Raw genomic sequence first — 324670 nt, forward strand, 5'->3', positions numbered from 1 at the left:
AGTTGAACTTGGCGGCCTTCAAGGCCTTCAGGAGCGCCGGCTTGTCTTCGATCTTGCCTTTGACATCACGCACCGCGGCGTCCATCAGCAAGGCGGCATCGTAGCCTTGGGCGGCGAACATCGATGGCAGACGGCCGTAGTCTTTCTGGAAGTCGGCCACAAACTTTTTGTTGCCGGCGTTATCCATGTCATGCGCCCATTGAGAGCTGTTGAACATGCCCAGCATGGGCTCGCCCACGGCCTTGATCACATCCTCGTCAGCCGAAGTGCCGGGGCCGAACAAGGTGATGTCCTTGGACAAGCCCGCACCCACAAATTGCTTGATGAAATTGATGCCCATGCCGCCAGGCAGGAAGATGTACATGCTGTCGGGCTTGGCCGCACGGGCTTGCGCCAGTTCGGCGGCGTAGTCCAGCTGGCCGAGCTTGGTGAAGATCTCTTCCACCACCTCGCCCTTGTAGAAGCGCTTGAAGCCAGCCGCTGCGTCCTTGCCCGCCGGGTAGTTAGGCGCCAGGATCACCACCTTTTTGAAGCCTTTGTCCGTCATGGTCTTGCCAATGGCTTCGTGGACGTTGTCGTTCTGCCAGGCCACATTGAAGAAGAATGGGTTGCACTGCTCCCCCGCGTATTGCGAGGGGCCGGCATTGGCGCTGATGTAAGGCGTCTTGCTGGCGAAGACGCTGGGGCCTACAGCCAGCATCAAGTTGGAGAACACGATGCCGGTCATGAAGTCGACCTTGTCGCGCTTGATCAGGCGGTCCGAGGTCTGCTTGGCGACTTCGGGGTTCTGCTGGTCATCGGCCGTGATCAGCTCAACAGGCAGGCCGCCGAACTTGCCGCCGCTGTGCTTGAGCGCCAGCGCAAAGCCATCGCGAATGTCCACGCCCAAGCCGGCGCCCGGGCCCGACAAGGTGCTGAGCAAGCCGACCTTGACCTTGTCAGCCGCCTGGGCCTGATTGGCGCCCAGCGCCATGCAGAGCGCCAACAGGCTGAGGTTCAAACGCTGATTGTTCTTTGCTGCCAACTTCATCATCGAGCTCTCCTTGAATGGAATAGGGATCACGCGGGCCTACCGGCCGAGGATCTGGTTCAGGACGACTTCACCGCCGCATCGCTGCGCAAGCGAAAGCGCTGCAATTTGCCCGTTTCGGTGCGTGGCAGTTGGCTGGTGAACTCAATGGCGCGCGGGTATTTGTAAGGCGCCAGTTGCGCCTTCACAAAGTCCTGCAAGGTCTTGACCATCTCGGCGCTGGCCGACTGACCTGGCCGCAAGACCACAAAGGCTTTGACGATCTGCCCCCGCGCTTCATCTGCCTGCCCCACCACTCCGCATTCCGCCACGGCCGGGTGCAATAAGAGGGCTGCTTCCACCTCCGGCCCGGCGATGTTGTAGCCCCCGGAGATGATCATGTCATCGGTGCGCGACTGGTAGACGAAGTAACCCTCATCGTCCACCAAATACGCGTCCCCCGTCAGGTTCCAACCCTTGAGCACATAGTTAGCTTGGCGCGGGTCGGCCAGGTAGCGACAGCCCGTCGGCCCCTTGATCGCCAAGCGGCCGATTTGGCCCGCAGGCAAGACCTGACCCTCATCATCCAACACGCAAGCCCGGTAGCCCGGCACCGGCTTGCCGGTAGCACCGGGCTTGGCCGTGGACTCGTCGTGCGAGATGAAGATGTGCAGCAGCTCGGTGGCGCCGATGCCGTCGATCAGCTCGATGCCGCTGGCGTCCTTCCACAAGGCCCGGGTGGCCGCCGGCAGCGCCTCACCGGCGCTGACACATTTGCGCAAGCTGCTGACGTCGTGCTGAGGCAGTTGCGGCGCCATCACCCGGTAAGAGGTGGGCGCGGTGAAGCACACGGTGGCGCGGTACTTGGCAATGGCGGGCAACAAGGCGTCCGGCGTGGCCTTTTCCAGCAGCACGGCAGAGGCCCCCACCGTCATCGGGAAGAGTAGCAAGCCACCCAGGCCAAAGGTGAAGGCCAAGGGCGGGCTACCGATGAAGATATCGTCCGCCTGGGGTTTCAGTACATGCGGCGGCCAGCAGCGGCAGATCGCCATCACATCGCGATGGAAGTGCATGCAACCCTTGGGCTTGCCGGTAGTGCCGGAGGTGAAGGCGATCAGGCAGCAATCATCGGCGGCGGTGTCCACATTGCTGAATTCGGCGGGCTTGGTGGCGGCGATAGCTTCCAAGTTGTCCGCCCCATCGGCGCTGCTGCAGTTGAACAGCCGGATCTCGCGCAGCGTCGGGCATTGCGCTTGCGCCGCGCGCAAGTCATCGATCAGGCGTGCGTCGCACAGGGCATGGCTGACCTCGGCTTTTTGAATCACTTGGCTGAGCTCACCGCCACGCAACATGGGCATGGTTGCCACCGCAATGCCGCCGGCCTTTTGCACCGCAAACCAGCAGGCCGCCAGCTGCGGCGTATTGGCGCCGCGCAGCAGCACCCGGTTGCCAGGCACCAGCCCCATGTCTTGCACCAGCACATGGGCGATGCGGTTGGCCTTGGCCTGCAGATCGGCGTAAGTCCAGCGCTCACCACGATCCCCTTGCAAGCACAGTCGCTCGCCCTGGCCTTCGCTCACCCAGCGGTCCAGCAATTCGCTGGCGCAGTTCAGGCGTTCGGGGAACTTCAGCTCGGGCAGCTCGAAGATCAGTTCGGGCCATTGCTCGGGGGGCGGCAAGTGCTCGCGGGCGAAGGTGTCGAGGTGGGCGGTGTAGGTCATGGCTGAGGCCCCTCAGAACAGTGGGTGGCGTTGACTTGGGCGAGCTTTGCTAAGTTGGTGAGGCCCAGCCGGGATTGCGTCCCGGCGGCCGCCACGGCTCGCTTCACATCGCCTCGATGGGCATCAGCGCTTCGCGCTGAACGCCATGTCGGCTGCTGACCGAGGCGACGCGTAGCGAGCCGTGGCCTGCATCCCCCCTTCTGCATGGGCGAGGAGCGGAAGGTTTTCTGGGCGTCGCGAAGCGACTTCAAGGACTGACTTCGCGCAGCTGTTTGAGCGTAGTGAGCGTAGCGAACAAAGCGAGTTCTGCGCGAGCCCAGAAAACCTGAGCACCACAGCGAACCCCGCAGGGGCCATGCAGCAGGGGCGGCTTCTTTGCCTACTTTCTTGGGCGTCCAAGAAAGTAGGTCGCTCGCGGGGGCGAACTCCCCGCTGGGCCGCCCCACAAGCCGTTCGCACGAAAACCGGCCGCACCTCATCGCAACAAATCCCGCCCGATGATGAGCTGCTGCACCTCGCTGGCCCCTTCGTAGATCCGCAAAGCGCGAATCTCGCGGTAGAGCTGCTCCACCATCTCGCCGCTGCGCACGCCCCGGCCGCCAAAAATCTGCACGGCGGCGTCAATCACCTGCTGTGCGCCCTCAGTAGCCATCAGCTTGGCCATGGCCGCTTCGCGCGTCACGTTCTGGCCCTGGTCACGCTGCCAGGCGGCACGGTAAACCAGCAGTGCCGAGCTATCCACTGTGCAAGCCATGGTGGCCAGCTTGGCCTGTGTCAGCGGCAAATCTGCCAAGCGCGCACCAAACATAGCCCGGTTCTTGGCTTGCGCCAAACCCTCTTGCAAGGCCCGGCGCGCAAAGCCCAGGGCGGCGGCGGCCACCGAGGTGCGGAACACATCGAGCGTGCGCATCGCGATCTTGAAGCCCTCGCCCGCCGCGCCAATCAGCTGGCTCTTGGGCACCCGGCAATTCACAAAGCGCAGGCGCGCCAGCGGGTGCGGTGCGATCACCTGAATACGCTCGGCAATCTCAAAGCCAGGCGTGTCGGCATCGACGATGAAAGCACTGATGCCGCGCGAGCCGGGAGCTTCACCCGTGCGTGCGAACACGGTGTAAAAACCCGCGATGCCGCCGTTGGAGATCCAGGTTTTCTCGCCGTTCAGCACATAGCAGTCGCCGTCTTCCACCGCACTGCATTGCATCGCCGCCACGTCAGAGCCCGCCTCGGGCTCCGACAAGGCAAAGGCCGCCAACACTTCACCGCGGGCCACCCGAGGCAGATAACGCTCCCGCTGCGCGGCGCTGCCGGCCAGCGAAATTGCACCTGAACCCAGGCCTTGCATGGCAAAGGCAAAGTCGGCCAGGCCGTTGTGGCGGGCCAGGGTCTCGCGCAGCAAGCAGATGGCGCGGGTGTCGATCACCTCGGCTGCGCCACCCAAGGCCTGGCCGGCAATCGCGTGACGCAGCCAACCGGCGGCGCCCAGCTGTTTGACCAATGACTGGCACTCAGCATCCACATCCGCCGCGTGGCCGGCGTGCAGATGGGCGCCACACCACGCATCCAACTCGGCCGCCAATTCACGGTGACGCGCGTCGAAGAATGGCCATTCCAGATGTTTGAGATGGGGCATGGCTCAATCTCCCTTGAATGCCGGCCGCTGCTTGGCGACGAAGGCGTGATAGGCGCGCTGAAAGTCCTGGGTCATCATGCAGATGGCCTGTGCCTGCGCTTCGGACTCGATGGCCTCGTCCACGCCCATGGCCCATTCCTGATGCAGCATCTTCTTCGTCATGGCATGGCCAAAGCTGGGGCCGCCGGCAATTTGTTCGGCCCAGGCCACGGCGTTACTCAAGACCTCTGCGGGTTCGACCAGGCGGTTCAGAAAGCCCCACGTCAAGGCCTCGTCGCCGCCCAAATTGCGGCCGCTGTAGAGCAAATCAGAAGCGCGGCCCTGGCCGATGATGCGCGGCAAGAGGCTGCACGCGCCCATATCGCAACCGGCCAGGCCGACGCGGCTGAACAAAAACGCGGTCTTACTGCGGGCGGTGCCCACGCGCAGATCTGAGGCCATGGCGATGATGGCGCCGGCGCCTGCGCAAACGCCATCAATGGCCGAGATGACAGGCTGCGGGCAAGCCCGCATGGCCTTGACCAAATCACCCGTCATGCGGGTGAAGGCTAGCAAATCGGGCATGCTCATCTGGGTCAGCGGACCGATGATTTCATGCACATCGCCGCCGGAGCAAAAGTTCTCGCCGGCGCCCTGCACGACGATGGCACGCACCTCGTCCACATAGCTCAGCGTGCGAAACAGATCGCGCAGCTCGGCATAGCTCTCGAAGGTGAGCGGATTCTTGCGCTCGGGCCGGTTCAGGGTGATCACACCCACCATGCCGCGCTGCTCCCAGGCGAAATGTTGGGCCGCGAAGCCTTGCAGGCTGCGCTGGTTGCCGGCCAGGAGGTGGCTGTCCATCGGCTTCTTCATTGGTGTGTCGCTCATCGCTTGCTCGTCCTGTCCTTGGCGCGTGGTTTTGGCGGGGTCAGGTCTTGCCCCGCAGCGTCTAACGCGCCCAAATGTGTTTTCAATTCGGCCAGCAAGCCGTGTACTTGCGCTTGCTGCTCGGCATTCCAGCCGCCCAACAATTCCAGCACCCATTGCTCATGGGTGCTGGCCATGCGCTTGAACTGGCGCCGGCCCTGCGGCGTGAGTTTGACGGAAAAGCTGCGCCGGTCGCTGGGGTGCGGGGCGCGCAACACCAGGCCTTCGGCCTCCAACTGATCGGTGATGCCGGTGATATTGCCGCCGGTCACCATCAGGCGCTGCGACAGCTCGCGCATGCTCAGGCCCTGCGGGTGACGCTCCAGTTGCGCCAGCAAGTCAAAGCGCGGCAAGGTGGTCGCAAAGTCTTGCGCCAAGCGCTTGCGGATCACCGCCTCGACTCGGGTAGTGCAACTGAGCATGCGCAACCAAAGCCTGAGGGCTTGATGGGTTTGATGATCCTGCCCCTGCAGGCGCGACTCCAGATCGGGCGTCTCGGTGGCTGCCACGGTGCTCACATCAGCTCCCCACCGCACACGGCAATCGACTGACCATTCATGGCGCCAGCGGCCGGGCGGGCCAGCCACAGCACGGCATCGGCCACTTCGGCCGGCTGCACCAATCGCCCCTGCGGATTGCTGGCCGCGAAGCCGGCCAGGGCTTGCTCGGCCGTGCGGCCGGTCTTTTGCACCAGGGTGTCGACGGCCCGGCTGATGATGTCGGTTTCGGTATAGCCCGGGCACACCGCATTGACGGTGATGCCGCGCTGGGCCACTTCCAGGGCCAGGGCGCGGGTTAAGCCCAGCACGCCATGCTTGGCGGCACAGTAGGCCGCCACATAGGGGTAGCCCGTCAAAGCCGCGGTGCTGGCGACATTGATGATGCGGCCGAAGCCCTGCTCCAGCATCGCCGGCAAGACTTCGCGGCTGCACAAAAAAGTACCGGTCAGGTTGACACCCAGCATGGTCTGCCACAAGTCCAGGCTGCTGCGTTGCAGAGGCGCGGTTTGAACCTGGCCGGCGTTATTGACCAAAATGGCCGCCGGCCCGAAGGCCCCTTGGCTCAGCGCAGCGAAGGCCTGCTGCACGCTGGCCTCCTCGCTCACATCCACGGTTTGCAGCGCCAAGCGGCCGGGAGCTTGCAAAGCAGCGAATTGCGCCTGCAAGCGTTCCAGGTTGCGGCCCATCAAGGTGACATTGGCGCCGGCAGCCAGCAAGGCCTGGGCGATGGCCGCCCCGATGCCGCTGCCGCCGCCGGTGACGACGGCGTGCTTGCCGTGCAGAACAAGCTCGCTAATTCCTTCCTTGCTCATACGCCCAGCGCCTTCAAATCCTGCGCCTGTGCGGCGGCGCCCTGGGTGCGCTGGCGCTCAAACTCGCGCTCCAGCTGTTGCTTGCCCGCCAAGTAGGGCTGCGGCCAGGCCAATCCAACCGGGCCGGTGTAACCGATGCGCGCGGCTTCTGTCAGCGTCCAGGCCGGGTTGGCCAGATGCGGGCGGGCAACGGCGCAAAGGTCCGCCCGGCCGGCCGCGATGATGCTGTTGACATGATCGGCCTCGGAAATGCCGCCCACCGCCATGGTCGGGATGCCGACGCGGTTGCGAATGCTCTCGGCGAAAGGGGTTTGCCACATGCGGCCGTAGACCGGCCTTTCCTGCTTGCTGACCTGGCCGGAGGACACATCGATCAGGTCCGCCCCAGCGGCCTTGAAGGCTGCGGCGATTGCCACCGCATCTTCGGGCGTGGTGCCACCGGCCACCCAGTCATTCGCGGAGATGCGAACCGACATGGGCCGATCCGCCGGCCACAAGGCCCGCATGGCCGCAAACACTTCGAGCGGGAAGCGCAGGCGATTGGCCAGGCTGCCGCCGTAATCATCCTCGCGCTGATTCGTCAGCGGCGAGATGAAGCTGGAGAGCAAATAGCCGTGGGCGCAATGCAGCTCCAGCCAGTCGAAACCAGCCGCAGCAGCGCGGCGGGTGGCGGCGCAGAAGTCGGCCTTGACCTGCGCCATCTCGGCCAGGCTGATGGCGCGCGCGGTCTGGCTCACGCCCGCCAGATACTGCTGGCTGGAGGCCGACACCAGCGGCCAATTGCCCTCTAGGAGAGGCTGGTCAGTCCCCTCCCAACCGACACGAGTCGAGCCCTTGGGTCCGGCATGGCCCAGCTGCATCGCAATCTTGGCGCTGCTGTGCTGATGCACGAATGTGACGATGCGCGCCCAGGCCTCGCCCTGCGCATCGGTATAGAGGCCGGGGCAGCCGGGGGTGATGCGGGCATCGGCGGATGTGCAAGTCATTTCGGCAAACACCAGGCCGGCGCCGCCCAGGGCGCGTGCGCCCAAATGCGCCAGGTGGTAGTCGCCGGGCAGGCCGTCCACGCAGCTGTATTGCGCCATCGGCGACACCACCACGCGGTTTTTCAGCGTCAGGCCGCGCAAGGTGAAGGGAGTGAACATGGGCGGCACGGCCGCATGTTCGGGCGCCAGGCCAGCCCGCTCACCCAGCCATTGCTCAAAGCCACGCACATAGGCGGGATCACGCTGGCGCAGGTTCTCGTGCGAGATGCGTTGCGAGCGGGTCAGCAAGGAATAGGCAAATTGCTCAGGGGCCAGGTGCGCGTGACGGGCCACGTTCTCAAACCACTCGGTGGAGTTGCGCGCCGCATTTTGAATGCGCAACACCTCGATGCTGCGGCTGGCTTGATACTGCGCCAAGGCGGTGGGCAAATCAGACTCATGAGCGGCGATGTCTTGCGCCAGCGCAATCGCATCTTCCAGCGCTAGCTTGGTACCCGATCCAATGGAGAAATGCGCCGTGTGCGCCGCATCGCCCATCAACACCACCGGCGTGCCCTGGGCGTTGACATGCACCCACTGCTTGCACACCACGCGCGGGAAGCGTATCCACTGGGCCGAGCCGCGCAGATGGGCGGCATTGGAGCGCAGCGAGTGGCCGTCCAGCACCTTGGCAAACAAGCGCTCGCAAAAGGCAATGCCCTCTTCCTTGCTCATGGCCTCGATGCCGGCAGCTTGCCAGACTGATTCCGGCGCCTCGACGATGAAGGTCGAGGTGTGCTCGTCAAAGCGGTAAGCATGGGCCTGGAACCAGCCCCATTCGGTCTGCTGAAAATCGAAGGTAAAAGCCTCGAACAAGCGACTGGTGCCCAGCCAGACAAAACGGCATTGGCGCAGGTCGATATCAGGCTGATAGGTGGCGGCGTATTTCTGGCGCAGGCGGCTGTTCAGACCGTCGGCGGCGATGATGAGATCAGCCTCAATCTCGCCGTCGTCCGGCACATCGGACTCGAAGCGCAGATCCACACCCAGCTCCACGCAGCGCGCCTGCAAGATCTGCAGCAATTGCATGCGGCCGATGCCGCAAAAGCCGTGGCCGCCGGAGCGCATCGTGCGCCCCTGAACATGCACCTCGATATCGTCCCAATGGTTGAAGGCCTGCAGAATCGCATCGGCCGTTTTGGCGTCGGCCGCCCGCATGGCGCCGAGTGTTTGGTCAGAGAACACCACGCCCCAGCCGAAGGTGTCGCCGGGCTTGTTGCGCTCCAGCACGGTGATGTGATGGTTAGGGTTTTGCTGCTTCATCAGCAGGGCGAAATACAGGCCAGCCGGGCCTCCACCAATGCAGCAAATGCGCATATCAAATCTCCTCGGGTTGATCGCACTTTAGGCATGGATAGTTGAGGTGTCAATCAATTAATCGCGCTTGTGCATGGGACTTTCCCGCAGCGAAAATGCATCGCACACTTGTTGCTTGCTTGTTGGGATTAACCGACACCACGCCGCGCCACGCCTTGTTAAGGTGCCGACCGTTCAAGCCACGGGAGAAATGATGACCACACCAGCAGCGCCAACAAGGCCACAACGCCTCTGGGATATTTCGCCCCTGGTGTCGACACAATCACCCATCTTCCCGGGCGACGAAGCCTACTCACTGCGCTGGACCGCCCGGCTCTCGCCCGAGTGCCCGGTCAATCTCAGCGCCCTCACCATGTCACCCCATGTGGGCGCGCATGCGGATGCACCGCTGCACTATGCAAACGGCGCGGCCAGCGCGGCCGAGGTGGATCTGGCGGCCTATCTGGGCCCATGCAGGGTTATTCACGCCATTGATTGCGGCCCTTTGATTCGCATCGAGCATTTGCAGCATGCAGCCGCAGACCTGCCCGCACGCGTGCTGGTGCGCTGCTGCGAGCGCGCCGATACGCAATGGAACCCCGAGTTCAGCGCCTTTGCCCCCGAGACCGTGGCCTGGCTGGCCGCGCAAGGTGTGCAACTGATTGGCCTGGACACGCCATCGGTGGACCCTGCCAGCAGCAAGAGCCTGGACAGCCACCAACAACTACTGGCCCTGAATCTGCGGGTGCTGGAGAACCTGGTGCTGGACGAGGTCGCCGAAGGCGACTACGAATTGATTGCCCTCCCCCTCAAACTGGCCGGGGCCTGCGCCTCGCCGGTGCGCGCCGTCTTGCGCGAACTTTGACCACAAGGAAGACCCATGAACGCGACCAACATCAGCCGGCAAGACTGCCTGGCGCTGGACCAAGCCGACGCCTTGCGCGAGCTGAAAGACCAGTTTGACCTGCCCGCCGGCGTGATCTACCTGGACGGCAACTCTCTGGGCGTGCTGCCGCGCGCCACGCTGGGCCGGGTGCAGCAGGTGATCAGCCAGGAATGGGGTCAGGGCTTGATCAAGAGCTGGAATGATGCCGGCTGGATCGACTTGCCCGAGCGCATCGGCAACAAGATCGGCCGCCTGATCGGCGCCAAGCCCGGCGAGACCATCGTGGCCGACTCCACCTCGCTGAATCTATACAAGGTGCTGTCCGCCGCGCTGACCCTGCAGCGCCAGGCCGACCCGGCGCGCACGGTGATCGTGTCCGAGCGCAGCAACTTCCCTACCGACCTCTACATCGCCCAAAGCCTGGCCCAGCAGCACGGCGCCCGCCTGCACCTGGTCGACGATGTGGCGGAGATTCCCGCCCTGTTGAACCAGGAACTGGCCGTGCTGATGCTCACGCATGTGAACTACCGCACCGGCTACCAGCATGATATGGCCGCGCTGACTGCCGCTACCCATGCGGCGGGCGGCCTGGCAGTGTGGGATCTGGCGCATTCGGCCGGCGCGGTGCCGGTGGACCTGAACGCGGCGGACGCCGACTTCGCCATTGGCTGCGGCTACAAATACCTCAACGGCGGCCCAGGCGCGCCCTCGTTTGCCTGGGTCAACCCACGCTGGGCCGATCAGGCGCAGCAGCCCTTGGTCGGCTGGCTGGGACATGCCGCGCCCTTCCAGTTCAGCACCGACTACCAGCCTGCTGCCGGCATCAAGCGCTTTGTCTGCGGTACGCCCGCGCTCTTGTCCATGTCAGCACTGGAATGCGGCGTGGACACCTTGCTGGCTGCCGAGCAGTTCGGCGGCATGGCGGCGCTGCGCAGCAAGTCCGTGGCACTTACCGAGTTGTTCATCGAACTGGCCGAAGCGCGCTGCGGCGAGCTGGGCGTGCGCCTGGCCTCGCCGCGCGAAGCCCAGCTGCGCGGCAGCCAGGTGTGCCTGAGCCTGGCCGCGCCACTGGAGCATGCCGGCTACGCCGTGGTGCAGGCCTTGATCGCGCGCGGCGTGATCGGCGACTTCCGCGCCGGCGACCCGCAGCGCCTGGACGCCGTGCCGCACATCTTGCGATTTGGCTTCACGCCGGCCTACATCGGCTTCACCGATGTGTTTGACGCGATCGAACATCTGCGCGAGGTGCTCAGCACCCAGCAATGGCAAGAACCCCGCTTCGCCCAGAAAGGCAAGGTCACATGAGCTGCCCCTACCATCCGCAAGACCCGCAAGACAGCCAAAGCCAGCCCGCCCAAAGCACGACTGGCCACACCGAGCAAATCGTCCAGCAAGAAGGCGCGCAGCTCGATTTCTCGAAAGATATGAGCTACGGCGACTATCTGCATCTGGACCAGATTCTGGGCGCCCAGAAGCCGCTTTCGCCCGAGCACAACGAGATGCTCTTCATCGTCCAGCACCAGACCTCGGAGCTGTGGATGAAGCTGATGCTGCACGAGATGGAGGCGGCCGTGGCCAAGCTGGCGGCGGACCAGCTGCCGGAATCCTTCAAGATGCTGGCCCGGGTCTCGCGCATCATGGAGCAGCTGGTGCATGCCTGGGACGTGCTGGCCACGATGACGCCGCCGGAGTACTCGGCCATCCGCCCCTATCTCTCCAACAGCAGCGGCTTCCAAAGCGCGCAGTACCGCCGCATCGAGTTCATGCTGGGCAACAAGAATGCCGCCATGCTCAAGCCCCACGCCCACCGGCCCGACTTGCTGGCCGGGGTGGAAGCCGCCTGGCGTGCGCCTTCGCTGTATGACGAGACCCTGCGCCTGATGGCACGGCGCGGCATTCAGGTCCCGGCCGAAGCCTTGAACCGCGACTGGACCCAGCCCTATGCCGCCAGCGAAGGCGTCAAGGCGGCCTGGCTGGAGGTCTACCGCCAACCTCAGGCGCATTGGGATCTCTACCAGATGGGTGAAGAGCTGGTCGATCTGGAAGACGCCTTCCGGCTTTGGCGCTTCCGCCACGTCACCACGGTGGAGCGTGTCATCGGCTTCAAGCGCGGCACCGGGGGCACCTCGGGCGTGGGCTATCTGCGCAAGATGCTGGATGTGGTGCTCTTCCCCGAGCTGTGGGCCTTGCGCACCGAGCTTTAAGCAAGCGCTAGAGCGCCTGCCTGGCCGGCTTTCGGTAGCTAAACCCCAACGCGCAGGCCCTGCCTTCTGCTATAAACCCTTGAGCCGAGCGATCTCGGCTCAAGGAGTTTGTGGACATGGTTCGACGCGACCCGTGGCGCAAGTTTGTCAGCCAACTCGGCTTGAGTTGCGGCCTGCTCCTTGCCTGCGCGCTCACGCCTGGCACCGTACAAGCCGGCGAAGTGATGCAGCGGGTGCTGCAATCCCACAAGCTGCGCGCCTGCATCTGGCCGGGTTACTACAGCATCAGCTACCGCAGCCCCCGAACGCAGCAACTCAGCGGCATCGATATCGACCTGGCCAAAGCCTTTGCGCAAGACCTGGGCGTCACGCTGGAATTTGTCGAAACGACCTATACCCGGCTGATCGATGACCTTCGGCAAGACCGCTGCGATGTGGCCATGTTCGGCATCGGCGTCACGCCCGAGCGGCAAGCCAAGCTGAATTTCTCCGCCGCTTATTTGCAAAGCGGCATCTACGCCCTGGTGTCACGCAGCAGCCGCGTCGTCAAGACCTGGGCCGATATCGATCAGCCCGGCGTGCGCGTGGCCGTGCCCGCCACCAGCTTTATCGCGCCCCTCATGGCCGGCTGGCTACGCCAGGCGCAGTCGGTGCCGCTGCAGATGGAACAGAACTACGAGCTGGAACTGGAGTCGGGCCGGGTCGATGTCTTCATGGTGGACTTTCCCTTCAGCCAATACCTGCTGGCCAATACCGACTGGATTCGGCGCCTGAGCCCGCCCAAGCCACTGGCCGCCATGCCTTACGCCTATGCGGTAAAGCCGGGCGACGAGGCCTGGCTGCAGCGCCTGAATCAGTTCGTCAGCGCCATCAAGCGCGATGGCCGCCTCGCCGCCGCTGCGGGCAAGAACGGCCTCACAGAAATCATGGTGCGCCATTGAGCCCCGGCACGCCTGACCCAAGCCAAACGGCGCAGCCAAGCCCTGCTGCCCGGACCGCCAGGCCTTTTGCGGCCCAAGGTACTCTGCAAGCCAAACTCAAGCGCCCCCTGCCCAGTTGGCTGAACGCCACGCTGGCACTTTGGGGTACGGCCGCGGTGGCGCTTCTGCTGAGCGTGCTGGCCATGGGCATGCTGTGGCTGAGCTACGCGCAAGAGCGGCTGGCCGAGCAGGAACAGGCCGAACTCTTCGCCAAAAGCCTGGAATGGCATACCAACCAGACCTTGGCGGCTACCGAGCTGACCCTGCGCAGCCTGACCCGCGAACTGGACGGCAATGAAGGCGATGACAAGCCCGCCCCACCAGCCAAAGCGCCGGCCTTGAGCGCCGCGCGCAGCTTGGAGCTGCGCAATCAATTGCTGTATCAAGCCTTGGCCACACGACCCTTTGTGCGCAGCTTCTCGCTGCTCAATGCGCAAGGCATGGTGCTGGCCAGCAGCAATCCGGCCAATATTGGTGCCAGCCTGCCCCTGGCGCAGCTGCGAGGCTCTGCCCAGCCCATCCACAGCCGCCCCGACGGCTTGGGCCGCTTGCTGACCGGGCGCGATCTGGGTGAGCGGATTGACCCGGCACGACTTGCGGAAGGCGAACAGCGCGCTAGTTCAAGCGCGGCCCGCAGTCATGGGCCGTTTTACGTGCCGCTGAGCCTGCAGCTGGGTGTGCAAGCCGCCCGCGGCTATATGGTTGCCACCCTCAACCCCGACTACTTTGCGAATGTGTTCGATAGCCAGCTCGGCCGTAGCGGCCATGTCGCCGCCTTGGTCGGCCTGAATGGCCAGTTGATCGCCGGCAGCGAGGATCTGAAGCTCAACACCGGCACCCTGGTGAACGAGCATCTGGTGTTCAAGCAAAAGCTGCCGACCCAGGAAGAAGGCAATTACAAAGACCGGGGCCTGCTCGGCCAAAGCAGTTTGGGCAGCTACCGCCTGACGCATAACTACCCCTGGGTGGTCATGGTGGAGGTGCCGCGAAGCCTGGTCTGGTCGCATGTCCAAGCGGAGGTGCAAGCCGTGCTGCTGGCCTATCTCGGCAGCCTAGCCCTGATGCTGGTCTTGGGTATCTTCGCTTGGCGCGCCCTGTCGGCTTATGACCAAGCCCATATCGAGTTGGCGCAAATGCACCACAGCCTGGCGGCCCGGGAGCGCGAGCAAAGCCTGCTGATCGAGAACGTGCAGGAGCTGATGTTCCGCACCGATACCCAGGGCGTTTTGCAATTCATCAACCACGCGAATTTCCTGGCCGGCAAGGATGGCGCGCCCGTGCTGGGGGCAGCGTTCGAAACCCTGGTCGACGAGCGCGACCTCGCCAAGGTCCGCAACCTGTTCCGCAGTGCCAGCGGCTTCCTCAAGCTGCCCATCGCCCTGCGCATGCTGGCGCAGAACGGGCGCCAGCGGGTACTGGAAGTCAGCGTGACCCCGTTTCGAGACACCGAAGGCCAGCTGGCCGGCTATGTTGGCTTCGCCATTGATGTGACCGAGCGTGAAGAAGCCCGAACCCGCCTGCAGGCCCAGCTCGAGTTCACCGCGCGCATGATCGATGTCTGCCCCGTCCCGCTCTATGCCAAAGATGCCTCCTTGCGCTATGTGATGGTCAATCAGGCCTGGAGCGAAATCACCGGCATCGCCAAGAACATTGCCATGGGGCGTCGCTTCAGCGAACTCAAGCCACCGTCCATTGCCACCGCCGTGGAGGAACGCGACAACTGGCTGCTGAACAACGGCGGCAGCGAGCACAAAGAGATCCATGATGCCCAACGCACCTTGCTGACCCACAAGACCGTGTTCACTGACGGCCATGGCAAGGTCGCCGGCGTGGTGGGCAGCGCGGTAGACATCAGCCGCTTCATCGAAGCGGAGGAGCAAATCCGCGAGGCCCGCGACGCCGCCGAGCAGGCCAACCGGATCAAGACCGAATTCGTCGCCAATATGAGCCATGAGCTGCGCGCGCCGCTGCAAAGCATCATCGGCTTCTCAGAGCTCGGGCAGGAACGCAGCCACGAGTCCCCGCGTCTACAAGGCATGTTCCAGCGCATTTTCAGCGCCGGGCACCGCATGCTGGAGCTGGTCAACAATCTGCTCGACCTGTCTCGGCTGGAAAGCCCGGTCGGACATCTCAGCTTGCTCAAGCAAGACTGCCGCCCCCTGATCGACCAGCTGCTGAACGAGTACCTGTCGCTGGCTGCCGAACGCAAGATCAATTTACAGGCCCAGTTGCCCGAGCAGCCCCTGATGGCCTCGGTGGACGCAGCCCGCCTGCAGCAAGTGCTGCGCAATATGCTGGACAACGCCTTGCGCTTCTCCCCGGCGGACAGCCGCATCGAACTCAAAGCCTCCAGCGACGCCCAGGGCCTGCGCATCAGCGTGCGTGATCAAGGCCCGGGCATCCCGGAGGCCGAGATGGAAAGCATTTTTGCGCCCTTCGTCCAAGGCTCGCTGAGCAAGGATGCATCCGGCAGCAGCGGCGGCAGCGGCGGCACTGGCTTAGGGCTGGCAATCTGCCGCAAGATCATGAACGCACATGGCGGCAGCATCACCGCCCACAATCACCGCGAAGGTGGTGCTTTGTTCGAGCTGCGCTTGCCGCCCTGCTGAACGCCTGCCCAGTCGCTCCTTCACGGCACGGGCGGCACGCGGATGAGGCACTGGCGATGCACAAGAAGCCTTTTGTACGGCGGCCTACAATCCGCCGATCTTTTTCACGGCTCAGACCCGAGCCCCGCCTCATCCTCGCTGACTGAACCCAGTTGGCAGCCGGTGGGCGTCACAAAATCGCTGGAGATTTGCTGCCATGGATTCCCGCACATCCACCATCACGCTGCGCATCGAGAAGCTGCGCGATGCCATGAAATCGCAAGGCGTGCACGCCGTGCTGGTGCCTTCCAGCGACCCGCATCTGTCTGAGTACCTGCCCGAGCGCTGGCAGAGCCGGCAATGGCTGTCGGGCTTCACCGGCTCGATGGGCACCCTGGTGGTGACACTGGACCGCGCCGCCATCTTTGCCGACACCCGCTACTGGACCCAGGCCGAGGCTGAGCTGGCCGGCACCAGCATCACGCTGGAAAAAATCTCCAGCGCCATGTCGCCCCAGTTCATCGACTGGATCATTGCCCAACTCAAGCCCGGCCAAACCCTGGCCGTGGACGGCCAGGTGCTGAGCCTGGCCCTGGCCCACACCTTGCGCGCGGCCATGGCCAAGGCTGGCCTGCAACTGCGCACCGATGTCGACCTGATCGACGCCGTCTGGACCGAGCGCGCCAGCCTGCCTCTGGCCCCCATCTACGAACACCTGGCCCCACACGCCACCAGCAGCCGTGCCGACAAGCTGGCGCAGGTGCGCGCGGCCATGGCGGCGCTGGGCCAAAGCCATCACTTCATTTCCAGCGTGGACGATGTGGCTTGGCTGCTCAATCTGCGCGGCGCGGATGTGGACTACAACCCGGTCTTCATGGCCCACGCTCTGCTCAGCGAGCAAGACCTGACCCTGTTTGTGGGTGCCGGCAAGATTGACGCCGCGCTGCAAGCCCGCCTGGCCGCCGATGGCGTGCGCCTGGCCGCTTACGCCGACGCTGCCCCGGCACTGGCCGCCCTGCCCGCCGGCGCCCGCGTGCTGATGGACCCCAAGCGCGTCACCCTGGGCTTGCGTGAAGCCGTGCCGGCCCACGCCACGGTGCGTGAAGCCATCAACCCCAGCACCCTGGCCAAGAGCCGCAAGAGCGCAGCCGACGCTGCCTTTGTGCGCGAAGCCATGGCGCAGGACGGCGCCGCGATGTGCGAGTTCTATGCCTGGTTTGAACAAGCCCAAGGCAAGGAGCGCATCACCGAAATCACCATCGACGAGCAGCTCTCGGCCGCGCGCGCCAAGCGCCCCGGCTTTGTCGGCCTGTCCTTCCCCACCATCGCCGGCTTCAATGCCAACGGCGCCATGCCGCATTACCGCGCCACGGCCGAGTCGCATGCGGTGATCGAAGGCAACGGCCTGCTGCTGATTGACTCCGGTGCGCAATATCTGGGCGGCACCACCGACATCACGCGGGTCTGGCCCATCGGCCAGGTCAGCGCCGCGCAAAAGCGCGACTACACCTTGGTGCTCAAGGGAACGCTGAACCTGTCGCGCGCGGTTTTCCCGCAAGGCACGCTGAGCCCCATGCTGGACGCGCTGGCGCGCGCGCCGCTGTGGGCCCATGGCCTGGACTATGGCCACGGCACCGGCCACGGCGTGGGCTATTTCATGAATGTGCACGAGGGCCCGCAAAGCATCTCCAAGGCCATTCCTGACGCCAATATGGCGATGGAGCCAGGCATGATCACCTCGATCGAGCCGGGCCACTACCGGCCGGGCCTGTGGGGCGTGCGGATCGAGAACTTGGTGCTCAATATCGCCAAGCCCACCAGCGAGAACGGTGCCTTCGGCCAGATGCTGGCGTTCGAGACCCTGACGCTGTGCCCGATCGACACCCGCTGCATCGATATGAGCCTGATGTCGGCCGAAGACTGCGCTTGGCTGAACAGCTATCACGCCGAGGTGCGTGCGCGCCTGCAGCCGCTGGTGAGCGGCGCGGCGCTGGATTGGTTGATGGCGCGTACCGAGGCGATCTGAAGCCGCGCTGAGCAGGCCACTTCACGCTAGCCCCTCTCCTCTGCGGCGGGGCTGGCAGCTGGCCAAGTCGGCCCCTCGCAGTCTGCGCGGCAGAGCGATTTCAGGCTACCCCCATGCGGCCGATCAACGCTTTTTGCGAGAGTGACGGCCGCTGGCCTTGGGTTGAGCCGATCGCTCGACTGAGCAGGTCGGTGGTTGAATTCCCTTTGCTTTTGGGCTGGTGGGGCTGCTGTTCGCGCCCCTCATGCCCTCAAGCCAGCCATGCGGCGCAGATTCAGTGCCGCGCAGACAAGCTTGAACTCGGGGCGAGCCTTGTCGGTGCCCCGTAAGCTGGATGGCCGAAAGCCCAGCGATTGTTTGATCCACGCATTGGGTGGTTCGACGATGGCATTGAGCCTGCGGTATTTGGCATGGCCCTCGGCACTTTTCTGCTTGCCCGCCATCGCCGCCGTGAGCGGCCGTTTGTCCTTGTCAGGTTCGTCCTTGTCAGGTTTCTCCCTGTCAGTCGTCACTTGTTGCTAGCCTTCGCGCTCCAGCGCCACGAAAAGCTCAAGCGCGAGCCGAGCCGCCACTGGCCTTGGCCGCTAGGTGCCGACTACAGCACGGTCGATGCGATGACCTCGATGCTATGCCCTAGGACACGCGGTTTCGCCGCCCGGCGGCGGTAGTGACGCTGGTTCAACCGCCCCATGAAGGCCTGCGGCTACGCCGCTGGCGTGAAGCCGCGAAAGGGCTTGTTTTCGAGTGCGCCCGATAGTCCTCCTGCTGTGGAGGGAATTGGTGTTTGGCCGCGCATAGTCGGTGCTGCTGACGGTACGATCTCCGTCGAGGTCGGCCATTAGGCTGCGAAAAAATAACAGCACGACGAGGAAGACGCCGTCAATGTCCAAGCTAACTGCCTTTTTGAGCGGCTGCACCGCGACCGCCACTGCCTTTATTGCCATTGCGCTGCTGACCGGCGCAAAGGCTCCGCCGACCAAGTTCGAAGAAATTGACGTGGGGCGAATCAATGTGCGCGAGCCAGATGGCACGCTGCGGATGGTGATTTCCAACCGCGCGCAGTTTCCCGGCGCTCCTTGGAAAGGACAGGAGATTGCGCGCCCCGATCGGCGCAGCTTTGCTGGCATGCTCTTCATCAATGATGAAGGCACGGAAAACGGCGGCTTGATCCAGCGCGGCAGTGTTGGCGTCAGTGGCAAGGCGGATGCCGGCCTGAGCCTGACATTCGACCGTTTCCGCCAAGACCAAGTGTTGCAGCTCTTGCACGCAGAGCAAGGTGGGCAAGCGATGACTCACCTGCTGATCAATGACGAACCTTCGCATGAGCTGATGGACGTCAAAGACCGCATGGCGCGTTTTGACGAAATCGACAAGCTCAAGCCACTCGAGCGCCGTCAAGCCATGCAGGAGATGAGCGAAAAAGGCGTGATGCCCGCCAATCGTGTGCGCCTTGGCACCACGCGAGACAAGGCATCGGCCTTGTCTCTGGCCGATGCCCAGGGTCGCACCCGCATGCTGCTCACGGTCAGCGCTGATGGCAAGCCGAGCATTCAGATGCTGGATGAAAAAGGCAAGGTGGCCAAAACGATTGGCCTGGACACGCCCTGAAACAAGCTGAACAAGAGTGTACGGGGCCACCCCTAGCTCCCAGGCTCCGAGAGCCGGGGGTCGGCGGCCCTCTGCTCAGCGCCCCGCCACAACAGGCGGAGCATTGGCCTCATCCTTCTGGCCACATTCTGAGATCGGTCTCATGAAGCAGTCGTTGCAATTCACCTTCGTGGCTGCGCTGTGCTCAGCCGCATGGGCCGGAGCTTACAGTTCGCCCGTCAACACCGTGACCCAATATCAAGGTCAGCCGGTGAACGCGCAGCAGATTCTTGTGGCCGGTGAGCGTTTTCGCAATGTGTATGCAAGCCCGAAGCAGTTTCCAATCACCTGCTCGGAGGACTGCTATGCACCAGACCCACGGGTGAAATGCGAGCGGCATGCCGAGAATTGCCAGGTGCAATGGTCGGCCTTGCCGGCGAAATTCGGCTGGCAGTTGCAATGGGTCGGCCATGCCAGCTTCAGGCTGCTCACTGCCGACGGCGATCTCTTGTTGCTCGACCCGGTGTCAAATGGGTTTGACTGGCCTATCAACTGGCTTGGCGCAATCGTGGGAAGCCGTCGTAGCGCCCCGTCGCATCGCCGGCTGGCGCAGGACGAGGTCCCGTCCGCAGTCTTCTACTCACACGCCCATTACGACCACTACAACCGGGCCGACCTGAAGAAACTGCCTCCGCAGACAAGACTCTTTGTGCCCATGGGCATGGCCGAATATCTGCCGCAACAAGGCTATCAAGTGCATGAAATGGCCTGGTACAGCCAGCACCGAGTGGACAAGCTGAGTTTGCACTTCGTGCCGGCGCACCATTTCACCGGCCGCAATATGTACGAGATTGATGGCGATAAAAGCCTGTGGGGCGGCTGGATCATTGAGTCGGGTGAGCACAAGCTATTCTTCGCCGGCGACACTGGGTACTCACCTATCTTTCAAGACATCAGGAAAAAGTACGGCGCGATGTCAACATGCTTGCTGCCGATTGGTTCTTACCATGGCGACAACTATCGCAATGCGCATCTAGCCCCCGAAGATGCCCTGAAAGTCGCGCAAGAACTGGGCTGCGAACGCATGATCCCTTGGGGCTATGGCAATCACAGTTGGCTGATGGGTGATAAATCCTCACACTCAGCTTTGCTGCGGCTGTTGAGCATGCACCGCCAACTGAAGTCAGCGATCCAAGTGCAGGTACTGAACGAGGGGGAGATTGTCTGGTTCTGATGCTGTTGGCCGCAGCTTAGATTGGCGTCATTCAGGGCGGCGCCTGTACGGTCTCGGGTCCAGTCATTTTGTCAATGCCTGCGGCTGCGTTGCCAGTGTGAATTCGCGCTGCGCGTAGAGCTGCGGCGCGGTGCCGGTGACGATCAAGAACGCAGCAGGCTGTGCAGATCAGGGTGGGCCATTACCGCCACCACCAGCTTGCATTGCCGAGGCATTGATACGCGAGCAGCACGAACACAACGCAGAGGTAGGCGTTGGTGGCGCCGTCTGCGATCACGCCGGCCAAGCCGATTGGCGCGCTGTTTAGGAGCCTTCGAGGCAGAACTCGCTCTGCCGCGCAGACTCTTGGCTTAGTTGGGAGCGGCGTGCGCGCGGGTGCACCGCGCCCTCACATCTGCCGGAACAGATGCAGATAGCTGCGACTCACCGGCAGCACCTCGCTGCGGCCGCGCAGATGCACATCGGCGGTCTCATTCGCACCGCGGGTGACATGGCTGATGGCGTGCAGATTGACCACCACCGAGCGATGCACCTGCACGAACTTCTGCGGGTCGAGTTGCTCCATCAGTTCACGGATAGGCGTGCGGATCAGCGCCTCGCCCTCGCTCCACACCACCAAGGTGTATTTCTCGTCGGAGCGCAGATAGATGATGTCGTCCACCGGGATCAGCTTCAGCGTGGAGCCGACCGAGGCGCGAATCCATTGCAGATAAGGCTTGGGCTGGGCGCTGCCGCTGCCTGCTGCGGGCAGCGCGTCACCGTTGCGGGCCAGTTGCGCCAGCAAGCGCTCGATGCGGTCTTCCAAGGCTTGGGTCGTCGCTTGAGCGGCATTGGACGTGGCCGGTGTTGCGGCCGAAGCCTCGCGCTCCCTTAAGCGTTCCTGCAAGCGCTGCACCGTGTCGGCCAGGCGCTTGTCTTCCAGCGGTTTGACGAGATAGTCCAAAGCGCCTTGCTCAAAGGCCTGCACCGCGTACTGGTCGAAGGCGGTAACGAAAACAATCTGGGCGCGCCGCGCCAACTGCCGCGCCGCCTCAATGCCATTCAAGCCCGGCATATGCACATCCAAAAAGACGATGTCGGGCTGCAGTTCCTCAAACAGCTCCAGCGCCTCGCGCCCGTTGCGGGCCTGACCCAGCACGTCCAACTCGGGCCAGGCGGCCTTCAATGCGCGCGCCAGGCTGTCGCGCAGCAGCGGTTCGTCATCGGCGATCAGGGCCGTGGGCGGCTTCGGAAAAGAGCTAGGCAAAGGGCTTGTCATGGCAGGGGAAACTCAATCTCGGCGCGCAGGCCATGGGGCAAATTTTCACTCAGGTCCAGGCGTGACCCGGGGCCGAAGAAGATCTTCAGGCGTTCGCGCAGATTGCGCAGGCCGGTGCCTGAGCCGCTGCTCTGAGTCAGGCCCACGCCGCTGTCGCTGACCCAGATGCGGACCTTGCCTGCGTCTTGCGCGGCCGACACCACAATGCAGCCGCCCTCCTCGCCGGGGTCGATGCCATGCCGGATGGCGTTCTCCACCAAGGTCAGCAAGGCCATGGGTGGGAAGCGCAGGGCATGCAAATCAACGGGCACCGTGATGTCGAAACTCAGGCGATCGGGCATGCGCAGATGCATCAATTCCAAATAAGCCCGCACCAGGCTCAGCTCATCGCCCAGGCTGGCAGCTTCGTTTTGCAAGCGCGGCATGGCGGCACGCAGATAAGCGATCAGGCTGCGCAAGACCGGTGCGGCCTGCGGCGAACCCGTTTCCACCAAGGCGCGTACATTGGCCAAGGTATTGAAGAGGAAATGCGGCTCCACCTGGGCTTGCAGCAGGCGGAGTTGGGCGTCCAGGGTTTGGCGCTCCAACTCGCTGCGCTCCAGATCGAAGCGCAAGGCCTGGCTGCGCGCCTCGGCATCACGCTGACGATAGAGCGAGGCCATGGCCAGCAAAGGCGCCACCACCAAGCCTGAGCCGGAGATGAAGATCATGCCCATCACCTTGCCCTGGCTATTGAGCAGGGACTCCAGATCCCCGCCCACCGCCACCACATAAACCAGCAAGGTGGCCAGCGGCACGGTCAACACCACCGCCACCACCTGCAGCAGCCAACGCGCGATCCAACTCGGCAGCCGGCGCGGCCATTGCCCCGCGGCCGAGAAGGCCAACAGCCCCAGCAGACCGACCACCAAGGTGCGACCCAGCAGGACCGAGAAGGGCGTGATGAAGATGCCCTCCAAGGCCATGGCGGCCAAGGCCGACAAGACCAGCGCCAGCCCCACCCGCGGCAGGGTCAGATAGGCAATGAACTGCCGCCAGGCCTGCGCATGGCTAGGCAAGGCGGGCGCCGACAGTGAAGAATTGATAGACATGCCGCAAGCGTAACGGCAGCACCAGCCTCACAGGAGCATTGGCGGGGGGCTAAGCGACGAACAACGGTTTGGCGGCGTCAAATGGCCGGCCACAGCCCGCTCATCAGGCCTTCAAACAACAGCGGAGGCTGCCAACTCGCCGCGATCTAGGTCGGGCGAACGATCCGGCAAACGCTCAGGCCTGGGCCCAAGCCTGAATACAGGCCTGCGCGTCAGGCCAGCACCCCAACCCGGCACATCACCACCTCGCGCCCGGCATTGATGGCAAAACGCAAGGCCTCGGCCGCCGTGGCCCAGGCGAAGCCGCCGGCCAGGTTTTCATCCCGAAAAGCCTCCTGCCGCTGCCCATCGCCGCGCACCCGCATCACCACCACGGCCGCCACATAGCCGTAGCGATTGGGGCGATCCAAGGCCCCCGCATAGATCCGAAAATCCCCAGCATCCACTTCGTCGAACTGCATGATCACTCCCTGGCGACCCAACAGCGGCCGCCTGCGGTACCCACTATCGGCGTTCGCGGGCGCACAAGCATCCCACCCATTGGAGGGCACCCGAAAGAGGGATTTGCGAAGTCAGCCTTGCTGCCCGCGGGTTTCAAAACCTGGCGGCGCCGGGCTCCCAGGCGCATCCATCATGGTGAACAGAACAGCCTTGGACCTCGCCACGCGCACTTTGACCTGAGGGCATGGTCTGCCGCCCCGCCCCGAAAACACTGCCGCAAAAACGGGCCAAACCCTATAGTCAGCGCTCTACCAACCTGATCAGGAGCCACCATGTCAGCTGTGAAGACGTTTCGTGTTTGTGCCCCGATTTGCTTGCTTGTTCTGGCCGGCTGTGCCTCCAGCCCGCCTGAAACTGTCGCCACTCGCACCGAAGTGTGCAAGGCCAGTAGCGAGGCAGAGATTGCCGGCTTGTTTGATCGCTGGAACCAGTCGCTGCAAACCGGCGACGCCAAGCAGGTGGTGGCGAACTACGCGCCCAAATCGGTGCTGCTGGCCACGGTATCCAACACCCCCAGGCTGGACGCAGCGCAAAAACAGGACTACTTCGAACATTTCCTAGAGAACAAGCCCCGGGGCATGATCGACTCGCGCACGATTGAGCTGGGCTGCAACACGGCCGTGGATGCCGGGCTCTACACCTTTGCCTTCGGCAAGACCGGTGCCACGGTCAAAGCCCGTTACACCTACACCTACCGGTGGGACGGCACGCAATGGCTGATTACCAGCCACCACTCTTCGGCCATGCCGGAAAAGTAAACAAGCAAACATCTAGGCGCACCAACTGCCAACTCCGCCCGCCCAAGCCTCGCCCCCAAAGCGCGGGCTGGCCCGGGCGGGCCACAAATCCCGCTACACTGCGCGCCAACCATGATCGCCATCCGCCGCATCCTGCTCATCCTGCTCATGCTGACCCTGGGCCTCCAGTCCAGCTGGGCGGCTGTGGCTGGCTTGTGCCTGCATGAGGTGGACACGCGCGCCGCGACCCATCTGGGCCACCATGCGCATGAGCATGCGCAGCAGGCCGGCAGTGATGAAGGCCAAAACGCCAAAGCCAAGCAACAGCCCGGTCAGCACGCTGACTGCGCCACCTGCCATGTCAGCTGCGGTGTGCTGGTTCAAACCGCAGCCGCGACCAGCCTGCAGCTGCCCAACAGCCGGGTCGACACGCCCTATCTGCGCAGCGTCACCCAGGGTCAGCCCGAGCGCCTGATCCGCCCCCCACGCCACTTCCTCGCCTGACGCCCGGCTCCCCTGCGGAGCCGCCTTCACGCTGCACGCAGCCGCCCAAGCACGGGCGCTGCGACGAGGAAATTTATGAGCAAGAAATTGCCGTCGCGACAGGCCAATGCCTGGGCGCGACTGAGCTTGGCCATGGGCTTGAGCCTGGGTCTGGCTGGGCCCGTCATGGCCGACCCGCCCAACATCCCCAACACTCCAAATAGCAACACCAACCCGCCTACCGCCACGCTAGCCCAGGCATTTGAGCAAGCCTGGGCCCAACAGGCCGCGGCTCAGGCCGCGCCGCAATGGCGCAATGCCGCGCAAGGCCGCCAACAAGCCGCGCAAAAGTGGCTTGCCGACGCCCCCGCGCTGGACCTGGCCGCCAAGACCGACAGGCTCAACCGCAACGGTGGCAGCCGCGACTACGAGGCCGGCCTGAGCCTGCCGCTGTGGCTGCCGCGTGAGCGCGCGCGCAGCCAGGCCTTGGCCGGCGCTGAACTCACTGCGCTGGAAAGCCAACTGGCAGCTGAGCGTTTGCGCCTGGCCGGCAGCTTGCGACAAGCCTGGTGGGCTTGGCAGCTGAGCAAGCAGGATCAGCGCATCGCCCAAGCGCGCCACACTGCCGCCGCCCAGCTGGCGCAAGATGTCGCCAAGCGCCTGCAAGCGGGTGACCTCACCCGCGCCGATCAGCATCAAGCGCAGGCCGCTGAGGCCGCCGCGCAGGCCGAATTGGCTCAGGCCGCGGTCCAGCGCTTGCAAGCCGAGCAAGCGCTGGCGGCCCTGGGGCTGAGCGACGTCTTGGCAAATGACCCCGCTGAACTTGAGGCGGAGGCTCTGACCGAGGCTCGCCCCGCGGCAATGGCCGAACTCGCGCCCGAGCATCCGGCCTTGCTGGCCCTGCGCGACCGCGCCGCCCTAGCGCAGCGCAATGCCGAGCTGGCCGCCACCCAGTCGCGCGCCAACCCGGAGTTGCGCCTGAGCAGCACGCGTGAGCGCGCCAGCTTTGCCGAGCCTTATGCCCAGAGCATCACCGTGGGCCTGCGCCTGCCGCTGGGCAAATCGGCAGCCTCGCAGAGCAAGCAAGCCACGGCCCTGGCCGAGCAACTGGAAGCGCAAGCCCAGCTGACCCAGCAAAGCCTGGCCCTGCAAGCCGAGCTGCGCAGCGCCGAGGCCCAGCTAACAGCCAGCGGCCTGGCAGCGGAAGCGGCCCAGCGCCGCGCCGAACTGCTGGCGGCCACGCGCGGCTTCTACGCCAAGTCCTTCGCCCTGGGGCAGAGCGATCTGCCGACCCGGTTGCGGGTCGAGCAAGAAGCCTTTGAGGCACAGCGCCTCAGCGCCCGCGCCCGGCTGCAAGCGGCGCAAGCCGTCTCAGCCCTGCGCCAGGCCCAGGGCTTGCTGCCCTGATGAGCCTCGCGCCACGCAGCTCTGCGACCCACACCAACTATTTCTCGACTATGAAAATGAAATCCAACATCGCCGCGCTGGCGCTCAGCCTGCTCGCCCTGCCGGCCGCAGCCGGCCCTGGCCACGACCATGATGAAGAAGCATCAGCGCCGACTCACCCGGTCAGCAGCGAACCCCAGGTACGCGCCAGCAGCAGCGCCAAGCTGTTTGAGCTGGTGAGCGTGCTACAAGGGCATGAGCTGACGCTCTACGTCGACCACCTGGCCGACAACCGCCCGGTGCATCCCGCCACGCTAACCGCCACCTTGAACGGGCACCCGATCAAGGTGCAGCCCCATGGCGAGGGCGAGTTCCATGCGGAACTTGAAGCAGAGCCCGGCACAGGTCCGCTGGCGCTCAGCGTTTTAGTGAACAGCGGCGGTAGCAGCGAAACCCTGCAAGTCGAACTCAGTCCGCCGGTGCTTGACGCGCAAGGCGATGCCCATGCAGCCGACGGCCCGCGCTGGAAGTCAACCCTGGCCGCATTTGCCACAGCACTGGGCCTCAGCGCTCTGATCGCCTTCATCTTCACCCGGCGCCGCCGCATGGCCGCCGCTCGCCTGGGAGCCAGCGCATGAAAAACATCACCACGCCAACCCGCCTCCGCACACCCTTCAAAACCCTGGTGCTGGCCCAAGTGCTGGCTCTGATGTGGCCAAGCTTGAGCCTGGCCCATGAGGGTGATGATGACAAGCCCGCCGCAAAGCCTGGCCTCAGCCAGCCAGCCAACACCGCCGGCACGCCAAAGCGTCAGGCCGACGGCAGCATCTTTTTGCCCAAGCCGGCCCAGCGTCAACTGGATCTGCGCACCCTGGCGGTGACCCAGGCGGAACTGCCGCGCAGCCTGAGTTTGAACGGGCGCGTCAGCATGGATCCCAATGCCGGTGGTCTGGTGCAAGCCTTGCAAGCTGGGCGCTTGCAGCCTGGCCCGCGCGGTCTGCCGACGCTGGGCCAACAAGTGAAGCAAGGCGAGCTGCTGGGCTATTTGCTGCCCGCCAGCGCCAGCCTGGACCGGGCCGACAAGCAGGCGCAAATCGCCGAGCTACACGCAGCACAGTCACTGGCCCAAAAGCGCCTCGCACGCTTGCGCGAATTGGCCGACACCGTGCCGCGCAAAGACATTGAGGCGGCCGAGAGTGAGCTGGCCAGCCTGAGCGGCCGCGACCAAGCCTTGCGCGCTGGTTTGACCGAGCGCGAACCCTTGCGCGCGCCGGTCAGCGGCGTGATCGCCGCCAGCTATGCGGTGGCCGGCCAGGTGCTGGAAGCACGCGAGCGGGTGTTCGAGATCGTCGCCCCCGGCCGCCTGCAAATCGAGGCCTTTGCCTACGACCCAGCCGTGGCCCAGGATGTGACCTCGGCCTTTGTGGCCGTGGGCCAGGGTCAGATTGAGCTGCGCTTTCTGGGCGCTGCCCGCAGCCTGCGCGAGCAAGCCCTGCCCCTGCACTTCCAGGCTCAGGGCACTGGGCTGATGAACCAGTTGGCGCTGGGGCAAAGCGTCAAGGTGGTGGTGCAGACCCGCAGCAAGATCAGCGGCATGGCCGTGCCGGCATCTGCCTTGGTGAAGAACGCCGCTAATCAAAGCCAGGTCTGGGTCAAAACCGGGGCCGAACAGTTCGAGCCGCGCGTGGTGAGTTGGCAAGCGCTGGACGCGAGCTCGATCGCCGTTACCGCCGGCCTGCAGCCGGGTGAGCGGGTGGTGAGCCAGGCAGCTGCCTTGCTCAACCAGATTCGCTAAACAGCCGAGGCCTCACATCATGTTCAAGTGGCTTCTCAATACCAGCCTAGCGAATCGCCTGCCCGTCATCATCGCCGCCTTGCTGGTGATGGCGTATGGCGTGTTCACCCTCTCACGCACCCCGGTCGATGTTTTCCCCGACCTCAACAAACCCACCGTCATCTTGATGACCGAAGCCGGCGGCATGGCCGCCGAGGAGGTGGAGCAGCTGATCACCTTCCCGGTGGAAACGCTGATGAACGGCCTGCCCGGCGTGGAGTCGGTGCGCTCCAATTCCAGCGCCGGCCTGTCCTTCATCACCATCACTTTTGACTGGCAGGTGGAAATCTACCGCGCCCGCCAAATGGTGGCCGAGCGCCTCTCCACCGTGGGCGACAGCCTGCCGCCCGGCATCACGCCGCATATGGGGCCGATCAGCTCCATCATGGGCGAGATCATGCAGATCGCCATCCCCATCACGGCGCAGAACGACAAGACCACCGGAGTGAATGGCGCCATGGTCGTGCGCGAGTACGCCGACTGGGTCTTACGCCCGCGCCTGCTGGCGATTCCAGGCGTGGCCCAGGTGATTCCCATCGGCGGCGAAGTGCGGCAGTTCCAGGTTCAGCCGGACTTGGCCCGCATGGCCGAGTTGGGCGTCACCCAGGCTCAGCTGGTGGGCGCCTTGCGCGGCTTCTCGGCCAATGGGTCAGGCGGCTTTCTGGAGCTCAATGGCCGCGAGCTCCTGATCCGCCAGATCGGCCGCAGCGGCGCCAATGCCGCCGACAGCCTGACCGATCTGCAAAACCTGGCCCTCGGCGCCAACAAGGGTCAGCCCTTGCTGCTGCGCCAGGTGGCCGAGATCACCTTCGCACCCGCCGTCAAACGCGGCGACGCGGGCTTCGAAGGCCAGCCGGCGGTGATTCTGGGCGTGCAAAAACAAGCCGGTGCCGACACCCTGGCGCTGACCCGCGGCATCGAAGCGGCGCTGCAGGAACTGCGCCCCGCACTGCCCCAGGGCATGGCCGAGCCACGCGTCACCTTCCGCCAAGCCAGCTTCATCGAGGCCTCGATCAACACTTTGCAAGGCAAGCTCGTGGCGGCCTCGCTGTGCGTGGCGGTGATCCTGATGCTGTTCCTGGGCAATCTGCGTATCACCTTGATTGCGCTGGTGGCGATTCCGGTGTCGATCTGCGTGACCGCGCTGGTATTCCGTTACTTCGGCATGTCCATCAACACCATGACCTTGGGCGGCCTGGCGATTGCCATCGGCGGCCTTGTGGATGACGCGGTGGTGGACATCGAGAACATCTTGCGCCGCCTCAAGCTGGACCGCGCCAAACCGGCCGATCAGCGCATGGCCCCCATGGCCCTGGTGGCCAAGGCCAGCATGGAGGTGCGTTCGGGCATCTTGTACGCCACCGCCATCTTGGTGCTGGTGTTCCTGCCGCTGTTCGCGCTGCCGGGCATGGAGGGGCGTTTGTTCGTGCCCCTGGGCATTGCCTTCATCGTTTCCACCCTGGCCAGCTTGTTGGTCTCGGTCACGCTGACCCCGGTGCTGAGCCTCTACCTGCTGCCGCGCATGCGTTCGCTGGACCACGGCGATACCCGCTTGCTGGCCTGGCTCAAGCGCCTCTACCGCCCGGCCCTGCAGGCCACGCTGGCGCGGCCGCGTGCGGCTTTGGCGGCTGGCACCGTCGCGGTCTTGATGGCTTTGGCCGCCCTGCCCTTCTTCGCCAGCAGCTTTTTGCCGCCCTTCAATGAAGGCACCTTGCTGGTGGGCTTGCGCCTGAACCCTGGCGTCACCCTGGCCCAGAGCTCAGCTGTGGCGGCGCAGGCCGAACAACTGGTGTCCCAGGTGCCGGAAGTGACCCATGTGGGCCGACGCAGCGGCCGCGCCGAGTTGGACGAACATGCCGAAGGCGTGCACGTCAGCGAGCTGGACCTCGGCCTGCTGCCACCGGCGCAGATGAAGCGCACGCTGGATGAGGTCAAGGCCGATATCCGCAGCCGGCTGAGCCTTCTGCCGGCGGCCATCAGCATCGGTCAGCCGATCTCGCACCGCATCGACCACATGCTCTCGGGCGTGCGCTCGCAAATCGCCATCCGCATCTTCGGCGAAGACCTGGACGCCTTGCGCGGCCAGGCCGAAAGCCTGCGCGCGCGCCTGGCCACCATTCCCGGCATCGCCGATTTGGAAGTCGAAAAGCAGGTGCTGGCGCCGCAGCTGAAGATCCGCATCGACTACGCCGCGGCCGCCCGCTACGGTGTGCCGGTGCCGCAGCTGGTGGCCAGCTTGCAAAGCCTGCTGGTGGGTGAGCCGCTGAGCCAGATCGTGGAACAAGGCCGCCGCTTCCCGCTGCTGCTGCGCCTGCCCGACAACGCGCGCGGCACAGAGGGCCTGGCGCGCATGCTGGTCGAGACGCCAATGGGTGCGGTGCCACTGTCCCAATTGGCCCAGATCGAGGATGCCGACGGCCCGAATCAGATCAGCCGTGACGATGGCAAGCGCCGCATCGTGCTGGCCGCCAATGTGCAGGGCCGCGCCCTCTCGGACGTGGTCACCGACATCCGCGCGGTGCTGGCCGATACGAAGTTACCCGACGGCAGCTTCATCACCCTGGGCGGGCAGTTCCAGGCGCAGGAAGAAGCCGCGCGCTGGGTGGGTCTGCTGTCCATCGTCTCGGCGATGCTGATGTTTGTGCTGCTGTACAGCCGCTACCGCAGCTACCGCTTGGCCGCGCTGATCATGCTCAACATCCCGCTGGCCCTGGTCGGTGCGGTGCTGGGACTGTGGTTGTCGGGGCAGCCGCTCTCAATTGCCGCGCTGGTGGGCTTCATCACCCTGGCCGGCATTGCGGTGCGCAACGGCATTCTCAAGCTCAGCCACTACATCAATCTGATGCGTTTTGAGGGCGAACGCTTTGATCACGCCATGATTGTGCGCGGCTCGATCGAGCGCCTCAGCCCCGTCTTGATGACGGCCTTGGTGACGGCGTTTGCACTGGCGCCCCTGCTCTTCGAGGCCGAACGGCCGGGCACCGAGATCTTGCATCCGGTAGCGGTGGTGATCTTCTCGGGCTTGATCAGTGCCACTTTGCTGGACACTTTCTTGACTCCCGCGCTGTTCTGGCTGATCGGCCGCAAGCCGACCGAGCGACTGCTCGACCAGACGCAAGGGGGGACTCAAGAAGAGGCGTTCTGACATCCGGCAGGGCATGAGTTGACGGTAAGCTTGCGGCCTGTTGGCCGGCAACCCAGCCCAAGGGCTGCCGGCCCCACTGGCCCGTTCACTCTTGCCCTTAGCCATGCCTTCAGTGATGCCCGCAGTCCTGCCTCGCCCCTGGCCCGCCGCCTCAGCCCTGAGCCTGCTGGCCATGGCCGTCAATTTGGCTTTGGGCGCCGCGCCGGCTTTTGCGGAAGGCTCAGTCACGGCCGCAGACAGCGCGGCTGCGACCACGCTGGCAGAGCCCCCGCCCGCGCCCGCGCAAGCTGCCGAAGCCAAGCCGCGCCCGAGCCGTCCCAAGATCTGCCTAGCCCTGTCCGGCGGCGGCGCACGTGGTGCGGCCCACACCGGTGTGCTCAAAGTACTGGAAGAGCTGCGCGTGCCCATCGACTGCATTGCAGGCACCAGCATGGGCGCGCTGGTGGGCGGCGCCTACGCCACCGGCATGAGCGTGGCCGAGATGGAAGCCATCAACGCCGACATCACGGTGGAAAAGCTTTTCAAGGAAAGCCCACCGCGCCAAGAGCTGACCATGCGCCGCAAGGCCGACGACTACCTCAACCTGATCGGCCCCGAGATCGGCCTCGGCGCTGAGGCCACCGTCTTGGGCAAAGGCCTGGCCACCGGCGTGCAGTTGGAGACGGTGCTGCGCCAGCTCTCCAAAGTGCATGGCTACCGCCGCTTTGACAACTTACCCATCCCCTTTCGCGCCGTGGCCACCGACTTGGTGACCGGCAAGGCCGTGGTCTTCAATGCCGGCGATATGGCCAATGTGATGCGGGCCAGCATGTCGGTGCCGGGAGCGGTGGCGCCGGCCGAAATCAATGGGCTGCTGCTGGTGGACGGCATGCTGACCAATAACCTGCCGGTGGACGCTGCGCGGGCCATGGGTGCCGACATCGTCATCGCCGTCAATGTGGGCACGCCCTTGCTCAAGCGCGAGGAACTCAACAGCATCGTCGGCGTGGCCGGGCAGATGCTCAGCATCCTGACGGAACAAAATGTGCAAGCCTCGCTGGCCTCACTCAAACCGAGCGACATCTTGATCTCTCCCGCGCTGGGCAACTTCGCCACGAGCGACTTCAACAGCCTGGCCAAGATCTCGCCGCTGGGCGAAGCCGCCGCCCGCGCCGTGGCTGATCGGCTGAGCCAGCTGTCGCTGCCCGAAGACGAATACCAGGCCTTACGCCTGCGCCAGCAAGCACCGCTGGCGGCCGACCCGCGCATCATCGACAAGATCACTTTCGCGCCGATGGCACGGGTCAACCCCGCCGCCGCACAAGCGGTCATGACCACCGAACCGGGCAAGCCCATCGACCAGGCCGCACTCGACGCCGATATGCGCCGCCTCTACGGCACCGGCGACTTCGAACATGTGGGCTACCGCGTCGACGACAGCGCCGAGGAACGCGTGCTGGTGGTGGAAGCAGCAGAGAAATCTTGGGGCCCCGACTACTTGCGCGTCGGCCTGAACATCGCCTCTGACTTTGGCAACGGCGTCACGGCCGGGCTACACGCCACCTACCGCCGCACTTGGTTGAATGCCCTGGGTGCTGAATGGCGCAGTGACCTGCGACTGGGCTCAGACATCAGCCTGCACAGTGAGTTCTATCAGCCCTTCAACAGCCAGGGCGACTGGTTCGCGGCGCCCTACTTCAATCTGGGCCGGCGAGCGGTTTCCGTCTATTCAGAAACTCAAAGACTCGCGATTTTTCAGCAAGACAGTTCGCTGGTGGGCCTGGACCTGGGCCGATATTTCTACCAGTACGGCGAGTTTCGCTTAGGCCTGCAATCCGGCCACATCAAGCAAATCGTCAACACTGGTCTGGAACATGTGCAACCCAATCCCGGCAAAGCTCGCCTCGGCGGTGTGCGCGCCAGTCTCTTGCTTGACCGCTTGGACAATGCCTACTTCCCACGCTCAGGCTGGACCTTCAAGGGCGAGGTCTACAGCTCGCGAACGGGCCTGGGCGCCGACGCCAGCTACGGCAAATGGGATGCCAACACCAGCGCGGTCTATTCCCTGGGGGACAGCACCGTCAACCTAACCCTGCAATCCACCGGCCGGCTGGGCAACAACGCGCTGCCCAGCTATGAATACACCCAGTGGGGCGGCTTCCTCAAACAATCCGGCTATGCCAACAATCAACTGCTGGGCCAGCAACTCGACTTCGGCCGCCTGATGTACTACTGGCGCGTCGCCCCCGGCCTTTTGCTGGCCGGCAAGTACGCGGGCTTCAGCCTAGAACTCGGCCGCATGCGTCAGCCCCTGATCCCCAATATGTCTGAAGGCTGGCGCAAGTCTTATGCCGCTTTCGTCGGCATGGACACTCCGATCGGCCCGGTCTACTTCGGCTACGGCCGCGCAGTGGACGGGCCTGGCAGCTTCTACCTGACCCTAGGCCCGGCCTATTGAGGCGGAGGAGCACAGCCGGACTGCATGTGGGCCGAGAAGTTGCGCCCTAAGGAGCCGGCGAGTCCACGACTCGTCCGCTCAATCAGCCCAAACCGACAAGGTCGATGGCAACGCAGATGCCATCCCAACAATGTGGCGCAGCAATAAGAAAAGCCCCAAGCAACACAGTCGCTTGGGGCTTTCTAACTGGAGGAGAGGGGGGGATTCGAACCCCCGAGACCTTTCGGTCCGCCTGATTTCGAGTCAGGTACATTCAACCACTCTGCCACCTCTCCGGTATTCGGCACCTCGTGAAAAGCGTTTCAACTTGTCATCGAGTGAAGCCATAGATTCTAGCGCAAATTTTTAGGAATTTGCAAGAATCCCGATTTCATTTTGTTTTCTTCATCCAAGCGTGCGCCGAGCAAGGCAGGAGTTCGCTCAAGCCACACTTAAAAGTCTGTGCGTCTGGCAATAGCCAAAGCGGCGCTCAAGATCACCCGAAAGCAAACAAGCCCAGCCCCGCTTGGCACCAGCACCAACAAAAAAGCCCGCCTATGCCAAGCGGGCTTTTTTTGCTTCAGCGGCTGAAGACTCAGCCGCGCAGCACCTCGGCGCCCTTCAGATAGGGGCGAAGTGCGGCCGGCACGGTGATGCTGCCGTCGGCGTTCTGGTAGTTCTCGAGCACAGCCACCAAGGTACGGCCCACGGCCAGGCCGGAGCCGTTGAGCGTGTGCACCAGCTCGTTCTTGCCGGAGGCGTTCTTGAACCGCGCTTGCATGCGGCGGGCCTGGAAGCCCTCGCAGTTGGAGCAGGAGCTGATCTCGCGGTACACGCCTTGCGCCGGCACCCACACTTCCAGGTCATAGGTCTTGGTGGAACCAAAGCCCATATCACCCGTGCACAGGGTCAACACGCGGTAAGGCAGCTCGAGCTTTTGCAGGATGGCTTCGGCATGGCCGACCATTTCTTCCAGCGCTTCGTAGCTCTTCTCCGGATGCACGATCTGCACCATCTCGACCTTGTCGAACTGGTGCTGGCGGATCAGGCCGCGGGTGTCGCGGCCGGCGCTGCCGGCTTCTGAGCGGAAGCAAGGGCTGTGGGCGGTCAGCTTGATCGGCAAGTTAGCCAGATCGAGCACCTGCTCGCGCACCGAGTTGGTCAGCGAGATTTCCGAGGTGGAAATCAGGTATTGCTCGGCCGCTTCATCATCGCCGCCGCGCAAGACCCAGAACATGTCTTCCTTGAACTTGGGCAATTGGCCGGTGCCTTCCAGCACTTCGCGATTGACGATGTAGGGCGTGTAGCACTCGGTGTAGCCATGCTCTTCGGTCTGCACGTCCAGCATGAACTGCGCCAGCGCGCGGTGCAGCTTGGCGACTTGGCCGCGCATGAAGGTGAAGCGCGAACCGCTCAGCTTGGCACCGGTTTCAAAATCCAGGCCCAGCGGTGCGCCGAGGTCGACATGGTCACGCGGCTCGAACTCGAACTGGCGCGGCGTGCCCCAGCGGCGCACTTCCACATTGCCGGTCTCGTCGCTACCCACCGGCACACTCTCGTGCGGCAGATTGGGCACGCTCATCAAGAGCGTGGTGAGCTCTTGCTGGATCACGTCCAGGCGCTCGGCGCTGGCCTTCAGTTCGTCGGCAATGCCGCCCACTTCGGCCATCTGGGCCGAGGCGTCTTCGCCCTTGCCCTTCAATTGGCCGATCTGCTTGGACAAGCTGTTGCGCTTGCTCTGCAGTTCTTCGGTGCGCACCTGCAAGCCCTTGCGTTCGGTCTCGAGCGCGCTGTAGCGCGTGACGTCCAGAAAGGTTTGCGGGCTCTTGCGGGCATTCAGGCGCGCAACGACGCCGTCCAGGTCTTTGCGCAGCAGGGAGATGTCTAACATGAGGGTTCCTTGAAACTTGATCGATTCTATGAATGCAAAACGGCGCCTAAGCTTTGGCGCCGCTGATGAATGCAGCGCCCTATTCAGGAACGGGAGGCACTCACCTCGGCCATCGACTTGTCGCCCAGGCCCATGGGCAGGGGGAAGCGCACATGCTCTTCCACGCCAGGCAGGCTGCGCACCGTTGTGGCGCCCAGCTCACGCAGGCGCTTGATGACGGCCTGCACCAGCACATCGGGCGCCGAGGCGCCAGCCGTCAGGCCCACTTTGGCGCGGCCTTCCAGCCACTCGGCCTGCACTTCTTCCGCGCTGTCGACCATATAGCCGGGTGTGCCCAGGCGCTGCGCCAATTCGCGCAGGCGGTTGCTGTTGGAGCTGGTGGGGCTGCCCACGACAATCACCACGTCCACTTGCGGCGCCATCACCTTGACGGCGTCTTGGCGGTTCTGTGTGGCGTAGCAGATGTCTTGCTTTTTGGGCTCACGCACCAGCGGGAAATGCTGCTTCACGGCCGCCAGAATTTCGGCCGCGTCGTCCACGCTCAAGGTGGTTTGCGTCACCACGGCCAGCTTGGCGGGATTGTTGACGCGCACATGGGCCACGTCACCCACCTCTTCGACAAGGTAGATGCCTTCCCTGAGCTGGCCCATGGTGCCTTCCACCTCGGGGTGGCCCTTGTGGCCGATCATGATGAACTCATAGCCCTCGCGGTGCAGCTTGGCCACTTCCACATGCACCTTGGTGACCAGCGGGCAGGTGGCGTCAAACACCTGGAAGCCGCGCTGCGCCGCTTCCTGCCGCACCGCCTGGCTGACGCCGTGAGCGCTGAACACCAGAGTGGCGCCGGGCGGCACCTCGGCCAAGTCTTCGATGAAGATGGCGCCGCGCGCCTTCAAATCATTGACGACATAGGTGTTGTGCACGATCTCGTGACGCACATAGATCGGCCGGCCGAACTTGAGCAAGGCGCGCTCAACGATCTCGATCGCGCGGTCCACACCGGCGCAAAAGCCGCGCGGTTCGGCCAGGATGACTTCTTGAGGCTGCAAGGCTTGATTCATCTCTTGGCTCATCTCACAGCACCCCGATGACATGGACTTCAAAGCTCACCGGCTGGCCAGCTAGCGGGTGATTGAAGTCAAACAGCAAGGCTTCCGCGCCGACCTCGCGCACCACGCCGGCATAGCTGGCTTGGCCATCGGGCGTGGGGAACTGCACCACATCGCCGACCTTGTAGTCCTCGTCGGCAGCGCCCAGCTCACGCAGCAGGCTCAGCTTGACGCGCTGCAGCAGCTCAGGGTTGCGGTCGCCAAAGGCCTCGCCCGCCGCCAGCTCGAACTGGGTGCGTGTGCCTTCGGCCAGGCCGAGCAGGCGCGCCTCAATGGCTGGCGACAACTCGCCCGTGCCCAGCGTCAGCGTGGCGGGCTTGTCAGCAAAGGTGTTGATCACATCGCCCCCATCGGGGCCGGCCAAGCGGTAATGCAAGGTCAGAAAGGAGGCGGCTTGAACGGTGGGATTCATTGGGAGAATATTGGCTAGACTGAGCGGATTTTAGGGCCAGCTCGCCCCACTCTTTCTGCGCACTGCCGCAACATGCCTCTTAGCGACCTCCCTCCCGACGCCCGACCGCGTGAAAAGCTCCTGGCCCGTGGCCCCCAAGCCCTGGCCGATGCCGAGTTGCTGGCCCTGCTGCTGCGCACCGGCATCCAGGGTTTGCCGGTGCTGCAGCTGGCCCAAAGCCTGCTGGATCAGTTCGGCGGCTGGCATGGTTTGCTGCATGCCAAGGTGGCCGATCTGGCCCGCGTCAAGGGCTTAGGGCCGGCCAAACGGGCCGAGATTGCCGCGGTGCTGGAGATCGCCCGCCGCTCGCTGCTGCAGGAATTGGCGCAGCGCCCGGTGTTTGATGCGCCAGATGCGGTCAAGCAATTCCTGCGGCTCAAGCTGGCCGGCCTCTCGCACGAGGTGTTTTGCGTGCTGTTTCTGGATGCCCAGCACCGCCTCATCGCCATGGAAGAAATGTTCAGAGGCACGCTTACACAAACCTCGGTTTACCCACGCGAGGTGATCAAGCGCGGGCTGGATTTGGGTTGCGCTGCGGTCATCCTGGCACACAACCACCCCTCGGGTGCGGCCGAGCCCTCGCGCGCCGACGAGTTGCTGACCCAGGCACTCAAGAATGCTCTGGCCCTGGTGGACATGCGGGTGCTTGATCACTTGGTGGTGGGCAGCGGCGAGGTGAGTTCCCTGGCCGAGCGGGGCCTGATATGAGCCATAAAGCCCCCAATAGTTGGCACAGCCTGCAAGACCTCAAACAGTTGCAGCGTGAATTGGCGCTGGCCCGCAAGCTCGAAGAAGAACGGCGCGAACGCCTGGCCGCCGCCCGCCGCTTGGCCGAGCAGGAGCGGCGCATCTTCGAGCTGAGTGTGGGCCAAGTCACGCCCCTGAACCATGCCAGCCGCGCCGAGCATGGTCTGGCCAAGCCCGAGGCCCTGCCCTTGCAGCGCGAGGCTGACGAACGCCAGGCCTTGCTGCAAGCCTTGTCGGACGACTTTGATGTGGACTCGTTGCTGGAGACCGACGACACCCTGTCCTTCCGCCGCCCCGAGATCCCGCCCGAGGTGCTCAACAAGCTGCGGCGCGGCCACTGGAGCCTGCAAGCCCAGCTGGACCTGCACGGCCTGCGCCGCGACCAGGCGCGCGAAGCCCTGGGCACTTTCGTTCAAGACAGCGCCCGCCGCGGCCTGCGCTGCGTGCGCGTGGTGCACGGCAAGGGCAATGGCTCGCCCGGCCGAGAGCCGGTGCTCAAAACCAAGGTCAGGCGCTGGCTGGTGCAAAAAGAACAGGTGCTGGCCTTTGTGCAGGCCCGCGCCAGCGACGGCGGCTGCGGCGCGCTGATGGTCTTGCTGCAAGGCGGCAGCCAGAGCAAAGGCTGAGTCGCCCGCGCCAGCTGCGAGCCATCACAAACGCGAGGCGCAGGCTGATAGCTGCTTGAGCCGCCTGCGCTTCGGCTGGATCTGACAGCGCTTGTCGCCCTCCTCGACCCCAAACTCAACAACGGTTTGACGGCAACGCAGCCAAGGCCGCATGCATCCGTTTGACTGCGCCCAATTTATTAATATATTATCGGTATACAAATTTTCAACAGCGGCCCGCGACCGGCGCGGCTCGCCTCAGCAGCACCAGAAAGCGCAAGGCTTATTGATGTGTACCGTCATCGCCGTCGGACGACTCGCCAGTGCGGATGGCAGCACCTTGCTCAGCCATTCAGACACCGGGCGCGATTCCCGCATCCGCAAAGTACCGGCAGCCGACCATGCGCCCGGCGCCAAGGCGCCCGTCTACTTCGGCATCCAAGACAGCTTCTCCGCTGACCTGGCGCATTACGGCGAGGTGATTGGCGAGATCGAGCAGGTGCCCCACACCTACGCCTATTTCCATTCCGCCTACTCGCACATCAACGAGCATCAGCTGGCCATCGTCGAGAGCACCACCTCGCAGCGGCCCGAGCTGCGCTGCCTGCGCGGCGAGGGCGAGCAGATCATGACCATCGAGCAAGCGATGGTGTTCGCCCTGCAACGCTGCCGCCACCCGCGCGAAGCGATTGCGCTGATTGGCGAGCTGATGGAGCGCTACGGCTTTTTGTGCTCCTGCGGCGAAGGCAGCGAGTTGCTGTGCATCGGCGACACCGAGGAAATCTGGGTGATGGAGGTGCTGGGCGTGGGCAAGGGCTGGACCCGCGCCAGCAGCGAGCCCGGCGCCATCTGGGCCGCCCGCCGCATGCCAGACGACCATGTGATGGTGGCCGCCAACTGGAGCGTGTTGCGCAACCTCAAGCTGGGCGATAGCGAAGACACCTTGGCCTGCGCCCATGTCGAGCGCTTTGCCGTGGATCGCGGTTGGTTCGATCCACAAGCCGGCCGGCCTTTCGACTGGCAAGAGGCCTATATCCCCCTGCCACGCGAATGGGCCACGGCGCGGCTGTGGTTGTTCTACAGCCAGGTCGCACCCTCGCTGCGCGCCTGGCCCGAGCGCCAGTTGGGTGAGAACCGCTATCGCACCCTGGACGCTTACTCACAGGTCGTTGAGCCGCTGTCCATCTACCCGCTGTCGGTGCGGCCAGAGAAGCCGCTGTCCTTGCAGGACCTCATGGCCTTCCACCGCTCGACCTTCGAGCAGACCATCTACGACATCAGCGAACAACCGCAGTGGTATGTGATGAATGAGCAAGGCGGGCTGGAGAAAAGCCCGCTGGCCACACCCTTCCCCACGCCCGAGCTGCGGCGCTTGCTCAAGCTGACACCGCGGCGCACGGTGGCGCGGCACTTCGGTTTCTACGCCGTGATCTGCCAGCTGCGCAGCGGTTTGCCTGAGGACATGGCCGGGGTTTACTGGGTGGCGCTGCACAACCCGCATGTCAGCACCTGGCTGCCCTGCCCCATCGGCACCCTGAGCATGCCAGCCAGCTTTTGCGAGTACGACCCGGAGCACTACAGCGACACCTCGGCCCGCTGGTGCATCGACTTCGTCGACAACCTGATGCAACTGGCCTACCAAAAAGCGCTACCGCTACTCAAAGCGATCCGCGACCCTTACGAGGCCGAGCTGCATGCGCGCTGGCAGGCGCTGGATGCGCAGCTGCAGGCCATGCCTGCACCGCAAGATCAGCAACAGCGCCAGCAGTTGATGACCGAGTTTGTGCTGCGCGAAGGCGCCGCTATTCCGGGCTTGTACATCGGCATCCGCAACCGCCTGATCGTGGCGCTGACCCATACCCGCAACACCTGAGCCCGGCCGCTATTGCCCCAGGAGCCGCTGATTTTGAATATGCAACTCACCCACCGATTTCTGGCCCTGCTGGGCGCCACATGGCTGGTGGGCTGCGCCGGCATCGCGCCCCGGACGAACCCAGTAAGCAACCCAGCAGCCAGCGAGAGCGGCATCGCCCCGGTCGAGCAAGTCCTGAGCCGCCAACACCGTTGCAGCGCCAGCCTGAGCCTGCGCTCGCAAGCCTTGCTGCCCGCGCAAGAGGCCGCCATCTGCCAGGACCTGGCCGCCATCGAGCAGCGCTTTCACCAGCTGTTTCAAACGGCAGGCAAGCCGGTGGCACATGATTTGAACGACTCGCTGCGCGCCAATATCTACGCCTCCAGCGATGCCTTCAAACGCCATGCCGGCGCGCACTTCAATATGCCCACCAATAACGGCGGCATGTATCTGGAAGGCCTGCCGGGCCGCGCCGGCAATCAGGCCGAGTTTGTGGCGAACCAGAACAAGGACGGCACGGTGCTCAATCTGGGCCACGAGTTTGTGCACTATCTGGACGGGCGCTACAACCTCTACGGCGACTTCTGCGCCAATCTGCACGACTCCCACGACGCACCCGAGAACTGCCCCAAACCGGCGCCCTTGACGCCCTATCTGGTCTGGTGGACCGAAGGCATCGCCGAATACATCGCTCACGGCGACAAGAACCCCAAGGCGGTCGCCCTGATCCTCGATGAAAAGCGCTATGCGCTGAGCGAGCTATTCGACACCGGCTACATCAGCAATGGCGGCGCACCGCGCGTCTACAGCTGGGGCCACCTGGCCGTGCGTTTCATGATGGAACGACACCGGGGCGAGCTGGAGCAGATGCTGAGCTTCACCCGCCGCGGCGACTATCCGCGCTACCAGGCCCTGCTGCGCGGCTGGGGCAGCCGCTTCGATGGCGAATTCAGCCAATGGCTGCAGCAGATTCAGCCCAGCGCGACATCGGCAGGCGCGGCTGCTGTCGACGCGCACGCCAAGCCTGCGCACTGATCACGCGAGCTTTGTACTAATTTTTCCCCTGAGTTCCTCTGACCTCTCTCTGTCTCTCACTTTCATCCACTCCCAACAAGGATTCCCCATGTGGCAAGGCGTCATCCCAGCAGTAACCAGCAAATTCCACGCTGACGGTTCACTCGACTTCCCCGAAATGGAGCGTTGCTTCCAGCTGCAGATGGACGCGGGCTGTGACGGCCTGATCGCCTGCGGCTCGCTGGGCGAAGGCCCCATGCTCTCGCACGAGGAGCGCGTGGCCGTGCTGAAAACGGCCAAGCAAATCAGCGGCAGCAAGCCCGCCATCCTGACCGTGGCCGAAGCCTCCACCCGGGACGCCTGCGCCCTGGCGCGCAAAGCGGCCGAAGCCGGCGCCGATGGCCTGATGGTGGTGCCCAGCACCATTTATCACACCGACCACCGCGAGACCGTGGCCAATCTGCGCGCCATCGCCGCCGCCGGTGATCTGCCCATCATGATTTACAGCAACCGCGTGGCCTACCGCGTGGATGTCACCACCGACATCCTGGAAGAGCTGGCCGATGACCCGCGCTTCGTCGCCGTCAAGGAAAGCAGCGACGACATCCGCCGCAGCACCGAAATCATCAACCGCCTGGGCTCGCGCTACGACGTCTTCACCGGGGTGGACAACCTGGCATTCGAAGCCCTGGCCGTCGGCGCCGTGGGCTGGGTGGCCGGCCTGGTGGTGGCATTCCCCAAGGAAACCGTGGCCATCTACAAGCTGATGCAAGCCAAGCGCTACGACGAAGCCCTGGCCATTTACCGCTGGTTCCGCCCGCTGCTGGATCTGGACGTGTCCAGCTATCTGGTGCAAAACCTCAAGCTGGTGGAAGCGCTGGTGATCGACTCCAACGACCGCGTCCGCGCCCCGCGCATGCCGCTGGCCGGTGAGCAGCGCGCCCGCGTCGAAGCCCTGGTGCGCCAGGCTTTGGCCAAGCGCCCCACCCTGCCTACCCTGGCCTAAAGTCTGACCCGCGAGCGCAGCATGGATTTCAATAGCTTCATCGGCGGCGAATGGCTGGCCACAGCCCAAGCCACTTTCGCCCAGCCCAATATCAACCCCTCGGACACCAGCGACCTGATCGGGCATGCCCATCATGTGGGCGTGGGTGCGGTGGACCAAGCCATCAACGCAGCAGCCGCCGCCGCGCCAGCCTGGGCGCGCAGCACACCGCAACAGCGCTTTGATGTGCTGGACCAGATCGGCAGCGAGATCCTGGCGCGCCGCGAAGAGTTGGGCCGCCTGCTCTCGCGGGAAGAAGGCAAGACCTTGCCGGAAGGCATTGGCGAGGTCACCCGGGCCGGCCACATCTTCAAGTTCTTCGCCGGTGAGGCGCTGCGCCAGGCCGGCGAGTTGCTGGCCTCGGTGCGGCCCGGCATTGAAATCGATGTGCGGCGCGAGCCGGTGGGCGTGGTGGGGCTGATCGCACCCTGGAACTTCCCCATCGCGATTCCCGCCTGGAAGATCGCCCCGGCCCTGGCCTACGGCAATGCGGTGGTATTCAAGCCCGCCGATCTGGTGCCGGGCAGCAGCTGGGCCTTGGCCGAGATCATCTCGCGCTCGGGTCTGCCCGCCGGCGTGTTCAATCTCGTGTTCGCGCGCGGCTCGGTCGTGGGCCCGCGCCTGGTTGACAGCCCGCTGGTCAATGCCATCAGCTTCACCGGCTCGGTCGCCACCGGCCGCGGCCTGGCGGCGGCCTGCGGGGCCAAGCTGAAAAAGCTGCAGCTGGAGATGGGCGGCAAGAACCCCCTCGTGGTGCTGGACGATGCCGACCTGGGCCTGGCCGTCAATGCCGCGGTGCAAGGCGCGTTCTACTCCACCGGCCAGCGCTGCACCGCGTCCAGCCGCCTCATCGTCACCGAAGGCATTCACGACCGTTTCGTGAACGCCTGCGGCGAGGCGCTGGCGGCCTTGAAGGTCGGCCATGCGCTAGAAGCCGGCACGCAGATCGGCCCGGTGGTCGACGCGACCCAGCTTGAACTGGACCTGGCCTATGTGGCCATCGCCCAAGATCAAGGCGGACGCCTGGTTTGCGGCGGCGAGCGCTTGCAGCGCACGAGCCAAGGCTTTTACATGAGCCCGGCCTTGATCACCGACACCAGCCCCGAGATGCGCATCAACCGCGAGGAAGTGTTTGGCCCGGTGGCCAGCGTGTGCCGCGTCAAGGATTACGAGGCTGCACTGGCCATGGCCAATGACACCGAGTTCGGCTTGGCGGCAGGCATCTGCACCAATTCGCTCAAGCTGGCCAACCACTTCAAGGCCAATGCCCAGGCGGGCATGGTGATGGTCAACCTGCCGACGGCTGGCGTGGACTATCACGTGCCCTTCGGCGGCCGCAAGGGCAGCAGCTTCGGTTCGCGCGAGCAAGGCCGTTATGCGGCCGAGTTCTACACCGCGGTGAAGACCAGTTATGTCTCGGCTTGAAGCCCGGGACCGGGATTGGCTGACGCGCCTGATGACACCGCCCTCGCCAGCACTGAACGAATCAGCCCTGCCACCGCTGGCGGCGCAGGAAAACACGGCCCATGTGCTGGTGATTGGTGCGGGCATCATCGGCCTGGCCACCGCCCTGCGCTTGCTGCAAGAGGGGCACCAAGTCACGGTGATTGACCGCAGCGGCGTTGCCGCCGAGGCCAGCCGTGGCAATGCCGGGGCCTTTGCCTTCTCGGACGTGCTGCCGCTCGCCTCGCCGGGCATCCTGCGGCAGGCGCCCAAATGGCTGCTGGATCCCCTCGGGCCTTTGTCCCTGCGGCCCAGCTATCTGCCACGCATTGCGCCCTGGTTATGGCGCTTTTGGCGCGCCAGCCAACCCAGCCAAGTGGCGGCCAGCACCACGGCCCAGGCCGCGCTGCTGCGCTTATCGGCCCAGGAGACGCCGGCCATGCTGGCCGCGGCAGGGGCCTCGGCCCTGCTGCGTGAAGACGGCGCCTTGCATCTCTACGAAAGCGAAGCGGAGTGGCAGGCCAGCGCCGCCGGCTGGGCGCTGCGGCAAGAGCACGGTATTGCTTTTGAACACCTGCATGGCCAGGCCGCGCTAGCGCGCTTGCAACCGGGCTTGAGCGATCGCTTGGTGGCCGGCACCTTTGTGCCGGGCTGGAAAACCATTGCCGACCCGCTGCAGCTCTGTCTTCACCTGGCCCAGGCCGTGCAAGCGGCCGGCGGACGTTTGCGCCAGGCCCAAGCCCTGAGTCTGCGTGCCGGCCCGCGCGCCGTATCGGTGCAGCTTCAAGGCGGCGGCAGCGTGCAAGCCCAGCAGTTGGTGCTGTGCGGCGGCGCTTGGTCCCACCAGCTGGCAGCCAGCTTGGGCGACAAGATTCCGCTGGAAACTGAACGCGGCTACAACACCACCCTGCCCGAGCCGGGCTTTGAGCTGCGCCGCCAACTCACCTTCGGCGGCCACGGCTTTGTGGTGACGCCGCTGAGCTGCGGCATTCGGGTCGGTGGCGCGGTAGAACTGGGCGGCTTGCGGGCGCCACCCAATTTTGCGCGAGCGGATGCCTTGCTTGCCAAGGCCCAGGCCTTCATGCCAGGCTTGAACGCGCAGGGCGGCAAGCAGTGGATGGGCTTTCGGCCCTCGCTGCCCGACTCTTTGCCGGCCATCGGTTATGCCCCGGCAGATCAGCGCGTGATCTACGCCTTTGGCCACGGCCATCTGGGCCTGACCCAAAGTGCGGCCACGGCCAAGCTGGTGGCGGAGTTGGTGGCTGGGCGCAGCACCAGCCTGGACTTGAAGCCCTTGCGGCCGGGGCGCTTCTCGGGGCGCTAAACGACCCTGCTAACGCCGGGCTGATTGACCATCCAGTCCGCCGTGCCCTGGAAGGACTCGCCCAGGCGCTGCTGCAAGGCCGGGTCGAGGGCGCATTCCGCCATCGCCTGGCGCATGCAGCTCATCCACTGGTCGCGCTCAAGCGGGCCGATTTTGAACGGCATGTGGCGCGCGCGCAGGCGCGGGTGGCCGAAACGCTCTACGAAATAGTCGGGCCCGCCCAGCCAGCCGCACAACGATCAAATCCGGAGCATCCGTCATCATAGAAGGACCAGATGCACGCAACGCACGGGGGCGCGCGCGGCCGGCGCGCGATGTATGAGAACTCATACATGTCACTCATACTTCAGCGGCAACGCAATCGTGCAGATTTTGCCGCCTCGTGCCAGGCTGTCGGCCTGTCAGGACCACTCAGATGGGTGCTACGCCGTAGCGTGCGGGCGCAAAACACATCCACAGTGAGTCAAGTATTGGTCGCCCACGATCTGCGTTTGCAGCCCAGTGAGCTCTGAGGGGATCGCCTTCGGCGGGAGACTTATTCCGTTCCAGCAGCGCGTTCACGCCCTGTACGGCAGAGCCCCTTGCGGGCAAGTAAAAAATCGCGATAATACCTTATGAATCAAGCACTTACAACACATGCAGCGACGGCCGCTGTATTGATTTAATACTACCGGCGGCACAACAGTTCGGCATCGTCCAAGGCGCCAATGAGCGAACGAACAACACAAAAATCGCCCCCAACGAGTAACGCTGCCGCCAGCAAATCCAGCGGGGCGCCAGTGAATTCTCGCTCACGGTCGCGGGATGCGCCAAGGGGTGACCTCCGCGCTGTCCACTCCGCACTTGACCCGTCAACCCTGCTTGGAAGTGAATGCCTCTCACGTTCCGAGAGCGCCTCCAGAACTAGACAGGATTTGCGCACCGACATAGGCCCGGATGGCGTGCTGCTTTGGGTACCGCACGCGCAGAGATGGTGTAACTGGGACCTCGACCCCCGACTGCGCTGGCTGGTGGAGGGACACCCAGATATGGCAGCGTGGCAGTCCTGGGGGTACCGTTGGTTGTCCGTTTTTTATGATCGGGCTTACCGTCAGTCAGTTAAGGCGAAACGAGGTCGGGCTCTGGTAAGCGCAGGCCTCAGGACAAGCTCTGCGGTCGAATCTCTCAGGGAATTTTTCCTGCATTACTTGGGCCAGAAAACCAAGCAGAAGTGGAAAGACCCAGCTTGGCGACAGGACCCCAAAGCGTTGCTCGCTCCGCGTCAGAGCCTAGACACCAATGTGGAGCTGCGCGACGACTTTTGGCGCGTTTGCTGCCAACCGCTACTCCGCGAGAAGAAGCGAAGCAAATTTGGCGATCAACTTCAGTCCGTAAAGGCCGCCACGCTCAGTAAAAACATCGCCGAATTCTTGCGTTTCGTGGCTGATGGTCTCAACAGGGACTCCGATGGGACGACGACCTACAGCAATCCGTTTTGGGTGAAGAGCTCCTTCGGTACCCCTGTTGTCGACGCCGACGGCAAGAAGATCGTCAAAGTTCAGAAGAGTGGTGACAGAACATTCTCCTGGATGGAGCAGAAGTGCCCGCAGCTGCTTGAGTGGCGCCATCTTGCAATTGAGTTTGCTGGGCAGATTCCCAGGAGTCTGTCCGCCCACTTGGCGGGTCTCGGGATGTTCTTCGAAACCTACCTCGGTCAGGCAGGACAGCCCGGCACACCGATGCAAGACCTCGATCCGGATGTCGTCCGCGTACCCGCGAAGTACCTTATGCGGGCAAACCGCCTACCTGATACGTTCAAAGAAGTTGGCAAGTCAGAATCGGCGATTAACGCAGTGGTGGCTTTTCTAGACTGGGTTCTTTTACATCACTTCAGCGTTGAGGATGATGATGGCGATCCGGTAGTTTCAGCCGAGTACAAAAATCCACTCAGTTTGCTTGATTGGTGCGGCAAGAGCACTGCGCGCAGGACAGTGCGCGAAGCCATGCCCTATCTGTGGGTGGAACGGCTTCGGATGATCCTTGCCCAAGGTGAAGATTTCAGCCATTGGAAATGGGCACAGCAGGCTCAAGAACATTCACATGGCGGTGGTGCCGACTGGTTCGAAGTACCAGAAAGTCTTATCGACAAACAAGATCCGGACTGCGTGTGGCGCAAGCGAACCACTGGCAAGAAGGGAGACGGAAACTACCGCGCGTTCTTCGAAATCTGGTCACCAGTGCGATGGGTAGCACTCCTCGCAAAATTAACTACCGCGCTTCGGAACTTCCAGGTGCGAGTGTTAGATAGCGGCGAGAGCGACGAATGGCGCTTCTGCCTCAACAAATGGGCGGCCAACTCCTCGCCATGGGTTCTCAATGACATTGAACGGCGCAACCCTCAACTTGCAAATCATCTGCACCGCGCCGCCCGAGTTACGCCAGGAAAAGGTCACACAAAAGCCGATGTTAAGGGGTGGAGAAACGGAGTATTGCGGCGCGTAGTCGAGCACCAGCGTGGCGGGTTGGCAGATGGCACGATGCTTTACGCGAACACCAACAAGTCAGCCGACGGAGGCAAGGAAGGCGCGGCGAAGGGCTTCGAACTCCCACTACCTATGGAACCTTGTCCGGTCATTGTCGGACGGGACGGCAAGCTTGCCAGACCTCACTTCGACGATAAAAAGGCGGAGTACCTTTGGCTACTGAGCTTGTCGAGGAATATTCACTTTTGGCTCGCCAAGCTGCGGGATTGGCAGGAAAAATACAACTGCATCGAGCGTCGTTTGAAGTGGAAGGAACTCGATGGGTCCGGGCTGCTGGTCGCAAAATCCGACGAGCAGTATGCAGCTTACTTGGATGCATGTTTTCTCTTCCGTGAACCATCGATGCGGACTGCAAACGAGCGCAAGCCTTCTTGGCCCTTGAGCCAAGGAGTGCTCGAAGGTGCATGGTGGGCCATTTGCAAAGAATTGCAAGATCGGTTTGTCGCTGAGGGAAAAACGCAGAACGGTGAATTCATACGGCTTGTGATTGACGACATGCGCGGCGTCAACACTTGCGTGTATGACCTACATGCGATTCGCGTGAGTCTGGTCACCTCATGGATCGTCGAGGGTGAAATCGATCCTGACGTGGTGATGCTCCTGACTGGACACTCGCGATTGGTGATGCTGCTTTACTACAACGCGCGAACGATGCGATCGGCGCAAGACGCAATTTCCCAAGGACAGCAACGCATTGATGAGAAGAAGGCGCAGCGGGAGTTGGACCACATCAGGAACGCGTCGATCGACCAGATCCTGAAGGACACGGCATACAACGATGCCGAGAGCATCATTCAGGCACTTGGCGGCTTCGAGTTATCGCCGTCGATCAGGCGCCTTGCGGGATGGATGCGCATGCCCGAAGGTTTTTGTCCGGTCGGTGGAAATACTCTCCGCATCGTTGACAGCGCCTTGATCGCCGGGTGTTTCAACGGAGGCTCTAGCCGCGACTCCAAGGGGAAACATGGTCCCGTCGAAGGCGGTGATCACAACTGCTCGAACTGCCGGTGGTTCATAACAACCCCTGCGTTTATTGAGGCTCTTCAAGCCAAGTTCAACGTGACAGCCTTCCAAATGAAGCTGGCGCTGGACAAGGCTCGTGATCAGGAGAAGCTGTTGCACGAGTTGCAGGGTGAGCTCTACGAAATTGGGAAGCGGCATACGGATGACGCCATGCAGGCAGGCATGCTGACACGTATCGAAGAAGCACAAAAATTGGCCGAGCGCCATGGCGCGGAATACACACTCCTTGCAACCACGCTGTTAAACGTCAAGCGACAGATCGACCGCGTCTTGCAGGTGCAACGCAATCGCGACCACTCTGAAGGCAGCGAGGCCCTGGTGCTCTCAGGAGGAACTGCGGAACTGGAGATCATTCTGAAGCAAACCGATTCGGAACTGCTTCAGCTCCACTTAGCTGAGGCAAGCTACGCCGTCTTTCCGGAATTCGACCCCGGAGAGGCGATCTGGCGCAGGTCGCAGATCTTGGATGCGAGCCTGGCCAAAGAAGGCCTTCCGCCGATCTTCCTTTCCCTCTCCAAAGAGGATCAAGTGAATGCCGGAAATGAGTTTTTGCATCGCATCGGACGCACGCTCAAGCCGGACGCACCAGGCGAAGGGGTCCTGCAGGGAATTAGGGCAATCGAGTCCGGCGACGAGCTTGGCCATCTACTCGGCCTGACCAAGGTTGGAATGGCGAAGCTGTTGAAGGATTCGAAAACAGCTGTGAGTGCCAAAGTGATACGTTTGGTGCTCGCTCGGTCCAGCGATAGTGGCCCAAGGCTCCTTGAACGTTCGGAAGAGGTAAATGAGTAGTCCTGACACGGGGAGTACGCCGACCATCGAGCCTGAGCAATTGTTCACAACGCTACTGGCCACAGCGAAGCACCCGAGAAAAAGGAGGAACCTTGAGGCACTTCAAGATGTATGCCGAAAGCGGTTCGACGTAAAGGGACAACACTGGACATACACCAGCATCGGCAAGGTATTAGAGACCGATGGGCTTTTGACTGTCCAGTCATTGCTACAGAAGCAATCCAACGACTACCGCGCACTCATTGATGCGTGGCGTATGAAGGCTGAAGCCTCTCTCGCTCGAGCCCCTGGTAGTTCCATGTCGACCAACAAACAGTGGTTCGACAATATCGATGATTTGTGGGCTAGGCAGACGGCAGCAGCCCTCGAGCGAGAGGTGATTGAACTTAGGAAGAAGAACGCCTTGTTGGAAAAATGGAAAGGGACTGTGACGATCAGAATTGACGGTAGCGCACTGCCGGAATCTGCTGACACAGCAAAGCCACCTACTGGGCTATTGAGTGTCCAGGAGAAGCGTGCTCTTTCAATGTCCATCTCGCCGATGGCCTTGTCAAAGATGCAATTGTCACTCGGCCCCCAGGGTGAACTCCTCAATGAGGACGGCGTTGCGTACTTCGCCCCTGGCTGGGCGTCGGGGCTGCGAAAACTGCTGCAGGCCCTTGATGCATAGAGCCCAAAGCCCATCGGCGATGTTGGCAAGTGCGAGTTGATTCGGTGAGCTACGGCTTGGAATCACGAAGTAGGCCGACTGATCAGTGCGAAGGTCGCAAGGCCTGCCAATGCAGGAGCCCAGGTGACTGATTGCCGGAACGTCAGGCGACTGGCGTTGATCGACGCATTCCGTTCATGCGGGTCATCGTGAATCGAACGAAGTGTGTGCCACGCATGAACATGACGGAAACCAGGTCAGAACTGCTCGGCGAACTGCGTCGACTGCTTCAGGAAAGCGGCCGCGCAGACAATCATATTGACCTCAGTGCTTGGCTTGATGTCTGGCTTGAGGAGCCTTCGTCGAACCTTGGCGGCGCTACGCCAGCACAGGCACTGCTCACACCCTCAGGCCTCGCCAAAGTAAAAACGCTGCTCGAACGAATGCGCGGAGGGTTGCCAGGCTGAGTCTGGAGAGCGCTACCGCCGACGTCGCGTAAACCAATTCGGTCGGCATTATCTGACTGGCAATAGGTGTAGGGATGCGCGGCCCTGCGGGCTCTATCGCCACATCCGAGACCTACTACGCACAGAATTTCAAAGTTGCCCAAAACTCGGGCACCGCCATCTTGGCCAGTCGAATTGCCTAGCAGCAGCCAAAGCGGTTACGCCTGTCACGCAACCCACTGATTGTACGCACGTTACGGCATATATGCCGTGGTCAGTTGCAGCCATTAGCGCCAATCTGCGCGCCGTGGCAAACCTCCCGACGAACAAGGCTCTTCCGACACGGCGTTCGACATCGTTCGATCCTGACGTCGCGCTCGCGTTCGGCGAAGTGTTCCAGTCAATGCGCGTGGAGCGCGGGCATGCGCAAGATGCGTTTGCCCTTGTCGCCGGCGTTGATCGGTCTTACTACGGAAAGCTTGAGCGCGGGGAGCGCCAACCCTCGGTCGGGTTGCTGCTGCGGATATCCAAGGCGTTTGGCGTTAGCGGCGCAGAGGTCATGGCAGCTGCTGAGCAGTTGATGGCGAAGAGGGCCCGTCAGAAGGTTCGCCGACGTTAGCCCTAGCAGTTGAATTCGCATTTGGCGAACGTTTCAGGATGGCGCCAATCCTCACGTTCGGCGCCGGGCAGGTTTTGAGGCGCTGATCGAGCTCAGTTGCGAATGCAAGGAAGTCGCACTCCAGCGCCGCCAGCCACGCCCACAACTCGACCACATCTAAGCGTCGCGCTCCACGCTCGACACGGCTAACGACCGCCTGCCCGCGGCCAAGCCGGTCAGCTAAATCAGTCTGCCGGAGGCGCTTCCCCTTTCGGCGTTCACGGAGGAGTTGCAGAAACAGATTGTTCTGTCGACTGTGAATGGACTTGAGCATGTGGGACCCTCTATTCCACCGTAGCGCAAGCAATCCGATATGCAAACAATGCATGTGAAGCCCCCCAATTTGGCGGCCCATCTGAAGAATGTGGAGACAGTCTTGCGCATGCTGGTGAAAAATGCAGACGGCATATATGCCGTCTGCATTTTGCGTCGGGCGGTCCGACACCCATAGATCAACGCTTTGCTAGTTTCCCGATCTAAGCGCTACGCACCACACTTCACAGATGTTGTTCCTCACAGAATCCACGCCTTACATGTCAGTTCGATCGGCCGAGGGTAAGCCTCCACAGGCAGCCTGGCGGGAGTTCAACCTAGCCGCTCAACTACCTTGGTTCATAGCCACCTTTGACGTCCAATCAAAAGCTGGTTTCAGGCGTGACACGCTGTGCTTTTCAAGAGCTGTGGACCTAGCGGCATGCGTTCGGTCCCGGCCATCGTGCGTACTGGCTGACCTGATCTGCATGCTGCCGCCTTGGCGCACGGGTTCCCGACGCTGGATAGCGCGCTCAGCGAAGGAGTTGTGGCGCGGGAGCGCGGATGGGAAAGACGTCTTTGTCTTCCAGGACCTCTACGGCGCCGACTTTTTTGTCGACTATCTGGAGGGTCAAGAGCCGCAGATCAAGCATTCCAAATTCCTCGCCTCAACCACGGAGTGAAGCTTGAGAATGAAGGCTGAACTTAGACAAAGAGGAATGCTCGGGAGCTTGTACGCGCTTGATGTGAGATCTGCTTGCAATGGTTTTCCTTGACACCGAATTCACCGACCTCAGATCTCCCGCATTGCTGAGCTTCTCGATGGTCTCGCTTAGTGGATCTGAGATCTACGCAGAACTCGACCTAGTTGGAGACTCGATCGGCCAGCAAAGGCTTCAAGTCTCCAGCGACTTCGTCCGCGCCACCGTAATTCCGCAATTCGATCGAATGCCAAATTCAAAGTGCCAGGCTGGGGATTTGGGCATTCGAGCTGGAACGTGGCTGATGACCCGAGCCGCAGATGCCGGCAAGCGGATCATCGTGGCATACGACTATGACGATGACTTCGCTCTATTGCGAGACGCAATGATGGCGGCAAGCGTCTGGGATCGAGTTCAAACCCTACTGCTGCCTACAAACATCGACAACATCACCGGCCGTATCGAAGGCGGGCTAGCCGCTGAGGCAAGTTGGCTTGAGTCTTCTTTATATCGTGGACTCGAGCGCCACCATGCGCTTGCCGATGCGCTGGCACTGCGCGCGGCGTGGCTAGCTGTTTGCGGCCATTGAAGTCATTTTCAGCGCTGACATCCAGGTTGAGATGCGCCAAGGCGCCAACTGAAAGCCTGAACCGGCTGTCGGCTCCGCAGCGAAACCGGGTATTCGGTGCGGGACGCTGTGTGTTGCCGACCGGCCATTTGCAGCCGGTGGTGGCCCCCAAATTCAATGCAGAAAGCGGACCGTCGCAGGCAAGACGAGGCAGATCACAATCTCGCCCATGGATTTCATAAAGACGTTCGGATTGTTTGCATTGACAGCGCTGGCCGAAATCGTCGGCTGCTACTTTCCGTACCTTTGGCTAAAGCAGGGCAGATCCGTCTGGCTTTTACTGCCGGCAGCCGTCAGCCTTGCGCTGTTCGCCTGGTTGCTTTCCTTGCATCCAACAGCGGCGGGGCGGGTCTATGCTGCCTATGGTGGCGTTTACATCGCCGCTGCCATGCTTTGGCTTTGGTTGGTCGACAAGGTTACGCCGACGACTACCGACTGGGTCGGTGTCGCCGTATGCCTTCTTGGAATGACCATCATCATGTTCGGCTCCCGGACCGAGCTTTGACGCACTGCCCTTAGATGGCGCGCTGGTTCACACGGGCGGACAGTTCTTCGGCGCTTTCCTTGCGCTCGCTGTATCGGTCGGCCAGGTAGGGACTCAGGTCGCGCGTGAGCAACGTGAACCTGAACAGTTCCTTCATCACTTCGGCGACGCGGCCGTAGAACGCGTCGCCGCGCCCTTGAATCGACCGGTCTCGTCGGCCTCCTGCTACTCCTGGCGCCCGAGCGCTTACTTTCGAGTGAACGCATCCACGCGCTTGGAGGAGCCGCCGCAACTTCCTGCGGGGCGTCTATGCCCGGGAACGTCGATTGCTGCTCACGGCGAGTCCATTCTTCCGCACTCAGGAGTCACCATGAACACCCCGTCTGCCCATCCTAAGCAACGCCAGCCGCAGCCGAGTAGCAAGTCGCACGCGAGCGAAAGCAAAACATTTGACAAGTCAGTGTCGTCTACCGCATCTCCCGTGGACGACGGGCCGGACTGCAACCCGACGGTTCGGCCAGACCGGCATGCTCACAGCATCGAGTCGTCGGACGCCGACGGCGGGGAACGCTCAAGCGAAACCGAAATGCCGCGTGAGTGATTCTGGTTTTGCGCCGATGGCGTCAGGACTGCACAGGCGCATCTGACCACGAGCTCGCGGGTGGCCGATCGGGGCACGATGACAAAAGTGTCATCTGCTTGTTGGCGATGTGTCGAGGGCGGATTCATACAGTGCTCCTGGGGCGATCAAAGGGCCTGCGCAGTCTCGCGGGACGCGCCCCGCAACAGGAGAATTCCATGAACACTCGCAACGTCAAGACAGTCATCCTCGCCGCCGTACTCGTGCTCACCGGGCATGCCGCCATCGCCGCCAACGGCACCACGTTGAGCAACGGGAACTCGGTCTACGGCGTGCCGACCACGCCCACTGCGAGCGGCAAGGTTGTCGATCTGAGCAAGGCGCCGAAGTCGCTGAACGTCAACTGTGGCGATGTGATCAGCTTCCGAGATGGCGACAAAACCTTCACCTGGAAGTTTGATGTCATCGGACACCAGTCCGTCAACTTGGCCGCTATTGCGCCCGCGGGCTTCAGTACGCAGTCATTGAAGATCCACGTCAGTCGCAACGAAGGTGAAGGCAGCTGATCTGCCATCGGCGCGTTCCTTTTGCCGTCAGCCGGGAGGCGTCACTTTGCAGACAGTTCGATGCCGATGCGAGTGACGCCGTCCTTGGATTCTGCAAAGGGCTCACCCCCATGCATCTGTGCAATCGCCGCAACGATCGACAAGCCGAGGCCATGATTCATGTCGCTATGTGCGCGTGCCGGATCACCTCGATAGAAGCGGTCGAACAGGCGCGGCAAATGGTCTCGGCCGATCTCGGGGCCCTGGTTCACGACAGCGAGCCGAGCGGCGCCGGAAGGCGATTCATCGATCTGGATCAGGACGGCGCTGCCGGGCTTGGCGTAGCGCGTGGCATTGCCAAGCAGGTTCGACAGGGCGCGACGCAGCAGGCCCGCATCGAACATGCCCGAGGCATCGCCGATCACTTCTGCGCGCAGCGATGCCTCCTGCATCGCAGGTTCGTGAAACTCAACAACGTCGCTCGCAAGCGAAGCCAGGCTGGGCACCGCGGTGCGCCGGGCGCTGGAGCCGCGATCGGCATGGGACAGGAACAGCATGTCCTTGACGATGCCGGCAATCCGGTGCAAGTCCTCCAGATTGGATGCAAGCACCTCGCGCAGCTCTTCCACCGAGCGTGACTTGCGCAAGGCCACCTCGCAGCTGCTGATCAGCGTTGCCAGCGGCGTATTGAGTTCATGCGCCACATCGGCGTTGAACCCTTCCATGCGGTGATACGCATGGTCCAGTCGCTCCAGCAAAGCATTGAACTGCTCGATCAGCGGTTGCAACTCCCTGGGCTGCTCTGAACCGTCCAATCGCTTGTCCAACTGGCTGGCGGTCAGGTGACGCGTCTGCTCCACCAGGTGCCGCAGCGGCGCCAGGCCAATGCGAACCAGCCAGAAGCAACCGATCGAGACGGCCGCCGTGCCAATGACGGCCGCCGCGATCAGCGTCATGGCCAACTGTCGCAGCAATACTTCGTCTGCGCGCGTGCCCAGCGTCAATTCCGCCTGGGCAGCGCCGCGCGCGCCCACCGGCGCAATCACTTCGAAGGTCCGCTTCTTGAAAGGTGGCTGCATGGGTTGCGCAGATGACGAGGCGTAGAGGGACTGCCCGTCGGGTTCCAGCAAGCGCAAGGCGAGTTCCTCATGACCGGCGAGGAAGTCGTTGAGCTGATGCTGCAGGCCAGGATCGCCAAGAGGGACGCGCCCTTCCTGCAACAGATGCTTCACCATCGCGCTCTTCTGATCGAGCGTGTCGTCTTGCCGGTTGTTGAGCGTGGCTGCCGTGACGACATAGACAGCCACACAGACCAAGCCCAAGCCGATGAAGGTCTGAAGTGCCAACCAGCGGGACAGGCGCTGACGCAGCGCGATCGCAGACCGTTGGACCGTCATTCCCGCGCTTCCAAGACGTAGCCCATGCCTCGCACGGTATGCAGCAGCGTGCGATCGAACGGCGTGTCCAGCTTGTTGCGCAGCCGCCGCACGGCGACCTCCACCACATTGGTTTCGCTGTCGAAGTGCATGTCCCACACTTGTTCAGCCAGTTCGGTCCGGGACAGGACTTCACCGTGACGCCGCAGCAGCAAGCTGAGCAGGTTGAACTCCTTCACGGTGAGGTCCAGGCGCTGACCCGCGCGGGTGGCCTTGCGCCGCACCAGGTCGACGTCAAGGTCGGCGAGGTGGAGCAGGGTCGGCTCGGCATCACTGCGCGAGGGATGGCTTCGACGCAGCAGCACCTGGATGCGCGCCACCAGTTCAGAAAACGCAAAGGGCTTGACGAGGTAGTCATCCGCCCCCGTCTGCAGGCCTCTGACCCTGTCTTCCACCTGGCCACGGGCAGTGAGCATGAGCACCGGCGTCTGCTTGCTTTGGCGCAGTGCAGTCAGCACGGCCAAGCCGTCGATGCCGGGCAGCATGCCGTCCAGGATGAGCAGGTCGTAATCGCCCGTGGATGCCAGATGGAGACCATCGATCCCGTTGTGCGCGAGATCCACGACATAGCCTTCCTCGCTCAAGCCCTTGCGCAGGTATTCAGCGAGCTTGATCTCGTCTTCGATGACTAACAGCTTCATGCCGGTATTGTTACGGTTGGCCTGGCGCCCGGGCATGACGAATTTGTCATCGCGGCGCCGGCGCGTCGGATGCGCGTGCGTGAATCTTCAAGCGTTGGCCGCTTCAGGATCTTCGCTTGCGAGGTTTCTTGCTTCGCGTCCGGTCGCGCTCGCGGTTCTGCGCGCGGCGGATTTCCCGGATCTTGCGATCGCGAAAGTGGAGGTAGATCAGAAAGGCAATGCACACGACCAAGCCGATCGCCGCAGCCGTGACCATGAAGGTCACCATGCTGGGATGCTTGTCGCGCCAATGGGTCAGGTCAAGAGGCATGGGGTCCGGGGAGCTTCAGGAGGACACCGTGGGTCTCAGATCGAGGTCCGCGATCACGCGGCTGTCCAGCGCCCGGCGGGCGAGTTGCTCGGGTTCGACAGTTCGCCATCCATAGCGCGCGTGCCAGGACCAGAAGCCGCTGCTGCGCTGCAGTTCAACGAAGCGAACGTCGCCGGCCTGCCCCTGGAGGTCCAGTGCCGACTCTTCGCCGCGCCAGGTCATCACGATCCGGTGCGCGCCGGGTGCGAGCCTCAATCTCGCCATCGAAAACGGCGGGACCGTCAGTCCGCGACGCCCGTCGATCGTCATGGGCACGGCGCCGCCCGTATCACCGATGCTTCTGCGCACCAAGTACACGGTGAGTGCGTCGGCGATGGGGCCGAGTTCCCGGATGTTCTGTTCGGTCTCGGTGGAGGGTGCCAGCGCATCGCTGCAGATCAGGCGGCGCGGACGGCGTAGTGCAAAGCACGCCTGGCCGCTGGCATTGAGCCTGCGCGGCGGCGCGCTGGCGCATCCGGCCAGCAGGCCTGACAGGCCCAGCACGCCCAGCGCTCCCAAGCCGCCGCCTGCTTTAAGCAGCCATTTCCGTCGTTGCCACATATCGTCCTCCTAGCTGACCAGCGGCACCGCCGGCTGGTAGGTGTGTGAGGCATCCGCCTCGTCGCAGGGTGTTGATTCGAGCTGCAAGGTGACGTGATGGATCCCGAAATCCCGCGACAGGAGCGCCCGTAGCGAGACCAGCAGCTTGTCGGCGTCGACCGTTGTGCGGTCATAGACGATGTGGCTGGTCAGGGAGTGCTTACCGCTGGTCAAGGACCAGATGTGCAGGTCGTGCAGATCGGTGACGCCGACGCATGCCCGCAAGGTCTGCTCGATCTTGGCCAGCTCAATGCCCTCTGGCACGCCTTCGAGCAGGATGTTCAGCGTGTCCTTCAACAGGATCCAGGTGCGCGGCAATACCCACAGGCCGATACCGACGGCAACCACCGTGTCGACCCATGCCCAGCCGGTGTAGCGGATCAGAATGGCGGCAGCGATGACGCCCAGAGATCCCAGCATGTCGCTCCAAACCTCCAGGTAGGCGCCTTTGAGGTTCAGGCTTTCGTCCTTGCCGCCGCTGAGCAGCCACATGCTGATCAAGTTGATCAGCAAGCCCAACACGGCCACGACCAGCATGCCGGTGGGCTGGACCTCGGCCGGACTGTTGAATCGCTGCCAAGCCTCGTAGAGGATGTAGAGCGCGACCGCGAACAGCAGCAGCGCATTGAACGCCGCAGCCAGGATCTCGAAGCGGTAGTAGCCATAGGTGCGCCGGCTGTCGGCGGCGCGGCGCCCAAAGCGCACCGCCGCCAACGAGACAGCCAGCGCGGCGGCGTCCGTGAACATGTGCGCTGCGTCAGCGAGCAAGGCCAGGCTGTTGAGCAGCACGCCGGCAATCACTTCGGCGACCAGAAAGGTCGAAGTCAAGGCGAGCGCAATCCACAGGGTGGTCTCGTTCTTGTTCGCAGGTACGGCGTGAGAGTGCTTGTCGCTCATCGTTTTACATTTCTCGTGTCAAAGGGGCTGGTGCCGGGCGAATCGAAGGCCTCTCACTGGATCGAGACGGCGCTGGCGATGTCCGCCACGTAGATCCAGCCTGAGTTCGGCTGACCTGTACGGCCGGCACGGCGGATCGCGTCGACGAGGTCATTGACTTGTTCGTCCTGGCAGTGCAGCTCCAGTTTGTATTCGTTGACAACCGGCTCGCCGAGGTCCAGCGAGTAGTGCCGTTCGTTGTCATCCAGCGGCACCAGGGAGCCCTTGACCATGTAGACCGTCAGGTTGTGATCGCCGCTGTCGGCGCCGGTCCATGCCTGCGTGCTCTTGAGCGCGCTGATGACGTCGGAAATCCGGTTGCGATGTATGTATGCCTTGATTTCCTTCATGACGGGGCTCCTTCAGTGGGGGGCGTGACGGTCGCTTCTGGCACAGCGAGTCGCGCTTTTCTTTCGGCGCGCAGCTCCGACCATTCGTAAATCAGGGGCAGCAACAGCAGCGTCAGCGCGGTGGAGGTGAACAGGCCGCCAACCACGACTGTCGCCAGTGGGCGCTGGGTCTCGGCGCCGACACCGGTGGACAAGAGCATTGGGATCAATCCCAGAATCGCAACAGACGCTGTCATGAGCACCGGTCGCAGCCGCAGCGCGGCCCCCTGGCGCACAGCGTCTCGAACAGCCAGGCCGCGTCGACGCAGATCGTTCAGGAAGCTCACCATCACGATGCCGTTGAGCATTGCCACACCGAACACGGCAATGAAGCCGATCGCGGAGGGCACGGAGAGGTACTGCCCGCTGATGAAGAGGCCGATGATGCCGCCGATGATGGCGAAGGGGACGTTGGCGATGATCAGTGCTGCATGCCGCACCGAGTTGAACGCGGTGTAGAGCAGCATGAAGATCAGCCCGATGGTCAGCGGCACGATCACCGCCAGACGCGCCATGGCACGCTGCTGGTTCTCGAACGCACCGCCCCACTCGATCCAATAGCCGGCCGGTATCTTGACCTGCGCCTGGATCTTGTCGTTGGCCTCCTTGACGAAGCTGTCGACGTCACGTCCCTTGACATCCAGTTGCAGTACCGAATACCGCTGAAGCGCCTCGCGCCGCACGAAGGAATAGCCCTCGTCGAGCGAGATCGAAGCCACCTGCGAAAACGGCACAAGAGCCCCTTCGCCTGTGCGCAGCGGGATCGCGCCGATGGCCGCAGGATCAACACGGAAGCCATCGGCCAGTCGCACGGCAATGTCGAAGCGCCGCGTGCCGTCGATCAAGGTCGATACCGTCTGCCCGCCGATGCCGGCCTGCACGACCTCCAGGATCTCGTCGGCGTTGATGCCGTAACGGGACGCAGCCTCGCGGTTGACCTTGATCACCAATTGCGGCTTGCCCTTGTTGGCCTCCGCAGACAGGTCGGCGGCGCCAGGGACCTGGTCCAGAACACCCTTGATTTGTGAACTCAGGCGATCCAGTGTCTCCAGGTCCTCGCCGTAGAGCTTGAGCGCCAGGGTGGCGCGCACGCCGGAAATCAGCTCCTCAACTCGCGACTGGATCGGCTGGGTGGCACCGAAGACGGCGGTAGGCACGACCTTCTCCATCGCTTCCTGCATCTCGGCGGCAAGCTTGGGGTAGCTGATCTTTTCCGGCCACTCCGACTGCGGCTTGGTGTCGAGGTTGATCTCCATGTAGTTCACGTCGGTGGTCTCACCCCCTTCGGCGCGGCCGATGGTCGCGAGCACCGAACGGACCTGCGGAAACTTCCTGTGCAGTTCGTCGCTGACCACGTTGGAGACGCGAATCGATTCGTCCAACGAGGTCGAAGGGATGCCGGTGACGCGGAACTGGATCGTGCCTTCCTGCAAGGTGGGCATGAATTCCTTGCCGAGGAAGGGGAACAGGGCGAGCGATCCGATCAGGAGCAGCACCGCGGCACTGATCACCAGCTTCTTGCGCTCCAGCGCCCAGTCCAGCAGGGGCAGATAGCCCTTCTTGCACCAGCGCACGAGGAAGGTATCGCGCTCCTCCTTGGGTTTCAGGATCAGGGCAGCGAGCACCGGCACCAAGGTGATCGACAGCAGCAGCGAGCCGATCATCGCGAAGGTGATCGTGTAGGCCATCGGCTTGAAGAGCTTGCCCTCCAGGCCGGTCAACGAGAACAGCGGCATGAAGACCACGATGATGATCAGGATCGCGAAGGTGATCGGGTTCACCACCTCGCGCGCGGCCTCAAGGATCAGGTGCGTCTTGTGGATCGGTTTGCCAGATTCGCGCGCATGCGCCAGAAGCCGAAAGGCGTTCTCCACCATCACGACCGCGCCGTCCACCATCATCCCCGTGCCGATGGCCAGGCCTGCCAGCGACATCAGATTGGCCGAGACGCCGAACTGCTGCATCAGGATGAAGGCGATCAGCATCGCCATCGGCAGCGTGACGATGACGACGATGGCGGAGCGGAACTCGCCAAGAAACAGGAACAGGATGATGGCCACCAGCACTGCGCCTTCGACCAGCGAGCTTTCTGCGGTCTTGAGCGCCTTGTCGACCAGCTCGGTGCGGTCATAGATCGGGTTGAGCGTTACGCCCTTGGGCAAGGCGGCCTGCGCCGTGACCATCTTGGCTTTGACCGAATCGACGACGCTCTTGGCGTTCTCGTTCACACGGGACAGCGCAATGCCGAGCACGGCCTCCTTGCCATCGCGCGTCACCGCCCCGAAGCGGGGCGCTGCAGCTTCCTTCACCTCGGCCACGTCCCGCACGAAGATCGGTGATCCGTTGCGCTCGGCGACGACGATGGAGGCGATGTCGGAAGTGTTGCTGACCAAGCCGAGCCCGCGCACCAGGTACTGCTCGGAACCCAAGGTGATCGACTGGCCGCCCACCTGCTTGTTGTTGGCCGTCAGCCGGTCCATCACAGTCTTGAAGGACAGACCGTACTTGATCAGCTTGCGCGGGTCGATCTGCACCTGGAACTGTTTCTCGTCGCCACCCCAAGACATGACGTCGTCCACGCCGGCGGAGGTACGAAGAATCAGACGCACGGTCCAGTCATGCAGCGTGCGCAGATCCATCGCGTTGAGCTTCTGGTCGGCCGACTCGATCGTGTACCAGAACACCTGACCGAGGCCGGAGCTGTTGGGCCCCAGCACCGGGTCGCCATAGCCCTGCGGCAGCCGGCCCTTGGCTTCCTGCAGCTTTTCGCCGACGAGGCGACGTGCGAAGTAGATGTCGACATCGTCGCGGAAGTAGATGCCGACGTAAGACAGACCAAACAGTGAGACGGAGCGCACTTCCTCCACGCCGGGCAGCCCGGCCATCGCACCCTCGATGGGCGTGGTCAACAGTTTCTCGACGTCCTCGGCGGCCAGGCCAGGCGATTCGGTGTAGACGTTGACCTGGATTGGGGTCACATCCGGGAAGGCATCCACGGGGACCTGGCGGAAGGCCTGAACACCCAGACCGATCAGGACCAGGAAGGCGACCAGCACCAGAACTTTGTAGCGTAAGGACGCATCGACGATGGCATTGAGCATGATGGGATCCTTGACTCAATGTTCGTCGCCGATTTGCGACTTCAGCATCCTGGCCTTGAGCGCATAGCTGCCCGCTGCCACGACTTGCTCGCCAGCTGTCAGGCCGGACTTCACGATGGTGCGGCCGGCAAGCTTGTCGCCCGGCAAGATTGCGCGGGGCTCATAGCCGCCGTGCTCAAAGACAAAAACCGTTGGCTGGCCTTGCAGCAGGACGATGGCCGCATCCGGCACACTCATCGCTTCCTGCGCCTGACCTGCAGCCCCGCTCTTACCTGTCGCACCCGGCGCACTGGCGATCGTGGCGCTGGCGAACATTTCCGGCTTCAGCCGGCCATCCTTGTTCTCGACCTCGATGCGTGCCTGGACGGTGCGCGAGTCCTTGTCCAGCAGGCTGGCCACATAGGTCACGCGCCCGGCGAAGGTTTCGCCGGGATAGGCATCCAGCGTCACGGTGGCGTTGGCGCCGACGCGAACCTTGGACAGCATGGTCTCGCCGAGATTGGCTTCGATCCAGACCTTGGAGAGGTCAGCCACCACCAGGATCGGCTCGCTGGGGCTGGCCAGACTGCCCACGGTGACCTTCTTCTCGATCACCGTTCCCGCAAATGGCGCGACGATAGGAAAGGTCGAGACGACGCGCTGGTTCACCTGCTTCGGCGACACGCCGAGCAGTTGCAGGCGGTCCTCGGCCGCCCGCAGCGAGGCTTGCGCCTTCTCGTGCTCCGACCTGGCACGCAGGAACTCCTTCTGCGGAATGATCTCCTCGGCATTGAGCGCCGTCGCACGCTTGAAGTCGGCCTCGGCGACACGGTCAGCGGACTGCGCCTGGATGAGCGTTGCGGAGGCCTCGCCCACGGCCAAGCTGTCCAACACCGCCAGGGTCTGGCCGGCCTTGACGTTGTCGCCCAGATTGGCATGCAAGGTCGCGATGCGGCCCTCGACGCGCGGGGCGATGCGCGCCATCCTGTCCTGGTTCGCCCGGATCGTCGCTGTCACGGTGACGGTGTCGGCGATGGCCTGGGGCGTGATCTGCTCCAGCTTGATGCCCGACCTCGCAACCTCCTCGGGTGCCAACTTGATCCCGCCGCCTTCCTCATGGCCTCCCGCGCCCGAGGCTGCCTTGGCAACTGCCGGCGCTTGCGCGGCCGGCTTTTCGCCTCCGCTGCAGCCGGCGAGCGTCCATAGCAGCACAGCGAGTGCGGAAGCACGCAGAAGCCGTTTAGTAGGAGGCAGTGTGCGCATTGCTGTCATGGTTGGTTTCCTTGCGTGGACTGCCAGCCGGCCGCCGTTTCGAGCGCGAGGCGGGTCGTTTGGAGATCGGTCAGCGCCTCGATGAGGTCGCGACGGGCGTCCAGCGCCTGCCTGTTGAACACGATCAGTTCCAACAGGCCAATTTCGCCGGCACGTTGGGACTTGAGCGAGAGCTGCTGGTTGTCCGCCAAGGCCGGAAGCACGACATCGCGCAGGCGTGCCACCCGCCGCTTCAGGCTGTCGAGCTTGGACCAGAGGGTGCGCACCTGGGCTTGCACGTCGCGGATCGCTGCAGCGCGCTCGACTTCGGCTTGGGTCAGCTCCGTCGTCGCCTGCCCAATCGCGGCGGCATTGCGCTTGAACAGGGGCAGCGGCAGCGAGACGGTCACGGTGGTCAGGCGCTCGCGGCCTGTCGACGGACCCTCGCGCCCGACATTTACGCCGAGCGTGACGTCCGGGTAGCGGCTGGATTGTTCGAGCTTCAGCCGTGCGCGGGCACTGTCTTCACGGGCCGCAGTGGCGATCAAACGCGGCTGGTCAAGCACCCGCGCAAGCAGCATGTCCAAACCATAGGGCGAGGCGTCCGCCATGGCCGTGAGATCGCCGGCGACAGCGGCAACGCGCTCCGGCGGCAGCTGGATATTCTCGGCGAGCTCGCCGCGCGCTTCCATCAGCTGCTCGTCGACCTGTGCCAGCTGGTTCCGCGCTCTTTCGGCCTCGACCGCCGTCACGTTGGCATCGAGCTTGGTGTCCTCGCCGGCGGCACGGCGCTTTTGCACGGCGGCAGCCGTGCTGTCAAAGAGCTGCACCGCCTGCGCTTCCAGTTGGAGGCGCTGCTGCAGCGCAAGCACTCGGTAGAACTGCTGTGCAACCTCGGCGCGCACCTGTCGGCGCATGGCTTCGATTTCGGCCTGCAGCGCACTGAGCGACGCAGCCGTTGCGCTGCGTCGGTAGCCCGGCTGACCGGCGATCTCCAGCGTCTGCGACAGGGCGGCGCTCCATTCCTTGCGGCGTTCATCGGGCAAGGCGGTTTGCGGCACTTCGCGGCGCGTCCCTTCCAGCGCGAGCTGGGGGTTGTTATAGAGCAGTGCGTTGGCCTCGGTGCGCGCACCCTGAGCAGCCGCAAGTTGTGCCTGGCGGGAGCGCAGTGCGGGATTGGCCTGTTCTGCCAGGCGCAGCGCTTCCTCCAGACTCAGCGGGGTCGCGGCGTGCGCTGGCTGGACAGGCTGGGCAGTGGCGCACCATGGCGTCATCGCCAGGGCGGCTGTCAATAGCAGCGTCTTCAATCGCATCGAATTCTCCGGGCTGTGAAAACAACGGGGACGAACTCGGCGAGTCTTTGGCGCCCGGCGGGCGCCAGGGGGGTTCAAGACATCGCCGCGTCAGGCAGCGATGTTTCGATCAGGTCGTTCCAGGCCGGAGGGAACGTAGGAATCGAACAGAAGCGCGGCGGCAGGCGCCAGCGTTGTGCCGAAGGGCTCAGCATGGAGCAACAGGCTCGGGAGCAGGCTGGGCGCCGCGCAGGAGTGGCACACACTGCAGTCGTCGTCCAAGACCATCGGTGCGACCTTGGCCTTTACGACCGTACCGGCTTCACCTTGACCGCTTGCATGGTGCTGATGACTGTGATGACCAAAATGCCTGACCGCTGCGGTTCCCTCATGGCTGCAATAGGTCGCCGCCGCCGCCCAGCAGAACTGGAACGGCAGCACGATCAGCAGCACAAGGACGATGTAGCGGCGCATGCTAATCAGTTTAGTCATGCGGGGCCGGCCAAGGGAAGTGGGTAACCCGGCGCGACGGGCGCCGGAACCACGGAAAATGACAGTGAATAGCCCGCGACGGGCGGGTTTACTGGGCGTACAGACTTTCGTCGCTCCGAAGATTACAAATTTGTCATCTTTCAGTCGGAATCCTGTCAAGCGAGCCGTTCTACAGTGACGGAGTCGGTGCAAAACCTGCGCAGATAACCGTCATCTCACATACCTGCTATGCGCCGTTGGTTCGTCATCCTGCTCGCTGTACTTCTCTCAGTCCAATTCGGCTGGGCGGCGGCGGCGGCCTATTGCGCCCATGAAGCCAGCGACGCCGCGCCCAACCACTTCGGTCACCACGCCGGCACCCATGCGGACACGCCGTCGAAATCGGTCAAGTCAGAGAAGGTGCAGACCGGCCAGAAGTCGGTAACGGGAGATCAGACACGGCTTGCGGACCTTGACCATGGACATTGCCATCTGGCGCAGGTGGCGGTCGGCCATGACGCGGACTTGCGCGTCGAGATCAATAACGAGCGGGGCGCCCACCACGGCGGCGAACCGCTGCGCAGTTCCCATATTCCTGACAGTCTGGACCGCCCCGACTGGCTCCGCGCCTGAATCGGCGCGCTGTCCGGCTTCTCGCTCACCCGCTACTGCGGCGTTGATCTTGCGGAGTTGATGCCGCGCCGAACCCGTCCACCCGTTGTCCAAACAACCCCGGAGAGTTCGATGCGAAGCCCTTTCGCCTTTCATTTGGTACCGCTGACCATAGCGGTGCTTTGTTCCCCTCTTGCGCTCGCCCAGGCACAGTCCCCGGCGGCAGATGCCACCACTAGGCCGACATCCCCCCCCGCTGCTGTATCGGCGCAGACCCTGAACCTGGCTCAGGCGGTGCGTCTGGCTTTGACCCAAAACCCTGAGCTGGCGTCGGCGCGGCTGGAGTTGCAGGCCTTGGAGGGCGCCGAGATCCAGGCGGGTGCCCGGCCCAACCCCGAAGTCGGTGTGCTGGTGGAAGACACGCGCAGCGCAACTCGCACGACCACCGTGCAATGGAGCCAGGCGATCGAACTCGGCGGCAAGCGTTCCGCCCGACTGGCTGCGGCAGCGCGGACTCGCGAGCAGGCGGCCGTTGCGTTGCAGGCCAAGCAGGCAGAGCTGCGAGCCGCGGTTACCAGCGGCTTCTTCGAGGTGCTCGGCGCCCAGGAGCAAGTTCGACTGACCCAGGCTTCCCTGGACCTGGCACGCAACGCAGCCACCATTGCCGGCAAACGCGTACAGGCTGGCAAGGTGCCGCCCTTGGAGCAAAGCCGAGCCCAGGTTGCCGAGGCAGGCGTTCGTGCCGAACTGGCCCAGGCGCAGAGCGATCTGCTGCTCTCTCGCCAGCGCCTGGCCGCCTTCTGGGGCGCCGGGCCGATCGCCTTCGAGCGCGCAGATGGCCACGATGCCAGCCTGCCCGAACTGCTCAGCGACCGGCGCGTCGGCGAATTGATGGCGAATGCACCGGCGATCCGTCTCGCGCAGCTCGACATCGCGCGGCGTCAAGCGCTCAGCGACACCGAACGGGCGCGACGGGTGCCCGACCTGACCGTGACCCTGGGCGCCAAGCGCGCCGCCGAACTGGGTCGCACGCAGGCGGTGGTGGGCTTCTCGATGCCGCTGCCCCTGCTCAACACCAACCAGGGCAATCTCCTGGAAGCGCTGCGCCGGGAAGACCAGGCGCGCGAGGTGCTCAATGCCACATCGGTGCGCGTCCAGACCGAAGTGTCCCAGGCCATCGAACGCCTGCGCCTAACGCGCGAGCAGGTGCAACTACTGCGCTCGGACGTCTTGCCACTCGCCCAGGCGACCTACGACGCGGCCGTCAAGGGCTACGAGCTGGGCAAGTTCGCCTTCATCGATGTACTGGATGCCCAACGGACCTTGTTCCAGTTGCGCCAGCAAGTGCTGCGCAGCACCGCAGATGCCTACCGCGCCGCCGCTGAACTTGATCGATTGCTGGGCCGCGACGAAGCGCAGGCCGGCGCTTCCACAAACTGATTCAGGAGTCACAGATGTTGATGGAACCCAAGAAAAAGAAGTCTGCCGTGGCGATCGCCGTGGTGATCGTGATCGGCCTGGTATTGGGCTTTGCGATTCTGCGCAGCGAGAAGTCGGCACCCGCAGGCGAGGAGCACGGCCATGGTCATGAAGAAGCCAAAGCGCACGCCGATGACGAACACCATGGCAAGAAGGCGGCCGACGGCCATGCCGACGACAAGGATCATGGCGACAAGGAGCATCACGAGGAAGCGGCGGAACCCGCCAAGGGTCCTCATGGCGGCAAGCTGTTCACCAAGGACGGATTCGGCTTGGAGCTGACCATCTTCGAGAGCAACGTAGAGCCTCAGTTCCGAATCTTCCTCTACCGCGACGGTAAGCCGGTGGCACCTAGCCAGGCCAAGGTCGGCATCACGCTGGATCGCCTGGGTCGCAAGCCCGAGGTCTACAGCTTCACCCCGGAGAAGGACTACCTGAAAGGGTCTGCCACCGTCGAAGAACCCCATTCCTTCGAAGGCACCATAGACGCTCAGGTCGGCAGCCAGAAGTTTGAATTCAAGTTCGAGCAGACCGAAGGCCGTGTTCAGCTCAGCGACGAGCAACTCAAGAGCAATGGCGTCGAGATCGCCACGGCCGGTCCGGCGCGCATCCGCAGCAGCCTGGCCTTGCTGGGCGAGGTGAAACTCAACCAGGACCGCACCGTGTTCGTCACACCGCGCCTGGCAGGCATCGTGGAGTCCGTGCGGGCAAGCGCGGGTGACGCGGTCAAGCGTGGGCAGGTACTTGCCGTGATCTCCAGCCAGGCGCTGGCGGACCAGCGAGGCGAGCTGCTTGCGACGCAAAAGCGCATGGCCCTGGCCAAGACCACCTACGAGCGCGAGAAGCGCCTGTGGGAAGAAAAGATCTCGGCCGAGCAGGACTACCTCGCGGCCAAGCACGCCTTCCAGGAGGCGGAGATTTCCGCCGAAAGCGCGCGCCAGAAGCTCAGCAGCCTGGGTGCCGGCGCGACCGAGTCGTCGCAGGGCCTGACCCGCTACGAAATTCGCTCGCCGATCGACGGCGTCGTCACCGAAAAGAAGATCAGCGTCGGGGAAGTGCTGAAGGAAGACGCGCCTATCTTCCAGGTGGCCGATCTCAGCACCGTCTGGGTCGAGCTGACGGTACCGGCCAAGGATGTGAATGCCCTGAAGGTGGGAGACTCCGCCAGTGTCAAGGCGGCGGCCTTCGAGGCGCAGTCCACCGCCAAGTTGTCCTATGTGGGCTCGCTGGTGGGCGAGCAAAGCCGCAATGCAACCGCCCGCCTGGTGCTGGCCAATCCCAAGGGCATGTGGCGACCGGGCCTGCCGGTGACGGTGGACCTGACCTCAGGCGAAGTGGATGTGCCCGTCGCCGTCGCGGCCGACGCCGTGCAGTCGGTCGGTGAGTCCACCGTGGTCTTCGGTCGTTACGGCAAGCAGTTCGAGGCGCGACCGCTGACGCTGGGCCGCAGCGACGGTCGCTTTGTCGAAGTTGTCAAGGGGCTGCAGGCCGGCGAACGCTACGCCGCCAAGAACAGCTTCCTGGTCAAGGCCGAAGTGGGCAAAGCCGGCGCAAGCCACGATCACTAAGGAGCATGCCATGAAGCAGATCACTGCCATCCTGCAGCCGCATCGGCTGGAAAAGCTCGAAGAGGCGCTGCACCGGCTGCCGCATCTTCCCGGTTTCACGGTGTTCAAAGCCCAGGGGCATCCCCGCGGCCACGCCGCCGGCCATGCCTACGTCGCCGACGAGTGGGATCCAGACCATCACGACCGACTGGTGCTGCTGATGTTCTGCTCGGACGAACATGTCGCGGAACTCATGCAGACCATCGAGAAGGCCGCCCGTACGGGCCAGTCCGGCGACGGCATTGTTGCCGTCACCGAGGTCGTCGACATCGTTCGCCTGCACAGCGGCGAGCGCGGCAATGACGCCGTCTGATGCACGCACGTGCTGATGCCGCCCCAAGCCGCATGAAACGGAACTCCCATGTTTGAAAAAATCATCCGCTTTGCCATCGAGCAGCGATGGCTGGTGCTGCTGTGTGTCCTGGGCATGGCTGCCCTGGGCATCTTCAGCTACCAACGCCTGCCCATCGATGCCGTGCCGGACATCACCAACGTCCAGGTGCAGATCAACACCCAGGCCAAAGGCTACTCGCCGTTGGAGGCCGAGCAGCGCGTCACCTATCCGATCGAGACGGCGATGGCCGGGCTGCCGAATCTGGAGCAGACCCGGTCGCTGTCGCGCTATGGCCTGTCACAAGTGACCGTCGTCTTCAAGGACGGCACCGACATCTACTTCGCGCGCCAACTGGTCAATGAACGGATCCAGGAAGCGAAGGGCAAGTTGCCCGGGGGCCTGGCGCCGACGCTGGGGCCGATCGCCACAGGCCTGGGCGAGATCTACATGTGGACGGTGGAGGCCAAGCCCGGAGCGCTGAAGGCAGATGGCTCGCCCTACACACCGATGGATCTACGCGAGATCCAGGACTGGATCATCAAGCCGCAGCTGCGCAACGTCCCCGGTGTTACCGAAATCAACACGATCGGAGGCTACGCCAAAGAGTACCAGGTTGCACCGTTCCCCGAGAAGCTGGTCGCCTATGGTCTGACCCTCAAGGACATCGTGGAGGCGCTGGAGCGCAACAACGGCAATGTCGGCGCCGGCTATATCGAACGGCGGGGTGAACAGTATCTGATCCGCGCCCCGGGCCAGGTGGCCAACATGGACGATATCGCCAACATCGTCGTCGCGACCGCGAAAGGTGTGCCGGTGCGGATCCGTGACGTGGCGGACGTGGGACTGGGCAAGGAATTGCGCACCGGCGCCGCGACTGAGAACGGCCGCGAGACCGTGCTCGGCACCGTCTTCATGCTGCTGGGCGAAAACAGCCGCACGGTATCCCAGGCGGTTGATGTCCGCCTTCAGGAAATCAACAAGACCCTGCCGCCTGGCGTGATTGCGCAGACGGTCTACGACCGCACCATCCTCATCGACAAGGCGATCGCCACGGTGAAGAAGAATCTGGTGGAGGGGGCGCTGCTGGTCATCGCGATCCTGTTCCTGTTCCTCGGCAACATCCGTGCTGCACTGATCACTGCAGCAGTGATCCCGCTGGCCATGCTGTTCACCTTCACCGGCATGGTGACCAACAAAGTCAGCGCCAACTTGATGAGCCTGGGCGCCCTGGACTTTGGCATCATCATCGACGGTGCGGTGGTCATCGTGGAGAACTGCGTGCGGCGCCTGGCGCATGCGCAGGCTGCCGCGGGCCGGCCGCTGACGCGCGACGAACGCTTCCATGAGGTGTTCGCCGCAGCGCGGGAATCACGCCGGCCCCTGCTGTTCGGGCAACTGATCATCATGGTGGTCTACCTGCCGATCTTTGCGCTGACCGGTGTCGAAGGGAAGATGTTCCACCCCATGGCCTTCACCGTGGTGGCGGCGCTCGTAGGCGCCATGATCCTGTCGATGACCTTCATCCCGGCCGCGGTCGCGCTGATGATCGGCAAGAACGTCGGCGAGAAGGAAAACCGCCTGATGGGTTGGGCGAAACGCGGCTATGCGCCGATGCTGGACTGGGCATTGCTGAACAGGCCCCTGGTGCTGGCCATCACGGCCGTATCGGTCGTTCTGAGCGGCCTGCTCGTCACCCGCATGGGCAGCGAGTTCATCCCGAGCCTGAGCGAAGGCGACGTGGCGCTGCACGCCATGCGAATCCCGGGCACCAGCCTGACCCAGGCCATCGAGATGCAGGTCGCCCTGGAGAAGTCGATCAAGCAGTTTCCTGAGGTGGAACGAGTGTTCGCCAAGCTAGGCACTGCGGAGGTCGCAACCGACCCGATGCCCCCCAATGTGGCCGACACCTTCCTGATGCTCAAGCCCAGGTCTGAGTGGCCGGATCCCAGTCGGAGCATCGAATCGCTGGTTGGGGCGGTTCAGGAAGCCGTGGGCAAGGTGCCGGGCAACAACTACGAGTTCACACAGCCGATCCAGATGCGCTTCAACGAACTGATCTCGGGTGTGCGCAGCGATGTGGCGGTCAAGATCTTTGGCGACGACATGACGGTCATGGAGAGCAGCGCTGGCGAGATCCAAAGGGTGTTGGAGGCCATTCCGGGCGCTGCGGACGTGAAGGTCGAGCAAACGACCGGCCTGCCTATGCTGACCGTGCAGATCGACCGCGCCAAGCTCGCTCGCCTGGGCCTGAGCATGGCCGACGTCCAGGAGATGGCGGGCACCGCCATTGGCGGCCAGGAGGCGGGGGCGCTGTTCCAAGGGGACCGGCGCTTCGACATCCTGGTTCGCATGCCAGACTCGGTGCGAAGCGACATCGAGGCACTCAAGCGCCTGCCGATCAAGCTGCCTACGAGCGGCGGCGTGGCATCGTTCTTGACCCTGGGAGACGTGGCGAGCTTCGAGATCGCGCCTGGTCCGAACCAGATCAGCCGCGAGAGCGGCAAGCGGCGCGTCGTGGTCACGGCCAATGTGCGTGGTCGCGACATCGGCTCCTTCGTCCGGGAGGCGCAAGGCCAGTTGGCGCAGAAGGTGAAGATCCCGGCCGGCTACTGGATCACCTGGGGGGGCACCTTTGAGCAACTGCAATCCGCCACCCAGCGCCTGCAGATTGTGGTGCCGGTCGCGCTGGGCTTGGTGTTCATGCTGTTGTTCGCGATGTTCGGCAATGTCAAGGATGGCCTGCTGGTCTTCACGGGCGTTCCCTTCGCGCTGACCGGTGGCATCGTGGCCTTGTGGCTGCGGGACATTCCCTTGTCGATCTCGGCTGGCGTGGGCTTCATTGCGCTATCCGGCGTAGCGGTGCTGAACGGCTTGGTGATGATCGCGTACATCCGTTCGCTGCGCGAGGACGGTATGCCGCTCGAAGGCGCGGTTCGGGAAGGCGCGTTGACGCGCCTGCGACCTGTGCTGATGACGGCGCTGGTGGCCTCGCTGGGCTTCGTGCCGATGGCGCTGGCCACGGGCACGGGCGCGGAAGTGCAGCGTCCGCTGGCGACGGTCGTGATCGGCGGCATCTTGTCATCGACCGCGCTGACGTTGCTGGTGTTGCCGGTGCTGTACCGATGGGCGCATCGGCGCGAGAGGACGCGCAAACCCACAGGGTCGTCCGAACTCGGGTTGGCCGAGCACTGATCGGATTTGACGGAGAGCCTCAAGGCCGGTGTTATCACTCCCTGTGATGTCACCGGCCTTTTTCTTTGGAGCGACGGGAAGACGATGAGCAATGTTCTGCCGGACCAACGCCTGTCGCGCTCGGCGCAGGACGATGCGCATGCTCCTGGCTCAACCCTCAAGCTACAAATGCCCTTGTGCTCGCCAGAATTTCGGCAGCATCCACCAAAGCACGAGGATCAGCACTGCCATGCCGCCGGCCACTGCCGAGCCAATGGCGTGCCCGAGCACTTCGGACAGCACAAACTGAGTGGCAAAGACCAGGGCGAGCGACAGGGTGAAGGAACCCAGCACGATCTGAAACGTGGTCAGGCGCTTGAACTTTGCCCGGTTCACCAGCGGACGAATGAGACGGTGCTGAACGGCCGGCGCGCTCAGCAAGATGAGGCTGGCGACGGACAGCACGAAGGTTGCCAGGAACACATGTTTTTCCGCGGCGACGATGGCGGAGAAGCCCGCGGTGAAGGGTACGGTGATCAAGAACGCCGACAGCAGTTGTGCGGTGGGCAGCAAGACCCGCAGCTCGCCCAGCATGTCGGTCAGGTCGCCGTCGTCCGCGGGTACATGAGCTGGGTCCAAACGGGGCTCCTTCAGTGGTTGGATGGCCGCGCTGTTGTACCCGATGCGAGCCCTCAGGGTTTGCGAATCACGCAGGCAGATGCACTGCGCAGCGTTGGGACGGGGCATGCTGATTGCCGTAAGGGGCGCCGTGGCTGGCAGTGCGCTTCCGTGCATTCCGGCGCTTTGCGAACGATCAAGACTTGTTCACCCGGTCTACCCGCGATGAGACCCAGCCCGTAGGCACAAACACTCGTTTGTGCGAGTGCGACGAAACGATGAAGCCGAAGTACAACTGTGAGCCGATGCCATGACCGAAACGACCAAACTTCGCCTAGACCTGCCGCTTATCCTGCCCGGTATCGACGACGTAGAAGACCGTTGTGTCGAGCGCTTGACGCAGGCACTCGAAGGACGACCCGGCGTGCAAGAGGCACACATCGTGCGCGACGCGGCCAAGACGCCGCAGTTGTGCGTTCACTACGACCCGGGCGTGATCTCCCTGACGCGGCTCCGGGAACTGATCGGTTCGGTCGGCGGGATGCTGAGCGAGCGGTACTCGCATCTGTTGATCAAGGCCAGCCAGCCGATGCATGCGCGAGCCGCCAGGCGCGTGGCCGATGACTTGCGCAGGGTGCCCGGGGTCATGGAAGCCGATGTCGGCGCCTCGGGGGTGATCCGCATCGAGTACGACAGGGACCAGGTGTCGGAAGACAAGCTGCTGGCCGCGGCAGCGGACCTGGGTGTTCCCGGCCAGGCCATCGCTACAGGACGGCCGCCGACGCCATCGGGCCATGGCCATGCGAATGCCCATGACCGTGACCACAAACACGACCACGCCGTTGACGCAAAAGGTGAAGACGGGCACGAACACAAAGAGGACAAGCACACAGAGAACGAGCCAACCTCAAACGACCACGACCACGACCACGACCACGAAAAGGGCGAGGACGAGGAGCATGGCAAGGGCGGCGACCATGCCGGGCACAGCCATGAGCATGGCGGCCTGTTTGGTGAGAAAACCGAACTGATTTTTGCGTTGATGGCCGGTGCGCTCTTGCTCGCGGGCTGGCTGCTCGGGCGCGGCGGCGTGGGGCCGAACTGGTTGCCGACAGCCTTCTATGTCGGCGCTTATGGCTTCGGCGGCTACTACACAGTGAAGGAGGCCTTCGACAACCTGATGGCTCGCCGCTTCGAGATCGACACGCTGATGCTGGCCGCTGCAATCGGCGCCGCCGCGCTGGGCGAATGGGCCGAAGGTGCGCTCCTCTTGTTCCTCTTCAGCCTGGGGCACTCCCTGGAGCACTACGCAATGGGGCGTGCGCGCAAGGCGATCGAAGCACTGGCCAAGCTCGCGCCTGAGACGGCGACCGTACGGCGCGAGAGCGGCACCGAAGAAGTCGCCGTGTCGAAGTTGCAGGTTGGCGATGTCGTGATCGTGCGCCCGAACGAGCGCCTGCCTGCAGACGGCGTGGTCGTGGTCGGCACGTCCAGCGTCAACCAGGCACCCGTGACTGGCGAGAGCGTGCCTGTCGACAAGCGACCGATCGAGGATGGGAAGGCCGCTCTTGCGGCGTTCGACCGCGTCGGACCGGAACACCGAGTGTTCGCCGGCACCATCAACGGCTCGGGCGCCATCGAGGTCATGGTGGCACGGCGCTCCGAGCAGTCGACCATGGCACGGGTGGTCAAGATGGTCACCGAGGCCGAGGCGCAGCGCTCGCCGACGCAGCAGTTCACCGAGAAAGTGGAACGAATCTTCGTCCCCGCCGTCTTGGTCATGGTCGGCTTGTTGATGTTCGCCTGCTTCGTCATCGACGAGCCGTTCTCGGCGAGCTTCTACCGGGCAATGGCCGTATTGGTCGCTGCGAGCCCCTGCGCCCTCGCCATCTCGGTGCCCAGCGCCGTGCTGAGCGGTGTCGCGAGAGCCGGGCGCGGCGGTGTCCTGGTCAAGGGCGGTGGTCCGCTGGAGAACTTGGGCACGCTCACGTCGATCGCTTTCGACAAGACTGGCACGCTCACCGAGGGCAAGCCAAAGTTGACCGAGGTGTCGGCAGCACCGGGCGCAACTGAGGATGAGCTACTCGCTGTGGCATTGGCGGTTGAAGAGCACAGCGATCACCCGCTCGCATCCGCCATCGTGACAGGCGCCCGTGAGCGCCTTGGCGATCGCGTGAAGCCTGCCGTGGCCAGCGAGGTCAAGAGCATCACGGGGCGTGGCGTGCAGGCGAAGGTCGATGGCGAGGATGTCTACATCGGCAAACCGGTGCTGTTCTCGGAGCTGCCCGGTGCGGCGTTGTCGGTCGAAGTCAAAGAGGCCAATGACAAGCTGGTCGCGAGCGGGCGCACGACGATGGTGGTCCGCAAAGGCCAGCGCTTCCTGGGGGTGATCGCGGTGATGGACACGCCGCGACCGGTGGCCAGTGATGTGATGGCACAGCTGCGAGCGCTGGGAATCGAGCGCTTGATCATGATTTCCGGCGACAACCAGCAGGTGGCCGATGCCGTGGCCAAGTCCGTCGGATTGACCGAAGCGCGCGGAGATCTGATGCCGGAGCAAAAGGTCGAGGCGATCAAGGCACTCCGCGAGAAACACGGCAAGGTGGCCATGGTGGGGGATGGCGTCAACGACGCGCCAGCGATGGCCAATGCGACTGTCGGCATCGCCATGGGTGCGGCGGGCTCTGATGTGGCGTTGGAGACTGCCGATGTCGCCTTGATGGCTGACGACCTTGCCCAGCTACCCTTCGCCGTCGGTCTGTCTCGGAGCACGAGCAGGATCATCAAGCAGAACCTCTTCGTGAGCCTAGGGGTGGTGGCGGTCCTGATCCCGGCCACGATTCTTGGCTTGAACATCGGCACCGCCGTGCTGTTCCATGAGGGATCGACCCTGATCGTCGTCATCAACGCGCTGCGGCTGCTCGCCTATCAAGGGTCGGGAGCGAGCGCTGCTGGGAGGAATCGCCTATGAAGCAGCCCGACTCGTAGCAAGCACATTGTTCTGGCTAGACCTGTTTCAGAGTCCTTGAGGAAACAACTCGGGACCTTGTTCTCCAACGCTTTCTGGGACATACGGTGTGCTGAAAGTCCCCCGATTGCCGCGATACGCAGAGCCTGCAATGGGCACTCACAGGGCTTTCGCAGCTAGAAGAGATTCTGCGGCTCATCCAAAAATCGATGGAACTGTACGACCTTACTACCACTGACATGCTTTCGATGGACTCTCGAAGCGGCGGCTTCACAACAATCGGTCGATGACGCAGTCCGTTGCCAGCGAGCGACGCATGGGTCGACAACTGCCTTTCGCGCGAAACTTGCAATCAGGCGGGGACCAGGATCCCGATCTCGTGTGTGCTGGCGTGCCGGTTTGCAGACATTCGTCGGCACCCGCTATGGGTCGCCAGCGGGTAGCGGCCGCGCGGTATCGAATACCCGCTTCCAGCCTTTATGTACAGCTCTACATAAAGGCTGTTATGCACAGTGCTCGATTATGAGTAGCCCAGTAGGTGCTCGTGCGACGTCTCCCTCGTGCGGGGGCCGTGCCTGCGCTACGAAACTGTCCATAGACTCGTCATGCTCAAAGGCGCCAATGGCGATGAATCCTTGCTGAGGGTGCGCGCCGCAGCTTCATCTCCAGCGCGCGGCGAGCTGTTCCAATCTCAGGGATTTGATTGCCCCCTGTCGAGGGAGGACCTATCACAACGGGCGATTTCGGTTGGGGCGGTGTGCCATGGCAATCGCGTCGGCGGCTACCGCGTGACAAGACTATTGGACCTCGGTCTCGCCTCGTCGGAAATCAAACGTTATGTGCAGCACGTCCTCGCCCTTGACGCCGGCAACGCTAGCATTCACGGGGCCTGCAGCGTGACGGCGTCGGAGACCTGCACATAAATGAGCACTGTGCATAACAGCCTAGAAGCGTCATATCTGCGAGCCCCAGCGGCCTAAAAGCGTTACTTTCAGTCCGCCCGAGCGCTATTTCTTTCTGGCACCACGGCGCGCGATGGCGGGGTTCATGTCTTCGATGGTGACCTGTCTAGAAGGCCGACCAAACATGCCTTTGAGGTTCTTGACTTCGCCCAGCCCGTTTAGCGAGTCTCGCTCCTGAACAGGCATGTTCTCAGCCTCGCGCATGAAATCGCAACTAGCACGGCCGCCAGCAGTCATAAGGATAGCCATGACTTTGCTCAGTCCATCGGGGCTACGCGCTGCGTCCTCTGGGCAGACGCCTTCAAGCTGAGGATTTGGTGCCACCAACCAGTCCCGTACCTGCTCCCACGATTGGAAAGCAGCAAATGCGGCCTGATCCAACGCTGTTAATCGCTCATAGTCGGGGCTGCCGAACTCGCGACCGACCGGCGCCATGTCTAGCCAATCTCTCTCTTCGTTTGAAGCCTGGTGCTGCGGCTTCGACGTGTGTTTCGGATCAGTTTTCCTGGGCATGGTTTGATGCTACTCGTACAGAACCGCCGATGGCTACGTCGAATCATGCCAGCAGGAATGTGGGAGTTCCGTGTCGAGGACCACGGGCTGGCGGTTCTGCAGCGGGAGCGGACTGTCGGTCCCAGCAGCCAGGCTCACGGTGTCGGACACATCGTGGTCATTGCTGAGGGATGCCGGCGGCGGCGCCAACGGCCGGTTTGGAGTCCGGTGCCGTCGTCCGCGGTAGGCCACGCAGGAACTCGGCTCATTGCCCGTCCGAGCGACTGTTCCTCGCGCCCAACCCGGTGCCACCGGCGGGAAAAGCCAATCTGCCGTCCTGAAGCGGTCGGCGGTCCTGAACAGCAACTGAGCACACAGAAGGCGCCCATCGCGGAGACCAAGAGGGACCCCACCAACCGGAGCCCTGGTCGGGATCGCACTGCTTGAGGCGTTTTGCTGGCGGGCATGCGCTAGCCGAAGGGCTACGTCGGTAGCCTATTTCTTCTTGCGGTTGCGCCGCTTCGAGGCGGCCTGGGCCTTGTGCTGCCGCTTCTCGGCCTTCCGCTTCTTTTGAGCGTCGCGCTTCTGACCCGACACGGCCGGTTCGTCGACCACCCTGCGAAGCGCGAGCCTCTGATCGTCGCCAGGGAACTCGTCCTGGCGAAAACGCCACTGCTCACCTTTGCCTTTCCACAATCCCAGCTCCTCGCGCTTTCGCTCGAGCTCGGCAAGGTCGGCCGCGCTCCAAGACTCCTGCGAGTAGACCATCAGGTCCTCTGCGCCACCCTCGTAGTCCTTGTGTGGGTTGTCGAGGGCAATGCCAACAAAGACCGTGCCAAGGGGTGCCTTCAACTTGGCGGTTCTCACATAGGCGTGGAGGACGCCGCGGCGATAGGTGCGGTACTCATCGTAGGTCTCGGTCGACCGCTTGGGCACGATCACGATGACAAAGACCGTCTCGCCGGCAATTCCTCCGTACACGACCCGGCCGAGCCGCATGCCAGGTTCGACTCGGTCGAGGGCGTTGATGAGGGACGTTGCCAACTGCCTGCGGCGGTAGCGTGACTCCGCGGCCATGAGGCGCAACCCGTGCTCTGTCTCGGCGTTGGTCTGCACCAGATATGGCATGAGGAGCTTCGGGTCACCGTAGTCGATGAACCCGTCGATCAGCCGATCCCAGGCGTAGCTGAATCGGTCAACTCGCTGCTTCCGCTTGTAGCCGATGTCCTCAGTGAGTGCGTCATAGGAACCAGCATCGAAGACGATGGCATCAGGGGGCGTTTCGCCATCGCTGACGTCGAAAAACAAATGCTCCTGGCCATCGACATCCGTCGTACGCAAGTACGCCGCGAGCAGTTCCTCCTCGCCGGTGGCGCTGACCATGATCCCGGACGTGCCAAGCAACGCCTGTCGCTTCTTGAGGTAGTCCAGAAAGTCGACGCCGGTGTCGAGCTCGCGGAGCACGAGCTCAATGGACACCTCATCGAAGACATGAACAAAGTGCTTCTCCGACTGGGGGATGCCGACGACGAAAGGGAGCGCGTTGTGGGCGTCGCCCTCTATCGCGTTGTTCACCGCGAACGATCCGCGACCAACCCCATTGTTATGAGCAATCGCAGCGTCACGGCTGCCGCGGGTCACGGCCACCAGGTGGAAGATGACATTCTCGGCAGGGACGGGGACCGGCAACGGCCTTGTGCACTTGGCGTCCAGAAAGGCGCGCTGCGGGAAGCGTTCGAGCCAGAGCTTCGCTCCATGGAGTTGCCTGCATGACTCGTACACCGCCTTCTTGTACCAGCGGCGCCAAGCGACCTCGAGCCCCTTGGCCTCGTTGAAGAGAACGTGCTTGTCAGAAAACAGGATGACATCTTTCCCGAAGACGACGAGCGCGTCGCAAAGCTCCTTCGTCGCACCCTTACCGTTCTTGAAACCGTCGTCGGTGTAGACGTTCGTCTGGGACCAGAGGCGCAGGAATGTCCGACGGCACAGGGCGGTGAGGATGCGCTCGGATTCATTGACCCCCTCTGTCTCTGGCAGGTCGAAGAGCTTCGCTGGTTGTGCTTCTTCTGGAACTTCTTCGGCTTCGGGGCCCATCGGTTGCCTCAGATCGAATCGGATAGCATCATCGACATCTTCCCACGCGGTGGTGGCTGATTGCCGCCCGTTTTGCCGAACAGCGCGGCCACCGCGGAGGAGCCGATCTGCGGGCGGACGTCCGTCTCGAGGTCGCCGCGCAGATTGCCGACACCTACATCACCCCCGCGGTCTACGGATTCAAGTCAATAATTCCAAGAATGCGCATGATCTCGTCAAAGCTCCGGTCGCACTGAGCGGCGAGGTCCTTGAAATGCGCACGCAGCGTCCCGTGCGCCGCGCGCGCTTGTCTCTCTTCCTTGTTCTTCTCTTCGACGGAGCTGTGGGCTTTCAGGATGCTTCTCAGCGCATGCAGCCGACTAAGCGGTGTGAGCAGAGCTCTGGCCTCGTCCACAGTCTTTCCTGAGACCACAGCCAGTTCAGCGACCACGCGCAGGGAGGCCCAGCTTGCCTCTGCCTTTCGTCCTTTTGATTCGAGCAGCTTACGCAGAGGCTTGATCTGGAAACCTTCGACGAGCACCTGATCGAAGGCCATGATCTCGTTGGCCCACTCAAGGACCGAATCCGTAGCTGGATACCGCGCGGCATCCATATGCCCTTCGGACCGCGGCTGCCACCAGTCAGGAGGGGCGGCATTCAACTTCCCGATCTTGTACTTTAGGAGGCTGAGAGGGTCGTATTCCGAGCTGAACTCACCAAGAATATCGTTCTCATAGGCTCGCTTCGAGATCGCCCCGTTCGGCCATTCGTTGAAGGACTGCCAATAGCGCTGCTCCTCGATCGGGAGACGTGCCAGGTCACCGATGTAGGCATGCACCTGACCTGCCTCGTTGATGTCGTAGCTCTTCAGGTACCAGGCATTGCGGCAGGTGATCGAACGGTCGTCGAGGCTGTACTTCTCAGGGTCCGCCTTGAACCGGTGCAAGACATCGGCACGAAAGAACACCGGTGATATTTCCCAGGGCAGATCCGACTTCTGAAAGTAGTTGGAGAGGAACTCCGGTCCACATGAGGTTTCCACCTCGCGGTTGTTCTTTCGATCGAAGATCTTGAAGGTGGCGTATTCCCTCTTTCTGTTGGGATTGGACTCCGCCTCCCACTCGGCAACCAAGTCCTGCACGGTAATGGTCGGGCGAACGATCATGCGCCCGTTCACGTAGCTGGCGTTGTGGATGCCACCGCCGTGATAGAACAGGTCCGGAGCCCTACGATCGATGCGCTCATGGTCGCCCCAGCCGCCGAAACCGGGACTGAAGCGGGTGAAGTCAAAGAAGAAGACTAGGGCAAAGCCCGCCAACGCCATGTATCTGGCAAGGTCTTCCGTGAGAATGGTGACCGCCACCAGCTTCTCGCTGCTGGGAGCAAGGTCCGCACGGATGATGCGGATGACGTCTTCGATGTCGCCCCGTGAGTCCAGCCGGCAGTAGGCGTTCCGCTCTGCCACGAAGTGCAGGTCCAGGGCATGCACGAGCTTCTGGCTCAATTCCATTGCCCGCTCGCGTTTGTCCACCCCATTAAAGCTGCGCAGGTAGACGAGCTTCTCGCCACCGGCGAGCGATTTGCCCGACCCCAGTGGCGGCTCCAGATAAACGCGGTGACCTTCTGCTCCGCCGTAGCTCTTCTGGATCGCCCAAGCCTCATCGGAGCTGACAAACCGATTCATGAGGTCCTGTTGATCGGCTGGTGTGACCTGCTGAACAGGTGCGAGCACGGCGTGAATGAGCACGGCCGGACCGCCGGCGTAGATCACGATTTCCTCGCTCCGAGCGTTCTGCTTGAGGAATTCGACTGAATCTTCCGCGCCGATCAGCCACTTCGCCGCATCGGAGGCAGGAGCCTGAGCAATGGCCCTCAGGGCTGCAATGTTGAATCTCCGAGCCATTCTGCAATCGCCTCCCAATTCTTAGACGGATTTGTAGCGCATCTGACGCATCTGTAGTCCTATTGCGCCGCAGCACTGCGTGACGTGGACGAGCACGCCGGGCTCCGGTCGCGGCGCTCGCTACGCTGCCGCTAGCGCGACACCATCACAGCCGCCTTGAGGCCAGATGTTTACCACGTAATGCCAGTTCATTCCGCACTTGACCGGTCGTGCTCGGGTGATGTCCCGGCGCGTGGTGTAAGTCCACAGCCCGGAGAGGCTGAGATGCGCGGGGTTACTCAGCGTGCCACTGCGGACAGCCGAGTCGGGACAGTATCACTGAGAGCCTGGAGACCCTCAAGCTGCATGTAGCGCCGGTTCAAACTCCACTCGTCGTTCTGCTCCAGCATCATGGCGCCGACCAGCCGCGTGATCGAGGCGTCGTTGGGGAAGATGCCCACGACGTTGGTTCGACGCTTGATCTCGGCGTTCAGCCGCTCCAGGGGATTGGTGCTGTAGATCTGCGGCCAGTGCGCCCGAGGGAAGCCCATGAAGGCCAGCACGTCGTGCTCGGCCGCGTCCATCATGGCGCTGAGCTTGGGCAGCTTCTCGCGGAACTGATCGGCCACGCTGCGCCACTGCGTCTTCGCTGCCTCGGCTGTCTCCTGCACGAACACCGTGCCGATGGCCGCGCTGACCATGCGCCGCTGCGTCTTGTTGGCATAGGCCAGGGCATTGCGCATGAAGTGCACCCGGCAGCGCTGCCAGGTAGCCTTGAGCGTCTTGGCAGCCGCCGCCTTGATGCCTTCGTGGCTGTCGCTGATGACGAGCTTCACGCCGCGCAGGCCGCGCCGATTCAAGCTGCGCAGGAATTCGGTCCAGAACGGCTCTGCCTCGCTGGCCCCGACCTTCAAGCCCAGCACCTCGCGCTGGCCTTCGGTGTTCACGCCCACCGCCACTATGACAGCCACGCTCACGATGCGTCCGGCCTCGCGCGTCTTGACGTAGGTGGCGTCGATCCACAAGTACGGCCAGTCCCCTTCGATCTGCCGGCCCAGGAACGCATTGACCCGCTCATCGAGTTCCGCGCACAGCCGCGAGACCTGGCTCTTGGAGACGCCGCTCATGCCCATGGCCTTGACCAAGTCGTCCACCAAGCGCGTGGAGATGCCCTTGATGTAGGCCTCCTGGATCACGGCGGTGAGCGCCTTCTCGGCCGTGCGCCGGGGCTCCAGGAATTCGGGGAAGTAGCTGCCTTGGCGCAGCTTCGGGATCTTCAGCTCGACGCTGCCGGCGCGGGTCTCCCAGGTTCGCTCGCGGAAGCCGTTGCGGCTGTTCAAGCGCTCGGCGCTCTTCTCGTCGTAGGCGGCGCCGCAGCGCCCCTCGACGTCAATCTCCATGAGGCGCTGGGCCATGAACTGGACCATCTGGCGCAGCACATCAATGTCGGCGCCCTTCTCGGCGAGTTCAGCCAATGCGATAGTTGAGGCGGTCATCGTGTTTCCTTGATTCAAGGTTGGTGGGTCGCACCTCAACCTTATCCGGACTCACGATGGCCACCCTCTACGGGCCGCCGATCTCAAAGACTTACACCACCTCCTGGGACATCACCCGTGCTCGATCGGGCCGCAGCTGCTGCACGGCGAGTACCTGGTCTCGGGGGCAGCAGAAATACAGGCCGCTGCCCATCGAATTTCCGGTGATGATCGCGGCGGCCGCTTGGGCCGCTCCCGGTCACTCACCCCTGCTGCCGTAGTGAGTTGGGTTAGCGATGGGTTGACGTCACACGAGGTGGGCGGCACTAGATTGATGTACGGTTAGAGACTTGTACGAGCCAGTGCCGCACGATGCTTGAAGCCTACATTGACGACTCAGCAAGTGATTCACGGCAGGACAAGCGCCTTGTCTTGGCTGGGTACATGCAAGATGCGCAGGCGTGGGAGCGGTTTTCCAAAGACTGGAGGGCCGAACTCGCTAACCCCCCCACGCTGACCTCACTCCATATGACGACCTCTTTCCGCGGCTGGTCCGAAGAGGCTCGCGAAGCGAAGATCGATGCCCTCGTCGCCGTGCTTGGAAAATACAGGCCCCTTTCTATCGAGTGCGCTATAAGCCGCGCGGCGCATGCCAAAGAACTGCGCTCCCGTGCTCCGTACGACTTGCGCCACCCATACTTTGCTTGCTTCGTGGGGATCATGTATGGCGCGGCACGAGCCGTCATCGAAGAAGGACTTAGTGGACCAGTTGACCTGACGTTCGATGAGCAAGGCAACGTGGGTACGGGTGCCGCACTGTGGTACCTACCCGTGAAACACAATGATCCAAGTCTGACTCGCGTTCTCGGGGGACCTCCGCGTTTTGCGAGCGATGATGAGGTTGCGCCCTTGCAAGCGGCCGACATGTTGGCCTGGTATGTGCGACGAGCCGTGGATTCGAACTGCTCGACAAGGCAACGTGAGGTGGCGGATGCCATCAGGTTTCGCCACCGCTATATGGAGATTCCCGATCACTTGGTTGCGAAGTGGGGCAAGGCCTTCGAGCAGGTACCAGGAGTCAACGAGACCAAAGGCAAGAGAGGCTCGGTCGTCAAGTTCATGACGAAACTTGTGGCCGCTGTGCCGCCGGACCGAATGGTTTCGGTCCTCGAAAAACTTCACCGACGCTCGAATTGGCTACGACGAACCCGGCGATTTCTCATTGCAATTGGATGGTCCGGGGTCTGGAAGCGGATCGCGCGACTGAAGTTCAAGCTTCGTTGGCCACAATGACTGCTCGTCGCGAGGCCGAACAGGCGCCATCGACCCGGAGCGGGCGTCCAAAGCCGCAACTGACTCACCTGGATGCAGCCGTTCGGCGCTGTCCGACGGCACCTCAACTCACAATGCAGTGAATCCACCGCGTCGAACAGTGCCCGGCGAAGCAGCTCTTCAGCGTTTCGCTCAGTTCGCAATGATTGCTATAGGCGGAACGCTGGAAGCAAAACCCCGGCTACCAGCTCAAGAAGCGCAAAGCGAAGTAGCTGGCCCAGGCTCGGCCTCCTGCCAGCTCCCTACGGTCGCGTACAGGCGGCCAGCGTTCGCTCAAAGCAAGCGTTGTGCAGTCTCCAGCGGATAAGCGCTGCGTCGCTAGTATTGCCTCCGCTGCGCCGTCAGGGCCAGAACTCGCCAGCAGGTAAGCTTTCAAGAACATCAAGGAGGCCTCGTGGGTCGAAAGTCCAGAGAGAAGCGCGAGCGTCGACTTGCCAAGAGCGCAGAGAATCCTGATTTCCTACTTCGCCAGATGATCAGCTTGCACGACCATTTTGGCGAACGCACACAGATGAAGGACACCTTCCTCGCCCAAGTGAGAGAGACCCGCGCCCTCCTGTGCCAGTACGACGCCGCAGACATAGCGCGTGCGATCGGCGTGTCCGAGCTCTGGCCGGCGAATGCCGGTAGTCACGTCAAACATGCCTTCGCATGGTGCGTGTTCCTGGGCACCCCGCTCGAAGGACGCGGCAGCAGAAGAATCGAGAGCTATGCCGACTTCCAACAGTTTGCCGAAGCACTTTATGCAACCTGGCCCCACTTCCCTACCCTTGAAGACTTCTCTCCGGAGGCGGATTGGGGACAGACCAAGGTGAGCCTCGGCGGCCGGTTTGTACCGGTCTTTTATGGCAGTAGCATCGAGCGAGTGCCGGACTTCATGGAAGCCTTTCGAATCACCTACGCCGATGTGCCCGACGCCCTGGCCCAGATGGAATTGGTCGTCGCGCTGCAGGCACTGATTATTGAAGCCATTCCACACCTCGATCAGTCCCCGGTTGTCGATGCGGAACGTGGCCATGTCGAGCTTCCCCCGGAAGACTTCTGGCTCTCGTGCAGGGACGTGCTGCAGAATATCGGTCAACAGAGCGCCGCCTGGCGCCAGAGCGCGGGAACCTCTCTCGACGGGGTAGTCGGCGGCTACAAGGCGCCGCTGACGTGGGATTCGTTCGGCAACGCAGCATTCACTGGCGATGCCGCTCCCTTCTTGGGCGTCAACGTCGCTGGGACCTGGTACCCGATGGCCGTACGGAGCGCTCCAGGGGCGGTCGTCGACCACTGGGCAAAAAAGAACGCGTCGGGTGTCAGCCCTCAGGTGCACCGGAGGTTGGGCCAGTTTGTCTTCGAGCGCTTTGACGGCACGCTGCCAGGACCGGTGATGTTGATTCTCGGCGGCGAGATATGCAAAGAGCTGCCCATCAGCAGCGTGACCTCCGCGCCGACAGGTGTGTACCTTGTTTGCGCTTGCGATCATGAACTGATCGACAAGCAGTCGGCGGTTGCCGCCGCCGTTCTGGCCAAGGCCCGACAGGCAAAGAACATTCGCTTCAAGATCGTTGGAGGCCCAGAGGTCCTGCTCTCAAAAGACGGAGTCAACGGCCTGTCAGCCGATGAGCTGCACATCATCCTCGCTCCTACTTTAGCGGGCACCTCTGCAGGGCTGCTCAACCTTCCTGACGAACCCGTGCGACTCCTGCCGCTTGCGGATCTCATCACCATCTTCGACAGCCTGAAGAATCTGGAGGATCTGCAGCGCTATTGGGCTTTTTGCGATGGGCAGCGGTCGGCCCTAACTCCCTTCTCCCGCGGCCCTGCCGATCTGTTCGCTTCATTCAAGGACACCGACGAGGTTCTGGTTGACGGCGCCGTGGAGCCCTCGATGATCAGCCTCGACCCGAGTTGGGGTACATCATGGAGGTTCAAGGCGCTCGCTGAGTTCTGGTCAAGGGCTCCTCGCGTCTTTCCCGATCGCACATGTTGCTGGCAATTGCGTCCAGGGACCGAAGGCGTCATCGAGATGAGTTCGCGCGGCCGCAAGGTCATCGCCTACTCCACTCTCGTCGGCGATTGCACCGTTCAAGCCTTGCTGGAAATCAAGGACGACCTGGACTTGGAAGACGGGCGCATGGTCGACCTGTTCATCCAAATCCTCGCCGACAGCTCTTTCAGGTGCCGTGGGCTGCTGGCTGCCGCGCCACTGTTCCAACTGGACCATGTTCTGTTCGTCTGCAAACGCAGCGCGTCCAGCACCATCATTGGCGATGACGAAGCGGACTCTGGCACGGCTAAGAATGCAGGCCCGGTCATAACTGCTGCCGAAGGAAGCTTCAGCAGAGATGCAGTCATTCACCTTGATGTCGATGTTCGTGCGGTGCTCGCAGGCTTGACCGGCGCCACCGACGGGAGTTTCGAGGTGCAGTGCCTTGCGGAGGTGATTCGCAAGAGCCACGACGCCCTTGGCACGTCGCTGCCGGAGGGGCTGGAGGGATCGGTTCTTTCAACGTCGGGTGAGCTCGCCCGATACACGCTGCGGGTTGCTAATCGGCGCGTCGACGTTCCCGACCACCCATCGGGCGTCATTCCAAGGATGTCGGACTACAAGCTGGCCCGCAAACAGCTCGCTGAGGTGATCCGAGACCTTGGCCTGGCACCTGGCCGATACGCGCTGTCGGAGGCCAAAGAGAAGATTGACCTGGCCAGTGCCCAGTTCAGAATTCGCATTGAAGGGCGGCTCGCTCAGCTTGACCGGCTTCAGCTGATTCGAGCTTGCATCGAGCAGCATGATGCGCTTCTAACCACCGAGCGAGGGCGGATTGAAAGAGCCCGCCAGAGCCTGTCTCACGAGGTGGACTACGACCGAGTTGACGCTGTTGACGAGGCGCGCCAGCAGTACGGCACTTTAGCTCGTCACTATCGATACCTGCTGGAGAAGGCCGTCAGCAGCCAGGCATCTGGACCCGGCGAGGTCACTCCCGATGTGATGCGCGAACTGGTCGGCAAAGTTGACTGGCTCATGTCGCTTGCAGGAGCCAGCGACGTCCTCCACAACGGGGTCGATGTTGCAGGCGTCGCCATCAACGATTCGTTCATCCCGGAGGTCTTCTACTCCGACGGTTCCAACGACCGGGAGATTCGGTTCGCGCGTGAGTACGCCAAGACACGACTTGGTCTGGGCGAAAACCGCAAGGACGTGGTCGAAGGAGAGTCGGAGGCCCTGTTGGAGTCAGTCGATTTCAACAACGCTTTTGAGACCGACCTTGGGTTCAACCTGTCGGACCTGTTCACGTCCATATCCGTGCTGGCCCAAGCTCAGCACCACGGTTTTGCCAAGGAGCTGTCGCTTTCCTACGGCGCCAGCCCAGACAATCTGGCAGAGAAGCTTGCCTCCGAGATAACGGACCTTGGACAGGAGAAGGCAGAGCGCATCGTTGCCTTTCTGACCCTCTCAGAGACCGGGCTTCTGCGGCTCGCCGGCCGGGACGTCCAAGAGGAGGAGGTGCCCTACTGGGAGCATAGCAAGCGTGTTCACCGATACGCCATCCGGCCACTGGTGCAAGTCGGTGATGAGCTCCGCTGGGGCGCGGAGGCGGCGAGTCGCTGCATGTTCAATTGGATGTCGTCGGTGCGCGATGGCTACCTGCCCGCCGATTTCGGTTGGCCTAACATCGAACCCGCCATTCGGCAGGTGAAGGCCAGCATCGAGAAGCGGCTGGAGTTCCGCAGTGAAGAGATCTTCCGCCGGCATACCCAGTTTGTCGAGCGAGGCATCGACTTCTACCGAAAGTTTCGAGCCGAAGGATTCGAAGATGTTGGCGACTTCGACGTCCTCGCGTATTGGCCCGATCACAATCTCTTGGTCGCGGTCGAGTGCAAGTACAACCAGCCGGCCTACACAATGAAGGACGGTCGCCGGATTCGCGACAAGATCTTTGGGCGCAAGGAGGACGACAAGGGTCAGATCGGAAAGGTGCTCCGCAGAGGTGCCTTCTTGGGGCAACACCGAACCCGGATGCAGGAGCTCCTCGGATGGCCGAAGCCCGCCAAAGTTCCAGAGCGCTATGTCGAGCTCTACGTCAGCAGGGACATCTACTACTGGATGGTTCACCCACCTTACCTTGTGCCGACCCACTTTGTGAGAATTTCGACGTTGGATTCTTGGCTAAAGACCGAGCTCTTCACGGTCGCAGGCCTGCCTTGAGCCTGTCAAATCAGGCAACCCCACCGTGCCCCTGGCCGATCGATCGCTTACTGGCTCGGGCGGCTGCTCGCGCTGTCGGCCACAACGTGCCACCGATCAGCGTCTGCGTCGGGCACCGATTCAGTGCATCGTCCAGCACGCGCGATATGTGCCAATACATGTCCGAGATGCCAATAGCTGGACTGGCGGTGAACCGCGAGCAAGCATGGCTGGCCCTGGAAAGCTTGCCGAGCTACGGCATCAGGACCTTCATGCACGCCCTTGGCAATGCCTACCGATTGCTGAACTCGGTGCGCCGCGGAAGATTTGCCGCCAGCCTTGTACATGTGATGGACGCCGCCGCTGACGCGAACTCAAGCGTGACCTCAGCTGGAGCGCATTGATCGACCCGATAGCATCGACTAAAAGCATGCAAGGATGGATCGTGTCGGTGGAGCGCTTGCCCGCCTCATTCCATGCCGGTGACAAGCGTCATTCAAACGCCTGAAGGAATTCCTGCAGAAGATCGTCACGCTCATGCATTCGTGTGATCTTGCTAGACAAGAAGTCCATCTTCTCGCTCCAAGTCTTCAGGGTATAACTCTTTTGCGACTCTATCGACGAGTGATTCATCATGTCCTGCACGAGGTGGGGACTCAACTCCGCTTCATTCCTTGCGCGATTGCCATACGCATGTCTGTGCCCATGCTCCGTCAGACCGAGGTTCTTTAGGTCCGGCACCCCTTCCCTGGGTACCAAGTTAGCCCTGAAGACTGCCTTCTCATGCGCGTCACGGAAGGCGGCAGTAGTCAATGGACGACCGAGCGTCTTACCGGCGAAAACCATGAACGCATATGGGTGCTGTCGCGATGCTGCAGGAACCAATTCTTGGACGCGCCGCAGGTAGACCTGCCAGAGCCGCCAAAAGTACTTGCCCCAAATCGGCTCGCACCACAAAACTTGAATGAGGCCGACACCTGATTTCCACCCCGCGTACTCCGGATTACCCGAACCCAACTTGCTTCTCGGTCTGCGCCGGAACTCGGCTTCAAGACATTGCGCGCGTGTCTTGTACTTGCTTCCCCAGAGCCCTGGCGCGGTGCCGTTTGAAGGATGGGGGATCGCTACGTACGCCATCTCGGTCTTTGGGTCGTAGGCGATATCGGTCAACCAGATATGCAGGGGCTCGCTGACCCGCAGCCCGCCCTTGTTCATCAAAATTGTGACGAGGACGTCTCGCAGATTGGAGAGACTGCGAGTCCTAAAACCTAAAGCGAGAAGCTCCAGAAAATGAGCATCAGGGAAGCGTTTGGTGGACCCCTTCACCTTCCCCGGCTCTCTGACGCGCCCCGTGTAGCGGCCTTCAACAACGTGCTCGCCTGAGCCATGCCAGGTATGCCCCAGGAATGCGCGGCTGCGTCGGTGCTCAAAGGCTGCGCGAGCCATAAGATCTTGGTACCCGCTGGGCTGAACAACGGGGTTGAAGCGCTGAGCATCGTTCGCGCCTTTTCCATCTGCCCATGTAAAGAACTCGGTCAAATAGAAGACGACTCTATTGGCCTTGGAGATTCGCCCCGGTGGCCATCGCAACCCTGAGCTGTCCTCCAGTGATTCTTCATTGATCGTGCCGAGCACCATGGCTCTGCGAAAGCTAAGGAAGTGCTCTGCATGAGTTCTTCCATGCAGTTTCCTGGAGCCGAACCCGTCAGGGGCCGTTGCTTCCGTGAACTGAAAAAAGAGCTTGAAAGCATGACGGATCGGCTTCAGCGTTCCAGGTGCGAAGTCGTCATAGATGTATTCGAAATAGTGCAACAACGGCATGACAACGCCGTAGTCGCTCACCAAGCCAGGAACCAGAAGATCCTTGCCGCCGGGGCGCCCAGTGAGGCGGATATTGATGTCGACTAGAGTCATTTGAAACGCCATGCCCATGTCATGACATTGTGAACAATTTGCCTCTCAACGGCCAACTGGGCCGGACAGCAATCCAGAGACTCAAATCGACTCTGGTTGCCGAATCTTCACCAGTTGCACGTGACGAGCCGCATCCAACAGCAATCTCGCCCGCCTGATGGATTCGTTTGCATTCCGCAAGCCAGCTATGAAAACCAGCAACTATTGACTCCGGAAAACTCAGCTCTTCAAAGCAGCAGCGAGCTTGAAGAACGGGTTCCGAGGGGTCGTGAAGTAGGTTTTAGCGAGAACTATGAACCTGAAGTTGCTCTAGAAAAAAAACCAGTGCAGCTTGTCGCGCGAACCTTCCAGCGTCGTGGGGTGCAGGCTGCGCAACTGGGCGTAGCCGGGTTCCAGATCCATCAGGTCGTAAAAGCGGTCAACCAAGCCGCGCACGGCGGCCTCGCCGCCGATCCAGGCGAATGCGGTATTGGCCGCTTCAGTGCTGTCCTGGCTCATTTTTCAAGCAGCTTGGCGGCCAGCGCCTTGATGCACTGGGCCGCGTCGGAACCGGGGAAATGCTCCAACACCAGCTGGCGTTTGAGCACGGCCTGGCGCACTGCCACGTCCATCTTGACTTCGCCCATCAGCTCCAGCTTGAAGGTCTGGCCCGGCTTGGGGCCGACAAAGCGTTGCAAGACCTGCTGAAGCTGGCCGCAAATCAAGCGACCTTCGCCAACCCGGTTGGTCTGATTGACCACCAAACCCACCTCGCGGCGGTCTTGCTGGGTGGCAAGCACCTTGATGGTGGCGTAGGCATCGGTCAGCGAGGTTGGCTCCGGCGTGGCGACCACCAGCACTTGCGTGGCCATGGACACGGCGAACAGCACCACATCCGAGATGCCCGCGCCGGTGTCCAGCAAGATCCAATCAAAACGCGGGCGCACGGCCTCCACGATGTCCAGCAGCTTGTCGCGCACCTCGGGCGTCAGGCGCGAATACTCCACCATGCCAGATCCAGCCAGCAGCACATGGAAGCCGCCCGGCGCCGGCAAAATCGCCTGCTCCAGCGTGGCTTTCTCGGTGAAGACATCGTGCAGCGTCAGCTTGGGGTGCAGATTCAGCACCACATCTAGATTGGCCAGGCCCAGATCGGCGTCCAGCACCAGCACCCGCTCGCCACGTGCTGCCAGGGCGGCGGCCAGATTGGCCGTCACAAAGGTTTTGCCAACACCGCCCTTGCCGCTGGTCACGGCCACAGTGCGGGCGCCAGGGCCACGTGGCGCCGGTTTGCGGGTCACAGAAGTGGCGGGGCTCACCGGCACTGGGCTTGCAGCAGGATCCATGCTCGTACTCATTCGCTTTCCTGTTGCGTGACGGCAAACAACATGCCCTTTTCCTCGGCGCTGACCAGGGACTCGACTTGGGTCTCCAGGCAAGCGCGGTTACGACCTTCCGCCTTAGCGCGGTACAGCTGGCGGTCGGCTCTTTCCATCCATAGCAGCGATGACGAACGCACCCATTGCGGCGCAAACGCCCCGCCCAGGCTGATCGTCACCGCAAGATTTTGTCCAGGTGCAACTTCCACCTGCAATTCAGACACCCGCTCGCGCATGCGCTCGGCCACCATGGCACCGAAGCTGGCGGCACAGCTGGGCAGCACGATGGCGAACTCTTCGCCCCCCACCCGGGCCACGGTGTCCATGGGACGCACGCCCTGGTTGAGCGCCTGCGCCACGGCGCGCAGCACCATGTCACCGGCGGCGTGGCCGTAGGTGTCGTTGACCGCCTTGAAGTGATCAATGTCCACCATCAGCAACAGGGCAGACTCGCCGGAGCGGGCCACCCGGTCGACCTCGCGCGACAGCGCCATCTCGAAGCTGCGGCGGTTGACCAAGCCGGTCAAGGCATCTTTGCTCGACAGGTCGCAAAGCGCGTCAATGACGTCTTGCAGCCACGCTTGACTGTAGGGCTCGCTGTCGGGCAGCAAGGCACCGGCCTGCTGCAGCAGCTTCAAAGCCATGTCCAGCCGCAAATGGCGGGTGTCCAGCAATGTCGTGAGAGGGGTAGGTTCCAAAGGGGTTCCAAGCTTGTGCGTCAGCAGTCTAGCAGCGGCACAGGCGCGGCCCAGGCGTGAACAAGGGCCCATTGCCGGCCTTGTTTGCTCTATGCTTGGCTCGAATCAAATGCAAACTATGTGACGGAGCCGGATCCAGGCCAGAACTCAGGCAATTTGCCAGCAAAGCGCTGTGCGCCCTACGCGCGTCATCTGATCGTGATGTGTTTTTTGCGCCTTGATCCGAATTGATAGCCAGAGAGACTAACCGAGCTCAATCCATGTCCGCAGTACCCAATGCCGCTGGTGGCGATTCGATTGACCATGAATTCAGTTTCAGCAAAAGCGACTTTGACCGCGTCCGCGCCCTGATTTACAAACATGCGGGCATCAGCCTGCATGAGGGCAAGCACGCCATGGTCTACAGCCGCTTGTCACGCCGCTTGCGTGACACCGGTCACAAATCATTTGCGGACTATCTGCAGTGGTTGGAATCCACCACAGGCACCCAGGCCACCAGCGAGTGGCAGGAATTCGTCAATTGCCTGACCACCAATCTGACCTCCTTCTTCCGCGAGGAGCATCATTTCCACGCCCTCAAGGACGATCTCAAGCCCTTGGCCGGCAAGCCGGTGCGGATCTGGTGCTGCGCCGCCTCCACCGGCGAGGAGCCCTACTCCATCGCCATGACCTGCAGCGAGTCGCTGGGCAGCAACGCCAACGTCTCCATCACCGCCAGCGACATCGACACCAATGTGCTGAACACCTGCCGCCGCGGCGTCTACAACGCCGACGCGCGCGGTCTTGACCAAACCCGGCTACGCAACTTCTTCATGAAGGGCACGGGCGGCAACGCCGGGCGCATCCGCGTCAAGCCTGAGTTGCAGAAGTGGATCGACTTCCGCACCCTCAATCTGATGGACCGCCAGTGGAACTTGGGCGAACCCTTCCACATGGTGTTCTGCCGCAATGTGATGATTTATTTCGATGCGCCCACCCAGCGCAAGGTGCTGGAAGGCATTCACCGCGAGATGCGCCCCCACGGTCTGCTGTTTGTGGGCCATTCGGAGAATTTCACCGAGTCCAAAGACTTATTCCGCCTGCGAGGCAAAACCATCTACGAACGCGTCTGATCGCTGGCTTCAAGCAGCCACGTCAAGACGCCCGCCTAAAGACTTCAACCTCAAGGCCGATAGACATCCATGAGTAATCCCCCCGCCTCTTCCGGAGTTGGTGCCGCTGCAAGAGCAGGTGCGTACGCGAGCGCGATGTCGTCCAGTTCGGCGGGGGCGGCGCGCGTGGCGCAGCTCAAGTCGGTGCAGCGCAAAGCCGGCGAAGCCTCCTTCTTTTTCTACGACGCCCACTTCAAGAACGCCGCCGTCAAGATCCTGCCCGGCGAGTACTACGTCGACAACGAAGACCTGCTGGTCATGACCACGCTGGGTTCTTGCATCGCCGCCTGCCTGTGGGACCGCCACGCGCAAATCGGCGGCATGAACCACTTCATGCTGCCCGACGGCGCTGGTGACTCGGGCCGCTACGGCTCCTTCGCGATGGAGTTGTTGATCAACGAAATGATGAAGCGCGGTGCGGCCAAGAGCCGCATGGAAGCCAAGATTTTTGGTGGCGGCGCGGTGATCGCCGGCATGAACACCATCAACGTCGGTGAACGCAATACCAACTTCGTCATCGACTACCTCAAGACCGAGCGCATCCCCATCGTCTCCAAGGACGTGATGGACATCTACCCGCGCAAGGTCTGCTTCCTGCCTCACAGCGGTAAGGCCATGGTCAAGCGTCTGGCTCCGGCCAGCACCGAAGCCCTGGTCCAACAAGACCGCCTGGCCGCGCAAAAGGCGCAACCCGTGGTCGCCACAGGCGGCTCGGTCGACCTGTTCTGACCCAGCAGGAATCGGAAAGAAACGAAATGGCAAAAACAAAAGTAGTGGTGGTCGACGATTCCGCGCTGGTGCGCAGCATCCTCACCGAAATCATCAACCGGCAGCCCGATATGGAGTGCATTGGCGCGGCCGCCGACCCCTTGCTGGCGCGCGAGATGATCCGCACGCTCAACCCCGACGTGATCACGCTGGACATTGAAATGCCGCGCATGGACGGGCTGGACTTCCTCTCGCGCTTGATGCGCTTGCGGCCCATGCCGGTGGTGATGGTGTCCACGCTGACCGAGCGCGGCGCCGAAGTGACGCTGAAGGCGCTGGAACTCGGCGCGGTGGACTTCGTCGCCAAGCCCAAGATCGGCGTGGCCGATGGCATCCGCCTGCTGGCCGATGACATCACCGACAAAATCCGCATCGCCAGCAAAGCCCATATCCGCCGCGCCCCACCCGGCCCGGCCGCCGCCGCAGCGCCGGGCGCCCCGCCAGCCGCGCCCCACAAGCCAGTGAGCATGGCCAGCCTAGGCCGTTTGTCGACCGAGAAAATCATCTTCATCGGCGCCTCCACTGGCGGCACCGAGGCCACCAAAGACGTGCTGGTGAACCTGCCGGCCGACTGCCCGGCCGTGGTCATCACCCAGCACATGCCACCCGGCTTCACCAAGAGCTATGCGGCACGCCTGGACGGGCTGTGCCGCATCCGCGTCAAGGAAGCGCAAGACGGCGAACGTATCCTTCCCGGCCACGGCTATATCGCCCCGGGTGGCTTCCACCTCAGCGTGGAGCGCTCCGGCGCCAACTACATCGCCCGGGTGCAAGACGGCGAACCGGTGAACCGCCACAAGCCCTCGGTCGAGGTGCTGTTCCATTCCGCCGCGCGCGTGGTGGGCCCCAATGCCCTGGGCATCATGCTGACCGGCATGGGCGCGGACGGCGCCAAGGCCATGAAGGTGATGAAGGACGCGGGCTCCTACAACCTGGTCCAGGACGAAGCCACTTGTGTGGTGTTCGGCATGCCGCGTGAAGCCATCGCGGCCGGCGCCGCCGACGAGGTGCTGCCGCTGAACCAGATCGCCCCGCGCTTGATCGAGAAGCTGCGTAGCTCGGGCCTGACCCACCGGGTCTAAGCTCGGGAAAGCCGCCAAATCCGGCGGTATCCGGCGGAACCAGAGAATACGGAGAGCTGGGCGCTGCGCCCAGCGATCCCTCCTGGCCAGAACGTCACAAGATCACCACGGCGCCACGGCACTTCTTCACGCCTGCGCTGTTTTTCTCGCCCCGGCCGGCAGCTTCAACACCCTGTCACTTTGGCCGGTCAGCATGGCGGCATGACGATCACGCTTGCCCACTCCCACAGCTCCAGCACGCCCAGCCGCGGCACTGAGCGCCCCGCCCTCCTGCGGGTGCAGACCCTGATCAATGAAGACCTGCTGAGCACCTTGTTTCAGCCGGTGACCCAGATGGACTCGGGCCTGATCTACGGGTACGAGGCCCTGGTGCGCGGCCCCGCCGGCAGCGCGCTGGAATACCCCGACGCCTTGTTTGCCGCCGGCCGTCGTGAAGGCCTCAGCGTCGCCCTGGAAGTGCGCTGCGCCAGCCAGGCGCTGAAGGACTGGAGCGCGCAAAAGCTGCCCGGCAAGTTGCTGATCAATATGAGCGCCGCCGCACTGGCCAGCGCGGTCGGCCAAGACCAGGGCGAGCGCAGCCTGAAGTTCTGCGGCCAGCTGGGACTCAAACCCTCCGACATCGTGATTGAGCTGACCGAGCATGAGCGCGTCACCGACATCGGCAGCCTGCGCAATGCCATCAGTCATCTGCGCCGCCAGGGCGTGGGCATTGCGCTGGACGACTTCGGCGACGGCCGCTCTTCGCTGCGCTTGTGGTCCGAGATCCAGCCCGATCTGGTCAAGATCGACAAATACTTCACCCACGATCTGCCTGCCCACGCCGAGAAGCTGCAGACCTTCCGCGCCTTGCTGCAGCTGGCCGAAACCTTTGGCGCCCAGCTGGTGGCCGAGGGCATCGAGAACGCCGAGGAATTGCGCGTGCTGCGCGATCTGGGCGTGCGCTACGGTCAGGGTTGGTTCATCGGCCGCCCGGCCCGCCAGGCCGCGGCTGAGGCCCTGCCAGCGGCGCGTGCGGTGCTGGCCAGCAATGACATCGCGGTGCTGCCCGAGCTACGCCGCGCATCCAGCAACGGTGTGACGGCCGAACACCTGATGAAGGACGCCATCGCCGTCACCGAGGACACCACTCACGAGCAGTTGTTCCGCCTCTTCAACGAGCAAGAGCAGATGCAAGCCATCGCCGTGCTGGATGCGCAGGGCGTGCCGGTGGCCCTGGTGGACCGCTCGCAATTCCTCAATCGCTGGGCCAAGCCCTTCTTCCTGGATCTCTACGGCCGCCGCCCCTGCACTCTGTTCGCGAATCCGACGCCGCTGATCGTGGACGCCGACACCGGCATCGAGGCACTCACCACGGTGCTGACTTCAGCCGACCAGCGCTATTTGCGCGAGGGTTTCATCATCACCCGCGAGGGCCGCTACCTGGGCCTGGGCACGGGCGAGCAGTTGGTGCGCTCGGTCACCGAGGCCCGCATTGAAGCAGCACGCCATGCCAACCCGCTGACCTTTTTGCCCGGCAATATTCCGATCAGCCAACACATCGGCCGCTTGATCTCCAGCGGGCGCGAGTTCGTCGCGGCCTATGCCGACCTGAACCACTTCAAGCCCTTCAACGATGAATACGGCTACTGGCGCGGCGACGAAATGATCCGCCTGGTGGCCCGCGTGGCCAGCCAACATTGCGACAGCCAGCGCGACTTTCTCGGCCATGTCGGCGGCGATGACTTCGTCATCCTGTTCCAGAGCGACGACTGGGAACATCGCTGCGAGCAAATCGTCGAGCGCTTCAACGAATTGGCACGCAACCTCTTCGACGCGGCAGCGCTGGAGGCCGGCGGCATCATGGCCGAAGACCGCCACGGCGATCTGCGCTTCCACCCCTGCACCACCCTGAGCATTGGCGCGGTCCGCATCCGCCCCGGCTCATTGCAACGCGCCGAGGAAGTGGCCACCGCCGCGGCCACCGCCAAGCGCCATGCCAAGCATGAGCAGCTGAGTGTTTACGTGATGGCCGCCTGATCCGCTCGACCCGGCTGAAAGCCCCGGCGCGCGGCCGAGAACTGCGGCGCCGGGTTTCAGTCCGCCAGAAACAGCGACTGCAGATCGTTCAGGAAGTCAAAGCCCCGGGGCGTGGCGGCAATGCGCGCCGGGTCCGCTTCCAGCAAACCCTTTTGCCGGCCCTGCGCCATCGCCTTGGCGATGCTCGAGGGTGGCAGGCCGGTTCGCTCCAGAAAATGCGTCAGCGGCACGCCTTCACGCAGGCGCAGAGCGTTCAGCATGAACTCGAAAGGCAGTTCGGCACGGCTGACTTCGTTCTCATTCGACACCGCCGCGCCCTCGCCGGCCTTGGCCATATAGCTGGCAGGCTCGCGCCAACGCACCTGGCGCAAGACCCGGTGCGGGAATGAGAGCTTGGTATGCGCGCCGGCGCCAATGCCCAGATAGTCACCAAACTGCCAGTAGTTCTGGTTGTGGGCGCAGCGGTGGCCTTCTCGCGCGAAGGCCGAGACCTCGTAGCGCGACAGGCCTTGCTCGGCGGTGCGCGCCGTGATCAGGTCCAGCATCTCGCTGGCCAGATCGCCATCGGGCAAATTGGCCGGCGGCGCGATGGCGAAGCGGGTATTGGGCTCAATGGTCAGGTGATAGACCGACAGATGCGGCGGCTTGAAGCTCAGCGCGGTCTGCAGTTCTTGATCCAACTCGGCCAGGCTTTGCTGCGGCAAGGCATACATCAGGTCGAGGTTGAAGGTATCGAAGGCCTGGGCAGCTTCTTCGATGGCGGCGCGGGCCTGTGCGCCGCTGTGCACACGGCCCAAGGCCTGCAGCTTGCGGTCATCAAAGCTCTGCACACCGATGGACAAACGGGTCACGCCGGCACTGCGAAAGCCTTTGAAGCGCTCGCGCTCGAAAGTGCCAGGGTTGGCTTCGAGCGTGATCTCGCAGCCCGCCTCCAGCGGCAGGCGGGCGCGCAGGTCGGAGATCAACTCGGCAATCTGCTCCGGCGCGAACAAGCTGGGCGTGCCACCGCCGATGAAGATGCTGACCACCGGCCGGCCCCAGATCAGCGGCAGCGCCGCTTCCAGATCGGCCCGCAAGGCTGCCAGATAAGCACGCGCGGTGGCCAGCGGCAATTGCTTGGCGGAACCGGCAGACTCAGCCACTGCAGCCTCAACACGTTGGCTAGGCAGTTGCGGCTGGAGGGCCGCCGGCAACTCATGCGAGTTGAAGTCGCAGTAAGGGCATTTGCGCAGGCACCAAGGCAGGTGCACATACAGCGAGAGCGGCGGCAAGGCTGCCAGGCTCAGCGTGCCTGGGCGCATCAGATGCTGCAAATCAGCCAAGATGCCAGACCTCGCGCATTTGACGGGCCAGGTCGGCGGCTGCCAGGGCGCGGTGGCTGAGCGCGTTCTTTTCTGACGCACTCAGTTGCGCCACGCTGCGGCCAAGCCTTGGGATGAAGAGCAAGGGGTCATAGCCGAAGCCACCCTCGCCGCTCAAGGCGGGCAAGATCTGACCCTGCCAGCGGCCCATGGCGATCAAGGGCTCGGGGTCGGCCGCAGTTTGCACAGCCACCAGGGCGCAAACAAAGCGGGCGCCGCGCTGCTCAGCCAGCGGGAACCCGGCCATTTTCTCAAGCAAGACGCGGTTGTTGTCGGCATCGGTCGGCCGGGGCGTGACCTGCCCTTCAGCCGCAGCCGGCGCAAACAGGCCGGCATAGCGCGCCGACAGCACGCCCGGCGCGCCCTTCAGCGCTTCCACCGCCAGGCCGGAGTCATCGGCCAGCGCAGGCAAACCACTCAGGCGTGCGGCATGGCGGGCCTTGACCAGGGCGTTCTCGACAAAGCTGTCAAACGGCTCTTCGGCCTCCGGGATGCCCAGAGAGCCTTGAGTCACCAGCTCAACGCCCAGGGGCGCGAACAAGGCCTGCAACTCGGCCAGCTTTTTGGCATTGTTGGAGGCCAGAACCAAACGAGTCGGCATTGCGCTAGACATTGGCAAACTCACAAGCTCAGGGCCTGGCGCTGGGCGGCCAGCAACTCGCCAACACCCTTCTCGGCCAGGTCCAGCAAGGCATTCATTTCGGCGCGGGTGAAAGCCACGCCTTCGGCCGTGCCTTGCAACTCGACCATGCCGCCAGCGTCGGTCATGACCACATTCATATCGGTGTCGCAGCCGGCGTCTTCGGTGTATTCCAGATCCAGCAAGGGCGTGCCCTCAACGATGCCCACCGAGATCGCGGCCACCGCGTCCTTGATCGGGCTCTGGCTGATCTTGCCCTGCGCCAGCAGCCAGCTCACCGCATCATGCGCGGCCACATAAGCGCCAGTGATGGCGGCGGTGCGGGTGCCGCCGTCGGCCTGCAGCACATCGCAGTCCAGCGCGATAGTGCGCTCGCCCAGCAGCTTCAAATCAAACACACAGCGCAGTGAGCGGCCGATGAGGCGCTGAATCTCCTGCGTGCGACCCGACTGCTTGCCGCGCGCGGCTTCGCGGTCGCTACGGGTGTGGGTGGCGCGCGGCAGCATGCCGTATTCAGCCGTCACCCAGCCCTCGCCCGAGCCGCGTTTGTGCGGCGGCACTTTCTCTTCCACCGAGGCGGTGCACAAGACCTTGGTGCCACCGAACTCGATCAGTACCGAGCCTTCGGCGTGGCAGGTGTAGCGGCGCGTGATGGTGACCGGGCGCAGCGCATTGGCAGCGCGTGCGCCCGAGCGGGCAAATTCAACAGACATGGACAACTCTCTCTTCAGGGTTTCTTGCGGCGCAGGCCCGGCGCGGCAGGCAGCGCGGCCTGGGCTGGCTCGGCGCTGGCCTGGGCTTTTGCCGCGTTGTTGCGGCTGCCCGCCAGCTTGATGGCATCGTTGATTTCGCGCACCGAGCGTTCGATCTCGGCCTCATCCATCTCAAAACGCCGGTCATTGCCCAGGCTTTGGATGGTGGAGGAATAGCCTTGATCGTTGAGGTCCTGGGTGGAATCAACGCCGGCCTCGCCCGCGCCTTCCCACTCCACCGCCAGCACCGTGACATTGTCGCAGCGCGGTCCGCCGTTGCGCAGAGCCTGCTCCACCAGTTCCGGCACCGCGTCGGTGACCGGGAGGGTGGCCAGCTGGATGGTGATGGTTTCGTCCGACACGGTGCCCCACAAACCATCCGAGCACAGCATCAGGCGGTCGCCTGGTTCGAGCTGCATCGGGCCGGAGCAATCCACCATCGGCCGCCCTGGGCTGCCCAGGCAGGTGAACAAGACATTGCGGTTGAAATTCTCGCCCGCTTGCGGCGAGCGGCCCAAGGCCGCTTGCAGCTCCAAATAGGAATGGTCACGGGTGCGCGCCACCAGGCGCCCGGCGCGCAGCATATAAAGCCGCGAATCGCCGCAATGCGCCCAATGCGCCGTGCTGCCTTGCAGAATGCAGGCCACGATGGTGGTGCGCGGGGTATCGCTCAGCCCCTTGTCGGCGCTGTAGCGCAGAATTTGCTGATGCGCGATTTGCACCGCGTCTTGCAAGAACTTCTCGGGGTCGGCCAGCATGGGCTTAGCTTCGCGCTGAAACATCGCGGCCAGGGTTTGCAAGGCCAGCTGCGCCGCCACTTCGCCTTCCGGGTGGCCGCCCATGCCATCGGCCAGAGCGAACAGGCCGGCGTCACGGGTGTAGCAATACCCCATGCGGTCTTCGTTCTTCTCGCGCCCGCCGCGTCGGCTCACCTGATAGGTGCTGAACCTCACGCCTTGGCCCCGGTCTTCAAGTTCTCCAGTTGCAACTTGAGGCGCTCGCTGAAGCTGAGCTTGGTGTAACGCCGCTCGGTTTCACGCGCCAGCTCTTTTTGCAAGGCAAACACGCTTTGCGGCCGCGCCAACGGGTCCAGCGACATGCACCATTCGGTGACTTCGATCAGATTGTCGGAATAAACATTGCGCAAGCGCGACAAGCTCAGCGCCAGCCGGTCTTTCTCCAGCCGCTGAGGTGCGTCGTTAGGCGGATAGCCTTGCATGCAGGCGTAGATGCAAGCACCAATGGCGTAGATGTCGGTCCATGGCCCCAAGGCGCCATCGCGCCGATACATCTCGGGCGCGGCAAAGCCGGGCGTGTACATCGGGCGGATGAAATTGCCTTCCTTGCTCAGCACCTCGCGCGCAGCGCCGAAGTCCAGCAGCACGGCCTTGTTTTCGTTGGTGATGAAGATATTGGCCGGCTTGATGTCCAAGTGCAGCATCTTGTGCTGGTGCACGATGCGCAGGCCGCGCAAAATCTCGTCGAACAGGCTGCGGATGGTGGACTCGCGGAAGACCTTGTCGCGTTTCAAGTCACGCGCGGTGACGATGAAATCCTGCAGCGTGTCGCCCTGCAGATAGTTCATCACCATGTAAACGGTTTCGTTCTCGCGCAGGAAGTTCAGCACCGAAACCACGCTCGGGTGAGAAATCTGCGCCAGCGAGCGGCCTTCCTCGAAAAAGCTTTTCAGGCCCAGGCGGTAGAGCGGCTGCTTCTCTGGTTTCACGCGTGGCGTCAACTCACCCGGCGAGCGCTCCGCCAGGCTGGAAGGCAGGTATTCTTTCAGGGCCACCAAGTGACGCTCGGGGTCTTCTGCCAAGTAGACGACGCCGAATCCACCGGCAGCCAATCGCTTGATGATCTGGTAGCCCCCCACCACAGTTCCTGCGGGCAGTGGGGCCGGTTTCGGCTTTGACATAATCGACTTTTATTTCCACACCGGACGCTAGATGCCAGTCTACAGCATGACCGGATATGCCAGCGCCAGCTCGCAGTCCAAACCCACGGGTTCGCCCAGTGACAATCAAGCCCCGCAGACCACGGCCAACGCCTCGGTCAGCGTGGAGATTCGCTCGGTCAACGGGCGCTTCCTCGACCTGGGCTTTCGCATGCCCGAGGATTTGCGCGGCCTGGAGCCCGCCCTGCGCGAGCTGCTGACCGCCAAGCTCAAGCGCGGCAAAGTCGAGCTGCGCATCAACACCCAGCGCGAGGGCGACAGCAATTGGCCGCAGCCGCAGCCGGATCAGCTCAACAAGCTGTCACGCCTGCAAGACACGGTGCAAAGCTGGCTGCCCAAGGCGCAAGCGCTGTCGGTGCACGAAGCCTTGCAGTGGTGCAAGGGTGGCGGCAATGCCAGCGAGAAGCTGGACGAGCCGGCCATGGAGGCCGCCCGCGCCTGCATTCAAGGCCTGCTGGAAGCCCGCGAGCGCGAAGGCGAAAAGCTGGTGGCCATTTTGTTGGAGCGCATCCAACACCTGCGCCAACTCGCCGATGCGGCCGAGCCCATGCTGCCCGCCATCGTGCAACGCCAGCAGCAGCGCTTTCTGGAGCGCTGGCAAGAAGCCCTGGTGACAACCGGCGCCGGCCAGACCATCCCCGAGGAAAACCTGCGCGAGCGCGCCCTCAACGAAGCGGCCGCCTATGCCATCCGCATCGATGTGGCGGAAGAGCTGGCCCGCCTGCGCGCCCACCTCGAGGAAATCGCCCGCCTGCTGAAAAAGGGCGGTGAGATCGGCAAGCGCCTGGACTTCCTGATCCAGGAACTGCACCGCGAAGCCAACACCCTGGGCTCCAAGGCCGCGGCGCTGGAGCTGACCAATATCTCGGTGGAAATGAAGGTGGCGGTGGAGCAACTGCGGGAGCAGGTGCAAAACATCGAGTAAACCTTGATCGTGACGCTGACCGGCTGAGTTTGCGCCGGCCAGCGGCCAGCGGCTAGAACAGCATGGCGCCGCAACCCCAAGCCAGCCTGAGACAAGTCAGGCTGACTTAGGGTTGCGGCGCCATTTTTTTCAGAGCGGACTGGCCAGACTGAGCCGCAAGAGCGACGCAGCGCCCCGCATGTTCAGCGCGGCCAAGCCGACTATCGAGCCCGCGTGAAATGCCGGACCAAGCCGGCATTCATTTCAGGGCACGAAGTCCAGCTCAAAGGCCTGGGGCGCTTGGTCCTTGGCCGCCTGCAACTGCACCCGAACCCGGATGGGCTTGGCCAGATCGGGCGGCACCAGCCCGGCAAACTGACGCTTGTCGGCGTCGTAATGCAACCAGGCCGGCAAGTTAGCGCCATCGCTCACTTGCAGCTTTTCAAGGCCGGCGGGTGTCTGCCCCAGCAAGGCAGCCACATCGCTGACAAAGCGCTGCCCGGCCTGCAACTTCACCGACCAAGCGCTTTGCAGGCGGCTGCCGTCTTGCGCCAGAGGCTTGGGCGCCAGCTCTTGAGCAGCGTCCGTTTGCGACCATGCCGGGCCACTGAGCGATGCCGACAGCGGACGCGAAGCGCCGATGTGGGTGGCCAGATTGCCCGAGTTCTCGGCCTGCGTCGTACCGCCCACCAAGCGCGCGAACTGCTCCGGAGGCAGCAGCTTGGCCGTGGTCAGGTAGCCCGAGCCTTGGCCCAGCACCTCTTGCGGCGGCAGGCTGGCCAGCGTCACGCCGGTTTGCATGAAGGCAAATGGCAGGCCACCCAGGCGACTCAGGTCCAGCGCTGGGTTGTCGTCATAAATCAGCCAACGACCCGCATCAGCCTGAACCGCTTGCGCGCCTGCGCGGTTACGGAAGGCTTGGGTTGCAGCCAAAACAACCGCCTGTTGCGAGGCTGCTGTGCTACGCACAGCCGCATCCAGACCCAGATCACCCGCCGCACGGATGTAGACCTCACCACCGGCTTGCACGCCCTTGGTATTGCCCACCTCGGCCACGTTCAGGCTCTGCGCATTCTCCAGCGCGAAAGCGCCTTCGGTACGTGCGGCCACGCCGGTCAGGCGGTTGGCCTGACGCAGTTCCACTGCCTCGGCACCCGTGGCCTGGACGCGTAGCTTGTCAGCGTTCAAGACACCGCCGGTCTGGCGGATGCCGCCGCCCTGCACTTCCAGGTTCAGGGCACCCTTGCCCGCCAGCAACTGATCGGTCAAGGTCAGGCCGCCTGTGGCCTTGATCAACTGATCCTTGTTGCCCGCCGCGGTGTTGACCGCGCCGACCGTCAAGGCCTGCGCGTTCGCGAAAGACAGCGCGCCGTCGGCGAGCACCGCGCTGAGCGTGCCCACGCGGTTGGCTTGCTGCATATCGGCATTGCCCGTGCCCTGCACCGCCACATTGAGCTTGCCCGCCTTCACAAGACCCGCGGTCTGGGTGATGCCGCCCGCAGCACTTTCCAGATTCACCGCGCCGCTGCCGGCGTTGATGGCATCGCTCAGGGTCAAGCGACCGGCGCTGACGATGCGCTGATCCTTGTTGGCCGCCGAGGTATCGATGGCCGCCAGTGTCAGCTCAGCCGCATTGCGGAAGTTGAGGCTGCCACCCGCCACGTTAGCGGCCAGCGTGCCAACGCGGTTGGCCTGCTGCAGGTCCGCATCACCGCTGCCTTGCGCACGCAGGGTCAACTGGCCCGCCTGGACGCTGCCTGCCGTTTGGGCGATGCCACCGTTGGCGCTTTCCAGGCTGATGGTGCCGCTACCGGCTTGCACCTGCTCGGTCAGCGTCAGCTTGCCGCCGGAGCGGATGCGCTGCGCCTTATTGCCTGCGGCCGTGTCCACCGCCGCCAGGGTCAGGGCCCCGGCATTGACGAAGTCCAGCTCGCCCGCATTGACCTTGGCGCTGAGCGTGCCCACCGCATTCGCCTGTTGCAGATCGACGTTACCCACACCATCCGCCGTCAACTTGAGCTGCGCGGCAGAGATGCTGCCGCCGGTCTGGCGCATGCCGCCGGTGCTGGCGCGCAGATCCACCGCAGCGCTGCCGGCCTTGACCGACTGAGCCAGGGTCAGGGCGCCGCCGCTCTGGATGCGCTGTTCTTTGTTGGCAGCACTGGTGTCCAGGCCAGCCAACAGCGCGCCCGCATTCAGACCGACCGTGCGAGTCACCTCGCCAACGGTCAGAGCCTGCGCATTGTTCAGCGCCAGGCTGCCACCGTTCACCTTGGCGGCCACCGTGCCAATCGCATTGGCCTGCAGCAATTGCACATCGCCGCTACCTTCGCTCAGCACGCGCAGCTTGTCGGCACTGATGACACCCGCACTCTGCTGAATTCCGCCGTTAGCAACCTCCAGGCTGAGGGTGCCAGAACCCGCCTTCAGGGCTTGGGCCAGCTCCAGCTTGCCCCCGGTTTTGAGCAGCTGCTCGCCATTCGCGGCCGAGGTATCCACACCTGCCAGCGCCACACCGGCACCCTGTCCGAGCGTGCGGGTCAGGCTGCTGACCTTGAGCGCCTTGGCGTTATTGAAGGCCAAGGTACCGCCCTGCACCTGGGCGGCCAGCAGGTTGACGCTATTGGTCTTTTGTAAGTCCACCGCGCCGCTACCACCGGCCAGTACGCGCAAGCGGTCGGCCGCAATCACGCCGCCCGTTTGCTGAATGCCGCCAGTGGCCGCTTCCAGGCTGATCATGGCGCTACCGGCTGCCAAACCTTGTTCCAGGCTGAGCTTACCGCCCGTCTTGATCAACTGCTCTTGATTGCCAGCGGCCGTGCTGACGCCGGCAATCGTGCTGTCACTGTTTGGTGTCCCCAGGCTGCGCGTGACGCTGCCCACCACCAAGGCACCGCTGTTGTTGAAGGCCAGCGTGCCGTTCTGCACCCGCGCTGCCAACACGTTGACCGCGTTGCTGGCCTGAAGATCCACCGCGCCGCTGCCTTCGGCCAGCACGCGCAGCTTGTCGGCGCGAACAAGGCCGCCAACTTGGGCGATGCCGCCGCCCGCGCTTTCCAGATTGACCACACCACGGCCAGCATCCAGGTTCTGGCTCAGGGACAGGGCGCCGCCGGTCTTGATCAATTGGTCTTTGCCGGTGCCTGCGCTGTTGACGCCGACGGTGCTGCCGGCCAAACCACCCAGGGCCACCGTGACGCTGCCGACTTCCAGCGCGTCGGCGTCGCGGTAAGCGACGCTGCCATCGGCGGCCGAGGCCGCGAACACGCGCACCTGGTTACCGGCTTGCAGCAGATCAATCGCACCGGTGCCAGTGGCCAGCACACGCAGGCGGTCGGCGCTCAGGCTGCCCGCCGTTTGCTGCACGCCAGCCGCGGCTTCCAGGCTCAGCACCGCGGTGCCGACGTTGATGGACTGGTCCAGACCAATGCGGCCTTGCGTCGTGCGCAAAGTGACGTCCTGGTTATTGCTGCGCACACCTTGCAGCGGCCCGCCCAGATGGGTGGTGGCCGCAGTCGTGCCCACGCTGCTGACTTGCAGCGCCGCACTGTTCAGCACATTCACGCTGCCGGCGGCGCTGCTGGCTGCCAGCTTGCCAATCGTGTTGAGCGCGGTGGCGCCGCTACCCAGATCGAGGTTGATGGCGCCCGTGGCTTTGGCGGCCAAGCCACTGGCCTTGACGGCCTGGGTCTGGCTGATCGTGCCGTTCTTGGCTTGCAGCCAGGCATTGCCGCCGACGGTCAGTCCGTCAACCTGACGGCCGCCGATGTCGCTAACGCTGTCGACAATCAGGCCGTCCTTGGCCACGAAGGTGAAGTCCTTGGTTGCACCGGCCATGGCCACGGCCAAGACACCGACCGCGTTGTCATTGCCCAGGTCGGAATGATCTTGGGCAGAGACCTGCAAGCGCCCAGCGGTGATGATGGGGACGCTGGTCTCAGGCCCGTTGGCCACGTGCAACTGGTTGACGCCGCCGGTGCTCGCGTTCAGGCTCACGCTGGCGCTGCCCGCATTGATGCTATTGGCCATCACCAAGTTGCCATTGGCCACGTCGACGCGCACGCCGCGGTTGCCGCTGGCGGTGTCAATGCCGGCCAGGGTGGCGCCAGCGGCCGTGGTGCCCACCGCGCCAATCGTCAGCGCCTGGCCGTTGAGCAGCTTGAACTCACCATTGCTGGTGCGTGCCGCGACGCTGCCCACCCGGTTGAGGGCCGCGCCGCCGCGCTGCAAGTCCAGGCTGATGTCGCCTTGGGTCTGCAGGCCGAGCTTGCTGGCTTGCACCGCCTCGGTCTGGTTGATGCCACCGGTCTGGCTTTCAATCCAGGCCGTGCCGCTGACATTCACGCCGGTCACTGCGGCCACATTGAGGGCAGGCGTTGCCGCCACGCCTTCCAGCGTGAGTGAGCCTTGGTTCTTGAAGCTCAGATCCTGGTTGCTGCCATTGACCAAGGCGGCCAGGCCGCGCACCGCATTGGCGTTCATCAGGCTGCCGCCGTTGAGGGACTGCAAAGCCAGCTGATCCGCGCTGACGATGGCGCTGCCGGTTTCATTGATGGCGCCCGCCTGTGCCCGCAGGCTGACCCGGCCCTGGCCCACTTGAATGGACTGATCCAGGCTCAGATTGCCCGCGCTGGTGCTCAGCGTGACTGCCTTATCGTTGAGCGTACTCAGGCCCACGGCCGGTCCGTCGCTGACGCCGTAGCTCGTTGAGCCGACGCTGCCCACGCTCAGCGCCTGGGCGTTGTTGAAGGCAACCTGGCCGTCCAAGCCATTGCCGGCCAGGGTGGTGACCAAATTGGGGCCGCTCAGCACAAAGTCGCCCTTGCCGATGAGTTGCAGCTTGTCCACGCTCAGCAGGCCTGCGCCCACCGCGCCTTGGTCCACGCGCAGCGACACGGTGCGCTTGTCGGCATTGGCCACGCCGCTGGCGCCCTGCACCGTCAGTGCGGCATTGACTTGCACCTTGCCGCCGCTGCCCTGCATGGCCAGATTCAGGTTGTCGCGCACGGTGGTGGCTGCGTCCACCGTCAGCGTACCCTTGCCGGCCACCGGGGTCTCGGCCGCGCCGCCCACGGTGACATGGCTGAAGCCGCCTTGGAAAATGGCATTGCTGCCACTGAACCAGCTGCTGGACAGGCCCAGGGCGCTGCCCCAGCCATTGCTGTCCGCGCTGCCGAGCAGGATGTCGCGGCTATCCGTCCAGGTGCGCAGGCGCAGCTCACCGCTGCTGGCCGCCTTCAGGCGAGCGGTACTGCTATTGGTGAAGAAGACGCTGTCGGCCACCACATCGATATTGCCAGTGGCGCTGCCACCGTCCAGGCGGCCCAGCCACATGGCATTGCCTGCGGCGAACACGCCGTAGCTGCCCAGCTTGCCGCCGGCCACGCCGCCGATCAGGATGTTGCCGCTGTCGGACAGCACGCGGGTGTTGAGCGTGTCCAGGCGCACGCCATGGTTCTGGTCCGACACATAGTCGTTGCCGCCACCGCCCTTGCCGATCACGCGGATATTGCCGGCCGCGGTTTTCACCAACGCGCCTTGCGAGATGATCACGCCGTCATAGCGCGAGCCGGAAGTGACATTGCTGCCAACGCCGCTGGCATCCCCTTCGATGCTGATGGCGCCATTGCCGCTGGCCAGCAGCGACACCTGCGAGGAGCTGCCTTCGCCGATCAAAACGGCATCTTTATTGCCGGCACTGGAGGCTTGATTCACCGCGCCCTGAATGCTCAGGGAGCCGCTGCCACTGTCCAGGGTGCTGAGGCCAAAAATATGCACACCGGCGCCGCCGGCCAAGCTGTCCGGCGCACGGCCGTTCAGGCTGATATTGCCGCCCTTGGAGGCGATTTGGCTGTTGAAGATCTGGATACCGTCGGTATTGCCATCCGGGTCATTCGCCGTGCCCACCGCCGCGCCATTGGCCGCTGTGCCGCTGCCGCCCAGCTGCAAGGCGCCACCATTGGTCTTGAGGGTGGCGTTGTTGAGGTGAATCGCGCCACCACCGGCCGCGTCGGCCTGGTAAGACTTCAGGTTCAGGGTCAGGGTACTGGCGCCGGCATTGGTTTCGCCGTCAATGCTGCGGTTCTTGATCTTGATGGAGCGATCGGCCGTGATGGTCAGTGTTCGCGCCGTGGCGTCCTTGACGCCGATGTCAAAGGTTTCCTGCTTGTAGTCGGCATAACCCGTCACGCCATTGACCGTGCCGCCGGTGATGCGGATGTCGGTATTCACCGCGCCCAGCACCAGCTTCGGTGTGCCCAGGGTGGACGAGGCCGTCAGCACGTCGCCGGAAGTGGCGCGCAGATTGACTTCGGCCGCATTCAGCGCCACTTCGGTGGGGCCGGCCAGCACCAGCTTGCCCAGTGGTGCTGCCACCGTGCCCACGCTATCGCCCAGGGTGATGGCGCCCGGCACGGTGCCGGTGGTGTCCAGGGTCAGGCCTTGCGGCACCAAGCTGCCAATGCTGGCGACCACACCGGACTTGATCTTGCCCTTGAACTCAATCAGGCCGCCGCTGCCCACATAGGTCGAGCCGCTTTGCGCGCCCTGGCTGCTGATATTGACCGCCAGGGTCGACGAGGCCAGCGTCACATCCTTGTGGAAGACCACATCCCCCGAGGCGCCTGAGTTCACGCCCAGCAGCTTGGTGGAAATCGGCGCGGCACTGGCCAGCGTCGTGTCCTTGTAGAAGTTGACGCTACCGCCGTTGGTGGCCAGCTGGCCGCCAATAGTGACGTTGCCGCCACCCGTGGTGCTGCAGCTGCCGGTCGCGGTACCGCAGAAGTCGATATTGAGCTTGCCGACCAGGGATGAAATGGCCTTGCCGCTGGCCAGGGTGATCTCGCCATCGGCCTTGAACTGCAGCGTGGCGTCGCCACCGGCGGTCTTGGACAGGTCGTCGTTGATGTTGATGGTGTTGTCGGCCTGCACCTGCACATTGCCACCCGCATTGAGCTGGCCTTCATAGACCGCCTTGTTGCTGGCGTCGATGGTCAGCGATGCCGGATCCAGCAGCCAAGTGCCGCCGGCGCCGGTGTGCACCCGGCCGCCCACATCGAGCTGGCCACGGCTGGAGGTTTCGATGAAACCGCCCTTGGCGCCGCCCGCACCCTTGGCGCTGATCTGTCCGGCCAAGCTGCTGCGCTCGGCGGACCAGACCACCACTTGGCCGCCCTGCCCGCTGCTCAGCGCATCGGCCGCCACCACACTGCTGGCACTCAAGCCAACCCGGCCGGCTTCGCGCACGCTGGCATCTTTGCCCTGCACGCCGCCGCCGAGCAGCACCGTGCCGCCGCCCTGCTGGCCGGAGGCATCCACACGCCCATCCACCGCCACTTGCGCAGCCGTGGCGACGATCTTGCCGCCGCTCAAGCCAGCGCCGCCTTGGGCCAGGGTCTGGCCTTGCAACTCGACGCGACCGCGACCGCCGTCCAGCCAAATCTCGCCGTTGCGCTGCTGCAAGCTGTCGGCGCGCACCGTGCCGCTTTGATTGATCGCCGCGGCCAGTCCGGGTGCGGCCGCCTGCGCGCTCATCAGCACGCGCCCGCCGTCGGCCATGATGGCACCGCTGTTGTCAATGCGGGCGCGAGTCGACGCATCCAGTTGCACCGACACCAAGCCCTGAGCATCCAGCTGCAACTTAGCACCACTGCCGGCCAGCAGACCCACCTGGCCTTGCGCCGCCTCGATGCGGCCGCTGTTCTCAATTTCAGGGGCGACCAGCACCACATAACGGCCCTGGATCTGGCCTTCATTGCGGATCAGGCCGGCCTGTGCGGCATCGATGGCGCTGCCTCCGAATTGGTAATTGCCGCTCAGGAAGTCTTTGTCCGCCATCGGCAGCGAGGACACCATCAAGCCGCCGACATCGACCCGCGCCGTGTTGCCAAAGACAACGCCTTGCGGGTTGATCAGGAAGACCTGCCCATTGCTGCTGAGCTTGCCCATGATTTGCGAGGCATCGCCCGCCAGCACGCGGTTCAGCGCCACCGAGGCATTGCCCGGCTGCTGGAACACCACGGCGGCCTGGCTGCCCACATTGAAGCTCTGCCAGTTAGTGATCAGCTTGGGGCTGTTTTGCTGCACCAGCATTTGCTGGCCGGTTTGCGTGATCAGCGCCTGGCCGGCGACCACCTGGCCACCCACAGGCAAGGCGTTAGGTGCCGGCGGCGCAGCCTGGGCCGACAGCAGCCACAGCGGCTGAAAAGCCAGGGACACGGCCACCGACAAGCTACTCAGCGGGTGGGGGAAATAGGCCAGCGCCTTGCGGCAGGCCATTTGCGTGGGGTGAGAATTCTTGCTCATTGTTCTTGTCTCGCGCGAAGCTGCTTCAGAAAGCGATGTTGCCGATGACCCAGATGCGGCTGTTCTTGGACTGACCATCGCTGTCTGTGTTCGCTGCCGTGGGATTGGGGTTGCTGCCCAGCTTGTTGGCATAGACCAGCCTGACGCTGCCTTGATCCAAATAGCTGACTTGAGCGCCTAAGCCTGCGCCCTGCAAGGTGAAGTAATTCGGGCGGCCTGCCGGCAGAGCGTTCTGCCACAGTTCTTTGTACTGGCGTAAGCCGCCCGCATCGTAGAAGGCAAACAACTGCATCTGGCCCTGGGGCAAGACGAAGCTGTAGCGCAGCTCGGCCGTGCCCAGCCAGCCATCGTCGCCCAGGCCCTCCCCCACGGGGTAGGCGCGCACGCCGGTTGGGCCGCCGAGCTGGAACTTCTCAGCGCCGTCGAGATTGCGGCTCGCCAATTGCGCGGACAAGCTGGCGTAGAAGGACCAGGCCGGATCCGCCGCCACGCGGGCCAGGCGGCTGAAGCCCGCATTGAGCTTGCCGAAGGAGCCGATGGTGCGCGCGGTCTGGCGGTCCATTGCGGCCAGATCCGAGCCCTCAGGCGCACTCAAACGTCCCAGCGAGGCCGTGCCATTCCAGGCCCACTGGGCGCCGCTGGCATCCAAGGCATCGCCCATCCAAGTCAGGCTGCCGACGTCGAGCGAGCGCGTCTGGCGCAGCGTGCCGACCACGCTGTTGTCGAGCCGCTTGAAGTCCAGATTGGCCAGCAGCGTGCTGTTGCGGCGCACCGAGCGCTCCATCGGCAGGCTGCCGAACAGCGAGAAGATGGTGCTGCGGCTATTCAAGTCCAGTGCCGTCACGTCTTGGCCCAGCGTCATGCGCATATTCGACCAAGAGGCACCCAGCTTGCCGCCTTGCGGACCCGCCAACATCTGCGAGGCCAGCTTGACGCTGTCCATGCCCGAGGAGTGGCTCAAATTCAGGCTGTACTGCTCGCCCAGCCCGGCCGGGCTGTTGAGGTTCACCAGGGCATTGCTGCGACCGGTGCCCACATAGGGGCTGCCATGGTTGTCCGCCCACACCGAGCCACTGACGAGACGCGCCTCTTCCACCGTGGCCACGGCCTGTGTGCTGCCGGGCTGCTCGCCCGGGCTCAATGCGGCGCGTGCGGACTTGATGCCCGGTACCTCGGCCGCCAGGCGCAGGGCACGGTCCAGCTCCAGCGTGTTCAGCGGTTCACCTGGGCGCACCGCCGGCGCCAGCACCTCCTCAATCACCTTGGCCTGCACACGCTCGCCAGCACCCTCGATCTTGAGCCCGCGCTGGCCCGGCGTGGCATCCACCACACCTTGCTGCACGGCAATCGTGACCTCGCCGCTGTCAATGCGCTGCGGCGGCAGATAGGCTTGGGCCAGGCCGTAACCCTTTTCCTGCAGCAGTCCCGCTACAGCGGCCGTGGCTTGGTCCAGTTGCTGCAGTGTCAGGGCGCGCTCGGCAAAAGGCTCCAGCTTGGCTTGAATCTCGGCGGCCGCGACTTGCACCACACCGTCGACTTTGAAGGTTTTGACGAAAACGCGCGGCTCGGCCTGTTGCGGCGGCAGCTCGGGCACTGCGGCCACTTGCGCCAGGCGAGTGGGTGAAGCCACCGGCGACAAACCTTGAATGGCGATGGCCACTTGGCCGCCCTGGACCTGCGCGGTCGAGACACGCACCTCGGCCTGCGGGTGGCCGTTCTCACGCAGGTACTTCGCCACCGCATGCACGGCGGTTTCGTATTCTGAAAAACTCAGCTCACGCCCGGCCCAGGGCGCCAATACCTTGTTCAGCTCCGTGCTGGAAACGCCCGAATCTCCCTCGAAGCGCAACTCACCCAGGGACATACGCAGACCGCTCAGCCCCGTTTGCACACGCGGCTGATTGGCGCGGATCACGGTCTTGGCCGCAGGCCGCGGCAGGGCCGGCCGCTCATCGGCGCGGCGCAGGCTTTCCGCCACGACGCCCACATCCGGCCGCTCCCCCTCAGCATTGGCTGCCTCAGCCAGCACAGGTGCAAACATCACCACGGCGCAGGTCAAAGTGACCTGCGCTGTCGCGCTATTGGCGCTTACTCCCAATCGACGGTTCATTGTTTTCATAGCTGTTATCTTGAAAAGCTCGGACTAGATGGAGGCTCAGCCGCGCTGGGCTCCGAAATGGATCTGGCAGCGCTGGCCAGGAGGAATCTGATAGTTCGGGTTGGCCAGGCGCAAGCGCACCCGGAAGGTGTTGCTGGCGGCATCAATGACCCGATCAACCTGCGTGGCCTGGGCCCGCACGCGCCCGCCGGCCAGCAGCAATTGCACGTCATAGCTCTGGCCAACCTGGATGCGCCCGAAACGGCTGGCCGGCACCACGGCCTCCACATGCAAGGGGTCGAGCTGAGCGATGCGGAACATGCGTTCTTGTTTGACCAGGTCGCCACGGTTGCGCAGGCGATCCACGATGACGCCATTGATGGGGCTGACCACAACGCGCAGCTTGAGCTGCTCTTGGCGTTCCTTGAGCTCCAGCTCGGCCATCTGCAACTCGGTATTGAGTTCATCGAGCTCATGCTGCGAGATCAACTCCTTGCGATGCAGCTCTTCATTGCGCGCGCGCTTGCGGGCACCGAACTCGGCCTTGGCCGCTTGCAGCTCCACCGAAGCCTGCTCCACGCCCGAGCTCAGCCGTGCCAGCACCTGGCCGACGCGCACCGTATCGCCCCGATCGGCATAGACAGCTTCAAGCACCCCGTCCACGGGCGTGCCCACATTGACCTCCAGCGACGGCTCGATCAGGCACAGCGTTTCAGACACCGGCATGGGCATCGGCGCGCCGCCCGTGGCCGCATTCAGGCGAGCCAGGTCGGCGGGACTCAAAACCGCTTGGGCCTGCGCATCGGGCCACGGCCCCAGGCACAAGGCGAAGGCCAGCGCCACCAGGCCCAGGCGGTGCTGCGTCTTGCGGCCATCCCGCGGTTCGCGGTCGAACGGACGGGCGGCTTGCTGCCCCTGAGGGGTCGGCGTCATCATCATCTTCACTCCATTTGTCCACTGAAAGACAGCGACTGCCGGGTCTGGAAGTCGGTCTTCAAAAGATTGCGCCGCACACGGGCGTGTTCACGTTCCTTGCGCGCCTGGGCTCGGCGATACAGCCATAAACCCAGTTGCTGCGCCTGGGGCTGGCCCGGGTGCTGTAGCAGCACCCGACGCAGCGGCTCCAGCCAAGGCCCGGGTTGCTGCGCCAGCAACTCATCATCCAGGCTAAGCAAGGCTTCCCAGCTACCGGGATCGCCTTGGCGCGCACAGCGGCCGATCAGTTGGCGATCCACCCGCGCATTGTCATGCCGCTCGGTGAGGATGGTGTGCAAGCCGCCCGCGGCACGCGCCTCAGCACTGAGCGGCACATCGGTGCCGCGCCCGGCCATATTGGTCGCAATGGTGATGCGCCCGGCCTGGCCCGCCGCCTCAACGATGCCGGCCTCATCCGCGTCCTGCTTGGCATTGAGCACAACATGCGGGAGCCCGTGCGCGTGCAAGACGGCGCTCAGTGCCTCTGAGGCCGCGATCGAGCGCGTGCCCACCAACACCGGCTGCCCAGCTGCCAAGCGTTGCCGCACCGCCTGCGCCACGGCCTCCCACTTCAGGGCCAGGGTCGCGAAAAGTTGTTCTCCTTGCGCCTGCCGCAAGGAGGGTTTGCGCGGCGGCACCCGGGTCACCGCGGGACCGAACACCGCCTCAATCTCGGCGGCCACCTCACGGCAGGTGCCTGTCATGCCGGCCAGGCGCAGATAGCGGCGGAAGAAGAGCTGATAGCTGATGCGCGCCAAGGTCTCGCGCGCGGCTGACTGGGCCACGCCTTCCTTGATCTCGACCATCTGGTGCAGGCCACGCTCCCAGGAGCGATCCGCCATCACGCGGCCGGTGTTCTCGTCAACGATCTGCACCTTGCCCTCATGCACGATGTAGTGCACGTCGCGGTGATAAACGTGCAGGGCCGTGAGCGCCTGCAAAACCGCCTCTTCACTGCGCAGCGGCGCATGCCAGACCGCCGGCAAACCAGGCAGGCAGGCCCGCAGATGATCGCGCCCGGCCGGCGTCAAGCGCACCTGACCGGCCTCCAAAAAAGCGTGCTCGGGCAGGCGCAATTGCTCGGCCAGCGCCATCGCCTGGCTGGCGTAGGCCTGCGCTGCCGGGTCGGCGCGCTGGGCCGACAAAATCAAGGGCGTGCGCGCCTCGTCGATGAAGATGCTGTCGGCCTCGTCAACGATGGCGAAATGCAGGCCACGCAAGGTGGTCGGGCGCTGGCCTTGCAGGTTCAGCATGCGGGCCAGTGCCATGGGCAGGGCTTGCATGCGTTCTTCCAGGTGTTGGCGGTCGCGCAAATAGTCGAACACCACGGTCTTGTTGCTGCAATACACGATGTCGGCCTGATAGGCCTCGCGCCGTGCGGCTTCGTCCATGGACTCCAGCACCACATCGGTGTGCAAACCCAATGCCTCGTAGAGCGGGCGCAGGCCTTCACGGTCACGCTCGGCCAGGTAGTCATTGACGGTGATCACATGCACCGCCAAGCCGCCCAAGGCCCCGGCCGCGGCGGCCAGGCTGGCCGTCAAGGTTTTGCCCTCGCCGGTGTCCATCTCAAGCACGCGGGCGCGCAACATCACATAGGCGCCCTTCAGCTGGGTGTCGAAATGAGCCAGGCCCAAGCAGCGGCGCGATTGCAGCCGAATCAAGGCAAAAGCACGGGCACACAAAGCGGGCGTGAAGCCTTCGCGGCCCAGCGCCCGGCGCAGCTCGGCGGTCTCGGCCGCCCAGGCGTCCAGGCCCTGCCCCTCCAGCACGGCGCTGGCGCGGTGAACGGCGGCAACAAAGCGGTTCAAGCTGCGCGCCGAGAGCTGGTCGCGCCGCAACAAATGCCGCGCACACCAGTCGGCCGCGCGGTCCCAGACCGAGACTTCGCCCCAGTCGCGCCGCTGGGCATAAGGGTCGGCCCGGAAGCCCAGCGCAAACGGTGCTTTGCTACGCATCAGGTGGCGAAGCTCCGCAAAAAGAGCTGGCGCAAGGGCCGATACCACTGCTGCGCCAGCGGCTCATGCGGATGCACGAACTGCACATGCACACGCTGGCCCACCGCGCGGGGCAACTCATCGCCCAGCAAGCGCAGCTCGAAATGGAACAGGCTGTTCAGGGACTGCGGACCTTGGCCGGCCTCATTGCTGGCCGGATCCAGGCCGATGGTGCCGCCGCCCTGCAAGGACAGGGCCAGGCTGGGCAATTGATTGGTGGCGGCGGGCACCTCCCGGTTCAGGCTGGCGGCCAGCAAACGTCCCACGTTCTCGACACTGCGCAGCTCGACCCGGGTGGTGCGGGTGCGCACCTGGTCCACCTCACCTTGGCCAACCACCGCCAACAAGCTGAAGTTGCGCGGTTGAAGCACAAACGCAAGCTGCTCGCCCCGATCGACGAAGCGGCCCGGGAAGTCTTGCGGCGAGGCCATCACAAACTCCCCATCCACCGGGCTGGTGATGGCGAGTTGCTCGCGGCGCTGGCGCAAATCGGCCAGGCGCTGGCGCACATGGCGCAGCTCGGCCTCTTGCACTTGCGCCTGCAGCCGGTCCAGCGCCTGAGCTTGCGCCAGTCTGGCCTCGGTTTCCCGGCGCTTGGCGTCGGCCTGCGCATATTGGGCCTCCAGCTCGGGGTCGCTACAGCCCAGCAAGGCCTGCCCGGCCTTGACCTGAGCGCCCGGCTCGACCAGCAACTCGGTGCCAAAGCAGGCATGGCTGGCTCGGGCGCGCGACTGCTCAGGCATCCAGATCACGCCCTCGGTATTGGTCCAGGACGGCACCGGCAACACGAAGACCACGGCCAGCAAAGCCGAGCTGAGGCCCAGGCTCAAGGTCCAGGCCCAGCCGCGCCGCCCCTCCAGCGCCGGATTCGCCCAGAGGTACTTGAGATGCTTGAACAGCGGCGCACCCACGGTGCCCCAGGCCGACCACAGCGCCAACAACACGCCCACAAAGAAAAACTGCTGCGCCACCATCAGCACAATCGCCACCGCAATCATCATGCGATAGACAAAAGAGCCCAGGCAGTAGCTCAGCAACCAAGGCGCCTCGCGCGGCGTCAAGGGCGGATGGAAGTCGCTGGCCGGCTGATCTGCGCCCAGCCTGAACAGATGGCGCTTGATCAAATGGCCGAGGTACTGATTGGCGCGCTGGCCGAGATTGGGGATCTCCAGCCAGTCGGCCAGCACGTAATAGCCATCGAAGCGCAACAAAGGGTTGGCATTGAACACCACCGTGCTGATGCCGGCGGCCACCAGCACCTGATGCAAGAAGGCCTTGCCCACGCCGGGCTGGGCCTGCGCCCACAGCCACAAGGCCACGGACGCCACCGCCAGCTCGGCCATCATGCCGGCCAGCCCGACAATCATGCGCTGGCGCTTGGACACCAGGGCGGTGGACTGGCTGGCATCCACATAGGGCACCGGCACCGCGATCAGGAACATCAGCCCCATCTCGTGGCAGCTATTGCCGAAGAGCTTGAGCGCCAGGCCATGACCGAGCTCGTGGATGATCTTGAGCACCGGGAAAGCCAAGGCCAACAACAACATGTTCTCGCTGGTGAAGATGCGGGTGCTGATGTCGGCGCTGAGTTCCTCCCAGTGCATGGCCGCCCCGAACATCCCGGAGCCCACCAAGGCCAACCAAGCCAGGCCCAACCAGGGCAGCAGCCCGGCGGGCAAGCAACGCGCCACGGCGCTCAGGAAGCGATCCGGGTCCCACAGCGGCAACTTCAAAGACAGCGGATTGCCCAGGTACTGCTTCAAGCGGGCCCAGCCGAGCTTGCGGCGGCGCTTTTCCAGGTCGTCCAGATCGGGCTTGCGTTCGCTCAGCAGCACATTGGCCTGGTGCAACTGCGTCATCAATTGCAGCACTTCGTCCTGCGTCGGCGCGGCATCACCGAGGTTTTCGCAGCTGATCTCCCAGATCTGCTCCAAGCTGCGCTGCCCGTCCATCAGCGCAACGATGCGGTAAGCCTCGGGGTTGAGCCGCATGAAGCGGCCGCTGGCCTGGTCTTGCAGCACATACCAGAGCTTGCTGCGGTAATGATGGCGGGCCAGCCGCGCTTGGCCACGCAGCTGCGGCCGCATCTCGGAGACGCGGTACCAAGTAGATGAAAACAGGGTCGAGCTCATGCTTGGCTTACACGCCCAACCAACGCCACAGCTGCAAACGCAGCCAGTCCATCATCCGGTGCGTCCAGATCCAGACCAGGCGGCGCTCGCCCATGTCGATCTTGCCCAAGCCCTCCATGCCGGGCCGCAGCTGAGCTTCGCGCACGGCGTCGGCCGACAGCTCAAGCTGCGCCTCGACGCGGAACTGGTTGTGACCGTCCTTGGCCTGGGCCACCGGCGTCAACAGGCGCACGGTGAAGGGGAAAGTGCGACCCGGCATCGAGGTCAGCATGAGCTCGCCACGCTGGCCGGTCGCGACCAGGTCAACGTCCGCCTCATCCACCTGCAGGATCACGCGATAGGCGTCCAAAGGTGAAATCTCGAACAGGCTTTGACCTTTTTTGAGCGCCGCGCCCAGGCTTTGCGAAAGGTCGCCACTGACCACCAGGCCATCGAGTGGTGCACGGATGGCGCTGCGCGCCGCCATGGCCTCAGACAAGCGCCGCTGCGCCGAGGCCTGGGCGATCTGCGCCATCGAAATCTGTATCTGCGCCAAGCTGTGCTGGGCCTGTGCCTCTTGCGCTTGCTTGGCGTACTGGGTCTGTTGGCTGGCCCATTTATCAGCTTCCAAGCGCATATCGCGGTCGTCCAGCATGGCCATCAACTGGCCCTGCCGCACCACGTCACCCGCCCGGACCGAAGAGCTCGCCACAAAGCCGTCAAAGGGCGCAGCCACCACACGGCGCACCTGCCCCTCCAACGCCGCATTGGCCGCCACACGGTAGGGCCCGGTGGCCGTGGCCAAGACCAGCACCGCGCCAAGCAGGGCCAAAACCCCCAGCTTGCGCAAGGCGTGGCGCGGGCCGAACAGCGCGCGCGCCTGCGACTCCAGCCCATCACGCCAGCGCAGGGGCCAGGCCCGGCGCGCATGCCGTTTTTCCAGCAACAGCCGGCCCAACAAAGGCGGCAGGCCTTGCGCCATCTGCAAGCTCAAGGGGTCGGGCGCACGGCCCGTCCACTCAAACAACATCACGCCGTAAGCGTGTCGGCCCAAATCGGCCTCAGCGGGCTGGAAGAAGGGCACCGACAAAAGCGTGTCGGTGCCAAAGCCGCGCGCCAGTTGCTGATGCTCGCGACACATCACGGCGCCGGCCTCTTGCTCACCATCACCACGGCCTTCGTCGGCCTGTGCCTGCGCGCCACCCGCGCCGGGCTCGCCGCCCCACTGCACCGGGCAAGCCTGATCGCAGGCCTCGTCCATGGCCGCTTCGATGGCATGCGCCAAGTCGAGACGACGGGAAAAGTCAGCGGCATTCGACAGGGCCTGCAAGCGCACCCGCCGACCATTGCCAAAGCCGATCGAAACACGGTCGCAACCCAAACGCTGCGCAGCCTCATTGACAGCCACATTGCAGGCCGCCTGCGCATCACTGCACGACAGCACCGCCACCATCAATTCCAAGGCGAGCAGCATGCGCTCGCGCAGACCCTCTTGCTCTTGCTTACCGGCTTGCGCGCCTGTCTGTGCCAGGCCACTGCCCTGCCCCAACAACCAGCCCACGCCCCAGCGCAACCAATCTTGGGCATGGCGAGGCACCTGCCCCGCCGCGAACACCAGGCCCACCACGCCATGCAAGACCGGCGGCGCGGCATCCGGCGCACGCGCCTGCGTCGCCACCTGGTCCAGCAAAGGCAGGGCCAACATGCCCTGGCGATTCAGCGGCATGCGCATCGCCAGCGCCTCTTCGCACAAGCTGGTCAGGGCTGCGCCGGGGGCTTGTTGCAAGGGCCACAGCGCAGCCGGGCGCAGCTCACCCGGGGCTTGACCGAGGTGACGCCCATCGAGCACCAAAACGGCCTCGCTGACACCAGGCTGCAGGCCTTGAACCAAGGTGTGCAGCCAGGCGGCATGAAAAGCCTGGCAATCACCGGCAACCGGGCCGTCCAGCAGCAATTGCCAAACCGGTGCGGCGATGAAGGAAGAGGACGCGAGCATGAAGGCGTTCAAGAAGGGAGAAAAAATACGTCGGGTCGGGCGCACGCCTGCGCGCGCGCCTCACGCCTTGAAGGCTGCGTCCTCAGAGCTTCAGTTCGCCGTAGCGGGTTTCGTATTCGCGCAAGCCCAGCTCCAGCAAGGTCATCAGGCGCTTGGCGGCATAGGGGTTCAGCACGATGCGGTTGGACAAGGCCACCTTGACCTCGGACTGCTGGGTCTGCCAAGCTTGATTGGCCCCGAACAGCAGCATGATTTCTTCGCGCGTGCCCAGCACATTGCAGACATTGGCGTAGGTGGTCTCCATCTTGGAATCGTCCCAGGTGATCTGGGGCATGGCTTCGACGGGCAGTTTGTTCTCGGTCGTCATGAAAAGTTCTCGTTTCTTAGGTTGAAAAAGTCAGGCTTTGCGCTGCAACGCAGCGCCGAGCTTGTTTGGATTGGCGCCGAGCTTGCGCTGCCCGGCAATGGCGCCGCCTGGCAGGGCATCCCAGCGCACCTGGGGCGCAACGCCCGAGGCGTGAGCCGGTCGCACGCTGGCGGCCAAACCGAAGCCAGCCGCCAGCAGCGCCTTCACTGCCTCAGCAGTCTCGGCAGGCTCAGCCGCCTCTGCAGCCTCTGCTGCGATTGGCGCTGCTGCGCGCCCGGCCGCTGGCGCCGCTGCCGCAGGGGCGTTGCCCTCCTCGGCAGTGACCGCGGACTGTTGCGCTGCATTGTCGCCAAGCAGACCCGAACCTGCGCCCTCAGCCAAGTCCTGCAGGCTGAGCATGCCCGCTTGGATCGCGCCGTCGAAGCTCGGTCCTCGCAAAGCATCGGTGCGCACCGGTGCTGCCGGCTGCAGACCACCGAGCGTGCTCAGGAAGAGCTGTGCACCCAGCGTGAAGCCCGGCGCGGGCGCCGAAGCAGTATTGAAGGCTGTGCTCGGCTCGCCGGCGTCCAAGGCCAACAACGCCACATCACCACGCTCTTGCAGCGGGCTGCTGAACTCGGCTTCGCGCAGGGTTTGCTGAACCCGCTCGAAAGCGGTCAAGGCAGGCAAGGCCCCAGCGCCTGCACCCGTGGCGCTGAACAAGTCCAGCATCACCACCGCACCCGCGCCAGGCTGGGCCGCGAGCGGGTCACCCAGCAGACTGCCCAGCGCTTGATTCAGCTGCGAGGCCGCCTGGCTCGGCGAGTTAGCCAGGCCAGCGGAAGACGCAGCCGAGCCACCGAACGCCGGGCTTGCCAGCAAGCTGGCCGCGTCGGCAGCCTCCTTGCGGGCTTGCTCGAGTTCTTGGGCGATCACGTCGGGCTGACGCGACATGGTGCCACGCACGTCGACCAGAACCTCGGCACGGGTGCCATCCGCGCTGAACAGCTCGAACCGCTCTTGCTTCAGGTCACCTTCACGCAAGGCCTGAACGGCGCTGGACTCGGCATTCAGCACATAGGCCCATTGACCATTCGCGCTCAAGGCAAATTGGCCGTACACGCCCTGCTGCTGGCTGGCCCGGAAGGCAGACTGCGCCGCATCCGCGTCCACCACAGTCAGCTGCCCGCTCAGCGCTTGGCTGGCACCTTGCAAAGCCACACCGCCCTGGCTGCCACCGATCTGCGCACGGTTATTGACACCCACCAAAGTGACCGTGATCGCAGTGACGCTGCCATCCACACTGCGCAGCTCGAAGCGGTCGAACACTTGCTGCCCTTCGGTCAAGGCCTTCAGCGCGGCCGATTGGGCGTCGAGCTGATAGACCCAAGAGCCGTCGGCCTGCAAGCTGAACTGACCGTAGGCACTGCTGAGCTGGCTGGCCACAAAGCGGTCTTGGCCAGCGTCGACATCGCGAATGCTGAGCTGTCCGCGCACCAGGTCAGCACTGTCCTCGGGCAGGCGGGCCGTGGTGTCGCCACCGATGATGGCGATATTGTTGATGCCTCGCACGGTGATCACCACCTGGCTCTTGCTGCCATCCGCCGTCACCACGTCAAAGCGCTCAATGCGTTCTTCGCCTGCGGCCAAGGCCTGCAGTGCCGTGGCGTCCGCATTCAACTGATACTGCCAGCTGCCGTCGGCGGCCAGGCTGAATTGACCGAACACGCTGCCCTGGATGCTGGCCACGAAGCCGCTTTGGCCACCGTCTGCATCGGCAATGCTGAGCTGACCCTTGACCGGCAGCTGGCTGCCTTCCAAGGCCAAGCCCGCTTGGCTGCCACCGATCAACGGCGTGTTGTTCACGCCAGTGATGCGAATGCGCAGCACGGTGATCGTGCCGTTGCTGGCGCGCAGCTCGATCTGATCGTCCAGCTGCTGGCCGGCCGCCAAGGCTTGAACGCTGGCCGAAGCCGTGTCAAGCACATAGGTCCAAGCGCCGCCTTCGGTCAGCGTGAACTGGCCGTAAGCCGTGCGGCGCTGCTGCGCTTGCAGCAGCACCTGACCGGCATCCGCATTGCTGAAGCTGATCAGGCCGGACAAGGCCGCACTCTGGCTCTCGCTCAGCGCGCCTTGCAAGTCACCACCGAACAAGGTGGCGTCATCCTGGCCTGTGACCGTGATCGACACCACGGTGCTGCTGCCATCGACGGTTTGCACCACAAAGCTGTCCACACGGGTTTCGCCGGTCTTCAGCGCCTGAACTTGCGCACTGGCGTTGTCCAGCACATAAACCCAGCTGCCGTCGGCCTTCAGGCTCAGGCTGCCGTACTGGCCGGCCAGCGTCTGCACCGGGAAGGTGGCTGCACCACCACCCAAGGCGGGCAGACCCAGCTTGCCGCTGGCGCTCAGCACACCGTCCTCACCCACCTGGCCGGCACCGCTGGGGCTGCCAATGATGGGGTCGGTGTTGCCCGTGCTGCCACTCGGATCGGGCTTGGTCAGCGGCCGGCCGAACAGGCCCAACTCGCCGTACTCGCCCAGCACCGTGACGCTGATCACGGTGTTGAGTGCATCGCGCAGGTCGATGCTGCCGTTGCCGGGCAGCTGGATGTCATTGGCAATGACACCGCCCAAGCGCTGATCCAGGCCATTGCCGCCGAGCAGCACCTGGCTGCCGTTGACTGGCAACACAAAGGTGTCCACATTCATGGCGAGGTCGGCATCATCCGGGCCGGTGCTCTGCACAAAGATGGGTGCGCCGGCGGCGAAGTCGATCTGCGCGTTATCGCCGACCAGGATGCGGCGCTGCGCATCGCTGGCATTGACCGTGATCACATCGTTGCCGCGCCCGCCCATCACATAGCTGCGCCCGCCGCCAACCTGCAAACGGTCATTGCCGCCCACCAGGGGCTGGGTGGCAAAAACTTGCTTGAGGCGGCCCGAGCCATCGGACTCAAACACAACGCTACCGGCATCGCCGAGCATGACGTTGTAGTCGTCGGCGCCCTGTGTCAGGGTTTCGAGCTTGTCACTGCCTGCGCCGCCGAGCACGATTTTTTCGCCGGCACCAAGTCGGATCTCATCGTCGCCGCCCACCGCGCCGTAAATGGCTTCGGCATAAAGGTTCTGATAGCGCTTGGCAGGGTCGGCCGCGCTGCCATCGGTGCGATGGAACTCAAGGTTATCGCCGCTGACCACATCGCGGCTGCGCGTGGCTCCGGTGATGCTGATGCGGTCGCTGCCCACACCGCCGGCCACGATGTTCACATCGGTCATGGCGTTGGCGTTCAGGGCCGCACCGCTCATCACGATCTGAATGTCATCGTTGCCGCCGGTGGCGGGGTCGGCGTCCAGGGAGATGAAGTCCGTCAGGCGCCCGGCGCTGTCGAATTGCAGCGCGGCGTTGTCACCCGCCACGGCACGTTCGGGCTGTGCGGCTGCGTTGGGGCGCGGCTGCGAGATGTCGCTGGAGCCACGCACCGACTGGATCAGGATGGTGTCCGAGCCACCGCCGCCGATCACGATCTTGTCGCCGTCCTGGCTGGCGCCGCTATTGCCCAGAGCAATATCGTCATTGCCACCCAGGGCCAGGCCCAGGCTGACGGCTTGGCGCAGCGCACCGGAGCCAGAAGCGTCGAAGACGAAACGGCCAGAGTCGCCCAGCACCAAGCTGTTGCCGCTGCCGGCACGCAAGGTGTCGCCACCCACGCCGCCGATCATCACCACATCACCGGCCACTGTGCTCAAGCCGTCGCCCGCGCCCTGGTCCAGGCCCAAGCTGCCGACCGACAGCAGTTGCCCATTGGCATGGCGGCGCAACTCGATGTTGTCACCCGCCATCACCACCTTGGCCGTGCGGCCGCTGACCGTGATTTGGTCAGCACCCATGCCGCCGACCAGGATGGCCTCGCCCATATCGGCCTGATCCGCACCGGCCACGCCGACCTGGATCAGGTCACCGTCACCAGTGGAGATGCTGGCGTCGGAGCTGACCAGATCGGCCAAACTGCGCTCGGCCGGCGTGGCACCAGCGTAGAAGCGCAGGTCGGCGTTATCGCCCACCACCACGCGCATATTGCGGCTGTCAGCGTTGATCTTGATGCTGTCGCGGCCGTAGCCACCCAGGGCCACGATCTCGCCTGCACCCAGGGTGATCAGGTCGTCGCCACCAAAACCCAGCTCCTTGCTGTTGACGGTCTGCAAATTGCTGCTGCCGGTGGGGTCATAGCTCAACTCACCGCTGTCGCCCAACACGATGGCGCTATCGCTGGCATCGCGGGTGGCCACGTCTATGCGGTCGCCCCCCATGCCGCCGAGCACGATTTTCTGACCAGCGCCGGTGCTGATGCGGTCGTCGCCGCCCTTATCGGCCGCCAGGCTGTTGATGGCCAGCACACCGTAGCCAAGCGCTTGGCGCTTGTACTCGCCGGAGTCACCAAAAATCACGTCCTCGCTGCGGCTGCCGGTGCGCACCACGATCTGGTCGCTGCCCATGCCGCCCAGCACCACTTGCAGACCCAAATCGGCCGTGGTGTCGCGCGCACCCAGAGTGATCTGGTCATCGCTGCCGGTGGCGCTGATCGCGTCGGTGGAGCCGAATTCGACCAAGCCGCCCTTGGCATCAAAGATGGCACGGGCGTTGTCACCCGCCACGAAACGGCCGGTCCGGCCACGGTTCTCGGTTTGCGCCGCCTTCAAGGCAGCGCCACTCAGACCCGTGGTGTTGATCAAGCCAGCAATGCCGGTGACGAAGGCCAAGTCGGCCGCCACGCCCTGCCCAGTGGCGCTGACCTCGAGCGAGTCGCGGCCGAAGCCGCCGATCAAGAGCTTGTAGCCTTCGCCGAAGCCCAGCGTGTCATTGCCGCCGATGGCCGCGTCGATGCTATGGGCCTGGCGCAGCACGCCGTTCTTGGCCAACTGGTCATAGATCAGCTCGCCGCTATCGCCAATGGCGATGCCGGTGCCATTGCCGGCCTGCAACTGATCATTGCCAAAGCCGCCCAACATCACCTGCGCGCCATGGCCGGTGACGATGCGATCGTCGCCGCCCTTGTCGGTTTCGGTGGAGCGCACCAGCAGCATCTTGTTGCTCAGCGCAGCCCGTTGAATCAGGCCGTTATCACCGATCAGCACGTCTTCGCTCAGGCCCGTGCCGGTAATGACCCGGCCGGTGTTGGCGTCGATCTCTCCAGCCAGGAAGATATCGTCGCTGCCCATGCCGCCGATCACAAAGTTCAGGCCCAGCGCGGTGCTGCTGCCGACCTTGCCAATGCGAATCACGTCATTGCCGCCGGTCTCAGCGCGCAGATCGGTCGAGACCATCTCGGTCATACCGCCTGCGGCGTCGAAGCTGATTCGTGCGTTATCGCCCACGATCAGACGCGTGGCCTGTGACTGCGGCGAACCCACCACCGCATCGGCACCATAAGCCGCCACCGTGATGCGGTCCTGGCCCGAGCCACCAATGATGGTCTTGTCGCCATTGCCGCTGACGATCAGGTCGTTGGCAGGGATGCTGACATCGGCAAAGTCCGTGGACTGAACCCGCGAGAGGATGTTCGGGACCGCTGCCTGGCCGCCTGAGGCCGGTACGCTGACCGAGCGCTCAATGCGGCCGTTGTCACCAATGATCACGTCGCTGCTCTGGGCACGGCCATAGCTGAGCGCGCCAGTCGCGGCGTCCAGGCCGGCGCTGACCAAAACCGTGTCGCTGCCGAAACCGGCAATGATGAAGTTGCTGCCCAGCAAATGGTTCGACGCATCCCCTGCACTGCCAATGGCAATGCGGTCAGCACCGGCCGTCTCCGCGCGCTGATCGGTCGAGACCATGTCGGTCATGCCGCCTGCGTTGTCGAAGCTGATGTTGGCGTTATCGCCAGCAATCAAACGCGTGGCCTGTGACTGCGGCGAACCCAGCACCGCATCGGCACCATAAGCCGCCACCGTGATGGTGTCTTCGCCTGCGCCACCGATGATGGTCTTGTCGCCATTGCCCGTGACGATCAGATCCTTGGCAGGGATGCTGGCGTCAGCAAAGTCAGTGGACTGCACGCTCTTGAGTTGGTTCCCAAGTGCCGCCACACTGCCGGCCGCTGGAGCGCTGTCATAGCGCTCGATGCGGCCGTTGTCGCCGATGATCACATCGGTGCTTTGAGCGCGACCATAAGTCAAGGCACCGGTCGCGGCGTCGAGGCCCGCGCTGATCAGCACCGTGTCGCTGCCCACACCCGCGATGATGTAGTTGCTGCCGAGGAAACGATCAGAAGCGTCGCGTGGGTCGCCCACCATGATCTGGTCATCGCCGCCGGTGGCGGCTTGCGTGTCCAGGCTGTAGAAGGCTTTCACGCCGCCAAGGGCGTCGGTGTCAACGCGGGCATGGTCGCCCGCGATGAAGCGGAAGTTCTGGGCGAAGGAGCTGCCGGCGGAGAAGCCGATTTGATCCTTGCCCGCACCGCCAATCACCAGCGCCGAGCCATTGGCCAGCGAGATGATGTCATTGCCGCCGCCGGTTTCAGCCACATCGCTGGTGGCGTAGTCCAGCATGTGCTGGAAGCCGCCCGCTTGGGTGAAGGTCCACTTGCCCTTGGCATTGAGCGCGCGCTTGAAGCTGACCTCGCCGTTATCGGCCAGGATGATGTTGCTGCTGAGGGCCGTGTCCGCTCCGATGATGGTGTCGCCACCATTGCCCGCCAGCACCAAATTGCTGCCGCCGCCCAGATAAATGGTGTCGGCGCTGCCGCCCAAGCTGGCAAAGGTCTTGGCAAACAAGGCCTGGCGGGAATCGAAGTCCACCATGATTTGGCCCAGATCACCCATGATGGTGTCATCACCCTCACCGGTGCCGCCGATATTGAAGGTGTCGGCGCCCAGGGCGCCCATCAAGATGTCGTCGCCGCTGCCGCCCTTGAGCGTCTGCGAGTTGCTGCCCAGGCTGAGGTTCTCCAGCGTCTGGCCCTTCCAGATCCAGGTCCGGTTGACACTCTGGCCGGGCAGGCCGAAGCCGCCCTGGCCACCCGCGACTTGCAGGCTCAGATAGTCACTGACGGCCTGCAAGCCGGCGGGCTTGCTGCCCTCATTCTTGTAGGTGAGGAAGGTGTCGGCAATCAGCAAATCATTGCCGGCCTGACCTTCCAGCACGTCGGCACCGGCATTACCCACCAGCAAATTGTTGCGGCCATCGCCGGTCAGGCGGTCATTGCCCGCGCCGCCAAAGACATTGTGGAAGCCACGCACCGTGATATTGCTGAGGCCGCCAGTGCCGAAGGCGCTATTGCCCTCCAGATTGACGGTGACGCCACGCTTGTACTCGGAAAAGTCCAGCGTGTTGCGTTGATTGGGCAGATCGCCCAGGCTGGACTCGCCCGTCAGGCTACCGCTGACGCCCGCGCCGTCTTGCACGCGGAACACATCGCTGCCGCGGCCACCGACCACATGCTCGAAACCTTGGAACAAGAAGCCGAAGCCGGCGCTGTCACCGGCCGCGGCCTGGGCCGCGCTGGCCGGCAAGCCGGTCTGGATCATGCCGCTGGCGGAGTTCTTGACCCAACCCGCGTTCATGCCGGTGAGCGTGAGCAACAAGTCGGCCTGATTAACCGAGAAGTCCAGCCTATCTTCGCCCTTACCGCCCTTGACCAGGTCGATACGGTCGCTGGCGCTGAAGCTGAGCTTGTTGCTGCCTTCCGTGGCCTGATGCAGGCCGTCGTTGAACAGCACGCCGCGGTTCTGCGCCGTGAAGTCCAGCACGTTGGCGCCGCTGGCGTCGCTGACCGTGGCCTGGCCCCAGCCGTCGAGGAAGCGGTAGGTGTCGTCGCCGTCGCCACCCTCCATCTGGGTGACGCCGCCGCGGGCGATCAGGCGGTCATTGCCGCCACCGCCGTACAAGGTGGCCTGGCCATCCAGGGAGCCAATCAGCACGTCATCGCCGGCACCGCCGATCAGCACGTCCTTGCCGCCGCCGGCCACGAACAAGACCGAAACGCCGGCCGACAGGGCCGATGCATCGATCTTGTCGTCGCCCGCGCCGGTATAGGCCTTGACCCGGTTCACACCCGAGAAGGTCTTCTCGTAGGTCTTGCCATTGGGCAGCACGGCCGTGACCTTGAGGCCGCCCTGCTCGGTCAGCGTGAATTGTTCGTTACCGTCGGTGGTGTCACGACGCTTGCGGTCCTCGGCGCCCTTGTCGATGGACGCGTTGCCGTCGATGCCAGCCAAGCCCGAGCCCATGTGCAGGGTCAGCACATCACCGTCCATGGAACCCAGCACCGGCTTCTTGGCCGCGGGGTCATGCTCCCACTCGAACAAGGTGGCTTCCACAAAGGTGTACTCGAACACCCGCACGTATTTCACCAGTGCAAAGACGTCCAGGTAAGCGGCAATATAGGCCGTGCCCTTCAGGTGCAACTCGACCACGTCGAAGGGATCGTCCGACACGGCCGCGATGATCTCCGAGGCGCGGAACTTGTTGTCGCGGTTCTCGTCGTAGAGGTCGACCGTGCCGATCATGCGGATGCCGCCCTCGACGCCACCGCGGATGATGCCGCCGTTGAGTTCGGCAAACGCGGCCAGCTTCATATTCAACACCACCTCGGGCATGTCCTTGCCGTTGATGATGTTGTCGCTGACGTAGAAGCCGTTGAAGATGTCGGTGATCTTTTTGCTATTGAGGAATTGGGCAATGCCCAAGGTGTCAAAGCCGAAGGTCAGATTGGCCTTCAGATTGATCTCGCCCTTGAGCCCGCCGAACAGCGGCGGGTAGATCGGGAACTGCTGGCGGAAGCCAACATTAACCTCCAGCTTGGGCGGCGTGAAGGTCATCAAGTCCGTTGGCTTGCCGCTCAACATATTGATGACCGAGCCCAAGGGGTTGTCGAGGATAGGGAACTTCAAGGCACTGCCGGGCTTCTTCAAGGCGGCCTTGAAGTCGGCCAGGCCTTGGGCCGGGCTGATCGAGACCTGGCCGGGCAGATCGGGAATCGAAATGCTGGGGATCAGATTCTTCAGGAAGCTGAAGTCGGGCAGGCTGAAGTCCCAGTCCGGCAGGAAGTCCGGCAGATCCAGGGTGGGTAGCCAGACATCCGGCAGCGTGACGCTGACCTTCTGGCCGCTGCTGAAGTCGATCAGGCGCGCATAGGTGGCGTTGAAGCTGGCCGCAGCGCCGCTCAGGTCGAAGGCCCTCCAGACATGCTCCTTGCCCATCAGGTTCCAGTGCACCGTCATCGGCTTGAACTCGACCGGCAGCAAGAAGGGCTTGATCTCAGGCAGCGCGATCGACATGCCGCTGAAGTCGGCGATCTGATAGCGCGGTAGCTTGTCGTCCTGCAGCAGTTTGAGCGGGCCGGCCCAGTCGACATTCAGGTTGCCGTTGGCATCAGCTCCGGCCACCGTCCACGCATAGTCCTGACCCAGCACGCGCGCGGTGATGGTGGGCACCTTGATGCTCAGGGGCGGCAGGGTGCGCAGATTGAAGTTGACGTCGGAGCAAGTGACCTTGACGTCGAACTGCGGCGCGAACTTGCCGCTCAAGACGTCGGAGACCTTCAGGTTCTGCCAGCCAACCCCGATCTCCATCTTGAACTGCGCATCGGCACCGGTGGTGTCCTTGAGCCCAGGGATGGTGAAGTGAATGACCTTCCAGGTCTCATAGGGCGCGGGCACCTTGGCATCGGCGCTGAGCTTGAAGTCGAAATTAAAGTTGGGCAGATCGCCCTTGATCGCTTCGCTGAGCTTGAGGTCTTTGTCGAAGCCCACGCCCCATTCCAAATCCAGGCGCGTGACACCATCGCCCGCATCCAGATGCACCGGCGGCAGCTCTTTGTAGGGCAGCTCGACGGTGACATCGGGCACCGGCAGCTTGGCGCCGAAGTTGAGCTTGCGGTCCTTCTCACCAAGAATGATCATGGACTTGGCGACCGGCAGCAACATGCCCGCCGAATCGGTCGGCAAGTTCTGCAGCACCTTGATCATGTTCGCCATGGCGATGACGAAGTCGACCTTGGCGTTGCCGCCCGAGATCTTGGCCATGTCCGAGGCCAGGTCCAGCGCGCTGTAGTCGCGCCCCATGAACTCGCTCAGGCCCGGGATGGGCGTGGTCAGCGCGTCGATCACCGGCATGATGGGGCCGGTCACATCATTGACAACGCCGACGATGGGCTTGAGGAACTGCGAGAAGAAGGTGCCCGCATCCAGGTACATGTCCGTCATCCAGACACTTGGCTGGTAGTGCACCAGCTTCTCATAGCCTTCGCCAAAGAAGGCGTCGATCTTCTTCGCCACCGCGCTCTTGCTGCTGTCTTGCCAGGTCACATGCAGATCGCCCTTGACCTCTGGCAGATAGCCCTTGCCGCCCAGCGAGGTGCCGAGCTTCATATGCATATTGACCTGGGCTTGGGCGGCCCAGTCCACCTTGACCAGATCACTGAGCTTGCCGCCGCGCAGGTCGGCATAGGTCAGCCGGCCGTTGGTCAGGGAGCTCAGCGCGGCCACACCAAACAAGCCGCGGTCCTTCAAGTCCACCGAGAAGGCGCCGTGGAACTGGGTGCGTGAACCGTCTTTGCCGGTCTGGCCGCGGAAGAGTTCCTCGGTGCGGCCATAGGTGGGATTCATCTGCTCGCCGGTGACGCTGTTGACGCCCTTGCCCCAGATGCCGCCGTCGTTGTCGCGGATCCAGCCGTCCCAGTTGTCGGTCAGGGTGCCGTTGAGCGTCAGCACCTCGGCATTCAAGGAAGCCGGCCCACCGTTGCTGCCACCCTTGAGGTAGGCGTCAACCGTGAACTGCAATTCCTTCACCGCATTGACCTGCGTGGGCTTGCCCACCAACCAGAGGTTGCTGATATGGCTGTCCAGCGAGTTGGTGATGAAAGGGCGTGTGGCATCCACCGTGCCATCGCTCTTCAGATTGGTCAGCTCGCCGATGCCGGCGTTGCCCGGCATATTGGTGACGACGTAGAAGCCGTCGTTGACGTCCACACCGAAGCCCAGATAGAAGCTCCAGCCCAGGCGCAAGTCCAGGCCGCCGTCGAGCTTGAGGTTCAGGCCCGGCAGGCCGATGTCAAAGCCCAGATCCAGCTTGGGCGTGTAGGTCTGCCCCAGCTTCATGCGGAACTGGATGGCGCTGCTCTGGCCCAGGGCCACATTGGTGGCCATGGTCGTCGCGCGCTTGGCCACCGCCTGCTTGAACTCATTGAGCAAGGTGGCGGGAATGTCGTAGCTGCCGTTGGCGAAGTCGCGCTTGAGCGTGTCGGCCGCGTCCTTCTTGGCGGCGTCGCTGGGTTTGAATTTGCCCGCCACTTCCTTGGCCGCAGCCATGGCCACGCTGCCGCCGAAGACATCGCGCAATAGCGAGTCATAGGAATAGCCCGAGGTGCTGGCGTCCTGATAGGCCTTCAGCACGAACTTGGCCATCTTCTCGATGGTGTCGGGGTAGCCGTTCTTCTGCACATCGTCGCTGGCGGCCTTGAGCTTGTTGAACAAGGCCTCCAGCGTGGCGCCTGAACTGGTCATGGCGCCCACCACATCGTCAACGATTCTTTGCAGGCTGGCATCCATCACGACATTGCCGGCGCTCTGGGTGTAGAGCTGGGTGCCGTCGGCCTTGAGCTTGGGGATCTTGGCGCCATTGCCGTCCAACAAGGGCGCGCCATTGGCGTCGGTTTCCCAGACCGGGGTGTTGACCCCGGCCGTCACCCAAGCGGTACGCTGGCCCGGCAAGATCGCCGGAATCACCAGCTTGGTATTGCCCTGCTCCACGCCCAGGTACTGGGCCAGGCGCGGGTCCAGCGGGCGCTGCGGCCCGGCCAGGTACTCCACCACCACATCATCGGCCGTGACCTTGCCGTCGCCGTTGTAGTCCTGCAAGAAGTTGCGGAAGGGGTTGGCGGCGATGTCGATGGCATTGATGATGCCGTCGGCATTGGTGTCCAGCGTCAGCTGCTTGAACAAGAACATGCGCAAGGCATTGTCCAAGCCACCATATTCGTCCACCGCCGAGCTCAGCGCATCCTTCAGCGCATCGATCACGTTGACACGCAGGTCGGCAATGAACTGGGTCGCATCCCTGAGCTTGTCGCCAATGATGGGCAGATTGAGCACCGAGCTGAAAGCGTCCAGGCCTTTTTGCACCGTGCCCAGCAGGGTGTCGACCGTGTTGACGATGATGGTCGGATCGCGCAGCAAGAAGATCAGCGAGTAGTTGATCGGCTTGTCATCGGTGGACGCGCCACCGCCAGCCTTTTCGATCACGCTGGTGATCACGCTCTGCCAATTTTTCAGATCCGGCAGCAGCAGGCTGAGGTCAAAACCGGCCGTGCTGGGATTGGGGCCACCCGACCCCCAAGGGGACGTGCTGCCAGGCGCTTGGCCACCGGGCAAGGCGCCGGAGGTGCTGCTGCCTTGGCCGGCCGTGTTGTTCTGATTCGGGTTGAGGTTGCTGCCGGGCAGCTTGTTGTCGGCCGTATCCACCGGCGCGCCTTCGGGCGTGGTGTTGCCCGCGCCATTGCCGGTGCTGGGTGGCCGCGGCGGCTTGGCCGATTCGAGCACCTGGGCATTGAAGAGGGACTGCGAGGTGTCGCCGCCGATGATGGCGAAGCCCTTGGCCAGATTGGCAAAGTTCAACTCCATCGTGCCCAGGGGCAGCGGATTGACAAAGCCTTCGATGTTCTGGATCGCCAGTTGGCCCAGATCGTCGGACAGCACGAGTTGCAGCGGCAGCTTGGCTTCGGCCTTGCTCGCGCTGTCCACCCACACGTCAAACGCGTCCTTCTTGACGGCAGCCAGATCGCTGGCGCTCAGTGGCGCGTTCGGGTTGAGGTAGAGGCGGTCGGCATTGCTCGCCTTGTCGCCGCTATTGAGTTGCCAGTTGGCATTCTCCAGCACCGAGGCCGAGCCGTCCCGCACGGCCAGGCTGTACAGGCCCTGGCTGCTGTCGAAATTCATCTTCTCGCCGACCGCCGTCAGGCTGAAGCTGGCGAAGGTGCCGCTGTCGTCGTCCAGCGTGGGCGTGTAGCCCGCATCGGCGCGGTGGTCGTAGAGGAAGAGCTTGCCGCGGTTGGCACCGCTGGACAGGTCCAGGCCCAGGGCCAGATTGAGGCGGAAGCTGCCGCTGATGGTCATCAGGGCCGAGCCGTCCATATCACTGAGCTGAGTCAGATTGCCGGCCAGCTTGGCCAGCGCGGCCTGCTGAGCGGGGCTCAGCAGCTTGATCAGATCCGGATCTTTGAGCAGCAGCTTGAGCGGCAGCTTCTTGTTGATATTGAGCGTCAGCGGCAGGCCGATGGTCAGGGCTTCGGCGCCAGCGGCCGTGTCCATGCCCAGGGTGATGTCACCAGCGTTGGTGCCGAAGGCGCTGGCCAGCAAGGCCTGCATGTCCATCAGGCTGCCGCTGCTTTGCTTTTGCAACTGCGTGACCACCTTGGCGAACAAGTCCTTCAGGCCGAACAGCTCGCCCAAATTGCTGCCCAGCAGCGGCACCAGGCGGCCCAGTTCGCCGAACTTGCCCATGCCCGCCAGGTCAGCGATGAATTGCGGCAGCAGGCTCAAGTCACCCACCAGCTGACCCCAGTTCATCTGGCTCATGGCGGTCAACTGGCCCAGCCCGTCGCTGGGCACCAGCACCGTGTCGGCGCGCTTGGCGGCGCCGCTGAGGGCGTCGCGCAAATTATTGACCGTCACCCCCAGGGTGGTGCCCGCCGTCACCGGGCTGCTGACACCGGTGGGCGTGATGAGGCCCAAATTGCCGAGGGTCAGCGAGGCGCTCGGGCTGCTGCCGGGCGTGCCGGCGGCATCGGCGAACACCAGGCTGCTCATGAAGTCGTCCAACAAGGCGCGGCCGACGATGTCGAGATTGGTGAGCGTCAACTGGCCACTGGCCAGGCTCAGGCCGCGGTCGCTCTGCAATTGCAGCTCATTGCCACTGACTTGCATCGGCAGGCCGTCCAGGGCGGCCTGCATGCCGTCGAGTTTGGCCGTCAGCGCCGCGTCACCCGCGGCCGCGGTCTTGGCGGCCGTCAGCGCCAGGCGCAGCTTGGCATTCAAGGCGCTGAGCAAATCGCTCATCGACTGGTGCGACTGGCTCTCCGCCACTGTCAATGTGAAGCTGACAGTGGCGCCGTCGTACACCGACTCCAGCACCAGGTCTTGCAGCAGGCGGCCGGTGTTGCTGTCGTAGAACTTGTCGGGGTTGCGCTCCAGCGAAGGCGCGGTCGCGGCCTGGCCGGCTTCGTTGCGGCCGATGCTCAGCAGGCCGGAACTGCCGGTCAGCAGCAAGCCATCGGCCACCGCCAGCGGCTGCACCGTGCGAGCCAGGATGATGTTGAGGTCACGGCGCATTTGCGCGTCGCTGGTGTTGGCGATCTTCAGCCGGGCGGCCTCGGCCACCGCGGCGCGGATGCTGTCGAGCAGCTGCGCCATCGAGCTATTGCCTGCGGTACTGGCGGCACTGACCAGCACGGCCAGGGTGGTGCCGCCTTGCGTCAGGTTCAAGGGCAGGTCCACCAGCAAGCGGCCAGTGCTGGCATCCAGCATCTGCGCGGCGTTCTGGGCCAGGTTCAGGGTCGAGGTCGCGGCAATGAACTTGAGCTTGTCCTTGCTCACGCTGTCGACGCCGACAAAGGCGTGGCCAGCATAGGGATCATTGCCCAGCTTGGCCAACACGGCGGCGTGGATGGCCGCATCGACATCGGCGGCCAAGTCGGCCAGGCTGGTATTTGCCGCGGTAGCGTCCTGACGGATCACCACATCCAGGCGCAGCGCACCGATGGTGACTTGCAAGCCCACATCGCGCAGCAAGCGGCCGTCGGCCGTGGCCGGGGTCAGCGTCGCGGCCACGCCGACGCTGGTGTCATTGGTGCTCAGGGAGCTGCCCAGGCCGAGCTGAATGTCTTGCGCGGCCACCGCGTCGAACAAGCTGTTCAGGCTGATGCGGTCACCAGCCTGGCCATTGGCGCCATTGCGCAGCTGGAAGCTCAGGCTGCCTTGGTAGTCGGCCTTGAGCGAGCCGAAGCTCAGATCCAACAGACCCAGGCGGGCGCGGCCGGCTTGATCCAGCACCGCCGCGTCACTACCAACCTGGCCATGCACGATGGCGCTGTACTGGCCACCCAGGGTCGTGTTTTGCAGGAACACTTCGGCGCCGCCGGTGCGCGCGAACTGGCCGGGCGTGAAGCCCAAGTCGGTCGTTGCCGGGTCAGCGCCATTGGCTCGAATCTGCAGCGAGGCGATGCTGCGGGTGATGCTGACTAGCTCGATCTGGTTATTCACCAAAGAGGCCCGCAGCACCTGGCCCAGGTTGCTAAAGCCCTTGCCGCCGGCGCCCAGGTAGGCGTGGCCGCTGATATTGGTCTGAGCCAGGGCCGCATTGATGTCGGCCAGCAAATCCTTCAGCGAGGCGTTGCTATTGTCCAGCGCCACTTGCACAGACACCGGGCCGGACTGGTCCAGCAAGAGCTCGAAATTGGCTTTGCCGCTCAGGCGCCCGTTCTCGGGCAGCTTGACGGCCTTGAGCTGGGTATACATGGTGGTGGGCTGGAAGCCCAGCACGCGGCTCATCGCATCCTGTTCGGACGGGATACTCAGCTGCACAGCCTCGCTGCCGGCCAAGCTCACCAGGATGAGCTTCTTGCCGTCCAGGCGCACCTTGACGGCCTCACCTACATTGGCGAAACCCAGGCCATTGAGCACGCCACCGGCGGCCGTGTTGCGGCTGTTCAGCAGGCCTTGCAACTGCGCGCGCAAGTCCTCCGCAGTGGTGTTGCCCGTGGTGTCGCCCCAAGCCAGGCTGAAGTCGTAACGCTCACCGTCGAAGCTCAGGCCGAAGTTGGCATCGGAGATGCCAAAAATATCAAAAGGCAGCTGCGCCGGTGCATCGGCCGTGGACTTGATCGTGGTTTGATAGGCACCGCTGGCGCGCAGCGAGAAGCCGTTGACGGCACGCAGATCAATGCCGACGGTGGTCTTGAAAAAGCTCTTGCTGCTGAGCTCCAAGCCCGCCTGGCTGCTGATGCCCGACAGATTGCCCAGGGCGCTTTGCAGTTGCAGGCGCACGCCTTCGGTGCTGCTGGCGGCTGGACGCAGGTCCAGATCGAACAGCAAGCTGGTGGTCGCAGGGTCGAAGCGCGGGTTGACCGAGAAGCTGGTGCCGGTGCCGGCCAGGCTGTCATTGACGGCCTGCTGGAAGCGCTGCATCAGATCATTGAAGCTGCGGAAGCTAATGGCCCGGTTGACCTGGCTGTCCTGGCCCGCCAAAGAGAAGCCCAGATTGTCCAGGGCCTTGAAGCCGCTGCTGGCCGGCCCGATCAGGCCGCTCAAATTAAGCTTGAGTTCCGGTCCGGCGCCGCCGGCCCAGGGGCCGGCAAATTGAATATCCCAGGTGGAGTCGCGGCCCGCGACCTTGCTGACTTGCAGACTGTCGGCCGAGAACTTGGCATCCCACTGGCGGAACATGTCCACCAAGGCGGTCTTCAACGCGGCCTCGTTGCCAGCGCCTTGCAGCACGCTCCAGCTGACGCTGTTGGACTCGTAGACCTTGCCACCCACAGCGAAGCCAAAGCCCAGGCTGCCGGCCGTGACTTGGTCCAGCATCAGGCGCTGGACTTCGTTGCTGGCGGGCGTGTTGCCCACCGCCATTTTTGCCGGGCTCAGCACCGTCAATGCGCCCTGGGCTTCGAGCTTAGCCAGGAGGCCACGACCATCGACGGCCAAGACGGGCTGCGGCTTATTGGCCACGGCGGCGCCATTGAAGACGATGTCAAACACCTGCACGCCTTGATTGACGCTGAGGGCCTCGCTGGACACCGGGCTGACGCTGACCGCACCGGCACCAAAAATCGCATTCAGCGCATCCGCAATCGGCTGGCTCCAGGTGCCGGTATTGCCGGGCCGGCTGATCGCGCCGGTCGTGAACGGACTGCCATCGGCTTTCTTGCCGCCCAGAATGAAGGAGCTGCCATCGCCCGCGTGCACCAGGGTCAGGCGCTGCACCGCATTCGCGCTGGCACTGCCGACGGTGATTTCAGTCAGGCTGGCGCCGGCCGTGGCCGACACGCGCAGCTCCAGGTTCACATCGGGGCGGGCTTGGATGATGTTCAAACGGCCCCAGACATGGCCGTCACTGCCGGTGCCCAAATTGCTGCTGACCACATCGACCAGGCCGCCGGCATTGGCCGCACTGCTGTCGCTGAGGCTGGCCTTTAAAAGTTCAATCGCTTGGCCCGCCTTCTCGCGCACAAAGCTCACGATGTAGTGCTTGGGTCCACCGGTCACCAGCACATTGCCCTTGCCGATCTCGGGCAAAGACTCCAGGGCTTGCTGCACTTCGACGGTACTGGACAGCACCGACAACATATTGGTGGCGGTGCCGCCATTGCCCAGCTTGAGGCTGAAATTACCGCCTGCGACCAGCAGGTCGATGCGCTGCTCTTCATTGCTGCGCAAGGCGCTATTGAGCGCCACGCCGCCCGCTATGGTTTGGTTGACGGTGGCCTGGGCCGTGGCCTGAGTGGCCTGCCAGCGCAGATTGCCGTCCAGCGCCGCTGCCAACTTGCGGTTGATCAGCTCAGCGAGTTGATTGATGTGGGTAAAGGCGCTGGTTTCGCTGGCGCGCACGCCGACGCTGACCACGGTGGGTGCGACGTCGCCCGGGCGCTGGACCTGCAGATCGAAGCTGGTGTCGGCCGGCAGCACCGGCGAGATCAGGCGGCCACCCACGACGGTGGCGCCATTATTGTTTTGCAGCTTCTCGTTCAAGACCTGGTTGAAGAGCTTGCTGAAGTCCAGCACCTCGCCCAAGCGTTTGTCGGTGAAGGGCAGCACGGCGTCGAAAGGCCCGGCATCGCGCAGCTGGCGCAGATAGGTGCCCAGATCCTGCATCATGCGTGTCAGCGCAGCCGCGTCCAGCGCAGCAAAAGCCTGCAACTTCACAAAATTGCTGCTACTGACCTGCAAGGACTTGCTCTTGACCTCGGACCACAGCGCCGCATTGCCACCGTTGAAGCTGATATCCACGCGGGGCGTGCCGCCTTCCAGCGTGCTGAAACTGGTGCTGCCATTGGCGCCCGCGCCGATCACGCCTTCGATATCAAAGCTGGCCGAGGCCGACACTTGGGCGGCCGTCTGGACCGCCCAATTGCCCTTGGTGATGGGGTCAAAATCTTGGCTGCTGACCGCCAAGATTTCGGCCGGATTCAGGGCACTGGCAAAGCCGTTCTGTACCGAAAAAGTACCCCAATTGCCGCTGGCGTACTCCGAGCTATGCCCCGCCCGCATCACCAGCGTACCGGTATCAAAATTCAGGCTGCCACGGGCGCGAGCCTCCAGCATGCCCAGGGACATGGCCGCGTCCAGCGCGCCGGTGCTGCGCACACGCGCATCGAGCTTGGTGATCTCCAAGGATCTGGCTGTGCTGGTGTCGTAGCGCAAGCCCAGGTGCACGGTGGCATTCAAAGGCACCGCACCGCCGGGCAAGAAGTCCAGGCCCAAGGGCTGCAGCTTGTCTTTGAAGGTGAAGCGGCGCATGAAGTCACGCGACAGCGTCAAGTCCAGCTCCAGCACGACCTTATTGCCCGAGCGCGCGCCGCTGCCCAGGATGTTCATGAAGTCACTGCTGAAGTCGGGGGCCACCATGGCTTCAAGCTGCTGGTAGCGGCCCTGCGCCGTCAGGTAGTCACGCAGCCGGGACAGCAAGCCGCCGAGCGTTTTGTTGCCGGACTCGGCCAGGTAGTCGTCCAGCACGGTGGTGCCTTGCGGCGTTTTGAAGGCCAAGACATCGCCGATGCTGCGCCCATCCGCCGTCCTCAGCAGGCTGGCCATGCCGGTATCGACAAAGGGCAGTGCTTGGCTGAGCACGTCTTGCAAATCGAGCTGGCCGCCGAGCAGCTTGCCGGCGTCGAACACGCTCTTCAGGCCATTGCCGGTGGCGTCAAGCGTGGCGTCTTCAAAAGCCTGCAGTGTCAGCTCGCCGCCCACCACCTTGCCGAAGAAGCCCGCACCCGCCACCGCACCGTCGATGCTGGCACTGAGCTGCGGCAATTGCAGCTGCGCCGCGCTTTGGCCGCCGATATCGGCCAGGCTGAGGCGGCCCTTGTTATCCGCGTTGTCCGGATCACGCAGCTTGGTTTGCACGCCCGCCAGCAGATGGAAGCTGTTGGCGCCGGTGGGCGTCAACTCCAGGCTGACATCGCAGCGCTCAAATTTGAAAAAGCTCTGTGCCGCGCTGGGCTTGGCCAAGCCCGGCAAGGCCGCGGCCTGGGTGGCGGCTGTGACGCCGTCGAGCACCAAACCGGCGCTCAGCGCGATGTGCACACCGGCCTTGGCGTCGCCCGTCCAGGCGCTGCTTTGGGGGCCGTTGAGCGTCCAGCCCAGAGTGAAATTCCGGTTGCTGCGGGTCCAATCCAGATCGATGGACAGCTTGAAGCCGGCCACCACCTCGGGCGCGCTGGCGTCGAAGCTAGGCGTTAGCGTGACCGACCAGGACTGGCCCGTCTTGCCGGCCTCAATCGCATCGGTCTTGGCCTTGACGGCCGTTTGCAGCGCGCTACCCAAGCCGGCCAGCGTGGAGGCTGCGCCTTGGCTGTTGAAATAGCTTTGCGCCGCGGCTTGCAGGCCGAACAGCGTGGTCGTGGCGCCGCCACCGTTCTGATCGCTGAGCCCAATGAACTGGTTGACGCTCTGGTTCAGGCCCGGCAAGGCGCTGTTGATCAGGCTGTGCTTGAGTGCTTGCGTGCCATTGGCATCCACCTGCGCCAGCACGGCCAGCATCTGGGCTTGCAGCCCCGCGTTCATGGTTAGCGTGGCGGCAGTGAGTTGCAAGCGGCCGGCGTAGGTTTGCCCAGCGCTGAACAGTGCCTGGGCGTCGATTTGGCCGGTCTGGCGCTCAAGCAGCCAGTCACCGCCATGAGCCTGATCGCCGGTGATATTGCTGGAAGCAGCCACATCGGCGCCGGTCAGCGCCGCGAGTTGTTCGATAAAGCTCTGGCCGCGCGTGCTGGCAGCCACATCACAGCCGTAGACCAGGATGTCCGCGTCGGCGCCCAGGGCAGCGCGCCACTGCTGCAGCGACTCGGCTTGCGCCGCCAGATTGTCGGCATTGAGCTCGCCTCGGCCCAGGCCGATGCGGCCGTCTTCGCCGTGCGAAATCAGGTGAATGGCCTTGAGGCCTTGGCGCTGACTCAGCCACTGGCTGATCTGCTGCACACCGTCTTGCTCGGGGTCGAGCACCACCACCTCCACCCGGGCGATTTGACCCGGATGGCGTTGCCCCAACGCGTCTTGCAAGAGCGCCTCATGGCCCTGCACCGAGGGGTCGACAAACACCACCTCGTCGGCCGTCTGACTCGCTTGCATCTCGCCCATGCCTGGGCGCCAGGCATTGCCAGCAAAGCCGGGCGTGCTGGCCAAGACTTGGCTCAGCAAATGCTCGATGGGCAGCTGTAGCTGCTGGCTCTCCAGCGCAGAGCGTTCCGGTGTGGGCGGCACAACCAGACCTTCCCCCGAGAGCAAGTGGCGCGGCTCCAGCGCCTCAATGTGCAGGCGACGCTGGCGGCTTGGCGCCGGCACGCTGAGGCGACTGACGCCCAGGGCGTTGCGCAGTAATTGCGCCGCATTGAATTTGCGCTTGGTCTTGGTGGATGTGTTGTTCACAGATCGATCCCGCTGAATCTTGGTTCAAGTCGACGCTGCTGCCGCTTGGCGCAATGCCGCTTTAAAAGCTCGCAAACCCCGGTGCTGGCAGTGCACCGAGGCTTTTTGTGACCACCCAAAAAGGTGGCACTTCTGCGCAATTACTGCACTTGCAGCAATGCCCCCAAATCATCCAAGTCATGACGACTCAGGACGCCCACGGCTTGTTTGAGTTTCAAGCGGTTGAGCAAGTAGTCGTAACGGGCTTGCAAGAACTCACGCTTGGCCGTGTAGTACAGCCGGTTGGCATCCATCACTTGCACCGGATTGAAAAGGCCGGACTTCAGACCTTCCTCGCGCGCTTCCAGCGCGCTTTGCTGAGCCAACACCGCTTTGCGCAGCGCCTCGACCGAATCCACACTGGCCAGCACGCCGTTGAAGGCGGTGCGGGCCAGGCGGTCACTGCGGCGCAGCTCCTGCTCTTGCTCGTTCCTGGCCTTCTCTTTGCGAGCCACGGCTTCACGAACCAGAGAGGTCGTCATACCGCCCTCGAACAGCGGCACGTTGACGCGCACCCCGATCTCGGTGTTGTTATAGCTTTGACCGCGTCCGAACAAGGAGCCGCCGGTGTCCTGGTTGGCCGTCGAGGCCACCAGATTGATGCTCGGGCCATAGCCGGCTTGCTGACGGCGGATCTCCAAACTAGCGATCTCCACCGACAAGCGCCGCGCCTGCAGCGCCAGGTTCTGCTCCTGAGCCGCTGTGACCCAGGGGCCGACTTCGGCCGGCATCGGCTCTGTGGGGGCAAAGTCACCCTTGAAGCCGCGCAGCTCGCCGGGCTCCTCGCCAACAATTTCCTTCAGCGCCAAACGCGCGTCTTCAAAGCGGTTGCGCGCTTCGCGTTCGCGGGCCCGCGACTGGGCAAATCGGGCCTCGGCCTCAAACAGTTGCGGCACATTGCCCAAGCCCGTCGACTTGCGCGCCTTGGCCAACTCGAACTGACGCTCGGTGCTTTCGCGCTCGGCCTGGGCCAGATCGACCCCATCGGTGCCAGCCAGCACATTCAGATAAGCACTGGCGACACGCAGAATCAGCTCTTGCTCTGCCGCCAAGAGATTGAAGCGCGACTGCTCAATCGACAGCCCGGCCTGGCTGTACTTGATCATCGCCGGCACGCGCAAAAGAGGCTGCGTAATGGTCAGCGACAGATTGGAGCTCGGATAGCGCGTGACCCCGGTTGGGAAGGTGATGTTGGAGGCCTTCTGCAGATCCTGACGCAGATAGGACTTTTGGTAGTCCACCGAGGCCGTCGGCAGCAAGGCGGCGCGGGCTTGCGGCACGGCCTGCTGGGCAATGTCGTAGTCCGACTTGGCGCTTTGATACTTGGGGTCACGGTCCAGGGCCGCGCCATAGATCAGGCTCAGGCCATTGCTGGCCTCTGGGCTTGGTGCGGGCTGGTCGGCCGGCAAGAGCATCAAAGGGCGCACCACGAGCAGCGGCGCCTTGGGGTCCAGGCGATCATCACGGCGGGCAAAGGAGGTGGCCGGGCGCGGTTTGTTCGCATCAAATGCGGGCGCCCCTGCACCCGGCAGGCGCAGCGCCATAGCATAACGATCAGCGCCAACGGCACCGCGCGACAACAAGGGCGTGGCCGCGGTCAAATCAAACACCAAACGGGCTGAACCCTGGCGGCTGGACTCCACCCGCAGCGCAGCGATGCTGGCGTGGGGCGAGACAAACTTGGCGGCCGCGTCGCGCACCTGCTCCGGCCGCCAACCCAACACATCCACCACCAAGCGCGGCGGCTCATCCAGCGCATACGACTGCAGGCGTGACAGTGGCACGCCGGGCAGGCTCAGCTCAACGCTGCGCGCCGAAAGTTTGGCATCAATGCTGCGCAGCTGCGCTTCATTGGCAGCACTCCCTGCACCCAAGCGGGCCTGGGCCACCGCCCGGTCAGCGACCAGGCTGATGCGGATCAGTCCCTTGTTGTCGCGCACCTCACCCAGACTGTCGACCAGATCGATGTCCTCATGAAAGCTGAACTCCAGGCGCGGCACACCGCCTTGCTGAGAGGCGCTGACACGCGCGAACAACGGCACGGGAGGCGCCTTGAATTGGCTGGCCAGACGCTCGACCGAGGCCATGCTGGCGCCCGGAAACTCCACCAGCAAACGCCCAGGCTGATCCAGAACGGACACTTCCGCCGCCAGTTCAGCCGTGCCGGTCAGATGAATATCCAGCAAGTCATCACGCGCCGCCAGCCGCAGCTCGCGCAGCTCAACAGGGGCCGCGACAGCGGCGGCACTCAAAGGCGCCTGAGCCTGCAGCTGCAAGTCCCAGCGCGACAGCCCCGAAGCCGACGTGGTCAACGTCTGGTCGATCAATTGATAGGTCGGCGTGAATTCGACCCAGAGCACCGCGTCCTGGTTCGGCAGCACATCGGCACGCGCCGATTTCACCAAAGCCGGAACGGCGAGCAACTGGCGCACCATGCCATCCAGCTCGGCACGCTCCACTTGCTTGAGCATCAAACGTAGACCGCCGCCATTTTTCGAAGGCAGCATCTGGGTCAAACGCCCCTGCGGCAAAGTCAGCTGCAAGACGGCACTGCCATTACCCACCGACTGGGAGGACGCCGTGTAAGCGCCAGGGAGGCCAAAGGCCCACATCGGAGCGGCAGCAACACAAGCAGCCACCGACCATTGAACGGCCGCAAGGGCCAAACGCTTCTTCATATCTGCAGTTGCGCACCCAGCCAGGCGCGCCCTCCCAACATAGGCCGAACTCTGATTCGAGTTCAGCACAGTATTTTTTTTAGCCCTCGTTCCGGGCTTCAAGCCAGCAACGCACGAACATTCTTTTAATTCTCAGAACTTGAAAACTCACGCTCCAGGTCAATACCAAGCTCAGACATTGCCCAAGCTCGGAGTTCGCGGCAATTCAAAATCGAAGCCTCGCCTTCATCCACACCATCAGCAGCCGTTTTGAGCCGCCAAATTTATGGAATATTCCCCTCGGGATGTTAACTGAGCCCCTGTTGTGCAAGCCCTGCAACTCGGCAATGAAACACGTGCTTTATTGTTCCTTTTCGCGAAATGAATTGATTCCTCACGCCACCCTGACCAAGCCACGCAAACTCGCATGGCATGCGATCAAACTCCGCCCAGAGCCGAATCTTCCGATTAGAAAAACCACTCGTCGTTTCAGCAAAGATTCCGCTGCACCCACGCCTTAATTAAGACGGTTTTGTGAATACCCCGGCCATTCCCAGGCCGAGCGAAAGGGTTCGACACAGACAGCCGGCAGCCTCCAGCTCAGCCCAAACTTCGTGCGATATGCGCACATGCCGCAACCGCCACACTCAGCCCAGGCCCCGCCGAGTGCTGGCTTTAGGGCCGGGATGCGAGGGTTTGCAGGCCCAGCAGCATGAGCTTTGGCGCGGGCGGCCGTCGCTCTCGCAGCACCTCGCAGGAACTAAAACTCGCCACAGCGAAACGAGGCACCCAATCTGCTGGCAAGATGCTGGCGCACAACAAGGTGCAAGGCCTTGCCCATCCCCTGTTTTGTACCGCCTTCGATTGGATCGCCCCATGAACTTGACCCCCCAAGACCTGCAAGCCGCCATCCCCAAAATCTTCGCGCCCTGGATCGTGGACTTGGGCCTGGAGGTGATCAGCGTCGACGCCGAGGGCATTCAGCTGCGGCTGCCGGTCGGCCCGGCGCTGGTGCATGTGGGCGGGGTGATGTGCGGGCAGGCGGCGATGGCGGCCGCCGACACGGCCATGGTGTTGGCGATGATGGCGCAAATGGGCGAATTCAGGCCCATGACCACGGTGCAATTGCAGACCAGCTTTCTGCGCCCGGTCAGCGCGGATCACTGCATCGTCACCGCGCGCGTCTTGCGCAGTGGTAAAAGCCTGGCTTTTGGCAGCATCGATATTGCCAACCCGGACGGCCGACTGGCCGCCCAATCCACCACCACCTACGCCCTGCTTTGATTACGCCCCATGCCGCTGGACTACCGCACCGCTTTTGACCACGCGCCCGTCGGCCTGGTTCTCTCCGCAAAACGCCTGATCAAAGACTGCAACCTGCAACTGCTGGCCATGTTCGGCGCCGAACGCGAGCAGCTAATTGGCCAGAGTTTCGAGGTGCTCTACCCTAGCCTGATGGAGTTCCAGCGCACCGGGGAGCGCATCGTTGCCAGCCTGGATGCACAAGGCTTTTACGCCGATGACCGGGTGATGAAACGCGTGGCCGGCCCACAAGCGGGCCAGCTCTTCTGGTGCCATGTTTCGGGTCGGGCCATCAACCCGGCCGACCCGCATGCCGAAGGCATCTGGAGCTTTGAAGATTTGTCGGCCCACCGCCAGATCAAGGCTGAGCTGACGGCGCGCGAGCGCGAAATTGCCGCCCTGCTGATCGAAGGGCTGACCAGCAAGTCCATCGGCAAGAAGCTGGAAATCAGCCCGCGCACGGTGGATGTCTACCGTGCCCGCTTGATGAAGAAATACGGCGCAGCCTCGACGCCGGAGTTGATTCACAAGCTGGTGGTGAAGTAAGCCGCCTCAGTGCGAGCGACGCCCACGCGCAGCAAGACTGCGGGCGTCAAACGTAGTGACCAGAACCAAGTGGCAGGAGCTGGCAAAAGTCAGCAAGAAAAAAATGACAACAAACCGAACCACCACCCTACTCCCGCTTGGCTTTGTGCTGCTGTGGTCCACCGGCTTCATCGGTGCGCGCTTAGGCCTGCCGCATGCGCCGCCGCTGACCTTTCTTCTGCTGCGCTACCTGGCGGTTGTTCTGCTGATGACCCTGCTCGCGCTGGCCACCGGCGCGCCCTGGCCGCGCACGGGCCGCCAATGGCTGCACCTGGGCATTGCCGGTCTGCTGATTCACGGGGTCTACCTCGGCGGCGTTTTCATCGCCATCTCGCGCGGCTTGCCGGCAGGCGTCACCAGCCTGGTGGTGGGCTTGCAGCCCTTGCTGACGGCCGTGACCGCCGGGCTGCTGCTCAAAGAACGGGTTAGCCGCAACCAGTGGCTGGGCTTGCTGCTGGGCTTTGTGGGCGTGGCCATGGTGGTGGCGGGCAAGATTGGCACGGGTTTTGGCCTACCGGCGCTGCTGGCCGCGCTGGCGGCGCTGTTGGGCATCACGCTAGGCCTGATTTATCAGAAGTCGTTTTGCGCCAGCTTTGACTGGCGCAGCGGCGCGGTGGCGCAGTTCATTCCCACTGCGCTACTGACTGGCCTGCTGGCCTGGGCCACGGAAGATATGCGGGTGGACTGGCAGGGCGAATTCATCTTCGCGCTGGGCTGGTTGACCCTGGTGCTGTCGCTGGGGGCGATCAGCTTGCTGAACTGGCTGGTGCGCCGCGGCAGCGCCGTCAACACCGCTAGCTGGTTCTATTTGGTGCCGCCCTTCACAGCGGTATTCGCTTGGCTACTGTTTGGCGAAACGCTCAGCGGCCAAGCCTTGCTGGGCATGGGCTTGGCGGTGCTGGGCGTCTATTTGGCTCGTCCGCCCGCCAAAGCCTGACGAATACGCCGACCCACACCCCTGCTCAGTAATGCGGGGGCAGCTCGTCGCGCAAGCTGCGAAAGCCCGGCGCGCCGCCATCGCCGCTGTGATTGCGCTGTTCGCGCAGCTGCAGCAGCTCGCGCGTCAAGGCCTCGATTTGCTGCTGTTGCCGCACCACGACTTCGTTGAGCTGTTCCAGCAGGTCTTCGGCGTAGCTGGCCTTGATTTCGAGTTCGGTCAGGCGTTTTTCGTTGATGTCTTGTGCGTCCATCGCCGTATTGGACGCGATATTTGGGCCGCCGCTCCAAAGCAGAGCGCGGGGGCTTGCCTACAATCCCACCCCTGACCATGGAAAACAACAGCGCCTCCCTCCCCGTTCTGAACATCTCGTCCTACAAGTTTGTGGGCCTGCCGGACTGCCACGCCCTGCGTGAGACTTTGCTGGCCCACGCCCAGGCGCTGGAGCTCAAAGGCACCGTGCTGCTGGCCGAAGAAGGCATCAACCTGTTTCTGGCCGGCCCTGGCGAGAAGGTGCGCGCCTGGGTGGATGCCCTCAAGCAAGACGAGCGCTTCGCCGACCTGGCGCCCAAGGAAAGCTGGAGCGCGGCCGTGCCCTTCAAAAAGCTGCTGGTCAAGGTCAAGGGCGAAATCATCCGCATGAACCACCCAGCCATTCGGCCCGACGCCCTGCCGCGCGCGCCCGCCCTGCCCGCCGCCACCTTGGCGCGCTGGCTGGATCAAGGCCATGACGATGAAGGCCGGCCAGTGGTGACGCTGGACACCCGCAATGCCTTCGAAGTGGATTACGGTACCTTCGAGAACGCCATAGACTGGCGCATCGACAAATTCAGCGAATTCCCCGCCGCCGTGCAAGCGCACCGCAAAGACTTGCTGGGCAAAACCATCGTGAGCTTTTGCACCGGCGGCATCCGCTGCGAGAAGGCGGCCATCTACTTGCAGCAGCAAGGACTGGACGGCCCGGTCTACCAGCTCGAAGGCGGCATCCTGAAGTATTTCGAAGAGACCGGCGGCCCGCATTACCAAGGCAGCTGTTTTGTCTTCGACCAACGTGAAGCGCTGGACGCCGGCCTGGCGCCGGCCACCGAAATTGCCCGCCCGGCCTCGGAAGCGCACCGCGCCAAGGCCGCTGACTCGGCCCACTGACCCGGTGCCGAACCAACCCGACGCTGAACCGCGACAGGCGCCCGCCAACGAAGGCCGTGGCTGGCGCTTGCTGGGCATCGCCCTGATGCTGGCGGCTTTGGTTTTTGCCGCCACCAAAGCGCCCGACCGCCCACTGGAAACCCTGGTGCAGCGCTGGGCGCTGCCGCCCTCGGAATTCATCGAGTTGCAAGGTCAGCTGGTGCATTTGCGCGATGTCGGCCCGCGCGGCGACCCCACGCCCTTGCTCTTGCTGCACGGCACCTCGGACAGCCTGCACACCTGGGCCGGCTGGGTCGAGCGCCTGCAAAAGCAGCTGCCCGAGCGGCGCGTGATCACGGTTGATCTGCCGGGCTTCGGCCTGACGGGCCCTTCCGCGCAGGAAGACTATCGCAACGAGGCTTATCTGACCTTTTTGAAACGCCTGCTGCAAAAGCTGGACATCAAGGAGGTCATGCTGGCCGGCAATTCGCTTGGCGGTGAGCTGGCCTGGCAATATGCCCTGGATCACCCCGAGCAAGTGCGTGCGCTGATTCTTGTGGACGCCGCCGGCTACGCCATGGCCCCACTGGACGTGCCGCTGGGCTTTGCCTTAGCGCGCACGCCGGTGCTGAATCGCCTAGGGGATGTGGTGCTGCCACGCGCCCTGGTGGCACGCAGTGTGCGGGCCGTTTACGGTGACCCCAATCGCGCCAGCCCTGAGGTGATCGACCGCTTTTTCGAACTGACCCTGCGCAGCGGCAACCGCGAAGCACTGCGGCAGCGGCTGAGCCAGATGACGCCCGGCAGCCGCAGCGCGGAGATCAAGGGCTTGCGGGCCCCCACACTGATCCTCTGGGGCGAACAAGACCGGCTCATTCCACCGCAGTTCGCCGAGGCCTTTGCAAAAGACATTCCCGGCGCCCGGCTGGCCCTGTTGCCCGGGCTAGGACACACGCCCCAGCAAGAAGACCCACAAGCCAGCCTGGCACCTGTTCTTTCCTTCCTGACTACGCTCAAACCCTAAGGGAAATCGCGCGTCACCGTTGCAAGATCTTGTCCTGACTTGCGTAGATACTTGTGTTCCCCATGTTCCCAAAAGGAAATCCCATGCAAAGCCGTACCTTGATCGCCCTCACCGCAATCGCCGCGCTGGCCTGCAGCGCTTTCAGCGTCCAAGCCCAAGCGCCGGACTGGAAGAAAATCCGCATCGGTGTGGAAGGCGCTTACCCGCCCTTCTCCGAAGTGGGCGCCGACGGCAAGCTCAAAGGCTTTGAGATCGAGCTGGTGCAAGCCTATTGCGCCGAGATGAAGGCCCAGTGCACCCTGGTGCAGCAAGACTTCGACGGCCTGATCCCGGCCCTGCAAGCGCGCAAGGTAGACGCCATCTTCGCCTCGGTGTCCATCACCGAGGAGCGCAAGAAGGCCATCGCCTTCTCCAACCCCTACTACAACACGCCCGGCCGTTTGGTCGCCAAGGCCGGTGCCAAGTTCGACCTCAGCCCCGCTGGCCTGAAGGGCAAGAAGATTGGCGTGCAAAGCGCCACCATCCACGAAGCCTATGCCGCGGCCATCTTCAAGCAAAGCGAGATCGTGCGCTACCAAACCCAGGACCAGGTATTTCTGGATCTGAAGTCCGGCCGCATCGACATGACCTTGGCCGATGCACCAGCCGCCGACTTCGGCTTCCTGAAGAAGCCCGAAGGCAAGGGCTTCGCCTTCATCGGCCCTGACTACGATGACGAGAAGTACTTCGGCGTCGGCTCCGGCGTCGGCATGCGCAAGGCCGATGAAGCCACTTTGGCCAAGAAGTTCAACGCGGCCATTGCAGCCGCACAAGCCAATGGCACTTTCAAGAAGTTGAACGACAAGTACTTCGACTACGACATCTCCATCAAGAAGAAGTAATCCCGTTTAAACATGCTGCATGGCTTTTTACCCAGCCTGCTTGAGGGCGCCGGGGTCACGCTGAGCGTGGCCCTGGCCTCTTTGGCGATGGCAATGATTCTGGGGCTGCTGGGCGCCCTGGCCAAACTGTCGAAGTGGCGGGCGGCGCGCGGCGTCGCCCATCTCTACACGACGCTGATCCGCGGCGTGCCGGACCTGGTGCTGATGCTGCTGATCTTCTACGGCGGCCAAGTCGCAGTGAACAGCATCGCCATGGCCATGGGGCATGAGGATTACATCGACATCAATCCCTATGTGGCCGGTGTGCTGACCATCGGCTTCATCTTCGGCGCCTACCTGACCGAGGCCTTCCGCGGCGCCTTCTTGGCCGTGCCGCCGGGGCAGCGCGAGGCCGGCCTGGCCTTTGGCCTGAGCAACTGGCAGATCGCCTGGCGCATCACCTTCCCGCAGATGTTCCGCCATGCCTTGCCGGGCTTGTCGAACAACTGGCTGGTGCTGATCAAAAGCACGGCCATCGTCTCGGTGATTGGCCTGCATGACTTGATGACGCGCGGCCAGCAAGCGGCCGGCGCCACCCGCGAGCCTTTCGTCTTCTACTTGGCCGTCGCGCTGATCTATCTGGCCTTCACCAGCTTGTCGGAACTGCTGTTCAACTGGCTGCAAAAGCGCTTTTCCACTGGCGTGCGCCGAGGTGTGCTGTGATTGCCATCGACACCATCATCGACAACCTGCCGCTCTACCTCAGCGGCGCCTGGGCCACGCTGCAGCTACTGCTGATCAGCTTGGGTCTGGGCCTGCTGCTGGCCGTTCCGCTGGCCGTGCTGCGCAGCCTGCAGGGCAGCTGGATCTCGCGCCTGATTTGGGTCTACACCTATGTGTTCCGCGGCACCCCCATGCTGGTGCAGCTCTTCCTGATTTACTACGGCCTGGCCCAGTTCGAGGCGGTGCGCGAGAGTGTGTTTTGGCCCTATCTGAGCTCGGCCTGGTTCTGCGCCTGCCTGAGCTTTGTGCTCAATACCGCCGCTTACACCACCGAGATCATTGCCGGCAGCATCCGCGCCCTGCCCGCGGGCGAGATCGAAGCGGCCAAGTCCATCGGCATGAGCCGCTGGGTGATGTTCCGCCGCATCGTGCTGCCCTCGGCCCTGCGCCGCGCCTTGCCGGCCTATAGCAATGAGGCCATCTTCATGCTGCACGGCACGGCCCTGGCCAGCATCGTGACGATTCTTGACCTCACCGGTGCGGCCCGGCGCGTCAACGCCACCCACTACATCCCCTTCGAAGCTTTCATCACCGCGGCTTGCTTCTACTTCCTGCTGACCCTGGTTCTGGTGGCGCTGTTCCACAAGGCCGAGGCCAAATGGCTCAAGCCCCTGATGCCCCGTTGAAAACGAAAATGGCCATCCAAACCCATCGCCTGATCTCCCCCGCCCCCGGCACGCAACGCGAGCTGATCTCGCTGCACTACGGTCAGACGGGCGGGCAAAAAGCCTATATCCAGGCCTCGCTGCATGCCGACGAATTGCCCGGCATGCTGGTGGCTTACCACTTGCGCAAAAAGCTCGACGCCTTGCAGGCCGCTGGCCGCATCAGCGGCGAAGTGATTCTGGTGCCCATGGCCAACCCCATCGGCTTGTCCCAGCACTTGCTGTACATGCATATGGGCCGCTTCGAGACCCAGACCGGCGAGAACTTCAACCGCCACTACCCCGAGCAAACCGAAGCAGTGGCGGCGGCCGTCGAAGCCGAGTTGAACGGTGACGCCGCGCATAACGTCAAAGTGATACGGCGTGAGTTGAAGAAGGCCGTGGATGCCTCGCCCGCCCACACCGAGCTGCAGTCACAGCGCCGCATCTTGATGAGCTTGAGCTGCGATGCCGACATCGTGCTCGATCTGCATTGCGACGCACAGGCCGTCATGCATCTGTACACCGAAACGCCCTGCTGGCCCGAGTGCGATGCGCTGGCGCGCTTCCTGCGCTCGCGGGTCACGCTGCTGGCCCAGGATTCGGGCGACAACCCTTTTGACGAAGCCTGCTCGCAAATCTGGTGGAAGCTCAAAGCCAAGTTCGGCGAGCGCTTTGCCATTCCGCAAGCCTGCTTGTCGGTCACGGTTGAACTGCGCGGCGCCGTCGATGTGACGCACACGTTGGCCGAGCAAGATGCGCAGCACATCATCGACTTCCTGGCCCATCGCGGCCTGATCAGTGGTGACAGCCCCGCCCTCCCCGAAGCCGTGGGCGATGCCCGCCCCCTGGCCGGCAGCATGCCCATCAAAGCCACGACGACCGGCGTGCTGAGCTTTTTGCGTGAGGTGGGTGAAACGGTGCAGGCCGGCGATGTGCTGGCCCATGTGATCTGCCCCATTTCGGCCACCGTGACCGAGCTGAAGAGCCCGGTGGACGGCCTGTTCTTCGCCCGCGACTTCCTGCGTTTTGCCACGGCCGGCATGAACGTGGCCAAAGTGGCCGGCAAAGAAGCCACGCGCACCGGCAAGCTGCTGAGTGCCTGAAAGAACGAGAAGCAAAACCATGACTGCCAGTTTGATTGTTGAGGACCTGCACAAGCGCTACGGTGAGCGCGAGGTGCTCAAGGGCGTTTCCCTGTCGGCCAAAAAAGGCGATGTGATCACCTTGATCGGCTCCAGCGGCTCGGGCAAGAGCACTTTTTTGCGCTGCCTGAATTTGCTGGAGCAGCCCTTCGAGGGCAAGCTTTCGCTCAATGGCGAAGTGCTCAAGCTCGCGCGCGACCGCGACGGCAGCCTCAAGGCCACCGATGCCAAGCAGTTGCAGCACTGGCGCTCGCGCCTGGCCATGGTGTTCCAGAACTTCAACCTCTGGGGCCACCGCACGGTGCTGGAGAACGTGATTGAGGCCCCCATCTACGTGCTGGGCCAGCCGCGCGCCGAGGCGATTGCCAAGGCCGAGGCCTTGCTGGCGCGAGTGGGCGTGTCGCACCGCAAAGATGTCTACCCGGCGCAGCTCTCCGGCGGCGAGCAGCAGCGCGTGGCCATTGCCCGTGCGCTGGCAGTGGACCCCGAGGTGATGCTGTTTGATGAACCCACCTCGGCGCTGGACCCCGAGTTGGTGGGCGAGGTGCTCAAGGTCATGCGTGACCTGGCCGCTGAAGGCCGCACCATGATTGTGGTCACCCACGAAATGGGCTTTGCCCGTGAAGTGTCGAACTACACGTTGTTCCTGCACCAGGGCCGGGTCGAGGAAGAAGGCAATCCGCGCGAGGTCTTGCTCAAGCCGCAGAGCCAGCGTTTGCAGCAGTTTTTGAGCGGTGGTTTGAAGTAAATCCCTAGGCTGAGGCCTAGGTTTACCCGTGCTGACGGGGCCCTGTGTTCGCGGCCAAAATCCACGAACAATCAGCAAGGTCCCAGTCAGAGTCTGTCAGCCCCACTTGCCGAAAACCAAGGGCGCAGACTGCATTCATCGAGGGTAATGAATATGAAGATTCTCAAGCACCGGGCTATCGGCCTGAGCCTGCTGGCCGTTTTCACGGCCGCCATGTCGGCTTGCAGCAGCACCGCCGTCGCCGTCAACAGCGACAGCAATCTGGACGACAAGTCCTACGTGACAGGCTCCCGCCTGCCGCGCAAGGGTGCGCAGCCGATGACGCCGGCCGACCAGGAATATGCACGCGAGGCCCTGCGCCAACAAAAGCTGGAGCAGCTCGGCACGGTCAAGTAAAACCGACGGCCCGGGCCGATCACACGCACTGCCCGCTTGCGCAAACAAGCGGGCAGTTTTCATTTCTGGCTGCGCGGCTCGTCGCTCTGCAAAACCGCCAGCACGTCGGAGCGGAACTCGCGCTGATACAGCACGAAGAGCACGCCCAAGGTGGCGGCCATGAAGGCCCAGGGCGAGAAGAACCAGGCAATGGCCGCAAAGGCCAAGTAGTAGGCGCGCAGGCCGTCATTGAAGGTCTCGGCGGCCATGCCCATCAGGCGGCCAGCGCGGTTGGCGAAATCTTCGCGCGACAGCTTCTGCTCAATGAAAGCCTCAGACGAAGGCGCGGCCGCCACCAGCAAGGCGCCGAAGGTGTACTGGCGCATGCTCCAAGTGAAGCGGAAGAAGGCGTAGACAAAAATACCGATCAGCAGCACCAGCTTGAGGTCGAACACCAGGTTGGTGGTGCGCGCCGCGAAGGGCAACTCATGCACCAGCTCGGTCGCCTTTTCACTCGCGCCCAAACTCGCCAACAAGCCGCCGATGATCAGAATCGTGGTGGAGGCAAAAAACGAAGGGCTGGTGGACAGGTTCTGCACCACCACGCCGTCGATCACCCGCACCTCACGGTAAGTGGTTTGCAGCATCCAGCGGCGCCGCTCGCGGTTGGTGGCGGCCAGCAAAGTGCCTTCGAACTGGCTCTGCCGCTTGGCGAAGGCCGCGTAGCCGAGCCAGCCACCAAAAAACACCAGCAGCGCCAGCCAGTCAATGGCAGGCAGAAAATTGAGGACAGTGAGCAGTGCTTTCATGCCCTCAACTTTACTCGGCAGTGCTTGCCGATTTACCGCGCCCAGCGCGCCACGGCAGCCGCCACACGCTGGCCGAAGGCTTGGGCATTGACCAAGTCACCGGGCACCATTTCGTCCACCGAAGCGTCCGAAGGCGTGCTCGTCAGCAAGCCGGTGCTATAGCCCAGGCTGTTGGGCAGGTCGCGGGTTGCGGCCTTGCTGTTCGAAGGCAAGACACCTGCGCCAACCCAGACCGCGCCATGCTGCTGCGACAGGGTGAACAAGTACTGCACGGTGTTGAACTTGTCACCGTTGAGCGAAGCCGAGTTGGTGAAACCGGCCGTCATCTTGTCTTTCCAGCCTTGACCGAACCAGACCTTGCTGGAGGCGTCGGCAAACTTCTTGAATTGCCAGGACGGGCCACCCATATAAGTGGGCGTGCCAAAGATGATGCCGTCGGCGGCGGCCAGGCTGGCCCAGTCCGCGTCGCTCAAATTGCCTTCTGCGTCGATGGCGGCCAGGCTGGCACCGGCGCCTTGCGCCACGGCTTCAGCGATCTTCTTGGTGTGGCCGTAGCCACTGTGAAACACAACAACGATTTTGCTCATGGTTCTACTCTCAGAGTGAGTTGGGTTGGGTTGGGTTGAAAGGAAATGCCTTGATCACGCAGCCAGGTCGAACACCAGCACCTCGGCGTCAACGCCCTGGCTCAGCTGCAGCTCAGGCTCTTGGCTGAGTTGCACGGCATCACCGGCGCTCAGGCTCTGGCCATTGACTTGCAAGCTGCCGCGCACCAGGTGCACATAGCTCAGGCGGCCGGAGGCCAAGGGCAGGCTCAGCTGCTCGGCGCCGTCCACCAAAGCGGCGTACAGGCGGGCATCGCTATTGATCTGCACCGAGCCCTGCGCGCCGTCCGGTGAGGCCACCAGGCGCAAGGCGCCACGCTTTTGCTCCACGGGGAAGTGCTTTTGCTCGTAGCTGGGTTTGATGCCGCGCTGGTCGGGCTGAATCCAGATTTGCAGGAAATGCGTTTCCTGGCCTTGCGCATGGTTGAACTCGCTGTGCATCACGCCGGTGCCCGCACTCATGCGCTGCACATCACCGGGGCGGATCACACCGTCGGCATGGCCTGCGCCTTGCGCATTCGCCTGGCCATTGCCCATGCTGTCCTTGTGCGCCAACTCGCCGGCCAGCACATAGCTGATGATTTCCATATCGCGGTGGCCGTGCGTGCCAAAACCGGTGCCGGCCGCGATGCGGTCTTCGTTGATCACACGCAAGGCGCCGAAGCCCATGCGCCGGGGGTTGTGATAGTCGGCGAAGGAAAAGCTGTGGTGCGACTTCAGCCAGCCGTGATCGGCGTAGCCGCGTTCAGATGATTTGATGAGTTCGATCATGGCTTGTGGCCTCCAGCTTGTTGCGCTTGCTTGCTTGTCAGCGCGTGTTGCGATGAACTCACTGTAGGTTTGCACACCCGGGTGGCGGCTGCAGCCGCTTGATGACTACATTCAAATAAGATGAAGGGATGGCCTCCAGCAGCACCTCCATGTCCCACAGCCCTTCACAAACCCCCAAGAGCCGCGCCCTCTCGCCGGAAGCCTTGGCCATGATGGACAGCATCGCGCGCAGCGGCAGCTTTGCGGCCGCCGCGCGCGAGATGGGCAAAGTGCCCTCGGCCCTGACCTATAGCGTGCGGCAGCTGGAAGACGCCCTGGATGTGCTGCTGTTCGACCGCAGCTCGCGCCAAGCGGTGCTGACCGCCGCGGGCCAGGAACTGCTGATCGAAGGCCGCCGCCTCCTGGGCGAAATGGACGCCGTGGCTAACCGGGTGCGCCGCATCGCCACCGGCTGGGAAAGCGAGCTGACCATTGCGGTGGATGACGCCATCGCCAAACGCGCCCTGTTCGACCTGATCGACGCCTTCTACCAACTGCCTTGCGAAAGCGCCACCGGCGAGCGCACCGCGCCGCCCACTCGCCTGAAGCTGCGCACTGAAGTCTTGTCGGGCACCTGGGAGGCGCTGACCTCCGGCCAGGGCGATCTGGCCATTGGCACCTCCTCGCAGCCACCCACCGCCGGGGTGCAGTGCGAGTTGATTGGTGATCTGGAAATGGCGTTTTGCGTCGCCCCCCACCACCCGCTGGCCAAGGCCGCGCAGCCGCTGACGGCCGAGGTGATTGCGGCCCACCGCGTCATCACCGTGGCCGACACCGCGCGCAGCCTGGCGCCGATGACCTTCAACGTCATGCCCGGCCAGGATGTGCTGACCATGCCCAGCATGGCCGCCAAGCTCGAGGCGCTGCTGCGCGGCCTGGGTTGCGGCAATCTGCCCGCCACCATGGTGCGGCGCCATCTGGAAGCCGGCCGCTTGGTGCAGATGGCCACCGACCAGGGCCGGCGCAGCTTCCCCTCCCATTACGCCTGGCGCAGCAATGCCAATGGCGGCCAGGCCCCTGGCCGGGCGCTGAGTTGGTGGCTGCAACAGCTGGCCAGCCCCACCACCCGGCGGGCGCTGCTGGAACAGCACGAAGGGCTGATTCTCTGAACCGGCCTGCCGCATTGACTACCGCTTTCACTGCAGCTTTACCGAACGCCATGCCCTACGTCGGCCGCTTTGCGCCCTCGCCCACCGGCCCCTTGCATGCCGGCTCCCTGGTGGCCGCGCTGGCCAGTTGGTTGGATGCCCGCGCCCACGGTGGGCGTTGGCTGCTGCGCATCGAGGATGTGGATGGCCCGCGCTGCCCGCCAGGCGCTGCCGAGCTGATCCAACAGCAGCTGAGCCAATGCGGCTTGCTGGCCGACGCACCGCCGCTGTGGCAATCGCAGCGCGGCGACTTGTATGCGCAAGCCCTGAGCCGCCTGCAGCATGCTGGTTGGGCCTACCCCTGCGCCTGCACCCGGGCCGAGATCGCCCTGATGCAAAAGCAAAGCCCGCAGCGGCATGGCGAGCTGGTCTACCCCGGCAGCTGCCGCCACGGCCTGCAAGGCCGCCCGGCGCGCGCCTGGCGCTTGCTCAGCACGGCCGATCTGCAAGCCAGGCAGGATTTGCAGATCGACTGGTTCGACCGCCGCCTGGGCGCGCAAACCCAAAACCTGAGCCAGGCAGTGGGCGACTTCGTGCTCAAACGCGCCGACGGGCTCTGGGCCTACCAACTGGCCGTGGTGGTGGACGATGCCGAGCAAGGCATCACCGACGTAGTGCGCGGCCAGGACCTGGCCGAAAACACCCCGCGCCAGATCCGCCTGCAAGAGCTCTTGGGCCTGCCCCGGCCACGCTATCTGCACACGCCCCTGGTGCTGGGCGAGAACGGCGAAAAGCTGTCCAAGCAAAACGGCGCCGCTGCCCTGGATCTGCGTGAGCCGGCCGCCGCCCTGCGCACCGCCGCCAGCCATTTAGGCCTGCAAGTACACGCCACCCAGCTGGGTGATGTGCTGGCCCAGGCCCTCAATGCCTGGCGAGGATTTATGATGCCCGCCTCGCCATCCCTCCTTCCTCGGGATGGCTCCGCATTAAAGGAATAGCGATGAACACCAGCCCCAGCGGCCTGCAATTCGAAGACACCGTGGTCGGCGACGGTAAAGAAGCAAAGTCTGGCCATGACGTCAGCGTGCACTACACCGGCTGGCTGTACAAAGATGGTGTCAAGGGCGCCAAGTTCGACTCCAGCAAGGACCGCAAGCAGCCCTTCAACTTCGAGTTGGACGGCGGCATGGTCATCCGCGGCTGGGACGAAGGCGTGCAAGGCATGAAGATCGGTGGCTCGCGCACCCTGGTGATCCCGCCCGAGCTGGGCTATGGCGCGCGCGGCGCCGGCGGCGTGATCCCGCCTAATGCCACGCTGATTTTTGAAGTGGAACTGCTGGGCGTCAGCGGCGGCAATGAGCCTATCACGCTGAACCTGACCACGCTGGACAGCGGCCTGCAGCTCGAAGACACAAAGCTGGGCGAAGGCGCCGAAGCCAAGGCCGGCCAGCGCGTCACCGTGCACTACACCGGCTGGCTCTACAAAGACGGCGCGCGCGGCAAGAAATTTGACTCCAGCAAAGACCGTGGCGACCCATTCCGCTTCGGCCTGGGCGAAGGCGAAGTCATCCAGGGCTGGGACCTGGGCGTGCAAGGCATGAAGGTTGGCGGCACCCGCATGCTGGTGATCCCGGCCGAGCTGGGCTATGGCGCCCGCGGCGCCGGCGGCGTGATCCCCCCGAACGCCACACTGCTGTTCGAAGTGGACTTGCTGGCCGTCTAAGTCGGCAGGGCACACAATGCGTGCATGACAGCACGCACTGCCGCATATTCGGCAGCACGCTCGGCAACATGCACTGCATGCACAACAGGCCCCATTTGGGGCCTTTTTTCTGCCCGCCCGGCTCTCTCGCGGGCGTAGCATCAAAGCAGCTGGTGCACCTAGTGCAGCTAATGCAGCCAACGCAGGAGGCCTTTGATGAACCTGCTCGACCTTGAGCACCTGATGCGTTTTTGGACCGCCGAGCAATGGCAGGCCAATGTGCTGATGCTCTTCCATCTTGTCGGCGCGATGGTGCTGGGCCTGGTGCTTGGCTATGAGCGCGCCTACCACGGCCGCGCCGCCGGCATGCGCACCTATGCGCTGGTCTGCATGGCCTCCACCGGCGTGATCATCCTGCTGGCCTATCCGCTTCAGTGGTACGGCGGGCTGCAAGGCGGCAGCCTGCCCCCGCCGCTGGCCGACCCCACAAGGGTGATCCAGGGCGTGGTCACAGGCATTGGCTTTCTGTGCGCCGGCGTCATCATGAAGGAAGGCATGAATATCAGCGGCCTGACCACCGCCGCCTCGCTCTGGGCCGCCTCCTCAATCGGCATTTTGCTGGGCATGGGCTTTTACTTTGCCGCCATCATGCTGACCCTGCTCTGCGCCAGCCTGATGATGTGGGGCGCCAAACTGGAAGCCCTGCTGCCGTCGCACCCGGCCATTGCGGTGATGCTCAGGGGCGAGCCGCAGCGCCAGTTTCAGCAGGCCGAGTTGATCAAGTTCTCCAACGATCTGGGCTTTCGCTTCGCGCCGGGCTCGCTGAGCATCGAACTGACGGGCGGGCGCGAAGAATGGCGCTTTGTATGCACCGCCAAACGCAATTTTGGTGGCGAGACCCTGACCCGCTTCGCCAGCCGGGTGCACGAAATCCCCGGCGTGGCCGAATTCCGCGTCACCCATGCGAGAAACTGAGGCGGCCGCACTTTCACAAACCGCCAACAAGCAGCTGCCGATGACGCCACGCGCCCCCAAGTTCCTCGCCTCGTGTTTCAGCTGCCTGAGTGCTGTTCTTCTTCTCGCACCCTCCGCCCAAGCCCAGGCCCAAGTTCAATGGCAAGCCCACGCCTATGACTTGCAGCTGCGCCCCGATTTCAAGCAGCGAACCATCAGCGTGCAAGCCGCAGCTTGCAGGCGCTGTTTGATGTGTAGGTATATTGAGTGAGTCCCAGACTGAGTCCGAAAGGAGTCTGCACCGTGGTTCACATGCGAACCCATCTTGCCCGCAGGTCTTGACCGTCTGGTGGCGACGCGAGTTCAACAGGAGTCATTGCCATGTCCCTGGAACACCTGGCCTATGTCAGTTCTGCGACTGGCCTGCTGAGCGAGCAAGCCTTAAAGAGCTTGCTTGAATCAGCCGCCCGCCTCAACGGCACCCATGAGGTGACGGGCATGCTGCTGTACAGCGACGGCAATTTTTTGCAGATTCTCGAAGGCAGCCCCGCAGCGCTGGATGAGACGATGGCGCGCATCCACCGGGACAGACGACATCACGATGTGTTGGAGTTGTTCCGTGAGCCCATCGCCGAGCGCGATTTCTCCAGCTGGAAAATGGGTTTGCGCATCCTGAGCCACAGCGAACTGGCGGCGCATCCCGAGTGCATCCCCTTTTTTAGGCCCAACTACGACGCCTCCAAGATCGTGAACCCCAAGAGTGAAGCCCTCAAATTCCTGATGAGCTTTCGCTCGAGTAACTAGGGCGGACGGGGTGCTCAGCATCAAGCAGGGCGCGCCAAGAACATTCAATGCGGATGAGCACTGTGCGTCCTTGGGGGACGAGCGGCACGTAAAGAACGCGGCATCAGTGCCTTGCGTCAAGCAATCCCCCGCACCTTCCGCGCAGGCCTCACACCCGGCACCACCATCGCCATCAGTGGCCAATGGCCGTAGTCCAAGTGGCTCATATCAAGGCAGTCAGCTGCCCTAGGCGCGCAACCTTAGATCCGCAGAATCGCGCCGCGCCCTGCCCGCCTGCCCAACAAGCTGAGCTCTCGACCTTTTTCTAGTGCATCGAGAGCAAGGACGCCAGTCGACCAACCATTCAATCCAGAACGCTATTGCGCCATGACAGAGAACAACTTCGCCCCCTCGCGCCGCCACTTGCTGAAAAGCGCTTCGGCTGCCGCCGCTCTGCCCTTCATCGCCACGCTCGGCGCCCTGCATAGCCGCGAAGCACAAGCGGCCGGCAATACCGTGCTGATCGCCAGCCCCTACGGCCCGATCGCCCCGGTCAAAGACCTGACGACCGGCCTGCCCCTGCTGCAACTGCCGGCCGGCTTCAGCTACAAGAGCTATGGCTGGACCGGCGACGCGATGAGCAATGGCAAGCCCACCCCGCGCGCCCACGACGGCATGGCCGTGGTGCAAAGCCGCCGCGTTGGCCGCAGCACCGAGCTGGTCTTGATCCGCAACCACGAAGTCTCCACCGGCCCCGACGCCAGCTACTTTGGCGCCCCCGCCGTTTACGACACCGGCATGTCCGGCAGCAACTACTTCAATGGCGGCACCACCAATCTGGTCTTCCGCGACGGCAACTGGCTGCGCACCGACGCCAATCTGGGCGGCACCCGCACCAACTGCGCCGGCGGCCCCACGCCCTGGGGCACCTGGCTGAGCTGCGAAGAAGTCAGCTCCGACAGCATGAGCAGCCAAGGCAAAAAGCACGGCTATGTCTTCGAGTGCGCCGCAGACCCCAGCCAAACCACCGGCCAGCCCATCGTGGGCATGGGCCGCTTTGGCCACGAGGCCGTTGCCATCGACCCCGTCTCGGGCATCGCCTACCTGACCGAAGACTTGTCCGGCAAGTCCGGCTTCTACCGCTACATCCCCAACGTCGTGCCCGGCAGCCTGGGTAGCCTGGCCCAGGGCGGCCGTCTGCAAATGGCCAAGGTCAAGGGTCAGAACAACGTCAACATCGCCCCGGCCCAGTTGGAACAAAGCTATGAGCTGGAGTGGGTGGACATTGCTGACCCCGACCAAAACCGTGGCACCGCCAAGGGCTTGAACGGCGTCAACATCAACGACTGCGCCGGCCCCTTTGTGCAAGGCTGGGCGCAAGGCGCGCTGCGCATGAACCGCGGCGAAGGCATCTGGCACCACGCCGGCAAGCTCTATGTGATGGACACCTCGGGCGGCAACGTCGGCCGTGGCGCGATCTGGGAGCTGGACCTGACCACACAGACCCTGGTCTGCATCTACGCCAGCGCCTCTGAACTGGTCGGCGACGCCGGCGACAACCTCACCGTCAGCCCGCGTGGCGGCATCGTGATCTGCGAAGACGGCGGCGGCGCCACCGACAGCTTCGGCTTCGGCAGCCGCTTGATGGGCCTGACCCCCGAGGGCGACACCTTCATTTTTGTGAAGAACAACGTCAACCTCAACGCCGCCCAGCTGACGGCCGCCGGCAAGCGCAACACCCTGGCCGGCGACAACCGCAGCTCTGAATTCTGCGGCGCCTGCTTCGACCCGACCGGCCGCTTCCTGTTCGTCAACATCCAGACGCCCGGCATCACCGTCGCCATCACCGGCCCCTGGTTCAACGGCTCGCTCTGAGCCCTGACTCCTTATTTCATCGGATACTCATCATGAAAAAAACAAGCCTCGTCGCCGCCGCCTTGTTGGCCCTGGCCAGCCAATCACATGCCGCTCAGTACCTGGGCGCCCAAGGCCAAGCCCAGGTCGACGCCAGCTTTGCCACGGCCAGCCAGCTCTTCTTCGACCTCAACTTCGACAAGCTGGGCAGCACCACGCTGAACTTCAGCGTGGAAGCCGCTGACCTGAACCAACCGCTGCTGAGCTTCAACGCCCTGGTGCGCAACTTCAGCGGCCTGGGCTTTGAAGGCCTCAGCCTCAAGCTCAAGGGCGCCAGCTTTGCCGCCCCGGCAGGCACGGTCACGACCGACGGCTTCCAGACCGTGTTGGCCAGCGGCAGCAGCAGCCAGTCGCTCTGGGCCCAGTTCGGCCAGCCCGGCGTCACCACCGAGTTCTACATCGGCAACCCCCTGCAACAAAAGGGCGCCGGCGACTGGACCCTGGACCTGACAGGCGCCCAAGTCGGTGACACCTTCAGCATCAGCGTCGCTGTGCCCGAACCCGAAAGCTACGCCCTGATGTTGGCGGGCTTGGCCGTGCTGGGCTGGGCGGCTCGTCGCAAGAGCGCTCAGTAAACCCGCGCGCTTTCATAACAAGCATGTACCGACTGAGATGCGCCCACGCCCCGTGAGCTCGTCTCAGCGGCAGCTCCAACGCAATTCTTGAACCCTGTACATCTCATGCAAAAGACCCTGCTACCCCTCATTGCCGCAGCAGCCCTGCTGGCACCCGCCCTTCAAGCCTCGGCCGCAGGCACCTCCACCTTGAGCTTCCAGCAAGGCCTCAACGGCTATGCCGGCACCCAGGACGCGCACATTCGCAGCAATGAAACCAGCGGCGGCGATAGCCGCAACACCAACTACGGCGCACTCGCCTCGCTGAGCATCGACGGTGACGATGGCAGCCCAGGCGCCAAGCCCAACCAGGGCTTGATCCGCTTTGAGCACTTGTTCGGCAGCGCAGCCGGCCAGATCAAGGCCAGTGACACCATCGTGTCCGCTACCTTGAAGCTCAATGTCTTCGATCCCGGCAGCGGCTTCACCGTGCATCGCCTGCTGAGCGACTGGAGCCAAGCCAAGGTCACCTGGAACTCGCTGGGCAATGGCGTGCAACTCAATGGCGTGGAGGCCGAGGCCGCCGTGCTGGCCAGCTTCGGGGCCAATAACGGGAACGCCAATGTCAGCAATGGCTGGTTGAGCATCGACCTCACCCAGTCGCTGATCACCCAGCAAGGCCAAGCGCAGGCCGCTTTTGGCTGGTTGCTCACACCCTATTTGGCTGGCACCAACGGCGTGGACTTCCACAGCAGCGAATCCAGCAGCGCCGCGCTGCGCCCGCTTCTGGAAGTGAATGTGGTGTCCAGCGTGCCCGAACCGCAAGCTTGGCTGCTGATGGCTGGCGGCCTGCTGGCACTGGTGAACCTGAAACGCTCGCGAAAAGCCTGAGCGATAAACAAAACCCGAGCCAGAGCCCCTTCCGGCAGCATCAGCCGATGCCCGGCGCGGGTGGCTACAAAGGCAGGGCGAATGGGCTGTAGTGCCCCCCGCCCTGTCTTGCGCCCCTGGCGGCTCAGTCGTAAACCGACTTCTCCGCCCGGCGCGCCAAGACCGCAATGGGCGGCGCCCAGCGCTCGCCGCGCGCCTTTTTGCTGGTCACCAAGGTGATCTCGGACGGCTCAAACACCTCCACGTTGTGGGTGATGGGCGTGGTCAGCAAATACTGGGCGCGGGTGGAGCGCAGGAAGTGGCCCACCAGCTGGATATTGCGCACATCCAGGTGGGCAAAGGGTTCGTCGATGAAGACGAAGCCGCCGGCGCTGTCATCGTCCTTCATCAGGCCCACCAACAAGATCAAGCTCTTGAGCACCTGCTGGCCGCCCGAGGCCTCGCCGTCGTTGAGGCCGACCTCGCCCTTGCCGTCGAAGTTGAAGCGCACTTGCAGGCCGGCTTGCGCCAGGACCATATCGTCGTTGTCCAGATGCGGCAGCTCGGCCACGGCGATCACGCCGGCCAGCTCGCCCAGCTCCTGCACATTCTTTTTGTAGCGGCGCACGGTGGCGCGCAGCACGTCGATATAGCGCTCGCGGGCGTTGAAGGCGGCGATGCGGGCCATCTCATTGCTGGCGCGTCGGTCGTCGAGCTGGGCGGTTTGTTCCAGCACGGCCACGCTCATGCGTGCGTGGCGGTCTTGCACCTGCGGGTCGGTTTCCCACACGCCGTTGTCCAGCTCGGCCTGCACATGGCGGCCGGCAATTTCGGCCTGCTTGGCGTTCTCAAACTCGTCGCGCAAGGCTTGCACGGTGGCCGCCTGAACCCAGCTCGCGGGGAAGTTGGCCCGCGCCATTTTCGAGGCCTTGGCCGCCTGCGCCAATTCGGCACGGCGGGCGCCATGCTCGCGCTGCACGCGGCCGACATTGTCCTCGCTGGCTTTCAGCGAGGCTTGGGCGGACTCGTAATCGCGTTCGCTCCGGGTGTGCTGCGTGAGCGCACGGTCATGCTCGGCCTCCAGCGCCGACATGCGGGTCGCGGCCTCGATGCGGGCCTGCTTGAGCGCGGGCAGGCGCTCGCGGCAGGCGGCGAATTCGTCCGCCCGCTCACCCAGCTCTTGGGCAGCTTTGTGGCCTTGGGCGGCGCGTTGCGCGTCCTTGAACTGGCGCTCCACCTCGGCCTGTTCCTTGGCCAAGCGGGTCAGCTCGGCGTCGTAACGGGCCAGCTCGCTTTCCAGCGCTTTGCGGCGCGATTCCAGCGCGGAGACGCCGAACTGGAACTCACGCGGCTCCACCCACAGGCTGCGACCGCCACGGCCGTCGCGGTAATAGGCGTCGGGCGTGATCCACTCGCCGCCGGCCTTGGCGCCGGCCTCGGTGTCCTTCACGCGGCGGATGGCGCCGAGCTGGCGCAGCAGCCAGGCCGGCAGCTTGGCATTGATCTTCAGCGCGGCCAGCAGCGAATCCGGCGGCACCGAGCTGGGCAAGCTTTCAGCTTCGGCCACCACGTAATGCCGGTAGCGCTCGCGCGAGGCCAGGGCGAAAGCGTGCGATTCGTCCTTGGCGTTTTGCAGCACCACCACCCAGCGTGAGGGCCGCAACATGCCTTCGGCGGCGGCACGCCAGGCTTCGTCGGCAATGTCGATGCAATCGGCCAGCACATGGTGGTGAATGCCAGCATCGTCGAGCGCGCGGCGGAAGCGTGTCACCTCCACCGGCGGCGGCGGCAGGCGTTGGCCGCTCAGGGCCTCCAGCGCGGCCTGGGCCTTTTTGCTTTGGTCGTTGGCGCGGGTGAAGCTTTCGCGCAGGCTGTGCTGGCGGCCGCTCAAGTCCTGCACGCGCTGGGCCAGTTCCTGCGCATCGGCTTCCACGGCGGCCAGGGTGCGTAGCTCTTCCTCGCGCTTGGCCAGCAACTCCATCGGCCGCTCGGCCTCGCGGGCGGCGTCGAAGGCCAGGCGATTTTGCTTGCGCTCTTGCTCGATCTCGCTCAGGCGCGTCTTGGCCTGGGCCGAGCTTTCAAACAGCTTGAGCAGATCGGCGCGGCGCTGCGCCAGGGTGTTCTCGTCGGCGCGCGCGAACAAGCGCTGGCGATGCAACTCGCGCAGGCCCTGGGCGGTACGCTGGCGGGCTTCGCTCCACTGCAGCACCGGCAACACCTCGGTGGCCAGGCGCTCACGCTCGCGCAGGCGCAGCTGGTACTGCTGGTAGCTGGTGACGCGGTTAGACAAATCAGACAGTTGCGCCTGCGTGTGCGACAGCTCATGCGTCGCCTGCTCAACTTCCTTGAGCAGATGCTGCTGATGGCTGCGGGCTTGGTCGTAACGGTCCAGCACTTCCTGGTCGCCAAACACCTCGAACACCAGGCGCAGCAATTCCTTTGGTGAAAGCTCGCACAGGCGGTCGGTCTGGCCCTGCTCCAGAGCCAGCACACGGCCGATGGCGCGGGTCAGGCCGGCAGCTTCCAGGCGGCGGCGCCAGGCTTCGATGCCCATCCAGTCTTTCTCGCCCTTCTCGGCCACGGCTTCCACCTCGGCCACGCCGTCCAGCATCATGTAGCGGCGCTGCCAGTCGCCACCATGGCGCTCGATGCGGCAGACCAGGGTCACCTGATCGGCATACAGCAGCGAGCTGGCAAAGGGCCGCGAGCTGTTCTGGCGCCCACGCGGGCGGTTATCCACCAGGGCGCGCAGCCAAGCGGTTTCGGCGTTAGCGTGGCGGGCATAGGTTTTGTAGGTGCGCCCGCCCGAGCATTCCAGGCCCAGCAAGGTGCGCATCGCGTCGAGCAGTGTGGTCTTGCCCGAGCCGTTCGGGCCGGCGATGGTGATGATGGCGCCGTCCAGCGGCATGGTGACGCGCTGGATATAGTCCCAATGCAGCAGTTCGAGAGATTGCAGGTGAAACATCGATCAGGACTCGCTATCGGATTCTGGTTGGATTTCTTCTTCCGGCTGGCGCAACGTGGCCAGGGCCGGCGCCACCAGCGGGTCGGTGCTGCGCGCCAGCACATCGCCCAGCGCGCCGTCAAGAATGCGCGGCGCCAGGGTGTCGTAGTCCAGCAGCAGGTCCAGCAGCGGGCCTTCGGCAATGTCTTCCCCGCGCCGGGTGATGAAGCCGTTGCGCTCCAGCAGCTTGAGGTTGGAGTCCAGGCGCATCTTCTTGCCCAGCTGGTTGCCAAAGTCGGCCAGCAGGCTGCGGTAGGAAATCGTCGGGCTGACGCTGATGGCCATGGGCACTGGCTTGTCGGTGGCAAAGAACTCGCCCTGCCCTTCTTCCTTGGCCTCGGCGCGCGCCACCTGGCGCTGGCGCTTGGGCAACACAATCAGCGACCACAGCACCACCAGCAAGGCCACGCCGTCGCGCGGCAAGTCCAGATTGTTGTTGGCAGCCAAGCCGGTTTCGCCGAACACGGCGGCTTCCGCCGGGCGCAGCATGGCCAGGCTGATGTGGTCGGCGTAGAGGTTGTCGATCACCCGCAGGCCTACGGCGGCGAGGCGCTCACCCAGCGCGGTCCAGATATCGGTGTCGATCAAGGCGCGGCGCACCAGCGGGTGGCTGCGCGGCAGCCAGCGGCGCGCCAGCAATTGCGCCGCCAGGGCGGCAGCATCGTCCAGGGCTGAACTACTACTCATTCGGATTTGTCCTCGTTCTTCTCTTGCAGCGCCGGGTCGGCAGCAGCGGCGGTGCTGCGCAGCACGCCGGTACTCATCCAGGCGATGTGCTCGTCGTCAATCTCACCTTGCTCGGCCGACCAATGCACGCGCCAGGGTTGGCGCGCCATGTCACCGGTGGCGCCGCTCAAATGCTGGGCCTGCGGGTCGCCCAACAATGGCAGCAGCTGGGCGCGGTAAGAGGCGCGGGCATAACTGCCCCCCAGCACGGCGGGGGCCAGGTCTTGCTCGACCTCACCGGCCTCGCTCCAGCGCGCCAGCAAGGCCTGCATCAAGCCCATCTCGGGCGGCAAGCTCATCACCGCAAGCTCGCCCAGGGCGGCGGCCTGCGCACTGGGCAAGGCCTCGGGCACGGGCGGCTTGGGCCGGTCACGCTCGAACTCGGCCTCGGTGGTGTCCAGCAACTCATGCTGGGCCACAAAGATCGGATGCACCGGGCGCGACAAAGCGCCCAGGCTGAGGTTTTCCAGGAAATGCACGCCCTGCAACCAGCGCCGCACATCGGTGGTGGTGATGCCGGTGGAGCCAAGCGTGACGCGCTGGCGATCGGCCTGCTGCAGCGCACGGTTGAACTGGCTGGCCATGGCTAGCAAGCGCGCCTGCGCCAGGCCCAATTCGCGCGCCAAGCGCTCCAGCTTGGCATTGCCCTGCTCTTGCGCCTGCACCATGATGGCCGAGAGCGCCTCGCTGGCCTTTTCCACCAAGCTGAGCGCACGGCCGAATCGTTGGCGGGCACGGCGCAGATGGAACTCGGAACCGCTGGCAATGGCATCGGCAAACTCGTCGTACAAACGCGAGAGCTGGGCCTGCAAATGCTGCAGCTGCGCCGCGTCCAGGGTGCCCAGCTGGTGGGCGCCGGTGACGTTGGTCAGCAAGGCGCTCAAGTCGGCGTCTTGCGAGCTGGCCGTGACCAGGGGCGTCAGCACGCCCAGCAACTGCTGGGCCAGGGGCGTGACGCCGTATTGCTGATTGGAGGCATCCCACAGCAGCAGCTCGGCCTCGCGCAGGCGCTTGAGCACCAGCTCGAGCGGCTCGTCGCGCAACATGTGGAAATGCAGATTGAAGGTTTCGCGGCTGATGCGCGAGGCCGGCATGGCCATCACTTCCATGAACACCCACACCCGCAGCTTGACCAAGCTGGCCGGGCCGTGAAACAGCGCACGCAGCGCTGCCGTCAAGGCGTCTTGCCGTTCTAGTTGCCAAAGGAGCTGCGCCTCATTGGGCGCAGCGGCATCGCGAAAAAAATCTTCAAAGCGAGCTTCGTCTTCGCTCGCTGGGTGGTTGGGCTCCCGCATGGGCTGGATTATCCCCGCTCCCACCAGGCCCGCAGCCATGGCGAGCAGATCAAGACGAACAAGACCCAATTGGCCACCACGGTGAACCAGAAAACCCGCCGAAAGTCCGGCTTGGCAGACTTGTGCCGCAGCAGATGCTGGGCCAGCAAGGCCCCGGGCCAGCCGCCGGCCAGGGCCAGCAGATGCAAGGTGTTTTCCGCCACCCGCCATTGGTTACGCGCAGCGGCTCGCTTGTCACCGAAATAGACGATGAAGGTGGCCATGCTCAGCGCCATGTACAAACCCCACACGCCGGGCCGCAGGCCCCAGGCGATGTGGCAGGCCAAATAGAAGGCGGCAAAAACCGGCACCAACCACAAATGATTGGCGCTGCGCCGCGCGGCAGCGGGCTTGGGTGCCAAAGCCTTGGTGGCCAGGGGCCGCACCTTAAGCGCGCGCTTCTTGCCTTGGGCATCGTGGCCGACCTCAAAACTCAGGGCCATGCCCTGCCGGGGCCGCTCTTGCTGCAGCGCGAAAGCCTTGACATGGACGAAGAGCTTGGGCGCACCGTCCCGGGGGGTGATAAAGCCATAGCCTTTGGCGTCGTCCCATTGACTCAGCAGTCCTTCAAATCGCATTGCCACGCCTCGCATCGCCCAGCCTCACCTCAATTCACTCAACAAGAGTGCCATCCCCCAACGAAAAAAAGCCCGCTTACGCGGGCTTTTCTCAACCTTCAGGAGGCAATCTTATCAGCGACCGAAGCCGCTGCGACGCGGGGCGCCGCTCGGCGGGCCAGCGCGCTTGGGGCCGCGCGAATCGAAGCCACCTGGGCGACGATCGCCGCCGAAACTGGGCTTGTCACCGAAGGCAGGACGGTCATTGCGGGGAGCAAAGGCCGGCTTGTCGCCGAAGGCGGGGCGATCGTTGCGGGGGGCGAAACCACGGTTGTCGCCTTGGCCGCCACGGTTGTCGTAGCCACCACGGTCATTGCCACGGTCGAAAGCAGGACGGTCATTGCCAAAAGCAGGACGGTCGTTGCCGAAGGCCGGGCGGGCATCTTGACGGAAGTCGCCGCCACGGGGAGCAAAGCCCTCCGGACGCGGGCCGCCTTCACGCACAAAAGGCTTGCCGCCATCGCGATGGAAGCTGGGCTTGCCGCCGAACTTGTTGCCACCGCCGCCAAACTTGTTGCCGCCGAAGCCAGGCTTGTTGCCCCAGCCAGGACGGGGACCACGGTCTTCAAAACCACCGGCGCCAGCAGGCCGAGGCGGGAAGATACGCGGTTCTTGCGTCTTAGGCTCCAAGCCTTCGATTTGTGCCGAAGGAATGGTCTGAGTCGTGAACTGCTGAATGCGACGGATCATGGACACGTCATCACGCGTGGCCAGGGTCACGGCCAGGCCGGAGCGGCCAGCACGGCCGGTACGGCCGATGCGGTGCACATAGTCCTCGGCCTTCATCGGCAGACCGTAGTTGATCACGTGGCTGATGGTGGGCACGTCGATACCGCGGGCGGCCACGTCGGTGGCAACCAGCACGCGCACTTCGTGACGGCGCAGAGCCATCAGCACGCGGTTGCGGCGGCCTTGCGGCATGCCACCGTGCAGCGGGGCCACGGCATGACCCAACTCTTGCAGGCGCTCGGCCAGCCAGTCAGCATCACGCTGGGTGCTGGTGAAGACCAGGGCTTGGTCAACATCCTTGTCGGCCAGCAAATGCTCAAGCAACTGGTCCTTGTGGTTGTTGTTGTCAGCCCAGTGCAGACGCTGGGTGATGTTCTCGTGGGTGTCGGTGTGCGAAGCCACGTCGATACGCTGCGGGTCACGCATCAGGTCTTGAGCCAAGCGGCCCACATGGCCAGCGAAGGTGGCGCTGAACATGACGGTTTGGCGCTCGGCCGGGATGCGGTCAGCGACGAACTTGATGTCGTCGATGAAGCCCATGTCCAGCATGCGGTCGGCCTCGTCCAGCACCAGGGTCTCGACGTTGTCCAGCACGCACTTGCCGGATTGCAGGTGGTCCATCAGACGGCCAGGGGTGGCGATCAGGATGTCCAGCGGGCCGCTCAATTGGCGGATCTGCAGGGCGTAAGGCATGCCACCCAACACGGTGGCGATCTTCAGGCCGGGCACATGACGGCCGTAGGTCTGAGCCGCCTTGGCCACTTGCATGGCCAACTCACGGGTGGGGCACAGCACCAGCACGCGGGGGCCGTAGTTCTTGCCACGCACACGCTCTTGCTGAACGGCACGGCTGGCAATGATCTTGCTCAGGGCGGGCAGCGTGAAAGCTGCAGTCTTGCCGCTACCGGTGCGGGCGGAAACCATCAGGTCCTTGCCAGCGATGCCGGCGGGGATGGCCAGGGTTTGAACTTCAGTCGCGGTTTCGTAACCGGAATCCTTGACGGCACGCAGAATGGACTCGTGCAGGCCTAGATTTTCAAATGTCATAACTTCTTTCAACATGGCTGTGCCCTGCCTGCCAATATTGCAGACGAGCGCACATGCTTGAGTACGCCAATGATGGAGACGCATCAAGCCAATAATGTCGCTGGGAGAAAGCTCGCGTCGTGCGCCAGGTCTTGCGAGATCGGCAAAGCAAAGCTTGGCCGATGGGTGCCTGGGGCGGCGCCGGGGGAACAGTCAAAGCGACGGCATCGCCGCCGACCGAACCCGAAGGGCGCTCAGCGCATCACCCGGTGAGGGTGCTCAGCAAAGCATTCGATATGAATGTGTTTGCTGTCACTGCGCACAAGCTTCGTAAATGAAGAACTTGGGCAGCGGCCTGAACATAGGTCAGAGGAGACGTACGAATTACCTGGAACAGAGCGGGTGTCATGACCCCCAGGCAAGACCGCAACTATAGCACACTAGGGTTTCCACGGGAGACTTTTTTACAAGCAGATGACGACAAGGCCCCCGAGCGCGCATTTCTGCACGCTCGGGGGCCTTGGGGCTTGCTGCTGCCCTGGGCCTGATTGGCTGGCCAAGGCGGGCTTGGCGGCCATCAGACCCAGCGAAGCTTACTGCGCCTCGGGCAGCATCAAAGCCAGCGCCTGCATGAAGGCGCGCAGCTCTTCGCCTTGCATCAAGCGGCGGGCGATGTCGCCGTCCAGGCTGCATGGAGGCAGCTCGGGCAGGCGATCCAGCGCCAGCAACATCTGCTGCTCCAGTCCCGGCTGCGCAATCAGCTGAATCATCGGCAAGCCAGCCGAGTCTTCGCGGCTGGCGCTGGCCAGGCGCTGCTCCAGCAAGGCTTCGCCCCAAGGCAGTTCCAAATTGATCAAGCCCAGGCCGAGGTCCGCCGCAGCGCCCTCTCCTGCCGCATCAATGTGAAGGTCCAGACCGGCCGCGGCAGCGTCGCTGCACAGCAGGATTTGCAGGCTGGCGTCATCGCGCCAGCGGCGGGCTTGATGTTGGCGCTGCACCAGGCTCTGGCCGTCGTGCAGATGCAGCAGCTTGAAGCCGGCCGCCTGCAAGGGCGCCACCGCCAAAGCCAAGGCATCGTCCCACTGGCAGAACAGCACCAAGCGCGCCGCGGCGCGGCCCAGCAGTTCACGCGCCACCTCAACCACCGCCGCCAGCTTGGGGCTAGCCAAATCAGCGCCATCAGCAGAGGCATCAGCAGAGACCACAGCAGAAGCGCCAGCCAACAACTGCGGGCTGATCGCCACGCGGCGCAGGGCTTGCAACTGCTGGGTGATCTGCAGCAACTCGGCGTCAGACACATAGTCGCTGCGCTGCCAGCGCTGCACCGCACGGCGCAGGCCTTGCCACAGGCCGGCCTGCGCATCTTGCTGCTGCGCGCTCATGCTCACCTTGCGCAGTTGCAGCAAGGCGGGAGGCAGCGTGGCCAACAAGTCGGCGCGGCTGCGGGCGAACATCAGGCGCTCCAGCGTTTGATCCAGCGCATCCAGGGCCACAAAGCCCTGCACGCGACCTTCTTGGTCACGCTTGGCGTGGTAGCTCAGGAAGCGGGCATAAGGGCCGCTGCGCTGGCGATCCAGCAACTCCACCAGGGGCAACAAGGCCTTGGGGCGCTGATTCAAAAGCTCGCCGCTCAAGAGCAGCAAAAAGCCCTGATCCAATTGCTTGAGCTGGCTGAGCATCTGCTCGTCCAGCAGCGCCGCGTCGTCCACGATGATCAACTCGGGCGCGAAGGCCTGCAGCGGGGTCAGGTCTTGCGTCAGCGCCGCATGCGAGGCGATGCCGATCTCAGCCGCGCTTGGCGCCGCGCCGGCCTGCAGCATCTGCACGCCGCGCGGGCTCAAGGTCTGCGCCTCGGCTTGCCAGCGTGGCAAGCCGGCAGCCTCAGCCAGCACCAGCACGCGCTCCACACCCATATGGCGCATCAGCAATTCGGCCGCAGCCAAGGCTTGTGCGTGCAGGCCCAGACCCAAGTCATCGGCCACCAAGCTGCGCCCGGCGCAGACGGCAAACAAGGCCGCTTCCAATTGATAGATAGGCAGGGGCAGCTTGAGCAAGCCATGCAGCGCGGGGCTGGCCAGGCCTTGCGGATAGGCTTGCTCCAGGCGTTCCACGCGCTGGGCGGCGTCACGGCGATGGGCCAGCAAGGGCCACACGCCCTCTTCCACCCGCAAATCATGGCCCAGCGTGGCAGCCAGATTTAGCAACTGGCTCAGCGCACCGGGCGCCTCGGCACGCAAGCGGCCGTTTTCGTCAAGCATTGCTTGGGCAGCCTCCGCCAGCGCATCCGGGCAGGCACGCCCCTGGCGCCAACGCAGCTGACGGCGCGCACCAAAGCGCAGCAAGACTTCGCTGTAATCGGCATGCCAACCTTGGCGCAGCACTTGCGCGGCCTCGGGCTGGCTCAGGAGTTCGTCCAGCACGAAGTCGATGTGCTCGCAAGCACCGCGGTTGCTGAAGGCAAAGCCTGCGCAGCTGCAGCGGCAATCGATGGCCTGTGCGCCATGCACTGTCACTTGCCAATGCGCGGCCGCATCGCTCAAGGACGTGACGCGGTAGGCGCCGAAATGGCTGCTGGCATCCTCGGCCTGCAGGCTAAAGCGCGCGGGGGCCTTGGGCGGCTGGGGCGCTGCCACCGGGGCGGAAGCCGGTGCCGCAACGGGCGCGGCAGCGAGCTGCGTCTGCTTGTCGGCTTGCTTGGCAGCGGACTTGCCCTTGGGTGCTGCGCCTGTGGCGGACGATTTGGGCTTTGCAGGGCTGACAGCGGCCGGTGCAGCAGCTTGGGCCTTGGGCTTAGCCTTGGCTTTGGACGGAGCGCTGGGTGCTGGCGCAGGCGCGGCGACCGGCGCAGCGGCCACAACAGCCGCCACCGCGGGCTTGGCAGACTGCTTAGCTGCTGGCTTCTTTTTCGCAGGCACTGCCGCAGCTTCGGGCACCACAGGCGCGGCGGACTTCTTCGCCGCCGTCTTCTTTGAAATCGGCTCGACGGCCTTGGTGGTCGCTTTCTCAACCGGCTTCTTCACAGCCGCTTTGACCGGAGCCTTTGCTAGCGCTTCCACCGGTGCCTTTGCCATAGCCTTCACAGCCGTTTTCACTGCCTTGACGGGCGCTGCCGCAGCGGCCTTTTTGCCTGCAGCAGTTGTCTTGGCGGGAGCGACTGCAGCCACAGCCTTCTTTTTGGCCGGCGCTTTCACCGCAGGCGTCGCTACCGACGCAGCCTTGACCTTGGCTGCTGCCGCCTTGACGGGCGCTGCGGCCTTCACCGCCGCAGGCTTAGCCGCTGCCTTTGCGGCCGGCTTGGCGCTGACAGGAGCAGCCACAGGGCTCGCCGCCTTGCTCGCGCGTTTGGCGGGTGCCGCTGCAGGGCTGGCCTTGACGGTCTTCTTCGCCGGGCTCACCGCCTTTGCGGCAGGCTTGGACTCAACCGCCTTCACAGCTCTAACTGCTTTGGCAGTTGGCTTGGCCTCTGCCTTGGCGGCAGTGCTTGGCTTGGCTGCGGTCTTGCTGGCCGTTGGCTTCTTGGCTGCGGTGGCGGGCGCGGCAGTGGTCTTGGCACTGCTGGCGGCGGATTTCTTGGAGGCTGTAGCCATGAGATGTCGTATTCGGTGAGGATGGGCGTGGCGGCTAGCAATCGCCGCCCAGCGCATCCGGGCTGCCCAGCAGGCTGGCTTGACACCAGCCGCGCAGGCTATTGATAAAGGCAAGGTCTTGGGCGCGGCACAGATCGCTTTTCAGCAAACGCGCTTCACTCACGCGCCCCAGATGCAGGAGTTCTTCTCGGTAAACGCCGGGCAGCAGCCCGGCTTGCAAATGCGGGGTCAACCAGCGACCGTCCAACTTCACGGCGATATTGCCGAAAGTGCATTCGGTCAGCTCGCCGTCTTCGTTCCAAAGCAGCACGTCGAAGGCCTGAGCCGGCTTGGTGCTGGTAAAAAAATCATAGGCTTCGCGCCGCGTGGTTTTGTGTTGAAGAAATTCAGCGCCGGGGCCGCGCGTTGCGACGGCTTGCTCAGCGAGCGCGAGTATCACGCAATTCGGGGTCTGCGGGAGCGCAGTCAGCTCAACATGCACACGCCCTTGTTCGCCAAGCGTTGCTCGCACACGCCACTGGCCTTGCGGATTTTGCTGGGCCACGGCCTGCAACGCCGCCCGCAACTCCGCCTGATTCAGCCGTAAGCCGAAGTGCTGGGCCGTGCGTTGCATGCGGGCGATATGGCCGTTCAGACGCAGCAACTCGCCGTCTTGCAAGCGCAGGGTTTCCAGCGCCGCCACCGGCGCCTGAGCGCGCAGCAGGAAACGCGACTTGGCGCGCCACTCCGCAACTTCAGCCATCGCCTGCGAATCGAGCGTGATGGCGCTGCCCACACTGGCGCGCAGCGTCGATCCCCCGCCCTCGCTATCGAGCTGAGCTTCCACCGTACGAATCGGCACATTGAAGGTGGCCACCCCGCCCGGCTGCAGCAGGCCCAGGGCGCCGCAATACCAGCCGCGAGCCGCGGGCTCCAGCTCGGCAATGATTTGCATGGCGCGGATCTTGGGCGCACCGGTCACCGAACCACAGGGGAACAGCCCGGCGAACAACTCGGACAAGCGCAGCTTGGGCCGGCTCACCGCCGTCACGGTGGAAGTCATCTGCCACACCGTTGGCAAAGCGTGCAGCTCGAACAATCGCGGCACCCGAACGCTGCCCAGCTGGGCGACCCGGCTGATGTCATTGCGCAGCAGGTCGACGATCATCAAATTCTCGGCCCGCTCCTTCTGGCTGGTGTGCAGATGGGCTTGTGCCGCCTCGTCCTCCACCACATCGCGGCCGCGCGCCGCTGTGCCCTTCATGGGCTGTGCTGCGAGCAACCAGGAACTGGCTGCCCCCGGCACCGGCCGCCAGTCGAAAAACAATTCCGGCGAGACGCTGGCCACGCCGGCATCACGCAGAAAAATCGAGAAGCCGCCCGGCTGGGCGCGGTGCAGGGCCAGAAAGTAGGCGGCCAAGTCCACGCCCTCGGCCAGCGCGGAATACAGCGGCGTGGTCAGATTGACCTGATAGCAGTCCCCGGCGCGAATCCACTCGCGGATGCGTTCGATCTGCGCGCATTCGTCTAGCTCGCTCTGGCTGTCTTGCCAGTCTTCACAGCGGCGTGTGGCGGCCTTTGCACCGTTGACCGTGTTTGCAGCGCCGTCCTCGGGCCAGGGCTCGGGCGCAGTCTCGAAAACTGCAAACTCGGCCAGGGGCAAGGCCGTGTCACGCACGCACAGCGCCGCATCAAAAGCCGAAGCGGCTTCGTAGCGCAGGCCGCCCAGCACCCAGGCGCCAGCGCGGCTGGCCGCATGCGCCTCGTCCAGCACCGCGTTCAACTCGGCAGGCGCATGGGCGCGCAGCCAACGGGCTGGCGGCGCGTAGAAGGCACCTCGCACGCGCTCCCCGTCCTCCCGAGCCAGCGGATGGCGAGGGAAGTCAAAGGCAGCGTGCAGGGTCTGCGGCGGCAAAGCGACGGCGGGAGCTTCGGGCGTCAGGTCAGACGACATGGCTGGCCTCAATGCCCGGCTCAGAGACTGAGGAAATGCTCGCGGTAATAGGCCAGCTCGTCGATGGACTCGGTGATGTCGGCCAGCGCGGTATGGGCTTGCGCCTTCTTGAAGCCGGCCAGCAGCTCGGGCTTCCAGCGCTTGGCCAATTCCTTCAGGGTCGAGACATCCAGATTGCGGTAGTGGAAGAAAGATTCCAGCGCCGGCATGGTCTTGGCCAGGAAGCGGCGGTCTTGGCAGATGCTATTGCCGCACATGGGCGACTTGCCGGCTGGCACATATTGCTTCAGGAAGGCAATGGTCTGGGCCACGGCCTCGTCCTCGGTCACGGTGGAGGCTTTGACACGGTCGATCAGGCCGCTGCGGCCATGGGTGCCCTTGTTCCAGGCGTCCATCTTGTCCAGGGTTGCATCGCTTTGGTGGATGGCGAACACGGGGCCTTCCACGCGCTGAGTCAAATTCGCATCGGTCACCACCACGGCAATCTCGATGATGCGGTCGGTCTCGGGGTTGAGCCCGGTCATTTCCAGATCGATCCAGATCAGGTTTTGTTCATTCAGGGCCAGCGCGGGCGCGGCGCTGTCGTTGTCGGTATCGGTCGTGATGCTCATGGGGGCAGGTGTTTCGCGGAGACTTTATGTGGCCGGTATTGTCGCAGCCCTACACTTCGGACCATGCTTTCATCCCTGAACCCGCAATTTCTGGCCTTGGCATTCGCCATCGCCCTGGTGCTGACCCTGCTGGCCAAGTTCTGGCTGACCGGCCGCCAAATCCGCCATGTGGCCCAGCACCGCAACGACGTGCCGGCCGCATTCGCCGCCACCGTGCCCCTGGCCGCCCATCAAAAAGCCGCTGACTACACCATTGCCCGCAGCCGCTACGGCCTGCTGAGCCTGGCCTTCAGCAGCGCCGTGCTGCTGGGCTGGACCCTGCTGGGCGGCTTGCAGGCGCTCAACACCCTGCTGACACCGCATTTCAGCGGCATGGGCTATCAGCTGATGCTGCTGCTGAGCTTTACCCTGATTGGCGCCCTGCTGGACCTGCCCTGGGAGCTTTACAACACCTTTGCGCTGGAGCAGCGCTTTGGCTTCAACCGCATGACGCTGAAGATGTATGTCGTCGATGCGCTAAAGGGCATGCTGGTCGGCGCCGTCATCGGCCTGCCGATTGCCGCCTTGATTCTGTGGCTGATGGGTGCTGCCGGCAGCCTGTGGTGGCTGTGGGCCTGGGGCGCCTGGATGGGCTTCAACCTCTTGATTCTGGTGCTATACCCGACCGTGATTGCGCCGCTGTTCAACAAGTTCGAACCCCTGCCTGACGACAATCTGAAGGCCCAGGTCGAGACCCTGATGCAGCGCTGCGGCTTCAAGGCCAAGGGCTTGTTCGTGATGGACGGCAGCCGCCGCTCGGCCCATGGCAACGCCTACTTCACCGGCTTCGGCCCGGCCAAGCGGGTGGTGTTTTTCGACACCTTGCTGGAGCGCCTGAACGGCGCCGAGGTGCAGGCCGTGCTGGCCCATGAGCTGGGGCACTTCAAGCACAAGCATGTCACCAAACGCATGGTCTTGATGTTTGCCATCAGCCTGGCCGGCTTCGCCCTGCTGGGTTGCTTGTCGGCCCAGCCCGGCTTCTATCTGGCCTTCAATGTGCAGCCGAATATGACGGCACCCAATGACGCCCTGGCCCTGCTGCTGTTCTTGCTGGTGGTGCCGGTGTTCGGCTTTTTCTTCACCCCGCTGGGCAGCTATTTCTCGCGCCGCGATGAGTTCCAGGCCGATGCCTATGCCTGCGCCCAGGCCAGCGGCGCCGATCTGGCCTCGGCCTTGCTGAAGCTGCACGAGGACAATGCCGGCACGCTGACGCCCGACCCGGTCTACGCCCGCTTTTACTATTCGCACCCGCCGGCCAGCGAGCGCCTGGCGGCCCTGTCACAAGCCTGATGAAGCAGCCCCGCTGATGCCTAGCACCATCGATTTACTGAGCACAAACTGCCAACACGCGCTTGCCGCACTGGCCCCTGCCGCTTGGCCCGAATGGCTGGCCTTGGTGCCGGGTTGGCAGCTGATCAGCGCAGATGAGCAGGCGCAGCCAGCCAGCATCGAAGCCCGCTTCGATTTCCAGGATTTTGATCAAACCATGGCTTTCGCCAACGCCGTGGCCGCGATTGCCAAGGCACAGGACCATCACCCCGATATGCACATCTCTTTCAAGCACTGCGGCCTGCGCTTCACGACCCATTCGGCCGGGAGCCTGACGGCCAATGACTTCATCTGCGCAGCGCGGGTCAATGCCCTGCGCCACGCCGGCGGCGCCAGCGCATGAGCCGCTTCAGCGCCCTGGATCTCGGCCTGGTGGTGCGTGGCCATGGCCGCCATTACATCGTTGAGGACAGCGAAGGCCTGCGCCGGGTTTGCCACCCGCGCGGCAAGAAGAGTGATTGCGTGGTGGGCGACGAGGTGCGCTGGGCGCCCAGTGGTTCGGACGAAGGCGTGATCGAAGCGGTGGAGCCGCGCCGCAATCTGCTGTTCCGCCAGGACGAGTGGAAGACCAAGAGCTTTGCGGCCAATGTTGATCAGTTGCTGATCCTGGTTGCCGTTGAGCCGGTGTTCAGCGAGAGCCAGCTGTGCCGCGCCCTGGTGGCCGCGGAAGCCGCCGGCATCCACACCACGATTGCCCTGAACAAGACCGACCTGCCCGGCGCCGCCGCCGCGCGGGAACGCCTGGCGCCTTACCGGGCCATGGGATTGAACATGATGGAGATTGCGCTGAAGGCCGAACCGGCCGAGTCCATCGCCAAGCTCACGCCTTGGCTGACCGGCAAGCGCAGCTTTGTGATGGGCCCCAGCGGCACCGGCAAGAGCACCTTGATCAATCTCTTGATCCCCGATGCCAAGGCCCAGGTGGGCGATATCTCGGTGGCGCTCAACTCCGGCCGCCACACCACCACCACCACGCAGTGGTACTGGGTGGACGCCGAGCGCCAATCGGCCCTGATCGACTCACCCGGTTTCCAGGAATTCGGTGTGCGCCAGATCGAGCCCACCCAGCTGCCGCTCTTGATGCCCGATCTGCGCGCGCATGCCGACCATTGCCGCTTCTACAACTGCACCCATCAGCATGAGCCCGGCTGCGGCGTGCGCGATGCGGTGGAGGCCGGCTTGATCAGCCCGGCGCGCTACCGCATCTACGGCGAAATCCTGGCCGAGCTGACCAGCAAGCGCTGGTGATGGCCGCCGGCCGGCCCCGAGGTAGCTCTAGGCTGGAGGCCAGCTGCACTCAAGCCTGTTTGAGGCAATAGACGTAGTAAGTGCCGTCCTTCTCGATGGCGCCCTCCACCTCTTTGGCGAAGCCGGGGAACCTCTCCGCCCAATGCGCCAGCACGCGCAGATAGCTGAGCCAGGCACCATCGGCCGGGCCGATGTTCTCGCCCGGCATGACGATGGGAATGCCGGGTGGATAGGGAATCACGCCCACGGTGACGACGCGGTTGGCCAGTTGATCCAGCGGCAGCAACTCGACCTCATCGGTCATCAGTTTCTGGAAGGCCAGGCGCGGTGTGCAGTGCGGCACCGGCAGCTGTGCGTAAGCCTCGGCCTCCCAATAGCCCATGCGGCTGGCGCGCATCTCGGCCCACATGGCATCACCCAGGTCCTTCACGCCCATGCCCGCATAACGCTCAGGCGCTGCGGCCAGCACGCGCGGCAAGGCCTTGGCCAAGGGCACATTGGCGTCGTAGTCGCGCTTGAAGTCCAGCATGGTGTTGATCAAGGTGCCCCATTTGCCCTTGGTCACGCCCATCGAGAACAGGAACAGCACCATATGCGCCGTGGTGCGCGAGGGCACGATGCCATGCTGCGACATATAGGCCGTTACCAAATCGCCCGGAATGCCATTCTCGGCCAGGGTGCCGTCCTCATTCATGCCGGGGGCGACGATGCCGAACTTGATCGGGTCGAGCAAGCACCAGCCGTCCGGAATGGCATCAAAACCGTGCCAGCGCTCACCCGGGTGCAACACCCAGCATGAGGGCTCGTGCGCCAGCAGCTCGGCCGGTGCGTCGGCAAAGGCATAACGATTTCCCGTAGCGGGGTCCGTCACCTCGGGCGCATTCCAGGGCGTGAAGAACCATTCATCTTTGGCCGCCAGTTCACGCGCCACCTGGGCCACGGCCTGACGGCAGGCCACGGCTTCGTCGATCACGTCTTGCGTCAAGGCCTCGCCCGAGGGGCCGGCCATCATGGCTGCCGCCACCTCATTGCTGGCGATCAAGGCGTACAGCGGCGAAGTCGAGGCCTGCGCCCCATAGGCCTCGTTGAAACGGCCATGGTCGACCGCGCCCTTGCCATCACGCACGTGGATGAAGGAGGTTTGCGAGAGCGCGGCCAGCAGCTTGTGGGTGGAGTGGGTGGCGTACACCGTCGGGCCATCGTCCGGGTGGCTGCTAGCCGCACCCCGCATCGCAAAACGCTCGCGATACATGGGGTTGAAGCGGGCGTAGCCGAACCAGGCCTCGTCGAAATGGATGCGGTCCACGCTCTGGCTCAGCAGATCCTCGACGCCCTTGGCGTCGTAACACATGCCGTCATAGGTGCAGTTGGTCAGCACGCTGTAGACGGCGCGCTGCTGCGGCGCCTTGGCGGCCAGCGGATTGGCGGCGATCTTGGCCGCAATCGCGGCGGGCTGGAGTTGATCGGGGTGAATGGGGCCGATCACACCGTAGCGATTGCGCCCCGCTTGCAGAAAGACCGGAATGCCCCCGGTCAGCGCCAGGCCTTGCTCAATCGACTTGTGACAGTTCCGGTCGCACAGCGCGATTTGCTGCTCGCCGATGCAAGCCGACATGATGGTGCGATTCGAGGCCGAGGTACCGTTCAGCACCGAGTAGCTGCGATCGCTGCCGAACACCTCCGCCGCGTAGTTTTCGCTCGCGCCAATCGGCCCGGTGTGCGAGAGCAGCGAACCCAGCGCGCCGCGCTCAATGCCCATATCGGTGCGGAACAGGGTCTCGCCATAGGCTTCGACAAAGAGTTGGCCGATGGGCGACTTGCTGAAGGCCACGCCACCCTGGTGGCCGGGTGCCGCCCAGGAGTACTCGGCATCCCGGTTGTAATTGACCAGGGCGCGGGCAAAAGGCGGCAGCAACTGCTCAAAGTAGCGCTCCACCGCTGCTTCGATGCGGCGGGCGATGAAGGGCGGACTGTCTTCCAGGGTCCAGATGAACTCATCGGCCAAGCTGGCCACCGTCACCGTCATCGGGCCACCGGCGGACTTGCGGTCGGCCAGCAAGAACACCGGCACGCTGGCATTGCGGCGGCGCAAGCCTTGCAGCAGCTCAGCGGCCGCGGCATGGCTGGCGTCGTCATTGGCGCCCAAGGACCAGTCGATCAAGACGCAGTGAATGGCCGCGTCCGAGCGCAAATTCGCCGCACCGTCGGCATAGGACAGGGCCTCGATGACCTCAACGCCGCGCTCGCGCAACGCGGCCAAGATGGCCTGAATGCGCCGGCTGGCGGTGGTGGACTGGCCGGCCAAATCGTCGTCAATGCACAGCACGCGGGAGCGAAAAGGAATTGAATTTGCCATCGGTTGATCTCCTCAAACTGTCTAGCTGGCCGCGCAGGCATGTTGCCGTGCCGCTCAGCGCTGATGTGGGGGCCAATGATTGGCGCGGGCCAGCTTGCGCTGAACCTGGCCCGCGCCCAAAGACTTCAGGCCATCAAGGCCGCACCCAGCCTTCGAAAGCAAGCTTGGTCGGTTCTTCCCAGCCGCCGAAGTAGCGCGCATACACCGCAGGGAAGCTCTTGCTGAGGTAGAGCTGGCTCAGCGCGCGGTCCACCAGCAGGCGGAAGTCGTCGTCATTGCGTGCCATCGCCAGGCCCAGCAGTTCGGTATTGAGCACCCGCTTGGCCACCAGCAACTCCTTGCCAAGCTGATTGCGCGCCACATACTGCTCCAGCAGCACCCGCTCGCCGAAATAGGCATCGGCCTGCTTGGCCTGCACCAGCGCAATGCCCTTGGCATCGTCCTGGACCTTGATGGTGCTGACCGTCACGCCCAGCAAGCGCGACTTGGCGCGCGCCCAGTCCTCGGCCAAAGTGCCTTCACGCACCGCATAAGTGTGCTTGACCCGGCCGCCATTGGCAGTGGCGCGCCAGACCGGCCCGGTCACCGGCGCCTGGCCATTGACCACATCGCGCAGCTGCTTGCTCGCATCCTGCCGAATCAGCACCGCAATGCCGCCATTGAGCACCGGGATGGAGTAAGACACGTGCTCGCGGCGCTTCAAGGTTTCAGCCGTGGCGGTGCACAGCAGATCAACGCCGCCGTTCGCCACTTTGTCGACCGCATCTTCCGCGGCAACGGGCACATAACGCACCGTCACAGCGCGCTGTGGCAGCTTGGCTTTGACGGCGTCGGCCACCGCCTGGCACAGGTCGGCGCCGTAGCCAGCCAGTTGCCCATCGGCGCCGCGGCTGGACATGGGAGCCACGCCGTCGATATAGCCCAGGGTCAGTTGGCCGCTCTTGGCGATGCGCTCCAGCGTTTGCGCCGATGCCTCTTGCAGCGGCAGAACCAGGCCGGTCAGCAGGCCGGCCGTCAGCAGGCCCCATTGAATGCTTGGGTAAATTGCCATGATTGGATTCCTCTTTCTTGTTGAGAAGGTGGCGGTGCCGCGCGCTTTCATGATCAGCATGGGTGCGCGCGAAGGCCGCTCGGACCTTGGTCTTTTCAGGCTGTTCAGGCTGTTCAGGCTTTCGCTGCACCCGCCTTGGGCAGGACTTCGATGAAGCGGTTGGCGATGAAGCCGTAGATCAGGAAGCCAACAGCCATCACGATCATGCCGCCGAAGACGGCGTCCTTGCCCGAGGCATAAAGGGCGTAGAAGCTGTACAGCATGGCCACCATCAGCACCACCACATTGCGGGTGAACACCGCGCTGCTGACCTTGGCCTTGTGCATGATGATCATCAGGGCCGACAGCGCGGTCACGTAGGGCACCAGATTAGTCACCGCCGCCAGATTCACCAGCTTGCCGAACTGCGCCGCAGCATCCGGCGACATGGTGGACACCGCCATCAAGGTCTGGATCACGCAAGCCACCACCATGCCCACGATGGGCGCTTCCGCCGCGGTGATGCGAGCGAAGAAGGCGGGGAACATGCGCTGCTCCGCCGCGGCTTTGGAGACTTGGCTCAGCGTGAACTGCCAACCCAGCAGCGAGCCCACACAGGCCGCCACCGCCAGGAACAGAATCACATTGCCCACCATGGGCGTGAACATGGTGGCGTAGACCAAGGCAAAGGGCGCGGTGGACTGAGCCAGCTCAGCATTCGGGACAATGCCCTGAATCACCGTGGTCGACAGGATGTACACCACGGCCGCGCCGCCGGTGCCGAACAAGCAGGCCAGCGGCACATTGCGCTTGGGATTCTCCACCGCATCAGAGTTGGCCGCGGCCGACTCCATGCCCAGAAAAGCCCACAAGGTCAGCGGGATGCTGGATGCAATCGCCTCGCTCAGCGGCGTGCCATGCGGGTTCCAGGCCTCGGCAAAGACCGACGACTTGAACCAGAACCAGCCGATCACCGAGAGGCCGGCCACCGGGATGATCACGCCCCACACGGTGATGGCGCCGATCTTGCCCGTTACCTTGGGGCCGCCAAAATTGGCCACGGTGGTCAGCCACAGCAAACTCACCACGCCGACGAAGAGCGGCGTTGAGCCGGTGCCCAGCCAAGGGATGAAGGGTGTGATGTAGCCCACCGCCGAGATGGCAATGGCCACATTGCCGATGGCCAGCGACAGGTAGTACAAGAAGGAGGCCATGAAGAAGCCCGACTTGCCATGCGCTTCTTCGGCATACGCCGACATACCGCCCGAGCGGGCGCAGAACAAACCGCATTGGGCGAAGCTGTAGGCAATTGCCATCGAGCCTACGGCGGTGATGACCCAGGACAGCAGCGACACCGCGCCGAGTTGGGCCATATTGGCGGGCAACATGATGATGCCCGAGCCCATCATATTGACCGCGACGATGGTGGTCAGCCCCATCAGGGACATTTTCTTGCTGGAATCAGCCATTGCGGGCTCCTTGATTTTGGGTCTTGCAAGCCAGGCTTGCAGCTGCATGAGAGGTCAAAGATCGCTTCGCCGCACGCTTCACAGCGTGCGACCACAAGCGGCCCGGATTCACTTCAGGCATTGCACAAAGTAGCGCCCGTCCTTGACCTCGACACCGTGGGTGTCACGGCCAAAACCGGGGAAGCGTTCGCCCCAGTTCTGCAGGCCACGCAGATAGCCAATGAAGGGGCCATCCGCCGCGCCGGCCGACTCACCCGGCATCAACATCGGAATGCCCGGCGGGTAAGGCACGATGGCATTGGCCAGCACGCGGCCGGCCAGATCGTCCACCGCCACCTCCTCGATCTCGTTGTGCACCAGCTTGGAATAGGCGTCGGCCGGCGTCATCACCGGCTCAGGCAGGGAGGAGAAGGCCAAGGCCTGCAGGCGCAGGATGTTGCTGCTCTTCATCTGCTCAAACATGGCGTTAGCCAAGTCCTTCAGGCCAACCCCGTTGTAAGCCTCGGGCACCGCCTCGCCGTGGCCGTAAAGCACCTCGGCCACCGGCGTGTTGGCGTCGTAGGCTTCCTTGAAGCGCAGCAAAGCATTGACCAGGGTGCCGAACTTGCCGCGCGTCACGCCCAGGGAGAACAGCACGAGGATGGTGAAGTCGGTAGTCTTTTCGACTTGAATGCCGCGCTGGCTGAGGAAGGCCGTCACCAACATGGCCGGGATGCCGCTGGCCTCGAAAGAGCCGTCCTCGGCGATGCCCGGCGCCACGATGGACACCTTGATCGGGTCCAGCATGCAATAGCCCGCCTCGATGTCCGCAAAGCCGTGCCAGCTCTGGCCCGGCTGCAGCACCCAACAGCTGGGCTCGGTGCTCAGCAACTCGGTGGGCGCATCCTCGAAAGCCATGGTCTTGCCGCTGGACGGGTCGGTGACGACATCGGCATTCCAGGTGCTGAAGAACCAGTCGCCGCGCGTCTGGGCATCGCGGCGCATGCGCCAGACGGCCTTGCGGAAGATGACCGCTTCTTGAATCGAATCGTGGGTCAGCGTCACGCCGCCCACGCCGGTCATCATGGCCGCCGACACTTCGTTGGACGCGATGATGGCGTACAGCGGCGAGGTCGAGGCATGCATCATGTACGACTCGTTGAAACGCGCATGCGGCACCGGGTTGCGGCCGTCACGCACATTGATCAGCGAGGACTGCGAAATCGCAGCCAGCAACTTGTGGGTCGAGGTGGTGGTGAAGATGGTGGGCTTGTCGCGCGGATAGTCCTTGGCTTCGCCATACATGCCAAAGCGGTCGCGGTAGAGCGGGTTGAAGCGGGCGTAGCCATACCAGGCTTCGTCAAAGTGGATGCGATCCACGCTCTTGTCCAGCAACTCCACCACCCGCGGCACCAGATAGATCAGGCCGTCATAAGTCGAATTGGTGACGATGGCATGCACCGCCTTTTTGGCCTTGTCCTTGGCCAGGGGGTTGGCGTCGATGGCCGCCTTCACGTCGGCCTCGCTGAGGGTCTTGGCATGGATGGGGCCGATGATGCCCAGATGATTGCGCGAGGGCACCAGATAGGTGGGCACCACGCCGGTCATGGTCAGCGCCTGCTCGGTGGACTTGTGGGCATTGCGGTCGCACAAGGCGTAGTCACCACGCGTGACCGAGGCCATCATGATGACCCGGTTGGACATGGATGAGCCGTTGGTGACGCTGTAAGCGCGGTCGCCGCCAAAGATCTTGGCGCAGTATTTTTCGCTCTCACCAATGGGGCCGCTGTGATCGAGCAGGGAGCCCAACTCGCCCACCGAGATCGACAAGTCCGAGCGCAGCAGGTTCTCGCCGAAATAGTCGTGGAACGCGGCACCGACCGGCGACTTCAAAAACGCCGTGCCACCCGCGTGGCCCGGGGTGTGCCAGGAGTATTCGTACTTGCTGGCGAAGTCGATCAAAGCGCGGGTGAACGGTGGCGCAATCGCATCGCGGTAACGCTTGATGGCGGCAAACACCCGGCCGGCGATGAAGGCCGTGGTGTCTTCCAGGAACCAAATCAGCTCGTCCACCTGACGCATCACTTCAGCGGATAGCTGGGCGCCGCCGCTGCCCGCCATCATCATCACCGGCACATTGGTATTGCGCGAGCGGATCAGGTTCAGGGTTTGGGTGGCGCCCGCATGGCTATCGTCTTCGGAACCCATGGACCAGCTCAGCAAAACGCATTGAATGCCGGGGTCCGAATGGATCAAGGCCTGCGCATCTTCGACCGTGCTGGCCTCCAGCACCGTGATGTCACGCTCGGCCAGGGCCGCACCCAGGGCGCGCACTGCCCGGCCAACGGCCGATTGCGCATTGAACTCTGCGCTGACCAGCAGCGCCTTCATTTCAACAATCCGCACTCCATGACTCATCAAATACTCCCGGTTAGCCAAGGCCCCCTTGGGCCTTGAGTGCAGGCTTGTGGCCTGCCTTAAAAATGGCTGCTAGGTTAGGCCTCGGGGCAATGAGCCACAACACCTAACTTAGAAGCCGAACAAGCGTGATTTGAGTCCGAGCAAACCCAAAGCGATTTGCGTCCGCGCAAAGTGGGGGGAGTGCGGGACCGGAGAGCGAACATGGCCCTTGGTCGCGGTGGCCGATCAAGATTGAGGTACCGGGCACAGGGCATGCGGCTTGCGTCACCGCTGCAAGAAATTCGCGGGCCTGCGGCAGCGAGACCTGACCCTCGGCTGGATCAAGCACTTGCGCTGCCGCGCCTGAATAAAACACGCCCGTCACGATGACGATCGCCTGCAGCGCCGGCCCTGCATCGCCTGAGCCGCTCTGCCGCCAAGTTGCCCAAAGAAAAAAGGCGGCACACCGATCATCCCGATCGATGTGCCGCCAGGGCTCTAGCCAGCTCGCGCTGGCGAACTCAGTTCAGTTCAATTCAATTCAGTTCAGGCGCGATCCCGGCGTGGGCACTTCGCGGGCCTCAACATCAACCACCTCGCCCACCGGCTCGCGCCGCGCAGACATCGGGCCGCGCCCGGCACGGAATTGCCCGGCGCGCTTCAGGCCAGAGACATCAATGACCGGCTTGCGCCCGCGCAGCAGGCTCCAGATCACCACCCCCAAGAGCGTGAACAAGGCCAGCGCGAAAAAGGCGAGTACCAGCACCGCGGTGGCCACACCCAGGACCAATCGCGTCAACAAACTCAGCACTGAAGAAATCATCTCGCTCTACCCCTTTCGCCCTCTTGCAGGCCCCAAAACTCATCAATTGAGGGCTGCACCGCCAATTTCAACCCCGGCCCACCAAGGGCATATGGCTGGCCATCACGGTCATCTGCTGCACATTGGCACTCAGCGGCAGGCTGGCCATGTACAGCACGGCGCTGACAGCGTGAGCCACATCCATGGTCGGCTCGACGGCAATCTGGCCATTGGCCTGGCGCACGCCGCGCGTCATCGGCACAGCCATTTCGGTCAAGGCGTTGCCGATGTCGATCTGACCACAAGCGATATCGAAGGCGCGGCCGTCCAATGCCAGCGACTTGGTCAGGCCGGTGATGGCATGTTTGCTGGCCGTGTAGGGGGCGGAGTTGGGCCGCGGCGCCTGCGCCGAGACCGAGCCGTTATTGATGATGCGGCCGCCACGCGGCAGTTGCGCCTTCATCAGCTTGAAGGCCGCCTGAGCGCATAGAAAGCTGCCGCTCAAATTGACGTCGATCACCGCCTGCCACTGCTCGAAACTGAGCTCGTCAATCGGCACCGCTGGCGCCGACAGGCCGGCGTTGTTAAAGAGCAGATCGAGACGACCGAACTGCGCCCCGACCTGCTCAAACACCGCCGCCACGGCCGCCGGCTGGCTGATGTCCGCCGCCAGCACCAGAGCCTGATCCGGCTGGGCGCCCAAGGCCGCCGTTTCGCGCAAAGCCGCCTCGCGCCGCCCCACCAGGGCCACGCGGTAGCCCGCCTGCATCAGCGCCAAAGCCACGGCCCGGCCAATGCCCGAACCGGCGCCTGTCACCAAGGCAAATTTGCTCACTGTGCTCATCGCACCCGCCCTTCCCTCTTGAGGTTTTTAGTTCTGCAACAGGCCCCGGCCCTTGAGCATCGGCGCCACTTGCGGATCGCGGCCGCGGAAAGCCCGGAAGGCCTCGCCGGGTTCGCGGCTGTTGCCGCTGGAGTAGATGGTCTCCAGCAGGCGCTGCGCCACGACCGGGTCGAAGATGTTCCCTGCTTCCACAAAAGCCTGGTAGGCATCCATCTCCAGCACCTCGGCCCACATATAGACGTAGTAACCGGCGGCGTAAGAACTGCCCGAGAACAAATGTTGGAAATGCGTCAGCCGGTGGTTCAGGCCCACCGCTGCGGGCAAACCGTAGGCGGCCAAGGTTTGCGCCTCGAAAGCCACAACCTCGGGGCCCTGAGCATCGGTGAGCGAATGCGCCGCCAGGTCGACCAAGGCGCTGGCGGTGTAGCGCACCGTTTCATAGCCCTGGTTGAACAGCGCCGCCGCCTTGAGCTTGGCCAGCAGTTCTTCAGGAATCGGCGCACCGGTCTTGTAGTGCCGCGCATGCTTTTTCAGCACCTCGGGCTCAGCCATCCAGTGCTCGAACATCTGCGAGGGCAGCTCGACAAAATCGCGCAAGACCTGGGTGCCGGAAAGCCGCTCGAACTCGACGTCAGACAGCAAGCCGTGCAGGCCGTGGCCGAACTCATGGAACAAGGTGCGGGCATCGTCAAAGCTCAGCAGCGTGGGCTCGCCCGCCGCGCCCTTGGCGAAGTTGTTGTTGTTGAGAATGATGGGCAGGCAATCCAGGCCGTTGCGGGCTTGCCAGCGCAAGGCATTCATCCAAGCGCCGCTGCGCTTGATGCTGCGCGCGAAGTTGTCTTGCACGAAGAGGCCGCGCGCCTGGCCGTCGGCGCCGCGCACCTCGTAGACCTTCACATCGGGGTGATAGGCTTTGATGCCCGGCTGGTCCACAAAGCTCAGGCCGAACAAGCGGCCGGCGCAGTCAAACAAGGCCTGCACCATCGCATCCAGCGGGAAGTAGGGCTTGACCTCGGCCTCGTCCAAGTCGTACTTGGCCTTGCGCACCTTCTCGGCGTAGAAGCGCCAATCCCAGGCTTGCAAGGGCAAGGCATGACCCAGGCTTTGCATCATCGCTTCCAGGGCTTCTTGCTCCAGCGCGCAGGCAGCCTTGGCGGGCTCCCACACCTGATCCAGCAGGCCAAGCACCGCTTGGCGGCTGCCGGCCATGGTGTCGGCCAGGGCGTAGTCGGCATAGCAGGCATGGCCATGCAGGCGCGCTTGCTCATTGCGCAGGGTCAAGATTTCTTGCGCGATGACGCGGTTATCGCTGGCGCCGGCATGCTCGCCACGGCTCACCCAGGCTTCCCAGGCTTGCTGGCGCAAATCGCGCCGCTCGCTGAAGGTCAGGAAGGGCACGATCAGAGAGCGCGACAAAGTAATCACATGCGCGCCACCCACGCCGCCCTTGCCCGCAATCCCACGCTCTGCCGCCGCCTGCGCCGCAGCCTGACGCACAAAGTCCGGCAGGCCGGCCAGATCGGCCTCGCCGTCCAGCACCAGCTGGTAGCTGGTTTCATCCGCCAAGACGTTCTGGCCGAACTGCGTATTGAGCTCGGCCAGGCGGCCCATCACCTCGGCATAACGGCGCTGTTCAGCAGCACCCAGCTGGGCGCCGGCGCGCACGAAGTCAAGGTGCACACGCTCCAGCAAGCGCAATTCCTGGGCGGACAAGCCGAGGCTCTGGCGCTCGCGAAAGATGGCGGCGACGCGCGCGAACAGGCCGGCGTGCATATAGGTCCAGCTGCTATGCGCGGCCAGCGGTGCAGCCAGAGCACGCTGGGCGGCCTGCAGTTCTGGCGAGGTGGCAGAGGCCGCCAGGGTGCCGAACAAATGCTCAAGCCGGGTCAGCAAACGGCCGCTGCGGTCAAAGCTCGCCAAAGTATTGGCAAAGCTGGGCGCTTCGGGCTGCGCCGCGATGGCGTCGACTTCGGCCCGGTGCTGGGCCAGTGCGATCTCAAACGCCGGGGCGAAATGCTGGGCTTGGATTTGCGCAAAGTCCGGCAAGCCCAGCGGGGCGGCCCAGTCTTGCAGCAAGGGATTGGAGGCGGGGTTGGGGCTCATGGCGTGATGGCTGAATGGCGTGAATGAAAAGGCTGCCCAAATGCAAAAAGGCGCCAGCTGCATAGCCTGGCGCCCATTCGGGTCATTGGACCGGAAAGAAGCTCACTCGCTTACTTCGGTGCCGTAGCGGCGGCAGCAGCGCGTTCCTTCTTGATGGCGGCTTCGTCGGCCTCGTCGTAGGCCTTGTTGCCGCACTCAGCCTTCCAGTCGTCGATCTTGTCAAGGTGGGCTTCGGTGCGCTCTTCCAGGGTCTTGAAGCTGGCGTTGAAGGGGTCCACCTTGTCAGAGAAAGCCTTGCGGCGAGCTTCCAGCGCCTTGCCTTTCTCGATCACTGGCGCGGCAGCGGCGTCAAACTTGGCGGCGCGGGCTTCGTATTCCTTGCGCTTGGCTTCGAGCTCGTCCTTCGTCATCTTGGGCGCGGCAGCCTTGATCTCGTCGTTCATCTTCAAGATGCCTTCGCGCTCGGCCTTGAACTCGGCCACTTCGGCCGTGTAGGCCTTGTCAGCCTCGTTCAATTCTTCTTTTTCCTTCTTCAGCGCCACGCTCTGGTCCTTGTAGGCCTGCTGGCCTTCCTTGATGGACTGGGCTTCCTTGGTATTGGCCTCATACAAGGCCATGCAGGCGCGCAACTCGTCGCGGCTCATGACTTTTTGCTTGGGCTTTTCGACCACCGGCTTGCCGACCTTGTTGTTCTTCGGGTCGACCTTGGCGTTCGGATTGGTCGTGACATTGGATTGCGCCACGGCCTGGAACGATGCGGGCAAAGCCAGGGCCAGGGCGAGAGAGAGGGCGAGAAGTTTCATGGTGGAGACTCGGCTGAATGCACCCTGAGGATGGGGGTGCGGACAAAAAATCAGGCGCCCATCATGCCACGCAGGGCGAATGGGCTGTGCGAGAGGCGTGCAACAAAGCGTGACACCGCAGTGCGGACTAAGCCGCATCCGCAGTACCGCCCGTGATTACTGCAAGCCCTTGCGCAGCAACTCGGCCACCAGGGCGTTGATGCCGCCCTCATGGCTGGCGGCCTTGTCGCGCAGGGTCTGGGTCAGCTCAGCAGGCAGCTTGCAGGCGAAGGGCACCAGTCCGGCGGCGCTGTCGAGGCGGCGCTGCTCCTTGCGGTCCGGCAGCTGGGCTGCACCCTGACCAAAGCGGCCGGGAACAGGCGCACCTCGCATCTGGGTATCAAGTTTCAGGCCGGCGAGGCGGTCGAGGTCGGTTTTCTTCATGCTCATGGCCTGGATTGTCCCTCATCGCCTGGGTTGATAATTCGCCACCCCGCCGACCACCACCAGAGAAACGCGCCCACATGGCAATCAAGGCCACCATCCACAAAGCCCAAGTCCAAATCGCCGACATGGACCGCAATGTCTACGGCGAACACAATCTGACCATCGCCCGCCAGCCCTCGGAAACCGACGAGCGCATGATGATCCGCATCCTGGCCTTTGCGCTGAATGTGCAGGCCGATGATCTGAATGGCCAGCTGGAGCTGAGCAAGGGCCTGGCCGATGCCGACGAGCCCGAGCTGTGGCAGCGCGACCTGACCGGTGACATCAAGCACTGGATCGACCTCGGCCAACCCGATGACCGCCGCTTGCTCAAAGCCCATGGCCGCTCGGGCCATGTCAGCGTCTACGGCTTTGCCTACAGCACACCGATCTGGTGGGCCAATATCGAATCCAAGCTGACGCGGCTGAACCGCCTGTCGGTCTGGCAGATTCCGCATGAGCAGTCGCAAGCCCTGGCCAAGCTGGCACAGCGCACCATGCAATTGCAAGTGACGGTGCAGGACGGCGGCATTTATGTCTCCACGGCCGCCGACTCGATTGAAATCAACCCCATCGCGCTCAAGCGCCCGCAGGAATGATGAAACCCACAATCGCATTTGCTTCAGCCTTCGCCAGCCTCACCCTGGCCGGCCTGACCCTGATGTTCACGGAGACTGCCTTGGCCCAAGCGAGTTCACCCGCCGCCGCACCGGCTGTGCAGCAAAGCGCCGACCCCTATCAATGGCTAGAAGAGGTGCAAGGCGAACGCGCCCTGGCCTGGGTGCGTGAGCGCAATGCCGTCAGCGCCAAGGTCTTGCAGTCGCGCCCCGAGTACAAAGGCCTGCGCCAGGACCTGGCCGGCGTGCTCAACGCCAAGGACCGCATTCCCTATGTGAAGCGCATGGGCCCCTGGTTGTACAACCTGTGGCAAGACGAGCAGAACAAGCGCGGCCTGTGGCGCCGCACCACTCTGGCCGAGTACCAAAAGGCCCAGCCGCAATGGGAAACGGTGCTGGACATCGATGCCCTGGGTGCGGCTGAGAAAGAAAATTGGGTCTACGCCGGCAGCAGCTGCCTGGGCCCCGACTACCGGCGCTGCCTGATCTCTCTCTCGCGCGGCGGCGCGGATGCGCATGTGGTGCGCGAGTTCGATACTCAGACCAAAACCTTCGTCAGCGAGCAAGCCTTTGTGCTGCCTGAGGCCAAGTCCTCGGTGGACTGGGTGGATGCCGACACGGTTTACGTGGGCACCGACTTCGGCCCCGGCAGCCTGACCGATTCCGGCTACCCGCGCGTCATCAAGCGCTGGCAACGCGGCACACCGCTGAGCGCGGCCACCACCGTCTTCGAAGGCGAGGCCCAAGACGTGGCGGCCGGCGTGATGGTGGACCACACGCCCGGCTACCCCCGCACCTTATTCAGCCGCGCGCTGGACTTCTACAACCAGGCCAGCTTCTTGCTGCAAGACGGCAAGCTGGTCAAGCTGGACCTGCCCAGCGATGCGCAGCCGCATTTCTGGGGCGACAAGCTCTTGATCGAGCCGCGCAGCGACTGGCAAGTCGGCCCCCAAAAATTCAGCGCCGGCTCCCTGCTGCTGACCGATGCGGCGGCCTTCCTGCGCGGTGAGCGTGCGCAGTTCCAGGTCTTGTTCGCGCCCACCGCCACCCGCTCGCTGGCCGGCTACACCCTGACGCAAAAGCACCTGATCCTGAACGTCAGCGATCAAGTGGCCAGCCGACTGGAGGAATGGAGCTTCACCGGTGCAACGCCCACGCACCGCCTGATCAAAGCCCCCTTCCCTGGCACCCTGAGCCTGGCCAGCCTGCATGACAACGAGTTGCCGCAAGACGAACTGGCCAATAACTACCTGGTCAATTACGCGGACTTTCTGACCCCCGACACGCTTTACCTGGCCCAGGCCGGCAGCGATGAACGCCAAGCGCTGAAAAGTCGCGAGCCGCTGTTCAACGCCGGCGGCATGAAGGCCGAGCAGTTCTTTGCCACCAGCCGCGACGGCACCCGCGTGCCCTACTTCGTGGTCTGGCCCGCCGGCGCCAAAGCCAATGGCAAGAACCCCACCTTGCTCTACGGCTACGGCGGCTTCGAGGCCTCTATGCAGCCCGGCTACTCGGGCGGCCGCGGCCGTGCTTGGCTGCAGCGCGGTGGCGTGTTTGTGCTGGCCAATATCCGCGGCGGCGGCGAGTTCGGCCCCAGTTGGCACCAAGCCGCCATCAAGGCCAATAAGCAGCGCAGCTACGACGACTTCATCGCCGTGGCCGAAGACCTGATCAAGCGCAAAGTCACCGCGCCCAAGCATCTGGGCATCATGGGCGGCAGCAATGGCGGCTTGCTGATGGGCGCCACTTTTGTGCAGCGCCCCGAACTCTTCAACGCCGTGGTCTGCCAAGTGCCTTTGCTTGACATGAGCCGCTATCACAAGCTGCTGGCCGGCGCCTCCTGGATGGCCGAATACGGCGACCCGGACAAGGCCGAGGAATGGGACTTCATTCGCAAGTACAGCCCCTACCAAAACGTCAAAAAGGGCGTGAAGTACCCCAAGGTCTTGTTCACCACCTCGACCCGTGATGACCGAGTCCACCCCGCCCACGCTCGCAAGATGGCCGCACTGATGCAGGCCCAGGGCCACGATCTGCTGTACTTCGAAAACATCGAGGGCGGCCACGGCGGCGCTGCCGACAACGAGCAGCGCGCCACCCTGCAGGCGATGGAATACGCCTATCTGTGGCAGCAGCTCAAACGCTAAACCCAGAAATTGTAAGAAGAGGCAAGAAGACCAGGCCATGAGTGATTTGCAAATCCAGCACGACCCGGCAAGCGGCCGCTTTCATGCCCAGATCGAGGGCCACAGCATTGAGCTGGACTACCAGCGCAGCGGCAGCCAGCTGATCTTTCACCACACCGGCGTGCCGCCCGCCCTGGAAGGCCGCGGCCTGGCGGCCAAGCTGGTCACGCATGGCCTGCAGTGGGCCGCTACGCAAGAGGGCATGCAAGTCGTGCCCGCCTGCAGCTATGTGGCGGCCTTCATCCGCCGCCAGCCGCGCTGGCAGCGCCTGACGCTGGCAGCACCCATTCAAGCGGTGCTGAACTATTGGTTTGGCGCCCTGGGCAGCGCGGACGACGACCAGGTCCGCTCGCTGTGGTTCACCAAAAGCGCAGCGACCGACGCCGACATCAGCAAGCGTTTCAGTACGCTGATTGAAGCCGCCATGGCCGGCGGCTTGCAGGACTGGGCCGCCACGGCGCCGGGCCGCCTGGCCCGAATCCTGCTGCTGGACCAATTCACCCGCAACGTCTTTCGCGGCCAGGCCCGCAGCTTCGCGGGCGATACGCTGGCCCTGGCGGACGCCCTGCATTTGCTAGCCAGCGAACGCAGCAACGGTTTTGAGCAACTACAGCCCCTGCAGCGCTGGTTCGCCCTGATGCCGCTGGAGCATGCCGAAGACGCCGCTATGCAAGGCCGCTGCGTGGCCGAGTTCGAGCAGCAGGCAAGACTTGACCCCCGCTTGCAAGGCGCGCTGGACTATGCCCGCAAGCATGAGGCGGTGATCCAGCAATTCGGCCGTTTCCCGCATCGCAACGCCATCCTCGGGCGCGAGTCCGGCGCGGCGGAGTTGGACTATCTGGCCCAACCGGGGGCGGGCTTCTAGCCGGCCCCAGCCGCAGTCGAGCGGGAGGGCGTGCTGGCTTAGGCGCCGTGCTCCTCGCGCTCTTGTAAGAGCCGCCACATCACCTTGCCTGAACCCGATTTGGGCAGGCTGTCGGCAAAGGCCAGCTGCTTGGGCGCTTTGTACAGCGCCATATGCTCGCGCGCCCAGGCCATGATGTCTTCTTCGCTGACATTGCCCCTCGCCTCGGCGCGCAGCACGACGATGGCCTTGACGGTCTCGCCGCGATAGGCGTCCTTGGCGGCGATGATGCAGGCCTCCTGCACCGCCGGATGCCGGTAGAGCAGCATCTCCACCTCCGAGGGCCAGACCTTGTAGCCGCTGGCATTGATCATGCGTTTGAGCCGATCGGTGATGAAGAAGTAACCCTCCTCATCCATGCGCCCGAGATCGCCGGTGCGGAAAAAACGCTTGCCCTCGATCTCGATGAAGGCCGCCGCCGTCGCCTCGGGCTGCTGCCAATAACCGCCAAACACCATGGGGCCGTGGGTGATGATTTCGCCCACCTCGCCGATCGGCAGTTCCGTCAAGGTGTGCGGATCGATGATGCGCGAATCCACCCCGAAGATGGGAATGCCCAGACATTGCAGCTTGGCCCGCTCGGGCGGATTGGCGTGTGAGGGCGCGGCCGTTTCGGTCAGGCCGTAGCCCTCGGCAAAGGTCAGGCCGAATTCCTGCTGCAGGCGTTCCGCCACGGCCTGCGGCATCGCCGCACCACCGCCGCTGAGGTAGACCAGGCTGCTCAAATCAAAACTCTTGTAGTTCGGGCTGCCGAAGAGGTCGATGATCATGGTCGGCACACAGGTCCAGTGCGAGACCCGGTAGCGCGAGATCAAGCGGCCCGCCAACTCGCGATCCCAGCGCGGCATGATGACGATGGTCATGCCCTGAAACACCGGGCCCAAGACGCCGTACAACATGCCAGTGATGTGGAACATGGGCACAACCGCAAGGCCCACCGCTTCGGGCGAGGCATAACCCCAAAGCCCACCGCCGCAGGCATTGGCCATCAAGGTGGCATTGCTGTGCATGCAGCCCTTGGGCAGGCCGGTCGTGCCCGAGGTGTAGGGCAGCAAGGCCAGATCATCCGGGCCGGCCGTGTGGGGGCCGGGCCGCAGGCCTTGGGCCAGGGCATCGCCCCAGAGCGTCAGCCCGTCCATGGCGGGCAAATCAGGCCGGGCTTGCAAGAACTGCTGCAAGGCTTCAGGCACGGCCAACTCGGCCGGGATGCCCTGCGCCGGCAGGGCATCGGCATAGTGCGCCACCAGCACCGCCTTGACCCGCTGGGCTTCCGGCAAGGCCTGATTGGCGGCGTGAACAATGCCGGCCAACTCGGCACTGCAAATCACCAGCTTGGTGGCGGGGTCGCTGATGTAGTGGCCAAACTCCTCGGCCCGGTTCATCGGGTTCACTGGCACCAGCACCGCGTTGGCCCGGTTCACCGCGTAAAACGCCAGCAGGTATTGCGGGCAGTTCTGCATAAAGAGGGCGACCCGGTCACCCGCTTGCACGCCCTGGGCCTGCAACCAGCCGGCCAGCACTTCGGCCTGGGCCTTGAGTTGCGCGTAGCTGCATGATTGGCCGCAGAAAATCGTCGCCGCCTTATCGGGGAAGCGCTTGGCCGACACCTCCAGGTTGAACCACAAGGAAGTCTGCGGCACTTGCAACTCACGCGGCAGACGGCGTGGCCAATGGCTGCGCTGAGCCAGTTGTTGCGGGGAAATCAGAGCGTCTGCGGGCATTCGTCGGTCTCCTTGTGTTTGAGCCGATTCTGGGTGGAGCCGCGCGCTAGCAGCTGTCGCTAGCGAGACAAAGGCGCCACCACAGGAGACGCACCATCAAACACATTGACCCTGAAACCACGCCGGCGCCACGGAAATCGCATTTGAACCACGTTGAAAATGACCCAAAAACAGCCCGATGCGGGTTTAGCCCTAAATTTGCCTGAAAATGCCCGCCAGCACTTCACTCCAACAGCCCATGTCCACCATTCTTCAGCACATCCCCGCCGGCCAGAAGGTCGGTATCGCGTTCTCCGGCGGCCTCGACACCAGCGCGGCCCTGCATTGGATGCGCAACAAGGGTGCCATTCCCTACGCCTACACCGCCAATCTGGGTCAGCCCGACGAGCCCGATTACGACGAAATTCCGCGCAAGGCCATGCAGTACGGCGCCGAGAAGGCCGTCCTGGTGGACTGCCGCGCGCAGCTGGTGAACGAAGGCATTGCCGCCCTGCAAAGCGGCGCCTTCCACATCAGCACGGCCGGCATCACCTACTTCAACACCACGCCCATCGGCCGTGCCGTGACCGGCACCATGCTGGTGGCCGCGATGAAGGAAGACGATGTCAATATCTGGGGCGATGGCTCCACCTTCAAGGGCAATGACATCGAGCGCTTCTACCGCTACGGCCTGCTGACCAACCCCGCGCTGAAGATCTACAAACCTTGGCTGGACCAGGCCTTCATCGACGAATTGGGCGGCCGCAGCGAGATGTCGGCCTTCATGACCAAGGCGGGCTTCGGCTACAAGATGTCGGCCGAGAAGGCCTACTCCACCGACTCCAATCTGCTGGGCGCCACCCACGAGGCCAAGGACCTGGAAAGCCTCAGCTCGGGTATGAAGATCGTCAACCCCATCATGGGCGTGGCCTTCTGGCGCGAAGACGTGGTCGTCAAGCACGAAACCGTGTCGGTGCGCTTCGAAGAAGGCCAACCGGTAGCGCTAAACGGCATCGTCTTCAGCAACCCCGTTGACCTGCTGCTGGAAGCCAACCGCATCGGCGGCCGCCACGGCCTGGGCATGAGCGACCAGATCGAAAACCGCATCATCGAAGCCAAGAGCCGCGGCATCTACGAGGCACCCGGCCTGGCCCTGCTGTTCATCGCCTACGAGCGCCTGGTTACTGGCATCCACAACGAAGACACCATCGAGCAATACCGCGAAAGCGGCCGCAAGCTCGGCCGCCTGCTCTACCAAGGCCGCTGGTTCGACCCGCAAGCCATCATGCTGCGCGAAGCCGCCCAGCGCTGGGTGGCACGTGCCGTCACCGGCGAAGTGACGCTGGAGCTGCGTCGTGGCAATGACTACTCCATCCTCGACACCGTCTCGAGCAATCTGACCTATCAACCCGAGCGTCTGAGCATGGAGAAGGTGGAAGACGCGCCCTTCTCGCCGCAGGACCGCATCGGCCAGCTGACCATGCGCAATCTGGACATCAAGGACACGCGTGAGAAGCTCACCACCTATGCCCAGGTCGGTTTGCTGACAGCAGGTTCGGGCAGCAACCTGCCCCAGCTCAAGCGAGACGGCGGCGACAACTGATGCGCGCGCGGGGCGGTTCCGCGCAGCCGACCGGCACGGCCCGGTTGCTCTTGACCGGGCCTGCCGTCTTGGCAGGCTTGGCGGGCTTGGCCTTCGCCAGCTTTGCGAGCTTGGCATTGGCACAAGACCCGCCGGCTCCGGCGGGCTGGGTCAGTGCTTCCGCCGCCTCTTCTGGGCGGACGGCCGAGCCCAAGGGTCGCGTCGTGCTGACCCTCAGCGGCAAACTCAAGCGCCCCAACGCGCAGGACCGCGCCGTGTTCGACATGGCCATGCTGGCCGCCCTGCCGCAGCACAGCTTCAAGACCAAAACGCCGTGGTACGCCGAGCCGCGCAAATTCACCGGCCCGCTCTTGCGCGATGTGCTGGCGGCAGCCGGCGCTGATGGCAAGAGCCTGGAAGCCATCGCCATCAATGACTACAAGGTCAGCATTCCGGTGGAAGACGCGCTCAAGCATCCGGTGATCGTGGCCAGGCTGATGGACGATCAGGCCATGCCCCTGCGGGACAAAGGCCCCTTATTCATCATCTACCCCTTCGATACCGCGCCCGAGCTGCGCAGCTCGCTGTTCTACAGCCGCTCGGTCTGGCAGCTCAAGGCCTTGGTGATTCGCTAGCCAGGCGCCGCCCCAGTAGCCACCGATGCCTTCCACCCTTTTTTTGCAGCGGCGCCGCTGGACGGTGCTGGCGGTGACCATGGCACTGGCCTTGATCACCACCTTTGGCGGCGTGGCCATGCTGCAGCATCGGCAAACCGAATTGCTCAATGCCACCGGGCGCTACGAAGAAGACTATCTGGCCTGGAGCTTGTTCCAGCTGGAAGCCGAGTTCCTCAAGCTGCAGCTCTCACTACAACAGGCCCTGGATAGCCAAAGCCGCGTCGACGCCGAGCAGGTGGAGCAGCGTTTCGAGATCTTCGTCAGCCGCATCAATCTGATCGAAAGCGAATATGCCGCCAAGATGCTGCGCGGCAGCCCCAACTACGACGCCACACTGGTGCGCTGCAAGCGCTTTGTGCAATGGGCCGATGCCCTGCCGCTGACCGCGGCCACGGTGCGCAGCCATCCCGAGCAGATGCGCTTGGCGCTGGCGCAAATGTCAGGCATGGGCGAGGCGATCCGCGATCTCTCACTCACCGCCTCGCACCATGTGGCCGCCCGCACCGTTGAGCGCAACGAGCTGGTGCGCTCCCAAGCCCACCTGAGCATCGCCCTGACCTTGCTGCAATGCACCCTGACCCTGGCCCTGGCCGCGGTGGTGATCAGCCAGTTCAGGCGCCTGGCCCGCTACGGCAAGGAGCAACTCGAACACGCCCAACATCTGCAGCAGGCCCGCCGCGAGGCCGAGGCCGGCAGCCGCGCCAAGAGTGTTTTTCTGGCCAATATGAGCCATGAGTTACGCACACCCATGCACGGCTTGATGGGCATGCTGGGCCTGCTGCGCGACACGCCGCTGGATAGCTCGCAGCGCACTCTGCTCAAGGCCGCCGAAGACTCCAGCCGCCATTTGCTGAGCGTGCTGAACGATATTCTGGATGTCTCCAAGATGGAGGCCGGCGGCATCACCGTGCACCTGGAGCCGGTGGCCTTGCAAGAGCTGCTGGCCGAGCTGCGGGAACTCAGCCTGCCCAGTGCGCAAGCCAAGGGCCTTGCCCTGCGCATCGAAGCCGAAGCCGGCCTGCCCGCCTGGGTGATGAGCGACCCGACCCGGCTGCGGCAGATTCTGCTCAATCTGCTCAGCAATGCGGTCAAGTTTTCCGAGCAAGGCCGGGTCAGCCTGCAGCTGAGCCGCCAAGCCGATGCGCAAGGCCTGCCGCTGCTGCGCTTCGAGGTCAGCGATACGGGTGTGGGCATGGACGCCGACACCCAAGCCAAACTGTTCCAGCGCTTCAGCCAGGGCGACGCCAGCAGCTCGCGCCGTTTCGGCGGTGCCGGCCTAGGGCTGGAGATCTCCCGCAATCTAGCGCGCGCCATGGGCGGGGACATCACCGTCACCAGCGAATTGGGCCAAGGCTCCACCTTCACCCTGGACCTTAGCCTGGTGGAAAGCCAGGCCCAACTGAGCGCCAGCCAGGCCAGCAAAGACGCACGAGCCCTGACCCAGGCCACACAGCGGCCGCTGCGCATTTTGGTGTCAGAAGACCATGAAACGAATCGCGCTTTTTTGCGCGCCGTGCTGGACAAACTGGGCCACAGCGCGCAGTTCTGCGAGAACGGTTTTGAAGCCGTGCAGCGTCTCCAGCAAGAGCCCTTCGATCTGGTGCTGATGGATTTGCACACCCCGGTGATGGACGGCTTCCAGGCCGCTCGGGCCATCCGCGCCATGGCGCCGCCAAGATGCGCGACGCCGATTTACGCGCTCTCGGCCGATGCATTCGAAGAGACCCGCCAGCGCGCCCTGCACTCAGGCATGAACGAGTTCCTGGCCAAGCCCGTCAGCGTCGAGTTGCTGGCCCAGACGCTGCAGCAACTGGCCAGCCAGCTCGCCCCCGCCACTGAATCAGCAATCAAAACAGCGAAGAGCACCGACAGCGTCGCAACGACGGATGCAAGCCCGGCGGCCCAGCCGGACCGCCGCTTTGATGAGCGGGTGCTGGCCGACTTGCGCGAACTCTTGGCGCCTGAGGCCGTGGCGCATCTCTACCAAACCTTTGTGGACAGCCTGCCGCAGACCCGCTCAGACCTGCAGCAAGCACTGGCCGAGCGCCAAGCACTACCGCTGCGCGGACTCGCCCATGCCGTCAAAGGCGCGGCCGCCAATCTGGGCCTGCTTCTGGTGGTGGAGCCGGCACTGAGCCTGGAGCTGGGCCTGCGCGCCGCCATCAATGCCGGGCAGCTGGACTGGCCGGTGATCAGCCAACAGAGCACCGCATTGCTCGATGCGTTTGACCTCAGCCTTACTCTGTGCCGGGAACGCGAGCTTTTGAAACCCGCGCCAACGCTCAGTTAGGGCGCGATCACAACAAGACCGGCTCCGGCTCCAGCCGAATGCCAAAACGGCCGTAGACGCTTTCCTGAATCGCCCGGGCCAGGGTCACGACTTCAGCGCCACGCGCTTCGCCGCGATTCACCAGCACCAGCGCTTGACGCTCGTAGACCGCCGCGCCGCCCACCGCCTTGCCCTTCCAGCCGCAGGCATCAATCATCCAGCCGGCGGCCAGCTTGATCTGGCCATCGGGCATTTGGTAATGCACCACGCTCGGGTCGCGCCCGATGATGTCGCGGCATTGTTCGGGCGTGACCAGGGGATTCTTGAAAAAGCTGCCGGAGTTGCCGATGACGGCCGGATCCGGCAGCTTGGCGCGGCGAATGGCACAGACCCAATCAAAGATCTGCCGGGCGGTGGGCGCCGTGATGCCGGTCTCGCTCATCTTGCGCTCCAGCTCCAAATAGCCCAGCACCGGCCGCCAGGGCTTGGGTAGAGCGAAGCGCACCTGGGTGATGACGCTTTTGCCAGCCAAGCCACCAAAGTCGCTGTGCTTGAACACGCTGTCGCGATAGCCAAACTTGCACACCGAGGCCGGCAGGCGCACCACGCGGCCGGTCACCAGGTCCACCACTTCGACACTATCGATGCGGTCTTGCACCTCCAGGCCGTAGGCGCCGATGTTTTGCACCGGCGACGCACCCACCGTGCCGGGAATCAAGGCCAGGTTCTCCAGGCCGGGGTAGCCCTGATCCAGGGTCCACGCCACCAAGTCATGCCAGGGCACGCCGGCGCCGGCCTCGATAATCCAGGCATCGTCGCGCTCCTCGACCAAGCGCATGCCGGGAATTTCCATCTTCAGCACCACCGCCTCGATGTCCTTGGTCAGCACCAAATTGCTGCCGCCACCCAGCACAAACTTGGGCGCGCGGCCCAGTTCGGGGTGGTCCACCACGCGGCGCACATCGGCGGCTTCGCGGATGCGCACCATCCGCCGGGCTGTTGCTGGCAGACCGAAGGTGTTAAAAGGCTTGAGATTGACGTCGAGTTCCAGCACCAGTTTGGCGCCCGAAACCTCGTCCCGATTGACCGCTTTTTCATCCATGGCAGAATTTTCCCAGATCAAGGGTGGGAATCCCCTCCCTTTCACCTCACAAGATTGAATAAACATCTATGCCTAGCTTTGACATCACCCTCGAACCCGATATGGTCAAGATCAAGAACGGTATCGAGACCAGCTCCAAAGAAATCGGCACCCGCTTTGACTTCAAGGGCACCAGCGCCAGCGTCGAGCTGAAAGAAAAAGAGAAAGAAATCCACTCCGTCGGCGACAGCGATTTCCAACTCGAACAAATCGAAGCCGTGGTCTACAGCAAGCTGACCAAGCAAGGCGTGGTGATCAGCTTCCTGGACAAGCAAGAGAAGGTCGAGAAGATGGGCGGCGACAAGGTCCGCCAGGTCTACAAGATCAAGAACGGCGTCGAGGCCCCTTTGGCCAAGAAGATCACCGGCTTCATCAAGGAAAGCAAGATGAAGGTGCAAGCCTCCATCCAGGGCGACACGGTGCGCGCCACGGGCAAGAACCGCGATGACCTGCAAGTGGCGATCAATGCGCTTAAGAAAGAATTTGCCGACACGCCGCTGAGCTACGGCAACTTCCGCGACTAAGCCGCCATGGCCAAGCCCAGCGTCAGCCTCGTCCGCCGCCTCGTCTGCGGCGCCAGCTTGGCGTTGATGGCAGGCCTTATTGCCGCGCAAAGCAGCGGCCCCAACAACAGCACAAGCGCTGGGCCGACGCTCAGCTTCAACGGCAGCCTGGGCCAAAAGGCGGCCCTGCTGCTGATCGGCGGCGAGGCCAAGACCGTGGCCGTGGGCGCCACGGTGCAAGGGGTGCGCCTGATCTCGATGGAGGAGGACCGCGCGGTGGTGGAAATTGCCGGGCGGCGCCAGACTCTGGTGCTCGGCGCCTCGCCCGGCCGGGTCGGAGACGCAACGAGCAACGTTCGTAGCGCCCGCCAGATCGTGTTGAGTTCCGGCCCCGGCGGCCACTTCACCAGCGGCGGCAGCATCAACGGCCTGACGACGCAGTTCCTGGTCGACACCGGCGCCACCGCCGTGTCCATCAGCCAGGCCGAGGCCGAGCGTTTGAATCTCAAGTACCGTGAGGGCCGGCGCATCATGACCCAGACCGCCAATGGGGTGGTGCCCGCCCATTTGCTTCAGCTCGCCACGGTGCGGGTCGGCGAAGTGGAGTTGCGCAATGTCGACGCCATCGTCACACCGGGGCAGATGAGCCATGTTTTGCTGGGCAATACATTTCTGTCGCGTTTTCAGATGAAGCGCGAAAACGAAATCATGACCCTGGATCTGCGCTACTGAAGCCCTGCGCATGGCGTTGAACGCTTCACCCCACCCCCGCAAGCAGGGGGTGAAGAGGCGAAGTTGTATGAACAATGTCACCACGACCAGCAGGCAGCGGCTGCAATCGCCGCCGAGTTGCGGATACTGTGGGGATGACTGCACCCATCAAGCCTCGCCTGCTGCCCATCACTTCGCCTGCAAGCGCCCTGCGCCCTTTGCTTTTGGGCATGCTTTTGGGGGCCAGTCTGGGTGCCGCCCAGGCCTCGCCCGAAAAGGCCGCCAAGTTTTACGAAGACGCTCTGCAGCGTTTTGAGAAAGGCGATTTGAGCGGCGCCAGCATCCAGCTCAAGAACACCATTCAAGAAGACAAGCAGATGCTGGCCGCGCATCTCTTGCTCGGCAAGGTCTTGTTCAAGAGCGGCGAACTCAAAGGCGCCGAGGCGGCCTTCGAAGAAGCCGTGCGCCGGGGCGTCAATCGCAGCGAAGTGGCGATTCCCATGGCCCAGCTCTATCTGCAGCAAGGCGAGCGCAAAAAGCTGCTTGAGCAGATCAATACCACGGGCCTCGGGCCCAGCCAACAAGCCGAGTTGCTGACGCTGCGCGGCACCGCCTACGCCCAGAGCGGCAACAACACCCTGGCGGCCAAGAGCTTTGCCGATGCCAAGGCGCTGGACCCTCGCTCTGCCCTGCCCCTGATGGCCGAGGCACAAATGCAGCTGCGCGCAGGCGAACGCGACAAGGCGCGCGCGACAGCCATGCGCGCCACCGAACTGGCCCCGACGCTGGGCCTGGCTTGGTACACCCTGGGCGCCATCCAGCAAGCCACACAAGACAGCAAAGCCGCCCTGGCCTCGCAGGAAAAGGCTTTGAGCATCAACCCCAACCAGGTCGACGCCCGGGTCTCGCATGCCGCCTTGCTGATGAGTATGGGCCGCCAAAAGGAGGCCGAGGAAGATCTGGCCATGCTGGCGGCCGCCAAGCAAGATGACCCCCGCGCCTCCTACATCCGTGCCCAGCTCGCCAGCCAGCGCGGCGACGATGCCGCAGCCAAGAAGTCATTCACCGAAGCCACCAGCATGATCGACGTCATGCCCCCAGGCCTCTTGATTGGCAATGAACCCTTGCTGCTGGCGGGCGCCCTTTCCCACAAGGCCCTGGGCAATAACGAAAAAGCGCGCGCCTATCTGGACATTCTGATTGCGCTCAACCCACGGCACCACACCGCGCAGGTCTTGCTGGCCACCATCCTGCTGGACACCCGTGACTACGGCAAAGCCCAGCCTCTGCTGGAAAACCTCTTGCGCGCCAAGCCAGATGACCCGCATGTGCTGTATTTGCTGGGCTCGGTCCATCTGGCGCGCAAACATTATTCGCAGGCCAGCGACGCCTTTGAGAAATCTGCCCAGCGCAATAACTCGCCGGATGCCGTTCGCGAGTTGGGCTTCAGCCAGCTAGGCATGGGTCAAGACAAGGCGGGCTTAAACAATCTGGAAAAAGCCTTTGCAGACAATCCCAAGGACACCCGCGCCGGTGTTCAGTTGGCCATGATTTATGCCCGCGAAGGACAGAGCGCACGTGCCCTGCAAACCGCGCAAACCATCGTCAAGCAAGATCCCAGCAACCTGACCATGCTGAACTTCCTGGGCAATATCAAGGGCCGGATCGGCGACAAAGCCGGCGCCCGCGAGGCCTTCAGCCAGGTTCTAGCCAAGGACCCGGCGTTCCGCCCTGCCGGTATCAACCTGAGCTGGCTGGACATCGAAGAGAAGAAATTCGACCCCGCCCGCATTCGTCTCAAGCAGATGCTGACCCGCGTCAAGGACGACCCGGATGTGCTGTTCGAGCTGGGCGTGCTGGAATTACGCGCCGGCAAGCCCGCCGAAGCCATGATCCATTGGCAGCGTGCCGAAGACGTGCAGCGCGCGGACCCCAGGCCCGGCCTGGCCATGATTGACCTGCTGTCCAGCCAAAAACAGTTGGACAAGGCACTCGCCACCGCCAAACTGCTGGTGGCCAAACACCCCAGCAAATTGCCGGTTCAGCTGGCCCTGGGCCGTGCATACCTGGCCGTGGGCGACAGCACCAATGCGCGCCTGTCATTCCAGGAAGCGACCCGGCTGGCTGAGTTTGATGCGGAAAAGCAAGTGATGATTGGCCGCCTGCAATTGATGACCGGCAACCCCGATGGCGCGGCCTACAACGTCCAAAAAGCCTTGCAAGCTCGGCCGGACGACCAAGCGGCCCTGGTCTTGCAGGTCGAAGTGGAAGCGCGGCGAGGCGACAATGCCAAGCTTGACGCCGGGCTCAAACTGCTCAACAGCAAATACCCCGGCACCTTGCCCACGCTGATGACCAGCGCCAATGTGGCCATGATGCGCGGCCAAGTACCGCAGGCCGTGACAGCCTACCGTGCCGCGATGGACAAGGCCCCCAACACCGGCACCGCCCTTTTGCTGGCGCGCGCGCTGATCGTCTCGGGCGATACCAACCGTGCCCTGAGCCTGCTGGAAGACTGGTCCAAAAAGAACGCCGAGGACCGCACTCTGCTCAAGGCCCTGGCCGAAGTGCAGTTCCAGGCCGGCAAGACTGAAGCCGCTCGCGCCAGCTACAACAAGCTGCTGGCGGCCGAGCCCGATGATGCCGACACCTTGAGCGGCTTCGCATCTCTGCAGCAACGTATGGGCGACCCGGCCGCGGTGGCCACGGCTGAGAAGGCGCTGAAGCTGTCCCCCGGCAACCCCGAGCTGAGCGATCAATTGGGATGGCTGCTGGTACTCAACGGCAAGGCTGAAGCTGGCTTGCGGCATTTGCGCGAGGCCCGCTTGCGCAACCCGGGCAGCGGTGAGATTCGCTTCCACCTGGCCTATGCCTTGGCCAAGGCCGGACGCAAGGCCGAGGCCCGCGAAGAATTGACCGCTGCGCTCAACGCCCCGGCCAGCGTTCAACCCAGCGCGGAGTTGGCGCGACTCAAGAGCGAACTCGGGCTCTGAACGGTGGGCTTGATCTTGGCTGGTCACTTAAACAGCTTCTTTTGCGAGTTTTGCCACACCAAGGGAAAGCACCCCCCAGATTTACGGGGTTGTTACAAATTGCACCGCTGCTAATCTACTCGCCACAAATTCAAACTTGTTTCCATTCAACAGGGATCGGCCAAAATTATGAAAAACATTGTTCTGCGCGCTAAGGCGCCTCTCGCAGCGATGGCACTGATGGCTAGCCTGGGAATGGGCCAAGCTATGGCGGCCTCGACGGTATTGAATACCAACGGTGTCAGCAACACCACGACCGTCAGCGCGACGTTTGGCAGCACCACCTCCAACACCAGCCTCGGCGCTTTCCAAGTGAAGGACAGCAACAATGAGGCCTTCTGGGTGTACTGCCTGGATCCATTGACCGCTTACAAGGCTGGCGCCACTTACAACACCGCCTCGCTCGGTGACTTCCTTAATTTGGGCGGCGCAAGCAGCAGCTACAACAAGCTGTTCACCAACCCGGCCTACACCGGTGCGACACCCTACAAGGCTCAAAACACCACCACCGTTCTGGACAAGCTGGTGTCGCTGTACTCTCACGCGTACAACGATAGCCTGAGCAACTCGACCAAGTCTGCGGCATTCCAATACGCTGTTTGGGAAATCGAAGGCGAGGCGGCCTATTCCAGCACCAGCGGCGGCTTGAAGACCGCAACAACAGGCGGATTCAAGACTCAGGTCGATGCCTATCTGAATGCCCTGACCAGCAATAACTGGACTTCGGTCAACGGCCTGAACCTGAGCGCAACCAAGAACTACACCTACACCGCCTACGTTTCCAGCCCTCTTGGCGGTTCGCAGACCTTCTTGCGCGTGACCGATGCACCCAACACGGTGCCGGAGCCCGGCTCGATTGCCCTGGTGAGCTTGGCCCTGTTTGGTGTGGCCTACACCCGCCGCAGCAAGCGCAGCTGATTCAGCCCGCTTTGCAAGAATGACAACGGCCCTACGGGGCCGTTTTTAATTGGGGCAGCGACTTCAACACGCCAGTTCCTGGCATGCCCCTGGCCTGTCTCTGTCGGGACAGCTGAAAATAGCACGGCCGTGCTAAAAATAGCCTCGAACAAAGCAGTAGCAGAATTGATCGCCCCAGCGCCAGGAGACGCCCGATGAATTTGAACTTCACGCCCGAGGAGCAGGCCTTTCGCGCCGAAATCCGCGAATGGGTGAGCAGCAACCTTCCCGCCGACATCAGCCAGAAAGTTCAGCAGGCCCAGCGCCTGAACAAGGACGATCTGCAGCGCTGGGCCAAGATTCTTGGCGCCAAGGGCTGGCACGGCTGGGCCTGGCCCAAGGCCTTCGGTGGCCCGGGCTGGAACGCGGTGCAACGCCATTTGTTCGAAGAAGAATGCGCCATGGCCGGCGCGCCGCGCATCGTGCCTTTCGGGCCGGTGATGGTGGCCCCGGTGATCATGGCTTTCGGCTCGCGTGAGCAGCAAGAGCGCCATCTGCCCGGCATCATGAGCGGCGAAGTCTGGTGGAGCCAGGGCTATAGCGAGCCGGGCTCGGGCTCGGATCTGGCTTCGGTGAAAACCAAGGCGGAGCGGGTGGGCGACAAATACATCGTCAACGGCCAAAAGACCTGGACCACGCTGGGCCAGTACGGCGACTGGATCTTCTGCCTGGTGCGCACCGACAGCTCCGGCAAACCGCAGACCGGCATCTCCTTCTTGCTGATCGACATGAAGTCGCCCGGCGTCACCGTACGGCCCATCATCATGCTCGATGGCGAGCATGAGGTGAACGAGGTGTTTTTCGACAATGTCGAAGTCCCAGCGGAAAACCTGGTGGGCGAGGAAAACAAGGGCTGGACTTATGCCAAATATCTGCTTGCCCATGAACGCACCAATATTGCCGATGTGAATCGCGGCAAGCGCGAACTGGAGCGCCTCAAGCGCATCGCCAAGGCCGAAGGCCTGTGGGAAGACCAGCGTTTCCGCGATCAAATCGCCCTGCTGGAGGTCGACTTGGTGGCGCTGGAGATGATGGTGCTGCGCGTGCTGTCGGCGGAAAAGAGCGGCAAGCAGTCGCTTGATGTGGCGGGGCTTTTGAAGATTCGCGGCAGCGAGATTCAGCAGCGCTACAGCGAGCTGATGATGCAAGCCGGCGGCCCCAACAGCCTGCCCTTCATCCACGAAGCGATGGAAGCCGGCTGGCAGGGTGACCACGTCGGCCCGGCCCACTGCGCCTCACTGGCCAGCCATTACTTCAACTACCGCAAGACCACCATCTACGGTGGATCGAACGAAGTGCAGCGCAATATCGTCGCCCAGACGGTGCTTGGTTAAGAGGACACAGACATGGACTTTGATTTCACCGAAGACCAAGAATCGCTGCGTGAAGCCCTGCGCCGCTGGGTCGAGAAAGATTACAGCTTTGAGCGCCGCCAAAGCATCGTCAAGGCCGGCGGCTTCAGCCGCGAAGCCTGGGACGGTTTGCTCGGCCTCGGCCTCGGCGGCCTGCTCATTCCAGAAGACCAGGGCGGCCTGGGCTTTGGCGCGGTGGACGCCATGGTGGTGATGGAGGAGCTGGGCCGCGGCATCGTCATGGAGCCTTTTGCACAAGCCGGGCTAATGGCACCGGTGGTGCTGGCCCATGCGCCAGCCGTCACGCAAGCCGCCTGGCTGCCGCGCATGGCCAGCGGCGAGGCCTTGCTGGTGTTGGCCCACCAAGAACAAGGCGCGCGCTATCGGCATGAGCAGATCAAGACAGTGGCGCGCGAGCACAAGCTCACCGGCACCAAGACCTTGGTGCCGGCAGGCGATGTGGCTGATGCCTTCATCGTGCCGGCACGCATTGACGCGGCCGAAGGCGGCGGCATCGCGCTCTATCTGGTTGAGCGGCAGCAGGCGGGCGTCAGCACCCGGGCCTACAGCCTGCAAGACGGTTCTCGCGCGGCCGAATTGGTCTTGCAAGACGCGCCAGCCACGCTGCTGGTGGGCCGCGAGCAAGGCCTGGCCGTGCTGGAGCTGGCGCTTGACTGGGGCATTGCCGCCCTGTGCGCCGAGGGCGTGGGGGCGATGGAAAAAATGCTGGCCATCACGGCCGACTACCTCAACACGCGCAAGCAGTTCGGTGTCGTCATCAGCAGCTTTCAAGCCCTGCGCCACCGCATGGCCGATGTGAAGATGCAGCTGGAGCTGGCCCGCTCAATGAGCTATTTCGCTACCCTCAAGCTGGGCGATGCGCCGGACGCGCGCCGCATGGCCCTGTCGCAAGCCAAGCTGCAGCTGTGCAACTCCATGCGCTATGTGGGCCAGCAATGCACCCAGCTGCACGGTGGCATCGGCGTGACCGACGAATACATCAGCAGCCACTACTTCAAGCGCCTGACCGTGATGGGCATGCAGTTCGGCGACGATTTGCACCATCTGGGCGAAGTCAGCCAGCGCATGCAGGACAAGGCCGGTGTATTCACCTGATGGCGGCTGAGGGACAATGGCGACATGAAAATGCGCCTGTCCCAAATCCTGTTCTCCCAAGGCTTCGGCACCCGCCGCTTGTGCTCGGGCTTGATCTATAACGAGCAAGTCAGCGTCGCTGGCGAGATGGTCGATGACCCGGATGCCGAGTTCGAGACCGAGGGCTTCAGCTTTGAAGTCAGCGGCAAGACCTGGCCCTTCTACGACAAGGCCTTGATTCTTCTGAACAAGCCGGCCGGCTACGAATGCTCGCGCAAGCCCAAGCATCACCCCAGCGTGATGAACCTGCTGCCCGCGCCCTTGCGCGAGCGCGATGTGCAGCCGATTGGCCGGCTGGACGAAGACACCACCGGCCTGCTGCTGCTGACCGACGACGGCACGCTGATCCACAAACTCACCAGCCCCAAGCACCATGTGCCCAAGGTTTATGAGGCGCAGTGCAAGCACCCGGTCACGCCTGAGATGGTGGCCAAGTTGCTGGAAGGCGTTGAGTTGCGCGAGCCCGAGACCACCAGCGCCAACAAGCCCGTGCGCACCACGCCCTATGTGGGTGAGGTGGTCAAGGCCGAAGGCGCCGAGAGCTTTGGCACCCATGGCCTGCGCCTGACCCTGATCGAAGGCAAGTACCACCAGGTCAAGCGCATGGTGGCGGCCGCTGGCAACCGGGTCGAGAGCCTGCACCGCCCGCGCTTTGGCGCCCTGGACTTGCCTAGCGATCTCAAGCCGGGCGAGTGGATCTGGATCAGCAGCCCCAAACTCATCACACCCTGAGCGAGCACCGCCTCAGCACCTGACGCTCTCTTGACCCCGCGCAAACCCCTAGCGGGTTTGCCTGAAATCTGCGGCGCCCATGCGACGCTCTAGGGTTCATACCGGGTAATTTGTCACATACCGCAGGTACAAACTCTCCCCTTGGAGGATGGGCGCAGCACGCAGAGGCTGCCCCACTAGCAGATGGCGCCGGCGCATGGCCGGCCCAGTGGTCGAGGGATTGAGAAATGTACACACAGCCATCTCCTGGTTCGCCGGGTGTGGGTGATGAGGGCTCATGCCCCAATATCGCCAGCAGCGTCAAGCTCGAGCAGCTGACCGCCTTGCTGGGCCGCAGCGTCACGCCCAGCATCGCCGGGCTGGCCTACAGCATGGTGCCGGTGCTGCTGTTCTGGCCCCATCTGTCGAAAATCATGCTGCTGAGCTGGTTGGCCATGCGCGCGCTGATCGTGTCGCTGCGCTGGGCCGATGTGCTGCGCTTCAAGCGCCTCAAGCCCGCGACCCTGACCCTCGCCCAAACCGATGCCTGGCGCCACCGCCACCTGCTGCTGCTGGGGCTGGATGCCTTCAGCTGGGGCGTGATGGGCCATCTGTTCTACCTGCCAGGCGCACCCGAACTCAATGGCCTGATCCTGGCCTCGGTGCTGGCCGTGATGGCGATCAGCCTGTTTTCTCTTGGCAATACCTTCAGCGCCAATTTGGTCTGTGCCTCCCTGGCCGTGCTGCCCATGGTGCTGCACCAATTCAGCTTGGGCACGATGACGGCAAGCTTCACCGGACTGGGGCTGCTGGTTTTCCTGGGCCTGGCCTTGAGTGAGTCGCGCAAGATGGAGCAGCGCTTGACCGAGCTGCTGCGCCACCGCTTCGCCAATGCCTGGGTGGCCGAGCAGCGCCAGCAAGCCCTGCAAACCGCCGAGCATTCCAGCACCAGCAAGAGCCGCTTCGTGGCGGTGATGAGCCATGAGATTCGCACCCCGCTGAACGGCATCCTGGGCATGACCCAGTTGTTGGAGCGCTCCAATCTGGACGGCACGCAGCGCGAGCAAGTCAACATCATGCGGCGTTCCGGCCAGCACTTGCTGGCCCTGGTCAACGACATCCTCGACCTGGCCCGCATCGAATCCGGCAAGCTGGCGGTCGATACCGGGCCGGTGAATCTGCGCGAAACGGTGGACGACGTCTGCCAGCTGCTGTCGCAAACCGCGCATGAAAAAGGCCTGGCCTTCGATTTACGACTCAGCCCGGCCCTGCCGCTTTTCGCGCTGGGTGATGCCTCACGCATCAAGCAAGTGCTGCACAACTTGATCGGCAATGCCATCAAGTTCACCGAGAAGGGTCATGTCCGCGTGGAAGTGGCCACCGTGCACGATATGCGCGCCGGCACCATGCTGCGCTTCGCAGTGCATGACAGCGGCGAAGGCATTGCGGCAGACCAGTTGGAGCGCGTGTTTGCCCCCTTCGAGCAAGCCCAAGACCTGCGCCGCAAAACCTCCAGCAAGCGCAAAGACGGCACCGGCCTGGGCCTGACGATTTCGCGTGAACTGGCGCGCGCCATGGGCGGCGATCTGCGCTGTAGCTCGGCGCCGGGCCATGGCTCGCTGTTCGAATTCACCCTGCCATTGCAGCCCTGCGAAGCCAGCAGCAGCGATAAATCGAGCGAAGCCGCAGCACCTTCCACGGCTGCAGCGCAAACCGATGCGGCCGAGCCCGCTGCCCAGGCAGCGAGTGGCAACCTCGGTGAGTTGCTCGCGGCAGCCACAAGCACGCCTGGATCATCAACAGTGGTATCGACACCGGCATCAACATCGCAGGCAGCCAGCAGCCAGCCCGCCGCCACCGCGAAACGCCCCGCCCGCCAAGTGCCGCGCCTGAGCGGCCGCGTGCTGCTGGTGGACGATAGCGCGGTCAACGTGCTGGTGGCCTCGTCCATGCTGGAGCAATGCGGCCTGCAGGTCGACCAGGCCGAGAATGGCCAAGAAGCGCTCGATCAGCTCAAGAGCAAGGACTACGACCTGGTCTTGATGGATTGCCAGATGCCGGTGCTGGACGGCTTTGAGGCCACCCGCCAATGGCGCAGCATCGAGCGCCGCGATGCGATGGGCCATGTGCCCATCGTGGCCCTGACCGCCAGCGCGGTCAACGGTGACCGCGACCGCTGCATCCAAAGCGGCATGGATGACTATCTGGTCAAGCCCTTCGAGATGGACGATTTGCTGGGCGTGGCACAGCGCCATTTGCCAGTGACGCAGGCTGCCTGAATGCAGCCCCTAAGGCTGCAGCCGGCTGCCCGGCGATAATCCGTACATGCAGGTTTTTCGCGGTTTTCATCATCCCGGCATCGCCAGCGCTTGCGCGCTGACGATTGGTAATTTCGACGGCGTCCACCGCGGCCATCAGGCCATGCTGGCCTTGCTCAAATCGGAGGCCGAACATCGCGGCTTGCCGAGTTGCGTGATGAGCTTCGAGCCCCATCCGCGCGACTACTTTGCCGCCAAGCTCGGCAAGCCCGAACTGGCGCCCGCCCGCATCGCCCTGCTGCGTGACAAGCTCAGCGAGCTGGAGCGCTGCGGCATCGACCAAGTCATCGTGCTGCGCTTCGACGCCGCCCTGGCCGCGCTCAGCGCCCAAGACTTCATTCAACAAGTGCTGGTCCAGGGTCTGGGCAGCAAATACGTCTTGGTCGGCGACGACTTCCGCTTCGGCGCCAAGCGCCTGGGCGACTACGCCACGCTGGACGCCGCCGGCCGCGCCCAAGGCTTCGATGTGGCCCGCATGATGAGCTACGAGGTGCATGGCCTGCGCGTCAGCAGCTCGGCCGTGCGTGAAGCCCTGGCCGCTGGCGATATGGCCGCCGCCACCCGCTTGCTGGGCCGGCCCTACGCCATCTCGGGCCATGTGGTGCATGGGGCCAAGCTCGGCCGCAGCCTGGGCGAGTCGGCCCCCGCTGCAGGCGACGGCTTTCGTACCCTGAACCTGCGCTTCACCCACGACAAGCCGGCCGCCCACGGCATCTTCGCGGTGCGGGTGCACGGGCTGGCGGGCCAGGTGCTGGACGGCGTGGCCTCGCTGGGCGTGCGCCCCACGGTGGAAGACGCCGGCCGCGTGCTGCTGGAAGTGCATTGCCTGGATTGGCCCGCCGAGCTGGGTGCTGCGGGCGGCTACGGTAAACTCGTCCGGGTGGAACTCCTGCACAAACTTCGCGATGAAGCCCGTTACGACGGGCTGGCTACGCTGACGGCGGCCATCGCCCAGGATGTTCGCGACGCACGCACATTTTTTGCGGGCGCTCAGGCGCCCGGCGCCCACGCGGCCTTGCGGCGCCAGACCACCCGCGACCGAATTTGAGGCTGACAGCAGGATCTGCCCTGCTTCGCTGAATCGCCGATTCGCATTCCACCTCCGCTTCAAATCCCCCAAGGCTGCGCCTCCCGCCTGGCCTCACCGAGTTTTGCCATGAGCACCACCAAAGACTATCGCGCCACCCTCAACCTGCCCGACACCCCCTTCCCGATGCGCGGCGACCTGCCCAAGCGCGAGGCGGGCTGGGTCAAGGAATGGGACGACCATGGGGTCTACAAAAAGCTGCGCGATGCGCGCTGTGGCGCACCGAAATTCGTTTTGCATGACGGCCCGCCCTATGCCAATGGCCAGATCCACATCGGCCACGCCGCCAACAAGATCCTCAAGGACATGATCGTCAAGGCGCGCCAACTCAAGGGCATGGACGCCGCATACATCCCCGGCTGGGACTGCCACGGCCTGCCGATCGAGAACCAGATCGAGAAAACCTTTGGCCGCGGCCTGCCGCGCGACGAGGTGCAGGCCAAGAGCCGCGCCTACGCCGGCGAGCAGATCGACGCACAGCGCCTGGACTTCAAGCGCCTGGGCGTGCTGGGCGAGTGGGACAACCCCTACCGCACCATGAACTTCGCCAACGAGGCGGGTGAGATCCGGGTGCTCAAGCGCTTGTTCGAGCGCGGCTTTGTCTACCGCGGTCTCAAGCCGGTGTACTGGTGTTTTGACTGCGGCTCCTCGCTGGCCGAGTTCGAGATCGAATACCAAGACAAGCAAAGCCCGGCCGTAGACGTCGCCTTCTTGAGCGCCGAGCCCGAGAAGCTGGCCGCTGCCTTTGGTCTGCCCGCGCTGAACAAAGACGCCTTCACCGTCATCTGGACCACCACGCCCTGGACCATCCCGGCCAACCAGGCGTTGAACCTGAACCCGGAGCTGGTCTACGCCCTGGTGGACACGCCGAGCGGCATCTTCATGGTGGCCGAAGCCTTGGTAGAGAAATGCCTGGCGCGCTGGAAGCTCGAAGGCGCGGTGCTGGCCACCACCGTCGGCAAGAACCTGGCGATGCTGAAGTTCAAGCATCCCTTGGCCCATGTGGACGCCGGCTATGACCGCACCAGCCCGGTCTACCTGGCCGACTACGCTACCGCCGAAGACGGCACCGGCGTGGTTCACTCCGCGCCCGCCTACGGTCTGGACGACTTCCAGAGCTGCGTCAGCCACGGTATGGCCTTCAAGGACATCTTGAACCCGGTGCAGGGCAACGGCCAGTACGAGGCCGAGCTGCCGCTGTTCGGCGGCCTGCACATCTGGAAGGCCAACCCCGTCATCGCGCAAGCGCTGGAAGACGCGGGCCGTTTGCTCTCGCACGTCAAGATCACCCACAGCTACCCGCACTGCTGGCGCCACAAGACGCCGGTGATCTACCGCGCCGCAGCCCAGTGGTTTGTGCGCATGGACGAGGGCGAAGGCCTGTTCGCCATCGACGCGCCGGCCAAGAGCCTGCGCCAGACCGCGCTGGAAGCCATCGAAGCCACCGGCTTCTATCCCGAGAACGGCCGCGCCCGCCTGCGCGACATGATCGCCGGCCGCCCCGACTGGTGCATCTCGCGCCAGCGCAGCTGGGGTGTGCCCCTGCCCATCTTCCTGCACAAGGACAGCGGCCAGCCTCACCCCGACACCCTGGCCTTCATCGAGCGCGCCGCCGCCTTGGTGGAAGCCGGTGGTGTGGAAGCCTGGGCCAAGCTGGACCCGGCCGAGTGGCTGGGCGAGCAAGCCGAGCACTACAGCAAGGGCAGCGACATCCTGGACGTGTGGTTCGACTCCGGCTCCACCTTTGAGCATGTGCTCAAGGGCAGCCACAAGGGTGCGGCGCACGAGAGCGGCCCCGAGGCTGATTTGTACCTGGAAGGCCATGACCAGCACCGCGGTTGGTTCCACTCCAGCCTGCTGATCGCCTGCGCCCTGCACGGCCGCGCGCCCTACAAGGGCTTGCTGACCCACGGTTTTGTGGTGGACGGCAAGGGCCGCAAGATGAGCAAGTCCGAGGGCAATGTGGTGGCCCCGCAAGCCGTCAGCGACAAGATGGGCGCCGAGATCCTGCGCCTGTGGTGTGCGTCGACCGACTACTCGGGTGACTTGGGCCTGGACGACAAGATCCTGGCCCGCGTGGTGGACGCCTACCGCCGCATCCGCAACACCTTGCGCTTCTTGCTGGCCAATGTCAGCGACTTCGATGCTGCCACTCAAAGCGTGCCGCTGGACCAGCTGCTGGAAGTGGACCGCTTCGCCCTGGCCCGCGCGGCCGAGTTGCAAGCCGACATCCTGGCCCACTTCGAGCGCTACGAGTTCCACCCCGTGGTGGCCAAGCTGCAGGTGTATTGCTCGGAAGACCTGGGCGCCTTCTACCTCGATGTGCTGAAGGACCGCCTCTACACCACCGCTCCCGGCTCGCTGGCGCGTCGCTCGGCGCAGACCGCGCTGTGGCACATCACCCAGGCCATGCTGCGCTGGATGGCACCCTTCCTGAGCTTCACCGCCGAGGAAGCCTGGAAGATCTTTGCCGGCGCCCAGCCGGGTGAGAGCATCTTCACCGAAACCTACTGGACCTTCGAGTCTGCTGACACAGAGTTGCTGGCCAAGTGGAGCCGCATCCGCGAAATTCGCGAAGCGGTCAACAAGGCCATCGAGGATGTGCGCTCCGCCGGTGGCGTGGGCTCATCGCTGCAGGCCGAGGTGGTTTTGGGCGTGAACCCGCAAGACCTGAGCCTGCTGCAGTCCCTGGGCGAGGATTTGAAATTCGTGCTGATCACCTCGGCGGCCAGCCTGGTGGCGGCGGATGAGTTGAGCGTCACGGTCACGCCGTCCACGCAGCAAAAGTGCGAGCGCTGCTGGCACTACCGCGATGACGTCGGCAGCAATCCCGAGCACCCGACCATTTGCGGCCGCTGCGACAGCAATCTGCACGGCGCGGGCGAAACGCGCTTGGTGGCCTGAACGACCTTTGGCGCAATAGAACCCACTTTCATGGCAACAAAAAAAACTGCCGGCGGCAATCGCCTGGGCCTGTGGCTGGGCATCGCCCTGATCATCATCTTGCTGGACCAGTTCACCAAGGTGCTGATCCTCGGTAGCTTCCAGCTCGGCGACAGCCGCTACGTCACCAGCTTCTTCAATGTGGTGCGGGTGCATAACTACGGCGCCGCCTTCAGCTTCTTGCACGACGCCGGGGGCTGGCAGCGCTGGTTCTTCGTCGGCCTGGGCGCGGCGGCCACCGTCTTCATCACCGTGATGCTGCGCCGCCATGGCCAGCAAAGCCTGTTTGCCAGTGCGCTGAGCCTGATTCTGGGCGGCGCCATCGGCAATGTGGTGGACCGCCTGATGCACGGCTATGTGGTGGACTTCATTCAAGTCCACTGGGGCGCGAAGTACTACTTCCCCTCGTTCAACATCGCCGACAGCGCCATCACCATCGGCGCCGTGCTGCTGATCCTGGATGAGTTGCGCCGGGTGCGCAAAGGGTAAAACCGGCTAGGAAAACTCCCCTGGTGGGCATCAGGCCCCTGGCCTACCCTGGCTGGCATGACGCCTATAGATGCCCCAGCCCCCGGCACCCCTGCCAACCCCCCCGTCCAGCCCCTGGCCACCCCTGTCGCCGGGGACGAGATTCCGGCCGACAGCGTTTTCGCCATCCAGCTGCGCACGCTCAGCTTGGACGCCCCCTTCCACTGGCTGGCGCTGGGCTGGCGCGACTTCATGCGCGCGCCCCTCATCGGCGCTTTTTACGGCTTGTGCTTCATGCTGATGGGCTGGGCACTGGTGGCGGTTTTCAAACATGCGCCGGTCTACACCCTGGCGCTGTCAGCAGGATTCTTGCTGGTCGGCCCCATGACCTGCCTGGGCCTCTACCAAGTCAGCTACCGACTGGAAGTGGGTGAGACGCCGCGCTTGCTGGATTCGCTCACCGTCTGGCGGCGCCGCACTGGGCAGTTGGCCATCTTCGGCTTTGTGCTGCTCATTCTCGAAATGCTGTGGGCGCGCTCGGCCCTGGTGGTGTTTGCGGTGAGCTTCAATGGCATGCCCGACTTCGCGGGCTCGCTGAGCAAATTGGTGGACAGTCAGAACCTCGGCTTTATCGCGGCCTATGTGGCCGTGGGCGGTCTGTTCGCCGCGCTGATTTTTGCCGTTAGCGTGATCTCCATGCCCATGCTCTTGCACCGCGAGACCGACGCCATCAGCGCCGGCCTGACCAGCATGCGCTTGGTTTTGACGCAGATGGGCGTGATGCTGGTTTGGGGCGCATTGATCACGGTGCTGGTGGTGCTGGCCTTGCTGCCGGGATTTGCCGGCCTGATCCTCGTCGGCCCGCTGCTGGGCCACGCCAGCTGGCATGCCTACCGCGAGGCGGTGGTGGATAGCCCGCCGACCCAGGCGGCCTGAGGGCGAAGTGCTGCAGGTCTGCCAAGGATCAAATATTTCCCGATTTGAGCCAGAGGCGGACCGAAGCGCAAGCAGAAGGCAAGCCGGCCACGCCACAATGTCGCCTAGCGCCCATTGACCGCCTCCGCCGCCCCCACCAACGTCCATGCTCGACTTCTCCTGCCTGACCCACTACGACTGGCTCGATGTGCCCATGTGGGTGTTCGACCAAGAGCACATGCGCAATGTCTGGGCCAATGCAGCGGCCCTGCGCTTCTGGCAGGCCGAAAGCGCCGAGGCTTTTTTGTCGCGCAGCCATACCGACACCGCCGAGGCCGTGCGTGAACGCCTGGCCGTCACCGCCGCCGACCATGCGCAAGAAAAAATCGTGCGTGAGCAATGGACGCTCTACCCCAAGGGCGTGCCCACCACCGTCATGCTGGTGTCGCGCGGCATCCGCACGCCGGATCGCCGCCAGGTCATGCTCTTCGCCGCCGACTCACTGGCCAGCGGCGAGGACTTAGGCCTGCGCCGCGGCGTCGAAGCCTTGCAACACACCTCGGTTCGCATCGCCGTGTTCAGCCTGAAGGACGGCAGCTTCTTGATGCGCAACCCGGCCGCAGCCCTGGCCTTCAAGAACGATCACAGCGGGCCTGGCCTCAAGCCCAGCGACTTCGGCAGCGTGTTCCTGGACCTGGCCGATGCCGCCAAGATCTTTGCGCATGTGCAGGCCGGTCAAAGCTATAAGGACGATGTGGAGTTGCTGACCGAGCAAGGTCGCTGCTGGCATGCCGTCAACGCCCGCCCCATGCGCGACCCGGTCACCGGCGAGCAGGTGCTGCTGCTCAACGCCCGCGATATCGCCGACCTCAAGGCCAGCCAAGCGGCGCTGGAAGTCGCCCGTGAAGTGGCCGAGGCCGCCAGCCTGGCCAAGAGCAGCTTCCTGGCCAATATGAGCCACGAAATCCGCACGCCCATGAACGGTGTATTGGGCCTGACCGAGTTGGTGCTGCAAACCGAGTTGGACGACAAGCAGCGCCGCTTCATCGAACTGGCCCACAACTCCGCCAAGGGGCTGATGGTCATCATCAACGACTTGCTGGATGTGGCCAAGATCGAATCCGGCCGCGTCATCATCGAGCAAGCGCCATTTTCCCTGCACGACTGCTTGCGCGAGGCCCTGCACCCGCTGCTGCTGCAGGCGCATGAAAAAGGCATTCAGCTCAATGCGCGGGTGCAGCCGGGCGTGCCCCAGCATGCGGTGGGCGACGCCCTGCGCCTGCGCCAGGTGCTAGTCAACCTGGTGGGCAATGCCCTCAAGTTCACCGAGAACGGCGAGGTTCGGGTGGAAATCCAGCGCGTGGATAGCAGTGACAGTAACGACGCTGGCGACAGCCCGGTTGGCGAAGCCCAAGCCGCCGCATCCGCCAAAGCCGACAATGCCGACCCCGATCTGCTGCGCCTACGCTTCGCCGTCCATGACACCGGCATCGGCATGACGCATGATCAGATTGCACATATCTTTGAGCCCTTCACCCAAGCCGATGGCAGCATCACCCGCCGCTTCGGCGGCACCGGCCTGGGCCTGACCATCGTGCAGCGCCTGGTGCTGCTGATGGGCGGACAGGTGCAAGTGGAAAGCGCGGCCGGTACCGGTTCCTGCTTCAGCTTCGAGGTGCCGCTGCGGCGCGCGCCTAAGCCCGCAACGCCGGCGCAGCCGGGCACGCCCGACTGACTAAGCAGTTCAGACCAGCAGGATGCCGCAGCCCACCGTCTTGCGGGCTTCCATATCCCGGTGCGCTTGCACCACCTCGGCCAGCGGATACCGTTGTTCTACAGGGATCTTCACCTGGCCGCTGAGCACCATGGCGAACAAGTCGTCGGCCATCAGCTGGCTGTTTTCCCGCGTGGCCAGATGGGTGAACAGGGTCGGCCGGGTCACGTAGAGCGAGCCTTTGGCCGCCAGCGTGCCCAGGTTCAGCGGCGGAGCCATGCCCGAGGCATTGCCAAAGCTGGCCAGCAGGCCGAAGGGTGCGAGGCTGTTGAGTGAACCCTCCCAGGTGTCCGCGCCCACCGAGTCGTACACCACCTTGACGCCGCGGCCACCGGTGATCTCTCTCACCTGGCTGGCGAAGTCGGGCTCGCGCCGGTAGTTGATGACATGGCTCGCGCCGGCCTGCAGCGCCAGCGCGCATTTTTCATCCGAGCCGGCCGTGCCTATCAATTGCAGCCCCAGAGCCTTGGCCCATTGGCAGGCGATCAGGCCCACGCCACCGGCAGCGGCATGAAACAGCACATGGTCGCCGGCCTGCAAGCCGCCCTGCGGCAGGGTGCGGCGCAAGAGGTATTGAGCGGTCAAGCCCTTGAGCATCATGGCCGCGCCGGTCTCGAAGTCGATGCCCTCGGGCAGCTTGCACACCGAGCGCGCCGGCAGCACCCGCGCCGTGGCGTAAGCCCCAGGCGGCGGGCTGGCATAAGCGGCGCGGTCGCCCACGGCCAGATGCGTCACGCCCTCGCCCACCGCTTCCACCACGCCGGCTGCCTCCATGCCAAGGACGGCGGGCATGGGCAGCGGATAGCTGCCATTGCGGTGATAGATGTCGATGAAATTAAGCCCACAGGCCTTGTGGCGGATGCGCACTTCGCCGGGGCCTGGCATGCCGGTCTCCACCGCCACCAGCTTCATCTGCTCGGGGCCGCCGACTTGATCAATGCGCACGACCTGCTCGGTGCTGGTCCAGTTACTCGTCATGGTGTCGGCCCTTTCAAATGCTTGGCGGAAGAATCTCGCCATCCTGCCAGGATTGCGCGCTTCGTGCCGAGAGTCGCGCAAAGCTGATGCCGCGTCGGCTAGAACGCCCCGGGGTAGGCGCCGCCGTCCAGCAAGATGTTCTGGCCGGAGAGATAGCTCGCCTGCGCGCTGCACAACATGGCGCAGATGGCGCCAAATTCTTCCGCCGTGCCAAAGCGTTGCGCCGGGATGGCCGCGCTGCGTTTGGCGGCGGCCTGCGGCACGTCCATGCCGCTCTTGGCCGCTCCCACCGCGATGTTCTTCTGCAAGCGTTCGGTGTCAAAAGCCCCGGGCAGCAGATTGTTGATGGTGACATTGCGCCCGGCCAAACCGGGTTGGCGCGCCAAGCCGGCCACAAAGCCCGTCAAGCCCGAGCGAGCGCCGTTGGACAGGCCCAGGATGTCGATCGGCGCCTTGACCGCCGCCGAGGTGATATTGACCACCCGGCCAAAGCCGCGCGCAGCCATCGCATCCACGGTCGCTTTGATCAGCTCGATCGGCGTCAACATATTCGCCTCCAGCGCGGCCAGCCAATGCTCGCGCTGCCAATCGCGGAAATCGCCCGGCGGCGGGCCGCCGGCGTTGTTGATCAGGATGTCCACCTGCGGGCAGGCCGCCAGCGCCGCCGCGCGGCCCTCGGGCGTGGTGATGTCGCCCACCACCGCACGCACCTCAACGGCGGGGTTCAAGCGCCGCAGCGCCTCGGCCGTGGCCTGCAAATCGGCCGCGCCGCGCGCAGTGATCACCACATTCACGCCTTCGGCCACCAGGCTTTGCGCGCAGCCGCGCCCTAGCCCCTTGCTGGCGGCGCACACCAGCGCCCAGCGCCCTTGCAGACCCAAATCCATGGCATTACCTCCAACGCGTCAAGAGCCACACGCCGCCCAGCACTAGCAGCGTGCCCGCAGCCACCATGGGCGTGAAGGGTTCCCCCAAAATCACCACGCCCATCAAAATCGTCGACATGGGGCCGATCATGCCGGTCTGGGCCGCCAGCGTGGCACCCAGCCGCTCAATCGCCATCATCACCATCAGCACCGGTGCAAACGTGCAGGCCGTGGCATTGAGCACCGACAGCCAGATCACCTCAGGCGCCACCGCGCCCAAGCTGCCCAGCGGCCGCAGCAGCACAAACTGACCAATGCACAGAACACAGGCCACCGTGCTGGCGAGGCCGGTCAAGCGCATCGCCCCCAGGCGTTTGACCTCCTCGCCGCTGAACACCAGATAGAGCGCATAGCTCACCGCGCTGCCGAACACCAGGGCCGCCCCCAGCAGCACATCGGCGCCTTGCAAATGCAATTCCTGGCCGAACACCAGCAGCACACCCGAATAGCTCAGCGCCAGGGCCAGCAGCTGCCGCGTGCTGACGCGGCGCTTGAACAGCACCCAACCCAGCAGCAGCACGATGGTGGGGTTGAGGTAAAGAATCAGGCGCTCAAAACTGGCGCTGACATAAGCCAGGCCCGCGAAATCCAGCATGCTGGCCAGGTAATAGCCCGAGAATCCCAGGCCCAGCACAGCGATCCAATCGCGCCGCGTCAGCGCCCGCTTGCCGCGGCCGGCCCACCAGGCTAAGGCCACAAACAAGGGCAGCGCGAACAGCATGCGCAGCATGATCAAGGTGACCGCATCGACACCATGCCGGTACGCCAGCTTGACGATGATGGCCTTGCCGGAGAAAGCCACGGCGCCCAAGCTTGCCAACAAAAGCCCGGGCCAAATCGGTTTCGGGTGGGAGGGAGCGGGGGCGGAGGCCGGGGCCGAAGCTGGCGCCGGATCGGGTGCGTTGGAAGCAGAACTCATTGCGCTGCATTCTAGAAGTCGCCCCTGCGCCGCGCTTGGCAGCGCACGCCAAGACCTTTCTTGGCTGGATGAGTCAGCCTCTGTCTACTTGCGCGAAGAGCGACGGAACCAGCGCTAGCGTCCCTGTCCTCAGGCCTGTTGCGGCAGCAAAGGCGCACCGAGCAAGCGCATCATCAAGTCGCGCGCTGAGCGGATCTCTGCACCGAAGGGCAAGGCCCCGGCACCACGGAAGAACAAGCCCTTGGCGACATCGCCGCGCAGGGCTGCGGCAAGTTGGTTGTCAATGCAGAACTGGCCCCAGTCCTTGAAACCGTCGCGCAGGCCACATTGCGCCAGGCAATCAAAAGCCTTGGTGCAGCGGCTCTTCACCTGCGCCACCGCCTGCAGCTTGGGCGCAGCGCGCAGATAGTTACGCAGCCAGGGCGTGTTCACCGCGCGGGCGGGCAAACCGGCCACGCTGGTGAACTCCACCAGATCGGCATCGCTCGCCTGGGCCAACACTTGTTTGAAGGCCTCGTGGGCATCGCAGTCGCTGGTCACGGCAAAGGGCGTGCCCAGCTGCACACCGGCCGCACCCAGGGCTTGCAGGCGCTGAATGTCCTCGAAGCTGCGCACGCCGCCGGCCACGATCAGCGGGATCTTGCCGGCCAGGCCGGCCTTCTCGAAATAGGCCAGGCATTCGGGAATGACGCGCTCGAAGTCAAAGCGTGGGTCGTTCAAATCTTCCACCTTGGCCGCGCCCAAATGGCCGCCGGCCAGGCGTGGGTGCTCGATCACGATGGCGTCGGGCATGCGCTGCTTGCGCTCCCATTTGCGCACAATAAGTTGGACGCCACGGGCATCACTGAGGATGGGGATCAGCGCCACGTCCGGATGCTCTGCGGCCAGTTCCGGCAGATCCAGCGGCAAGCCCGCGCCCACCACCACCGCGTCGATGCCGCAGGCCAGCGCGCGCTTGATGGTGGGCGCGTATTCGCTCACCGCGCGCATCACATTCAGGGCCACCAGGCCACGGCCGCCGCTGCGCTCGCGGGCGCCGGCGATCTCGCGCTCCAGCGCGATCAGGTTCACTTCGTCGATCAAGGCCTTGGCGGCAGCACCGGCACTCTGCCCTTCCGTGCGCGCCATCAAGTCGGGGTGATGGCGACGCAGATCGACTGAGCTGAGCGTGCCCACACCGCCCAAGGCCGCAACACTGCCGGCCAGGCGCTGGGCGCTGACGCCCACCCCCATGCCGCCCTGCACCACCGGCAGCAGGCGCCGCCCTTTAAGCATCAAGGGTGCCAAGCCACTGCGCTCAAACAGGGGCACAAGATCAGGGGCAATGGCGTTTGAATTCATGAGGTCAGCGGGTCTAAAAATTGGCAAGCCGCCACCCTAAGCCCCATGGCAGCGGCATTAGTTGACAAAAATCACGGCCAATGCAAACGCACTGTGCAAATTACCCTTTGGTGCCGACAGGGGCGACCGATAGCAGGTGCGTCAGGGGCTTGACGCCCAAACAAAGAAGACCGTTCAGCGGCCATGGCGTCAAGGGGAGAAACGGTTCTAGCACCGAGCGGTCTTGCGGCCCGCCGCGCTGATTCAGTTTGTCCCGCCCAAGCAGCGCAACTCATCAAAAGATGGGTTGCGGCGTAGTGGAAAAAAACGAATTGCGCCGAAGGACTTTGATGAGATACCCAGACAGCATGTCGCGCAGCGCCGAACACCTGCGCGCCGCTCTCCCGCTGATGACTCGCCAACGCACTGCCCTGCACCCGATCAGTTACGCCGTTTGGTACGAATTCGTCACCAGCCGAAATTTGCCCCTCAACCAAGCCCTGCTCGCGCAAACACGCGATGGCGCCACGCTGGATGAGGCCCAGACCTGGGAGCTCTACCGCCAACACATTGGCGACGGCATGAAGGCCGACGAGATCGCCAAGGCCAAGAAAATCGGTGAAGGCCTGTCCAAGGTCCTGGACCACATGGCCGTCACAGCCGCGGAAGCCGGCCAGGAAACGGCGCGCTTTGACGACTCGCTGGGCACCTGGGTCGAGCAGTTGCTGGCCGGGCCGAGCGAGCAAACCCAATCCGAGGTCTTGCGTGAACTGCTCAGCGGCTCGCGCGAAATTCGCGCTGCCATGACCGTGCTGCAAACCCATCTGAGCCACAGCCAGCAAGAAATCGACAGCCTGCGCAAGGAAGTGCAAAAAGCGCGCGGCGAAGCCTTGGTGGACGCGCTGACAGGCCTGCCCAATCGGCGCGCCTTCGACCAGCAGTTGAGTGCGTGCATGGCTGAGCAACGGCAACTGGGCACCGGGCTATCAACGCCAGCCGGTGTCATGGCGCCATGCTTGCTGCTGGGCGATATCGATTTTTTCAAGCGTATCAACGACAGCTTCGGCCACAGCTTTGGCGATCAGGTGCTGCGCGCCGTCGCGCGAACACTGCAAGGGGCGCTCAGCGATGGGGCATTGGCCGCCCGCGTGGGTGGCGAGGAGTTCGCTATTCTGCTGCCCAGCAGCAGCTTGGACCAGGCTCAGGGCCTGGCCGAGAACTTGCGCAGCAAAGTGGCAGCTGGCCGAATCCGGCGCGGTGAGCGGGTGCAAGAGGCTGAGAACGTCACCATTTCTTTGGGCGTGACTCAGTTGGCCGCTGGCGAGAGCGCCGCTGACTTCTACGGCCGCGCCGACCGCGCGCTGTACGCAGCCAAGCATGGCGGACGCAACCGCATTGCGGCATTGACGCACTGACACATCGCGCTGCCATGGCGCTGTTGCAGCAACAGGCGTCACCGAGGCAACTTCAATGGCGGTGCCTTGGGTCAGCGCTATCGCTCGTTCCCTCATGTCGTTCCATAAGGCCACTCAATCCCCGTTGTCAGCCCGGCACAAAGCCCACAAGCGAAGGTAAAAAAGCGGAGCGCGAAGCTGGCCACTTGCCCCTACACTGGCCCCATCGCGCAAATGTGCTTCCACGACTGGCCATGACGCTTTACCTGCCCCCCCATTGCAGCCCCACTTACCTGCTTGATCGGCAGTCCGATCAAGTCACTGTTTAGGCCTCAACCATGCGATCCTCCTTGCGCTTTGCAGTGGTCGTGGCCTTGTTGCTGGGCTTGCTGGTGCCCACGGCAGCGGTGCTGCTCTTCGATCTGCAAAAAACCCGGTTGGTGGCGCTGGAGGATGTGAGGCGCGACCTCAGCCGCAGTGTGGAAGTGATGGCCCTGTCCTTGGCCGAGCCGGTGTGGCAAGTGTCGCCCGATCTTGCCGAGCCGATGATCAAGGCGCAATTCGACGACCCCCGGTTCGTATCCGTGGTGGTGCTTGAGCCGGCCAATAGCAACCCCTTCCAGGAGCATCGGCGCGCGCAATCCTCTGGTGAGCAAGACCTGACCCTGAGTGCCACGCGCCCAGTGGTGCGTGATGGCCGACAAATCGCCAGCGTCACGGTGGAGATGAGCGCAGCACCGCTGCTGGCCGAAAAGCGTGCCGATATGGTGCGCAGCTTGTGGCGCAGCGCGGCCACACTGACTTTTTCCCTGGTACTGATTCTGTTCGTTATGCAGCGCCGCGTGCTGCGCCCGATGACACGCTTGACCCAGGCCGCCGAAGCCATGGCCGCCGGTGCGCTGGACAAGCCCCTGGCGCTCAGCGGCAGCGACGAGATTGCGCGTGTGGGACAAGCCATGGAGCGCATGCGTGAGAAGCTGCAGCAGGCCTTCGAGTCTTTGCGCGGGCATGCCAACACGCTGGAAGATCAAGTCGCCCAACGCACCCAGGAAGTGACCAGAAAAAACGAAGACTTGGAACAGGCGCTAGGCCATCTGCGCACAGCCCAGCATGACTTGGTGGAGTCAGAAAAGCTCGCCTCCTTAGGCCGCTTGGTGGCGGGCGTTGCGCACGAGATGAACACGCCGCTGGGCAATTCACTCACCGTGGTGTCCTCGCTGGAAGACCGTTTCCGCAAGCTGGAAGAACTGCTGGCCAGCAACACGCCGATGCGCCGCAGCGTGCTGGAAGAGCTGGTGCGTGATGCCCGGCGCGGTCAAGACATCTTGCAGCGCAATGTGCAAAAAGCCGCCGACCTGGTGCGCGAATTCAAGCAAGTGGCGATCGACCAAACCTCAGACCTGCGCCGCGACTTCGACCTCGCCAAGGTGGTGGAAGACGTACTGGTGATGGTGGAGCCCAGCTTCAAGCGCACCCCGTTTCAGGTTCAGGTGGCGCTGGAGCCGGAGATCTTGATGAACAGCTACCCCGGCTCGCTGGGCCAGGTGCTGACCAACCTCATGATCAATGCCCTGGTACACGGTTTTCACGGCCGCAGCATGGGCGTGGTGCGGGTGCAAACCAGGCGCCTCAGCCCCTCCGAGGTGGAACTCAGCGTCAGTGATGATGGCGCCGGCATGGACGAGTCGGTACGCCGGCGCATCTTTGACCCCTTCTTCACCACCAAGCTGGGCACAGGCGGCTCGGGCCTGGGCATGCACATCGTGCACAACATGGTCACCAATGTGCTGGGCGGCCAGATCGACGTGATCAGCAGCCCCGGCCAGGGCGCCCGCATGGTGATCCGCATGCCTTGCGTGGCGCCGCAGCGCAGCGGCGAACTCGCGCCCACCGACGACTAAGGGCAAGCCTCAAGGGAGGCCCTTGCGCGCTCACTCGCCCTCAAACGGCAAGCTTGGGGGCCATCGCCCCCCACATTCGCAGCCAAGACTGCTGCTTCAGTGAGCGCGGCTTTCTGCACTTCACATAGCTTTACGCCCAGGTCATGGCTCGTCACAGAGCGAGCACAGGGTTTGTACTGAGTTCGGACTTCACTTTCGCCACAATAAGTCATCGCCGCAACAGCCCCACAAGGGACTAGGCGGCGAAGCCAAATCTCTGGTGAAACGTGAAAGGTAATCCAATATGAACTCGAATAACAAGACCCGCCCCGTCGCTCCGCTGGCCGTGCTCACACTGGCCTTGGCCGCTTTTGCCGGCAGCGCTTCAGCCGACCAGAACAAGGGCTTCTACATCGGTGGCAATATCGGCCAATCACATGCTGATGTGAACGCCAGCGTCCCCGGCATGAAAGTCGACAAGCGCGACACCAGCTTTGGCATCCACGGTGGCTACCAGTTCAACCCCTACTTCGCTACCGAGTTGACGGTCAACTATCTGGGCAAGGCCTACCTCGGCGACAGCCAGGCCAAGACCATGAGCTACTCGTTGGACGCCATCGGCCGCCTGCCGGTGAATGACAAGTTCAGCCTGTTCGGCCGACTGGGTGTGGCCCAAAATGAGCGTGACTTTAATGGCGTCAGCAACTTCGACAGCCAAGGCAACACCGGCTTCAAGGTGGGTCTGGGTGCCGACTACAACTTGAACAAGAACTGGTTCGTGCGTACCGAGTTGACCCGCTACAACAATGTGCCCACGGCCACCATGTTCGGCAACACGATTGACACCTGGAACGTCGGCGTGAACTACCGCTTCTAATTTGCGCGACTGGCCACGGCCGTCAATGAACAAGGGGCGCGAGCTGCTAAAGCAACTCCCGCCCCTTGTCACCTTGGGTCGGCAGAATTTAGCTGAGCCTGTTTAGCCGAACCTGTTTAGCTGAGCCTATTCAGCCAGTCTGGCTTACATCGAGGCTGCCGAAGCCGCTGCGCTGGCAGCAGGCAAAGCTTCACTGGCAGCCGCAGCAGGCGCGGAAGGCGCGGAAGGCGCCGCTTCGCTGTGCGAGGCCGTCACATCATGCTTCTCACCACCCATATCGATGTCGCCACCGCTCTTGGTCAAGATGTAAAGCGCCAAGGCCGCAAAGATGATGAAGCCAACGAACAGTTTCCACATGATTGATTCCACTCCTTCAATGATTGAATGCCGCGATTGTTAAGCCGCAAGCTGACGCCGAACTGAGCGCCCCGCTTGCTGGGGCGATATGCAGCGCCTGGACACCGCTGCGGCCATTTTCGCTAGGCAAAAGACCCGTCAAATGCGGCTCGCAAATCCCAAACGACAGCCGCAAAGGCCGAGTTGCAAGGCAAAAAAAGGGCGGCCAATCGGCCGCCCTTTTCACATCAAGATCTCAGGCCGAACTTAGTCGTTCGCGTAGATATTGACGTCCTTGGTTTCGCGCACAAACAGCAGGCCGATCACCAAGGTCATCGCGGCGACCCCGATGGGGTACCACAGGCCGTGATAGATATTGCCGTTCTGAGCCACCATCGCGAAAGTGATGGAAGGCAGCAGGCCACCGAACCAGCCGTTACCGATGTGGTAAGGCAAGCTCATCGAGGTGTAGCGGATACGGGTCGGGAACAACTCCACCAGCATGGCGGCGATAGGACCGTAAACCATGGTCACGTACAGCACCAAGATGCTCAGGATCGCCACCACCAAAGGCTTGTTGATCTTGGCGGGGTCGGCCTTGGCAGGATAGCCAGCAGCCTTGAGGCCTTCGGCGAGTTCCTTCTTGAAGGCGGCAATGCCCTTGACCGTGGCTTCATCGAACTTGTAGTCGTTGAGCTTGGTCGCGTTCAGACCATTGACCACCTTGTCGCCAATCTTGATCACCGCGACCGAGCCGGCTGGGCCGGACAGGGTCTCGTAGCTGGCCGAGCTTTGAGCCAGGGCGCGCTTGGCGATGTCGCAAGAGCTGGTGAAGTCCACTTCCTTGGCCACCGGGCTGCCCTGGAAGGAGCAGGTGCTGGTGTCCACCGTCAGCGTGATCTGAGCGGTGGCTTGCGCCTTGGCCAGATCAGGGTTGGCAGCGGCTGTCAGAGCCTTGAACAGCGGGAAGTAGGTGACGATGGCCAGCAGCAGACCGGCCATGATGATGGGCTTGCGGCCGATCTTGTCAGACAGGGTGCCGAAGATCACGAAGAACGGCGTGCCGATCAGCAGCGAGGCCGCGATCATCAAGTTAGCCGTGGCCGAGTCCACCTTCAAGACGCTGGTCAGGAAGAACAGGGCATAGAACTGGCCCGTGTACCACACCACGCCCTGGCCGGCGACCAAGCCGAACAGTGCCAGCAGCACGATCTTGAGGTTCTTCCACTGGCCGAAAGACTCGGACAGCGGCGCCTTGGAGGTCTTGCCCTCGCTCTTCATCTTCTGGAAGGCGGGCGACTCGTTCATCGACAAACGAATCCACACGCTGATACCCAGCAGCAAGATCGAGACCAGGAAAGGCACGCGCCAGCCCCAATCAGCAAAAGCCGTCTCACCGACCAAACTGCGGGTGCCCAGAATCACCATCAGCGACAGGAACAAGCCCAGCGTCGCCGTGGTTTGAATCCAGGAGGTGTAAGCGCCGCGCTTGCCGGCCGGTGCGTGCTCAGCCACATAGGTGGCAGCACCGCCGTACTCTCCACCCAAAGCCAAACCTTGCAGCATGCGCAAGATGATCAGGATGACCGGAGCCGCCGCGCCGATGGTGGCCGAGCCGGGCAAGATACCGACGATAAAGGTCGACAAGCCCATGATCAGGATAGTCACCAAGAAGGTGTACTTGCGACCGATCATGTCGCCCAGACGCCCGAACACCAGCGCGCCGAAGGGGCGCACGATGAAGCCGGCAGCAAAGGCGAGCAAGGAAGCGATAAACGCCGCCTGGGGGTCAAGCTGACCGAAGAACTGCTTGGCAATGATCGGTGCCAGCGAGCCGTAGAGATAGAAGTCGTACCACTCGAACACGGTGCCCAGCGAAGAGGCGAAGATGACCTTCTTCTCTTCTGCGGTCATCGGCGTGTTGGTGGACACTGCGCTTGCAGTTGCCATGTTGAGAAGTCTCCATATTTGCTTGAGGGCTGCCGACCGGAAACCCTTGAGCGCGACTATGGAACTGAGCTCTGACCAAACACTGACACCGGGCTGAACCCAAGCTGACAAAATAGACTGCAACCCCAGGCAAATATTTCTCAATGCGAAATATTTGGGCGATTAAGGGTAAGTCTTGAGCGACTGCGCCTCGCCGTCTCCTGGATTTGTCAGCTTGGCTCCCGCGTTATAGCGCGCAACAAGCTCTCAGTGCTGCACACGCTTCACGCCGGGCCGCGACAAGGCTGCCGCTTCCCAATCCCCTTGCTCGAACCAGGGATCGCCGCGCAGATAAGCGGCCAGCATGTCCAGCGAGTCCTGGCCCCAGAACAGCTTGCCGTCCACTTCAATCGTGGGCACGCCGAACACGCCGGCATTGAGCGCCTCCTCGGTGGCGGTGCGCAGGTTCTCCTTCACCTCTTCGCTGGCCGGGTCACGCTGTGGGCTCAGCTCTTGGGTCAGCGCCGCCAAGCGGGGCGCGGCGTTGGCATCAGCGCCCGCGCCTTGCCAGACATGGCGCATGATTTTTTCCACCGTCAGCCGGTTGGGCGTGCCGCCCGCCGGTGCGCAGGCCCAGGCCATACGCAGCAAGGGCAGCGGGTTGAAGGGATGTTGGGCCGGCACCTGAACCGGGATGCCGTGCTGGCGCGCCGCCCAGGCGACTTGCCGGAAGGTCCACTGGCGCTTGGACTCGATCTCCGCCGGGCCCTTCTGACCAATCGCGTGCAACAGGGCCGCGAACAGAATGGGCCGGTACTCAACGCTGTAGCTGCAGCCCTTCAGAGCTTCAGGCAGGCGCTCAAACGCCAGGGCGGCGTAGGGCGAGATGGGGTCAAAGTAAAAACGCAGGTGCTTCATGATGGGGTGTTTTTCTTGTTGGGATGAATTCAGGGGCCGGAGGTCTCAAGCGCGGCGGTGAAGATGCCTTGCGCGACGAGGATCTCACGGCGCTCGGGCAAGAGCGCCAGGATGGCCAGGCGCGTCGCATCGTCCGCCTTGGACCAGACCGTGATTTCAGGAATGGTGCGCGCGCAGCCCTGGCACCAGCCCGTGGCTTCGTGCATCTTGCAGACATTGCTGCAGGGGCTGGGCACCGTCGACACTGGAATATTGCCGCTCATGCTTGCACCACCTCAATCACCGGCGCGCCGGTCAACGCCTCCAACTGAGCCGGGCTGAGCTGAAACACACCGTTGGGATGGCCGGAGGCCGCCCAAATCGTGTCAAAGCGGAACAACTCACGGTCAACAAACAGCAGGGGCTTGGACAAGCCGGCCTCCGGCGCAAAGCCCAGCGGCGAGACCCCGCCAATCGAAAAGCCGGTGTTGGCCTTCACAAAATCAGCATCGGCGCGGCCCAGCGGCCCGGTGTGGGCGGCGAGCTTGTGCTCATCCACCCGCTTATCGCCCGAGGCAATCACCAGCACCGCAGCCGCATCGGACTTGCGCCGAAACACCACCGATTTAGCGATCTGGCCCAGGCTCACGCCCAAGGCGTCGGCGGCCTCTTGCGCGCTGCGGGCGGAAACCTCCAGCCACAGAGGGGGATGGGGGTGTTGGCAGGCTTGCAAGGCAGCCTGCACGCGCAAGAAGCCCTCTGGGCGAGCACTGGTGGATTGGGTGTCGGAAATCATGCCCGCATTGTCTCAGGCAATGCCAGCATTAGCCTCAGCGCGCATAATGCCGCCCCTTCCCCGCCCGAATTGAAGCTGAGTCCGCCATGAGCAACATCACCGTCCTTGAAGAACTGCGCATCTACATCGACCCGCTGACGCCCGATGAACACCAAGCCCTGGAGCGCAGCATCCTGGCCGAAGGCTGCCGCGATGCGCTGGTGCTGTGGGGCGATGTGCTGGTGGACGGCCACAACCGCTACGGCATCTGCCAAAAGCACGGCATCCCCTTCCAGACGGTGCAGAACACCCGCTTCAAGTCCATGGACGACGTCCATCTGTGGATGATTGACCAGCATCTGGGCCGCCGGAGCGTGTCGGACTTCCAGCGCGGCGTGCTCGCCCTGCGCAAGAAGGAAATCGTCGCCGCCCGAGCTATTCCCAGCGCCGACACGCCCAACCCCTTCGAAGGCAATGATGAGTTCGCCTCGGCTGCAGGTGCCGAGCTGCCGCCGCCTGAAAAGCTCAATACCCGCGAAGCCATCGCCAAGGCGGCCCGCATCAGCGCTAACACCGTGGTGCAGATCGAAAAAATTCAGAAAAGCGCGGCGCCTGAGTTGGTGGAGGCCATCAAGGCCGGCACCATCTCCATCAACGCCGGCGCCACTGTGGCCAGCTTGCCGCAGGAAGAGCAAGTCGCCGCCGTGGCCGGTGGCAAGAAAGAGCTGCAACAAGCCGCCAAGCGCGTGCGTGAGGGCAAGACCGGCCGCCGCTCTGAAGCCACGGCGGAAGGCGAAGCCGGCGCCGAAGCGCCTGCAGCAGCGGAATTGACAGCCGAAGAGCGAGATCAGCGCAACCGCGAAGCCCAAGTGGCCCTGCTGCAAAGCACGGTGGCCGAGTTGACGGCCGAGAACAAAGCCTTGAAGGATCAGGTGGCGCGCTTGCAGGATGAGCTGGAGCAAGCGAAGCAGCAAGCAGGTGGCGCAGCGGCCTAAAAGGCTTAAGGGCCAAAGCCCTTACTTCAATGCCAACACGGGTGCCGACTCAGGCGGCAGAGTCAACGCCGCCTGAAGCTCCGGTGCCGCCTAGGCCGCCCCGCTCAGCGCAGCCGCAACTGCCACAGCGGCCCGCCATCGTCGATGCGCACATGCTGGGCATCGCCAAAGCCGCTGGCCGCCAAGGCGGCAGCAGCAGCCTGACCGGCCTCACCCACCTTCCCCACCGCCGCCTGAGCCGCCTCGCTGAGGAAGGACAGGTAGAGGGTCTGGCGCGGCAAGAGCGCGGCCAGATGGCTACGCCAAGCATCACCGAAGCGGGCCTGCGCCTGGCTGGGCTGGCCGGCATAAAAATGCGCCCCTAGCCCGCGCCAGAAAGGCGAGTTCGATTCTGCCTCAGCGCCTTCGCCCGGATGATCACGCAGCCCCGCCAATTCGACGATCAAGGTTTCGCCGTAAGTGCCTGGCGCCGCAGCAATCCGCGCCAAGGCCGCTTGCACCAGCGCACTCAGGTAAGTCACTTGCAAGTCGGCGGGCAAGCCCGGCGCGCAAGCCAGATCGGCCAGTTCGCTCTCACCCGTGTGGTCATTGCCCAGCAACAGGGTCCGCTGGGTACAAAACAGCCCCAGCTCAGCCGCCGCATGCACCACGCGGCCGACGTGATAGCTGTAGCGCGGCAAGCGCAGGCCCAGCCGCGGCACCAGGCGCAGGCAGGCCAGCGGACTGTTGCTGTGCGCATCGGCTAAGACCAACCACTCCGACTGATCCGACTCGGGCGTTTCGGCCAAGCTGAGGCCAAAGCCGGTCTGGTTGACCCAGTGCATCAGCTGCGCCTCATCGCCCGCTTGCTTGGCGCGCAGGCGCTGGCCGGGCAAGCCCATCAGTGCTTCACTCATACGCGCTCCAATTCAAGCGCCGAAGGCCGCAGAGGGCTCACCAGCAATCTGGCACCGGCATCATCACCCAAGCCCAAACGCTCACGCACCTCATGACCGGGCGGGAGCCCATGCGCCGTCTGCGCAATCTCGGCCAACACCGCCCTGAAACTGGCGCGCTCACCCGTCACCACCAGATGCCAATCCTGCGCAGCACCAGGCGCACCTTCATCGGCTTGCAAGCTGAGCTGGCGAGCGTGCTTGACGGTGCGTAGCAGGCCCAGGCTGGCCTCCACAGTGGGGCCGCCATCGAAGATGTCGATATAAGTGTCGGCATCAAAGCCTTCGTCTTGCAGAATCGAAAACGGCAGCTCCCCCACAGGATGCAACTGACCAATCGCCCATTGCGCGGCCTCGGGCAAGAGCGGCACATAAATGGGCGAATGCGGCATCAGGTCGGCAATGAAAGCCTTGCTGCGCCCGCCGGTCACGGCCTCGGCCTGGGGATAGTCCATCGCAAAAAAGCGCCGGCCCACCGCGTCCCAGAAAGGGCTCTGGCCGGCCGCGTCGGCTAGACCTGGGCTCTCCGCCGCAATGCGGTCATTGAAACGCTCAGCGAAAAGCAAGATGAACAGCAGCCGCGCCCGCGACAGCAGCTGCGGCGCCAAGCCGCTGCTGTAGTCGGGTGCGATGTAGAAAGAAGTCAGCAGGGTGTAGCCGGTCAGGTCATGGCACAGATGCAAGGTGTGCAGGCGCCGGCTGACGCCTAACTGTGAACTCGCATGCACCACAAACTCATTGCGGTAGCTGTAAAACCGGTCATGAAAACCCGCGCTGGCGGCGATGCCGCTGGTGCCCACCACCTCGCCGCGGGCGCGGTCCTCCAGCACGAAGAGATAAGTTTCCTCGCCACTGGCGTCGTCCATGCTGGCGAAGGCCTCCAAGGAGCGTTCAATGCGCAGGCGCAGCTTGGCGCTGTCGTTCGGCAGCGAACTGATGCCATGCTCGCTGGCCGCGGCGATGCGCTCCAGCGCCGGCAAGTCAGCCAGTGCCACCGGCCTGAGCATCAGGCTGCGCGGATCCGTGGCGGCATTACTCATCATGCGGGGTCTCCTGGGGCAGGTCGGCGCAGCGCCGCTGCACGCTGGCTGCGCTCGTCGCGCGGCGTCTTGTCAAAGTGGGTCTTGTAGGCATTGGAAAAATGCGGCCCGGAAGAAAAGCCGCAGCTCAGGCCAATTTGCAGAATCGACTGGCTGCTCTGCTGCAAAAGGCGGCGCGCCCGGTTCAGGCGCAGCGCCAGATAGTAGCGGGAGGGCAAGGCGTCAAGGTGCTGCTTGAACAGCCGTTCCAGCTGACGGCGCGACACCCCCACCAAGCGCGCCACCTCTTCGGTGGGCAGCGGCTCGCTCAAATTGGCCTCCATCAAGCTCAGCGCCTCCGCCAGCTTGGGGCTGCCGCCCCGCTGCTCGGCTACCGAGCGGCGCTGGCGCTCGCCCGGCCCGCGCGCGCGCTCCAGGCCCAAGCGCAGGGTCAGGTCTTGCGCCAGGCGCTCGCCATGCAAGCCGCCCAGCCAGGCAATCATCAAGTCCAGGCTGGCGCCGCCGCCGGCGCAGCTCAGCCGGTTGGCTTTGGCATTGATCTCCCAGACATTGCCGGTCCAGATGACGTCCGGATAGTCTTCCTGCAGCGCCTCCACCAAGTCGCCGTTAACAGTGGCGCGCTCACCCCGCAGCAAACCGGCCTCGGCCAAGACCGCCGCGCCGCCGTCCACCCCGGCCAAGGCCAGCGCTGCGGCGGCATCGCTGCGCAGCCAGTGCTGCAAGGCGAGGTCGGTACCCTCGCCTTCGGCGCTGAGTACAAACAGCGCATGCCAGTTCGCCTGCCCAGGCTCGGCCGGCCCCGCCAATGGCAATGCCTGCGCCAGAGCGGTGGTCGGCAGCATCAAGCCACTGCAATCGACGCTGCGCCCATCCTGACTCAGCAACTCAGGTGCATAGCGCGCTTCCTGCTGCAAGTCATTAACCTCGCGCAGGGCAGACAAGACGCCGGCCAGCGCCAAGAGCGAGGCGCCCGGCAAGAGCAAGACGCCGCAACGCCGAAGCTGGCCAGATCCAGATGCATGCCCAGGAACAGCCCCCCCAGCCGCAAGGCTGGCGGTCTCGGCTGAGCTGGCGTGAGTAGGCATCGGAGTCACGGCCGCACTGTAAAGCAGGCAGCAGCAGGCCAAGCACTCATTGCCAGTTGATCCAGGTAGGCACAGCCAGCAAGACCATGGCCATCACCAAATACATCAGTTGCAGCGGGATCATCCAACGCGCCCAGCGGGTCCAGGGGATGCCAGCTAGGGCCAGCACACCAACGGTGATGCCCGAGGTGGGGATCATGGGCGTGGTCAGTTCACCGAACTGAAAAGCCAGAATGGCGGTCTGCCGGCTCACGCCCACCAGATCGGCCAGGGGCGCCATGATGGGCATGGTCAGCGCGGCTTGACCCGTGCCGGAGTGGATGAAGAAGTTGATCACCGACTGAATCAAAAACATCTTCTGCGCTGAGAAGATCGGGCTGCTCGATTCGATGAAGGGCACCAAGGCGTGCAGCAAGGTGTCGATGATGTGGCCATCGCGCATCAGCACGACAGTGGCCTTGGCCAGCGCGATCACCAGCGCGGTGCTCACCAGATCCTTGGCGCCGGCTAAAAAGCTGGCGATGAACTGATCGGCATTGAGCCGGCCGACCGCGCCCACCAACAGCGCCATCACCAGAAACAGCGCGGCGATCTCTTCGATGTACCAACCGAAGCGGATCACGCCGAAGATCATCACGCCCAGGGTCGAAGCAAACAGGGCCAAGACCAGCTTGTGGCGCGGGCGCATGCCCGCAAAGGCCTCGAACTCCGCCAGGTTCAGGTGCTTGCGCTTTTCCTGGTCCATCTCGAAGCAGGGGCTGAGTTCGGGGCTGCGCTTGATGCGCGCGGCGTACCACATCAAAAAGGCGATGGTCAGCGCGGTGGCAATCGCCCAGCAGATCAGCCGATAGCCCAGGCCCGAGAACATCGGCACCCCGGCAATGCCTTGCGCCACGCCCACATTGAAGGGGTTCAGGAAGGCGGTGGCAAAGCCCACCTGAGAACCGACAAAAGGAATGGAGACGCCAACAATGCTGTCGTACTTCAGGGCCAGCGCCAGCGGGATAAAGATCAGCACAAAAGGGATCGCCTCCTCGGCCATGCCGAACGTGGCGCCGCCCAGCGAAAACAAGGTCACAAAGACCGGGATGATGGCCACCCGAACCCAGGCCGAGCGCGTGTGCGCCTTAGCGACCGACTTGATGGCGGAGTCAATCGCCTCGGTGCTTTGCAGCACCGAGAACGCGCCGCCCACAATCAAGACAAAGCCGATGATCAAGGAGGCTTCGACGAAGCCCTTGATCGGCGCCGTCATCAACGCCGCGAAACCCTGCGGATTGCTGGCAACGGTGTGAAAGGAGTCGGCAATGATGACCTTCTTGCCGGCCACCATTTCGGTCTCGTACTTGCCGCCGGGCACCAGCCAGGTGGCCAGGGCGATCAGCGCCAAGAGGCCGAACAGCAGCACAAAGGTATTGGGGAACTTGAGTTTCATAGCTCGTTTCGCTGAATTTCAATGGGGCTGAATGCGCGCGCGGTGACTAGAGCGACAGCAAGTTGCCGCTGCGAAAAGCCGTGCTACCGGCCACCTTGCAGACCCGCATGCCGGCGCTGGCATAACGCCGGGCCACCCTGGCAAACAGCAGGCCGGCCACGCTGGCCCGCAAGGGCGTGCGCTGATCCGTCAGCGGATCAATCACCTCGGCCACCACCTCGCCGGCCGCCACCACATCGCCGGGCGCCTTGAGAAAAACCAGGATGCCGTTGTGCGGCGCGGTGATGGGCTCCACGCCCTCCAGCGGCGTGGCCTGACACAGCGGCGCGGGCCAAGTCATCAAAGGGGCCGCGGCATCGGAAGAGGGATCAATGTGGCCGCTGTGCTGCAAGAACTGCAGCAGCGCTTGTGCGTCCTGCGCGGCCAGGCGGTGATCCACCTCGACCTCACCGCGCAATTCCACCGTGGCGGCGAAGCAGGCCAGAGGCACCGGCCGCGTGGGGCCAAAGTGTTCGGCCAGCTCCCACCAGATGCGCGAGACGGTCTCGTCAAAAGGATCGTCCCCCGACACCCGCGCCACCAGCAAGGCCTGCGCCTGCAAGGCCTGCGCCAGCGGCTTGGCCTGCTCACTCAGCGGCTGACCCGCATAGAGGTGCAAGACGGCTTGGTTGTCGCAATGCAGGTCCAGCACGATGTCGGCATCCATGGCCAGGGTTTGCAGCAGCTGCTTCAGGCCATCGGTGGCGCTGGCGGGAGCTGCGGCACCCAGCAATTGAAGGCTGGCTTGGCGAATCAAGCGGGTGTTCTCAACCGGGTCTGCACCCAGCAGCGGTTCCAGCACAGGAATCAGCGCTGCGGTGAGGTGGCGGTACTGGCGATTGAAGTTGATGCCGGTGCTCATATCGAAACGCCCGCACAAACTGCCTTGCATCTCCTGCGCCAAGCCAATCGGATTGGCCATGGGCACCAGCACGATTTCACCGGCGATGCGGCCGGCTTGCTCCAGCGCCAGCAACTGCTCGCGCAGGTGCTGGGCCACCAACATGGCCGGCACTTCGTCGGCATGCAAGCTGGCTTGGATATACGTCTTGCGGCCGCTTTCGGCGCGGCCAAAGTGCAGGCTGCGCAGTTGACGCGTGGTTCCCGCGCTGGCGGGGGGCAGTGCATGCAGCAGTGTTCGCATGATGGGGAAGAGTCCAGTCTTGGATGACGCCGAAGGCAGGCGGACAAGCGCAGGCGCGCCGAGCTGCCAGGGGCGTTCAGTGGCGGAAGGTAGTCAGAAAGTCAGGCAAACAAGTTGCCCACGCTCGGTGCTAACGCGGCAAGCCAGCGGCACCCAGGGGCTTGTAAAACGGCCGGCTGATGATCACGGGCTGCACATCCAGTCGCAGGCGCAGCACGGTGTAGTCCTCGCCGCCCATCGCGGCGCTGAACCAACCGCGACTGCCCTCGCCCTTGTAAAGCCGGAATTCGAAGCCCAGATCGGGCTGCGGCTCGGTGCTGATGCTGGTGCTGGTGCTGCGCCCATCGAACGCCACGCCCAGCACTTCGGGGAAAGGGCTGTCCAGCAACTGCCCCATGGCATTGACGATGGTGGTGTCGCCCAGGATGTCGAGGTAGAAGGGCTGCTTGTTGAAGAAGGGCTTGAAGTCTTTGGCAGCGGGGTCAATGGCATGGCCGGCCAACTTTTTAGCGGACGGCGTGGTCTGGCCGGTTTTGACGTTATGTCGGTCGCCACGATCCAAATAGCTGAGCTGGGCGTTGCGGATATTGAAGGCGGCGAGCGTCTTGTCCTGGCTGGCCTGGCTGAGGTCAACGAGCAGCACGCCCTTGCCGCCAAGCACTTCCAAGTCATCACCGCGCAGCAGCGCAGCGCTGTTTTCTTCCACGCCCAGGCCGAGTTGATAGCCCTCGGCCTGCATCAGGGGCAGCAAACGACCAATGCGGCCACGCTTGAGGAAATGCTGATCGATGAAGAGCTTAGGGCCGACAAAGCCCAGGCCGCGATCAATCTCCTTGCCACGACGCATCTGGCCTTTGAGCACCTGCAACGCGTCCTGGGCATCGCGAAACATCGTCGTGCTCATGATGGCAGCACCCGCGCTGGTGCCGGCAATCAAACCGCCACGTTGATACACCGACCAGATCGCCTGCAGCATGGGCGTCACTTGGCCGCCGGGCTGAAAGGTGTCGACGATCAACTCTTGCGCGCCACCTGAGAAGAACACACCTTGCGCCGCACCCACTTTGGCGATCAGGGCCGGGTCATTGAGCCGCGCTTGCAGGTCGCTGCCGGCCAAGCGGGGTGCCACCGGGATGTGTTCGGCACGTGCGCCCTGGGCGTTCAAGGCTTCAATGATCTGGCCGGCGCTGCGCTCTGGGTTGGCGGCAGCAGTGGCAAAGACTGCGATGCGTGCACCCGGGCCACCGGCCTCGTCAACGATGCGCTTCCAGACCTCGGCGTTATCAAACTTGAGTGCGCCGCCAATGATGACCAGGGCTCCCGTGCCCGCTGGCCTTTCAGGCCTTGGTGTTGCTGCAGCGGTAGCTGCAGGCGCGGCAGCAAGAGAAGGCAGCGCCAGCATGGTGGAAGCAAGCAGGGCAAGCGCCAACGCAGCGCGCCGTCCAGGGCGTGTTGGCAGGCAGTTTTTTGAGCGAACAAGGTCTGGCATGGCGAAGGCGTCTTGAAACTTTTGGGATGACGCAGTCTGTCAGCGTCGCGGCGCGCTCGCTAGCGGGTATGGCCTCAAAACGGTGCGAAATGGCTCCCCAACGCAAATGCATGTCGCATCGCTGCAAGCCCTGTTGCGCCTGTTCATCGCTGGTTTACATGCAAGCGACGCGCAATTGCACGCAAGCGACCGAGCCACCAAAACCCCATAGGCAAGTCATCAGGGGCGCTTCTAGAGTGACTGCAAGGCCCAAGCGCCTGGCCCTGATTTCGATCAGCAAGCATGCGCCAAGCCTTTGCTCAATGGATTCCAAAAGGCAGCCCCAGCTGCATCACGTTCTACCCACTCGTCCCACCTCCTCAGCCAAAGAAGGCCCAACCATGACACCCAAAAGCACGCCGCGCCACGCCAGTTCGGCCCGCCTATTCAAGATGAAAAGTCTGGCCCAGGCGGCCACGCTCTTGCTGATCGGTGCGCAGGCACTGCAAGCGCAGGCACAGGCTCAGGCCCAGATGCAAGAAGCCAAGCTCGAACGCGTCGAGGTCACAGGCTCCAGCATCAAGCGCCTGGAAGGTGAGAGCGCCTTGCCGGTGCAGACCATCAAGCGCAGCGATATCGACAAGACTGGCGCCACCACGGCCGCCGAAATCATGAAGAGCATCAGCGCCAACGCCGCAGCGCTGACCGATGGCGCCTCGATCACCGACAACACCGGCGGCCAGCGCGGCATGAACGGCGCCAATCTGCGCGGCCTGGGCGTGTCCAGCACCTTGGTGCTGCTCAATGGCCGGCGCATGGCCAACTTCGCTTCGCCTGGCGACAACGCCGGTGTTGACCTGAACAATATCCCGGCCGGCGCCATCGAACGGGTCGAGGTCTTGAAGGACGGCGCCTCGGCCATTTACGGCACCGATGCCATCGGCGGCGTGATCAACTTCATCACCCGCAAGGACTATCGCGGCGCCGACGTCAACGTCTACGCCGCCCGCACCCAAGAAGGCGGCGCCGAGAAAACAGCAGCCTCAGTAGGCGGCGGTTTCGGCGATCTGGAGCAAGACCGCTTCAATATCTTTGGCGTGCTGGACATCCAAAGGCTCGGCAGCCTGCGCTCCAGCGAACGCGACTTTCTGAAAGACCGCCCGCTGGCCACCACCCTGCCCTTTTACATGTCCAGCCGCACCTTCCCGGGCAATATCCGTCTGGCCTCGAGGGCAGCGGCGCGCAAGGTACAACTCGATGCCCTGGCTGCTGCGGGCATGAACTTCAACGGCACGCCCTATAACCAGCGCACCATCAATCTGTACGCACCGGCCTGCAACCCACCGGCCACTGTTTACGCCAAAGACAATCTGTCCCAGGCCTGCAGTTTTGACTATATGCAGGACACCGAGCTCTACCCAGAGTCGGACAAGAAGTCCTTCATCGGCCGCGGCGTGTTCCAGCTCAACAAAGACACTCAGCTCTTCGCTGAAGTGGTGAAGAGCCAGACCCAGACCCGCTACGTCGCGAGCCCCAACCCGATTGAAATCACCGCCGTGCCCACGACGGCCATCAACCCCTTCCTGCCCAAGCCCCTGCCCTTTGGCGGCACGGTCGATGTGCGCCAGCGCGTCACCGAAGGCGGCAACCGCACGAACGAGGTCAGCAGCGACGCCGACCGCATTGTTGCGGGCGTGAGCGGCACGCTGGGCGGCTGGGACTATGACGTCGCTATCAACCACGCGGTCAATCGCACGGCGGATTCGCTGCGCGACGGCTACTTCCTCTACGACAAGTTCGTGGACGGCGTGCGCACCGGCAAGATCAATCCCTTCGGCGCCTCACCTCAAGCCGGCAAGGAATTGCTGGCCAGCATTGCCGTGCAAGACGAAGCCCGCAAGTCCAAGGGCAGCACCACCACCATCGACGCCAAGTTCAGCGGTGTGCTGGCGCAGCTGGCCGGTGGTGATCTGGGTGCCGCCTTCGGCGCCGAGTTCCGTCGCGAAGAAACCGAGTTCACGCCCTCCGCACTGCTGCTCACCAACAATATCCAAGGCGATCGCAGCTCACGCGGCGACGCCCCGCCGGCCAGCAGTAATAGCCGCAAGGTGGCGGCCGTGTTCGGCGAGTTGAATGCCCCGCTGAGCAAGGAGCTGGAACTGCAACTGGCCGCCCGCTACGACAAGTACAGCGCCGTCGGCGATACCTTCAACCCCAAGTTCGGCCTGCGCTGGCAGCCCAGCAAGGCGCTGATGCTGCGCGGCTCTGCGGGTACGGGCTTCCGAGCGCCTTCGATTAACGAGCTGACCCGCCCGACCTCATTTGGCTCCAGCTCCGCCTTCCTGACCGACCCCGGCTGCGTGGCCCAAGGTTTCGCGGTGGCGGACTGTACCGATCAGTGGCGCGTCGAGCGTCGCAGCAATGCCAATCTGAAGCCCGAGAAGTCCAAGCAGTTCTCCTTCGGCCTGGCGTTTGAACCGATCAAGGAACTCAGCGCCAGCATCGACTACTGGAACATCCGCAAGACCGATGTGATCAGCGATTTGTCCGAGCAAGTCATCCTCGGCAATCTGGCCCGCTATGAAAAAGACTATGTCAAACGCGACCAGTTCGGCGAGTTGATCGACACCATTCTGCTGAAGAAGGAAAACCAGGGTGAGCTGCGCACCTCGGGCATTGATCTGGATCTGCTCTACCGCGTCAAAACTCAATCGAAGGGCCGCTTCAGCGTCAGCCTGACGGGCACTTATGTTTTGAACTATGAGCGCCAATTCGGTGCGGGTGAGCCCTTCCAGAACAACGCCGGCCAGTTCCTCAGCGACCAGGTGATTCAGAAGTGGCGCCACCGCCTGGCGCTGGACTGGGACATCGGCAACTGGGGCCTGACCGTGGGCAATACCTATCTGTCGGGCTACCGCGATCACAACACCGCCTTCAACCCCTACACCGACCAATTGCTGGAAGCGCGCAGCGTCAGCAGCTACTCCTTGTGGGATATGTCGGGTTCATGGCGCGTGACCAAGGACATGAAGCTGCGCGCTGGCGTGCAGAACTTGTTCAACACCCAGCCACCTTTCTCCAACCAAGGCTACTACTTCCTGGCCACCTACGACCCGACCTATACCGACCCGCGCGGCCGTACCTTCTACGCCAGCTTGAACTACTCCTTCCGCTGATCCAGCGGGCTTGAGTAAAACGGGGAGTTGACGCTACGGCGCCAACTCCCCGACTTTTTTGTCAAAGCAAGTTCAGGAGCCGTCGCCGCGCTCCACCGCGCTGGCAGCCGGCGCCACGGTGCGAACGCCGGAGCCCTGCCAAGGGGCGTAAATGGGCTGAGGCATGCGCACCGGCGTCACGTCCAAATAAAGATTGACGACGGTGTACTCCTCGCCGCCCATCTCATCGGTGCTCCAGCCATAGCTGCCGCGGCCCTTGTAGAGGCGGAACAAAAAGCCCAGATCGGCCACCTGATCGCCGGGCTTGGGCAGGGCATCAAAGCTCAGGCCGCGCACCTCGTTGCGATTGCTGTCGATCAAGTAGCTCATCGCATTGGAGATGGTGGAGTCACCCAACATATCGATGTGGAACAGCTCCTCGGTGTAGTAGGGCTTGAAGTCGGCCGCCAGCGGGTCGAGCTTATCGCCGCGCAGCTTAAGCGCCGAGGGCGTGGTCACGCGGGACTTCAGATTGAACTTGTCACCGTGGTCGAGATAGCTCAAACGCGCATTGGTGACGTTGAAGGCACCCAAGGTCGGGTCGGTCTTGACCTCGCTCAGGTCCACCAGCAAAGCCCCCTTGCCACCAATCACCTCGACCTCGTCGCCATGAACCACCGCGGCGGTGTTCTCATCCACGCCCAGGCCCAGCTTGTAGCCCTTGGCCATCATCAGCGGGATCATGCGGCCGAAGCGGCCGCGCTTCAAAAAGTGCTGGTCCACGAACAGATCGGGCCCGACAAAGCCCAGGCCCCGGTCGATCTGCTTACCTTCGACCCACTTGCCTTTCATGATGTTGATGACGCTGGGCGCGTCGCGGAACATCACCGCGCTCATGATGGCGGCACCCGCCGAGGTGCCCGCCACCACGCCGCCGCGGCGGTAGACATCCCAGATCGCTTCCAGCATGGGCGTGGCATTGCCGCCGGGGGCCAGCACATCAACGATGCGCTCTTGCGCGCCACCGGTGAAGAACACACCGCGGGAGTTCTTGATCTTGGCGATCAACGCCGGGTCGCGCACCACCTTGTTGAGATCCACCCAGCTGAACTTGGGCGCCACCGGCAAGGCCTCGGCCACCGCGCCGCGCCGCTGCAGCAATTCAATGGCTTGTTTGGCGCTGGCCTCAGGGTCCTCAGATGCCGTGCTGAACACCACAAAGCGTGCGCCCTTGCCCCCCGCCAAGCTAACGATGCGGCCCCACACCTCTTCGTTGTCGGCCTTCAGCGCGCCGCCAATGGCAATGGCGAAACCCTTGATCTGCAAATCACCCGCAGCGGCGGATGAGCCCGGTGGCAAAGCGCCCAAGGGTGCGGGGCTATGGGCACTGCTTGATGGCGTGGCCGTGGCCGGCGCGGGCTTGGTGGCGGAGGAACCGGCTCCACGAATCACCGTCCAGACGCCGGTCTTTGGATTGGTAGGCGTCTGCACCGGACCGCTGGACGCGTTGCTGCCTGTGCCCAGCACCGTGTCGGCGGCCTGCAGCGCGCCGGCACCGCTCAATGACAGCAGAACAAGGCCGGCACCCAAGCAGCGCAAACCGGTGGATGCGAATGGAGAAACTATCTTCATGGGACGCAGACGCTGTGGCTACTTGCTTCAAAAAAATGGCGAGGGCTGGTGCCGCACCAGGCTGGCCATATTGGGCAGCAGCTGCTGCTCGCCAGGGACGCTGCATGGTAGCCCACGCCTGAGCAGCGAACGCTGGTCTGCTCCCCCTAGTTCCAAGGCAAGAACTGCCCCCGCAGAGTTGTGTGCACGCGACTGTGTGTGGTTGACCCCACTGGCCCCAACGGTGCGGGCTTCCTAGACTGGGCCAAACACCTCTAGCAGCCAAGGGAAGCCATGAAGATCAAACGCCGCCAGAAACATGAGACCGGTGCCTGCAGCAAGCGCCCTCTTTTGCGCAGCACCCTGCAAGCCGCCCTGCTCGCCATCATCAGCCTGCCGGCCGCCGCGCAAGAAAGCGCAGACGCCAAGAAGCTGGAGCGGGTGGAGATCACCGGCTCGGCCATCAAGCGCATCGACTCCGAGGGCTCTTTGCCGGTGCAGGTGATCACCCGCGCCGACATGGTCAAGGCCGGCATCACCACCGCCGCCGAGCTGGTGGCCACATTGACCGCAGCGAACAACAGCCTGACTGACGGGGTCAGCATCGCCAACGGCGGCGCCCGCGATCAGATGGGTTTCAACTCGGCGAATTTGCGCGGCCTGGGCACATCGTCCACCTTGGTTTTGCTCAACGGTCGAAGGATGGCGAATTTCGCCTCGCCTGGAGACGACGCGGGCGTTGACCTGAACAGCATTCCAAGCGCCGCCATTGAACGTGTCGAAGTCCTCTTGGACGGCGCATCGGCCATTTATGGCACCGACGCCATTGGCGGGGTGGTGAACTTCATCACCCGCAAGGACTATCAAGGCCTGAACCTTGACGCCTATTTGGGCGCTAGCCAAGAAGGCGGTGCGGGCAAACGAGCCGCGTCGATATCCGCTGGCTATGGCGATTTGGCGCGGGATCGTTTCAATGTGTTCGGCGTGTTCGACATCCAAAAAACAGACTCTCTCAATACCTCACAACGCAAGTTCATCGGGGATTTGAAAGTCCCGGAACGGCTGCCGCATTTGCTGTCCAGCTATCCCATGCCAGCAAACATCTTGCTGTCAGACGATCAGTTGCAGACCTTGCAAGACAAGGGCTTCAAGATCAACGGGCGCGTCCCCTCCTCCACAACCATCAATCTGAGTGCGCCCGGCTGTGCGCCGCCACACTCACTCAATCTTGTCGATGGGATTGGTGGCCCAGACGGTTGCACCTTTGACTACATGCGTGATCTGGAGTTGTACCCAGAGTCAAGAAAGCTCAGCTTCTTGGGGCGGGGTGTCCTAGCGCTGGGAAGCAATCATCGGGCTTTCGCCGAAGTGTCTTTGGCTGAAGCAAAGACCAATTATGTAGGTACCTCCTCGCGAATTCGGCTCCGTCGTGCGAACGAGTTAGATACCGCCCTTATCCCCGGGCTGGACCTTGCGCTCCCTGGCGAAACCGTCGAGGTTCGTGCTCGCTTGCTGGAGGCTGGCAACCGCAAAACCGAGCTGACCAGCACCGGTCAGCGCTTTGTCATCGGCATGGAGGGCATGCTCGGCAGTTGGGACTACGGTGTGGGCTTGAACTACAGCCTCAACAAGGTCGCGGAGCGCGATGCCAGCGGATATCTCCTGTACCAAGAGCTGATCGACGGCATTCACAGTGGCAAGGTCAACCTGTTTGGCCCCTCGAGTGCGGCTGGAAAAGCGTACCTGGACAGTATTCAGGTCAATGACGAAGTTCGAAGCGCTCAAGGGAGCATGACGACGCTTGATTTCAAGACTTCAGGAAGCTTGTTGAAACTGGGTGGTGGCGACCTGGCTCTGGCACTTGGCGGAGAACTGCGCCATGAGTCGATTGATTCAAAAGCATCAGAACTTTTGCTATCGGACAACATCAATGAGGACTGGACACCCGGTGACTCGCAATTTGTGAAGCACTCCCGGCGCGTTTGGGCCTTGTATGGCGAGTTGCTGGCGCCTCTGACCAAGGAGCTGGAACTCCAGTTCGCCCTTCGTCACGACAACTACGAGAAGATTGGTGGGACGACCAATCCCAAGATTGGCATCCGGTATCAGCCCATGAAGGAACTCCTGCTGCGAGCTTCCGCCGGAACGGGTTTCCGTGCCCCATCGCTGAACGATCTCTACCGCCCACCCAAGTCGAGCAGCACGTCAGTCCTGCCTGATCCCGTCTATTGCGCAGAAAACGGCAATGATTTGCGAGACTGCTCCAACAACTGGAGCACGGTCATTTACTCCAGCCCAGATCTCAAACCGGAAAAGTCCAAACAGTTTTCACTGGGTCTCGTCCTTGAACCGTACAAGAACTTTAGTGTGGGCGTGGATTACTGGAACATCGAGAAGACGGATCTGATCAGCACGATCGGGGAAGACGTTATTTTGTCCAACCTATCCAAGTACGGCTCTCTGGTTCATCGCTACAACATGGACGAAGGCCTGGAGGGATGCGACTACGATCCGAGCGACTATGAGATCTGCTATATCGAGTTGCGCAAGGCAAATCGCGGAAAGCAAAGATCCTCCGGCCTGGACTTCAGCCTAGAGCTAAGAAGGCTTGCAAGCTCGTGGGGACAGTTTGGCGCCAAACTGTCCGGCACACTCGTTCTCAAATCAGAGAAGCAAACAGGCTTTGGCGATGACTTCGTCAGCGATCTCGGCAAATTTGTGACGAATGGCGTGGTGCAACGTTGGCGTCACCGCGTCACCTTGGACTGGGCCAAGGGTCCCTGGAGCTTGGTCTTGGCCAACACCTTCTCAGCCGGGTACACAGATCAAAACTCTGCCATCGACACCTTCTCTGGCAGCACGGTCACACCGAACAAGGTGTCGGCTTACTCGATCTGGGATATTGCAGGTGCCTGGGACGTCAACGCAGCACTCACCTTGCGAGTCGGCGTTAAGAACCTGCTGAATACGGCGCCGCCGTTTTCCAACCAGGCCTACCACTTCATCTCCGGCTACGACCCCAGCTACACCGACCCGCGCGGGCGCTTTGGCTACGTGAGCGCGAAATACAGCTTCTGAGACTAGCGCTTCTGCAACTGAGCGGCGAGGCCGCTTTGCAAGCCTGGCGGGCGACATGACTGTCGCGCCAGGCTTGATGCGTTCGCAACGGACGGCTTAGTTGCGGCACCGTTGGGACCGGCGTGGGCGGATCAATCCGGGCTCAGCCCTAACTCCCCAGCCATGCGGTGCACCAGCGCCTTGAGTTGAACTAACTCCGCATTCATGCGCTGCTGCTCGGCGCGCAAGAAGGCCATCTCTTCATCACGCGCAATATGCGCTGACCCGGCTTGGCTCGGCTCGGGCTGGCTGACCTCGCCGCAAAGCAAATGCGCCCAGCGGGGCTCACGGGCGCCCGGCGCGCGCGCCAGCTTGATGGCCAGCGGCGGCGTTCGTTCGGCCAACTCGTCCAGAAAGCCTTCCACCGAGGACACATCGGCAAAGCGATGCAGGCGTTCGGTGTTCTGGCGCAACTCGGCCGCGGTTTGCGGGCCACGCAACATCAGCAAGGTCAGCAAGGCCAGGGCCGCGCCGGGAACCGCCAGGCCGCGCGCGCCGTTGTGCTCGAAGCGCACCACGCGGTTGCCGCTGACGGAGCTCACCAAGTGCATGGACTTGAGTTCTTCCAAGGCCTCCAGCACATCGGCCTCGCTGGCGGCCATCACCGGATCGCGCGCGGTTTTCTGATTGCAACCCAAAGTCAGGGCATTCAGGGACAGCGGGTAGCTGTCAGGCACCGTGGATTCCTTTTCCACCAACACGGCCAGGACGCGCGCCTCCAGCGCGCTCAAAGTACGAAGCGTCATGCTTTCTTTCTTCTCAAACACCAAATCCGTCATCGGCCTGAATCACCGCGCCATTGATGAAGTGGCTTTCATTGGCGCACAACATCAGCAAGCTGGTGTCCAGGTCACGCGGCTGCCCCACCCGCTTGCGGGGCAGCAACTCCATCAACTTCTTACCTTGCTCGGTGCCCCAGTGGTGGTGGTTGATCTCGGTATCGATATAGCCTGGGCAGATGGCATTGACGTTGATGCCGTACTTGCCCCATTCCAAGGCCATGGCGCGGGTCATGTGAATGACGGCGGCCTTGCTCATCGAATACACGCCGATCTGGCTCAGCACCCGCAGGCCCGCCATCGAGGCGATATTGACGATGCGCCCACCAATAAAGGTGCCCGGTGCCGAGCCACGCGCCCGGCCCAGCATGCGCTTGCCCACCTCTTGCGCGACGAAGAAGGCGCCGCGCACATTGGTGTCCATCACAAAGTCGTAATCGTCCGGCCCCACATCCAGCAGCGGTTGGGTGCGGCTGACGCCGGAGTTATTGATCAGGATGTCGAGCGTGCCCACCTCGGTCTCGGCATGCGCCACCGCCGACTTGATGCTGTCCAGATCGGTCACGTCCAGATGCACCACATGGGCATCCCCGCCCGCGCCTTCGATCTCACTGCGCAGGGTTTTGAGCCGCTCGGTGCGGCGGCCAGCCAAAACCACACAGGCGCCGGCCTGCGCCAAGGTCTTGGCGAACTGCGCGCCTAAGCCGCTGGAGGCGCCGGTGACCAAAGCCACCCGGCCTGACAAGTCAATGCTGTAGCTCATGGGGAAAACCTCAGAAAAGTTCTGCCTTGACGATAGCACGCCGGCTCTCGTCAGCCCCCACATTCTGGCCAAAAACGAGGCTCAGACAGCCCAGCCGAGAGTGCTCTGGCACCTTCGCCAAAGACCTCGCTCACACCCCAGCAATCACCGCCAGCGCGGTGACAGCCGCCGCATCAAGGGCGCGGTTCCCGCGTGATGATGGCCAGCGGAATGAGGATGGGCGCCAGCGCGATGAAGTAAACCAGCAAGATGCCATCGCTGCCCACAGTCAAAGGTGTGGCCAGGCTGTCGGCCATGGCACTACCGCGGCTTTGGTCGACGCTGATCTCGACCGTGTAGCTCTTGTTGAGCGGCTCCAACTGGCGCCCCTCACGGAAAGCGCCTTGCAAAAAGCGTTGCCCCTTCAACTCACCGTCCAGCCGCCAGGGCCCGCCATCCGCCGAGGCGGTGAAACCAAGTTCCCGCGCCGCCTGCGCTTGCTGCTCGTCCAAGGTGCCAGGCAGGCTGAGCTGATAGCGGCCGCTGATGCCGTTCTCCGCATCAACATGAAGGCGGGAAATCTCCCCGTCCATGGACTGATGCAGCGGCGAAGCCAGGCTTGCCACCAATTGCGTCGGCGCGTCCAGCACATAGTGGTAGCTGCGGCCGATGAAGACGATGTGTTTGCCATCACGCGAGATCAGCAAGGCCTTGACTGTCTCGGTATAGGGCTTGATGGGTGCCTTCAAGCTGGAACTCTCGGCACAGCCGCCCAGCACAGCCAAACCGCTCAAGGCCAAGGGAGTGGCGCCGACAAGGCGAAGGAAATGACGGCGAGGCTGCAAGAGTTGGGTCATGGCAAGCGCATAGGTCCTGAGCAGTGAGGAGCGCGCAGGCTAGCAGCATGTGCGCTTAGCGGACCATCTCGGCTGCGATTCTAGAGTTGCGCTTCCAAATTGCGGCGCTCAATCCCGCCACCGATCAAGCGGCTCAATCTCACCCCCCAATGCCCCGCCACAACGCTGGCTTAGGTCAGACTGCCTACAAAATCGAACGACCGTGCTTTTTATGCCAGAGGCTGGCTAGAATCGCTGCCAATTCGACGCTTACTTTTTCAGGACCTTCAGCAATGACCCCACAGGACATCCTCGCCCAATACGGCCCGCGTGAATCTATGGACTATGACGTGGTCGTGGTGGGCGGCGGCCCCGGCGGCCTGGCCACCGCCATCCGGCTCAAACAACTGGCGGCTGCCAAGGGCAGCGAGCTGTCCGTCGTGGTGCTTGAAAAAGGCTCCGAGCCTGGCGCCCACATCCTCTCCGGCGCGGTGATGGATCCGCGCGCGCTGACCGAGCTGCTGCCCAACTGGCAAGAGCTGGGCGCGCCGCTGAACCAGCCCGTGACCGAAGACGAAGTGCTGTTCCTCAGCGAAACCGGCGCGCAGCAAACCCCGCAGTGGCTGATTCCGGGCTGCTTCCACAACCACGGCAATTTCGTCATCTCGCTGGGCGCCGTGACCAAGTGGCTGGGTGAGCAAGCCGAGAGCCTCGGCGTGGAAATCTTCCCTGGCTTCACCGCCGCCGAAGTGGTTTACGGTGAAGACGGCGCCGTGCGCGGCGTGGCTACCGGCAATCTGGGCGTGGGCAAGGACGGCGAGCCGACCGAGAACTTCCAGCTGGGCATGGAGCTGCTGGGCAAGTACACCATCTTCGCCGAAGGCGCGCGCGGCCATCTGGGCAAGCAGCTGATCGCCAAGTACGCGCTTGACGCTGGCAAGGATCCGCAGAGTTATGCCCTGGGCATCAAGGAGCTGTGGGAAGTGCCCGCTGGCCAAGCCCAGCCCGGCCTGGTGGTGCACACCGCCGGCTGGCCGATGAATGCCGATACCTACGGCGGCGGCTTCCTCTACCACCTGGAAGGCAATAAGGTCACGCTGGGCTATGTGGTCGGCCTCGACTACAAGAACCCCTGGCTCTCGCCTTTCGAAGAAATGCAGCGCTGGAAGACCCACCCCAGCATCCGCAAGCACATCGAAGGCGGCAAGCGCATCAGCTATGGCGCCCGTGCCATCACGGCCGGCGGCTTGCTGAGCCTGCCCAAGACCGTGTTCCCGGGTGGCGCACTCGTGGGCTGCGACGCCGGCTATCTGAACGCCTCGCGCATCAAGGGCAGCCACGCCGCGATCAAGAGCGGCATGCTGGCCGCTGAAGCCGCGTTCGAGGCGGTGACGGCTGGCCGTCAATACGACGAGCTCAGCGCCTACCCGGCCGCGTTCGAACAAAGCTGGTTGCACACCGAGCTGGATCAGGCGCGCAACTTCAAGCAATGGTTCAAGAAGGGCAACCGGGTCGGCACCTTGATGACCGGCATCGAGCAGTGGTTGCTGCCCAAGCTGGGCTTCAAGAGCCCACCGTGGACCATCCATCGCCCGCAAGCCGATCATCTCTACCTGCGCCCCGCAGCCGAGATGCCCAAGATCGACTATCCCAAGCCGGACGGCAAGCTGACCTTCGATCGCCTCTCTTCGGTCTTCGTGTCGAACACCAACCACGAAGAGAACCAACCCGCCCACTTGACCTTGAAAGACGCCTCGGTGCCGGTGGCGATCAATCTGGCCAAGTACGCCGGCCCCGAGAGCCGCTACTGCCCCGCCGGTGTGTACGAGTTCGTTAAGTCAGAGGCCGGTGAAGACCGCCTGCAAATCAATGCGCAGAACTGCGTGCATTGCAAGACTTGCGACATCAAGGATCCGACGCAGAACATCGTCTGGGTCACACCCGAAGGCGGCGGCGGGCCGAACTACGCGGGCATGTAAAGAGCCTGGGCGTGGCGCGCCGATTCAAGGCGCGCTGCGCTTCGTGGCGCCACGGCGCCACCACTAGATTCGTAGTCTGCGCGGCCACCTCCAAGCCAAGCCTTGTTCGCCAAGGCTGGCCGATGGAAGGGGCGGCATCCCAGCGCTTAACGCAGCATTCCCGCCAGCCGCGCCTTCACCTGCGGCCATTCGCTGCGGATGATGGAAAAGTAGACCGTGTCGCGCACCCGCCCGTCCGGGCAGATCACATGGCTGCGGAACACGCCCTCTTGCGTGGCGCCGATGCGCGCGATCGCGGCGCGTGACTTGGCGTTGAGGAAGTCCGTCTTCAGCTCCACCCGCAAGGCGTCCAAGACCTCGAAGGCATGGGTCAGCAGCAAGGTCTTGGCCTCGGTGTTGGCGCCGCTACGCTGATGTGAGGGGGCCACCCAGGTCCAACCGATTTCCAGGCGCCGGTCCTTGGCCGAAATGCTGCCAAAGCGGGTACTGCCGATGATGGCCTGGCTGTGCACATCCTGAATCACAAAGGGCAAGGCCGTGCCTTTGGCCTGCTCTTGCAAGGCCAGCTCCACATACTGCTGCATATCGGCCCGGTCACGCATCAAGGTCGGCACCCAGGTCCACAGCGCCGGCACCAAGCCGACTTCGGCCAAGGCATCCACATGATCCAGGCTCATCGGAAGCAAGCGCACATGGTGCCCCTCCAGCGTGCAGGTCTTCAATTGCAAGTGCCGCACATGGGTCATGGTCGGGGCCGCATCAGCGATGGCGGCTTGGGTTGGCTCGATGGCGCTCAAGTGTGCGTGGGTATACATGGCCGGAACAACATGTGGACGTTGGAGCTGCCAAGCATAAGGTGCAGCAGCTGGATGCCTTCTAAAGCATCCACATTTTTCGTGAGCACCCCGGGCAAATGCGGTGATCTAACGTCCATCGTCCACGTTAAGCTGAGCACTCGACCAGTCCCTCAGCAACTGGCTTGATTGATTGATTGATTGATTGATGACGCGCGAGCCGACTCCGCCCCCCCCAATTGGCGGCATCAGCAAAGGCAGCGGTTTCATGGAGCATGACGAGCGCATGAACAAGATCATCCGGCAACCAGTCTTTAGCCGCCGAGGCGGCGCCTGGTCAGGTCTTGCCCCCTCTGGCGCAGGACCATCAGCGCGCAGCCGCGCTGCCGTATGAAAATCCACAAGCCCAGTTGGGGCACCTACTTGGTGGTGTGCATCGTCTTGATGGTGTGCATCACCGCTTTCTTCTTGCTGCGTGAACGGGCGCAGATTTGGAGCAGCGCCACGCAGAACAGCCTTGCCGCCGCGATCGGCCGGCAAACCACCATGAGCAGCCTGCTGGCCCAATCGGTCGCCAGCATTGAGGGCATTCAGGACCATCTGCAACTGGATGAGAACGCGGGAGGCAATGAGGCCATTCGCATCACCCGCAGTGCGATGCGCTTCGACCCGCTGTCCAACTACCTGGGCTTCCGCGACCGGGTCAGCGGGCGCTACTTCGTGATGGACCGACAAGGGCATCTGCTCAACACGGCTGTGGGCCGCAATTTGGCCACGCAAATGCATTTACCCACCTCCGATCAGGTGGAGATACTCCCGCTGGTCCAGTTGCCTGGCGATGAGGCTTGGTACATGCCGCTGGTGCTGGCAATCACGGGCAACGCCGTCGAGGCGGACCTGACTTTTGCCCTGATCGCCGTCGATCGCTTGGTGAACGGGGCCACACATTTGAGAACCATGCCCGGCAGCTTCCTGGTGATCATCACCAACGATGGCCGCTACTTGCTGCGACTCAAGCGATTGGGGCAGCCTCAGGACATCAACGGCCCGCCGGTGAGCCAAGCCATCATGGCCCAGATGAAAAAGCATAGGCAAGGCAGTTTTGAGGGTGTGACTGCACTCGATGGCGTCCGCTCGATCTTCGGCTATTCGGTCTCTGAGGCACTGCCCTTTCAAATCGCCATCGGCGTCCCCGTGACCCTGCTGTATGAGCGCTGGGCCACGCAGTCGCTGGCGCCATTGATCGTGCTGCTGGTTTCGGTCAGTTTGATCGCCTGGCTGGGGTCGCGCCTGAAAGCAGCCTTCCGGCAACTGCAAGCCACCACCACACAGCAGGCTTACACCGCCAGGCACGACAAGCTGACCGGCCTGCTCAGCCGCGAGGCCTTCATCCACGACGTCAATCAACAGATGGCATCGGCCTCGGCGCTGGCTGAGCCATCTGCCGAGCCCGCCACCGTGATGCTATTGAACCTGAATCGCTTCAAGGACATCAATGACACCTTGGGCCACGAGGCAGGTGACAGCCTCTTGGTTGAAGTGGGCCACCGCTTGACCGACTCCTTGGCCGGCAGTCAGGCCTTGATCGCGCGACTGGGCGGCGACGAGTTCGCGGTTTATATGGCCGAATCAACAGCCAGCGATTGGCTATCGCAAGCCCCTCACTCGGGATACGCACAAGTGTCGAGGCGCTTGCAAGTGCATCGCAGCGAGCTGGAGTTCTCTGCCAGCATTGGCTATGCGAACTGGCCCCAAGATGCGGCCAGCACCGATGAATTGCTGCGCTGCGCCGATGTGGCGATGAACTACGCCAAGCTCAACCTCAAACCCATGAGCCCCTACCTGGCTGCCTTCGACAGCTTCTCGCCCGATATGCTGGAGTTACGGGCGGACTTCATCAAGGCCTTGCGCAGTGAGGGACTGAGCCTGGACTATCAGGCCAAAGTCAGGCTCAGCGATGGCGCTTTGATTGGCGTCGAGGCGCTGGCCCGCTGGATCCACCCGAGCAAAGGCAACATCCCGCCGCTGACCTTCATCCCGCTGGCTGAGAACTCGGAGCTGATTCACGACTTCACTCACTTCGTTCTGGAAGCCGCCCTGCTTCAGGCTAAGGCCTGGGAACGGGCTGGCCATCCGCTGCCGGTGGCTGTCAATTTGAGTGTCAACAACTTGCTCGACCATCGCTTCGTCGAGCGGCTGGATGCGCTGATCAAGCGCATCGACTTATCACCCAGCCTGCTGGAGATTGAGGTCACCGAAAGCGCCGTGATGCGTCACCCCGAGCTGACGCTCAAAACCCTGCACGCCATCCGTGACATGGGCCTGCGGCTTGCCATTGACGACTTCGGCACCGGCTATGCCTCACTGTCCTACCTAAAGCAGTTGCCCGTTCACTGCCTGAAGATCGACCGCGCCTTTATCGACAACCTGGACGGCGACGACGCCAACCGGCGCATCGTCAAGAGCTCCATTCAACTAGCCCACGAGTTCAATCTCGATGTGGTCGCCGAAGGCGTTGAAGACGCCGCTGCCGCCGCGTTGCTGCGCGACTATGGCTGCGACTATGCCCAAGGCTACTTTTTCGCGCGGCCTGTGAGCGCCGCGGCGCTGGCCGAGCGCTGGTGGCCCGCCACGACACATGCTTCGACCGAGGCCTAAATCCAGACCGCTAGCGGCAGCTGAAGCAGAGAATCAGGGCTAACGAAAATTTGGCGCAGATACACAAGCCCAGGCAATGCCAACCTGCCGCTCAAGTTGAAGCCAAAAAAGTTCGCGCCCACAACGCAAAAACCCCTGAATCGCAAGCAGAACTTGCAAATCAGGGGTTGAGCGTATTACTTGGAGGAGACGGAGGGATTCGAACCCTCGATGCGGTTTAAAGCGCATACTCCCTTAGCAGGGGAGCACCTTCGGCCACTCGGTCACGTCTCCGGCCTAGCCTTGCATTCTATACGAAGAATTTGGGGCGTTTTGGAAAAACCCAGAAGATTTCTAATATTTCTGGATTTTCAAGCTGAAGCCTTAGTTAGACCGGATCCTTTTCCAGCTCGAAAGCTTTGTGCAGGGCGCGCACGGCCAACTCCATGTACTTCTCGTCGATCACGACGCTGGTCTTGATTTCGCTGGTGGAAATCATCTGGATGTTGATGCCCTCTTCGCTCAGCGCGCGGAACATCTTCGACGCCACGCCCACATGCGAGCGCATGCCGATGCCAACGATGGACACCTTGCAGATCTTCGGGTCGCCTTGCACCTTGGCGGCTTGCGTGGCCGGGCCAACGGTACCCTCCAGCAAGGCCATGGTGCGCGCGTAGTCGTTGCGGTGCACGGTGAAGCTGAAGTCGGTCTTGCCTTCTTGCGAGACGTTTTGAATGATGACGTCGATGTCGATATTCGCCTCGGCCACCGGGCCCAGGATTTGATAGGCGATACCGGGCTTGTCCGGCACGCCCAGCAGGGTCACCTTGGCTTCGTCGCGGTTGAAGGCAATGCCGGAAACGACGGCTTGTTCCATTTTTTCGTCCTCTTCAAAACTGATCAGGGTGCCAGACTTGGCTTCTTCTTCGATGTCGATGTCCCAGGGCGTGAAGCTGGAAAGCACGCGCAGCGGCACGCGGTATTTACCGGCGAACTCCACCGAGCGGATCTGCAAGATCTTGGAGCCGAGCGAAGCCATTTCCAGCATCTCTTCGAAGCTGATGGTGTGCAGGCGGCGTGCCTCGGGCACGATGCGCGGATCGGTCGTGTAAACGCCGTCCACATCGGTATAGATCAGACATTCGGCGGCCTTCATGGCTGCGGCAATGGCCACGGCCGAAGTGTCTGAACCACCACGGCCCAGGGTGGTGATGTTCATCTCATCATCCACGCCCTGGAAGCCGGCGATCACCACCACCTTGCCGGCGGCCAGATCAGCGCGCACGCGGCTGTCTTCGATGCTCTCGATGCGCGCCTTGGTGTAGGACGAATCGGTATTGAGCGGCACTTGCCAGCCGGTGTAGCTGACGGCCTCAATGCCTTCGGCCTGCAACGCAATGGCCAGCAAGCCCACCGAGACCTGCTCGCCGGTGGAGGCGATCATGTCGAGTTCGCGATTGAGTTCAGCGCTGCCGCTGCTGGGCGCCAATTCCTTGGCCAGGCCCAGCAAACGGTTGGTTTCGCCACTCATCGCCGATGGCACAACCACCATTTGATGGCCGGCGCGGGCCCATTTGGCAACGCGCTTGGCGACATTGCGGATGCGGTCGGTCGAGCCCATCGACGTGCCGCCGTATTTATGAACAATCAGGGCCATAGTAAGTCGCTGAGAAGCGAGAGTTGAGGCGTGAAAAAAGGAAACGTTCGTTCGTCCGTTCACGGGCCTTGCGGGGGTGATCAAGGCGCCGGCACCGTTGGCGGGTGACGCCAGGGCTGCAGCCCTTGATTCTAGCTGCTGCGTTGCAGCAATATGAAAGCGCGCGATCAGCGTTCCAGCACGCCGCGGCCTCTGCAGCTGACCTTAGTCGGGGCGGATATCCGCCTCGCCGCTCGCGAAAGGTTCCCAGCAAACGCTCAATTGAGCCTCGCCCGCCGCAGCCCGGTGGCGCGCATCCAAGCCAAGTCCCGGCGCAAACACTAGCACCGGAGTACCCTCGGTCAGCAACAACGGCCCCTGGCGCCGCCACGCCGGAATGCCCGCCTCTTGGTAGGACTTCTTCAAACTGCGCGGCGGGCATCCCAGTGCCTTCTGAAACTGCTCACCGCCGGCGCGGGCGCACATCAGCAGCCTAGCCAAGCGATGCGGCGCCACGCCGCCCTGCAAGACCGGTTGGACGCGCCAAACACCGCCCCATGCCGCTTCGGGATAGTCGCCCGGCAGGCTGAGATCCACCTCATGGCGAGGCGCGGCAGAGCCAGCTAAATCGGCGCGCTCAAGTGCCGGCGCCCAGGCCAAGCGGCCCCGGTACAGCCTCAACACCCCGTCAGCACAAGGCCACTGCCCGGACTCCTGCCCGGCAGCCTCCTGCAATACGCGCCGCACCAGGCTGGCCCGGGCGGGTTGACCTGACACTGCACCCAGCCAAGCCCGCAAGGCATTGCTGGCTCGGGCCGGTGAGCGTTCGAGCAGAGCGGGAAGATTCAATCCATCTTGACTGACCAAGCCCGCCAGATCAGCCTGCGCCACTTCGTCTTGCAAAGCCAAGGCCTCCTGAGCCCAGGTACTGGCGACGGCCAAGCTAGCCTCGGCTTGCGGGAAGGCTTGCGTCAAGCCCGGCCAGACCTGCAAGCGCAAGCGGTTACGGGCATAGCGCGGATCGCCATTGCTGTCGTCGTCGACAAAGCTCAGGCCGTGCGCCTGCACATAGGCTTCAATCTGCTGGCGCGATTGAGCGAGCCAAGGTCTGGCCCAGCACAGGTCATCGCGCCATTGCTGGGCAGGCATGGCCGCCATACCCGCCACTCCGGCACCACGCAGGGCCTGCAGCAGCAGGGTTTCGGCTTGGTCGCGCTGGTGATGGGCCAGCAGCAGCAAATGAACGCCGCTGGCGCGGCAGAGTTGATCGAGCGCGGTGTAGCGCTCGCCGCGTGCCCAGGCCTCGATGCTTTGGCCGGCCTGCGCTTGCGTCGTCACACGGTGAACGCGCAGCTGCACCGGCAAGCCGGCAGCGGCCCAAGCGGCGCATTGCGCTTCGCAATGCTGCAACCAAGCGTCGGCCTGGCGGCTCAGGCCATGATGGATATGCAGGGCCAGCACCTGCAGGCCGGAGTCAGCTTGCGCATTGAGCGCGGCCGCGGCACGCGCGGTGGCGTGCAGCAAGGCGGTGGAGTCACGGCCGCCGCTATAGGCGACGGCAATCAGGCGGCCGGGCTGAACTTCAGCTGGCCTTGGTGTCGCCGAAGCGGCCATAGGCTTGCAGGCGCTCGTAGCGGCGGTCCAGCAACTCCTTGGGCTTCAGGTCGCTGACCTGGCGCAGCGCGTCGCTCAGCGCGCGCTTCAGGTTGGAGGCCATCTGCTTGTTGTCGCGATGCGCGCCACCCACCGGCTCATTGACGATTTTGTCGATCAAGCCCATGGCCTTGAGGCGGTGTGCGGTGATGCCCAGGGCGGTGGCGGCCTCCGGCGCACGCTCGGAAGACTTCCACAGAATCGAAGCACAGCCTTCCGGCGAGATCACCGAATAGGCCGAGAACTGCAACATCAAGACCTGATCGGCCACGCCGATGGCCAGGGCGCCGCCCGAACCACCTTCACCGATGACGGTGGCGATGATGGGCACTTCCAGCTGCGCCATCTCGAAGATATTGCGGCCGATGGCTTCCGACTGACCACGCTCTTCGGCACCGATGCCGGGGTAGGCACCCATGGTGTCGATCATGGTGAACACCGGCAGGCCGAACTTCTCGGCCAGCTTCATCAGACGCAGGGCCTTGCGATAGCCTTCCGGACGCGGCATGCCGAAATTGCGCAGCTGGCGCTCTTTCGAATCAGCACCACGCTGGTGACCAATGACCATGCAGGCTTGGCCGTTGAAACGGGCCAGGCCGCCAACGATGGCCGCGTCATCGGCGAAATGACGGTCACCGTGCAGTTCCTGGAACTCGGTGAAAACCTCGGCGCAATAGTCCAGAGTCTGCGGGCGCTGCGGATGGCGGGCGATTTGATAGACCTGCCAAGGCGCCACATTGGCGTAGACATCCTTGGTCAGCTGCTGGCTCTTTTTGGAGAGGCGGTCGATCTCTTCGGAGATGTCGACGGCCGACTCGCTTTGCACATAGCGCAGCTCTTCAATCTTGGTTTCGAGTTCAGCGATAGGCTGTTCGAATTCGAGGAAATGTTTTTTGCTCATCCTGCTGACTTTTCTTCAGTGTTGAGGTCGGTGAACCGGCTCCGGGCACCATTTGTGACGATGCGCCAAAGCCGAGCACGGGAGGCTGTCAAGCCGCCGGCAAGGGGTCGAGGCTGCGCCAAATGTACCATGTGGCTACCGAGCGGTAAGGTGCCCAGGCGTCGCCAACTTCGCGGGCCTCGGCGCGCGAAACCGGCTCGCCGGAGAAGTAGTTTTCACTGATGCCCTTGAGCAAACGCGGGTCATCCAGCGGCAGCACATTGGGGCGCATCAGGTGAAAAATCAAGAACATCTCGGCGGTCCAGCGGCCAATGCCGCGGATGGCCACCAACTCGTCAATGATGGCCTCGTCATCCATCTGCGTCCACTGGCGCACATGGACTTGGCCGGCTTCAAAGTGCCGAGCCAGGTCGAGCAAATAGTCGATCTTGCGCACCGGCAGGCCGGCGCCGCGCAAAGCTTCCACCGACAGGGCCAAGACGGCCGCCGGCTGAATCTTGCTGGCCGAGCCACCAATCAAGGCAACGAATTTTTCCCAGGCGCCCTGCGCCGACTTGACCGAAATCTGCTGCCCGATGATGGAGCGGGCCAAGGTGGTGAAGGCGTCGGCACGGCTTTGCAGGCGCGCCTCGCCAAACAGGGGGATCAACTTCTTCATCACTCGGTCGCGCTTGGCCAGATGGCGGCAAGCCTCGTCCCAGTACTCCGGGGTGACCCCGGCCGCATTCACTCGCACCACAGTCAGGCCCGCGTCCAGGTCGTGCCGGTGGGCGCGTCTTGCAAAACGATGCCGGCGGCCAGCAAATCCTTGCGGATTTGGTCTGCCGCAGCGAAATCACGCGCCGCTTTGGCGGCCGCGCGGGCCTCAATCTTGGCCAAGATGGCGGCTTCATCCAAACCGCCAGCGCTGGCGCCACCGGCTTGCAGATAGTCGCGCGGCGTCTGCTGCAAGAAGCCCAGCACGCCGGCCAAGGCCTTCAGCAAGGCGGCATCGGCGAGTGAGCCGCTGCGATTGACCTCGCTGGCCAACTCGAACAGCACCGCAATCGCGCCGGGCGTGTTGAAGTCGTCGTCCATGGCGGCGCGGAAAGCGGCCGCCTGGGGCTGCACCCAATCGATCTCCAGCGCAGGCACGGCCAAGCCGTCGAGTGCCGTATACAGGCGCTTGAGCGCCGTACGGGCATCGTCCAGATTGACGTCGCTGAAGTTGAAGGGGCTGCGGTAATGGGTGCGCAGCATGAAGTAGCGCAGCGTTTCCGCGTCGTAGCGCTTGAGCACATCCTGAATAGTGAAGAAATTGCCCAAGGACTTGGACATCTTCACGTGATCCACATTCAAGAGGCCGTTATGCGCCCAGATGGTGGCCGGCGGCTTGCCGTTGGCACCTTCGCTTTGCGCGATTTCGTTCTCGTGATGCGGGAACTGCAGGTCGGCGCCGCCGCCGTGCAGATCAAACTGCTCACCCAGCAAGGCGCAAGCCATGGCCGAGCACTCAATATGCCAGCCCGGGCGGCCAGCGCCGTAGCTAGACGCAAATTTGGCGTCTTCGGGCTCTTCGGGCTTGGCGGCCTTCCAGAGCACAAAGTCGAGCGGATCTTGCTTGCCGTCGTCCACCGCCACGCGCTCACCGGCGCGCAAATCATCCAGCGACTTGCCGGACAGCTTGCCGTAACCAGGGAAGGCGCGCACCGCGTAGTTCACATCGCCATTGCTGGCGCGATAGGCCAGGCCCTTGGCTTCAAGCTTGCCGATCATGGCCGTCATTTGCGGCACAAACTCGGTGGCGCGCGGCTCATGGGTGGGCAAGAGCACGCCCAAAGCACCCAGATCGGCGTGCATAGCGCCGACCATCTCATCGGTCAGCTGGCGGATCGGAATTTGGCGCTCCAGGGCCCGACGGATGATCTTGTCATCGATGTCGGTGATGTTGCGCACATAGGTGACCCGGTAGCCGGAGGCCTGCAGCCAGCGGTAGATCAGGTCGAACGCCACCATCATCCGGGCATGCCCCACATGGCACAGATCGTAGATCGTGATGCCGCACACATACATGCGTACATGGCCAGGTTCAATGGGGACGAGCGGCTGGACCGCACGGGTCAGCGTGTTGTAGATGCGAAGAGACATGGAGCTTGTTGGGCCAAGGCCAAAGCGCCGACCAAGAAGGCCAAACGCAGGGGCTTGCGGTTCACTGAGCGACTGCGGCGGCCGGCTCGAACCCGCGGTTAGCGGTGGATCTTTGTCGCGATCCGAGGTCGGGCAGGCACCGTAGAATGAACCTCAGTATACCGGCTGGGCCATCTTGGCCGGCTTGGCACTGACCCTGCCCCCAGCTCGCCACCGTCCCGCCAAGCGCCAACAGCCCCTCCGGGGCTGAGCCAAAACCCATGCCACCCAGCCTCATGCCTCTACGCATTCAAGCCCTGTTGCAAGTGCTCAGCACCGGTTCCCTCGCCGCTCTGCTGCTGATCGTGACTCCCACGCAGGCGGCCGAATCCGACGCCGCCCAGAAGCTGTGGATGGGTGGCAAGCGCGCCGAGGCGGTGGCCATGCTGGAAGAATCGCTGCGCAAAACGCCCAATGATTTGGAACTGCGCTTCGCGCTGGGCGTGATGCGCATGGAGCTGGGCGAGTTGAGCGCTGCCGCCACTCTATTCACCCAGCTCAGCCAGGACTTCCCCGATCTGGCCGATCCTTTGAACAATCTGGCCGTGATCCACGCCGCCCAAGGCCAGCTGGATCTGGCCCAGGCCGAGCTGACGCAAGCGCTGGCCTTGCAGCCTGCCCACGCGCAAGCCCTTGAAAACCTGGGCGATGTGCTGCTGCGCCAGGCCGAGCGGGCCTATCAACGCGCCCTGAAAGCGCAGGTCGCCCCTCAGGCCAGCACCCAGGCCAAGCTCAAGCTGGCCCAAGGCCTGCTGCGCCAGCTGGACGCCGCCAAAGCCCCCTGAACAGCCACACGCACTCAAGCCAAGCCGGGCTGAGTGACAATCAGCGCCCGCAAGCCACTTCTTCACCCACAAGAAACCATGCAAGCAAGCTCTACTCCATTCACGTTTGTGCGCCAAGCTCTGGCCACCGCGACCCTTGGCTTCGGCCTGGCAGTTGCCGCGCAGGCGCAAACCGTCAAACTCACGACTACCGAGGGCGTGATCCGCATCGAACTGAACGCTGAGAAGGCCCCCAAAAGCGTGGCCAACTTTGTGCAGTATGTGAAAGCCGGCCATTACGACGGCACCATCTTCCACCGCGTGATCGAGAACTTCATGATCCAAGGTGGCGGCTTCACCGACAAGATGGCGCAAAAGCCGACCAAGCCGCCGATCCCGCTGGAAGCCGGCAACGGCTTGCTCAATGTGCGCGGCAGCGTTGCCATGGCACGCACCGGTGACCCAAATTCGGCCACCGCGCAGTTTTTCATCAACACCGTTGACAACGCTTTCCTCGACGCCGCGAACGCACGCGACGGCCGCGGCTACGCCGTCTTCGGCCAAGTCATTGAAGGCATGGATGTGGTCGACAAGATTCGCGCCACACCCACCGGCAATTTGGGCGGTCAACAGAACGTCCCCCTCACCCCCATCCTCATCACCAAAGCCATTGTGGAGTCCAGAAAATGAGCGCAACGACCAACAAGCAAATCGAACTGCACACCAATCACGGCCTGATAGTGATCGAACTGGATTTTGAAAAGGCCCCGATCTCGGCTGCCAACTTCCTGGCTTATGTGAAGAGCGGCCACTACGACGGCACCGTCTTTCACCGCGTCATCAAGAAGTTCATGATCCAAGGCGGTGGCTTCGCTGTCGGCATGAAGCAAAAGCCCACCAATGGCGAGATCCAAAACGAAGCCAATAACGGCCTGACCAACGAGCACTACACGGTCGCCATGGCGCGCACCAATGCGCCGCACTCGGCCTCCAGCCAGTTCTTCATCAACACCACCAATAACGGCTTCCTGAACTTCAAGTCCGAGACCCCTTCGGGCTGGGGCTATGCCGTGTTCGGCAAGGTCGTCGCCGGCAAGGAGGTGGTCGACGCGATCGAGAAGGTTCGCACCGGCAATAACAGCGGCCACGCCGATGTGCCGGTGGAAGACGTCATCATCGAGCGAGCCGTTGAGCTTGCCTGATGCACCCACAGTTCCGGCTTTTGCCGAACTGACAGCGCCGCCCGCGTGGCGGCGCATTGATTTCCTGTCTGACCTGCACCTGTCCGCAGAAACGCCGGCCACCCTGGCCGCGCTGGAGCAACATCTGCAGGAAACGGCGGCCGACGCGGTGATGCTGCTGGGCGATATCTTCGAGGTCTGGGTCGGCGACGACGCACGACTGGAAGACGGCTTCGAGGCCCATTGCCTGCAGCTGCTGCGGGCGGCCAGCCAAAGGCTGCCCATCTACTTCATGGTGGGCAATCGCGACTTCCTGCTCGGTGAAGCGATGTTGGCCGATAGCGGCATGCAGCCTCTCGCCGACCCCACCGTCTTAACGGCCTTCGGCACACGCTATTTGCTAACCCACGGCGACGCCCTGTGCTTGTCGGACCAGGCCTATCAAGGCTTTCGCGCCCAAGTGCGTCAGCCCGCATGGCAGGCGCAGTTCCTAGCCCAGCCACTGGCCGTGCGTCGCGCCCTGGCCCGCCAGATGCGCGACGGCAGCAAGGCCCAGCAAAAGAGCGAGCACGCCAGCTACACCGATCTGGATGCCCCTGCCTGCGCCGCTTGGTTGCAGGCAGCGGACAGCAAGACCATGATCCACGGGCACACCCACCGGCCGGGCGAACACGCCCTGGGCGGCGGCCTGCGCCGCCATGTGCTGTCCGACTGGGACCTGGAAGACGAGGCACCGCGCGCCGATGTGCTGCGCCTGCGCCAAGCCGGCTTGCGGCGCATCTCGCTCGCCTGATGTGGTCACGGCTGCAAAGCGCTTGGGCGCGGCGGCGCGAGGCGCGCGCCTTGCGCCGCCACGCCATTCCCGATGAACTGTGGCAGCTGACGCTGCTGCGCTACCCTTTTTTGGCTCAGCGCAGCCCGGCCGATCTGGCCGAGTTGCGGCGGCTCAGCTCACTGTTCTTGGCCAGCAAGGAGTTTCACGGCGTCGGTGATTTCATCGTCAGCGATGAGGTTGCCCTGGCTGTGGCCGCGCAAGCCTGCCTGCCGGTGCTCAAGCTGGGCCTGAGTTGGTACGACAGCTTTGTGGGCATCGTCATGCATGCCGACGAAGTGCTGGCGCAGCGCGAGTACATGGATGAGGACGGCATCGTCCACCAATTCGAGGAAGCCCTGGCCGGCGAGGCCATGGAAGGAGGCCCCTTGATGCTGACCTGGACCGCCGTGAACCATAGCGACCCCGCCGACCTCGCCGCCAACTTGGATGCAGGCATCTTCAATGTGGTGATCCATGAGTTCGCCCATGTGATCGATATGCGCGACGGCTTTGCCGATGGCGCGCCTCCGATGGCCGAGGCCGCAGCCCGGGAGCGCTGGCTGGACGTGATGGAGGCTCAATGGCAGAGCTTTTGCCTGCGAGTGGATGCGGGCGAGGACACGCTGATCGACCCTTACGGCGCCGAAAGCGTGGAAGAGTTCTTTGCCGTTGCCGTCGAGGCCTTCTTCGTCGCCCCGCGAGAGATGCGCCAAGAAGAGCCCGCGCTGTACGCCTTGCTGAGCGGCTTCTTTCAGCAAGACCCCGCCGCCTGAGTCCGGCGCAAGGCCAGACACCGGAAAAAAGAAAAAGGCCCCGCAGGGCCTTTTGTGTTTCCAATCAAGCTGCAGCCATCAACCCGCGGTCGCAGGCTCGGCCTTTGGCTTGTTGTCACGCACCTTGCTCAGGGGCTGAATGTCCAGCAAGACCTGACCCTCGGCGTCCACATCCACACCCAGGCGACCACCGTCGACCAAGCGGCCGAACAGCAACTCATCGGCCAAAGCGCGGCGAATGGTGTCTTGGATCAGGCGCTGCATGGGGCGCGCACCCATCAAGGGGTCAAAGCCCTTCTTAGCCAGATGCTTGCGCAAACCGTCGCTGAAGGTGACTTCGACCTTCTTCTCCTGCAGCTGGCTTTCCAGTTGCAGCAGGAACTTGTCGACCACGCGCATGATGATTTCTTCATCCAGCGCCCGGAAGGACACGGTAGCGTCCAGGCGGTTGCGGAACTCGGGCGTGAACAGGCGCTTGATGTCGGCCATCTCATCGCCCTGCTGGCGCGAGTTGGTGAAGCCGATGGTGGACTTGTTCATCGTCTCGGCGCCCGCATTGGTCGTCATGATGATGATGATGTTGCGGAAGTCCGCCTTGCGGCCGTTGTTGTCGGTCAACGAGCCATGATCCATCACCTGCAGCAGCACGTTGAAGACATCCGGATGCGCCTTCTCGATCTCGTCGAGCAGCAGCACCGCATGCGGCTTCTTGGTGACCGCCTCGGTCAGCAAACCACCCTGGTCAAAGCCCACATAGCCCGGAGGCGCGCCAATCAAGCGGCTGACCGCGTGACGCTCCATGTACTCCGACATATCGAAGCGAATCAGCTCAATGCCCAAGATGTAGGCCAATTGCTTGGCCACCTCGGTTTTGCCCACGCCGGTGGGGCCGCTGAACAAGAAGGAACCAATCGGCTTGTCCGGCTTGCCCAGGCCTGAGCGCGCCATCTTGATGGCGGCGGCCAAGGCGTCGATCGCCGGCTCTTGACCAAACACCACGCTGTTGAGGTCGCGGTCCAGGCTCTTGAGCTTGCTGCGGTCATCGCTGGACACGGAAGCCGGCGGAATGCGGGCGATCTTGGCCACGATGTCTTCGACTTCGGCGCGGGTGATCGTCTTCTTCTGCTTGCTCTTGGGCAGGATGCGCTGAGCAGCACCAGCCTCATCGATCACATCGATGGCCTTATCCGGCAGATGGCGGTCATTGATGTACTTGGCCGACAACTCCGCCGCGGCCTGCAATGCACCCAGGGCGTACTTGACGCTGTGATGCTCTTCAAACCGCGACTTCAGGCCCTTCAAGATCTCAACCGTCTGCTCCACCGAAGGCTCGGCCACATCTACCTTCTGAAAGCGGCGGCTCAGCGCTGCGTCTTTTTCGAAGATGCCGCGGTACTCGTTGAAGGTGGTGGCGCCAATGCACTTCATCGCCCCGGAGCTCAGCGCCGGCTTGAGCAAATTGCTGGCGTCCAGCGTGCCGCCAGAGGCCGCACCGGCACCGATCAGAGTGTGGATTTCGTCGATGAACAAAATCGCGTTGGGCTGATCCTTCAACTGCTTGAGCACGGCCTTGAGGCGCTGCTCAAAGTCGCCGCGATACTTGGTACCCGCCAACAGCGAGCCCATATCTAGCGAATAGACCACGGCTTCGCTCAGCACATCAGGCACATCGCCTTCGGTGATGCGCCAAGCCAGGCCCTCGGCGATGGCGGTCTTACCAACACCAGCCTCGCCCACCAGAAGCGGGTTGTTTTTGCGGCGGCGGCACAGCACTTGCACCACGCGCTCGACCTCCAACTCGCGGCCAATCAGGGGATCGATCTTGCCGTCTTTGGCGAGTTGATTGAGGTTCTGAGTGAACTGCTCCAGCGGCGAGCCCTTGCCCTGCCCTTCGGCATCTTCACGCTCAGATTCCTGGCCATTGCCGGCGCCCTCCTGGCCCTTGGTGGGCTCAGGTGGATCGCTCTTCTTGATGCCGTGGGCGATGAAATTGACCACATCCAGGCGCGTCACGCCCTGCTGGTGCAGGTAGTACACAGCGTGGGAATCCTTCTCGCCGAAGATCGCCACCAGCACATTGGCGCCGGTGACTTCCTTCTTACCGCTGCCGGTGCTTTGCACATGCATGATGGCACGCTGAATCACACGCTGGAAACCCAGTGTGGGCTGCGTATCCACCTCTTCTACACCGCCCACGGTGGGCGTGTTTTCCTTGATGAACTGCGCCAGACTCTTGCGCAAATCATCCAGATTGGCGGAACAGGCGCGCAGCACTTCGGCCGCGGAGGGGTTGTCCAACAGGGCCATCAGCAAGTGCTCGACGGTGATGAACTCGTGGCGCTGCTGGCGCGCTTCGACAAACGCCATGTGCAGGCTGACTTCAAGCTCTTGCGCAATCATGCGGCCTCCATAATGCACTGCAAAGGATGGCCAGCGCGCCTTGCGGCGGCCAGCACCAACTCCACCTTGGTAGCCGCAACGTCTTTGGTGAAGACACCGCAAACCCCGCGCCCATCATGGTGGATTTTCAGCATGATCTGGGTAGCAGTATCCAGGTCATGACGGAAATATTCCTGCAAAACCATCACGACGAATTCCATCGGCGTGAAATCGTCATTCAAGAGCAGGACTTGGTAGAGCCGTGGTGGCTCGGTTTTCTGCGGAACACGCTCGACCGTGGTCGTACCGTCACCATCCTCGCGGCCTGGTAGATGGCCCGGCGTCTGGCCCGGTGGCACTGGTGGTTGACTGGGGAAATCTGGCATGTCCTGATTCTATCGACAGCGGGAAAGCCCCGCCGACACCCAAGCCATCTTGTGTCTAAGCCGTCAATTGCAAGCCTCGAATTGAGGGCTTCGAAGGCAGTATTCCCGCGCAAAACTGCACACCCTTGGGATTGACCCCGGGGAGCCCCTAAATTGACAGACGAAGCCATGACTACAAAAATCGATAGTGATGCATCAGACATCAATGATTTTTGGGATGGAGGAGTTTGTAAATGGCACTAGGAACTGTGAAATGGTTCAACGACGCCAAGGGTTTTGGCTTTATTGAACCCGAGGCCGGTGGCGAAGATGTTTTCGCACACTTTTCAGCAATTCAAATGGAAGGGTTCAGAACCTTGCAGCAAGGCAGTGCAGTCAGCTATGAGCTGGTCCAAGGCCCCAAGGGCCAATTGGCGCAGAACATCATGCAACTCAACAAGGTGGCCCCGCAAAACCAGCCTGAGCTCGTCCAAGCCGCCTGAAGCTTGAAGCAAGCGCGTCAGGCAACGCGAAGAGGAAAAAATTAGGGCCCGCTACAGCGGGCCCTTTTTTATGCTCGGCTTGATGCGCGATTTAACGCGCAGTCACAACAGCTCAGGCCTCACCGCCGCTGTCGGCGCCGCGAATGGTTTCGCGGCCATGGGCATCACGCAGCTTGCCCAGGGTCGAATCCACCGCACGCAAGAGCTTCTCGGCTGCGCCATGCAGGGAGTCGGCCACATTGGCGGCGTCATGGCTTACCAGCACGGGCTGGCGACCAGCCAGGCGGGCTTCCAACTTGCAGCGCTTGTCGTGATCACCGACGCGGGTGGCGCTGGCGTCGCTGAGGTGCACTTCGATACGGGTGATCTGATCCCGGAAGCGAGCCAGCTTGGCCTTCAACTCGGTCTCGATCCAGGCCGACAGGGATTCATTGCCTTCGATGTTCTCGTCGGTGTTGATTTGAAATTGCATGCCATTCCTCCTGTGTACTGCAAAGGTGCCGAACCAGTATAGGACGCTCTCTTCAGCCCCTGGGCGCACTGGGCACACGTGTTTGACCAGCATCAAGACTGGTGCTCAAACGGAAAAAAGCCCCGAGGCCAGAGCGGCGTCGGGGCTTGAAATTCACCGCCAAGCCAGGGGCTTGGCAGAGTCAGATCACATATTGTCGATCATCACTTGCCCGAAGCCAGAGCAAGACACTTGCGTGGCGCCGTCCATCAGGCGCGCGAAGTCATAAGTGACCTTCTTGCTAACGATGGACTTTTCCAGCGAGCTGATGATGATGTCCGCCGCTTCCAGCCAGCCCATGTGGCGCAACATCATCTCGGCCGAGAGAATCTCACTGCCGGGGTTGACGTAGTCCTTGCCAGCGTACTTGGGTGCCGTGCCATGGGTGGCTTCAAAGCAAGCCACCGAGTCCGACAGATTGGCGCCTGGGGCAATACCGATGCCGCCGACCTGTGCAGCTAGGGCGTCGGAGATGTAGTCGCCATTCAGGTTCAGCGTGGCCACCACCGAGTACTCGGCGGGACGCAGCAGGATCTGCTGCAAGAAGGCGTCAGCGATCGAATCCTTGATGGTGATGCTCTTGCCGGTCTTGGGGCTCACCAGCTTGCACCAGGGGCCGCCGTCGATCAACTCGGCGCCGAACTCCTTCTGCGCCAAAGCGTAGGCCCAGTCACGGAAGCCGCCTTCCGTGTACTTCATGATGTTGCCCTTGTGCACGATGGTGACGCTGGGCTTTTCATTGTCGATCGCGTACTGAATCGCCTTGCGCACCAGGCGCTCGGTGCCTTCGCGCGACACCGGCTTGATGCCAATGCCCGAGGTATTGGGGAAGCGGATCTTGGTCGCCCCCATCTCCTCTTGCAAGAACTTGATCAGCTTCTTGGCTTTCTCGCTCTCGGCCTCGTATTCAATGCCGGCGTAGATGTCTTCCGAGTTCTCACGGAAGATCACCATATCGGTCTTGTGGGGCTCTTTCACCGGCGAAGGCACGCCCGCGAAGTAACGCACCGGCCGCAAGCACACATACAGGTCCAGCTCCTGGCGTAAGGCCACATTCAAGGAACGAATGCCACCACCCACCGGCGTGGTGAGCGGGCCCTTGATGGACACCACATACTCCTTCAGGACGTCCAGGGTCTCAGCCGGCAGCCACACATCCGGGCCATAAACCTGGGTCGCCTTCTCACCGGCGTAGATCTCCATCCAGTGGATCTTCTTCTTGCCACCATAGGCCTTGGCCACGGCGGCATCGACCACTTTGATCATCACGGGCGTGATGTCCAGGCCCGTGCCGTCACCCTCGATATAGGGAATGATGGGCTCGTCCGGCACATTGAGTGACATGTCGGCATTGACGGTGATCTTGGCACCCTGATCAGGGATCTTGATGTGCTGGTACATGTAGGCAGGTCTCCAGATGGAACTCGGGGGCAATCAGGTGAAAAATTCTAAGGGCGGAAAATGACGGCGCCTGAATGTAAAAAAGCCAGTGCGGGCACCGGCTTTATATGTCGCGCCGCTAGACCCGAAAACCTAGCGGCGCCTGTGCGCAAGCGCTGGCCGCTCAGCCGGCCAGGGAAGCCAGAGCGGCGTTGAAGGTGGCGCTCGGGCGCATCACTTCGGCCAGCTTGGCCATATCGGGCTTGTAGTAGCCACCAACATCAACCGGCTTGCCCTGCACCGCCGCCAACTCGGCCACGATGGTGCTTTCCTGCTCGGCCAGCACTTTGGCCAGCGGAGCAAACTTGGCCGCCAACTCAGCGTCCTCGGTCTGCGCCGCCAAGGCCTGCGCCCAGAACAGCGACAGATAGAACTGGCTGCCGCGGTTGTCGAGCTGACCAGTCTTGGGGCTGGGGTTCTTGTTCTTGTCCAACAAGGTGCCGGTCGCCGCATCCAAGGTCTTGGCCAACAAGTTGGCGCGTGCATTACCGGTCTTGAGGCCCATGTCCTCCAGGCTCACGGCCAGCGCCAGGAATTCGCCCAGGGAGTCCCAACGCAGATGGTTTTCTTCCACCAGCTGCTGCACGTGCTTGGGCGCCGAGCCGCCAGCGCCGGTTTCATACATGCCACCACCAGCCATCAAAGGCACGATGGACAGCATCTTGGCCGAGGTACCCAGTTCCATGATGGGGAACAGGTCGGTCAGGTAGTCGCGCAGGATGTTGCCGGTGGCGCTGATGGTGTCCAGGCCGCGAACCACACGCTCCAAGGTGTAACGCATGGCGCGCACCTGGCTCATGATCTGGATGTCCAGACCGGCCGTGTTGTGCTCGTGCAGGTACATCTTGACCTTGGTGATCAGCTGCGCCTCATGCGGACGGTACTGGTCCAGCCAGAACACCACCGGCATACCCGAGTTGCGCGCGCGGTTGACGGCCAGCTTGACCCAGTCACGGATGGCGGCGTCCTTGCACTGGCACATGCGCCAGATGTCGCCCTGCTCCACGTCTTGGCTCATCAACACTTCGCCGGTGTCCAGGTCGGTGATGTTGGCCACACCGTCTTCGGGGATCTCGAAGGTCTTGTCGTGCGAGCCGTACTCTTCGGCTTGTTGGGCCATCAGACCCACATTGGGCACTGTGCCCATGGTCTTGGGGTCGAAAGCACCGTGCCACTTGCAGAAGTTGATCATCTCCTGATAGATGCGGGCGAAGGTCGACTCCGGCATCACGGCCTTAACGTCCTTCAGGCGACCGTCGGCCCCCCACATCTTGCCGCCGTTGCGAATCATGGCTGGCATGGAGGCGTCAACGATGATGTCGTTGGGCGAGTGGAAGTTGGTGATGCCCTTGGCCGAATCCACCATGGCCAACTCGGGGCGATGCTCGTGGCAGGCGTGCAGATCGCGCTTGATCTCTTCTTGCTTGCTCTGCGGCAAGGTGGCGATCTTGTTGTAAAGATCGACCATGCCGTTGTTGACGTTGATGCCCAGCTCTTCGAACAGCTTGCTGTGCTTCTCGAAAGCCTCGGCGTAGAAGATCTTGACGCAATGGCCGAAGACGATGGGGTGCGACACCTTCATCATCGTCGCCTTGACGTGCAGCGAGAACATCACGCCAGTCTTGTGCGCGTCTTCGATCTCACGGGTGTAGAAGTCCAGCAGCGCCTTCTTGCTCATGAACATGCTGTCGACCACTTCGCGGTCCAGCAGCGCCACCTTGGGTTTGAGCACGATGGCCTTGCCACTCTTGGTGATCAGCTCCATCTTGACGTTACGAGCGCGGTCCAGCGTCATGGACTTTTCACCGTGATAGAAGTCACCGCTGTGCATGTGCGAGACATGCGAGCGCGAGGCTTGGCTCCAGTCGGCCATGCTGTGCGGGTTCTTGCGTGCGTATTCCTTGACGGCCTTGGGCGCGCGGCGGTCCGAGTTACCTTCACGCAGCACCGGGTTCACCGCGCTGCCGATGCACTTGCCGTAGCGCGCGCGGATGTCTTTTTCTTCGTCGGTCTTGGGGCTTTCCGGATAGTCGGGAATTGGGTAGCCCTTGCCTTGCAACTCCTTGATCGCCGACTTCAGCTGCGACACCGAGGCGCTGATATTGGGCAGCTTGATGATGTTGGCTTCAGCCTTCAGGGTCAGCTTGCCCAGTGCAGCCAACTGATCGGGCTCGCGCTGGTCTTCGCTCAACAGTTCCGGGAATTGCGCCAGGATGCGGCCAGCGACCGAGATGTCGCTGGTTTCAATATGAACGCCCGCGGGCGCAGTGAACGCACGGACGATGGGCAAGAACGACGCCGTCGCCAGCAGTGGCGCTTCGTCGGTCAAGGTGTAGATGATGGTCGATTTCGAAGCGGTCATTTGGTATCCAGATCGGCCCATGTGCAGGCCCAAGGGGGTAGATCGATTAGAGCGTGAATTCTAAGTCAGTCACGCCGCGCTGCGCAGCCCAGTCTTCTATAAGAGTTCTGTGGGCGTCAGCATGGCGTCAAACCACCGAGCTACAAAAAGCCGCCACCTGCGCCCAAAGGCCGTGCCCCAAGGCCCAGCCCGAAGCTGCTACCAGCCCCAGCCCGCCCAAGCGCACCGACAGGCGCAGCGCACCCGCGCCACCATCTTGGGCCGTACGCAGACGGCTCAGCAACCAGGGCCCCAGGGCTAATCCGGCCCCAGAACTGATGGCAAAGCAGGCCATGACCGCCCCGCCCTGTGCCGGCCCGGAAGCGAGCGCCGCCAGCAGCAAAGCCGATTGCAGCAAGCCGCAAGGCCAAGCCACCCAGGCCAGCCCAGCCAGCCCTGCGCGGGCCCGAACTTTCATTTGCGCCGGGCCGGCGAAGGCCACGCCCCCTTGGCGCAAGCCATCAACCGGCACTTCAAGCCGGCGCCCGACATCCTGCCCCAGCCGCGCCAGCCATGCCGGCGGCTGACCGCGCCAGAGCAAGGCCAGGCCCAACATCAAGGCCGCCACATGCAGCATCACCCACAGCGGGCGCAGCAGCGCCGAAGCCTGCCCCATCTGGCCCAGCAACTGCACGCTGGCAGCCGCCACAGCTCCCGCGGCCGCGTACCCCACCAAGCGCCCGAGCTGAAAGGTCACGGGTGCGCGCCCCCCGGCCGCGGCGCAGGTCGCGCCACACATGGCCAAGCAATGAGGAATGCCGGCCAAGCCCATCAACAGGGCCGAGCCGGCAAGGGCGACATCAAGCATCAGATGATTTTAGAGAACTTCGCGCGGCTGCGATCGGCTTGCAGGTAACGGTCAAACACCATGGCCACAGCGCGCACAAAGAACCAGCCCAGCGGCGTCACTTGAATGGCGTCGGCATCCACCGTCACCAAGCCCTGCTCCGCAAGTTCACGCATACGCTCCAGCTCGGGCTTGAAGTACTCGGCCACATCCACCAGGTGCGCCAAGGCGATGGACTCAAATTCCAGCCGCCCCTGGCACATCAAGGCCATGATGACGGCGCGGCGGACGATGTCGTCACGAGTCAAGGCCAAGCCGCGTTCGATGGGCAACTGACCCTGGCGCAGCATGTCGTAATAAGCCTCCAGCGTCTTGACGTTCTGGCTGTAATTGGCACCAACGCGGCCGATCGCCGACACACCCAAAGCAATCAGGTCACAGTCCGGCTGGGTGCTGTAGCCCTGGAAATTGCGATGCAGGCGGCCCTGGCGCTTGGCCACAGCCAAAGAGTCATTCGCCAAGGCGAAATGATCCATGCCAATATAGCTGTAGCCATGCGTCATGAAGCCTTCAATCGCGCCATGCAACATCGCCACCTTGGCGGCACCCGGCGGCAGTTGGGCTTCGTCGATACGGCGTTGCGGTTTGAAGCGCTGCGGCAAATGAGCGTAGCCGTAAAGCGCGATGCGATCCGGCTTCAAGGCACCCACTTGTTCGATGGTGCGCGCAAAAGACTCAGGCGTTTGCAGCGGCAGGCCGTAGATCAGATCAACATTGGTGGACTCAAAACCCAGCTCGCGCGCTGCCGTCATCAAGGCCTCGACGCTGGCAAAGCTCTGCTGGCGATGCACCGCCTTTTGAACATGCGGGTCAAAGTCTTGCACGCCGAAACTCAAGCGATTGAAACCCAGGCTGCGCAGATGCTTGAGGCGATCCACATTGACCGTGCGCGGATCCACCTCGATGGCCATCTCGGCACCAGCAACGATGCGGAAGCGTTCACGCAAGGCCTGCACCAGGCCCGTCAACTCTTCATCGCTGAAGAAGGTCGGCGAGCCGCCACCCAGATGCAGCTGAGACACCCCGGCGCCGCGCCCCAGATGCGCCAGCGTCAAGTCCATCTCGGTGATCAAAGCCTGCAGGTATTCAGCGGCTTTATCGTGATGCTTGGTAATGACCTTGTTGCAGGCACAGTAGTAGCACACCGATTCACAAAACGGAATGTGCACATAGATCGACAAGGGCGCAGCGCCGCCGATCTGCGAGCCTGTGGCCCGTTGCACCAAAGCCTGCGCGTAGTTTTCGGCGGTGAAGGCCTCAACAAAGCGATCCGCGGTCGGGTACGAGGTGTAGCGTGGCCCGGACACATCGAAGCGGCGCAACAGGTCTTCGTTGATGATGCTCACGGCGGAGTCTTTGCCTGACAGGACTTGGGGCTGGGTGATAGAAACCATGGCTCGCATATTGCCAAGCCCGCCACACAAGCGATTGACCGAGATCAAGTTTGGCCTCATTCTTTGCCCTAACAATCGCATGCATTGCGCATTGGGCTTGAGCTAAATCATGTTTGGCGAAGCCGATAGGCGGCGAGCAGACGTTCGATTCGCCGCCTTGCCCCGAACAGATGCCGGCAACGGCGCCTGCCCACTGCGATATGCGTCATCCATAATGCACTCCATGAACGTCACCGTACCTATCAAGATTGAACCGCTCAAGGTCGCCTGCTCCAGTTGCAATTTGCGCGAGCTTTGCCTACCCGTTGGCTTGTCGTCGGGTGACCTCGAGCAGTTAGACGAGTTGGTGGCCACGCGCCGCCAGGTGTCGCGCGGCGACACCTTGTTTCGCAGCGGCGACCCCTTTCAGTCGCTTTACGCGGTGCGCACCGGTTTTTTCAAGACCTGTGTCTCTTCAGAAGATGGCCGCGACCAGGTCACCGGCTTTCAAATGGCGGGCGAATTGCTAGGCTTGGATGGCATCAGCACCGACCGCCACAGCTGCGACGCCGTGGCGCTGGAAGACTCGCAGGTCTGCGTGATTCCCTTCGAACAGCTGGAAGAGCTGTCGCGTGAGTTCACCGATTTGCAGCGCCAGTTCCACAAGATCATGAGCCGCGAAATCGTGCGCGATCACGGCGTGATGCTCTTGCTGGGCAGCATGCGGGCGGAAGAGCGCCTGGCGGCTTTCTTGCTAAACCTGACCCAGCGCCTGCAGGCGCGCGGCTTCTCGGCCGCCGCTTTGGTGCTGCGCATGACGCGCGAGGAAATCGGCAGTTATCTGGGCCTGAAGCTGGAAACGGTCAGCCGGACCTTCTCGAAGTTCCAGGAAGAAGGCCTGCTGGAAGTGAAGCAGCGCCACTTGCGCATCCTCGACCAAGCCGGTCTGCAGAAGCTGGTCAATAACGGCACTTGCTGAACTGAGGCAGGCGGCGGGCGGCTGAGCCGCGCCAGCGGCACAATGAAAGAAGGGCTGAGTGGTACTCAGCCCTTCTTTTATTCATTCAGGCATTCAGCGCCGCCCGAGCGAGCGGCCTGCGGCAGCCTACTGCGGCCAACGCCGCGGGTGAATAGCCTGGGGTGCATCAGGCGTCTCCGGCAAGGTGGCCAGCATCAGGCTGATGCTAGAGGCCAAGCTGATGACACTCCAAAAAATCAGAAAGCTGAGCGTGTAGACGGCCTGCCGGGAGAGTTCCATGCGCTCGCCACCGAACCAGGTCAAATCGCTGGGGTCAACCACCGAAAACACCAAGCCCTCGGTCACCCCTGCCATCACAAAGGCCGGCCAGGCGATTGCCATCGCCCAGCGCGCCAATCTGGACGTAGGCGGCGGCAAATCCACCGCAAAGGTGGCGTCGTCCGACTCAACACGATTGCGGGGCTCGGTCTTCATTTCATTGCGCGCCGGTGGCAGCGTGGTTGCGGCCCTTCATGGCCGGCGCCAAGGAGGCTGGATCGGCTTCCTTGGACGCCTTGCCCACATAAGTAGTCTGCACCTTGGACTCATCCAGCACCGTCTCGGGGAAATGCAGGGCCAGGAACAGGGTCACAAAGCTGGCGATCACCACCACACCCGGGCCACCCCACACCAGCCACATGAACTTCTCACGCCACCAGGGGCTAGCGGAATCGGTCGTGCGTTTGTTTTCTTGACTCATTGCGTCAACTCCTGCTCTGCAAGGACTTCTTGTTCAAATGATTCGTTAGCGCTCAGCGCGGCACGACAAAGGTCGATTTTTCCTTGATCTCGATCTTGCCGCTGGCAACACCCGCCTTGTCAACCGCCTGCCCCATCAAGGCAAAAGAGATGGGATGCGCACCGACACCCGCTTGCGCCGCTGACTCAGGCGGAATTCGCACCGCCACCGACACCCAGCGCGCTTCGGCAGGCGCCAAGACCAAGCTCACTGGCTTGCCCAAGGCAATGCCTTCCATGCCCTTGACGCTGAGGCTGCACTGCTGCGCGCCCTCGGTCGCATTCATGATCTGCAGGCGGTAGAGGTTTTCGATATAGCCGTCTTCCACCAAGCGCGACAGCACGCCACGGTCACGCACCACATCCAGTTTGACGGGGCTGCGCAAGAACAAGAGGCTGGCCAGCAAAGCCGTACTCAGGGTCACCAGCACCACGCTGTAAATGATGACGCGCGGGCGGAACATGCGGCGCAACTTCTGCGCCGGGCTGAGGTGCTGGGCCAAGCCATTCTGGGTGTCGTAACGAACCAGCCCACGCGGGTAGTTCATCTTGTCCATCACCTGATCGCACACATCGATGCAGGCGGCGCAGCCGATGCACTCGTATTGCAAGCCCTTGCGAATATCAATACCGGTGGGACAAACCTGCACACACAAGGTGCAGTCGATGCATGAGCCCAGGCCGGCGGCCTTGGCATCGACCTTCTTGCCACGCGAACCGCGCGGCTCGCCACGCTCTTGGTCGTAGCTGATGATCAGGGTGTCTTTGTCAAACATGGCGCTTTGAAAGCGCGCATAAGGACACATGTATTTGCAGACCTGCTCGCGCATATAGCCTGCGTTGCCGTAGGTGGCAAAACCGTAAAACAGCACCCAGAACCATTCCCAGGGGCCAAAGCCCAAGGTGAAGGCCGAAGCCCACAGTTCTTTGATGGGGGTGAAGTAGCCAACAAAGCTGAAGCCGGTCCACAAGCCGACCGCAATCCAGGTCAGTTGCTTGCCGCTCTTACGCCACAGTTTGTTGAAATTCCAGGGCGAAGCGTCGAGTTTCATGCGCGCTTGGCGATCACCCTCGAACTGCTTCTCGATCCACATGAAGATCTCGGTGTACACCGTCTGTGGGCAGGCATAACCGCACCACAAACGCCCTGCCACTGCAGTGAACAAGAACAGGGCGTAGGCCGAGATCAAGAGCAGACCCGTCAGGTAAATAAAGTCCTGCGGGTAAAGCACTAGGCCAAAGATGTAGAAACGCCGGCTGGCAAGCTCAAACAAAACCGCCTGCCGGTCGTTCCACTGCAGCCAGGGCAGGCCGTAGAAAAGCAACTGGGTGAACCAGACCAAGCCCCAACGCCAACGAGCAAACACGCCCGTCACCGAACGCGGGTAGATCTTCTTTTGTGCTTCGTAGAGGTTGACGATCTCAATGACCGTCTCCTTGCCTGCCGAAGACTTACCCGTGGCCGTCTGGCCCACCTCTGCACTCATCTCAACCTACTTTTTTCAGCCCTACATCACTTGGCCGCAACGGCCGAGCTGTTCGACAAACTCCAGACATAAGCACCAAGCACATTGATCTGCTCGGGGCTCAAGCGGCTGGCTTGTGCCGGCATCAGGTTGTTTTTGCCGTTGTTGATCATGGCGATCACAGCATCTTCACCCCAGCCATGCAGCCAGATCTTGTCGGTCAGGTTAGGCGCGCCCAGTGCCTGGTTGCCCTTGCCGTCTGCACCGTGGCAGGCCGCGCAGGCACCAAACTTTTCCTTGCCCAACTGCGCAGCAATGGCATTGTGCGCGCTGCCCGACAGGCTCAGCACATAGTTAGCCACATTGCGCACATCGGCAGCGGAACCCACAGCAGCAGCCATGGGCGGCATGACGCCATTGCGGCCTTGGTTGATGGTTTGCACGATGGTTTCGTGGCTGCCACCATAGAGCCAGTCGCTGTCGGTCAGGTTCGGGAAGCCCTTGCTGCCCTTGCCGTCGGAACCGTGACAGCCCGCGCAGTTGTTGGCGAACAAACGCTCACCAATGGCCATGGCCTCGGGGCTTTGCGCCAATTGCTCAGCCGGCTTGCCGTTGAACTTGGCATAGACGGCACCCATGGCTTCGCGAGCCTCGGCCTGCTCCTTGTCATAGGCACCGGTGCTGCTCCAACCCAGGCTGCCCTTGTGGGTGCCCAGGCCGGGGTACATGGCCAGGTAGATGCCAGCGAAGACCACCGTCAAAACGAACAGAATCGCCCACCAGCGTGGCAGGGGATTGTTCATTTCACGCAGATCTTCGTCCCACACATGGCCCGTGCTGTTGTCATTGGCCATGACTCGATGCCGAGCCGCAACAGCCAGCAAGACCAAGCAGAAAACCAGACCGGCAATGGTGCCGATGGCAACGAAAAGCGACCAACCATTCGAGAAAAAGTCACTCATTGAGACCTCCCGCTAACTTCCTCGTCGAGCGGCAGCTGGGCCAACTCGTCGAAACGATCCTTGTTGCGGCTGGAATAAGCCCAGCCGACGATCAAGAGAAACACAACCATCGAGACCAAGGTCACGATGCTGCGCAAGATATTGATGTCCATGACTTGATGCCCTTCCATCACTTCACCGTCGTGCCCATCACCTGCAGGTAGGCGATCACGGCATCCAGTTCGCTGGCGCCCTTGACAGCTTCCGCTGCGCCGGCGATTTCGGCATCCTGATAAGGCACACCGACGACACGCAGGGCGCGCATCTTCGGTGCCAACTCGGCCGGGTCCAGCATGGCCTTGGCCAACCAGGGGTAGGCAGGCATGTTCGACTCGGGCACCAAGTCGCGCGGGTTGGTCATGTGGATGCGATGCCATTCATCGCTGTACTTGCCGCCAACGCGGTGCAAGTCGGGACCCGTGCGCTTGCTGCCCCACTGGAAGGGGTGGTCGTAAACGAACTCACCGGCCATCGAGTAGTGCCCGTAGCGCAGCGTTTCCGAGCGGAAAGGACGAATCATCTGCGAGTGGCAGTTGTAGCAGCCCTCGCGGATATAGACATCGCGCCCGGCCAGTTGTAGCGGCGTATAGGGCTTGAGGCCTGGCGTCGCTTCGGTGGTGGAGCGTTGGAAGAACAGGGGCACGATCTCGATGGCGCCGCCAACAATGACGGTTGCCAACACCAGCGCAATCATCAGGAAATTGCTGGTCTCGATCTTCTCGTGGCCACTGACCTTATGTTCTGTGCTTGCCATTTTCTTGTTCTCCTAAACGTTCAAGCGTGTGCCAGCACGGCTGGGATGCGCACCGGCTCAGCACGGCCAACTTGCACCGTCTTCACCACGTTCCAGGCCATGATCAGCATGCCGCCCAGATACAACAGACCACCCAACAGACGCACAACGTAGAAGGGGAAGGTTGCCTTGACGCTTTCCACGAAGGTGTAGACCAGGCTGCCGTCAGGGTTGACCGCACGCCACATCAGGCCCTGCATCACACCGGCAATCCACATCGCAGCGATGTAGAGCACGATGCCCAGCGTAGCGACCCAGAAGTGCAGCTCAATCGCCTTCTTCGAGTACATCTCGGTGCGACCGAACATGCGCGGAATCAGGTGGTAGAGCGAACCCATGGAGATCAGACCCACCCAGCCCAAGGCGCCGGAGTGCACGTGGCCCACGGTCCAGTCGGTGTAGTGGCTCAGGGCGTTGACGGTCTTGATGGACATCATCGGGCCTTCGAAGGTCGACATGCCATAGAACGACAGGGACACGATCAGGAACTTCAGGATCGGGTCGTCACGCAGTTTGTGCCATGCGCCCGACAGGGTCATGATGCCGTTGATCATGCCGCCCCAGCTCGGAGCCAGCAGCACCAGCGAGAACACCATGCCCACCGATTGCGCCCAGTCAGGCAGCGCGGTGTAGTGCAGATGGTGCGGGCCCGCCCACATATAAGTGAAGATCAGCGCCCAGAAGTGAACGATGGACAGGCGGTAGCTGTAGACCGGGCGGCCTGCTTGCTTGGGGATGTAGTAGTACATCATGCCCAGGAAGCCGGCTGTCAGGAAGAAGCCCACGGCATTGTGGCCGTACCACCATTGCACCATCGCGTCTTGCACGCCGGCGTAGGCCGAGTAGCTCTTGAACAGACTGACCGGAATGGCCGCGCTATTGACCAAGTGCAGCAGTGCCACAGCAAGGATGAAGGCGCCGAAGAACCAGTTCGCCACATAGATGTGCTTGACCTTGCGGGTGCCGACGGTACCGAAGAACACCACAGCGTAGGAAACCCACACCAGAGTGATCAGGATGTCGATGGGCCACTCCAGCTCAGCGTATTCCTTGCCGCTGGTCATGCCCAGTGGCAGGGTGATCGCGGCGGACAGGATGACCAGTTGCCAACCCCAGAAGGTGAACCAAGCCAAGCCGGGCGCGAAAAGACGCGTCTGGCCGGTGCGCTGCACCACATGGTAGGCCGTCGCAAACAGCGAGCAGCCGCCAAAGGCGAAGATCACCGCATTGGTATGCAGGGGTCGCAAGCGACCGTAGCTCAACCATGGGATACCCAGATTAAGTTCTGGCCACGTCAGCTGGGCGGCGATGATCACCCCCACCAACATGCCCACAACTCCCCAAAGAACGGCGGCGAGCGCAAAGGCCCGCACCACTCCATCCTCGTACACGCTTCCGGTTGGTAGACCCGGTGCAGCAGACTTTGCCATTTGTTTGGCTCCTTGCGGCTTATAAAAGTTCTAAACGACTATCTAGACGTGGGCGATTCTTGGACGACGCCCGGCGTAGGAGATTGACCTTCATCAACCCCCTGCACTTCTTCAAAAATTCGCCCCCCTTCACGCTCCAAATCGTCCAGCTGACCGTTGTTTATTGCCCAACCAAAGACGCCAACGATCAAGAGCACGAGCAGTACCGAGATAGGGATCAGCAAATACAAGATATCCATACTCAAGCCCCCGCCTTAGACGGCAGGGCTAACCTTTGCGCATTCAACACCACGAAAACGGAACTGGCCGCCATGCCTAAGCCCGCCGCCCAGGGCGGCAACCAGCCCACCAAGGCCATGGGGATGCAGGCCAGGTTGTAGAGCGCCGACCAAGTGAGGTTCTGGCGGATCACGCGGCGGGTGCGCTGCGCCATCTCGCAGGCGTCCGCCAAATCAGTCAGTCGCCCGGACAGCAGCAAGGCGTCGGCCGAAGCCCGCGCCAGCATGGCGCCCTGCCCCATCACAAAGCTGGCGTCGGCCCGCGCCAAAACCGGCGCGTCATTGATGCCATCACCCACCATCAACACGCAATGCCCCTGGGCCTGCAGGGCCGCCACGGCGGCGAGCTTGGCATCCGGGTTGGCATTGCCTTGGCTGGACTGCACGCCCGCCTCCTGCGCCAGGCGCTCCACCCGGTCGCTGGCATCCCCCGACAGCAGCAAAGTACGCAAGCCCAAGGCATGCAAGCGCTGCAAGGCCATGCGCGCATCGCTGCGCAAGACCTCACCAAAGCGCAGATGCAGCAAACGCCCGGGGGCGCCAAAACTCAGCTGGGCACCGAGCGATGACTTGACCAGAGTGTCCTGCGCTACCCAGTCCGGCCGCCCGAGGCGCAAGACCTGACCCTGCGCATCACGCGCCTGCAAACCCAGGCCAGCAAACTCTTGCACCCCGGTCCAGGCAGCATTTACGCCAGGCAGCTCAGTCGCCTCTCCGGCGACCGGCGCCAAGGCACGCGAAAAGGGGTGCTGGGAGTGCGCCGCCAAGCTACGCGCCATCGCCAGCAATTCATCCGCTGTAGCAATGCCACCCTGATCACCCGGCACCCAATGCTGCAAGAGTTCCATTCGGTCTTCGGTCAAGGTGCCGGTTTTGTCCAGCACCACCGTATCCACCCGGCACAGGGTATCGAGCACATCCAAGCGCACCAGCAGCAAACCGCGACGCGCCAGGGCCGAAGTGGCCGCCAGCCAAGAGGAAGGGGTGGCCAAGGACAAAGCACAGGGGCAAGTCACGATCAGCACAGACACCGCCACCCAGACGGCGCGCGAGGGGTCGATGAAACTCCAAACAGCAGCGCCAGACGCCGCCAGCAAGAGCACGGCCCACAAGAAAAAGCCGGCAAAGCGATCGGCCAATAGCGTCGAGGCCGGGCGCTGCGTTGCCGCGTCGCGCATCAGGCGCACGATGGCCTCGTGCCGAGTGTCCACCCCCACCCGCAGCACCCGCATCACCAGGGGCGCCTGCAAATTCATGCTGGCCGCCACCACCTCGTCGCCGGCCGCCTTGAGCACCGGCTCGGACTCGCCACTCAGCAAAGCCTCATTGGCCGAGCTGCTGCCGCTTTCCACCACACCGTCGGCCGGAAAGGCTTGGCCGGCGAAGACACGCACCCGGTCCCCCACGCGCAAACGTGCCGGCGCCACTTGGCTGCTTCGGCCATCGGGCTCCAGGCGTTCCACCATCTCGGGCAAGGCCACGCTGGCCTTTTCCAGCGTGTCGGCCGCGCGGTGACGGGCGCGCAATTCCAGAAAGCGCCCGGCCAAGAGAAAGGTCACGAACATGGTCAGCGAGTCGAAATAGACCTCGGCGCCGAAATGTCCTTGTGGATCAAACAACGCACCGCTGCTGGCCACAAAAGTCACCGCCATCCCTAAAGCCACCGGCACGTCCATGCCCAGGCGGCGCTGGCGCAGCTGCTGCCAGGCGCCGGTAAAGAAAGGCCCCGCCGAAAACAGCAATACCGGCAAGCTCATCACCCAGCTGGCCCATTGCAACAAGCGGGCCAAGTCGGGACTCAGGTCACCCGGCTCGGCAAAGTAGGCCGGTGCGGCCATCATCATCACCTGCATCATCAAGAAAGCAGCGACGAAAAGCCGCCACAGCGCCTGGCGCTGCTCCTTCTCGCGCAAGGCGCGGGCCGGTGCGGCGGCATCAGGGGCTGCGCCATAACCGGCGCGCTCAATGCAAGCCAGCACCTCGGCCAAGCTATTGCGTTGGGGTGCCCAGCGCAGCTTCAGGCGTGCGCTCGCGGCGTTCACCGCTGCAGCCTCCACGCCAGGCAAAGTCATCAAGGCCCGTTCGATGATGCCCGCGCAGGCGGCGCAGTGCAGACCCGAAAGCTGGAACTGGGATTCGGCCAAGGAATCGCTGCTTGGCTCCAGTTGCAACTCCCCACTCGGCCCAATCCAGCGTGTAAACGAACTCAGCAGCAGCGGATCGTCCGAAGACGGCTGCGTGGCCATGGAAGCAGAGAGTGTGGAGGCTGTGGTCATCGTCAGGCTAGCAGGAGGCGCAAGGCTGGAAGACGCCTCAGGCACCATAATCTAGGCGCACCCGCAATCTATCCACATGATATAGATCAAGACTCACATGCCAAACAAGTTTTTACTCGCCCTGCTGCTGAGCGCCTGTAGCCTCCTGGGCACAAGCGCATTGGCCCAGGATCGCGCCCAACGTCTGCCCACCACTCAACTCAGCGCGGGTATGCATCTGATCAATGCAGAAGTGGCCCGCAGCTTCGAAGAGCGCCAAATTGGCTTGATGAACCGCCCCAGCATGCCCGTGGGCGACGGCATGTTGTTCGTTTTTGAGGAAGCCGGTCAGCAATGCTTCTGGATGAAGAACACCTTGATCCCGCTGTCCATCGCCTTCGTGGCCGATGACGGCACGGTGGTCAATGTGGCCGATATGCAAGCCATGTCCGAGGTCTCGCATTGCTCCACCAAGCCGGTGCGTTATGCGCTGGAAATGAACCTGGGCTGGTTCGCCAAGCGCGGCATCAAGGCCGGCTTCAAATTGCGCGGCGGGCCTTGGAAGTCTTGAGGCATCAATGCCAGAACTCGCCGATGAACTCGACAAGCCACTGACGCTGTCATCCGCACTTCTCGCGAGCTGTAAGCAAGACCTGACCCTTCAGAGGCCTTTACATGCGCGGACCTGGCCCTTGGATAGCCACAACACAAGAATAGGCGCCCGAACACCGACCAAAGGGTTTGATTCACGCTGAACGGCTCACTTGATCACTTGTCCATCCTTCTGGCAACCACAGCGATGATTTGCCCAAGAAAAAACCGGCCTCAGCCGGTTTTCAACTCAGGCCATTTGAGGCGCGTGCTCAGGCGAAATTGGCCTGTGCGAATTCCCAGTTAGCCAGGCTATTCAGGAAGGTTTCCACGAACTTGGGGCGCAGATTGCGGTAGTCGATGTAGTAGGCATGCTCCCACACGTCGATGGTCAGCAAGGCCTTGTCGGCCGTGGTCAGCGGCGTGCCAGCAGCGCCGGTGTTGACGATGTCCACCGTGCCGTCAGCCTTCTTCACCAGCCAGGTCCAGCCGGAACCGAAGTTGCCAACAGCGCTTTTGGTGAATGCTTCCTTGAAGGCTTCGAAGCTGCCGAACTTGGCGTTGATGGCATCAGCCAGGGCGCCGGTCGGTGCGCCGCCGCCGTTGGGCTTCATGCAGTTCCAGAAGAAGGTGTGGTTCCAGATCTGGGCGGCGTTGTTGTAGATCGGGCCGGAGGCCTTCTTGACGATCTCTTCCAGCGACAGCGCTTCGAACTCGGTGCCCTTTTGCAGATTGTTCAGGTTGACCACATAAGCGTTGTGGTGCTTGCCGTGGTGGAACTCCAGCGTCTCGGCGCTGTAGTGCGGGGCCAGGGCGTCCTTGGCATAGGGCAAGGCGGGCAAAAGATGTTCCATGAATCAACTCCTCGTTGCGTAAAAAATCTGAACCTACAGGATCACGCGGATTGTAGGCAGCTTCACCCCATGCCCGCGCTAAAACCGGCGCTAAGCCCCTGCGCGAGTACTGACAACTTGCATCTGCGCCTCACCGTCGGCCAGCACCGCATGGACTTGCTGACCGGTACTCAATTGAGCCACCGAGCTGAGCGCGCGGCCCTGGCCATCATCCAGCCAGGCGTAGCCACGCGCCAGCACTTGCTTGGGGTCCAGGGCGGCCAGGCGGGCCTCCAGGCCCTGCAAACGCATGGCTTGTTCGTGCATGACTGCGGGCGCGGCGCGCAGTCGGCGCTGGGCCAGACTCTCCAGGCGCTGCTGCTGCAGGGCTTGGGTTCGCGGCAAGACCTGACCCCAGCGCTGGCGCAGCAAATCGAGTTGACGGCGCTGTCGACTCAGCAACTCGCTGGGCCGCGCCAGACGGAGCGCCACCCGGTCCAAGCGCTGACCCAAGGCGTCCAGCCTTTGCTCCAGGCGCCGGCGCAGGGCCGTTTCCACTACGTTCAGGGCGTCCAGGCTGGCCTGGCGCGAGGGCGCGGCCAACTCGGCGGCGGCTGTGGGCGTGGGGGCGCGCAAATCAGCGGCCAGGTCGGCCAGGGTCACATCGGTTTCATGGCCCACGCCGCAGATCACCGGCAAGCCAGAGGCCGCCACGGCCCGCACCACCCGCTCATCGTTGAAGGCCCACAGATCTTCTAGAGAACCGCCACCGCGCACCAGCAACAAGGCGTCGAGCCCGTCCTCGGCGGCGCGGACATTGGCCGTCGTCAATGCCTGCACCAGTGCGGCCGGCGCTTGCTCGCCCTGCACCAGGCTGGGGTAGATCACCACCCGCACATGCGGCGCGCGGCGCGCCAAGGCCGTCAGCACATCGTGCAGAGCCGCGCCCGCCGTGGAGGTGATGACGCCCAGGCAGCGCGGAAACACCGGCAAGGCCCGTTTGTATTGCGCATCAAACAAGCCCTGTGCCTCCAGCTTGGCTTTGAGGCGCAAGAACTGCTCGTACAAAGCACCGGCGCCGGCGCGGCGCATGCCTTCCACCACAAACTGCAGCTCACCACGGGGCTCGTACAGCGTGACCCGGCCGCGCATCTCCACCAGGGCGCCGTCGCTGGGACTGAAGTCCAACAAACCAGCCGCGCGGCGGAACATCGCACAGCGCAGCGTGGCCGTCTGGCCGTCGGCATCTTTCAGGCTGAAATAGCAGTGGCCGCTGGCGGCGCGGGTGAAGCCCGAGATCTCGCCCGCCACCACGCAAACCGCAAAGCGGGTGGCCAAGCTGTCGGACACTGCCGCCAGCAAAGACGCCACGCCCCACACGAGGCGCGGCGCGGCGCCTTGAGCACGCTCGTTCATGGCCACAAGGCGGCTCCAAGCGTCACGGCAAACAGGCGGTCTTCCACAATTTCGCAGCGGCGGGCAAGACCTGGCACCGCGGCCGTCACGGAACTGTCATTCGCACATAAACGCTTGTTCTTCAAGTTATTTTTTCCTGCTCAAGATTTAAGCAATTTATCCAAAGCCTTGATTTTTCAAGGCTTGCGGCCCGTGTGACGAGGTTTGCCCACAAAGTTATCCACAGCTGCGGTGGATTGTTTGCCGAGCAAGATGAGGAGTGGTGAAAGCCGCCTTTGCTTCAGGCCATAATCGCGCGCATTCACTTGCTCCGCACCGGCCAGCGCATCTGACTGGCCAGGGGCTGGATCAGGCTTTTTTCGACAGGGGTCGTCTTTGTTTTCCATCATACAAGCCGCTGGCTGGCCAATCTGGCCCTTGCTGATCTGTTCCGTCCTGGCCTTGGCCTTGATCATTGAGCGCCTGTCCAGCTTGCGCGCCAGCCGCATCGCGCCGCCGCGCTTGTTGGAGGAAGTGCTGGGCATCAGCCAGCAAAGCCTACCCAATGCCGAGCTGATCAATCGCCTGGCCGAGAACTCGGCCCTGGGCGAAGTGCTGGCCGCCGGCCTGCGCGCCGCCAGCAACGAGCCCGACCTGACCGAGGACAAGCTGCGGCAGGTCTTCGAGATCGCCGGACGCCGCGCCATCCATCGCATGGAGCGCTACCTCAACACCCTGGGCACGATCGCCACGGCAGCACCCCTGCTGGGCCTGCTGGGCACCGTGGTCGGCATGATCGAGATCTTCGGCAGCCAAGGCCCCACCGGCAATAACCCGACTCAGATGGCCCACGGCATCTCGATTGCGCTCTACAACACCGCCTTCGGTTTGATGGTGGCCATCCCCAGCCTGATGTTCTACCGCTACTTCCGTGGCCGGGTGGAAGACCGGGTGATGGAGATGGAGCAAGCCAGCGATCGCCTGCTCTCCCACCTCAAGCGCTTCCTGGCCTGAAGTTCGCGCCACAGAGTCCGCCATGAAGTTCAGACAGCGTCAACGCGAAGAGCCTGAAATCAATCTGATCCCTTTCATCGACGTCTTGTTGGTGGTGCTGATCTTTTTGATGCTCTCCACCACCTACTCCAAGTTCACCGAGCTGCAGGTCAGCCTGCCGGTGGCCGATGCCGAGCAGCTCAAAGACCGGCCGCGCGAGATCGTCGTCGCGGTCGCGGCAGATGGCCGCTATGTGGTCAATGCCCAGCCGGTGGACGGCCGCTCGGTCGAGCTGCTCAGCGCCGCGCTGAGCCAGGCCTCAGGTGGCAATGCCGAGATCATGATCGTGGTGTCGGCCGACGCCGCCGCGGCCCACCAGTCGGTGGTCAATGTGATGGATGCGGCGCGCCGCGCCGGCTTGTCGCGATTGACCTTCGCGGCCCAGTCCAGCGCCCGCTGAGCATGAAGCCCCTGGGCCAGTTGCTGGCCACAAGGCTGCAGCGTGAGTGGTACAGCAAAGGCAGCCAAGCTCCTGGCCGAACTACCAGCCAAGCGCCAGGCAAGACCTGGCCCCTGCTGAGCCTGGCCCTGCTGCCGCTGAGCCTGCTTTACCGCCTGCTCAATAGCCTGCGCAATGCGCTCTACCGCCTCGGGTTGCTGCGCGCCGAGACCTTGCCCGTGCCCGTGGTGGTAGTGGGCAACTGGATCGTTGGCGGCGCCGGCAAGACGCCCACGACCCTAGCCCTGCTGGCACTTTGCCAGCAGATGGGGCTGCGGGCCGGGGTAATCTCGCGGGGCTATGGTCGCGCGGAAGATGAGGTGGCTTTGGTGACGCGCAGCAGCAGCGCCGCCGCAGTGGGTGACGAGCCTCTGCTGATCCATCTACGCAGCAGCGTGCCGGTGGCCGTGGGGCGCGACCGCGTCGCCGCCGCCCGTGCCCTTCTGAACGCTCACCCCGAGCTGCAATTGCTGATCAGCGATGACGGCCTGCAACACCTCCGCCTGCCTCGTGCGCTGGCCATTCTGGTGTTTGATGAGCGTGGCATCGGCAATGGCCAGTTGCTGCCCAGCGGCCCCTTGCGCCAGCCTGCAGCAGCAGCGCCCAGGTCGAACGAGATCGTGCTCTACAACGCCGGAGCTTCGAGCACAGCTTTGCCGGGCTTTCTGGCCCAGCGCCGTTTGAGTGGCGCGGTTGAATTGAGCGACTGGTGGGCGGGTCAGCCAGCCACGCCGCAAGCCTTGCAGGCCTTGCGCGCGCTGCCCGCGGATCAGTTGCTAGCGGCTGCCGGCATGGCCCAACCGCAGCGCTTTTTCGACATGCTCAGCGCCCAGGGCCTGCGCTTCAACACCCTGCCCCTGGCCGATCATTTTGACTTCGCCGCCCTGCCCTGGCCCGCCAGCACCCGCCATGTGCTGGTGACCGAGAAAGACGCCATCAAGCTCGATCCAGCCCGCTGCGGCGCGACCCAGGTGTGGGTGGTGGCGCTAGACTTCTGCCCCGAGCCGGCTTTCACGCAAGCCGTGCAAGCGCGCCTGACCGCGCTAGGCCTGCGCCCGCATTGAACCGAACAATTACTGCAAGTTAACTGGACCCCACCCGATGGACACCCGCCTGATTGAAATCCTGGTCTGCCCCCTTTGCAAAGGGCCGCTGGAAGACCTGCGCAGCGCCGACAAGCGCGAGCTGCTATGCCGCGCCGACCGCCTGGCCTTCCCGGTGCGCGACGGCATTCCTGTGATGCTGGAGAACGAGGCCCGCGCGGTCGATCTCGAAGCCGAAGGCCTCAAGGCTTGAGGGGCTGAAGAACCATGAGCTTCACCGTCATCGTGCCGGCACGCCTGGCCTCCACCCGCTTGCCGAACAAGCCGCTGGCTGATTTGGCAGGCCTGCCCATGATCGTGCGGGTAGCTCAGCGCGCCGCGCTCTCACAAGCCGCACGCGTGGTGGTGGCCACCGATGCGCCCGAAGTGCTGGCCGCCTGCCAAGCACACAAGGTGGAGGCCGTGCTGACCCGCGCCGACCATGTCTCCGGCAGCGACCGCTTGGCCGAGGCCTGCGAGTTGCTAGGCCTAGACGGCCAGGACGTGGTCGTCAATGTGCAGGGTGATGAGCCCCTGATTGCGCCCGCCATGATCGACGCCTGCGCCGCCAAGCTGCGCGCCAGCCCGCAATGCGTGATGAGCACGGTGGCCCATGCACTGGACGATACGCCCGCAGGCCGGGCCGAGTTCGCCAACCCCAATGTGGTCAAGCTGGTCACCGACAAGAACGGACTGGCGCTGTATTTCTCACGCGCACTGATTCCGTTTTGGCGCGATGGCCAAGGCAGCGCCAAACCCGGCTCGGCACTGCGCCATGTGGGCCTCTACGCCTACCATGCGGGCTTCTTGCGCCGTTTCCCCAGCCTGGCAGTGAGCCCGCTGGAGCAGATCGAATCGCTGGAACAACTGCGTGTGCTGTGGCATGGCGAACGCATCGCGGTGCACATCAGCGAAGAGCGCCCCGGCCCCGGCGTGGACACCCCCGAAGACCTGGAGCGCGTGCGCGCCCTGCTGGGCGGCTAGCACAGCAAATTTCGCGGCCCGCGAAGGGCAACCCCGGGCAAATTGGGAGGCAGGTGTCAGCCAAGCGTAGGGCGACGCATGCTATCCTCGGCCGCAGTGAACGGAGGCGCTTTGACTCAAGCAATTGAGCCAGCAAGCGCCTTTTTAAAGCATCAAGGAGACCCATGCGACTGATTCTTCTGGGCGCCCCCGGCGCCGGCAAAGGCACTCAAGCAGCCTTTATCTGCCAAAAATACGGCATTCCCCAGATTTCCACCGGCGACATGCTGCGCGCTGCCGTCAAGGCTGGCACCGATATGGGCCTGGCCGCCAAGAAGGTCATGGACGCAGGTGGCTTGGTGGGTGACGACATCATCATCGGCCTGGTCAAGGAACGCATTGCCCAGCCCGACTGCGCCAAGGGCTTTTTGTTCGACGGCTTCCCCCGCACCATCCCGCAAGCCGATGCCATGAAGGCCGCTGGCGTCAAGCTGGATCTGGTGTTGGAAATTGACGTGCCCAACAGCGCCATCATCGAACGCATGAGCGGCCGCCGGGTGCACGTGGCTTCGGGCCGCACCTACCACGTCAAGTTCAACCCACCCAAGGTGGAAGGCAAGGACGACGTCACCGGCGAAGACCTGGTGCAGCGCGAGGACGACAAGGAAGAAACCGTCACCAAGCGTCTGGATGTCTACCAAGCGCAGACACGCCCCCTGGTCGACTACTACTCGAGCTGGGCCGCCACCGGCGATGCCGCAGCGCCTAAGTACCGCCGCATTGAAGGCGTGGGCTCGGTCGACGACATCACCCAGCGCGCCCTGGTCGCACTCGGCTAAACCACGGTTTGGCGGGTAAACAAAGGCCGCAGCAATGCGGCCTTTTTTTGACTCAAAATTGACGTTTACGTCAACGTAAACTAAGCCGCCACAGAACTGGTCGCTTTCATTCTTAAATCAGCAAGGAGTTCGCATGGAAATCGCAGGCAAGGTATTCATCGTCACCGGCGGCGCTTCGGGCCTGGGCGAAGGCACGGCACGGATGTTGACGGCCCACGGCGCCAAGGTCGTCATCGCCGATCTACAGGATGAGCGTGGCGAGGCCATCGCCAAAGAATTGGGCGGCGCCTTCGTCAAGGCCGATGTGAGCCAGGAAGCCGACGGCCAAGCCGTCATCGCCAAGGCGCTCAGCCTGGGCAAGTTGTTTGGCCTGGTCAACTGCGCAGGCATCGCACCGGCCGTTAAGACCGTGGGCAAGGAAGGCGCGCATCCGCTGGCCGTGTTCAGCAAGACCATCACGGTCAATCTGATCGGCAGCTTCAATATGATTCGCCTCGCCGCCGAAGCCATGAGCAAGAACGAGGCTGAGCCCACCGGTGAGCGCGGCGTGTTGATCTCCACCGCCTCGGTGGCAGCCTACGACGGCCAGATCGGCCAAGCGGCTTATGCCGCGTCCAAGGGCGGCGTGGTGGGCATGACCCTGCCCATCGCCCGTGACCTGGCGCGCAACGGCATTCGCAATATGACCATCGCCCCCGGCATCTTCGGCACGCCCATGCTCTTCGGCATGCCGCAAGAAGTGCAGGATGCGTTGGCCGCCAACGTGCCCTTCCCCTCGCGCCTGGGCACGCCGCAGGACTATGCCAAGTTGGTGCACCAGATCATCACGAACGAGATGCTCAATGGTGAGGTGATTCGCTTGGATGGCGCGATTCGCCTGGCACCAAAATAAAGCCTTTGCGTGACAGACTGATCGAGCGTACCCGCGAGTAGTTCTGTCACCAACTAGCTAGACGCTTGCGTGCCAGATCGCCCGAGCGGTACACCGCGAGTAGCTCTGGCACCAACTGACCAGGCGACTTTGCGTGACAGACCGATCGAGCGTACACGCGAGTAGTTCTGTCACCAACTAGCTAGACGCTTGCGTGCCAGATCGCCCGATCGGCACACCGCGAGTAGCTCTGGCACCAACTGACTAGTGAAGAGATCAAAAAAAGGCCCTGGTGAAATCACCAGGGCCTTTTTTTTACCAGCGGAAAGATGCTTAACGCTTGGCGCTGCGAGCCTGAATGATCCACAGGCGAGCCAGCTCAGCCGAGCCATCCGCGCCCTTGACAGTACGCCAAGTGGCGGTGGCCTTATTGCCTTCGCCGGCCATGGACTGAGCCAAGCCGAGGTAGAGCTTGGCATCTTCAGGACGCTTCAGATTGCCCTTCTCAATGCCTTCAGCAATGATTTTGGCGCCCTTGGCGGCCGCGCCCTGGAAGGCGTAGGCTAAGCCCAAGCTGATCTGCGCATTGCCGTCCTTGGCATCGTTGGCAGCCTTCTCGGTGGTCGGCAAAGCAGTCTTGGCTTCGGCGATGCGCTTGTTCAGCAGGTCCAGCAGACGCTTGTGGCGGGCGCCTTCAGCACCTTGACCCAAGAGACCGGCGGCCATGCCCTTCTCGACCACCATCTTGCCCTCTTCGGGGTAGCCGGCCTGGGCCGACAGCTGGGCCATTTCGAAGTAGTCGTTACCGTCCTTCAGATTACCGGTAGCCAGCTTGAGGCGCAGCACGTCCAGGTTGAAGCGGTCAGAGAAGCCCTTCTTGGCTTGCAGGCCACCCAAAACCTGAGCCCACAGCTCTTTGCTTGGGTAGAAGTTCAGCAGCTTCTCGATGGCCAGGCCTTCGGCATTGCTGTCGCCCTTTTTCTGAGCGGCGCTGAGCAGCAGGTTCAGCTTGTCCTTGGAGGGGGCACGACCGGCCTTCTCGTCGGCAGCGATGTCCTCGCTGGTCTCCTTGATGATGGCAGTCATGTCGCCGGACAGGAACTGCGCATTCGTCAGCACCTGCTTCATGGTGGGGCTGTTGCCGCCTTCCTTGAAGTAGCGTTGCGCCCAGCTCAAGGCCTTGGCGTTGTCCTTGTTGCGCAAATAGGTGCCAGCAATGGCTTCCATCATGCGCAGCTGATCTGCGGTACCCAGCTTGCCGCTGGCCTTCATGGCCTCAAAGCCCTTGACCATGGAATCGGCATCACCGGCGCCGGAGCCTGCAGCCACGCGCATGCCTTCGATGGCGTAGTTCTCGGTGGCATTGCGGCCGCTCACGCCTTCGGCGTCACGCACCTTGGCCAGCGCTTCCTTGTGCTTGCCGGCCTTGATCAGCGCGCTGGCATCCTTCAGGTGCTTGCCCACATCGGCACGCACGCCTTCAGCCTGGGCCTGCGCTTGCGCAAAGCCGAACTGGCCTTGAGGCGTCGCATTGAAGCCAAAGGCAACCAGACCCAGCGCCATCGCGGCCAGCGTCTTGTTGAGCTTCAAGGCTTTTTGAGTCGCTTTCGTCATCGCTTCATTCCTCGCTTTTACTTTTCCTCGATGGCTGCTCAGCTAGTGGCCGAGCAGCGCATGCTTCGATCAGAGAATCACGCGCGCAATCATTGCACAGCGGATAAAAAAAACGCGCCGCCCTTGCGGGAAGCGCGCTTCATTTTGCGCATCAAATCATCAATGCCCAATGGGGTACTAGCGGGTCCGTCTTACTTGACGTACTGCTCGTTACCGACCATGCCCATCTTCTTCACGCCAAGGCGCTGCGAAGCGGCCATCACGGCGGCCACGTAGCCGTAGTCCACCAGCTTATTGGGCTTGATGTGAACTTCAGGCTGATCGGGCTCGGCCACGACTTCGGCCAGCTTGGCGGTCACGGCTGCCATATCGGGCAAAGCCACGCCGTCCCAAGAAACCGTGCCGTCGAAGTCAATATAGACCTCATGCGTAACGGGCTCCTTCAGCGGCTGCTGATTGCTCGGCGGCGGCATGTCCAGATTCACGCTGTGCAGCTGAATCGGAATGGTGATGATCAACATCACGATCAAGACCAACATCACGTCGATCAAGGGCGTGGTGTTGACGTCCATCATCACTTCCGGCTCATCGCTACCAGACGAGCTGCCTACATTCATTCCCATGCTTTAGCTCCTGGCCTGACTTCAACCACCGCGCGCCGGAGGCTCGGTGACGAAGCTGACCTTCATGATGCCGGCACGTTGGCAAGCGTAAACCACGCGACCGACGGACTCGTAACGGGACTTGTCATCACCGCGCAGATGGACTTCAGGCTGCGGGTTCAACACCGCGACCTTGCCCAGGCGCTTGACGAGGTCGTCGGTGTCATTCACCAGGGCTGTGCCCCAGTAAATGTCGCCGTCTTTCGAGACCGAAATTTCAATATTTTCCGGCTTGGTGACGCGGACGACGTTGGTCTCCTTGGGGAGATTCAACTTCACCGAGCTGATCACGGCCGGGATGGTGAGTAGGAAGATGATCAAGAGCACCAACATCACGTCCACGAGGGGCGTGGTGTTGATGGTCGAAACCACTTCGTCTTCGCCGGAAGAGGATCCGACATTCATTCCCATGGTGGTTTCTCCGGGCTTTTTAAGATGCGAATCTTGCTGAAGCCAGGACTTAGCGCTTGGAAACTTGACGGTTGCCCATCAGCACGCCGTGCAGGTCGCCAGCGAAGTTACGCACTTGGGTCATCACAGCCTTGTTGCGGTTCACCAGCCAGTTGTAACCCAGCACAGCAGGCACAGCCACTGCCAGACCGATGGCGGTCATGATCAGCGCTTCACCCACAGGGCCTGCCACCTTGTCGATGGAAGCTTGGCCGGCCACGCCAATGGCGGTCAGCGCTTGCAGAATACCCCACACCGTGCCGAACAGGCCGATGAAAGGAGAAGTCGAGCCCACGGTAGCCAGGAAGCCCAGGCCAGTTTGCACACGGGCTTGCACGTCGGACACCGAGCGGTCGATGTTCATCGTGACCCAGGTGCTGCGATCGATGTTCTCGGTCAGCGCGCCTTCATGGTGCTCGGAAGCCTCGATGGCGGAACCAGCGATGTAGCGGAATGCGCTACCTTCGCTCAGGCCCTTGACGCCATCAGCCAGCGTAGCCTTCTTGAAGAAGGTGGCGCGGACGTCCTGGGCTTCCTTGCTCAGCTTGTGGGTGTCCCACAGCTTGGTGATCAGGATGTACCAGCTGCCCATGGACATGATCAGCAGCAGGGCCAGCACGCCCTTAGACACCATGTCGCCGTGAGCCAGCATGGCTTGCAGGCCGTACGGGTTGTCCATGTGTTCCTTGGCGGGAGCAGCAGGTGCAGCAGCGTCAGCAGCGGCAGGCGCAGCGGCTTCCACAACAGCGGAAGCGGCATCAGCCGGCTTGGATTCTTGAGCGTGGACGGGCGAGAAGCCAATGGTTGCAGCGATAGCAACGGCGGCAACGAGGCCGGAAATACGAGAGAACATGAAGTCAACTCCTACGGAAGAAATCTGAAACTGGTTTGAGAGAACAGGGCCCGGCACTTGCCAAGCCCCTTGTTGGGGTCGAAATACTTGGGCCTTGCCTAAGACTTAATCCGTTTGACGGAATTGGAACTCTTGCTCGATCACCACATCGCCGGGGCACTCATAGGTGTCGCGCAGCGTGGTTTCAATCGCCGACACCAAAGCGCGTTGCGCCTTGCGGTCGATACCGGCACGCAGGCTGGTGATTTCCACCGACACCACACGACCTGCCTTCACCACCGCAATCGCCTTGTACAGCGCGTCGCCGTTCAAGTTGACCGACGGCATTTCAGGCCTGCCCATCTTGGTACACACGGCACCAGCGCGCTGCGGACCAACCCGAGGTGCTGGCGGCGGCGCTGCCACGACAGGAGCGGGTGCGGGCGCTGCCTTGGCGGCTTGCTGGGGCGGCGCCACTTGCGTGGACTGGATCGCCGGCGCGTTGACCGGTGGGGGTGCTGTCACCTGGAACTCTGGCGGCGGCACAAATGGCGGCGGCGGAGCCTTCAGATCCGGTGGCGGCGGCACAACCTTCTCAGGCGGTGGCGGCGGCTTGACCTTTTCCTCGATGACCTTGGTCTCGATCGGGCCCTTCACCATTTCAACGGCTTTGCGTGCCAGACCACTGGCCAATGCCCAGGCGATAAACACGTGAATCAGCACAACGACGCCAATCCCGGTATAGCGGGATGGGCCGTTCTTCTCCTGCGCAAAGTTCATGCGCGCTCCTTCATATGACTGCGAAATACCTTCATCAACACACCTGGGGAAGACCCGCTCAACGCATCAGCCCACGCAGTTTGAATCTCTAACTCGGCGCTCGATCAACGCGCGCTCAGAGCAAAGCAACCGGTGACGCTAACAGCTTGGAGCCAAATAGGCGCGAAGCCTTGTTTGGGGCCGTAACGCCCAAGGCGCTAAAGGCCATGAGGCTAGGGCCGCTGAGTGCAGCATGGACACAAATACTCAAAACACGGGTTCAACGAAAGAGCCCAATCAAAAATCGCCGTACAAAGCACGGCGAACCCGCATAGCGTTCACGAGCAACCCGCCTGAGCCTGCTGCCATCGATTCTTACGGTGCCGCATCATAAGCGAGAACGAAACAGCCACCCGTATGGGGCTTTCCCGCAGCTTACAAGTCGGTATCAGCCCACCACCAACTCCAGAATTCGAGAGCTAGCCGCATCTGACTAAAGTGGTATTTTACTGGTGTCGACTCAAAGACGCGCCGCTTTCATGTGGGTACTAACCCCTACAAGCACTGTGCGAACTGCGCATTGTTACCAAGCTGTTTCGCTATAGGTCAAAGCCTCCGCCGCTTTGGGCGAACTGATTGAAGGCCGCTGACATGGCGGAAATCATGACTCGCTCGGCCTCACTGAGCCCGGGGTGCCAGACATCAAAAATCAGCACCACGCGCAACAAGTCACTGTTATTCCAGGCCTCATGCTCAATCGTGTCATCAAACACCCAAGCCCGGCCCGGCTCCCACTGCCGCGTCGTGTTGCCCACACGGAATCCGCAGTTAGGCGGAATGATCAGAGGCAAATGAGTCACCAAGCGCGCATTGCTAACGCCGACATGCGGCGGAATGCGGGTGCGCGGTTTGAGCAGAGAAAACATGCCCACCGGCGTGCGGCCCGGCTGGTCAGGCTGGGGGGCCAAGGCCATGGCAGCCATGGTGGCTGGGCAGCGCGATGCGTTTTCTGCAACCGGCAATCCGTCCTTCAATAAGTGAAAAGCGCTCCACTGGGGTGAGTTATTCAACTCCACCCACTGATTCAGCGGCTGATCCTCGCTGTAACTCAAATAGGGGATAAAGCCCTGCTCACCTTGCAGCACCGCCAGAAACTCTTCGCGAATCTGCTCGGTCCGAGCCTCCAGTGCCTCCATCCAGGGGAACTGGCGCCGCTCAAAAAACTCCACCGGCGCCAGCTGAGGGAAGAAATAGTTCATGGGCTGGGACTCGTAGCGCTTCTTGCGGCCGAACATGATGTCCAGCGAGAGTCGGAAGCGATCTAGCTCAACGCCTGAAAACTGAGATGCTGCGTTCGCGATCAAGCTTTCGACCTGATCGCTATAGCTTTGGTTGTAGCGCTCGCAGTAGCGATGCGCTTTGACCAACATGGCGCGGATCGGCGGCGGCAATTTTTCAGCGTCGGGAGCAACCGCGACCGCAGCCTGAAACGACTTCGCCGCATCGTGATTGCGCCCCTGGCGCTCGAAGAGATCTCCGCGCATCAGCAGCGCCATCAAGTCACGGGCATCGATACACAGAACCTGGAACAGCGCTCGCTCTTCTTTCGCTGCATCACCTCCCGCGCGATGCAGCATGGCGAGCTGAAGCCAATGCTGAAGATTGCTCGGCTCCAGCTCAGCCAACTTCTCAAGGCATTGCTGCGCCGACGCCATATCGCGCGCGCCCATGGCCAGTTGCGCCAACAGCCGCAAGCTGGGCTGGTGCGCCGGTTCACGCATCAAGGTGGATTGGAGCAATGCGCTTGCCCGCGCAGTCTGGCCTTGCTGCAAAAGTTGCTGCGCGAGCAAGAAGTCAGCATCGGACTGGGTCGGCTTGGCAGCGCCGGTGGGCACGAAGGGGCTATTCATTCAAAGACCTTGAGATCAGTGGCGGGCAAGTGGGCACGCGGCAAAGACTGCATTCAATCTAAGCAAAAAAAAGCGCCTGTGCAGGCACAGGCGCTTCAACTCACGAAAACGAACTTAGAACTTGGCGTTCACGTTCAGGGTGATGCGGCGACCCAGAGCGTCGTACACCACCGGGTAGGTGTTGCCGTTGCCGAAAGGTGCACCAGTCACGCCAACCGGAGGATCGCGATCCAACAAGTTGTTGATCGAGGCTGCGAAGGTGAGGGTCTTGTTCATGCGATAGGACAGTGCCAGATCGAGATAGTTCTGCGCCTTGAAGGTCTTGGTGATCTCGTTCACGGTACCGGCCAGTTGCTTGTTGCTGCTGGTCACGTCTTGATCGACGGCACCGAAGTAGCGCCAGGTCAGGGCGGCCGTCACGTTCCATGGGGTAGCCCATGAAGCGCGCAGCTTGTGACGCCACTTGGGCGCTGGTGTGCCGCAAGTTGAGCCGTACAAGCCGGCGCAATCATAGGAACCCAGGCCAGGAGCGGTCTCGACGCTGAACTCCTTCAGGAAGGTACCCATCAGGCTCAGATCAAGCTTGCCCTTCTCACCCAGACGAATGCCGTAGTCCACACCCAAGTCGACACCTTGAGTCTTGTACTTGGCCAGATTCAAGTTGCCCGAATCGATATAGCCTGTGGGCAGCAGCCACAAAGAGCCCTTGCTATCGCGCTTGATCTTGTTGCAGAAATAAGGATCGCCAGTTTCCAAGCATTGGTTCAGAGACGTTGTCGGCGGCACGCTGCCGATGGCATCCTTCACCTCGATGGAGAAGTAGTCGATCGTGGCGGTCAAGTCCTTGAGCGGGCTAGCCACCAAACCAAAGGTCAAGCTGTTCGACGTTTCGGGCTTCAGCGCTGCATTGCCGGAGAACAGGCCGTTGTACTGACCAGCCGAGCTGTCCAGGATATTGCCGTATTGCGCAGCAGTCACGCCGGTGCGCTGGCAAGCAGCCAAGGTGGCGCCACCTGCAACCAAACCGGTCTTCGGATCGATTTCACCGGCGCAAGGATCAGCGTCGTTGTTGTACAGACCGATGGCCGAAGGCGTGAACAGCTCCACCACGTTAGGCGAGCGCACAGCCTGCTGGTAGCTGGTGCGGAACTTAACTTCCTTGATCGGCGACCATTCCAGGCCCGAACCATAGGTATTGGTCGCGTTGCCGGTGCTGTACTTGGAATGACGGTACGACAAATTGACATTCATCGAGTAAGCCAGTGGCTGACGATCCAGCAGCGGCAAGCGCAACTCGCCGAAGACGTCATCAACGCTGTAGTTACCCGACACGCTCTTGGTCGGGCCACCCTGGCCGGCCAGATCACCGGTGCTGAAGGCATTGTCAACCGACAGGTCGAGCTGCTCGGTACGGTGCTCAACACCGACAGCCACACCCAGACCCGTCTGCGCCGTCGGCAGCTTCAAGCCATATTGCGTCAGGTCAGCCGAAGCAGAGGCGCCAAACACGCCCTGATTGGTGAAGCCCTTCTGGAAGCCGGGAGTCTGCAGATAAGCCAACGATGCCGCGTTAACGCCACCCAAGGCAAAGATGTTGTAAGGCACGCAGTTCGGATCAGAGCCATCCAGCTTGGAGCGGCAAACCGTGTTGCCCGTCGCTGGATCCTTGACCGCATCCAAGGCGCGACCAATACGCACATTGGAGAAGTCGTTCTTGTAAGTCTCTTGATAGACCACGCGGCCAATCTGGCCAAAGATGTCGTAGCTCCAGGGACCGATATCACCCTTCACGCCGACCACGGCGCGATACGAGGTGTGACGCAGATCGTCTTGACGACCACCGCCTTCCACGTTGCGACGAGCAATCAGGATGTTGGCAACATCGCCGGCCTTGTTGAAGCTACCTGCACTTGAATCTTCCGCATTCGAAGCTGCCAGGGCGGTCTTCCAAGCATCCGACAGCAAGGGGTTTTCGTAACGAATGCCGCCAGCGGTGGACGTGTCATACACGAACAAGCCGCTGGGTGCGATCTGGGCCAAGGTGCGGTCATCATGGAAGGCCAGTTGCGTGTAGACGCGGGCCATGTCGTTGATGTCGTAGTGCGCCGAAGCGGTGGCCGAATAGCGATCAGAAGGACGCTGGAAGTAATTGATCGGACCAAAGTTGTAGGCATCGGTGGACGCCTTGTAAGCGCGCACGCCACCCTTGTCATCAGCAACCGTGAAGCTACCTTGATTCAGGAAGAAACGGCCGGGATAGCTGGTGGAAGAACCTGCGCAGGCAAATTCCTTACCTGCATTGGCAACACCCAAGGAACAGGCCGAGAAGTCACGCTCCGACTGCAGCAAGGCATCTTCCTTGTGCGCCGTGAAGTTCAGGACTGCATTGCCCTTGCCGTCAGCGAAGTTGCCACCCATGGTGATGCTGAATTCGCGGGTCGCGCCGTCGCGGCTCTTGTTGCCTGGCGTGGGGAAACCGCGGGTGCGCACCACATCGCCCACCGCATTGCCCTGCTGGTGGTTGTAGAAGGAGTAAGTGCCATCAAGCTCCACGCCCTGGAAGTTCTCCTTCAGGATGAAGTTGACCACGCCCGAAACGGCGTCGGCACCGTACACGGCGGAGGCACCGCCGGTCAGCACTTCAACGCGGCTGATCATCGAGACCGGAATTTGGTTCAAGTCGGCGGCCACATTGCGGGGGCTGCCTGCCGGCAAGCGGCGGCCATTCACCAAGACCAGCGTACGGCTGGAGCCGAGGTTGCGCAGGTTGACCGTGGCCGTACCTGTCGAGCCATTGGACACCGAGCCGCCGTAGTCAGCAAAGACCTGGGGCAGGCTGTTCAGCAAGCCCTCAGCGGTACGAATACCGTCGGCCTTGATGGACTCTGCAGTCATCACGACGATGGGGCTTTGCCCTTCAACGTCCAGGGTCTTGATGCGCGAACCTGTCACTTCAACCCGTTGCAGGGTCTCCGCGGCCGGAGCAGCAGCCTGGGAAAAGGCCACACCAGGGGCCATTGCCGCGATGGCAAGGGTCACAGCGAGATTGACGCGTTTTCTTTGAAACATGAGGAACTCCAAAAAATTGCAGGGCGAGCAGTTGTTCCACTCCAACCAGAACCACCATCGGGTCCGAGAGTTCGCTTGAGCATGTTGGGCCCAGCGATCGGCCGAGCAAGTGTCCGATTGGCTCCCCTGGCCCTCCCCCCGTGGTGTCCCTAGGACGTAGGTTTTCGCGCCTGTTTTGCCTGAAAAAGCCGCGTTAACCCCTAAGCGGGCGAGCAGCGAAAGAGCGAATTCGTTGCGCAGAACCGACGCTCCCGCAATTCAGCCGCTAGCCGCTTCACGCCCGCCAGGGAAGTGACTTTCGCCATAGCTGAACCCTAAATCACCGACAAAACAGCGCTTCCCAGCGCGATCTGCCCACCGTTGGTGCGACTAGCGCATCAAAGACGTGCGCATGCGCGGCACGGCGGCCAAAAGCTCACGGGTATAGCCCTGTTGTGGTGCGGCCAGCACGCTGGCGCAGTTCCCCATCTCAACAATTCGCCCGGCCTGCATCACCGCCACCTCATCGGCCACGTATTCGACGACGCCGATGTTGTGGGTGATGAACAAAAAGGCCAGGCCGCGTTCGCGTTGCAAGTCGCGCAAGAGGTTGAGGATCTGCGCTTGCACCGACACATCCAGGGCCGAGGTGGGCTCGTCGCAGACGATCAGGCGCGGCTCCACGGCCAAAGCACGGGCAATCGCTAGACGTTGGCGCTGGCCACCGGAGAACTCATGCGGCCAACGCTGCAGCGCATCGCGGCGCAGGCCAACCTGATCCAGCAATAACTCAAGATTCAAGCGGCGCTGGCGGGCATCCAGATCGGGCCGCAGGGCTAGCAGACCTTCTTCCAACACATCGCTGACGCGCAGGCGCGGGTTCAGCGAGGCAAAAGGATCCTGGAAGATGATTTGCACGGCGCGGCGCGCCTGCTGCAAAGCTTGGCCATGCAGCTGGAACAGGTCTTGCCCGTCCAGCAAGGCCTGACCCTCCAGCTGCGCGGTGCGCCGCAGCAGTTGCACGATGGCCTTGCCCGAGCTGGTCTTGCCGCAGCCCGACTCACCAACTAAGGCCAGGGTCTTGCCGGGCTTGATGGCATAACTGACATCATCCACGGCATTGAAATAGGTCTGCGCCCCGCCCCACCAGCCGCGCTTGAGGGCAAAGCGAACGCTCAGATTGCGTACCTCCAGCAAGGGCTTGTCGTCAGCCACTGGCACTGCAGCGGCGGTCTCTGTTGCCGGCCTCAGCTGCAGCTCTGCCGGTGGCAGCGCAGGCTGAGCGGCGCCATCGGCATGGCTGTACAACCAGCAACGCACCTCGTGCGGCTGTTGTTGCGGAGCCTGCTGGTCGACAGCAAGTGGCAGCGCGAGATCGGCCAGCGCAGGCGCTTGCGCATGGCACTGCGCCCAGGCGCGGTCACAGCGCGGCGCGAAGCGGCAGCCCTGGAACTTCGTCCACAGCGGCGGCACGGTGCCAGCAATCGCGGCCAGGCGCTCGCCGCGTTTGGCGGCATCCGGCAGGGCTTGCAGCAGCAAGCGTGCGTAAGGGTGACGGGGCTGGGCGAAGAAAGTGGCGGCACCCGCCACTTCAATGATTTGCCCGGCGTACATCAAGGCCACCTGATGCGCCATGCCAGCCACCACGGCCAGGTCGTGGGTGATCAGCAGCACACCAAGACGGCGCTCGCGTTGCAACTCACGCAGCAGGTCAAGAATCTGCGCCTGGATGGTGACGTCCAGCGCAGTGGTGGGCTCGTCGGCAATCAGGTAGTCGGGCTCGGCGGCCAGGGTCATGGCGATCATGACGCGCTGTTTTTGACCGCCGCTGAGCTGATGCGGATAGGCGTCGATGCGACGCTCGGGCTCCGGAATGCCCACACGCTTCAGCCATTCAATCGCCTTGCTGCGCGCCTCAGTGCCGCGCCAGCGGGTGTGCGCCTGAATCGCCTCCACCATTTGCGCGCCGATGCGCAGCACCGGATTCAGGCTGGTGGAAGGCTCCTGAAAAATCATGCCGATGCGCCCGCCGCGCACGGCGCGCATCTGCGCTTCCGGCAGGGCAAACAGGTCTTGTTCATCCAGCAGCAAGCGACCGCCGCTGATGCGCCCGGCATCGGGCAGCAAGCGCATCAAGGCCAGCGCGGTCATGCTCTTGCCGCAACCCGACTCGCCGACCAGGGCCAAGGTCTCGCCGCGTTGCAGGGTCAGGCGCATCTGGTCGATGGCATGGACCAGCCCAGCTTCTGCATCCAGGGTGACGGAAAGTTTGTCAATCGTCAGCATGGCCCTCAGCCCTCACTCTTGCTGGCCTGATGGGCCACAAACGCGGGCACCCGCGGGCGGGTCTGGCGGGCGCGCGGATCGAAGGCATCACGCACACCGTCGGCAAACAAATTGGCGGCCAGCACCAGGGTCACCATGAAGCCGAAGGCTGCGGCAAAGCTCCACCACACCACCGGGTCGCGCGACATCTCGCTGCGCGCCAGATTGATCATGCCGCCGAAGCTGTTCATGCTGGGGTCCACGCCCACGCCCACATAGGTGAGTACCGCCTCGTAAAGAATCAGCTCCGAGAAACTCAGCACCACCGTGATCAGCACCAGATGCATCACATTGGGCACGATGTGGCGCTGCATGATGCGCGCGTCGCTGACACCAAAGGCGGTGGCGGCCTGCACATAGTCCAGCTCGCGCAGCTTCAAGGTTTCGCCGCGCACCAGGCGGCACAAGCCGGCCCAGCCGGTCAGGCCCAAGATCAGGCAGAGCAGAAACATCTTCAGATCGGCGCGCTCCGCGCCGGTCTCAAAGGCCTCCGGATTGGTGTCCAGATAGACCTGCACCATCAGCACGCAAGCGGCGATCAAGAGCACATTGGGCACCGAGCTGAGCAAGGTGTAGAAATACTGAATCAGCTCATCCACCCAGCCCTTGTAATAGCCGGCTAGCACGCCCAAGCCCAGCGCCAGGGGCAAGGTAGCCAAGGTGGACAAGGCGCCGATCACAAAGGCGGTGCGCACGCTTTTGAGCGCCTGCACCAGCACATCGTTGCCGGTGCGGTCGGTACCGAAGACATGGTAGTGCGGCATCAACATCAGCACCGGGCCCACCAGCAAGGCCACCACGCCCAAGGTGAAGAGCATGGCGCGCCAAGGGTAATGGGTGCGGTCGGCCGCCAGGTCACGCCAGGCGCGGCCAAAGCCGCCATGGTGGCGCGCCAGCGCGGCGGCCACCGCCAGGCAGGCCAGGGCCAACACGCCTGCCCCGAGCAGCAGCCCTTGGGCCGCGCGGGTGGCGACATCGCCCGCCCATTGCGTGGCCGGATGCTGCAAATGGGCACCGCCGAATTGCAGGCGCGGGTAGTCGCGCTGCAGCGAGTCTTGCTGCGCTTCCTTGTTGAAGCCTTGGTAGGCCAGGGGCTCGGAATAGCTCAACTCACGCATGCTGATCGGGCGCTGCAGCAGCAGGTCCAGCAGGGAGCGGGTCTGGGTGTCGTACACAGCTTGGGTGCCCTGCCCCGCCGCTTCAGCCGACACCGCAATTCGGCTGCGGAAGTGCACGCTGTCCAGTAAGGTCAGCAGCAAAAACAGGCCCAGCAGCAAGCCGGCGCTGGCCGCCACGGGGTCGCGCAGCACGCGCTGCCAATTGGCTTTCAACGTGGCCTGACCGCGCACCCGCAAGGCGTAGGCCAACAGCCCCGCCATCAAGGCCCACAGCGCGGCATCGGTCCAGAGGAATACAAACTTGAAATCCATACGCGAGGCTCAGCTCAGGCGGACCCGGGGGTCGGCCCAGGTGTAGGCAATGTCGATCAGCGCATTGCTGGCGATGTAAAGCACGGCACCCAAAAACACCATGCTGCGCACGATGGCGAAATCCTGCCCCGCGATGGCTTCGATGATGAAGGCACCCAGGCCGGGAATGCCGAAGAAACTCTCGAACACCAGGCTGCCCAGAAAGACGTAAGGCAGATAGCTGCCGGCGCTGGTGAGGATGGGAATCAAGGCATTGCGCAACACATGGCGGAACAGCACCACCTGCTCGTTCATGCCCTTGGCGCGGGCGGTGCGCACATAGTCTTTGGCGGTTTCCTCCAGGAACATGGCGCGGTACAGGCGCGCCTCGCTACCCAGGCGCGACAGCAGCGACAGCAGCACCGGCAGGGCCAAAAATTTGATCGCATCCAGCCCCGGCGCATAGCCGTTGATGGGCACCAAGCGCAGCACGCGCGAGAAGAAATACTGGCCGACGATGATGTAGAACAAGCTGGAGATGGATAGCATCAGCACGCACAGCACCACACCCCAAAAGTCCAGCGCGGAATTGCGGAAGTAGACCAGCAGCAAGGCAAATGCCACGCTCACCAAGACCTGCAAAAAGAACAGCGGCAAGGCCAGCTGCAAGCTCACCGCCATGCGGGTCTTGATCTCATGGCCGATGTCCACGGCCTGGCGCGCATCCGAGCGGCCGAAGTCCCACAACATCAACGAGGCCGAACGCTCCCACACAATCGTGTCGGTCAGCTTGGCCGCGCCGCTTTGGGCCGCGCTCCAATACATCGGCTTGTCGTAGCCGCGCTCGGTCTTCCACTTCTCGATCTGCACCTGGGTGACGCGCTTACCGCCGATGTTCAGGCGCGCCATATCGTCCGGCGTATTGACCGAGAAGAACAGCACAAAGGTCAGCAGATTCACCCCGATCAGCACCAGCAAGCCATAGCCCAGGCGGCGCAACACATAACTCAACATTCAAGCGCCTCCTGAAGCGGATTTTTCGCTGGACTGATAGCCGGCCTGATACCCCGGCGCCCGCGCCAATTCGCGTGCCCGAAAGCTCTGGCGGGTGCGCCAGACAATCAGGCCGCAGCCGCCCAGCAAGACCAGCAGTGGCCACCAGACCGGCTGGTTCCATTGAGCAATCTTTTGCTTGCGCTGCGCCACATCCAGGCGCAAATAGCGCACCGGATCCCGCACCACCACGCCGGGTTTTCCGTTGTAAAGCCAGCTCTGAAAGGCCGAGCCGGAGTAGGACCAAAAGCCCCAGGCCCAGGGCGCATCCTCACGCACAAGTTGGAGCATTTGATCCATCACCTGCTGCTTCTGCGGCCCGTCTTCCAGGGTTTGCAGCTGGCGATAAAGGTGGTTGAACTCGGAGTTGTCATAGTTGCTGACGTTCTCGCCCTCGCTCTTCGATTTACCGTTGGGGCCGTAGAGCAGGAAGAAGAAATTCTCGGCGTCCGGGTAGTCGGCGAACCAGCCCCACCAGAACACCTGGTGCTTGCCTTTGAGCACCTTGTCCTGGAACTGGTTGTAGTCGGTGGCGCGCACCTCCAGTTGCACGCCCAGCTTGGCGAACTGCTTGATCATCCAGTCGTTCTGCGCCTTCAACTCCGGCGTGATCGCCCGCATGTAATCGTAGTTAAGCACCAGAGGCTGGCCGGTCTTGGCGTCGCGCCCCTCGGGGTAGCCGGCCTCCACCATCAGGGCTCGCGCGGCAGCGAGGCTGCGGCGCTGCAATCGGCCATTCACGATCTCATGCGTGATCGGGTTATGCGCCTGGGGGTGGCCCGGCTGCCCCGCCAGGCTTTCTTGCGAGCCAAACACGCCGGGTGGCACCGGGCCATGGGCGGTGTCGCCGCCGCGGTTGCGGAAGATGCGGCCATAGCCCTCTTCCCAATCAATCGCAATCGACAAGGCTTGGCGCAGCTTGCGGTTGCGGCGCTGCTGCTCAGGCGTGTCGCCCCGGCCCAGCACCGGGTCCAGCATATTGAAGCCCAGATACCAATTGGTGATGTCGACGTAAATGGGGAATTTGAAGCCGCGCTCATCGAATCGGCGGCTCACCGCCTCGGAGTCAGTCTTGTCGACCATGAAGTCCACGCCCCAATCGGCGCGGTCCAACTCGGGCAGGTCCAGATAGCCCTGCTTGAACATTTCCTTGATCGGCACGACCTCCTTGACCGAGGTGGCGACGATCTTGTCGATGAAGGGCACGCGCTTGCCGCAATCGTCCAGCAAGCCCGCCTCCTTGTCGCCGGGCGAGCCCTCGCAGGGATAGGTGTCCACGCGGTAATTGGGGTTGCGCGTCATGACATGGCGACGGTCTTGGCTGTACTCCGTCATCATGTAAGGGCCGGTGCCCACCGGCCACTGGTTCCAAGACAGGCCGCGCTCATTCATGCCGGGCTGGGCATAGAAGGCATCCACCTCCCAGGGCACAGGCGCCAAAAAGGTGCTGGCCATCCAGTACTTCCACTGCGGATATTTGCCCTTGATGCGGATGCGAACGGTGTACTTATCCACCGCTACGGCGCCCTCCAAGGGCCAGCGGCGGAAGTCCAGAAAAGGCTTGTCGGGCGCGTTCTCGGGGAGGCCGCCCAGCAGCTTGAGGTTCTCGGCCTTGACCAATTCGCCATAGTCTTTCAGGCCCAGCACCACCTCGGAAAACAGCCCGAACACGGGCGCCTCGATGCGCGGGGTGGCCTGGCGCTTGATGGCGAAAACAAAGTCATCTGCCACCAACTCGCGTGTGCCGCGCTCAGCGAACTCCCAGGGCGAGCGCTTGTCGCCCAACGCTGCACGGCTCAGTGCGTGATAGAGCAAGCGGCCCTGCGCATCGCGTGCAAACGCCGGGTGCGGCGCGTACTTCAGGCCGGGCCGGATCTTGACGTCGTACACGCTTTGCGCAATGCGCTCTGCCGGCGCATCCTGCGGCAGGCGCTGGCCCTGGGCGTCTAGGTAGTAAGGCTGCACCACGGACTCGGCTGCGCGCGGCACCAACTCGTAAGGGCGCTTCAGGTAGTGGTAGCCGTAGGGCGGCTCGTAGATTTGGTAAGCGTAGACCGACTCGGGCGCGGTGTAGGACGCGGTCGGGTCCAGATAGCGCGGCGAGCGCTCCTGAAAAGCCATGTACAGCGTGTTTTCGCCCTCGGCGCCTTGCGGATAAGGGCTGTTATTGCAAGCGCTCAGGCCCAGACATAGCAACACGCAGCAGCTCAAACGACGGGCCCAGACCCCGAACTCCTGACAAGGCACAAGACTTCCTTCCGCTTCAAGACCCGCCCAAAAACACAAAGCCTCCAAACCAGTGCGACCCATCGGGCCGTTGGTTGTGAGGCAGTGGCTGAATCATAGCGGGCAGCTCGGCCCAAGCCGAGTGCCCAAAGTCAGGGTTTACGCATGCGCAGCGTGATCATGGTCGTGATCGTGCGCGTGGCCTTCTTCATGCGCATGCGCATGAGCGCGCTTGTGCTGGGGGTCGTTCTGCCAGTCCAGCAGCACATCACGGCCTTGCACGATCAGGTCCACTTGCGCGCCGACCGGCAGGCTGACCTTGGTGTCCACATGGCCGAAAGGCAGGCCGGTCAAGACGGGCGTCTTGGTGTGCTCGCGCAGCGCCGCCACGGTGGACTTGAAGTCGTAGCCACGGTCGTTGGGCGATTTGCTCCAGCCGCCGAAGTCGCCCAGCACGATGGCTTTTTGCGCATCCAGAATGCCGGCTTGCGCCAGTTGCAGCAGATTGCGTTCAACCCGGTAAGGATGCTCGTTGATGTCTTCCAGGAACAGAATGCCGCCCTTGATCTTGGGCATGTGCTTGGTGCCCAGCAAGGAGTTGAACACCGTCAAATTGCCGCCCCACAGCGTGCCGCGCACGGCCAGGCCGTCATGGCCAGCATCCGACTTGGGGCAGCGGAATCCCACGGCCTCGAGCAAACCATTCATGGCTTCCACAAAGCAGTCTTGGGTCACATCGTCCACACCGCCTTCTTTGCTGCTGCGGCCGAAGTCACCATAGGCCATGGGGCCTGCCCAGCTTTGCGCCTTGGCGTGGGCCAGCAGGCCCATATGCAGCGAGGTCAAATCACTCAAGCCGACCCAGCGGGTGCCGTTCTGCACGCTTTTGCCGAGCAAGGCCCAATCGATGCGATCCAGCAAACGCGTCATGCCGTAGCCGCCGCGGGTGGCCATGGCGATGCTGGGCGCGGCCTCGGCCACGCGGTGTAGTGCCGCCAGACGGGTGGCGTCATCCCCACCGAAGCGCTGGTGCTTGGCCAGCGCATCCTGGTCAATCGTCACATCAAAACCCAGCTTGGCCAGGCGCTTGGCGGCGCGTTTGAGGGGCTGGCTCTTGAGCAGCACACCGGCGGGGGTGAAAAGGGTCAGGCTATTACTCATGGCAGCTTTCTAGTTGGACTCAGGGGCCGGGGTGGGGTCGAGATGCGTGGCATCCCCGGTGGGTATGGCTTCTTCGCTGGCGCCACCGAAGTCTTGGGCTTCGTGCGCTCGGGCAGCGGCGCGGCGCTGCCGGGCGGCTTCGCGGCGTTGGGCAAAAAACTCGCGCAGCAGCTTGGCCGAAGGCTCGGCCAGCACGCCGCCCTGCACGCAGGTGTGGTGGTTGAGCGCGGGCTGTTCAAACAGATTCAGCACCGAACCAGCAACGCCGGTCTTCGGGTCGGTGGCCGCGAACACCACCCGCTTGAGGCGCGCGTGCAGCATGGCCATAGCGCACATGGCGCAGGGCTCCAGGGTGACGAAGAGTTCGCACTCGGGCAGGCGGTAATTGCCCAGCAAGGTGGCACCGTGGCGCAGCGTCACAATTTCCGCATGTGCCGTCGGATCGTGGGTGGTGATGGGCCGGTTGTAGCCGGTGGCAATCACCTGGCCCTGGCGCATCAGCACCGCACCGACCGGCACCTCACCGGCCAACCAAGCGTTATGCGCCTGGTCCAGCGCGATGCGCATGGCGTATTCGTCCGCAGCGGCGCTGGCCGCCGTTCGGTTGGATTCAATCACGGTCAAAGGCGTGGCACTCGCAGTCATAAAGGGTCGGCCTCAGTGTAGTGCCAGCTTCCGGGCCGCGATCAACGCGCCCGCCGCGCAAGCTGATCATGACTAGGGCCGACCAAGCTGCACTTGCTGAGGCCCTGCAGCAGCAGACCTTCAGCAAGCCTTCAGGGCATGGCCTCGGAGGCCTTTTGCGCGCTCTGCTGCACGGCGCTTTCGATCTGCAAACGCACAGCATCTGGCCGCGGCAAGGCGGCAGCACCGCCCGCCTCCGCTGCGCTGGCTGCCACGCTGGCAGCCGCTGCCGGCGGCTTGAGTGTCACCAGCTGCTTCTTCATCAAAAACATGACGAAGGCAAAGGCAATCACCAAGCCCAGAATGCTCAAAGCTGCACGCATCAAACAACTCCTTGCAGGCTGGCCGCCAAACTCATCACTCCCACTCGATGGTGGCAGGCGGCTTGGTCGACACGTCGTAGGTCACGCGGTTGATGCCGCGCACTTCGTTGATGATGCGGCCGGAGACCTTGCGCAGCAGGCCGTAGGGCAGCTCGGCCCAGTCAGCAGTCATGAAGTCGCTGGTGACCACGGCGCGCAGTGCCACCACATAGTCATAAGTGCGGCCGTCACCCATCACGCCCACGCTCTTGACCGGCAAGAAGACGGTGAAGGCCTGGCTGGTCAGGTCATACCAGCTCTTGCCAGTGGCTTCGTCCTTCCAGCCACGCAGCTCTTCGATGAAGATGGCGTCGGCACGGCGCAGCAGGTCGGCGTATTCCTTCTTCACTTCACCCAAGATACGCACGCCCAGGCCCGGGCCTGGGAAGGGGTGGCGGTAGACCATTTCGGCCGGCAGGCCCAATTCCACGCCCAGGGCGCGGACCTCGTCCTTGAACAGTTCGCGCAGAGGCTCCAGCAGTTTCAGGCCGAGTTGCTCGGGCAAGCCGCCCACATTGTGGTGACTCTTGATGGTGGTGGCCTTCTTGGTCTTGGTGCCGCCGCTTTCCACCACATCGGGGTAGATGGTGCCTTGGGCCAGCCACTTGGCGCCCTTGGCATCGGCATTGGCTGCCTTGAGCTTGGCAGCCTCAGCCTTGAAGACATCAACGAACAGGCCGCCGATGATCTTGCGCTTTTTCTCAGGATCGGTGACACCGGCCAGTTGGCCCAGGAAGAGCTCGCTGGCGTCCACGCGGATCACCTTGGCGTGCAGCTTGCCTGCGAACATGTCCATCACCATATCGCCTTCGTTCAGGCGCAGCAGGCCGTGGTCAACGAAGACGCAGGTCAGCTGGTCGCCGATGGCACGGTGGATCAGGGCAGCAGCGACAGACGAATCGACGCCCCCGGACAGGCCCAGGATGACTTCCTCATCACCGACCTGCTCGCGGATCTTGGCGACCGCTTCTTCGATGTAGTCGCCCATGATCCAGTCGCCCTTGCAGCCGGCGATCTCGCGCACAAAGCGCGTCAGCATGGCCTGGCCCTTGAGGGTGTGCGTCACCTCGGGGTGGAACTGAACAGCGTAATAGCCCTTCTCTTCATTGGCCATGCCGGCGATCGGGCAGCTGGGCGTTTCGGCCATCAGCTTGAAGCCGGGCGGCAGCGCGGTGACCTTGTCGCCATGGCTCATCCAGACCTTGAGCATGCCGTGGCCTTCCAGCGTGGCGTGGTCCTGAATGCCGTCCAGCAGCTTGGTATGGCCGTGGGCGCGCACCTCGGCATAGCCGAACTCGCGGTGATCGCTCCACTCCACCTTGCCGCCGAGCTGCACGGCCATGGTTTGCATGCCGTAGCAAATGCCTAGCACCGGCACACCCAGATCCCACACGGCCTGCGGCGCGCGCAGTTCGTGGTCCTCATAAGTCGAGGCATGGCTGCCCGACAAAATGATGGCCTTGGGCGCGAAGGAGCGGATGAACTCATCGCTCACATCGTTGGGGTGAATCTCGCAAAACACCGCCGCCTCGCGCACGCGGCGCGCGATCAGCTGGGTGACTTGAGAACCGAAATCGAGGATGAGGACTTTGTCATGCATGGTGAAAGCTACTTCTGTTATCTCTAAATTCGAATTCAAGCGGCGGCCGAAGCTGACTCAGCCGCGGCCTTGGATCGGCTGAAATGCTGCCAAGCAAAGAGCAAGGACAGGGCCTGCAGCGCGGCGCAGAAATAGAAAGGCGCGCCGATGCGCCAATCCCCCTTGGGCAGATGCGAGACCAAGCCCAGCAAGGCCGCACCGATGACGGGCGCCATCACCGCCATCATGCTATTGAGTGAGGACACCGCCCCCATGGTCTCGCCCTGATTGGTGGCGCTGGCCGCGTTAGAAATCAGGCTTTGAATCGCTGCGCTGACCGCAAAGCCCAGCACATTGAAGCCGATGATGGCGTACATCATCCAGCCCTCCCAGGCCGCACCCCAAACAAAGTTGGTCAGCACGCTGGACAGCAAGCCCATCACCACCAAACGCTGCGTCGAGAAGGCCTTGAGCAGCTTGGGCAGCAAGAACCCTTGCACCAACACCGACATCACGCCCACTGCAAACAGCGACCAGCCGTTTTCCTTGGGGCCCCAGCCGAACTTGAAGGTGGTGTAAAGCACCCAGCTGGTTTGCAGAATCATTTGCGCCAGGCCACTCAGCGCGATCACCAACACCAAGGGGCCGACGCCCTTGAGGTTGTTGAGCTTTTTCAGTGCGCCCAGCGGGTTGGCATTGCGCCAGAGGAAGGGCCGCCGCAGTTCAGGCTTGAGCGATTCGGGCAGGATGAAAAAGCCGTAGCACCAGTTGATAACGGCCAAGCTCCCGGCCACCACAAAGGGCAGATGGAGGTTGATGCCCCCCAGAATGCCGCCCATCACCGGGCCCAGGATGAAGCCCATGCCGAAAGCCGCGCCCAACATGCCAAAGCGCTTGGCACGCTCTTCCGGGCTGGAAATATCTGCCACATAGGCATTGGCCACCGACACATTGGCCTGCATCGCGCCACTGACCAAACGCACTGCGATCAGCATCCACAAGGCCGAGGCCAGGGCGGTGCCAAAAAAGCTCAGCGCCAGGCCGGCGAAGCCGATCAGCAAGACCGGCCGCCGCCCGAAACGGTCAGACAAGGAGCCCAGAATGGGCGAGCCAAAGAAGTTGGCCAAACCAAAGGCCAGGGCCACGGCGCCATACCAGAACGCGTGATCGGCCTGGTTGCTGGTGAAGGTGCCGACCAAGGGCGGCAGCACCGGAATGATCAGGCCGATGGAGATCATGTCGATCAGCACCGCCACCATGATGAAGCCCATGCCGGCGGCCCGCCCCTTGCCTGGGCTCTGGCCCGCGTCGGGGGCTGGGCTGCTTGTCGTCGCGCTGTCGCTCACTCGTGCTCCTGGGAATTGGCAAGGATGGTCGGCGCTGAAAGCAATAAAGGGGCCGAGGCCCCTATTGCTCCAACGCTAACGATCACTCCGACCGGTAGTTAGGCGCTTCCTTGGTGATCTGCACATCGTGGACATGGCTCTCGCGCATGCCCGCCGAGGTGATCTCAACGAACTCGGCCTTCTCCTGCATGTCGGCGATGGTCGCGCAACCGCAGTAATGCATCGACGCCTTCAGGCCACCGGCCATCTGGAAAATCACCTGCACCACCGAGCCCTTGTAAGGCACTTGGCCTTCGATGCCTTCGGGCACCAGCTTGGAGGTATTGGGATTGTTGGCCGAGGTGTCCTGGAAGTAGCGGTCGGCCGAACCCTTGGCCATCGCGCCCATCGAACCCATGCCACGGTAGCTCTTGTAGCTACGGCCTTGGTACAGGATCAAGTCGCCAGGCGCTTCTTCGGTGCCGGCAAAAGCGCCACCCATCATGACGCAGTCCGCACCCGCAGCGATGGCCTTGGCCAAGTCGCCCGAGAAGCGCACGCCGCCGTCGGCAATCACCGGCACGCCGGTGCCGCGCAAAGCGGTCGCAACATTGTCGATGGCGGTGATCTGGGGCACGCCCACACCGGCCACGATACGCGTGGTGCAGATCGAGCCGGGGCCGATACCGACCTTGACGCCGTCAGCGCCCGCCTCGACCAGGGCCAGCGCAGCCGCGCCGGTGGCGATATTGCCGCCGATCACATCCACGCCAGGGAAAGTCTGCTTGACCCAGCGCACGCGCTCCAGCACACCAGCGCTGTGGCCGTGGGCGGTGTCAACGATCAGGGCATCCACACCGGCCTTGACCAGCATGGTGACGCGCTCTTCGGTGTCGTCACCGAAACCGACAGCAGCACCGACGCGCAGCTTGCCCTGGGCATCGCGGGCGGCGTTGGGGAAGCTGGTTTGCTTGGTGATGTCCTTGACCGTCATCAGGCCGCGCAACTCGAAAGCCGCGTTCACAACGACCACGCGCTCCAGCTTGTGCTTGTGCATCAAGGCCTTGGCCTCTTCCAGCGAAGCGCCTTCCTTGACGGTGACGAGCTTCTCGGCCGGCGTCATCATCTGGCTCACGGCCAGATCCATGCGGGTCTCGAAGCGCACATCGCGGCCGGTGACGATGCCGACCACCTTCTTGCCGTCCAGCACCGGGAAGCCCGAGACGCCATGCAGGCGCTGCAACTCCACCACTTCGCGCACGGTGGTCGTGGGCGTGATGGTGAAAGGCTCCAGCACAATGCCCGACTCGTAGCGCTTGACGCGCGCCACTTCGATGGCTTGCTGCTTGGCCGTGAGGTTTTTGTGGACGATGCCGATGCCACCCTCTTGCGCGATGGCAATTGCCAACCGTGCTTCCGTCACCGTGTCCATGGCCGCAGAGACCAGGGGCAGATTGAGGCGGATATTGCGGGAAAGCCGAGTGGCAAGAGAGGTGTCGCGAGGCAACACGTGGGAGAACGCTGGCACCAACAAAACGTCGTCGAAGGTGAGCGCTTTTCCTAAAAGGCGCATGAGGGAAGCTCCAGTCGCAAAGCGGCATTATACGGAGGGCCGGGCATTGCCAGCGCGCCGACCCAATAATTTCCCTGCAGGCCAGCCCAGTCGCGCCGCGCCAAGGCCTTGTTTATGCCGACTTGGTCACGCTTTTACACCCATGCCCGCCGACCCTGCGCCGCTACACTGAACCCATGTTCCCGATGCCAAAAATCACTGCCATTGCCCGTTGTGCGGCCTTGTTTGCCCTGGCTTTGAGCCTGGCGACGCCGGCCGCTGCCCAGTGGAAATGGCGCGACCCCGCGGGCAAGATGCAGTTCAGCGACCTGCCCCCACCCAATGGCACGCCCGAAGCAGACATCCTGCAGCGCCCTGCCAGCTCCAAGCGCAGCGTGGTGAACGTTGTCCCCTATGGTCAAGCTGCCAGTGCCGCCGCCCTGCCGCCCGCCAAAGCAGCCAGCGGCCCGAGCAAAGAAGAGCTGGCGCAGCAGGCCAAGAATAAGCAGCAGGAAAAAGAAACGCTGGCCAAGCAAAAGGACGAGGAGCGCCGGCAAGCCGAGCAGCGCCGCGCCAACTGCAAGAGCGCGCAAGACAACCTCAGCCTGCTGCAAAGCGGCATCCGGGTGACGCGCAGCAATGAGCGCGGTGAGCCGGTGGTGCTGGACGATCAGCAGCGCGAGTTGGAAATGCAACGCGCCCGCACTGCCGCCAATTCCGAATGCCGCTGATTCAAAAGCCCTGAGGCGCTACGGCCAAGCAGCCGCGCCAAATCCGCGCTGAATCGACAGCAAAGCGCGCCACTCAGGCGCTGGACTTGCCCGCCAAGGGCCGATGCCGCGACACGATGCGCTGGCCACGCGCTTTGTAGCGCTGGCGCCGGGCTTCTTTCGGATCTACGGTCAAGGGGCGATAAATCTCAATGCGGTCGTTCTCACGCAGTACGGTTGTCAGCGGCTTGATGCGCCCCCACACACCGACACGCAACTCCGCCAACTGAACCAGCTGCGGCGCAAAGTCGACGCACGTACGCAAGGCCTGCTCCACACTGCTGCCGGGCGCCACCAGCAATTGGCGCTGATGAACCTCACCAGCCCGCGGGCTCCACACCAACTCGACCGCGATGTTGGGGGCAACCACCTCAGCGGGGGCCATAAACAGCCTCGGCCCGCTGCACAAAGCGCTCGACCAGGGTATTGGCCACCCGGTCAAACACGGGGCTGACCACAGCCTCCAGCGCCGCCGAAGAGAAGGCATAGCGCAACTCGAACTCGATCTTGCAGGCCAGGGCCTGCTCTTCCGCGGCATCCGAAGCACTCGTCAGGGTGCCGGGCTTGTTCAGCGGCAGAAACTGCCACCCCCCTTCGAGCATCGAAAAAGGCCCGTCCACCAATTGCATATCAACACGCCGATTCAGGCTGTGGGTGTTGCGGGTGGAGAAAGCATGTCGCACGCCCGCATAAGCCATATGCAACCGGGCCATCACGGTTTCCACCAAGATGCCATCGGCCTGCGGCTCGGCCTTGTCCTCAAGCACTTCGGCGCGCTCGCACCAGGGCAAAAACTCAGGATAGCGTTCCACGCCGACCACAAGTTCATACATCTCGCGCGGCGAGTACCAAAGGAGGACGGATTTTTTTACATGCTTCATACAATGGACGAATTGTATTGGCACCCGCCTGCCCAAAAAGAACCGAGTCTCATGTCCACATCCGCTACCGCCAACCGGCCGCCGCCCAAGGCCAAGCCCGCCGTCAGCTCCAAGCCCATCGCCGAGAATCGCCGCGCCCGCTTCGACTACTTCATCAGCGAAAAGTACGAGGCCGGCGTGGTGCTGGAAGGCTGGGAGGTCAAGGCCATCCGTGCCGGCCAGGTTCAGCTGACCGATGGCTATGTGATGATCAAAGGCGGCGAGCTATTCCTGATCGGCTGCCGCATCAACGCGCTGCGCACCGCCTCCACCCACATCAGCCCCTTGGCCGACCGGACCAAGAAGCTGCTGATGAAGAAGGAAGACATCCGCCGCCTGATCGGCAAGATCGAGCAGCGGGGCTTCACCCTGGTGCCGCTAGATCTGCACTTCCAGGGCAGCTACGTGAAAGCCGAAATCGGCCTGGCCAAGGGCAAGGCCGAGCACGACAAGCGCGACACCGAGAAGAAGCGGGACTGGGAGCGCGAGAAGGGCCAACTGATGCGGCACGCATCAAAAGGCCCGTAAAACAGGGCCAGCGCTAGGGCTACAACCCTAGCGCACAGCAATTCACCACCCTGCCCATCACCGCAGGGATCAGCCCGCCAAGGCGGCCAAGGCCTGCGCCAGATCGGCCTGCAGATCCGCCGCCGCCTCCAAGCCGATGGCGAAGCGCACCACGCGGCCGGGTGCCAGGCGGGACGGCAGCGAGCGGCTCCGGCTCATGTCATAGGGCACGGCCAAGCTCATCGGCCCGGCCCAGGAATAGCCGATGCCAAACAGACTCAGCGCATCCACAAAGGCATCGACCTGAACCGCGCTGTACTCGGGCTTGAAAATCACCGAGAACAAGCAGGCCGCGCCCGCGCTGCTGGTCTGCTGCCAATAAGCATGACCGGGCGAATCCGGCAAGGCCGGGTGCAGAACCTGCGCCACCTCGGGGCGGCTCAGCATCCACTCGGCCAAGGCACGCGTACTGGCATCCTGGGCGCGGTAACGCAGCTCCAGGGTCGGCAAGGCGCGCAGCACCAACTCCACATCGTTCTGGCCCAGGCCATAGCCCAGATGCTCGTGCATATGGTTGAGCCGCTCATGCAAGGCCAGATCGCGGGTGCAGACCGAACCCATCAGCACATCGGCGCCACCCGAGGCGTACTTGGTCAAGGCCTGCATGGACACGTCCACGCCCACCCCAGGTGCGATCTCGAAGGGGTTGAAGGCGACACCCGAGCCCCAGGTGTTGTCCAGCGCGGTGAGCACGCCGTGCTTTTTGCAAGCAGCCATCAAACCCAGCAGATCGGGGAATTCCAAGGTGATGGAGCCGGCCGCCTCCAGCCAGACCAGCTTGGTTTTCTCGCTCAGCATGGCCTCGAAGCCGGCGGCATCCAGCGGATCGTAGAAGCGATAGTGAATGCCGAACTGCGGCAGCAGTGATTCGCTCAAATAGCGGTTTTGGCCGTAGACGTTATCAGGCACCAGCACCTCGTCGCCCGGGCGCAGCAGACCCAGGCTCACCAGCGTCACCGCCGCCAAACCACTGGGCACCAGCAAGCAATGCTCAGCGCTCTCAAGCGTGGCAATGCGCGCGGCCAGGGTGTAGCTGGTGGGCGTGCCGTGCAGGCCGTAGCGGTAGCTCTTGCCATCGCGCGGGCGGTACTGATGCAGATCGGCGGTGTTTTTGAACAAGACCGTCGAGGCCTTGAAGACGCCCACCGGATGCGCATCCCAGCCTTCGGGGGCGCGATAAGGGTGGTGGATTTGCTCAGTGGAAATGGCGCGTTTGCTCACGAATCGATCTCACGGTGAAAACAAAAAAGCGGGCCAAAGCCCGCCGTGGATTCTCTACCCAATCTGCCGAGGGCAGAGCGATGCGACTGGTGCAAACCGCCCTGCCTTACCCAGCCCAAAGAAATCAGTTGGGGACAGGGCTACTCGCTTCGCTCGATCGGTCTGTCCCGCAAAGTCATCAGACAGGCATACCGATCAGGTCATGCCCTTCGGCCGCGACGATGCGCACCTTGGTGAATTCGCCGACCTTGAGAATGCGGCTGGCCTTCTCGCGCGGCAGGATGCGCACAGTGCCGTCGATCTCCGGGGCGTCGGCATAAGTGCGGCCCACGCCACCCTTGCGGCCCAGCGCCGGCGCCGAGTCCACCAGCACTTGCATGGTGGCACCGATGCGCGACCGCAGCTTGGCGATAGACACCGCCTCGGCCACCGCCATGAAGCGGGCCTGACGCTCTTCGCGCACTTCTTGCGGCAAGGCGCCAGCCAGATCATTGGCCGTAGCGCCTTCCACCGGCGAGTAGGCAAAGCAACCAGCGCGGTCGATGCGGGCTTCTTGCATGAAGTCCAGCAGATACTGGAATTCCTCTTCGGTCTCGCCAGGGAAGCCGGCGATGAAGGTGGAGCGGATCACGATGTCCGGGCAGGTCTCGCGCCAGCGCAGGATGCGCTCCATATTCTTCTCACCATTGGCCGGGCGCTTCATGCGCTTGAGCACATCGGGGTGCGCATGCTGCAGTGGCACGTCGAGGTAAGGCAGGATCAAGCCCTGAGCCATCAAGGGCAGCACCTCGTCCACATGCGGATAGGGGTAGACGTAGTGCAAGCGCACCCAGGCGCCATGCTCGCGGGCCATCTCGCCCAGCTGCGCGACCAAGTCATACATGCGGGTCTTGACCGGCTTGCCGTCCCAGAAGCCGGTGCGGTACTTCACGTCCACGCCGTAGGCGCTGGTGTCCTGGCTGATCACCAGCAATTCCTTGACACCTGAGACGAACAAGGCCTTGGCCTCGCTCAGCACATCGCCGATTGGGCGCGACACCAGGTCGCCACGCATGCTGGGGATGATGCAGAAAGAGCAGCGGTGGTTGCAGCCCTCGCTGATCTTCAGATAGGCGTAATGCTTGGGTGTGAGCTTGATGCCGTAGGCAGGCACCAGATCAACAAAGGGGTCGTGCGGCTTGGGCACATGGGTGTGGACGGCGTCCATCACCTCTTGCGTGGCATGGGGGCCGGTCACGGCCAGCACGCTGGGGTGCATCTCGCGCACCAGGCTGCCGGCATCGCTGCTGGTGGCACCTGCTTTGGCGCCCAGGCAACCGGTGACGATGACCTTGCCATTCTCGGCCAGCGCTTCGCCGATGGTGTCCAGGCTTTCCTTGACGGCGTCGTCAATAAAGCCGCAGGTGTTAACGATCACCAGATCGGCACCCGCAAAGGACTTGGAAGTTTCGTAGCCCTCGGCGCTGAGCTGGGTCAGGATCAGCTCGGAATCGGTCAGAGCCTTGGGGCAGCCGAGCGACACAAAAGCGATCTTGGGGGCGCTGGTGGCCGGCGGGCTGGGAGTTTGGATTGCAGTCATCCTGCGATTTTCCCTCATTCCGCCCTGCCCCGCTGACGCGCGGCGCCACCAAGCTCGACTCTAGGCCTATTTTTTGGGCGGAAAGCCCGGCATGCCTGGTATCACGGGGAACATGGCGCCGGCTTGCTGCATCTGCTCTTTGAGCTGCTCTTGCATCTGCGTCAGCAGGCTCTTGCTCTGTTCCACATAGCCGCCCATCAGGTTTTGCAGCACTGGCGACTGCGCACCCATGAACTGCGTCCACAGCTCGGGGCTGAAGGCCAGGCCCTGGCTTTGCTCGGCAAAGCGCGACTGCAACTCGCCAAAGGTTTTGACATTGCGCTCCAGATAGTCGCCCATCACACCCTGCATGGCATGGCCATAGAAGCGGATGATCTGCTCCAGCGAGCTGGTGCTGAACATGGGCACGCCGCCGGTTTCTTCTTCAAGAATGATCTGCAGCAAGATGGAGCGCGTCAGGTCCTCGCTGGTCTTGGCATCGCGCACCTCGAAGCTCTGGCCCTCGAGCACCATTTTCTTGACGTCGGCCAGCGTGATGTAGCTGCTGGTCTGGGTGTCGTAGAGACGGCGATTGGGATACTTTTTCAATATCCGCACCGCAGCGGCCGACTCCGCATCGCCCTCGACCGGATTCGCCGCCTTGCCTTTGCGGGCAGTCGCCATGAAAAGCTCCTTGTCTGTCAGACCAATTGTTGTAATGCTTGCTCGGGCCATTCTAAAAGCCCGCTTTTGAGGCCCTGGCGGGGAATACCCCTGCGGATCAACGCTCGGCCACAGCCCCACAAATAGATCGCCCCCACGCCTTGCGGCAAGGGGGCGGTGACATTATCAGGGCGCCAGAACCCGAGAGCCTCAACCCTCATGGCACCCCAGGGGATCCAAGCCCCAGCTGAATTACCAGATACGAATGCGCTGTTCCGAAGGCTTGAACATGGCGTCGCCTTCCTTGGTGCCGAAGGCCTGATGGAAGCCATCGTTATTGATCGCAGCGCCGTTGGTGCGGAAGCTCGGCGGGGAATGCGGGTCGGTGGTCAGCAATTGCAGGGCTTTTTCATCCCGCGCCTTGTAGCGCCAAGCTTGCGCCCAGCCCAGGAAGAAGCGCTGCTCGCCGCCGATGCCGTCCAGCACCACGGCCGGCTCGCCATTCAGGCTGCGCTGATAGGCCTTGTAGGCGATCTGCAAGCCCGACAAGTCAGCAATATTCTCACCCAGCGTCAGCTTGCCATTGAGCTGCTTGCCCGGCAGCGGCTCGTACTTGCTGTACTGCGCGACCAGCTTGGCGCCGATGGCATCAAAGGCCTTGCGGTCGGCCGGCGTCCACCAATTGCGCAGGGCGCCGTCACCGTCGAACTGGCTGCCTTCGTCGTCAAAGCCGTGACTGATCTCATGACCGATCACCGCACCGATGGCGCCGTAATTCACCGCATCATCCGCCGCCATATCAAAGAACGGCGGCTGCAGGATGGCGGCCGGGAACACGATCTCGTTGAGCGTCGGGTTGTAGTAGGCATTGACGGTCTGCGGCGTCATGCCCCATTCCGTGCGATCCACCGGCTTGCCGGCGCGCTGCGCAATGCGCTGGTACTCGAATGCGGCCGAGCGGGCACTGTTGCCGAAAGCATCACCCGCACGCACATCCAGCCCGGAGTAATCACGCCAGGTGTCGGGGTAGCCGATCTTGACCATATATTTGGACAGCTTCTCGCGCGCCGCGGCCTTGGTGGCAGGCGTCATCCAGCTCAAACCGTCGATCGAGTCGCGATAGGCCGCCATCAAATTGGCCACCAACTCCTGCATGCGCGCCTTGTAGGCCGGCGGGAAATGCTCGGCCACATAGACCTGGCCCAAGGCCTCGCCCAAGGCCTGGTTGACATCGTTGATGCCTTGTTGCCAGCGCGGCAGGGGCTCTTTCGCGCCGGTCAGGGCAGCGCCATGCAGAGCGAAATGCGCCTCACGGAAGGCCTGCGGCAAGACTCGCGCGTTCTCGTCCAGCACGCGCAGCTTCAGATACTGCTGCCATTGCGCCAGGGGCACCGTGTTCACCAATGCGGCCAGGCCGATGATGGCGCTGGGTTGGGTCACCGATAGGCGATCAATGCCATCCAGCTGACCAGCCTTCAGAAACGCCGACCAATCCAAGCCAGGCGCCTTCTTGGCCAGCTGCGCCGGCGTCATCGGGTTGTAGGTCTTGACCGGATCGCGATTCGCGACATTGCTCCAATGCAGCTTGGCAATGCGTGTTTCCAGCGCCAGCACCTGAGCCGCCACCTGATCAGGAGCAGCCTCGCCACTCAACTTGGCCAGGGTGATCAAGTAGCTCAGATAGGCCTTGCGCACCTGCGCCAGCTTGGCGTCGGCCTTGAGGTAGTAATCGCGGTCAGGCAGACCCAAGCCACCTTGCATGGCCAGAGCGCGGTTGATGGTCGGCTGCTTCAGATCCGCCATCACATACAAATTGACCGGTAGATTGGAAACACCTTGCGCGCCGCCCAGCCACTGGGCCAAATCGGCCTTGGACTTGATAGCCGCGATGCTATCGAGCCGCGCTTGCGCAGGCGCCAGGCCGGCCTTGTCGATGGCCGCCAGATCCAGATAGCTGCTGTAGAACGCGGCAATCTTTTGCTCAGTGCTGCCCTCTTTTTGCGGCTTGGCGCTCAGAGCCTCGATGATGGCGCGCACCTGCGCATCAGACTTATCGGCCAATTGCTCAAAAGCGCCGTAGGCCGATTTGTCCGCAGGAATGCTGGCCGTGTTCAGCCACGCGCCATTGGCGGCGCGGAACAAATCATCCTGCGCCCGCACCTTGGACTCAAAGGCACTCAGGTCCAGCCCAGAATTGGGCACCTTCGCGGCTGCAGCTGCAGCTGCAGCTGCGGTTGCGGTTGCGGTTGCGGCAGCCGTGCCCAGCACACCAGCGGCCGGAGCCACTGCTTCGGCGCCAATCGCCCCATGCGCCAGAAAAATCATGCCCACCAAGGGAGCCAGTCGCAAAAACTTCATGCCAATGCCTTGTTTACGAAAGCTGGCGAGGGTAGTCCATGCGCGCAGGCGCAGCAAGATGACTTTCAGCAGGGGCAAGGCCTGCCGAGTGCGGGGCTTGGCTCCGCATACCGAAGCCGGCCGGAAATGCAAAAAGCCCGGCAGATCGCTTGATCTACCGGGCTTTCGCTAATCGTCAGGGACGACACTTTTGAAGTATCGCCTACCAAATTTGGTAGGCGCGATTGGACTCGAACCAACGACCCCCACCATGTCAAGGTGGTGCTCTAACCAGCTGAGCTACGCGCCTTCATCTTTCTCAATCTCTTTTGGCCTTGCCTACCGCTTCGCTTGCAACTAACTGATGTCAGTTCAAACAAATTGGTAGGCGCGATTGGACTCGAACCAACGACCCCCACCATGTCAAGGTGGTGCTCTAACCAGCTGAGCTACGCGCC

The 324670-nt window shown here is 63.2% G+C and carries 246 protein-coding genes, 3 tRNA genes and 4 pseudogenes (1 of these 253 running past the window's edge); 110 read left to right on the plus strand and 143 right to left on the minus strand.

The window, feature by feature from the left end:
* From AABB87_RS03810 to AABB87_RS03840, 7 genes are all read right to left on the minus strand, one after another.
* A protein-coding gene (locus AABB87_RS03810) for an ABC transporter substrate-binding protein (RefSeq protein ID WP_445944833.1) crosses the window boundary here: on the minus strand, positions 1-1030 show its 5' portion. It extends 164 nt beyond the left edge of the window; the window shows 1030 of its 1194 coding nt (coding positions 1-1030); the start codon lies at positions 1028-1030; its stop codon lies beyond the left edge, outside the window.
* Between the two features lie 59 nt (positions 1031-1089).
* On the minus strand, positions 1090-2730 hold the full coding sequence (locus tag AABB87_RS03815; protein ID WP_341969928.1) for a benzoate-CoA ligase family protein: 1641 nt from the start codon (positions 2728-2730) through the stop codon (positions 1090-1092).
* Between the two features lie 475 nt (positions 2731-3205).
* Complete coding sequence (locus tag AABB87_RS03820) at positions 3206-4360, minus strand: acyl-CoA dehydrogenase family protein (protein WP_341969929.1); 1155 nt, start codon at positions 4358-4360, stop codon at positions 3206-3208.
* 3 nt (positions 4361-4363) lie between these two features.
* Positions 4364-5215, minus strand: coding sequence for an enoyl-CoA hydratase family protein (locus AABB87_RS03825; RefSeq protein ID WP_341970271.1), 852 nt, complete (start codon positions 5213-5215; stop codon positions 4364-4366).
* 11 nt (positions 5216-5226) lie between these two features.
* Positions 5227-5778 carry a MarR family winged helix-turn-helix transcriptional regulator gene (locus AABB87_RS03830; RefSeq protein ID WP_341970272.1) on the minus strand — a complete coding sequence of 184 codons (552 nt, stop codon included), beginning with the start codon at positions 5776-5778 and terminating at the stop codon, positions 5227-5229.
* A 5-nt stretch (positions 5779-5783) separates the two neighbouring features.
* Positions 5784-6581, minus strand: coding sequence for an SDR family NAD(P)-dependent oxidoreductase (locus AABB87_RS03835; RefSeq protein ID WP_341969931.1), 798 nt, complete (start codon positions 6579-6581; stop codon positions 5784-5786).
* Positions 6578-8923, minus strand: coding sequence for a bifunctional salicylyl-CoA 5-hydroxylase/oxidoreductase (locus AABB87_RS03840; protein WP_341969932.1), 2346 nt, complete (start codon positions 8921-8923; stop codon positions 6578-6580). Before AABB87_RS03840 ends, AABB87_RS03835 begins: the two co-directional genes overlap by 4 nt.
* A gap of 193 nt (positions 8924-9116) precedes the next feature.
* Here AABB87_RS03840 and kynB point away from each other — a divergent pair, with 193 nt between their 5' ends.
* The 6 genes from kynB to AABB87_RS03870 all read left to right on the plus strand — a co-directional run bounded on the left by kynB (position 9117) and on the right by AABB87_RS03870 (position 17586).
* Positions 9117-9767, plus strand: a complete 651-nt coding sequence (kynB, locus tag AABB87_RS03845; protein WP_341969934.1) for an arylformamidase — start codon at positions 9117-9119, stop codon at positions 9765-9767.
* Between the two features lie 15 nt (positions 9768-9782).
* The gene (gene kynU, locus AABB87_RS03850; protein ID WP_341969935.1) at positions 9783-11093 is read left to right on the plus strand and encodes a kynureninase; all 1311 of its coding nucleotides are present in this window, start codon (positions 9783-9785) and stop codon (positions 11091-11093) included.
* Positions 11090-11992: a tryptophan 2,3-dioxygenase gene (gene kynA, locus AABB87_RS03855; RefSeq protein ID WP_341969936.1), complete on the plus strand. Its 903-nt coding sequence runs from the start codon at positions 11090-11092 to the stop codon at positions 11990-11992. The genes kynU and kynA overlap by 4 nt, the downstream gene beginning before the upstream one ends.
* A gap of 116 nt (positions 11993-12108) precedes the next feature.
* Positions 12109-12933, plus strand: coding sequence for a substrate-binding periplasmic protein (locus AABB87_RS03860; RefSeq protein WP_341969938.1), 825 nt, complete (start codon positions 12109-12111; stop codon positions 12931-12933).
* Positions 12930-15581, plus strand: coding sequence for an ATP-binding protein (locus AABB87_RS03865; RefSeq protein ID WP_341969940.1), 2652 nt, complete (start codon positions 12930-12932; stop codon positions 15579-15581). Before AABB87_RS03860 ends, AABB87_RS03865 begins: the two co-directional genes overlap by 4 nt.
* Positions 15582-15777: 196 nt before the next feature.
* Positions 15778-17586 carry an aminopeptidase P family protein gene (locus AABB87_RS03870; protein WP_341969942.1) on the plus strand — a complete coding sequence of 603 codons (1809 nt, stop codon included), beginning with the start codon at positions 15778-15780 and terminating at the stop codon, positions 17584-17586.
* Between the two features lie 242 nt (positions 17587-17828).
* On the opposite strand, the gene AABB87_RS03875 is transcribed toward AABB87_RS03870, so the two are convergent.
* Positions 17829-18098: a transposase gene (locus tag AABB87_RS03875; RefSeq protein WP_445944830.1), complete on the minus strand. Its 270-nt coding sequence runs from the start codon at positions 18096-18098 to the stop codon at positions 17829-17831.
* 370 nt (positions 18099-18468) lie between these two features.
* Here AABB87_RS03875 and AABB87_RS03880 point away from each other — a divergent pair, with 370 nt between their 5' ends.
* Together AABB87_RS03880 and AABB87_RS03885 are read left to right on the plus strand one after the other, a co-directional pair.
* Positions 18469-19194 carry a hypothetical protein gene (locus AABB87_RS03880; protein ID WP_341969943.1) on the plus strand — a complete coding sequence of 242 codons (726 nt, stop codon included), beginning with the start codon at positions 18469-18471 and terminating at the stop codon, positions 19192-19194.
* A 142-nt stretch (positions 19195-19336) separates the two neighbouring features.
* The gene (locus AABB87_RS03885; protein WP_341969944.1) at positions 19337-20407 is read left to right on the plus strand and encodes an MBL fold metallo-hydrolase; all 1071 of its coding nucleotides are present in this window, start codon (positions 19337-19339) and stop codon (positions 20405-20407) included.
* A gap of 388 nt (positions 20408-20795) precedes the next feature.
* Here the strand turns inward: AABB87_RS03885 and AABB87_RS03890 are convergent, their stop codons facing one another.
* The 3 genes from AABB87_RS03890 to AABB87_RS03900 form a co-directional block, all read right to left on the minus strand.
* Positions 20796-21665 carry a LytR/AlgR family response regulator transcription factor gene (locus AABB87_RS03890; protein ID WP_341969945.1) on the minus strand — a complete coding sequence of 290 codons (870 nt, stop codon included), beginning with the start codon at positions 21663-21665 and terminating at the stop codon, positions 20796-20798.
* Positions 21662-22756 (minus strand): sensor histidine kinase, encoded by a 1095-nt coding sequence (locus tag AABB87_RS03895; protein ID WP_341969946.1) that lies wholly within the window; start codon positions 22754-22756, stop codon positions 21662-21664. The genes AABB87_RS03890 and AABB87_RS03895 overlap by 4 nt, the downstream gene beginning before the upstream one ends.
* Positions 22757-22968: 212 nt before the next feature.
* Complete coding sequence (locus tag AABB87_RS03900; RefSeq protein ID WP_295080717.1) at positions 22969-23217, minus strand: hypothetical protein; 249 nt, start codon at positions 23215-23217, stop codon at positions 22969-22971.
* Positions 23218-23529: 312 nt separating this feature from the next.
* Between AABB87_RS03900 and AABB87_RS03905 the strand changes: the two genes are divergently transcribed.
* The 7 genes from AABB87_RS03905 (at position 23530) to AABB87_RS03935 (ending at position 33279) form a co-directional block, all read left to right on the plus strand.
* Entirely contained in the window at positions 23530-24015 is a 486-nt protein-coding gene (locus tag AABB87_RS03905) for a nuclear transport factor 2 family protein (protein ID WP_341969949.1), read from the plus strand.
* Between the two features lie 111 nt (positions 24016-24126).
* On the plus strand, positions 24127-24498 hold the full coding sequence (locus AABB87_RS03910; protein ID WP_341969950.1) for a hypothetical protein: 372 nt from the start codon (positions 24127-24129) through the stop codon (positions 24496-24498).
* A 75-nt stretch (positions 24499-24573) separates the two neighbouring features.
* Complete coding sequence (locus tag AABB87_RS03915; protein ID WP_341969952.1) at positions 24574-25884, plus strand: TolC family protein; 1311 nt, start codon at positions 24574-24576, stop codon at positions 25882-25884.
* 50 nt (positions 25885-25934) lie between these two features.
* The gene (locus AABB87_RS03920; protein ID WP_341969953.1) at positions 25935-26501 is read left to right on the plus strand and encodes a hypothetical protein; all 567 of its coding nucleotides are present in this window, start codon (positions 25935-25937) and stop codon (positions 26499-26501) included.
* Positions 26498-27658, plus strand: coding sequence for an efflux RND transporter periplasmic adaptor subunit (locus AABB87_RS03925; protein ID WP_341969954.1), 1161 nt, complete (start codon positions 26498-26500; stop codon positions 27656-27658). Before AABB87_RS03920 ends, AABB87_RS03925 begins: the two co-directional genes overlap by 4 nt.
* A 19-nt stretch (positions 27659-27677) precedes the next feature.
* Complete coding sequence (locus AABB87_RS03930) at positions 27678-30842, plus strand: efflux RND transporter permease subunit (protein ID WP_341969956.1); 3165 nt, start codon at positions 27678-27680, stop codon at positions 30840-30842.
* A 115-nt stretch (positions 30843-30957) separates the two neighbouring features.
* Positions 30958-33279, plus strand: coding sequence for a patatin-like phospholipase family protein (locus tag AABB87_RS03935; protein ID WP_341969957.1), 2322 nt, complete (start codon positions 30958-30960; stop codon positions 33277-33279).
* A gap of 187 nt (positions 33280-33466) precedes the next feature.
* Here AABB87_RS03935 and AABB87_RS03940 read toward each other — a convergent pair.
* From AABB87_RS03940 to AABB87_RS03955, 4 genes are all read right to left on the minus strand, one after another.
* A tRNA-Ser gene (locus AABB87_RS03940) sits at positions 33467-33554 on the minus strand.
* Between the two features lie 299 nt (positions 33555-33853).
* Positions 33854-35149: a serine--tRNA ligase gene (serS, locus tag AABB87_RS03945; protein WP_341969958.1), complete on the minus strand. Its 1296-nt coding sequence runs from the start codon at positions 35147-35149 to the stop codon at positions 33854-33856.
* An 83-nt stretch (positions 35150-35232) separates the two neighbouring features.
* Positions 35233-36210 carry a 4-hydroxy-3-methylbut-2-enyl diphosphate reductase gene (gene ispH, locus AABB87_RS03950; RefSeq protein WP_341969959.1) on the minus strand — a complete coding sequence of 326 codons (978 nt, stop codon included), beginning with the start codon at positions 36208-36210 and terminating at the stop codon, positions 35233-35235.
* Between the two features lie 13 nt (positions 36211-36223).
* The gene (locus tag AABB87_RS03955; RefSeq protein WP_341969960.1) at positions 36224-36670 is read right to left on the minus strand and encodes an FKBP-type peptidyl-prolyl cis-trans isomerase; all 447 of its coding nucleotides are present in this window, start codon (positions 36668-36670) and stop codon (positions 36224-36226) included.
* 72 nt (positions 36671-36742) lie between these two features.
* Between AABB87_RS03955 and radC the strand changes: the two genes are divergently transcribed.
* From radC to AABB87_RS03990, 7 genes are all read left to right on the plus strand, one after another.
* On the plus strand, positions 36743-37417 hold the full coding sequence (gene radC / locus AABB87_RS03960) for a RadC family protein (protein WP_341969961.1): 675 nt from the start codon (positions 36743-36745) through the stop codon (positions 37415-37417).
* On the plus strand, positions 37414-38082 hold the full coding sequence (locus tag AABB87_RS03965; RefSeq protein WP_341969962.1) for a Smr/MutS family protein: 669 nt from the start codon (positions 37414-37416) through the stop codon (positions 38080-38082). Before radC ends, AABB87_RS03965 begins: the two co-directional genes overlap by 4 nt.
* 268 nt (positions 38083-38350) lie before the next feature.
* Positions 38351-39934: a dipeptidase gene (locus AABB87_RS03970; RefSeq protein WP_341969963.1), complete on the plus strand. Its 1584-nt coding sequence runs from the start codon at positions 38351-38353 to the stop codon at positions 39932-39934.
* Between the two features lie 39 nt (positions 39935-39973).
* The gene (locus AABB87_RS03975) at positions 39974-40948 is read left to right on the plus strand and encodes a collagenase (RefSeq protein WP_341969964.1); all 975 of its coding nucleotides are present in this window, start codon (positions 39974-39976) and stop codon (positions 40946-40948) included.
* An 88-nt stretch (positions 40949-41036) separates the two neighbouring features.
* Positions 41037-41933 carry a dihydrodipicolinate synthase family protein gene (locus AABB87_RS03980; RefSeq protein WP_341969966.1) on the plus strand — a complete coding sequence of 299 codons (897 nt, stop codon included), beginning with the start codon at positions 41037-41039 and terminating at the stop codon, positions 41931-41933.
* A gap of 21 nt (positions 41934-41954) precedes the next feature.
* The gene (locus AABB87_RS03985) at positions 41955-43397 is read left to right on the plus strand and encodes an aldehyde dehydrogenase family protein (protein ID WP_341969968.1); all 1443 of its coding nucleotides are present in this window, start codon (positions 41955-41957) and stop codon (positions 43395-43397) included.
* Positions 43384-44739 (plus strand): NAD(P)/FAD-dependent oxidoreductase, encoded by a 1356-nt coding sequence (locus AABB87_RS03990; protein WP_341969970.1) that lies wholly within the window; start codon positions 43384-43386, stop codon positions 44737-44739. The genes AABB87_RS03985 and AABB87_RS03990 overlap by 14 nt, the downstream gene beginning before the upstream one ends.
* Here AABB87_RS03990 and AABB87_RS03995 read toward each other — a convergent pair.
* Positions 44736-44975: pseudogene (locus AABB87_RS03995) on the minus strand (globin domain-containing protein); the annotation flags it as partial. The gene AABB87_RS03990 and the pseudogene AABB87_RS03995 sit on opposite strands and share 4 nt — an antisense overlap.
* Before the next feature lie 951 nt (positions 44976-45926).
* Here AABB87_RS03995 and gmtZ point away from each other — a divergent pair.
* The 4 genes from gmtZ (at position 45927) to AABB87_RS23035 (ending at position 50790) form a co-directional block, all read left to right on the plus strand.
* The gene (gmtZ, locus tag AABB87_RS04000; protein WP_341969971.1) at positions 45927-49076 is read left to right on the plus strand and encodes a gamma-mobile-trio integrase GmtZ; all 3150 of its coding nucleotides are present in this window, start codon (positions 45927-45929) and stop codon (positions 49074-49076) included.
* The gene (gene gmtX / locus AABB87_RS04005; protein ID WP_341969974.1) at positions 49069-49746 is read left to right on the plus strand and encodes a gamma-mobile-trio protein GmtX; all 678 of its coding nucleotides are present in this window, start codon (positions 49069-49071) and stop codon (positions 49744-49746) included. The genes gmtZ and gmtX overlap by 8 nt, the downstream gene beginning before the upstream one ends.
* 215 nt (positions 49747-49961) lie before the next feature.
* Positions 49962-50192, plus strand: coding sequence for an MbcA/ParS/Xre antitoxin family protein (locus AABB87_RS04010; protein ID WP_341969975.1), 231 nt, complete (start codon positions 49962-49964; stop codon positions 50190-50192).
* A 244-nt stretch (positions 50193-50436) separates the two neighbouring features.
* Positions 50437-50790, plus strand: coding sequence for a helix-turn-helix domain-containing protein (locus tag AABB87_RS23035; protein WP_445944831.1), 354 nt, complete (start codon positions 50437-50439; stop codon positions 50788-50790).
* Here AABB87_RS23035 and AABB87_RS04015 read toward each other — a convergent pair.
* A complete protein-coding gene (locus tag AABB87_RS04015; RefSeq protein ID WP_341970273.1) occupies positions 50729-51184 on the minus strand; it encodes a helix-turn-helix domain-containing protein in 456 nt (151 codons plus the stop codon). The two genes, AABB87_RS23035 and AABB87_RS04015, sit on opposite strands and share 62 nt — an antisense overlap.
* Before the next feature lie 659 nt (positions 51185-51843).
* Here AABB87_RS04015 and AABB87_RS04020 point away from each other — a divergent pair.
* Positions 51844-52371 carry a hypothetical protein gene (locus AABB87_RS04020; RefSeq protein WP_341969976.1) on the plus strand — a complete coding sequence of 176 codons (528 nt, stop codon included), beginning with the start codon at positions 51844-51846 and terminating at the stop codon, positions 52369-52371.
* 208 nt (positions 52372-52579) lie between these two features.
* On the plus strand, positions 52580-52915 hold the full coding sequence (locus tag AABB87_RS04025) for a YnfA family protein (RefSeq protein WP_341969978.1): 336 nt from the start codon (positions 52580-52582) through the stop codon (positions 52913-52915).
* A gap of 10 nt (positions 52916-52925) precedes the next feature.
* Here the strand turns inward: AABB87_RS04025 and AABB87_RS04030 are convergent.
* A pseudogene (locus tag AABB87_RS04030) lies at positions 52926-53075 on the minus strand (arsenical resistance protein ArsH); the annotation flags it as partial.
* 617 nt (positions 53076-53692) lie between these two features.
* Between AABB87_RS04030 and AABB87_RS04035 the strand changes: the two are divergent.
* The gene (locus AABB87_RS04035) at positions 53693-54040 is read left to right on the plus strand and encodes a CzcE family metal-binding protein (protein ID WP_341969979.1); all 348 of its coding nucleotides are present in this window, start codon (positions 53693-53695) and stop codon (positions 54038-54040) included.
* Between the two features lie 41 nt (positions 54041-54081).
* Here AABB87_RS04035 and AABB87_RS04040 read toward each other — a convergent pair whose 3' ends face one another.
* The 10 genes from AABB87_RS04040 to AABB87_RS04085 form a co-directional block, all read right to left on the minus strand.
* Positions 54082-55416 (minus strand): heavy metal sensor histidine kinase, encoded by a 1335-nt coding sequence (locus AABB87_RS04040; RefSeq protein WP_341969980.1) that lies wholly within the window; start codon positions 55414-55416, stop codon positions 54082-54084.
* A complete protein-coding gene (locus AABB87_RS04045; protein WP_341969982.1) occupies positions 55413-56096 on the minus strand; it encodes a heavy metal response regulator transcription factor in 684 nt (227 codons plus the stop codon). Before AABB87_RS04045 ends, AABB87_RS04040 begins: the two co-directional genes overlap by 4 nt.
* Before the next feature lie 103 nt (positions 56097-56199).
* Positions 56200-56406: a hypothetical protein gene (locus AABB87_RS04050; protein ID WP_341969983.1), complete on the minus strand. Its 207-nt coding sequence runs from the start codon at positions 56404-56406 to the stop codon at positions 56200-56202.
* A gap of 15 nt (positions 56407-56421) precedes the next feature.
* Complete coding sequence (locus AABB87_RS04055; protein ID WP_341969984.1) at positions 56422-57006, minus strand: hypothetical protein; 585 nt, start codon at positions 57004-57006, stop codon at positions 56422-56424.
* 9 nt (positions 57007-57015) lie between these two features.
* Positions 57016-57942, minus strand: a complete 927-nt coding sequence (locus AABB87_RS04060; RefSeq protein WP_341969985.1) for a cation diffusion facilitator family transporter — start codon at positions 57940-57942, stop codon at positions 57016-57018.
* Between the two features lie 53 nt (positions 57943-57995).
* Entirely contained in the window at positions 57996-58331 is a 336-nt protein-coding gene (locus AABB87_RS04065; protein ID WP_341969986.1) for a P-II family nitrogen regulator, read from the minus strand.
* Positions 58328-61471 carry an efflux RND transporter permease subunit gene (locus AABB87_RS04070; RefSeq protein WP_341969987.1) on the minus strand — a complete coding sequence of 1048 codons (3144 nt, stop codon included), beginning with the start codon at positions 61469-61471 and terminating at the stop codon, positions 58328-58330. The genes AABB87_RS04065 and AABB87_RS04070 overlap by 4 nt, the downstream gene beginning before the upstream one ends.
* A gap of 15 nt (positions 61472-61486) precedes the next feature.
* On the minus strand, positions 61487-62722 hold the full coding sequence (locus AABB87_RS04075) for an efflux RND transporter periplasmic adaptor subunit (RefSeq protein WP_341969988.1): 1236 nt from the start codon (positions 62720-62722) through the stop codon (positions 61487-61489).
* Entirely contained in the window at positions 62719-64014 is a 1296-nt protein-coding gene (locus AABB87_RS04080) for a TolC family protein (RefSeq protein WP_341969990.1), read from the minus strand. Before AABB87_RS04080 ends, AABB87_RS04075 begins: the two co-directional genes overlap by 4 nt.
* 90 nt (positions 64015-64104) lie before the next feature.
* Positions 64105-64485 carry a hypothetical protein gene (locus tag AABB87_RS04085; RefSeq protein WP_341969992.1) on the minus strand — a complete coding sequence of 127 codons (381 nt, stop codon included), beginning with the start codon at positions 64483-64485 and terminating at the stop codon, positions 64105-64107.
* Between the two features lie 228 nt (positions 64486-64713).
* Here AABB87_RS04085 and AABB87_RS04090 point away from each other — a divergent pair, with 228 nt between their 5' ends.
* The 5 genes from AABB87_RS04090 (at position 64714) to AABB87_RS04110 (ending at position 71688) form a co-directional block, all read left to right on the plus strand.
* Complete coding sequence (locus AABB87_RS04090) at positions 64714-65097, plus strand: hypothetical protein (protein ID WP_341969993.1); 384 nt, start codon at positions 64714-64716, stop codon at positions 65095-65097.
* 111 nt (positions 65098-65208) lie between these two features.
* The gene (locus tag AABB87_RS04095) at positions 65209-66516 is read left to right on the plus strand and encodes a TolC family protein (RefSeq protein ID WP_341969994.1); all 1308 of its coding nucleotides are present in this window, start codon (positions 65209-65211) and stop codon (positions 66514-66516) included.
* Positions 66517-66530: 14 nt separating this feature from the next.
* On the plus strand, positions 66531-68123 hold the full coding sequence (locus AABB87_RS04100; RefSeq protein ID WP_341969995.1) for an efflux RND transporter periplasmic adaptor subunit: 1593 nt from the start codon (positions 66531-66533) through the stop codon (positions 68121-68123).
* 10 nt (positions 68124-68133) lie between these two features.
* Positions 68134-68475, plus strand: a complete 342-nt coding sequence (locus AABB87_RS04105; RefSeq protein WP_341969997.1) for a P-II family nitrogen regulator — start codon at positions 68134-68136, stop codon at positions 68473-68475.
* Between the two features lie 48 nt (positions 68476-68523).
* A complete protein-coding gene (locus AABB87_RS04110; protein WP_341969998.1) occupies positions 68524-71688 on the plus strand; it encodes an efflux RND transporter permease subunit in 3165 nt (1054 codons plus the stop codon).
* A gap of 162 nt (positions 71689-71850) precedes the next feature.
* Here the strand turns inward: AABB87_RS04110 and AABB87_RS04115 are convergent, their stop codons facing one another.
* Positions 71851-72306 carry a DUF6328 family protein gene (locus AABB87_RS04115; protein WP_341969999.1) on the minus strand — a complete coding sequence of 152 codons (456 nt, stop codon included), beginning with the start codon at positions 72304-72306 and terminating at the stop codon, positions 71851-71853.
* Between the two features lie 289 nt (positions 72307-72595).
* On the opposite strand from AABB87_RS04115, the gene AABB87_RS04120 reads away from it, so the two are divergent.
* Positions 72596-75256: a heavy metal translocating P-type ATPase gene (locus tag AABB87_RS04120; protein ID WP_341970001.1), complete on the plus strand. Its 2661-nt coding sequence runs from the start codon at positions 72596-72598 to the stop codon at positions 75254-75256.
* 1004 nt (positions 75257-76260) lie between these two features.
* Here AABB87_RS04120 and AABB87_RS04125 read toward each other — a convergent pair.
* The 4 genes from AABB87_RS04125 to AABB87_RS04140 all read right to left on the minus strand — a co-directional run bounded on the left by AABB87_RS04125 (position 76261) and on the right by AABB87_RS04140 (position 82158).
* Positions 76261-76728 carry an antitoxin Xre/MbcA/ParS toxin-binding domain-containing protein gene (locus AABB87_RS04125; protein WP_341970003.1) on the minus strand — a complete coding sequence of 156 codons (468 nt, stop codon included), beginning with the start codon at positions 76726-76728 and terminating at the stop codon, positions 76261-76263.
* 474 nt (positions 76729-77202) lie between these two features.
* A complete protein-coding gene (locus AABB87_RS04130; protein WP_341970005.1) occupies positions 77203-78801 on the minus strand; it encodes a hypothetical protein in 1599 nt (532 codons plus the stop codon).
* 172 nt (positions 78802-78973) lie between these two features.
* Positions 78974-80683, minus strand: a complete 1710-nt coding sequence (locus tag AABB87_RS04135) for a hypothetical protein (protein ID WP_341970006.1) — start codon at positions 80681-80683, stop codon at positions 78974-78976.
* Positions 80684-80961: 278 nt separating this feature from the next.
* A complete protein-coding gene (locus AABB87_RS04140; RefSeq protein WP_341970007.1) occupies positions 80962-82158 on the minus strand; it encodes an IS256 family transposase in 1197 nt (398 codons plus the stop codon).
* A gap of 351 nt (positions 82159-82509) precedes the next feature.
* Here AABB87_RS04140 and AABB87_RS04145 point away from each other — a divergent pair, with 351 nt between their 5' ends.
* The 3 genes from AABB87_RS04145 to AABB87_RS04155 all read left to right on the plus strand — a co-directional run bounded on the left by AABB87_RS04145 (position 82510) and on the right by AABB87_RS04155 (position 88047).
* A complete protein-coding gene (locus AABB87_RS04145) occupies positions 82510-83430 on the plus strand; it encodes a DUF3800 domain-containing protein (RefSeq protein WP_341970008.1) in 921 nt (306 codons plus the stop codon).
* Positions 83431-83863: 433 nt separating this feature from the next.
* The gene (locus AABB87_RS04150) at positions 83864-87664 is read left to right on the plus strand and encodes a hypothetical protein (RefSeq protein ID WP_341970010.1); all 3801 of its coding nucleotides are present in this window, start codon (positions 83864-83866) and stop codon (positions 87662-87664) included.
* 158 nt (positions 87665-87822) lie between these two features.
* On the plus strand, positions 87823-88047 hold the full coding sequence (locus tag AABB87_RS04155; RefSeq protein WP_341970011.1) for a hypothetical protein: 225 nt from the start codon (positions 87823-87825) through the stop codon (positions 88045-88047).
* An 88-nt stretch (positions 88048-88135) separates the two neighbouring features.
* Here AABB87_RS04155 and AABB87_RS04160 read toward each other — a convergent pair whose 3' ends face one another.
* The 4 genes and pseudogenes from AABB87_RS04160 to AABB87_RS04175 all read right to left on the minus strand — a co-directional run bounded on the left by AABB87_RS04160 (position 88136) and on the right by AABB87_RS04175 (position 91559).
* Complete coding sequence (locus AABB87_RS04160; protein WP_341970013.1) at positions 88136-89557, minus strand: tyrosine-type recombinase/integrase; 1422 nt, start codon at positions 89555-89557, stop codon at positions 88136-88138.
* Positions 89558-89875: 318 nt separating this feature from the next.
* Positions 89876-90055, minus strand: a pseudogene (locus tag AABB87_RS04165) (globin domain-containing protein); the annotation flags it as partial.
* The gene (locus AABB87_RS04170; RefSeq protein WP_341970015.1) at positions 90052-90894 is read right to left on the minus strand and encodes a MinD/ParA family protein; all 843 of its coding nucleotides are present in this window, start codon (positions 90892-90894) and stop codon (positions 90052-90054) included. The gene AABB87_RS04170 and the pseudogene AABB87_RS04165, both read right to left, overlap by 4 nt.
* Complete coding sequence (locus tag AABB87_RS04175; RefSeq protein WP_058722241.1) at positions 90891-91559, minus strand: GGDEF domain-containing protein; 669 nt, start codon at positions 91557-91559, stop codon at positions 90891-90893. The genes AABB87_RS04170 and AABB87_RS04175 overlap by 4 nt, the downstream gene beginning before the upstream one ends.
* A gap of 314 nt (positions 91560-91873) precedes the next feature.
* Here AABB87_RS04175 and AABB87_RS04180 point away from each other — a divergent pair, with 314 nt between their 5' ends.
* The 4 genes from AABB87_RS04180 to AABB87_RS04195 all read left to right on the plus strand — a co-directional run bounded on the left by AABB87_RS04180 (position 91874) and on the right by AABB87_RS04195 (position 96630).
* Positions 91874-92725, plus strand: coding sequence for a CheR family methyltransferase (locus AABB87_RS04180; protein ID WP_058720073.1), 852 nt, complete (start codon positions 91874-91876; stop codon positions 92723-92725).
* A gap of 135 nt (positions 92726-92860) precedes the next feature.
* Complete coding sequence (gene cheD / locus AABB87_RS04185) at positions 92861-93493, plus strand: chemoreceptor glutamine deamidase CheD (RefSeq protein WP_058720074.1); 633 nt, start codon at positions 92861-92863, stop codon at positions 93491-93493.
* Positions 93494-93519: 26 nt separating this feature from the next.
* Entirely contained in the window at positions 93520-94614 is a 1095-nt protein-coding gene (locus AABB87_RS04190) for a protein-glutamate methylesterase/protein-glutamine glutaminase (RefSeq protein WP_058720075.1), read from the plus strand.
* Between the two features lie 201 nt (positions 94615-94815).
* Positions 94816-96630: an EAL domain-containing protein gene (locus AABB87_RS04195; protein ID WP_341970016.1), complete on the plus strand. Its 1815-nt coding sequence runs from the start codon at positions 94816-94818 to the stop codon at positions 96628-96630.
* Positions 96631-96686: 56 nt separating this feature from the next.
* Here the strand turns inward: AABB87_RS04195 and hemW are convergent, their stop codons facing one another.
* Genes hemW through AABB87_RS04220 form a run of 5 tightly spaced genes read right to left on the minus strand, consistent with a single transcriptional unit; the run spans position 96687 to position 101301 of the window.
* On the minus strand, positions 96687-97931 hold the full coding sequence (gene hemW, locus AABB87_RS04200; RefSeq protein ID WP_341970274.1) for a radical SAM family heme chaperone HemW: 1245 nt from the start codon (positions 97929-97931) through the stop codon (positions 96687-96689).
* Between the two features lie 13 nt (positions 97932-97944).
* A complete protein-coding gene (rdgB, locus tag AABB87_RS04205; RefSeq protein ID WP_341970018.1) occupies positions 97945-98604 on the minus strand; it encodes an RdgB/HAM1 family non-canonical purine NTP pyrophosphatase in 660 nt (219 codons plus the stop codon).
* Positions 98605-98612: 8 nt separating this feature from the next.
* Positions 98613-99344: a ribonuclease PH gene (gene rph, locus AABB87_RS04210; protein WP_341970020.1), complete on the minus strand. Its 732-nt coding sequence runs from the start codon at positions 99342-99344 to the stop codon at positions 98613-98615.
* A gap of 14 nt (positions 99345-99358) precedes the next feature.
* Positions 99359-100336 carry a PP2C family protein-serine/threonine phosphatase gene (locus tag AABB87_RS04215; RefSeq protein WP_341970021.1) on the minus strand — a complete coding sequence of 326 codons (978 nt, stop codon included), beginning with the start codon at positions 100334-100336 and terminating at the stop codon, positions 99359-99361.
* Positions 100333-101301, minus strand: coding sequence for a serine/threonine protein kinase (locus AABB87_RS04220; RefSeq protein ID WP_058720080.1), 969 nt, complete (start codon positions 101299-101301; stop codon positions 100333-100335). The genes AABB87_RS04215 and AABB87_RS04220 overlap by 4 nt, the downstream gene beginning before the upstream one ends.
* A 46-nt stretch (positions 101302-101347) precedes the next feature.
* Between AABB87_RS04220 and AABB87_RS04225 the strand changes: the two genes are divergently transcribed.
* Complete coding sequence (locus tag AABB87_RS04225; RefSeq protein WP_341970024.1) at positions 101348-102265, plus strand: YicC/YloC family endoribonuclease; 918 nt, start codon at positions 101348-101350, stop codon at positions 102263-102265.
* A gap of 243 nt (positions 102266-102508) precedes the next feature.
* Here the strand turns inward: AABB87_RS04225 and AABB87_RS04230 are convergent, their stop codons facing one another.
* The 9 genes from AABB87_RS04230 to AABB87_RS04270 form a co-directional block, all read right to left on the minus strand.
* Positions 102509-110548, minus strand: a complete 8040-nt coding sequence (locus tag AABB87_RS04230; RefSeq protein ID WP_341970026.1) for a two-partner secretion domain-containing protein — start codon at positions 110546-110548, stop codon at positions 102509-102511.
* Positions 110549-110573: 25 nt separating this feature from the next.
* Complete coding sequence (locus AABB87_RS04235; RefSeq protein WP_341970028.1) at positions 110574-112658, minus strand: ShlB/FhaC/HecB family hemolysin secretion/activation protein; 2085 nt, start codon at positions 112656-112658, stop codon at positions 110574-110576.
* Positions 112659-112703: 45 nt separating this feature from the next.
* Positions 112704-113585: an efflux RND transporter periplasmic adaptor subunit gene (locus tag AABB87_RS04240; protein WP_341970029.1), complete on the minus strand. Its 882-nt coding sequence runs from the start codon at positions 113583-113585 to the stop codon at positions 112704-112706.
* Between the two features lie 2 nt (positions 113586-113587).
* The gene (locus tag AABB87_RS04245) at positions 113588-115579 is read right to left on the minus strand and encodes a preprotein translocase subunit SecA (RefSeq protein WP_341970031.1); all 1992 of its coding nucleotides are present in this window, start codon (positions 115577-115579) and stop codon (positions 113588-113590) included.
* Positions 115579-117750: a PqqD family peptide modification chaperone gene (locus AABB87_RS04250; RefSeq protein WP_341970033.1), complete on the minus strand. Its 2172-nt coding sequence runs from the start codon at positions 117748-117750 to the stop codon at positions 115579-115581. Before AABB87_RS04250 ends, AABB87_RS04245 begins: the two co-directional genes overlap by 1 nt.
* Before the next feature lie 7 nt (positions 117751-117757).
* Positions 117758-119725: an HlyD family efflux transporter periplasmic adaptor subunit gene (locus AABB87_RS04255; RefSeq protein ID WP_341970035.1), complete on the minus strand. Its 1968-nt coding sequence runs from the start codon at positions 119723-119725 to the stop codon at positions 117758-117760.
* Positions 119726-119807: 82 nt separating this feature from the next.
* The gene (locus AABB87_RS04260; RefSeq protein ID WP_341970036.1) at positions 119808-120092 is read right to left on the minus strand and encodes a DUF3467 domain-containing protein; all 285 of its coding nucleotides are present in this window, start codon (positions 120090-120092) and stop codon (positions 119808-119810) included.
* A 30-nt stretch (positions 120093-120122) separates the two neighbouring features.
* On the minus strand, positions 120123-140702 hold the full coding sequence (locus AABB87_RS04265; RefSeq protein WP_341970039.1) for a VCBS domain-containing protein: 20580 nt from the start codon (positions 140700-140702) through the stop codon (positions 120123-120125).
* A 140-nt stretch (positions 140703-140842) separates the two neighbouring features.
* The gene (locus tag AABB87_RS04270; protein ID WP_341970041.1) at positions 140843-143419 is read right to left on the minus strand and encodes a TolC family outer membrane protein; all 2577 of its coding nucleotides are present in this window, start codon (positions 143417-143419) and stop codon (positions 140843-140845) included.
* A gap of 855 nt (positions 143420-144274) precedes the next feature.
* Here AABB87_RS04270 and AABB87_RS04275 point away from each other — a divergent pair.
* The 3 genes from AABB87_RS04275 (at position 144275) to AABB87_RS04285 (ending at position 146222) form a co-directional block, all read left to right on the plus strand.
* A complete protein-coding gene (locus AABB87_RS04275) occupies positions 144275-144682 on the plus strand; it encodes a PaaI family thioesterase (RefSeq protein ID WP_341970043.1) in 408 nt (135 codons plus the stop codon).
* Positions 144683-144691: 9 nt separating this feature from the next.
* Entirely contained in the window at positions 144692-145246 is a 555-nt protein-coding gene (locus AABB87_RS04280; protein ID WP_341970045.1) for a LuxR C-terminal-related transcriptional regulator, read from the plus strand.
* Positions 145247-145349: 103 nt separating this feature from the next.
* A complete protein-coding gene (locus AABB87_RS04285) occupies positions 145350-146222 on the plus strand; it encodes a DMT family transporter (protein WP_341970046.1) in 873 nt (290 codons plus the stop codon).
* Positions 146223-146247: 25 nt separating this feature from the next.
* Here AABB87_RS04285 and AABB87_RS04290 read toward each other — a convergent pair whose 3' ends face one another.
* Complete coding sequence (locus AABB87_RS04290) at positions 146248-146475, minus strand: SlyX family protein (protein ID WP_058720094.1); 228 nt, start codon at positions 146473-146475, stop codon at positions 146248-146250.
* A 77-nt stretch (positions 146476-146552) separates the two neighbouring features.
* On the opposite strand from AABB87_RS04290, the gene AABB87_RS04295 reads away from it, so the two are divergent.
* From AABB87_RS04295 to AABB87_RS04330, 8 genes are all read left to right on the plus strand, one after another.
* On the plus strand, positions 146553-147368 hold the full coding sequence (locus AABB87_RS04295) for a sulfurtransferase (RefSeq protein ID WP_341970050.1): 816 nt from the start codon (positions 146553-146555) through the stop codon (positions 147366-147368).
* 4 nt (positions 147369-147372) lie between these two features.
* The gene (locus AABB87_RS04300) at positions 147373-148371 is read left to right on the plus strand and encodes an alpha/beta fold hydrolase (protein WP_341970052.1); all 999 of its coding nucleotides are present in this window, start codon (positions 147373-147375) and stop codon (positions 148369-148371) included.
* Between the two features lie 83 nt (positions 148372-148454).
* A complete protein-coding gene (locus AABB87_RS04305; RefSeq protein WP_341970054.1) occupies positions 148455-149252 on the plus strand; it encodes a lysine/arginine/ornithine ABC transporter substrate-binding protein in 798 nt (265 codons plus the stop codon).
* A gap of 12 nt (positions 149253-149264) precedes the next feature.
* Positions 149265-149954, plus strand: a complete 690-nt coding sequence (locus tag AABB87_RS04310) for an ABC transporter permease (protein WP_341970057.1) — start codon at positions 149265-149267, stop codon at positions 149952-149954.
* The gene (locus tag AABB87_RS04315) at positions 149954-150640 is read left to right on the plus strand and encodes an ABC transporter permease (protein ID WP_445944834.1); all 687 of its coding nucleotides are present in this window, start codon (positions 149954-149956) and stop codon (positions 150638-150640) included. The genes AABB87_RS04310 and AABB87_RS04315 overlap by 1 nt, the downstream gene beginning before the upstream one ends.
* Positions 150641-150648: 8 nt before the next feature.
* A complete protein-coding gene (locus AABB87_RS04320) occupies positions 150649-151764 on the plus strand; it encodes a succinylglutamate desuccinylase/aspartoacylase family protein (protein ID WP_341970062.1) in 1116 nt (371 codons plus the stop codon).
* 19 nt (positions 151765-151783) lie between these two features.
* Positions 151784-152551, plus strand: a complete 768-nt coding sequence (locus tag AABB87_RS04325; protein ID WP_341970064.1) for an ABC transporter ATP-binding protein — start codon at positions 151784-151786, stop codon at positions 152549-152551.
* Positions 152552-152704: 153 nt separating this feature from the next.
* Positions 152705-152947 carry a hypothetical protein gene (locus AABB87_RS04330; protein ID WP_341970066.1) on the plus strand — a complete coding sequence of 81 codons (243 nt, stop codon included), beginning with the start codon at positions 152705-152707 and terminating at the stop codon, positions 152945-152947.
* Between the two features lie 59 nt (positions 152948-153006).
* Here AABB87_RS04330 and AABB87_RS04335 read toward each other — a convergent pair whose 3' ends face one another.
* Genes AABB87_RS04335 through AABB87_RS04345 form a run of 3 tightly spaced genes read right to left on the minus strand, consistent with a single transcriptional unit; the run spans position 153007 to position 155111 of the window.
* Entirely contained in the window at positions 153007-153735 is a 729-nt protein-coding gene (locus AABB87_RS04335; protein ID WP_341970068.1) for a DUF599 domain-containing protein, read from the minus strand.
* Between the two features lie 32 nt (positions 153736-153767).
* Positions 153768-154322: a flavodoxin family protein gene (locus tag AABB87_RS04340; RefSeq protein ID WP_341970069.1), complete on the minus strand. Its 555-nt coding sequence runs from the start codon at positions 154320-154322 to the stop codon at positions 153768-153770.
* Positions 154323-154376: 54 nt separating this feature from the next.
* Positions 154377-155111, minus strand: a complete 735-nt coding sequence (locus tag AABB87_RS04345) for a pirin family protein (protein ID WP_341970071.1) — start codon at positions 155109-155111, stop codon at positions 154377-154379.
* Positions 155112-155260: 149 nt separating this feature from the next.
* Here AABB87_RS04345 and AABB87_RS04350 point away from each other — a divergent pair, with 149 nt between their 5' ends.
* The 9 genes and pseudogenes from AABB87_RS04350 (at position 155261) to AABB87_RS04390 (ending at position 163036) form a co-directional block, all read left to right on the plus strand.
* On the plus strand, positions 155261-156259 hold the full coding sequence (locus AABB87_RS04350; RefSeq protein ID WP_341970073.1) for a LysR family transcriptional regulator: 999 nt from the start codon (positions 155261-155263) through the stop codon (positions 156257-156259).
* 50 nt (positions 156260-156309) lie between these two features.
* Positions 156310-157236 (plus strand): tRNA glutamyl-Q(34) synthetase GluQRS, encoded by a 927-nt coding sequence (gene gluQRS, locus AABB87_RS04355; protein ID WP_341970075.1) that lies wholly within the window; start codon positions 156310-156312, stop codon positions 157234-157236.
* 2 nt (positions 157237-157238) lie between these two features.
* Positions 157239-157583, plus strand: a pseudogene (locus AABB87_RS04360) (FKBP-type peptidyl-prolyl cis-trans isomerase); the annotation flags it as partial.
* Between the two features lie 30 nt (positions 157584-157613).
* Positions 157614-157961 (plus strand): FKBP-type peptidyl-prolyl cis-trans isomerase, encoded by a 348-nt coding sequence (locus tag AABB87_RS04365; RefSeq protein WP_370454859.1) that lies wholly within the window; start codon positions 157614-157616, stop codon positions 157959-157961.
* 195 nt (positions 157962-158156) lie between these two features.
* Positions 158157-158915 (plus strand): MgtC/SapB family protein, encoded by a 759-nt coding sequence (locus AABB87_RS04370; protein WP_341970077.1) that lies wholly within the window; start codon positions 158157-158159, stop codon positions 158913-158915.
* Positions 158916-159275: 360 nt separating this feature from the next.
* The gene (locus AABB87_RS04375; protein WP_341970079.1) at positions 159276-159698 is read left to right on the plus strand and encodes a BLUF domain-containing protein; all 423 of its coding nucleotides are present in this window, start codon (positions 159276-159278) and stop codon (positions 159696-159698) included.
* A 366-nt stretch (positions 159699-160064) separates the two neighbouring features.
* A complete protein-coding gene (locus tag AABB87_RS04380; protein WP_341970081.1) occupies positions 160065-161552 on the plus strand; it encodes a PhoX family protein in 1488 nt (495 codons plus the stop codon).
* Positions 161553-161584: 32 nt separating this feature from the next.
* Entirely contained in the window at positions 161585-162166 is a 582-nt protein-coding gene (locus AABB87_RS04385) for a PEP-CTERM sorting domain-containing protein (RefSeq protein WP_341970083.1), read from the plus strand.
* Between the two features lie 105 nt (positions 162167-162271).
* Complete coding sequence (locus AABB87_RS04390) at positions 162272-163036, plus strand: DNRLRE domain-containing protein (protein WP_341970085.1); 765 nt, start codon at positions 162272-162274, stop codon at positions 163034-163036.
* A gap of 124 nt (positions 163037-163160) precedes the next feature.
* On the opposite strand, the gene AABB87_RS04395 is transcribed toward AABB87_RS04390, so the two are convergent.
* From AABB87_RS04395 to orn, 8 genes are all read right to left on the minus strand, one after another.
* Positions 163161-165980 (minus strand): ATP-binding protein, encoded by a 2820-nt coding sequence (locus AABB87_RS04395; RefSeq protein ID WP_341970087.1) that lies wholly within the window; start codon positions 165978-165980, stop codon positions 163161-163163.
* A gap of 3 nt (positions 165981-165983) precedes the next feature.
* Positions 165984-166706, minus strand: a complete 723-nt coding sequence (locus AABB87_RS04400; RefSeq protein WP_341970089.1) for a hypothetical protein — start codon at positions 166704-166706, stop codon at positions 165984-165986.
* Positions 166703-168040 carry a hypothetical protein gene (locus AABB87_RS04405; RefSeq protein WP_341970091.1) on the minus strand — a complete coding sequence of 446 codons (1338 nt, stop codon included), beginning with the start codon at positions 168038-168040 and terminating at the stop codon, positions 166703-166705. The genes AABB87_RS04400 and AABB87_RS04405 overlap by 4 nt, the downstream gene beginning before the upstream one ends.
* A gap of 8 nt (positions 168041-168048) precedes the next feature.
* Entirely contained in the window at positions 168049-168657 is a 609-nt protein-coding gene (locus AABB87_RS04410) for a cold shock and DUF1294 domain-containing protein (protein WP_341970093.1), read from the minus strand.
* Positions 168658-168771: 114 nt separating this feature from the next.
* The gene (locus AABB87_RS04415) at positions 168772-170472 is read right to left on the minus strand and encodes a DEAD/DEAH box helicase (protein ID WP_341970095.1); all 1701 of its coding nucleotides are present in this window, start codon (positions 170470-170472) and stop codon (positions 168772-168774) included.
* 572 nt (positions 170473-171044) lie between these two features.
* A complete protein-coding gene (locus tag AABB87_RS04420; RefSeq protein ID WP_341970097.1) occupies positions 171045-174038 on the minus strand; it encodes an SNF2-related protein in 2994 nt (997 codons plus the stop codon).
* Between the two features lie 34 nt (positions 174039-174072).
* The gene (locus AABB87_RS04425) at positions 174073-175971 is read right to left on the minus strand and encodes a chorismate-binding protein (RefSeq protein ID WP_341970098.1); all 1899 of its coding nucleotides are present in this window, start codon (positions 175969-175971) and stop codon (positions 174073-174075) included.
* A 20-nt stretch (positions 175972-175991) separates the two neighbouring features.
* Positions 175992-176582, minus strand: coding sequence for an oligoribonuclease (orn, locus tag AABB87_RS04430; protein WP_341970100.1), 591 nt, complete (start codon positions 176580-176582; stop codon positions 175992-175994).
* A gap of 63 nt (positions 176583-176645) precedes the next feature.
* On the opposite strand from orn, the gene AABB87_RS04435 reads away from it, so the two are divergent.
* The 3 genes from AABB87_RS04435 to rsgA are packed head-to-tail and all read left to right on the plus strand — an operon-like array spanning position 176646 to position 179198.
* Entirely contained in the window at positions 176646-177911 is a 1266-nt protein-coding gene (locus tag AABB87_RS04435) for a M48 family metallopeptidase (protein ID WP_341970101.1), read from the plus strand.
* A 16-nt stretch (positions 177912-177927) separates the two neighbouring features.
* On the plus strand, positions 177928-178293 hold the full coding sequence (locus AABB87_RS04440; RefSeq protein WP_341970102.1) for a 4a-hydroxytetrahydrobiopterin dehydratase: 366 nt from the start codon (positions 177928-177930) through the stop codon (positions 178291-178293).
* Positions 178290-179198, plus strand: coding sequence for a ribosome small subunit-dependent GTPase A (rsgA, locus tag AABB87_RS04445; RefSeq protein WP_058720125.1), 909 nt, complete (start codon positions 178290-178292; stop codon positions 179196-179198). The genes AABB87_RS04440 and rsgA overlap by 4 nt, the downstream gene beginning before the upstream one ends.
* Positions 179199-179247: 49 nt before the next feature.
* Here rsgA and AABB87_RS04450 read toward each other — a convergent pair whose 3' ends face one another.
* The 9 genes from AABB87_RS04450 to AABB87_RS04490 form a co-directional block, all read right to left on the minus strand.
* Positions 179248-181554 (minus strand): Orn/Lys/Arg family decarboxylase, encoded by a 2307-nt coding sequence (locus AABB87_RS04450; RefSeq protein ID WP_341970105.1) that lies wholly within the window; start codon positions 181552-181554, stop codon positions 179248-179250.
* 133 nt (positions 181555-181687) lie between these two features.
* Entirely contained in the window at positions 181688-182605 is a 918-nt protein-coding gene (locus AABB87_RS04455; RefSeq protein WP_341970107.1) for an amino acid ABC transporter substrate-binding protein, read from the minus strand.
* A gap of 113 nt (positions 182606-182718) precedes the next feature.
* The gene (gene potE, locus AABB87_RS04460) at positions 182719-184053 is read right to left on the minus strand and encodes a putrescine-ornithine antiporter (RefSeq protein ID WP_341970109.1); all 1335 of its coding nucleotides are present in this window, start codon (positions 184051-184053) and stop codon (positions 182719-182721) included.
* 108 nt (positions 184054-184161) lie between these two features.
* Positions 184162-186450, minus strand: a complete 2289-nt coding sequence (locus AABB87_RS04465; RefSeq protein WP_341970111.1) for an Orn/Lys/Arg family decarboxylase — start codon at positions 186448-186450, stop codon at positions 184162-184164.
* Between the two features lie 523 nt (positions 186451-186973).
* Positions 186974-187255, minus strand: a complete 282-nt coding sequence (locus tag AABB87_RS04470; protein WP_058720129.1) for a hypothetical protein — start codon at positions 187253-187255, stop codon at positions 186974-186976.
* 67 nt (positions 187256-187322) lie between these two features.
* Positions 187323-188078, minus strand: a complete 756-nt coding sequence (locus AABB87_RS04475; protein WP_341970114.1) for an SDR family oxidoreductase — start codon at positions 188076-188078, stop codon at positions 187323-187325.
* A 27-nt stretch (positions 188079-188105) separates the two neighbouring features.
* Positions 188106-190181 (minus strand): M3 family metallopeptidase, encoded by a 2076-nt coding sequence (locus AABB87_RS04480; protein ID WP_341970115.1) that lies wholly within the window; start codon positions 190179-190181, stop codon positions 188106-188108.
* Positions 190182-190291: 110 nt separating this feature from the next.
* Positions 190292-190984, minus strand: coding sequence for a hypothetical protein (locus AABB87_RS04485; RefSeq protein ID WP_341970118.1), 693 nt, complete (start codon positions 190982-190984; stop codon positions 190292-190294).
* Between the two features lie 156 nt (positions 190985-191140).
* A complete protein-coding gene (locus AABB87_RS04490; protein WP_058720133.1) occupies positions 191141-191413 on the minus strand; it encodes a hypothetical protein in 273 nt (90 codons plus the stop codon).
* 74 nt (positions 191414-191487) lie between these two features.
* Here AABB87_RS04490 and AABB87_RS04495 point away from each other — a divergent pair, with 74 nt between their 5' ends.
* Genes AABB87_RS04495 through AABB87_RS04505 form a run of 3 tightly spaced genes read left to right on the plus strand, consistent with a single transcriptional unit; the run spans position 191488 to position 195117 of the window.
* Positions 191488-192048: a YaeQ family protein gene (locus AABB87_RS04495; protein WP_058720134.1), complete on the plus strand. Its 561-nt coding sequence runs from the start codon at positions 191488-191490 to the stop codon at positions 192046-192048.
* The gene (locus tag AABB87_RS04500; RefSeq protein WP_341970120.1) at positions 192045-194213 is read left to right on the plus strand and encodes a prolyl oligopeptidase family serine peptidase; all 2169 of its coding nucleotides are present in this window, start codon (positions 192045-192047) and stop codon (positions 194211-194213) included. Before AABB87_RS04495 ends, AABB87_RS04500 begins: the two co-directional genes overlap by 4 nt.
* 37 nt (positions 194214-194250) lie before the next feature.
* Positions 194251-195117, plus strand: coding sequence for a DUF924 family protein (locus AABB87_RS04505; RefSeq protein ID WP_341970122.1), 867 nt, complete (start codon positions 194251-194253; stop codon positions 195115-195117).
* A 38-nt stretch (positions 195118-195155) separates the two neighbouring features.
* Here AABB87_RS04505 and AABB87_RS04510 read toward each other — a convergent pair whose 3' ends face one another.
* Positions 195156-196877: a long-chain fatty acid--CoA ligase gene (locus AABB87_RS04510; protein WP_341970124.1), complete on the minus strand. Its 1722-nt coding sequence runs from the start codon at positions 196875-196877 to the stop codon at positions 195156-195158.
* A 238-nt stretch (positions 196878-197115) separates the two neighbouring features.
* Here AABB87_RS04510 and argG point away from each other — a divergent pair, with 238 nt between their 5' ends.
* The 3 genes from argG to AABB87_RS04525 are packed head-to-tail and all read left to right on the plus strand — an operon-like array spanning position 197116 to position 201405.
* Complete coding sequence (argG, locus tag AABB87_RS04515) at positions 197116-198459, plus strand: argininosuccinate synthase (protein ID WP_058720136.1); 1344 nt, start codon at positions 197116-197118, stop codon at positions 198457-198459.
* The gene (locus AABB87_RS04520) at positions 198459-199073 is read left to right on the plus strand and encodes a molybdopterin-dependent oxidoreductase (protein ID WP_341970127.1); all 615 of its coding nucleotides are present in this window, start codon (positions 198459-198461) and stop codon (positions 199071-199073) included. Before argG ends, AABB87_RS04520 begins: the two co-directional genes overlap by 1 nt.
* Positions 199074-199098: 25 nt before the next feature.
* Positions 199099-201405, plus strand: a complete 2307-nt coding sequence (locus AABB87_RS04525; protein WP_341970129.1) for an ATP-binding protein — start codon at positions 199099-199101, stop codon at positions 201403-201405.
* 7 nt (positions 201406-201412) lie between these two features.
* Here the strand turns inward: AABB87_RS04525 and murB are convergent, their stop codons facing one another.
* Complete coding sequence (gene murB, locus AABB87_RS04530; RefSeq protein WP_341970275.1) at positions 201413-202441, minus strand: UDP-N-acetylmuramate dehydrogenase; 1029 nt, start codon at positions 202439-202441, stop codon at positions 201413-201415.
* 113 nt (positions 202442-202554) lie between these two features.
* On the opposite strand from murB, the gene AABB87_RS04535 reads away from it, so the two are divergent.
* The 13 genes from AABB87_RS04535 to AABB87_RS04595 all read left to right on the plus strand — a co-directional run bounded on the left by AABB87_RS04535 (position 202555) and on the right by AABB87_RS04595 (position 220412).
* The gene (locus AABB87_RS04535; RefSeq protein WP_058720138.1) at positions 202555-203049 is read left to right on the plus strand and encodes a YajQ family cyclic di-GMP-binding protein; all 495 of its coding nucleotides are present in this window, start codon (positions 202555-202557) and stop codon (positions 203047-203049) included.
* 6 nt (positions 203050-203055) lie between these two features.
* The gene (locus tag AABB87_RS04540) at positions 203056-203760 is read left to right on the plus strand and encodes a retropepsin-like aspartic protease family protein (RefSeq protein WP_341970131.1); all 705 of its coding nucleotides are present in this window, start codon (positions 203056-203058) and stop codon (positions 203758-203760) included.
* A 134-nt stretch (positions 203761-203894) separates the two neighbouring features.
* Entirely contained in the window at positions 203895-206732 is a 2838-nt protein-coding gene (gene prsT / locus AABB87_RS04545; protein WP_341970132.1) for an XrtA/PEP-CTERM system TPR-repeat protein PrsT, read from the plus strand.
* 219 nt (positions 206733-206951) lie between these two features.
* Positions 206952-207689 (plus strand): PEP-CTERM sorting domain-containing protein, encoded by a 738-nt coding sequence (locus AABB87_RS04550; protein ID WP_341970134.1) that lies wholly within the window; start codon positions 206952-206954, stop codon positions 207687-207689.
* Between the two features lie 194 nt (positions 207690-207883).
* The gene (locus tag AABB87_RS04555; RefSeq protein WP_058720141.1) at positions 207884-209062 is read left to right on the plus strand and encodes an acyl-CoA dehydrogenase family protein; all 1179 of its coding nucleotides are present in this window, start codon (positions 207884-207886) and stop codon (positions 209060-209062) included.
* 12 nt (positions 209063-209074) lie between these two features.
* Positions 209075-210196, plus strand: coding sequence for an acyl-CoA dehydrogenase family protein (locus tag AABB87_RS04560; protein ID WP_341970140.1), 1122 nt, complete (start codon positions 209075-209077; stop codon positions 210194-210196).
* Positions 210197-210226: 30 nt separating this feature from the next.
* Complete coding sequence (locus AABB87_RS04565; protein ID WP_058722255.1) at positions 210227-210967, plus strand: pseudouridine synthase; 741 nt, start codon at positions 210227-210229, stop codon at positions 210965-210967.
* A 227-nt stretch (positions 210968-211194) separates the two neighbouring features.
* Complete coding sequence (locus AABB87_RS04570; protein ID WP_341970142.1) at positions 211195-213225, plus strand: ATP-binding protein; 2031 nt, start codon at positions 211195-211197, stop codon at positions 213223-213225.
* A 46-nt stretch (positions 213226-213271) separates the two neighbouring features.
* Entirely contained in the window at positions 213272-214312 is a 1041-nt protein-coding gene (locus AABB87_RS04575) for a bifunctional riboflavin kinase/FAD synthetase (protein WP_341970145.1), read from the plus strand.
* Positions 214313-214420: 108 nt separating this feature from the next.
* Entirely contained in the window at positions 214421-217255 is a 2835-nt protein-coding gene (ileS, locus tag AABB87_RS04580; RefSeq protein WP_341970147.1) for an isoleucine--tRNA ligase, read from the plus strand.
* 30 nt (positions 217256-217285) lie between these two features.
* The gene (gene lspA / locus AABB87_RS04585; protein WP_341970149.1) at positions 217286-217783 is read left to right on the plus strand and encodes a signal peptidase II; all 498 of its coding nucleotides are present in this window, start codon (positions 217286-217288) and stop codon (positions 217781-217783) included.
* 57 nt (positions 217784-217840) lie between these two features.
* Positions 217841-218698 (plus strand): DUF2189 domain-containing protein, encoded by an 858-nt coding sequence (locus tag AABB87_RS04590; protein ID WP_341970151.1) that lies wholly within the window; start codon positions 217841-217843, stop codon positions 218696-218698.
* A 145-nt stretch (positions 218699-218843) separates the two neighbouring features.
* Positions 218844-220412: an ATP-binding protein gene (locus tag AABB87_RS04595; RefSeq protein ID WP_341970153.1), complete on the plus strand. Its 1569-nt coding sequence runs from the start codon at positions 218844-218846 to the stop codon at positions 220410-220412.
* Between the two features lie 9 nt (positions 220413-220421).
* Here AABB87_RS04595 and AABB87_RS04600 read toward each other — a convergent pair whose 3' ends face one another.
* The 4 genes from AABB87_RS04600 to AABB87_RS04615 all read right to left on the minus strand — a co-directional run bounded on the left by AABB87_RS04600 (position 220422) and on the right by AABB87_RS04615 (position 224615).
* Positions 220422-221429 carry a quinone oxidoreductase family protein gene (locus tag AABB87_RS04600; protein WP_341970155.1) on the minus strand — a complete coding sequence of 336 codons (1008 nt, stop codon included), beginning with the start codon at positions 221427-221429 and terminating at the stop codon, positions 220422-220424.
* A 98-nt stretch (positions 221430-221527) separates the two neighbouring features.
* Positions 221528-222316, minus strand: coding sequence for an SDR family oxidoreductase (locus AABB87_RS04605; RefSeq protein ID WP_341970156.1), 789 nt, complete (start codon positions 222314-222316; stop codon positions 221528-221530).
* 4 nt (positions 222317-222320) lie between these two features.
* Positions 222321-223274, minus strand: coding sequence for a DMT family transporter (locus tag AABB87_RS04610; RefSeq protein ID WP_341970158.1), 954 nt, complete (start codon positions 223272-223274; stop codon positions 222321-222323).
* A gap of 129 nt (positions 223275-223403) precedes the next feature.
* Entirely contained in the window at positions 223404-224615 is a 1212-nt protein-coding gene (locus AABB87_RS04615) for an NAD(P)H-dependent flavin oxidoreductase (protein WP_341970160.1), read from the minus strand.
* 329 nt (positions 224616-224944) lie between these two features.
* Here AABB87_RS04615 and AABB87_RS04620 point away from each other — a divergent pair, with 329 nt between their 5' ends.
* The 3 genes from AABB87_RS04620 (at position 224945) to AABB87_RS04630 (ending at position 228745) form a co-directional block, all read left to right on the plus strand.
* On the plus strand, positions 224945-226009 hold the full coding sequence (locus AABB87_RS04620) for a GGDEF domain-containing protein (protein ID WP_341970162.1): 1065 nt from the start codon (positions 224945-224947) through the stop codon (positions 226007-226009).
* A gap of 317 nt (positions 226010-226326) precedes the next feature.
* Positions 226327-227889 (plus strand): sensor histidine kinase, encoded by a 1563-nt coding sequence (locus AABB87_RS04625; protein WP_341970163.1) that lies wholly within the window; start codon positions 226327-226329, stop codon positions 227887-227889.
* A gap of 283 nt (positions 227890-228172) precedes the next feature.
* On the plus strand, positions 228173-228745 hold the full coding sequence (locus AABB87_RS04630) for a porin family protein (protein WP_341970164.1): 573 nt from the start codon (positions 228173-228175) through the stop codon (positions 228743-228745).
* A gap of 144 nt (positions 228746-228889) precedes the next feature.
* Here the strand turns inward: AABB87_RS04630 and AABB87_RS04635 are convergent, their stop codons facing one another.
* The 5 genes from AABB87_RS04635 to AABB87_RS04655 all read right to left on the minus strand — a co-directional run bounded on the left by AABB87_RS04635 (position 228890) and on the right by AABB87_RS04655 (position 232703).
* Positions 228890-229102 (minus strand): hypothetical protein, encoded by a 213-nt coding sequence (locus AABB87_RS04635; protein ID WP_341970166.1) that lies wholly within the window; start codon positions 229100-229102, stop codon positions 228890-228892.
* 246 nt (positions 229103-229348) lie between these two features.
* Complete coding sequence (locus AABB87_RS04640) at positions 229349-231031, minus strand: MFS transporter (RefSeq protein ID WP_341970168.1); 1683 nt, start codon at positions 231029-231031, stop codon at positions 229349-229351.
* 246 nt (positions 231032-231277) lie between these two features.
* Positions 231278-231928: a 2-hydroxychromene-2-carboxylate isomerase gene (locus tag AABB87_RS04645; protein WP_341970171.1), complete on the minus strand. Its 651-nt coding sequence runs from the start codon at positions 231926-231928 to the stop codon at positions 231278-231280.
* A 29-nt stretch (positions 231929-231957) separates the two neighbouring features.
* Positions 231958-232191: a DUF1289 domain-containing protein gene (locus AABB87_RS04650; protein WP_058720158.1), complete on the minus strand. Its 234-nt coding sequence runs from the start codon at positions 232189-232191 to the stop codon at positions 231958-231960.
* Positions 232188-232703: a YbaK/EbsC family protein gene (locus AABB87_RS04655; RefSeq protein WP_341970174.1), complete on the minus strand. Its 516-nt coding sequence runs from the start codon at positions 232701-232703 to the stop codon at positions 232188-232190. The genes AABB87_RS04650 and AABB87_RS04655 overlap by 4 nt, the downstream gene beginning before the upstream one ends.
* A gap of 86 nt (positions 232704-232789) precedes the next feature.
* Here AABB87_RS04655 and AABB87_RS04660 point away from each other — a divergent pair, with 86 nt between their 5' ends.
* Positions 232790-233677, plus strand: coding sequence for a plasmid replication/partition related protein (locus AABB87_RS04660; protein WP_341970176.1), 888 nt, complete (start codon positions 232790-232792; stop codon positions 233675-233677).
* A 104-nt stretch (positions 233678-233781) separates the two neighbouring features.
* Here the strand turns inward: AABB87_RS04660 and AABB87_RS04665 are convergent, their stop codons facing one another.
* The 6 genes from AABB87_RS04665 to AABB87_RS04690 form a co-directional block, all read right to left on the minus strand.
* Positions 233782-234573: an arginine N-succinyltransferase gene (locus AABB87_RS04665; RefSeq protein ID WP_341970178.1), complete on the minus strand. Its 792-nt coding sequence runs from the start codon at positions 234571-234573 to the stop codon at positions 233782-233784.
* Positions 234570-235655, minus strand: coding sequence for an arginine N-succinyltransferase (locus AABB87_RS04670; protein WP_341970180.1), 1086 nt, complete (start codon positions 235653-235655; stop codon positions 234570-234572). Before AABB87_RS04670 ends, AABB87_RS04665 begins: the two co-directional genes overlap by 4 nt.
* Entirely contained in the window at positions 235652-236635 is a 984-nt protein-coding gene (locus AABB87_RS04675; RefSeq protein WP_341970182.1) for a GlxA family transcriptional regulator, read from the minus strand. The genes AABB87_RS04670 and AABB87_RS04675 overlap by 4 nt, the downstream gene beginning before the upstream one ends.
* A 148-nt stretch (positions 236636-236783) precedes the next feature.
* Positions 236784-238172 (minus strand): YfcC family protein, encoded by a 1389-nt coding sequence (locus AABB87_RS04680; RefSeq protein WP_341970184.1) that lies wholly within the window; start codon positions 238170-238172, stop codon positions 236784-236786.
* 46 nt (positions 238173-238218) lie between these two features.
* Complete coding sequence (locus tag AABB87_RS04685; protein WP_341970186.1) at positions 238219-239355, minus strand: succinylglutamate desuccinylase/aspartoacylase family protein; 1137 nt, start codon at positions 239353-239355, stop codon at positions 238219-238221.
* Between the two features lie 130 nt (positions 239356-239485).
* On the minus strand, positions 239486-240757 hold the full coding sequence (locus tag AABB87_RS04690; protein ID WP_341970188.1) for a cyanophycinase: 1272 nt from the start codon (positions 240755-240757) through the stop codon (positions 239486-239488).
* Positions 240758-241224: 467 nt separating this feature from the next.
* Here AABB87_RS04690 and AABB87_RS04695 point away from each other — a divergent pair, with 467 nt between their 5' ends.
* The gene (locus AABB87_RS04695; RefSeq protein WP_341970191.1) at positions 241225-243999 is read left to right on the plus strand and encodes a TonB-dependent receptor; all 2775 of its coding nucleotides are present in this window, start codon (positions 241225-241227) and stop codon (positions 243997-243999) included.
* A 72-nt stretch (positions 244000-244071) separates the two neighbouring features.
* Here the strand turns inward: AABB87_RS04695 and AABB87_RS04700 are convergent, their stop codons facing one another.
* Positions 244072-245610: a cyanophycinase gene (locus AABB87_RS04700; protein ID WP_341970192.1), complete on the minus strand. Its 1539-nt coding sequence runs from the start codon at positions 245608-245610 to the stop codon at positions 244072-244074.
* Positions 245611-245883: 273 nt separating this feature from the next.
* Between AABB87_RS04700 and AABB87_RS04705 the strand changes: the two genes are divergently transcribed.
* Complete coding sequence (locus tag AABB87_RS04705) at positions 245884-248667, plus strand: TonB-dependent receptor (protein ID WP_341970194.1); 2784 nt, start codon at positions 245884-245886, stop codon at positions 248665-248667.
* A gap of 131 nt (positions 248668-248798) precedes the next feature.
* Here the strand turns inward: AABB87_RS04705 and AABB87_RS04710 are convergent, their stop codons facing one another.
* From AABB87_RS04710 to AABB87_RS04720, 3 genes are all read right to left on the minus strand, one after another.
* The gene (locus AABB87_RS04710; protein WP_341970195.1) at positions 248799-249452 is read right to left on the minus strand and encodes a YceH family protein; all 654 of its coding nucleotides are present in this window, start codon (positions 249450-249452) and stop codon (positions 248799-248801) included.
* Between the two features lie 13 nt (positions 249453-249465).
* The gene (locus AABB87_RS04715; RefSeq protein ID WP_341970196.1) at positions 249466-250248 is read right to left on the minus strand and encodes an SDR family oxidoreductase; all 783 of its coding nucleotides are present in this window, start codon (positions 250246-250248) and stop codon (positions 249466-249468) included.
* A 173-nt stretch (positions 250249-250421) separates the two neighbouring features.
* Complete coding sequence (locus tag AABB87_RS04720) at positions 250422-251084, minus strand: hypothetical protein (protein WP_341970197.1); 663 nt, start codon at positions 251082-251084, stop codon at positions 250422-250424.
* 272 nt (positions 251085-251356) lie between these two features.
* Here AABB87_RS04720 and AABB87_RS04725 point away from each other — a divergent pair, with 272 nt between their 5' ends.
* Positions 251357-253042, plus strand: a complete 1686-nt coding sequence (locus tag AABB87_RS04725) for an electron transfer flavoprotein-ubiquinone oxidoreductase (RefSeq protein WP_341970198.1) — start codon at positions 251357-251359, stop codon at positions 253040-253042.
* 146 nt (positions 253043-253188) lie between these two features.
* On the opposite strand, the gene AABB87_RS04730 is transcribed toward AABB87_RS04725, so the two are convergent.
* Entirely contained in the window at positions 253189-253857 is a 669-nt protein-coding gene (locus AABB87_RS04730) for a GNAT family N-acetyltransferase (protein ID WP_341970200.1), read from the minus strand.
* Between the two features lie 369 nt (positions 253858-254226).
* Here AABB87_RS04730 and AABB87_RS04735 point away from each other — a divergent pair, with 369 nt between their 5' ends.
* Entirely contained in the window at positions 254227-256494 is a 2268-nt protein-coding gene (locus tag AABB87_RS04735; protein WP_341970202.1) for a putative bifunctional diguanylate cyclase/phosphodiesterase, read from the plus strand.
* A 181-nt stretch (positions 256495-256675) separates the two neighbouring features.
* On the opposite strand, the gene AABB87_RS04740 is transcribed toward AABB87_RS04735, so the two are convergent.
* The 6 genes from AABB87_RS04740 to cysS all read right to left on the minus strand — a co-directional run bounded on the left by AABB87_RS04740 (position 256676) and on the right by cysS (position 262790).
* Positions 256676-256767: transfer RNA gene (locus AABB87_RS04740), tRNA-Ser, on the minus strand.
* A gap of 94 nt (positions 256768-256861) precedes the next feature.
* A complete protein-coding gene (locus tag AABB87_RS04745) occupies positions 256862-258130 on the minus strand; it encodes an aspartate kinase (protein ID WP_341970203.1) in 1269 nt (422 codons plus the stop codon).
* A 204-nt stretch (positions 258131-258334) separates the two neighbouring features.
* A complete protein-coding gene (tilS, locus tag AABB87_RS04750; protein ID WP_341970204.1) occupies positions 258335-259723 on the minus strand; it encodes a tRNA lysidine(34) synthetase TilS in 1389 nt (462 codons plus the stop codon).
* Positions 259692-260663, minus strand: a complete 972-nt coding sequence (locus tag AABB87_RS04755) for an acetyl-CoA carboxylase carboxyltransferase subunit alpha (protein ID WP_058720177.1) — start codon at positions 260661-260663, stop codon at positions 259692-259694. The genes tilS and AABB87_RS04755 overlap by 32 nt, the downstream gene beginning before the upstream one ends.
* A gap of 88 nt (positions 260664-260751) precedes the next feature.
* Positions 260752-261402: a DNA-3-methyladenine glycosylase family protein gene (locus AABB87_RS04760; RefSeq protein ID WP_058720178.1), complete on the minus strand. Its 651-nt coding sequence runs from the start codon at positions 261400-261402 to the stop codon at positions 260752-260754.
* Positions 261403-261404: 2 nt separating this feature from the next.
* Positions 261405-262790, minus strand: a complete 1386-nt coding sequence (gene cysS, locus AABB87_RS04765; RefSeq protein ID WP_341970206.1) for a cysteine--tRNA ligase — start codon at positions 262788-262790, stop codon at positions 261405-261407.
* Positions 262791-263065: 275 nt separating this feature from the next.
* On the opposite strand from cysS, the gene AABB87_RS04770 reads away from it, so the two are divergent.
* The 5 genes from AABB87_RS04770 (at position 263066) to AABB87_RS04790 (ending at position 266361) form a co-directional block, all read left to right on the plus strand.
* The gene (locus AABB87_RS04770; protein WP_341970207.1) at positions 263066-263614 is read left to right on the plus strand and encodes a tetratricopeptide repeat protein; all 549 of its coding nucleotides are present in this window, start codon (positions 263066-263068) and stop codon (positions 263612-263614) included.
* Positions 263615-263692: 78 nt separating this feature from the next.
* Positions 263693-264283, plus strand: coding sequence for a peptidylprolyl isomerase (locus AABB87_RS04775; RefSeq protein ID WP_341970208.1), 591 nt, complete (start codon positions 263693-263695; stop codon positions 264281-264283).
* Positions 264280-264795 (plus strand): peptidylprolyl isomerase, encoded by a 516-nt coding sequence (locus tag AABB87_RS04780; protein WP_058720181.1) that lies wholly within the window; start codon positions 264280-264282, stop codon positions 264793-264795. The genes AABB87_RS04775 and AABB87_RS04780 overlap by 4 nt, the downstream gene beginning before the upstream one ends.
* Entirely contained in the window at positions 264782-265567 is a 786-nt protein-coding gene (locus AABB87_RS04785; RefSeq protein ID WP_445944832.1) for a UDP-2,3-diacylglucosamine diphosphatase, read from the plus strand. Before AABB87_RS04780 ends, AABB87_RS04785 begins: the two co-directional genes overlap by 14 nt.
* Positions 265567-266361 (plus strand): M90 family metallopeptidase, encoded by a 795-nt coding sequence (locus AABB87_RS04790; RefSeq protein ID WP_341970209.1) that lies wholly within the window; start codon positions 265567-265569, stop codon positions 266359-266361. Before AABB87_RS04785 ends, AABB87_RS04790 begins: the two co-directional genes overlap by 1 nt.
* A gap of 78 nt (positions 266362-266439) precedes the next feature.
* Here AABB87_RS04790 and clpA read toward each other — a convergent pair whose 3' ends face one another.
* A complete protein-coding gene (gene clpA / locus AABB87_RS04795; protein WP_341970210.1) occupies positions 266440-268761 on the minus strand; it encodes an ATP-dependent Clp protease ATP-binding subunit ClpA in 2322 nt (773 codons plus the stop codon).
* On the minus strand, positions 268758-269126 hold the full coding sequence (gene clpS, locus AABB87_RS04800) for an ATP-dependent Clp protease adapter ClpS (protein WP_082679968.1): 369 nt from the start codon (positions 269124-269126) through the stop codon (positions 268758-268760). The genes clpA and clpS overlap by 4 nt, the downstream gene beginning before the upstream one ends.
* Positions 269127-269359: 233 nt before the next feature.
* Here clpS and AABB87_RS04805 point away from each other — a divergent pair, with 233 nt between their 5' ends.
* Complete coding sequence (locus tag AABB87_RS04805) at positions 269360-269608, plus strand: cold-shock protein (RefSeq protein WP_341970211.1); 249 nt, start codon at positions 269360-269362, stop codon at positions 269606-269608.
* A 112-nt stretch (positions 269609-269720) separates the two neighbouring features.
* On the opposite strand, the gene AABB87_RS04810 is transcribed toward AABB87_RS04805, so the two are convergent.
* The 5 genes from AABB87_RS04810 to hemN form a co-directional block, all read right to left on the minus strand.
* Positions 269721-270080 carry an HPF/RaiA family ribosome-associated protein gene (locus tag AABB87_RS04810; RefSeq protein ID WP_058720186.1) on the minus strand — a complete coding sequence of 120 codons (360 nt, stop codon included), beginning with the start codon at positions 270078-270080 and terminating at the stop codon, positions 269721-269723.
* A 186-nt stretch (positions 270081-270266) separates the two neighbouring features.
* Positions 270267-271520, minus strand: coding sequence for an NADP-dependent isocitrate dehydrogenase (icd, locus tag AABB87_RS04815; RefSeq protein ID WP_058720187.1), 1254 nt, complete (start codon positions 271518-271520; stop codon positions 270267-270269).
* 163 nt (positions 271521-271683) lie between these two features.
* On the minus strand, positions 271684-273921 hold the full coding sequence (locus tag AABB87_RS04820; RefSeq protein ID WP_341970212.1) for an NADP-dependent isocitrate dehydrogenase: 2238 nt from the start codon (positions 273919-273921) through the stop codon (positions 271684-271686).
* 127 nt (positions 273922-274048) lie between these two features.
* On the minus strand, positions 274049-274768 hold the full coding sequence (locus tag AABB87_RS04825) for a sulfite exporter TauE/SafE family protein (RefSeq protein ID WP_341970213.1): 720 nt from the start codon (positions 274766-274768) through the stop codon (positions 274049-274051).
* Positions 274768-276201, minus strand: coding sequence for an oxygen-independent coproporphyrinogen III oxidase (gene hemN, locus AABB87_RS04830; RefSeq protein ID WP_341970214.1), 1434 nt, complete (start codon positions 276199-276201; stop codon positions 274768-274770). The genes AABB87_RS04825 and hemN overlap by 1 nt, the downstream gene beginning before the upstream one ends.
* A 223-nt stretch (positions 276202-276424) precedes the next feature.
* Here hemN and fnr point away from each other — a divergent pair, with 223 nt between their 5' ends.
* Positions 276425-277159 carry a fumarate/nitrate reduction transcriptional regulator Fnr gene (gene fnr, locus AABB87_RS04835; protein ID WP_341970215.1) on the plus strand — a complete coding sequence of 245 codons (735 nt, stop codon included), beginning with the start codon at positions 276425-276427 and terminating at the stop codon, positions 277157-277159.
* Between the two features lie 126 nt (positions 277160-277285).
* Here the strand turns inward: fnr and AABB87_RS04840 are convergent, their stop codons facing one another.
* Genes AABB87_RS04840 through AABB87_RS04880 form a run of 9 tightly spaced genes read right to left on the minus strand, consistent with a single transcriptional unit; the run spans position 277286 to position 285180 of the window.
* A complete protein-coding gene (locus AABB87_RS04840) occupies positions 277286-277633 on the minus strand; it encodes a hypothetical protein (RefSeq protein ID WP_341970217.1) in 348 nt (115 codons plus the stop codon).
* A gap of 1 nt (position 277634) precedes the next feature.
* Entirely contained in the window at positions 277635-277898 is a 264-nt protein-coding gene (locus AABB87_RS04845; RefSeq protein ID WP_341970219.1) for a hypothetical protein, read from the minus strand.
* A 52-nt stretch (positions 277899-277950) separates the two neighbouring features.
* Positions 277951-279423 carry a cytochrome c oxidase accessory protein CcoG gene (gene ccoG / locus AABB87_RS04850; protein WP_341970221.1) on the minus strand — a complete coding sequence of 491 codons (1473 nt, stop codon included), beginning with the start codon at positions 279421-279423 and terminating at the stop codon, positions 277951-277953.
* A 26-nt stretch (positions 279424-279449) separates the two neighbouring features.
* Entirely contained in the window at positions 279450-280364 is a 915-nt protein-coding gene (ccoP, locus tag AABB87_RS04855; protein WP_341970222.1) for a cytochrome-c oxidase, cbb3-type subunit III, read from the minus strand.
* Complete coding sequence (locus AABB87_RS04860) at positions 280361-280516, minus strand: cbb3-type cytochrome oxidase subunit 3 (RefSeq protein WP_341970223.1); 156 nt, start codon at positions 280514-280516, stop codon at positions 280361-280363. The genes ccoP and AABB87_RS04860 overlap by 4 nt, the downstream gene beginning before the upstream one ends.
* Before the next feature lie 17 nt (positions 280517-280533).
* Complete coding sequence (ccoO, locus tag AABB87_RS04865) at positions 280534-281157, minus strand: cytochrome-c oxidase, cbb3-type subunit II (protein ID WP_341970224.1); 624 nt, start codon at positions 281155-281157, stop codon at positions 280534-280536.
* A 20-nt stretch (positions 281158-281177) separates the two neighbouring features.
* Entirely contained in the window at positions 281178-282626 is a 1449-nt protein-coding gene (gene ccoN, locus AABB87_RS04870; protein WP_341970225.1) for a cytochrome-c oxidase, cbb3-type subunit I, read from the minus strand.
* Positions 282627-282664: 38 nt separating this feature from the next.
* Complete coding sequence (ccoS, locus tag AABB87_RS04875) at positions 282665-282865, minus strand: cbb3-type cytochrome oxidase assembly protein CcoS (RefSeq protein ID WP_058720196.1); 201 nt, start codon at positions 282863-282865, stop codon at positions 282665-282667.
* A 2-nt stretch (positions 282866-282867) separates the two neighbouring features.
* Complete coding sequence (locus AABB87_RS04880; RefSeq protein WP_341970226.1) at positions 282868-285180, minus strand: heavy metal translocating P-type ATPase; 2313 nt, start codon at positions 285178-285180, stop codon at positions 282868-282870.
* Positions 285181-285277: 97 nt separating this feature from the next.
* Between AABB87_RS04880 and AABB87_RS04885 the strand changes: the two genes are divergently transcribed.
* Entirely contained in the window at positions 285278-285730 is a 453-nt protein-coding gene (locus AABB87_RS04885) for a DUF192 domain-containing protein (protein WP_341970227.1), read from the plus strand.
* A gap of 292 nt (positions 285731-286022) precedes the next feature.
* Here the strand turns inward: AABB87_RS04885 and AABB87_RS04890 are convergent, their stop codons facing one another.
* The 3 genes from AABB87_RS04890 to AABB87_RS04900 form a co-directional block, all read right to left on the minus strand.
* The gene (locus AABB87_RS04890; RefSeq protein WP_058720198.1) at positions 286023-286604 is read right to left on the minus strand and encodes a superoxide dismutase; all 582 of its coding nucleotides are present in this window, start codon (positions 286602-286604) and stop codon (positions 286023-286025) included.
* A 90-nt stretch (positions 286605-286694) separates the two neighbouring features.
* A complete protein-coding gene (gene xseA / locus AABB87_RS04895) occupies positions 286695-287999 on the minus strand; it encodes an exodeoxyribonuclease VII large subunit (RefSeq protein WP_341970228.1) in 1305 nt (434 codons plus the stop codon).
* 176 nt (positions 288000-288175) lie between these two features.
* Positions 288176-288454, minus strand: a complete 279-nt coding sequence (locus AABB87_RS04900) for a hypothetical protein (protein WP_341970277.1) — start codon at positions 288452-288454, stop codon at positions 288176-288178.
* Here AABB87_RS04900 and AABB87_RS04905 point away from each other — a divergent pair.
* The 7 genes from AABB87_RS04905 to AABB87_RS04935 all read left to right on the plus strand — a co-directional run bounded on the left by AABB87_RS04905 (position 288375) and on the right by AABB87_RS04935 (position 293246).
* Positions 288375-288992, plus strand: a complete 618-nt coding sequence (locus AABB87_RS04905) for a MotA/TolQ/ExbB proton channel family protein (RefSeq protein ID WP_341970229.1) — start codon at positions 288375-288377, stop codon at positions 288990-288992. The two genes, AABB87_RS04900 and AABB87_RS04905, sit on opposite strands and share 80 nt — an antisense overlap.
* Before the next feature lie 22 nt (positions 288993-289014).
* The gene (locus AABB87_RS04910) at positions 289015-289431 is read left to right on the plus strand and encodes an ExbD/TolR family protein (RefSeq protein WP_341970230.1); all 417 of its coding nucleotides are present in this window, start codon (positions 289015-289017) and stop codon (positions 289429-289431) included.
* A 2-nt stretch (positions 289432-289433) separates the two neighbouring features.
* Positions 289434-290534 (plus strand): tetraacyldisaccharide 4'-kinase, encoded by a 1101-nt coding sequence (gene lpxK / locus AABB87_RS04915; protein ID WP_341970231.1) that lies wholly within the window; start codon positions 289434-289436, stop codon positions 290532-290534.
* Between the two features lie 37 nt (positions 290535-290571).
* Entirely contained in the window at positions 290572-290766 is a 195-nt protein-coding gene (locus AABB87_RS04920; protein ID WP_058720202.1) for a Trm112 family protein, read from the plus strand.
* Positions 290767-290780: 14 nt separating this feature from the next.
* Positions 290781-291536 (plus strand): 3-deoxy-manno-octulosonate cytidylyltransferase, encoded by a 756-nt coding sequence (gene kdsB, locus AABB87_RS04925; protein ID WP_341970232.1) that lies wholly within the window; start codon positions 290781-290783, stop codon positions 291534-291536.
* A gap of 164 nt (positions 291537-291700) precedes the next feature.
* Positions 291701-292354 (plus strand): adenylate kinase, encoded by a 654-nt coding sequence (gene adk / locus AABB87_RS04930; RefSeq protein ID WP_341970233.1) that lies wholly within the window; start codon positions 291701-291703, stop codon positions 292352-292354.
* A gap of 133 nt (positions 292355-292487) precedes the next feature.
* Complete coding sequence (locus AABB87_RS04935) at positions 292488-293246, plus strand: 3-hydroxyacyl-CoA dehydrogenase (RefSeq protein WP_341970234.1); 759 nt, start codon at positions 292488-292490, stop codon at positions 293244-293246.
* 312 nt (positions 293247-293558) lie between these two features.
* Here AABB87_RS04935 and AABB87_RS04940 read toward each other — a convergent pair whose 3' ends face one another.
* The 17 genes from AABB87_RS04940 to guaB all read right to left on the minus strand — a co-directional run bounded on the left by AABB87_RS04940 (position 293559) and on the right by guaB (position 316197).
* Entirely contained in the window at positions 293559-294839 is a 1281-nt protein-coding gene (locus AABB87_RS04940) for a hypothetical protein (RefSeq protein ID WP_341970235.1), read from the minus strand.
* A 191-nt stretch (positions 294840-295030) separates the two neighbouring features.
* A complete protein-coding gene (locus AABB87_RS04945) occupies positions 295031-295462 on the minus strand; it encodes an ExbD/TolR family protein (RefSeq protein WP_197418055.1) in 432 nt (143 codons plus the stop codon).
* 21 nt (positions 295463-295483) lie between these two features.
* The gene (locus AABB87_RS04950) at positions 295484-295912 is read right to left on the minus strand and encodes an ExbD/TolR family protein (protein ID WP_341970236.1); all 429 of its coding nucleotides are present in this window, start codon (positions 295910-295912) and stop codon (positions 295484-295486) included.
* A 49-nt stretch (positions 295913-295961) separates the two neighbouring features.
* Positions 295962-296804: a MotA/TolQ/ExbB proton channel family protein gene (locus AABB87_RS04955; RefSeq protein ID WP_341970237.1), complete on the minus strand. Its 843-nt coding sequence runs from the start codon at positions 296802-296804 to the stop codon at positions 295962-295964.
* 105 nt (positions 296805-296909) lie between these two features.
* Positions 296910-297563: a hypothetical protein gene (locus tag AABB87_RS04960; protein WP_341970238.1), complete on the minus strand. Its 654-nt coding sequence runs from the start codon at positions 297561-297563 to the stop codon at positions 296910-296912.
* Between the two features lie 578 nt (positions 297564-298141).
* Entirely contained in the window at positions 298142-299452 is a 1311-nt protein-coding gene (locus tag AABB87_RS04965; protein WP_341970239.1) for an aspartyl/asparaginyl beta-hydroxylase domain-containing protein, read from the minus strand.
* A 114-nt stretch (positions 299453-299566) separates the two neighbouring features.
* Positions 299567-302521 carry a TonB-dependent receptor domain-containing protein gene (locus AABB87_RS04970; RefSeq protein WP_341970240.1) on the minus strand — a complete coding sequence of 985 codons (2955 nt, stop codon included), beginning with the start codon at positions 302519-302521 and terminating at the stop codon, positions 299567-299569.
* A 369-nt stretch (positions 302522-302890) separates the two neighbouring features.
* The gene (locus AABB87_RS04975; protein WP_341970241.1) at positions 302891-304786 is read right to left on the minus strand and encodes an ABC transporter ATP-binding protein; all 1896 of its coding nucleotides are present in this window, start codon (positions 304784-304786) and stop codon (positions 302891-302893) included.
* Positions 304787-304791: 5 nt separating this feature from the next.
* A complete protein-coding gene (locus tag AABB87_RS04980) occupies positions 304792-306255 on the minus strand; it encodes an ABC transporter permease (protein ID WP_341970242.1) in 1464 nt (487 codons plus the stop codon).
* Positions 306256-306264: 9 nt separating this feature from the next.
* Positions 306265-307248, minus strand: coding sequence for an ABC transporter permease (locus tag AABB87_RS04985; protein ID WP_341970243.1), 984 nt, complete (start codon positions 307246-307248; stop codon positions 306265-306267).
* Positions 307249-309486 (minus strand): ABC transporter substrate-binding protein, encoded by a 2238-nt coding sequence (locus tag AABB87_RS04990; protein WP_341970244.1) that lies wholly within the window; start codon positions 309484-309486, stop codon positions 307249-307251.
* 186 nt (positions 309487-309672) lie between these two features.
* Positions 309673-310674: an LD-carboxypeptidase gene (locus AABB87_RS04995; RefSeq protein WP_341970245.1), complete on the minus strand. Its 1002-nt coding sequence runs from the start codon at positions 310672-310674 to the stop codon at positions 309673-309675.
* Between the two features lie 9 nt (positions 310675-310683).
* Entirely contained in the window at positions 310684-311319 is a 636-nt protein-coding gene (gene tadA / locus AABB87_RS05000) for a tRNA adenosine(34) deaminase TadA (protein WP_341970246.1), read from the minus strand.
* A gap of 131 nt (positions 311320-311450) precedes the next feature.
* Positions 311451-311681, minus strand: coding sequence for a hypothetical protein (locus tag AABB87_RS05005; protein WP_341970247.1), 231 nt, complete (start codon positions 311679-311681; stop codon positions 311451-311453).
* Positions 311682-311715: 34 nt separating this feature from the next.
* Positions 311716-313320: a glutamine-hydrolyzing GMP synthase gene (gene guaA / locus AABB87_RS05010; protein ID WP_341970248.1), complete on the minus strand. Its 1605-nt coding sequence runs from the start codon at positions 313318-313320 to the stop codon at positions 311716-311718.
* Between the two features lie 35 nt (positions 313321-313355).
* Positions 313356-314645 carry an MFS transporter gene (locus AABB87_RS05015; protein WP_341970249.1) on the minus strand — a complete coding sequence of 430 codons (1290 nt, stop codon included), beginning with the start codon at positions 314643-314645 and terminating at the stop codon, positions 313356-313358.
* An 82-nt stretch (positions 314646-314727) separates the two neighbouring features.
* On the minus strand, positions 314728-316197 hold the full coding sequence (gene guaB, locus AABB87_RS05020) for an IMP dehydrogenase (protein WP_341970250.1): 1470 nt from the start codon (positions 316195-316197) through the stop codon (positions 314728-314730).
* Between the two features lie 185 nt (positions 316198-316382).
* On the opposite strand from guaB, the gene AABB87_RS05025 reads away from it, so the two are divergent.
* Positions 316383-316907, plus strand: coding sequence for a DUF4124 domain-containing protein (locus AABB87_RS05025; protein WP_341970251.1), 525 nt, complete (start codon positions 316383-316385; stop codon positions 316905-316907).
* A 73-nt stretch (positions 316908-316980) separates the two neighbouring features.
* On the opposite strand, the gene AABB87_RS05030 is transcribed toward AABB87_RS05025, so the two are convergent.
* Both AABB87_RS05030 and AABB87_RS05035 read right to left on the minus strand, forming a co-directional pair.
* Entirely contained in the window at positions 316981-317331 is a 351-nt protein-coding gene (locus tag AABB87_RS05030) for an RnfH family protein (RefSeq protein WP_341970252.1), read from the minus strand.
* The gene (locus tag AABB87_RS05035) at positions 317318-317827 is read right to left on the minus strand and encodes a type II toxin-antitoxin system RatA family toxin (RefSeq protein WP_341970253.1); all 510 of its coding nucleotides are present in this window, start codon (positions 317825-317827) and stop codon (positions 317318-317320) included. The genes AABB87_RS05030 and AABB87_RS05035 overlap by 14 nt, the downstream gene beginning before the upstream one ends.
* Positions 317828-317878: 51 nt before the next feature.
* Between AABB87_RS05035 and smpB the strand changes: the two genes are divergently transcribed.
* Positions 317879-318394 carry an SsrA-binding protein SmpB gene (smpB, locus tag AABB87_RS05040; protein WP_058720220.1) on the plus strand — a complete coding sequence of 172 codons (516 nt, stop codon included), beginning with the start codon at positions 317879-317881 and terminating at the stop codon, positions 318392-318394.
* Positions 318395-318463: 69 nt separating this feature from the next.
* Here the strand turns inward: smpB and AABB87_RS05045 are convergent, their stop codons facing one another.
* The 5 genes from AABB87_RS05045 to AABB87_RS05065 form a co-directional block, all read right to left on the minus strand.
* The gene (locus tag AABB87_RS05045; RefSeq protein WP_341970254.1) at positions 318464-319654 is read right to left on the minus strand and encodes a PLP-dependent transferase; all 1191 of its coding nucleotides are present in this window, start codon (positions 319652-319654) and stop codon (positions 318464-318466) included.
* 178 nt (positions 319655-319832) lie between these two features.
* Complete coding sequence (gene rimO / locus AABB87_RS05050; RefSeq protein WP_341970255.1) at positions 319833-321233, minus strand: 30S ribosomal protein S12 methylthiotransferase RimO; 1401 nt, start codon at positions 321231-321233, stop codon at positions 319833-319835.
* A 66-nt stretch (positions 321234-321299) separates the two neighbouring features.
* Positions 321300-321896 carry a polyhydroxyalkanoate synthesis repressor PhaR gene (gene phaR, locus AABB87_RS05055; RefSeq protein ID WP_341970256.1) on the minus strand — a complete coding sequence of 199 codons (597 nt, stop codon included), beginning with the start codon at positions 321894-321896 and terminating at the stop codon, positions 321300-321302.
* A gap of 231 nt (positions 321897-322127) precedes the next feature.
* Positions 322128-324233, minus strand: coding sequence for a M13 family metallopeptidase (locus AABB87_RS05060; protein ID WP_341970257.1), 2106 nt, complete (start codon positions 324231-324233; stop codon positions 322128-322130).
* A 212-nt stretch (positions 324234-324445) separates the two neighbouring features.
* Positions 324446-324522, minus strand: a tRNA-Val gene (locus tag AABB87_RS05065).
* Positions 324523-324670 lie beyond the last annotated feature (148 nt).

Origin of the sequence: Roseateles sp. PN1, from assembly GCF_038419725.1 — a bacterium.
Classification (GTDB): domain Bacteria; phylum Pseudomonadota; class Gammaproteobacteria; order Burkholderiales; family Burkholderiaceae_C; genus Paucibacter_A.

Excerpts from the sequence above, each read along its gene's own strand:
- AABB87_RS04295 (WP_341970050.1), top strand. The coding sequence starts at position 146,553 with ATGGAAAACAACAGCGCCTCCCTCCCCGTTCTGAACATCTCGTCCTAC.
- AABB87_RS04285 (WP_341970046.1), top strand. The coding sequence starts at position 145,350 with ATGACAACAAACCGAACCACCACCCTACTCCCGCTTGGCTTTGTGCTG.
- AABB87_RS04615 (WP_341970160.1), bottom strand. The coding sequence starts at position 224,615 with ATGAATTCAAACGCCATTGCCCCTGATCTTGTGCCCCTGTTTGAGCGC.
- AABB87_RS04665 (WP_341970178.1), bottom strand. The coding sequence starts at position 234,573 with ATGAGTGAAGCACTGATGGGCTTGCCCGGCCAGCGCCTGCGCGCCAAG.
- AABB87_RS23035 (WP_445944831.1), top strand. The coding sequence starts at position 50,437 with ATGCCGTGGTCAGTTGCAGCCATTAGCGCCAATCTGCGCGCCGTGGCA.
- AABB87_RS04110 (WP_341969998.1), top strand. The coding sequence starts at position 68,524 with ATGTTTGAAAAAATCATCCGCTTTGCCATCGAGCAGCGATGGCTGGTG.
- AABB87_RS03910 (WP_341969950.1), top strand. The coding sequence starts at position 24,127 with ATGATCGCCATCCGCCGCATCCTGCTCATCCTGCTCATGCTGACCCTG.
- AABB87_RS04650 (WP_058720158.1), bottom strand. The coding sequence starts at position 232,191 with ATGAGCGGCAATATTCCAGTGTCGACGGTGCCCAGCCCCTGCAGCAAT.
- smpB (WP_058720220.1), top strand. The coding sequence starts at position 317,879 with ATGTCCACATCCGCTACCGCCAACCGGCCGCCGCCCAAGGCCAAGCCC.
- AABB87_RS04720 (WP_341970197.1), bottom strand. The coding sequence starts at position 251,084 with ATGACCCAACTCTTGCAGCCTCGCCGTCATTTCCTTCGCCTTGTCGGC.
- AABB87_RS04450 (WP_341970105.1), bottom strand. The coding sequence starts at position 181,554 with ATGGCAAATTCAATTCCTTTTCGCTCCCGCGTGCTGTGCATTGACGAC.
- AABB87_RS04320 (WP_341970062.1), top strand. The coding sequence starts at position 150,649 with ATGGCCATCCAAACCCATCGCCTGATCTCCCCCGCCCCCGGCACGCAA.
- AABB87_RS03920 (WP_341969953.1), top strand. The coding sequence starts at position 25,935 with ATGAAAATGAAATCCAACATCGCCGCGCTGGCGCTCAGCCTGCTCGCC.
- AABB87_RS04255 (WP_341970035.1), bottom strand. The coding sequence starts at position 119,725 with ATGCTCGCGTCCTCTTCCTTCATCGCCGCACCGGTTTGGCAATTGCTG.
- phaR (WP_341970256.1), bottom strand. The coding sequence starts at position 321,896 with ATGGCGACTGCCCGCAAAGGCAAGGCGGCGAATCCGGTCGAGGGCGAT.
- hemN (WP_341970214.1), bottom strand. The coding sequence starts at position 276,201 with ATGGTTTCTATCACCCAGCCCCAAGTCCTGTCAGGCAAAGACTCCGCC.
- AABB87_RS04170 (WP_341970015.1), bottom strand. The coding sequence starts at position 90,894 with ATGAGTACGAGCATGGATCCTGCTGCAAGCCCAGTGCCGGTGAGCCCC.
- hemW (WP_341970274.1), bottom strand. The coding sequence starts at position 97,931 with ATGCGCCCAGGCACGCTGAGCCTGGCAGCCTTGCCGCCGCTCTCGCTG.
- AABB87_RS04035 (WP_341969979.1), top strand. The coding sequence starts at position 53,693 with ATGAACACTCGCAACGTCAAGACAGTCATCCTCGCCGCCGTACTCGTG.
- AABB87_RS04410 (WP_341970093.1), bottom strand. The coding sequence starts at position 168,657 with ATGCGATTTGAAGGACTGCTGAGTCAATGGGACGACGCCAAAGGCTAT.
- AABB87_RS04135 (WP_341970006.1), bottom strand. The coding sequence starts at position 80,683 with ATGGCTCGGAGATTCAACATTGCAGCCCTGAGGGCCATTGCTCAGGCT.
- AABB87_RS04645 (WP_341970171.1), bottom strand. The coding sequence starts at position 231,928 with ATGAAGCACCTGCGTTTTTACTTTGACCCCATCTCGCCCTACGCCGCC.
- AABB87_RS05060 (WP_341970257.1), bottom strand. The coding sequence starts at position 324,233 with ATGAAGTTTTTGCGACTGGCTCCCTTGGTGGGCATGATTTTTCTGGCG.
- AABB87_RS04730 (WP_341970200.1), bottom strand. The coding sequence starts at position 253,857 with ATGTATACCCACGCACACTTGAGCGCCATCGAGCCAACCCAAGCCGCC.
- tilS (WP_341970204.1), bottom strand. The coding sequence starts at position 259,723 with ATGGCCGCTTCGGCGACACCAAGGCCAGCTGAAGTTCAGCCCGGCCGC.
- AABB87_RS04890 (WP_058720198.1), bottom strand. The coding sequence starts at position 286,604 with ATGGAACATCTTTTGCCCGCCTTGCCCTATGCCAAGGACGCCCTGGCC.
- AABB87_RS04280 (WP_341970045.1), top strand. The coding sequence starts at position 144,692 with ATGCCGCTGGACTACCGCACCGCTTTTGACCACGCGCCCGTCGGCCTG.
- guaA (WP_341970248.1), bottom strand. The coding sequence starts at position 313,320 with ATGCATGACAAAGTCCTCATCCTCGATTTCGGTTCTCAAGTCACCCAG.
- AABB87_RS04685 (WP_341970186.1), bottom strand. The coding sequence starts at position 239,355 with ATGCGAACACTGCTGCATGCACTGCCCCCCGCCAGCGCGGGAACCACG.
- AABB87_RS04425 (WP_341970098.1), bottom strand. The coding sequence starts at position 175,971 with ATGTCGTCTGACCTGACGCCCGAAGCTCCCGCCGTCGCTTTGCCGCCG.
- AABB87_RS03860 (WP_341969938.1), top strand. The coding sequence starts at position 12,109 with ATGGTTCGACGCGACCCGTGGCGCAAGTTTGTCAGCCAACTCGGCTTG.
- AABB87_RS05035 (WP_341970253.1), bottom strand. The coding sequence starts at position 317,827 with ATGAAGCATGTAAAAAAATCCGTCCTCCTTTGGTACTCGCCGCGCGAG.
- rsgA (WP_058720125.1), top strand. The coding sequence starts at position 178,290 with ATGAGCCGCTTCAGCGCCCTGGATCTCGGCCTGGTGGTGCGTGGCCAT.
- adk (WP_341970233.1), top strand. The coding sequence starts at position 291,701 with ATGCGACTGATTCTTCTGGGCGCCCCCGGCGCCGGCAAAGGCACTCAA.
- gluQRS (WP_341970075.1), top strand. The coding sequence starts at position 156,310 with ATGCCCTACGTCGGCCGCTTTGCGCCCTCGCCCACCGGCCCCTTGCAT.
- AABB87_RS04935 (WP_341970234.1), top strand. The coding sequence starts at position 292,488 with ATGGAAATCGCAGGCAAGGTATTCATCGTCACCGGCGGCGCTTCGGGC.
- AABB87_RS04085 (WP_341969992.1), bottom strand. The coding sequence starts at position 64,485 with ATGACTAAACTGATTAGCATGCGCCGCTACATCGTCCTTGTGCTGCTG.
- serS (WP_341969958.1), bottom strand. The coding sequence starts at position 35,149 with ATGTTAGACATCTCCCTGCTGCGCAAAGACCTGGACGGCGTCGTTGCG.
- AABB87_RS04055 (WP_341969984.1), bottom strand. The coding sequence starts at position 57,006 with ATGTGGCAACGACGGAAATGGCTGCTTAAAGCAGGCGGCGGCTTGGGA.
- AABB87_RS03825 (WP_341970271.1), bottom strand. The coding sequence starts at position 5,215 with ATGAAGAAGCCGATGGACAGCCACCTCCTGGCCGGCAACCAGCGCAGC.
- AABB87_RS04225 (WP_341970024.1), top strand. The coding sequence starts at position 101,348 with ATGACCGGATATGCCAGCGCCAGCTCGCAGTCCAAACCCACGGGTTCG.
- AABB87_RS04290 (WP_058720094.1), bottom strand. The coding sequence starts at position 146,475 with ATGGACGCACAAGACATCAACGAAAAACGCCTGACCGAACTCGAAATC.
- AABB87_RS04945 (WP_197418055.1), bottom strand. The coding sequence starts at position 295,462 with ATGGGAATGAATGTAGGCAGCTCGTCTGGTAGCGATGAGCCGGAAGTG.
- AABB87_RS04160 (WP_341970013.1), bottom strand. The coding sequence starts at position 89,557 with ATGACTCTAGTCGACATCAATATCCGCCTCACTGGGCGCCCCGGCGGC.
- AABB87_RS03840 (WP_341969932.1), bottom strand. The coding sequence starts at position 8,923 with ATGCGCATTTGCTGCATTGGTGGAGGCCCGGCTGGCCTGTATTTCGCC.
- AABB87_RS04385 (WP_341970083.1), top strand. The coding sequence starts at position 161,585 with ATGAAAAAAACAAGCCTCGTCGCCGCCGCCTTGTTGGCCCTGGCCAGC.
- AABB87_RS04025 (WP_341969978.1), top strand. The coding sequence starts at position 52,580 with ATGGATTTCATAAAGACGTTCGGATTGTTTGCATTGACAGCGCTGGCC.
- AABB87_RS03970 (WP_341969963.1), top strand. The coding sequence starts at position 38,351 with ATGTGTACCGTCATCGCCGTCGGACGACTCGCCAGTGCGGATGGCAGC.
- AABB87_RS04220 (WP_058720080.1), bottom strand. The coding sequence starts at position 101,301 with ATGTCAAAGCCGAAACCGGCCCCACTGCCCGCAGGAACTGTGGTGGGG.
- AABB87_RS04380 (WP_341970081.1), top strand. The coding sequence starts at position 160,065 with ATGACAGAGAACAACTTCGCCCCCTCGCGCCGCCACTTGCTGAAAAGC.
- AABB87_RS04130 (WP_341970005.1), bottom strand. The coding sequence starts at position 78,801 with ATGGGCCCCGAAGCCGAAGAAGTTCCAGAAGAAGCACAACCAGCGAAG.
- AABB87_RS03870 (WP_341969942.1), top strand. The coding sequence starts at position 15,778 with ATGGATTCCCGCACATCCACCATCACGCTGCGCATCGAGAAGCTGCGC.
- AABB87_RS05030 (WP_341970252.1), bottom strand. The coding sequence starts at position 317,331 with ATGGCCCCCGCTGAGGTGGTTGCCCCCAACATCGCGGTCGAGTTGGTG.
- AABB87_RS04350 (WP_341970073.1), top strand. The coding sequence starts at position 155,261 with ATGTCCCACAGCCCTTCACAAACCCCCAAGAGCCGCGCCCTCTCGCCG.
- AABB87_RS04825 (WP_341970213.1), bottom strand. The coding sequence starts at position 274,768 with ATGCTTGATGTCGCCCTTGCCGGCTCGGCCCTGTTGATGGGCTTGGCC.
- AABB87_RS04155 (WP_341970011.1), top strand. The coding sequence starts at position 87,823 with ATGTCCGAGATGCCAATAGCTGGACTGGCGGTGAACCGCGAGCAAGCA.
- AABB87_RS04045 (WP_341969982.1), bottom strand. The coding sequence starts at position 56,096 with ATGAAGCTGTTAGTCATCGAAGACGAGATCAAGCTCGCTGAATACCTG.
- AABB87_RS04325 (WP_341970064.1), top strand. The coding sequence starts at position 151,784 with ATGACTGCCAGTTTGATTGTTGAGGACCTGCACAAGCGCTACGGTGAG.
- AABB87_RS04470 (WP_058720129.1), bottom strand. The coding sequence starts at position 187,255 with ATGATTTCTTCAGTGCTGAGTTTGTTGACGCGATTGGTCCTGGGTGTG.
- AABB87_RS04960 (WP_341970238.1), bottom strand. The coding sequence starts at position 297,563 with ATGAACTTTGCGCAGGAGAAGAACGGCCCATCCCGCTATACCGGGATT.
- AABB87_RS03890 (WP_341969945.1), bottom strand. The coding sequence starts at position 21,665 with ATGACAAGCCCTTTGCCTAGCTCTTTTCCGAAGCCGCCCACGGCCCTG.
- AABB87_RS04335 (WP_341970068.1), bottom strand. The coding sequence starts at position 153,735 with ATGAAAGCACTGCTCACTGTCCTCAATTTTCTGCCTGCCATTGACTGG.
- guaB (WP_341970250.1), bottom strand. The coding sequence starts at position 316,197 with ATGCGCCTTTTAGGAAAAGCGCTCACCTTCGACGACGTTTTGTTGGTG.
- AABB87_RS03925 (WP_341969954.1), top strand. The coding sequence starts at position 26,498 with ATGAAAAACATCACCACGCCAACCCGCCTCCGCACACCCTTCAAAACC.
- ccoP (WP_341970222.1), bottom strand. The coding sequence starts at position 280,364 with ATGAGTGACTTTTTCTCGAATGGTTGGTCGCTTTTCGTTGCCATCGGC.
- AABB87_RS04440 (WP_341970102.1), top strand. The coding sequence starts at position 177,928 with ATGCCTAGCACCATCGATTTACTGAGCACAAACTGCCAACACGCGCTT.
- AABB87_RS05005 (WP_341970247.1), bottom strand. The coding sequence starts at position 311,681 with ATGCGTGCAGCTTTGAGCATTCTGGGCTTGGTGATTGCCTTTGCCTTC.
- AABB87_RS04985 (WP_341970243.1), bottom strand. The coding sequence starts at position 307,248 with ATGTTGAGTTATGTGTTGCGCCGCCTGGGCTATGGCTTGCTGGTGCTG.
- AABB87_RS03955 (WP_341969960.1), bottom strand. The coding sequence starts at position 36,670 with ATGAATCCCACCGTTCAAGCCGCCTCCTTTCTGACCTTGCATTACCGC.
- AABB87_RS04845 (WP_341970219.1), bottom strand. The coding sequence starts at position 277,898 with ATGAGTCAAGAAAACAAACGCACGACCGATTCCGCTAGCCCCTGGTGG.
- AABB87_RS04455 (WP_341970107.1), bottom strand. The coding sequence starts at position 182,605 with ATGGCAATTTACCCAAGCATTCAATGGGGCCTGCTGACGGCCGGCCTG.
- tadA (WP_341970246.1), bottom strand. The coding sequence starts at position 311,319 with ATGACTGCGAGTGCCACGCCTTTGACCGTGATTGAATCCAACCGAACG.
- AABB87_RS04495 (WP_058720134.1), top strand. The coding sequence starts at position 191,488 with ATGGCAATCAAGGCCACCATCCACAAAGCCCAAGTCCAAATCGCCGAC.
- AABB87_RS04640 (WP_341970168.1), bottom strand. The coding sequence starts at position 231,031 with ATGGCAACTGCAAGCGCAGTGTCCACCAACACGCCGATGACCGCAGAA.
- orn (WP_341970100.1), bottom strand. The coding sequence starts at position 176,582 with ATGAGCATCACGACCGATACCGACAACGACAGCGCCGCGCCCGCGCTG.
- AABB87_RS03980 (WP_341969966.1), top strand. The coding sequence starts at position 41,037 with ATGTGGCAAGGCGTCATCCCAGCAGTAACCAGCAAATTCCACGCTGAC.
- AABB87_RS04745 (WP_341970203.1), bottom strand. The coding sequence starts at position 258,130 with ATGGCCCTGATTGTTCATAAATACGGCGGCACGTCGATGGGCTCGACC.
- AABB87_RS04370 (WP_341970077.1), top strand. The coding sequence starts at position 158,157 with ATGAACCTGCTCGACCTTGAGCACCTGATGCGTTTTTGGACCGCCGAG.
- AABB87_RS04600 (WP_341970155.1), bottom strand. The coding sequence starts at position 221,429 with ATGACGAGTAACTGGACCAGCACCGAGCAGGTCGTGCGCATTGATCAA.
- AABB87_RS04950 (WP_341970236.1), bottom strand. The coding sequence starts at position 295,912 with ATGGGAATGAATGTCGGATCCTCTTCCGGCGAAGACGAAGTGGTTTCG.
- AABB87_RS04395 (WP_341970087.1), bottom strand. The coding sequence starts at position 165,980 with ATGTTTCACCTGCAATCTCTCGAACTGCTGCATTGGGACTATATCCAG.
- ccoN (WP_341970225.1), bottom strand. The coding sequence starts at position 282,626 with ATGGCAAAGTCTGCTGCACCGGGTCTACCAACCGGAAGCGTGTACGAG.
- AABB87_RS04480 (WP_341970115.1), bottom strand. The coding sequence starts at position 190,181 with ATGAGCCCCAACCCCGCCTCCAATCCCTTGCTGCAAGACTGGGCCGCC.
- AABB87_RS04520 (WP_341970127.1), top strand. The coding sequence starts at position 198,459 with ATGCGCGCGCGGGGCGGTTCCGCGCAGCCGACCGGCACGGCCCGGTTG.
- AABB87_RS04240 (WP_341970029.1), bottom strand. The coding sequence starts at position 113,585 with ATGATGATGACGCCGACCCCTCAGGGGCAGCAAGCCGCCCGTCCGTTC.
- AABB87_RS04565 (WP_058722255.1), top strand. The coding sequence starts at position 210,227 with ATGCGCCTGTCCCAAATCCTGTTCTCCCAAGGCTTCGGCACCCGCCGC.
- AABB87_RS04100 (WP_341969995.1), top strand. The coding sequence starts at position 66,531 with ATGTTGATGGAACCCAAGAAAAAGAAGTCTGCCGTGGCGATCGCCGTG.
- AABB87_RS03915 (WP_341969952.1), top strand. The coding sequence starts at position 24,574 with ATGAGCAAGAAATTGCCGTCGCGACAGGCCAATGCCTGGGCGCGACTG.
- gmtX (WP_341969974.1), top strand. The coding sequence starts at position 49,069 with ATGAGTAGTCCTGACACGGGGAGTACGCCGACCATCGAGCCTGAGCAA.
- AABB87_RS04075 (WP_341969988.1), bottom strand. The coding sequence starts at position 62,722 with ATGACAGCAATGCGCACACTGCCTCCTACTAAACGGCTTCTGCGTGCT.
- ccoS (WP_058720196.1), bottom strand. The coding sequence starts at position 282,865 with ATGGATATCTTGTATTTGCTGATCCCTATCTCGGTACTGCTCGTGCTC.
- AABB87_RS04610 (WP_341970158.1), bottom strand. The coding sequence starts at position 223,274 with ATGAGTTCTGCTTCCAACGCACCCGATCCGGCGCCAGCTTCGGCCCCG.
- AABB87_RS04860 (WP_341970223.1), bottom strand. The coding sequence starts at position 280,516 with ATGGACATCAATATCTTGCGCAGCATCGTGACCTTGGTCTCGATGGTT.
- AABB87_RS04330 (WP_341970066.1), top strand. The coding sequence starts at position 152,705 with ATGAAGATTCTCAAGCACCGGGCTATCGGCCTGAGCCTGCTGGCCGTT.
- rdgB (WP_341970018.1), bottom strand. The coding sequence starts at position 98,604 with ATGTCTAGCGCAATGCCGACTCGTTTGGTTCTGGCCTCCAACAATGCC.
- AABB87_RS04195 (WP_341970016.1), top strand. The coding sequence starts at position 94,816 with ATGACGATCACGCTTGCCCACTCCCACAGCTCCAGCACGCCCAGCCGC.
- AABB87_RS04710 (WP_341970195.1), bottom strand. The coding sequence starts at position 249,452 with ATGACGCTTCGTACTTTGAGCGCGCTGGAGGCGCGCGTCCTGGCCGTG.
- AABB87_RS04525 (WP_341970129.1), top strand. The coding sequence starts at position 199,099 with ATGCCTTCCACCCTTTTTTTGCAGCGGCGCCGCTGGACGGTGCTGGCG.
- AABB87_RS04390 (WP_341970085.1), top strand. The coding sequence starts at position 162,272 with ATGCAAAAGACCCTGCTACCCCTCATTGCCGCAGCAGCCCTGCTGGCA.
- AABB87_RS04090 (WP_341969993.1), top strand. The coding sequence starts at position 64,714 with ATGCGCCGTTGGTTCGTCATCCTGCTCGCTGTACTTCTCTCAGTCCAA.
- AABB87_RS04670 (WP_341970180.1), bottom strand. The coding sequence starts at position 235,655 with ATGATGAGTAATGCCGCCACGGATCCGCGCAGCCTGATGCTCAGGCCG.
- rph (WP_341970020.1), bottom strand. The coding sequence starts at position 99,344 with ATGTCTGTTGAATTTGCCCGCTCGGGCGCACGCGCTGCCAATGCGCTG.
- AABB87_RS04570 (WP_341970142.1), top strand. The coding sequence starts at position 211,195 with ATGTACACACAGCCATCTCCTGGTTCGCCGGGTGTGGGTGATGAGGGC.
- kynB (WP_341969934.1), top strand. The coding sequence starts at position 9,117 with ATGACCACACCAGCAGCGCCAACAAGGCCACAACGCCTCTGGGATATT.
- AABB87_RS04505 (WP_341970122.1), top strand. The coding sequence starts at position 194,251 with ATGAGTGATTTGCAAATCCAGCACGACCCGGCAAGCGGCCGCTTTCAT.
- AABB87_RS04065 (WP_341969986.1), bottom strand. The coding sequence starts at position 58,331 with ATGAAGGAAATCAAGGCATACATACATCGCAACCGGATTTCCGACGTC.
- AABB87_RS04400 (WP_341970089.1), bottom strand. The coding sequence starts at position 166,706 with ATGAGTAGTAGTTCAGCCCTGGACGATGCTGCCGCCCTGGCGGCGCAA.
- AABB87_RS04555 (WP_058720141.1), top strand. The coding sequence starts at position 207,884 with ATGAATTTGAACTTCACGCCCGAGGAGCAGGCCTTTCGCGCCGAAATC.
- AABB87_RS04340 (WP_341970069.1), bottom strand. The coding sequence starts at position 154,322 with ATGAGCAAAATCGTTGTTGTGTTTCACAGTGGCTACGGCCACACCAAG.
- AABB87_RS03985 (WP_341969968.1), top strand. The coding sequence starts at position 41,955 with ATGGATTTCAATAGCTTCATCGGCGGCGAATGGCTGGCCACAGCCCAA.
- AABB87_RS04780 (WP_058720181.1), top strand. The coding sequence starts at position 264,280 with ATGAGCGCAACGACCAACAAGCAAATCGAACTGCACACCAATCACGGC.
- AABB87_RS04810 (WP_058720186.1), bottom strand. The coding sequence starts at position 270,080 with ATGCAATTTCAAATCAACACCGACGAGAACATCGAAGGCAATGAATCC.
- AABB87_RS04245 (WP_341970031.1), bottom strand. The coding sequence starts at position 115,579 with ATGCGTAGCAAAGCACCGTTTGCGCTGGGCTTCCGGGCCGACCCTTAT.
- AABB87_RS04635 (WP_341970166.1), bottom strand. The coding sequence starts at position 229,102 with ATGTGGAAACTGTTCGTTGGCTTCATCATCTTTGCGGCCTTGGCGCTT.
- AABB87_RS04145 (WP_341970008.1), top strand. The coding sequence starts at position 82,510 with ATGCTTGAAGCCTACATTGACGACTCAGCAAGTGATTCACGGCAGGAC.
- AABB87_RS04605 (WP_341970156.1), bottom strand. The coding sequence starts at position 222,316 with ATGGATTTGGGTCTGCAAGGGCGCTGGGCGCTGGTGTGCGCCGCCAGC.
- AABB87_RS04695 (WP_341970191.1), top strand. The coding sequence starts at position 241,225 with ATGACACCCAAAAGCACGCCGCGCCACGCCAGTTCGGCCCGCCTATTC.
- AABB87_RS04595 (WP_341970153.1), top strand. The coding sequence starts at position 218,844 with ATGCTCGACTTCTCCTGCCTGACCCACTACGACTGGCTCGATGTGCCC.
- AABB87_RS04690 (WP_341970188.1), bottom strand. The coding sequence starts at position 240,757 with ATGCTGGCGCTGCCTTCTCTTGCTGCCGCGCCTGCAGCTACCGCTGCA.
- rimO (WP_341970255.1), bottom strand. The coding sequence starts at position 321,233 with ATGACTGCAATCCAAACTCCCAGCCCGCCGGCCACCAGCGCCCCCAAG.
- AABB87_RS04040 (WP_341969980.1), bottom strand. The coding sequence starts at position 55,416 with ATGACGGTCCAACGGTCTGCGATCGCGCTGCGTCAGCGCCTGTCCCGC.
- kynA (WP_341969936.1), top strand. The coding sequence starts at position 11,090 with ATGAGCTGCCCCTACCATCCGCAAGACCCGCAAGACAGCCAAAGCCAG.
- AABB87_RS04880 (WP_341970226.1), bottom strand. The coding sequence starts at position 285,180 with ATGACCACAGCCTCCACACTCTCTGCTTCCATGGCCACGCAGCCGTCT.
- ccoO (WP_341970224.1), bottom strand. The coding sequence starts at position 281,157 with ATGGCAAGCACAGAACATAAGGTCAGTGGCCACGAGAAGATCGAGACC.
- AABB87_RS04885 (WP_341970227.1), top strand. The coding sequence starts at position 285,278 with ATGCCAAACAAGTTTTTACTCGCCCTGCTGCTGAGCGCCTGTAGCCTC.
- AABB87_RS04620 (WP_341970162.1), top strand. The coding sequence starts at position 224,945 with ATGAGATACCCAGACAGCATGTCGCGCAGCGCCGAACACCTGCGCGCC.
- AABB87_RS04175 (WP_058722241.1), bottom strand. The coding sequence starts at position 91,559 with ATGGCTTTGAAGCTGCTGCAGCAGGCCGGTGCCTTGCTGCCCGACAGC.
- AABB87_RS04535 (WP_058720138.1), top strand. The coding sequence starts at position 202,555 with ATGCCTAGCTTTGACATCACCCTCGAACCCGATATGGTCAAGATCAAG.
- AABB87_RS04125 (WP_341970003.1), bottom strand. The coding sequence starts at position 76,728 with ATGCCCAGGAAAACTGATCCGAAACACACGTCGAAGCCGCAGCACCAG.
- AABB87_RS04420 (WP_341970097.1), bottom strand. The coding sequence starts at position 174,038 with ATGGCTACAGCCTCCAAGAAATCCGCCGCCAGCAGTGCCAAGACCACT.
- AABB87_RS04630 (WP_341970164.1), top strand. The coding sequence starts at position 228,173 with ATGAACTCGAATAACAAGACCCGCCCCGTCGCTCCGCTGGCCGTGCTC.
- lspA (WP_341970149.1), top strand. The coding sequence starts at position 217,286 with ATGGCAACAAAAAAAACTGCCGGCGGCAATCGCCTGGGCCTGTGGCTG.
- AABB87_RS04680 (WP_341970184.1), bottom strand. The coding sequence starts at position 238,172 with ATGAAACTCAAGTTCCCCAATACCTTTGTGCTGCTGTTCGGCCTCTTG.
- AABB87_RS04305 (WP_341970054.1), top strand. The coding sequence starts at position 148,455 with ATGCAAAGCCGTACCTTGATCGCCCTCACCGCAATCGCCGCGCTGGCC.
- clpS (WP_082679968.1), bottom strand. The coding sequence starts at position 269,126 with ATGCCAGATTTCCCCAGTCAACCACCAGTGCCACCGGGCCAGACGCCG.
- AABB87_RS04940 (WP_341970235.1), bottom strand. The coding sequence starts at position 294,839 with ATGACGAAAGCGACTCAAAAAGCCTTGAAGCTCAACAAGACGCTGGCC.
- AABB87_RS03930 (WP_341969956.1), top strand. The coding sequence starts at position 27,678 with ATGTTCAAGTGGCTTCTCAATACCAGCCTAGCGAATCGCCTGCCCGTC.
- argG (WP_058720136.1), top strand. The coding sequence starts at position 197,116 with ATGTCCACCATTCTTCAGCACATCCCCGCCGGCCAGAAGGTCGGTATC.
- AABB87_RS04120 (WP_341970001.1), top strand. The coding sequence starts at position 72,596 with ATGACCGAAACGACCAAACTTCGCCTAGACCTGCCGCTTATCCTGCCC.
- AABB87_RS03935 (WP_341969957.1), top strand. The coding sequence starts at position 30,958 with ATGCCCGCAGTCCTGCCTCGCCCCTGGCCCGCCGCCTCAGCCCTGAGC.
- AABB87_RS04500 (WP_341970120.1), top strand. The coding sequence starts at position 192,045 with ATGATGAAACCCACAATCGCATTTGCTTCAGCCTTCGCCAGCCTCACC.
- AABB87_RS04060 (WP_341969985.1), bottom strand. The coding sequence starts at position 57,942 with ATGAGCGACAAGCACTCTCACGCCGTACCTGCGAACAAGAACGAGACC.
- xseA (WP_341970228.1), bottom strand. The coding sequence starts at position 287,999 with ATGAACGAGCGTGCTCAAGGCGCCGCGCCGCGCCTCGTGTGGGGCGTG.
- AABB87_RS04475 (WP_341970114.1), bottom strand. The coding sequence starts at position 188,078 with ATGAGCACAGTGAGCAAATTTGCCTTGGTGACAGGCGCCGGTTCGGGC.
- AABB87_RS04920 (WP_058720202.1), top strand. The coding sequence starts at position 290,572 with ATGGACACCCGCCTGATTGAAATCCTGGTCTGCCCCCTTTGCAAAGGG.
- AABB87_RS04590 (WP_341970151.1), top strand. The coding sequence starts at position 217,841 with ATGACGCCTATAGATGCCCCAGCCCCCGGCACCCCTGCCAACCCCCCC.
- AABB87_RS04995 (WP_341970245.1), bottom strand. The coding sequence starts at position 310,674 with ATGAGTAATAGCCTGACCCTTTTCACCCCCGCCGGTGTGCTGCTCAAG.
- AABB87_RS04705 (WP_341970194.1), top strand. The coding sequence starts at position 245,884 with ATGAAGATCAAACGCCGCCAGAAACATGAGACCGGTGCCTGCAGCAAG.
- AABB87_RS04015 (WP_341970273.1), bottom strand. The coding sequence starts at position 51,184 with ATGGGCCGCCAAATTGGGGGGCTTCACATGCATTGTTTGCATATCGGA.
- AABB87_RS04310 (WP_341970057.1), top strand. The coding sequence starts at position 149,265 with ATGCTGCATGGCTTTTTACCCAGCCTGCTTGAGGGCGCCGGGGTCACG.
- AABB87_RS04435 (WP_341970101.1), top strand. The coding sequence starts at position 176,646 with ATGCTTTCATCCCTGAACCCGCAATTTCTGGCCTTGGCATTCGCCATC.
- AABB87_RS04790 (WP_341970209.1), top strand. The coding sequence starts at position 265,567 with ATGTGGTCACGGCTGCAAAGCGCTTGGGCGCGGCGGCGCGAGGCGCGC.
- AABB87_RS04260 (WP_341970036.1), bottom strand. The coding sequence starts at position 120,092 with ATGACGACCGAGAACAAACTGCCCGTCGAAGCCATGCCCCAGATCACC.
- AABB87_RS04375 (WP_341970079.1), top strand. The coding sequence starts at position 159,276 with ATGTCCCTGGAACACCTGGCCTATGTCAGTTCTGCGACTGGCCTGCTG.
- AABB87_RS04540 (WP_341970131.1), top strand. The coding sequence starts at position 203,056 with ATGGCCAAGCCCAGCGTCAGCCTCGTCCGCCGCCTCGTCTGCGGCGCC.
- ispH (WP_341969959.1), bottom strand. The coding sequence starts at position 36,210 with ATGAATCAAGCCTTGCAGCCTCAAGAAGTCATCCTGGCCGAACCGCGC.
- AABB87_RS04180 (WP_058720073.1), top strand. The coding sequence starts at position 91,874 with ATGTCCGCAGTACCCAATGCCGCTGGTGGCGATTCGATTGACCATGAA.
- AABB87_RS04510 (WP_341970124.1), bottom strand. The coding sequence starts at position 196,877 with ATGCCCGCAGACGCTCTGATTTCCCCGCAACAACTGGCTCAGCGCAGC.
- AABB87_RS03895 (WP_341969946.1), bottom strand. The coding sequence starts at position 22,756 with ATGTCTATCAATTCTTCACTGTCGGCGCCCGCCTTGCCTAGCCATGCG.
- AABB87_RS04700 (WP_341970192.1), bottom strand. The coding sequence starts at position 245,610 with ATGAAGATAGTTTCTCCATTCGCATCCACCGGTTTGCGCTGCTTGGGT.
- AABB87_RS04230 (WP_341970026.1), bottom strand. The coding sequence starts at position 110,548 with ATGAGCAAGAATTCTCACCCCACGCAAATGGCCTGCCGCAAGGCGCTG.
- AABB87_RS05025 (WP_341970251.1), top strand. The coding sequence starts at position 316,383 with ATGCCAAAAATCACTGCCATTGCCCGTTGTGCGGCCTTGTTTGCCCTG.
- AABB87_RS04415 (WP_341970095.1), bottom strand. The coding sequence starts at position 170,472 with ATGACATTTGAAAATCTAGGCCTGCACGAGTCCATTCTGCGTGCCGTC.
- AABB87_RS04625 (WP_341970163.1), top strand. The coding sequence starts at position 226,327 with ATGCGATCCTCCTTGCGCTTTGCAGTGGTCGTGGCCTTGTTGCTGGGC.
- AABB87_RS03990 (WP_341969970.1), top strand. The coding sequence starts at position 43,384 with ATGTCTCGGCTTGAAGCCCGGGACCGGGATTGGCTGACGCGCCTGATG.
- cheD (WP_058720074.1), top strand. The coding sequence starts at position 92,861 with ATGTCGTCCAGTTCGGCGGGGGCGGCGCGCGTGGCGCAGCTCAAGTCG.
- AABB87_RS04770 (WP_341970207.1), top strand. The coding sequence starts at position 263,066 with ATGCCTCTACGCATTCAAGCCCTGTTGCAAGTGCTCAGCACCGGTTCC.
- AABB87_RS03905 (WP_341969949.1), top strand. The coding sequence starts at position 23,530 with ATGTCAGCTGTGAAGACGTTTCGTGTTTGTGCCCCGATTTGCTTGCTT.
- AABB87_RS04965 (WP_341970239.1), bottom strand. The coding sequence starts at position 299,452 with ATGAATAGCCCCTTCGTGCCCACCGGCGCTGCCAAGCCGACCCAGTCC.
- AABB87_RS03820 (WP_341969929.1), bottom strand. The coding sequence starts at position 4,360 with ATGCCCCATCTCAAACATCTGGAATGGCCATTCTTCGACGCGCGTCAC.
- AABB87_RS04235 (WP_341970028.1), bottom strand. The coding sequence starts at position 112,658 with ATGAACCGTCGATTGGGAGTAAGCGCCAATAGCGCGACAGCGCAGGTC.
- AABB87_RS04970 (WP_341970240.1), bottom strand. The coding sequence starts at position 302,521 with ATGTTTCAAAGAAAACGCGTCAATCTCGCTGTGACCCTTGCCATCGCG.
- AABB87_RS04490 (WP_058720133.1), bottom strand. The coding sequence starts at position 191,413 with ATGAGCATGAAGAAAACCGACCTCGACCGCCTCGCCGGCCTGAAACTT.
- ileS (WP_341970147.1), top strand. The coding sequence starts at position 214,421 with ATGAGCACCACCAAAGACTATCGCGCCACCCTCAACCTGCCCGACACC.
- AABB87_RS04900 (WP_341970277.1), bottom strand. The coding sequence starts at position 288,454 with ATGATCAAGGCCAAGGCCAGGACGGAACAGATCAGCAAGGGCCAGATT.
- AABB87_RS03900 (WP_295080717.1), bottom strand. The coding sequence starts at position 23,217 with ATGCAGTTCGACGAAGTGGATGCTGGGGATTTTCGGATCTATGCGGGG.
- AABB87_RS04975 (WP_341970241.1), bottom strand. The coding sequence starts at position 304,786 with ATGCTGACGATTGACAAACTTTCCGTCACCCTGGATGCAGAAGCTGGG.
- AABB87_RS04575 (WP_341970145.1), top strand. The coding sequence starts at position 213,272 with ATGCAGGTTTTTCGCGGTTTTCATCATCCCGGCATCGCCAGCGCTTGC.
- AABB87_RS04840 (WP_341970217.1), bottom strand. The coding sequence starts at position 277,633 with ATGAAGACCGAGCCCCGCAATCGTGTTGAGTCGGACGACGCCACCTTT.
- AABB87_RS04190 (WP_058720075.1), top strand. The coding sequence starts at position 93,520 with ATGGCAAAAACAAAAGTAGTGGTGGTCGACGATTCCGCGCTGGTGCGC.
- AABB87_RS03885 (WP_341969944.1), top strand. The coding sequence starts at position 19,337 with ATGAAGCAGTCGTTGCAATTCACCTTCGTGGCTGCGCTGTGCTCAGCC.
- clpA (WP_341970210.1), bottom strand. The coding sequence starts at position 268,761 with ATGATTGCGCAAGAGCTTGAAGTCAGCCTGCACATGGCGTTTGTCGAA.
- AABB87_RS04735 (WP_341970202.1), top strand. The coding sequence starts at position 254,227 with ATGAAAATCCACAAGCCCAGTTGGGGCACCTACTTGGTGGTGTGCATC.
- AABB87_RS03815 (WP_341969928.1), bottom strand. The coding sequence starts at position 2,730 with ATGACCTACACCGCCCACCTCGACACCTTCGCCCGCGAGCACTTGCCG.
- AABB87_RS04755 (WP_058720177.1), bottom strand. The coding sequence starts at position 260,663 with ATGAGCAAAAAACATTTCCTCGAATTCGAACAGCCTATCGCTGAACTC.
- AABB87_RS04080 (WP_341969990.1), bottom strand. The coding sequence starts at position 64,014 with ATGCGATTGAAGACGCTGCTATTGACAGCCGCCCTGGCGATGACGCCA.
- AABB87_RS04275 (WP_341970043.1), top strand. The coding sequence starts at position 144,275 with ATGAACTTGACCCCCCAAGACCTGCAAGCCGCCATCCCCAAAATCTTC.
- AABB87_RS04485 (WP_341970118.1), bottom strand. The coding sequence starts at position 190,984 with ATGAAACTTCTCGCCCTCTCTCTCGCCCTGGCCCTGGCTTTGCCCGCA.
- AABB87_RS04010 (WP_341969975.1), top strand. The coding sequence starts at position 49,962 with ATGAACATGACGGAAACCAGGTCAGAACTGCTCGGCGAACTGCGTCGA.
- kynU (WP_341969935.1), top strand. The coding sequence starts at position 9,783 with ATGAACGCGACCAACATCAGCCGGCAAGACTGCCTGGCGCTGGACCAA.
- lpxK (WP_341970231.1), top strand. The coding sequence starts at position 289,434 with ATGAAGCCCCTGGGCCAGTTGCTGGCCACAAGGCTGCAGCGTGAGTGG.
- AABB87_RS04465 (WP_341970111.1), bottom strand. The coding sequence starts at position 186,450 with ATGAGTCATGGAGTGCGGATTGTTGAAATGAAGGCGCTGCTGGTCAGC.
- AABB87_RS04070 (WP_341969987.1), bottom strand. The coding sequence starts at position 61,471 with ATGCTCAATGCCATCGTCGATGCGTCCTTACGCTACAAAGTTCTGGTG.
- cysS (WP_341970206.1), bottom strand. The coding sequence starts at position 262,790 with ATGTCTCTTCGCATCTACAACACGCTGACCCGTGCGGTCCAGCCGCTC.
- AABB87_RS04140 (WP_341970007.1), bottom strand. The coding sequence starts at position 82,158 with ATGACCGCCTCAACTATCGCATTGGCTGAACTCGCCGAGAAGGGCGCC.
- AABB87_RS04725 (WP_341970198.1), top strand. The coding sequence starts at position 251,357 with ATGACCCCACAGGACATCCTCGCCCAATACGGCCCGCGTGAATCTATG.
- AABB87_RS04550 (WP_341970134.1), top strand. The coding sequence starts at position 206,952 with ATGGCTAGCCTGGGAATGGGCCAAGCTATGGCGGCCTCGACGGTATTG.
- AABB87_RS04660 (WP_341970176.1), top strand. The coding sequence starts at position 232,790 with ATGAGCAACATCACCGTCCTTGAAGAACTGCGCATCTACATCGACCCG.
- AABB87_RS04655 (WP_341970174.1), bottom strand. The coding sequence starts at position 232,703 with ATGATTTCCGACACCCAATCCACCAGTGCTCGCCCAGAGGGCTTCTTG.
- AABB87_RS04270 (WP_341970041.1), bottom strand. The coding sequence starts at position 143,419 with ATGAAGAAGCGTTTGGCCCTTGCGGCCGTTCAATGGTCGGTGGCTGCT.
- fnr (WP_341970215.1), top strand. The coding sequence starts at position 276,425 with ATGAACGTCACCGTACCTATCAAGATTGAACCGCTCAAGGTCGCCTGC.
- AABB87_RS04405 (WP_341970091.1), bottom strand. The coding sequence starts at position 168,040 with ATGCGGGAGCCCAACCACCCAGCGAGCGAAGACGAAGCTCGCTTTGAA.
- AABB87_RS03965 (WP_341969962.1), top strand. The coding sequence starts at position 37,414 with ATGAGCCATAAAGCCCCCAATAGTTGGCACAGCCTGCAAGACCTCAAA.
- AABB87_RS04980 (WP_341970242.1), bottom strand. The coding sequence starts at position 306,255 with ATGGATTTCAAGTTTGTATTCCTCTGGACCGATGCCGCGCTGTGGGCC.
- radC (WP_341969961.1), top strand. The coding sequence starts at position 36,743 with ATGCCTCTTAGCGACCTCCCTCCCGACGCCCGACCGCGTGAAAAGCTC.
- potE (WP_341970109.1), bottom strand. The coding sequence starts at position 184,053 with ATGGCTGATTCCAGCAAGAAAATGTCCCTGATGGGGCTGACCACCATC.
- AABB87_RS03975 (WP_341969964.1), top strand. The coding sequence starts at position 39,974 with ATGCAACTCACCCACCGATTTCTGGCCCTGCTGGGCGCCACATGGCTG.
- AABB87_RS04910 (WP_341970230.1), top strand. The coding sequence starts at position 289,015 with ATGAAGTTCAGACAGCGTCAACGCGAAGAGCCTGAAATCAATCTGATC.
- kdsB (WP_341970232.1), top strand. The coding sequence starts at position 290,781 with ATGAGCTTCACCGTCATCGTGCCGGCACGCCTGGCCTCCACCCGCTTG.
- AABB87_RS04955 (WP_341970237.1), bottom strand. The coding sequence starts at position 296,804 with ATGTTCTCTCGTATTTCCGGCCTCGTTGCCGCCGTTGCTATCGCTGCA.
- ccoG (WP_341970221.1), bottom strand. The coding sequence starts at position 279,423 with ATGAGTGCAGAGGTGGGCCAGACGGCCACGGGTAAGTCTTCGGCAGGC.
- prsT (WP_341970132.1), top strand. The coding sequence starts at position 203,895 with ATGACTGCACCCATCAAGCCTCGCCTGCTGCCCATCACTTCGCCTGCA.
- AABB87_RS03835 (WP_341969931.1), bottom strand. The coding sequence starts at position 6,581 with ATGAGCAAGGAAGGAATTAGCGAGCTTGTTCTGCACGGCAAGCACGCC.
- AABB87_RS04020 (WP_341969976.1), top strand. The coding sequence starts at position 51,844 with ATGGTTTTCCTTGACACCGAATTCACCGACCTCAGATCTCCCGCATTG.
- icd (WP_058720187.1), bottom strand. The coding sequence starts at position 271,520 with ATGTACCAGCACATCAAGATCCCTGATCAGGGTGCCAAGATCACCGTC.
- AABB87_RS04345 (WP_341970071.1), bottom strand. The coding sequence starts at position 155,111 with ATGATCGAACTCATCAAATCATCTGAACGCGGCTACGCCGATCACGGC.
- AABB87_RS04095 (WP_341969994.1), top strand. The coding sequence starts at position 65,209 with ATGCGAAGCCCTTTCGCCTTTCATTTGGTACCGCTGACCATAGCGGTG.
- AABB87_RS04775 (WP_341970208.1), top strand. The coding sequence starts at position 263,693 with ATGCAAGCAAGCTCTACTCCATTCACGTTTGTGCGCCAAGCTCTGGCC.
- AABB87_RS04805 (WP_341970211.1), top strand. The coding sequence starts at position 269,360 with ATGGCACTAGGAACTGTGAAATGGTTCAACGACGCCAAGGGTTTTGGC.
- AABB87_RS04050 (WP_341969983.1), bottom strand. The coding sequence starts at position 56,406 with ATGCCTCTTGACCTGACCCATTGGCGCGACAAGCATCCCAGCATGGTG.
- AABB87_RS04250 (WP_341970033.1), bottom strand. The coding sequence starts at position 117,750 with ATGAGCTCGACCCTGTTTTCATCTACTTGGTACCGCGTCTCCGAGATG.
- AABB87_RS04820 (WP_341970212.1), bottom strand. The coding sequence starts at position 273,921 with ATGACCGCTTCGAAATCGACCATCATCTACACCTTGACCGACGAAGCG.
- AABB87_RS04560 (WP_341970140.1), top strand. The coding sequence starts at position 209,075 with ATGGACTTTGATTTCACCGAAGACCAAGAATCGCTGCGTGAAGCCCTG.
- AABB87_RS03880 (WP_341969943.1), top strand. The coding sequence starts at position 18,469 with ATGTCCAAGCTAACTGCCTTTTTGAGCGGCTGCACCGCGACCGCCACT.
- AABB87_RS04715 (WP_341970196.1), bottom strand. The coding sequence starts at position 250,248 with ATGAGCTACAGCATTGACTTGTCAGGCCGGGTGGCTTTGGTCACCGGC.
- AABB87_RS04105 (WP_341969997.1), top strand. The coding sequence starts at position 68,134 with ATGAAGCAGATCACTGCCATCCTGCAGCCGCATCGGCTGGAAAAGCTC.